Source organism: Paenibacillus sp. Soil724D2 (assembly GCF_001427935.1).
In the GTDB taxonomy this organism is placed as follows: domain Bacteria; phylum Bacillota; class Bacilli; order Paenibacillales; family NBRC-103111; genus Paenibacillus_E.
Window position 1 is genome coordinate 57672 of sequence record NZ_LMRY01000006.1, and the last position, 383456, is coordinate 441127.

The 383456-nt window shown below is 45.1% G+C and carries 316 protein-coding genes, 3 pseudogenes and 4 riboswitches (1 of these 323 only partly in view); of the genes and pseudogenes, 89 read left to right on the forward strand and 230 right to left on the reverse strand.

The genetic code is table 11. From position 1 onward, the window contains the following. From ASG85_RS07645 to ASG85_RS07655, 3 genes are all read right to left on the reverse strand, one after another. On the reverse strand, positions 1 to 181 hold the start of the coding sequence (locus tag ASG85_RS07645) for an SRPBCC family protein (RefSeq protein ID WP_060645859.1). The gene continues 275 nt to the left of window position 1, outside the view; only the first 181 of its 456 coding nucleotides appear in the window; it begins with the start codon at positions 179 to 181; the stop codon falls past the left edge of the window. A 187-nt stretch (positions 182 to 368) separates the two neighbouring features. Beyond that, complete coding sequence (locus tag ASG85_RS07650) at positions 369 to 677, reverse strand: ArsR/SmtB family transcription factor (protein WP_060646019.1); 309 nt, start codon at positions 675 to 677, stop codon at positions 369 to 371. A 142-nt stretch (positions 678 to 819) separates the two neighbouring features. After that, entirely contained in the window at positions 820 to 2214 is a 1395-nt protein-coding gene (locus ASG85_RS07655) for an MATE family efflux transporter (protein ID WP_060646020.1), read from the reverse strand. Positions 2215 to 2369: 155 nt separating this feature from the next. On the opposite strand from ASG85_RS07655, the gene ASG85_RS07660 reads away from it, so the two are divergent. The 7 genes from ASG85_RS07660 to ASG85_RS07690 all read left to right on the forward strand — a co-directional run bounded on the left by ASG85_RS07660 (position 2370) and on the right by ASG85_RS07690 (position 8784). Then, entirely contained in the window at positions 2370 to 3248 is an 879-nt protein-coding gene (locus tag ASG85_RS07660; RefSeq protein ID WP_057302488.1) for a helix-turn-helix transcriptional regulator, read from the forward strand. 80 nt (positions 3249 to 3328) lie between these two features. Beyond that, positions 3329 to 3571 (forward strand): hypothetical protein, encoded by a 243-nt coding sequence (locus tag ASG85_RS07665; protein ID WP_057302487.1) that lies wholly within the window; start codon positions 3329 to 3331, stop codon positions 3569 to 3571. Between the two features lie 97 nt (positions 3572 to 3668). Next, positions 3669 to 4868 carry an MFS transporter gene (locus ASG85_RS07670; RefSeq protein ID WP_060645860.1) on the forward strand — a complete coding sequence of 400 codons (1200 nt, stop codon included), beginning with the start codon at positions 3669 to 3671 and terminating at the stop codon, positions 4866 to 4868. Positions 4869 to 4902: 34 nt separating this feature from the next. Beyond that, positions 4903 to 5583 (forward strand): TIGR00266 family protein, encoded by a 681-nt coding sequence (locus ASG85_RS07675; protein WP_057302485.1) that lies wholly within the window; start codon positions 4903 to 4905, stop codon positions 5581 to 5583. Positions 5584 to 6252: 669 nt separating this feature from the next. After that, positions 6253 to 7002 (forward strand): IclR family transcriptional regulator, encoded by a 750-nt coding sequence (locus ASG85_RS07680; RefSeq protein ID WP_060645861.1) that lies wholly within the window; start codon positions 6253 to 6255, stop codon positions 7000 to 7002. A gap of 14 nt (positions 7003 to 7016) precedes the next feature. Then, positions 7017 to 7790: an SDR family NAD(P)-dependent oxidoreductase gene (locus tag ASG85_RS07685; protein WP_057302483.1), complete on the forward strand. Its 774-nt coding sequence runs from the start codon at positions 7017 to 7019 to the stop codon at positions 7788 to 7790. Positions 7791 to 7884: 94 nt separating this feature from the next. Beyond that, positions 7885 to 8784, forward strand: coding sequence for a fumarylacetoacetate hydrolase family protein (locus ASG85_RS07690; RefSeq protein ID WP_057302482.1), 900 nt, complete (start codon positions 7885 to 7887; stop codon positions 8782 to 8784). Between the two features lie 91 nt (positions 8785 to 8875). Here the strand turns inward: ASG85_RS07690 and ASG85_RS07695 are convergent, their stop codons facing one another. Genes ASG85_RS07695 through ASG85_RS07715 form a run of 5 tightly spaced genes read right to left on the reverse strand, consistent with a single transcriptional unit; the run spans position 8876 to position 13666 of the window. Next, a complete protein-coding gene (locus tag ASG85_RS07695) occupies positions 8876 to 10060 on the reverse strand; it encodes an acetyl-CoA C-acetyltransferase (protein ID WP_057302481.1) in 1185 nt (394 codons plus the stop codon). Beyond that, complete coding sequence (locus ASG85_RS07700; RefSeq protein ID WP_060645862.1) at positions 10053 to 10733, reverse strand: 3-oxoacid CoA-transferase subunit B; 681 nt, start codon at positions 10731 to 10733, stop codon at positions 10053 to 10055. Before ASG85_RS07700 ends, ASG85_RS07695 begins: the two co-directional genes overlap by 8 nt. Then, the gene (locus tag ASG85_RS07705) at positions 10730 to 11437 is read right to left on the reverse strand and encodes a CoA transferase subunit A (protein WP_060645863.1); all 708 of its coding nucleotides are present in this window, start codon (positions 11435 to 11437) and stop codon (positions 10730 to 10732) included. Before ASG85_RS07705 ends, ASG85_RS07700 begins: the two co-directional genes overlap by 4 nt. Positions 11438 to 11478: 41 nt before the next feature. Next, a complete protein-coding gene (locus tag ASG85_RS07710) occupies positions 11479 to 12264 on the reverse strand; it encodes a 3-hydroxybutyrate dehydrogenase (RefSeq protein ID WP_060645864.1) in 786 nt (261 codons plus the stop codon). Between the two features lie 22 nt (positions 12265 to 12286). Further along, complete coding sequence (locus tag ASG85_RS07715) at positions 12287 to 13666, reverse strand: GntP family permease (protein WP_060645865.1); 1380 nt, start codon at positions 13664 to 13666, stop codon at positions 12287 to 12289. Positions 13667 to 13840: 174 nt separating this feature from the next. Between ASG85_RS07715 and ASG85_RS07720 the strand changes: the two genes are divergently transcribed. Further along, positions 13841 to 14731 (forward strand): LysR family transcriptional regulator, encoded by an 891-nt coding sequence (locus tag ASG85_RS07720; protein ID WP_060645866.1) that lies wholly within the window; start codon positions 13841 to 13843, stop codon positions 14729 to 14731. A 52-nt stretch (positions 14732 to 14783) separates the two neighbouring features. On the opposite strand, the gene ASG85_RS07725 is transcribed toward ASG85_RS07720, so the two are convergent. From ASG85_RS07725 to ASG85_RS07775, 11 genes are all read right to left on the reverse strand, one after another. Next, the gene (locus tag ASG85_RS07725; RefSeq protein ID WP_082588004.1) at positions 14784 to 19271 is read right to left on the reverse strand and encodes an Ig-like domain-containing protein; all 4488 of its coding nucleotides are present in this window, start codon (positions 19269 to 19271) and stop codon (positions 14784 to 14786) included. Positions 19272 to 19402: 131 nt separating this feature from the next. After that, the gene (locus tag ASG85_RS07730) at positions 19403 to 21364 is read right to left on the reverse strand and encodes a DUF6259 domain-containing protein (protein WP_057302474.1); all 1962 of its coding nucleotides are present in this window, start codon (positions 21362 to 21364) and stop codon (positions 19403 to 19405) included. 20 nt (positions 21365 to 21384) lie between these two features. Continuing rightward, positions 21385 to 22137, reverse strand: a complete 753-nt coding sequence (locus ASG85_RS07735) for an SDR family NAD(P)-dependent oxidoreductase (RefSeq protein WP_057302473.1) — start codon at positions 22135 to 22137, stop codon at positions 21385 to 21387. Between the two features lie 31 nt (positions 22138 to 22168). After that, on the reverse strand, positions 22169 to 23329 hold the full coding sequence (gene dgoD / locus ASG85_RS07740) for a galactonate dehydratase (RefSeq protein ID WP_060645868.1): 1161 nt from the start codon (positions 23327 to 23329) through the stop codon (positions 22169 to 22171). Between the two features lie 294 nt (positions 23330 to 23623). After that, a complete protein-coding gene (locus ASG85_RS07745; RefSeq protein ID WP_060645869.1) occupies positions 23624 to 25066 on the reverse strand; it encodes an ABC transporter substrate-binding protein in 1443 nt (480 codons plus the stop codon). A gap of 105 nt (positions 25067 to 25171) precedes the next feature. After that, the gene (locus ASG85_RS07750) at positions 25172 to 26881 is read right to left on the reverse strand and encodes a sensor histidine kinase (RefSeq protein ID WP_060645870.1); all 1710 of its coding nucleotides are present in this window, start codon (positions 26879 to 26881) and stop codon (positions 25172 to 25174) included. Further along, positions 26878 to 28428 (reverse strand): response regulator transcription factor, encoded by a 1551-nt coding sequence (locus tag ASG85_RS07755; RefSeq protein WP_057302469.1) that lies wholly within the window; start codon positions 28426 to 28428, stop codon positions 26878 to 26880. Before ASG85_RS07755 ends, ASG85_RS07750 begins: the two co-directional genes overlap by 4 nt. A gap of 18 nt (positions 28429 to 28446) precedes the next feature. Further along, a complete protein-coding gene (locus ASG85_RS07760) occupies positions 28447 to 29277 on the reverse strand; it encodes a carbohydrate ABC transporter permease (protein WP_056608742.1) in 831 nt (276 codons plus the stop codon). Between the two features lie 13 nt (positions 29278 to 29290). After that, positions 29291 to 30241 carry a carbohydrate ABC transporter permease gene (locus ASG85_RS07765; protein WP_057302468.1) on the reverse strand — a complete coding sequence of 317 codons (951 nt, stop codon included), beginning with the start codon at positions 30239 to 30241 and terminating at the stop codon, positions 29291 to 29293. A gap of 616 nt (positions 30242 to 30857) precedes the next feature. Continuing rightward, positions 30858 to 31208 (reverse strand): Rieske (2Fe-2S) protein, encoded by a 351-nt coding sequence (locus tag ASG85_RS07770; protein ID WP_057302467.1) that lies wholly within the window; start codon positions 31206 to 31208, stop codon positions 30858 to 30860. A gap of 15 nt (positions 31209 to 31223) precedes the next feature. Further along, positions 31224 to 32270 carry an amidohydrolase family protein gene (locus tag ASG85_RS07775; protein WP_235549183.1) on the reverse strand — a complete coding sequence of 349 codons (1047 nt, stop codon included), beginning with the start codon at positions 32268 to 32270 and terminating at the stop codon, positions 31224 to 31226. A 136-nt stretch (positions 32271 to 32406) separates the two neighbouring features. Between ASG85_RS07775 and ASG85_RS07780 the strand changes: the two genes are divergently transcribed. Continuing rightward, positions 32407 to 33183, forward strand: a complete 777-nt coding sequence (locus tag ASG85_RS07780) for a helix-turn-helix domain-containing protein (RefSeq protein ID WP_057302465.1) — start codon at positions 32407 to 32409, stop codon at positions 33181 to 33183. A gap of 595 nt (positions 33184 to 33778) precedes the next feature. Here the strand turns inward: ASG85_RS07780 and ASG85_RS07785 are convergent. After that, the gene (locus ASG85_RS07785; RefSeq protein WP_060645871.1) at positions 33779 to 34096 is read right to left on the reverse strand and encodes a hypothetical protein; all 318 of its coding nucleotides are present in this window, start codon (positions 34094 to 34096) and stop codon (positions 33779 to 33781) included. A gap of 153 nt (positions 34097 to 34249) precedes the next feature. Between ASG85_RS07785 and ASG85_RS07790 the strand changes: the two genes are divergently transcribed. Beyond that, positions 34250 to 36853, forward strand: a complete 2604-nt coding sequence (locus tag ASG85_RS07790; RefSeq protein ID WP_060645872.1) for a PAS domain S-box protein — start codon at positions 34250 to 34252, stop codon at positions 36851 to 36853. A 136-nt stretch (positions 36854 to 36989) separates the two neighbouring features. Here ASG85_RS07790 and ASG85_RS36625 read toward each other — a convergent pair whose 3' ends face one another. The 9 genes from ASG85_RS36625 to ASG85_RS07835 all read right to left on the reverse strand — a co-directional run bounded on the left by ASG85_RS36625 (position 36990) and on the right by ASG85_RS07835 (position 56553). After that, positions 36990 to 43724: a glycoside hydrolase gene (locus ASG85_RS36625; RefSeq protein ID WP_063860207.1), complete on the reverse strand. Its 6735-nt coding sequence runs from the start codon at positions 43722 to 43724 to the stop codon at positions 36990 to 36992. Between the two features lie 538 nt (positions 43725 to 44262). Then, entirely contained in the window at positions 44263 to 45282 is a 1020-nt protein-coding gene (locus tag ASG85_RS36840) for a DUF3307 domain-containing protein (protein ID WP_057302462.1), read from the reverse strand. A 14-nt stretch (positions 45283 to 45296) separates the two neighbouring features. Then, entirely contained in the window at positions 45297 to 45746 is a 450-nt protein-coding gene (locus tag ASG85_RS07805; RefSeq protein ID WP_057302461.1) for a Mov34/MPN/PAD-1 family protein, read from the reverse strand. Continuing rightward, positions 45743 to 47428 (reverse strand): hypothetical protein, encoded by a 1686-nt coding sequence (locus ASG85_RS07810; protein ID WP_057302460.1) that lies wholly within the window; start codon positions 47426 to 47428, stop codon positions 45743 to 45745. Before ASG85_RS07810 ends, ASG85_RS07805 begins: the two co-directional genes overlap by 4 nt. After that, a complete protein-coding gene (locus ASG85_RS07815; RefSeq protein ID WP_057302459.1) occupies positions 47418 to 48506 on the reverse strand; it encodes a hypothetical protein in 1089 nt (362 codons plus the stop codon). The genes ASG85_RS07810 and ASG85_RS07815 overlap by 11 nt, the downstream gene beginning before the upstream one ends. A 538-nt stretch (positions 48507 to 49044) precedes the next feature. Next, entirely contained in the window at positions 49045 to 51090 is a 2046-nt protein-coding gene (locus ASG85_RS07820) for a TniQ family protein (RefSeq protein ID WP_057302458.1), read from the reverse strand. Positions 51091 to 51111: 21 nt separating this feature from the next. Continuing rightward, a complete protein-coding gene (locus tag ASG85_RS07825) occupies positions 51112 to 53142 on the reverse strand; it encodes a TniQ family protein (RefSeq protein WP_057302457.1) in 2031 nt (676 codons plus the stop codon). Between the two features lie 490 nt (positions 53143 to 53632). Beyond that, positions 53633 to 55420: a TniQ family protein gene (locus ASG85_RS07830; RefSeq protein ID WP_060645873.1), complete on the reverse strand. Its 1788-nt coding sequence runs from the start codon at positions 55418 to 55420 to the stop codon at positions 53633 to 53635. Between the two features lie 140 nt (positions 55421 to 55560). After that, positions 55561 to 56553, reverse strand: a complete 993-nt coding sequence (locus ASG85_RS07835; protein ID WP_057302455.1) for a DGQHR domain-containing protein — start codon at positions 56551 to 56553, stop codon at positions 55561 to 55563. Between the two features lie 138 nt (positions 56554 to 56691). Between ASG85_RS07835 and ASG85_RS07840 the strand changes: the two genes are divergently transcribed. Beyond that, complete coding sequence (locus ASG85_RS07840; protein WP_057302454.1) at positions 56692 to 57045, forward strand: helix-turn-helix domain-containing protein; 354 nt, start codon at positions 56692 to 56694, stop codon at positions 57043 to 57045. A gap of 88 nt (positions 57046 to 57133) precedes the next feature. Here the strand turns inward: ASG85_RS07840 and ASG85_RS07845 are convergent, their stop codons facing one another. The 11 genes from ASG85_RS07845 to ASG85_RS07905 all read right to left on the reverse strand — a co-directional run bounded on the left by ASG85_RS07845 (position 57134) and on the right by ASG85_RS07905 (position 66684). Beyond that, on the reverse strand, positions 57134 to 58174 hold the full coding sequence (locus ASG85_RS07845; protein ID WP_057302453.1) for an NAD(P)-binding domain-containing protein: 1041 nt from the start codon (positions 58172 to 58174) through the stop codon (positions 57134 to 57136). Positions 58175 to 58218: 44 nt separating this feature from the next. Continuing rightward, positions 58219 to 58704, reverse strand: coding sequence for an arsinothricin resistance N-acetyltransferase ArsN1 family A (locus tag ASG85_RS07850; protein ID WP_057302452.1), 486 nt, complete (start codon positions 58702 to 58704; stop codon positions 58219 to 58221). Between the two features lie 167 nt (positions 58705 to 58871). Then, a complete protein-coding gene (locus tag ASG85_RS07855; protein ID WP_057302451.1) occupies positions 58872 to 59327 on the reverse strand; it encodes a MarR family winged helix-turn-helix transcriptional regulator in 456 nt (151 codons plus the stop codon). A gap of 48 nt (positions 59328 to 59375) precedes the next feature. Beyond that, positions 59376 to 60614, reverse strand: a complete 1239-nt coding sequence (locus ASG85_RS07860) for an MFS transporter (RefSeq protein ID WP_060645874.1) — start codon at positions 60612 to 60614, stop codon at positions 59376 to 59378. Positions 60615 to 60672: 58 nt separating this feature from the next. Then, positions 60673 to 62061 (reverse strand): NAD(P)-binding domain-containing protein, encoded by a 1389-nt coding sequence (locus ASG85_RS07865; RefSeq protein ID WP_063860209.1) that lies wholly within the window; start codon positions 62059 to 62061, stop codon positions 60673 to 60675. A gap of 336 nt (positions 62062 to 62397) precedes the next feature. Beyond that, positions 62398 to 62739 carry an ArsR/SmtB family transcription factor gene (locus tag ASG85_RS07875; protein WP_057302447.1) on the reverse strand — a complete coding sequence of 114 codons (342 nt, stop codon included), beginning with the start codon at positions 62737 to 62739 and terminating at the stop codon, positions 62398 to 62400. A gap of 404 nt (positions 62740 to 63143) precedes the next feature. Next, positions 63144 to 63683, reverse strand: coding sequence for an RDD family protein (locus tag ASG85_RS07880; RefSeq protein WP_235549278.1), 540 nt, complete (start codon positions 63681 to 63683; stop codon positions 63144 to 63146). 146 nt (positions 63684 to 63829) lie between these two features. Continuing rightward, on the reverse strand, positions 63830 to 64147 hold the full coding sequence (locus ASG85_RS07885; RefSeq protein ID WP_057304230.1) for a hypothetical protein: 318 nt from the start codon (positions 64145 to 64147) through the stop codon (positions 63830 to 63832). A gap of 162 nt (positions 64148 to 64309) precedes the next feature. After that, positions 64310 to 64702: a DUF2569 family protein gene (locus ASG85_RS07890; protein WP_057305186.1), complete on the reverse strand. Its 393-nt coding sequence runs from the start codon at positions 64700 to 64702 to the stop codon at positions 64310 to 64312. A 200-nt stretch (positions 64703 to 64902) separates the two neighbouring features. Further along, positions 64903 to 65187, reverse strand: coding sequence for a hypothetical protein (locus ASG85_RS07895; protein WP_057305185.1), 285 nt, complete (start codon positions 65185 to 65187; stop codon positions 64903 to 64905). Between the two features lie 768 nt (positions 65188 to 65955). Continuing rightward, positions 65956 to 66684, reverse strand: a complete 729-nt coding sequence (locus ASG85_RS07905) for a MerR family transcriptional regulator (RefSeq protein WP_057305183.1) — start codon at positions 66682 to 66684, stop codon at positions 65956 to 65958. 228 nt (positions 66685 to 66912) lie between these two features. Between ASG85_RS07905 and ASG85_RS07910 the strand changes: the two genes are divergently transcribed. Continuing rightward, a complete protein-coding gene (locus tag ASG85_RS07910; protein ID WP_235550096.1) occupies positions 66913 to 67773 on the forward strand; it encodes an Hsp33 family molecular chaperone HslO in 861 nt (286 codons plus the stop codon). Between the two features lie 169 nt (positions 67774 to 67942). Here ASG85_RS07910 and ASG85_RS07915 read toward each other — a convergent pair whose 3' ends face one another. The 3 genes from ASG85_RS07915 to ASG85_RS07925 form a co-directional block, all read right to left on the reverse strand. Then, positions 67943 to 68515 carry a VanZ family protein gene (locus tag ASG85_RS07915; RefSeq protein ID WP_057305181.1) on the reverse strand — a complete coding sequence of 191 codons (573 nt, stop codon included), beginning with the start codon at positions 68513 to 68515 and terminating at the stop codon, positions 67943 to 67945. 210 nt (positions 68516 to 68725) lie between these two features. Then, complete coding sequence (locus ASG85_RS07920) at positions 68726 to 69340, reverse strand: hypothetical protein (protein WP_057305180.1); 615 nt, start codon at positions 69338 to 69340, stop codon at positions 68726 to 68728. Positions 69341 to 69546: 206 nt separating this feature from the next. Further along, a complete protein-coding gene (locus tag ASG85_RS07925) occupies positions 69547 to 69792 on the reverse strand; it encodes a hypothetical protein (protein ID WP_057305179.1) in 246 nt (81 codons plus the stop codon). Between the two features lie 392 nt (positions 69793 to 70184). On the opposite strand from ASG85_RS07925, the gene ASG85_RS07930 reads away from it, so the two are divergent. Next, complete coding sequence (locus tag ASG85_RS07930) at positions 70185 to 71267, forward strand: phosphotransferase family protein (RefSeq protein WP_057305178.1); 1083 nt, start codon at positions 70185 to 70187, stop codon at positions 71265 to 71267. A gap of 154 nt (positions 71268 to 71421) precedes the next feature. Here ASG85_RS07930 and ASG85_RS07935 read toward each other — a convergent pair whose 3' ends face one another. The 3 genes from ASG85_RS07935 to ASG85_RS07945 form a co-directional block, all read right to left on the reverse strand. Beyond that, the gene (locus ASG85_RS07935; RefSeq protein ID WP_057305177.1) at positions 71422 to 71967 is read right to left on the reverse strand and encodes a GrpB family protein; all 546 of its coding nucleotides are present in this window, start codon (positions 71965 to 71967) and stop codon (positions 71422 to 71424) included. 323 nt (positions 71968 to 72290) lie between these two features. Continuing rightward, positions 72291 to 72602, reverse strand: coding sequence for a hypothetical protein (locus ASG85_RS07940; protein WP_057305176.1), 312 nt, complete (start codon positions 72600 to 72602; stop codon positions 72291 to 72293). A gap of 171 nt (positions 72603 to 72773) precedes the next feature. Then, positions 72774 to 73166 (reverse strand): VOC family protein, encoded by a 393-nt coding sequence (locus tag ASG85_RS07945; RefSeq protein ID WP_082562364.1) that lies wholly within the window; start codon positions 73164 to 73166, stop codon positions 72774 to 72776. A gap of 219 nt (positions 73167 to 73385) precedes the next feature. On the opposite strand from ASG85_RS07945, the gene ASG85_RS07950 reads away from it, so the two are divergent. Genes ASG85_RS07950 through ASG85_RS07960 form a run of 3 tightly spaced genes read left to right on the forward strand, consistent with a single transcriptional unit; the run spans position 73386 to position 74761 of the window. After that, the gene (locus ASG85_RS07950) at positions 73386 to 73622 is read left to right on the forward strand and encodes a CopG family transcriptional regulator (RefSeq protein WP_057305167.1); all 237 of its coding nucleotides are present in this window, start codon (positions 73386 to 73388) and stop codon (positions 73620 to 73622) included. 16 nt (positions 73623 to 73638) lie between these two features. Continuing rightward, positions 73639 to 74283 (forward strand): DNA polymerase III subunit beta, encoded by a 645-nt coding sequence (dnaN, locus tag ASG85_RS07955; protein ID WP_082588008.1) that lies wholly within the window; start codon positions 73639 to 73641, stop codon positions 74281 to 74283. After that, positions 74195 to 74761: a hypothetical protein gene (locus tag ASG85_RS07960; protein ID WP_235550087.1), complete on the forward strand. Its 567-nt coding sequence runs from the start codon at positions 74195 to 74197 to the stop codon at positions 74759 to 74761. Before dnaN ends, ASG85_RS07960 begins: the two co-directional genes overlap by 89 nt. 329 nt (positions 74762 to 75090) lie before the next feature. On the opposite strand, the gene ASG85_RS07965 is transcribed toward ASG85_RS07960, so the two are convergent. The 15 genes from ASG85_RS07965 to ASG85_RS08020 form a co-directional block, all read right to left on the reverse strand. Next, positions 75091 to 75930, reverse strand: a complete 840-nt coding sequence (locus ASG85_RS07965; protein ID WP_057305165.1) for a sugar phosphate isomerase/epimerase family protein — start codon at positions 75928 to 75930, stop codon at positions 75091 to 75093. Then, positions 75927 to 76160: a hypothetical protein gene (locus ASG85_RS39020; RefSeq protein ID WP_235550088.1), complete on the reverse strand. Its 234-nt coding sequence runs from the start codon at positions 76158 to 76160 to the stop codon at positions 75927 to 75929. The genes ASG85_RS07965 and ASG85_RS39020 overlap by 4 nt, the downstream gene beginning before the upstream one ends. A gap of 143 nt (positions 76161 to 76303) precedes the next feature. Continuing rightward, positions 76304 to 77083, reverse strand: coding sequence for an MFS transporter (locus ASG85_RS39025; protein WP_235550089.1), 780 nt, complete (start codon positions 77081 to 77083; stop codon positions 76304 to 76306). A gap of 47 nt (positions 77084 to 77130) precedes the next feature. Continuing rightward, entirely contained in the window at positions 77131 to 77289 is a 159-nt protein-coding gene (locus ASG85_RS37675; protein WP_156396480.1) for a hypothetical protein, read from the reverse strand. Between the two features lie 26 nt (positions 77290 to 77315). Next, entirely contained in the window at positions 77316 to 78173 is an 858-nt protein-coding gene (locus ASG85_RS07975) for a carbohydrate ABC transporter permease (protein ID WP_057305163.1), read from the reverse strand. Positions 78174 to 78184: 11 nt separating this feature from the next. Beyond that, complete coding sequence (locus ASG85_RS07980) at positions 78185 to 79141, reverse strand: carbohydrate ABC transporter permease (protein ID WP_235549331.1); 957 nt, start codon at positions 79139 to 79141, stop codon at positions 78185 to 78187. Between the two features lie 73 nt (positions 79142 to 79214). Beyond that, on the reverse strand, positions 79215 to 80552 hold the full coding sequence (locus tag ASG85_RS07985) for an ABC transporter substrate-binding protein (protein ID WP_057305162.1): 1338 nt from the start codon (positions 80550 to 80552) through the stop codon (positions 79215 to 79217). Between the two features lie 158 nt (positions 80553 to 80710). Next, positions 80711 to 81832, reverse strand: coding sequence for a response regulator (locus tag ASG85_RS07990; RefSeq protein ID WP_082562346.1), 1122 nt, complete (start codon positions 81830 to 81832; stop codon positions 80711 to 80713). A 5-nt stretch (positions 81833 to 81837) separates the two neighbouring features. Continuing rightward, a complete protein-coding gene (locus ASG85_RS07995) occupies positions 81838 to 83625 on the reverse strand; it encodes a sensor histidine kinase (RefSeq protein WP_057305160.1) in 1788 nt (595 codons plus the stop codon). Further along, positions 83622 to 85013 carry an extracellular solute-binding protein gene (locus tag ASG85_RS08000; protein ID WP_057305159.1) on the reverse strand — a complete coding sequence of 464 codons (1392 nt, stop codon included), beginning with the start codon at positions 85011 to 85013 and terminating at the stop codon, positions 83622 to 83624. The genes ASG85_RS07995 and ASG85_RS08000 overlap by 4 nt, the downstream gene beginning before the upstream one ends. A 573-nt stretch (positions 85014 to 85586) precedes the next feature. Next, a complete protein-coding gene (locus ASG85_RS08005) occupies positions 85587 to 85910 on the reverse strand; it encodes a winged helix-turn-helix transcriptional regulator (protein ID WP_057305158.1) in 324 nt (107 codons plus the stop codon). A gap of 240 nt (positions 85911 to 86150) precedes the next feature. Next, positions 86151 to 86372, reverse strand: coding sequence for a hypothetical protein (locus ASG85_RS08010; RefSeq protein WP_057305157.1), 222 nt, complete (start codon positions 86370 to 86372; stop codon positions 86151 to 86153). A 179-nt stretch (positions 86373 to 86551) separates the two neighbouring features. Next, on the reverse strand, positions 86552 to 87040 hold the full coding sequence (locus tag ASG85_RS08015) for a hypothetical protein (RefSeq protein ID WP_057305156.1): 489 nt from the start codon (positions 87038 to 87040) through the stop codon (positions 86552 to 86554). A 70-nt stretch (positions 87041 to 87110) separates the two neighbouring features. After that, the gene (locus ASG85_RS37680; protein WP_156390138.1) at positions 87111 to 87251 is read right to left on the reverse strand and encodes a hypothetical protein; all 141 of its coding nucleotides are present in this window, start codon (positions 87249 to 87251) and stop codon (positions 87111 to 87113) included. A 96-nt stretch (positions 87252 to 87347) separates the two neighbouring features. Beyond that, entirely contained in the window at positions 87348 to 87767 is a 420-nt protein-coding gene (locus tag ASG85_RS08020; RefSeq protein WP_057305155.1) for a hypothetical protein, read from the reverse strand. Between the two features lie 291 nt (positions 87768 to 88058). On the opposite strand from ASG85_RS08020, the gene ASG85_RS08025 reads away from it, so the two are divergent. From ASG85_RS08025 to ASG85_RS08035, 3 genes are all read left to right on the forward strand, one after another. Then, positions 88059 to 88802: an SDR family NAD(P)-dependent oxidoreductase gene (locus ASG85_RS08025; protein WP_057305154.1), complete on the forward strand. Its 744-nt coding sequence runs from the start codon at positions 88059 to 88061 to the stop codon at positions 88800 to 88802. Between the two features lie 603 nt (positions 88803 to 89405). Further along, positions 89406 to 89711: a DUF4309 domain-containing protein gene (locus ASG85_RS08030; protein WP_082562345.1), complete on the forward strand. Its 306-nt coding sequence runs from the start codon at positions 89406 to 89408 to the stop codon at positions 89709 to 89711. Between the two features lie 133 nt (positions 89712 to 89844). Next, positions 89845 to 90402 carry a cupin domain-containing protein gene (locus tag ASG85_RS08035; protein WP_057305152.1) on the forward strand — a complete coding sequence of 186 codons (558 nt, stop codon included), beginning with the start codon at positions 89845 to 89847 and terminating at the stop codon, positions 90400 to 90402. A 1307-nt stretch (positions 90403 to 91709) separates the two neighbouring features. Here the strand turns inward: ASG85_RS08035 and ASG85_RS08045 are convergent. The 9 genes and pseudogenes from ASG85_RS08045 to ASG85_RS08080 form a co-directional block, all read right to left on the reverse strand. After that, on the reverse strand, positions 91710 to 92000 hold the full coding sequence (locus tag ASG85_RS08045) for a hypothetical protein (protein WP_057305265.1): 291 nt from the start codon (positions 91998 to 92000) through the stop codon (positions 91710 to 91712). A gap of 15 nt (positions 92001 to 92015) precedes the next feature. Next, positions 92016 to 92195 carry a hypothetical protein gene (locus ASG85_RS08050; RefSeq protein WP_235550090.1) on the reverse strand — a complete coding sequence of 60 codons (180 nt, stop codon included), beginning with the start codon at positions 92193 to 92195 and terminating at the stop codon, positions 92016 to 92018. 535 nt (positions 92196 to 92730) lie between these two features. Beyond that, positions 92731 to 92901: a hypothetical protein gene (locus ASG85_RS37695; protein ID WP_156390025.1), complete on the reverse strand. Its 171-nt coding sequence runs from the start codon at positions 92899 to 92901 to the stop codon at positions 92731 to 92733. A gap of 539 nt (positions 92902 to 93440) precedes the next feature. Then, positions 93441 to 94728 (reverse strand): annotated as a pseudogene (locus ASG85_RS08055) (IS110 family transposase). Positions 94729 to 95036: 308 nt separating this feature from the next. Further along, positions 95037 to 95765, reverse strand: coding sequence for a GNAT family N-acetyltransferase (locus tag ASG85_RS08060; RefSeq protein ID WP_057304232.1), 729 nt, complete (start codon positions 95763 to 95765; stop codon positions 95037 to 95039). A gap of 965 nt (positions 95766 to 96730) precedes the next feature. After that, a complete protein-coding gene (locus ASG85_RS37700) occupies positions 96731 to 96829 on the reverse strand; it encodes a YjcZ family sporulation protein (protein ID WP_156390140.1) in 99 nt (32 codons plus the stop codon). A gap of 527 nt (positions 96830 to 97356) precedes the next feature. Next, a complete protein-coding gene (locus ASG85_RS08070; protein WP_060645880.1) occupies positions 97357 to 97737 on the reverse strand; it encodes a YolD-like family protein in 381 nt (126 codons plus the stop codon). Further along, positions 97734 to 99005: a DNA polymerase IV gene (locus ASG85_RS08075; RefSeq protein ID WP_060645881.1), complete on the reverse strand. Its 1272-nt coding sequence runs from the start codon at positions 99003 to 99005 to the stop codon at positions 97734 to 97736. The genes ASG85_RS08070 and ASG85_RS08075 overlap by 4 nt, the downstream gene beginning before the upstream one ends. After that, positions 99002 to 99370 (reverse strand): hypothetical protein, encoded by a 369-nt coding sequence (locus ASG85_RS08080; protein WP_060645882.1) that lies wholly within the window; start codon positions 99368 to 99370, stop codon positions 99002 to 99004. The genes ASG85_RS08075 and ASG85_RS08080 overlap by 4 nt, the downstream gene beginning before the upstream one ends. A gap of 215 nt (positions 99371 to 99585) precedes the next feature. Here ASG85_RS08080 and ASG85_RS08085 point away from each other — a divergent pair, with 215 nt between their 5' ends. From ASG85_RS08085 to ASG85_RS39030, 8 genes are all read left to right on the forward strand, one after another. Then, complete coding sequence (locus ASG85_RS08085) at positions 99586 to 100008, forward strand: arsenate reductase ArsC (RefSeq protein ID WP_051253960.1); 423 nt, start codon at positions 99586 to 99588, stop codon at positions 100006 to 100008. An 11-nt stretch (positions 100009 to 100019) separates the two neighbouring features. Further along, a complete protein-coding gene (locus tag ASG85_RS08090) occupies positions 100020 to 100343 on the forward strand; it encodes an ArsR/SmtB family transcription factor (RefSeq protein ID WP_029198553.1) in 324 nt (107 codons plus the stop codon). 12 nt (positions 100344 to 100355) lie between these two features. Beyond that, positions 100356 to 100997: an MIP/aquaporin family protein gene (locus tag ASG85_RS08095; RefSeq protein WP_060645883.1), complete on the forward strand. Its 642-nt coding sequence runs from the start codon at positions 100356 to 100358 to the stop codon at positions 100995 to 100997. A 14-nt stretch (positions 100998 to 101011) separates the two neighbouring features. Next, a complete protein-coding gene (arsC, locus tag ASG85_RS08100) occupies positions 101012 to 101434 on the forward strand; it encodes an arsenate reductase (thioredoxin) (RefSeq protein ID WP_060645884.1) in 423 nt (140 codons plus the stop codon). A gap of 1 nt (position 101435) precedes the next feature. After that, the gene (locus ASG85_RS08105) at positions 101436 to 101912 is read left to right on the forward strand and encodes an ArsI/CadI family heavy metal resistance metalloenzyme (protein WP_060645885.1); all 477 of its coding nucleotides are present in this window, start codon (positions 101436 to 101438) and stop codon (positions 101910 to 101912) included. A gap of 10 nt (positions 101913 to 101922) precedes the next feature. Next, positions 101923 to 102357, forward strand: a complete 435-nt coding sequence (locus tag ASG85_RS08110) for a dual specificity protein phosphatase family protein (protein ID WP_060645886.1) — start codon at positions 101923 to 101925, stop codon at positions 102355 to 102357. Between the two features lie 141 nt (positions 102358 to 102498). Beyond that, the gene (sigZ, locus tag ASG85_RS08115) at positions 102499 to 103068 is read left to right on the forward strand and encodes an RNA polymerase sigma factor SigZ (protein ID WP_057304219.1); all 570 of its coding nucleotides are present in this window, start codon (positions 102499 to 102501) and stop codon (positions 103066 to 103068) included. Between the two features lie 87 nt (positions 103069 to 103155). Further along, positions 103156 to 103347 (forward strand): hypothetical protein, encoded by a 192-nt coding sequence (locus ASG85_RS39030; protein WP_057304218.1) that lies wholly within the window; start codon positions 103156 to 103158, stop codon positions 103345 to 103347. Positions 103348 to 103604: 257 nt separating this feature from the next. On the opposite strand, the gene ASG85_RS08125 is transcribed toward ASG85_RS39030, so the two are convergent. The 11 genes from ASG85_RS08125 to coxB form a co-directional block, all read right to left on the reverse strand. Continuing rightward, on the reverse strand, positions 103605 to 104528 hold the full coding sequence (locus ASG85_RS08125; RefSeq protein ID WP_057304217.1) for a TniB family NTP-binding protein: 924 nt from the start codon (positions 104526 to 104528) through the stop codon (positions 103605 to 103607). Next, the gene (locus tag ASG85_RS08130; RefSeq protein WP_057304216.1) at positions 104521 to 106614 is read right to left on the reverse strand and encodes a Mu transposase C-terminal domain-containing protein; all 2094 of its coding nucleotides are present in this window, start codon (positions 106612 to 106614) and stop codon (positions 104521 to 104523) included. Before ASG85_RS08130 ends, ASG85_RS08125 begins: the two co-directional genes overlap by 8 nt. Next, positions 106604 to 107344, reverse strand: coding sequence for a hypothetical protein (locus ASG85_RS08135; protein ID WP_057304215.1), 741 nt, complete (start codon positions 107342 to 107344; stop codon positions 106604 to 106606). Before ASG85_RS08135 ends, ASG85_RS08130 begins: the two co-directional genes overlap by 11 nt. A gap of 253 nt (positions 107345 to 107597) precedes the next feature. Next, positions 107598 to 108884: an ABC transporter permease gene (locus tag ASG85_RS08140; RefSeq protein ID WP_060645887.1), complete on the reverse strand. Its 1287-nt coding sequence runs from the start codon at positions 108882 to 108884 to the stop codon at positions 107598 to 107600. Further along, positions 108877 to 109782, reverse strand: coding sequence for an ABC transporter ATP-binding protein (locus ASG85_RS08145; protein ID WP_060645888.1), 906 nt, complete (start codon positions 109780 to 109782; stop codon positions 108877 to 108879). Before ASG85_RS08145 ends, ASG85_RS08140 begins: the two co-directional genes overlap by 8 nt. 127 nt (positions 109783 to 109909) lie before the next feature. After that, complete coding sequence (locus ASG85_RS08150) at positions 109910 to 110365, reverse strand: DUF420 domain-containing protein (RefSeq protein WP_029198483.1); 456 nt, start codon at positions 110363 to 110365, stop codon at positions 109910 to 109912. A 14-nt stretch (positions 110366 to 110379) separates the two neighbouring features. Then, positions 110380 to 111237, reverse strand: a complete 858-nt coding sequence (locus ASG85_RS08155; protein ID WP_057304212.1) for a cytochrome c oxidase assembly protein — start codon at positions 111235 to 111237, stop codon at positions 110380 to 110382. A gap of 75 nt (positions 111238 to 111312) precedes the next feature. Then, the gene (locus tag ASG85_RS08160; protein ID WP_047687102.1) at positions 111313 to 111630 is read right to left on the reverse strand and encodes a cytochrome C oxidase subunit IV family protein; all 318 of its coding nucleotides are present in this window, start codon (positions 111628 to 111630) and stop codon (positions 111313 to 111315) included. A 1-nt stretch (position 111631) separates the two neighbouring features. Further along, a complete protein-coding gene (locus ASG85_RS08165) occupies positions 111632 to 112246 on the reverse strand; it encodes a cytochrome (ubi)quinol oxidase subunit III (RefSeq protein ID WP_057304211.1) in 615 nt (204 codons plus the stop codon). Further along, entirely contained in the window at positions 112243 to 114114 is a 1872-nt protein-coding gene (ctaD, locus tag ASG85_RS08170) for a cytochrome c oxidase subunit I (RefSeq protein ID WP_060645889.1), read from the reverse strand. The genes ASG85_RS08165 and ctaD overlap by 4 nt, the downstream gene beginning before the upstream one ends. A gap of 27 nt (positions 114115 to 114141) precedes the next feature. Then, on the reverse strand, positions 114142 to 115158 hold the full coding sequence (gene coxB, locus ASG85_RS08175) for a cytochrome c oxidase subunit II (protein WP_057304209.1): 1017 nt from the start codon (positions 115156 to 115158) through the stop codon (positions 114142 to 114144). A 278-nt stretch (positions 115159 to 115436) separates the two neighbouring features. Here coxB and ASG85_RS08180 point away from each other — a divergent pair, with 278 nt between their 5' ends. The 4 genes from ASG85_RS08180 to ASG85_RS08195 all read left to right on the forward strand — a co-directional run bounded on the left by ASG85_RS08180 (position 115437) and on the right by ASG85_RS08195 (position 120384). Beyond that, a complete protein-coding gene (locus ASG85_RS08180; RefSeq protein ID WP_060645890.1) occupies positions 115437 to 116123 on the forward strand; it encodes a YhcN/YlaJ family sporulation lipoprotein in 687 nt (228 codons plus the stop codon). A 236-nt stretch (positions 116124 to 116359) separates the two neighbouring features. Further along, on the forward strand, positions 116360 to 118399 hold the full coding sequence (locus tag ASG85_RS08185; protein ID WP_063860210.1) for a DEAD/DEAH box helicase: 2040 nt from the start codon (positions 116360 to 116362) through the stop codon (positions 118397 to 118399). A gap of 157 nt (positions 118400 to 118556) precedes the next feature. Continuing rightward, positions 118557 to 119144: a guanylate kinase gene (locus ASG85_RS08190; protein ID WP_057304207.1), complete on the forward strand. Its 588-nt coding sequence runs from the start codon at positions 118557 to 118559 to the stop codon at positions 119142 to 119144. Positions 119145 to 119235: 91 nt separating this feature from the next. Next, positions 119236 to 120384 carry a conserved virulence factor C family protein gene (locus ASG85_RS08195; RefSeq protein WP_060645891.1) on the forward strand — a complete coding sequence of 383 codons (1149 nt, stop codon included), beginning with the start codon at positions 119236 to 119238 and terminating at the stop codon, positions 120382 to 120384. An 827-nt stretch (positions 120385 to 121211) separates the two neighbouring features. Here the strand turns inward: ASG85_RS08195 and ASG85_RS08200 are convergent. From ASG85_RS08200 to ASG85_RS39035, 3 genes are all read right to left on the reverse strand, one after another. After that, positions 121212 to 122462, reverse strand: a complete 1251-nt coding sequence (locus ASG85_RS08200; RefSeq protein WP_060645892.1) for a M48 family metallopeptidase — start codon at positions 122460 to 122462, stop codon at positions 121212 to 121214. Continuing rightward, positions 122459 to 122965: a hypothetical protein gene (locus ASG85_RS08205; RefSeq protein WP_060645893.1), complete on the reverse strand. Its 507-nt coding sequence runs from the start codon at positions 122963 to 122965 to the stop codon at positions 122459 to 122461. The genes ASG85_RS08200 and ASG85_RS08205 overlap by 4 nt, the downstream gene beginning before the upstream one ends. Positions 122966 to 123181: 216 nt before the next feature. Continuing rightward, positions 123182 to 123412, reverse strand: coding sequence for a hypothetical protein (locus ASG85_RS39035; RefSeq protein WP_235550091.1), 231 nt, complete (start codon positions 123410 to 123412; stop codon positions 123182 to 123184). Between the two features lie 19 nt (positions 123413 to 123431). On the opposite strand from ASG85_RS39035, the gene ASG85_RS08210 reads away from it, so the two are divergent. Continuing rightward, complete coding sequence (locus ASG85_RS08210; protein ID WP_057304203.1) at positions 123432 to 124007, forward strand: C39 family peptidase; 576 nt, start codon at positions 123432 to 123434, stop codon at positions 124005 to 124007. 114 nt (positions 124008 to 124121) lie between these two features. Here ASG85_RS08210 and infC read toward each other — a convergent pair whose 3' ends face one another. Continuing rightward, positions 124122 to 124607, reverse strand: coding sequence for a translation initiation factor IF-3 (gene infC / locus ASG85_RS08215; RefSeq protein WP_060645894.1), 486 nt, complete (start codon positions 124605 to 124607; stop codon positions 124122 to 124124). A 76-nt stretch (positions 124608 to 124683) separates the two neighbouring features. Here infC and ASG85_RS08220 point away from each other — a divergent pair, with 76 nt between their 5' ends. Beyond that, entirely contained in the window at positions 124684 to 124992 is a 309-nt protein-coding gene (locus ASG85_RS08220; RefSeq protein ID WP_060645895.1) for a hypothetical protein, read from the forward strand. A gap of 8 nt (positions 124993 to 125000) precedes the next feature. Here ASG85_RS08220 and ASG85_RS08225 read toward each other — a convergent pair whose 3' ends face one another. From ASG85_RS08225 to ASG85_RS08280, 12 genes are all read right to left on the reverse strand, one after another. Next, positions 125001 to 126029, reverse strand: coding sequence for an LLM class flavin-dependent oxidoreductase (locus ASG85_RS08225; RefSeq protein WP_057304200.1), 1029 nt, complete (start codon positions 126027 to 126029; stop codon positions 125001 to 125003). Between the two features lie 676 nt (positions 126030 to 126705). Further along, positions 126706 to 129837 carry an alpha-mannosidase gene (locus tag ASG85_RS08230; protein ID WP_060645896.1) on the reverse strand — a complete coding sequence of 1044 codons (3132 nt, stop codon included), beginning with the start codon at positions 129835 to 129837 and terminating at the stop codon, positions 126706 to 126708. Positions 129838 to 129861: 24 nt separating this feature from the next. Beyond that, positions 129862 to 130617, reverse strand: a complete 756-nt coding sequence (locus tag ASG85_RS08235; protein WP_235550092.1) for a sugar phosphate isomerase/epimerase family protein — start codon at positions 130615 to 130617, stop codon at positions 129862 to 129864. Further along, entirely contained in the window at positions 130614 to 131555 is a 942-nt protein-coding gene (locus ASG85_RS08240; RefSeq protein WP_060645897.1) for an aldo/keto reductase, read from the reverse strand. The genes ASG85_RS08235 and ASG85_RS08240 overlap by 4 nt, the downstream gene beginning before the upstream one ends. A gap of 56 nt (positions 131556 to 131611) precedes the next feature. After that, positions 131612 to 134650, reverse strand: coding sequence for a glycoside hydrolase family 2 TIM barrel-domain containing protein (locus tag ASG85_RS08245; protein ID WP_321166572.1), 3039 nt, complete (start codon positions 134648 to 134650; stop codon positions 131612 to 131614). Between the two features lie 23 nt (positions 134651 to 134673). Beyond that, complete coding sequence (locus tag ASG85_RS08250) at positions 134674 to 135954, reverse strand: glycoside hydrolase family 125 protein (RefSeq protein WP_060645899.1); 1281 nt, start codon at positions 135952 to 135954, stop codon at positions 134674 to 134676. Next, a complete protein-coding gene (locus ASG85_RS08255) occupies positions 135954 to 137321 on the reverse strand; it encodes a glycoside hydrolase (RefSeq protein ID WP_057304195.1) in 1368 nt (455 codons plus the stop codon). The genes ASG85_RS08250 and ASG85_RS08255 overlap by 1 nt, the downstream gene beginning before the upstream one ends. A gap of 2 nt (positions 137322 to 137323) precedes the next feature. Beyond that, positions 137324 to 138277 carry a carbohydrate kinase family protein gene (locus ASG85_RS08260; RefSeq protein ID WP_060645900.1) on the reverse strand — a complete coding sequence of 318 codons (954 nt, stop codon included), beginning with the start codon at positions 138275 to 138277 and terminating at the stop codon, positions 137324 to 137326. Between the two features lie 72 nt (positions 138278 to 138349). Beyond that, positions 138350 to 139369, reverse strand: a complete 1020-nt coding sequence (locus ASG85_RS08265) for a LacI family DNA-binding transcriptional regulator (RefSeq protein ID WP_060645901.1) — start codon at positions 139367 to 139369, stop codon at positions 138350 to 138352. Positions 139370 to 139417: 48 nt separating this feature from the next. After that, a complete protein-coding gene (locus ASG85_RS08270) occupies positions 139418 to 140245 on the reverse strand; it encodes a carbohydrate ABC transporter permease (RefSeq protein WP_060645902.1) in 828 nt (275 codons plus the stop codon). An 18-nt stretch (positions 140246 to 140263) separates the two neighbouring features. After that, positions 140264 to 141148 (reverse strand): carbohydrate ABC transporter permease, encoded by an 885-nt coding sequence (locus tag ASG85_RS08275; protein ID WP_060645903.1) that lies wholly within the window; start codon positions 141146 to 141148, stop codon positions 140264 to 140266. Positions 141149 to 141235: 87 nt separating this feature from the next. Further along, positions 141236 to 142543, reverse strand: a complete 1308-nt coding sequence (locus ASG85_RS08280) for an ABC transporter substrate-binding protein (protein WP_060645904.1) — start codon at positions 142541 to 142543, stop codon at positions 141236 to 141238. Positions 142544 to 143034: 491 nt separating this feature from the next. Here ASG85_RS08280 and ASG85_RS08285 point away from each other — a divergent pair, with 491 nt between their 5' ends. After that, entirely contained in the window at positions 143035 to 143919 is an 885-nt protein-coding gene (locus ASG85_RS08285) for an AraC family transcriptional regulator (protein ID WP_060645905.1), read from the forward strand. A gap of 139 nt (positions 143920 to 144058) precedes the next feature. Beyond that, positions 144059 to 146059 carry a beta-galactosidase trimerization domain-containing protein gene (locus ASG85_RS08290; protein ID WP_060645906.1) on the forward strand — a complete coding sequence of 667 codons (2001 nt, stop codon included), beginning with the start codon at positions 144059 to 144061 and terminating at the stop codon, positions 146057 to 146059. Between the two features lie 766 nt (positions 146060 to 146825). Here the strand turns inward: ASG85_RS08290 and ASG85_RS08295 are convergent. The 3 genes from ASG85_RS08295 to ASG85_RS08305 all read right to left on the reverse strand — a co-directional run bounded on the left by ASG85_RS08295 (position 146826) and on the right by ASG85_RS08305 (position 149201). Beyond that, a complete protein-coding gene (locus ASG85_RS08295; protein WP_060645907.1) occupies positions 146826 to 147512 on the reverse strand; it encodes a phosphatase PAP2 family protein in 687 nt (228 codons plus the stop codon). A 27-nt stretch (positions 147513 to 147539) separates the two neighbouring features. Further along, entirely contained in the window at positions 147540 to 148214 is a 675-nt protein-coding gene (locus ASG85_RS08300) for a TVP38/TMEM64 family protein (protein WP_057304186.1), read from the reverse strand. Positions 148215 to 148349: 135 nt separating this feature from the next. Then, positions 148350 to 149201, reverse strand: coding sequence for a sugar phosphate isomerase/epimerase family protein (locus ASG85_RS08305; RefSeq protein ID WP_060645908.1), 852 nt, complete (start codon positions 149199 to 149201; stop codon positions 148350 to 148352). Positions 149202 to 149464: 263 nt separating this feature from the next. On the opposite strand from ASG85_RS08305, the gene ASG85_RS08310 reads away from it, so the two are divergent. Then, a complete protein-coding gene (locus ASG85_RS08310; protein WP_057304184.1) occupies positions 149465 to 150316 on the forward strand; it encodes an AraC family transcriptional regulator in 852 nt (283 codons plus the stop codon). A 239-nt stretch (positions 150317 to 150555) separates the two neighbouring features. On the opposite strand, the gene ASG85_RS08315 is transcribed toward ASG85_RS08310, so the two are convergent. From ASG85_RS08315 to ASG85_RS08400, 18 genes and pseudogenes are all read right to left on the reverse strand, one after another. Continuing rightward, positions 150556 to 151671 carry an aminopeptidase gene (locus ASG85_RS08315; RefSeq protein ID WP_060645909.1) on the reverse strand — a complete coding sequence of 372 codons (1116 nt, stop codon included), beginning with the start codon at positions 151669 to 151671 and terminating at the stop codon, positions 150556 to 150558. 3 nt (positions 151672 to 151674) lie between these two features. Beyond that, positions 151675 to 152280, reverse strand: coding sequence for an ArsR/SmtB family transcription factor (locus tag ASG85_RS08320; protein WP_057304182.1), 606 nt, complete (start codon positions 152278 to 152280; stop codon positions 151675 to 151677). 279 nt (positions 152281 to 152559) lie between these two features. Continuing rightward, positions 152560 to 154344 carry a phosphomethylpyrimidine synthase ThiC gene (thiC, locus tag ASG85_RS08325; protein ID WP_057304181.1) on the reverse strand — a complete coding sequence of 595 codons (1785 nt, stop codon included), beginning with the start codon at positions 154342 to 154344 and terminating at the stop codon, positions 152560 to 152562. 13 nt (positions 154345 to 154357) lie between these two features. Beyond that, on the reverse strand, positions 154358 to 155002 hold the full coding sequence (thiE, locus tag ASG85_RS08330; RefSeq protein ID WP_060645910.1) for a thiamine phosphate synthase: 645 nt from the start codon (positions 155000 to 155002) through the stop codon (positions 154358 to 154360). 161 nt (positions 155003 to 155163) lie between these two features. After that, positions 155164 to 155952: pseudogene (gene thiD / locus ASG85_RS08335) on the reverse strand (bifunctional hydroxymethylpyrimidine kinase/phosphomethylpyrimidine kinase); the annotation flags it as partial. A 190-nt stretch (positions 155953 to 156142) separates the two neighbouring features. Continuing rightward, entirely contained in the window at positions 156143 to 156910 is a 768-nt protein-coding gene (locus tag ASG85_RS08340) for a thiazole synthase (RefSeq protein ID WP_060645911.1), read from the reverse strand. Between the two features lie 5 nt (positions 156911 to 156915). Next, complete coding sequence (gene thiS, locus ASG85_RS08345) at positions 156916 to 157119, reverse strand: sulfur carrier protein ThiS (RefSeq protein ID WP_047687046.1); 204 nt, start codon at positions 157117 to 157119, stop codon at positions 156916 to 156918. Next, entirely contained in the window at positions 157103 to 158437 is a 1335-nt protein-coding gene (thiO, locus tag ASG85_RS08350) for a glycine oxidase ThiO (protein ID WP_063860214.1), read from the reverse strand. Before thiO ends, thiS begins: the two co-directional genes overlap by 17 nt. Further along, positions 158438 to 159058: a DUF561 domain-containing protein gene (locus ASG85_RS08355; RefSeq protein ID WP_060645912.1), complete on the reverse strand. Its 621-nt coding sequence runs from the start codon at positions 159056 to 159058 to the stop codon at positions 158438 to 158440. It abuts the gene before it with no gap. A gap of 1097 nt (positions 159059 to 160155) precedes the next feature. Continuing rightward, a riboswitch (TPP riboswitch) is annotated at positions 160156 to 160254 on the reverse strand. A gap of 108 nt (positions 160255 to 160362) precedes the next feature. Then, a complete protein-coding gene (locus tag ASG85_RS08360) occupies positions 160363 to 161463 on the reverse strand; it encodes a Gfo/Idh/MocA family protein (protein ID WP_060645913.1) in 1101 nt (366 codons plus the stop codon). A gap of 41 nt (positions 161464 to 161504) precedes the next feature. Next, positions 161505 to 162362, reverse strand: coding sequence for a sugar phosphate isomerase/epimerase family protein (locus ASG85_RS08365; RefSeq protein ID WP_060645914.1), 858 nt, complete (start codon positions 162360 to 162362; stop codon positions 161505 to 161507). Further along, on the reverse strand, positions 162359 to 163864 hold the full coding sequence (locus tag ASG85_RS08370; RefSeq protein WP_060645915.1) for an MDR family MFS transporter: 1506 nt from the start codon (positions 163862 to 163864) through the stop codon (positions 162359 to 162361). The genes ASG85_RS08365 and ASG85_RS08370 overlap by 4 nt, the downstream gene beginning before the upstream one ends. 22 nt (positions 163865 to 163886) lie before the next feature. Then, positions 163887 to 165425, reverse strand: coding sequence for an ABC transporter substrate-binding protein (locus ASG85_RS08375; protein WP_060645916.1), 1539 nt, complete (start codon positions 165423 to 165425; stop codon positions 163887 to 163889). Positions 165426 to 165483: 58 nt separating this feature from the next. Further along, the gene (locus ASG85_RS08380) at positions 165484 to 166374 is read right to left on the reverse strand and encodes a carbohydrate ABC transporter permease (protein WP_057304174.1); all 891 of its coding nucleotides are present in this window, start codon (positions 166372 to 166374) and stop codon (positions 165484 to 165486) included. A gap of 16 nt (positions 166375 to 166390) precedes the next feature. Next, a complete protein-coding gene (locus ASG85_RS08385; RefSeq protein WP_082562244.1) occupies positions 166391 to 167260 on the reverse strand; it encodes an ABC transporter permease in 870 nt (289 codons plus the stop codon). Positions 167261 to 167535: 275 nt separating this feature from the next. After that, positions 167536 to 169155, reverse strand: a complete 1620-nt coding sequence (locus ASG85_RS08390; RefSeq protein ID WP_060645917.1) for a helix-turn-helix domain-containing protein — start codon at positions 169153 to 169155, stop codon at positions 167536 to 167538. After that, on the reverse strand, positions 169127 to 170902 hold the full coding sequence (locus ASG85_RS08395) for a sensor histidine kinase (RefSeq protein ID WP_057304172.1): 1776 nt from the start codon (positions 170900 to 170902) through the stop codon (positions 169127 to 169129). Before ASG85_RS08395 ends, ASG85_RS08390 begins: the two co-directional genes overlap by 29 nt. A 36-nt stretch (positions 170903 to 170938) precedes the next feature. Next, positions 170939 to 171592 carry a TetR/AcrR family transcriptional regulator gene (locus ASG85_RS08400; protein WP_060645918.1) on the reverse strand — a complete coding sequence of 218 codons (654 nt, stop codon included), beginning with the start codon at positions 171590 to 171592 and terminating at the stop codon, positions 170939 to 170941. 273 nt (positions 171593 to 171865) lie between these two features. Here ASG85_RS08400 and ASG85_RS08405 point away from each other — a divergent pair, with 273 nt between their 5' ends. Both ASG85_RS08405 and ASG85_RS08410 read left to right on the forward strand, forming a co-directional pair. Continuing rightward, positions 171866 to 172849 (forward strand): bile acid:sodium symporter family protein, encoded by a 984-nt coding sequence (locus ASG85_RS08405; RefSeq protein WP_057304170.1) that lies wholly within the window; start codon positions 171866 to 171868, stop codon positions 172847 to 172849. Between the two features lie 692 nt (positions 172850 to 173541). After that, positions 173542 to 174183: a hypothetical protein gene (locus ASG85_RS08410; RefSeq protein WP_060645919.1), complete on the forward strand. Its 642-nt coding sequence runs from the start codon at positions 173542 to 173544 to the stop codon at positions 174181 to 174183. Between the two features lie 80 nt (positions 174184 to 174263). Here the strand turns inward: ASG85_RS08410 and ASG85_RS08415 are convergent, their stop codons facing one another. From ASG85_RS08415 to ASG85_RS08460, 10 genes are all read right to left on the reverse strand, one after another. Then, positions 174264 to 174785, reverse strand: a complete 522-nt coding sequence (locus ASG85_RS08415; RefSeq protein ID WP_060645920.1) for a YbjN domain-containing protein — start codon at positions 174783 to 174785, stop codon at positions 174264 to 174266. A gap of 14 nt (positions 174786 to 174799) precedes the next feature. Beyond that, entirely contained in the window at positions 174800 to 176719 is a 1920-nt protein-coding gene (locus tag ASG85_RS08420) for a hypothetical protein (protein ID WP_060645921.1), read from the reverse strand. Between the two features lie 47 nt (positions 176720 to 176766). Next, the gene (locus ASG85_RS39040) at positions 176767 to 177594 is read right to left on the reverse strand and encodes a DUF4157 domain-containing protein (RefSeq protein WP_060645922.1); all 828 of its coding nucleotides are present in this window, start codon (positions 177592 to 177594) and stop codon (positions 176767 to 176769) included. 125 nt (positions 177595 to 177719) lie between these two features. Further along, entirely contained in the window at positions 177720 to 179168 is a 1449-nt protein-coding gene (locus ASG85_RS08430) for a PP2C family protein-serine/threonine phosphatase (RefSeq protein WP_060645923.1), read from the reverse strand. Positions 179169 to 179216: 48 nt separating this feature from the next. Further along, positions 179217 to 179552: an STAS domain-containing protein gene (locus tag ASG85_RS08435; protein ID WP_060645924.1), complete on the reverse strand. Its 336-nt coding sequence runs from the start codon at positions 179550 to 179552 to the stop codon at positions 179217 to 179219. After that, positions 179549 to 179986, reverse strand: a complete 438-nt coding sequence (locus ASG85_RS08440) for an ATP-binding protein (RefSeq protein WP_060645925.1) — start codon at positions 179984 to 179986, stop codon at positions 179549 to 179551. Before ASG85_RS08440 ends, ASG85_RS08435 begins: the two co-directional genes overlap by 4 nt. 61 nt (positions 179987 to 180047) lie before the next feature. Further along, the gene (locus ASG85_RS08445) at positions 180048 to 183080 is read right to left on the reverse strand and encodes a HEAT repeat domain-containing protein (RefSeq protein ID WP_060645926.1); all 3033 of its coding nucleotides are present in this window, start codon (positions 183078 to 183080) and stop codon (positions 180048 to 180050) included. 47 nt (positions 183081 to 183127) lie between these two features. Further along, the gene (locus tag ASG85_RS08450; protein ID WP_060645927.1) at positions 183128 to 183622 is read right to left on the reverse strand and encodes a GNAT family N-acetyltransferase; all 495 of its coding nucleotides are present in this window, start codon (positions 183620 to 183622) and stop codon (positions 183128 to 183130) included. 21 nt (positions 183623 to 183643) lie between these two features. Beyond that, positions 183644 to 186409: an adenylate/guanylate cyclase domain-containing protein gene (locus ASG85_RS08455; protein WP_060645928.1), complete on the reverse strand. Its 2766-nt coding sequence runs from the start codon at positions 186407 to 186409 to the stop codon at positions 183644 to 183646. A gap of 17 nt (positions 186410 to 186426) precedes the next feature. Then, positions 186427 to 189720 carry a stalk domain-containing protein gene (locus ASG85_RS08460; protein ID WP_060645929.1) on the reverse strand — a complete coding sequence of 1098 codons (3294 nt, stop codon included), beginning with the start codon at positions 189718 to 189720 and terminating at the stop codon, positions 186427 to 186429. Between the two features lie 907 nt (positions 189721 to 190627). Here ASG85_RS08460 and ASG85_RS08465 point away from each other — a divergent pair. Both ASG85_RS08465 and ASG85_RS08470 read left to right on the forward strand, forming a co-directional pair. Then, positions 190628 to 191014, forward strand: coding sequence for a DUF4280 domain-containing protein (locus ASG85_RS08465; RefSeq protein WP_060645930.1), 387 nt, complete (start codon positions 190628 to 190630; stop codon positions 191012 to 191014). 50 nt (positions 191015 to 191064) lie between these two features. Further along, positions 191065 to 192729, forward strand: a complete 1665-nt coding sequence (locus ASG85_RS08470) for a hypothetical protein (protein ID WP_060645931.1) — start codon at positions 191065 to 191067, stop codon at positions 192727 to 192729. A 434-nt stretch (positions 192730 to 193163) separates the two neighbouring features. Here the strand turns inward: ASG85_RS08470 and ASG85_RS08475 are convergent, their stop codons facing one another. The 10 genes from ASG85_RS08475 to ASG85_RS08520 form a co-directional block, all read right to left on the reverse strand. After that, a complete protein-coding gene (locus ASG85_RS08475; RefSeq protein WP_060645932.1) occupies positions 193164 to 193409 on the reverse strand; it encodes a hypothetical protein in 246 nt (81 codons plus the stop codon). A 126-nt stretch (positions 193410 to 193535) separates the two neighbouring features. Next, positions 193536 to 194417, reverse strand: a complete 882-nt coding sequence (gene rarD, locus ASG85_RS08480) for an EamA family transporter RarD (RefSeq protein ID WP_060645933.1) — start codon at positions 194415 to 194417, stop codon at positions 193536 to 193538. Positions 194418 to 194669: 252 nt separating this feature from the next. Next, complete coding sequence (locus ASG85_RS08485; RefSeq protein ID WP_060645934.1) at positions 194670 to 195755, reverse strand: nitric oxide synthase oxygenase; 1086 nt, start codon at positions 195753 to 195755, stop codon at positions 194670 to 194672. Between the two features lie 72 nt (positions 195756 to 195827). Beyond that, positions 195828 to 196160 carry a hypothetical protein gene (locus ASG85_RS08490; RefSeq protein WP_060645935.1) on the reverse strand — a complete coding sequence of 111 codons (333 nt, stop codon included), beginning with the start codon at positions 196158 to 196160 and terminating at the stop codon, positions 195828 to 195830. A gap of 25 nt (positions 196161 to 196185) precedes the next feature. Continuing rightward, positions 196186 to 196884 (reverse strand): pirin family protein, encoded by a 699-nt coding sequence (locus ASG85_RS08495; RefSeq protein ID WP_057304151.1) that lies wholly within the window; start codon positions 196882 to 196884, stop codon positions 196186 to 196188. Between the two features lie 149 nt (positions 196885 to 197033). Beyond that, on the reverse strand, positions 197034 to 197996 hold the full coding sequence (locus ASG85_RS08500) for a family 43 glycosylhydrolase (protein WP_060645936.1): 963 nt from the start codon (positions 197994 to 197996) through the stop codon (positions 197034 to 197036). A 2-nt stretch (positions 197997 to 197998) separates the two neighbouring features. Further along, a complete protein-coding gene (locus ASG85_RS08505; RefSeq protein WP_060645937.1) occupies positions 197999 to 199474 on the reverse strand; it encodes an arabinan endo-1,5-alpha-L-arabinosidase in 1476 nt (491 codons plus the stop codon). Then, a complete protein-coding gene (locus tag ASG85_RS08510; RefSeq protein ID WP_060645938.1) occupies positions 199474 to 200319 on the reverse strand; it encodes a carbohydrate ABC transporter permease in 846 nt (281 codons plus the stop codon). The genes ASG85_RS08505 and ASG85_RS08510 overlap by 1 nt, the downstream gene beginning before the upstream one ends. A gap of 3 nt (positions 200320 to 200322) precedes the next feature. Continuing rightward, the gene (locus ASG85_RS08515) at positions 200323 to 201207 is read right to left on the reverse strand and encodes a carbohydrate ABC transporter permease (protein ID WP_060645939.1); all 885 of its coding nucleotides are present in this window, start codon (positions 201205 to 201207) and stop codon (positions 200323 to 200325) included. Positions 201208 to 201301: 94 nt separating this feature from the next. Then, positions 201302 to 202645 carry an ABC transporter substrate-binding protein gene (locus ASG85_RS08520; protein ID WP_060645940.1) on the reverse strand — a complete coding sequence of 448 codons (1344 nt, stop codon included), beginning with the start codon at positions 202643 to 202645 and terminating at the stop codon, positions 201302 to 201304. A 398-nt stretch (positions 202646 to 203043) separates the two neighbouring features. Here ASG85_RS08520 and ASG85_RS08525 point away from each other — a divergent pair, with 398 nt between their 5' ends. Continuing rightward, positions 203044 to 204114 carry a GntR family transcriptional regulator gene (locus ASG85_RS08525; RefSeq protein WP_057304147.1) on the forward strand — a complete coding sequence of 357 codons (1071 nt, stop codon included), beginning with the start codon at positions 203044 to 203046 and terminating at the stop codon, positions 204112 to 204114. 1073 nt (positions 204115 to 205187) lie between these two features. Here ASG85_RS08525 and abc-f read toward each other — a convergent pair. From abc-f to ASG85_RS08565, 9 genes are all read right to left on the reverse strand, one after another. Beyond that, a complete protein-coding gene (gene abc-f / locus ASG85_RS08530; RefSeq protein WP_060645941.1) occupies positions 205188 to 207230 on the reverse strand; it encodes a ribosomal protection-like ABC-F family protein in 2043 nt (680 codons plus the stop codon). A gap of 198 nt (positions 207231 to 207428) precedes the next feature. After that, the gene (locus ASG85_RS38725) at positions 207429 to 207572 is read right to left on the reverse strand and encodes a hypothetical protein (protein WP_164484158.1); all 144 of its coding nucleotides are present in this window, start codon (positions 207570 to 207572) and stop codon (positions 207429 to 207431) included. 97 nt (positions 207573 to 207669) lie between these two features. Continuing rightward, complete coding sequence (locus tag ASG85_RS08535; protein ID WP_082588016.1) at positions 207670 to 208572, reverse strand: response regulator; 903 nt, start codon at positions 208570 to 208572, stop codon at positions 207670 to 207672. Positions 208573 to 208577: 5 nt separating this feature from the next. After that, positions 208578 to 209888: a sensor histidine kinase gene (locus ASG85_RS08540; protein WP_060645943.1), complete on the reverse strand. Its 1311-nt coding sequence runs from the start codon at positions 209886 to 209888 to the stop codon at positions 208578 to 208580. Continuing rightward, entirely contained in the window at positions 209873 to 210634 is a 762-nt protein-coding gene (locus ASG85_RS08545) for a TSUP family transporter (RefSeq protein ID WP_060645944.1), read from the reverse strand. Before ASG85_RS08545 ends, ASG85_RS08540 begins: the two co-directional genes overlap by 16 nt. 34 nt (positions 210635 to 210668) lie before the next feature. Next, positions 210669 to 211319 (reverse strand): amino acid ABC transporter permease, encoded by a 651-nt coding sequence (locus ASG85_RS08550; RefSeq protein ID WP_060645945.1) that lies wholly within the window; start codon positions 211317 to 211319, stop codon positions 210669 to 210671. Between the two features lie 20 nt (positions 211320 to 211339). After that, positions 211340 to 211993 (reverse strand): amino acid ABC transporter permease, encoded by a 654-nt coding sequence (locus ASG85_RS08555; protein ID WP_060645946.1) that lies wholly within the window; start codon positions 211991 to 211993, stop codon positions 211340 to 211342. A 69-nt stretch (positions 211994 to 212062) separates the two neighbouring features. Then, positions 212063 to 212935, reverse strand: coding sequence for a glutamate ABC transporter substrate-binding protein (locus ASG85_RS08560; protein ID WP_060645947.1), 873 nt, complete (start codon positions 212933 to 212935; stop codon positions 212063 to 212065). A gap of 19 nt (positions 212936 to 212954) precedes the next feature. After that, positions 212955 to 213683 carry an amino acid ABC transporter ATP-binding protein gene (locus ASG85_RS08565; protein WP_060645948.1) on the reverse strand — a complete coding sequence of 243 codons (729 nt, stop codon included), beginning with the start codon at positions 213681 to 213683 and terminating at the stop codon, positions 212955 to 212957. Positions 213684 to 213914: 231 nt separating this feature from the next. Here ASG85_RS08565 and ASG85_RS08570 point away from each other — a divergent pair, with 231 nt between their 5' ends. Beyond that, positions 213915 to 215291, forward strand: a complete 1377-nt coding sequence (locus ASG85_RS08570; RefSeq protein WP_060645949.1) for an extracellular solute-binding protein — start codon at positions 213915 to 213917, stop codon at positions 215289 to 215291. Positions 215292 to 215874: 583 nt separating this feature from the next. Here the strand turns inward: ASG85_RS08570 and ASG85_RS08575 are convergent. Together ASG85_RS08575 and ASG85_RS08580 are read right to left on the reverse strand one after the other, a co-directional pair. Further along, on the reverse strand, positions 215875 to 220581 hold the full coding sequence (locus tag ASG85_RS08575) for an OmpL47-type beta-barrel domain-containing protein (protein WP_060645950.1): 4707 nt from the start codon (positions 220579 to 220581) through the stop codon (positions 215875 to 215877). Positions 220582 to 221135: 554 nt separating this feature from the next. Beyond that, positions 221136 to 222191: a zinc-dependent alcohol dehydrogenase gene (locus ASG85_RS08580; protein WP_060645951.1), complete on the reverse strand. Its 1056-nt coding sequence runs from the start codon at positions 222189 to 222191 to the stop codon at positions 221136 to 221138. A 185-nt stretch (positions 222192 to 222376) separates the two neighbouring features. Here ASG85_RS08580 and ASG85_RS08585 point away from each other — a divergent pair, with 185 nt between their 5' ends. The 3 genes from ASG85_RS08585 (at position 222377) to ASG85_RS08595 (ending at position 225408) form a co-directional block, all read left to right on the forward strand. Further along, positions 222377 to 223210 (forward strand): helix-turn-helix domain-containing protein, encoded by an 834-nt coding sequence (locus ASG85_RS08585; protein WP_060645952.1) that lies wholly within the window; start codon positions 222377 to 222379, stop codon positions 223208 to 223210. A gap of 123 nt (positions 223211 to 223333) precedes the next feature. Further along, entirely contained in the window at positions 223334 to 224332 is a 999-nt protein-coding gene (locus ASG85_RS08590) for a zinc-binding dehydrogenase (protein WP_060645953.1), read from the forward strand. Between the two features lie 26 nt (positions 224333 to 224358). Then, positions 224359 to 225408 (forward strand): Gfo/Idh/MocA family protein, encoded by a 1050-nt coding sequence (locus ASG85_RS08595; RefSeq protein WP_235550093.1) that lies wholly within the window; start codon positions 224359 to 224361, stop codon positions 225406 to 225408. Between the two features lie 57 nt (positions 225409 to 225465). On the opposite strand, the gene ASG85_RS08600 is transcribed toward ASG85_RS08595, so the two are convergent. The 4 genes from ASG85_RS08600 to ASG85_RS08615 form a co-directional block, all read right to left on the reverse strand. Then, positions 225466 to 226476, reverse strand: a complete 1011-nt coding sequence (locus ASG85_RS08600) for a CapA family protein (protein WP_235550099.1) — start codon at positions 226474 to 226476, stop codon at positions 225466 to 225468. Positions 226477 to 227490: 1014 nt separating this feature from the next. Further along, positions 227491 to 228027, reverse strand: a complete 537-nt coding sequence (locus ASG85_RS08605; protein ID WP_060645955.1) for an alkaline phosphatase family protein — start codon at positions 228025 to 228027, stop codon at positions 227491 to 227493. A gap of 18 nt (positions 228028 to 228045) precedes the next feature. After that, entirely contained in the window at positions 228046 to 228327 is a 282-nt protein-coding gene (locus tag ASG85_RS36845) for a hypothetical protein (RefSeq protein ID WP_060645956.1), read from the reverse strand. Between the two features lie 22 nt (positions 228328 to 228349). After that, positions 228350 to 230110 carry a glycoside hydrolase family 35 protein gene (locus tag ASG85_RS08615; RefSeq protein ID WP_060645957.1) on the reverse strand — a complete coding sequence of 587 codons (1761 nt, stop codon included), beginning with the start codon at positions 230108 to 230110 and terminating at the stop codon, positions 228350 to 228352. Positions 230111 to 230272: 162 nt separating this feature from the next. On the opposite strand from ASG85_RS08615, the gene ASG85_RS08620 reads away from it, so the two are divergent. Beyond that, positions 230273 to 231193: a response regulator transcription factor gene (locus ASG85_RS08620; protein ID WP_060645958.1), complete on the forward strand. Its 921-nt coding sequence runs from the start codon at positions 230273 to 230275 to the stop codon at positions 231191 to 231193. Positions 231194 to 231509: 316 nt separating this feature from the next. Here ASG85_RS08620 and ASG85_RS08625 read toward each other — a convergent pair whose 3' ends face one another. The 7 genes from ASG85_RS08625 to ASG85_RS08655 all read right to left on the reverse strand — a co-directional run bounded on the left by ASG85_RS08625 (position 231510) and on the right by ASG85_RS08655 (position 241407). Continuing rightward, positions 231510 to 232460, reverse strand: coding sequence for a copper amine oxidase N-terminal domain-containing protein (locus tag ASG85_RS08625; protein WP_060645959.1), 951 nt, complete (start codon positions 232458 to 232460; stop codon positions 231510 to 231512). Positions 232461 to 232594: 134 nt separating this feature from the next. Further along, positions 232595 to 234874: a helix-turn-helix domain-containing protein gene (locus ASG85_RS08630; RefSeq protein WP_060645960.1), complete on the reverse strand. Its 2280-nt coding sequence runs from the start codon at positions 234872 to 234874 to the stop codon at positions 232595 to 232597. Positions 234875 to 235048: 174 nt separating this feature from the next. After that, positions 235049 to 235927, reverse strand: coding sequence for a carbohydrate ABC transporter permease (locus ASG85_RS08635; RefSeq protein WP_060645961.1), 879 nt, complete (start codon positions 235925 to 235927; stop codon positions 235049 to 235051). 55 nt (positions 235928 to 235982) lie between these two features. After that, the gene (locus ASG85_RS08640) at positions 235983 to 236900 is read right to left on the reverse strand and encodes an ABC transporter permease (RefSeq protein WP_057304127.1); all 918 of its coding nucleotides are present in this window, start codon (positions 236898 to 236900) and stop codon (positions 235983 to 235985) included. A 57-nt stretch (positions 236901 to 236957) separates the two neighbouring features. Beyond that, entirely contained in the window at positions 236958 to 238601 is a 1644-nt protein-coding gene (locus ASG85_RS08645) for a hypothetical protein (RefSeq protein ID WP_060645962.1), read from the reverse strand. Positions 238602 to 238841: 240 nt separating this feature from the next. Continuing rightward, a complete protein-coding gene (locus ASG85_RS08650) occupies positions 238842 to 239612 on the reverse strand; it encodes a DeoR/GlpR family DNA-binding transcription regulator (protein WP_057304125.1) in 771 nt (256 codons plus the stop codon). Positions 239613 to 239757: 145 nt separating this feature from the next. Next, positions 239758 to 241407 (reverse strand): DUF4091 domain-containing protein, encoded by a 1650-nt coding sequence (locus tag ASG85_RS08655; protein ID WP_060645963.1) that lies wholly within the window; start codon positions 241405 to 241407, stop codon positions 239758 to 239760. 292 nt (positions 241408 to 241699) lie between these two features. Here ASG85_RS08655 and ASG85_RS08660 point away from each other — a divergent pair, with 292 nt between their 5' ends. The 5 genes from ASG85_RS08660 (at position 241700) to ASG85_RS08680 (ending at position 247147) form a co-directional block, all read left to right on the forward strand. Beyond that, positions 241700 to 242647 carry a metallophosphoesterase family protein gene (locus ASG85_RS08660; protein WP_060645964.1) on the forward strand — a complete coding sequence of 316 codons (948 nt, stop codon included), beginning with the start codon at positions 241700 to 241702 and terminating at the stop codon, positions 242645 to 242647. 27 nt (positions 242648 to 242674) lie between these two features. Further along, positions 242675 to 243526 (forward strand): DMT family transporter, encoded by an 852-nt coding sequence (locus tag ASG85_RS08665; RefSeq protein ID WP_060645965.1) that lies wholly within the window; start codon positions 242675 to 242677, stop codon positions 243524 to 243526. A gap of 89 nt (positions 243527 to 243615) precedes the next feature. After that, the gene (locus ASG85_RS08670) at positions 243616 to 244203 is read left to right on the forward strand and encodes a TetR/AcrR family transcriptional regulator (protein ID WP_060645966.1); all 588 of its coding nucleotides are present in this window, start codon (positions 243616 to 243618) and stop codon (positions 244201 to 244203) included. Between the two features lie 65 nt (positions 244204 to 244268). Next, a complete protein-coding gene (locus ASG85_RS08675) occupies positions 244269 to 245687 on the forward strand; it encodes an MFS transporter (protein ID WP_060645967.1) in 1419 nt (472 codons plus the stop codon). 245 nt (positions 245688 to 245932) lie between these two features. Continuing rightward, positions 245933 to 247147 (forward strand): response regulator, encoded by a 1215-nt coding sequence (locus tag ASG85_RS08680; protein ID WP_060645968.1) that lies wholly within the window; start codon positions 245933 to 245935, stop codon positions 247145 to 247147. Between the two features lie 144 nt (positions 247148 to 247291). Here the strand turns inward: ASG85_RS08680 and ASG85_RS08685 are convergent, their stop codons facing one another. The 6 genes from ASG85_RS08685 to ASG85_RS08715 form a co-directional block, all read right to left on the reverse strand. Next, positions 247292 to 250387 (reverse strand): ATP-binding protein, encoded by a 3096-nt coding sequence (locus tag ASG85_RS08685; RefSeq protein ID WP_060645969.1) that lies wholly within the window; start codon positions 250385 to 250387, stop codon positions 247292 to 247294. Between the two features lie 200 nt (positions 250388 to 250587). Next, positions 250588 to 254484, reverse strand: coding sequence for an S-layer homology domain-containing protein (locus ASG85_RS08690; RefSeq protein ID WP_060645970.1), 3897 nt, complete (start codon positions 254482 to 254484; stop codon positions 250588 to 250590). Positions 254485 to 254844: 360 nt separating this feature from the next. Further along, entirely contained in the window at positions 254845 to 255132 is a 288-nt protein-coding gene (locus ASG85_RS08700) for a YolD-like family protein (RefSeq protein ID WP_156396486.1), read from the reverse strand. Positions 255133 to 256042: 910 nt separating this feature from the next. Continuing rightward, positions 256043 to 257203 (reverse strand): SMP-30/gluconolactonase/LRE family protein, encoded by a 1161-nt coding sequence (locus ASG85_RS08705; protein WP_060645973.1) that lies wholly within the window; start codon positions 257201 to 257203, stop codon positions 256043 to 256045. A 31-nt stretch (positions 257204 to 257234) separates the two neighbouring features. Continuing rightward, positions 257235 to 258245, reverse strand: coding sequence for a zinc-dependent alcohol dehydrogenase family protein (locus ASG85_RS08710; RefSeq protein ID WP_060645974.1), 1011 nt, complete (start codon positions 258243 to 258245; stop codon positions 257235 to 257237). Continuing rightward, positions 258242 to 259093 (reverse strand): SDR family NAD(P)-dependent oxidoreductase, encoded by an 852-nt coding sequence (locus ASG85_RS08715; protein WP_057304109.1) that lies wholly within the window; start codon positions 259091 to 259093, stop codon positions 258242 to 258244. The genes ASG85_RS08710 and ASG85_RS08715 overlap by 4 nt, the downstream gene beginning before the upstream one ends. 272 nt (positions 259094 to 259365) lie before the next feature. Here ASG85_RS08715 and ASG85_RS08720 point away from each other — a divergent pair, with 272 nt between their 5' ends. Next, positions 259366 to 260031 (forward strand): TetR/AcrR family transcriptional regulator, encoded by a 666-nt coding sequence (locus ASG85_RS08720; protein WP_057304108.1) that lies wholly within the window; start codon positions 259366 to 259368, stop codon positions 260029 to 260031. A gap of 315 nt (positions 260032 to 260346) precedes the next feature. Here the strand turns inward: ASG85_RS08720 and ASG85_RS08725 are convergent, their stop codons facing one another. Both ASG85_RS08725 and ASG85_RS08730 read right to left on the reverse strand, forming a co-directional pair. Next, the gene (locus ASG85_RS08725; protein ID WP_057304107.1) at positions 260347 to 260676 is read right to left on the reverse strand and encodes a carboxymuconolactone decarboxylase family protein; all 330 of its coding nucleotides are present in this window, start codon (positions 260674 to 260676) and stop codon (positions 260347 to 260349) included. 2 nt (positions 260677 to 260678) lie between these two features. Further along, the gene (locus ASG85_RS08730; RefSeq protein WP_060645975.1) at positions 260679 to 261089 is read right to left on the reverse strand and encodes a tautomerase family protein; all 411 of its coding nucleotides are present in this window, start codon (positions 261087 to 261089) and stop codon (positions 260679 to 260681) included. A gap of 110 nt (positions 261090 to 261199) precedes the next feature. Here ASG85_RS08730 and ASG85_RS08735 point away from each other — a divergent pair, with 110 nt between their 5' ends. Next, positions 261200 to 262078: a LysR family transcriptional regulator gene (locus tag ASG85_RS08735; protein ID WP_057304105.1), complete on the forward strand. Its 879-nt coding sequence runs from the start codon at positions 261200 to 261202 to the stop codon at positions 262076 to 262078. 240 nt (positions 262079 to 262318) lie between these two features. On the opposite strand, the gene ASG85_RS08740 is transcribed toward ASG85_RS08735, so the two are convergent. The 17 genes from ASG85_RS08740 to ASG85_RS08815 form a co-directional block, all read right to left on the reverse strand. Continuing rightward, positions 262319 to 264010, reverse strand: coding sequence for a hypothetical protein (locus ASG85_RS08740; protein ID WP_060645976.1), 1692 nt, complete (start codon positions 264008 to 264010; stop codon positions 262319 to 262321). Between the two features lie 33 nt (positions 264011 to 264043). After that, complete coding sequence (locus ASG85_RS08745) at positions 264044 to 266161, reverse strand: phage tail protein (protein WP_057304103.1); 2118 nt, start codon at positions 266159 to 266161, stop codon at positions 264044 to 264046. A 30-nt stretch (positions 266162 to 266191) separates the two neighbouring features. Beyond that, positions 266192 to 268426: a putative baseplate assembly protein gene (locus tag ASG85_RS08750; RefSeq protein ID WP_060645977.1), complete on the reverse strand. Its 2235-nt coding sequence runs from the start codon at positions 268424 to 268426 to the stop codon at positions 266192 to 266194. Positions 268427 to 269732: 1306 nt separating this feature from the next. Continuing rightward, positions 269733 to 272807 (reverse strand): baseplate J/gp47 family protein, encoded by a 3075-nt coding sequence (locus tag ASG85_RS08755; protein ID WP_060645978.1) that lies wholly within the window; start codon positions 272805 to 272807, stop codon positions 269733 to 269735. Positions 272808 to 272858: 51 nt separating this feature from the next. Further along, on the reverse strand, positions 272859 to 273260 hold the full coding sequence (locus tag ASG85_RS08760) for a GPW/gp25 family protein (RefSeq protein ID WP_057304100.1): 402 nt from the start codon (positions 273258 to 273260) through the stop codon (positions 272859 to 272861). 18 nt (positions 273261 to 273278) lie between these two features. Further along, positions 273279 to 274004, reverse strand: a complete 726-nt coding sequence (locus tag ASG85_RS08765) for a phage baseplate assembly protein V (RefSeq protein ID WP_057304099.1) — start codon at positions 274002 to 274004, stop codon at positions 273279 to 273281. Then, complete coding sequence (locus ASG85_RS08770; protein WP_060645979.1) at positions 274004 to 275092, reverse strand: phage late control D family protein; 1089 nt, start codon at positions 275090 to 275092, stop codon at positions 274004 to 274006. Before ASG85_RS08770 ends, ASG85_RS08765 begins: the two co-directional genes overlap by 1 nt. A 4-nt stretch (positions 275093 to 275096) precedes the next feature. Further along, positions 275097 to 275723 (reverse strand): CIS tube protein, encoded by a 627-nt coding sequence (locus ASG85_RS08775; protein ID WP_060645980.1) that lies wholly within the window; start codon positions 275721 to 275723, stop codon positions 275097 to 275099. A 65-nt stretch (positions 275724 to 275788) separates the two neighbouring features. Continuing rightward, on the reverse strand, positions 275789 to 280477 hold the full coding sequence (locus ASG85_RS37710) for a hypothetical protein (RefSeq protein ID WP_060645981.1): 4689 nt from the start codon (positions 280475 to 280477) through the stop codon (positions 275789 to 275791). Positions 280478 to 280546: 69 nt separating this feature from the next. Further along, positions 280547 to 281002 (reverse strand): phage tail protein, encoded by a 456-nt coding sequence (locus ASG85_RS08785; RefSeq protein ID WP_171642337.1) that lies wholly within the window; start codon positions 281000 to 281002, stop codon positions 280547 to 280549. Positions 281003 to 281009: 7 nt separating this feature from the next. Then, positions 281010 to 281213: a DUF6760 family protein gene (locus ASG85_RS39730; RefSeq protein ID WP_079410461.1), complete on the reverse strand. Its 204-nt coding sequence runs from the start codon at positions 281211 to 281213 to the stop codon at positions 281010 to 281012. Further along, positions 281210 to 281587: a hypothetical protein gene (locus ASG85_RS08790; RefSeq protein ID WP_057304095.1), complete on the reverse strand. Its 378-nt coding sequence runs from the start codon at positions 281585 to 281587 to the stop codon at positions 281210 to 281212. Before ASG85_RS08790 ends, ASG85_RS39730 begins: the two co-directional genes overlap by 4 nt. Positions 281588 to 281669: 82 nt before the next feature. Continuing rightward, positions 281670 to 282104, reverse strand: a complete 435-nt coding sequence (locus tag ASG85_RS08795; RefSeq protein WP_057304094.1) for a phage tail protein — start codon at positions 282102 to 282104, stop codon at positions 281670 to 281672. Between the two features lie 46 nt (positions 282105 to 282150). Then, the gene (locus ASG85_RS08800; RefSeq protein ID WP_060645982.1) at positions 282151 to 283884 is read right to left on the reverse strand and encodes a phage tail sheath family protein; all 1734 of its coding nucleotides are present in this window, start codon (positions 283882 to 283884) and stop codon (positions 282151 to 282153) included. A 126-nt stretch (positions 283885 to 284010) separates the two neighbouring features. After that, positions 284011 to 284814 (reverse strand): hypothetical protein, encoded by an 804-nt coding sequence (locus tag ASG85_RS08805; RefSeq protein ID WP_060645983.1) that lies wholly within the window; start codon positions 284812 to 284814, stop codon positions 284011 to 284013. Between the two features lie 12 nt (positions 284815 to 284826). Next, on the reverse strand, positions 284827 to 285405 hold the full coding sequence (locus tag ASG85_RS08810) for a DUF4255 domain-containing protein (protein ID WP_235549273.1): 579 nt from the start codon (positions 285403 to 285405) through the stop codon (positions 284827 to 284829). A gap of 1227 nt (positions 285406 to 286632) precedes the next feature. Continuing rightward, positions 286633 to 288849: an ATP-binding protein gene (locus ASG85_RS08815; RefSeq protein ID WP_060645984.1), complete on the reverse strand. Its 2217-nt coding sequence runs from the start codon at positions 288847 to 288849 to the stop codon at positions 286633 to 286635. A 161-nt stretch (positions 288850 to 289010) separates the two neighbouring features. On the opposite strand from ASG85_RS08815, the gene ASG85_RS08820 reads away from it, so the two are divergent. The 3 genes from ASG85_RS08820 (at position 289011) to ASG85_RS08830 (ending at position 291349) form a co-directional block, all read left to right on the forward strand. Then, positions 289011 to 290102, forward strand: a complete 1092-nt coding sequence (locus ASG85_RS08820; protein WP_060645985.1) for a GGDEF domain-containing protein — start codon at positions 289011 to 289013, stop codon at positions 290100 to 290102. A 138-nt stretch (positions 290103 to 290240) separates the two neighbouring features. After that, positions 290241 to 290603, forward strand: a complete 363-nt coding sequence (locus ASG85_RS08825; RefSeq protein ID WP_060645986.1) for a response regulator — start codon at positions 290241 to 290243, stop codon at positions 290601 to 290603. A 98-nt stretch (positions 290604 to 290701) separates the two neighbouring features. Further along, entirely contained in the window at positions 290702 to 291349 is a 648-nt protein-coding gene (locus ASG85_RS08830) for an SOS response-associated peptidase (protein ID WP_057304088.1), read from the forward strand. Positions 291350 to 291382: 33 nt separating this feature from the next. On the opposite strand, the gene ASG85_RS08835 is transcribed toward ASG85_RS08830, so the two are convergent. The 3 genes from ASG85_RS08835 to ASG85_RS08845 all read right to left on the reverse strand — a co-directional run bounded on the left by ASG85_RS08835 (position 291383) and on the right by ASG85_RS08845 (position 294382). After that, on the reverse strand, positions 291383 to 291814 hold the full coding sequence (locus ASG85_RS08835) for a DUF1284 domain-containing protein (RefSeq protein ID WP_060645987.1): 432 nt from the start codon (positions 291812 to 291814) through the stop codon (positions 291383 to 291385). Further along, the gene (locus ASG85_RS08840; RefSeq protein ID WP_057304086.1) at positions 291811 to 292377 is read right to left on the reverse strand and encodes an NUDIX hydrolase; all 567 of its coding nucleotides are present in this window, start codon (positions 292375 to 292377) and stop codon (positions 291811 to 291813) included. The genes ASG85_RS08835 and ASG85_RS08840 overlap by 4 nt, the downstream gene beginning before the upstream one ends. 592 nt (positions 292378 to 292969) lie before the next feature. Beyond that, positions 292970 to 294382: a hypothetical protein gene (locus ASG85_RS08845; RefSeq protein WP_060645988.1), complete on the reverse strand. Its 1413-nt coding sequence runs from the start codon at positions 294380 to 294382 to the stop codon at positions 292970 to 292972. 148 nt (positions 294383 to 294530) lie between these two features. On the opposite strand from ASG85_RS08845, the gene ASG85_RS08850 reads away from it, so the two are divergent. Further along, positions 294531 to 294746: a hypothetical protein gene (locus tag ASG85_RS08850; RefSeq protein ID WP_057304084.1), complete on the forward strand. Its 216-nt coding sequence runs from the start codon at positions 294531 to 294533 to the stop codon at positions 294744 to 294746. 16 nt (positions 294747 to 294762) lie between these two features. Here ASG85_RS08850 and ASG85_RS08855 read toward each other — a convergent pair whose 3' ends face one another. Next, positions 294763 to 295455, reverse strand: coding sequence for a polysaccharide deacetylase family protein (locus ASG85_RS08855; protein ID WP_060645989.1), 693 nt, complete (start codon positions 295453 to 295455; stop codon positions 294763 to 294765). Between the two features lie 90 nt (positions 295456 to 295545). Between ASG85_RS08855 and ASG85_RS39555 the strand changes: the two genes are divergently transcribed. Beyond that, positions 295546 to 295680: a hypothetical protein gene (locus ASG85_RS39555; RefSeq protein WP_268796098.1), complete on the forward strand. Its 135-nt coding sequence runs from the start codon at positions 295546 to 295548 to the stop codon at positions 295678 to 295680. An 82-nt stretch (positions 295681 to 295762) separates the two neighbouring features. Here ASG85_RS39555 and ASG85_RS08860 read toward each other — a convergent pair whose 3' ends face one another. The 4 genes and pseudogenes from ASG85_RS08860 to ASG85_RS39830 all read right to left on the reverse strand — a co-directional run. Beyond that, positions 295763 to 296023 carry a YqkE family protein gene (locus ASG85_RS08860; protein WP_060645990.1) on the reverse strand — a complete coding sequence of 87 codons (261 nt, stop codon included), beginning with the start codon at positions 296021 to 296023 and terminating at the stop codon, positions 295763 to 295765. Positions 296024 to 296067: 44 nt separating this feature from the next. Continuing rightward, positions 296068 to 297903: an APC family permease gene (locus ASG85_RS08865; protein WP_057304081.1), complete on the reverse strand. Its 1836-nt coding sequence runs from the start codon at positions 297901 to 297903 to the stop codon at positions 296068 to 296070. Between the two features lie 97 nt (positions 297904 to 298000). After that, positions 298001 to 298151: riboswitch (cyclic di-AMP (ydaO/yuaA leader) on the reverse strand. A 499-nt stretch (positions 298152 to 298650) separates the two neighbouring features. Further along, entirely contained in the window at positions 298651 to 298983 is a 333-nt protein-coding gene (locus tag ASG85_RS08870) for a hypothetical protein (protein ID WP_060645991.1), read from the reverse strand. Between the two features lie 64 nt (positions 298984 to 299047). Beyond that, positions 299048 to 299302: pseudogene (locus ASG85_RS39830) on the reverse strand (SDR family NAD(P)-dependent oxidoreductase); the annotation flags it as partial. A gap of 325 nt (positions 299303 to 299627) precedes the next feature. Here ASG85_RS39830 and ASG85_RS08875 point away from each other — a divergent pair. The 3 genes from ASG85_RS08875 to ASG85_RS08885 are packed head-to-tail and all read left to right on the forward strand — an operon-like array spanning position 299628 to position 303110. Then, positions 299628 to 300965, forward strand: coding sequence for a spore germination protein (locus ASG85_RS08875; RefSeq protein WP_060645992.1), 1338 nt, complete (start codon positions 299628 to 299630; stop codon positions 300963 to 300965). After that, positions 300958 to 302037: a GerAB/ArcD/ProY family transporter gene (locus tag ASG85_RS08880; RefSeq protein ID WP_060645993.1), complete on the forward strand. Its 1080-nt coding sequence runs from the start codon at positions 300958 to 300960 to the stop codon at positions 302035 to 302037. The genes ASG85_RS08875 and ASG85_RS08880 overlap by 8 nt, the downstream gene beginning before the upstream one ends. Beyond that, positions 302034 to 303110, forward strand: a complete 1077-nt coding sequence (locus ASG85_RS08885; RefSeq protein WP_060645994.1) for a Ger(x)C family spore germination protein — start codon at positions 302034 to 302036, stop codon at positions 303108 to 303110. The genes ASG85_RS08880 and ASG85_RS08885 overlap by 4 nt, the downstream gene beginning before the upstream one ends. A gap of 66 nt (positions 303111 to 303176) precedes the next feature. Here the strand turns inward: ASG85_RS08885 and ASG85_RS08890 are convergent, their stop codons facing one another. After that, the gene (locus ASG85_RS08890; protein ID WP_057304076.1) at positions 303177 to 303758 is read right to left on the reverse strand and encodes an NAD(P)H-dependent oxidoreductase; all 582 of its coding nucleotides are present in this window, start codon (positions 303756 to 303758) and stop codon (positions 303177 to 303179) included. A gap of 145 nt (positions 303759 to 303903) precedes the next feature. On the opposite strand from ASG85_RS08890, the gene ASG85_RS08895 reads away from it, so the two are divergent. Together ASG85_RS08895 and ASG85_RS08900 are read left to right on the forward strand one after the other, a co-directional pair. After that, on the forward strand, positions 303904 to 304932 hold the full coding sequence (locus ASG85_RS08895) for an AraC family transcriptional regulator (protein WP_235550094.1): 1029 nt from the start codon (positions 303904 to 303906) through the stop codon (positions 304930 to 304932). 172 nt (positions 304933 to 305104) lie between these two features. Further along, positions 305105 to 306661 carry an MDR family MFS transporter gene (locus ASG85_RS08900; protein ID WP_057304074.1) on the forward strand — a complete coding sequence of 519 codons (1557 nt, stop codon included), beginning with the start codon at positions 305105 to 305107 and terminating at the stop codon, positions 306659 to 306661. 849 nt (positions 306662 to 307510) lie between these two features. On the opposite strand, the gene ASG85_RS08905 is transcribed toward ASG85_RS08900, so the two are convergent. From ASG85_RS08905 to ASG85_RS08920, 4 genes are all read right to left on the reverse strand, one after another. Beyond that, positions 307511 to 308740 (reverse strand): NAD(P)/FAD-dependent oxidoreductase, encoded by a 1230-nt coding sequence (locus ASG85_RS08905; protein WP_057304073.1) that lies wholly within the window; start codon positions 308738 to 308740, stop codon positions 307511 to 307513. A 160-nt stretch (positions 308741 to 308900) separates the two neighbouring features. After that, positions 308901 to 309674, reverse strand: a complete 774-nt coding sequence (locus ASG85_RS08910; protein ID WP_057304072.1) for an EcsC family protein — start codon at positions 309672 to 309674, stop codon at positions 308901 to 308903. A 746-nt stretch (positions 309675 to 310420) separates the two neighbouring features. Next, positions 310421 to 312094: an ATP-binding cassette domain-containing protein gene (locus tag ASG85_RS08915; protein ID WP_057304071.1), complete on the reverse strand. Its 1674-nt coding sequence runs from the start codon at positions 312092 to 312094 to the stop codon at positions 310421 to 310423. Next, positions 312085 to 312924, reverse strand: coding sequence for an ATP-binding cassette domain-containing protein (locus ASG85_RS08920; RefSeq protein WP_057304070.1), 840 nt, complete (start codon positions 312922 to 312924; stop codon positions 312085 to 312087). The genes ASG85_RS08915 and ASG85_RS08920 overlap by 10 nt, the downstream gene beginning before the upstream one ends. A 118-nt stretch (positions 312925 to 313042) precedes the next feature. Here ASG85_RS08920 and ASG85_RS08925 point away from each other — a divergent pair, with 118 nt between their 5' ends. The 3 genes from ASG85_RS08925 to ASG85_RS08935 all read left to right on the forward strand — a co-directional run bounded on the left by ASG85_RS08925 (position 313043) and on the right by ASG85_RS08935 (position 316648). After that, positions 313043 to 313654, forward strand: a complete 612-nt coding sequence (locus tag ASG85_RS08925) for a biotin transporter BioY (protein ID WP_057304069.1) — start codon at positions 313043 to 313045, stop codon at positions 313652 to 313654. 249 nt (positions 313655 to 313903) lie between these two features. Continuing rightward, a complete protein-coding gene (locus ASG85_RS08930; RefSeq protein WP_057304068.1) occupies positions 313904 to 315379 on the forward strand; it encodes an S-layer homology domain-containing protein in 1476 nt (491 codons plus the stop codon). Between the two features lie 96 nt (positions 315380 to 315475). Then, positions 315476 to 316648, forward strand: coding sequence for a YncE family protein (locus tag ASG85_RS08935; protein ID WP_057304067.1), 1173 nt, complete (start codon positions 315476 to 315478; stop codon positions 316646 to 316648). 931 nt (positions 316649 to 317579) lie between these two features. On the opposite strand, the gene ASG85_RS08940 is transcribed toward ASG85_RS08935, so the two are convergent. Continuing rightward, positions 317580 to 318284 (reverse strand): response regulator transcription factor, encoded by a 705-nt coding sequence (locus ASG85_RS08940; RefSeq protein WP_235549269.1) that lies wholly within the window; start codon positions 318282 to 318284, stop codon positions 317580 to 317582. A gap of 2 nt (positions 318285 to 318286) precedes the next feature. Beyond that, positions 318287 to 320503 (reverse strand): ATP-binding protein, encoded by a 2217-nt coding sequence (locus ASG85_RS08945; RefSeq protein ID WP_057304066.1) that lies wholly within the window; start codon positions 320501 to 320503, stop codon positions 318287 to 318289. Between the two features lie 234 nt (positions 320504 to 320737). Between ASG85_RS08945 and ASG85_RS08950 the strand changes: the two genes are divergently transcribed. The 3 genes from ASG85_RS08950 to ASG85_RS08960 all read left to right on the forward strand — a co-directional run bounded on the left by ASG85_RS08950 (position 320738) and on the right by ASG85_RS08960 (position 322589). Next, a complete protein-coding gene (locus tag ASG85_RS08950; protein ID WP_057304065.1) occupies positions 320738 to 321151 on the forward strand; it encodes a MarR family winged helix-turn-helix transcriptional regulator in 414 nt (137 codons plus the stop codon). A gap of 111 nt (positions 321152 to 321262) precedes the next feature. Then, positions 321263 to 322105, forward strand: a complete 843-nt coding sequence (locus ASG85_RS08955) for an SDR family oxidoreductase (protein WP_057304064.1) — start codon at positions 321263 to 321265, stop codon at positions 322103 to 322105. Between the two features lie 142 nt (positions 322106 to 322247). Next, positions 322248 to 322589 (forward strand): YrdB family protein, encoded by a 342-nt coding sequence (locus ASG85_RS08960; RefSeq protein WP_235549268.1) that lies wholly within the window; start codon positions 322248 to 322250, stop codon positions 322587 to 322589. Positions 322590 to 322596: 7 nt separating this feature from the next. On the opposite strand, the gene ASG85_RS08965 is transcribed toward ASG85_RS08960, so the two are convergent. Further along, entirely contained in the window at positions 322597 to 322896 is a 300-nt protein-coding gene (locus tag ASG85_RS08965) for a Rieske (2Fe-2S) protein (RefSeq protein ID WP_235549267.1), read from the reverse strand. Between the two features lie 181 nt (positions 322897 to 323077). On the opposite strand from ASG85_RS08965, the gene ASG85_RS08970 reads away from it, so the two are divergent. From ASG85_RS08970 to ASG85_RS38730, 5 genes are all read left to right on the forward strand, one after another. After that, positions 323078 to 323836, forward strand: coding sequence for a hypothetical protein (locus ASG85_RS08970; protein ID WP_057304062.1), 759 nt, complete (start codon positions 323078 to 323080; stop codon positions 323834 to 323836). A gap of 100 nt (positions 323837 to 323936) precedes the next feature. Beyond that, positions 323937 to 324632: a response regulator transcription factor gene (locus tag ASG85_RS08975; RefSeq protein WP_057304061.1), complete on the forward strand. Its 696-nt coding sequence runs from the start codon at positions 323937 to 323939 to the stop codon at positions 324630 to 324632. Beyond that, a complete protein-coding gene (locus ASG85_RS08980; RefSeq protein WP_235549266.1) occupies positions 324629 to 326194 on the forward strand; it encodes a sensor histidine kinase in 1566 nt (521 codons plus the stop codon). Before ASG85_RS08975 ends, ASG85_RS08980 begins: the two co-directional genes overlap by 4 nt. A 408-nt stretch (positions 326195 to 326602) precedes the next feature. After that, a complete protein-coding gene (locus ASG85_RS08985; protein WP_047678053.1) occupies positions 326603 to 326935 on the forward strand; it encodes a winged helix-turn-helix transcriptional regulator in 333 nt (110 codons plus the stop codon). A 53-nt stretch (positions 326936 to 326988) separates the two neighbouring features. Further along, positions 326989 to 327147, forward strand: a complete 159-nt coding sequence (locus ASG85_RS38730) for a hypothetical protein (RefSeq protein ID WP_164484161.1) — start codon at positions 326989 to 326991, stop codon at positions 327145 to 327147. Between the two features lie 733 nt (positions 327148 to 327880). On the opposite strand, the gene ASG85_RS08990 is transcribed toward ASG85_RS38730, so the two are convergent. Beyond that, a complete protein-coding gene (locus ASG85_RS08990) occupies positions 327881 to 328618 on the reverse strand; it encodes a ThuA domain-containing protein (protein WP_047678043.1) in 738 nt (245 codons plus the stop codon). Between the two features lie 206 nt (positions 328619 to 328824). On the opposite strand from ASG85_RS08990, the gene ASG85_RS08995 reads away from it, so the two are divergent. After that, positions 328825 to 329766, forward strand: a complete 942-nt coding sequence (locus ASG85_RS08995) for a helix-turn-helix domain-containing protein (RefSeq protein WP_057304060.1) — start codon at positions 328825 to 328827, stop codon at positions 329764 to 329766. Between the two features lie 50 nt (positions 329767 to 329816). Here the strand turns inward: ASG85_RS08995 and ASG85_RS09000 are convergent, their stop codons facing one another. The 3 genes from ASG85_RS09000 to ASG85_RS09010 form a co-directional block, all read right to left on the reverse strand. Then, a complete protein-coding gene (locus ASG85_RS09000) occupies positions 329817 to 330635 on the reverse strand; it encodes an SPL family radical SAM protein (RefSeq protein WP_057304059.1) in 819 nt (272 codons plus the stop codon). Between the two features lie 425 nt (positions 330636 to 331060). Beyond that, complete coding sequence (locus tag ASG85_RS09005; protein WP_321166573.1) at positions 331061 to 331825, reverse strand: methylated-DNA--[protein]-cysteine S-methyltransferase; 765 nt, start codon at positions 331823 to 331825, stop codon at positions 331061 to 331063. 23 nt (positions 331826 to 331848) lie between these two features. Further along, positions 331849 to 332391, reverse strand: a complete 543-nt coding sequence (locus tag ASG85_RS09010) for a bifunctional transcriptional activator/DNA repair enzyme AdaA (protein WP_321166574.1) — start codon at positions 332389 to 332391, stop codon at positions 331849 to 331851. Positions 332392 to 332546: 155 nt separating this feature from the next. Here ASG85_RS09010 and ASG85_RS09015 point away from each other — a divergent pair, with 155 nt between their 5' ends. Continuing rightward, entirely contained in the window at positions 332547 to 333497 is a 951-nt protein-coding gene (locus ASG85_RS09015; RefSeq protein ID WP_057304057.1) for a DNA-3-methyladenine glycosylase family protein, read from the forward strand. Positions 333498 to 333702: 205 nt separating this feature from the next. Further along, positions 333703 to 334326, forward strand: a complete 624-nt coding sequence (locus tag ASG85_RS09020; protein ID WP_057304056.1) for a DedA family protein — start codon at positions 333703 to 333705, stop codon at positions 334324 to 334326. Between the two features lie 87 nt (positions 334327 to 334413). Here ASG85_RS09020 and ASG85_RS09025 read toward each other — a convergent pair whose 3' ends face one another. The 14 genes from ASG85_RS09025 to ASG85_RS09090 form a co-directional block, all read right to left on the reverse strand. Next, the gene (locus ASG85_RS09025; RefSeq protein ID WP_057304055.1) at positions 334414 to 335631 is read right to left on the reverse strand and encodes a multidrug effflux MFS transporter; all 1218 of its coding nucleotides are present in this window, start codon (positions 335629 to 335631) and stop codon (positions 334414 to 334416) included. Positions 335632 to 335867: 236 nt separating this feature from the next. Then, the gene (locus ASG85_RS38735) at positions 335868 to 336032 is read right to left on the reverse strand and encodes a hypothetical protein (RefSeq protein WP_164484162.1); all 165 of its coding nucleotides are present in this window, start codon (positions 336030 to 336032) and stop codon (positions 335868 to 335870) included. A gap of 510 nt (positions 336033 to 336542) precedes the next feature. After that, complete coding sequence (locus ASG85_RS09030) at positions 336543 to 340115, reverse strand: OmpL47-type beta-barrel domain-containing protein (protein WP_057304054.1); 3573 nt, start codon at positions 340113 to 340115, stop codon at positions 336543 to 336545. A 921-nt stretch (positions 340116 to 341036) separates the two neighbouring features. Further along, a complete protein-coding gene (locus ASG85_RS09035) occupies positions 341037 to 342668 on the reverse strand; it encodes a helix-turn-helix domain-containing protein (protein WP_057304053.1) in 1632 nt (543 codons plus the stop codon). Positions 342669 to 342670: 2 nt separating this feature from the next. After that, the gene (locus ASG85_RS09040; protein WP_057304052.1) at positions 342671 to 344458 is read right to left on the reverse strand and encodes a sensor histidine kinase; all 1788 of its coding nucleotides are present in this window, start codon (positions 344456 to 344458) and stop codon (positions 342671 to 342673) included. 100 nt (positions 344459 to 344558) lie between these two features. Continuing rightward, complete coding sequence (locus ASG85_RS09045) at positions 344559 to 345902, reverse strand: ABC transporter substrate-binding protein (RefSeq protein ID WP_057304051.1); 1344 nt, start codon at positions 345900 to 345902, stop codon at positions 344559 to 344561. A gap of 124 nt (positions 345903 to 346026) precedes the next feature. Further along, positions 346027 to 346854, reverse strand: a complete 828-nt coding sequence (locus ASG85_RS09050) for a carbohydrate ABC transporter permease (RefSeq protein ID WP_057304050.1) — start codon at positions 346852 to 346854, stop codon at positions 346027 to 346029. A 20-nt stretch (positions 346855 to 346874) separates the two neighbouring features. Next, positions 346875 to 347819 carry a carbohydrate ABC transporter permease gene (locus ASG85_RS09055; RefSeq protein WP_057304049.1) on the reverse strand — a complete coding sequence of 315 codons (945 nt, stop codon included), beginning with the start codon at positions 347817 to 347819 and terminating at the stop codon, positions 346875 to 346877. Between the two features lie 622 nt (positions 347820 to 348441). Next, the gene (locus ASG85_RS09065; protein ID WP_057304047.1) at positions 348442 to 349887 is read right to left on the reverse strand and encodes a DEAD/DEAH box helicase; all 1446 of its coding nucleotides are present in this window, start codon (positions 349885 to 349887) and stop codon (positions 348442 to 348444) included. Between the two features lie 108 nt (positions 349888 to 349995). Next, the gene (locus ASG85_RS09070) at positions 349996 to 350448 is read right to left on the reverse strand and encodes a DUF4362 domain-containing protein (RefSeq protein ID WP_057304046.1); all 453 of its coding nucleotides are present in this window, start codon (positions 350446 to 350448) and stop codon (positions 349996 to 349998) included. Positions 350449 to 350503: 55 nt separating this feature from the next. Further along, a complete protein-coding gene (locus tag ASG85_RS36875; RefSeq protein WP_057304045.1) occupies positions 350504 to 350836 on the reverse strand; it encodes a DUF3024 domain-containing protein in 333 nt (110 codons plus the stop codon). 86 nt (positions 350837 to 350922) lie between these two features. Continuing rightward, the gene (locus ASG85_RS09080; protein ID WP_060645996.1) at positions 350923 to 351555 is read right to left on the reverse strand and encodes an MSMEG_1061 family FMN-dependent PPOX-type flavoprotein; all 633 of its coding nucleotides are present in this window, start codon (positions 351553 to 351555) and stop codon (positions 350923 to 350925) included. 27 nt (positions 351556 to 351582) lie between these two features. Continuing rightward, positions 351583 to 352059: an 8-oxo-dGTP diphosphatase gene (locus tag ASG85_RS09085; protein ID WP_082588026.1), complete on the reverse strand. Its 477-nt coding sequence runs from the start codon at positions 352057 to 352059 to the stop codon at positions 351583 to 351585. Between the two features lie 222 nt (positions 352060 to 352281). Further along, positions 352282 to 353508 carry a serine hydrolase domain-containing protein gene (locus tag ASG85_RS09090; protein ID WP_060645998.1) on the reverse strand — a complete coding sequence of 409 codons (1227 nt, stop codon included), beginning with the start codon at positions 353506 to 353508 and terminating at the stop codon, positions 352282 to 352284. 199 nt (positions 353509 to 353707) lie between these two features. On the opposite strand from ASG85_RS09090, the gene ASG85_RS09095 reads away from it, so the two are divergent. The 4 genes from ASG85_RS09095 (at position 353708) to ASG85_RS09110 (ending at position 358116) form a co-directional block, all read left to right on the forward strand. Continuing rightward, positions 353708 to 354295, forward strand: a complete 588-nt coding sequence (locus tag ASG85_RS09095; RefSeq protein ID WP_057304041.1) for an AAA family ATPase — start codon at positions 353708 to 353710, stop codon at positions 354293 to 354295. Positions 354296 to 354424: 129 nt separating this feature from the next. Continuing rightward, on the forward strand, positions 354425 to 355414 hold the full coding sequence (locus ASG85_RS09100; protein WP_060645999.1) for a LacI family DNA-binding transcriptional regulator: 990 nt from the start codon (positions 354425 to 354427) through the stop codon (positions 355412 to 355414). Between the two features lie 464 nt (positions 355415 to 355878). After that, complete coding sequence (locus ASG85_RS39735) at positions 355879 to 356202, forward strand: hypothetical protein (protein ID WP_321166575.1); 324 nt, start codon at positions 355879 to 355881, stop codon at positions 356200 to 356202. 1005 nt (positions 356203 to 357207) lie between these two features. Continuing rightward, entirely contained in the window at positions 357208 to 358116 is a 909-nt protein-coding gene (locus ASG85_RS09110) for an ArsR/SmtB family transcription factor (protein ID WP_060646000.1), read from the forward strand. A 655-nt stretch (positions 358117 to 358771) separates the two neighbouring features. On the opposite strand, the gene ASG85_RS09120 is transcribed toward ASG85_RS09110, so the two are convergent. The 5 genes from ASG85_RS09120 to ASG85_RS09140 form a co-directional block, all read right to left on the reverse strand. Then, a complete protein-coding gene (locus ASG85_RS09120; RefSeq protein WP_057304036.1) occupies positions 358772 to 359953 on the reverse strand; it encodes an MGDG synthase family glycosyltransferase in 1182 nt (393 codons plus the stop codon). Next, the gene (locus ASG85_RS09125) at positions 359950 to 360624 is read right to left on the reverse strand and encodes a phosphatase PAP2 family protein (RefSeq protein ID WP_156390020.1); all 675 of its coding nucleotides are present in this window, start codon (positions 360622 to 360624) and stop codon (positions 359950 to 359952) included. Before ASG85_RS09125 ends, ASG85_RS09120 begins: the two co-directional genes overlap by 4 nt. A 208-nt stretch (positions 360625 to 360832) precedes the next feature. Continuing rightward, complete coding sequence (locus tag ASG85_RS09130; RefSeq protein ID WP_060646002.1) at positions 360833 to 361381, reverse strand: hypothetical protein; 549 nt, start codon at positions 361379 to 361381, stop codon at positions 360833 to 360835. Positions 361382 to 361395: 14 nt separating this feature from the next. Beyond that, complete coding sequence (locus ASG85_RS09135; protein WP_060646003.1) at positions 361396 to 361623, reverse strand: hypothetical protein; 228 nt, start codon at positions 361621 to 361623, stop codon at positions 361396 to 361398. A gap of 44 nt (positions 361624 to 361667) precedes the next feature. After that, entirely contained in the window at positions 361668 to 364343 is a 2676-nt protein-coding gene (locus ASG85_RS09140; RefSeq protein ID WP_060646004.1) for a YhgE/Pip domain-containing protein, read from the reverse strand. 574 nt (positions 364344 to 364917) lie between these two features. Here ASG85_RS09140 and ASG85_RS09145 point away from each other — a divergent pair. The 6 genes from ASG85_RS09145 to ASG85_RS09170 all read left to right on the forward strand — a co-directional run bounded on the left by ASG85_RS09145 (position 364918) and on the right by ASG85_RS09170 (position 372026). Next, on the forward strand, positions 364918 to 366198 hold the full coding sequence (locus ASG85_RS09145) for an amidohydrolase family protein (protein WP_060646005.1): 1281 nt from the start codon (positions 364918 to 364920) through the stop codon (positions 366196 to 366198). Continuing rightward, complete coding sequence (locus ASG85_RS09150; protein WP_060646006.1) at positions 366189 to 367781, forward strand: PucR family transcriptional regulator; 1593 nt, start codon at positions 366189 to 366191, stop codon at positions 367779 to 367781. Before ASG85_RS09145 ends, ASG85_RS09150 begins: the two co-directional genes overlap by 10 nt. 34 nt (positions 367782 to 367815) lie before the next feature. Then, positions 367816 to 368997: an amidohydrolase family protein gene (locus ASG85_RS09155; protein ID WP_162257245.1), complete on the forward strand. Its 1182-nt coding sequence runs from the start codon at positions 367816 to 367818 to the stop codon at positions 368995 to 368997. A gap of 28 nt (positions 368998 to 369025) precedes the next feature. After that, complete coding sequence (locus ASG85_RS09160; RefSeq protein WP_060646008.1) at positions 369026 to 370135, forward strand: ABC transporter substrate-binding protein; 1110 nt, start codon at positions 369026 to 369028, stop codon at positions 370133 to 370135. 281 nt (positions 370136 to 370416) lie between these two features. Continuing rightward, positions 370417 to 370698, forward strand: coding sequence for an ArsR/SmtB family transcription factor (locus tag ASG85_RS09165; protein WP_060646009.1), 282 nt, complete (start codon positions 370417 to 370419; stop codon positions 370696 to 370698). Between the two features lie 131 nt (positions 370699 to 370829). After that, positions 370830 to 372026, forward strand: a complete 1197-nt coding sequence (locus tag ASG85_RS09170) for an MFS transporter (RefSeq protein WP_057304028.1) — start codon at positions 370830 to 370832, stop codon at positions 372024 to 372026. A gap of 63 nt (positions 372027 to 372089) precedes the next feature. On the opposite strand, the gene ASG85_RS09175 is transcribed toward ASG85_RS09170, so the two are convergent. Further along, positions 372090 to 373019: a nucleoside hydrolase gene (locus ASG85_RS09175; RefSeq protein ID WP_060646010.1), complete on the reverse strand. Its 930-nt coding sequence runs from the start codon at positions 373017 to 373019 to the stop codon at positions 372090 to 372092. 58 nt (positions 373020 to 373077) lie between these two features. On the opposite strand from ASG85_RS09175, the gene ASG85_RS09180 reads away from it, so the two are divergent. After that, positions 373078 to 373626 carry a hypothetical protein gene (locus ASG85_RS09180; RefSeq protein ID WP_060646011.1) on the forward strand — a complete coding sequence of 183 codons (549 nt, stop codon included), beginning with the start codon at positions 373078 to 373080 and terminating at the stop codon, positions 373624 to 373626. Positions 373627 to 373809: 183 nt separating this feature from the next. Here the strand turns inward: ASG85_RS09180 and atzF are convergent, their stop codons facing one another. The 4 genes from atzF to ASG85_RS09200 all read right to left on the reverse strand — a co-directional run bounded on the left by atzF (position 373810) and on the right by ASG85_RS09200 (position 380882). Further along, positions 373810 to 375633 carry an allophanate hydrolase gene (gene atzF / locus ASG85_RS09185; protein WP_060646024.1) on the reverse strand — a complete coding sequence of 608 codons (1824 nt, stop codon included), beginning with the start codon at positions 375631 to 375633 and terminating at the stop codon, positions 373810 to 373812. A 195-nt stretch (positions 375634 to 375828) separates the two neighbouring features. Next, the gene (uca, locus tag ASG85_RS09190) at positions 375829 to 379449 is read right to left on the reverse strand and encodes an urea carboxylase (RefSeq protein ID WP_060646012.1); all 3621 of its coding nucleotides are present in this window, start codon (positions 379447 to 379449) and stop codon (positions 375829 to 375831) included. Between the two features lie 56 nt (positions 379450 to 379505). Beyond that, positions 379506 to 380159: an urea amidolyase associated protein UAAP2 gene (locus tag ASG85_RS09195; protein ID WP_057304024.1), complete on the reverse strand. Its 654-nt coding sequence runs from the start codon at positions 380157 to 380159 to the stop codon at positions 379506 to 379508. Next, positions 380160 to 380882 (reverse strand): urea amidolyase associated protein UAAP1, encoded by a 723-nt coding sequence (locus ASG85_RS09200; RefSeq protein WP_060646013.1) that lies wholly within the window; start codon positions 380880 to 380882, stop codon positions 380160 to 380162. A 70-nt stretch (positions 380883 to 380952) separates the two neighbouring features. Beyond that, positions 380953 to 381051: riboswitch (guanidine-I (ykkC/yxkD leader) on the reverse strand. A 191-nt stretch (positions 381052 to 381242) separates the two neighbouring features. Further along, positions 381243 to 381345, forward strand: a riboswitch (guanidine-I (ykkC/yxkD leader). A gap of 92 nt (positions 381346 to 381437) precedes the next feature. Here ASG85_RS09200 and ASG85_RS09205 point away from each other — a divergent pair. After that, a complete protein-coding gene (locus ASG85_RS09205; protein WP_414858697.1) occupies positions 381438 to 382787 on the forward strand; it encodes an APC family permease in 1350 nt (449 codons plus the stop codon). A 97-nt stretch (positions 382788 to 382884) separates the two neighbouring features. On the opposite strand, the gene ASG85_RS39050 is transcribed toward ASG85_RS09205, so the two are convergent. Continuing rightward, complete coding sequence (locus ASG85_RS39050) at positions 382885 to 383040, reverse strand: hypothetical protein (protein ID WP_235550095.1); 156 nt, start codon at positions 383038 to 383040, stop codon at positions 382885 to 382887. Between the last annotated feature and the right edge of the window lie 416 nt (positions 383041 to 383456).

A 383456-nucleotide genomic window follows, 5' to 3' on the forward strand; every position in this document is an offset into this window, starting at 1 on the left:
TTCCATGATCGGTGACTTGTCCATTCCGCGAATAGGTGACGTTAGAGCCTTCTTGCCAGTCCGATTGAATCTTGCTTCCGAAGAAGTATTTTTCGGTAAAATCGCTGTTTGTCAAAGCTTCCCAAAGCTTTTCCGGCGTCGTCTTGATGTAAGTTACATAAACAAATGCTGCATCAGTCATTTTAATCCTCCATATAATATAGGGATTTTTGAGTTTGCTCAAAGTCTCTCCGCTATAGGGATCTTTGAGCTTGTTCAAAGCCTCTCCGCTTTAGGATCTTTGAGCTTGCTCAGAGTCACTCCGCTATAGGGACCTTTGAGCTTGCTCAAAGTCTCTCCGCTTTAGGGATCTTTGAGCTTGCTCAAAGTCATTCCTCTTCAAGCCGCTTTTTAAGCTCACGCAATGCTTCGATACGATCACGATCATATTTGCTGATCCAGCGGTCATAAATCTCTCCGATGGGTGCAACATTTAGATAATGAATTTTATTTCGGCCTTGCCAAACAATAAGAATAAGGTTCGCTTCCTCCAATATATTCAGGTGTTTAGTAACGGATTGGCGCGTCATCTCAAGATGTTCGCATAGTTCATTTAAGGTCTGACCATTTTTCTTGAAGAGCTCGTCAAGGAGTTGTCTTCGGCTTGAATCAGCAAGAGCTTTAAATACTTTATCCATGCCATCATTATATGCAACCTTTTGTCTGCATGTCAAGTTTGGTTGATTGATGAATGCTGCCTGAGCATTCCATTCTCGAAATACAAAAAGACACGGAAGAGCAATCCCGTGCCTTTCAAATTGTGTTGTTTGCCCAACTAACCTACGCATGCATGCCCATACCTGCAGCCTCACTGCTCCCTGAATCAGCAGCGCTCTTCTCCCGCTCCTCCGCCCGGCGCAAAAACTTCTGCTGGCGCCAACGGATGACGACGAGAATGCCGCGCAAATATTCGTCGCAAATCATGGCGACATAAATACCCGCCAATCCCCAGCCCATGTGCAAACCCAAGACATAAGAAAGGCCCGCGGCCACTCCCCACATCGAAAACAGGGAGATAATCATATTGTAACGGGTATCGCCTACAGCGCTCAGCGCATTACCGAAGCCCATATTAAGCATTCTCCCTGGCTGCAGGAAAAGTGTCAGCACCAGACATGAGAGTCCCAGCTTGATAATATCCGCGTCTGAGGTGAAGAAGCCGAGAAAGCTTTTGCCGATGAGAAAGAGAATGATACTGTTGAATCCAACCAAACCGAGTCCAATCCATGTTCCTCGATATCCGCTCTTATAAGCTTCCTTGATATTTCCGGCTCCATACAGATGAGCAATCTGAATTTGAACCGCTAAGGCAATGGAATAGCCTAACATAAAACAAATCGACTCGAGCGTGTTCATATACGTTCTTGCCGCCAATTCCTTAGCTCCCATCGTGGCTAGGAACGTGTAGATCGTCAACTGCGTCAATACCCAGGAAGACATGTTCACGCCGAGCGGCCAACCTATTTTCAAAATATCGCCAAACAGCTTTCGATTGAATACGATTAGATCCCTCCACTCCATCCTCCGCTCGAACGCAGAAACGAACATAAACAGCAGCAAACACGTCGCGAGCAGCCTGCTCACAAGTGTCGAAATGGCCACGCCTGTTAAACCCAGTTGAGGAAATCCGAGCTCTCCATATATAAATCCGTAGTTAAACACGATGTGTATAACATTCATACCAATCGCCGTTATCATCGGCCCCTTGGTGTTCCCTGTATTCCTAATCACGGTGCTGAGAGCAGCCGTCAAAGCCGTTAAAACCATACCACTCCCCACAATGGAGATATAGGTTTCAGCCAGAGGAAGCAGCCGCTCCCCCAAGTGGAAGAGATTAGCTAGAGGGCGAGCCTCCATATAAAGAATCACACTCAGTATACTGCCTATCACTGCGCTGACAGTTACTGCCATAATCGCAACGGTCCGTGCAGATTCATTCTGCTTGGCTCCTAATTTCTGAGCAATCAAAATCCCTGCGCCACTCGCAACCGTCATAAATAAGATCATCATCGCTTGGAACAGTTGGTTCGATAAACCTACCACCGCCACCGCATCATCCGATACACGGCTCACCATTAAGGTGTCGACGGCACCCAAAAGCAATTGCAGCAGCAATTCGACGAAAATAGGCCAAGCTAGAAGCCACAGTGTAAACTTATTTTTCTCTTTGACCATGTTTTTCACCATCCGATTATTATCTCTCTTTTTGTATAAATGAAACTTTGTTGTCTGCTCAAATTATAGATGCTATAGTTGACTCCAAGTATGAGTATTGCAACTTAAAGTTTCAAAATTCCAACCTCCATTCAAGAGATGAAAAGGTGACTCTGATGGCTTTTATCGAAATGACGGTCCCTCCGCTGCCGCACTACATTACAAGCGGTTTCAGCACAATATCCAAAGGCAGCAAACATCCGAGCAGACGCAATATCCAAGTATTTGATTTATTAATCACCACATCGGGCTGCTTCTATATAGGCGAGGGAGATGCTAGGTTCGAGGTAGCAGCTGGACAAGCCGTTATTCTAAGGCCAGACAGCTATCATTTCGCTACACAAGTCTGTTCCGAACTGACGGGTACTTATTGGATGCATTTCCACGCAGGAGGACCATGGGCTATGGTAGACCATACGGTCCAACCTATACCTCTGGAAGACCCAACACAAACCCCAATTGAGCCATTTGCTGTAGAGCCCTTTACGATTCGGATCCCCCAATATACAACACTTGTGCAGCCAGAAAAAACCTATGACCTGTTCGAACAGCTTCAGCAGCTGCAGCCAAGTGCTCATCAGAGCAGTGTCCGTTTTGCGCAGCAGCAGCTTTTTCATGAGCTATTGCGCCAGCTTTCTGCTTCCACGGACAGCGATCATCCATCACCTTCCAAGGCTTGTGCGGAAAAAGCGGCGGCCTATTTAAGGCAGCATTACAAAGCGTCTGTTTCAGCCAAAGAGCTCGGCGATCATGTCAATTTCCACCCTGTTTACATTGCACGCTGCATGCAAAAAGAGTATGGCTGCTCCCCTACGGAATACCTGCTTAGGTTAAGGATCCAGCAGGCTAAGCTGCTGCTGCTTCAAACCGATCTTCCCGTCGCGCACGTCGCGGAAGAGGTGGGTTTTGAACAGCCTGCCTATTTCGCCACCTGCTTCACCAGAATGGAAGGTATCTCTCCTCGCAAGTACAGGCAGCAGTTCTCACGGGGATAATGAACGAACAACTCGAAGGCATATATAGGCTAACTTCACAATACAGTTAACTTATATAACTCAGAGGGAGTTGACTTGATATGGAAGATCAGCAACATGCACCTGTCCTAAGTGTAAAAGATTGGATGATTACCATCCTGCTCCTTGCCATTCCACTTGTGAATATTGTGATGCTATTCGTGTGGGCATTCAGTAAGGGAGAAAACCCTACAAAATCTAATTATGCCAAAGCAAGCTTAATCTGGGCTCTCATCGGACTCGGTCTCTATTTTATTTTCTTTGTCCTCTTCTTCGGCGCAATGATTTCGAATATGAATCAATAAACCTTCTCCCCAGCAGCTATCCTCCTTGCGGCCGTAACCGCTTGGGGATAGCTCTTTTTATGTTATACTGGAAAAAAATGATAAGGAGTCTACGAACATGCCATCCCCCTTACATTGGAAAAAGTCACTATGGATTCTATGGGGTGCTAATTTCTCCGTTATGTGCGGCATGAATCTTGTTCTTCCTTTCCTACCACTATATATCGGAGAACTTGGGGTTCAAGATCTCGGCGAAATTGTACGTTGGACAGGCTGGATTGTCGCTGCACAGTTCATCACATCTTTTCTCACTCAGCCGCTTTGGGGCGCTATCGCGGATCGTCGCGGACGTAAAATCATGCTGCTTCGCGCCGGCTTTGGGATGGCGATTGTGACAGCACTTATGGGCATCGTCACGTCACCGTGGCAGCTGCTGTCTCTACGGCTGCTCAACGGTATCTTCTCCGGTTTCATCTCCATGGCGGTGTCTCTTCAAGCTTCCGTTACACCGTCGGAGCATTCGGGCAAGTCGCTCGGCACTTTACAAACGGGAGCTATCGCCGGGTCGCTCATCGGCCCTTTACTTGGAGGCTTGCTGGCAGGTTTCTTCGGTTACAGCCATGTGTTTTTCTTCACTGGAGGGCTCATGCTCTGCGCGAGCATCATCGTCATGATTTTCATTAAAGAGGAGCGTAAGCCTCCTTCTAAGAAAAAAGAACGACGGCGCACAGATTGGCGGCTATTTCGGCCTTTGCTCCCAGTCTTCGCTGCTTCCCTGATCACACAGATCGGCATGATGAGCATCGAGCCGATAGTGACGGTGTACGCGAAGACCTTATATTCGGGCAGCCACTTGGAGCTGTTCGCTGGTCTAATCGTTGCGATTACCGGCATCGCGAATTTGTTCGGCGCCCCATCCTTAGGGAGACTCGGCGACCGCATCGGTCAACGCAAAACACTTGTGATCGCCTTATCGATGGCGGCACTAGCCTTCATCCCGCAGGCTTTTGCCACTAGCATCACTATGCTCCTAGTCGGAAGGTTCCTGCTGGGGCTGTTCATCGGCGGCATGATTCCCTCTCTGAACGCGCTAGTCATGAAGCTAGCGCCTACTCAGATTCAGGGGACCGCTTACGGCTTTAATACCTCATCGCTGTTCCTGGGCAATCTTATTGGCCCCTTAATTGGCAGCCATCTTGCGGCAGCGTACGGTTTCACATCCGTCTTCTATGTCACGATGGGCATTTTACTGCTCTGTGCTGGATTCGTCTTTACGAATCGTAGTTTAGACCATCAACCCCATTCGAAACCAGCTTAACACTTATCACTACTTATAAAATTGGAGGATCACAATGAAACACGAAATTCTATACAAAGGCGCATTTCCTATGTTGAAGGTTGAGCTTGAAGCAGGCGAAAATATTAAGGCGGAAGCTGGAGCTATGGTCTCCATGTCCCCAAATATCGAACTCAAGGGAACTGTAGAGGGCGGTATCATGCGCGGTTTAGGCCGAATGCTGAGCGGCGAGAAATTCTTCTTCCAAGAATTAACTCCATCCAGAGGATCTGGCGAGGTTTTACTGGCACCTACTGTCATTGGCGATATTGAAGCCGTAGAGCTAGACGGATCCTACAAGCTGTATGTGCAAAAAGACGGCTTTCTTGCTGGAACATCCGGCATTCAGGTGAATACGAAAATGCAAAACCTGATGAGCGGCTTTATGTCAGGCGAGGGCTTTTTCATCGTTGAAATTAGCGGAAAAGGCACCGTCTTCCTTTCCTCCTACGGCGCTATTCATGCCATTAATCTAGCTCCAGGGCAAGAAGTGATCATCGATAACGGACATCTCGTCGCTTGGCCGGATTATACGCAGTATACGATTGAAAAAGCGGCCAAAGGCTGGTTATCCAGTTTGACGAGCGGCGAGGGCGTTGTCTGCCGATTCCGCGGCGAAGGTGTCGTGCTTATTCAAACGAGGAACCCGCAGGGTTTCGGCGGGTGGATTAAGCAGTTCATTCCGGGTGGCAGATAGGTGTAATGGAACCCAAGAAGTCATTCTAGGTGGCAGATAAGTGCCATGGCATCGGTTCTCGTACCTAGGGTGACTTGCTAGCTAAATCAGATAGAGTAACTTCGTCGATGACATGTTTGTTTAACAGATATTGGAGTCTTCTTTGGAGTCTGCATGGAGCCTACATTTAGGGCGTTCATTTGCAATGTTGTATTTTCTACAACTTTACACAAGCAAAACCATGCTATCTTGTCCAAATGTTGCAGAACCTACAACAATTCTGCCTATAAATAGCCGTTTAGCATAAAATCCTCCTAAATTGTTGTACAAGATACAACATCTCCAGCTTGGCGGGAAGAAATGAAGGAAATTGTTGTACGTTGTACAACATGCAAGTGCAGGTAACCTCATCTCCCCTTTCTACCAAGGATAAACGACTCCGTCGTCCTATATGGACAAGCGTGTTTGTCGAGGTTGATGCTAAGCAAAATTTGACCGCCGCCTTGCGGCTCTGCAGCGCATATCCAGGATCAACTGAAAAAAACGAGAATTCCTCACGGGGGGTTCTCGTTTTTTTGGCGATGATATGATAAAATGGTTCTATCACATAAACTTGGTTTTATATACAAAACCACAAAACGGAAATGCAATGTATTTGAACGATCGCTTTGCGAACAAGGAGGCCCTTACTTGGATGATAAATACCGCGTTCCGGCTATCGAACGTGCACACCTGATCCTTAAAGAAATCTCTCTGCATCCAGGTGAGTTGAAGCTCATCGACTTGTCTCGAACGCTCGCCATTAACAAAAGTTCGATGTACTCGTTGTTATTAACCATGGAGAACTTGGGATGGATCGAAAAGGAGACCGGAGAAACCTACCGGCTAGGAAGAGAGTTGTCTCGTTTCGGCCATGCCTCCATGCAGCAGCGAGACTTGAATGAGTCCTTCCATAAGGAAGCAGCCCTATCCAAGCTGAAGCTGGGCGAATCTTTCCAACTTGCCAAATTAGATGGCAAGGAAGTCCTCTATACCGCTAAAGAGGAAGCGCTTACGCCTGTTAGGCTCGCTTCTGAACCAGGCATGCGGTTGCCTGCACATGCCACCGCACTCGGTAAGGTCATACTGGCTGATCTGAGCGATGAGGAAATTGATTTGCTTTATCGTTCTGACCAAGAACCATTTCCACGTTTAACGGTTCATTCCATTACCTCTTTACAAGGATTAAAGCAAAGTTTAGAGCAAATCCGGCAACAAGGTTATGCACTAGACTTGGAGGAAGCCGTGCTTGGATTTAGCTGCGCGGCGGCTCCGATCCGTAATGCCCAAGGCCAGGTCATTGCTGCTGTCAGCTGCTCCATGATGCTGCCTCAATGGGAGCAGAAGAAGCAGTCATGTATAGAAGAAATTTGTAAGCTCGCTCATAAACTATCCGAATAAAAAGGAGATTTCACATGCGATTACAAGACAAAGTCATTCTCATCACAGGTGCAGGATCAGGAATCGGCAAAAGTACCGCTCTCTTATTTGGACAAGAGGGTGCGCAAGTCATCGTGAACGATCTCGATGTCGTCAAAGGGAAAGAGACTGCGGATGAAATTATCGGGGCTGGCGGAGCTGCTAAATACATACAAGCGGACGTTACTCAAGCAGACTCCGTCAGTCAGATGGTAGAGCAAATCATACAGGAACATGGCCGTATTGACGTGCTTTTCAACAATGCCGGAATTAGCGGCGTAGGCGCGCTTCATGAGCTAGAACCTGACGCCTGGGACCGCATCATGAGCGTTAATGTCAAAGGTGTATTCTTACCTTCAAAGTATGTCGTACCACATATGATGGAGCGCAAATCCGGTTCTATTATTAACATGTCTTCCTGTATTGCTGAAATAGGTCTGGCCCGCCGAGCATCTTACGCAGCAACCAAAGGCGCTGTCCTCGCATTGACCAAATCCATGCAGGTGGATTATGCCGCCTATGGCATCCGGGTGAATGCGCTGCTGCCGGGTACCATTTTAACACCATTCGTAGAAAACTATCTCCGCACTTCCTACGACGATCCTGAAGCAGCCATCGCCTCTTTGAAATCCAGGCAGTTAAGCAACGAAATGGGCCGTCCGGAGGACGTTGCGCTAGCAGCATTGTTCCTCGCTTCAGACGATTCCAAATTCATGATGGGTTCACCGTTATATATTGACGGAGGCGTGACTTTCGGCAAGAACGCTTAAGTAGACGGCCCGTATTCTGCATTTATTCATTTATTCATTTATTCATTTATTCATTTAATCATTCACTCATACATTCATTCAGGAGGTATTACTAATGAAACTGCTTACTTTCAGGAAAAATGATACGTTGACCCTGGGCGTCCAAACCGAATTTGGCGTGCTGGATGTCGTTCAAGCTGTCAAGCAGCTGACGCCAGCATTCACAGTCCCTGCCACTATTCACGAAGCCATTAATGGCGGGGTAGCCGCTACCGATGCATTACTTAACCTCGTTAATCTTGTTCTAGAGCACGAAGACCGTGCCTCCTTGCTGCACAGCGAAGAGACAATGATTTACGGCCCTTGCGTTACGCATCCTAACAAAATCATTTGCGTTGGTCTGAACTATCGCAAGCATGCCGAAGAAACGAATGCTGCTATCCCGCAATACCCGATTCTCTTCAACAAATTTAATAATACGCTTACCGGACACGGGCATGACATTGCACTACCTCGTGTAACCAAGGAAGTCGATTACGAAGCTGAGCTAGTCATCGTGATTGGTAAACAGGCCAAATATGTGCCCAAGGAAGAAGCCTTGGAGCACGTGTACGGGTACTGCTGCGTGAATGACCTTTCTGCGCGTGATTTGCAGATGCGAACTCCGCAGTGGCTACTGGGCAAATCGTGTGATGACTTCAGCCCGCTCGGCCCTTATCTGGTGACCGCCGATGAAGTCGGCAATCCGAATGACCTCAAGATCAGCACCACGGTCAACGGCAAAGTGCGTCAAAACTCGAACACGGCGGATATGATTTTCCACTGTGACGAAATTGTCAGCTATATTTCTCAGCATATGACGTTGTATCCGGGGGATATCATTCTAACGGGTACACCGGAAGGTGTAGTGCTCGGTGATCCAGTTGATAAGCGCGTATACTTAAAAGACGGCGATGTCGTGACGATTTCAATAGAAAAATTAGGTAGTCTGACTAATCGCATGGTTAGTGAGTAACTAGCTTTCGTTTTTAAACGGAATCCAAAAACTCATCTATACATCAAGAGCAAGCCGTAGGATCTGCGGCTTGCTCTTTTGCTTCTTCCATTTATACTCGCTCCACCAACATCGCTACGCCTTGTCCGCCGCCAATACATAAAGCAGCTACCCCCAGCTTGCCACCTCTCTTCTCCAGCTCATGCAGCAGCGTAACCAGAATGCGGGCTCCGCTTGCACCAATCGGGTGTCCAATGGCAATCGATCCTCCATTGACATTTAATTTCTCTGCTGAAACACCCAGCTCGCGTCCAACAGCTAAAGACTGCGAAGCAAAAGCCTCATTCAGCTCGAATAAATCAACGCTATCGAGTCGAACCTCCGTTTTACGGAGCAATTTACGAACAGCATCAACGGGCCCCATTCCCATCATAGATGGATCTAAGGCAGTGTTCGCATAGCCTTTGATGCGAGCTAAGGGCTTAAGCCCAAGCTCCTTAGCCTTATCCGCGGACATAACAACAAGCGCAGCGGCTCCGTCATTAATGCCAGAAGCGTTGCCAGCCGTAACCGTTCCCTCTTTTTTGAAAGCAGGACGGAGCTTGCCCAGCACTTCAGCTGTTGTACCCGCACGAGGAAACTCATCCTGCGCGAATAACACTGGATCGCCTTTTCTTTGCGGGATGGCAACAGGCACGATCTCATCCTTGAATCTGCCGGATGCAATCGCCTGCTCCGCCTTCAGCTGGCTCCACGCAGCAAACTCATCCTGTTCGGCACGTGTTACACGATGATGCTCCGCTATATTCTCGGCCGTGATGCCCATATGGATGTCGCACATCGCGCACCATAGTCCATCCCGAATCATCGAATCGACCATAGCGCTGTCACCAAGCCGCAGGCCCGAACGAGCCCCGGGCAGCAGATAAGGCGCCTGCGTCATATTTTCCATACCGCCTGCCACCACGATATCCGCATCTCCAAGGCTGACAGACTGTGCCGCCAGCATGACAGACTTCAGGCCCGAACCGCACACCTTGTTAATCGTCATCGCTGGAACAAATTGCGAATACCCCGCCTTGAGCCAAGCTTGACGGGCTGGGTTTTGTCCTAGTCCAGCCTGAAGCACATTACCCATGATGACTTCGTCTACTTGGCTGTCAGCCAGATTAGCTCTCTTCAGAGCCTCTTGGATAACCGTACTGCCTAGCTGCGGAGCGGATATGTCCGCCAATGCTCCTTGAAAGCTGCCAACGGCTGTACGAACTGCGCTAACGATGACGACTTCTCTACTCATAACGATCTCCTTTGCTCATTTGTGGTTCATTTTGAAGAAGAGGACTAATGGTAAAACGCGCCTCTGTGTTGGCGAGAACCTCTTCCATCGTTACACCTGGCTGTATGTCCGATAACACCATGCCCTCATCCGTAAAATCAAAGACGGCTAAATCCGTAACCAGACGATTCACTACGCCTTTGCCTGTCAATGGCAGGGTGCATGCCTTTTTAACCTTCGACTCACCTGCTTTATTCACATGTTCCATGATGACAATGATCCGTTTGGCGCCATTGACCAAATCCATCGCGCCGCCCATCCCTTTTACCATTTTTCCGGGAATCATCCAGTTGGCAAGGTCGCCATTCTCCGCTACCTCCATACCGCCCAGAATGGCCAAGTCAATATGACCTCCTCGGATCATAGCGAACGATTCTGCGCTGTCAAAAAAAGAAGCGCCCGCTACAGCCGTTACCGTTTCTTTGCCTGCATTAATTAAATCCGGATCTTCTTCTCCTACGTAGGGGTAGGCACCGATGCCCAGAAGCCCATTTTCCGATTGCAGCATAACCGTCATTTCTGGGGGAATATAATTGGCGACCAGCGTAGGCAGGCCAATGCCTAAATTGACGTACATGCCCTCTTTAATTTCCTCAACGGCACACTTAATAATCGTTAAACGGTCGTTTTTCATACCGATACCTCCTTACTTCGAACGGTGAGACGCTCAATCCGTTTTTCATAGGACGCACCCTTCACAATCCGCTGCACATAAATACCTGGCGTATGAATATCGTCCGGGTTCAGCTCACCTACCGGCACAATTTCTTCCACCTCAACGATCGTCACTTTCCCTGCTGCTGCTGCCAGCGGATTAAAGTTGCGCGAGGTTTTGCGGAACACTAGATTCCCCATCGGGTCTGCTTTCCAAGCTTTGACCAAGGCAAAATCACCAACAATCCCTTTTTCCAACAAATAAGTGCGTCCTTCAAATGTTTTGTGCTCTTTGCCTTCTGCAACTAAAGTGCCTACGCCCGAAGCTGTATAAAACCCTGGAATACCGGCTCCGCCAGCACGAATTCGTTCGGCAAGCGTTCCTTGAGGGACCAGCTCCACTTCGAGCTCCCCGCTTAAGAACTGCTGCTCAAACGTTTTGTTTTCTCCCACGTAGGAGGAAATCATTTTCTTGATTTGTTTGTTAGCCAGCAGCTGCCCAAGGCCGCAATCATCAACCCCGCAGTTATTGCTAACTACGCACAAATCTTTGGTCCCTTGTGCTTTAAGCGCTGCAATTAAATTCTCTGGAATCCCGCAAAGCCCGAAACCGCCAACAATCAACGTGGCTCCGTCACGAATATCCGCTATAGCTTCCTCTATGGAAGAACATATTTTATTCATGATGATCCATCTCCTATTCCTATCCCTAGGTTGATTTATCTCTACTGGGCCGTGTAACCACCGTCGATTAATAGTGAAGCTCCCGTAACCCCTCGTAATTTATCGCTTGCAATTAACATCGCATAGTCAGCAATTTCCTCAACCGCTAAGAGGCGTCTTTGTGGAACCAAAGGGTAAATAACTTCTTCAAGGACACTTTCCAAAGGAACATTGCGCGTTTTCGCCAAGTCCTGCAGCTGTCCTCTAACAAGAGGTGTATCTACATATCCCGGACACAGCGCGTTCACCGTAATGCCGTGAGCAGCACCTTCCAGTGCCGCTACCTTCGTTAAGCCAATCAACCCGTGCTTTGCGCTGTTATAGGCAGCTTTGCCTGCAAATCCAATCACTCCGTTGATCGAAGCCATATTAATGATCCGGCCAAAGCCTTGTTCCTTCATGATCGGGAAAGCATGTTTAATTCCGATAAAAGCGCCTGTCAGCATCACCTTTAGCATGAATTCAAACTTTTCTACAGGGAAATCCTCAATAGGTGCAACATGCTGCAGTCCTGCGTTATTGACGAGAATGTCCAGCCGTTTATAGGTTTGAACTGCGGTTTCAATAGCTTCGACAAATTGCTTCTCATGCGTTACATCACATTTGACCCCTATAGCTTCAAAGCCTTCTTCCTGCAACTGCTCCGCTGCCAGATTCGCTTGCTCACCATTGATGTCGGAAATGACCACCTTGGCTCCTTCTCGAGCATAAGTTCGAGCGATTTCAAGACCAATACCGCTTGCAGCCCCTGTTATCAAGGCAACTTTATTTTCCAAGAACCTAACCATTGCGCATACCTCCATCTTGAACTTAAAAAATCGATAAAATGATCGCGAGCACGAGAACTGTAACTGTTTTGATAACCGTAATTGCAAAAATGTCCTTGTACGATTGTCGATGTGTGAGTCCTGTAATGGCAAGGAGTGTGATGACTGCACCATTATGTGGGAGCGTATCCATACCGCCTGATGCCATCGAAGCAATTCGGTGTAGCAATTCCGGGCTAATCCCTGATGTAGTTGCTGCGGCCAAATATTGCTTACCCATGACTTCCAAGGCGATGGACAGCCCTCCTGATGCGGAGCCTGTAACACCGGCCAATATATTGACAGAAATGGCTTCCGAGATAAGCGGATGAGAACTTAAGCCTAGAATCCAACCTTGAATAGCTTTGAATCCTGGGAGGGTTTTGACAACATTACCGAAGCCTACCTCAGATGCTGTGTTAAAAATAGCAAGCAGCGCTCCCATAGCTGCAGCCGTCAAACCCGCTGCTAATTTACTTTGAACAACGCGTGCATTAATACAGATCGCAGACAGAATACCGATGAGCAAGGCCACGATCAAAGCCCATGAGGACGATACCGTTTTTACGTTGGCAATATTAAACGTTTTCAAAAGCTCAGCTGAATACCAGTTGTTTACCGTTAAGAAACCTCTGCTCAGCAAATAGTTAAATAGCAGGACCAGCACCAATGGGATGATTGACACCCAGAGATTTGGATATTTCTGATTGTCTAGCCCTTCAGGCTCGTTCTTATGTCCTAAACCATAGCCTTCACCAGCAGCTTCTGCTTGTTTGCGTCTACGTTCTAACCAGAACAGCCCCAAGCCAAATACGATAAGACCGCCGATAATACCAAGAATTGGAGCCGCATAAGAATCCGTTCCGAAATAAGTTGTAGGAATAATATTTTGAATTTGAGGTGTTCCTGGCAGCGCATCCATCGTAAACGTAAACGCTCCCAAAGCAATCGTACCGGGAATCAATCTCTTTGGAATATTCGCTTCACGGAAGATCGAAACAGCGAAAGGGTACACTGCAAACGCTACCACAAATAAAGAAACACCGCCGTACGTTAAGATACCGCAAGCAAGAACAACGGAAAGCATCGCCCTTTTGGAGCCCAATGCCTTCACTAGCGATTGCGCAATGGAGGATGCCGCACCGTTCAATTCCATCACTTTACCGAACACAGCTCCCAATAGGAAAATCGGGAAAAAGTTTTTCACATAATTTGCTGCGTTCACCATATACACTTCTGTATAGCTCGGCATTAAAGCAATTCCCGATATCAATACAGCCAGCAAGGTGAAAATAGGTGCAAACACGATGACAGGATAGCCTCTGTAAGCAAAAAACATCAGCAGGCCTAAGGATAACACAATCGCTACAATCTCAATAAACATGTTCTGCTCTCCTTTATCGTCATTTGTAAAGCGCTTCCAACTTGTTTGGTATGAATGAACTGTTTACATTACATTTGGATTAATTTCAGTTTACATGCAGATTCGCAAGAGGTAAAATTCATATTTGGAATGACAATCATGAAAAAATGTTATAGGTCGGGGAGGGATGATCCTTTGGATTTACGCCAGTTAACTTATCTGCTTGAAATTGCAAAACACATGAATTTTACCAAAGCGGCCGAAGCCCTTCACCTCACACAACCTACACTGAGTAAAATGGTGAAAAATATAGAAGAAGAACTAGGCGTTACTTTATTTGATCGTTCAGGTAAATATGTTCAATTGACGGACTCTGGAGATATCGCCATTCAACAGATTCAAGTCATCGTTCAGGCTGTCGAAGATCTTCAACACCTATTAGATGATGTCTCCAACCTAAAAAAAGGAACCATCACCATAGGGTTGCCCCCGGTAGTTGGTTCCGTTTTCTTTACAAGAGTAATCGCAAAGTTCCAAATTAAACATCCAAATATCCATTTCCAACTTGTCGAAGAAGGCGCTAAGAATGTAGAAAGCCTTGTGCAAAACCGCAAGCTTGATCTCGGTGTGGTGGTTGGGCCTGTAGACACGTCTAACTTTGAAACCTTGCCTTTTCTCTTTCAAAAATTAGCGCTCATCATCCATCGTTCCCATCCGCTAGCTGAGCAATCCAGCGTATCTCTTTTGCAGCTTAGAAATGAACCCTTTATCCTATTTCCTAGCGGCTATGCCGTTCGAAACCATGTCATTCATGCCTGTCGATCCATTGGATTTGATCCTTCCGTTGTCTACGAAAGCTCACAATGGGACCTATTGGCTGAAATGGTGGCTTCGAATGCAGGCATTTCTATCATACCCGAGACGATTTGCAGTAAAATCACTTCTCCCGAAGTACTTACGCTGCCTTTAACAGAGCCATCTATTCCCTGGAATTTAGTCATTATTTGGCCTAAGGATCATTACGTCTCTTACGCTATGCGTGAGTTTATTTCGTTTAGCCAAGGGCTGTCGGAGACAGAGAACTGACTCTGCTAACATTCACTTACTGTTGGGGTCTGAGGTCATTCGAAGATGAGTATTACTTAGTTACTTTTACAATCATCTTATCGCTGGATACGGCTCCTGCATGATTGACGAGCTCAGCGCGATACTCATAGGTGCCTATTGGTCTATTTGTTACGGTACCCATTGCAGATTGAGCAGTCGGTGTATTGCTTGTCATTGCTTGTGTATAGATGAGAATACCGTTTTCGTATAAATGATAGGTCGTTCCATTCGTTCCCCACCACATATTCATGTCAACTTTGAAATTCCCGTCGCCATCCCAGTTGTCATTGGAAAGAACCGGTTTAGCTGGTGTTGCCTGAGTAACGATAACGGTCATAATGTCACTTCTCGTTGTGCCAAAAGTATTGGTGAGTTCAGCGTAGTAGCGGTAGGTCCCATTCATCTTGTAGGTAACTGACGTTACGGTAGATTGGGCACTCGGTGAATTATCCGTAAGAATTTGGGTCTCGATGAGCACATCATTTTCATACAGCTTATAGATTCTACCGTTATCTCCCCACCACATATCCATTTTCACCCTGTAATTGCCGTCCTGAATGCCGGTATCATACCCATTGTCATTAGACAGATCAGGTTTTCCCGGCACTCCTTTGCTTTTCGTAATCATGTTGTTTACGGTTGCGGTCGCAGTGCCTTGATTGCCTGCATCATCAACAAATTCAAAAGTAAAACTGCCGTTCATGATGAACGAGTAGCTATTTGACCCTCCGTTGTTCGTGATCGTTATATGCTCGCTTGGCGTAATGGATGCTACTACAATATCATTGGTCGGTATTGTGCTGCTATATGCGACCGATGCAGCCGGCACTGTCATGTCAATATTAATTACACTTGTACGCTGCATCTCCACATTGCCGGCGATGTCTGTCGAACGGTAGCTCAACACATGTTGTCCATCCGCATTCACTGATAAGTGGTTTGTATAAATCTTCCATGTGATTCCTCCGTCCAGACTGTACTCTGTTTTCTCCACACCCGATCCATGATCGGTGGCGGTCAATGTTACCATTACCGGACTTACGTACCAACCATTTTGTCCATCCGGTTGCGCCGGAGACATTGAGGCTGTCGTAACTGGCGCAGCAACATCTGTAATGTCCACGATCGTCATCGAATAAGGCTGCAATTGGATCTGTCCGGCAAAACTTGAGACAGGTGCCTCTGGCAAAGGATTGACCTGAGGTGCGTCCAGCCAGCTCGCATTCGGATTGGTCAGGTAATCCGGCAAAGGATTTTCTCCCCCGTATATCCAATTCGTCTTGAGCGCCGCTCCTGGTACGGATACGTTAACCGGGTTCATCGTGCGGTTGGCAAATACGACCTTCTTAATGCCGCTTGCATCGCCGAATCCCCATGCGCCAACATCCGCGACATTATAATATACATTCGTTGCTATAAAGCGAAGTTTTTCATTTTGAACGTTGCCCTGTGCTAGATTGATCTTGTAGTAACTGCTGTTTGCGTCAAGCAAATCGCCTAATGCTTTAAATACATGAAAATTCGGTAATTTGACGAGATCGCCATTCGATGCCTGCTGCACGATTCCAAACCCCTGAGTATCCACCATCGCGTGAACGTCGGTAATCGTCACTGCGCCTGACTCGATCATTTGTAGTACCCGTTCCATACTGTGGATCGCAAATCCTGGTGTCTTCATGAACTGTTTGCGTGCCTTCTCGTTCAAGTCCGTCTCTCCGAAAATGACCGTCGGAAGCGAGGACCATTCCGTTACCCACATTTCCTTGCCCGGGAATTGATTTTTTTGAATGATGAGCCCTTCCAATGCGCTTTGGTTATACGTATACAAATAATCCATCATCTTGCTGTTCGTCAAATCATTCAGATACGGAATAGGGGAATACACATGGACGATGATCGCATCGTAGAAACTGGCGTCTTGCGCCAGGCTCTGGTTCCAAGCAGCAACCCGTCCCCCCTGCGTTGCTCCCCAGTCGACATTAGGATCTGGCTGATTATTGGGGTCAGCCGCGATCCTGTCTTCAAGGTCTTTCGCGACCGCGACAATACCAACTTTTATGGTTGGGTCGATGTTTTTGATGCCCTGATAAATCAATTTGCATTTTGCAATGTACTCGTTTACCGATAGAAACGCTTTATCAAAGAAAATTGAATATAGCTCATTGCCCATTTCCACATAAATAGGCTGGGTTGTCAGCTGCTTCATCTCCCGAATTTGAGTCAAAATTTCATCAACCGACTGTGAGATGACATTCAAGTCATATACGTACGGCACACCCAAAGTATTAGCCAGATGGTACGAATTCGCAAGGGATAGCCCAGGAAAGCCCGGCTTTAAGCTTACATTTTCAATAGCCCCGATCGTTTTATTTCCGTAAAATTGCTGATAACGCGGATCCTTCGAATTAATAAGGGTACCTTCGTTGTACATGTAGAAATCGGCGCCTGTTCCATCCGGACCACGCACGTTTTGCAGCTTGAGCTCCATGCCGAGATTATCATGGCTTGCAGGTTGAAAGTCGGTCACCCTGCCGATTTTTAAAACTTGTTCGTTATGCCCCCCTAATAGATAGGGCGGCAAGGCATGCTGAGTCGTATCGATCTGGAATTCCGCCGATGAAACGGTTTGACCCGGTATAGGATTCACCGTAACCTGGGTTGTGGCCGAAAATCCGCCGTCTACGGTAGTAACAGTAACCGTCGTCGTCCCAGCGGACAACGCTTTGATGGCTCTGGACTTGCTTGCTCCGCCGATCAAGCTTGCCACGGATGGGTCGCTGATTGACCATACGGCAAACGGGTTATCGGCATCAGTTGGAACGATCGTCGCCGTAAGCTCCTCGGATTCCCCAACATATAGCGAAGTACTGGCCTTATTTAGGGAAACGCCTGTTGGCCGTACATAGACGATAACGTCACTCTTATCTTGATAGGAACCATCATACGTTGCAGCGGTAATAGTAGCCTGCCCCTTTGCGACGGCTGTGACAACACCAGTTTGATCGACTGTTGCTACAGCATGGTTGCTTGAGCTCAATACGACACTTTTGCCAGTTTTATTGGTGATCGGAATAGGCGCGCTATTTCCTCTGGCGTAAGCGGCCAGCTTGGTGCCCATGACTAACTTCGAGCTTTCATGGTTCCAAATTTTAATATCATCAATAGTCGCCTTTAGATTGTAAGTAGTCAACTGCACCTTGCCAAATGAATACGCAACGTTGGAAATGGCTCCCGCAAACGTATAATCAGCATCCGCTGCGCTTTTTACATATACTTGAACCGAATCGTCCAAAGCAGCCAGTTTGATATCGTAATCTATCCCTTGATTAAATGCTGCGGAATAAAAAGACTGCTCCGTACCGCCTGCTTTAATATAGCTTAACCCGGTCCCCCTGATCAGCAGCCGTGTGTAATCGGATTCGCTCACATATCTAAGCTTAATGGAAATGAAGTTTCCGGCCAAATTGTCTCCACGATTAAACCGCATCGAAATCGTCTGATTTCTCCATAGTGCATTCGCCCCTTTGAGTTCAATCAGAGAGGAAGCGGTTGTTGTCGAAGATAAGCGGGAATTATCAACCATCCAAGTCCCCTGTACAGGATTCCATAGATTCATGCCATTGCTGAAATCGTCCTGGAACTGCAATACCCCTATGGAATCCACCGGATCTTTCACATAGATATCGAATTTCACTTGCGACAAATTGTCTGCCGTAGCGGCAGTAATAGTAACTAGTCCTCTGCTTAATCCGGTAACCACACCGTTTCCATCAACAGTTGCCTTCGCCGCATCGCCAGAAGTCCATATAACCGAATTTCCAGTCGCATTTATTAATTGCAAATTGGATTGACTTCCCACGTTCAAAGAAGACAATATGTTTCCGTTAGCCATAAAAGCCAAATCGCGCAAATTAACAACGCTTACATTATCGAGCTGCACTTTATCGTTGAAGGTTGAAAATCTGACCTTTCCGCTTTGAACGGGTATACCCGTAATCGTTCCTACACTCGTATAATTGGTTTCCGATTCAGTTTTTGCATATACGGTTACCGTGCTTCCCGATATATTCATCTTGATGTCGTAGTTACTGCCAACGGTAAATTTATAGCCGGAAAGGGACACCTCGCTAGACCCATTAATGGTATAACTTAACCCATTAGGCCGGATCATCAAGCTCAAATTGCTGGTATTGCTACTGTACCTCGTATATACTCTTGTAAATCCACCTCCTGGCGTTTCCAAGATTTTCAGCCTAAAATCAACGATTTGATCCTGCCAAACCGAATTCGTCCCTTTCATCTCAATATTGTTCGAGCTGGATGATGTAACGCGAAGTGCGCCGTTATCGACGACCCATGACCCGTTAATTCCATTCCACAGTGACATCCCTGCACTGAAATCATCCTGGAATTGAAGGACGCCTGTACTTCCGGCGGCAAATCCTTTAGGTAGCGGGAGTAACAACGAAATTAGAAGAGTACATAAAATGAGCCCCGACATTATCTTTTTATACATCATGCATCCACCCTTTCTTCATTATATAATTCAATAATGTAAGCGTTTCACTTTCAATCTAAAAAGAAAACAACAAGGTTGTTCCGTGCCGACTTGAACACAGAGCAGCCTTGCTGCCCCCTCCTACCAACTGCTTATTCCACAATCTCACATCGTAATTCATTGCCCCCCAAACGAATCGTTTGGTTTTGGAAAGAAATAAGCTTCTCCTCAGCGGAATCATTCCAGAATACGAAGAGTCTTCTCGCATGATGAACGTATTCCGTTTTGATGATTCCTTCAGGCAGCTCCATGTCGGTATCCAATGAAAAGGTGCCGTGATAGAAAAATTCAGAGTAGCGATCGCGTAAGGCGATCAGTTCCTTAACGTGGCTCGCATAGGCCGGAGCCGCAGTCACTGTTGCCCGAGAGCGGTAAATAGCAATGTCAAAGCGGTATCCATACACAAAAGCGAAGTGAAGCTGCTGTTTAAAATCGCTTCTCTCATCATGCATGTAGCGATTGGACATAATCGTCTCGGGGAACGTTTGCCGATAAAGCTCAGGGAACGACTCTTCGTCTTTAAAACTCGCGTATTGGCAACTATGATGGAAATCTAGGAGAGGCGCATAGCAGTCGACAACGAATTCAGAGCCGAAAGCTTTATCCCCTGTGCATAATTCACGCATTTGCTGCAAATTGCGCCGCCGATAAACCGTCTCGTTATCCCCCCGGTTTCCATGATCATGCGAAGCATCGAAACAGAGATGTGGAAAATGTCCAGCGATCTGATCGTAGAAAATGGAGTCCGGGTTGTAGCTTAGTTTTTGTTGACCGATCTGGGTAAGATGCTTATTCCATTCATCGGTCGCCTGACAGGCAGACACAAAGCTTTTGTAGCCAAAATTGCGCAGCAGCATGCCGTCATTGTTGAATTTATAATGCTCCCTGTACTCCATGCCATCAATATTTTTGCGGCAAATCCGATGTCCGGTTTCCTTGTAATAGTCTGATTTTACATCGATCAATACGCCATTTGTGTAAAGCGCAACACGTCCCCCCCGACGCTGCACTTCCGCAATCGCTGCTTTAAACCCTTCTTCTCCGCCAAGAGCAGGATCAGGTTCATAAACCGGATAACCGTTATCGAAGCCGCCTTTCCACCAACCGAAGAGCAGAATCATTTCCACCCCGACTGCCTTACCTTCCTCGTAGACTCGGGGTAAATCTTCATAACGGAAGTAAATTTTGCCGAACTGATGCTTCATAATGATTCGCTGCCAACCCGGGAGCTTCTGTACCCAATCGGGTTTCTGCGGTTCACTAAACCAACCGTCCGCCCATTGCCGGTAAATGGCCGAGCCTTGCCGCCAATCCCCGGGAACGAAGGCGACTACAGAGGTCGGGGAGGAAACTTCTTCTCCTCCTTGCACCAAAGGAAACTGAGAAACGGCTAGAACGAGTCGCGGATCGCTGTTGCGCGGGCCTATTCCTGCGGCCAACACACACGTAGTGAAGTTGTCATCATGCCTTCCTACATAAAGGAAATGCGAACCGCTCTGCACACCGAACCAAGCCATACTGCCGAAACTCGGATAGGTCATGTCGAGCCAAATCTCATGGTCATCACTGGACATGTATTCAGTATGAGCCTTGTCAATTGCCGTCCAAGGATCTGCAAGTCGGTGTCCATGCCCCTGACTGCGGTACAGGACATCGCGAGAACGCTGTTCATCTGCAACGACTGATACATCTACGAACGGAAGTTTGACCTCATTAACCCTTACTTCGCTCTGATTGGTTACCTTGTATGAGAAGTGAAATTGCTCTCCTTCTACGAGGACCTGCACCCGAAACAATACGGGATAGGTATTCCCGTCCTCTGCTTCGAGCTGATTGTATTGGACAGCCAATCCACCCTCAATTTCGGTTACCGTCCCGCTCTGAAGACTTGAACGAACGGACATGTCGCGAAACTCGCCGTCATCCAGTTGAATTCTCCAGAAATCCGCTCCTGCACTCTCTTGTAATAGAAGTCCCTCCGCCGACCATCGTACGGATCGTCCCTGCGGATCTACAGCAAACTGTAATTGTCCTGCCTTAAGTGAAAAAGTCATTTTCCCAATCTGTCCTTTCCTTATCGTAAATAAAGACCGCCGTTCACATCCAGAATAATTCCGGTAATGTACCTAGCCTCATCGCTGGCTAGGAATACCGCCGCAGCCGCAACGTCTTCAAGCTTCCCTAAGCCTAAGGGGACGGATTCCGTTAAACTCTTTACCTTCTCATCCCCATGCGTTTGAAGCAATAATTCGGTTTCGATGATGCCCGGAGCGATCGCGTTAACGGTAATGCCATAAGGAGCGGCCGTGCGAGCGAGCGTTTTTGTGAAGCCGATCTGTCCACTTTTACTAGCAGCGTAGTGAACATGGCCATACAAGGCACCCTGATGTCCAACGACCGAACTGATGGAAATAATCCTTCCGCTTTTTTGCGGCATCATGATGTCCATTGCATACTTCGAGCATAAAAAGGTGCTCGTCAAGTTGTTGTTGATGATTTCATTCCAACTTTGCAGCGACGTTTCGCCTATCGTTTCCGCCCTGGAAGTGCCGGCATTGTTGACCAATATATCGAGGCGTCCATACTTCTCTACCGCCACATGAAACAATCTCTGGACATCCTCTTCTTGGCTGACATTAGCTTGAATCGCAATGGCATCCCGCCCCATCGCCTTGACCTGCTCAACAAGTTGAAGTGCGCTTTCCGTGATCTCCAGAGCGTTAATAATCACATTAGCTCCCGCTTCAGCCATTCCTAAGATCATCCCGCGTCCGAGACCTTGCGATGACCCCGTTACCATGACCACTTTGCCAGATAAATCAAACATAACGATGCTTCACCTCGGTTTCTAAAATGATTTAAAAGTAATGCTCGGCAGCCGGTGGTCGAATTTGAATAAGTTGCCCGTTATAATGCCTTAAATCGCGCGGGACAAAAGGATATTTAATGGCTGAGTCTTCATACAGTTCAATGCCTAACCCCGGTTTATCCGGGATTGTCATGTAGCCATCCTCGAAATGCAGCTGTTCGTCCGTTATCTCTTTGCGCCAAGGCACATCACTTGCCATAATTTCCAGATAGAAAAAGTTAGGCGTGCAGGCAGCCAATTGAAGTGTAGCTGCGTTAGCTACGGGGCCGCTTGGATTGTGCGGGGCGAATGGAATATAGTTCGCTTCCGCCATTGCTGCAATTTTGCGGCATTCCATAATGCCGCCAGCATGGCTGATATCCGGTTGCACATAGTCCAGCGCTCTTCTTTTGAACACCTCGCTGAATCCTTGTCGCGTAAACAATCGTTCTCCGCCTGCGATAGCCACCGGAGATTTCCGTCTTACATCTACCATGGCATCCAAGTTATCTGGTGGAACTGGTTCTTCAAACCACACTGGCCTGAAAGCTTCAATCTCCTTAGCAATCTTGATCGCTGTAGGTACATTAAAACGGCCATGCCCTTCAATGAACAGATCCATATCATAACCGACAGCATCTCTCACAACGCCAATGCATGCGAGAGCCTTATCCATTTCCTCATTCGAGAGGGTCATGTACGCTTTGCCGAACGGATCCCACTTGAGCCCTTTGAATCCTCGCTCCATCGCTTCCTTGGCTTTTACACCAAAATCCTCTACGCAAGTGGCGCCGGCAAACCATCCATTGGCATACACCTTCACCTTATCGTGAACCTTGCCCCCAAGCAGCCTGTGAACCGGAACGCCCAGTGATTTACCGTTAATGTCCCACAATGCCATTTCCACTGCACTAAGCGCAGACATCAGAACGGCTCCGCCCCGCCAGTAGGCATCACGATATATATTGTGATAGTGCGCTTCGATATCAAGCGGGCTTTTACCGATTAGGTAACGTTTTATATCTTCTATTGCCCCAGTTACAGCATTCTCTTTATACTCCAGCGTTGCTTCGCCAACCCCTGAAATACCTTCATCTGTGTAAATTTTGACGAATACGAAGTTTGTCCGGTAACAATCGACGACAAACGTATTCACGCCAGTAATTTTCATCTCCACACCCCTAAGAAACATGTCATATTTATTTTTAGTTTAAAATCATCACGAGATTCTTTGGATCTCGTAATGATTTGCATTCACTCTATTTCTTGTTTGGATGGTCCTTTTTATAAATTTCTGTAGCTTGCTCTATCCACTTTTGACCGCTCACGGATTGAATCGCCGCCCCTTGCACTCGATAGATAACACCCCCCAGAGCTGTTTGCTATGCAAAGTGATCTGGGGGGTGCGAAAGATAAGCTTTTCACCGAAGTATAGTTCCGGTACGTTAATCGCTGCTATCAGCCGTTACTTCAGCGGCTTGAAGTCCGGCTGCAGATACTTGTTTAAATCCACCGTTTTCGCTTCCACATTGGCAGCCGTCAGTTTGTTGAACGCATCTCCCAGCTCTTGCAGTCCCTTCTCAATTTCCGGAAGCTCCTTGCCCCTGATAAACAGCTCCGACATGACGTCATTTACAACGGCCGCTTTTTTGACATCGATTGAGCCCACTTTAAGCGGAGGGTTTAAAACGGAATAATCCAGCAGTGGCGCCACCGGATAATTCGTTGACTTCCCGTTGATGACAAAACCTGCTGATCCCTTGCGATCCACTGGTTGAATCGATTTTTCCTGAGCGGCAAGGTTTGTAAAGGAACCGAGACCCTTTTTGGCCAGCGTCACAAACATTTCATCGGAGATCATGAATTCCCATACCTTCTTTGCTTCTTTAAGATGCTCCGTTTTTTTGTTGATGCTGAATCCGCCCGCTGTCTCGTAGCCAGGCCCCCCCAGAACTTTCCCTGCCCAAGTAGGGAAGTCTGCCACGGCCCAGTCGATTTTTGCTGGAAACTGATCGTTGAATACCCCGATATCCCAGGTTGCGGCGGACAGCATGCCGATATTGCCCTCGGAAAACTGGGCGCGGATCATATCGTTGTCATAATTGCCTACGCCAGGAAAGACGCTGCCTTCCTTATTCACATCAATCCACCACTTCACATATTTAGCAAAAGGCGAAAAGTCATATTTTCCAGTTACGGCATTCCAGCCATCCCTGCCATAAATGTCTCCCGAAACAACTGCCGGATAAGTCACATAATACCGCCAGAATGCCGACTGCTTGATCGGCAGACCGAGACCGAACTTCTTGCCGCCTCCACTGGCTGTTATCTGTTTCGCATATTGCTGCATTTCCTGCCAGGTCGTTGGAGGTTTCTCTGGATCAAGTCCGGATGCTTTGAACAAATCCTTATTGTAAACTAATTTAAAAGTGGTGACGTTTTCAAAGACACGGTCCAGTTCACCATTCTTGGAGGTTGGTGGAGCTGTAAGAGCGGATTTATCAAAGCGTTTGCGAATTTCCGGTGTGATCAAGGGATTCAAATCCAGTGGATAATCCGCAGTGGACAGATCGGGCGTATAATAAGCAATATCCGGAAGTTTACCCGCATTCAGCGCAAGCTTCAACTGCTCGTTATAGTTGTCCGAGTAAACCTTATAGTCAATCTGGATATTGTCAGGATTCGTTTCATTGAACTTTTTGATTAAGCCCTCACGAACCTCAAGATCATGCCGCGTGTTGGTCCAAACCTTGATCGTCACTTTTTCCTTAGGCTTTTCTTTCTCTACCCCCGCGGTGCTGCTGGCAACCTTGCCATTGTTTGTACCTGACGAGCACCCGGCAGACAAAGCCAGCGCTACGGCAGCTATCGTAATCAAACTGCGGCTTCCCCATTTACTTCTACTCAATTGCTTCAACCCCTCATCTTGATTTGAATTACACCCTCATTATAGAAAGGAATCCACCCGCAGTTAACCCCTCAAAACTCGTATTTACTGACAAACCAGCCACGATTATGGAAGCCTTTCCACAAAGGGAAGCAGCAGCTCAAAGCATTTTCCCTGCTCCAACTTCTTCATCCGCAGGCCACTATCTTCACCAAAATAGAGTCGGATCCGCTCATGAACATTACGGATGCCAAAGGAGTCCGGATCGGGAACCTGCTCGCTGAGGAGCCGCTGTACCCGCTCCTCGTCCAGAACTTGTCCATCATCAAAGACACTAATACAAAAAGCACCCTCTGCTACGCGCCAGCCTTCAACCTTGATAAGACTTCCACCCGCCTGGCGGCTCATTCCGTACATGATGGCGTTCTCCACCAGCGGCTGAAGCGAGATTTTCACAATCTCCTGCTGCATGAATTCCTCAGGGATCTGGATGGTAATCGTAAACTGCCCCTTGTAGCGGATTTGCTGCATGCCAATATAGTTATTCAGGTGCCTTAGCTCCTGCTCAACGGTCACGACATCGATCTGATCCAGGCCTCCTCGAAGAAAGCCGCTTAGATATTCAATCATATTAGTAAGCTCCCGATCCTTGTGCTCCAGCGCTTTCCACTGGATAGTATCCAGGCTGTTGTAGAGAAAATGCGGGTTAATCTGATACTGCAACAGCCTCAGTCGGTACTCCTTCTTCAGTACCTGCTCCTGACGGATTTCCATTAACAGTTCACGAATCCCGTCATAGAGGACGCCGATTTCATCCGCCCGCACCAAAGGCGGGATGTGCATGTTGGCCCCCTCGCTTTTCTTTCGGACAACCAGCGAGGCCAACCGTTCAATCGGCCGGGAGAAATTCCGTGCCAGCCTGATGGAGAGCAGCGTCATACCCAACAGCAATAGCCCCACCAGGCCGATGGTCCATTGATATACCTTATAGAGCGGCAGCAGCACTTGATGCCGTGGTACAATGCCGAGCAGCATCCATTCCGCCCCAATCGTTCGTATGGAAAAATAGTTATCCCCTTCTGTAAAGCTGTATTCCGACTTGTCCATACTCTTCTCTTCAGGAAGATGAAGGATTCTCGACTGGAGATCCGCATTCTCCACCGTTCCCGGAGAACGGATTAATCTTCCACTCCCGGCATCAACAATAAGATATTGGCTTTGGCCAAGATGCTGCGGCCCTTCCAGCATTGCACTCATGGAGCTGTACGGGATGGTAATCAGCAGACAACCGTGCAATTGCTGAGCGGCAACACTTCCTAAAGGAACGACCCAGGTGAATTCCCCCGCTGTTTTATCGTCAGACAGCCAGTAAACGTGTTCAAGTGTTCGTTTATCCAGGGAAAAACTCTCAATACGTGCGGGATCATTTTTTACAGGAAGGCCGTAGCTGGAAAGATAGTGATTTCGAGGCAAGAGAAAGGAAACGCGAAAGTCCGCGTTAATATACTTGATATTGGTCAGGTACTGTGATAGCCGGTTGGCCACCTCTACCTGCCTGAGAATAGGAGCTTGCGGATTTGCAAAAGCTTGCATCAGCTCTTCATCCTGAAGAAACAGCCCCTCTGCTGTTTGGAATTCCTGATATAGCTGCCCTAGAGGGGCAGCTGTGCGGGACAGGATCAAGTCCGCGCTTTCTTCCAATTGCCGGGTAAATAAATTGGAGGTCACAAGGATATTAACAAGGCCGACAACCAGAAGTGGGAGGAGCGCCAATGCGATCATAAGCAAGAACAGCTTTTGGTGAAACCGACGGAAAGGCGGGCGGCGTTTCTTCATACTAGAGCCCCCCGATACTCCGAGGGTGTCATGCCATATTCCCTTTTGAACAACTTCACAAAATGCTCTACCTTGTTGTACCCGACTTTATAGGACACCTCATAAACCTTAAGCGTGGGATCTTTCAGCAGCCTAATGGCTGCGCCCATGCGGGCCCGAAGCAGGTGTACACGGAAAGTGACTCCCGTTTGCTGCTTGAACAGCTCACTTAAGTAAACCGGGGAAAGGCCTAAATCCTCGGCAATGGTGGTCAATTGGAGATCCTGTTCGTATTCCCTGCCAATCCGCTCCAGGGCAAGACGAATCAACCGATGAAGGCCTTTGCCATGCCGCTGACGGAGCAAATGATGGATCTCATGGGTAAAGAAATACAGAAGTTCCTTGATTTTCGAATGACCGGAGATGCGCATCCTTAAGTCATCTGTACTCGGCAAAAGTCCTTCACCCTGGGCCCCAGCATGCTCCCGGATCGTGGACAGCCATTCAAAGCACCAACGCTGAGCCGCATTCAGATCCCATTCCACAAAGGCAGGAGCCAGTTGGTTGAGCCACTCTATCACTCGGTCTGTATCCCCCTGCAGCATCCACCCGATGAGCTCCGCCATAGGCTTCGTCCATTGCACATAGGCCATTTCGTCTCGAGACGGCAAAAGAAAGCGAACCGGCTCCTCCGGATTCGCTCCCATATATTCCATCATTTTCTCTGTTTCCCAAAATAATCTCGACAGTTGGAGCGGACTTTGTCCAGGCTCTGAAATCATAATGTGTACTTTCTTTTTGGTGAATCGGTCTATACAATCGTATAATCGCCAGGCAAAGACAAGGAGCTCCTCTTGGGAGCTGATGCCTCCCGTAACCAGCAGCCATTTACCGAAGGAAAGGCGAATCGGGCAAATAGCCTCGTATTCGGCTATAAGCTCGAACATGACATTCTGCACGGCAAACTGGTCAATCTTAGCAGTCTCTATATGACCGTGTTGGTCAGCCCCATCCAACGTAATCAGGTGCAGTCTCAACTCGCCATCTAGCAGCCATTTCAGCCCTACCTGAACACACTCCTCTTTCCACTCATAGCCAGGCTGATCTCCTAATATGAGCTCTTGAATATACTGGGAGCGGATGGATTCCTCGTAATAGCGATTGCGGCGGTCACGTTCTCTTAGCACCTTCAGTTGCTCCAGCCTATCCACCTGCTTAAGAAGAACCTGCAGTAATTCTTCAGGCTTCGTCGGCTTGAGAAGATAATCCGTTACACCCAACTGGAGTGCTCTGCGGGCATAATCGAATTCACTGTAAGCACTGAGAATGATAAACTGGGTATTCGGCCGATAGGCCTCAGCCCGGGCTATCATCTCTAGTCCTGTCATGTCCGGCATTCTGATGTCCGTAATGACAATATCCGGAGAAACGGCCCGGATTTTCTCCAGGGCACTCTCTCCATCCTCTGCTACACTGGCAACCACGAGATCGTATTCTTCCCAAGGAATAATTGTGACTAGTCTTTCCCGAATAAAATGCTCATCATCCACAATCAACACTTTATACATGCTGCATCCTCCGATCTGTCAACCTTTCACAGCACCTTGCGCAAGTCCACCTACAATTTGCCGGTTTAAAACAATAAATACGACAAGTACGGGAATAACCGAAATCATCGAGCCCGCCAGCAACAAGTTCCAGGCTGCTGCTCCAGAACCCATATTCCGCAGTTCAACCACACCTACAGTCAGTGTTTTGGTATCCGGATTACCGATACTCATGACTAATGGGAAAATATAAGTGTTCCATTCCGCAATAAATTCCAACAGGAAAAAAGTAGCGGTAATCGGAGCCATCAACGGCAGTGTCAGTCGATAAAAACGCTTGAAATAGGATGCCCCATCAACAATTGCCGCCTCATCCATCTCCTTGCCGAGCGATTTAACGAAGCCTTCGTACAGGAAAACACTAGCCCCCAAACCATACAAGGCAGCAAGTGGGATCGTAAAAATACTGTTCGTCAATCCCCAATCCACGGCGAGCTTGAACTTTGGAAACAAAGTCATTGGACCTAGGCTGACGAACATCACCCCGATAACCAACAGAGAGAGTAGTCGTTTTCCAGGGAATTGGGTTCTGGCAAAAACATACCCAGACATCGCCCCCATAAACACACTCAGCCCAGAGCTAACCGTAGCAAAAACCACCGAGTTATAGAAATACAGGGAGAAATTCAGCTCTTCCCATACCTCCGAATAGTTGGAGAATATCCACTTCCGAGGTAGCAAGCCGCCACCTGTAATCAGTTCCTGATTGGATTTGAAGGAATAAAACAAGACGTAAAGCACCGGAATCAATGTTAGGATGGCGACGACAGACAAAATTACATACTTTAACCACTTTAACAGATGTTTCACTTTGCTGTCCTCCTTAATTATGATAATCCATTTTCTTAGTCAACTTGAAGTAGCCTATCGATATCACGACCAGGATAAGTGCGGTAAACACCGCCACCGTTGCTCCGTAGCCATAATTGGTGCCTGCATCTCCTCCGAAAAACTGATGAAAAATATACAAGAAGGTCAGCTCGGTAGCATAGTTCGGTCCACCATCAGTAAGGACGAGAAAGGGGCCCATCGACTTGAGTGTCCCTAGAATAGACAGGAACAAAATCATCTGCAGAATCCGCCCCATCATTGGAAGGGAGATATAACGCACCCTGGTCCACCCCGTAGCTCCGTCGATATCAGCGCTTTCATAGACATCCTTCGGAATGCTGGTCAGACCTACAAGTAAAAGCAGCATATTGATCCCGAAATTCTGCCAGGCGTCTAAAAGCATCCCGCTAACAAAAGCTGTCCACCCGCCTGACAGGAAGGCAATGGGTTGATCGATCAGGTTTAAGGCGAGCAGCAGCTGATTAAGCCCCCCGTTGTAAGGGTTCAGCAGGATATAAACCACCAAGGCCATCGTTGAGGCCGGCAGAATGTAAGGCATAACAAACATGGCCCGAAACACATTTTTTCCTTTCATTTGCGAACTGAGGAACAGAGCCAGCATAAAGGCCAGAGGAAGCTCAAGGATGATTTTCAGGGAGAAAAGAGCCTGCTTCCAGAGGCTAGACCAGTAAATTTGATCATCCATCAGTCCTCGGAAATTTGCCAGCCCCGTAAACCGCTCCGGCCTAACTCCATCATAGTAATAAAAAACGTATTTAACCGCCCAAGCAATCGGGTATAAGGAAAAAATAACAAAGCAGCAAACAGGAATCAGCAGCATGAGGTACGCGGCGCCATACTTTCTCCAAAAGAGTCGAAAGGGGTTTAGGGCTCTCACACTTACAGCCGGAGTGATGTCAGACTTTACGGATAAATCAGTCATCCCTTCCGACCTCCTTTATTCCATCTGCTGGCAGAAGGCCTCGTAGCCCCAACGAGGAAATCCAATGCTTCACGCTAGTATTCATGGGTATTGCCCCCTTCTTTGTATTGGTAACGCCATTATAGCACCACCCTTTTCGACAATCCCCCCCTTAAACTTTATATATATTGCACATAACTGGAGAAATTCTGGACCCGGATTCATGCTCCTGCCAAATAACCCCACAAAGCGGAGTCTTTGCGTGGAAATGCGGGTAAGAGAAATCACCAGCAGTGTCTTGGTTGCCTGGTGATTGGTTAGGTTAACTGATATAGTCCTCTCCTCTCAAAATCACTGCTGTGAATTTCTGAGCGCCGGGTATTTCTATATGCTCTCAAGAAAGCGGTCGGCATCACGCCGACGCAATATCGACAAAAACAACCTCCCAAAGGCTAGACGGCCCGCGAGAGGTTGTTTTGTCAAGATTCTAATAAAGGTATCGATTTCGGATTGGCGTAATACGTCACACTTTGATACGGAAGCTACTTTGGAATAATACGCGATCGACAAGTCATCCCGATATTCCCCGAGCAATATTCGCGAGATAAAATCCTCTTGGACGACAGGAAGAATTCCTCTAAATGACGATCCCGATCTTGCCGTTATCGACCTGAACCTTATAGCTTCTCGTTCGAACTTTCTCGTCAAAGATCGATTTCCCAGTCTTGATCTCGAATTCCCAGCCATGCCAAGGACAACGCACCAGCTCGCCATTGCGGCCGAATTCGTATTCGTATACCTTGGACGGCAGCGTTGTTCCGCAAACCGGACCTTTGCACAACGGAGCGCCTTCATGCGGACACCTGTTATGCAGCGCGTAATATTCGCCTCCTACGCAGTAGATTCCGATAGACCGGCCCTCGACATCCACGATCTTGCTCTGGCCTTCCCGAATATCATCCGCTTCAGCTACATAATGGATTGCCATTGTTCATCCCCCCTCCTATATGCGATACAACGCTTTGGCATTCTCGTAAAATATTTTTTGCCGCGCTTCGGAGCTAAGCCGCTTCAAAATCTCCGTCGGCATATCGTTGTCCCAATGTGGATAGTCGCTGGAGAACATCAATATATTCTCGGCATCGATCATATCGAAGATCGAGATCAGCTGCTTAGGGTCATCTGGTTCCTCGATCGGCTGTGTGGAGAACATACAGTGTTCCCGGATATACTCGCTCGGCAGCCGCTTAAGCCATGGCACCGAGGAACGCAATGCCTTGTAGTTTTTATCCAACCGCCACATGAGATGTGGAAGCCAAGCAATGCCGCCCTCCAGCATCACGAACTTCAGCTTCGGAAATTTCTCGAATACGCCTTCGCAGACGAGACTGGTAAGATGTGCCATATAATTTTGCGAAAGGCAGGTATGCCACTCTAGATAACGGGTCGGATAACCGGCTGGCGTCGGGGCCGGCATCCCTGCTGCGCCTTCGCCCCCCGGATGAATGGCAATGGGCAGACCATGCCGCTCGGCTGCTTCGTAAATCGGATGGAACTGGCGCTGTCCGAGCCCTGCACGCTGCGCGCTGCCCATGAGAACTTGTACCATTGCCGGATGATCGGCCAGCCGTTCGATCTCCCTCACAGCGAGGGACGGATCCTGCGGAGCGATAGTGATCGAACCCCGGAATGATTCGTGCTTCGGCAGCCAGTCGGCGACAATATGATCGTTGTAGGCCGAGACTAGCGCTGCTGCGTAATCCGGATCATGGATCGTCGAGGAGTTCGTCAAGTTGCCCGTTAGGATCACTTTATCCATGTTGAACTGCTCGACAAGATCCTTAACGAGATAATCCGGATCGGAAGCAGAAGGTCCTCCGGAAGGCGGAATGCAATCCTTGCGGACGACGCCGACCGGAGACCAATATCCGTGCCCAGGAAAGCCAAGCCCCGAGCTCGCTACTCTAGATCTCCACGGCTCTGGCAAATACAGCAGCAATTCTTGCGGACTCTTCAGGTCGTTATGGACATCGACATCAATGCATTTCATTTCCTTGTTCATACATCAAACCCCTTTCCTTCGTCTGTCCTTATTGTAATTTTTTTTGATAGAGGTTACGATTGGTAATCATACAGTTTTTTTAAGGATTCTACGATTTTCGAAGGACCGAGGGGAGACGTTTCTGATGAAGATCGAACATATTATATTCGACCAACAACCGGCCGGATCGAATTGGCATGTGGACCTTGGCCCGACTCGGCATCATATTATACTGCTCGTCGTAAAAGGAAAAGTACGCTACGCAATTGGTGACCGGACATTATTCATTTCGAAGGGGGAAGGACTGTTCCTAACCCAAGGCACTTGGCGGGCCGCAGAAGCCGATGAGAGTGAGCCCCACCATATGTACTCTGCTCACTTTAGTGATTTACCTCTCGATAAGCTTACTGGATTCAGCAGCGAGCCCTACTTGCAATACCGTCCGATCGGTTTTGACTACATCAAGCAGCGCTTCTCCGTTCTCAACGAATCGTGGATCGGCAAGATGCCTTTTTATGAGATGATTTCCGAAGGCATATTGACGGAGATACTTGGACTTGTACAGCGTGAATTTACGAACGAGGCGTTCTCCTCCTCGCGTCGAAGTCTCGCGCTGCGGATTCAGCAATATATCGTTCAGCATTATCGGGAACCTCTACGGATACAAGATCTCGCCCAGCATGTCGACCGAAGTCCGAATTATGTTTCGAATGTGTTCAAGGAAGTAACCGGACGAACGCCGGTAGAATATATGCATGAGATACGCGTCACCTCCGCAAGGGAGCTGCTTCTGACGACGAATATGACGATCGGGGAAATATCGGATTCGCTCGGCTACTGCGACCAGACCTATTTCAACTACATGTACAAGAAAGTCGTCGGGCATCCACCTTCCCACTCTTTGAAGCTCGGGAAAATGTAATCATGATAGATCCGACATAAAAACAAAACAGGTCCTCCACCGTTCCCGGTGAAGGACTTGAACCTGTCCCTACGTGCCTATTCCAGCCCATTTACCTCGAATTCGTAAATACCGCCGTATCGCCGCCTTGCGTCGCCTTCACAATGATAAGCTTCACATGCTCCGGTTAAACTCCGCATCCTAATCGCTTTCCGGACTCCACTGGAACAATTGTTCCGGAAACCAATACGAGGATTGGGGTTGTTTAGCCGAAATCGATAAAGGCAAGACAAGACAAATCAAAAATAAGAACATTAGCCATGCTTTTTCATCAAATAACCTCCCATTCATTTAATCAAGACTATGTAAATTCTCACTTCTAGGCGATATGATTTCGTGCGTAAAAAATAAGGGAAACGGTATGATGCTGTACATCCGTTTCCCTCTGCATTTTGTTGCTTCTATCAAGCCTTATTTATTCGTTTTCTTCCATTCATCATACTGCTTCTGAGCCTATATAGAATGAGGTACTCGATTCCCGCCTCTTCATTTACGATCGATTTGAGATATGTGTCTATCCCTTTGCCTTGGTAATTTTCATTCATATAATAGCGATTTAATCGATGTTCCAAGTAGGCAAATAGTCAAGCATCAGAAAATAATTCAAATCTTCGCTGACGGCCGCATCTGTGTACAGCTCTTGAATATTGGACTGCATTCTCTCTACCTGCTGATTCATGTAAACGCTGACAATATCGATCATTTGCAAGTTTTCATCCATTTTCTCCGAAATAACGCGCTGTTCATAGTACCGATAGGCTAAGAAGGCCACGGTGACAAACAGGATAATCAGCGCAATGGAATAGAGAAACAATATTTTATTAAACATTTTCCGCTTCAAATGGTTCTGATAGAAGGTTCCTATTCTGGGCATGAGTCGCTCCCCCGTTTAATCTGATTTCGCGTCTAAATGTATTTTCGAATCCAAAAAAAGAGCAACTCGATATTTGTTTTGAAATGCGAGAAGGAGAAAAGATCTCTTCCATAGAACAATTCTTACATCGAGTTATCACGGGAGGGTTACGAAATGCTAATTGAGCACCAGCTAGAGAATCAAACCTTGTTTTTTCAAGCCTTTCAATATGCTCCGATTGGTATGGTTTTAGTGGCGATTAATGGAAACGTACTCAAAGCAAATTCAACTGTCTGCTCGATCTTAGGCTTGTCTGAGGAAGAATTGCTCCTTAAGACCGTACAAGAAATGACACATCCCCATGATTTAGACCTTGATCTTGCGCTTAGGGACCAATTAATAGCCGGTATGAGAGAATCATACCAAATGGAAAAACGTCTGATTAAGCATGAGTGCGAGATTGTATGGGTTCAAATAACGGTCTCTTTAGTAAAAAATAAAGCTGGAGAACCCCTATTTTTCATTTCTCAGGTTATCAATATCACCGATCAAAAGATCACTTATAACGAAATACAGGAGAAAAAGCGCCTTTTAATAGAAAGAGAGCAGCGCTATCGATCCGTTGTGGAACACGCTTTTGATTTCATTACCATGCACAACCCTGACGGAACCTATCTCTACGCCTCTCCTTCTTGTTATGAAGTTCTTGGGTATACGCCTGAAGAAATGATCGGGAAAGCAGGTTATGAATTTCTTCATCCTGAAGATATCCAAGTGGCCATTCAGGATCATATAGCTATCCTTCAAACAGACAAGAAATCCAACAGGATCATTCGGATACGAAAAAAGGATGGGAATTATATATGGACCGAGTCGACCAGCAGCTCCCTTATCGATTCTGAAACTGGTGAGACGAAAGAAATTATTGTTGTTTCCAGAGATATTACCGAACGAATCAAGAAAGAGCGCAACTTACAGGACAACGAACAGCGTTATAAATCCCTTTTCGATTATCATCCGGATTTAATTTATTCGATGGATTTGGAGGGTAACTACACGTCTATTAATCAATCTTTTGAAGAGCTGATGGGTTATACGAAACAGGAAATGATAGAGAATCCGATAAACTTTCGTTCGGTCGTAGATCCTACAGATTATGAACAGGTAGAGCATCATTTCATTCAAGCGACAAAAGGTTTTGCGCAACGATACGAGGCATCAGGTATAAATAAGACAGGGAGACACACGACCTTCGATGTGACTAATGTTCCGATCTTTGTCAATCGGCAAGTCATTGGTGTCTACGGACTTGCTAGTGATATCACATACCGAAAAGAATTGTGGAAAAGATTAGAAGAAAGTCAGAATTTATACCAACTCATTTCAGAGAATGCGCAGGATATTATAACGTTTGCAACGCCTGATGGCGTAGTTCGTTATGCTTCCCCTGCCATTAAGACTTTACTTGGATATGAGCCTGATGAATATGTGGGCAAAGTCGCAATCGACTTCTGGCACCCGGATGATATTGCTTCCTTTATCGATGAAAATATTCTGCAAAAGTCAGATGTAGATACTTTTACTAGCCGAGTTCGTCATAAACAAGGACACTATGTCTGGTTTGAAACAACGGCAAAAATCATACGTAATGAAGACAGGGAAATTGTTAAAGTATTAGCTGTGGGAAGAGATATTAGTGAAAGAAAACGTGCGGAGCAAGAACTGAATGCAGCGAAAGACCAGCTTGAATCCTTTATTGATCGAAATGTAGATCCAATTCTTATCCTTAATTTAGAAGAAAAAGTAGCAAGAATCAATCATGCCTTTGAAAAAACGTACGGATGGACAGAGTCAGAAATTGTTGGACTCCATCTACTTGATTTACCCAACATACCCATTGAACTCAAACCAGAGGCCATTCAAAATTTGAATAGAATTAAATCGATTGAAGCCTTCGAAGGACATGAAACCATTAGAAAAAGAAAAGATGGCGTTATTCTTACGGTTATGATTTCGAGCTTCGCTATGCGGGGTGAGAATGGACATATTATTGGTTGGGCTATGATCCTAAGGGATATCACTGACAAAAAGCAAGCGGAAGAGCTGTTGATTAGGTCAGAAAAATTATCCATTGCAGGTCAATTAGCGGCAGGAATTGCTCATGAAATTCGCAATCCGATCACTGCAATTAAAGGATTCGTTCAACTCATGAAATCTGGCATCGTCGAGAAAAAAATGTATCTGGACATCATGGTCTCCGAAATCGAACGAATTGAAATGATTCTAAGTGAACTATTGATTCTGGCAAAGCCTCAAATCTTTCAAACGGAACGTAAAGATATTCGGAAGCTCCTAGCACAAGTGACCACCCTATTAGATACCCAAGCCATTATCAACAATGTTCAAATCATCACGGAGTTTGATCCGGAGATTCCCCTTATTCTGTGTGATGAAAATCAACTGAAACAAGTGTGTATTAACTTTATTAAGAACGCTATCGAAGCTATGCCAAAAGGCGGAATTATCGTTATTCAATTAAAAAGTAAAAATGAAGATCCAAATCATATCTTGCTTCGCTTTATTGATCAAGGGTGTGGGATTCCTGCATACATTCTTTCTAAGTTAGGAGAGCCCTTCTACACAACAAAAGAAAAGGGAACCGGACTAGGCTTCATGGTCAGTAAAAGGATTATAGAAAATCACAATGGGGAAATCGCCGTGTTCAGTGAAGAAAATAAAGGGACAACGATAGAGATAAGTCTTCCTACTACGCATTAAAGCGTCGTATTAGCTTGACTCCGTCGTATGATGAGATCAACTAGATCATTCTGGTTGATCTCTTTTCATACTGGGGGACTTATGATACGCAAAAAAAAGACCATTAGCATAAAATGATGCTAATGGCCCAATATGCCTACTCGTTGTATATTCTATACATAAGCACTGCTGTTTCTGCCCTCGTTGCATTCCCAAGCGGATTGATTCCGCTGCCGTCCCCGTTGATAATTCCATTCCTGATTAGCGTAGATACGCTTTGCTTCGCATAGGATGCGACTTCCGATCTGTCCGCAAATCCTGAAAGATTGTCCTCCGATCCTGCTGCAATCTCTTTTTTCGCTTCCTTCAACGCGCGCTCAATCAGCACCATTATGTCTTGACGGGTGATCATGGAATCCGGACTGAATTGGTTCCCGCCAACCCCCGTGGCAATTCCCAGCTTAAGGGCAATGGCTATCGCTTCGGCGTAGTAGGCATCAGAGCTGACGTCTGCAAATTGGTCATCTGTTTTGGCAGTCAATCCAAGGGTACGAACCAAAAGCTGAACGAAATCAGCTCTCGTAATTTCTTCGCCAGGTTTAAAGATTTCGTTCGATGTGCCCTGAATAACCCCTTTAGACGCCATGACCTCGATTGCATTTTTTGCCCAGCTATAATCAGCTAGGTCACGGAAGGACTTATGGACGTAAACGACCGCATATTTACTGAAGTGCGTAGTCATGAAAGTTACTTTTCCGGCAGTGGAATCATATTTTCCTGTAGGGACTGCTGTTATCCGACCGTTTCCGTCCACGTACCAGACAGTAATATGCTCCGGATTTGCAAGCTCTTCGGCTGAAGGCGTATAAGGGATCGATACGAGTACCGGCGCTTCCGGGTTGCTCCAAGCAACGGTTGACCCATTCACCTTTAAGTTAAGCTCAATGACCGGCTTGCTGCCGATAGCTGCTTTGGTTTCCGCATCCAAGCTGCTTGTATCCGCCTTGCCGATCGACAAGGCAACGTCTACCACGCTCACTCCCGCAGAAGCCCCCAACATGTTGGAAGGTACTGCGACGGTGCCGATTTCTGTTGCCAATACGACTTTTTTATCGTCGCCTGCTGTCAAAGCCGAGGTTGGCAAATTGACCTCATAGACATTTACTCCCGCAGTTTTCGGTACTTCAATAAGGGCAACCGCCGACCCTTTGAAGGCCTTGTTCAAGGCTGCGGCATCCACTGTGACTTTGGCTGTTCCTGTCTCGACAACAGGGTTTCCTATTTTCACCTTGCCTGGAATGTCGCTGACAGGTGCTTCCGGTACTTTCGGCGTGTCAGGAGATTCAGTCGGGTTAGGAGTATTGCCGTTTCCGCTGCTTGTCACCGTTACAGTGAATGTAGCAGTTATACCCCCGTCAACTGCTGTTGCCGCGATGGTTGCGATTCCGCTCGAGCCTCCGGTGACAGTTACACTTGTTGTTCCGGTTTCCGTGTTATAGACCGCATTCGTCACAGTTGCCACACTAGGCGCTGAAGAGGTGAAGCGTACCGCCTTGTTGGTTGCGTTGCTTGGCGTAATGCTGGACTTGAGAAGCACTGTCCCGCCGACTTCCAGCGTTGCTGCGGTTTTATCAAGTGTTACTCCGGTCACGGATACAATTGGCTGTTCCACTGTGATCAGGCTAGTGGCCGTAAACTCGCCATCCGTCGTTTTGGCCGTGATGGTTGCAATCCCCCCCGAAATTCCGGTCACATTTACTCTTGTTATTCCAGTTGCCGCGTTATAGACCTCATTCGTCACAGTAGCCACGCTAGGTGCTGAAGAGGTAAAGTGTACCGTCTTGTCAGTTGCGTTGCCCGGTGTGACGGCCGCCTCGAGAGTCGTCGTTCCGCTGACTTGCAGCGAAGCTGACGTTTTATTGAGTGACACTCCGGTTATAGGTACTGAGCCCGAGAGCGGCTTCACGTAACGTACGGAAATCCAACCTACAGCAGGCTTGTCGGAGCCTGCCTTAACCAGTTTTACCTCAAGCTGGTCCGTGTCCACGTCCACAGTGAATTCCTTGATCTCCCGCTTGTCGCCAACGACATAATTTTGAAGCTTGCGGTCGTTTTGAATATAGATGTCCATCAATCGCGATGCCGAGTCCCAAGGGTCGTCAAAACCCATTTGTACGGTATAGGTTCCGTGGGGAACTTCAAATTTATAAGCGATTCCCTTCCCGTTATCAGTTCCATCGTATTGGCGAATCGACAGATACGGATCTGTTTCATCGCTCTTGGCCCACGTTTTCCCGTCATCCGCAACATATCCCCAGCTTTTTCCGGAGATAGGGTCAACTCCAAAAATCTGATCGGGAACCGATTGTTTCACGCCGAGTGTAACCCCGTTTTGAACGGCCGTCGCTCCCGCATCAACAAAATAATAAAGATTAGGGTCCGCAGGGCCCACAGGAGTCGATGTTTTCACATCGGATAGGGGGCTGGACAAGTCCCCTCTAACCGTAGCTAACGCGAAATAATACGGTGTGCCATTTGTCAGGTTCTGGGCGGTATAATGATTGACATTTCCCGACACAGAAACATGATGCGTAAGACTTCCTTGATCTGTGCCATAAGCAAGGTCATAAGTGGCATTAAGGGTCTCGTCAAAATACAGGGTAACCTTGGAATCCCCTTCAACTACGCGTTTGATAACCGGTTGAACGGGAATGCCGTTATCATGCTGAACCGTGAGCCAACTGATAAGCGGCTTACTGTTGCCTTGCTTCGTAATCTTTACGTCAAGCTCTCCATCTGTAACTGAAATACCCACTACCCGTTTCACGTCTTGACCTGATCCGGTCAAATAGTTGGTAAGAACTTTTTGTCCTTCTAGTTCAAGATCCATCACCCGGTCGGAACTATCCCAAGGATCATCGAAACCCAGATCCAGATTATACATACCATTAGGCACTTCAAACCGATAGCTAAGGCCTTTGCCGTTTGTACTGCCATCGTACTGGCGAATGCTATTCCAGCGATCTTCATTTTGATTTGCCCAAGTTTGAGAATCATCGGCGTCATAGCCCCACTTGTATCCTGTCACAGGATCTTCCTGATAGGCTTGATCTTCCACGCCGTTTCGGACCCCAAACTCCTCGCCTGCTTCCAATTTAACAGGGCTCGAATCTCCGGCATCTACATAATAAAGCAAATCCTTCTCTACCTTGATCCAACTTAGCATAGGCTTAGGGCCGGCCTTCTTGATAACCTTCACTTCAAGCTGACCATTCGACACAGGGATGGAGTCAAACTGCTTTGCTTCCTGGCTATTGCCAATCACATAATCCGTTAACTTCGTTGTCCCATTAATGGTCAAATCCATCTTGCGGTTACTATCATGCCAAGGATCGAAGAATCCGACCGTAACCCGATATGTCCCATTAGGAAGATTGAATTTATAGGCAAGACCTTTATTCAAGTCGTTCCCGTCATATTGCCGAATGGTCTCGAAATTGCCGCTCGCGTCTGTTCGGGCCCAAGTGGCATCACCATCAGCTGCATATCCCCACATATTCCCAGTAACCGGATCCACCCCGTAGGCTTGATCCTCCACTCCGTTCAGGGCCCCAAATGACTCTCCATCTTCTAAAGTCCCCGGACTTCCGTCACCAGCATCCACATAATAGAGCAGCTGCGGTTCCTGGATATCGCGGGGTACACCCGATTTTACACTTGATTCGGTCTGTATGCTGCCATTCGTGGCCACAACCTTAAAATAATAAACTTGATTATTGCTAAGTCCGGTTACTGCAGCATTTCCTCCACTTACGGCCAATGTATTCTGCAAGTTATCGGATGTTGTCCCGTATTGTACCGTATAGGCGGTTGCCCCATCGACTTCCGCGTACTTCAGATCAATCCGATGGTTGCCGTTATGAACGGTGTAGATCTCCGGAGCTTTCATCAAGCCATCCGCCCGGGTAACCTTTAAATAGCTAAACTGCGCATTACTCCAACTATGCAGACCCACCATACCGCTGCTGTAAGTAGAATCCAGCACATCGAAGATCAGTTCGCCATCCAAATATGCCTGAATATGCGGACCATCCAAAACGATTTTTAACTGGTACAGCTGGTTCAGCTTAGCCGAGAAGGCCTTCGGTTTGGTCAAATTCGTACCATTCTTCCGCAAGAACAGAGCATCGTTCTCAAATACGAAAGAATAAGCATGATTATAATCCGTGCCGCGGAATACAATTCCCCAATCGGCGCCTAACTCCGAATGTTTGGCCGTAGCAGAGATGGTACCGTCAATCATTTTGACATTTTTGATGGAAAGCTCGCCTTGGTTATCTCCTCCGGATTGATGCTTGAGCAAACCATTTTCCATATTCCATACACTGACGTCCGGATTGTAGGAATTCATAGTGGAATTCTGGAAATCATCTTCCCATGTAACGGTTTCGGCTTGAGGCGTTGCTTGAACGTTAGCTGTTGGTTGACCGATTCCACCCACACCAACAGATGATACTCGGAAGGAATAGCTTTGACCGTTGGTCAGATGATCAACAGTTGAAGAATTCGTAGGGAGCTCCAAGATGGTTGGCGCCCCATTCTCCGTCGTCATCTCCAAAGAATACTTGGTGACGCCTTGCACCTCGGGGAATTCAAGTTGAACTTTGCCGTCGCCTGGAATGGTGATCAGCTTGCTTGGCGGTTGTACAGTTGGAATAACCATCATTTCCGGAGACAAGGAGCTGGTATCCACTCCGTCCTGTGCCTGGATTGCCAGGTAATAGGGACTTCCGTTGGTAAGGCCTGTAATGGTGCCTTTATATAATCCAACTTGGCCTGCAATCTCAGCAGTACCGTTGTATGTGCCGCTGGCGGTCCCCCACTTTGCCAGATAATGCGGAACATTGGGGTCACCGGAGAATTGAATGTCCACCCCTCCATCCGTGGGATTAGCGGAAACCTGTTGTGGCGGACTCAGCTTCGGCGTCACAGATACCGTATCCGAAGGAGCACTGTCACCGTAATGGTTTACAGCTATTACCGCCATATAATAGATCGAATTATTCTCCAGGCCATGGAGCGTGTAGTTTGAACCCGTCACGGGACCTGCCGTCATATTCATATTGTCCGGGGATGTACCGTAGACGATCCTATAGCTTTCAGCATTTGATACTTCGTTTATCCTGATTTCTGCTGCTTTATTCAAGGACTTAATCGAATCAATACTCGGTTTTTCTGGTGCTTGATTTGCCACCGCATAGCTGCCGTCCAACGTAACTATAGACCTTGCAGGAATGGTATATTGGAAAGCACCGTCTGCATCGGCCGTTACCATGTCATGCTGAGCCAAACTCTCATTTGCGTTCGTCACATAGGGCGTAAGATGATAGACTATTTTCCCTTCCGGCAACTGATTCAGTTGAACGGTAACCGGCTTATCCTCATTAGTGTAGTTCACAAAAACGGAGGTCAACTTATTATTACCCTCATGCAAATAAGACGACCCCATCAGCCCCTTGGGATCATTCTCCGCCAATCCGGTCATGGCAACCCGCTTGGCGCCGGGACGAACAAATTTACTATAGTTACCGAGCGCCCATAACATTTTGGAAGTATAAATGGATTGTTCGTCTCCCGGCGTACCGTAATCCGTATAGATCAGACCATCTTTATAATCTCCTTTGGATACAGCCGTCCACCATTGCCAAGCAGATGCATTCGCAACAGACAGATCATAATGAATCGTACGCGCTATCAAAAGTGCAGGATCGATGCCCAAGTCCCTGCCGTTCCCCTGCATTTCCCCGACATCACCCAGGATGCAATATTCACTCATCCAATTGGAGGAACCCGGCAAGGTGCTTTGCAGATTCTCCCACAGCAGCTTCCGCAATTCCCCCAAGCGGTCCCCATTCTGATCTGAAACCGTATCCGACCAATAGGAATGGGAAGCAATCTTGTTACTAATTTTGGAAGCTATTTCAGGGTTACCCAGTAGGTCCTTTATATATTCCCGGTACTTCCCTACATTTAATTTATTGCTTCCTCCCTGATATTGCAGTTTATTATCGTTAGGATTTTGGGAGGTGGCCATAAATTGCGCATATTTGGCATCATCAAGCAGGGACAGAATTTCGACGCCATCCGGAGCACTGATTTTAGTCATTAAATTCCTATTTTGGAGCTCCGCATAGAGACTATTAATAACATTAATGATATCCGTGTTGTTATAGCGGTTCGCCTCTTGACCGGCTCCATTCCAATCCCAAGTAGGTTCGTTTATAGGGCTAACATAATTAAAATGAATGCCTGATTTATCAAAATGATCCATAACATCCGCCAAAAACCCGGCGAACTTGCCCTCATAACCTGATTTAAGATTGGTAGAGCCGACGGAAGCATCCGGCTGTGCATGTCCGTTCTTGGTCATCCATACTGGCGGGCTGTTCACAAATCCAATAAGATCTTTAACACCTCTATCATTTGCAGCTTTCAAAAACCATTGTTGGCCCGCTTGCTTCGACCAATCATAGGCACTATTCTCATCTTTCTTAAAACTTTCCGCCCTTCTCCAAGGGATCGTAATGATACTTTTATCCGTATCGCTGGAACCAGCTCCAATGTTAAACCGCCAACTTGATAAGCCGATCCCCTTATCCTGTGAAAATAATAAATCGGCAATCTTCTCTTTATTGCTTTCAGACCATTCCTTTCCAATCGGATCCATAGACCACGCGTCTGAGGCGCCAAAGTTATCAATAGTTTGAAAAGTTGAACTTGCATTGATATTCACTAAAGTCCTGTTAACATCTGCCGCATGTGTTACAGTCGATCCAATAGGACTGGCCGCTACCAGAACGGAAGTGATCATTGCCAGGGTGCGTTTTAACATCTTTATCCTCCTTCAAATCCCTTTATAGCTTCGTTATGAAACCCATTTCATTGGCTGTTGATTTCTGATCATTAGCCAATAAGGATAGTATAGAAATTAATGAAATCGCTTACATTAAAGGAATCATCAAAATTTATAACAAATCTTTGCTTTTTACGAACTATAGCCATATAAAAAAGCTGTGAATCTGAATTCACAGCTTTTTCCTTCAATAATTCACTGATTTCTTATACATTTCACAAATATTCGCATCATTTAAATGCAATTCTTTTTAGGTTTTTTTGAAATTACGTTGTAAAGCAGACCAACTGATCTTACTTAGTATTTCATATAAAATATATGAGTAACGGTTATAATTGAGACTAAAAAGCACCTATGTGGGTGCTTTTTTCAATGTCTACTTGAGATTTTTGATTATTATAAATGAGATAAATCGTTCATCATGCAGTTATAAATGAGACTGATCGAGAATGGTGCATTTTATTTATTGGAATTTATCGATAATGCATACTGCACAATGAATCGTTATATTCAGTTGTTAGAAAAGATAACTAATAAAAAAGATTACTATCAAATGAAATGTTTGATCAATCGCCATTAAAACAGGTCTGATTGTTTCTTTACTAACGTCTTCAATCCCTTTAACTTTTCTCGCCCACCAAGAAACAATTTCTCCTTTATCTATAATTACATGAGTAAAAAATATAATAAAGATCATCGTCCAATTAAAAATGCCTAATAATAAATACATTAATATTAACAATACAATGGTATATACAGCACAATGAACGATAAGTGGAATCCATTGTGTATTTTTTCTTATCGCTTGTTTGTCGGTCTGAAGCAAATAATCTCCTATAAGATGACCTATAAGAAGTACAGCCAATAGCTCAATATTAATGGTCCAATTGATCATACTGTTAAAACTCCCATTAACTAATGATCTTCCAAATAAATAAAATGATAAGATTAAAACTAAGATAAGAAAACTTATTACTGCATTAATGGCATTATTTACTCTTTCCATTTTAATAGTACGAATAAAAGAAACCTTTTGTAGTTCTATTATTAATTCTTGCATTAGGTCTTCATGGCTTAATTTACTCATCTTTTCATGATAGCTACTGGTTGAATGTTTAAGCTTAATTTCTTCTGTTAATCGATATAAGGACCGTCCTGCCAACGACTTACTTAGAGACGAAATAAAATATAATTCTTGAGAATTACTATTATCCATGTCGATATGTTTAGCCGGATTAGTTTTCGGTACAATTACTAAATATGCAAGCGCAACGCTTTTAATTAAGAAGAACAACATAAGAATAAATAGTGGAAGAATTATAAAGCTGTGGGTGGTTAATGTAAGAGGGGACGCAATATCTTTTAATGAATCTGACATTTTAATTATAATAGTTGCAATAATCCCCCAGAAACCAATAACTGCACCAGCCTTAGCATCAGTAAAGCGAATTGTATTTTGTGTATCGTCAATAGCTTTTTGGATAAAATCCATTTTATGCTTATAGATATCCTTGTATACTATTTCATTATCGCTCAATTTTGTACCACTTCCTAAAACAAAATATACTCTCTGGTAGCAATTCTTTGTTTTTCGTTTAACTCATAAAAATTTAAGCTAAATAATCCGTCTTCAAACTTAGTAATGCAGAAAACAGGGTAGTAACATATCTCAAAATTCTTACTTAATAAAACCATTGTTTCTTTATCAGTACTTGATGGGTATGTACTGCATCCAGATGGATGAGAATGCCAAGTACCAACAAAAAAATGATCCTCTGCTTCTTTTCTACTCGTGTATTCCAATAAATAAGTATTATCGAAAACAACTCCGTATCTACTTCTTCTAGCTCTGGGTCCCGCATCAGATACATCGTATATTTTTATCCATCGTGTATTCATTCTGCCGAAAATAATTCCACCATTCTCGACATCTGGGTAAGCCTTTGTCAATTCGTGCATCTTAGTCATTGTTCTTTCAGACAAATAAATTTTTCTATTCAAACCCTTTCTCCCTTACAGAAGCAATTATTATTTTGGTCCAGATATCCAAAAGAATGAATAGGCATTATTTCATCCATCCCCCAGTAATAGTTGTAATAATCATATTTAAATTTTTTATGTTTTGAAAAGTAGGATATTAATGTTACGATTTGTCCCGCAAGAAAGGACATTTTTTCCCACATTGAAATCGTATGAGGATTCCCACATAAGTCAATAGTTTCGGATGGATACTGTGCGATTTCATTCTCAGCTTGTTTATGAAATTGTATAAGTCCTAAGTCTTCTTCAATAAGTTTGTAATAGCAATTTAAACAACCAGTATTTGGCGTTGTAACTATAATCTCTTGTAAGATATTGTTTGGTGAGCTCCAAGCCCAGATAATTGGTTTTTTATAAACTAATAATTCCTTGAACGCTAGTAAATCAAATGACTGTTTCCTTCCGACTGTCACAACTAAAATATCACATAAATCAAGAATCTCATTATCAGTTAGGACCGGAATTACCCTTTGAGCAAATTTATAATTTAAATATTTTTTCATAGACAGAGCTTTATTAGTCCCCAGAAAAAAAGGTTCTAATTCATGATTTCCTATATTTGCAATCGATAGTATATCAAAATCGGATATGACTAAAGATTTTGTTTTCTTATGCGCAAGCATCTTGCTAACTTGACTTCCTAATGACCCAACACCCAATAAACCAATCCTACTGTCTATTCCTAATGGAGATTCAGGTATTATTTCGATATTTAACAAGCTTATCTTAGTTATCTCTGTATCAGCTATGAACTCTAAACATGTAATAAATGAAATGTATTCAGTTCTCCCTCTATCTCCTAAATACATAACGATGACTGGAACATTTCTATGCTTAGGAAGAATCTTTTTAATATCGGTATTCAACACCAAAGTTTGTAGTAATTGATATGTTGTCTTAAATTTAAAATGGCTTGGAAGCCTTATCACTGTAAAATTAGAGTCTAAACTTTTATCGTCGATAAAATTGTTTTTTATGTTCGTAGTTAGGAGATGCCTACTCTCTTTTTCAAAAAAATAATAGGGTTCCTCAAAATATGAAGGGAACCTAATTACTTTATAATCATAATCCGTACCCTTCTTTTTACTTGTTGCAGTGATACCGTTAGCTAATAAGTAAGTAGAATGTACAAAAGAAACTTCATATAATTTTGTCACTTCGATTTCTTTAAAGCCTTGAATAAATTCTTGACTTAGATACAAATAGGAATTACTGAACTGGGGTAAAATGCGCCAAGAAAGTAAGTCATCATCCTTGCTCCACTCATTATTTACATTACTAATAAACCAATCAAGAATTCGATCGTAAATGAACTGAACACCGAATTTTGTTTTTGCACTCCAATTGTGTAATGAACAGATATAGAACTCTGATTCTTTAGGATTAGTAGATAGAACTTTTTCATCAATATGTCTCCACGATCTCGGCATATCTTTATATAAATTACTTTTACCATTTATGCTTAGTACCTTTATAGGTGGCTGTTTGATTGGGAAATCTAACAAATGTATCTCAACTTGGATATAATTACCTTCAATGTCTCCTTCTTTCGGAATTCGACCTTTGACAATTTCATTACTAATAAAAGAAAAGCCGAGGGCTTGGAACTCGGCTTGGTAGAGACTTCTATTTTCAATTTCCATGTTGAATTTTTGTATCCTTCCTTGCTATATCAACAAAAACTGATTTAGCAGCCTCCGAACTATCATAGACATCACACAGCCCAACAACATCTTCAATTTTAATAATTTTATCTTTATAATCAGAACAATCTAAATAGTAAATAGAACTAGATAGCTCTTTGTTAAACATTTGTTTTGTATACTTATTTAGATAAATAATATCAGTTTCATCGTTAAAGTTCATTAACTCTTTGTACTTCTCTCCAAGCAAAAGAATTCTCCCATACATAGGAGAACCTTCTATTTTTCTCTTCGCCTCACCATAGTATCCTAATAATTTAGCTGAGAAATCAACTTCAAAAGAGGTTGCCTTTATTTCACCAACTGGAATATTCCCTTCAGGTTTTGTAACAATAACACCTTGTGGGTTCATTAATGTATTTGGCGAATATTCAATCCCAACTTTTATTTCTAGAAGGTTGTTGTCTTTTAAGTAATCCCCCAGGCCTTTTGCTTTCAGGATTTCTTTTAGCTCGTCATTTAGAATATTGGTAGACTCCAAAATCCTTAAAGCAAGAAGAAAAGCTCTTGCTCCAACAGTCCATTCATCCTGGTCCTCGACTTGAGTTCCCCCAAAAAGGATCATTAGCCCATCCCCTGTTATTGAATGAATATGTCCTTGATAAAATCTAGCTAGTTTAATCCATGTTGAGATTGCTTTTTGCTTAATTACTGCAATTTCGGATATATTCTCAAACCCTGGATCTTCAATAAACATTGCTCTTTTCGTAAAATTTCTTAAATCAATAAACAATGAAACTAACTTAACGTCGAATACTCTGTTAGCTGCATCTAAAAAACCTTCTTGCGTCTTGATTTTCTCAAGTAGATAGTTAAAATCAATATGACCACCGATAACAAAATCTTCATTCAGTTCCCTATCGATGATGTCATTTACTCTATCTTGAACTTGGCTAAATTCCGCACTTTTATATAGAAGCTGGCTACTCTCAAATAAAGCATTCAAAGGATTAATATCGATTCTATAACGATAATCCGATTTAATAATATCACGAAATTTTGAACTTCTTTGAGTCATAGTAGCCTCCAAAAATAAGATTTATCAACTTGCAATATTATCATTTCCTAAAAATATAGTTCACCAAGCCTATTCAATATATTTTATATTATACAAAATCTGGAACACAAAAACCATAAAATTCTCATATCTGTTGTAAATACAAGTCCTTTCAAATAACATTGCCTTTATTGAAAATTTACTTAAATACAATTTTCATGACGGTAATTAAATTTTGCAAGAAGAATTCGATTAATTAATTTATTTCAACTTTCCTCTGTTCTGGATAAAAGAAGTGGCACGAACGGATATGCGTGAACATGTGGAAACGATGTATCAAGTTTATTAATCCAAAGTAGGTATGCTGTTGGAAATAACTCCATACGCGATCGCCAAGTAAATTTTGAACCACCTATGCCCCACATTAAGAACATCTATTCTGAAAACACCTTATATCCATATTAATGACTATCTATCGTATGCAATTGCAAGATACCAGTTATCATACATTCTTACCGACAATCTCATTCCTAGCATAAAATTTAATAAGAACTAATACTCAACCATGAACTTTAAATGCTAAAAACCTTTCAATCTCATCTTTTATCATTTTTTTAACTTGATAATAAAAACCTTTCCGCGCATTAATATTAATTATCCCAAAATAATCCCCAACCAAATTCTGACTTAGCCGGCCATACTTCTCGTAAACGATTGGAATAGCCGTTTCTATATCTAAATGCCAATTTTCCAACCTCACTTTTCGAAACCGTTCCTTACTTTCTTTTACTTGTTCTGAGAACCAATCACTGATATCTGGATAATATTTTCGTAAATATGAACTGTTTCTTCCTATGTATTTATATATGTCATCACAAAAAAGTGATTTTCCTAAATGTTCTTGATTCCTTTTATAGTCCTCAAAAACGCTAAGGAAATATTGTCTGTTGTTCTCTCTTTTTGTTAAACTTTGAACTTGCTTCCCTTTGATGATGGCCTCTTTTATATCTCCATATTTTTGTGTTGAAATTGTTGTTCTACCAATACTTATTGATGCCGCGACTTGCTTTATAGATATTTCATTATCATTTTGAAAAAATCCCTCCAACTTTCTCTCAACTTCAAGAAATGCCAGTTCTCTTTTCATCGAAGAATTGGTTTTATACGTAGGGGGCTGGAATAAATAAATATTCTGAACTTCAGGATCAAAAAAATAATAATAGAAGTCAATAGGGGCCCATCCATATATTTTTTTTGCCTTATAATACATTTTTTCTGGTGATTCGAAATATTCCTCAAGAATTCGAACAAAGTTCTCTTTTAGATTCTTAGGAGCTTTTTTAGGTATGAATTGACTAAATTTATCACTATCAATAAGAGAAAATCGTAGTAAATAGGCCATTATTAAACAAGAGCGATGATAATCAATTTTCAGGGTAGATGTAAGGGTTCTCCTGGTTATTCCTTGTTCAATTAATTTTGCCACTTCTATAAAAAGATCTATGTCTCCTTTGATCTCTCTCCACTCTTTTTGATAAAACCCATATTGCATATAACATTCAATACACACATGTACTCTTGTAAAGTAAACTCCATTGTAACCCCTTCTACGGATATCAATTGGCCTCATGCCAGTAGCTACGCCAAAAGATGAACACCATGGAGTCACACAATATCCCGCAGATAATTCCTCAACATGTGGATTTAGAGAAACTATATAGCTTATAGGCACCTTGATCTTCGAGAATTCGGCAATACTTAGACCACAATAGCTTGTAACTTTAAATACGTCCGTCAGAAGGACTCTTTTCGTTGATTTACCAGTTCGAATTAATGCCGTTAAATTTTGAACTATTATCGGAGAAAACAGAGTTATCTCCCTCTTATTAAAAATAGCTGCCTGATTTTGAGAAATATAGAGTAGTTTAATCGCCAATGATTGCTCTAACGAATAATTTTCGAGTTTTGATGTAAGTGAAAAACTTGGATTTAAAAGATATTCCCAATCAGAGTAAATCCTTATTTGCTCATCTTTAAGAATTTCATCATTTATACCTTTTATTAAATCCTCTTTATCTGTCAGTGAATGGTTACAATTTTTACATATAAATTCATTCAATTTTTCATAAAAATATGGCTGGGATTGATTACATTCATGGCAATGTGATTTAAGAATACCTTGATGCTCTAAACAAATCTCAATTTCATTTATTTGCCAGATAAGCTTAAAACCTTTCTTTTCTTTAATACAATGTGGACAAAACCGTCTTACCTTAGTTATCATGTATGGCCTGATAAAAGACCTATACCGTCTTTCTTCTTGGTCCGGATCGTCAAAGAACTTATCAAGAATCGTCAAAAAAGTAAGAGTTCTTATTTTTTCAATCGATGCTCCTACAAACTGTGCAAGTAATCTTGTATCAATAAGATGGGGAAACCAATCAACCTTAAACATATTAGTTGAGTTTAGGTAAGATACAGAACCTATATTGACTTTTCTTCTTACATCCAGATATGGTATCCCATTCCCATCTGCAATTCTTAGAAAAAAAGAACTTAAAGTTTCCTTATCTCGTGGAATGGGCCTTACCGATAACAGCTTCATTGCTACTCCTCACATTGCCTTTTATCTCAATAAAAATTCTTCTATCTCTGATATGATCATAGTCTTAATATGAGCATAGCCTTTAACCCTAACATATTTAATACCCATTTGCCTTCCAACCAGCGAAGTATTTAAAATACCATTTCTAGAAAATGTTTCAGCAACAGCTTGCTTAACCTCGCTTCGTTTTTTTTGTAAAGCTATCTCCTTAAGCATTGAATTATGTGTGTGAACTACTCTGGCCATATAATTACTGAACCCAGGATAATGTTTGTTAATATAATCCCTATGCCTACCAAGATGGTGATATATACTTTTATACGTAATTTGCAAGTTCAAAAGCTTAGCTTGGCTAGTATATTTATCAAATTTATTTCTCAATTCCTTTTCTTCATTATTTAATCTAAAGGACTTTTGACTTTCCATACAGGATATAATTATTTCTTGCAATCCGTGTGTACGCAATGTTCCTTCACTACACTCAACTGCAGCGGCAACTTGCTGAAGGGAAATAGTTAGTTCACTTGTAACCATGTTATTTACTTTTTCACTTACTGTCTTCTCTAGGGAATCGTATTTCTTTAAAGGTTTTTTTAGACTAGACTGTTTTTGCATAAAATATTCTTGTACAAGATTATTCGCATAATAATAACTGTATTCAATTAAGGACCAACCAAACTTTTCTTGCATATCCTTATATTTAGTCTCTGAGTATGAGTCATATCTCATATTAGACAACTTAAAGTACTCGAGACTATTATCAATTACATCTTGAGGAATGTATTTCCTTTCAATCCCGGATGGCAAAAAACTATGATATGCTAAATATCCAAAAATCTCGCTTACTCTAAATATATTAACCTTCTGATACTTAGAGACTTGACTTCGTGTTAACCCTTTGGAAGCAAGTTCCCTAACCTTTTCAACCAACTGAATATTGCCATCAATTTCATCCCAGGTATCATTTACTGGATGGAAGCTATATCTCATTGAACAGCCGGCACAATAATAATAAAAAGGATATCTAACGCCCTTTTTTCTTGGTTCAACTCGGTTATTTATTTTAGTCATCTTTCCCTTCTTATTAAAGAATTTACACCAATGAGCATGGCAAACATCCGGTTCTACCTGCTCCGATTTTATAAATAGAGATTCAATATATGTATTAGGGACAATAATTTCCGAAAATTCTTCTAGCGTAATATTTAAACCTCTTGCAATAGAAATTACATCTCCAATTGAAACCTTTTTAGTTTCCCTATTACTTCTGATTAACGATACTAAGTTTTTCACTACATTCACGCTTAAAAGATTTACTCGGCTTCTAATGTAACGCTCTTCTTTTGACTGAGTAATGAAAAGCAGTTTTATTGCAAGCGATTGTTCCAATGAAAAATTATTAATAACTTTTGTTAATATCAAAGAAGGGTTGAGCAAATAATTCCAATCTTTATAAAATCTTTCTTGAGTTATTATGTATCCTAAACCCTGAATATCTTCAACCTTATTTGTTAAAGACAGTTTGCAATTTACACAAATAGCGTCATCCTTGTTCTTAAATACATTATCTGAATATTTCACTTGCTTCTGACAGTGGGGACATGCTGATTGAAGTTTAACTAGATGATTAAGGCATATTTCTATTTCTTTTACCTGACATATAAGGTAAAAACAACGATCTTGTCTTACACAAATTGGGCAATATTTTCGTTTTTGACTATCAATTGCAGCGTTAATCATTAAATATACTCGCTCAATTTCAATAGCCGGGTTATCAAAAAATTTATAGGATATACCGTAATAAGTCATTGAAATAATTGCATCTTGAGAAGTTTTTAATAGGCTTACAATTTTCTTATGATCGAAAACATTTACATCATAATCAAGTCGAAAGAACTGATCATTTCGCAGTGTATGAATTGATCCTCTATGAATATCTGCCCATATATCCAATGCTGAAACTTTGTTTGAATATTCTGCTCTAAATAAATAAGAAGTCAGGCATTCTCCAGACTTCTGAATTGGTCGTACTGTTAAACATCTAGTATTCATTATTCTTTCCTTATAATTATAGTTTTTTTATTGGGACCCTTGTCATAAAAATACCCATATGTAGGACTTTTGTTAAGTCCATCATCTGCTGTTATATGAGAAATTCACAACTTATGTATATATGCATTTAGTTCTGAAGCGACTTTCAGTAATTATGTTATGTTTGACTAACTCCAATATGACGATAAATCTCTTTTGATAATACAATATCGTCAGAATTAACCCTAAACTAGTCCAGTTTAATTTGACGGCCATGTTATAGGTCTCAACCCTTAGAATACCGAAGCTTTCGGAACATCTTGTTTAGCGGGGGGAAATATAGTCACCGACGCGTGTGAAAGGAACCGATTATTCTCCACCTTTAAACATTCAGGACAATATCTGCGACTTTTTTATCAAAACCCAACTTATACTAGTTTACAACAAAATGAGAGACGTGTCGGATTAGTTTCAAATCCGTCATGTCTCTCACTTTAATAATTTCAAAACATTATTTTTCAAGCTCCATATTATGATTAACTCGCAATTGGTTAATATAAGCAGTTAACTCCGGAGCCACTTTACGAATATATGGCGGACTAGCTTTAATGTAGTCATAAACATCCTCTGAGAGAACTCTTTGACCGACTCTAGAATTAAAAAAGTTATCAATTAAGCTGTGCCATAGAGACTTTAATTTGTTTATTTTAACTGTCTGTTGAATGTTCTTCATTTCATGAATGTACTTCTCAAGACCCCATTTCCGGAGAGTATTTGGTGTTACCCTAAGCTTCTCCGAGACAATACCGATCGTGATACTTTGCTCCGAATTAATTAATTCATTGCATATGCTCAACATTTCATCTTGGATTTTTCCCCTATCAATTCTTCGTTCCGGAACTGGCCATTTATGTAATATTAATTCCTTCATTACTGCCGGATGATACCTGTGAAGCAGATACTGCGTTGTAGATACCCAGCATTCCCATTTTTCAATAGTTTCAAGATCAACATCATTAGTAATTGAGTCTTTAAACTCATACAACAAAGTATTGTCCACAACCTCTTTATTATCACTGTTATTTTTAAATACTCCTCTAACCTGAAAATAAGCCACAATTCTCCGAGAAACACTTATGTGTAAACCAGTTCGCCTACTAAGTTCAGCTAAAGAAAATTCATCGGATTGAATCCCAGTTAATATATTATAACCTTGCACAAAGTAATCTTTTTCCTGAAGTTCTCCTGTCTCTTTGTAAGCAAACCTACAACCGCAATCTAAACAAGCTATGTGGTTAAGAAGTTTCTCACCAGATTTTCTCTTTTTTGATGAAGTCCCCGTCTTAACTATAGAATCATTTTTCATATAGCTCTTACACCAAGGAGATAAACAAATAGCATTTTCTAATTTATTTATCTTATTCGGAATAATTGAATTGCGAAAATCACTTGGGATTTCAATTTCAAAAAAAGTAGTTAGGTCAAGTTTGTTTATATATAGTATTTTTAATAATAAGTGAATATGTACGGATCTAGTTTGAGATAACGTTTTTCTTGCATATTGCATAAGACTTGATGCTTGAACCCCTAATTTATCAAATTTTTGCTCTATTACATCTATATTATAATTTGGTTGTTTTCCATTCATAATAAATAATAATTTGATTGCTACTTCTGAAGGACTTAAATGTTTATTATTATTTGTAAAAAGTTCCCTCCAAGTTTTTAAAAGCCATTCTTGCTTATCCAAATCTTCTTCTGTAACTTTATCATCGTACTTATCTGAGCCAAAAGAAGAATAACATATTGGACAAATACTTATTTCTTCAACTGCACTCAACTTAATCTGATTACCACAACTCTTACAGCTGTCAAGTAAACGTATGTGATGTCGTGTACAACAATTAATACCATCAACCTTCCATTCAATTCTTAAATAAGGTTTTTTCTCATTTAAGCACTGAGGACAGTAATGAAGGTACTCACGAATAACCCCCCTTAAAAAACGAGAGTGAACAAGTTCATTACTATGACTAAATTTTTTTAATACAAAATAAAAAGTCATTCCTAATAGCTTCTCACATGCCACGTTTGTTATTTGAGAGAGTGTTTGAATGTAAATAGAATTCAGTGGGGCAAAATCAATTAATGGGATGTCCGCTTTTTGAGGATTTACAAAATCATTATTCTTCACTTTTTTCCAAAGAGTTAATAAACTGGTTCCGTTTGCTTTTGCAAAACGAAGAAGGAAGCTGCTTAATGATTCACCTAGTTTCGGCTGTAATCTCACAGAAAACATATAACATCTCCCATGACATAAATAGTTGTTTTTATTTTAAGTAACCAACTGATTTTATAATTGCTTCTAGTCTAAAATGAAGAGGCTCTTAACGTTAGTAGATATATCCCATTCTGATTATTTAGTACAAATACTCCCCACTACACAGGGAGCATTTGTTCTTTCAAGTCTGTAGCAAGCGTTCTAGATCCGCTCATACCCTTTAAATATTTGAGTGGACCTTGTGCCGACCAGTCCAAAGACATGCGTTTCACGTGCCGTTGAATGGCTGCAAGATCGATATGTTTCTTACCCTCAGACATACATTTGAGTAGTACATGATTACCTGCCAAAGAAAGAGCGTCTAAGCAGACGATATGCGTTAACCGAAATTCTTTATAATCGGACCATTCAGAATCAAATGTTTGGCGAATAGCATCGTAATAAGTCATAGCCACAGCCAATTTTTCTTCTTTTGATAAACTAGATATTCGGTAATCAGCTGTTAAATGATGAAGTGTTCTATAGACATTCTGAAGTGTCACATGGCGTCCCTTGCTACGTTTGCCAATAATTGTACCAATATTATAAAAAGGACTGTCCTTACGAACCATGAGCTCAGTAGCGATCCAACTGATATCATCTGAATCTCGACGTAAAAACTTGCTAAGTGATGGTCCAATTCCCTTCGCTTTTGTATTTATGGTGTCAAATAGTTTAACCTCCTCATCTTCATCCAAAGAATGAAATGCAAGAAAAGGAACATTTAAATCGGAGTTTGTTTCCCGTGTGTATTTATCAATGCCCCCCATTCGATGCTGACCATCCATTAACGACGCCTTACCTTTACAAAATAGGCGACCATAAGATGGACGTTGTCGATCATAATAAACAAACTCCCAATTCGATGCTGCGTTTAATAAAATAGGAGTAAACAAAGCATCTTCACCTTTAGATAAATAGCTAGCAAAATCCTCACACCTTTTTGAGTCTACGGGGCGTTGATACCCTTTACCTGAGGGCAAGTCAAAAGGTTTTACATAAGTGAGTTGTAGTCCCACCGAGGAAGGAAAATGGCTTTGATAGGCCACTTTACCGCGCATTTTACATTGTAAAACATTTTCAATAACGATTTGATTAGGTAGTGTATTCATGCTGTTTGCCCCTTATTTTATGAATTATTAATATAAATATAGATGTTATAAGATCTAAAATCAATTGGTTATATATGTTATAGGTGTATTTAACTTGGGTGTCCACTTCCTTAAGCTGATATAGAAGGTGGTGGTCCCTTGCCTAAATTATCAGCTCATATTGGTGCAAGAATAAGGGTTTTTCGGAAGAATAGAGGGCTTACTCAAGAGCAGCTGGGTGAGAAAGTACAACAACCTCAATCATACGTAGGTGGAATCGAACGTGGAGAGAAAAATATATCCTTGGATACTCTTGAGAGAATAGTAGAAGCTTTAGAAATTCGCCCGGGTGATTTGTTTAATTCCTATAATGGATTACAGTCTAAAGACCAAGTAGAAAAGGATCGACTGATTGATTACTTAACTCATATTCTTAGAGATCGTAATCTTAGAGAAGTTTCAACAGTTACAAGATTGATTGAGGACGTCCTAAAGGCGTATGACACTAAATAACTTTCTTTTTTTAAATAAATTAACCCTAGTGCCATGTATACGGCTCTGGGGTTAGTTACTAAATATGCGGTTATCAAAAAAATGATGGTTATGCATTATTTATTTTTCTAACAACATATCGCGCATCATCCCCAACACCACGTAGTGTTGCAGAGGCAAATGATCTTTGCCCAGAAATGCCAACAAAATACAAACCATCCGTAGCATTACTCACCCCAACCCTATGTTTTGGAAATCCACGATCATCCAATGCATTTAATCCCGCCAAAAAAGATAAATTAGGCCGAAACCCAGTAGCAAAAATGATCGCATCAGCGCTCTCTTTCTCCCCATCCCCCCAAATAACTCCATCCTCATACATCGAAGTAAACATTGGTCTTTGATTTGGTTTTCCGCTCTCTAATAGTTGTTTAAACCCTGCCGAATCAATAACGGTTGTTGGCTCTGGTACTGGGCGGCCAAACAAAGGAAAAGGGAATTTATCTAACCCGGTAGCAATTAACCAAAAGTGCAGATCGCGTCCAAACTTAACCTGAGGTAGGAGTTTAACCGGTGTCCGAACCGCTAGGGTCGTAGTGGCTACCTCCGAGAGCTCAACACCTATTTGAACCGCTGAGTTCCCACTCCCGACAACAATCACACGTTGACCTTGATAGGGCTTGGTATTCCGATACGCAGAGGAATGAATAACTTCTCCTCGAAACGCTGCTAATCCAGGAATGTCAGGTATATAGGGTCTGTGAAATGAGCCTGTTGCACTTATAACAGATTCAGCTTCAAGAATCTCCCCACTTGTTGTGGTAACTTGAAACCTCCCATTAAATTTCTCTACTTTTTCAACACGAGTGTTTGTCTTCACCGGCATATTATACTTAGAAGCATATTCTCGAAGGTATGAAATCACTTCATCCCTCGAGGGATAACGATTGCCCCCACCTGAGAATGGGAATCCTGGCAAAGAAGAATACTTAGCGGGTGAGAACAGCTTTAGGCTATCGTAATAATGTGGCCATGATCCCACTGCTTCAGGACCGGCTTCTAAAATGAGAAATGACAGTCCATATTTTTTAAGGTAATATCCCGCAGCAAGTCCAGCTTGCCCTCCACCGATTACAATGGTTTTATACATAATTATCTCACAACCTTACTCTTCATTTTTTTAATACATGCTCCTTATAACAACTTTTCCATCGCCATAACATCAACATATTTCCCATCTAAAACGCCCTGATTCTGAAAAATGCCAACGTCACGATATCCCGATTTACGGTAAAGCCCTTGACCTAATTCGTTAAAGGGGAATGTAAAAAGTACAAATTTATAAAATTCATTTTCTTTACCTACACGTTCTAGCTCTTTCAAAAGTCTACTCCCTATCCCTTTACCGCGGTATTCTCGGTCAATGTAGATGGATATATCTCCAACACCGTTATAGGCGCAACGTGTACTGTATGGGTTTATCGAAGCCCAGCCGACAACTTGCTCATTTTCTTCTGCAATCAAAACAGCATATCTTCCTGCGTGAGTTTGAAACCAACTTTGCATATAACGCAAGTTCTTTGTTTCCTCTTCTAAGGTTGCGATTCTATCCTCAATTCCTTGGTTGTAGATATTAAGAATCGCGTTAATGTCACTTATTTTTGCATTTCGAATGATCATGCGAACACCTCATTAAATGAATTTTATAATAATTGAGATTTGCAACTAATAGCCCAAAAAGAACTCCTCACCAAAGAGGAGAATTGAAACTATCCAACCGTAAAACGCATTAAACTCATTATGAAATAATTGACCTTTGCAACTACCATCTAAAATAATCTCCTCTTTTAAGAGGAGGAGCAACAATTTTCATTTTGATTCATAGCCTGACTCAAAAGGCCTAAACTTTCGACAACTTGATCTCGCTTATTTTCCGGTATGAGTTGTAAAATTCCTTGAACATAATTCTCCATTGTTTTGGATATGGCTTGATGCTGCTCTTCCCCTTTTGAGGTTAAAGAGAGTACCACATAACGCCGATCTTTAGGATCAGGAGTTCTTCGCACCATCTCCAACTCGACCAATTGCTGAATTTGCCTGCTGATTGTACTAGTATCAGTGAAAAGGGTTTGGGCCAAATCGTTTAGAGCAATATTAGGGTGCTTCATTAGCTCGTAAATGATATGACTTTGTATGACCGAAATACCGCAACAATGTGCGCCATCTTTCTGAAGCAGCCCGAATCTCCGAACAAGTAACTGCAGCACTTCTCTCACATCTGGGAATTGTGGATTATTGTTCATATTAAATCACCTAACTATCTTATAACACATATTAATTGATAAATGCAACTATTGATTAACAGTGGTATTTCTCCTCATTCCTACATTACCTTTCATAAACCAAATGATACTTAGCAGCAAAAGGAGCGATGCAGAAAGCCAATAAGTCATGCTTAAACCAATGAAATGCTCAGATAAATAACCAAACAATGGTCCCATGGACGCCCCCACATCGGATACGACTACATACATGGTCATTATAAATGTTCGAGCCGATCCGAATGCAATATCCGAAACCATTGCATCCATAATTGTGGATAACAAAGTTGTAACTATGAGAAGTGCTAGTAGATCAAGTAACCAAAGGCCAAAAGGAATCTCAAAATTTGTCAATGTCATAAATATCGCAGCCAAAGCAAGTGAGCCGATAAGGAATGGTCTGCGTCCCCACTTGCGGTCAGATAGCCGACCAAACCAAGGAGACATAAATGAGCCCAACGCCCATCGTACGGCCTGGAGAGCGCCTGCTATGGTGGCAGCCCCAATAGCTATTTCATAGAACATAAACGACGTCTTGTGGTGAACATCAATCAGGTGACTTAACGTTGCAGTGAGCATGCCGTCAAGACACATGCCAACTAGAAACACTGAAATTAAAGTCCCTTGCAATGCTGGAAGTTTTATAATCACCCTCTTTTGGTGTGGAGTATCTTCAGATTTAATTTGTTTTTTCACCTTGGGAACAAACTTGTAAACAGCAGGAAGTACAAGGAATGCCAGAACACCAAAAGTTGTAGCAACAACCTGTAATCCAAACAACTCTACACAGATACTACCAGCAAGCATGCCCACTAAACTGCCTATTCGATAAAGCCCATTGTAAGTCCCCATGAAGTAACCTCTGTTTTGGTCACCCGATAGTTCGAGGATCATGAAGTAAGAGCCCAAACGAAATAACGACCAAGCTACACCCCAAACACACCGCAGAATAAGCCAACTATAAAAACCATCTACCCATCCGTAAAGTAATGTAGTCATTCCTGCTATGAATACGGCCAAAAATACACCATTTCTGATGCTGATTTTTTTGTACAACCATCCAATCAAGGGGCCGAGCGGTAATCTCACAAAACGATTTGCCGAGAGTAAAATTCCAACTTCAATGAGGGACGTTAGTCCCACATCGTTCCAATGAATCGGTAATACAACGTATAGCATCGAATCACCAAATAGTGAGACAGCTGTGATAAGTGCCAAAAAAATAATAGGTTTGAGATCTGCATTTTCTTTTGTCTGCTCTCTGATCAACGAACTTCTCCTTTCAAAATAAAAAGCGGCATTGCCCTTAAGACAACGCCGATCTAATCTAGCTGCAGCATGAAGATGTCGATGCCACCGGTTTGGTAATTGGTGAACAACAAGAACTTACTTCATCAGATTTTACTACCATTGTTTCACTTTTTTCAGGTTCACAGCACGAGCTACTTTTGATACTACATACCCCAGTTTCAGGCAGTTCAAGTTCAACCCTCTCAGCTGCTTCACGATCACCAACTAAAGCTGCAACAACGGATCTCACTTGTTCATACCCTGTCGCCATCAAGAAAGTCGGCGCTCTACCGTAGCTCTTCGATCCAACAATATAAAAGTCCTTCTCTGGTTGTCTTAGCTCATTTTCCCCATGTGGTCTAACCGTACCGCAGCTATGAACATTCGGATCGATTAGAGGCGCTAACTCCAAAACGCTTTCCAAGCCTGGATCTGCTATCACTCTAACTTCTCTTAAGAATGAAAAATCAGGACGGGAACCTGTATTCGAAACGATCTCATCAATCGCGTCAATATGGGCCAATTCGCTGTTTAAAGAACCAATAACCTGAATTTTTTCCCCATCCTTTTTTAATTCATGAATATGAAATGGTGTCATCACTTTAACTTTACCTGACTTGACTAGCTTCTGAATACGCGTTCCGAGTTCTCCTCTCGCAGCTAGCTGATCTTGATCCCGCCCCCCGTAAACATCCTCTAGTCTAGTTTTTCTTAGTACCCAGACAATTTCAGTCTCCTGTTTTTGCCCCTTAAGCTCTCCGAGTTCCAAAAGTGTATTGATCGCGGAATGACCGCTACCAACAACAAGAACTTTCTTTCCACTATAGCGATTTTTATGCTTACCTAGAACATCAGGTATACCATAAAATACTTGTTTGCTTAAAGACTGCTCCTCAGACGTCCAGACCCCTTCAGAAATGATTGGATTCGGACTGGTCCAGGTACCCGAAGCATCGATGACAGCTTTGGCCTCAACTAAGAAGCGCTCCCCATTTTTCTCAACATGCAAGACAAATGGAAGGTCATCGCGGCCATGTGTTTTTACCTTATTTAGGCCTTTTCGGCTCACAGCGGTCACTTTCGTATTCAAGTTTATGAACGGTTTGATTTCAGGTAACTCGGCGAAAGGCCTAAAATAGTTTTCAACCATCTCTAATCCAGTAGAGATTTCCGAATGATTCGGAGCGATCCAACCATGTGAGGTAAGTAGCTGCCGCGCTGCTTTATCTATATTGTATTCCCATTGAGAAAAGAGACGTACATGAGCCCATTTAAGGACACTGGCCCCCACCGAATTCCCAGTATCAAACAATACAAAAGATTCTCCTCGTGTAACTAAATGTGCCGCTGCGGCAAGGCCAACAGGACCAGCACCTATGATTGCTACAGGTAATTTCGCTTTAGATAGAACTGTATTTTTACTCATTGAAGATACCTCCATAAAATAGTTTTCTTTATCATCCATTTAAGACGTAAGCTATTATCGAAAGACGCAAACTTACTCACTCTTAAGAGCAAGCACATGCACAGCAAGCAGTTTGATTTTTGTTAATCCGGAATAACCTTACGAACTTTTTGAGACTAAAGCTAAATTGTTTTTTCACCTGAGTTTGAGCCACATTCGCTGTGTTTACTTGTTTACCTTCCTGTTCTACATACATCAGTTGTGGATTGATATCGTGAAATAACATGTAAAACCACTCCTTCATCAAAATATATTGATATATACATCAAAAAAAATTGATGTAAAGTCTAAAAAAAATTAAGAACCACTCGGTCTAAAAATGCAACAAAGCTCTTCTGAAAGCAATCCGTTCACCGCAGAATTATTGATCTCATAATAGCTCCAGGTGCCAATGATTTCTTTTGTAATTAGATTGGCGTCTAAAAGGATCTTCAAGTGATACGACAACTTGGATTGAGCCATTTCCACGACATCGCATAGGTCGCATACGCACGTTTTTCCCCGCTGTGTTAACTCATACATGATTTGAAGTCTCTTGCGATCCGCCAAGGCTTTAAACTTTGCCTCATACGTTTCAAAAAACGAATCGTTCGGTGCAGTATTTATCTTTACTTCATGTATTGGAATTATGGTTTTCATTATTTTCACCCGATTCATTAATCAATTTTTTTTGATTTAATCACAATATATACCAATACGAATCAGATTGCAATGGTTTAATCAATTTTTTTTGATTAAAAAATATTTATTAAAACCTTCTCGTAACGCCTGGATCACTTGTGCCAAGTAAACCATATTCTACAGTACGATGGCTGCTACCACCTGATTAAGGGCTGGAAGCACGATAGGGGTTCGTAAAATAAGTTTAAGACTGACCCCAATAAAAGAAAAAGCGGCATGGCTAGGATGCTAATATAAAATCCTAGACTGCCGCTGCACCTAGCTTTGTCTTACAGCTTGTCTTACGAATTGTAAGACAAGCTGTACTCAACTATAGTTACCCGTTAGTTCAACTCCCCTTGGAGAGTGGGTCCAATAAATCCTTAATCCCTATACCTTATAACAGTCCCCACGATAGAGTCGTAAACAGTTTGATTATTTTTGCTCCATAATGGACTTATCATGTAAATAAGTACCAAACCGTAGACCGTCCCCAATAAAGAATAAATTAAATAATTAGGGTACTCTGAAGGAATCACCATGTGCCAAATGGTGAAATGAGCTAGCTCCCAAGGGATGAATTTAAGGGCAGAACGAAAAAGCGAGGATCCGAATCCGATTGGTTGACCGTAAATGCCAGCCACCACAATCCCCATTTTTCGTTTACCCCATGTTGCATGAGATTTCGACCCCTCACATACGGCAAAATAAAGATATACTGGCAGTGTAATGAATAAAAACCCAGTAATCTCCGCCAACAAGGGATTTGTCGTAAACAATGGAATCAACTGCGGTCGTGCAAGAAAAGATACTCCGATCAACAGGATGATGTAGCCCAAAATGATAATATAATCCAAAAAAAAGGCCATTATGCGGGTTGCAAACGATACGCTCTTTAGATTTTCATTTATCCGGTCGTCCACTGATTCCAGCTCCCAACCTAACTCGTCGTTACATCTTCAATCACCAAAAAAAGAAGGAGCTACTACGATGCAGCTTCTACACTATTGTTCTGTTCTGCGTTAGTTTAGTTCCCCAGCTGTTCCTCAAAGTCGCTTCCCATGTGTATTTACTCTTTCAGATATGAATCAATCGGCCCAAAATCTCCGCAAGAAATTATTAACTCAGCACTGCTGGGCATTGAGTAAAAGCCCATAGTTTGGGAAACATATCCTTTCTCGCTGGGATCGAGGTGTATATGATAGCCGTTTGTAAAATCATTATGAGCCAGTCTTAGTAATTCCTGCGCAAAACCAATTAATCCATTTTTATTTAAAGTGATCATCACTCGGTTATTACTTAAAATTTCAACCTGTCCTACGTTATCTTTGTTTGTAAACTCGGGAGTGTCTTCATCAATATTTAAATTAACCACAACGGAATCCATGCTCTTCACCCCCTCTCATTTTACCACAAATGAGCGTTGAACTAAGCCGCCCGTTACATCAACAGGCTGCCCAGTAAGCTGGCAGCCTGTTGTTTTTGTGCTATCGTGTCCCGTTAGTTGAATTGACTGTGTACATGATGCCAATGCCTTCTTGAGATACAATCAAAAAGTTGTATTTACTCGTTTCGAATATTTAAAATATAAAATCCATATCATTCCTACAATAATTATAAGAGCTGAATCAAGAACATCATATAGTGTTCTATCTGAGAAAAAGAAATCAATTATCTTAAATAATATCGCTATAAATTCAGTTATGATTGTAATCAATGGTCCATTTTTGTTCTTCTTTAATAAATTAAAAAGAGAAATGATAAAAAGAACTTCTAGTAAAATATAAGAACCAACAGCATATACACTTTTAACATCCCATTCTAGTACATCTTCTATCATCTTGAATATGTAATATGGATTGATCGAAACTCCAACAATTGAATAACTCACATAGAATAGAAGCCAGCCTCTGATTCCCGCTATGTTTTTCTGTTTTTGCACGTATGTTGCCACCTTTTTCTTATGAAACCAAAATTAGATATTTTTAATTATGTGTTAAAATTCAAAAAAATGTAATGGCAGTTAATGGATCATGTTTTGTTGATTTTTAACCAAAATAAAAACCACTCATTGGTGGTGGTGAACCAGCTTTTTTTTAACTAACGTAACCGGTTAGTTCAACGAAATAAGAACACCCACCTTTACATGCCCAAAAAACTTCCCGTTAACCCCACCAATATTGCTCCTAAAATAAAAGCAGCAATATGTATTAAAATCTTATATCGTAACTTAGTTGTTTTTAAAGAAGGATATAGTTTAAATATAAAATATAGTAAGACACCATTTATTGATGTCTCAATTAGTGCTGGAATATATCTATTATTAAAAAAGGACGATTCATATATAAATTCTCTAAACAGAATATCAACTGCTATACCGAGAAATGAAAGTAAAACTTGATAAACGAAAAACTTAAGGTTGTTCATCTAAATCAAACTCTCCTTCAAAATTATTAAAACCTTTTTCTCTGATACACCTGATATTTGAAGTTTTTTACCATAAAGACTACCCAATAATTGATTAAACTATTCTGCTCGTTAGCGTAACAAAGGGCTGCAACATTGCAGCCCTTGTGATATTTAACTATGGTTCTTCCGTTAGTTAAACAACAATTGTCCTCAATCCTTTTCTCTCAAGGTCTTAAATGGAAAAATTATGTTTATCGCTGTGGCTACGATAAACATAATTAACATTGTCAACCATTCATTAACACTTGGCATTATAAAAATTATAATTGATATCGCAACTATAAACATAGTTAGCCAAACTATGAATGGATAATAACGCTTTATTGGGAACAATCGCCTCCCCAATATTTCACCACCCCTAACAAGCAAAAAGAATAATAATATTTTAACAATATTGTTATTTAAAAATTGCATAAAATGCTTCTCCAAGTATTCATTTTTTTCTTATTATTATCACCAACCGCTTGAAAATTAATCCAAACAAAAAGACTTCAAAACTTTGACATCGCCAAATGTGACTAATTCGCATAACTGCCCGTTTAGTTGAGCGAAGTCGAATTTTTTACTATACAGTACGTACTGGCGGCAAGGAAATGCTTCAAAGTACCCTCGGCAAAGTAATGCTTCCAAAATCACAATTAAAACGGGATCCGCAGCTGCAGATCCACGTTTCAATTCATTGAACTATCGTATCCATTAGCGTAATGCACTGCCCAAATCCCTAGTTCAAATAAATGATACAGCTTTCTTAATATACTCGTAGAGCTCGCCATCAATTCCATGTTGTATTGCGTCTTCTGGATTCTCACTGTAATACTGTTCTGCCGATTGTATAAACTCAGCATCTGCAGGAGCAAATGAGTCTACTTCCTGCTTCCAACGTTCCGCTAAAGAAGTGACTTCAGGATCATCCGGAAGCTTGCCCATTTTTTTATATTTACGGAATTCAGCAATGAGTCGCAGCCCTTCTGCATAACTTTTCTCCAGCTCATTCTCGCCTAATGATTTGAACAGATTTTTTATTTCTTCTGCTTGCCCCGGCTTAAAATGCGGGCTCTGAATGATCCTCATCATTTGCATTGCCATCATAAACCGTTCGCTTGATACCGATTGCCCTGAATCTAAAAGTTCAAAAATATCATGCAAACGAACACGTAACTCTACCAGTATACTTATTTGCTCGTTTAGTCGGGAAAGCTGCATTTTCAGCATATCTGTCGGATTATAATCAGGGTTATTAATCATTACTTTAACTTCCTCTAGAGCAAACCCCAGCTGCTTAAGCGATATAATTTGATGCAACCTAGTAACATCAGCATCTGTATATAGGCGGTGCCCGGATTCGGTAACCCGGGATGGCGAGAACAATCCGATCTGATCATAATGATGCAGGCTTCGTATGGTTAGACCTGTTCGTTTTGCGATTTCTCCTATCTTCCAACTCCGATTCTCCATACAGATCCCTCCAATAACTTTAACTGCGTTGTATCCATGTACGCATTATATTTAATAAAACTCATCAGGTTCAGAATACAAGAATAGCCATAAAGCCAGATCGTATAACGATCACTGGATAGCACGTAAAAATAAACCTTGAACCTGACGTAGCGTCAGGATCTATACTATGAAGTACCCCTAGGGAAAACGTCAACATAAGAAATCATGGAGAGGATTTTGATTCAAATGGATAATTACTTAATTAAAACATTAGCCTATAATAAACAAGCCCGCATTCTATTTGTGGAAAATACTGATCTGATCAGAGCTGTTTGCAATCATGATCATATGAATAAACTCCTTAAAACCGCACTTGGCAAAACCGTATCCGTTGCAAGTATGCTAACAGGAATTCTAAAGGGCACTCAACGGATTAGTCTAAAAGTAAAAGCTAGCAATCATAATTATAAAATATTTGCAGATGTCGATTCTATGGGAAATGTACGCGGTTATATTAGTGACGAATTATTAAACGCGCCTTCACACTATTTGAACAATTTATCGATCGAACAGTTGATAGGTGCTAGAGGATGTATTCAGGTCACAACCGATATAGGAATGAACAACTTATTTACAGGGATCACAGATATGCCATACAGGAATATTGTTGATGATATATCACATTATTTTAAACAAAGTGAACAGACTCCTTCATGGTTTTCAGTACACATAGTTTTTAATGAACAAAATGAAATTGTGTTAAGCAGGGGAGTCATGGCCCAACTGCTTCCGGGTGCTCAGGTTCATCTTATTCATAAAATAAGAGACGTATTATCAAATCATCAATCGTACTTGATTGATCTAGAGAACAGCAAGACTTTTAAAGAACTTCCATACTCAATATTTGAAGACATCGACATTGTAGGCATTGAGCCCGTACGTTTGTTTTGTGGATGCTCCAAGGAGATCCTTTACCCCATGTTATATGCCTTAGACAATGAAGAACTGGCGAATGCCTATGAAAACAACAGTGTGGTGGAGATTGTGTGCAATGTATGTGGAAAAAAATATACCTTTGATTCAAGTCAGATTGCGAACCTTATTTAATATCCTCCGTATAGCCTAAATCAGTGCAATTCCATCTACTCCGTCCGCGCGGACTGAACCCAACCGGGGATCGATCTCCTGACCTCATCGATGCGCTCTCCCAACAGAGTTATCTCCTCATAATGGCAGAAATTCCTATGGTAATCTGTAATTTGTCTCAACGGGTGCATTATCCACTTAACAGTACAATAATAAAACAGGTTGCCGAATATGCGAATATGTCAGCAGCCTGTTTTATCATTGTGCTATCGTTTCCGTTAGTTTCGATACTCTTTGTCAGTTTATTCTGAAGTGTTCTATAGATCATATAAACAGCATATCCCATTACACATCCAACTATATTTAGAAGCACATCATCAATATCCGCTGACCCCAAATAGGTTGCAAATTGAATTATTTCAATGCCAAGAATAAACGCGAACGAAATTATTATCGTTTTAATAAATGAAGGTCTTCGTACAACTAACGGAATTAAATACCCCATCGGAACAAATACGGCAATATTGGCGATTAGATTGATAGATGGGGGAGCCATTCCTATTCGGATGTAAGAATCAATAGATGAAGATATAGTCCTAAAGGGTATCAATTCTAAATTTAAATAACCCATATCTTTCTGTGTTTTATTACTAGCAACCCTATCGATTACCCTCTGTATATCACCGAAGAATTTCACAATCACAAAGTTAACTATGCCGATTAAATACGCAATGAAGATGTGCTTTGAATTTATTTTTCTCATGATAGTTGATTCTTCTTCTCCTTTCTAGTACCAGACTTCCATTCAATTTACTTATCCCATTCTACCATATATTGTAACTAAACTGCCCGTTACTTGAACAGGCTGCCCGATAATGATGGCAGCCTGTTTTTATTATTTCGTTATCGTTTCGCGTTAGCTTAAAGATCGGGCAGTGATTCAATATGTGCCTCGACATCAAAAATAAATCCCTTATTGGCAATTTGCTTCCTTTAAAAACCACTGCTTCATCTTTGTTACCATTTCGTTTGCGATAGATTTGTCACGATGATCTAGCCACCGATACAGCGGTTTTTCAATGAAGCCTAATAGTTCCTTTTTAGTATCTTCTAAAGCTTGGATTAACTCATCATACTTAAATTCAATAAAAAAAGCGTTCTCTTTTTTTGTCGTGCTCGGATCATCTGACCATACCTTAACAATACCGTTATTACTATACTCAATCCCTGGGTTAGGATCATGCCCCAACCAAGGACTAACTCTATTGATAATTGATTCATTAACGAGTACTAAGTCTTCTAAGCCGCAGCAGCAACTTGGATAAATGAATTTATCTTCATCTTCAAAAAAAGCAATTCCACCTAGAATTACAACCTCATCCTCATTAAATAGTTGCTTAAATGATTTCTCGAATGATTCCTTAACATCTATATTGTTATATCCAAATAAATGCACTAAGAACAATTCAACTTCTGTAGTTGAACTACTTTCAGTCAAAATAACGTGATCTTTACGAATAATATCACTGTCAATCCAAACTGGACAGTCATAATACGGTTCTCTTATCACAGCTTTGGTATAAGCCAAATCATCGACCCCCTAACTTGTTACAATATATCTAACAGCATTATTCATGCACTTTGCTAATACCAATGCGTGTCCTTCCATAACATTCACCATCATATGTACATTTCCTTTATTGGTAACTAATCTGCCCGTTAGTTCAGCAAACGAAAAAGGAGCATCCTCCAAGCATGCTCCTCAACTATAGTGTTAGGTTAATAAATCAACTATCATGTTCCGTTGTTTATTTGCTTTTCTAATATTTCTATGCGGTTATTAATTGATTTATCGTATTGAAACATGACTCTTAGGAGAACGAGTGTACTGGCTTGAATAGCACTTACAGCGATAGCCATGTCATGGTTTTTAACAGTTGAGTCTTGCTTTGCTTTTTCTATTACTTCTGGTAAAGAGGCAAATACATTTTCAAGTTGTCTTGAAATCTCCTTCTGTAATTCATCAAATTCCTTACTCACTGTTTCACCTACCCTTGAAAATTCTTACATTTAAGTACGTTTTTTCGAAAGTAAAAGTTTCAATCACTGTTCCGTTAATCTGCCCGTTACTTCAACAGGCTGCCGATTATACTAAGTATACTGGCAGCCTGTTTTTATTGTTTTTCGTTAATTTCAATATCAACAAGTGAAATCTATATCCGACTTAAGTTTTGCTACTCAGCGGTATAGTTAACTATATCTGGAGTTCATCAGGAATATATCATGTGAGGGAAAACATAAAATTAGCCATTCGAGAAATACAGAAAACCGTATCGTAAATGAACGATCAGGAGTAAATTACTGCTGCGCCTTTGCGCGTGCTCGCCATGTGACTTGAATGATTGAGGTTTTAATTTATGGGAGGTCTTCTTATGAATAGAAGTAAAATGATTAGGCATCCATACGAACTGTCGCGAGCATGGTTGACGGAGATTCTCCGAAGGACAGGCGCGCTGACTGCAGGGGAAGTGGCCGGTCTTGAAGTTTTTCCGGCGCGGAGCGACAACTCAAGGGTTTACCGGATACGGATCTCTTATTCAGAAGAGGCAGAAGGCGTGCTTCCGCAAAGCCTTTTCCTCAAATTGTGCGATTCAGCACAATTCGCCGCCGCTTCCGAACCGGCTTACTATTCCCGTGACTACATCACCCTGCAGAATGCGCCCCTGCTCAGATGCTTCGATGCAGGGCATGACACGGCAAAAAAAAGCTACCACCTGCTGCTGGAGGATGTCACAGATACCCACAAACCGAGCTGGGAAGCTCCGCCAACCCCGCAGTACGGTAGAGCCCTCGCGGAAGCAGTTGCCAAACTGCATGCCCATCACTGGGTAACGAACGAACAAGGGGCAGAAAGACCGGGAAGACGGCCTGTTCCGGAGATGGAGGAAATTGAGCGCTATCTTTCAGCGATCCGCCCTGGGCTTGCCCCTTTGCTTAAGGCATGCGGACAGGATATTCCCGACCTTTGGACTGAAGCGTTGCCGCTGATTATGGAGAAGCATCCGGAGCGGATGATAGAGAGAACCCGATCACACGAAGGTTTCACGCTCATTCACGGAGATTTGAATCCTGGCAATATCCTGATTTGTCAGAACGGCCTCGTACCCATGTTTTTGATTGACCGACAGCCGTTTGTCTGGTCGCTGACCTGCTGGCTGGGCGTAAGCGATCTGGCTTACGCTATGATTCATTGGTGGGACACTGAGAGCCGACGGGCGCTTGAGTTTCAGATTTTACAGCAGTATCTTGATGTGCTACGCAGCAATGGAGTGAACAACTATTCATGGGAGCAGCTTTGTCTAGATTACAGGCTGTGCGTAGTGCAGAGCCTCTATGTTGCTGTAGAATGGTGCGCCGACCCATTGCAGATAGAACCGATGAGATGGGTATGGTACCCTCAGCTTCAAAAAGCGATGACCGCCTTCTTCGATCTAAAGGTCAGTGAGCTGTTGTAAAGCGCATCACGAGTACAGTGGGGCACGGCGATGAATTCACGATCCAGGTAGCACGTTGAATCAGTTTATAAGGACAACGAATGGTTCCGTGTATGCTGGCAGTCTTTTATTGGATTCAACTATCGTTTCCGTTAGCTCAATGAACCAGGTTAACTTATTTATCAGATGTGCCTGGCTTCCAACCTACTTCTTGAGACCAGTTATGCGCTTTCTGTATGATATCCCAAACGATCGGACCTTTCCCTTCAACATATTTTGGGCGTTCATTTTTAAATTGTTCCATTAATCGATTTTTCTCCTCAGCATACCTTAAGCAATCTTGAGGGTGCTCACGCAAATAATCTCTAAAGAGCAAAGTCATTTGCTCAGAAAAACTACCGACTTGTCTAACATGAATATGAGTTCTTCGAGTGCCCGGTAATTCTCGAAAATATCTCTTAGTTTTGTCCGGATTTTCTTCGCGAAATACAAAACCAACGCTCTCAATTTTGGTCTTATAGGATGTTATGTCATCGTAATTTAGAACAGATATTTGGATATCAATGATTGGTTTTGCATCCAGACCTACGATCGATGTAGAACCAACATGATCAATACGAATGGCCAAATCTCCTAATGAATTTCTCAATTTTAAAGCAATATCATTGAACAGAACCTTCCAACCACTATCGTGTTTGGATATCCTCCATTGATCTTCCATTTAATCTAATCCCCTTCAATTTAGTTGTTTTTATTCATCCTAATTTTACCATAACTAGATTTCCAATCTGATATAAATAATTGCCTCCTTTAAACATAACTGCCATTACTTTAATTAAAAAGCAGCCGATCGTTCTGGTCGGCTGCAGTCGTATCTTGATTCAGCATTACGTTTCTCGTTTGTGGAATGCCATCACGCTTTACTGCCCGATACCTCAACAAACAAAGCAGGTCGCCGCGGCGCCTGCTTTGTTTGTCTGTCTTTATGCAGCTAACGTTTTCCGTTACTTCATTAAGTATAATTTCATTTTTTCAATGATTCTTTCACCTGAATGAACGATGGGGATTAAGTTCAATAATCTCATAGAACGTACGTTTGTTAATTTCGAATCCACAACATGTACAAACTTCATGCATAGATTCAATTTTCATCATTTTGCTTCCACAATTCACACAAAAGAATCTTCCTGCTTCACTATTTTCAACTTTTGGTATCCGTACTTCAACTTCTTTAGAATTATCTATTGCTACATTAAAAACTTTTTCCATGTGCTTTGAAAAATAACTCTCTCCAGCTTTGCAATATAACTCTTCATTATTAACTTTCAGTTCTTCTTTGCAATAAGGGCAATACATTTCTTAAACCTCCCTCACATTATTTTGTTAATAGTTTCTCTTTCAAATTTAATTTGAAATTCCTTCTTCAACTATCCTGCCCGTAAAGCGACAGAAACGAAAAACAAGCGATGGATCGGTTCCGGCGCCGCGTTAACGTTATCCGTTAGCGTAACGACAAACCCACTTTGATTAGCTATTTTTATTTCCCGAACCGAAACCTATAACGTATCCATCCAAGTCTCGAACAGAGAAATCCTTCCAAGAACCCCAGTCTTGTTCGATTACTTTTGGTTCCGAGACAATAATTGCTCCATTTGTTTTAAGTTCAAGATATAAAGCATCAAGTTCGTCATGGGTTTTTACATAAGCATAAGTATTCCAAGTTCCTTTATTCGGTCTAACATCTTCAATGTCTTTTGCTTGAATTAATTTAAAACCTAGACCGAAATTATCTCGAATTGCCCAGTGTTCGTTGACTTCACATCCCAAAGCACCTTCATAGTATTTCATTGATTTTTCTAAATCTGTAACTAACAACATAGTAAGGGAATTTTCAACTTTCGCTTTGACTATTTCCGCCACTACTTAACCACTCCCGACTTGGAAAATATACCCATACACATTATAGCGAATACACGTTCGGAGGTAAAGACTAATTTCACCAAAAATCACTGTAGAATTCTGCCCTTTAGCGTAATGACTGTTTTATTGGAAATATGTACAGTCCGCATATGGTGTGATAAAATGAAAGTAAGAATATTTGATTAAGGTTACTATATTCAATAATTGGAGGCTATTAGATTGAGTAATAAAAAAATTAAAGTCGGTGTAGCCAATAAAGAAGGACAGCTAGGTTTTTTGTTTTCGAGAGGTGGCCTTCGAGAGGGGGCTGGCAGAAAGAATATAGGGTTGACTAAGAAAGTATCACTAACCTTAACGGACGATATATGGGAAAGACTTGAAAAGGATTGTGCGGACAAGAAGCAATCCCGTTCAGAGGTTATCCGTAACATAATCGAATCCTTCTATTCAAAGTAATTTACTTCTGAGGTAGGTGAGGGCATTGCTGATAAACATATCAAAAGATTCTCTTATCAACGCTCTACAGCATGTGTTAAGAGCTGTATCTTCGAACAACCCAATACCCATTCTATCGGGTATATGTATTCAGGCATGTGTAAATGAAATAGTGTTTACTGCAAGTAATACAAGTATGAGGATACAGTTTAGGATCCCCCGGGATAATAATTCTTTGAATGTACATAGAACAGGTAGTATTGTTGTACCAGCACGTTACTTTAATGAGGTAATTCGTAAACTTACTGCTGATATAATTACATTTGAAATAAACAAGCCTTTAATACTCACCATCGTGTCAGGGAAATCACAGATTCGTTTATGCGGTATGGATCCTGAAGAATTCCCGTTAATTAATAATTACGAACACAATCCTGACAATAAGCTCCGAATTAACAATGCTTTATTAAAGGCCACAATTAAGCAAGTTGCAACTGCGGCTTCAACGTCCGAAATGAGACCCGTATTAACGGGAGTCTCATTTGATTACAATAATAATTCAGTGAACCTAATTGCTACCGATGGAATTCGCCTTGCTTCCAAAATTATACATACCGAAAACACTCTTAACAGCAGTACCAAATTTCTTATTCCAGCCAAAAATAAAAATGTTAAGAAATGATGATGATGCAACCGAAATTGATGTGATTGCCAATCAAGTTAGATTTACGGCAAATGAACTACAGGTTGAGTCCGCTCTAATCGAAGGTACTTTTCCATCAATAACAAATGTAATTCCACAATCATATTTATCTGAAGTGTTAGTTGATACAACCCGATTATTGCGTGCTGTTGAATGCGTCACGGTCCTAGCTGGTGAAAGTATAATAAGGCTATTAGCAACTACAAGAGCCCTAGAGCTATTATCTAGAACTGCGGAGATTGGGGATGTACAAGATGAGGTTCCTTTAATGGAAATGAGCGGTGATGATTTTAGTATATCCCTCAACGGAAGGTTTTTTATTGATATACTTCGTAGTATTGATAGTAAGCATGTCAGAATAAGGTTCACAGGGAAAGCAAGTCCCGTAGTCATAATACCAGAGATCAAACCCTCGTCTACATTATTTTTAATCACTCCTGTGAGGACACATAGTTGAATAGTCGTTAATTTATTTAACGATAGGTACTCTCTCTCCCAAATATAATAAGCAATACGTTCGAAAATCAAAGCAAGTGTTTCTCAGACAATCTCAACATTACCAGACAATTAATTGTGGAGAACCGTATCGCAAATTAATTCAACGTTACTCCACTATCCTGCCCGTTAGCACAGCGAACAAAAAACGGATGCATCGGCATACATTTTTCCGCTATCGTTTAACGTTAGCTTTGCCCCTTATTTTTTACTCCAAATATTTTTATAAAGACCTGTAATCGTTACTTCTACTATCCCAGCCCCGGATAAATAAGTTCTCATTCTCGAATATCAGGGTCCAGAAACGGAACGCTTGATAAGCTCGATGCTTTTTCTAGCGGCCTGTATCTCCCCATCTGTGCGAGGCACGCTTTCCACTCCCCATGCGCCTTGAAAGCCGCTCTTTTTCATCAGCCTGCAAAAAGCGGGGATATTCTGCGTCAGTTCTTCACCGTTCTCTGTAAAATTGAACGTTTTGACATGTGTAACTTTCGCATACTTCGCGCATTTCAGCCACCCTTCCGCTTGTTTGCCATGTGCCCAATTCCATGAATCAAGGAGCAAACCTAATTCCGGCAGCGCCTCTATTAGCCTTACGACCTGATCGGGCTGCACTGTTGGCCCCCAATGGTTTTCAACAACAACCTGAAGCCCCGCTTCCGCTGCGCGTCCAATAACGTCCCGATAACCATCTACCGTAATGGCAAACTGCTCCTCGGTCCACTGCTCCGGACCGCCCGCATCGATTCGGATGTGCGAGGCTCCAAGCTTCTCTGCGACGGCTATCCATCTGTATGCCCGGGCCCGATTGCGCCGGCGGCCTTCTTCCGTCTCCTCATAAATATGGGCTCCGTCGACGGCAATACAGCCGAAAGGCAGCCCCACTTCATCGGCAGCCCGCTTCACCGAAAGCAGGTAATCGTCGTCCACGGAAGTAAGATGCTGGGATTCCCCCGGATTCCTCCCTGCATGAATCACTTCCTCCCCCTTCTCGATCGTAGACAAGTGTGCGTTCCAAGAATCCAGCTGCGTGCAGCCCAATTCCTTGCAATCCTTTATGTATTGGAAAATATCTTGTTTGCCCGCAGCCAACAGCCGATGAAAACTATAGGAACAAATGCTGATCTTCATGATTTCCCCTCCGTGAGCTTCGCGTTATTAACCTTGCTATTTACAACCTTTTCGCCCGCTATAAGCCTTTTAATTATCAAAATGGCACATAATACCAGAATAATCGGGATGATAAAAATGGCAGTCGAAATCCCCTTCACAAGCACCGGCAATAAAAATCCGATTAAAGATGCACCCTGCGTCAGAAATACGTATAAGCTTGACCCGAATCCTGTACGATGGACAAACATTCGCTGTACAACTCCCATGGCCACCCCGTACAGAATTGACACGTAAATCGAATAGAAAGGCTGAACCGCAAAAAAGAGCGGCAACGGTGCGGCAGTCGCATAAAGAATATAGGCGAGAAGAGCAAATACACTTCCCAGTGCAATTATCTGCTTACTCCCGTACTTGGCCGCCCAATAATGGTTATCGTCATAAACAGCAGCTCAAATACAGCTTGGGCACTCCAGAGATACGACATTAGCTGCGGTTTCCCGAATAAACGGTCCACAACCAACGGTAAATACAAGCCTCGAATGGAATCGGCGCAAGAGAGCATTAGTAGAGCGAGCAGCATAACAAGAGAGAAAGGCTCCGCTTTCCCCCTGGCAACCTTGGTATGTGAAGGGCTGACTTCCTTGTATAACAGCAAAATAACAATCAGTCCGATGTACCCTGATAAATTCCCTATAAGCACACCCTGAAAACCGAAAAGCAGATAAAGATTGGCCCCGAGCAGCAGTCCTAAAAAAAATCCCGCGCTGAATCCACCCCGAAGCCACACTAGGGACATTTCCAGGATTGAAGTGGCCTTTAACGCAAAATGGTTTCTCGCCATCGCAAACAGTTGACCCATGATAAGCCCCGAGGGAGCCGTAGCAATAGACATGCCGATTAACGCGCCCACGAAACCATCCGCACGCATATAGAAGGACAGTCCGGCCAAACAAATCAAAGCCGCCAAGAGCGGCAGCTTCTTTTTGTGCCTTATGCGATCGCTGACGATGCCTACTGAAATTGTGGTGATCATATTTAGCAGGAGCGAAACGGAATATACTGTCACCACTTCCCCCTTGGTCAAGCCGAGGTGATCATGCAAATAAATGGCGTTCATGGGCGCTAGGATTCCTGTCCCTATACCGTACAGCAGCATGATGGATAGGAGCATTCCCGCGCCTCCGACAGTCAAAAAGAGTCTCACATCTGAAACAAGTCTCATTGTCTTTCGGGATTATCGTCCAATTGAAAGCCGTAAGGTACGATTTCCACATGCTCCCCCCCAACGCCATCGATCCACTCCACCACATCAGGAATAGTCATTTCCCCTGAGGTTAACGACCTATACGGGCTGTAGGAACTAATACCCCATTTCAAGTTTCCGTCACCGCGCTTTCATGAAGTTATCCTTTAGAACCGGCAATCACAATACCCTGTATAAAATATTTTTGCGCAAAAAAGAACAGCAGCAGCGGAGGCAAAACAGCTACTACGGAAGCAGCCATCAACAAATTCCAAGGGGTGGCGGAGTAAGCCGCCGTAAAGTTGGACAACCCCAGGGATAAAGGGTATTTGTCACCGTTACTTAAATAAATGAGTGGACCAATCAAATCATTCCACCTGTACATAAATTCCAAGATGGCCGCCGTAGCCAGAGAAGGAATCGAAAGAGGCAAAATGATCTTCAGGTATATCGTAAAATAGCCTCCGCCGTCGATTTTCACCGCCTCGTCCAAATCTTTGGAAAATCCCATATAAAATTGACGAAGCAGGAAAATGATGAACGCACTGCCGCCAAATGCCGGAACGACCAACGGTAAATACGTGTCGATCCAGTCGAATTTATTGAATAACAGATACTGCGGGATCAACGTCACCTGCGGTGGAATCATCATGGTGCTTAAGACAAGCAAAAATAAAAATTTACTGCCACGCGCACGCAATCGAGCAAATCCAAAGGCCACCAGCGAAGAAGCTAACGCAACAGCGAGCATCGTTATGGCCGTATAGCCCACCGTGTTGAGGATATACCGGGCCAAGGGGACATCCTGGAACACCTTCGCGTAATTGCTCCAGCGGAACGGCGATGGAATCCAGGTCATCGGCAGCTTATGAACGTCTCCAAGATCTTTCAGGGAAGTAGTCAGCATCCAAAATAAAGGAAAAGCAAACAACAACAATCCCAACAGCAAAAGTACGTAAACGACCGTTTTACTAATTCCGCTAAGCTCGCCGTGAGTGATTCTGCGATTTCTCAACATGCCATTCCCTCCTACTGTTTGCTGTCATATTCATAATATACAAGCCGTCTGGACACCCAAAGCGACAGCATTGTCATCATGAAGATGACAATAAACAAAATCCAGGCTTGCGCCGATGCATACCCCATCCGGAACTGGGCGAAAGCGGTGTTAAATAAATACAAAACGTAAAAATACGAGTTCCAGTCCGGACCGCCCTTTGTAATAACATAGGCTTGTGTGAAAACCTGAAACGAAGAGATGATGCCGATAATACCGTTAAATAAAATGACGGGTGAAATGAGCGGAATGGTTATTTTGAAAAACTTTTTAAGTCTGCCAGCTCCGTCGATTGATGCCGCTTCGTACAGGTCGGACGGCAAACTCTGCAGGCTGGCCAGAAAGATCACCATTGTTCCCCCTAGCGAGGTAAGCTGCATCAGCACCATAGAGGGAATGACGGTATTGGGTTTGGTAAACCAACCTGGTCCTTTGACATGAAACCACTGGCTTAGGAGCGAATTCACGACCCCGAAATCCGGGTTCAGCAGCCAAGACCACAGAAAGGAAACGGCAACGCCTGATACGATCGAAGGAGTATAATACAACGTCCGAAACACCGCTTGTCCTTTGATTTTGTTGTTTAAGAGCACTGCAAGCACAAGAGAACAAATGATGGTAAACGGGACCGACAATATGGCATAGTAAAAAGTCACGCTCATAGATTTGTAAAAAAGTTTGTCTTGAAACAAAGCGGTATAATTGCCTAGTCCGACGAATTTAGGGGAGTCCACAACATTATAATCTGCGAAGCTAAGGAAGAGAGACGCTAATATAGGGCCTCCGGTGAAGAGCAGAAACCCAATGGCCCAAGGAGAGATAAAGTACCAAAATGCTCGTTCCTCCCTGGCACGCTCCGGATTCCTCTTCTTCTTGATAGGTACAGCCATTCCCCCAAGTTGAGTTCTAGCCTGATTGGTTTGGTTCATCGTATCACCTCGATTTGACAAAGTTTCCCTTGGTCCATCCCAAGGGAAACTTTGCAAAATTATTAGGATATTGTTATTTCATGTTCAAGGAACGAAGGTTCTTGTCAATCTCCTGCAAGCCGTCGTCCACACTCTTCTGGCCGTTCCATACGCCACTGATCGTTTGGTTGATAGTGGTACTGATGACGGAGAACTTATCGATGAGATGGTTATCCGCTTCACGTCCGTTTTTAATGGCACCTTCATTTAACGACTTAACATCCTCTACCTTCAAGCCAACTTTATCTGCCATTTGTTTGTACCACTGATCGGCTAGCGAAGTATCAGCCGGGGTTGCAGACGTTTTCTCCATGAATGTCTTGCCTCCACCTTTTGGATCGACAAGATATTTAATAAATTCCCAAGATTCCTTAGGATGCTTGCTCTTCGCGCTGATATTCCACGGATCTACGAAAAGAGGGACTTTACGGCCGTCATGATACGGAATCGGCGCTACGCCCCATTTGAATTTAGCAGACTGGTAGCTCCAGAATCCCCAACCGCCGTTGACTACCATCGCCACTTTGCCTGTTAAGAACGGATCTCCAATCGCGGTAACCGCGTCCAGTGTCGTTTGGTTAGGAGCCACTTTATATTTCTGAATCAGATCCACGTTAAATTGGATGGCCTCTTTATTAGCCGAATTAGAAGATGCCGTTGGATCGCCCATTACAGCTGTCTTATAGGCGTCCGCCTTGAAGAAGTCCCCGCCAAATCCCCAAGACTGAAGATTAGGGCTCATGCTGTTCAGGATGCCGAACACTTGCTTATCCGCATTGCCCACATCATGAGTCAGTTTCTTAGCTGTATCCAGCATCTTGTCATAGGTCCAGGACTTATCGTCCCAGCTTGTAGGTGGATACGGTACCCCTGCCTTATCAAACAGATCCTTGTTGTAAAACATGAAGCTGCCGATGGCCAGCATAGGAATTCCAAGAATTTTTCCGTTAATATTGTAAATGTTCATGATATCTTTGTTAATTGTAGCCATTTTGTCGGCGTCTGTCTTCACGTAAGGAGTCAGATCGAGAAGAGCACCCATTTTGTTATAAGTTGCAAAGCCGGAATTTGCCCAGTTGGCGGACCATACGTCGGGCACTTTGCCGCTGGAGATCATCGTCGTCAACCGCTGGTCAATTTCAGCTTGCGGAATTTGCTCCAATTTAATCGTAATATTGGAGTTTGCATTTTGGAAACCCGAGATCACATCTTTTTCCCAATCGATCATGTTAGGGTCGGTTCTAACTAGCCAAGTGATTTCCACTTTTTCTTTACTGCTCGCGGGCTGCGAATTGGAGCAGCCGTATAACAGTGTGGATGCGGCCATTAGCGAAGCAAGTGTAATCAAAATCGGTTTTCCTCTTTTTTTCATTGGATGACCTCCTAATCTCCCCTAAGGATTTTCCTGAATGGAATGACTATCAATTCGGCACATCTGACATGTAACCGCTTTCTTAATTCTAGAACATTTTCCTTTACTTCCATATCCCACTAAATTACGATTTAGTCGAAAAAATTAAACTTTGTTTACTATACCTTGCTTAGTACCCGAAAATCCGAAGGAACAACTCCGCAATATTTCCTAAATACGTTGGAAAAGTATTTATAATCATTGTAGCCAACTGTTATGGCGATAGTCCCTACCTGCTCGGAGGTTGTTTTTAGCAATTCCTTTGCTTTCTCAATTCGAATCTCGTTCAAATATTCATTGAAGGATTTTCCGGTTTCCTGTTTAAAAATGGAACTGAAATAGTTGGGAGTAACATGAATCATTTCGGCGAGCTCCCGCGATTTAAGCTCTATGTGATAGTTCTCAAGCATATAATTCTTGACTCTTTGGATAATCCAGCGGTTTTTCCCGACGCTGCCCCGTTTCAATAGCTCGGAGGTTTTAGCAAGCGTACCCCAAAACATGTGCATAAGTGAAGTAAGGGATTTGCTCCCCAGCACATTTGACGGATTTGATAATTGAGGTACCAAATCCTTTAAGCAAGCCGTTTCCCGAAACCGACGGTGAACGAGCATATGTATTTCCAGGCACACCTGAAACGCATCTTCAAACGAATAATGATGTTGGTTAAAATAGGCAAATAAATGATCCACGGTCTGGCGGAGATCGTCATGGCGATGTTGAAACAGGTATTCAAGCAGTCGTTTTTCCAGCTCCCTCGGATAAAGCTTTCCCACTGTTCTCTCGGCGTGCTCCTGCGTTGGGGACACCTCCTTACGATCAAACCCATCGGTTGTCTCTAGCTCCGCCTGCCCGGCTGATTCCTTCTTGATTTCCAAAACTAATCTCCTAATGACTTCCATGAGCTCATCGACGTCGACCGGCTTAAGCAAATAATCTCTGACACCGAAGCGGATCGCTTTTTTTGCATAAGTAAATTCATCATATCCGCTTAATATTATCGTTTTGATTCGGTAGTCCTCACGGTACAAAATTTCCACGAGCTCAAGTCCATTCATGGATGGCATTCTGACATCCGTTAAAATAACGTCAACCGGCGTTTTTTGTACGATAGCCAGCGCCTGCTCCCCGTTATACGCCTCGCCGATTATTTCCACCCCGATCTCTTCCCAAGGAACCGTCAATCTGAGCCCCCTGCATATCACTGGTTCGTCATCTACGATTAATACCCTGGCTTTCATTCCATCTACCCCTTTCCCATCCTATAGTTCATCGCTTCTTCGTTGTGAATGATAGGCAGAGTGATTCGGACGTGAGCCCCATTTCCCTCACCAACAAAAAATTGCAGGCCGAAGGTTTCCCCGAACAGCAGAGTGAGTCGCTCTTGAATGTTTCTTAGGGCAAAGCCATGCTCCGAATCCCCCGAAATAACGCTAAGTGCCTGTTGTGGATTAAAACCTCGCCCATCATCCATTACATCTATACATAAGCTCCCGTCCTTGGAAGTACAACGGATTTCGATAGACCCTGATTCGCGATTTTCTTTGAAACCGTGAATAATACAATTTTCCACCAATGGTTGAATAATTTTTTTGGGTACAAGGACGCTTGCTAGGTGGTCTTCCCTATCAATTTCGTAATAAAGCGGAAAGCGTACCCTTTGTTTTTGCAGTATCAAATAGTTTCTTACGTATTCCAGTTCTTGTTCGATTGTAATCCACAGCTTTCCATTACTTAAACTAATGCGAAACAACTTGGAGAGCGCCACAATGAGCTTGCTGGTATCCTTGGCATTTTCTAAACGTGCGGTCCAATGAATCGTATCCAACGTGTTGTAGAGAAAGTGCGGGTCGATCTGATTTTGCAATGCTTTTAGTTCAGACTCCTTTTGCTGGATCTCAAGCTTGTACTTCGTTTCGATCAAACGTTGAATCGTCCGCAGCATTTTATTGAAGCGAAGACCTAGTCTTCCGATTTCATCATTACTTTTGACCTTGAACTTGGGTTCAAAATCGCCTTGTTCGACCTGAATGGTAATGCGGGTCAGTTCGGTAATCGGTCGAATAATCACCCAATAAAATCCTATTAAAGCCATGATTCCCAAAGTAATGGAAAACAGAGTCATCCCTTTAATCGAAGTTCGAATAGAATCTAAATTTTTGATAATTTCAAGCTGGTCGACCTTGGCGACAAGATACCAATTCGTATGGTCGATCTTTCGGGCAACGACGAGATAACCGCCCGATTTGTTCGAATAAGAGAACAGATTCTTTCCCTCATTCATTTGCTTGACCAGCACAGGATCCGGATACGTTTTGCCGATGTAGAATTCATTTTCATGGGACAAAATATCTCCGCCACTGTCAACAATAGAGACCGATCCTGTCAATGGCGAAAAGCCTTTGGTGCTAATCAGCGAATAAAAATAAGACTCACTCAATCGGATTCGCACCAAACCGATGGTTTTATTTAATTCGTTTATGTCATGGATCTGCCGGATCAAAGAGATGACGTATTTTTGTTTCCCTGTCCACGTGCTAATAACGGGATAAGCGCCGCTCCACACATAGCCGCCATGTGCCTCTTCCGCTTCACGGATCCACTTGCTTTCATCTACCGTCACCGGGTCGCCAATTGTAAGTAACACGCCATTTAGGCCCTGAAGTTCGATGGAATCCAAATATCTCTTATTTATAATTTGAAATGCGCTAAATGCATGAATACTGTCCTGCAGGTTGCTGAATTCCTTTTCTTCTTGATCCTTCCCTCCATACAAGTATTTTCGGAATTGATTGTCATAAATCATGTACGAAGAGATATCCTCTACGTTTTCCATGATGGAAGTTACATTCTGGGCGAGCGTATCTAAAACACGTAAGGTGGAATCCACGGCTTGCCGCCTTAACATTTGATCCGTTTGAAATAAAACGATAGCCCCCAGAGTAATACTGGGGATGGAGACAAGTATCATAAAGATGAGGAAGGATTTCCATTTAAGGCTTAAATTTTTGAATCGAATGATGTTCCATTTCATGGTGCCTCTTCCTTTTTTGCCACATTTAGATTATTGACGCTTTTTGTGCTGTCGAACTGCCCCCTTCGTATTTCATCCATCTTGGATTGTAACGCTTGGGCGACCTGTTCGGGTCCGAAGCCTTTTCGCGTCGTCATATCTTGAAGGAGATTATTCATAGTATCGATTAAGTCGGTAGGAAGCACTGCGTCATAAACGGGAGCAATTCCCCCGCTTGTGAGTTCGAACATTTCTTTAAACACCGGATCTACGTATCTGGGCAAGGTTATATTAGCGGGTACAAGCATCTGGGTCAGCAACAGCTTCTTATAGGTAATTTCGTTATTTATGTATTCAATGAATTGTAGAGCAGCAGCTTTCTTAGCAGGAGACAGATCGGCATTTATGGCAATTCCTTGGCCGGTCACCCCGGATACGCTCGTTGCGCTTCCGCTGCCGCCGCTAACGGCAGGAAACGCCGCCAAGCCTAATTGTCCTTGAAACTTTTGCGAGATTTTAGGCAGGGCCCATGATCCGTCAATTACCATGGCAGACTTCCCCTCGATGAATAGATCGTCCTGCTGGTTATTGTCCAAACTGTTCTTGTTATAATTAAAAGCTCCCATTTTATTCAATTCCTCGATTACCCTTAAAGCGCTTACAAATTCCGGATCGGTAAACCTTCTCTCCCCGCGGATTGCCTCCGCCAGGAACTCATCTCCGGTATAGCGGCTCCCGATCGTCGATAAATAACTGGATTGCAGCACCCATTTGGCTTTATTGCCCAAAGCGATCGGAATCTTCCCATCATTGCGGAGCCTGGTCAGAAGCTGCTTCATTTCTCCGTAAGTTTCAGGAAAATGCGGATATCCTTTGTCCATAAGCAAAGCCTTGTCATAATAAATAATGCTAGTAAAGCTAACAACCGTCGGGATCGCATATTGCTTCCCGCCAACCGCGTAATCCATCAGTTTGTTGGCCGGAATCAATTTGTCCTTGTAATTGTCTACAATCTCATCTATGGGCGAAAGCGCCCGTCCTGCCACAAGCGGACGCATTTCCGCTCCTGGCCATACCACCAGAAGATCGGGAAGTTCCCTCCCGGCCGCGGCGGCTTTTACTTTGATTTTATATTCATCATGAGGAATAGCAACCATATGGAGTTTGATTTCTGGATGCACTTTCTCGAAACTTTTCATTCTTTCATAGATAATCTCCTGCCAAGGTTCATTATGAACCCAAGTATTCCAAAAATCTAATTCGACTTGCGGCCCTCGCTCTTCTTGCAGTGTGCCGACGGAGGATGACCGTTCCTTTTCAACGGTCGTTTGGAACAGGGAGAACACACATAAGAGGGAAAGAGGAACGAAGATCAGAAAAACCCGTATAAAACATCTGCCAAGCAACATGTTCCCACCCAATCTCCGTGAATTGTTTACTTATACCAACCATCTGCCCGTTAACCTGAATTCCTCGCCGGTAGATAACTAAATCAAGCCCATAAGCCCACCCTCAGAAGATTTAGAGAACAGGATGCCAAACTCGGCCGCTCCCAATTCTCACTGATTCCCTACAAATAAGGGAAGCATTGTTGTTTAGGGAAATCCGAAAAGAATCGGAACGACAGTAAAATCAAGAGCGATTGTACATATGAATGTTCCTTGATATAGACAAGCACTTCCCCGTTTTGGTATAGGAAAGTAATTCTGCATTATTATCCAAATACCTTTCTTACGGATTTCTGCCCGTCCCTCGGTGAGAAAAGGCCTCACCAGTTGCATTGTTCTTGTTATTACGAATACGAATTTCTAATCCTTAGATTCCGTACAACTCATATCGATGTCGCCATTTCACTAAAGTATTAACGCGTATGACGTCTAATTTCTCTATAGCACTTAATTCATTCTTCTTCGACAAAGAAAGCTCCCTTTAAGTAGCGGTTATTTGTTAAAACTGTCTACTTTAAGGGGAGCATGCCACTTCTATACTTCGCTATAAAATGCCAACTTTTTCTCCATATGCTCCACATGAAAGAGTCCCCAATAGTGTAAGGCATCCACCAAAGGCTCAATGCTTTTACCATGGTCCGTGAGCGAATACTCTACCTTCGGCGGGATTTGAGGATAGATTATCCTTCGAATAATGTCTTGCTCCTCCAATTCGCGCAATTGTAAAGTAAGCATTCTTTGGGTGATATCCGGCATCAATTTTCTTAGTTCATTAAATCGCAATGTTTCCATATGAATGAGATGTTGAATGATAATAGGCTTCCATTTCCCTACGATCATGTCTAGTGCAACGGCCATTTTCCTTACAGGATATGCTCGTGGTAATGCCTTCCTTTGACTAAGGTTTACTCTGAGGCCTCTCGCGGCAAATACTTCTTACTGACGGCTGAGCCGGTTATCGCTTGAATCGTTTGATTATTGCAATAAACCTATTCTTAATTATGATGCTATATACTGCCCGTAACTTGAATAAACAAAGAAGGAGTCGCCGCGATGAAAGCTCCTCCACAATAGTTTCTCGTTAGCGCAATGACATTTTTACTCGTATGCCTTACCAGCCAATAAAGAGGTTGCAAGCAGACTCCAAGTAGGCGTTTTAGAATTCGCATCATCAGAATCATTTAACCATGCAGCCATAGCTTCCAAAAAGCTTTCCAATGTTTTGTTCTCCCAGCTCGTAGCATTATTAGATAGATCATGTCTCAATGTATGAAGAAATGCAACCAACTCATCTTTACTGGATACATCATTAGGGCTCAAGGTTTCAGATCCTCCTCGTATTATTCAACAAACGTTTCCGCTAGCTTAATGATGCGATGCGGTTAGGTGGTGCAGTGCAGAGTTGTCAGCCTGATTCCACTTCCTCGAAATCGCTTCAGGCAGACCAAGGGACGATATCCCCACAGCGTGAATACGGTGTTAGCTGAAGTTCCTTCACTTCATTGACTATGCTTCACAAGATCTATTAATATCCATTCATTGTTCTCATCTCTTGATATAAACCAAATGTGTTCAAATGTGTATTGTTCAATTATCTCATCTATAAATCTCAATATATCATTCATTCTGAATATTGGTGATGCATTCCTTATCAATAGTTCTATTGAATGATCTAACTCTAATTCCCTATATTTTCTTGCCTTTTTGACGATTAGATTATTTAGTTCATTAATTAATTCATTAATCGTTTCCACACCATGAGAGCTATTATTATCTCTTCCAAGTAACATCTTAGCTTCTTTCGAATCGTAATAGAGATGGGCTATTTCAAGACCTACTAGTTTCTCCTCGGTATCCTTTAATATAAAATCTGGTCTTAAATTTCTAACATATAGATGTAACTTGTTTTGATTCATTTCATTGAATTTTTTCATGAAAATCCCTAATGCTGCGTCCTCTAGAGCGCATTTCTCTGAGTCATGATTCATTGAGTTACTCCTGTATTTTCGATTGAAGGAATTTCAGCTAATGTTGTTGTATTCACGAACCCTCACTGGCTTAAGGCGCGATAGCGCCGTGTCCGACGGACTTAGCAAGTGCAGGGTTGTCTGCCTGATTCCACTCCTCGAAATGCCTCGGGCAGACCAAGGGCCGTAAGGCCCGCAGCGTGAATATGGTGTTATCGGAAGTTCTTGCCATCTTTGAACTGCTTAACAAAATTCTTTATATATCTTGATGAACAATTTTTGTAGTTCTCCTAACTTCCAATAATTCTTTATTATTACAAGTAAATAACTACTTAAAATCAAGTGCCTGATCTGCAATCTGATTACGCCAATCATTTAAAAAACACAAATACCTATTGCTAACATCTAGCATCCCGTGGTGTGTATGCCAAGTTCCACCTCTTTGAAATAATATTATTAATGGTTTAAAAAGATCTTTATATTCAATTGCAATGGGGTCACCTTCATCTGCAATTGACCTCCAAATCACATGGGTCACACACAATGCTTTGGTTACTCCATTCGGTGCTTTATTAACATTTGGGCAAATTTCTAGGACATCGTCATAGTTAATACTAGCTTCCCTATTTATTAGCTTGACTGGATCAATATATGGATAGTTTGAACCCACTGAAAGATAGTCTAAAAAAACTGCTAATCTTCTAAAATATTCGCGAACAAGCGATACGTCTACCTCGGATTGGTCCATTGACCTTACTTTGTCATAATTCCAATTGATTTGGGATACTTGTTCTATTGCAGTATTAAGTCCTTTATTAATGGCCTATCACCTCACTTCTGACTACATATCGGTTTTAGGTAGTTCACGATTTTATGTCAATTTCCGATCATGGCTCCCCCCTTCAGGAAGCTGCGCCGTGGTCGCTCCACCTTCAAAATATGATGGAGAACTGTAATCTACTTCACTGAACTCCGATTTAATTTGGATTTATAATCAAACTACACTTGATACGAATACTAGATCAAAGGAGACTGGGAGATGGAATTTCAAGGAAAAGTCGTAGTGATTACAGGCGGAAGCAGCGGTATAGGAAAAGCAGTGGCAATTGAACTGGTGAAACGAGGAGCAAATGTAATTATTAATGGCCGCCGCGAACAAATGCTGGTAGAGGCTGCAAGTGAAATTGATCCGACAGGTACACACGTCGCTTATGTTGCCGGCGACATTTCAGACACTCAAATCGCAGACCGCTTAATCGGCGAAGGGCTTTCTCGCTTTGGCCGGATCGACACACTGGTGAACAATGCTGGCATTTTTATTGCGAAACCATTCACGGACTACACTATAGAGGATTTTACATCGATGTTGTCAATCAATTTGGCAGGATTTTTCCATGTTACGCAGCGTGCGGTGACTGAGATGATAAAAGTGGGTTCCGGCCACATCGTGAACATCACAGGAAGTGGGGTTGTAGTACATCCACACAAGTCTTTGCCATCTGTACTTGCCGCACTGACCAAAGGAGGTTTGAACTCAGCAACAAAATCGCTAGCGATTGAGTATGCGGATAAGGGTATTCGTGTGAACGCCGTCGCGCCTGGGGTAACCAACACGCCTATGCATGCGGTTGAGACACATGGCTTTCTGTCTAAATTGCACCCTGTAGGCCGAATGGGCGAGGTTCAAGATATTGTTGACGCAATTGTGTATCTGGAGTCCGCACATTTCGTGACAGGAGAGATTCTTTATGTCGACGGCGGTCAAAACGCTGGCAACTGGTAAGCCACGTAAGCGTCACATAACCTCAAACTTGCCCATGCCTATCCTATAACACGACAAGTGCTGTAGGAAAAAGCACTCGCCAAGACGTGATCAAAGCCATCGGTCAGCCTGAAAAGCCCGCCAAAGGTTCGAATGCATTTGATGTATATTCCGCAGATATGGGCAACCCCGGGTATGACGTCTCGTACTGTCCAGTAAAAATAAAGTTTTAGACTGAGAAAATAAAGTACTAGACTGGAGTTGCCATTAACGGCCAGAATAGTTTGGTAATTTCGCGGGACTTAAGGAGAGTAAATATGTTAAGGGAAGAAGCGAAAAAAATAATCACAGAAAGATCGGCATTATCAGTTCTGGATTAGTGAAGTATTTGAAGATTTAGCATTACAATTAAAAAGTAAAGAGTATATAGAATGCCTGAAAAAAATTGATATAAAGTACCCAAATTTGAAACTAACAAGACACATTAAAATTGCAGAAGATTGGAGTTTGTTCGATTAGAGGCAACGGTAGTCTAGAACTTTATTTTCGTGTTCTGAGCCTACCGCTGTCTCTTTTATTTGGTCAGTCTAATACTTTTATTTCATAGGTTGCCAATTTTGTTAGATAGAAAACGCATCAGACCAGCAATGCCAGTCTAAAACTTTATTTTCCGTAAACACGTACAACCAGAACAAAATTCAGGAATTGCGCTACTTCGGAACGAATGTTGAGCGTGCAGCCAATATCGGTGGCATAACGGTGAAAATGCTCGAACAGCAATGGGGAGCGTCACACTCCTCAACCGTTATCAAGACCGGCAACATCGAGCAGAAAAAGATCGTTTATATCCGTGGAGCTTATCAGCTTGAGTTTATTTTCAACAGTAGCACGAACCTCGATCACATCAATTTGGTTGTAAAGGGTAAATAAGGATTGAATAGGAGGGGGGCCCGGCAACCTAATTAGAATGCACTGAAATTATCTAATACTTTGGAGAAAATAGGAAATGCCTATGTAAATAAGATGAAATAAAAAAAAGTAACTTGTACAAGGAGAAATAAATATGACTATTGTAAAAGATACACGTTCAATAACGCACAAATTTAGTGGAGAGAGAATCACGTTCTTGGAAACTGGAGAAGAAACGAATGGAGATTATGAGTATATTGAAGTACTTTTGCCTTCGAGTAGTGGAGGTCCCCCTTTACATTATCATATGAATTTTAAAGAAAGCTTTGAAGTTTTGGGAGGAGAGCTCAAGGTTGTTGAGGGAAAGAAAGAAATAATTTTGAGAAAAGGGGATACTCTCACTGTCCCAAAAGGAACACATCATACTTTTCTAAATGCATCAAATGAAAATGAAGTTACGTTTCGGGTTAAAATTGAACCCGCACACAATTTTGAGAAATCAATGCGAATTTTATATGGGTTAATAGGTGAGGGGAAGGCAAATGAAGTAGGCATGCCTCATGACAAGATACATGGCGCATTAATTTTAGATATGTCTGATTCACGATATGTTGCGATGCCATTTTTTGTAAAATATTTACTGAAACGTTTAGCCCAAAAAGGCTATAAAAAAGGGATTGCTCAAGAACTTATTAATAAATATTGTCCCTAAAGATTCACAGGGCTTGTAATTGATTTCTCACCTTTGTTTTTAACCATTAATACATTCTCACCTTGTTCATCGAAGAGAAGCACATAAGCAACATCTACTCTTTTCATTAAAAATACCCCTTTGCGTCGCGCATCAGGTCGTTATTTTCCGACACATATTGGGAAGTATACTGCCCGTTAGTTTAACGCTTCACTTTAGTACATCCTTATTAAACAAAATAATCCAAAATGATGCTGCAGAGCTTTTGATCAAGTCTCCGAACCAGTCCGTGGATCTTGCCAAGATCAGGAATTCTAACATAAAAAAAAACAGCCTGCCGTGTTTTACAACACAGCCAGGCTGTTTGGGAATTAGATTGTTGATGCTACTGTAAGTATCCTTTTCAAAATTATTTACCGCCTTCGACTTAAATTAAGCTCTTCATGCCTCGCAGCCACTCATAAAAACCATCATCGAAAAAAAGATCCGGGATGTATGTTTGAGTGTAATTGCAATTTGGGCAAAGAAGTACCAACCCTTGTTCAAGCACCTTAGGGTATAATTTCTCGTGTTTNAAAAAAAGATCCGGGATGTATGTTTGAGTGTAATTGCAATTTGGGCAAAGAAGTACCAACCCTTGTTCAAGCACCTTAGGGTATAATTTCTCGTGTTTACTGTTGTTTCCGCAAGTAAGAGGATGCACTCCTTCTGCCTGCTGGTAATCCTTAATACGTTGCTTAACATCTTCTTTGTTCATTTATATCCCCTTCATTTGTTGAGATCAGCATTATACCANATGCACTCCTTCTGCCTGCTGGTAATCCTTAATACGTTGCTTAACATCTTCTTTGTTCATTTATATCCCCTTCATTTGTTGAGATCAGCATTATACCACGATATATATTGTTAGACATTGATTTCTTGAGATTCAACTCTACCATCCTTGAAAACCTTCAAAAAAAATTTTTGCCAATCTTTACGATATAATTATACACGATGTACTCATCTACAACACAAAATAATCTAAGCGCCCATTAGATTTCAAGCCATCATCTGCGGGGTATCAATTTAACTTGTTTTCAGAATTCTCCCATTCTTTTTCCTTGTAAAAATCGTCATGGTAGAGTCACCTCACGAAACGGAAAAAAATCGTGCGCTAAGCAATACATTACATGAAAAAACCGGACCCTGTATTCTACAAAGGAATCCGGTTTTCGTAATTGGGTGGTAGCTAGAATTCGTTAAATTAACGTTCGCCGTTAGTTGAATGTTCGACTGCATATTCATCGACTTAGCTAATTCAAAAACCTAATATCTTGTTTCTAAGTCTACGATAATTTATTAACCCAATTTGATAATTGTTTCATAACTAAGTCAAATTTATTTATCTTATCATCTCTAAAATAAATTTCTAAAACTTCGTCAATCACTGTCAGTTCAATATCTTGCATATTCGTTAATAGATTCTCATCACCTGATCTCCATTGCGACCAATAACTCCAACACCAATTTGAAAATTGTTCAATTGTAAATTCATTCTCACCATCTTCTATCATCCTAAGTAAAATTAGAAAATTTGCTTTATTAAATACATACGTTTCAGTTAGTTCTTGTTTCATGTGCTCATTAGTTCCTTACATAATTAAAATTATTTTTCTGCAGTTCCACTGTAGGGTAACATCTGAAATATGGATATCGCCAAGTTCATTAACTAACATTTTTAGCTGCAGGGCGTAGGCTTTTAGAGTTTGTATACTAAATCCCTGGATGCGCTTATCGGCCTCATACAGTTTCCACAATTGACTTATATTCATAATAAAACCTCCCAATAGTCCTATTAAATCTAGGGTTTCTTCTAATGGGAGGTTTTAATCTGTTTATATTGAACTAGCGTTATCCGTTAGTTCATCCAATTCATGACGAGTATTAAGAACTTGTTAAAGTCAAAACTAGGGTTTTATGTTTTTCATCATTTCTTCTTTTTCTTTTTGTTTACTGAAACGCTCATATCCGAAAAATAATTGATATGCGAATAAGATTGAAAAAATAATGAATATAGAAATATATATAAGATAAAAACTTAGTTTACCTTTAAAAACAAGGTCATTTATCAAACCTATTAATGCTAATCCTAAATTCTCTTTGTTGTACTTTTGAAAACGATATTTGTAAATCCTATAGGCAAATATAATAAGTATAAAAATGGTACATGAATTTAGAAATACAGTTGCTATTATTCACTCCACCTCATTTAGCTCTTTAATAATAACATATTATTCCATAACCAACGTGTTCGTTTTTTTTAATTTTGTTCTCCGTTAACGTAGTAATAACAAAAAACTCGGTATTTTATGGTGCAGTATCTTTGAATTTTTCGACCAATTCCCTAAGTATTTTGTTACGTTCTTTCATACCTCTTACATAAGAAACGGCAAACCAAATGATGAAAATTGGACCACCAATACCAAGTAAAAAATAATAAATTATACTTAACCACGATAAGGTTTTGAACGCAATCATACAAGCACCTCTTCCTAAGTTACCTAAATTAAATACGCTTGTTATTGTGAAAAGTTACTAAATATAACTATATTAACGTTATTTCAGAGATATTTGTAGGAAAACTCACATTACATTAAACTCCCTCTATGAGGAATAGATTTTCTTTTAAATACTCTCTAAATCTTAGGATTTCAATGCTTTGCTAAAGGTTAGGGACAACGTGCCTATGGGATAATATTGAGTTAGATGAAAAAACTGGGTGTGGAAATATAAAAGAATGCCTCCACTTAGCCACTTGCCAAAAAAAGTGGTTATTTAGGAATAATATGGTTGCACCTATGGATCTCCACATGTCTCATGGAGGTCAACCCTCCCATGTCTCACAGAGTCTACGCTCCCACATTCCTTCATTCAACCTGTCCATGAGGTGGAGGTCGGATATGCTGCCCGACAGGATCTACGTCCGTATGTTAGTGTTATTCCGACTCATCCGTGCTTCGTTGTCTAATCTGTACTCTTTACTTTGCTTTGCTTTGCTTTCCTAATAGAGATATATTTTATGCTGCTAATTCTAAATTGGAAAATCGAGGGATATCCTGAAGCATCTTCAATTCACTGAATACATGCCCCTTTTTCATGATTCCAAATAAGATCCGAATCAATTTGCTACAGAGTGCAATCAAGGATTGCATTTTCTTCAAAGGATTGTCTGGTCGTTTTGTGTAGTACTCATGAAGTGCTTTAAAAGCTTGGTTTTTTGCAACTAGAGGCATAATGACTCGAAATAACAGGGCTCGAAGCTTCCTTCTTCCCCGTTTAGTTATCTTGGCTTGCCCTTTGTGCTTTCCGGATGTGTTCTCTTGTAAATTAAGTCCTGCCAGCTTTACGATTTGTTTAGGGTGATGGTAATTTGCAATGTCCCCAACCTCAGCAAGGAAGCCAGCAACTGTATCTCTACCAATGCCTTTGATGACTAAAAGGTGATCTACACCTGGAATTTGACTAAGTAATTCATCGACTTTTAGATTAAGTTCATCAAACTTATCTTGTATGAGCTGATGCTGTTTGAGAAGCAATTGCAGCTCCATCTTAGCTAAATCCACACCATGCTTAATGCCTACAGAACGGCTAGCAGCGGATTTTAGCGCCTGTATTCGTCCAATACCAGCTCCACGTTTTGCTACTTGTCTAAGATGCTCCAGCAAGAACTCATCTGATAACGAAACGAGCTCTTGCGGCAACATGCTCAGACTTAGCATTTGAATCGCTGATTTACATTCCCAATCCTTAAACACTGTGAGGAATTCCGGGAAGTAACGGTCTAACCAGTTATGGACACGTCCTTGTATGACACGCAGGTCAGTAGACAGGTGATCGCGAATTTTCATGGCCTCACGTAATTCTGCATAGATACCTTGAGGAATATTCGGTATAGCGTATCTGCCGTCTTTAATGAGCTGAGCGATGACCTTAGCATCCTTAACGTCATTTTTGGTTGGTGAGTTGTCATCCAACTCTTTACTTTTTTTTCACATGCAGCGGATTCACAACACCGCAAGAGATATGATGTTCCTTCAGATAATGAACAAGATTCAGCCAGTAATGACCGGTCGGTTCCATGCCTACTAGAACATCTTTAAATTCGTGTTCTAACATGATCTTCCTGAACCAATTTACAAAGTTCTCGAAGCCTTCTAAGCTGTTCTCAAACGCTATTGGCTTACCAAACTCGACTCCGCGAAAGTCTTGCGCTCTAGCCACATGTTTGAACTTGGCGATGTCTACACCAATAATTAATGTAGCTGAAGTGATTTGAGTTATTTTCTGATTTTGGGTAGAATTCATATTGTAGTCTCCTTGATATGATATTTGGATCTGTCGCTGGCCAGCAACTGGGATCCTTTTAACATCATACCAAGGAGTCTTTTTATTTTTCAAACCTCGTATTTCTACATAATAGGAATGCTGCCCGTTAACGTAATGGGAGGCTGCCGATCATGTCGGCAGCCTCCCATTGGTGTGTTTATTGAACAAACGTGTCCCGTTAGCTTAAAACACTAACTTATTTATTTGAGTGTTCTGCTGGTGAAAAAAAGACCAAAGTAGTTAGGTCCTCGGTTATATTTAGTTACCGACTAAAACCAATCCAAGAATTACTCAAGAATCCTTATAGCCAAAGTACAAGCTAATTTTTCAAATCCCAGCGATTTAGCAATAGCTACTGACGAACTATTGGACATTAAAGTTTGATAATGCATCGTGAAACCATCTTCTAACCCTTTCCTAGTTAAAGCACTTACAACTGCTTTGGCGTGTCCTTTACCTCGATAATCTGGGTGACTTAAAATACCTACGCTAAGAAAACCAGATTCCTCTACTCTCCAAGAACCTACTGCTACAATTCTTTCATCAGATATCCTTGCTAGTATTGGTTGTCTATTGATTTCTATGGAGCTATGCTCCCACTCTGTTTCAGAGCAAGATTTACGTAAATCATTAAGTAGAGATAGTTGATTTGAAGTTACAAGTTCTACAACTTCAAGGGAAGATGCTTCAAGAAATGAAGCCCTATCAATGTATCCCTGAAATGCAGGACCAATAACCTTGTATTTACCTATATCAATTGACTTTACAAGAAAATTCGCATCAAAAGTTTCCATTGGATGTCTACCACTGATGGCCCTTTTTATATATGAGGTATACTTAGTGGGAGACGATATAATGCTTGTCGTTCCATTAAAAAAGCAATAAATGCCATTATATCCTTTCAAAGTCCTGGAGTGTTCACGAACTATGACGTTCGGAATAGTCATTGATGAAATATCACAATCAAATCGCTCTGCCCAATCCTTATATACTTTAAATCTGGTTTCTTCATCCAACTAACACACCCCCATCTGAAGTTAACCAATCCAAAAGCAAATTTTTTATCACTTCTTGATTTCACAAGAACATCAACTCCACAAATTGTATTATTTATACATACGCAATGAAGTGTTCATGATTGCATAATTAAACAAATCTGCCCGTTACTTCAATGAACAACGGCAGCCGATCGTGTGCCAGCTGCCGTTGTGTCTTGTGAAGCTATCGTACTCCGTTAGATTGTAACCGTCCTTTGCATTAAATACCTTTTTTACACGCCCTGCTCCTAGGCATACATCCAACCCAATCTTTGACTCTGGGCATAAACTGGTTATAAATCTAATTTCAACAAGGAGTGAACCACGAATAATGGGATATATGCAACAATTGCCTCCCTATGCCCCGAGTCCATTCGGTCTTCAACATTGTTTATATCGTTTCACTTATATGTGGCTTAGAAACGGAGACAATTTCTGGTTTTTTTTGACGACTGTTGGGGAATCAAGAGCCTATGGCTTTAGGTTTTTCGGCGGAAGATGGAATCAATATTCGATTGCATTAAGAGATATTGTTTCCTTCAATTGTTCTCCGATTCCAACTCTATATTAAGACACTGTGCCTGACCTTTGAATTCGTATCGTTCAGTCTTAATTTAATTCAATGTAACAGGGAGCAGCACCCCGAAGGCCTGCTCCCTGTTCTGGTTGAACTATCGTTTCCGTTAGCATAACAAACTTGTGTTTCAGAAATCGCTTGCAGTTAATGTACACAGCTGCTTGTTGGAAGGAATAATTCAAATGGGTATCGGCCTAGTGGCGGAATCATCCACTTGACCATATATTGATATTGCCAACCCAGGCACCCAACTCACTCGTCACCCTCATTTAAACAACGAGAAAAAAACGGTCTGTATTCGCATCTATTTCGCGATAAGACCGTTTTTCTTTTTCTCGTTATTCTTTGTGGATGTTGGATTAAGGAATTACCATGCAAAAGTCATTAAGACAATAACCAAAAGAATATAAAGAACCAAAACAGTTGCTGCGCTTGAACCGTAACCTGCACAACTTGCACCACTCATATTTACTCATTCCCCTCAGGTGAATTTTCACTACGGTATAATCATACGCTCGGTACATAGTCATTGATTGGACATATGCCAGGGCTTCCTTGCTGAAAGATAAAAAACACATAATAATCCGTTCCTCTAAAGGACGGTTTTTTGTTTAGGAAAGCGGAAGTATTCGTGGAACAATTGAACAATCCTGCCCGTTAGCGGAATAGGCCACCGAATTTATCACCGGCAGCCTACTAGAATTTGTTATGAAGCTATCGTTCCTCGTTAGTTCAACGTTTGTGATGCGATAGCTTTAATCGCCTTATTCAACGACAATTGTCGTGTGAACTTCACCGTGATAATGGCTGTCCACAACCTTTTCAGTGAGAGAAAAATTGCAGTTGGCTGCAATTAAGTACGTTCCTGCAGGCAATAACAGGTCCTTTTCCGCGTAAAATTCTTTCCGAAATCCTGCATCGGGATCATTTACGGAGTAGCCACCACTCATTGTAAAATTACATTTAGATGGTGTTTATTCTCTCCCAACGCTTCTACCGATATATCATTTCATCATAATTAAACTCTTTACTCAGCTCTGCCTTCAACACATCTTTATAGCTGATCCAACTCCATTCCTCAACTCCATTAGACGGATCAACAGTGTCAACTCGGAATTCGCCGTGTTTGCTGCGTGTCACAATACCCGTTATGAAACGTGGCTGATACTCACCATATAATGTGAGTTCAACCGTCTTCTTGTACATCTGTGACTGACTCAGTGTGGCTGATATAATTTGCACTTCCTGCTCATCAAGTACTAGACGCTGGATGCGTTGCATTTCTTTCTGATTTCTTATTGCAGATTCTTTATGTTGTGGAAGCATCATCCGACTAGACTCCCATAAACCGTTCCGTTCTAGTTTCTTGCTCATCGATAATGCCCTCCAATTTTTCCGGCTCTATCTACTGCGAGACCGGCTTTCATCAGACTTGATGCGCGGATGAGTGCCGTACTACCAAAACGGTCTTTGATACCATCCACAACACGATCAAGCTCACGAACCTTTGTAACATCTTCGAATAAATCCAATTGCGTGACCTCTTCATCGGCAAGTGAGCCGAGTGTAACGCCGACCTTGCGTACCGGAAGACCATTCCAATTACGGTGAAATATTTCGCGTACAGATCGATACACTTTCAATGTATTATTCGTACACAGCGGCATTTTCCGTTGCTGACTAAAACCTGTTGGTGCATCGTATGGAGAGCACATGCAAAAAACGTGAACAGTTCCGCTTGTAAACCCTTTTGCTCGTGCATCCCGACATACCTCTTCGGTTAATTCCAAGAGTACAATATCAACTTCTTCCGCGGTCGCATAGTCTCGTGGCAAAGTCATTCCATGCCCGATTGATTTAGGCATTACATCAAACGTTCCTGGTGTGACTGGACTGTCATCTAATCCGTTGGCAGTACGCCACATCACCTCAGCTTGTATGTCTGACTGTTTACCAAAACGAGCTCGAAACTTCTGCTTGAGAGTCGCAAGAGGTGTCCTAGCAACATGACCTATTGTCGTCATACCGAGTGCAACGAAATGTCGAGTCATCCGTGATCCCACCCCGTACATCTTATCAACGGTTAACGGCCACAACTCACGCTCCACATCGTCTTTGCCAAGTGTAAAAATACCATTTGCGTTCTTCTTTGCGAAATTATCTGTCGCTTGCTTTGCAAGTATCTTGGTCGGTCCAATACCTACACGGATACGTATGTTCATGGAGGCTGCAACTTTTTTTTGAATCATGATTGCCAACTTTTCAGGTGAACAATTGAAATGTTTAAGTGAACCTGATACATCCAAAAACTGTTCATCTATTGAAAATACCTCTACCAAGTCCGTATATTCCTTGTAAATGTCAGTAATGGCAAGTGATACATCTATATAACGTTGCATGTGTGGACGCATTACGATAGCGTTTGGACACAATTGGAGCGCTTCACCAAGCCGCTGAGCTGTACTAACTCCAGAGCTTTTAGCGATTGGGCATGCCGCCAAAATAATACCTGATCTCCTAGCCGGGTCCCCAGCCACAACAACAGGAAGATTTTCGAGACCGGGATGAGTCGCCTTTTCAACACTTGCATAGAACGACTGGCAGTCCGAGAGGAATATTGTCCTCTCACGTTTCTCGCTCATAACTCCCTCCTCATATTCATGAGCGTGGTCATAAGTTCGGCCTTGACCAAGCTGCGAAGCATTGTGAAATGATGAATGTAGCCGCGGACCTTGTATTCAACGTTAATCCCGACTGAATTTGTGGTTGTGTTTAGTACTTTGATATCCCGCTTTTTCATACTGCTCTTAATACTTTGTAATTGGGGATAAATCGCTGTCTCAACCTCTCTCAAATAATAAAGAACATGATTATAAACAATTTTGTCCTTGTTAACTTTGAGTTCCTCCATATCTCTTGTTAGCATATCGAGTAAAATGGGTAACAACGTAAATTCTTTAATAATTTGAACATCCTCTTCATTCTCAACTCTTAGATCAACACTCATGTTTTCCACCACCATATGCGAACATCTATTCGTATTAAATATTATATACCGAACACGTATTCGTTATGCAAGTGAATTTCATGGAATGAAGAGAACATTTTTTGGGGCTTCCTGCGCTTCGATGCATTGATTTCTATATTCTTTACAAATTCTTAACTTTATTAATATAATCAAGTAATTATATAATAATAAACAAATGGAAGGGGTTGATTATCGTGAAGAAACCTGTACGTATTTACTTCTTGTGCATTCAAAACCGCTGTAGAAGTCAAATTGCTGAAGCATTCGCCAAACATTACGGTAAAGAGAATGTCATTGCTGAAAGTGCTGGACTAGAAGCGAGTGAAATACATCCCCTGACTATAGCGGTTATGAAAGAAGTCGGAATTGATATCTCAGATCATGCTTCCAAAAAGATTGATATGAAGACCTTTTTAGCCTCCAATGTCATTGTTAAATTGTGCGAGAATTTAATTGAACGTTGTCCTGTTGTTCCTTTTGGGATCACGAATGTACAATGGAATATCCTAGATCCTTTAGTACATAGTGATGGAGACATTGAGGAACTGCGCAAAACAAGGGATGAAATTGAGAAAAAAGTTATCGATCTGCTAAAAGGCATGAATGTAACATTGTAAGGGGGCTAATGATGATTGAAATTGAAAATATGGTCGATACTTTAAAATTAGTTGGCGATAAATGCAGACTATCTATCCTTCTATTGCTGCAAGAAAGAGACCTATGTGTATGCGAATTTGTAGAAATATTGCAGACCAGCCAGCCAAATATTAGCCAGCATATGCGTAAATTAAAAGATGGCGGTCTCGTTAAAGAAACAAAAAAAGGTCAGTGGGTGTACTATTCACTTGCTACCCAAGATAAGCCTTTCCTAACCGAATTATTTAAGTACCTCCCTTCTCAAAAAGATAAAGTGGAGAAGCTAACCTGTGAAGATTCAAATTGCTGTGATTAAGGGGATAATTGAATGTTAAAAAAGAAGTTGATTGCTGAGTTTATTGGTACTTATTTTTTAGTTTTTGCAGGTCCAGGAGCGATGGTTATTGACGATATCACGAAAAGCATCTCCCATGTTGGTGTCGCAATTACTTTTGGACTTGTCGTTATGGCTCTGATTTATACGTTTGGACATATTTCAGGCGCTCATTTTAATCCTGCTGTCACTATTGGTTTCTTGGTTAGAGGAGATATCTCTTTGCGAGACAGCATCTATTATATGGTCACACAATTTGCTGGGGCGCTTTTTGCGAGTTTTACAACGTTGCTTCTTTTTGGCAATGTCGCCAACTTGGGGGCAACTCTTCCCAGCTTTTCGGAAGGGCAGTCTTTCATTCTGGAATTCATTTTAACCTTTGTATTAATGATGGTTATTTTGGGTTCTGCTGTACATGGTAAAGCAATTAAAGAATTTGCCGGTGTTGCTATTGGAGGTACCGTTGGTCTAATGGCTATGTTTGCAGGTCCGATTTGCGGAGCTTCCATGAACCCAGCACGTTCCCTTGGACCCGCTATCGTATCAGGAGCAACACAACATTTATGGTTATACCTAGTTGCAACAGTTCTTGGAGCTGTCTTTGCTTCACTAGTTTATAAAACAATACAGGAATAAGGAGATGTTCGAATATGGACAAAAAATTAGTATATTTTCTTTGCACAGGTAACTCTTGCCGAAGCCAAATCGCAGACGGATTTTTAAAAGCACTAGGTAGTGACAAATATGAAGTTAAAAGTGCAGGACTAGAAGCACACGGTTTGAATCCACGTGCTGTTGCAACAATGAAAGAAGCAGGAATCGATATCTCGAACAATACATCTGACGTGATTGACACTGAGATTTTAAGCCGCGCAGATTACATTATTACGTTGTGTGGTCATGCTGACGAACACTGCCCAGTTGTACGTAACGATAAGGCTGAAAGATGGCATTGGGGCTTTGATGACCCTGCAAAAGCAACCGGAACAGAAGAAGAAATTACATCTAAATTCAGTGAAGTGCGTGATTCCATTAAGAACCGCATTGAGCAATTCTTGAAGGAAGGCAAGTAATATGATCAAAAGAATGCACGTTGCGGTTAACTGTACAGACCTTCAAAAGTCACTTGATTTTTACTGTGCTTTCTTTGGTGCGGAACCTTCTAAAGTAAAAGACAACTACGCTAAATTCGAGTTAGACGATCCATCCCTTCACTTCTCTTTAAATGTACGTCCTTTTGAGAAAAAGGGCGTCCTCAATCACCTGGGATTTCAAGTGGATAACACCGAAGAGGTTCTGGCTATGGGTGAGCGTTTAAGACAAAGCGGGCTTCTTCTCATCGATGAAATGAATACGACTTGCTGTTATGCAGTTCAAGATAAAGTATGGGTTTATGACCCAGATGGAAACGCATGGGAAATATTCTACACAAAAGAAGATTCTGAATTTGAATCTGCAGGGGATTTGCAGGATATGTCTTTATGTTGTGCTCCTCCATCCGCGCCATCCGCACCTGTAACGATTGAATTCACATCTTTCAAGAAAAAATAAGGAGTTCACTATGCAGAAAAACTATCAAGCATTAGTCGAAGATAAAATTTATTTTGGTGGAGCTTCTGACGTCGAGGATATGGTTAAAAATGAAGGCGTTGAAGTAGTTGTGGATTTGCGTGGAGAAGCTACGGAGTGCGCCTATCCTACAGGTAACGTAGAATGGCTCCAAGTCCCCCTTGGAGATAATGCAGAGGGACCACAGGACCAACTATTCCAACAAGCCATTAATCACGTTGTAGAGGCTTATAGAGGCGGTAAAAAGGTTGGGTTCCATTGCGGTGGTGGAAAAGGTCGTACAGGCGCTGTGGCCATTGGCACGCTGTTAGCCTTAGGTATGAGCAACACCATCGAAGAAGCTGAAAAATTGGCGCAAAGCATTCGCCCTGTTGTTAGTATTAAACAGCCTCAACGGGAAGCACTTGAGAAATTATTTAACAAGTAATCTACATTGATTCGGCCCCCTGGCAATAATTTTGCTAACGGGGCCTATATTATTTTTAAAGGATATAAAATTTTCTCGAAAAAGTGCATCCATTTGCAAATTCGTACGTCTCTGTAATAAAACAATTCTGGAGGGAAGAATATGAACACCGAGGAAGTATGGAGATCATTTTATAGTCCTTTGCGGAATTTCATTATTAAACGGGTGAAAAGTGAACATGATGCTGATGACATTCTACAGAATGTTTTTATGAAAATACACGCTAACTTAGATACATTAAAAGATGATCAGAAACTGCAATCTTGGATATATCAAATTACTAGAAATTGCATCATTGATTATTACAGAAAAGAGCAATTCCAACTGAAGGTTGAATTGCCAACCGAATTACTTTTAGAAGAAACTGAGGACCTAAATGAAGCTATTAAGGAAATAGCCTCTTGTATCCGACCCATGGTTGGGCAACTCTCAGATAATTATAAGCATGCTCTAGAACTCACCGAGTTAGGCGATTACACTCAAAAACAACTAAGTGAGCAACTAGGTATTTCTTTTTCTGGAGCAAAATCTAGAGTGCAGCGTGGCAGGGAGAAGCTAAAAGAGCTCTTGCTTAATTGTTGTAACTTTGAATTTGACCGGCTAGGTAATATCATTGATTACACTTCTCGAAGTAATAACAATACAAAATGCAACACATCGGATTGTTGTTAATTAGATTCTAAAACAAATTGCATCCTTATGTATTGTTGTGCGTCTACTGATACGTAACGCACTTTAATTATTAGGGAGGAAAAGAATATGAGCAAAGAAATTAACAAGGACGAACAAGGCAATTTTAGAAATGAAAGCTGTTGTGGAGGACCTGCTCCAGCCGAGACTAACGCGTGTTGTTCAGAAGATGCAAAGGCGAAGGCAGCTGGACAGGATGGTTGTGGTTGTGATTCGAATTCAGTTGCAACAAAGACTGCTTCAAGTTCCTGTTGCTACTAATTATATTTAGAAAACAAATGGCCGTTAATCATTCGCGGCCATTTGTTTTCTTTGATTAATTCAGTTGTAAATAACTAATGATACTAAACTGAAATTATTACCTTTATCTTCACCAAAAATGAAAATGATGGCTGTTTAAACAAAAGAGAAGTCAGGCATTCTCCTGATTTCTCTTTTAGACGTATAGTTAGTCTTTTAGAATCCATTTTGCAAATGATCCCTCGTCCAAGTATTGTCTTCATTACTTTAACTATTAATTAGTTAGCCGGTTTAATTAAATGATCACTTTCCCGAAACAAGTTAAATTTTGCTTGCATTAATGTATCAGCTGTTAAGATAGCTTCGCTTAAATCAGTGCAGTCTTTTTTGAAAACCCCAAGTATGTTATAAGCTTCTTTTATTATCAATGTTAAATAGCCAATTCTACCTTGAGAATATTGGTGTAAAAGCTGAGGATAGTGTGTATCCATATCATGTAATCCGATATAAGAAGGAGGTTGAATTGCTTCTTCTATCTTCTTGAGAAGTTCACAAAACTCAACATCACAAGTTTCGAACTTCTTTATATGATCTCTTCCAAATCTTCTAACATACTCGTCCTCCATTTTATGAAGAATTTCTATCTGCGGAGTTCCCATACAAACAATACAGACTTGGTGCTCATTCGTTAAATCTTTTAGCATTTCCATTGCTGTCTGATTATCGAAATTTTTTGTTCTCAAAATAAAGTTCATTTCATCGAATATAATCATTTCTGTTTTTTGTTTCTTTAAAAGATACAGCACTCTATCTTTAATAATATTAAGTCGTACATCATTTCTTAAATTATCCGTTCCTAATGCTTGAAGTATTTTTCTAAAAAAAGCATGCTGTGTAAATGGGTATGGAAGCTTTATATATAACACTGGCTTAATGTCAATTTCTTCTTCATCAATAATAACTGTACATCCTGGATTACGCTTTTTATATCTTTCTCCTATCTGAGATTTTCCTACACCTGATAATCCTGTGAGAAACAAATGTCTAGGATCTTTATCAATTTCATCGTCCTCTTCTAAATCATCATCCTCAATGTAGACTCTCATTGAATCCAAGCGATCCCAGATTCTAACAACCTCTCCGTGTTCAATAAATAATTTTTTTATTCTACGCGCAAAACTTTTTACCTCTTCACTACTCATTTCCCTTACTCCTTCTTATTTCTTCTGCTTTTTTAGCAGCCAAATATAATTCATCTTCTAAACTCATAGTACTTTTTGTTATTTTATTTTGTAATGTTTGATTTACTTGAAACGCTGAAGTTACACTTACTTCTATACCCGTCATTTTTGAAGCTATTTGCCTTACACTCTTCTTATTTTTAATACCTTCTCTGATAAATGCTTCAATTCTCTCCCATGCGCGATGCATTTGTGCTTTACCTGGCAGCAACTTTAACTTTTCTTCCCCGTCCTTTTTAAGTGCTTGTAAGAGTTTCTTATATGTATATTGATTTACTCCGGCTATGGTCTCATATGGTGGTGTTTCGCAGAACAATACGATAAATTCGTTTTTCTTTGGATGTAATAAATATATCTTAGAAATATCATCAAGATCATATTTCACCGTATATTTCTTTTCTTTTGATCCAATGATATCCTCACATTCTTTTGACTTGTATATTTTGTTATCCCAACGAACACCATCTCGTGTATAAGGCTTATGTTTGGTTAACATGAAATCAATTTTGTATTTCTCTTCATCTCCAGGAAAAATCCATTCAGGATACCCCACTTCATTAACACTTTCACGATATTTGGCAACCGGGGAAATGTTGTTGCCTAAACCTCTATGAGGGCGAATTTGATAAATATCAGTTAAGTAATGAATTAATATCTTCCTAAGTTGGTCTAGTGTAAGGACTGCATCTTTTTCTGGTTCGAGATCACCTTTTTTGAAAATATTACTTTTAGTCGTGCCTAAAATATTATGAATCAACTCTGTATTTATTGTACCAAACAAACGTTCAATAACCGATCCATAGTGTGGGGTTTTCACTGGACGATGCATAATCTCTGACTCTAATGTTTCATTTACAAGTCTTTTGATATCCGTACTTTTAAAATCCATGCCATTATCTACATAAATAATATTTGGTATACCGAAAGCTTCCCATTCCAAATCTGTCCCATAATCTCCAACGGTGTTTTTCACGAATACACCGTGTTGTATTGCTTTTCGTACTACATTTGAGGACGGGCCTTCATGAGAAAGATAGAAGCACCACGGCATTCGTGAATGAACACAAATCCCTAACGTGATCCACGGTCGATCTATAACTAAACCTGTTGCATCATCAATCACTTGCATATCTAGTTGTGTATGATCTATTTGAACAATATCTAATCTGAAGTCCGCATCCCGATCTGCATATCCACGGGCAACTTCATCATAAATGGCTTTTGCTTTCTTCATGTTTCGTAATCGTTCTTTTGCTTTTTCATCGATTCTATCAATAATGTCTGAGACAGTACTATACTTTATTTCTTGCTCATTTTTTTTTGCACACCTACGCTCTATAAGCCCATGAATATAAGCTTTAGAAACCCTATACTTTGTAAGATAATCATTTTCTATCGTTTCTTTCAAAATTTCAATCTGTTTCTCAGATTGCCTAACAGATATGGTATCAAGTATTATCTCTGGGTTATCGGGATGGCATATCATCACCAATTTATTGTCTTTCCTCCCTGTATAGCCCCTACCTTTATTTGAGATGAGTCCTTCCATTCCATCATGATTATGAGAATCTGCCGCTGCATCTCTAAAATTTTTCAAATACCTCATAATAGTTGCCCTTGAACCACCGTGCTTTTTTTTAATTCTTTCTAATAAGTCCTCTTGCTTTAAGTCGATAACATGTTCATTTTCAAATAATAGATCATTGAACTTATCGTTAAATTGAGAGATGGATTGCTTATTATTATTTTTGATTTTATCCAATAGTATAAGTGGTTGGATAATTTCAAACCTTTTGCTTACTTCATCTCGTTTCTTCTCATCTAATTTAGCGAGTGCATTTTCATATTCTCGACTTTCTTTCCGAAGTTGTTTCATTTTTATATCTGGAATAAATGTTGGGTGATTAATTAATGCACTGTAAGTTATCTTTAAATCTTCCCCATCGGGTCTTTTTAACCACACGTTCGGTGCATCTATAGTAATAACTTTGAACTTTTTTCCATATAAGGAGCATTCATCATATACTTTTAATTGGTTAAAGGACAAAGTTTACAGCCCCTTTTGAAAGAGTTGATGGTGAAACCATTTGGGAATTTACCGTTATTATGCTTTGTGAATTGATTATTTCATTTACATCTGTTAAAAAGGTTCCTTTTGCAAGCAAATGATAGATAAGTGGTTTTAGATAGAGAGGGTCAATGGTTTCTTTGAATGAATTAGCAAGATACTCAATAGAATCATTTTCTAGAAATGAGAGACGATCTACGACTTTATCATACCAATCTGGATAGTATTTTCTCATCTTTAAAAAACCTTTCAAAAACCGAATATTCCTCGTTAAAGTTTGAGGCATAGTTTTAGGATATATAACGCTGTACTCCCATCCTTTTTCTAAAGCCAACGCTCTACAATAACGATTGCATAACTCTTCTTTTGGGGTGAGTTCATTATCAGGATTATCTTTTATTTGATAAAGAAGTGGTTGGAACCCTTGTTTATATGCTAATACATCTGGTATATGGAACCATTCATCGTTTCGAGAAAAAATAGAAACTTCAATTGGTTGTACATAATATCGGAGTACAGAAGTATCTAACTCAAGATAATAATAGAATAATCGTTCTCCTAATGACTCATATTCAACGGGCCGCTTATTTTTTTGACTATAGAAGCTTCCAATGATATGTGGGTGATAACGACTCCCCTTATTATTTACCTTTCGCTTAGGACTATAGAGTTTGTCTTCTTCTTTCCAATCATTCTGTGACCAATTCATGTTGCTCCTCCGTAAAAAAGTATCAATTATAATCAAATATAAATTCATTTATTGATATTACCATGTAATCTCATTTTTTGGAAAGACAAATTTATACTTCTCGTTAGATATCATAAAAAAGCTAGATGAATCAACGAATTGATTCATCTAGCTCTTAATTTTAGTCTCAAACATATACCCAAATTTGTCTCATTTATCGACCAATTCTGTCTCAATTATAACCGTTACTCACAAAATAAACCAAGATATCTCCCTACACCTTATAAGCTCGCATCGCCTTCCGCAGCTCTCGCCACGAAGGACGTTTGCCGTACATCAACACCCCTGTGCGATAGATCTTAGCAGCAAGCCAAGCCATAGCACCGATAGATGCTAATTGAATGACGATGGAGAGCCATATTTGCCAAATAGGCGGACTACTCATCCCTATGCGCAGGAACATAATAAGTGGCGAGAAGAACGGTATGAATGACATCGTAACAACGAATCCGGCATTCGGGTTATTCAGTCCAGACATGGCAATCATGAAGGCTGCCACGATGAGCAGGGTTACCGGCATGATCGCTTGCCCCACCTCCTCTGTACGGCTCACAAGTGAACCTACAGCCGCAAAAACCGTTGCATAGATGAAGAACCCTAGCAGGTAGAAGATTAAGAAATATACGATAAGTGACATTTGTAAATTGGACCAGTTAAGGTGCAGCTCCGAAATTAGTTTGCTGCTGCCAGATAAGCTTAAATTGATTCCACCCACCACAATTATCAGCGCTATTTGCGATAAAGCGAGTAGACAAATCCCGATGATTTTGCCAAACATCTGCTTAAGCGGGGACACACTGGTGATAAGAAGCTCCATTACTCGGGAGCTCTTCTCTGCTGTGATTTCCATCGCGACCATGTTCCCAAAGCCGATAACACCCATGTAAAGCATGAACAGCATCACGTATACAAGCGCGTAGGACATCACCATTTGCGATTCCGTTTTGCCAGACGCAGCCTTGTCATTCGTTGAGATTTGCACAGTTTCTATGGAAACTGGCGCTTGAATATTAGCCTTTTGTTCAGCCGCGAGACCTGCTCCTTGTAAAGCCGTGTCAGTTTTAATAAGCTGAAGAGCGGTCTGAAGCTTGCCTTTTAAAGAAAATTCCATCGTGCCTTCGGATTTATACACCATTTTCGGAAAACCGGCTGCAACGGCATCTGTAAATTCCAAATATCCCTTGATCTTCTTATCAGCGATCTGCTGCTTACCTAAAGCTTCATTCGCTGCAGTACTGCCCGCATCCCGAAGTGGAATAATGACAATATCCGAATTGGGCTGATTCTTATAAAAGGTCGCTAGCTTAGCAGCAAGCTCCGTTTGTTTGCCTGCAAAGGCACCAATCTTCGTCGCTTCATGAGAGGAAAGTTTATCAATGAGTGCAGGCAAATGAATCATAATGGATAATAGCAAAATCAGAATCACACTCATCACACGAAACGATTTGGATCGGAAACGGGTCATGAAAGTGAATTGAATAACGGTCATGATCCTATTCATGGGCACTCCCCACCTTCTGAATAAAGATTTCATTTAACGTTGGCTCCATCAACTGAAACCGATATACGTTTGACTGCCCCATGGCATGTCTGAGAATATGCTGCGACGCCGCAGCATCATTAATACGGATCTCATAGCCAATCATATGCTTTTCAACCGCCATAACGCCTTGTAGCTTCTCTAGACCTTCAATCGGATTCTCGGTCTCGAGTATGATTCTCTCTTTAGGGAACGTTGCTTTAATATCCTTCAAGCTGCCTTGCACAAGCGTATTGGAACGATGCAGAATGCAAATATGCTCGCACAGCTCCTCCACATGATCCATGCGATGGCTGGAAAAGAGAATCGTTTTTCCCTCGTCGCGTAAGCTTTTCACGGTTGTTTTCAGCAGCTCCACATTCACCGGGTCGAGTCCACTAAAGGCTTCATCCAGAATTAGTATTTCCGGGTTATGTATGACCGCAGCGATGAATTGGATCTTCTGCTGGTTTCCCTTGGATAGCTCCTCCACCTTCTTGTTGTAATATTCGGGGACGCCAAATCGCTCCAACCACAGCTTCAAACTTGCATCAGCTTGTTTACGGGAAAGACCGCGCAGCTCCGCTAAATAGATGATCTGCTCGCTAACTTTGACCTTGGGATACAGACCTCGTTCTTCTGGCAAATAGCCCATCAGCTGCCTCAGCTCTTCCCGATAACCTTGACCCTTCCACTTTATGCTTCCATGATCCGGATAAATGAGACCTAATACCATCCGCATCGTCGTTGTCTTCCCAGCTCCATTAGCCCCAAGCAACCCGTATATCTCGCCCTGCTTGACACGAAGCTGGATGTCATTCACTGCAGTCTTCTCCCCGTATTGCTTCGTAACATGATCAACGATCAAAGGATATGTCACCTTTTAACCATCCTTCCTTAGATAACGTGTTTATTTGTTCATGAATTAGTTTACCACAATATATGGAAAAAAACGGGAACAAAAAAAGCCGAATGTTGTGAGCACAACTCACACATTCAGCTTCTCTTTACAAGCCAAAAATCGCATCAATCACTGGCTTTGTCGTCCCACCTGGATACATCAAATATAGCAGAACATATACCAAGACACCTGTAGGCGCCGTAAGCAGCCATACAATCGCGGCGACTCGTCCGATTTTTTTATGTTTTAGAAATTTGTTTTTGTATGCAAACCATAATGTGATTAGACCCAGCACTCCACCCACCGTTGCCAGCGTAATATGGAAGAACAAGAATAAGTGATACGGCAGCTTGAGACTCTCGGGCCCGCCAAATGCCGTGTTTCCTTCAAACAAGGTACGGGACATGTAGATGATGAAAAACGCCAGTGCGAAGATTGCTCCTAGAACCATCAGCTTTTGATGCGTTTCCCGATTCCCTCTTACAATATGATACCAGCCGAAACCAACAAATATGGCACTGATAACGATAAACATCGTAGAAATAGTTGGTAAAATGTGCATCTCATAAATCCTTTCTAAGCGCGATTCCAATTCCCGCCCTGGTTATTCATGCTCTCTTGTGTCTCAGCAAGCTCCATATCGTCATCTTCCTTACGCTCTCTACGGTACCATCTGAAGAAAATATAGGCAAGTGTAGCCCCATATACCATCTCTTGGATGATTTTCATAATAACGCCCCCGAGCTGTTGATCATCGAGCGGAGACAAATGAGCGAAAGGTACAGTCACGTTCGAATACATATCATAAATGATCGAATCTGCAAATATGATAAGCGCACAGGCAGGCGTCAACAACATACCATTGCCGAAAATATACGCCAATTTTTTCAGGTCATTCAGACGATTCAGCTCTGGAAGTGGACAAAATACAGGGAACCACATCATGAACGCAGTAATCAGAAGCACGGTATGATAACTTACAAGTAACACATCATTCTTCATCAAACCGTCCATAATAAAAGGCATGTGATAGATGGAGAATAGCATATTGAACAAAAACAATGCGATCAGCGGACGTGCGAAAAATGAAAATGTGCCGCGGAAGACTCGATTTTGCATAAAAAGACGGAGTACCCAAGCAGGCGTACCTAACCATATAAATATAGGGACAATTAAATAAAGAATCGTTTGCTGCAGCATATGCGCGCTAAACAAATAATGATGACCGATGTAATTAATCGGACTCCCTTGTCCTATGTAGAACAGGGCAAGCCCCGTATAGAAACATAGCTTCTGCTTATCCGAAACTGGCTCGGCATCCGCGAAATTCCCATTCCCCTTAGCGACAAATCGACTATAGACATATCCGACAACGACGACCACCAACAGTGTAACAGGATTCCACAAATCGAAAAATCCACCAATTTGGCTCATAGCTAATTTCTATCTCCTTTCAACTAAAAAAAGAGGAGGCACTTTGTCTAGACAAAGTTGCCTCTTCCTGCTTTCTTACCACCATACCCAATATACTGCTGTAATAACCCCAGTGAGAGCAACGAAAGCTCCTGCCCCGATAAAAATGAGCGGGAATAAGTGTCCTCTTTCTTTGGCATGCATCCAGAACAGTAGCTGGACGACAGCTTGCACAATACCCAAAGTTACGATGAAGATCAAAATAAAGGAACGATCCAAGTCTCCGTAAAGAACGACAGCGAATGCCAACATCGTGAGAAGAATCGAGATAATGTAAGACAAGTAGTGGTTCAAAGGTGATTCATGCTTAACTCGTTTGCTAGGTGCGTGTGTATCATGAGAATTGCTGCTCATCTTAGTGACCCACCTTCCCCATCAGATAAACGACTGTGAAGATAAATACCCAGACTAAGTCAATAAAGTGCCAATACAAAGCTGCCACATAAAACTTAGGTGCTGTAACAACCGTAAGACCTTTTTTGAGTCCTTGCAAAATCAACAATGTAATCCAGCAAACACCAAACGCTACGTGAGCTCCATGGAAACCGACTAAAGTATAGAACGAAGTTGAGAAAGCACTTGTTGTAAATTTATGTCCTTCATGCACATACTCAAAAAACTCGTAAATCTCCATCCCCAAGAACGAAAGACCAAACAATACAGTAACTGCTAGCCAAAATAACAATTGTCCCAGCTTTTGTTTGTGCATCGCAATGATCGCGAACACACTCGTTAAGCTACTTGTTAAGAGGATGAATGTAGACCAACCCACTGTTTTGAGTTTGAAAAGTTCATCCGCTGTAGGACCATCTGGAACGGAATTCCGAAGTGCGATGTAGGTTGCGAATAAACAACCGAACAACACAACTTCAGCACCGAGAAACAACCAAAATCCGAGAACTTTATTTTTCCCTTCGAGGGTAGCCGTTTCCGGATTAGCAGGCAGTGCGCCCGTATGATGAGTACTCATGCCTTTACCCCCTTGTCATCTTCAAGCTCTTCCGGTTCAATATGCCAACCATGATCGTCATATACGGAACGCAAGAACATTGCAATAAATGTAACAATGATACCCGCGGCAGCTACATAGTAGTTTCGGTACATAAAACCAAAACCTGCAATGAACAAACCAGCGGACATAACAAGCGGCAAAATCGATGCGGATGGCATATGAATCGAACCAACTGGTTCTGCCGGAGTCATCTCTTTATTACCTGCCATTTTTTCTTTCCAGAATGCATCTAATCCGCGAACAAGCGGTGTTTGTTTAAAGTTATACTCAGGTGCAGGTGATGGAATCGTCCACTCCAATGTACGGCCATCCCATGGATCTGCAGGAGCCGTGATCGGTTTTCTTGCTGTTGCGATGATGTTGATCAAGAATACTAATGTACCGATACCCATCAAGAAAGCACCTACGGTTGAAACCAAGTTACCTACTTCGAGATCATGACCAGGTTGGTACGTAAAGACACGACGCGGCATTCCCATGAGTCCCAAGAAATGCTGAGGAAAGAATGTTAAATGGAAGCCAATGAAGAACAACCAGAAATGCAGTTTACCCATTCCTTCGTTTAACATACGTCCAAACATTTTTGGCCACCAGTAGTAAAGACCCGCGAATAAACCAAGTACTAGACCACCAACGATAACGTAGTGAAAGTGAGCAACAACGAAATACGTGTCATGATACTGGAAGTCTGCTGCTGGAATCGCAAGCATAACCCCTGTTGTTCCACCCATTACGAATGTTGGGATAAAGGCTGTTGCGAAAATATTCGCTGTTGTAAAGCGAATTTGTCCGCCCCAAAGTGTGAATAACCAGTTAAAAATCTTAACACCAGTTGGAACGGCAATCGCCATAGTAGCAATCGCGAAGATGGAATTGGCAACTGGACCTAAACCTGCTGTAAACATATGGTGAACCCAAACCATGAAGCCTAGGAAACCGATCAAAACTGTTGCAAATACCATGGAGCTGTATCCGAAAAGACGTTTCTTCGAGAAAGTCGAAACGATCTCAGAAATGATACCGAAAGCAGGAAGAATCAAAATGTAAACTTCGGGATGCCCGAAAATCCAGAATAAATGCTCCCATAGTACGTTGTTACCGCCTCTGGCTGCATCGAAGAATGCACCGCCAAAGATACGGTCAAACATAAGTTCAACAAGGGCAACCGTAATCGCAGGGAAAGCAAGTACGATCAAACCAGATGTAATAAATGCAGACCATGTGAACATCGGCATACGCATATACGTAAGACCAGGTGCACGCATGTTGATAATCGTAACGAGGAAGTTAATCCCCCCGATTAGAGTACCGATACCAGCAATCTGTAGACCTAGTACATAAAAATCAGTACCTTGGAGGTTGTTTTCAAGTGTTTGTCCCCAACTGGTATCCGTTATCGAGGATAATGGAGCATACCCCGTCCAACCAGCATCAGGTGCGCCACCCAAGAACCAACTTGTGTTCATCAGTACGCCACCTGCGATGAACAACCATAGACCGAGTGCATTAACGAAAGGGAACGCAACATCCCTTGCACCAATTTGTAGAGGAACGATGGCATTCATGAATGCGAAGATAACCGGCATAGCTGCAAAGAAAATCATCGTTGTTCCGTGCATCGTCGTTAATTGGTTAAAGGAATCGCCGATAAAAATGTGCTGATCGGGAAAAGCAAGTTGAATCCGAATCAAGATGGCTTCAAGTCCTCCTACGAGGAAGAAGAAACCGCCCGCTATTAAGTACAGGATACCGATTTTCTTGTGATCGACTGTTGTAAGCCAATCCATTAAACCGGTATGTTTTTTTACTGGATGAGAGTGAGCCAACGTATTAACCTCCTTTACCTGAGAAGTTTATTTCAAAGTCTGTAAGTACTGAACAATATCTTTAATTTGAGCGTCATCAAGCTTACCGCCTGCTTCTTTACCAAAAGCCGGCATTTTGTTGCCCGGTTTTTGTTCTTGCGGATTATGTATCCACAATGCCATTTTCTCAGGAGTGTGTTCCAGAATACCAGCAAGCGTATCGCGATCTGCGAAACCTTTGAGGTTAGGAGCAACACCAGGACCGTTCGCATTAACAGCGTGACAAGACATACAATTTTCTTTGAAAAGCTCTTCGCCTTTTTGTGCAGTTGCCGGCACAGTAACAGGCGCTTTCATTTTTGCTACCCAAGCATTGAAATCGGCTTCTGACTTCGCTTGAACGGTAAAGTTCATCAAGGCATGAGAGGCTCCGCAAAGCTCTGTACATCTTCCTTGGAAGGTTGCGATTTCGTCAGCTTGAAGATAAAGCGTATTATGGATACCTGGATTTGTATCCACTTTACCACCAAGGGATGGTACCCAGAAGGCATGAGCGACGTCAGCTGAAACAAGATCGAATGCAATAATTTTATCCTTAGGAACGACAAGCTCTTGAGCTGTAGCGATGCCTAAATCGGGATATTCAAACTGCCACCAGAACTGATGCGCAGTTACTTTGACATGAACCGCAGCTTTGTCTTTATTGTAATTCGTTGAATGCTTAAATGTGTAGGACACTGTTGGTACCGCAAGTACTAACAGAAGGAGAATCGGAACGACTGTCCAGATAATCTCAAGCACGTGGCTACCTTCAACTTGCTTAGGTACGCTATTATCACCTTCACGCTTACGAAAGCGAATTAACACATACACATAAATTGCAAATACGACAATTACGACAAAAACCATGATAAAGAGACTTAATTTCATTAAATTAAGCTGCTCGGTTGCCACAGGACCTTTTGGCACTAAAGCAGACAAGGTTGGGTCTCCACACCCGGTTAGCAAGAACGTCATTGCCGCTAGAAGGGGCACCAGACGCCATAACTTTTTCAATCGACTCATTGTATCAACCCCACTTTTAAAACAATATTTTTACCACGAAGGCCATGCCCATGTCAATTCACTTTATTAACTATAAATTCGTGAAAAGTTTTTGTCAATCGCTGGAGGGAAGTTCACAAATTGTTCTTAAACCGCTCTGTAGCGATATATTTTCCCTCCATGGTTATTTCCATACACCCGCCTCTTTATGCATAAAAGCCTTTATTTGTGAACACGAATAAAAGCGCAGAAACATCCCATCCTATAAACATTACAACGTATATGGGAGGTCTCTTTTGATGCTCAGGAAGTTAGGTTTTCCGATTAGTGGAATGTTATTCCTCCTGCTGACATTATCCGGTTGTGCAGAGAATGGAAGAGAATATGGGAAAAGTCCCGACCACACGAATTTTGGCGCCCCTGTCGAAAAAACAGAGGAAACCGAAAGAGCTTATCAAACCCAACAGCTGTATGGTCCAGTTACGCACAACAATTCAAAGCTGGAATACAGCCAATTTCTATCCAATCAATTACATGCTATGAATGGGGTAAATACAGCAATCGTGATGACTACGGATCAGAATGCCTACGTCGCTCTTATGATTGACAGCAGTGCGATAGGTACCAAGGGTTCCACCAGAGAAACGAATAACCAGGGAACTGCCAAAGGCTTTTATAATGATCACGCGCCATTCAATGACACCATGCCTTCCAATGATTTAAACAATGGCTTCAATAGTTATGAAACTGCCGTGCACCACGATATGCTTTCTCATCGATTCAAACAAGCGATGGCCGAGAAAATTCGAACACTGCAGCCTAATATCATGGATGTCTATATTTCTGCAAACCGTGATTTCCTTAATAAAATGAACAACTACGCCCAAGAAAGTTGGAAGGGACATTCTCTGATGCCTTTATTAACGGATTTCAATCAAACGGTAACTCGCATTTTCGGTACAGCGCAAGTATTACCTGAACACTAAGGTAGAAGTAAAAGCAAACTACATGAATTCACGAAAATTCCTTCTATATAAAGAAGTAATTACTGCTTGTTGGTCGGCTCCTGTTTTCATTTGTCCGGCATTCCTGTACAATGAGGGAATCGTCTTTAACAAGGAGAGACTTTGGTTATAGACCAAAGTCCCTTAAATAGGAGAGACTTTGGTTATGACCAAAGATCCCTATATTAAGCAAGAAAAAGGGAGCTGGCCAATTTACCATGTCAAACGGATTTGCCTCATTAGGAATTAGAGAAAGTCTTGTTCACGTATTACAATCTGGAGGAGTCGTAGAACCGACACCCATTCAAAAAGAAGCGATTCCTGTTTTATTAAAAGGTACAGATGTTATCGCACAAGCACAAACTGGTACTGGTAAAACCCTTGCCTTTGTACTTCCTATATTAGAAACAATAGATGTAGAAAGCCCAGATGTCCAAGCACTTATATTGACACCGACACGTGAATTAGCTATTCAAATTAGCAATGAGCTGAAAAACCTTGTCCCTGTTACAGGAGCAAAGGTTCTGGCTGCATATGGCGGGCAAGATGTAGAAAAGCAGCTTAGAAAGCTACAAGGTAACATACATATAGTAGTAGGAACACCGGGAAGATTGCTCGACCACCTTCGCCGCGGTTCTATCAACTTCTATAAATTGAAAATACTTGTATTAGATGAAGCCGATCAAATGCTGCACATGGGCTTCCTTCATGAAGTGAAGGATATCATTGCCCAAACATCTCCATATCGTCAAACGCTTCTCTTCTCTGCAACTATGCCTGAGCAGGTCGTCAACCTATCCAAAGCTTATATGAAAGAAGCTAAGGAAATTAAAATTCAAAGTAAGCAAGTGACTTTAACTGAAATTAAACAAGTCCTGGTTCCAACGACAGATCGAGACAAACAAGATGCTTTGATAGCAGCCATTAAAGAATATAAGCCATATCTAGCTATGATTTTCTGTCGTACGAAAGCAAAGGCTATTGCGCTCAATGAGGTTTTGCAGGAAATCGGTTTAATGTCGGATGAGCTCCACGGTGATTTGTCACAAGCGAAGCGCGAACAAGTCATGAAGCGTTTTAGAGAAGGACGAATCGAACTTTTGGTTGCAACGGATATCGCAGCTCGCGGCTTAGATGTTGAAGGGGTCACCCATATTTTCAATTATGATGTCCCGCAAGATGCGGAAAGCTACATTCACCGTATTGGCCGAACGGGCCGTGCTGGGGAATCGGGTGTGGCTGTGACTTTTGCTACGCAGCGAGATATGCCTACCATTGAATTAATCGAAAAAGGGATTCGTATGTCTTTGAGAAGTCCGGAACAACAGCAAAGACGTGTCCGTTCCAACTCTGAGGAGTATGTTGATACGGATGGCAGAGGTTCCGCACGCAGAAGCAGCGGCGGTCAATCACGCGGGGGCCGTAATGAAAGAAACGGCGCAACGGAACAGCGCAGCGGACGCAGCGGAAGATCCGGTGCTCGCGAAGCTAGCCGTGGCGGTCGAGACAACATTCAGTACGGAACAAAAAGTTCATCCTCTAGAGGCGATAAATTCGGTTCGCGCTCGGCAGCACCTGGAAGTGCACGTACTGGCCCACGTCCTGCGAAGGTCAATTCGGAACGCAATCCGAATACATGGGGGCGCGCTGAGAATAAAGAACGCCCAGCAGCAACGAATGCAGGACCAGGTCGCGGTGATAACATGAATGCTGCTAAAGCACGCGTCACTAGATCATGGAGTGGCGGAGACGCAGCTGAACGAGCGCCTCGCGCTGAAGGTACGGAGCGCAGACGTTCTGCTCCTCATGGCGATAAGTCTTACTCGCCATATAACAAGTATGCCGGCACGGGGCGTGACGACGCTGCAAGCGCATCACGCACGATTCGCGGCGGCAAAGGCCGTGGTGACAGTGCGGAGCGCGGAGCTCGCGGTGCAGCGGCACCGCGCGGTGAGGGCTTTGGGGCTCGCGGCGGAGCACCGCGTGGCGAAGGCTTTGGAGCTCGTGGCGGAGCGCCGCGTGGCGACAGACCGAGTGCGCCTCGCGGCGGGCAAGCTGGCGGCGAACGCAACGGCCAGGCACGCGGACGCGGCGACAGTGCCGAGCGTGGAGCACGCGGCAGCGCACCTCGCGGTGATAGCTTCGGAGCACGCGGCGGAGCGCCGCGTGGCGACAGATCCAGCTCGCCTCGCGGCGGGCAATCAGGCGGATCCCGCGGCAGTGCACCACGTGGTGGCGGCCGCGGCGGAAAACGCTAGGAAAAAAAGCGCTTTCTACGCAAGGCTTTACCGAATAACGCGAACGTTGTAAAATATAAATACGGCTGCAAGTGATCCTACTCATCAAAAATCGTTTCATACCGTTGCACGCACGTAGGATTTACCCCCCACAATTCCCATTAAGGAGGTATGTTCCATGTACGCATTAAAGGACAAGGAAATGATTTTTGTATTCACCGGTCCTCACGGTGCTGGTCGTAAGACGGTCGCGGAAATGTCAGGCTCTACGCTCGGCATGAAGCAGGTCATCTCTTACACCACCAGACCTCCGAAAGCTACCGAAGAAGATGGTCAAGATTATCACTTTATCTCTCCCGCCGAGTTTGTCAAAGCGCAAGCTGCCGGTGAATTCATTGAGGTTAGTACAGTTAATGACCATTTGTATGGCATCAAAAGTGCAGATATTGAACACATGTTTGAGCTTAGCGGAAGCATATATTTAATTTTGAACCGCTTTGGCGCCGAAACCCTCAAAAAGATTTACGGAGATCACGTAGTCCTTATCTTCATTCATGCCGGACGGGATAAACTTGAACAACGGATGAAAGAAAGCGGAGACTCTGAAGAAGTCATTTCGAAGTATCTCTCTTATTACGAAGATGAATTAGCTTTCCGTGACCAATGTGATCATGTGTTTGAAAATGTTGATTTAGCGCATACCGTGTTTGATTTAACGAAAACGTTGGATCAATACTTAAATCGCAATTTAGTTGATTTAGATTAAACGGCAGTAACTGCCTATAACAGGCCTGGACGGAACTTCGTCCGGGTCTTTTCACATGCGGCTGCAATGCCTTTTAAAAGGAGTTGTCCACTTGAAAATTATATCTATTGAACCTACACCTAGCCCGAATTCGATGAAGCTCAATATGGATGAGTCGCTTCCTACTGGTGTGCGAAAAACCTATACAAAAGAAAACAGCAAGCAAGCACCTGATAACATTGGGCAATTGTTAGCTGTCCAAGGCGTGATTAGCGTATTCCACGCAGCGGACTTCATTGCCGTAGACCGTACCTCTAAGGGGGACTGGCAGTTTATTCTGGCCAGAGCTCGTGAGATTTTTGGCGAAGCGCAGCCATCTGCCGACGGAGGCCTGCCTCCGGAACAGCAGCCCACGGCTGAAGCCGCATTCGGTGAGGCACAAGTCCTCGTGCAGATGTTTCGTGGCATCCCGCTCCAGGTGAGGGTACGCGCTGGCGCAGAGGAAGTGCGCGTAGGAATGCCGCAGCGTTTCACTGAGGCGGCCGTTCGCGCAGGTACGGCATCGCCGAACCTGATTAAGGAGCGGAAGCTCGAGGAGCTCGGCGTACGCTACGGCGAGCTCGGGGACATCGCGGGCGAAGTCGTCCAGGAGCTGGACGCTTCTTACGACGACGCCCGCGTCGAAAGCTTGGTCTCCCTCGCGATGCGGGAGACTTCAGAAACAGCCCCCGCGGAGGAATCCGCGGAGGTTGAAGATGCTATCGCAGCAAGTGCGCAGCTGCGCCACAGCGACTGGAAGCTGCGCTACGCCGCGCTTCAGAAGATCCAGCCGTCGCTAACGACGCTGCCGCTTCTCGTCCATGCCCTGCAGGACGAGAACACGTCGATTCGGCGACTAGCGACCGTTTACCTCGGGGATATCAAGGAACCCGAGGTACTGCCCTTCCTGTATCGTGCCCTCGAGGACGATACGCCTTCCGTTCGGCGGACCGCAGGCGATACGCTGTCCGATATCGGAGACCCTGCCGCCATACCATCCATGGCGAAGGCGCTCAAAGACCGCAACAAGCTAGTCCGCTGGCGCGCGGCGCGCTTCTTGTACGAAGTTGGAGACAACACTGTGCTCGATGCCCTGCATCAGGCAGTAGATGACCCCGAATTCGAAGTGCGCATGCAGGTGAAAATCGCACTCGAGCGAATCGAAGGCGGGCACGCCGCCGAAGGCTCCGTATGGCAGCAAATGACACGTAGAAACGAATAGTATTCGGTGGTAATAGTTCCAACCCCCATTAATGCTGAAAATTCGCTTATCCGTGTAAAGTTGTACTTTGTTAAACTTCAGGCAAGCTAATGGGCTTTTCCAACCGAATGTTATAAAAAGTACAATAATTCCAGCCAAAGGCACCTAAATAGCCTATTAGACAGCTAAATGGTTGTAGTAAAGAGACCGTCGATTCATTCAACTAATCTTGCTCTGCATTGAGGTGTCTTAGATCGAGATCAATCGTAAACTATGATCAATTGAGGTTGATAAATGAATGAATCCATGTTCGCGGTTGAATGATGTTGTAAAAAGTGCAACAATTGCTACCTAAATCTCGCCTTTTCCATTAGTTGTTGCACCAAGTACAACAATTTGGTCCAATACAGGCCATTTCGCAACAAATGGGCTCAAAATGTTGTACAAACTGCAACTTCAACTTACAAAACAACCTTTTGTCGTGGGAATTGTTGTAGGAAATACAACATTGGTAACCACTGTAGCCCATTTGCCCTAACGAAAGCTGATTGACTCTAAAATCGAATTCTTATTTCTTCAATAATGTGCGTGAATCCTGGGCACGCATTATAGCGCCGCCGCATGGCGGTGGTCAACCCAGTACACTAAAAACTAGGAAAACATAGTTACTTATCGAATGTTTATGCATATCCACAAAATTACACATATCCAAGCAAGAGTAGGAAGATCAGTAGGAAAAGAGCAAATTTAAAGAATTCACGAAAAAGAGCACGGAAGCTGTATCCAGAAACTCTGGCTGCCTTCCGTGCTTTTTTCATATAAGAAAGGAGAAGAAGACAAAACTGAGCTTATTTAGCCTCAAACTGCTCAAAATACAAAATTCGCTCCAAAATCGTTGGATGCGAGCCGCGGAACCACTGAACCAGCTTCGGTTGTGTGACGGGGCTGAGATTTTCTTTGGCAATGTGTTGAAAGGCGCGGATCGCGGCGCTCCCGTCTCCAGTCATTTTCATAGCATAGGCATCGGCACGATGCTCGATGACTCTTGAAAACGCATTTTGCGCTGGCGCCGAGGCGAAACTCATGATGGTCACAATAAGCAGCAAGATCGGCAGAGCCGCTAAATCGTTTTCCCCTCGTATTCCCCAAATTGAACCCCAGCGCCGAATAAACAAACGATATGCATGAAAGGCAAGCCAGAAACCGATAAAACTCAGAACGATCCCATAGGCAATCCCTAAATAGATATGCCGCTCGGCGTAATGTCCCATTTCGTGAGCCATCACGGTCAAAATCTCATCAGGCTGCAGCTTCTTCAGTATCGTGTCCCAAAGAACGATGCGCGCGTTCCCTCCAATGCCATTCACATAGGCATTAATTGTATGAGTCCGCTCAGACATATTGACTTCATATACTTGATCCGCAGGGATCTGTGATTGCGCAGCAAGCTGGAGAATTTGTGCCTTTAGCTCTTGATTTTGAAGCGGTTGAAAATCGTGATACAGCGGATCAAGCACAACGGGCTGAATGAAAGTGACGAACAAAATAAGCGGAATCGATACCAGCCAGAACCAGAGCCACCAACGGTCAGGACGCCATTTTAGCACCCCTCTGAAAATCCATACGATTACGATCGTACCCAAGACGTCGACGAGGAAATCTTTCCCATGATCACTCCAGAACAGGACTAGTGTCTCCGTCGATAACCCATAAGCCTGATCGATTTTGAACAGAAAATAATCAATCGGCAGGAAGAGCACGTCCATAAGCAAGGTAAAGAAGAGCACGAAAGTAACCATCTGCAGAAAGGAAGCTCGGAATAACTTTTCGGCCAAACGGCGAAACCTTACCGCAGCACCGAGAAGCGCCAGCAAGACCCCCATTTGCAATGGAGAGCTCAGAAAATAAGCTAGCGACCGTATGCGTGACAAGGACTCAGCCTTCGTAATTTCTTGTGTCGTCATGAATGTATGCGGGTCTGCAATGGTTCCAATTAGTGCATAAGGGATGTGGAACAAGTCCCCTTTTAAGAAGTATACGATCAAGGTTAACGCATATACACCAAAAGCTACGACAAGTCCTATGTAGAAACGCTTCATTTCATACCTCCGCGACCAACTTCGTTCAAGTTAATTAATAACCAGTCTGGTGTAAAATCTCTAGACAGGAGCCAGACCTGGGTGAAATGGCCATGAGGTAGTACCAGATTACGCTTCCGACCAAGTATATCGGACATCCCAAACAAAAGGGATAGATTGCGAATAAGCAGCATGCAGGGATAATCCTGTGAGTAATCTTTTAATTTATGTTCCTTGCTTTGAATGCGATCATTAATGACCTGAATAAATGTATCTATTCCTTCGGCACTAGGCTTAGTCAGCTCGGAACGCGACAGCATAAGCCGTGCTTCCTCAGTATCGTAGAACAGATGGGTGACTTCTAACCCTACTCGATTATTTCTGGCATCCTCAAGCAGCGCGTCCGGCTTCTCTTGCTGCTGAACCATACGCAGGTGAACCTCATTATTCACATTGTATAAATCCAGAAAGATATCAATTGCGGTTTGTTCCATCGCCTTTTTCTGATCTTCGTGTTTATTCATATGTCTCCCCTATATCCATTGAACGAGTCGTTGCTCCCATTTTACCCTATTCTATGAGCTTATACCTCACGAGCCCGTACGCAAAGCATCTTTTGATTAATACCCTTGGCAATAATCCGCTCTCCTAGACTATGCGGCAGAGTTGTCATTGTATGTGCATTGGTTTGATCATTTCATTTTGAAGAAATAGATAGTCGGTCCTTTTATTTGATTTTTCTATTTTCCCATGTTGTAATGAGAAGATAACCCAGATAGGACGTGGGAAATGAAGAAAGTAACTTGTTGTTTTTTAGTGTTATTCGGCATCTTTTGTTTAGCAATCGCTATGCCTACATCTCCTGCCTTGGTGCAGGGTTTACCTATATCCGTCACTAAACCACATCTAGCTAGTACAGAACAACCAATATCAATTTCAATACCTACTCCTGCACCATCCATCAAACCCAATAAGAAGGATCATTTTCAATTGCAAAATATTCCTGCCCTATCGCAGCTGCCCGAGCTGCCGAACGGATGTGAAGCCGTCGTTGCCACGATGCTGCTAAACTGGGCCGGAGTCCCAGTATCCAAAGAGGAAGTCGCTGCTGCACTTCCCTTAGGCGAATTGCCCTATGTGAATGACGACGGAGCATTTATTGGCAGTAATCCCAAAGATGTATTTGTAGGTAACCCTTATGAGGTAGGTTATGGTATTTATCATAAGCCAATCGCGGACATGCTGGATCAATGGTTACCCGGTCGAGTTAAGGATTTGTCAGGCATAGCCTTTGAAGACTTGCTCACGACTATTGTCCAAGGAAAACCAGCCATGATCTGGGCAACCGAACATATGGATACACCTTATCTGGAGATGGAATGGCAGGATGAGGAGGGGCAGCTAGTCGAGTGGTATCAACCTGAGCATGCCTTACTCTTAACAGGCTGGGACGATGATTATGCCTATATGAACGATCCTATGACCGGAAAACAGGAATCCTATGCAATATCCGATTTCAAAACAGTCTGGGAGCAGATGGGGTCTCAAGCGATTACAGTTAACTAACAATAGGCCTTTCTTGCTTTGTGTGGCATTTATACATAGTCCGCCTTGAGAAACCTCCTTATATGGTAAAAAAGCATGAACTGCTCGGTCTATCCCGAGTAGTCCATGCTTTTTTTATAAGGGATCCAATTGCACAGCCGCTTGCTTACCGCTAAGCTGTATGCCTGTGTGCTTACGTCCATGCGAGCTCAAATCTTTGGTTAGCGTCTCAAGCAATTCTTTGGCTTTCGCGCCTTCTTTGCCTGAAATCTTCACGACCAGCAGCACAGCGTCACCGCCCTGAAGAATGCGCTCTGCTTGCAGCCTCTTCGTCTCTAGGTCATGATCTTCGATGTGTGGCGTTAAGCGGAGCTCCTTGACTTTTGGCGCTTGCTCCCGTTTGCGGGCTTGCTGCTTTTCCTGCAGTGCTTCCTGCTTCGCTTGCCCAGCGCCAATGAGCTTACAGGGAGGTGGACTGCTCATGAGCGAGGTGCAGATTAAATCCACTTTCAGCTGCTTCGCTAGCAGCAGTGCTTCCTTCGTGGACATAACGCCCAGATCTTCGCCAAGCAGTCCCGTAACATGGACCTCGGATACTTTAATTTTCTCATTCTTAATCATTGTGATTACACCTAATCTTTCGCTATAATGAACCCATCAACAGGAAGAGGTTGTTTAAGGAGATGTCTAACCAATTATGAATAATAAACAATTAGAAGAGCAAATGATCGAGAATTACAAACGTGAAGAGCATATGATGATCCTCGTTTTTGCACAATGGTGTATCAACCATGATTTGGATCCTGCTGCGCTTTATCATAACGCATACCCAGACCAACCTAATAACGAAGCTCTGCAGCAAGCCCTGGATTTAACGGTACCCAAAGAAGAAGCCGGTGAAGTCCCTGATGACACTGTGCTAGGCGTACTATCTCTATTCGGCAACGAGGAGCTAGCCTTCATCGTCACGCAAGAAATCGATAAGCGGCCGAGTCAAAACCGTTAATCGTTTCCTTAAAAAGCATGCTGCCTCATCTCAAGTTTAAAAGCTTCTGCCAACAATTCAATCGTCTGCAGTCTCGTCTCAAAGCTGTAGCCGCCGGTCACGACCAACACTTCATCGACTTGGTAGCTTTCGGCTAGGTTCAGCAGTTGCTCCCTTACTTGGTTCGGATCACCAATAATCATACGGGATCGATTGTCCCTTACCCTTGTAAGATCCCAGTCTGAGTACACATAGTCAGCCGCTTCTTCGGGCGATTTCACTCCTGTGAATTCGCCCTTTTCCGTTTGCAGAATGCGCAAATCAATCGAAGCCGCAAGCCCCTCGGCCTCCGCCTGCGTCTCAGCGCACAGCACATAGATGCACACCGTCGCCTGCGGTACGACATTCAGCGCGGACGGTCGGAACGAGCTGCGGTAGCTGCGCACCGCATGCTGTCCTCCCGCTCCGTTGATGAAGTGAGCGAAGCAGAACGCTGCGCCTGCTTGCGAGGCATACACCCCGCTCTGCCCGGTGGAGCCGAGCAGCCACACCTGGGGCATCGAGTCCACCAAAGGGGTGGCGCGGATGCCCTCGAACACATGCCCGGGCTCCACCGAGTCGGCGAGGAACCCGAGTAGATCCGTGACTTGCGCTGGGAAACGCTCAAGTCCTTCGAACATATCAGCGCTGATGCCTCGCAGCGCTTTGGCCGTATGCGGCGTGCCTCCGGGCGCACGCCCGATGCCAAGGTCGATGCGCCCCGGATAGAGCGCCTCGAGCATACGGAAATTCTCAGCGACCTTGTAGGGGCTGTAATGGGGCAGCAGCACGCCGCCGGAGCCTAGCCGAATACGGCTAGTGCGGGCAGCCAGCGTGGAGAGAAGCACCTCTGGCGAGGAGCCCGCAAGGCCTGCCGAGTTATGATGCTCCGACACCCAGAATCGGGTGTAGCCTAGTCGGTCGGCCACCTGGGCCAACCCAATTGTTTGCTGTAACGCCTCGCTATGTGTAAACCCGGATGAAACCGGTGACTGGTCAAGAATACTTAGCTTCAGCATTGTCATCCCTTCTTTCTGAGTCATCTGCCGATGATCTTGATTATACAACGTCCGACCAACAAAAGAAAAAGGACAAACCCCTAATGGCGTTGTCCCCGATTGTGAAATTTTAACTTACCATTTCCTCTTACTTACTAAAAGTGTATGGTTACGGGAAAATTTTATGCAGGTCCTTTTTTTCCAAACAGTAATTTTTCAACACTTATCGATGCATCTATTATCTTTAATTGCGTGTTATAAAATCTGAATCCATCTGTGATATAGGCTAATCTGAGGTTACCGGTGAATGAATCCCTATTCTCGGTTGAATGATGTTGCAGAAAGTGCAACAATTACTGCCTAAATCTCGCCTCTTTCCCGTCGTTGTTGTATAATCTACAACAATTCTACCCCATAAAAGCCATTTCGCAACAAATGTGGTGAAAATGTTGTACAAACTGCAACTTCAACATGCAAAATAGCCTTTATGCATGTGAATTGTTGCAGAAATTATAACATTGGTAACCTCCTTAGCTCATCTACCTTCACCAAGCTGTGAATGACTCTAAAATTGAAATTTTGGTGTCTACCAGGGAGTTGCGCCTACCAGCTATGAGGAAGCATACCCGAATAAACGAAGAACCTAGCGGAAAATCACCGCTAGGTTCATTAATACGTGTGAATTTAGACTTCACAATTAAACTTCAAGACTAACAAGAAATGTTTTAATTTCATAAGGCTTCAGCTCAATATTGGCTGTCTCCACGTCACCGATTGGGCGCTCCATCAAATCACATTCCTGCAGCGATCGAATTTTAAAATCACTCTTGATATCCACATGTGTTCGGACTCCTGCAAACTCATGGATCCGCAGCACCAGTCTCTCTCCGTCCTCTGCTTTTTTGATCGCATCCGCCATCACATTTGGAGCAGAGAATTCGAACATGGAAAGTGTACCTTGAGCTGGAACGCCAACGTAACTCGTCAGCGGATTATTAAGCGCCCATGCTTCCTGTACCGTGCCGTCTGCATACCAATCCCCCGCATGCGGGAGAAGAGCATACACAAAGGAATGTTCACCAAGATCAGCTGTCGGGTCCGGATGAATCGCAGATTTAATTAGTGATAAACGCATGACGTTATCCTTAATGTCGTAGCCATACTTACAATCATTAAGCAAGCTTACGCCGTATCCACGTTCAGACAAGTCCGCCCATTGGTGCCCGACAGATTCAAAACGCGCCCAATCCCAGCTTGTATTCCAATGCGTTGGACGTTTGACGTTCCCGAACTGGATATCGTAAGTAGCCTCCGTAGAACGCACGTCTACCGGGAATGCAACCTTCAACAGCTGCTGACGTTCCTGCCAGTCGATATGGGTACGGAAATCAATGCGTCGGCTGCCTGCATAAACAGTCATCGACTGTGAGATCGTAGACTTCGCAAAGTTCCATTTGAATGCAACGGTTGCTGCTAAGGGTCCCTCTTCAATGAGCTCAACTGATACCAGATCGGTGATTTCGCGCATTTTTTCTTGGTAGAAAATATCGATATCCCAAGCGTCGAAATCAATTGGCTTATCTTCAAACACCTGCAGAACGTTGCCTCGCGAGTTTGCCGTAAGCACATTCCGGTGATGATCTAGGTCGAATACGCGAACCAATTGACCGGATTCGTTCCATTCGATTTCATAATGAGGCGTTTTTAACGAGCGTCCTTCCAGTTGGAAAGGCATCTCCTCAGCCGCATCTGTTTGAGATTTATCATTAAAGTGAATCGTCGTCATACCTAAAGACGGAACCTGAGGCATGTCGACAAGCCAGCGTCCATCCGTGTATTGCGATTTCAATTGGCGGCCTTCCCGATCTGTCCAAACGCTGCCAATCGCAGCTTTTTCCCCAGGAATGACAACAAGATCACTGCGCTCCCATGAAGCACTGTTCAGAACCGTGACCGCACCTTTTTCCTGTTGGGTTCCAATTCGCGCTGCAGCTTCATTCCACGCGGATGTCCCTATAGACATAGCTTCCGCATATTCCTCACGACTGTCCTCGTAGACCTCTGTAATCGAAGAACCTGGAATAATATCATGGAATTGATTACGCAATATAATGGTCCAACCCTTGTTAAGCATCTCCTGTGGATAAACGCTCCAATCGGATTTCAACAAAGCAGCCAAAGCGCTGACATATTCTGTTTCACGATATAGAAGCTCCAGCTTACGATTCATCCGTTTGATGTAGGCTTGGCTTGTATAAGTCCCGCGATGGTATTCAAGATACAGCTCACCGTCCCATGTATGCACATAACGATCGGTTGCTTCAACTGTTTCATGTAACCGCTCGAAGTATTCGTCTGCACGCCCTGTTTTCACTTGTGGCAGGCCAGGCATGTCTTCCAAACGACGGCGCATCTCCAGCATCTCTCGATTGACACCGCCACCGCCATCCCCATAACCGTAAGAAAGCAGAAGCTCTTGATTCACTTCTTTATCTCGGTAGGCATCCCAAGTACCTTTGACCGTCATCGGCGTTACCTCGCCGTTGTACGTATAGAAGAACGAGTTAGCCTCTTCCCAATCGCCAGGTGTGGTAATGAAATGTGTCAACACTTCGGAGCCATCAATTCCCCGCCATTTGAAGGTATCGTGAGGCATACGATTGAACTGGTTCCAGCTGATTTTAGTCGTCATGAACGTATCGAAACCAGATTTCCGCAATATTTGCGGCAGCGCCCAGCTGTACCCGAATACGTCAGGAAGCCATAAATAGGTGCTTTCCACTCCGAATTCTTCACGTATGAATCGGGTTCCGTGTAAAAATTGTCTCACCAGTGATTCCCCGGAGGTTAAGTTGCAATCTGCTTCCAACCACATGCCTCCGCCAACTTCCCATCGCCCTTCACGTACACGCTCAAGGATTTGCTCATAAATATCAGGATAATCTTGCTTGATATAGGCGTATAGTTGAGGCTGCGTCTGCAAAAATACATAGTCCGGGAATCGTTCCATTAGGCGCAGCACGGTTGAGAACGAGCGTGCACATTTCTCCCGAGTATGCTTAAGTCTCCACAACCAAGCCACATCAATATGGGTATGCCCAATAGCAGTAACCGTAACTGGATGCTTCTTCTCCATCTGATTTAATTCCTTGTGCAGCAGTTCCCGGGAACTATAAACGGATTCATAGTAAGCGTCCGAAAGTGGATTCGACCAATCAACTAGCCTAAAGGAACGATCGAGTGCTTTAACTAACTGCGTGCGTTCAGGATGGTTAGCATCCAGACTGCGGATTGTTTCCAGCACAGCGCGTCCTGTGTAGTAGAAATCGTCAACTCGCTCATCCAGCCAGCAGATTTCAGCGCGATTCACCGTATGCTTCTTCTCGCGCGGTTTTCCGCCTCCTTCGAGTCCTGACCACAGGCGGATATCCATCCGCCCCTTCGTTCCTGCCGCTTCTTCTGGCAAAAATACTTCTTGATGGTTCGAATCAACGCCTTGAAAAGGGGATCCGTTCCAATATAATAAGGATTCGAATCCGTCATTGTTGCCTCCGCCCGTTTCACCGAAATCGAAGCGCCCCAATATGGTTTTGTCCGCCCATTCCTTTGGAATATCAATCGTGCGCGATAGCCACACGTAGCGGTCGCGCCCTTTCCAAGTCTCACCAGTCTTCAGTTCAAATGTAGGCTCTGTGGCTGGCGGCCTTGCTCCAATCGTTCCATCCTCGTCTTCCGTAGCTGAAAATCGCTCCAAAGGCACCGCATCGCGATACCGGGTTTCGCTTAATTCGCGCAGTCTCGCTCCCAGCTTCGATTCTGTAAAAAACATATCGAATCTCTCCTCCTATCGATTTCAATGAATCAATTTCTCTAGCTCTATCAAATTGGCATAACTTAACGCAAGACTATCCATCGGGTTTCCCGGGCAATAATCTTGCTCAACGGCGAACCATTCTACCCCATTTTGCAATCCCCACTTCAGGATAGGTGCGAAATCAATCAATCCAGTTCCGATTTCAGCGAAATATTTTCTTTCGTCTGCAGTAATATCCTTCAAATGGAGGATGGGCATACGAAAAGCATAATTTTGGATGAAGGATAGCGGATCTTGATCCGCTTTTTTTACCCAATAGGTGTCAATCTCTGCATAAATAGCCGGATCTTCAAGCAAATATTCCAATGCAAATTTACCGTCGATTGTCGTATGAAATTCAAAATCGTGATTATGATAACCTACGCGGTATCCCAAGCCACTGACTTTGGAAGCTGCCTGCTGCAAATCGCGACGCACACTAGCAAATCCTTCAGGATTCTGCAGCCCATCCGGTAGGGAGTGACAGATCAGATCCTTCGTATCGAAAAGGCGAGCCTCCTCCAACACGGCGTCCATATCGTTCTTCAATCGCTCCAAACCGACATGCATACCAGCCGTTTGCAAGCCGATTTCCTTCATTACCGCAGCAATATCTTTCGCCGGGTTTCCATGTAATCCATCGATTTGGACGGCCGCCCATCCCATCTTTTTCAGTTCTCTCAGCACGCTTGGGAAATCTTTTTTCAATTCGTTTCTCAAGGTATATAATTGCGCAGCCAATTTATGTTTGATCATTCCGCAATCTCCTCCCTTTTCAAATCTAACCATTCGACCTCTTGCTCAGTTAAAGGCAGATTCATAGCTTGTATAGAGGAATCTAGCTCCTCAGGGTTTCGAGGCCCAATGATTGCACAGGTCGGGAATGACTGATTAAGAACGTATGATAAGGCAATTTGAATCGGTGTAACTTGTTTCTCTTCCGCCAGCTTCGCGGCACGACGATAACGTTCCCAGTTGTTTTCGCTGTAGTACACGCGTACCATTTCCTCATCTGCACGATTGTCTGGTGTGAAATTGCCTGAGAAAAATCCGCCAGCCTGAGCGGACCATGCCAATAATGGCAGCTGATTGACCGAATGCCAACCGCAAGTTTCCTCATCAGCCGAAACGCAGCCCTCCCAGCGGGGTTCATTAGGCTTAGCAAGACTAAGATTCGGACTGCTGAATGAAAAACCTATGAGTTTATGAGCAACCGCGTACTCGTTCGCTTCCTGGATCCGCTTATGCGACCAGTTAGATGCTCCAATAGCTCGGATTCGCTTGGCCTCAAGGTGCACATTCAGCTCTTCGATGATCGGTCCAACAGACACGCTCGGATCGTCCCGGTGCAGCGCATATAGATCGACATACTCCGTTCCTAGCCGTTCCAGACTCTCCGTTAAATCCTTGCGGATCGCTTCCGGATTTACCCGTGGACCGGGACTGCCGTCATCATGATGAGCACCCTTTGTTAGAATGACCACCTTTTCCCGATTCTTCTGCTCCGCAAGCCATTGACCGAGAACCAGTTCTTTCCCGCGATATTGATGAGCAGTATCGAAGGCATTGCCGCCAGCGCGAATGTAAGCATCCAGCATCATCCGTTCGGGCTCTTCCAATTTCCTCAAATCTCCCGTTCCCATGAACAACCGGGAAATGGGTTTGTCTACGCCCTTGATATTCATATATCTCATCCTGAAGCCTCCTTCAAACATTTGACCGACTAAGTAAAGTGAGTACGGCTGCCGTTCTATTCATCCTCTTTAAACACCGGCATCAAACGGAGTTCAAACGTGAATTCTTTTTCGTCAAGACGATACGGCTCAAGAAGCTGCGGTCCACAAGAATTGGATCCAACCCCGCTCATCTTGTAATCCAGGTGGACGATCGTTTCCTTCCTCTTCGCAAGCTCGTAGTTATGAGCCGCTCTTGTCAAATCCTCTGGCGTAAAATGGGCCACATTTAAAGAGAAATCTTCTGGAGAGGAAAATTTGATCCCCATCCCTTGCTCATTGGAAACAATAGCCCACTCTGTTCCATACCTGGACCCATTCTCCTGAGGCATGATGTAATCTTCAAACATCTCATCGATCGTCATCAGGTATCTGCCTCTTTTCACGCTCTGACGCTTGTCGATATAGCTCTCATGCGGTCCGAAGCCTAAATATTCCACTTCCTCCATACCTTGAGGCATCGTAAGCTGAAGGCCAAAACGTGGAAGATAGACCTGCCTTTCTCCCACTTTTACTTGCAGCTTGACTGAAATCTCGCCAGTTCCATCTACTCTCCATATCGCTTCTCCATGAAGAACTGTAAACCGGCTATCTCCGCCGAGGGAGAAATCGCTCTTGATTTCAACAGACGTTCCGTCAATTTCCGTCCATTCACAGCGGTATGTTTTCATTGCTATCCGGTCATAACCTGCATTCATCCATCTTTCCTTCACGTGCATGTCATTATCCGTTGGAGCTCGCCAGATAGTGAATAGGGCCGGAGCTTGGAGCATATTCACTCCCTGCTTGGAAATCTTCTGTATCGTTCCGCTGTATAAGTCAAACGTATGACAGAAATCAAAGCCTTCGATCGTCAGAATGTTTCCCACTTGATAAGCTTGAAGAGGGGACAATTGCCTTAAGCTAACACCTGATTCTTTCACCTGCAACACAGGTAATTCAAACTGTTCAAATGTGATTTCGTAGCCGGCTTCCGCCCAACTCGTCTGTTCCTTCAACCAACAGGATAAGGTCAGCATATAGGTTCCCGTTGATACTTCTGGCAATTCATAAGGTATTGCCACAATTTGATGACCATGCGGTGCGGCTTCAATAGACCCCAGTTGTCCCTGCTGGACAATCTGTCCGTCCATTTCTACCTTCCAATGAAACCCCAAATGAGATAAATCGATGAAGTCGTAAAGGTTCGTCACTGTGATCGTACCTTTTCGCAAATCCACCGCTTCGATGCGAATGGGCGCGATCACCTTCTTGAGCTCCAGCAGCCCCGTATGCGGTTTCCTATCCGGCGTAATCAGGCCATCGATACAGAAATTCCCGTCGTTAGGCTTATCTCCAAAATCGCCCCCATAAGCGAAGAAAGGCGTACCGTCACTCGTCTCCGTCTTGATGCCGTGATCGCACCACTCCCACACACAGCCGCCCATGAGCTTCGGATATTTGTAAATGGCATCCCAGTAGTCCTTCAAATCGCCTGGACCGTTCCCCATTGCATGGCTATACTCGCATAGGAACAGCGGCTTCTTCTGTTTCTCGTCCTGGGCATAAGCTTCAATTTCTTGCACAGAAGCATACATCCGGCTTACCATATCGAGACTCTCTACGTCGGGATTAGCTTGACTAGAAACAGCACCTTCATAATGAACCGGTATGGAAGCATCACGCGATTTGGTCCATTCAGCCATCGCGATTTGGTTAACATCGTAACCAGACTCGTTGCCCATAGACCACATAACGATGGATGGATGATTCTTATCTCGTTCTACCATCCGAATAGCCCGATCTAGAAACGAAGCTTTCCATTCAGCTTTCTGAGAAAGCAGATGGATATTCGCATCATCCCATTCCTCGCTGGCCGTCCCCATTCCATGGCATTCCAAGTCAGCTTCATCAATAACATAGAAACCGTACTCGTCGCACAGATCCATAAATCGGGAATCGTTCGGATAATGTGAAGTACGGATCGTGTTGATATTATGCTTCTTCATTAGAACGAGGTCTTTGATCATATGATTCAGCGGAATCGTCTGTCCGAGCTCAGGATGGGAATCGTGGCGATTGACGCCTTTTAGCTTGACCGCCTGTCCATTGATCTGGAAAACGCCGTCCGCAATTGTAATTTGCCTGAATCCGACTGGAAATTGAAGCACCTCATTACCACTGTGAACATAGAGTTGGTACAGATTCGGTTTCTCGGCATTCCACAAGACCGGATCCGTCACCTCGAAGCGGAGCGTGCCTTTTCCGTCGACAGCGGCTTCGTCCGTACCAACGATGTTACCTTGTGCGTCTTTCAATTCAGCTCTGACTGTAAGAGCACCCGTCGTCTGAAGCTCTGTCAGAAGAGTTGCCTTCCGGAAACCGTCTTCGAACGTTTGTTTATTGAACACATCTCGAACATGGACAGAATCGCGCGCAAGCAAATACACATCCCGGAAGATTCCGGTATACCGCCATGCATCTTGGTCTTCCAGATAAGAACCGTCACACCATTTCAGCACCATGACAGCAATGCGGTTTTTACCTTCGCGGAGCAAGGAAGATACGTTGAATTCCGCAGGTACCCGGCTGCCTTGGCTGTAACCGGCAAACTTGCCGTTTACCCAGAGGTAAAAGCATGAATTAACCCCTTCAAAGACGATATATTTATCCTTCTTGTCCCAGTGACCCGAAACGTTGAATTCTCTCACATACAGCCCAGCCGGGTTGTTATCCGGTACATAAGGGGGATCGCAAGGAAAAGGATAATTGATATTGGTGTATTGAAGCTGATCATAGCCATTCACCTGCCAGCAAGAAGGAACGATTAATTCATCCCAGGCGCTGACATTGGCCGATTCCTCGTAGAAAACTTCTTCTACATCCCTAACACTGCGATGATATTGGAACTTCCAACTTCCGTTCAATGTCTGATAAAAAGGGGAACGCGCACGTTTTCCGGATTTCGCCGATCCCGCATCCACATAAGGGATATAATGGGCTCGGGGAGTCTCCCTGTTCACCTGCAAAACGCTTAAGTCTTCCCAATATCGATTGATGTGAATCAAAGTGACCACTCTCTCCTTCGTAAAGACATCTTTTAATTAAAGTAACCCTTTACCATCAAACGGTGGATCAACTCGCCGAATAAACTGTTGGCCCAAGCAAACCATGGGCGCGTATAATCGGTCGGGGAATTCGGATCGAACCCTTCATGCATGTACCCCGTATCCGCATCCGTCCGCATCAGTATCTCCAGAAGCTCACTTACTTCGGTTTCATCTTCTGAGGTAAGAGCCTGCATCGCCAGACTGATCGGCCAGATATACCCTTTTGGCGTATGCGGGCTTCCAATGCCTTTGGCATATTCCCCCTCAAAGTGGTATGGGTTATCACTACTTAGCACAAATCTACGCGTATTCTGATAGACTGGATCGTCAGAGGTCGTGTAACCCAAATAAGGAATCGACAGCAAACTGGGAACATTAGCGTCATCCATCAGGTTGTAATTGCCGAATCCGTCTGTTTCATAGGCATAGATCTTCCCGTACTTGGGATGAAGATAAGTGCCGTAGGTTTGAATGCCAAAGTCAATCTCTTCTCGAAGCTCCGCCGCAAGATGTACGCATTCTTGATCGTCCCATACAAGCTGGGCAATTTCCTCCATATAACGGAGCACCACGACCGCAAACATATTTGCGGGAATCAAATAACCGAACGTACAAGCATCATCGCTTGGCCGAAATCCGGACCAAGTCATCCCTGTATAATTTACGGGCATTCCCATCCGATTATTACGCAATGTATCACTTGGCGGACAATCTATGCGGGCGAATCGGTAAGGAGATTGTTCGGCATGTCTTTGTTCGGTTTTCCATAGCGAGATAATCGTGTGAACCGCTGACCGGAAGGAATCATCGAACATATCCGTCCGTCCGGTCGCCTTCCAAAACAAGTATGACAGTTGGATTGGGTAACAGAGCGAATCGATTTCGTATTTGCGTTCCCAAATCCACGGATTCAGCTCGGTCAGATCCTGATCGTACCTATTATCGTTCGCTTCCTCATTAAACGCATTCGCATAAGGATCGATATGAATATAAGCGACTTGCCTGCGAATCAAGCCCGCTACTATTTCCTGCAGTTCTTTGTCTCCGGCCGTAAGCGGTAGATAATGCCTCACCTGCGCACTGGAATCCCTTAACCACATCGCCGGGATATCCCCGGTGAATACAAATGCGGTATTGTCGTTCATTAGTTTGGTCGTCGTTTCAAGTGTATTCGGATAGCAGTTCTTGAACATGGCGAGCAGCTTCGGATGCCCAGCAAGCTTAATCTCCGCTTCTTCAAGCAAGGAAGTGACAGAATTAGGCAAAGTCATTATTTCCAATCCCCCAGAATATCCTTATAGGCTTCCAAATAATCATCGACAAGCAGTTTAGCAATGGAATAGGAATTAACAAGCGGATGAACAGTGAGTGCCTGAATGGCTAGATCACGCGATTTATGTTTGACAGCCTCAACGGTCAGACGCTCAAACAGCTTCACATTTTTCATTAGCAAGCTCATTTCCTCCGGCACGGAACCGATATGAACTGGCTTTGCCCCGTCTTTCGTGATTATGCAAGAAATTTCGACGACGTCATCATCCGCGAAACCTTCGATGCTGCCTTCATTCGGTACAGATAAAACGATGTTGTTGGTCTCTCCCGTTTGCAACGACTCCACAAAATCCAGCATGACACCTGCATAGCCAAGTGAGTTAGGCAGCTCCAGCTTATCTGTCGGTAGAACAGGCTTCGACTCCGAGTTGGTTTCAATCGCCATATAAGAAGCTTCCCTTTTTTGCGTATAGTACAAATAGGTTTGAATGGCTTCATCCGGGTTGCTCTCAATATCCATCTTACGTAAAATATCCAGCATTTCCTTATTATTCTCTGCGATCATCTGGCCGCGCGTCATACCTGATTTAACGATATTGGCGAAAGCCTTTTCACGGTGGTAATAATAGTACAAATATTCATTCGGCAGAAAAGGAAGTGATTTCAGCAAATCGGTGTCGAACATTTTGAATTCATCCACCCGACTTGTAAAATCAGGATCATTCTTAAGCTCCGCCATAATGTCTTTGCCTTGGTAAATCACTTTAGTCATCCATGACAAATGGTTAAGCCCAAAAAATTCAACTTCAAGCTCCTTCGGATCGATCTCTAACGCTTCCGCCATTCGCAGCTTCGTATGGCTTGGCGAATCACAGATCCCGATCACCTTATCGTAGCCCGCATTTCGCAAGGCTTGCGTAACGAGCCCAGACGGGTTCGAGAAGTTAAAGATCCAGGCCTGGGGTGCAAGCTCTTTAGCAATCTCGCAATATTCCATGAGAACTGGAATCGTCCGAATGGCCATCGAGAAGCCTGCTGGTCCAGTTGTTTCTTGACCTATCACGCCATGCTTTAGAGCGATCTGCTCATCAATATACCGTGACCATTCCTTACCTACACGTACCGTAGTTACAATGTAGTCCGCACCCTTAATCGCTTCGCGGCTATCTGTTGTCGTCTCCAGCTGAAGGTTAATTCCACTGCGGTCGATTACGATCTGGCATAATTTCGAAATAACAGTAAGCTGCTCCGCATCCGTATCATGAAGAACAAGCTTAGTAATCCCGGCATCTTCGGCTTTTAAAGTTAAGCTTTTTGTAAATAACACGGCACGAACCCCGCCGCCTCCAATTAAGGTCAATTTCATAATTACGCCTCCATACGTTCTTTGATGTGATCTCCGAATTGAAGGATAAAGGCCTCAAGCCTATCCTTGTCCGGTGTACCCGTGCTGCCGCCATGAGCTCCGACAGATAGTGCTCCGCAAACATTTCCGTACTGCAAGCAGGTTTCCACATTTTGACCCGTCAAATGTCCATAGATATAACCAGCGTTAAAGGAATCCCCTGCACCAGTTGTATCTACAGTCTCAGCTGGAAATGCCGAGTGATACGTGATCCGGCCTTCCTTCATGGCTACGGCCCCTTTTGGACCGAGCTTAACCACAATATGATTGGAATAGCTCGCCATAAAGCGTAAGCTTTCTTCTATATGATCGAAGCCTGTGTAATGAAAAGCTTCCGTTTCGTTCATTAGAAACACATCAAAATAAGCCATTAAATCGAAAACACCCTTAAACCACTCGCCGGAATCATCCCAGCCTACATCGCAAGAAAGGGTTAGCCCCATCTCCTTCAATCCTTTGGCCATCGCTATGAATTCTTCGTGGTTGCGTCTTCCTCTATATCCGGTCACGTGGACATGTTTCCCTTGAGCGAATTGCGACAAGTCCAAATCCCTTATTTGAAGCTCCATATTGGATCCCCCATATGTGATAAAAGACCGATCCGTCTCGGGATTAATCGCAATCGTGATACCGGTGTTACTCGTTTTACTCGTTGCAATCAAGCTGGTATCGATACCATATTGACCGAATTGCTCTCGAACATAATGGCCGTTTCCATCATCCCCCAGAACACCGTTAAAAGCTACATGAAGCCCGAGCTTAGCGAGTGAAATCGCGAACAAAGCCGCTCCCCCGCCAACATGCATCGTCATATTATCAACGAAAATCTCCTGACCAGGCTGAGGAATTTGATTAAGTCCTGCCACAACAAGATCTATATTGGCGTCACCGATGACCACCGCATCAAATTTTTTCAATATACTCTCCCTCTCTCAATCCAGATAAATATTTATGCTTTTACGCTTCTCTATATCTATGTTTTTCTATGCTTATTTGTCTTCCTGATAAGGACCACAGCTATTACGGACAACTAGCTTGTGTTTCAAAATGATATCTTCCTTCGGCGTTTCCGCATCCCCTGTAATCAAACCAAGCAGCGTTTCCACCGTAACTTTCCCCATATCCTGAATAGGCTGCTCCATCGAGGATAACTGTGGACGAACCAACTCCGTCAGTTGGCTTCCATCGAATCCAATGATCGAAATGTCGTCCGGAACTTTCAACTGATGGTCATGAACGCAATTCATAGCCCCTACAGCCATATCGTCACTCACCGCAAATATAGCGGTTGGATGGGTACCGCAAGCTAGAATCTCTTTCATGAGATTGTATCCGCTTTGTATTTTATAATCACCGAACCGAATGAATTCATCTACGATTGGGATGTTGCGCTCGGATAGAGCACCGCGGTAACCGATGTAGCGATTTTGGCCGGAGGTCACGTCTCTCATGTCGCCCCCAATAAACCCAATTCGTTGATGTCCAAGCTCTATCAAATAATTGGTTGCGTCGAAGGCTGCCGCGTAATCATCAATAATCACAGAAAGGAACGTTTGATCCGATGGCCTTACACTTGAGAAAATAATTGGAATATCCAGCTTATTCAAAAATGCCCGGATTTCATCATTCAATTTTTCGTGCATAATGATAATGCCGTCTACACGCATTTCATTAAATACGTTTAAATATTTGAACTCTTTATCGGTATCCTCAATAATGTTACACACCAGAAGATTGTACTCATTAAGACTCGCTGTTTCTTCAATACTGCTTAGAATGGTGGAGTAAAAGCTTGACGTAAGGTCTGGGACAATGACACCGATGAGGTTCGTCTTTTTCCGTACCAGACTCCTTGCGATATGACTAGGCGCGTAGCCGAGCTCGTCAATAGCTCTCTTCACTCTAGCTTTTAGATCGTCCTTTACATACTTCTCTCCATTAAGCACCCGCGAAACCGTAGTCACGGAAACGCCCGCTTGTTTGGCGACATCCTTAATCTTCGGAGCCAACCTTGTCACCCTACCTTCTCTAAAACTAGTTCTCTTCCAACGAATATCTTAGCTTTTAACTGCACCCTCTGTGATCCCAGCGATGAATTGTCTGCTCACAATGAGGAAGAAGACAATCAATGGAAGGGTAGCCATAAGAGCTCCAGTCATGACCATGGAATAGTCTGCTGTATGAGCCGATTTTAATTGCTGTAAGGCCAACATTAACGTGAATTTGGATGTGTCTGTCAATACGATCAAAGGCCACAAGTAATCTTCCCATACGCCCATAAACGTCGTGATAGCGAGAAAGGCAAGCGCAGGTCTAAGAATCGGCAAAGCAACATGCCAATAAAGTCCAAATTTATTACAGCCATCGATTCTCGCTGCCTCGAGCAAATCATCATGAATCGCTAGCGCATATTGCCTGATCCAGAAAATTCCGAATGCACTTGCCATGCCCGGGATAATCAAGGCTTTATAGCTTCCCAGCCACCCGAACTCCTTAATGATGATGAATTGCGGAACGAGCAGCATTTGCGCAGGAATCATCATCGTGGCCATCATGGCAAAAAACAGCAATTTAGAACCTGGGAACTTAAACTTGGCAAACGCAAATCCAGTCAATGAATTGAAAAACAATTGAAGCGTGCAGCTAATCAATGCAATGAAAACCGTGTTGAAGAAGGCACGAACAAAATTGCTTTTCTCCAATACATGATGAAAGTTATTCATAAAATTAGTTCCGAACGTTAACTTCGGAGGAAAAGCAAACATCGCACTGGTCTCATTCGTTGACATGACGATAAGCCAGTAAAATGGAAATATAGAAATCGCGACTCCGATCATCAATAAAGTATTTACGATTATCTTTTTGGTCAACACTTCAACAGTCATCTTGTATTCTCCTTTTTATCAATCATCCGATCTGTTGAAAAACTTCCAATTGAGGACGGATAATAAGCCGATGATGATGAATAACACCCATGATACCGCAGCTGCATAACCATAATTCTGATAATTAAAACCTTCCCGGAACATATAGAGAACGATCGTATCGGTACCCGGGTATGGCGGTTGATTTCCAGCTAATACTTGAGGCTCCGTGAAAATTTGAAACCCGCCGATTGTTGACATCATCACGGAGAACAAGATGATAGGTCTGAGCATGGGTATCGTAATTTTGGTGAAAGTTTGAAATAAGGTAGCGCCGTCCAGCTCAGCTGCTTCGTATAGATCTTTGGGAATCCTTTGCAAGCCCGATAAATAGATGACGGCGTTATACCCCATATATCTCCATGAAATCATGGCTGCAATAACGACTCTGGCTCCAAATTCAGAATTTAACCATGCGATCTTATGAAGGCCGATTTTTTCCATCAAATAGTTAATTAGCCCGTACTCGTTGCCGAACAAGGACTGAAAGATAATGACGACAGCCACCATAGCTGTTACATTCGGAAGAAAATAGGCAATTCTGTAAAAACCTTTGAATCTTACGATGGATAAATTGATGATATAGGCGACAACCAATGCGCACAGAAGCTGCGGGGCGTTCCCCAATATCCAAAGTGCGATATTGTTGACTAACACCTTCCAAAAAGTCGGATCATGGAACATATAATCAAAATTCTTGAATCCAACATATTTCATTTCCCCAATCCCATCCCATTTATGTACGGCTAAGTACATCGAGAACAAAATGGGAAAAACCGAAAAGATCAGGAACAAAAGATAAAATGGAGAAATAAATAGATACAGTGTTCTGCTCTTATAAATTTCTTTAAAAAGACCTCCCATGCTATTCCTCCGCTAATTGGATGCGGCGAGGAAGCCAGCTTCCTCACCTAAATCCATTATTTCATTCATTTTCTTACCAATTACGGCTTAGCGTGAAAGCTGCCTTTTAATTTTATCCTGCGCATCTTTCCAAGCCTTTTCTGGGTCTTTCTTCTGCGTGTCAATTAAACCGATTTCATCCGTCAAAGAAGTACCCACCATATCGTCTCTTGCATCGACAGGTGCGATTTTTACATCTTTTGCTGCATCAGCGAATATCGGACTCAGATCTTGGTTTGCGAAGAACTCATTTTTATTGACCATATCGGGTTTCGTGTAAACTTCCGGCGTAGACGGATAGTTACCAAATTCCTTATATCCAGCAACCAGATTGTCAGGGCTCGTAAGGAATTTAATCACTTCATAAGCTTCTTTCGGATTTTTCGTCGATTTCAACAATCCGAAGAATGATCCTCCTTGATTACCCACACCACCAGGCGGGTAGGCAATCTGCCATTTCCCCTTCGTGTCAGGAGCTGCGCCAATCAAATCACCAACTGCCCATGATGCCCCGATGAAGGAAGAAACTTTGCTGTTGTTCATTGCGGCATTTTTCTCTGCATCACTAACATTGGGATACGTTAAGCCTGATTGGTAGGCTTTCACAGCCATATCCCAAGCACCTTTGATATGTGCTTGATCTCCAATATATTTCCCATCTTCCGTAAAATAGCCTTGGCTATTTTGGCCGATGATGTTTCTGAAAACATCCACAATGGATAGTAATTGTGATCCTGTTGCGTCTTTCACTTTCTGCTGAAGATTGAAATAATCGCCCCACGTCTTCACTTCGCTCTTAATGGCTTCCGGCGTGCTCGGCACCCCCGCTTTCTCAAACAAATCTTTGCGGTAGTACATAACAAGAGGAGCAACATCGATCGGCAAGCCGATCAAATATTTATTGTCTGCAGACGCAGCCATTTTCCATTTCCAATCCAAATACTGGGGTTGAATGTCCTTAGCGCCTTGATCGTATAAATTCACGAATTTTTCTTTGTAAGGTAGCATGGAAGTAACCCAGCTATCCATCGCTACGATGTCCGGCCCGCTTCCTCCGCCTGAGATTGTTGTTTTTAATTTGGTTGCGTAATCCCCCCCGGACGGAAGTTTCTGTGCTTGCAAATCAATATTCGGGAATTTTTTCTTAGCGGCATCAATCGTTGAATCGGATATCGCACCGTTCCAATACCACATCGTTAACGAAACCTTCTGGTTAGAAGCGCTTTCATTTTGATTAGAACTAGTCGTAGTTGGTTTTTGCGTCGAAGTACTCGTATTATTTTGGTCACCACAGGCAGAAACGACAAGAATCAAACTAAGAGCTAGTGGCACACTGGACAATGCTTTAATTTTCATAGTCTTGTTCCTCCGATTAAATGAAATTTGGATAATCATATTAGACATTTGTAATTCCAAGGCTCATTTCAGCTTTCCCCAAACACATACGACGCCATCTTATTTCACGTTATTCATGGCGCTTGCACCACCCTATATGCATTCTTTAGCATAAACATTTCGTCTAAGAATTATTTCTGGTATCGATACCAGAATGATGGGCAAAACGTTCGCAGGGGCTAACCACCTTCCTGTGTAAGATTACAACAATCTGGTATCGATACCAGATTTAGCGCTAAATATCCAAACTAATTGTATCTGAATAAATAATGCGATTTCTGGTATCGATACCAGAAAGTTTACTGTGCTTCTGGTTCATAGTATAAATCGATTATCTTCTTTTGACAATGGCATAAATTTACAAAGGTTAAAATTTTCGCTCTATGAATCTCATTCATTCATAAAGTATTGTATTATACAAATATTAAGGTGATCGAGGTGACACTAAATATATGAAGCTAGAAGTGAAAACGGTACAACTAGCGGACATTGTTCCGCAAATATATCGAGCCGATTATTTTCCGTTTCGTCCGAATGAGCGAATTGGTCCGCGTAAATCGTTCGTGCATTCGTTTGTATACATCTATGAAGGCAAAGGTTTAATAACGATTGGAACAACCGTTTATTCCTGTGCCAGAGAAGAGCTATTTTACATTCCGCCAGGCATGCCTCACTCTTTTCATGCGGATCACCAGCATCCGATGGTTCATGCTTCGATTTACTTTGATTGGATCAACACGATACCTCGAGTGGGAGATATGTCTTTGTTTCATTTCGGAGACCAGATCTGTGATCCTTCCGAGTGCTCACCTAACGTCGTATTTCAGAATATGCCTGCGATTCCTACCAAAGTGCACGCCCCCAAGCAGATGAGATGGATGGAATTATATCTTCATATCATCGAAAATATCGAGCAGACACAACAAGATGCCAAACTTTTTAGAAGGGCTGCCTTTGAGCAATTTGTTTCAGAATTGGCGAACCTTTGGCGAAACCCTACCCTTAAAAGTGACAGAAGAATGCAATTGATCATGAAGCAAATGAAGGAATTTCCTCAACATAATATTTCTATTGAGAAATGGGCTTCGCAACTAGGGATTAGCACTTCCTATTTGCACAAGTTATTCATCCAGGAAATAGGCATGAGCCCTCATTCATATGCGATTAAATGCAAGCTGGAGAGAGCCAAGAAGATTCTGCGTGAGACCAATCTGTCTATCACCGACATCACGGAAGACCTAGGTTTTGGTTCCATCCACTACTTCTCGAGATTATTTACGCAAAATTATGGTGAGTCACCCTCTGCTTATCGCAAACGTTTAAGGGAGGGATATTAAAAGATTAGGATAGTTTTGTACAAATGTAATACATTCCTTCAAAGACAGCTCATAGTGCTTTTGTTATTCTAAATGTGAGTTTCCATCCAGATTGGTGGTTCACTCAGAATAACAATACACTTAGAAAGAATGTGAATCTATGAAATCGTTTAAATCTATTCGTTACCGCCAAGTCCATCTGGACTTTCATACGTCCGAGCACATTACTGGCGTTGGTAGCAATTTCGATGAAGAACAATTCATCTCTTGTTTGCAAAGTGCTCAAGTAGATACCATCAACGTCTTCGCTATGTGCCATCATGGTTGGAGTTATTTTGACACGAAAGTCGGGAAGCCCCACCCTCATTTGGAAACGAATTTATTGCCGCGCATGTTAGATGCTTGCAGCAAAAATGACATCGAGGCTCCGATCTATATTACCGTAGGATTTAACGAGCTTTCTGCCCGCGAGCATCCAGATTGGGTGGCAATCGCCCCCGAAGGTGATGACCCTTACGGTCCACCGAAATCAGCAGGTCCAGAAGCGCCTCGTTCGACCGGCTTTGACGGTTGGCATATGCTGTGTTTGAATACACCGTATTTACAGTATCTTCTGGACTACACGAAGGAAGTCATGGAGAGATTCCAGCCTGTTGGAATCTTTTACGATATCGTCGGAGAATATCCTTGCGTCTGTTCTTTCTGCCGCGACAGCCTCAAAGAAATGGGTCTTGATGAAAACAACCCGGATCACCGTAAGCAATTGGCCAAAAAAGTGTATTTGAATTACTTGCAGAAAACATCCGAACTAATCTGGTCCCTTAACCCGGAAACCAGACTGTATCATAACTGCTGTACGGAAAAAATGGGTGAAAAACAATACTACCCTTACTACTCGCATTACGACATCGAATCGCTGCCGACAGGCGGATGGGGTTATGATTACTTCACCAGCATGGTTCGGTACATTCGCAAACAAGACTTCCAGTATCTTGGAATGACAGGGAAATTCCACAAATCGTGGGGAGAATTTGGCGGATTCAAAAATCCAGCCGCATTGAAGTATGAATGCCAGCAGATGCTAGCCTTCGGAGCAAGAATTTGTATTGGGGATCAGCTTCACCCTGATGGACGAATGGACGAAGAAACCTACCGGATTATTGGGGAAGCTTTCGATGGGATTGCGGCCAAAGAACCATGGTGTAAGGATACGACTAGCGTAGCCGAAATTGCCATCCTTTCAGCCAATGCACTAATGGATGCGGAAGATAGCCGAACAAGCGATATGGGTGCTTATATGATGCTTGAAGAGGGCCACTATTTGTTCGATATCATTGATGACTCAGTGGACTTCTCCGTCTATCGAATTATCGTACTACCCGACTGTATACGAGTATCTGATGCCTTACAGCGCAAACTTGAAGATTATATAGCTGGCGGCGGAAATCTGATTATGAGCGCAGAAAGCGGGCTTCGGTCGGATCGCCCCGAATTTGCCTTGGATCTAGGCGTGGAGTTCGATGGGAAATCAGAGTGGGATGTGGATTACACCCTTGTTACTGATCAACTAACAGGTTCGCTTGTGAGATCCCCTTTTCTCAATTATGAATCGGGTTATAAAGTTCGGGTCGATAGAGCTGAGGTATTGGCCCAAAGCTACAGGCCTTATTTCAACCGGAGGTACGGGCATTTCTGTTCGCATCTTCACGCTCCGGCCAAAGAAGAAGCGGATTATCCGGCAGTTATTAAACACGGCAATATCATCTATCTCGCCCAACCGCTATTTAGGTTGTATCGGAAGCACGGCGTACAGTTGTATAGGGATTTATTCCTTGCATGTGTCAAACAGTTTATCTCGGCTCCAACGGTGAAAACCGATCTTCCTTCGGCTGGGAAAGTAAATTTGACCCGTCAATCCAATGGGACTGATTACGTGCTGCATTTACTCTATGCCGTCCCCATCTTGCGGGGAGATACCCAAGTCATCGAAGATGTGCTGACTTTAAAGGATATCTCCGTTCAGATCAAATTGGATGAGAAGGTTAAACAAGTCATGCTGCTGCCTGAGATGACGATGATACCTCATAGGACGGATGATGATGGTTATACTTCTGTTTCTGTTAATCTAACTGGTCACCAGATGGTTCTTTTTGAAACCTAAATAAAAGTAAACGGCTTCGCCTTCCTAGAGCGAGAGCGCATGTAAGGTTGATGCAAAGCAAGCTGTGGTTAAGGCTTACATTCGCTGCTCATCCTTGTAAAGTTGTATTTTGTGCAACTATAGGCAAGCTAATCCGCGTTTCCACGCGAATTGTTGCATAACATACACAAATTCCAGCCAATAGTAGCTCTATAGCCTTTAAAAAAGGATGAATTGTTGTACAGCATAGATCGTCGATTCATTCATTATGTCTTCCTCACCACTTGTAGGTATGACTTAAAATGGTAATATGGAATCGTTCATCCGTTTTGTGATTAGTTTTGGGTATTGTGGTTACCAATGTTGCATTTTCTACAACAATTCACAAGCCTAAGGGCTATTTCGCAACTTGAAGTTGCAGTTTGTACAACATTTTGAACCCATTTGTTACGAAATGGCCTATATAGGACCAAATTGTTGTACATTATGCAACAACGAAGGGGGAAAGGCGAGATTAAGGAGAAATTGTTGCACTTTTTACAACATCACTCAACCGCGAATATGGATGGCATCCTCAAGTGAGCACATAGGTAGAAGGACTCCGATTTAAGACATCTGAATATAGAAGAAAATTGAATGAATGAATCGACGATCTCCAACATACAACATTCATAGCATGCCGAGAAGAAATCAAGAAAATTGTTGTTTTCGCCATATCCCCTAATCCAAAAAAGCCGTCAGGATATTCCTGACGGCTTTTTTCTATTTTACCAATCTCGATCTAATACTAAAAGCCTCGCAGCTGTTCCGATCTATGTATGCTTCGTATCTTTCTCGTCCTTATACCATGAATCGCCATGATACATCCAATGAGTCCGGCGCCGCCAGCGGCAAACCCTGCCAGTACATCGCTTGGATAATGAACGCCAAGATAAATGCGGCTTAACCCGATACATACAACCACAACGATAGTAACAACCGGAATTAGCCAGGCAGCTTTCCAAATTTTACGCACATTGGTCCACAATAAGTAGCCGATCAATCCATAGAATAAGCTAGACACCATCGCATGTCCACTAGGAAAGCTGAAGCCATTTTCTTCTATTAACCACATTCCAACAGGGCGCTCACGCTGAAATAGAGCTTTAAGCAGTTGATTCAACCCCCACGCTGTCAATACACCAATGAGCAGTACAAGCGTCTCCCATTTGTGCTTAAATTTGATCAGTAGGATCAGGGCTACAACAACGAATACAATGAATTCTGTTATCGCTTTTCCCATTGTAGTAAAAAATAAAGCAATCGGTGTTACAGCGTCACTCCTCAGTGAACGTACAGTACTACCAATACTCTCATCAATTTCCTTTAACCAGCTAGATGACAAGCTTTGAGACAATAGAACAAAACCGATTAACAACACGCAGGCTGCTCCAAATCCCCAGAATAAATCTTTGTACAACGTTTTCCCCTGCATAACTTAAGTTCTCCCCCTACTAAACTTCTATGTACGATTTTCCCGGTCGCGAGTCCTTAGTGCCTGTGTCTTTTTCAGAAGCAGCGGTATTAACGCAAAAGCGATGTACATTCCCACTGCGGCATAAAACTTACCCGAACCAATATCTTGCAGTGATGCGCCAAAAACGTTATAAACAACGGCGCCTGGAATTATTCCAATCAGCGTTCCCCACGTATAGTCCCAGAAGCGAATTTTGGAAAGTCCTGCCCCATAACTGACGCCATCAAAAGGAAAGAAAGGCATTAGCCGCATATACAGGACGACCATAAAACCTTTTTCCTCGGCCTTCTGATCGAAAGACTGAAGCTTCTTATTTCGCAAAATCCGCTGAAAGCTCTTGCGGCCCCATTTTCGCGTAATATAGAAAGAGAGCATCGCCCCGGCACCAGCCCCAATCATATCATAGATAGTCCCCCAGAAAGCACCAAACACATAGCCTCCATACAGAGTCAACGGTGTTGCCGGAAATAACACCAATGGACGCAGCGTATAAACAACAATATATAGCAGCCCACCAAGTGGACCTAGGTTTCGCAGCCAATCGGTCAGCCAATCCAAATCCAAGCGCTCCCATACACCGGTCCATTTCAAAACGAGCAGACCAGCAACAGCGATTAAAAACCATAATAATAGTAACCAGAGCGATTTCGAGCGCGCCATGGCTCCCCTCCTTTACCCTGTATTCTTGAGTTCCATCTTACACAAAGCAAGGGCTACATATCAACCCATTGGCATGCAAATGAAAAAAGCCCCACCCGCTGAAGACGAGTGAGACTCCTAAGACCAAACAATTATTTAAGCCAACCATTGCTTCACTTTCGAAGCAAAATTGTTCAGCATCTCCTGCGAGCCATATTGACCGCTGAAATCTTCAATGCCGAGGTAACCGTCGTAGCCGACCGCTTTTAAGTCATTCAGCAGTTGCTTCCAATTGACGATCCCTTCGCTTAGTGGTGACCACTCGCTTTTCCAGAGTTTGATGCCATCTTGCTCTTCGCCAGTTGGGACCCATCTTGCATTTTTAACATGAACATGCGCTAGATAAGGTCCGAGCAGCTCAAGACCCATGCGGAAATTCTCGTATCCTTCATGCACCATGTTGCCTGCATCATGCAGAACCCCAATGTGATCTGAATTGAAGTTGGCAACCAAGCGATGTGCCAATCCAGCACTTGGTGTGATCGTATTATGGTGGATTTCAGTTAAGGCTTTAACGCCATACTGCTGAGCAAATTCCTGCACATGATGTAAATAGTCCACAGCCGTTGCATACAAGTCATTATAATTCTTGCTCTTGTCATAGCCAGGAACACCAACGCGAATGAAGGAAGCTCCTATTTTCTGAGCCGTTTTGAAAACATGCTCGGTTTCTGCAACATTACAAGCGTTTAAGTAAGGGGTGATACTCAAGTTCACTAAGTTATTGTTAACAGCAGCGAGTCGGAAACGTTCCAATTCTTCATCCGAACCATTCGGATCAATGGAACAAAGATTATTTCTCCAGAAAGATGGCTTCTCATTTACCGCGTCAGCAGGAATATCTTTAAAACGCCATTCAATGCCTTCAATCCCGGCAGCAACGGCCGCCTTTGCTAGTTCTTCTGGTGTCAGGTCAGGTGTCGCTACAGTAAACACGGATAATTTCATTTGAATATGCCTCCTAATTTCATTTGGGGCCCCCGCAAAGCATTGTCTAAACTCTTATCGAAGCAATTCGGTGATGTATAACCGCTTTAAATGGTAAGTTTAGACTCCGATCGAGCTAAAGCTCGATGCGGACGGAATATGCTTCAGAGCAGGTTGATTGTTTATCTATTCTTTATTTTGCAGTATAATAAAAACGTATTCATTGCATTAATTGGGCAAAAGTTTGCTAATATTGACTCCAGCTAAATAGAGGAGAGCTTCACATGCAGGAACTTTACCAGAATCTACATCGCATGATCAATTTCAGACATGCCGTGACCCATGATCCGATTCCATTGGATTTTCACCAGCACCAAGACCAATATGAAATTTATTTTTTCCTTACTGGAGATGTTCATTATTTCATCGAAAAACAGGTTTACCCTTTGCAGTATGGGGACCTGCTGATCATGCACAGTAATGAATTGCACAGACCTAATTTCCAATCCAAAAAGCAGCGATATGAGAACGTCGTGATCCATTTTAATCCTAGGCTGGTGGAGACGTTTAATTCTCCGCAGTTTAACTTGCTCGATTGCTTCAATAACCGGATATTTGGTGAGCAAAACCGGATGAGGCTGACTCCGCAGCAAATTGATGACATTATGAAGCTTTATGAGCGTATGGAAATGCATAAGCGACCTCAAGCGCTCCCAGGATCGGAAATCCTGTTTGTTTCAGCCTTTATCGAACTGCTCGTGTTTATCAATCGAATTTTCCAAAACCAGGGCAAACAAGAGGAACAGATCATGATTCCCGACAAGCTCTCCTCTCTATTCACCTATATTGACGAAAATTTAGATCAAGATCTATCGCTCGAGGTACTTGAACACGTCGTATTCATGAATCGTTCCTACCTATGCAGGCTGTTCAAAAAACACACAGGCAGCACCATTCATGAGCATATTTTGTTTAAGCGCATCGCCAAAGCGAAACAGCTGCTGCGCGAGGGCTCTACCGTCACAGATACGTGCCAGCTAGCAGGCTTCAACGACTACTCCAACTTTATCCGAACGTTTAAGAAGGCTGTCGGCCTTCCTCCTCGGCAGTACCAGGCCCAGCAGCGGCGGGTTTAATTGTGGACTGCGAGTTGGGCAGACGGCTAGATAACGAATGAAAAAGGTGCATTTGAAAAGGTTGCTAGACAGCAATAGAAGTGCCATTGAAAAGTCGCCAAACAGAAATTGAAAAAGGTCATAGAAAAAGGTCGCCCAAGTCTTTGTGACTTTGGACAACCTTTTTTTGTTGGGACTATGGAGAGGGTAATCAGAACAGGATGAAATCCTGAGAATAATTACCGAATATCTCGTCTACTCTATTTTAGCTTTTCCGGATTCAGCTGTAGAAGCTCAGGCAGTACGAAAATACCGTCCTTACGAATCAGCACATCGTCAAACCAAATTTCGCCGCCGCCGTATTCCGGACGTTGGATATTCACGATATCCCAGTGCAGGGAGGATTTGTTGCCGTTGTAAGCATCATCGTAGCAATTTCCAGGTGTGAAGTGGAAGCTGCCGTCGATTTTCTCATCGAAAAGCGTATCTTTCATCGGCTCTTGAATGTAAGGATTAACACCAATCGCGAACTCCCCTACATAACGCGCACCTTCATCCATATCGAAAATTTCATTAATTCGATCTGTATCGTTAGCTGTTGCTTTTATGATTTTACCATTTTCGAATTCAAGTACGATATTCTCAAAAATGAAGCCATCATGAGGCGTTGGTGTGTTGTAGGAAATGATACCATTCACCGACTCACGAACTGGAGCAGAGTAAACCTCGCCATCCGGGATGTTGAGCTCCCCATCACATTTAACGCCGCCGATTCCTTTAATCGAGAACGTCAAATCCGTGCCTGGTCCAACGAGGCGCACTTTATCCGTGCGATCCATTAGTTCTTTCAAAGCATCCATAGCTTTGGACATTTTGCCATAATCCATCGTACATACGTTGAAGTAGAACTCCTCGAACTCATCTGTACTCATGCTAGCAAGCTGCGCCATGGAGGATGTCGGGTAACGAAGAACGACCCATCTCGTATCCTTCACGCGGACATCAAAATGAACCTGTTGATAATAAATCGAATTGTACAGCTTCATCCGATCTGCCGGAATATCCGACAGTTCATAAATATTGGCTCCGCCGCGTACACCTATGTAGCCTTGCATTTGTTTCATTTGGAAAGCATCGGCATCTGCCCATGTTTGCATTTGAGCTTCTGTACCGTTCATGATGAGCTGACGCATAATCACATGATCCCTTACATTGACGAAAGGGTGCGCGCCAGCTGCGTGAACCTTTTTCACGATCTCTTTGACAAGAGCAGAATCAATGCCATACGCTTCTATCAAAATATTTTCGCCAGGCTGCGCCTTAACCGAATAATTCACAAGCACATCAGCGAGTTTCGTTAATCTTGGATCCAGCATACTTTATCTCTCCTTTTCTTCTACAACAGGGTCAAAAGACGGCTCATTCGTTTGAAAGCCGACCGTAGTCAAATAGAACCACTCCCCATTTTCTTCCTGCGACGCATCGAGCTCAAAAATAAGAGCGCGAAACTTTCTCAGCCATTCTGCATATTTCTCTTTGCTCATTTTGACTTCGACTTGGGTCATGATAATCGGCCATTGCGTACGATCAGAAGAAGGAATTTGAAACGCCTCTTCGGGGGCATTAATCGCTCTGCGTCTGGCACGTCCAAGTACGCTAAGCGTCCTCTCGCGATAGTAATTCTCTACCTCAGAGACGTAAGGCAGCAGTTTTTCACTAGGAACAAAGCCGCGGGCTACTGCACGATAAAATTTTTGCAAAATACCATTCTTCAGTTCCGTACGAACGACCGAAATCAAGCCATGCTTCTCAAGCTCATTCAAATGATAATGTACTTTCGCACGTGCCATTCCCAGCAGTTTGGCCAATTGCTGACCGGTGTAAGCTTTCTCTATTAGATAAAGTAACACCTTAGCGCGAAGTGGATCACTTATCGTTTTCAATTGCTCAAGTTCTTCAATAATATAAACCGGTTGCAGCTTCATATGGACTCGACCTCCCTCTATTGTACCAATCTTGCCCTTAAACATGCGCTCATGGTCAACTCTTAATCTCTTAATGAGATTAATTAAACGACGGTCAAATCTTTTTAACCGTATCATAATGCGAAAAGGATTTCATGTCAATTGCAGTCTCGGCAAGCATGAATGTCCTCATTTCTTACCATTTCAACGCTTTAACGGATTAACGAAGTTAAGCTTTTCTCTATGGTAGCAAAAAGGGACGTTTCTGTCACCCATAAATGGTGGAAACGTCCCTCAATTTTATCGATAAATTTGGCTTCCTGCTTCACGGAATTCTTTGGACTTCTCCTCCATGCCGCTGTTTCGCGCGGACTCTTCATCAAGCCCTTGTGCGTGTGCGTACTGCCTTATATCTTGCGTAATGCGCATACTGCAAAACTTCGGTCCACACATGGAGCAGAAGTGCGCTGTCTTCGCGCCTTCGGCCGGCAGCGTCTCATCGTGGTACTCGATGGCGCGTTCCGGATCAAGCGAGAGATTGAACTGGTCGCGCCAGCGGAACTCGAAGCGCGCCTTCGACAACGCGTTGTCGCGAATTTGCGCTCCCGGATGACCCTTAGCCAGATCTGCGGCGTGCGCAGCGATCTTGTACGTGATGACCCCAACGCGTACGTCCTCTTTATTCGGCAGGCCGAGATGCTCCTTCGGCGTCACATAGCACAGCATCGCCGTGCCGAACCAGCCGATCATCGCTGCCCCAATGGCAGAGGTAATATGGTCGTAGCCTGGCGCAATGTCGGTCGTCAGCGGTCCAAGCGTGTAGAATGGCGCTTCTTGGCAAACTTCCAGCTGACGGTCCATATTTTCTTTGACCAGGTGCATCGGCACGTGGCCTGGTCCTTCAACCATGACTTGGACGTCGTGCTTCCAAGCAATTTTCGTCAGCTCGCCAAGTGTTTCCAGTTCGGCGAATTGAGCTTCATCGTTCGCGTCCGCGATCGAGCCAGGGCGCAGTCCGTCACCAAGCGAGAAGGCGACGTCGTAAGCTTTCATAATTTCACAAATATCTTCGAAATGCGTATAGAGAAAGTTCTCTTGGTGGTGAGCTAGGCACCATGCAGCCATGATGGATCCACCACGGGAGACAATACCCGTTACGCGCTTAGCTGTCATAGGGATGTAACGAAGCAGTACGCCCGCATGGATCGTGAAATAGCTAACACCCTGTTCTGCTTGCTCAATCAGTGTGTCACGGTACACTTCCCAAGTGAGGTCCTCTGCTTTGCCGTTCACTTTTTCGAGTGCTTGATATAGCGGCACCGTTCCAACAGGAACCGGGGAGTTGCGGATGATCCATTCGCGTGTTGTATGTATGTTTTTCCCTGTCGATAAATCCATAATCGTGTCGGCGCCCCACCTGGTAGCCCACGTCATTTTTTCTACTTCTTCTTCAATGGAAGAAGCGACGGCGGAATTTCCGATATTGGCATTAATTTTCACAAGGAAGTTGCGTCCGATGATCATCGGCTCGCTTTCGGGATGATTAATATTGGAAGGAATGATAGCACGACCAATAGCAACCTCTTTGCGAACGAAATCAGCATCGAGATTCTCTCGAATCGCAATGTACTCCATTTCAGGTGTAATGATGCCTTGGCGCGCATAATGCATCTGAGTCACGTTGCATCCTTGCTTAGCTCGGAGCGGTCTACGGTGTAAACCTGGGAATATTTCAGCGGCCCCTTTTGCATCAGGAGTTGCGAGCCCATTATCTTCTGGCTTCACTTCACGTCCAACATAAGATTCAACATCACAACGCTCTTCGATCCATGTTAAGCGATTAGCAGGAAGACCCTGACGGATATCCGTTTTCAATTCTATGTCGGTATATACACCACTTGTGTCATAAACCTGCACAGGCTCATTAGCTACTTCTTCTCCGTGTAGATTTGTGGAGGTACCCAAAGAAATTTCCCTCATTGGCACTTGAATATCTGGTCTTGAGCCTTGTACATATACCTTTTTACTACCTGGAAATGTCGAAATTTGGACGTCTTTTACGGAACTACTATTCGTCGTTGTCATGCGAATTCCTCCTCTATTTGATGTTTCTAAGCAGCTCAGCTGTAGCTTCACGGGGGGAGTGCGCGCTTGCAATCGCGCTTACTACGGCTACGCCATCCGCCCCTGCGAGGATGACGCGGGATGCATTCGCAGCATCGATGCCTCCGATGCCAACGAGCGGCAGCCGGATACCGCCTGCGCGAATCCGCTGGATGACGGCAGGCCCCTGGACCTCACGCGCATCCAGCTTCGTGCGCGTGGCGTATTGGGGGCCTACGCCCAGATAGTCGGCGCCTTCGGCGAGCGCCGCCCGGGCTTCTGCGAGATCGTGGGCCGAGACGCCAACGATCATGTTTTTCAGCCGCTGCCGCACGGCGGCGGCTGGGGCGTCTTCTTGGCCGATGTGAATGCCATCGGCCGCAAGCTCTAGAGCGAGCCCTTCATCATCGTTGACGATGAAGGGGATCGCGTGCTGCGCGCACAGGCGGCGCAGCCGCGCGCCTAGCTCGAGCTTCGCCGCCCCCTGCAGGGCTCCGGCGCCCTTCTCGCGGAACTGAAACATCGTGATGCCGCCGGCAATCGCTGCCTCCAGCACAACATACGGGTCAGCCCCGCCACAGTTCGGACTGCCCATGACCAGATACAGACGCAGCGCTTTGCGCAGCTGCTCGCTATTCATCGTGCACCTTGAGTGAAAACATCCTCGTTGACGAAAATGTCATTTAAGTTAGCCGCATTAGCTTCAGCGTCCACAGCCCTATCACTCTTTAGCTGCCCGCTAGCTGACGCGCTATCAAGCTCATTCGCCACCGAGCGTGCATTGCTCGCTCTAACTCCACGTTGATATGCCCAATGGTTCGTAGGGCCATGACCGCTGCCTATGTGTAATGGCTCCGCAATTGCAGCTTGGATGAATCTTTTTGCCAGTTGGATGGCTTCTTTCGTCGTTAAGCCCTGCGCAAGTCCCGAAGTGACCGCAGCAGCAAACGTGCAACCTGTGCCGTGTGTATGCTTGGTAACCAAGCGTCTGGACGAAAACTCCGTGAATGCCTTCCCGTCAAACAACAAATCAGTGGCATGCTCCGTATTCACTTCATGACCGCCTTTAATCATCACGTTCTTGCAGCCGTAGAGATGAATCCGCTTCGCAGCCTGCTGACGCGACTCGCTGTCCATTATTTGCAAGCCGCTAAGCGCCTCAGCTTCAGGTATGTTCGGTGTAACCACATCGGCCAGCGGCAATAAAGAGTGAATCATCGCATCAATAGCCTCTTGCTGAAGTAAGGAGGCGCCGCCTTTAGCTATCATCACTGGGTCGATCACGACACGCTCCCACTTGTAGGTTTGTATCGCTGCAGCTACGATTCGTATAATCTCACCACTGAATAACATCCCTGTTTTGAGCGCATTGGGAGGTAAATCCTCCCCAATAGAGGCCAACTGCTGCTCGATCGCTTCAGCGCTCATTGGATAAACCCCTTGAACACCCAGCGTATTCTGCGCTGTCACGGCGGTAATGACCGACATCCCATAAACGCCCAGCTCTTGGAACGTCTTCAGATCTGCTTGAATCCCCGCACCTCCTCCGCTATCCGAACCCGCGATCGTCAATGCTTTGTAAACAGACATCTTACTCCCCCTTTCAGCTTCAACCTCTACATGTCCGTCCTCTCAGACACAATATCTCAGCTTCACAACAGTTGCGGCTTCTTTAGGCTCGGTTTCTGAGCCTATCTTAGTCAATGACGCACGTAAGCTCGTTTCCAAGCCTATATGCTTATTCTAATTTCTTTGCTAGCACCATAAACCCGAAATACGACTAAACGCGACTAAAGCCCTCCATCGGACTACTAGCCGATGCGTACCGCTTCTTCGGAATACGCCCCGCTTCGAAGCCGGCACGTCCGGCTTCAATCGCCAATTTCATGGCATAAGCCATTTTGACTGGATCCTTGGCACCCGACACAGCGGTGTTGAGCAGCACACCATCAGCTCCCATCTCCATAGCTAGCGCCGCGTCCGAAGGAGCGCCAATGCCCGCATCGACGATTACAGGTACGGTTGCTTGCTCAATAATGAAGCTCAGGTTCAGCGGATTAATGATGCCTTGACCTGTTCCGATTGGCGATGCGCCAGGCATAATGGCATGAACTCCGAGGGCTTGCAAGCGTTTGGCTAAAAGAACATCATCTGATGTGTACGGCAGCACAATGAAGCCCTCCTCCAGCAGCATTTCCGAGGCTTTCAACGTTTCAACCGGGTCAGGCAGCAGCGTCATCTCGTCTCCAATAACCTCGACTTTGATCATGTCGCATAATCCGGAAGCCTTCGCTAGTCTCGCGATACGTACAGCTTCTTCAGCTGTTTTGGCGCCTGCTGTATTCGGCAGTAAAGTGAACTTCGATACATCCAGCATCGACAAGAAATTAGGCTGACTCGCTTCAAAAATATTCATACGCCGCACCGCAAACGTCAAAATCTGAGATTCACTAACCTCAACCGACTGCTTCTGAATATTGAAATCGGGGAACTTTCCCGTGCCTAGCAATAGACGTGAACGAAACTCGTAAGGACCGATTTTTAACATAAGAATTATCCTCCTCCAACAAAATGAACGATTTCGATTTTGTGTCCTTCAGAAAGCTCAACTTTCGCGTGATCTTCTTTTTGTAAAATGTTTTCATTATGTTCCACGACGAGCATTTTCTCACTCAAATCAAAATGCGCGAGCAGCTCCTCAATAGTTCGGATCGAATCTGGAATATCTACGCTTTGCCCATTAATGTGCAGCTTCAATGCTGTACAGCTCCTTTCCTGCGGCTGACAATAGTTTCCCTTCACCCCGCCCGATCCGCTTCGATTGCCCAGAAAGATCAGGACTAAAAGCATCGAGCAATGATCGCAAAGCCGAAAAGGTCTGTGCTCCTGTCTCTGATTCTGCCTCGGATCCTGTCCCTGGTCCTATTTCCGAACCCGTCTCTGATCTCGTCTCTGATCCGGAAACAATCTCAAACCCTAGCTCAAGCTCCGGCTGAAAGTTCTCCTCTCCCCCGCCCAAAACGAAATCCGCAATCACCTTACCGGTGATCGGACTGAGCAAAATCCCATTGCGGTAATGCCCGCAAGCGGCATATAAACCATCGTACGCCGGCACTTTGCCGATGTACGGCAGCCCGTCTGCCGTCTGCGGTCGCAGACCCGACCAAGCTTTCTCCCACTCGGCTTCGCCTAGCACCGGCATGAGCATCCTCGCGCGATCCATCAGCTCAGCCAGCCCAGCCAGCGACACCTTGCGATCGTAGCTGTTTGGCACTACGGTCGCGCCGACCAGCAGTCTTCCTCCGGCTTTCGGGACGATATAGCACCCTGTCGTGAACAGGGTCTTTCTGGGCAACGGCTTCGTCGTAAGAACAGAGAAGCACTCGCCCTTTACGGGATACACCGGCAGGTCGACGCCGATACCTGCCATTAGCTGTCCGCTCCACGTGCCTGCCGCCACGACGACGTGGTCGCTATAGAGCGGACCTTCGCTCGTCATAACCCCGACGGCTCGGCCTCGCTCCGTCAGCAGCCCTTGGACCTGGGCGAATTCCTGCACCTTCGCCCCCAGCACCCGGGCTGCCTGCGCGAACGTCGCCGCTAGCAGCGGCGCCTCTACCTGCCCATCGCCCGGCAGGTATAAGGCTCCGCGCGTCGCCCCGCTCAAGGCGGGCTCGAGCTTGGCGGCTGCAGCTGCGCTCAGCCACTCCGCCTGCTCGCCCGCTGCGCGTTGGAGCTTCTCTCTCGCGCGCAGCTCTTGCTCTTGAACGTCGCTGAGCGCCACGTTCAGCAGACCTTCACGGACTAGACCGATGTCGATGCCCGTGAGAGCTTTCAGTTCCTCGCTCAGCTGGGGGAACATCGCTCGGCTTTGCCGGGCCCACTGGAAAAGCGGTCCTGTATCCTCCATCTCGGATTGTGCTCCGAGCATGCCCGCCGCCGCCGACGAGGCTTCCATACCAAGTCTTCCGCGCTCGAGGAGCAGGACGGACTGGCCTCGCTTTGCCAAGTTATAGGCAATCGAGGAGCCAATAACTCCGCCGCCTACGATGATTACATCGTTCATATGTTTCATTTATCCCACCTCCTTTCGCTCAAGCTCTCTGGTGTAAGCTTTCACTGCTGTTAGCGGGTCTTCCGCTTCCCATATCCCACTCATCACAGCTATACCGGAGGCTCCCGCTTCCAGAACTAGCCTCACCCGCTCATGTGTCATACCTCCGATCGCAATAATCGGAATTGTTACTTGGGCTGCTACATCACTGAGCGACCCCAACCCCCGAGGTGGGCTGCCCAACTTAGAATTCGTAGGAAAAATATGACCGAACATCACATAATCCGCCCCCTCCCGCTCTCGCTGCTTTGCTTCCTCCGCACTATGTATCGATACGCCGATCCTCTGCACTCCCTGACAGAATTCTCTTAGGGTTGAAAGCGGCGGGGTGCTGCCCTGGAGCTGTAATCCGCCTAAAGCTGCAGCCGTGACAATGGACGGGTAACCATTGATATATAGGCTTTTCGCCGGAATACCTGATTCGAGCAAAAACTGGACACCTAAGAAAATCTCGTCTAATGATTTCGTCTTTTCACGTATATGAATGGCCGTAACATAGGGGTGAATCTCAGCTGCAACCGCCGCCAGCTCTGTCCACGCTAGCCTGCCATTGGAAATGACATGCAGTTCATACCCAGTCATGATGAGTCTCAACTCCTTTCTTGCGCTACTTATTCAGCTTAACTTTCCGATTATAAGCATGTTTTTCATCGCTACGGAGACACATTCCCACTTCACACTAACTTTAGTGATGAAAAACATCACTACAGAGCGAAAATCTCCTTATTTCGACCTCATATTCGGGTTTTAAGCATGTTTTTCATCGCTACGTAGACACATTTCCCCTTCACATTAACTTTAGCGATGAAAAACATCACTACAGAGTGAAAATCTTCCTATTTCAACCGTATATTCAGGTTTTAAGCATGTTTTTCATCGCTACAGAGACACTTTTCCTCTTACACTAACTTTAGCGATGAAAAACATCACTATAGAGCGAAAATCTCCCTATTTCAACCTCATATTCGGGTTATAAGCTGTTTTTCATCGCTACGGAGACACATTCCCACTTCACACTAACTTTGTGATGAAAAACATCACTAAAGAGCGAAAATCTCCTTATTTCAACCTCATATTCGGGTTATAAGCATGTTTTTCATCGCTACGGAGACACATTCCCACTTCACACTAACTTTAGCGATGAAAAACATCACTACAGAGCGAAAATCTTCCTATTTCAACCTCATATTCGGGTTATAAGCATGTTTTTCATCGCTACGGAGACACATTTCCCCTTCACACTAACTTTAGCGATGAAAAACATCACTACAGAGCGAATATCTCCCTATTTCAACCTCATATTCGGGTTATAAGCATGTTTTTCATCGCTACGGAGACACATTCCCCCTTCACATTAACTGTAGTGATGAAAACCATCACTACAGTTCGAAAATCTCCCTATTTCAACCTCATATTCGGGTTTTAAGCATGTTTTACATCGCTACAGAGACACTTTTCCTCTTACACTAACTTTAGCGATGAAAAACATCACTACAGTGCAGAAATCCAGATAGAATCGCAATTTAAGGCCCAGCTACTTTCTGTGCCACACACGGTATGGAATGGGTTTAAATAAACAATTTCACCAAAGAACTTAATTTCAGGCACGAAAAAAACCACTTTTCCAAAGAAAAGTGGTTGTAGGTTGCGCCGCCTAATAAACATACAAAGATGGGGCTCCAATGATCGTTCCACTTTCCTCCGCTGGTATGACCCAGTTCAGGTTCAAAGGGTTCAGATTGCTCTGTCTCAGCCTTGCGGCGCCCCTAGGGATTCATTCGTATGCAATTGTTAAATATCATAGCACGTCATCCATCACTTGGAAATAAAAATTTTTATTGAAAATTTTTACTCCTTTTTCTATTCAACAGATCTATCAGCAACGATCAAAATTCAATCGTTTCCCCCGTTTTTGCCGATTCATAAATGGCCTCCAAAATCTGAGTAACAACAAAGGCCTGCTCAGGTTTAACAAGAGGCTCCGTGTCATTGAGAATACTTTCCAGCCATTGTCTGGCCTCTTTCACACCTGGCTCTTCGGCACCTGCGTCGAAATAAGCGATGCCTCCGCCTGTTGTTGCCTTGGTTTCGACTAGCTTTCCAAACTTAGCGCTGTTAAACACTAACTCACCTTTGCCCATTGCAGGGCTGCCTTTCATTTCCGCTCCGCCCTCTGTCCCGCACAGGGTAGTCATAGCTTCTCTGGTATCGGTTATATTCAGCGCCCAAGCGCATTCCAGGAATATCGTTGCCCCATTCTCCATCTTGATAAATCCGAAGGCTGAATCTTCTACTTCATAGGTTTCCGGATCCCATGGACCGAACAGATTGCCTTCGAACTTATCACCTAATTTATGGAAAACTGAACCTGTCACCGATTTTGGCTTGTAGTTGTCCATGAACCAGAGAGATAAATCCAGCGCATGTGTGCCAATATCGATCAACGGTCCGCCGCCTTGCTGTTCTTTGTCCGTAAAAACGCCCCAGGTCGGAACTCCGCGTCTGCGAAGGGCATGGGCTTTGGCCATATAAATATCGCCGAACTCACCATGGCGGCATGCTTTGTACAATACCTGTGAATCGTCTCGGAACCTATTTTGGTAACCGATCGTTAATTTTCTTCCTGTCTTCTTGCTTGCCTCTAACATCTTTTTAGCTTCAACAGAATTGATAGCCATCGGCTTTTCGCACATGACATGCTTGCCCGCCTCCAACGCAGCTACCGTTATGAAGGAATGTTGGAGATTGGGAGTCAACACATGAATAACGTCTATAGACTCATCTTGCAATAATTCCTTATAGTCCAAATAAACTTTGGCCTGTTCCGTCCCAAATTCCTTTGCAGCTTTCACGGCCCGCTCTTCAACGATATCGCAGAAAGCAACCATTTCGCCTAAATGGGTGAGTTTGGCTAAAGAAGGCATATGCTTTTGGTTGGCAATGCCGCCGCAGCCTATAATTGCGATTTTTAATTTAGCTGATGACATGATCGAACACTCCCTATGATCAAATTCGCCATTTTGCGGCTCTATACATACCTTTGCAAAAGCTTTAAATCATTCTCTATACTTGTAAATTTATCATCGCTTATACCCTCGTTTTCAATAAAGGCATATTGGATAGTGCCCATTTCTTTTATTTTGTCGTAGGTGGCTTTGAAGTCTATTACGCCGGTTCCAAGATCCACAAAGTCACCTGCTTGTATGTATCCCTTCCCGCGATATAGCTGCATCATATCCAAATCTTCATCACCTGGCTGGAGCGCGTCAAATACGTTTAGAATGACGATATCTTTATTTAAATCTTTCTGATGGACGATATCGCATCGGCTGCCTAATTTCTCAAGAATGGCCATGGGATCAAGTCCTGCGCGCATAACCCAGACCAAATCCAACTCAAATTTGACATAGGACGGGTCCGTATTTTCAACTAAAATATCGTATAAGGTCGTATCTCCCCATCTTTTGAATTCATGGAAGTGATTATGAAAGTAAAATTGCAACCCGTTTTCCTTGCATTTTTTTCCGATTGCATTCAATTGTTCTGCGGTTTTCAGTGTATCTTCACGATTTTTGATCCAGGCAGACGGCAATACAATTGCTTTGCAACCAATTTCAACATTTTCTTTAATTAACTGATCCCAATTCTGGGCATCTTGATCCAGTCGTTCATGGGCAGCTATGGGCTTAAGCCCTAATTCATCCAGTTTATTTTTGATGGTTTGCAAAGGGAATGAATCACTGTATCGGACGCCTGTCATAAAATTGGTAGTGATTAATTCCACATTGGTATAGCCTGCTGCAGCTACCTTTTCAAGGGTGCCAAAATAGTCGTTGTTTAAGGCCTGAAAGACTGAAAATAAATTAACGCCAATTGAAATGCTCATTTTAACTGCTCCTTTTGTGTTAAATTTTGGATGTTCCGAAGCTTATGGCTCGCTAGCCTTTCTTGCCGAGGCTTGCTTCTAAACAGCGTCCATACGAGAGGAAGGCCAACTAATACGATCAACGTCGCCACGATATATACGTCATTGGAGCTCATCGTGAAGGCTTCCGCCTTCAGCAACTTTCGCTGGGCTTCCGCAGCCCCATCTAGACCAAGCGCTTGGTTGTGTACGGACAACCGTGATGCCATAAGTGAAGTAAACAACGCGATGGAGAAGGAACCGAAGACTTGGCGGATCCAGTTATTCACCGATGAAGCGTGACCGGACAGTTCACGCGGGATGGCCTCCATACCGACATTGGTAAGCGGCATGATCGTTAACGAAAGCCCGATGTAGCGTATGGTTAGCCACAGAGTGATGTACCATTGCGATACGTTCACATCCAGATGGCCTATAGCTAACGTTCCAACTGCAATCAATAGAATTCCGGAAACGATCAGCCATTGCGGGGCTATTCTCATATACAACTTACCGACGAGCGGCATCACACCTGCCATCGCAAGTGTGGCCGGAAGTAAGATCAAACCGACCTCCAGCGCGGATGCCCCCTGAACGTTCTGCAGGAACACCGGTATCAAATAGGCGCCTGAATACAAGTTGAGTGTAATAATGGCCAGCACGGCAAGGCTAACGGTATATTTCACATTGACAAATACCTTCAAATTCAAGAGCGGCTCGGGGACCGTCAATTCTCTCCGAATGAAGCACCCGAGCATCAGGAAGCCGAAAGCGAGCAGCGATAACGTTCTCCACGAGCTCCACCCCCATGCATGCGCTTCACTGAAGGCGATCAGGAGGGAGCCGCTGCTCAGAATTACGGTACCCAAGCCGGGCAAATCGAACGTTTTCGGTGTATTCAGTTTGTAATAGGGAATAAGCCGCCAAGCGACTGCAACTGCCGCAATGCCGAACGGAATGTCCATGAAGAACAGCCATTTCCATTCGAACTTTCCGATCAGCCAGCCTGCCAATAAAGGTCCGAACGCAGGCGAAAGCATCGTTGACAAGGTCCACATGCTGAGCGCAAACGCCTGCTTGGCTCGGGGAATCACCTGATAAAGGATCATCATCGTAGCTGGCAAGATCATCCCGCCAAATATACCCTGTATAATTCGAAACGCAATTAACGATTCAATATTCCATGCGAAAGCGCAAAGCCCTGAAATCAGCGTATAGCCAATAAGCGCAGCGACATAAAGGTACTTGGTGCTGATCTTTTCCCCAAGATAGCCGGTGACGGGCGCTACCACTCCGGTTGCCAGTAAGTAGCCCGTCATCGTCCACTGCATAGTCGTCAAATCGGTATGAAATTGACCCATCAACACGGGGAACGCTACACTTATCGAACTCATTCCAAGTGTCGCCAGAACGGATCCGAAAAAAATCGCGGTCATTACCGGTACAAACGGTATGTTTCTCTCCTGTATCTCTGAAGGTGACATGCAAGCTGCTCCTCGCAAAATACTACTTATTGGTTTTCGCCCATTCATCAAGCTGCTTTTGCTTCTCAGCTATAATTTTGTCCATGCCTGAAGCCTTCATTTTGCTTATAAATTCAGGCAAGTTTTTATCCGGATCCAGCGTACCGGTTTCCAAGCCTAATTTAAACTGGTCCTTCACGCTTTGAACAGCGGCCACTTCCGTTTTAACTGGATCGACTGTGAAGCTGAAGCCGAGCGCTTTTGATTTTTTGGACGATTTGTTGAAATCAGCCTGATCTTTCCAAAGACTAACAGGATCCGTTTCCCAGATGTAGGAAAGGAATTGATTGCCCCACTCCCATCCATGATTCGGGCTATAGGTGGCATTCTGCGTATCAACGCCATTCGGAAAGCTGATCAAGTCACCCTTTTTGACGTAGTGCTTTCCTTCAATGCCATAGTCTATCAAGTTGATCAACTCTTTGTCGGAGTAAAGCAAGTTAAGGAACATCATGGCTCTCTCCGGATCCTTCGAGTTTTTGGCGATACTGAACATGACGTTTGCAATCGACGACGTAGAAGTGACAGGTGGGATAATGCGAGCTGCAACCATCGGTGTGCCCGTCAAGATGGCTTCCTTCGTTTCGTAGCCAGGCTTCATATGCACTGTAAAGGAAAAAGCTTTGCCGGCCTTCACAAGGTCCTCAGGGCGGATTTTGTTTGTAGCGATATCTTTCGGGATATAGCCGTCCAGATACCATCTTCTGACCATTTTCAATAGATCGGAATATGACTTCGATTCAAACCAATTGACTACCTTCAGGTTATTATCATGGTCCGGCAGCACGCCATTATCATCATTCAATGGGTCCATAAAGCCAGGTGCAATGGACGCGATATAGGACGTACCCCCGCCTTCCGGAACAATAGCCGCCATATTCGGCTCATTATCTTTGACGACCTTGAATACCGCATCCAAATCATCAAAGGTTTTGATCTTGCTTAGATCAATCTTGTATTTATCAACAATATCTTTGCGCATCAGGATGCCGTAGTCGGCTGCCCAGTCTCGTACACTAGGTATGCCATATAGTTTACCGCTGGCCATCGTCGCTTTTTGAATCTCCGGTGTGACGACCTTGGCAATATCCTGTCCATATTTCTTAAGCAGATCCTCTAAAGGAACAAGCTGTCCTTTTGCCGCTTGTGTACCGTAGCCAAGTGCTGTCAAAGTGACTAGCAAGTCCAAATTTTCATTGCTCGCAAGCATCAGATTGATTTGTTGCTGATACGCAGCAGGGTCAATAGGTACAAATTTAACCGTTGCATTAATTTTCTCTTTGGTTAGTTTGTTAACGGCATCCTGGACCTCCTGCAGATCCTTGTTGTTACCAATTTTATAGTAGGCCACTGTTAGTTCATAAGGTTTTAAGTCTGACTTCGCCTTTCCTGTTTCTCCTGCCGCACTGGGTGCGGTTGTAGCCGCAGAGCCACCGCTACCGTTGCTGCATGCCGTCAATAGAAGAGAAACGGCTATCATTCCCGCTAGCGCTGTTTGGACGTTTTTTCTATTCCCTCTCATTTCGTAGCCTCCCTGTTTTATATTCTATTTATGCTAACCGGCTGATGCCGAGTATAGCCTAGCCTTTGACTGCTCCAATGACGAGACCTTTGACGAAATATTTTTGGAAAAAAGGGTATGCGATCAGCAATGGAATAGTCCCAATAACCGCCATAGCCATGCGGACCGATTCCATCGGAATGTTACTGCTTGCAGCAAGTTCCGTCGTGCTGCTGCTCGCGTTGCTTGACAAAAATTGCGCGTTTAACAAAATCCGGTTTAACAAGTTCTGCAAACTGAACAGCTTACTGTCGGTGACATAGATTAATCCGTTGAACCAATCGTTCCAATAGCCGATCGTTTGCATCAAGCCAACTGTAGCCAGGATTGGAAGAGAGAGCGGAAGCACGATCTGGAAAAAGATTTTAAATTCCCCAGCCCCGTCAATCGATGCTGATTCAATAACCGGGGTTGGGATTGAAGTCATAAAAAAGGTTCGCATAATCAGCACATAAAATCCGTTGGATAGCAAACCGGGAATGATTAAGGCCAGCAGTGTGTTTTTCATATCGAACACTTGTGTATACACCAGATAGGTGGGGACCAGGCCTCCGTTAAACAGCAGTGTGAAGAACACAATAAACGAGAGCGGCTTGCGAATCAGCATATCCTTTCTAGATAATGGATAGGCGCACAGGGCAGTAATTGACAGCCCTACAAACGTACCAACTACCGTAACTAGGATGGTTATGCCGTAAGCCCGAAATATGTTGGAGGAATCGTTCCACAAAAATTCGTATGCTGCCAAGCTGAATTTACTCGGTAGGAAGGAATACCCTTCTGATACAATGGTCATTTCATCGGTAAAAGAAGTAATCACGAGAAGAAAAAACGGAAGAAGACAGAGACAAACAATGCCAATAAAGAAAACATGAATGATCGCTTGGTACAGTTGGCTTTTTACTTTCAATTGAATTCCCTCCTTATTAAAACAAAGCGTTATCGCTGTTTCGCTTGCTCACCACGTAATTCGAGATGAGTACGAGAATGAATCCCACAACGGATTGATATAGGCCCGCTGCCGAAGACATGCCAATGTCGCCTAATCTTAGTAAAGCCCTATAGACATACGTATCGATAACGTTGGTTGTAGGAAAGAGCGCGCCCGTATCAAGCGGCACTTGATAGAACAATCCGAACTCCGAGTAAAATATACGACCAATTTGCAGCAGCGTCATAATCACGATTACCGGAGCGATTAAAGGGATTGTAATGTTCGTGATCTGCTGCCATTTACTCGCTCCGTCAATCCTGGCCGCTTCGTAATATTCAGGATCGATTCCGATAATCGCCGCTAAATAGATGACACATAAGTATCCAACATGCTTCCAAATGTTCACAAAGGTCAATATATACGGCCAATATTTGGCTTCGCTATACCATGAGATTGGTTCCATTCCAAGCATAGGCAGGACTTGTTTATTAATGTAACCGGTTTCTCCACTTAGCATGGCAAGCACCAAATAACCAACAATAACCATAGAAATCAAATAGGGGATGAGAATGACGCTTTGGTAAAACCGGGCAAATAATTTCTTCTTCACTTCATTCAGCAAAATAGCTACGCCGACGGCGATGATCAGATTAATGATAATAAAAGCCGAATTATATAGAATCGTATTTCGGGTAATCAGCATCGCGTCGGAGGTTTTGAACAGGTACTCGAAATTTTTTAATCCTACCCAATCACTGGCCCAAATTCCTTTCGTAAAGTTAACGTCTTTGAATGCGATAACCAAGCCAAACATCGGCAAATAGTTGTTGATGATTAGATAAATGATTTCGGGTATGACCATCACAAACAGTGGGGCATACCTCCATAGCTTTCTCAGTTTTTTTCTGGTTATTGATGTCGTTGCCGTTATCCCAGCAGCTGTCGCGGTCGCTGTATTTGTCCTAGTTGTTGTCGTTGTCCCCACATCGTTCCCCCCTCATCCGTTATACTTTCATCATATATAAATGCCACTATGCACTCTACCTGTTTCCCGACTTCCTGTTATCGCATTTCCGACTTCTTTTTGAACAAAAAAGACCGAACCCGAGAAGGGAACGATCTCATGTTTAAGGAACCTTATGTCTGGTAAGTTTCATACAATTTGCGGTAATCCTGCGGATTAATGGCCGTCGCTTTCTTGAACATTTTTGAGAAATGGGAAAAATTATTATAGCCCACCGAGGCAGCGATGTTTCCAATCGGAAGATCCGTCTTCACCAGCATCTCTTTGGCCAATTCTACCCGTTCCTGAAGAACATAATCAGAAATCGTTAAGCCGGTTTCTTTCTTAAAGATTCTTGTCAGGTAGTCTGGATTCATATTCACATGGCTGGCGATATCCTCCCGCGAAACATCTTCGTTGACGCGCTGAGCGATATATTGTTTCGCTTTTTCAATAACGGTTTGGCTTTCAGCCACAGAATGAATGCGACCCGCAGCTTCTTCAATCATCGTGTTTATCCATTGTCTAAGATCAGCTATGGAACGGGAAACGGACGATGCTTGCATTGACAGGAGCTCTTCCGAAAAAACCTGATGCGCCCTCAAGCCTTTATAATGCAATACGTGATGAATCATTTGGAGAAAGTCCTCATAAAATCCGCGCAGCAATTTGGCATCGAGTCTTTCCATCTGCTTCATTGCGTCCAAACTTTGATCGATTTCTTTCAGCAGTTTCCCTTTGCATCCACATTTGAGCAATTCCGCCCATCCGTTCATTTTAGGGACTTGATATGTATCGTAGCAGCTGCATCGTTGTTCACCCAAGAAGAAAATTTTATTCGTTTGTGTGACATTGTTGGACTCCAACGTGACTAAGGATTCGAACATCTCCAGCATTCCCTCCGTATATACGGGAGTACCGATATAACAACAAAGATCACAGAAAAAGTAATGGTTACAAGCATCGATATAACCCTGTAATTCGCTCCTTAGCTTCTCTTTATCGATCTTGCTGCCCGGGCCGACCGAGAGGATGGCCAGTAACCCTCCGCTTTTGACCTGAACGATTTGGCCGTTTGACTCTTTCCGTACAGCCAATTCTTCCAACGAGTTGCGCAAGGCGTATTCCATTATTTTTTCTTCACGAAGAGTCAGTTTTTTATGCCAACGCTGTACACTGACCCATATCGGCACAAATAAGGCTGTATCACTATAAGGTATATTTTGCTTCGCCATAATCTCTTTGATTTGAACCTTATTCGAAGGGATTGACCTATGGATTAAATCCTGCCAGAAGCGCTCAACAACCATCGGTTGGTACGATTCCCATAACTGATAGTATTGCTTATAGGTTTCATTAAATTGAACCAATCCTCTTTTCTTTTCCAATTGTTCGATCGCTTTTCGAACGGCTTTTTCCAATTCCGGAAAGCGAACAGGCTTGAGCATATAATCCAGACTTCCCAATTGAATCGCTTTTTGCGCGAATTCGAAATCAGCATGACAGGTTAAGAAGAGGGACTCGGTATCCGGAGAATGTTCTTTGACCCAAGATAACAGTTGAAATCCATCACCTTCCGGCATTTCAATGTCGCAAAGCAGAATATCAATTTTTTGGGTTAAAAAGATTTCCTTCGCCTGCCGTATGTTAAAAGCTTCATGAACCCTTGAAAATCCAAGTTGGTCCCACTCTACCCCCGCTTTTATCCCTCGTACGGCATGAATTTCATCGTCCACGACCAGCAATTGAAGCATAGACTTCTCCTCTTTCCTTCTCATGAAATGGGATGAGAATTTCAATTACTGCGCCATGACCAGCACCATTTGAAAACGTGATCTGGGCTTGATCCTGATACAGCAGGCGCAATCGGCGCTGCACATTCCATATCCCGATATGATGACCTTCTCCGTTACCGATATCCATTTCCATCTGCAGCCGAGCCAAAACATCTTCAGGAAATCCTTTTCCAGTATCCTGCACCCGTATACGAATTCTATTAACCTCTATGGCTTCGATGATTATACCAATATGAACCTGTTTATCCATGCTAACTGCGTGTTTGATTGTATTTTCCACAAAGGTCTGAATAACAAGCGGAGGAACCACTACGTCCATCAGGCTGTCCGGTACAGAAAGATCATAAGTCAAATTTTTGGGAAACCGCATCTCCTGGATACGAAAGTAATTAAGAGTATGCTGGACTTCATCCCTTAAAGCGACGAATGCCATGTTGCTCCGAAACATAAAGCGGAAATATTCTACGAGACATAGAACCATTTCCTGAATCAGTGCAAAGTCTTTCACCTGCGCCAAATTATAAATAATGTTTAACGAATTCAAAAAAAAGTGCGGATTAATTTGAAGCTGCAAATGTTTGAGTTCGGCCTTCTGATGATTTAATTGTTCTTCCAAAACGTTGATTTTCAATTCCTGTATTTGCGATATCATGCGATTGAAGGATTGGTTCATCTTGTCGAATTCAATGACAGAAGGGCTGTAGGTTATACGGACGTCCAAATTCCCGTCTTCGATTCTCCTCATAGCCATCATGATACGGTTTATCGGAACTAAGATAATTTTCCTTAAAAGAAATAAAATGAAAGGGAACAGAATAAGCGATCCCAACAAAATGAACGATACTATTCGGCGAAGAAAAGGAAGATTCTCCAGAATGATGCTGTCTGGTATGGCAGCGATTAATCTAAAACGGCCTTTCGCGGATTTTTCGCCAACGACTAGGAATTTTTCATTTTTTCCAGTGAGTTTATAATCCGTTCCAACATCGTTCAAATTAATTTGATTTTCTTGTACAAAAGTTTGGTTAGACATGGTCTCGAACTGGTCCGTAACCAGCAGCGCCCTGCCGTTGTTGCCCAAATCAACCAGGTTCAGCGGCACCATTAATTTACTCGCATCCGTCCATGCCCCGATATAGACATTCCCATATTTGATCACACGGGTCAAAAAGTATTGATCTCCGAGCTTTAGCATGAACCATTCTCTCAGACTTGTCTGATTTGAACCATCGCGTTGGTCTTGAAAAATGGTCTTAATGCTATTTTCAACGGCTTCCTGTCTGGTGTAAGTGACTTGATCACTCATAACTGTCAATAAATCTTGATTCGGCTCCGAGTAAACAAAGAACATATCCATTGCTTTATAACTAGGGAGGTCTTTTAATAACTTATTATTTATTTGAATTTTCGTAAAAGAGTACCGATCCGCATTTTGATCTCGCTGCACATCAAGTACCAGCAGTCCCGTGTCTTGCGCAGCGAAGTTGAATAAATACTTATCTACCTCATCCAAATTACGGTCGATCTGTCCCATATATAAGCTGATTAAATTTTTGTTCGATTGGGCCACTTGATTCCGAACAACTTTGATTGCGTACAAGTTGTTATAGATCATGAAAGCCACGATGGGGATGACAATAATAAGCAAACCAAATATCAGCTTAAAACGCAGTGACTTGAACAGAGGCAACGTACGAAATTGCACGACTAATAGCCCCCCCTCTCATGAATGCTTACTTGATCAGATTGAAGTCGCTTCGGGTTTCAGATAGGCCATGATCATGTCAATTAACTGCCGCATCATCTCGCCTGGATCGATCTCTTGTTCTTCACGAAGGATATTCCCCCTTGATGCCATTCGCTGCGTCATGCTCATCATCGTGTTTGCAATCATAGCTGAAGATTTGGCTGGATCCAGATCAGGACGGATCGAACCATCTTGAATGCCTTCCTGAATAAGCTGAACAGGCGATGGAAAGACATTTTTGATGAATATTCTGTACTTCTCTTCTAATTCGCGGGTTGGATACTTTTCCCGGTAATAGTGATCAAACAGTCCAATAAAACGCAAATAACTAGGTCTAGTCTGGGTAAAATCCTGCCAAGCTAATAACAAATTCCGCATTTTCTCTTCGGCTCGTTCACCGTTTTTGTGAGAATCAACATATCTAAATAATTCGTCTAAAACCTTCATCTGAACCTCAAACGCCAGCTCATCCATCGAGTTATAATATTTGTAAAGTGTCACACGGCTGATCCCCAATTGATGCCCGATGTCTTTCATCGTTACACCTGACAAATCTTTTTCCAAAAAAAGCTCCTGAGCAGCTAAAATAATTTCCTGCCGCCGTTTATTTCTTTGTTCCTCTAATTCCTGTTCCCATCTGCTTTTCATAAAAACACTCCTCGATGCAGAAGCTATCCGTAAAAACAACCTATTTACACAGTGTAAACACCTTTCTTGTACGCCAATTATATCCAATAGCCAAATTCATTGCAAACGTTTTCATTTATTTCTAAGCACCCTTTTAACCAATTTCTCCAGAGGTCTAAAAAGGCTCGCCCAATTTCCATTCATAACAATGGGGGTCTAGTCACTACCCTTTCCAACTCTTATAATAGGGAGACTAAGCTGCCTATGATGGTTAATGGAAGGATGTACACCTCAATGCTGTCTCAATTGAATCGTCAATTAGAAAAAATCTTGCCGCTGATCACACCTGTCAGCGTTCTTATCGGTGTTTTACTAGGCAGTCATTTATCCGGATTCACCTATTTATCTCCTTGGTTGTTTGCCTTTATGACCTTTGCAGGCAGCATAAGCTCCAGCTTCAAAGAATTCGTCAAAGTGGTCGTTCAGCCTCTTCCACTCCTAACTACATTGTTGATTCTACATGTCGCGATGCCGCTGATTGCGATGGGTCTCGGGCATGTCGTATATAGCCATGAGCCCATGACCATAACTGGCCTCATCTTAGCAGCAGCCATACCTACCGGCATTTCAAGCTTCGTTTGGGTAGCCATTTATCGCGGAAATATCGTGCTCACGTTATCGATTATACTCATGGACACCATTCTTTCACCCTTTGTCGTTCCCTACACTTTATCTGCGTTAATTGGCACCAAAATACATTTGGATACCCTCGGTATGATGAAAGGTCTATTCCTGATGATCGTTCTACCTTCTATCCTTGGCATGCTGTTGAATCAATGGACACGCGGCAAAATTAAAGAACAATGGAGTGGGCGTCTCGGTCCTTTTTCGAAAATAACCATGGGCATCGTTGTCGCTATCAACAGCTCCGTAATCGCCCCTTATTTGCGTGATTTTAATGCTAAATTACTAGGTTTAGCCGGATTTGTTCTATTCATAGCCTCACTTGGTTACATTCTAGGGTGGCTGGCCGCCAAGCTCATGCGATGGGAACAAGACGTCGTCGTAGCACTTACGTTTAACAGCGGGATGCGTAATATTAGTGCTGGCGCGGTAATCGCAGTTGCCTACTTCCCGCCTCCTGTGGCTGTCCCCGTTGTACTAGGAATGCTGTTCCAGCAATCTCTGGCCTCCCTTTTCGGCTATCTGCTGAACAGGCGGTACGCTTTGAAGAGTGATATTCCCAACTTAACCATCAAAAGTGTGAAACAAGTTTAGTTGAGGAGCTGCCTGAGCAGCTTCTTTTTTTTCTACGACTGACCGACCAACATACAGCTGTTGAGTAAGGAAATGGGTGTGAAATCAACTTCAGATTCATCTTTCCAGGCTAAAGGACTGGAGCGACGTTAATCCCCGAAAAAGATTGAATTTGAAAATTTTATTGACTCGACAGCCCTTAATCTACTTCAAATTATGAAAATAAGAGAGATTGAAACCGAATAACGGCGCTGAAGTCCGTAAGCATGGAATCATCGCTCCAAATAGGCAGTTAACGGCATCCTGGTCCGTTAAACGTCTATTTCCGGTTGGTTTCATTAGCAGTGTGCGTTAATTGGCCCGTCGTAGCTTTTTTGTTCTGCTAGCTGTTGATTTCGCTCTCTCTATCAAAACATTCGAAACATATTAAGGTGTTATCGTCTAACACTACGCCGTCAATAAATCCATCCTTGCAGAAAATTGGCTGTTTACATGCCTTGCACTCCCCAACAAGCTCCTGCATAAATAACCTCCCCATAACTACATATTTCCTTTATTATAAAAAGACTATTGCTTGAGCAGGCACTAACTTTCTCTTTCACCTAAGCACATTTTAAGCTAACTTTTATGTATTATTCAGCTTCTCTTCTCAGATTTTTCATAATTGTCGTGTACGATTGTGAAGAAGATGATTGATAGGAGTGATACATAGCATGATGAAAATGACAAAAATAGCGGGCTTATGCATCCTTATGCCCGTATTACTTAGCGGTTGTGGGAATGCGTCATCCTCACAACCAGCTGCAGCAAGCTCCGCACAACCGCAGCAGCAACAACAAAATGGACAATCCCAGGCAGACGGCAAGCAAAATGCTCAAGACCGACCTGTCATGAATGCTGCGCAAAGACAAATGTTCAGTACGTTTCAGACCCTGCTCATGCTAGACAAAACAGATGGACTTACCATTACGAAGGAACAGGCTCAAGCCATGCTGCCCGTTGCTCAAGAAATCATCACAAAAGCTGAACTTAGCGATGAAAACAAGACCAAACTGTTTGAAAAGCTAACGGACGCACAGAAGAAATTTATAGAAGATTCAGCTGCTCGTATGAACAATCGAGGAAACGGAGGTGCAAATGGACCTCGGAATAACGGAAACAGCGCCGATGGCAAAGGCAATCGAAATGGTCAATCTGGAAGTATAGAAAATAAACCAGATGCTTCTGCACAACCCAACGCTACTGCACCCGATCGAACCGGCGGCAAGAATGGCAATGGAAATCGTCCTGCTGGCGGCGAAATGAGAGATCCCGGTAAGCAGATCATTGAGCTGCTGCAAAACAAGGTGAAATAAGTCGAATATTTCCGAGGAAATGACAATCCGAGAAAGACCTCCAACCGCAATGTGGGTTTGGAGGTCTTCCTGGTTCATTCTTATGATCTTAAGGATTGAATGACCTGCTCTGCTTTTGCTTCACCGCTGGCAACCAGCTCGATGTGCTCTCCGAACATGTCACACATATACGCGAATAGGGTAAGAATTTCTAACACTTCATCACTCTCGAACGTACGCGAAGCCGATAGGCTGTATACATAGCGATAATGGATCTCGCCCTCTTCATTCACACCAAAGTGGCCTATTGGTAAGCGAGTATTAACTTCCAGTAAAAGCGCAGCTACCCCTTCGCGAGCACCCGCTTGAAGATGAAACGGTAGCGTACTGTAGATTTGCAGCAGTTGAATAGCGACTATTTCATCATCATTCAACGGTAAAAAACTAAAATGAAGGAATCGATCTCGTCCCTTACTATCCTCTTGAAACCCTGCCATTAGCACATGCAGCGGAATAGCTTCGGATTTCTCCAATAAATTCGTGGCAAGCTCTGCTTCATCCAAAATCTCTTTCAGTTGTCCTAATTGCGCCAAATGACGCGCATGTGCAAGCTCTGTCAACATATCTCTTCAATCTCCTATTCTCTCTTACCCATCGCTTCAATAATGGCTTTTTTCAGATTCTTTCCATCGCCATCGAACTTATACAAGGCTTGAAGACTTACACCAGCTGCTTCTACGAAGCTCTCAACTTGTTTGTAGCGTGCGACGCACGCTGCATCCTGTTCATCGTAAAGCGGAAGCTTCTCGAACATATCAAAAATAAGTTCTGTGTCATGAGCTCGCTTTTCTTTCTTTTTCTCTGTTGATTTATCAGCGTTAAATATCGCTTTAGTAATACCCCAAGCGCCAGCTTTCGATGCGCGGTCACGTCCAGCTTGCTTCAAGGATCTGGCAATTGGCATCGCTGCGCCAATACCTGTGGCAACGATTTTCAGCGGCGTTCCTACCTGAGCTCCTACCCCTGTAAGCGTAGCAATGTCGGCAGCAATCTTCGTGAGCTCAAGTCCGATTTGAATAGCTCCACGGTCTGTTCGCTTCACGTTAATTTTTTTCATTTCTTTCGCTAATTCGTATTTTGCAATTTCGTCCAATTGTTCAGCAGCTGATGTATCTCCACCCGCTTTAAGCACTTCGAGGTCCTGCTTTTTCTTCGCTAGCTTCGCTTTATCTACACCATCATTTCTCGTATACCAGCGTTTTTCTTTGAGAACGTCGGCATTGCCTGCTTTGCCTTTGAAGTCACGTTTCAAGGTCGTCATTGCCCTACGGTTGAGACCAGCCTTGATGACATCAACGGTTTTAATTGCAATTTTCACACCGCTTACAGCGATACTTACGCCAGGAATAACGGCCGTCAAGCTAGCTGTGCTTGACTCCATGATATCCATGATGCCTTTAGCCACTTTGATGCCTGATTGCGCAGCCTGAATCGCATTGCTAATGACGTCGATAACACCTTTTGCTTTTTCTCCTTTATCGAGACCGCCATTGTCCACACTCTTTTTATACATATCATAAATCGATTTAACGGCCATTATTGTATTCTTAACTGCGGAGATCGCTTCTGCTACCGTCCCTGTGTAGTCACTGACGGATGAGGAACCTCCGACACCATCCTTATAGCCGGTTGATTTAGCTGCCTTATCAACAAGGCCAGCTGAGCCGCTGACCATTTTACCGCTTGCCTCGATCATAGTCGAACCTGTACCTGCATACTGAAAACGTTTATCATGACCCTCTCGCTCGCGAGAAGCAGTAATTGTTTCTCTGATCGCACTCATGATTTGGAACGGCCCGCCCATGAGATCTGCCGTGGAGGCGACAGCCCCCATAGTAGCTGACTGCTGCGCTGTGCCAGCATCCTTCGTTTTATCATAGGACTCTTTCAAATCATCCGAACGTTTGCCGAAACTATCACTAAAAGATGAGGTGACACCTGATGTCATATCCGCATTGTCTTTGGTATCGTCACCAGTAGGATGCAATGTAGAGGCAGAAGGTACCACTGGTGTTACCACAGTGGGGGCTGGCGTTTGTACTGTACCAGGTTGTGGCGTTGTCACAGCTGTTGGCGCCAGCGTTTGTGCCGTAGTCGTTGACTGTGATGTTGTTGCTGTAGTCGGCGCTGGGGTCTGTGCCACGGTGGACGTCTGGGTTGGCGCTACGGTAGATGCCATAGGCTGTGGCGGTGCTGCTGTCCCTGACCTGCGGCGGTGGAAAGCCACCGTCGGCGCCACGGTAGGAGCTGGCGCTGACGTCTGCGTAGGCGCTGGCACAGTCAGCACAGGCTGCGTTCCCGGGACTGTACGCTGGATGAGCTGATTCGCGTAAGCTTGCGTAGCACGATTACCCACCGTACGCTGCATCTGCATGAAGATATTGGTCCCAGATGACATTTGTGAAGCAGAAGTACTTGGCTGTGAAATTGACGACTGCTGTGCATGCTGATGCGAAGTGCTCGGCTTTTGGGTAAGGGACTGTCTTCCTTGTGGCATCCGTACATATCTCCTTTATAGGATAAAATTTCGCTTGTATAGCTACTCTACTTGCCGCCTCGTTGTTGAACAACATGCGTTAATTCATGACCCAGCAGTTCTTGCCCCTCGCGTGTATCTGGGTTGTATCGGCCTTCGCGGAAAAACACATCATTCCCTGTTGCGAATGCTTCCGCTCCTAAGGACGCGTTAAGCTTGGAAGACTCTGCATTATTATGTATATTTACGTTGCTAAAATCAGTTTTGAACGCCGATTCCATCTTCGCTTGAATGCTGGCATCCATTCTGCTCCCGCTTCCTTGCTTCGCTTTAATCTGCGACTCAATCCCTGCACCTGCTTCAAAACCACCTTCCGACGATGGCTTCATCTGCAGCTCTTCTTCTTCAGACTCTCCACCTTCTGAGCGCTGAATCGACTCTGATGACGGTTTCATCTGCAGCTCTTCTTCCTCAGATTCTCCGCCTTCTGAGCGCTGAATCGACTCTGATGATGGCTTCATCTGCAGCTCTTCTTCCTCAGACTCTCCGCCTTCTGAGCGCTGAATCGACTCTGATGATGGTTTCATCTGCAGCTCTTCTTCCTCAGATTCTCCGCCTTCTGAGCGCTGAACATCTGGCTTAGATGCCCCACTACTTTCAGATGCAGTAATATGCTCAGCCGCTTGTTTACCCATTTGATCGGCTTCTTGCTCATAAGCATCACCAACTGGTCCAACGGTCATTTTCGTCTGGATGGTCAACATATTGCCCACGGCGCGATTGCCAATAGCCCGTTGAATATTCATCAAATCGGATGTAACAGAAGGATTCGGTTTATTGATTTTATTCGTATGCAAAGAAGAATCTGGTTGCCGGTTAATATGGGATTTTTGCATGGCATAACCCTCCTAGCGAGCTTTTGATGGTAGCATTCATTGAATCATGGTTGCACTTCAACAATTCTGTCCCTGAGTGCAAGAAGTCTGTCTACTTACTATATCACAACGCTATACAGCGGAGTTTACAATTTGATAGAACTGCGGCCCACAACGAGCACGGCAATATCATCGGATTGCACAGCACCATCTGCGAATAGATCCACATCCATCACCATCTGACCAAGCAATTGCTCAGGCGCACTCGATTGTTCCTTCACTAATACATCCTTGAGGCGGGAAAAGCCATATTGTTCTTGAAGTCGGTCCTCAGCCTCTGTAATACCATCCGTATACACGATTATGCGATCTCCTAGACCTAGCACGACCTCATTATTCATATACACCATGTCGTCCATGACGCCAAGTGGAAGGCCTTTTTCCCCTTTCAATAACTCAACCTCACCGCCATCTCTTACGATGTAAGGGGGACAATGACCACCATCGCTATAAATTAACTGTCCTGTTCGTACATCTAGTAAACCACAGAAAATCGTCGCAAACATCGTCGAGTCATCCTTATAAAGCTCTTGATTGACTGCCGTCAACAGCTCTCCGGGTGTCATCTCTGAGGTCATCTTCCCTTTCAACAGCGTCATGGTTACCGCCATGAATAATGCCGCAGGTATTCCCTTGTCTGATACATCGCCAAGCACGAAGAACAAGCGATCTGCTCCGATACAGAAGTAGTCGTAGAAGTCCCCGCCCACTTCACGAGCAGGACGAATAATGGCCTGTGTCTCCACAGCGACTGCAGCATCACTTTCACGACCGCCCGCTTCACCAGAGCTGCTCGTATCACCTTCAGCGCCGCCACTCCTTAAACACAGACTCCCGCGAGGCAGGAATCCCATCTGGATGTCGGTGGCAATGCGCAGCTCGCTCTCCATCCGTTCCTTTGCGGCCGTTGTCGTTTTCAATGCATGAATCGACTTCTCCAGCGCGTCATACAGCATGGCATTTTCCAAAGAAACCGCTGTTGGAGAAGCGATGGACTCGAGAAGCTGCAAATCGCGGTCAGAGAAATGAGCGCCATCCCGCTTGTTCAACACCTGCAGCACACCGATGATTTTCCCCTTGCTGACCAGCGGTACGCAGAGAAGACTGCGCGTCGGATAATCGACTCGTTTCGCTACCTTCGACGACCAGCGTTCGTCCTGCGCAGCATCGTCGATTTTGACCGATTTGCCGGTTTGGGCGACCCAGCCTGCGATGCCTTCACCTATTTTGAGGCGAATTTCACGAACCTCATCGCCTTTTTCACCGAGCGCGAGGTCAAAGAACAGCTCCCCTTTTTCCTCATCTACCAAAATAACCGACGAAGCCTCCGCATTCATAATGCGGGAAGAGGTTTCCATGATTTTCAGAAGCAAATCCTGCTTGCGGATCGTCGAATTCACTTCCAGGCTCACATCGAATAGCTGCATTGTCCGCCGAAGCTCCAACTCTGCGGCTCTACGCTTTCGTTCGCTGAATAGCCAAGCAATAACGACCACAAGACAAACAATGAGGAGATCACCTACAACTATATTCATCTAGCGTGCCCCCTATTATTTGCCTTGCATTGATTCCTGACCATCGTACTAAGAAATCGCATGGACAGCATCCGCTTCCGTCTCATAAATTGAGAAAATCCGGCTAAATCCCGACATGTCGAAAACATCCTTCACATACTCATTCATTCGTGCCAGCGCCAGCTTGCCTTGAATGACTTTAATCATTTTGGCTGCAGCAAGTAAGCTTCTGAGCCCTGCGCTGCTGACATAGTCAAGTCCTTGAAGATCAAACACGAACTTGCCCTTCCCCTGCTCAACTAGTTTTGCAAAAGCCGATTCCAAGCTCGCGGATGTATTCGCATCCAGTCGGCCGTTTAAGCTCAGCAGCACGATATCGCCTTGCATTTGCTCGGTTATCATCATGATATTCCCTCCTCCTTGATACGCCATTTTTTCATCATTAGAACATTTTCCTCATTCAAGCGTTCATATACAATGTCATCCATTACCTGCTTCACAAAGTAGATGCCGAGACCGCCAATCCCTCGATCTTCCAAGCTCTGATCCACAGTCGGACTAGACTTCAACAGAGGATTAAAAGGCACTCCGCGATCTGTCATTCGAAGCTCCCAACCATCAGGAACAAGCCCCAAATCAATGCGGATCGTATGCATACGGGTTTCACCAGGCGGATATCCATAGAGAATGATGTTCGTCACAAGCTCGTCGCAGACTAAATTCACTTGGTACAACGTATGGTCATCCATGCCCATCATCCCCGACAAGCCTCGCAAGAATACACCTAGCCGTTCCAGTTCCTTCAGATCATTGCTCAAAACGATGGACTCTGCTGACACGACATTCACCCTCCCAGACGCTGATTACTGAAGCCACTAGCCGAATAACCGAATAAGCTATTTAAGCCATTTTCAAAAGCATATTTTCGAGCAACCGCACTCTGGCACTAGAAGCATGAAGCAGCCCAATCCCGATCTCTGGGTATAATCTCACTAACCGAGACAAGCTTTCCCCTTGCAAAGTGAGCACACGCACCTCATCGAAAATCACTTGAGCTGTAATCGAGGAAGGCGATCCGTCTAATGCCGTTGTTTCGCCGAACGCTTGCTTCGGTCCTAGTACACCAATCGTTACCGTCTCCCCAATACCTGTCTCATTGCTCAGTTCAACATTGCCTTCAATGATGAGATACATGGCTGCATTCCTCTCACCACGGCGCAATAAATAAGTTAGATCCTCATGTACTTCTTCCGTTGCAATCCCTGCAATTAAACCTAGTTCGTCCACGGACAGGTCCGCGAATAGGGAAACCTGCTTCAAGAAAATAACTTTATCCAGCATCGTTAAAAACTTGCGATCTTCCTTCATATCGGCACGCTCCAGTGAACTTAGTGCATAAACAGCAATATCTCGAAGCCAATCATCTGACCAATTCTTAGCTTCTTGTAAAATGAGAAGCGGCTCCGTCATTGCTCCACTGCTTCTCACAGTCTCTTTCTTTAATAATTCCAACAGAGCCAAGGCTAATCTGCGATCGCCGAGCCCCTCAGCAAGTACTTCCAAGGCATTATCACGAACCTCGTCACTCTCGTCTTGAGTCGCTTCGCGGAGTGTCGTAACCACACGCTCATCTACGAACTTGGCCATTACCGCCCACGCGCCGCCAACCAGCGCATTATGCAGCTCTTCACAGCGCTGGTTGGCAAGCTCCGCAAGCCCCTGCATCCCCAGCTCTTGCAGAGCAGCCGGCAGAGCGCGTTCCTGCGTGGAAGCAAGCATGCGACTAACGCAGCGATCAACTAACTCTGAACGTAATTTACTTTCATCCAGCAGCTCAGCAAGCGCTGTAACCGCCGAATTCCATATAAACGGATTCACATGATTCACACCGTTCAGCAAGGCTGGCAGGGCCTTTGCCCCCATATCTACGAAAGCCTCGAGAATAGCCTTGCGCAGCTCTTGATCTGCTAGCGGCACCATTGACAAGAGGTGGGGAATTGCATCCTCCTGCTGAAGCTTGCCAATACAGTGCGCAGCGGCAACTTTGACAGCAGGACGATGATCATCGAGCAGCGATAACACCCATGCTGAATAGGAATCCAGCTTCAAATCAGCGACAGTGTGACAGCCATAAACCGCCCATTCACCACCGTTATCGAGCATTTTAATAATCGCCTCGTCACAGGCTTGATAGCTTTCTTCACTTTCCAGCGCATAAAGCGCCTTAACGCCCTCGTGCACAACCTTCGGATGGTTGTCTAGCAGCTTAACACGAATGAAGAAATGCGATTGGCTTTTGAGATGTGTTGCTTTTGAAATCAACTTCACACTCTCCGCACGCACCTCAGGGTCCTCATCTTCCAGGAACGAGGCGACTTGCACGAGATCCTGAATCGTTGCCCCTTGCAAATTCATCGCCCGCAGCACAGCAATGCGGATTCTTGAGCTTTCCTCACCGATCATTCCGATCAACTGCGGCAGGAACGCGGAATCTTTCGCTTTACCAATCACTTCGAGAGCCAGCTCTCGCACATAATCATTCGGATGCTTCAGATAGCCGAGCATGGAGGATAAAGCTTTGGAGCTGCGAATGCCCCCAATAAAGGAGTCCGCAATATCTGAAAGATCCGCATGCAAAGATTGCACACTTTTGACCAGTTCACGAATGTACAGATTCCTTCCGAACCAAGCCACCACGACGAGAATAGCCGCTACAACTACACCTACCCAGGCAAGAGGGGACAGCTGAATTAGGCCAAACGAATGCAGCAAGGATAGCAGCGAACCGATTAAGATCCCGCCCGAAGCAGCCACACCCTGAGCAAAATAACGATATCCGTCGCGCTTTCCGATAGGCATCATTTTGAAAAAGAGCTGATAGCATGGCTCCGCAATGTAATACAGCAGAATATAAAAAACGGCATAAGAGCCGGATACCATCACGAGCCCCAGCGATTGATTCAGAAATAAAGCGGTAAGCCCAAAGCCGCCAAGGAAGATAACCGTAATCGCCAGCAGCATATTGCTCGCGCCCAGCCAGTTCATTAAGCGGGTAGACACCGTTTGTAGAAGCAAGCAGATCGTGAATTGAATAGCGGTAATTAATCCATAAAATGAGGTTAGATCGCCTTCCTTGGGGAACTTGCTCTCAGCAACCGTGAAGTACTGATACTCGATCATAAAATAAACCGCAGGCATAAGCGTCATCAAAGCAATGGCGCAAAGCAGGAACGGGCTGCTCAGCATCTGTTTCGCATAATAGCCAGCAGGCTGCTGTTTCTCTTCGCTTGGACTTAATTCGCCCTGTGCCTTCAGCCGTTTGTCCTCTTTCAGCGTCAAAGGCACCAAATACCGCGCCAACGCTTTGCGGAAAAAGATGAAGCCGAACACCATCAATACTGGAGCAAGCGCATACACAGCTTCGGTACCAAGCAGTTTACCAATTTGGTGGGCGATCAAGCCTGCCGTAATACCGCCGGTCGTCGTCGAAGCGATGAACACCGGCATTAACCTTTTGGCCTGCTGGGTGGGACACAGATCAAAGGCTGTACTCCAAAGCAGCAGCGTCAGCTGTCTCACGACAAAGTTGGAAGACAAGAATAGAATCGGGTAGTAATACCGGAAATCAATACCGCCAAGCTTAAATCCAAGCAGCACCGCACCATTGAGGAGCAGCAATCCTATCATGATGAGGTAGAGCGTAGTCATCATTTTGGCCTTAGGCAGCCGATTCGCCAGCTTCGCTAAGAGCCAACCCTCTAGGGGCATGATTGCCGCTTCTACGATATAGATATAAGGTAAATACTGCACACCGAATCGTTGGTTAAAAAGCGCCATGAACGCGGTATAGTTCAAGGATTCAGCAATCCCGCTAAAATAAAAGATCGGCAGCATCATCCATAGCTTCCGAATATCTTCTGTGCGCAGTCCCATCCATCTGATTAAGCTTCCTTGCATATCATCAGGTCCAATCTATTATTTCATTTGTTGTTTAACAGTGGTTTGTAAAAAGCCAACCTGGCTTCACCTTCATAATAGTAATTCGGATAAGTGCCGATTAATTCAAAACCATTCGCTCTAAACATTTTTTGGATGGGCTGGTACTCTGGCAAATCACAGGTGTATGTAAGAATATATCGTCCTTCCGCTAACCTGGCGAACGTCTCCAACGCTTGAAATAATATCTTCGCAAAGCCGTGCCTGCGGTACTCGCGGTGTACAGCTAAGTAATCCCACAGAAATCCTCCGGATTGATGCTCATTTTCTTTGCAGCTGGTAACCGCAATAATCTCGCCTGATTCGTTCTCAATAAACCAATGACGATGATTGCGCTGCGTTAAGCTTAGGAGGGGAGCATTGCGGAAATGATCAAGCTCTCCCGGAGTATGCCGCTGGTCATCAAAAGAATCCGAAGACAAATAGAACTCTGTAATTCGAAATGCATCCTTTTCCGTTGCTAATTCGTGTACATGCATGCTAAGATCGCCTCTTTCACATTAAGAAACAGATAATGTCCCATTCCACTCTGCTGTTGTACCGTTCTGGAAGTATTCATCACAAATATAGAAATACAGCTGTGCTGCTTTATCTTGACGATTTTGCTTAATGACCATTAAGAATGCTTCCCGCGCATCATAGAAACGCCCTACTTGGTAGTAGGTTACAGCTTGCTCGAACAAAGCTTTGGTTTTATCCTTCAGAGTTCGGATCGTATCCGGATCACCCTGGTACACATCGAACAGATGAAGCGGCTCTTTGACCCCTTCTACCTGAATTAATCCCAAATTGCGATAGTGGAAGCTGTCTGGCTGCTCTAACGATTGAACCACATAATCGGTAATGAGAATCGAAGCCCCTAGCGGTTCCGTCATTTTCTCCAGCATCGTTGCCAAATTAACACCATCGGAAATCACATTGCCTTCCAGACGCTGTTCTTCACCAATGATCCCTAGTCGGAGCGGTCCTTTATGCAAACCAATGCCGAAATCAACTGGCTTATAACCCACTTTAGCTCGATGAGAATTATAGATGTCCAGCTCCCTACGCATCTCAATACAAGCTCGCAGCGCTTCATCAGCTTGATTCGGGAATAACGCCATGAAGCCCGCGCCCAGGTACTTATTCATGAGACCTTGATGATTGCGCACATAAGGTCCGAATCTTTTCAGAAATGAATTGACGAAGTTGAAGTTCTCTTCCGGCGAAAGCCTTTTGGACAGCTGGTAAAAGCCTCGGATATTGAAAATTAAGATGGACATATTTTGCTCCACCTGATCGCCAAGCTCGACATCCAGAATGCTTTCTTTATTCAGAAAACGCAGAAATTGCTGCGGCACGAAGCGATAGTAGGATTGGCTAAAATTTTCTACCTTGGTGATATAATCTCGAATGCGAGCAGCCATCGTATTGACACTGTCACCTAGGTCAGACACTTCATCCCTTGTGTTGATCGTAACAACCGCATCCCAGTTCCCCTTGGCAATCTCGCCAACGCTATTGCGGAGCTTACGAATCGAAGAAAGCAGCACATAGGTCATCAGAAAGAGAACGAGCAGTAAGCCTATCGAAATAAAAGCAATGTTGCGAATGATCGACTGGAGTACCAATTGGCGGTGCTTGAGGATGCCGTCCAAGTTTTTACTTGTTTCGAATACACCGACAATTTTACCCGCTGAATTAAAAATAGGAGCAATCGCATATCTCCACTCCCCGGAGAAATCCTGCCATTGGCCTGTCGCCGGCTTGCCTTGCAGCACGACCTGCTGATTCTCGGGTGTTTGTAGAAATGGATTGAACATATGCATCCCGTCATCATCTTCCAAAATCCGATAAATGACGCCATTTTCGTATTTATAAACCGCTTTGTAAAAGCCTTGATTATCATCTTGTTCATTATTATCGAAGACAGATTGAATCTTTTTACGGAACGATTGATAAATTGACCCATTGTAATCTAGAGGTGAAGTAAGACTCTCCAACTTATCGCCGTCAATCAAGTTTTGACCGTTTTTGGCCAGTAAGAGAAGCTCACTGAACGTTTCTTCTTCCATTTTCGTCGAGAAGCTAGTGTAAATGACGGTAGATAGAAGAATCATCGAAACCGCAATGACCGGCACTAAAATGAAAATTTGCTTCATCATAAGTGGCAGACGCCGCTGCAGTAAGTTGAAGAAAACTAATTTGATTGCATACAATACAAGCAAAATTCCTGCAATAACGATGGACCAAAGCAGAATGGCCTTTGTCTTCACAGCTTCGCTATACTGTGCCTCTACCATGGAAGTGGTAATCGTTCCATCCGGAAGAAGGCGATTAATTTGAGCTGTTTCTACAATAATGAGGCTGCCATCTTGGCCGATACTGCTAGTCGTTGCATCGAAGGCAAGCTCCACGCCGTTAGCTTTGGCTTTAGTTTCATTCACAAGACCTTCGATGATGTAGGGCTGCTTGGGATCAAGCCTAGAGATCGATTTGCTGTTGAAATCGATGAAAATAAGCCGTCCCTGATTATCCACATGCAAGCTCTCCGGAAAATTACGTCTTGTACGGTCAAGACCCGGAAGCGGATAAACTAGCTCCGAGCGTCCATCGCTAAAAGCGCGATAAATTTCCCCGCTGCGTGTTGAATAATAAATCTCACCTGGCTTATATCCGTCTGCCTCGGAAACATATTTATTCTCCGGAAGCTTAATCGTGTAAACGGACTTCGGCTCAGAGGAAGAAATTTCTCCAACTGGGGCCTGATATAGGGTTAATTGATTTACCTCATCGTTGAAAAAGTACACCTTACCTTCACGAACCTGAACATTTCGCAAGGAACCCAGTCTGTATCGTTTTGTTTGTGAATCATATTCTTCTGTAAACAAACTCCGATCAAACTGCCCATCAGGCTTATAACGAACAATTTGCTCGGATTTGACTGCAATGCCGTACGGATCTAGCAGTGTACGGATGGTATAGAGGTAGCCTTGGTCATCGACAGCCATATCATTAAAGCGATACACTTCCCCGTTCTTCCCGATCTCACTTGTGATGGAGAATTGTAGAACACCCTGACTGTTCAGCTTGTGAATGGTTTTTTTGGCATTATCGATAACGAACAAATTGTTTTGATGATCAGAGACAGCCTTCGACAAACCATCGAATGGCATGCTTTGGTTAAAGGGCCATAGCGTAAAGCTATCCCGGTTTAGACTAAGATAAGTACCGGCAGCACCCAGAAGCAGCAGTACTAGCAGCAATGCCGCAATCGATTTCTTCATCGCTCTTTAATCTCCTCTTAATTAGAAATCTGAATGATTTGAGTAGGTGCATGCCAGTCGACCTGAAGTCCTAAGGACTCGGATATGAACCTTAGCGGCACATAGGTCTTTCCTGCGAGCAGCAAAGAGGGTCCATCGATCTGGGTGGGCTCGCCGTCTATATATGCCGTAGTATTATTAATACGGCTAGTGATGGTCGCATATTCCGTACTTACCGTAACGGTAAGGCTTTCTTGATCCCAATCAACGGCCGCACCGAAAGATTCGGACACGGATCTTATAGGTAAATAGGCCTGCCCGTTTATTATAACAGGCGGAACGTCGAATTTGATGAAAATATTGGGAGAAAGTACGTTTTCTGCCGAAATGGGTTGAATCGTGACGGGAACAAGGCTGGATTCTGGGTCAGAACCAGACGAAGAGCTTGTGTCTACTGTTGTGATGTTAGCCAAAGTGGTTGAGATTTCTGCCAGAGCTTGCAGCTCCTCAGGCGTGTATTTGGCCTTCTCTTGCTGCTGGAGCTGCTCCAGCAGCTTGGTTATTTGCTGTTCCAGCTGCTGCTGCACGGCTGAAGCTGGCGGCAGCGCAGCCGCCAGCTCCTGCACAGCGTCAAGCTGCGCGAACAGCGCATCCTTCTGCAGCGAATGCATCGCTTCGTCGACGGCTTCTATTGCGCGGGTCAGCGTCGCGACCCGCTCAGGATCCTGCTGCGCTGCGCTAAGCGCAGCTTGGAGCTTCAGCTTCGCCTCTTTGAGCGAAGCCAGACCAACGGAAGCGCCAGTCTGCGCATCCGCGAGCTGCGCTTGCGCCGCCAGAAGCGGCTGCAGCTGAGCTGCTGCCGCTTCTGGCTCGCCGGCGGCGATGGCCTGCTCCAGCTTCTGCTGCTGGAGCTCGGCCTGTTCGGCCAGCTGATCCTCGCTGGCCTCGCTATTCCCAGGCGCGGTGCTGCCTGGGGTTTCTTCACCGCCCGGTTCGACCGGCGGTGCGGCCTCCTCGGACAGCGCTGCAATCAGCGCGTCCGGGTTGTTCACCAGCTCCATCTGCTTGAGAGCTGCCCCGTTGTCGCCTTTCAGCAGCGCCTCCAGCATCCCGAGCTGAGCCTGCGCATCCTTCAGCTGCACAGCCAGATCAGCGATCTCGTTCAGCTTCAAATCCGCTACGGCTGCTTCTTTGGCCGCTTCCAGCTTCACGATATCTTTCTTCAGCGTATCGATCTGCTGCTGCAGCTGTGCGGGTGTTTCCAAAGAAGCAATAGCTCCCGGCTTCGCGATCTCGACGGTGACCTTCAAAGCAGCTGCTGCTTCCTTCGTCAGGGCAGCTGAACTGCTTGGATCGGTTAGCGCGCTAGGGTCTACGGCATTATCCATGCCGATCCAAACCGCCCCAGGCTCATCCGATTTATAAAAAATCCCTTGCCCCGACTTCGTCATCGTGGCTGCTGCAGCGTTATAGGCCGCTGGGGTCAGCGCGTCCAGCTGCACCTTGTAGGAACCGATGATGACGGTTCCTAGCCCCTTCTCTTCTTCGGCTGAACCTGAGCCGTTCTCGCCTGTGCCGCTGCTTCCGTCCCCTTTGTCACCGCCTGAATCGCTGCCTGAATTTCCGCCAGACGCTCCATCTTCGGCAGTTACAACTACTAATTGCCCTGAATTGCCTTTTCCCTCCAGAGGCAGTTCGTCGATCTTTTTCCCTTTTTTGTACAACACAACCTTGAGCTGATCGATTGAACTAAACTTGAGCGATAAATTACGCACAGGCTTGTTGATTTTCGTCCGCTTCCCAATCGCACGGCCTTCTTTCGTAAAAACCGCGTACTCCGTAGCGCCCAGCTTTTTATTTACTTTCACACTGAAATCACTAAGCAGCGTGCCCACCGAAGGCTTCAGTTTCCAAGTACCTAAAGGCGCTTTCGGCTTTTGCGGCTTTACAGCTGCAAGCCCATCATCGAGGTCACGATAAGGCAGAATACCTTTCTTTATCGTTCTTTCAACCGCACCGCCGGTATCCAAGTCCAGCTTGCCGAGCGCCATTTTATAACCCATTTGGGCAGATAGGATTTGTTGATCAGCTTGAATGACAGCGTCCTTATAAGCCTGCAGCTCATCTGTTTTCATAAGACTTAGCTTCAGCTTCTGGTTCGCTTTATCCAGATTGACTACCGCATTGTCTTTATCACGCAAGGCCTGCGCATAGCCTTCTTCGGCCCCTTTTGCTTCCAAAAATGACTGCCGCACCGCAGCAATGACCGCATTCCGGCTTTCCTTCTCCTGAAGCAGCGCTTTATTCTGCTCCATGGTCGCGATCGGAAGCGCATCCCTGAGATCGTCCAAATAACGCAGCCCGTCAAACTCCCCTTGAAGCAGCGATTTGGGAATAGGAATGAATCCAAGCAGCATGAAAAAGCCTTCCCAATCCTTCTTCACTTGTGAAAGTGTCGTTTCATAACTAGCTAGGAACAGCTCCATATCCACATCTTTAGCCTTATACATGCCGTCCATGACCTTCATTCGCGCCGATCCAAACTTAGAGCTGTACAAATCACGCGTCGTATTCAGCTTCTCATCCGCTAACCGCCGGTCCTCCGTGTCCTTCAGCAAACTAAGCGTCGACTTTTGAGCCGTTGCGATGTAGGCAGGCAGCTGTTTCTGATTCAAATCCGCGTAATCCGGCTCAAACGAGAGCTGGACTTTATTTTCCATGTCCAAACTCAGCAGCTTGCCCAGCGCTAAACGACTAGATTTGGCCGTTAACTGCGCTTGTTTATATTCAGATAACGCCTTCTCCAGCGCCTTATCTGCCTTCTCTTGTTCAGTACTATCTGCAAGACCGAATTTCCGCTTCTTTTTCACCGTTTCCAAGGCAGATTTATTTTCCTCCATTTTCTTCCTAGTATTTTCTTCTGCCACTGCATCTTGATAAGCTGCTAAATAAGCTTTTTGCACATCAAATCGGGCCGTATTCATCGATTGCCGCAGCGTTTCCTGCGCGATATAAAGCTGCTTGCGTGCTTCAGGCACCTTCAAACGAGTCGATAATTCCTGACCTAAATTACGAGGTTTGGCAAATAGTCCGGAAGCCTTAGCTTCCTCATTTTTAACCGCATGCTGCGCTTGCTCCAGCTCTATCTTTTTCTTCAAAATATCGGTCTTAGCATCCCGCAATTGGGGACTTATTTTCAAACCCTGATCGACGGCTTCCCTCATGGTTAAAGACTTCACCGTTGCAGCTTCGACTCCCGAACCTGCTGCCACAATCGACGACACGCCTAGCAGCAGCACAAGCCCCAACTTCACAAATTTTACCCCTATCATTATGAATCCCTCCGCTCAACCATCTCCTCTTATAGTACAATATCTCCCCCACTCCCGCACCCATCTTTTGGAGAAAAATAGTGAAAACTATCGAATATAGTAATAGACTGCTCATATACTTATCTAGTAGTATAAAAGTAATGGAAGTCTGCGAATTTTGACTGGAATACTTATCCTAGCTAACTACATCTCATTTCCGCTAATTCCCGCTTCGTTAACGATATAAAACAACCTTAAATGCTGGGCGATTGCTTATTCGGCCACTTTAAAGATGAAAAACATTCTTAACACCTATTAGATCTACAACCAATCACCCATTTAACAACTTAACGATATAAAACATCCTTAAACGCGGCACGATTGCTAATTATGCTACTTTAACACTGAAAAACATGCTTAACATCTGCCAGATCTGCAACCAATCACCCATACAGCTACTTTAACGATATAAAACAACCTTAAATGCTGGGCGATTGCTTATTCGGCTGCTTTAACGCTGAAAAACATGCTTAATACCTACCAGACCTACAACTACCCACCCATACAGCAACTTTAACGATATTAAACATCCTTAAACGCGGCACGATTGCTAATTATGCTACTTTAACACTGAAAAACATGCTTAACATCTGCTAGATCTGCAACCAATCACCCATACAGCTACTTTAACGATATAAAACAATCTTAAACGCTGCACGATTGCTAATTAAGCTACTTTAACGCTAAAAATCATGCTTAACACCTACCAGATCTGCAACTAATTACCCATTCAACTACTTTAACGATATAAAACAATCTTAAACGCGGCGCGATTGCTAATTATGCTACTTTAACGATTGAAAAACATGCTTAATACCCTACTTTGGAAGCTCGGTGGCGCGTTTTGTTTAAGGAAGGAGAGATTCGCATGGGAAACCTCGTTTGCGGTGGAGCGATGCTGCAATGCTCGTTCGGTGCGGCGCCTGGTACATTAATGGTGCTTCCGGCGAACATGGTGATGACCGCTATGCCCATTGCCAACATTATGGATAATAAGCCGATGGTGAACATTATGCCGTTTGGGATGTGCAATTCAATGGCAAATCCGATGGTTGCTGCGGCAACGGCGGCTGCACTTGGAGTACTAACTCCCATGCCCTGCGTGCCAGTAACAGCTGCGCCTTGGGCTCCTGGGTCACCGACTGTGCTCGTCGCGAACATGCCCGCTCTGAACAATACGTCCAAATGCATGTGCAACTGGGGCGGCGTCATTCAAATTCAACAACCAGGGCAAATGACCATTCAGGTGCCTTAACCCATTTTAAATACACCTCATTTAATAATTCCATCTAGGAGTGAGAAGATTTGGAGATCCAGCCGGTCAAAACCCTTGAAAAAGTGCTAAAGCCTGTCGTTGCACCATTCATTGGCCATATCATGAAAGCCATCGCAACAGTCGGAAGGCTGCCCAAACTAGCGATCATTAAGTTTCAACAGATTCTTAGGGTCATGCTGCAGACGCGCGAAACGTCACTGAAAAACTACGTTTTGATCGGCTCCTATTATGTCTCCAAAAGGTTGCTTCTTTTCCTCACTTTGTTCCTGCTCGTTTTGATCTTTTTTATCTTCATCCGCCCACCTGCGATCGTGAATAAGTGGTTGAATCGTGTTCCTGTTCTTCAGAAAGACACCCCTAAACTTACGAGCTTTTCAGGCAATGGCAAAGTTGTGGGTACCCAAAAGGATTCTCTCTATGTGGGGGATCTGGTTGACGGCAAATATGCCGGCAAAGGTAAACTTTTCCACAGCAACGGCAAACCCGCTTATGAAGGTGATTTTGAAAAGGGGCAAAAATCAGGCAGCGGCTCCTTGTATGACGAAAACGGCACCCTGCAATATAAAGGGGCATTTGCCGGTGATGTCTTTAACGGGGCTGGAACCCAATACGATCCCCAGCAGAAAGTGCAGTATATCGGCGAATTTCAAAATGGAAAATACGGCGGGGCCGGGAAATTGTTCGCGCCTAGCGGAGATCTTTTGTATGAAGGCTTGTTTAACGGCGGCCTATATAATGGCGCTGGCAAGCTCTTCTCATCGGGCGGCATCGCCCAATATGAGGGTGAATTTGCAGCCGGTCAATATAACGGGGCTGGTAAGCTTTTTGATGCGAAGGGACTTCTTATCTATGATGGCGGCTTTAAGAATGGCAGTTATTCCGGAGATGGCACCGAGTTTTATACGAATGGCCTGATCAAATATAAAGGCCAATTCCTCGCTGGCGCGTATGGCGGTGAAGGCACCGCCTTCGATGAGAAGGGCGTGCCGCTCTTCAAAGGCACGTTCCAGAGCGGCGTCCTTAGTGGCGCCGGGGAAGCGTATGACGAGTTAGGCAAACTCGTCTATAAGGGCGATTTCAAGGCCGGCGTCTATGACGGCCTTGGCACGCTGTTTGACGCAGACGGCGCGCCGCTGCTGCGGAGCTTTTTTGCAGGCGGCCAGGCCAGCCTGCAGAGCTTCATCGGTTTGTCCAGCAAAAAAGTCGAAGACTTGCTGGGCAAACCGGCCGAGGTGACGCTGCAGGATGCCAGCGTCATGCTCGCGGGCCAGGAGGCGCCGCAGGTTGCCTCCGCGGAGACGGCGGCTGCGGGCGACGCCGCCGTGGAACCGTCGGCCGCGGGCGCGGGCGCGGCCGATCCGGCAGCAGCAGCAGGCGTTAAGCTGCTGCTGAACTATCCGGCCTATCAGCTGTCGCTGCTGGTAGAGCCGTCTAAGGGCAACCCGAAGGAGGCCGTTGTCACCTCCCTCAGTATTTGGGGCTCGAAGCCTTTGGCGCTGCTGCAGCCAGCCATCGAGACCGTCAAAAAGCGCGGTGAGCCCAACGATGCAGGCTACATCGTCATGGAACTCGCGGTAGGTGCCGGGGCTGGCACCTACACGAACAGCTATTACAAAGGTGATTTCATCTTCACCCTCACGCATTTCAACAAAACAAAAGAAGCTCACCTGCTTCAGGTCAGCTCTACCAAATAAGAGGCGCTGCCTCAAGTCCTTCAATTGCTAACGGGTTTCTTTTACACGCGTCGCTGACTCAAGCCCCTTAATGTGTTTACGGGTTCCTTTTACACTCAGCGCTGACTCAAGCCCCTTAATGTGTTTACGGGTTCCTTTTGCACACAGCGCCTCCTCAAGCCCTTGTGTTTACAGGTTACCTTTGCACGCGAAAGATATAGGCTTAAAGCAAGCTCAGACCTGACTATCGCGTTTTCCACCCTTTTACGGAACGTCGTTCCGCTATTTGGGTGAAAAAGCTCGAATTCCGAGACAAACGGAACGACAAGACGTTATTTCGTTGTTTTACCTCCAAATCTGCTTATTTTTAGCAAATAAGGCCCTCACGTTCCGCCATTTTCACTTTTAACACTTATTCCCTAAAATAGAGGATTGACGTTCCTCCTAAATATGTTTTAGGTAGCTAGTTCTTCTCCTTTCTCACTCATCACCTCAAGTTCATGCATAAACAAAGGGGCTGTCTCAAAAGTAGATAATTCTACTTGCGGACAGCCCCTTTGGGGCCTGCTGACCTTCAGAACGAAATTCATACTTCCATTGGATTTTTCCAATGGAATCGATTTTCTGGCTTCGAAATTCGTTATTCTAATGGAATAAATCCAATGGAATTGACTTTTAAGCTGCCAAATCCCTACTTTCATTGGATTTAATCCAATGAAAGTAGTAGACAGACTGCGAAATACATTAAGTTGGATTTCATTTTTCCGAATATGACTTTTGAGGAAGCCCCTTTTCTGTATCTCCTAAAACAATCCACTTTTGAAAGCCTACTTCGCTACAGAAGTCCTCGCCACTCGCATCGATGCGAGTGCATAAACGATCAGCGCCGTCCAAATCAAGGAGAAACTAATGAGAAGCACCGGTGAAAATTTCTCTTTAAATAAGAACACACTTAACAACAGCGTAATGGAAGGGCCAATGTATTGAATGAATCCCAACATGGAAAGAGGCAGCCGAGCAGCCGCTTTTGCAAACCATAGAAGAGGCAAAGCGGTTGCTACACCTGACAATAATAGCATCGCTAAAGAGATAGGCGGTAATGCCCATGCGGAATCATGATGCGTGAAATGTAAGTAGGCAATATACGCGACTGCTATAGGGAAGACGATGACGGTTTCCCCTGCCAACCCGATAGAAGCATCGTAGGAAACTCTCTTTTTCACAAGACTATAAAGGCCGAATGAAAACGCTAGTGAGAGAGAAACCCATGGGAATCTGCCATAATCGATGGTTGCCAGCAAAACGCCGGCACCCGCTAAAACAACGGCCAACCACTGACTACGGCTTGGTTTTTCACGTAGAAACAAGACCGCTAGCATGATGTTTATCAACGGCGTAATATAATACCCCAAGCTCGTCTCGATAACATGACCGTTATTGACGGCCCAAATGAATATCAGCCAATTGGAGCTGATTAAGATGCTGCTGATTCCGATCATGAGCAGAGCTTTCCGGTTCGTAAGCATCTCACGAAATTCATTCCATCGGCTTTTCCCTATCAGTAAGAGAATTGCCATGAATACGAATGACCAGATGACGCGGTGAGATAATATTTCACCTGCAAGCAGAGACTCAAAAGACCTCCAATAAACAGGCAGCACCCCCCATGCGGTATAGGCAAGAATGGCGTACCAAAGCCCTTTTTTCATTATAAAATCCTCTTTTCAATGTCTTGTAACATAATTCTAGTAACACATAATTCTATGAATCTCGCAATTTTGTCCGATGGTCAATTCGAAAATAATAAATCCCCGATTACGGGGATCCGACTACACGATTTTTTGGTGCTATCCTTTAACGGAAACGATCAGTGTCAATGACGCAGCGAAATCCATCTTCTAATTCTTGCCGGATTTTCTCTAACGCCATGTGAGCGGTTCTCCCTCCCACAATCCGACTGCTCAGCCCTCATGCCGGTAAAAAAAGTTAGGCAGCTTCACTTCATTTGAATAATGCTGATGAAAAATATGCGTCGTCGCTGGGGATAGCGGCGGGATTAGCCACGACCAATCACCCGTGACATCACGACCGACCTTCTGCTCTTTCTCTTCAAAACTCTTAAATTGCCTTGCCGCCGTATGATGGTCCACAATAGCTACTCCCTGCTGTTGATAAGAATGCAGCACAGCCACATTTAACTCAACAAGCGCCTTATCTTTCCAAAGAGAAGCATCACGCCGAGTATCCAAATCCATGATAGACGCTACACGCGGCAGCATGTCATATCTCGCTTGATCTGCAAAGTTACGCGCCCCGATTTCGGTGCCCATGTACCATCCATTGAATGGCGCAGAGGGGAAGTGAATCCCTCCGATTTCAAGGTACATATTCGATACGATCGGTACCGCATACCATTTGAGATGCAAATCATTGAACGCTGCTATATCCGGATGTATAATATCCACTTCCAGGACGAGTTCAGCAGGAATCTCAAACAGCTTCGGTTTCCGATCTCCCAATTGAACAACAAGCGGCAGCACGTCGTAAGGCGTCCCAGCCCCCTGCCATCCAAGCGATTGGCATAACGCAGTTATTTGAATAGAAGCTGGGTCACCGAGAATCCCATTGTCAGTTTCATAGCCTGCGTAACGGATCAATTGGTCATTATGAATAAAGGCTCCCTGAGCCGAATCATGCGTAGGTGGGAAAATCGTAATCACTGGGCGGATTTTGCCGCCATTGGTTGCCGTTTCAATATGACGGAATAGGGCCTCAGCCATCTGTTCTTCTGTTTCTATATAACGAGCATCGTGTACCGTCAGTGTTTCCCAGAACAATCGCCCGATGCAACGGTTGCTGTTGCGCCATGCCATTTTAGCCCCATGCTCGAGCTCTTGAAGGGTATGTTCGTAGTAACCTTTATACCTAATGGCTTCGGTAATTTCAGCAAGACGAGCCTCGATTTTGCCCGAGCTTTGACCTAATTCACTATAACATTCCTTGATAAAAGGCACAGCTTTCTCCAGTAATTGATCCTGCACTTTCATAGGTGCTGCTCCAATCCGATAAAGGGGAGCCCCGCAAGCCTCTGACACCTGCGCAGCTCTCCCTATGTTGAGTTACAATTGCGCACTAAACTGATCAGGAATGTATACGATTTGAGACTTTGATACTATGGTTAACTCGCCTTTTTCCTCTGAATAGTGCACGGAATCATCGCCTACATAAAACCATAATTTCTTCGTTGGCTCATTCTCAAACTCCTGAAATAGGAAAACGTTGAGTTCCTCTTTCCATTTCAAAAGTTCAGCAATATCTTCCTTCTTCTCTATCTGCACGGTAAATTTCCATTGGTCTCCAACATGCTCGCATGTGTAGGGGATCGGATGTTTTCCCGTATCTACGAACGCTCGACCGCCCACTGCATGTTTAATTAAAAAGACTTCCTTCATCCGCATAGCCCTCCTTCATCATTCATTATGGCAGATCGATTAGCATGAAATGTGTATCTTCTATCGCACGAATAGCAACCGTCTGTTCAGCTTCCATACGAGCGCTATCCTTCGTTTCTAAAACAGCATCATTAGCAGATAACTTCCCGCTTATAAGCATTAGATAAATGCGTCGATTCTCTCCTTGTTTAAACACAAGCTCTTTGCCCGCGTCCAGCTTACTGAGGTAAATGCTCATATCCTGGTGTATCTTAGCTGCATGCTCGCCCCCCTCGGGCGTAACTACTGGAAGCAATGCGTTGACCAACGCTTCAGGCTCGTAGGTAACATTCTCAAAGGATGGCTCCAAGCCACGCTTAGACGGCATGAACCAAAGCTGGAATAGACTCATCGGTTCCGTATCCGACGCATTGTACTCGGCATGAATTACGCCGCTTCCAGCTGACATCCGCTGCACGCCATTGACTCCCGTTACCGCAACATGCCCCAAACTATCTTCGTGTTTAATTGCACCGCTGAGAACGATGCTAACGATCTCCATGTCGCTATGTGGATGTGGACCGAAGCCCCGACCGGCAGCAATATCATCGTCATTACAAACACGCATAACCCCGAAACCTACATTATCCTCATCAAAATAATCGCCGAACGAGAAATTCTTATGGCTCTGAAGCCAGCCCAGATCGGTTGTATTACGCGTATGTGCAGGGAAAACCTGAATCACAGCAATCGCCTCCTTCTTTAATATGTATAGCTTATCATATATGGACTACCGACTTCCATGTCGGAACGGTGGCGGAAGGATCTCCCTGACGTCAAAAAACCCTCTACTCTCACTAAGTGAGGTAGAGGGTATAGATTGGCTTAACCGTTCTAGGCGCCTGATACGGAGCCAAGAAAATCCGGCGTTCCATCCGCGTGCCACTTTAGTACACGTACAAAAGTGTGCCGATTCGGATCGTAGAGCGGATCGCCCACTATTTCTTTATAATTTCTCGCATGGAAGACGAAGATATCCTGTGTGCCGTCCTCCGATACAGTGAAACTATTGTGTCCGGGGCCAAAAAGTCGGATGCTTTCATCCGTGGTCAGAACAGGCGACTTGGACTTCGCCCATGATTGTGGATCCAGCAGATCGGCGTCTTCCGAAGCCGTCAGCAAACCCATGCAATAATTGAAATCTGTTGCGCTTGCGGAGAAGCTGATGAAGATGCGTCCGTTCCGCTTCAGCACCGCGGCGCCTTCATTGACTTTAAAGCCGATGATTTCCCAATCATATTCCGGCGTCGTAATCATGACCTGTTTGCCGCGAAGCGTCCATGGGCTGCTCATTTCGGAAATGTATAAATTGGAGTTCCCTGGTATATTTAAATCTTTTTGCGCCCAGACGAGATATCGCTGGCCGCGATGCTCGAAGGAAGTTGCATCCAGTGCAAAGCTCTCCCACTCGGTGCGCAGCTGCCCCTTCTCTTCCCACTCCCCTTCAAGAGGGTTGGCCGAACTATTTTCCAACACAAACATGCGATGATCGAATAGGCCTTCCTTCGTTTCTGTCGTTCTGGCCGCAGCAAAATAGATATACCACTTGCCTGCAACGAAATGCAGCTCCGGCGCCCAAATATTAGCACTTAACGGCCCATCGGCATACTTGCGCCAAGCTACGACAGGCTGCGCCTCATTCAAACCGGCAATCGAAGCGGAGCGCCGTAGTTCAATGCGATCGTATTCTGGAACTGATGCGGTAAAATAATAATATCCATCTGTATGTTTATAGATCCATGGATCAGCACGCTGCTCCAATAGTGGTCTAATATAGCTGGTTTCTAAGTTCTCCATCGTTATTCTCCTTTAATGCGATCTGTGTATTTGCCCCATATGTTGATGCCCTTCTCGTTCATCCCTGTAAACACAAGCGTAAGCTTGTCATTCTCCCAATCCCAGGCAGGCGAGACAAGCACCTTCTCTGTCGTCTGGACACCCTCATTTGTATCTAAAACCGTCCATTGCAGCGTTAGCTCATTCGGTTCTTGAAATGTCCACTTGCCGGTACCATGTGCCGATTCAATCTTTCCATTCGGCTGCAATGTCATTGGTTCAGAACGTTCTGTTCCCGTCCATGCCATCGGTATTGGTAATCGATCCCAATGCCCTGCCAGCAGCTTCGATGATAGAGACTGCAGCTTCTCTCCCGCATAGCGTTCAGGCGATGCAACTGGCCATCCGTCACGTGTCCAGAGAAGCTCACGAATATGGAGGTAAGACCAATTTTTATCTTTTTCGCCACGGGCATGGTGCACGAGAAATGTGCGATCGCAGTCCTTCAGAATCGAGTTATGGCCCGGCGCGATCCAGCCTTCCTTCCCACTGAACGCGTAGCTGCCAATCAGCTTGTTTCCTACATTCGTCTGCGGCGAAAACCCCGTATCCGAAAGCTGATGACCATTGAAATCCTCATAAGGCCCCGTAATCGAGGAAGATCTGCCCACTCTTACACTGTAATCGGAAGATAACGAGTCATAGGATACGAATAAGTAATACTTTTTCTGATCCGGTTGATAGATGATATACGGCGCCTCCACGGCACCTGCGACGGTTCGACTGTCTCTGCGGGCAAGCAGCGTAGGCTGCTCTCCTTGCATCACTTTACCGGTGTGTTCATCAAGCTTTACGAGATAAATGCCGCCAAAGAAGGATCCATACGCTAACCAGGGTTTGCCCTCTGCATCAAACACAGGATTAGGATCAATCGCGTTCGCTTCATCTCCCTTGGCCGTCTTCACAACGGTGCCTTGATCTGTCCATGGACCAGTAATCGAAGTGGAGGTTGCAAGTCCAATCATGGACTGATTGCTTCCGAAGGTAGATGCTGCATAGTACAAATAGTAGGTATCTCCCATTTTGAACACGTCGGGTGCCCACAGATTCGTTGCCCGTGTCCACGAGGCGGCTTCCTTCGGTATTCCATCCAGCGCGTAGCCTACCCAATCCCATGTGATCAAATCTTTGGATCGTCTCACCATGATCCCCGGCCGCAGCGAATCCTTATTGGCGCCAACCTTTATGTCAGTTGAAAACACATAATACGTATCCCCGTCTTTATAAATGGAGGGATCGTGCGTATTCATCGTGTGCCAGCCTGATTCCGTATTCGTGCTTCCTGTGTCATACATCGGGTACTGAACAGGTCTCTTCGGAAACTCTAAGGGAGCGGTATTTGAACTCCCGAATTGGAGAAAGGAAGCCCCTACAGCCACAGCTGCAAGCGCAAAACCAAGCGTAAGCAGCACCCTTTTTTTCACCCGCGAGACTGTCATTAGCCTTTCACACCGCCAACCGCAAGACCCGATACAAAGAATCGTTGGAAGAAAATGAAGACGATCAGGATAGGCACGATCGCAAGTACAGAACCAGCAATGAGAATATCGTAGTTATTGCCATAAGGCGTTACAAGACTGGACAGACCAATCGGCAGAGTCAGCTTGTTGCCAGTTTTGAGTACAATTAGCGGCCAAACAAAGCTGTTCCAGCTCGCAAGGGCCTGCAATATCGCCATCGCCCCGAAAGCCGGAGCCATCAATGGCATCATGATTTTGAAAAAGATACCATACTCTGAACAGCCGTCAATTCTTCCTGCATCAAGAAAATCCTTGGGCAGCCCGGCAGCATACTGCCGGAAGAAAAAGATCGGCAGCGGTGCGACGACGAAAGGTAAAATGACACCGCTGTAAGTATCGATCAAGTGGAAAGCAATCATTTGTTTATAAAGCGGCAGCATAATAATTTCCACAGGTACCATCATGACTAATAGGACTAAGAGGAAAATAAGGTTTCTTCCTCTAAATCGGTACATGGCGAGTCCATAGCCCACCATCGAAGATAAAAGCAGACAACAAGCGGTATACACAATGGAAATAATGATACTGTTCTTATACCAGATCAAATATTTCTTCGCGGATGCAGAAAATAGGAAGGCATAGTTATGAAAGGACAATAACTCCGGCTGCAGCTTCACATTGAGTCCGTAGCGCAGCATCTCCTTGGAAGGCTTAAATGAAGCCAACGTAAGACTGTAGAACGGGAATAGTGCCAATGCGGCAAGTACTACAAACAAGAAGAGCAGTAAGGAGGTTTGAAGGAACTTATGTCGTTGTATCTGCATGTCCTAGTCCTCCTTTCTGAACAAACCGAAAAATTTCAATTGAATGACATTTAAGATCATGGTTATACCCAGCAAGGTGATCCCAATTGCAGATCCGAAACCCAAATTATTACGTTCGATACCTTCTCGATAAAGTAGACCGATCATCGTCAGACCAATGTCATTCGGGGAGCGATTACCATTCCAGAGAATGAAGCTTTCCGTAAACATCGAATAGCCGCCATAGATGGAAATCGTAATGACGTAGATCGCTACCGGCTTCAATAACGGCAGAGTAATTCGCCAGAATTGGTCCCACTTGTTGGCACCGTCTATTTCTGCTGACTCATATAATTCATGCGGAATGCTCTGCAGCGCGGATAGGAAATAAATAATATTAACGCCTGTGAACCGCCAAGTCGCCAAAATGACCATTACGAGCATTCCCGTCGTGGAGTTGGCCAGCCAGTTAATCGTAGGCATGCCCAGCATATGACGGAAAGCATTCATCACCGAATCATCCAAGCTTCCAAAAACAAGCCGGAATATAGTTCCCGCCACAACAACCGAAGTGAGGGAGGGGATAAACAAAGCGGAACGGAAGAATGCACTCGCCTTGGTCAGCTTCGCATTTAGGAATACAGCAAGTACAAGCGGCAATGGAATAAGCACCAGCAGGGTCCAGAACGTATACCGACTGCTATTTTTCAACGCGGTAAAAAACGAATCGCTCCATAAATTCCGGTAATTCGCTAACCCAATGAAATGGGTTTGGCCGGGCAGAACTTCTTGAAAGCTCATGACAATCGTGGTCATAACCGGATAAGCAAAGAAAATAAGAAACGATAACACAAATGGCAGAACAAAGACATAAGGAGCTACCCGGGAGGAATACAGAAACTTATTCATAACGTTAATCACCACTCCTCTCTAGAAGCGCTGCAAGCTTTGCCGAAGGGATGTCCCTAGGGCAAAGCCAGCAACGGAACGCGGGGCGTTCAATTTACTTAATATTTTTCACAGCATCGTCTAGAACTTGCTTCGGATCTTTCAAATCATTAAGCGCTTGGAAAATCGTTTTCGTCTTGATATAGTCGGAGACAGCCGGCGTTTTCTCCTTGATATTCGTAGGCGCGATCTCGCTTTTCACAGAAATCAAAACATCCCATAGATTTTTGCCAAAATAACCCGTGAATTTATTGTCCGCTTTCAACGCCGGATCGTTCCAGACATCAGAGCGAATCGGGTCAAAGCCTAGTTGTGACCAAATCTGAATGTTGCCCTCTTTGGACAACTTCGCATAGGAAAGGAATTTCTTAGCTACGTCTTGATTCTTCGATTGCTTCGTAATAACCGTACCCGTACCCCCCATACCGGAAGAGCGCATCTCGCCTTGTTTAAATACCGGCATCGGTTTAATGATGACTTTGCCTTTCAAATCAGGCATGTAATCCGTAAAGCGACCCATGTACCACATCGGCATCCAGACGGAAGCTGCGCCGCCTTTATTCATGAAGCCGTAATATTCCTCCGCATGATGAAAGCCACCCGGAGCTGTGACTGCCACTTTTTCCTTCACAAGCTTCTGCAGGTAAGTTAACACTTCTGTATTCGCTTGATCTCCAATCGTTACGTTACCGTTCTTATCAAGGAAGTCCGATCCATGTTGGACAACGAGCGGCCATACGCTCCATTGGTCCGTCGTTTCGACCGTCGTCATCGGCTTGCCGGTTTTCTCAAGAACCTGCTTACCTGCTTTTTCATAATCGTCCCAAGTCTTAATATCGTCCGCGTTCACGCCTGCTTTATCGAGAATTTCTTTGTTGTAATAAATGACTTCTGCCCCAACGTGGTAATCGATCCCGTAATATTTGCCATCCTTCGCATAATTATCGAGTCGTGACATGACGAGGTTGGCCTTCTCCGGCTCAACAATATCATTCAAAGCGGTTAGTTGGACATCGCCTTTTAGGAAATTCCCGATTTTACTGATTTCAATGTCAGCCATATCGGGAGCACCCGTTCCTGATTGCAGCGCCACTAACAGTTTATTGTGGTTATCGTCATAGGGGAAAGTTGTTGCTTCTACTTGGATCGGCTGTTCAGGATGTGTTTTATTCCATGATTCAGCCATGCTTTCAAAAAACTTCTGATGCAGTTCATTGAACGTCCAGAAGCTCAGCTTAACAGGTGTACCTGATTTGGTTGCGCTATCACTATTGGTTGCAGTCGCCGGACTTGCCGTAGCTGATCCCCCATTATTCGTACCCGAATTAGATGTGCAAGCTGACAATAAAAGCATGGATGCCAAGACGGCAGCAGAAGTTACTTGAAGCTTTCTCTTCATACGATAAATCCCCCTAGAAAGAAATTTTGATTGTCATGTAAACTATCGTGCAAATGGTCGATTAACGTGTAAGCGCTTTACAAATCGAATTATAGTACATAAAAACCTATAATTATATAATCAATTGAGTATAAAATTATGTTTATTATATTTAACCACATAAAATCTTACGCGAAATGGTTGTTTAGAATCCGTATTACATTTTTCGTTTTGTGAAATATAATTGGGACCTGTTGAATTGGATTCCACTGGTGGGAATTCCCAAATTTATATATACAATTGGTTATAAAATTTAATTAAAACTATATGAATATATTTTTTAGACTTTTATGTATTCCCTTTTACACATTTACTGAGTACAATAAACCTAAGACTATGAAGAATCAGGTGATGCACGAGTGAGTAAAATTCCTCTCTATAAACAAATCTACCAATCTATTAAAGATAAGATTATATCCGGAGAGCTTCGTCCCAAAGATCGCGTGCCTTCTGAGCAAGAATTTATGGATGAATTTATGGTCAGTAAAATAACCGTAAAGAATGCCCTGGCCGTATTGGTTGATGAGGGACTTGTCACTCGTATTCAAGGTAAGGGAACTTTCGTATCCGTTAACCCTCACTCAATTACAGTGGATTCTAAGCGTCGTTCTTCAGCGTCTTCTTCCCAAAATTACATTGGTCTGATTATCCCTACCATGAAAACGAAAGTCATTCAGAGACTTGTCGACTATATCGAATATTACGTCAAGGAAGCTGGGTATCAGCTTGTCCTGCATATCACACGTGAATCTTCCATCGAAGAGTCCCGTTCAGTTCAGGAATTGACCAACACGCCAGGCATCCGCGGCATCATTGTTTTCCCTACGGAGGATGAGAGATATAATGAATCGCTGCTCCGTTTATCCCTGGATAAATATCCATTTGTGTTTATTGACCGCTATTTGCGAAATATAGAAACTTACCGGATTACCTCCGATAATTGGGGCGGCGCTTATGAGACGGTTACCAACCTGTTAAACAAAGGCCATCAGCAAATCGCGCTCGTCTCCCCCGATAATACGAATACAACCGTTGAAGACCGGACTCACGGCTTTGAGAAGGCTTATATTGATGGCAACATTTTGATTGATAAAAGCTTGTGGTGTCATGTCCCCATCGACATCCTCAGAAATGGCGATACATCAGCTTATATCGTTAATTTCCTGCATCAGCATCCTAACATTACGGCTGTTTTTGCATTAACCGCTGAGATGGCAAGGCTCACGCATCATGCTCTGCATCAGGAAGAAGGCTTGAACCCGAAGATCGAGTTGGTTTCCTTCGATGATCCTGAGATTCCGGGAATCTCGCACATTTTGCAGGATGAAGAGCGAATGGCCTTATCGGCTGTTAAATTGCTGCTTGAGCAGTTCAACGGGCACTATGTTCCGCAGCGCATCGAGGTCCCTGTGCAGTGGGTTCAGGTTTGAGTCCCTGTGGCGGCTTGCACCTCTCACGAGACAAGTTTTTCGAGAGAACGCAGGAGGGGGATATCGAGAGGAGCTTGATCGTTTTCATGTTTTCAGGGAGCATCGATCGTTATTCGTGAGGAATTCATTCAGCCTGTACTGGGGTTAAACTTTTAGCAGACACACACTAGGGAACGACCTTTATAATAGATATATAAATTCAAGTTCGAGGTGTGGCATGGGAAACCAACGCGAAAGTTATATGATGAGGAATTTAAACGAAAAACAGTTGAACACATGGAAACAGCGAATAAGAGGCCAAATTGAACTGCTTCATAATGAAAACTTAGGTTCTTAATGCAACTGTTGTTCCTTGATTTTGTGTCTACGCTATTGACAGAAGTACATCTCCATACTTTGGGTGGAACGTCGATGCGCTATTCGCGAGGAATTTGGCTGTTTCCACGCATTCGCGGAACGTCGTTCTGCTATTTCCTTGTTTTGCCCTCTAATCACGCGATTTTTGGGCAAATAGAGCACTCACGTTCCGGGCATGCCCATTCTAGCGCTATTTTCTTCAAATAGCGGATCGTCGTTCCGCGAAATGATGCAGCAGTAATCGAAATCGCCGCCTCTAATCGAAATCCACGGAAACAAGAAAACCGGCTTAAGCCGTCCGTGGTTGAAAGTGTTTATAAAGTTGATGCAAAGCAATTACGCCAAGTGACATAATACTGAACCATTCGCATACTCATCGGTGTAAAGTTGTACGTTGTACAACTTTACGCAAGCTAATCCGCGTTTCCCAACCGATTGTTGCAAAAAATACAACATTTTTAGCCTAAAGTAGCTCTATACGCTATAAAAAGACTAAATTGTTGTAAAATCTACAACATTCTGAGCTTGCTAAGCAGAAAACAAGGGAATTGTTGTACGCAGTACAACTTGCCTAGGAGCTAATTCAACAATTTTTCAAAAAAAGCAGAAATAAAACTCTAGAAAAACATAGTTACTAATATAAAATTCTGGTGTATAAATAAAAGGGGGCGATTCGCTCTCCACAAACAAAAAAAGGGAGCCTCAGCCCCCTCTTTCTATTCCTGCTCCTCTATCTGCATCCACTGCTCATAGAGCCTATCCAACATCTCCTGCGCCGCTTCTCTTTCCGTCCACAGTTGGCTTAGTTCATCTGCCGTCAGATTCCCTAGCCGTTGGTCCAGATTGTTCAACTGCGCTTCGCCATCCGCAATCTGCTTCTCTAGCCTCTCCCGAGTAAACACGGACGAGCTTCTAGACTTCCCTCTTGGCGCCGCAGCGGCGCTATTTTTAGCCGTTGCTCCCCCAGAATCTCTTGGCGAAACACTCTCAGCATCATTTGCTTTAGCACTTGCACTTGCATTTGTACTTGCTTTAGCACCAGCACCCGCACCATCCCTATCCCCAGCACCCGCACCAGCCGACTTTCTCACACCAACAGCTGCCGATTCACTCATGCGATTCCCCTTCAATTGAGCACTCTTCACTTTATAGTCATCAAAGTTGCCCAAGTAAACGGTAATTTGCCCTTGATCCAGCTCCCAAATTTTCCGAGATAGCCGATTCATAAAATAACGGTCATGCGTCACAGCCAGCACGGTTCCCGGAAACTCTTCAAGCGCCTCTTCCAACGCTTCCCTTGAAGCAATATCCATATGATTCGTGGGCTCATCGAGTATAAGTAAATTAGGCTTGCGCAGCACAAGCAGTGCTAGCCGCAATCTAGTCCACTCGCCTCCCGAGAGAGAACTAACCGACTTGAATACATCTGCTCCATAAAATAAATAAGCAGCAAGTCGGCCCCTAGCCTCCCCTTCCTCCAGCTTCGCTTCCTCACAGAAGTAAGTAAGCACCGATTTCCTATAGTCCTCCGGATACTCTTGTTGAGCCAGATAACCAATATCGACCCGCGCTCCTAGCTCGAGCTCCCCTTGGTCAGGCTGTTCTTCACCCAGAATCATCCTCAGCAGCGTTGTTTTGCCCGAACCATTAGACCCGACGAGCATTACTTTCTCACCATACTCCAGCAAACCGCTTGCCCGCTTCAGCAGCACTTTATCTCCGTATTGCTTATTAACGTCTTCGAAACGAATCACTCTCCGGCCTGAGCGGTCGTCCAGCTTCAACCCGAACTCCGCTGCCTTCGGATCCAGAACAGGCCGTTTGAGCTTCTCCATCCGATCCAGCGCTTTCTGCATAGAAGCTGCCCGGCGGAAAAATTTCTCGTTCCCTCCTACTCGCCCCCACTCCGTCAGCTGTTTGATCGTCTCTTTCATCTTCTTGATGACCTTCTGCTGCTCCTGATAATCAGCAAACTGCTGCAGCAATCGAACTTCCTTCTCCTTCACATATCCCGAATATGAAGTCAGATAGGTCGTTGATTCACCATCTTCCAACTCAACAATCTTCGTAACTACCCGATCCAGAAAGTAACGGTCATGAGATATAATGAAGCATGCGCCATCATAATGGGTGAGATATTCCTCCAACCATTCCACGCCGAACAAATCCAGATGATTCGTTGGCTCATCCAACAGCAGCAAGTCAGGTTTGCCGATCAGCTGGGATGCGAGCGCAATCTTCGTCTTTTCCCCTCCGGACAACGAGGCAAAGCTCCGCTCGTAAAACTCCCGTGCAATGCGAAGTCCGTTCGCAACCTGGTCGATTCTTGCATCCAGCTCGTAGCCGCCTTCCAGCTCAAAACGTTCTTGCAGCTGAGCGTACCTCTTAAGCAGCTGATCCAGCTTCTTCTCATCACTCATAACGTCCGGGCTCGACATTCGTTGCTCCAGCTCCGTCATGTTACCGCGGCATTCAAGTACTTCTTGAAAGCTCGTGGCCAGCACATCATACACCGTACCGCTCTCCCACTCCGTTGGGATTTGTGCTAAATAGCCGATCCGCGTATCTTTTCGTACCGTTAATTGTCCTTCGTCGGGCTTCTCCATCTTGGATATAAGGCGCAGTAGAGTCGATTTACCACTGCCGTTGCGCCCCACAAGTCCTACTCGTTCTCCCTGATGAATTTCAAAAGTAACATCCTCGAGAACCAACTGCGCACCATGGTATTTCTTTATATTTTGACCGTTAATCATTAACATAATGAAGGATCCTCCTAGTTTACGAAAGACCCTATCCATTGCAACCAACCAAGGATAAACCTCCGTCGTCCTTTAGGGACGAGCGCGTTTGCCAAGGTAGATGCGAAGCAAAAGTATAAAACTTATACTTTCTTATCTACGCACAAAAAAAGGCCGCAGGAAAATTCCTACGACCTTTCGGATTGATCCGTTTGAGGGTTAAGGTAGGTGTCTTTTCGTGAGTTGTAATTCCGTATGAGCATAAATGGATAGACTTCTCGCGTCTTTGACTGCTGCATGAACGATGCCAGCCATCGCGATGGGTAACTGGCTCACACGGTTGTTCACGACCTCTCGATTCATCCTACCTTCACCTCCTTCTTCTATCACTAATTCAAAATAATACCATAACCACCGGTCAATTCGCAACCAGTCACTGCCTAATTTTTCCGCGCTATTCTTAATATTCACTGCGCATCTTATCCGCAACCTCAAGATAGAGAACTTGGAGAAATTTCTTAATATTGACCTTGCCCTTCTCCGGCTTCGAGTTCTCATCGATTTCTTTCATCTTCATACGCACATCCTGGAATTCAAAATAAAGAGGCGCATAATGCTCAAATTTGGGATTGCTGTAATCCGTCAATCCGATACTGGCGATATGGGTTAATGCCGCCATGACGGTACGGCGAATCCGTTGTTCGACGGCTTTACCTTCTTTTTCAACATCCGCTTCCTTCAACTTGTGACATCTAGACACAATTTCATAAAGCTCCTTGAGCGGCGGAATTCCTTCCGATTTATGATGACGTGTAAGATGTTCCATAATGTCCATCAAGTCGCGGCTGCCGGTGTCCCCCACGATCCCCATATCCATGAGAATGGGCTGCATAATTTCGCGGACGCCGCGCTTTTTACGAATACTCTCTGTACCTGTGTGCAATAAACTTAGCTTGGTTAAAGATTCTTTAATCTCCTGCAAGGATCGGCTAATGTTCCACTGCTCGTTGACCTTGGACAGCACCGCTTCCACTTCAATTTTATTAATTGGCTTCTGAATATAGAATTCAACACCAGCTTGATAGGCCTTGCCAATCATTTCTTTATTTTCAATTTGCGAAATCATCACGTATTTCCCTTGATAACCTTGCTCCTTCAATCGAATAATCGTTTCAATTCCATCCTGGTCCGGCATTAATAAATCAATGACCACGACATCCGGCGTGGTTTCCAGAAGGACTCTTTCCCCTTCGCTCCCGCTGCCAGCCGTGCCTACGACTTCGCCTAAACCACCTTTTTCAATGATCTTTTGCAGCATCCGTCTACTTACCGCATCATCGTCAACAATTCCGAATGACAGCATGATCTCTACGCTCCTTTTTTCAACGTATCGGTCAATATAGTAATCACAAAAGTGGTTTGAAAACCCGGCTCGTCAGAGCGTAAATGAATGTCTCCACCTAAAGAATGAACAATATCTCGAACATGAGAGAGTCCAATCCCTGTCGCGGCAAAGCCCTCCAGATTGAATTTGGTCGTAAAACCAGGTGCAAAAATCATATCTTTATCCTGCTCAGAAATGCCAACACCGGTGTCGGCAACGATTATGACGGTCTCAGCACCCTGTTCAGAAGCACTTACGAGAATGGATCCTTGATCTTCAATTGCTTCAACAGCATTTGATACGAGATTATTGATTACGGTTAAAAGGGGTAGATATTGATCCGAACAGTAGTCCGTTTGAATGTCGCTTTTGAATTGAATCTTTTTTCCAAGCATCGCACTGTAACCCAAGTTGGATTTGATAGCGAACTCCACAACTTCGGCCAACCTCATATCGGAAGCGAAATCGCGATCGAACAGCTTCAACAACCCGGCTAGGATGCGTTGCGAATCTTTTTTGACTTCATGAATTTGCTGGGTAATTTCCAAAATGGTGCGCGAGTAGCTCTTTAACCCCGCGCCATTGATTTTTTCATATAAATTGTGGCTCTTGGCTGTTATTTGCTCAATCGTATCCATCGACTTCCGCAAGTAAAATACTTCGCCATATAAACCGCTATTCGTATTTAACATCTGCTCCATGCGCTTCTGCTGCTCATTATGCACGACTCGCATTTGATTAATGGTTACACTATTGTAGATACCAACCACGAAGTAGCTCCGCACGACAGCGGTAACTGTGATATACAGTAATTGCTCCGTAAACATGTTCACTGAATGAAAAATCAAGCTGCGCGCCAGCAATTCAATCTCATTGGACATAAGATCAATTACCGATAAGAACAACCCAAGAACAAAAGGGTGGAATTGATCCCAATTCCGTTTAATGAAGCTCATGGCAATCGCAAAGGCCATATAATAAAATGCGGCTGATAAATGCGTTTGCGCGCTCGCGCTGAAAGACATGGCCCCATGTAATAGGATACCATCTTCCAACGTCCGAAATAGCAAAACAGTGATTCCGGTAATGATACCAGTATAGACATAAGGCAGGTGCTTCATCAAAAGCAAACTGAGTAGAAAGGCGCTGCTGCCAAGACCAATCCGAAACATTTCGCCACTGAAAGGTGTGATCTTAAACTCTCCGGCTATGGCCGTCACAATAGCGACGAGAATCATTTGCAGCCCTTCATTCTTTAAGCGTCCCAGCCTTTCACCCCCTACAAGATATCCCATATCTGTTTACCAATGAGGAGTATACAAACGGTAAGAAATAACGGTCGAACATACGCTGAGCCTTTGCGGATCGCCATGCGTGAGCCCAGCAAAGATCCACAAACCATGGCTATTCCCATCGGAATGCCTATCCCATAATTAATGGATCCTAGAACCATGAAAGTTGCCAAGCTAGCCACGTTGCTCCCGAAATTTAGGACCTTGGCATTACCAGCTGCTTTGACGAAATCGAATCCTAACATCAGAAAAACAAAAATAAGAAAGGAACCAGTCCCCGGTCCGAAGAAACCATCATAAAAACCCAAACCGAATGCTGCGAAGCCCATTAACATCGCTGTTTTCGTTGAGAATTGGCGGAAAGTAGAAAGATCTCCCCAGTTTTTGCGAAAAATCGTGTAGATGGTGATCAATATAAGCATAACGACAACCAGCGGCCTCAAGAAATCAGAAGGTATTTGCCGCAGCACCATCGTTCCGCATACAGCTCCTAAGAGAGATAAAAAGAACAAACCTCGTACGGCTTTTAGATCAACATTCCCAGACCGCATGAATGAAATCGTACTCGTCAGAGATGACATGGTGCCCGCCAATTTGTTCGTTCCCAGCGCGACAGCCGGGGGTAATCCCGTTGCCAGCAGAACCGGAAGAGCAATCAGCCCTCCTCCACCAACGACAGAATCTACATAAGCCGCTACAAAACCTCCGATGATGATGAATATCATCATTTCCCAACTTACATGTAACATGATGCCAAGACTCCTTCTGGATGTTAAATTCCTCTTATACCAACCTTGATTCCATCCTGCGGGCTGCTAATGATAGGGCATAATTCACAGCGAAATACAGAATAGCCACTAAAAATAAAATAGGAATGGTATAACTGTAGTTTTGTCCAATTACTATTTTCGCATGGTGCATCAGTTCAGGCAAGGAAATAACAATCGCAAGAGAAGTATCTTTTAACAGGGATATAAATTGACTCACGAGTGGCGGCATCATTCGACGCAACCCCTGAGGTAAAACAATATGCCAAAGTGTTTGCACATAGCCTAGTCCTGAAGATCTAGCGGCTTCAATCTGCCCTTTATCGATGGAAGTCAGGCCGCTTCGCACAATCTCTGCAATCATCGCGCCTTCAAATAGCGTTAAGGCCAAGATCGTTGCATTCATGGGTCCGAGTTTAATCCCGATATCCGGTAAGGCAAATCTTGAGAAGAATATAATTAACAGCAGCGGTAAATTGCGAATGAGCTCGACTGCTATGGCCAGAATCTGTGAAACAACCGGCAGCTTCGTATACCGGATTGTCCCGACGACACATCCCACAATAAAGCTCAATACAATAGAGATCGCAGCGACTTTAAGCGTCATATAGAAACCTTCAAATACAAACCTTACATTATCAGCTGAGAAAGCATGCATGATATCCATTCGTTCACCTCCCCCTAAAGTCAGTCCGTACGAGCTAATTTACGTTCTAGGCGTAAGGCCATGTAACTTAGCGGCAGCGTGAGTATCAAATAAAGCACAGCAACGAAGATATAGGTATCGAAAGTAGCATAAGTCTCACTTGCGACCTGATCCCCGAAATACATGAGGTCAAAACCTGCGAATACGCCAAGTACGGATGAGTTCTTAACGAGGTTAATAAATTGGTTGCTGAGCGGCGGTATGACAATTTTGATTGCTTGCGGAAGGACGATATGCCACATCGTCTGGAAATAGGTCAGTCCCGAGGATTGCGCCGCTTCAGACTGACCCTTGGGCACCGACATAATACCGGCTCGGATCGCTTCTGCGATAAAAGATGCCGTGTACACCGTAAGGCCTAAGGTCCCGCAAACGAATCCGCTAAGGGTAATGCCCATGGACGGCAGCCCATAGAAGAACACGAAGACAACAAGCAAGAGCGGTATGTTTCGAATGAACTCTACATAGGCAGTTCCTATCCATTGCAGAGGTTTCACCGATCCTATACGAAAAATAGCAATGATTGTACCCAGCACAAAGCTGCCAATTAACGCAATAACACTGGCAATGATCGTGTTGAAGAAGCCCTTCATGTAGATATCAAAATAATCGGTAAAAATCGAGAAATCCGGCATGCGCTCCCCCCTCATAGACAGAAGATGGGCAGCAGCTGCCACCCATCTCTTCTTTTATTCTTGTTACTCTTATTTGGTTGGCGCTTTGCCAATCCATTTCTCGTAGATTTTCGCATATTCACCGCTGGATTCCAACTTCTTCAGTCCATCATTCACAGCAGTTGTAAGAGCAGTCTCGCCTTTCTTAATTGCGATACCATAAGGCTCATCCGTGAACGGTTCGCCAACTACTTCGAAATTCTTATCTTGTACCATCATGCCATAGAGGATGGCATTATCTGTGGTCAACGTGTCCCCTTGACCCGCTTTCAGGGCGCTGAAAGCATCTTGATAATTATCAAACTCAAGTATAGTGGCATCCGGGGATTTCGCTTTAATATTCGCAACGGAAGTAGCGCCTTTCACAGCCAATACTTTTGTTCCTTTTTTAACATCCGCTACGCTCTTAATAGGGCTGCCTTTCTTGACGAGCAAAGACTGTCCTGCTTTAAAATAAACATTGGAAAACTCAACTTGTTTCTTCCGCTCTTCGGTAATCGTCATCGTCGCGACAATCATGTCAATTTCCTTGTTGTCGAGCATCGGAATGCGCGTCTTGGACGTTACTTCTTTTAACTCAATTTTCTTTTCATCGCCCAGGATTTCTTTTGCTAATGCTTTCGCAATGTCGATGTCGAAGCCTTCAACTTCGCCGCCAGTCGGGTTCTTCAAACCAAATAGCTTAGTATCAAATTTCACACCAACGACAACTTTGCCTCTGCTTTTGATCTCATCCAGAACGGTCGCTCCACCTGCCGGCTTTGCAGTGCTTGGAGCGCTGCTTGCTGCCGGAGAGTTAGCCGGAGTGCTTGATGCGCCTCCTTTTGTGCCGTTAGAGGCACACCCCGCCAATGCGAATATCGTAATTAACATAAACATGAAATTCCACTTTTTTGACATCATCGTTTTGTTCATCTCCTTATTAATGGTTAAGTACGCGATTCAAAAATAATTTGGCTCTTTCTTCTCGTGGGTTGACGAAGAATTCCTCTGGAGGCGACTCTTCTACAATCTGACCTTTGTCCATAAAAACAACACGGTTGGCTACCTCGCGGGCAAAGCCCATCTCATGTGTAACCACAACCATCGTCATCCCTTCATTTGCAAGCGCCTTCATGACATCAAGAACCTCTCCAACCATCTCCGGATCCAAGGCTGATGTGGGCTCATCAAACAACATAATTTTCGGCTTCATCGCCAGTCCCCTCGCAATGGCCACACGTTGCTGCTGCCCGCCGGATAACTGTGAAGGAAAGCTGTACGCCTTATCCTGAATACCAACCTTATCCAGAAAATACATTGCGATCTCTTCGGCTTCTTTCTTAGCCATACCATGCACCTTCATCGGAGCAAGTGTAATGTTATCGATCACTTTCTTATGCGGATACAGATTGAAATGTTGGAATACCATGCCGATATCTCGACGCAGCTTGTTCATATCCATTTTCTTATCACTGACCTTGTACTCATTCACGACAAGCTCACCGCTAGTGATGGTTTCCAGTCGGTTGATACATCTTAGCAGTGTACTCTTGCCAGAACCTGACGGACCTACAACGACAACGACTTCCCCCTGCTTGATCTGAAGATTAATTCCTTTGAGCACATGGAAATCGCCGTAATGCTTCTCTACTTGACGAAATGAGATCAATGGAACCCCCCCTTCGATGAATCATCATTGATGTAAACTGTTTGTTATGTAAATTAACACTTGATGTATTTAAATGATAAAGAAAAAACTATGAAATCTTATGCAATCCGACATTTAGTTAGAAAAAAATGATGACAGCAAGATTACGAACCTTGTGTCTGATCAGCTTGGCATACTATAATATAACCCAGATAGATACCAACATTGAATGGCCCGGAGGTTCTAAAATAAATGGCGGGTAAACCCAAACGATCAACCTTCCGAACCCGACTGGAAGATATGGTCACGACATTACAGAGCGACATCGTAACCGGAAAACTTCAGCCCGGTGACTTTTTACCTTCCGAATTAACACTTGCTGAACAATTTCAACTTAGTAAAAACTCGGTTCGCAAAGGACTGGAGCTGCTACTCGATCAAGAGATGATCGAAAAAGCGCCGCGAATCGGGACGCGCGTTGTTGGGACGGGTCGAAACGAAAAGCTTACCCTGAAATTCGGTTATTACCCTACCCTCACTCTTGAAGCTAATTTATTAGAGCTAGTCGAAAAGTTTCAACAACAGCATCCGCATATTGTCGTCCAGATGATTCCTCTTTCGAATTCGTATTTTTCTCAGAACGTGAAGGAAGCCATGGAGAGAGACGGGCTCGACCTTATCACGTTAAATACCCAAAACTACGAAACGGTTACTGAAACTGGAGCAGTCTCGGATATCCTAGAGCCGCTTGAACGAAAGAATAGCACGTATCCCTTTCTGTCTGGACCGTTCACCAAAGACAATCATTTGTACGTGCAGCCGTTTATTTTTTCACCGATCGTATTATGTTATAACCGAGATCATTTCAAAGAAGCAGCATTGCCAGAGCCGGATAGCAGTTGGAGTTGGAACGATGTCCAGAAAGCAGCGCTAGCCTTAACCCAAAAGCATGACCGAATCGGCATCTTGTTTCACCTGCAATCCATCAATCGGTGGCCGCTCTTTTTGCTGCAAAACAAGGTCGTTTTTGAACGAGACCAGCATGGTAAGCTGATTTTCAACAACGATAATTTTCGAAAAGCGATGCAAACAAGCCTTGGACTGTTTGAAGGAATGAACCCAGACACCGTCTATATGTCGGAGAATGACTCTGATGCCGAACGATTTTTCTTGCAGCAAAAAACGTCCATGATCGTGACCAGCTATTACAGCTTGAACCATTTGCGTAATGCTGAATTTAATTATGACATCGCACCGCTTCCCTATTCGCTGGAAGCGAAGACTCAGCTTTTAATCATTGGTCTTGCGGTCATTAAGTCAAGCAAACAAAAGGAAGCAGCCCAAGCTATGCTCGATTTTCTCGTTTCGAACGAAGCGCAGCTGCATATTCGCAAAACAACCCTTACCATTCCTAGTGTCAAAACGGCAGCGGAGTGGATCGGGGAAGAAACGTTAGCGCGTCCTTCCCGGTTCTTCATGTACCGGGACATCATCCCGACATTTAGTTTCTATACCGACATGAATGTTACTTTCCACGAACTTGAAACCATGAGGCACATTCTCAAGCTTTACTGGGCACGGCTCGATGACTTCGAGACGGTTTGCCGAAGGCTGAGAGACGCCTATTAGGATAGACAAGTTGCTCTATAGCATGAGAAAAGGACTAAATTGTTTCAGAACAAACACTGTCGATTTATTCACAACTGGTATTCACAACTCCAAAATGTGATTTTAGGGTCATTCAGCTTTCGTGAGGGCAGATGGGCAATAGTGATTACCAATGTTGTATGTTCTACAACAATTCACACGCCAAAAGGCTATTTTGCAACTTGAAGTTGCATTTCGTACAACATTCCGATTCTGAGCACATTTGTTGTGAAATGGTCTATATTGGGCCAAATTGTTGTACAATATGCAACATCGAGGGGCGAAAGGCTGGATCTAGGCAGCAATTGTTGCACTTTTTACAACATTATTCTACCGCGAATGAATGAATCGACAGTCTCGAACATACAGTATTATGCATGTATCACAATCTCACTCAGCACAGTAAAACACATATCATACTAAAAGGGGATAAGCCTCGGCTTGCCTCATAGCCTAAATATCAACAAAAAAATGGGTAGAGGAGCGAACGCTCCCCTACCCATTTTTTTTGCACGGCCTACGAAGTGGCAAGAACCCACCTTCGGCAGCTATCGTAAGACTATATTCACAGCTGAAATAGTATCGTTGGATTTGTTGCGATGTTATTTACACTTTCCTTGCGAGTTGCTCCATATGTCACGCTAAAGGTATAAGAACCAGATAGTAGTTCCTTGTTAATCTCTCCGCTGGTTGTATTTCCGAAGGGCCTCCAGCTTCCTGCATAATAGCTTACCATGCCGCCATTAATTGGATTCCCTTGGCTATCCTTCAGCTGCACCTTAACGTTGATCGTCTGGTAGACAACCACAGGATCAGTTCCAATATTTTGTACCTTTTCGTTGTGCGTTCCTTCATAAATCATGTCAAACGTATAGGAACCAGGCAATAATTCCTTGCTAATCTCACCACCGCTTGTAGTGCCAATAGCCCGCCAGCTTCCTGCATAGTAGCTTGCACTGCCGACATCCAGCGGATTCTCTTGGCTATCCTTCAATTGCAGCTTGACTTTAACCGTCTGGAACACAACCACGGCGTCAGTCTCGGTATTCTGTACCTTTTCCTTGTGCGTTCCTTCATAAGTCATGTCAAACGTATAGGAACCAGGCAATAATTCCTTGCTAATCTCACCGCCGCTTGTAGTTCCGATAGCACGCCAGCTTCCTGCATAGTAGCTCGCACTGCCGACATCCAGCGGATTCCCTTGGCTGTCCTTCAATTGCAGCTTGACTTTAACCGTCTGGAACGCAACCACGGTATCGGTTCCCGTGTTTTGCACCTTTTCCTTGATCGTACCTTCATATTTCATCGAGAAGGTGTAGCTTTTATTCGGCAATGTTTTACTTACAGATCCAGTGGCATCCGTTGTGCCAAAATCCTTCCATCCTCCGTCGTAGTAACTGACTACCCCTCCACTGAGTGGATTTCCGCTGCTGTCTTTGAGTTGAACCTTAACAGCTGTAGACGACAGCGTAAAGCTAACCATTTGAGGAGACTCAACATTCCCTGCTTGATCCGTTGACTTATAACTCACGCTGACCTGACCTTGCTTATCAAACGTAACCGGCGTCGAATAAAGCTGCCATGTAGTCCCGTTATCCAGACTGTACTCGGTTTTGGCTGCACCCGATGAGCTATCGCTGCTAATCAATGTAACTGTGACCGGACTTGCGTACGTCCCATTCGGTCCATCCGGTTGCAGAGGCGATACGCTCGCTGTAGTAACTGGAGCTATTCTATCGATATTGCTTACCACATAACTGGTTTCATTCGAAACGTTGCCTGCGGCATCCGCTGCTCTTGCATATAAGGTGTTATTTTCCGAAAACGCGATAGGGCTTGTGTATGCATCCCATGTACCGCTTGCACCCAGTTTATATTCTTTTACTGCAGCGTTAGTTGGATAGCCGATCGTTACGGTGACGTCCGTGTTGGTTGGCGTTGTCTTATCTGCAGTAAAGGTCGGATCAATAACCAGTGGGCGAGTCACTGTAACTCCGATCGTGTTCGTTCTGATCGTCTTTCCACCTAAAGTAATATCAGCATAAACGTTCGCCGTTCCCGCTTTGAGCGCTTTAACCTCCCCATACACAACGGACAGAACAGTCGGGTCGCTGCTTGTGAAGGAAGTGGTGCCCCCTGCCAAGATGGCAGGCAGTCCGTTCTCCAGAACGCCGGAACTGATAATCGGCTCACTTTGCCCCTGATCCAGCGTAACCTTAGCCATTGATATAGAAGCTTGAGCCAAAGGAGCTTGTAGTTTAAACAGCGTCGGTCCCGAAGTATAGTAAATGCTTCCGTCGACTCCCAGGTCCAACAGATTCGATTGCGTTTCCGTAAGTTTACGGTATTTCAGAGTGACAGGATCGAATACGGTTACGTTGCGCGCTATGGTCGTATACAGCAAGCCATCTTGCCCCCAGCGTAAATAAAAGCCTCTCCATGGACTACCGCCTTTTGCCCCCGGGTAAACCAACTTGTTCTTAACAACCGCGTTAGTGTCGGGATTCAGCGCATAGACTGCGAATATGTCCACACCCTCAGTATCAATTCCCCATGCTCCGCCCCAAAGTAGTCCATCAGGTCCAAAAGACAGACCGCCGAGCAATTTGAACGATGAGATGCCCGGGATAGCGGGTACAAACTCATCCAACTTGGTGTTTGTGGCCGCATTCCATTTGAACAGCTTGGCTGTTGCAGCCGTCCTGGTGGAACCGAGACCTCCTTCTACCGACGTGCCTCCGTAAACAATGCCATTCTTATAAGCGAGAGCAATGATGCTTTGATCCTGCACAACATTTCGGGTTGAGCTCCACAATTTAGTTGTGTCATCGTAGGTCGTTAAACTGCCCCCCAGTCCCCCGTAACCTGGTATCGTTCCAATAAAGAGCTTGTTATCACCGGAAGCGAACGCATAGGGTCGGTCTTGAAAATTCGGGATTGTATAAACGAGGCCAGGATTATGTGCAACCGTTTCCCCGTATTCATAGGGCAGACTTGCATCGAAGCGGTTAATGCGCGCCCCGCCGTAATTGCCGAAATAGGTCTTGCCGTTCAAAAAGCCGATTTCCTCAATTTGGTGCGGAGAATACGGGTTAGACATTTGTCTCTCCAAGCTCTGCGTTGACTGATTGAATATGGTCATTCCATCAATGAAACCGCCGAGATATAGCTTGCCGTCAGGCCCTGCCGCCAGACTTTGAACATCGACGCCATCCTTTGCTATAGCTATTAAGGAGGTCTGTAAAGAATTATCTTGCGGGTTGTAAAGCGTATAGTATCCATTCTCATATAAAGTAGCCAACACTTTGTCGCCGCTATCCGGCAATGTAATCCAATTGATCGCTTTCGTCCCATATTCCAGCAGCTTCACTTGCGGCGTTACGGGCTGCACCGTATTCGTCGAGACATTATAAGTCCACAGATCTCTTGAATTTTTATTTCGATAATAGATCAGATCAGAATTATAAGGTGACGGAGGAGATAGGTAACCGTCAAATGCCTCTGGGGCATCATTACGTATCAGCAATTTCTCTTCCCTTGTCTGTTCATCCATGATGGAGAGCGAGGTTCCGTGCACAATATATACGAGTCCATTGTAGGGCCATATGTTGTGCACGAAGTCGGTTTTCCCAGTAAATGAAAGCGTGATCTCGGTGCGTTCCCCCGTAATCCGATCCATGCGCATCAAATGCTTTAACGAACCTATTCCAGTATACAGGTATCGATCGGAAACCCCGACTCCCCGGGCATATTGCTCGGTTGCTTGCATTCTGCCAAGATCGGCAAACTCATTTGTTCTTGTATTGTAACTGAATACTTTGGCATTCGGGGATGTGGCACCATAGATGAGGCCATCGGAGCTCGCATCCAGATCCCATACAAAGTTATCGGATGGATTTCCATTCCCCACCGAAGTAATAACTTTTCCTTTCGGGTCGTACTTCCAGAAACCACGATTTTGCGAAGCGGCAAAATAGACGTTCTTATCCGATCCGACCGTAACTGCCCAAGTTTGTGTTGTGCCGGGAACAGCCTGTGAGAAGTTGATTTCCCCTGTAGCGGCATCGACGGCATAAAAAGTCCCTGGATTGCCGTTAGCTACAAAATAAAACTCATTGTTGCCTATCGTTCCCCCCTGAGTCAACGCTGTGATCGTCGGCTTACCCAAATTAATAGGGCTGCCATACTTAAACGGTAATTTAAGCGCGTCACCTTTATATATAAATGAAACATCATCAAAATACGCTTTGCTAAGTGTCCCTACACCGGAGTACAATAAAACCTTCGCTGTAGCCGCTTCATCTGGAGCTATACCCTCTATTTTGAGTTGGCTCCATGTATTCAGCGGTGTACCATATGAAACGGAGGATGTTCCAAGTTCGATACCTGTGTTACTATAAAATTTTACATAAAGGTTTACAGCACCTCCTGATACTAAGTAAACACTGGCTTTCGCTTCATATATGCCGTTCTCATTCACACTGATCGCTTGGGTGGCGAGCCCAACAGCTTTGTCCGTATAAGTGTCTTCAATCAGCAAACTGGACAACCCGCTTTTCTGCTCCGTCTTGCTTATAGACGCAGAGCCTGCAGGCGTGCCTGAGAACAACCCCCAACCAGGAATAGTTGCTCCGGAAACAGGATCTTCAAATCCGGGATTGATCACGGCAATTGTATCGGCCACGCGGATAAACTGGGCCTCGTCTACATATGCCGTCATGGTAGTACCCGATGAAGCATACACGAAGACCGTCGCAAAGGCAGCATCTGCCGGAGCAATGCCTTGGGCTCGAATGTCCAGCCATTTGTTTAACGGAGGTGCGGAGATGTTATAAGTCGCCTGTTTGTTCAAAGGCTTCCCCGCTGCGTCATGCCAGCGAATCCAAAGAGCAGGAGTTCCTGTAAAGTTTTCGATATACAACTTGATTGCTGCCTCATAAGATTTTCCGGGCGTTACGGCCAGTTTTACGCTTTCCGCTCCAAGCGCACCTGCTATTGCCCCTGTTCTCTCCATCTTCAAACTTCTATTCCCTGCGAATTTGGTCGTTTCTGATATTGAGAGTCCTGAAGGTATTCCGGCGGAAAAATAACCCCAGCTCGGAATCTTTCCTGATACCAAATCTTGCTCGAATCCGGAGTTGGGCACCGGAATGATCTCCGCCGCCTCAGCGGCTCGTACGTTGGAGGGCAAGTAAAAAGCTAAGCATAGCAAAGCTAACAATCCCAACAACCATTTGGAAAACGGACTTCTTTCACCCATAGATATAGCCATTCTCATCATCCTTTTTCTAAATTCTACCCGATCGGCAGTGTGTGTGGTGATAGGGGATATTGATCGATTGTCACCATGAAATCGCTTACATTTTTAACCTGATTAGTAAGAAAAGTTAGTAACCTGACCCGTCATGGAGCATGACAACCCTATTATTAAATGAAAAATGGTTGGATGTATCTATCATACTCTCATGGACTGGTAGGATTTGATGAAGGAAAACGAGGCTATGCACACTTGAGGTTGCCGGATGAATGAATCCATTTTCTCTTGTTGAATGATGTTGTAAAAAGTGCAACAATTGCTGCCTAGAACCCACCTCTCGCCCTTCATTGTTGTATAATGTACAACAATTGAGCCCGAAACAGGCGATTTTGCAGCAAATGGGTTCAAAATGTTGTACGAACTGCAACTTCAAGTTGCATAATAGCCTTTATGCGTGCGAATTGTTGTAGGAAATACAACATTGGTATCCACAATACCCCTATCCATTCAAAAGCTGTTGAACGACTCAAAGCCACCTTCTGGAGTGGGGATTCAGCCATTACAACATTTTATAAAGATACAGGTACAGTACTTAGCGAACTCTCAACTCCCCCTCCTTGCTCCTTCCCGTAATCAATGAGAACGCCTAATACGTCTCGCGGAGATTCGCGAAGCAATTCGTAAGCCACTGTCATCGATGGTAAAGACATCTCATGGGTGATAAGTGTTTGGATGGAAATCCGTCGTTCCGCAAGTAAACGAATAAATTCCGTCATGTTGCGACCTTCTGTCCAACGTACGTAGCCGATCGGATAGTCGACACCCTTGCTTTCGTAGCTGTCATGATATCGCCCAGGACCACCAGCGCGTGATATGAGCACCTGCGCCTCTTTGGCAAACATCAACTCCCGATCGAAGTCCATCTTCACATCGCCGACAATGACGATTTTCCCTCTGTCGCGAATCCAGCGAAGGGCTTGATCAATAATGCCGGAATTGGCACCATTGGCGCAGATGATGACCGCATCAACACCTTCATGCGGTTGAAACGAATCGATAGAGCGATTAACATCCTGTACATTATCACACACTTGTACGGCACATGCTTCCGAAAGCTTGGCGCAGCGTTCTGCCAACAAATCAAGCCCGATTACCCTGCTGCCGGAAACGTCTGCAATCCGACATACGATTTGTCCCAATATACCTAGTCCAACCACGACAACCGATTCTCCAAAACGCAGATCCGCTTGCCGCAGCGCATGAATTGCGATCGCACCAAGTCCAACGAAGGATGCTTCTTTGGAGCCGCACTCATCTGGAAGCGGAACAACTAAATGCTTAGGCACCACTAAGAATTCCGCATGCTTCACATAAGGGGAGCCGTAACAAGCGACCCTCTGCCCTACCTTCACATGGGAGACGCCTTCCCCGATTTCCCGTACAATTCCCATCGCGCTGTAACCAAGTTGAATGGGAGAATCGGTCATCAGGTTTTTCAGCAGAAGCTCTGTGCCCGAACTAATTGCGGAATACCAGGTTTCAACACGTACATGGTTCGTTTCAACAGAAGGTTCTTCAATATCTAAGACTTCAACCTTGCCTTTCAAGGAAATCACTGCTTTCATCTCTTCCCTCCTTTCTTTTTGGTATTTATCTGGTTCATATAATTCATGTTAAGCGATTGTAAAACGACTGTCAAACCTTTTTTCGTAAGTATTCCGTCCTATTTTTCTGCAAATAGTTTTAGATAAGAATCAAATAAGAACCAGTAATTATGATATAATCAACTTTAAGATAGGGGTTGACTAGCATGAAGAATGATATGCTCTCATCTCTGCTGGAAACAGCCGAGTTAAAAGTGTTAAAGTTTGATATCCATCGCCGTCGCGAGATGAACTACCGGAACCGTGTATTTCAAGAGTATTACATGATGACCTATGTGCGAAAAGGCTCGGCCAAACTCAGAGTTCAGGACAACATCTATGTAATTGAACCGGGATCCGTCATTTTTATTCCTACTTTTCTGGAACACGACCAATATAAAGATAGCGATGAGGAAACCGAGTTTCTCTGGTGGCATTTTACTTACAAGATTCAGAATGTGATCGATGTGCTGCCATTTTTACAGATCCCTTACATCTATCCGCTAAAAAATCATAAAAAATTCGAGGCTGTATTCGACGAATTCATTCTCTCCACCACAAGGGAAGGTCATATCCCTACCATCATTTTGCAAAAAGCAAAATCTCTAGAATTGCTTTATTTGTTATTGGACAATGCTTTGGGCAGTATGAATACCACGGATTTGCGACAGCCGTCTCACAGCTTTTTGTCCATATTATTGAAGATTGTAACTCAGCCCGAGGCTTCGCTTTCATTATCGGATTTAGCCAACGATTTACATATGAACCCAACCTACGTAAGCAACCACTTCAAAGAGATGTTCGGTAAATCACCTATCCTTCTGCATCGGGAAATGAAAATCGCAAAAGCGAAATCTCTTTTGGAAATGCAGGAAATGAACATTACCGAAATCAGCAGCACCCTCGGATTTAACGACCTCCAAACCTTTACCCGCCTTTTCAAGAAATACACAGGCATTTCCCCCGTTCAATACAAGCATTTGTTTGATAAAAATAGTTGAAAATATCTCCATCACACCACCTGTATAAGTGTTAAACTTCAGCAAAGTTGTGCTCTATTTTTGTAAGTCTGAACCCTATACACTAATCTCGAGGGGAAATGACCCGTTCGAGGAGGTAAGGAAATGGAAACACTGTGTATCGTTTTCACAGAAAAACAAAAGGTTGAGGTCCGAAATGAATCGTTCGATTCAACACTCGGCCAGACCGAAATTTTATGTGCCGCTCTATGCTCGCTGATTAGTACAGGGACGGAACTTCAATGCCTTAGAGGTGTATTTGACCCCGAAACCAACTGGTCGGACTGGGTGAAGTATCCGTTCTATCCCGGTTATTGCATGGTGGCTGAAGTGCTTGAAGTTGGCCCTGAAGTTAAGGGGATACAAAAAGGAGATCACGTGTTTGTCGAGCATTCGCATACGCAATATTTTAAAACAGATGCTAAGCATGCCTACCTTCTTCCGCAGAATATCAGCGCCGAGCAGGGCGTATGGATCAATCTTTCCAAAACAACACAGCTTGGTGTAAGAAGAGCAGAGCTGCAGTTAGGAGAAACGGTAGGTGTCATTGGTCTAGGAATTCTCGGACAGCTGGTTACTCAATATTTATATCTGTCTGGGGTCAAAGAAATTTTCGCCATTGATCCTGCAGAGAGCCGTTTGCAGCTGGTTGGGCAACGACCCGGCATACATCTGCTGCCCATGGATGCGGGAAAAGCGCATGAAGAAATCAAGCATAAAACAGATGGCAGGATGCTGGATGTTATCTTCGATATTACCGGACATCCGGCAGTTTTAGCCCAAGCCACTCGGCTGGTCAAGCCATTGGGACGAGTTATTTTGCTGGGAGATACAGCTACACCCTCTGAGCAAGGAATGGGCCGCAATGTTGTGTCCAACTCCGTTTCCATTCTGGGCATCCACGCCTCTATGAATTACCAAGGTTGGAATCACCCCGAAATGGCCACCTTATTTTTAAGTTATATCGCACAGGGACGAATGGACGTGTTGCCTTTGATTACCCATCATCCTTCCCCATTGGAGGCCCCGCAGGTGTACGATTCATTGGTGCAAAACCGCAGTTCGGCCATGGGTGTCCTGTTTGATTGGACGAAATTAAAATGATGAAATCGGAAGAGAGGAGCCGAATTGTGAAATCACAATTGAGGGTAGGACTGATTGGATGCGGGGCCATTTTACAGCGGCGCCACTTGCCTGAGTACCTTGCACATAAGGATGTAATCATTGTAGCTGTATGTGACCCTAATTTGGAACGCGCACAAGAAGTCGCTAGGCAGTTTGGAATACCGAATGCCTACCAGACACATCAACAACTGCTGCAGAGTGGCGGGATTGACGCCGTTTCCGTCTGTACGCCGAATCATCTTCACAGCTCCGTGTCCATTGAAGCCATGGAATTAGGCCTGCACGTACTGGTTGAAAAGCCGATGGCCACCTCTCTGAAAGAAGCGGAAGCTATGATTCGCACGGCCAAAGAACAGAATGTATTTTTAATGGTCGGCCACAATCAAAGGTTTATGCCGGCACATCGCAAAGCGAAAGATATTTTACAATCCGGAAAACTAGGCAAGGTGTTAAGCTTTAGCACGGTATTTGGTCATTCTGGACCCGAACATTGGAGCATAGATGGCAAAAACAGCTGGTTTTTCAACCAGGAGCACGCCTTTTCCGGAGCATTAGGGGATTTAGGCATCCATAAAGCGGATTTGATCCACTGGCTGTTGGAAGATAGTATCATGGAGGTCACGGCATTTTGCTCGACGCTGCATAAGCCTACGAACGTGGACGATCACTCGATGATCTTATTGAAAACAGCGAGTGGAACCGTCGGCTCGTTAACAGCCAGCTGGACTAACTATGCGAATGAAATTAACTCCACTACTTTATACTGCGAAAAAGGTACACTTAAAATCGGAACCGATGACCGTTTCGGAGTGATCGTTGAATACTCAGATGGTATGAGAGATTTCCATGAAGTCGGAGCATTGCAAAGCAATAAGGCAGGGGAGCAGCATAATTCGGGCATTATCCATCATTTTGTCGATGGTATTCTGTCTGGCAACGGCCATGACATTACCGGAGTGGATGGTTATAGAGCGCTTCAAACCATCCTTGCGGGTATGGAATCCCAGCGTTTGAAGAAAGTCGTCGTTATTCCGGAGCTGGCGGAAATTAATTAATTCTTTTCTACAATGTAAAAAAGTGCCCCTCCCATGTGTTGACGGAGAGGCACTTTGTTATGTCCGAAGTATGGAGTTTAAAAAATCTCCCTTTTGATGTTTATCTAATGGAACAACTGTAAACGTAGTCTTATCCGCTTTCCTTTTCTCCACTTTCGTTGGTATTTGGTCGATTTTAAGAACATCTATGACACCACTTTCACTTTTAGTTAGAGTCAAAGACAAAATCATACCTCGAGTCGTATTCTCACTTTTTGTCAGCTTCGACGATACGAAGTTACCTAAGGAGGAAGCCGCGACTCGATTACGCACCTTACCATCATTGTCTTTCACTACAGTCTGAGTTATCGGGTGCAGCACATGCGGATGTGAGCCTAAGACTACGTTAACGCCTTGTTTAAAAAGGAACTGCATCAATTGCTTCTGATCTCTGCTCGGATACGTCTGATACTCTTTCCCAAAATGTAAGCATACTATGATGAAATCGGTTTTGTTTTTCAATTGACGGATATCTGCCATCATTTTTTTTCGATCGAATGGGCTTACCATCCAACGATGAGGAACAGGTATGGCATTCGTCCCTTTGGTATAGGCCAAAATGCCAATATTCACCCCTTTTACATGCATTATCAGATGCTGTTTAGCTTCATCAAGGGAACGAGAGGTACCCGTATGCTTGAGCCCGTGTTGATCGAGGACCTTTAACGTTCGCTTTAAGCCAACTACACCACCATCCATACAATGATTATTGGAAGTTGTTAATACATGAAACCCTGCGTTTTTCAGCGTTGCTGCCAATGCATCCGGGCAATTGAATACAGGATACCCGGTTCTCGGATTCCTCCGTTCCATTGGACAATTACATTTGGGGCGGATTCCCATCCTGCCCAATTGCCTGTTCCCAGAGAAGGTCGTCTCCAGATTACCAATCGTTAGATCGTGGTTCATTAGATAAGGTTTAATGGGTTCAAAAATAGAATCAAACGAATATCCGTCTCCTTGTTTCGCAGAGTCAATGATTTCACTTTTCATTAACAAATCTCCGACAGCGGCGATCGTTATTTGCACCAACGCATTCCCTCCTCTCATGAGCACATTATTCGATGAAAGGGGTTGTTGATTGCAAAATAGGCTGGGCTTTGGAGCCCACGCAGGTTGGGAGAAGCGCTACTAGGAGTTGGAGTTGGGTGCTGGTGCTGGTGCCGAGTGCTGAGTGCTGGTGTTGGTGTTGCCCCACCGTTGCATTAGATATAGTGATGTTAATCATCGTTAAATATGGCGATTCCTCTTTCACACACACTTTAACAATGAAAAACATCACTATGGAGCGGAAATCGGACTAATTAGCTTGATTCCGCATCATCTAACGATGTTTTATATCGTTAACGGAACACATTCCCGCCTCGTTCAAACTATAGTNGGAGCGGAAATCGGACTAATTAGCTTGATTCCGCATCATCTAACGATGTTTTATATCGTTAACGGAACACATTCCCGCCTCGTTCAAACTATAGTGATGAAAAACATCACTATGGAACGGAAATCGGACTAATTAGCTTGATTCCACATCATCTAACGATGTTTTATATCGTTAACGGAACACATTCCCRCCTCGTTCAAACTATAGTGATGAAAAACATCCTTACGGAGCGGAAATCGGACTAATTAGCTTGATTCCGCATCATCTAACGATGTTTTATATCGTTAACGGAACACATTCCCGCCTCGTTCAAACTATAGTGATGAAAAACATCNGGAGCGGAAATCGGACTAATTAGCTTGATTCCGCATCATCTAACGATGTTTTATATCGTTAACGGAACACATTCCCGCCTCGTTCAAACTATAGTGATGAAAAACATCCTTACGGAGCGGAAATCCTACAACCCGGCCAGCGTAGCCAGTTCCGACGTCACACACATCACCAAAAGCCAGTTTGCGATTTCCGTTCTCCATGATAAAAAGAAGAACCTCCATTCCACTTGAAGTGGATTTGGAGGTTCCTCACGAAAAATTTGAGACTGACTCATTCGCGCTGAATCCATACGGCGTCTTGCTAGCTCCAGTCGTTGTGCCTTATCTTTAGCGCTGCCCCGATTTCACCAGCAATCCGCTCGGAAGCTTGGCATCCCAATTACCGGGGAGTGGCAGGCCCAGCGCAGACAGCGCAACGGCAGCCGTGTCCATAATAGTCAGGCCAGCCAAGTCAGCCTCTGAGTGAACGCCAGGACCACGGCAGCCCCAGAAAATCGTCATGTCTTTCGGATGATCGCTGCCATGATTGAAAGCATCCAAGCCCCCGCCGCCATGATCCGTCGTTACGATAATCAGACTGTTTTCCAGCATTCCTGCATCTAAAATGGCTTTACTGATCTCACCGATTTGATTATCTGCATGTATGATCGCCTTTAGGTACTCCTCGGAGCCATACCCATGCCGATGGCCGGCAGCATCCACATCATCCAACTGAACGAACAGCAGCTCAAAATCCGGATTGTTACGGATATACGCGGCAATGGCAGGAACCAATTCATCATCCGGTGCAGCGTATTTATAAACCGCATCGTTCTCTTCAATGATCCCTGTCTGAATTGGTTTCCATGAGACGAAGGAAGCCATCCTACTGTTATGTTTGGCTTAACTTATGATTTGAAATATGGAAGGCGCTGCCGAGGCTACTGGGTAGTTCCGTTCCATTTTAATATTCAAATGGGACTCATGCCTCTCCGGCGTTACGCCATGCAGCAGTGAACCCCAACATTCCCCGCTATTGGAGGGAAATACGGTTTGCGCATGATCCGTTTTAGCTCCTCCCAGGAGGAGTACATCGATATACGGCGTATCCGCTTCGCTGACGAATGCCCCCGCTCCATCTATACCAAGAATGATGACTCTTTTGATCGCCATTGTAGATGCCATTGTCAATCCCTCCGATTACGAGTTATCCCAAATCCGGCTTATCCGTCAGTTCAATGACCGGGTTCTCCGTATGATGTAATTCAAATACGATAATTTCATTGCGTCCAATTCGCAGTAATGGCGCCGGCAGATACAACGTTTGCTGCGGCCCTTTCTCCCAATAACGACCCAAGTTAAACCCGTTAATCCAGACTACGCCTTTCGACCAGCTGTCTAAACGAACGAATGTGTCCCCCGATTCTTCCACGGTGAATTCCCCTCGATAAAAGGCAGGACGATCATTCCTTTCACTCACCTCAGCGGTGCGTCCAAACGGAATCGCCGTCAGGTCGTCCAGTGGGAGTGGATATATTGTCCAATCAAACAAGAACTGATTGTTCATCCTTACACCCTCTGTAATGCCTTTATAGTCCTTTAATTTAGGACCATAATTAACGCGTCCCATGTTCTCGACCACAATGTCCAGCTTCGCGCCTTGAGCGGGAATGTCCATCGGGAGTGGACGCGAGTCCCATCTTTCCACCGTGCCTTGGTAGACACCGTCTAAGAAGACTTGCGCACGGTCATGTACCTCCTGCAGGTGCAGCTTTTCACCGGTACGTGGCCCAGATACATGCGTGGAATAAACTATGAATCCATAGCTTTGGCCCAGCTTTTCCATCGGCACTGGATAAGTGCTCTTAACGGGCTCAGTGAGATGCGACAAATGGTCAAGCATATCTGCTTTTTCAGTCAACGTGATACGACCGTAGCCTTTCTTCTTAATTGGTGCTGGCCATTCCGGAAAATCCTTAACATCTTTGCCTAGAAAACCTGCAATCACGCTGCGGACAGCTCTATATTTCTCCGTCTCATCTCCGCATTCGGACAAAGGCGAATCATAGTCGTAGCTGGTGATTGTCGCTTCATATTTATCATGATAATTCGCTCCATTGTAGAAGCCGAAGTTCGTCCCGCCGTGGAACATGTAGAAATTCACTGAGGCGCCAGCGCGAAGCATTCGGTCGAATACGTCTGCAACATCGCCCGCTTCACGTGTGTGGTGAGGCTTCAACCAGTGATCAAACCAACCGTTCCAGTACTCCATGCAAAAGAGCGGCTCATCAACACGGTATTCGCGAAACTTATCGAAAGCTTCCTCCGGTTTAGAACCGAAGTTCACCGTGGCAAGCGTGCCTGGAACCGTCCCGCCTTGCAGCATGCCGTCCTCCGGACCGTCAGACGTAAACAGCATAACATCTACACCGCGCTTGATGAGTCCATCCCGCAAATACGTTAAATACGCTGTGTCATTGCCGTAGCTGCCATATTCATTTTCAATCTGCATCGCAATGATGGGTCCACCATTCGTGCTAAGCAGTGGGACCAATAGAGGGATCAGCGTGTCATAGTAACGGTCAACTTTCTCCAAATAAGACCGATCCATGCAGCGAAGCCGCATTTCTGGATATTTCAACAGCCATGCTGGTAATCCGCCAAACTCCCACTCCGCACAGATATAAGGGCTCGGTCGCAAAATCACATGCAGCCCCAGCTCGCCAGCCTTCCGGATGAATCGCTCCACGTCTGCAACGCCAGCGAAATTAAAAACATTTTCCTCGGGTTCATGCAAATTCCAAGGCATATACGTCTCCACGGTATTAAACCCGCAGGCTTTAAGCTTGATTAAACGATCTTCCCAATAGTCAGGTACGACACGAAAATAATGGATAGCTCCAGATATGAGTTGAATAGGCTTCCCATCTAATAGAAACTGCTTATTTTGGGCTTGTAAATTGGCCACGGTTATCCCTCCGACGAATGATTGCGATAGTGTATGAATGATCTAATCATCGCTGAAAAGGCGGTCAATCCTCAATCTCCAAATGGAGCATTTTCTATACCAAATGTGCCAATTGAGTGATATGATTGAATGTACAGAGATGATGTACGGAGGGAGCTCTTCATGGAAGATTTGTACCGTTTTCCGAATATGATCAATACCTTACAAGTCGTAGGATGTCATTTTGGCTTAAAGCCCCCGGGATGGCACTACCCTCGGCATCATCATCATTTGTTTGAGCTGCTTTACTGCTCGGAGGGTGAAGTTGTGCAAGAAATGAACCGCGAATCGATTACGATGCGGCAAGGAGACTGGCTGCTGATCAAATCCGGCGTCAGGCATCAATCTTCGAATTTGGCTTCTGTAGATTATGGCTACTTTAATGTGCATTTCGATCTCGATGATCCCGAAATACGCAGCCTGCTCTCGACTACTCCTTATCGGCACATCCATCATCAGGATGCGGAGCAAAGCAAGCTTCAGTTCTACTTGAGCGAATTAGAGGCCGTCATGCATCGCAATCGGTCGAAGGATACTGATGAGCAAGAGCAGCAACCCTATTTGCGCTTCGAGGATAAGCTGCTGCTGCATTCCTACACCCTGCTTATCATCCATGATGTACTTCGTTTACTGCGCGAACACGATTCATCGCACAAACAAAAACATGCACAAACGGTGAACAAAAACGCCTCCTTGTTCACCGCGGATGTTGCCCATGCCATTGAAGAGAAGCTGTCGCTCGGTCTCTGCGAGGAGGCGTCCGTCGCGGGGGTTGCGAAAGAGCTGAATCTGAGCCGCAGTCAGTGCAGCAAACTCTTCTCCAAGGTGTACGGACTATCACCGCGTCAGTATATCAGCCGGCAAAAGCTTAACCTAGCCAAAGAGCTGCTCGTCACAACCAATTTGCCGATGACAGACATTGCGGAGAAGCTCGGCTTCCATTCGGCCAGCCACTTCTCGCGGCAATTCCGGCGCTGGACCGGCCTGTCGCCAAGTGAATTCAAACCGAAGCATCATGCCACGCAGCAGCCGCTTGGACTTTAGCGGAACTAGGAGTCGCTATTTTGGCGAAAACCACTCAAATACTACGTTACGCGGAACCACAGGACGTTATTTTGTTATTTTTGCCTCCGGATCTCACCTTTTTCAGCAAATAACGTATCCACGTTCCGCTAATCCTATTTTCAACGTGTTTATCACGAAATAACGCATCGTGGTTCCCCTTCATCTGTATAAAGGGGATTTTACAACCTGCTTGTCCATCCGGTTCTTCATAATAAAAACGCCCGCAAACCTCGAAGGTTGCGGGCGTCTCGCGTACCGTACTCCTGTGTTCCGGTTTGCAGGCGCTCTCTTGTACTTACTCCTGTGCCGCGCCTTGGTCCGGCGTTTGTTCTTCAACCTCGTTAATCACGACGCTTTGTGATTCTGGTTCCCACTGCACATCGGCTTTCAGCGCTTCACTAATGAAGCGACCCGGCACCATCGTGGACCCATTGTAGACTTCTCCGGCCACTTCTAGATCGACGGCTTGTCCATTCACAAAGGCTTTACGAACACCTATCACAAGCTTCACTGTGACACCATCTTTCACTACGGTAACCGAGTTATCTTCTGGATTCCAAGTAACGGTAGCCTGTAAGGCTTCAGCAATCGCTCGGAAAGGAACTAATGTGTTCCCCTCTTTAATAAATGGCGGGACTTCAAAGTTAGGTTCAATGCCATTGACAAACGCTTTAACACCTAATTTGCCTCTCTTACCATTCAGTGCTCCAAGCTTTTTATATACAGTCAGGTTCGTAGAGTCTGATTTAATCACTTCTGTTTGAATCTCTGCAGCTATATCCAAATCCCCGTTATTCTCAGCTTCAATGGCTGAGTCCGCGAGAATTGAACCAATATCTGCCGTATCACTTAGCTGTAAATTGTACTTTTCCAATAGTTTGGAAATGATGGCACCTGCAGGGCGATCTTTGACATTTTCGTACGCGTTTTGTAAACCTTTATACCCCATATGACCATGAGAACCGTAGGTAGATGAAGTCACCGTTTCATGTTCCCCAAAATCCTTCTTTCTTTTTTCCTTTTCTTCTTTTTCCTTTTTCTCCTTCAACTTCACATCCACTTGATCATTAGAACTTGTACTTGGTTTAGAACTTGATTTAGAACTTGAACTTGAATCTGTACTTGAACTTGTACTCGAACTAGATTGATCCGAACCTTTATCATGCTTAGGCTCTGCATATGCCGCAGAACTTAACAAACTACCCAGAACTGCTATCGAAACCACAATGTTAAGTTTCCATTTCATGCTTTACACGCTCCCAGAATAATTTGTCGTTTTTTGTTAGTTTACTCATTATAGCCAATAAACGGACAACATTCTGTATCACAGCACACAAAATGGCACTTTAATTTTTGCCTTATTCTTGCCTCTTTCCAGCATTATTCACCTTTCCTGAACTGCCCCGGTGTAATCCCCTCATAGCGTTTAAACACTCTGATGAAGGTATTACTGTTCGAAAAGCCGACCTTTTGTGTAATATCCGTAATCGTATCATCGGTCTCCGTCATCAACTGCTTAGCCAGCTGGACACGCTGTTTATTAACGTAATCAATAAACGTTTCCCCAGACTGCTCCTTGATGAACCGCGATAAATACGGCGCATTCACTTCAAACTTCAGAGACAGCGAGGTCAGGCTCAAATCCATATCCGCCAAATGCTCATCAATATAACTCAGCACTTGATCCTTCAGATTCGTATTATGACTTTTCTTCTTGGAATCGACGTAGTCACAGACGGTTTTCAAAAACTTATAAATTTCATCTTCAATTTCCACAAAGGACTCGCACTGGGTCAATTGTTTAATGAGCGCATGCTTCTCTACCGCAAGTTCATTAGGACCCTGATCAAGATGCTCGATAGCCTTCAAGATCGTGCCGATCAGTTCAAACATGAGAAGCTTGCCGAGCTGCAGTGACAACGTGCCGTCCGACACATTCGTTACGATCAGTTCACTGACGGCCTCCATGGCCTCCTCGTACTGCCCGGTTCGAATATGATTAATCAGCTGCCGCTCCATATCCAGCGGGTAATACAACTCATTCTTCGGTCGTTTGATCCGATCAAACGGTATAATTTGGCTTGGACCAATGACGAATTTATATTCCAGCGCCTCCAGCGCCTCATCGAACCCATGGGGTATTCCGGTTAAAAGAGGATGAATATCACTGATTCCTATCGTCAGCTGAATATAAAATTTCCCCTGAATAATCGTCTGCGCCTCTTGCGCAATCTCAATCAATTCCTGCTTCGTCCGAACTTCATCGTCATTCTGAATATTAACTAGAAAAGCGATCATACCGTCCACCTCGGTCGTGAACACGGTATGTTTTCGGCCAATCAGCTCTTCCGTAATGTTCGTCACAATATAATAGACATACTGTAATTTGGACTCCGCATCACGTGACCCGCTATCAGCAAACAAAGCCTCATAATCGCCAATATGAAACAGCAATACGGCAAAACGGTTCGTCTCGAACCGCAGGTCAAACGATTCCATCGATTGCGCGAGTGCAGAACCGCTCTCGACTCTGCCTTTGAGCAGCCGTGCCAGAAAATGGCTGCGCAGCACGTCTTGCTGCTTCTGAATAGTTCGGTTTGCCGTAACCTGCAAAGCTTCATTTTCCGACATGAAGGACTGGAGCAATGAGAATTCATTCCCAATCCCTTCGAGATTGGACTTCACCTTCGGAGAAACCAAATCCACCATGCGGCGGATCGGCATATAATGTCTTCGCGTCAGCCAAATGGACATCGGACCTCCGACAAAAATACACAGAAATAAGCCCGCATAAATCCAACTGCGCAATTGACTTACTTTGGCTGAATAAATTTTCGTAGGAACGATGGAAACATACTTCCACTCATTTTCAACCGAGGAAACGTAAGAAACCGTCACCTCTTCCTTACCCCATTTTTGACTAAATGAGCCTTCCGCTGAGCGAATCTGCTTAAAATCAATATCGGATACATGATCCGATTCTCCTGCCGTCATCAGCAGCTTATTGGTGGAATCGAGTATCAACACGCTGCCTGCTTGGGCAATCTGGATATTCGAGATGGCCGCTTTCAAGCGTTCTGCATTCAGCATGACAACAAGTGTTGCCGGCGCTTCGCTGGCATTCTGAATCGGCAGTGATTGCATGTACACCATGTCATCGTCAGCGAATTGAAGGAAATTTCCATAGTAGATTTTCTCCATACTGTCGCTCCACTGCTTCATGGTGATGCCTTTATTTCCTGCGTGGAGCAATTGGAAAAGGAGCTCATCTTGATTCATTGTCGATGTCGTAACCCCGAAATGCCCTTTTTTCATATATACATATAAATCGTTAATATCCCCATTCGAGGCGGCATAAGAACGAAGCGAAGTGATCAAATCCAGTGTATCGATCTTGACTTGTGAATTGTTGAAATCAGCTTGATTAACATACTTAATGACTTTAGGATCCAGGGAAAGCTGGAGACCCATCCGCTTAATATCTTTGAACTGATTGTCTAGTGATTGCTTCACCTGGTTAAGCAGCGCTTTGTTGGATCGAATGACCTCCGAGCTCAATAAATGCTGCGACTGAAAAAGAACCAACATCGTGATGACGATGGGAATACATAGAATGGTTAAGTTCGAGTAAAGCCAAAATAAAAATACGCTCCGCTTCACAAAGATGTCCTCCCTTACTCATGCTGTATGCAGTATTATCCCATCTTCATCCGCTCAAGTACAATCTACGATTTTTGTATCATCATCATTTTTATTGATTCCCTCACAGAATGTGGAAAAAACCAAATATCCCGCCCTCTTTTTGAAGATCCAAAAAGAGAACAGGCCTGGTCGTTATTCTTTGAGCGCGCCAACCATGACGCCTTTCACAAAATATTTCTGTAAAAAAGGATAGGCAATCAGAATCGGCAATGTAGCCACCATGATCGTTGCGTATTTAATACTTTCCCCAATCGCTTGCGTGTCGTTCGCATTCCCCGTTCCAGTAGTCATCGAATCCGTGCTGTTTTGCACCAGAATTTCTCGAAGAATCAGCTGCAGCGGGAACATCTCCCGATCGTGAAGGAACAGCATCGCATTAAACCAGGAATTCCAGTGAGCTACACCATAATAGAGCACCATAACGGCAATTACAGGCATGGACAGCGGCACTACAATCTGGAACAAAATGCGCCATTCACCTGCACCATCAATCTTAGCGGATTCCATCAAGCCCTCAGGGATCGCTTCGAACGAAGTTCGCATAATAATCAAGTTCCAAGTGCTGATCGCCACGGGTAAGATGAGGGCAAGGTAGCTATTTCCCATATGCAGATAGTTGTTGATTAACAAATACGTCGGAATCAATCCGCCGCTGAAATACATCGTGAACACGATGCAGATCATCAAGAATTTCCGCATCACGAACTTTCTGGACAGCGCGTAGGCCCCAAGCGTAGTAAAAAACAGATTAACCGCCGTACCCACAATCAAGATGAGCAAAGTATTCCCATACCCCGTCAAAATGTTGGGATTCGCAATCACTTTCTGAAAAGCACTGAGGTTAAACCCCATAGGTTTCAATAACAAGCCGGAGTGCTGGATTAGCAAATTGGAATCGCTGATAGAAGCCATCAAGACATAGTAGAACGGGTACAACGTACAGACGATAAGCAATATCATCAGAATCGCATTACCGATATCGAATAGTCGCTCAGTTGCGCTTAATTTCATTGTTGGTTCCTCCTGAGAGCTTTTCGTAAGAAAAAGCTGACGTCGTAAGCATAGGCTACCACAACCGGCTGCCGGAGAATCGGCGGGATAAGCTGTTAGCGCTAATTAATAAAACGAAGTTGATCATGGATTGAAATAGCCCCACGGCCGTTGTATAGCTGTAATCATTCCCTTGTGCCAGCCCTTCACGATAAACAAAGGACGAAATCACATCCGCCGTTTCATACGTATTTGGGTTATATAGCAGAACGACCTTCTCGAAGCCGACCTCCATCAATCCGCCAATTCGAAGAATGAGTAAAATCATAATCGTTGGAATGAGACCGGGAAGCGTTACACTCCAGATTTGGCGGAACCTTCCTGCCCCATCAACGCGAACAGCTTCGTACAACTCCGGGTTGATCCCGCTAAGCGCGGCCAAATAAATGATGGATGACCAACCGAGTTCTTGCCAAACGGACGTACTGACGAAAATGGTACGGAAATTCTCTGCATTATTCATAAGGGCTGAATCTTGCCCGCCAAAGAACATAATGATGGAGTTCACAATACCTCCACGGTTCGTGAAGTCGATGATTAACCCTGAAATGACCACAATCGAGATGAAATGCGGCAAGTAGGAAACCGTCTGCACTATCGATTTAAAAAACTTCTGGCGAAGTTCATTCAAAAGGATTGCAAGAATAATCGGTGCTGGAAAGCCGAATATCAAGTTATAAAAGCTGATCAGAAACGTATTGCGCAGCACGCGGATAAAATAATAGCTTTGAAAGAAATCTTTGAAATGTTGAAAGCCTACCCAATCGCTGCCCCAAATGCCTTTCGCAGGACTAAAATCCTTGAAGGCGATCACTGCGCCATACATCGGGAAATATTTAAAAATGAAGAAGTACAGCACAACCGGCAGCACCATCAGGTAGATCGCGCGATTTTTTCTTATGTCATCTAGTAAAACCCGAATGGAATTAGCCATGTTCTCACTTCCTTATACGTGTGATGAAAAAGGGGAGGCTGGCTCCCCTCGAGCTTTTTAGCGTTTGTTGTAACGATCTGTTGCCGCTTGGTAGATCTCCACAGCACGGTCCATATTCATCTTTTTCACTTGCTCTACCGTTTTATCGTAATCTTCAACTTTTGCGGCACCCATTACAATTTTGGTAATTTGCTCCGTCAATAGCGTGCTCACATCGTTCAAAATTTTCGCTGACTCCTTCGCTTCATCCGTAGACAAAACCACTGGCGGCAGAATCACTTTATAGGCATTATTCGCATACTTAGCGTATAGTTTTACAGCATCTTTTTGTGCAGGTAATTGATAATACTGATCATTGTAACGGTCATCATCCAAACCGGAGAAGCCGTAGTTGGCAATAAAATATTTAGCCATCGCTTGACTGATTGGCAGGTTGTCCGGATTTTTCAAAATAAGGTCCGTGTACTTCGGTTGACCGTCTACTTTCGTGTATGTTTGACCATCGATACCGAAGTTTTTGAGCATTGCGCCTTCCTCGCTATACAGATAGTCCAAAGCTTTTATAGTTTCTGCCGCGTGCTTGTTCGCACTCGTAATAACCGTCCCAATGTTGTCGTATTCCCATGACGCTTGCACAAATTTAGGCTCGTCGCCCTTTTTCAAAACCGGATATTGGACAGCAGAAAGCTTCGCTTTCGGGTCTGTTTTCTGCAGCGCCGGTGTATACGTACCGATACTTCCGCCGATGAAACCGTAGAACGCTCCCGCTTTGCCTGATGTTACTTTTGCATCCATCGTTTTGGTGTCATTGGAAGCGAAGTCTGGATCGATCAGACCTTCCTTGTACCATCTTTGCATTGTCGTCAAATATTGTTTGAACTCTGGCTGTGTAGGTCCGAATTTCACTTTGCCATTATCGATATAGAAGCTGTTCGCATTGGCAATCGTCGACATACCCGCAACACCGTATGCGCCTGCGAAGTCAGCAAATGACATCGGATAGGATTTGTTCAATGTGAATGGGATAGCGCCTTTCTTCTCTTTGAACGCTTTGAGCACCGTTTCCCACTCATCAATCGTTTCAGGCGATTTCAGTCCGAGCTCATCCAGCCAATCCTGCCGAATGACCATGCCGCTGAATGTTTTGTATTGACCGTATTGTCCTACCTTCAAGTGAGGCATCGCGTAAATATCACCGTTATCTGCCTTGATTTGTTTGGCGATCTGAGGGTTAGCGTCCATAATTTTCTTCAAATTCGGAGCATTCTTTTCTATTAAATCATTCAGTTTAATAATCGTGCCGTCTTTGAACATTTTGGAGGTTCCGCCCTGCACGCTGTTCCAATTCCACAGCATCGAATCCGGCAAATTATTAGAAGCAACCATGACACCGTATTGCTGAACATCATCTTGCGGTGTGTTTCCAGAAGAATGTTGGAAGTCAAACGTTACGTTTGTTTTCTTGGCCCACTCTTTCACCATAGGCAGCTCGTTCAAGCTTTTGACGACTGCTTTCGCGTTCGGATTCATCGGTGTCCATAATGTCACCTTCACAGGATCTTTAGAAACTGATGACGCTGGCGCTGTGCTGTCCTTAGCAGCATCCTTTGTAGATCCAGCGTTTCCGCAAGCGGTTGCAAGCGTTAATGCAAGAATGGTTGCCGCGATCGGCAGTACTTTTAATTGAGGTCTTCTTTTCATGGTAACACTCCCCTTAAATCGTAGTCCGGCGCTAACGCCGTAAAGCGGATTAGCCCTGTGAAAGAAGCATATCTCACACAAGCTGATGTCGTATATCGTCGATTATTCAATCGTATTGTTTTCTTAGGAATAGACGTCGCTTCTTTTTGTACCATCCTCATTTTTTGAGAATGCCCCTATTTGCAAAGAAAAAATCGCCCTTACACCGCTATGAGAGCCGGTTCGGTGGCGATTTTCCTATTAGTCGCTGATCAGCACTTCAATGCCGAGCGCCTCAAACGTATCGATCCATTCCTTCGAGCAGCCCGGATCGGTAATGAGCATCGAGATTTCCTCGAGCTTTGACACTCTGGCGAATGTAGACATACCGAATTTGGAATGATCCGCAACCAGAATGGCTTCCTCAGCTCGCTGCATCATTTTTCGCGAAATGATGGCTTCAGCCAAATGAAAGTCGGTAATGCCGTCTGCGAGTGAGATGCCTCCAACGGAGATAAACGCTTTGTTCACTTTAAATTGATCCAGCATCTGATCCGTCAGGGAGCCTGTTGCGGCTTGATACTCGACGTTCATTTCCCCGCCAGCGAAGATAATTCTTCCCCGGAACGTTTCCATGGCCAGATTGAGAATCGGAACAGAATGGGTGATCAAGGTTACACTCGTACGATCCTTCAGGTAAGGCAAAATCTCAATCGTCGTCGTGCCGTTATCCAGCATGATCGTTTCGCCGTCTTGGACTAAAGAGGCAGCCAGCTTGCCGATCGCTGTTTTCTCTGACTTCATCATTTGGGTCCGCTTGAGAAAAGGAGGCTCAACAAGCTCCATGCGCATTTTGACAGCGCCTCCGTACACTTTGCGAAGCTTGCCTTCCTTCTCTAGGCGATCTAAGTCCCGCCGCACCGTTTCTGTCGAGACATTAAGCATCTCAGACAGGTGATGCACCTGCACTTTCCCTTCCATCTCCAAATGGTTCAGGATGGTCATCCTGCGGTCTTCGTATGTTAATGACATAATGGCCTCCTAAGGGTTTTCCGTAAGGAAAACTGGCATCGTAAGCATCAGCTATTGACCGATGATATCCACATGGTGATGTTTCATGTTGTTTTCATCCAGTTTATAAGGTGGCGCTTACGATGTCAACGGATCAGCTTCATCCTTAAGCCAGCGATGCTATAAGTTGATTGATCTGCTCACGTTTCTTGATAATCCAGTCGGGTTCATGCGGATAATCGCTGAATGTTAATGGCACAGCAAGATCTTCTTCCATCATAGCAATCGTTTTCTCGCGGCCAATCAAACCTTCTAACCTTTCAAGCGCCCTTACATCTTGCAAAGCTTCATAAAATACAACCATTCGAATAGATTCGATAGGTCCCGTTTCTCCTGGATATACAAGAAAGGCATCCCCAGATGGAAAAGCTCGATCTGCATCCGTTTGGACGAATGGATTCACCATTTTACGTGCATATTGCGAATACCAGAAGTTATACCCCCAGTGTAAAAATCCTCGTATATTAAATTTATATAACTGGAATCCAATGATCCGATTTCTCTCCGAAGGAAAGGCAAAGAATCGATTTGATACTTTCTTGTACTGCGCACAGCAATAATAAGTCCAAAGGTTTTCCACGCCATGGCTAATAAATGAATCGATATGATTGTTGGCAACCACTGGTGTGTTTACAAGTCCATGCGCATAAAATTCATAGTCTGAAAGCGCATCGAACGTAGGATAGCCTTGAAGGAACTGGCTCAACCGTCTACTGGCTGCTCTATACGATTCCAAATTGTCCAAGGTCGGTTCGTCCGAAACGTGGAAAAATACGCGATCCTGAATGCCCTGCTTTTTGATAAACCGATCCAATTCAGGTAAAAATGCCTCTAGGAACTGGCCATATTCTTCTCCAGTTGCGTCAGTTTCCCAACCAAATATTCGATCAAGCTGCCCCTTTAACGTGGCCATGATTTTAGGTGCAAACTGTGCCCCCCATTGCGTAAATAAATGAGAAAACTCAAAATACTCAACCCCGCAGCGTTCTCCAAGCGCTATCCATCTCTCCAGTAAGCGAAAATCAAATCGGTAGCCATTCTCATCACGCTGGACTTCCACTAACTGCACAGTCGTGCGCTCACCGCCAACTTCTGTATCCAATGGGGGTGTGAATAATGGCGTTAAAATCATATTGATCCCTTGTTTGACCGCAGTTTGAACATATTGCTCAATAAGTGTCCAATGTTCTTCGCTGAAGACATTCACGTTGTAATGATTGGCCAAACAATCCGTATGAAACCATTCGGTTCGAATCAACCTTTGCTTGGGCAAAGAACCGCTTAGTATTTGTAAATCGATACGTTCTGTACCCATCCGATTGCCATCAGCAGATAGCAAAATCACATCAATTGGATACACACCCTCTGAATGTTGATCTTTGAGCTCCACCGTTATCCATAGAGAGCTCCAGCTCCCAGGTAAAGCGACCTCACCATTGATATCCAGTGGCATCAACGGATCGGGATATAGACCAGGTTGATCACTGATCACATACCCATCATGATCGCCATAACATGCTAATTCACTTGGCACCAACCCAACTTTTCGTACCGTCATACACTCGGTTAGAGGTGATTCGATTTCGATGCGTATGCCTTTAATAAGCTGCTCCGATCGATAGGCTACCTGAAACGAGTAAATTTCGTTGCTGAACATTGTTGCTCGTTCAAGGAAATAACGGGAATCGAGTTCATGATGAGCGATTACTTTAGCCAAAGAATTCAAGCACCGTAATTCAACCTTTTTATCAGTCATTATGTAGTCTCCTCTTACTTACAATTAATATGTTGATTGATTATAAAGATACGGTTGTTGCTCTGTACCGTATATCGGCATTTCTTGCTTAATCGCTCTTTTTTGTGAAAAAAACTGTCCCTACGAGAACTACAGTCGAAAACGGTTTCATGCTTGCTTTTAATCATTTTATCAAAAAATTTCTTCATTGACAGCAGTGCAAACCAGCGATACAATAGCCAACAAACAACATTATATCACAATGAAACAACATGAATACTACAAAAATACAACTTATAGGGGGACATTTATCGTGCAGCACCAGCTTGCCTTTCGCGAAGATCGAACTTTTACCATCGTCCAGTTCACCGATTTACATTGGGAAAATGGTGGGGATGAGGATCAGCAAACACGTCGTCTAATGGAAGAAGTGCTAGATGCCGAGCATCCTGACCTTGTCGTATTTACAGGCGACGTCATTTATACAGGAAACGGGGCTTCCGGTGAACCTGTTTGCGAGCAACCGCATCAAGCGTTTCGCGATGCCGTTCACACGGCCGAATCTCGCGGTATTCCATGGGCAGTTGTGTTCGGCAACCACGATACAGAAACTACCATCACTAGAGATGAGCTCATGCATACAGTGCTGGAGCATCCCCATACCGTTACCAAGCGAGGACCAGAAGAAATTAACGGTGTCGGCAACTATACGTTGTCCATTTCGGGCTCCGATGGTCAGACTGCTGCCGCTTTGTACTTCTTTGATTCCGGGGATCGTTCTCCGCTGCCGATCCAAGGTTATGATTGGATTCGCAGCAATCAGATCGACTGGTACAGAGAGGAATCCCGTAAGATCCAATCGAGCATAGGGGCGCAGGCATACCCATCCTTGGCTTTCTTTCACATTCCGCTTCCGGAATATAAACAAGTTTGGGAGAATGGGACGTGCTATGGCAACAAATTTGAGAATGTCTGCTGCTCCCCCGTTAACTCAGGACTATTTACAGCCATGGTAGAAATGGGCGATGTCATCGGAACCTTCTGCGGCCACGACCACGTCAACGATTATTGGGGCGAGCTTCACGGAGTACGTCTCTGCTACGGAAGAGCAACAGGCTACAATACCTATGGCAAAGAAGGCTTCCCTCGCGGTGCCAGGATGATTCGACTTCGCGAAGGCCAGCGTTCTTTCGAATCCTGGCTGCGACTGGCTGACGGAACGGTAATCAAGGATCAACCCGAACACAACCCCAACGTTTAACTTCTCTCAAGGTTTGGAGATGATCGCTTGTTTATCGTTTCAATTTTACTAGTCGTAGCTTCAGGTCTTACCCACGCGGTCTGGAGCTTATTCACCAAAAGAAGCCAGAATAAAAGCGTCTTCCTATGGTCCATCATGATGGTAACCACAATCGGACTTCTTCCTTACTTAATCAGAGAGCTGTGGCTTACCCCTTTATCTCTAAAAGCCTACGGATTCTTACTTTTATCTGCGTGTTTGCAAAGCGTTTACTCCCTGTTGTTGGCACGTACCTACAATATGGGCGACCTGTCCCAGGTGTATCCGATTATGCGAGGCACCAGCACGCTCTTCATTCCCATTGGCAGCGTCTTGTTCCTTCGTGAATCCTTATCAATTTATGGTTGGATAGGCCTGCTCTGCATGGTCTTTGGTTTCATCTGGCTTAGCGGTATTTTCACCCGTAATAAGGCATCCGCCGGATCTGTTAAACCGTTCCTTATGGCCCTTAGTGTCGGCCTATGTACGACATGCTACGTTTTTGTTGATCGCATCAACCTTCAGCATGTCTCAGCTATCTCTTTATTGGAGGTTACGAATATCGGGTTCATGGCTGCGCTGACGCCGATTGTACTCGCTTCTAAACAACTTCGCGTCGAATGGAAGCTGAATGCCAAGATCATTTTACTGGGTGCGATCCTCAATCCCGGATCCTATTTGTTATTTTTGTTCGCCATGAAATATGCTCCTGTCGCCCATATCTCACCAATTCGTGAGATTGGCACTGTCTTTGCTACGATTCTGGGCATTGTTGTGCTCAAAGAAAAGCAAGGCACACTACGAATTATTTGCTCGATTCTTATCTTGATCGGCATTCTGATCATTAGCTTTTTTGGCTAAGCAGGATATACACACATTGACTTTATTCCATATCCAGTCTATTATAATGTCAGTGAGTACTGACATTATTGTGGAAGAGGGATAATAACATGGACAGCAACAAGCTGGGAAGCAGCGATAGACTTCTCTTGGCGGCACTCAATTTGATCGCGGCTAAAGGCTACAATGGGGTAACCACCCTTGAAATTGCAACGGAAGCAGGTCTTAGTGAGAAGACCTTGTTTCGTCAATTCGGCAGTAAACAGAAGCTTCTCGAAGCCGCATTTGACCGCTATCATTATGCCGAAGAGATGAAGAAGCTGTTTAGTGAAAAGCTCGTGTGGGATCTGGAAGAGGATCTGCTCCTGGTTAGTAAAACCTACCATGAGATTATGAACCGTAATCGCAAATTGATCCAGATCAGTCTCAAAGAAGAAGGCCAACTGCCCGGATTCCGCGAGCGTACGCATAAGCATCCTCTGCAATTGCTGGACATCTTAACGAATTATTTCATCACAATGTCCGAGAAAGGCAAAATGATTCCAACGAATCCGGAGATGCACGCCTTCTCCTTTATGATGATGAATTTCGGGGCGTTCATGAACGATCTCGATAACCATAAGAATTACGCCACCATTTCATTGGAGCCATTTATTCAAGAGAGCGTAAAGATTTTTGCTAGGGCCTTACAACCCTAGTTTTTTTACAAACCAGATGACAGTCAGTACTGACAGTCAAATTTTAAAAAAAGGATGTGCAACTTATGAGTCTCCAAAGCCAAGAACCTCAGCAAGCCGGCGACAAATTAATGCGTGTTTTGATGTTCACCCTGATTATATCCATGATGAGCGGCATCATGTTCAACATCGTCTTGCCCAAGATTAGTGAAGACTTTTCCCTTACGATTTCCCAGGTCAGCTGGCTCTCTTCTGCCTACATTCTAATCTATGCAATTGGTGCAGTCACCTATGGAAAGCTGGCAGACCGCTATAAGCTGAAAAGTTTGGTTACCTTCGGACTCCTATTATTTACGGCCGGGTCTCTCATCGGGCTGACCTCACAAACATTCGCAATGGCTCTAGTCGGCAGATGTCTGCAAGCATCCGGTGCTGCGGTTATTCCGGCGATTGCGATGATCATCCCCTTGCGTTATTTCGCTCCGGAGCGCAGAGGTGCAGCTCTGGGTATGACTGCGGTAGGCTTGGCTTTTGGTAATGCACTCGGGCCTGTAGTTGCTGCTTTAATCGTTAGCACGGTACACTGGCGCTGGTTATTTGCTGTACCTTTACTTATATTGGCTACCCTCCCTTTTTACCGCAAGTATCTTGGAAATGAACAGCTTGGGACAACAGGGAAATTTGACTGGATTGGCGGGAGTCTGTTAGCCATCACAATAGCCTTATTCCTGCTGAGTGTTACGAAGGGAATTTGGCTTTTGTTAGGCGGCTTACTCACTTTAGGGTTATTCATTGCTCGAATTTGCACGGCTGGGGAGCCCTTTATTGCACCAAAACTCTTTCGAAATCAAAAGTACACACTCGGACTGACCATTTCATTTCTCATCAACGGCACTTGCTGCTCGCTCTATGTACTCAGCCCTCTGCTATTAGCAAATATTCAGAAGTTGCCATCCGTCTGGATCGGCTTCGCAATGGTCCCTGCAGCCGTTGCTTCCGCCGTATTTGGACGTAGAGGCGGTAGACTCGCGGATCTAAAAGGCAACTCGTTCGTCGTTTACGTAGCATCAAGTTTACTGCTGGCTTGCTTTATTTTACTCTCCACTTTTACTGGAGGTTCTCCCTTGTTTATTGCTGTTTTTCTGATTCTTGGCAACGTCGGGCAATCTTTCATTGTCATTGCGATTTCCAATTCGGTTTCAAGAACCTTGCCTATGGAACAAGTTGGCGTCGGGATGGGCATGCTGGCGATGGTCAACTTCATTTCGCAAGGGATCGCTATCGGCGTATACAGTAGAATCGTTGATCTTGGGTCACAAGGCATTCCAAACTGGAATCCCTTATACAACTATTCATCCGGCTTTATTTTCAGCAATATCTGCTTCGTTCTAGCCGCATTGCAACTGGTTATTCTTGCGATTTACTATGTCTCGTTTGGCAGACAGACGCTTAAGAAGACTATGGTCTTGAAGGAGTCCGAAGCAGCTGCTTTATCGAATATTTAGAAGGAATCGACGGAATTAAGAAGGCCCATGCGTAATTGCATGGGCCTTCTTAATTCCATTCTTAGCTTGATGGGCATGGGCCGTTCCCTTTTTAACTAGCCAATGACAGAGTTTTTTTCCGCAGCAGCACCTGGCTTGTTCGGACAAGCTCTAATCATCCATTGCCAAAATCCCGATAGTATTGGTATAACGGGTCAAATGGCACTGAAAAATAATGTAATACATTTTTATGGAGCGTGAAATACATGAAGATTATATTGGTGGATGACGAAGTACTGGTGCTAAATCAGATTCGGCGAATGCTATCTGGGTATTCCTTAATTTCGGTAGTCGGCTCGTTTCAGAATGCGCGAGAGGCTATTGCGCGAATGCCGGAACTTCAGCCGGACGTCATATTTTTCGATATTCATTTACCGGAGCTGTCGGGCATTGATGCAGTGGAATTGGCACAGGCGGGTTGCCCGGGAATCGATATTGTGTTTGTAACGGCATATAACGAATATGCTATCCAAGCGTTCGAACTGGATGCGGTCGATTATTTGCTTAAGCCGCTGCATCAAGCTCGTTTGGATCATACGATAAAGCGACTAATGCAAAGAAGATTGCATAAACAAGAAGACATCCAATCAACGGCGCCTTCCCGTGTTCTCTGTTTTCGATCTCTCCGTTTTCAGAACAGCAGCGGGTCTCCGGAAATTCCGAAATGGCGGACGACAAAAACGCAAGAGCTGTTTGCTTATCTGCTGCACCATCGCGGCAATATCGTCCTCAAGGAAACGCTTCTGGAGCTGCTGTGGCCGGAGCTTGACGTGAAACAGGCGACGAGTCAACTGTACACATCGATTTATCACATCAGACAATGCTTGAAGCAAATGGTCATCGATATCCCCATCCGCAATCTGACTATTCAGGAAGGCTACGTGCTGGACACAAGCCGCATTCGGATTGACGTGGATGAATGGGAGAACGGTTTGCGGCAGGCGAGCGGAGGAAATTTGGCCGACAGTCATTCCGAGCTGCTGCGGCTGCTTGAGCTTTATGAAGGGGACTATTTTCAGGAGTACGGGTTTGGATGGGCGGAGACCGAGCGCGAAAGACTACGGAAGCTATGGTATAAGAACGCCAGTTCGATAGCCCGATTCTATGAGAAAGCCGGATTGCTGGAGGAAGCGCTCGCGATGTACGAACGGATTCAGGATGCGGATCCGTATAACGAAGACAACGGACTTGCGCTGATGAAGCTTTATACGGCAAGCGGACGGCGCAAAGAAGCGGAGAAGCACTTCCGTAAGCTGAATCATCTGTTTTCCAAAGAGCTGCAGATCGGCTTGACCGACAAGCTTGTAGACTGGTTCGAATTAATCGAGAATGAAATTTCCCATGACACAATGAGAGTGACGAAGGAGGACATCGAAACAGAAACTTTGGTAACTATCCATGCCGCTGCGCGGCGCCCCTAACAATGCTTCGCTACAGCTCGTTCGAGCCATTTTCAAAGTAGATCTTGAGGTGCACACTTGGCTTTGAGGAGGAAGGCAATCACATCGTTCGCCTCTCTCCAAGCCAACAGCCTGCAAACGCTAAAGCTTGATACTCCTCACACTTCACTTCGGCATGACAAAGGAAACGGTCGTACCTTGCTCCGGATAACTCTGAATTTGCAATCCATTCCCATACATTTGTTTCAGCCGCCGATCAATATTGCGCAGACCAACTCCTTGCCTGCTGCCCGAATGTGTGCGCAATAATCCTTTCACCGTTTCTTCATCCATTCCAACACCGTTATCGGTAATGGTTGCTTCTGAACGGTTTTCATATTCGGTGATTTGAATAAGGATCTTTCCTCCCGACGAACGCCTCGTTATACCGTGCCGTACTGCGTTTTCCACGAGAGGCTGGATGGAAAGCGGAGGAATCTTCAGCCTCATTCCCACATCAATTTCCCATACAATATCCAAATTACCGTTGAAACGTTCATTCTCGATATACAAATAGGAACGGACGAGAGCAAGCTCCTGTTCAAGCGAAACAAGCTGCTCGGAATTTTGAAAGTTGAAGCTGGATCGCAAATAATTTCCGAACTCGTCCAGCAGAAGGCGCATTCTGTTCAGATTGATGTCGCTGAGCGCCGCTATCGCATTGAGTGCATTGAATAAAAAATGCGGCTGTATTTGCGCTTGCAGCCATGCCGCTTCCATACGCAGCCGTTCACGCATCGAACGGTGCACATCGGTTAATGCCCTTACCCGGGCTATTAACTCCATCGTATCCGCAGGTTTTACAACGTAATCGTTGGCGCCTGCCAAAAATCCCGCGGCAATATCTTCAGAATTGTTGCGTGCGGTCAGAAGCAGAATGGGCAGTTCCGAACTCGAAAAGCGCTCGCGGATCGCGTGCGTTAACTCATATCCCGACATGTGAGGCATCATGACGTCGGTAATAACCAAATCCCACACTCTTGAATTCAGTTGGGACAACGCTTCTTTGCCGCTCGTAACTGCAACGATATCGAAGCCTTTCGCAGTTAAAATGTCCCCCAATACTTTCAGGTTAAACGAATCGTCGTCCACAGCCAATACGATCGGTCTATCCGTAGATCTGGAATTTGGCGTCTTCGTATCTTCGCCGTATTGAATGTTCGAGCCGGCAGCGCCTGTTTCCATATAAGTGGACAATAGAATCGGCGCAGCCTCCATTTCCGATTGAACGAACGGCGAATCGGACTGCGCCAAAGAAAACGTGAATACTGTGCCTTCACCGGGCGTGGAGATGACCTCTAACGCTTCGCCGTGCAGCTCTACTAGCTGCTTGCAAATGCCCAGCCCGAGTCCGATGCCGCCGCCTGGAGCCGCCGTCATGCCAGTGTCGCCTTGCTCGTAGGGCTTAAAGATTCTTTGCAGCGTTTCCGCGTCCATGCCTACGCCTGTATCCGCAACGCTAATGTACGCTTTCCCGCCCTTAACGGCCGCCCGGATGGTGATTGTCCCTTCGTTAGTAAATTTGACCGCATTGTGAACCAGATTGAATACAATTTGAACGAACCGGTTTTCGTCGGCCATCACAGAAGGAAACTCGTTCGGAATCTCGCTGACGAGCCGGATCGGTTTACCTTCGGTCATGAAACGAACCATGTCGAATACGCCGGAAGCGACCGCTTGCAACTGAACACTTTGCAGATGCAGGCGGACGATCCCCTCCTTGAGACGCGTCAAATCGAGCAGGTCATTTAACATAAACGACATGCGCCGGCCGACGATGATCATCAATTCCAAATTTTTGGCGCTCTTATCGCTCAGCGCATGTTTTTCGCTGTCAAGTACCGTTTGCGCCATATTCAGTATCCCGTGCAGCGGATTGCGCAATTCATGTGATGTGTTGGCCAGGAAATCGTCCTTCAATTTGTCTGCCATCCTTAACTGCTCGTTCAGCTTAGCGTTTTCTTCAGAGTTGCGGAAGTACTGTTTAAACCAGTAAGCGGAAAAACTGACGATAGCCGCCAGCACGTCAAACGGGTAGTAGACGTTCGTTATTACCGAGCGAGGATTAAGCAATCCCCATGCGGAGCTGGATAATATACTCGTAGCGGCAAGCAGCAGAAAGGCGGCACCAGGCTGTTTTCTGGCTATCATTTTGCAGATCAGATAGATGACCCAAGCCAATGGGAACCAATAAAGCAGCCTGAATATTTTAATTTCGATCGAATAGTAAATGAGCGGCGGCGGCATGACCACCACAAACACCGAATAAAGCACGAAAACGACGGCGTACGCACGAAACAAAACCGTGTTAGTTCGGAGCTTGGCAAATATTGCAACCATCAGCAGGAAAAAAAAGGGGACCGACGTGTACGAGAGCAACTTGATTTTCAGCGCCCATGCATAGCTGATGAATGGCATGGATACAAACAGCAGGCTGTCGTTATCGGACATAATCGAAAGACCGGAGACCAGAAGCAGCATGAAGAAGATAAGAAACGATTTTTGCCGATTGAACACGTATAGCATTAAGGCGTACAAGCCATGCAACATCAGTATCATGAATGTCACAACCTGAAAGCCAATGGAGCTCCAGCGTTCGGTATCAACGGCTGCATCCGACCCGAAGCGGATGTCCCTGACAATGCCGCCATTTAACGGATTTTCGAAATTGGCAACGCGTACAAGAAGCTCGATCTCACTCACTCCGTTCGCCTTATAGAGCGGGGTATAAGAAATCCGGCGGGGCGTATACGTTTTCGCTTGCTCAGTCGGTTGGCCGACTCCTGCTAACTGACCGTTGAATTCAACAGTTGAAGAGGCTTGAATTTCCTGAATCCAGAATTCGAAAGACTGCTGCAGAAAAGGACTGACAAGAATGCGCAGTCGGTACGTCCCGTATCCGAAAGATGACTTTGACCCGGGCGGCAAAGCGCTTCGCCAATCTCCCGGAACCTGTATGTAACGCTTGCCAGGATATTCCCGGCCCTTGTCTTCATGCGTGATGAACGCTTCCGGATAAAACTCCCACTCGCCTTTCAGCGTAATGGAATGGGATTTCGCGAAGTCCCAGCCACGCAGATCGAGCACACCTTGAACCGCTCGAGGATGTTCAGGCGTAAGAAAAAAACCGGACCAAAACCACCGGATGCCGAGAAGTATGAAAAGAAACAGGATGAACGTGGCCGCATATTTCAGGGCGTTTTTGTTTTTTATCCATATCATAAAGAAGCTCACTCCCAACGTTTCGCCGAGCAACTCCACCATCTGCTTGCAAATGCTGGAGTTCATATTTTCGACAAGAACTGCGTCAATTCCTTGTGCCGTAATCAGATAATAAAGTCTGGAATGTAAAGAAAGCCCGCCAATATACGAAACATTGGCGGGCTTTCTCGTTTTGAACTTATTTAATCAATGGCGTTTTGTTACGGTACCCAAATTTCCATACCGTTTGATTTCTCGTATTGATGGGCATTGGTTGCTTCCATAATGTCATAGTATGCCCAGTAGCCATTTGAAAGGTCTTTGAAAACTTTGATACTGGTGGACGCATCGATGGCTTTCTTGTCAGGCTGACGATTAAGCATTCTGTTTGCAATCGTAGCTGTCTCTGCACGAGTGATGGTCTTATCCGGTTCAAAAGCACCGTCCGGATAACCGTTTACCCAGCCGTATTCCGCTGAAGTTGCTATGCTGGCATATGCCCAATGGGTATTAGATACATCTGTAAAGTTCTTCTTGCCTGCAGCTTTATTCGAAAAGTTTACTGCAATGATTGTAAACTCTGCGCGAGTGATAGCCTTATTAGGTGCGAAAGAGCCATCTTTATAGCCGTTAATAATACCGAGGCTAGCTAAGGTGTTCACAGCTTTTGCATACCAAGCTTTCTCAGGTACATCAGCAAAGTGCATTCCAGTAGTATTTACATCCTGATTTTTTAGAAGATTATAGAACATCTGAGCGACTTCAGCACGGGTTACTGAGGCGTTAGACCTAAAGGTTCCATCTTCATAACCGTTTAAGTATACAAAATGATCCTTCGTATTGAGCAATTTGAATACTCCCGTATCGGCAGCCGACGTTGGCGCCTTGTCTAAAGCTTTAAACGTTGCGTTAATCTTAACTGTGCCGCTCGGTTGGACATACGTGTAAGTACCGTCACCATTGTCTGTATAGTTGATTGCATTGCCTTTATCATCTGTAATCGTTAGCTTGTCCAATGAATATCCAGTATCAGGAGTGACAGTAATGGTCACTTTGGTACCGGATGTAACTTTATTATTGTCTACGGTTACTTTTCCACCTGTCACACTATCAATCGTGATGGTGGGGCTGACGAAGCCTCCGCCTCCGCTTCCTCCATCCGTTGATGGCTGTGAAGGTCCTGTACCCGGCAAGTTATCCGCAAATATCATTTGGTTGGAGTAAACCAAAGCATAAGTCGAAAACTTGGTTGAGGAGAACGTTACGGTTGTTCCATTGACAGAGGCTGGTATGAATTCCGCAACGCCATTATGAACTCTCACAATAGCGAAATACTTATATCCCAACAAGTTTGTCGGAATAGGTAGTGTAATACTAATCGGCAACGGTACTACAGGTACAAGCTGTGGTGTGCCTGGAGTAATCACTGTGCCACTGCTGTTTAGTTCATCCACTTTTTTGGTAATGTTAATATCATACATAAAGCCAATGATAGCCGCACTTGAGGCAACGCGGGCTTCAATTAAGCTCTTGTCAGCTGATACTCCTGGAGTTGTGCTAGTAGACACATCCGTCGCATTCAGATTAAGAGTGACATTCAAAGATTGACCGTTCAGTACTTGAGCAATTTCTGCAGGCGTAAGCAGCATACCCTTTTGATTATCCAATTGATTTCTTGTGGCAGCAGGGTTTGCAACACCGCTTACGGCACTGCTAATCTTTAATGAAGCCTGCAGCAAATTTAATATCGCATTGGATACATTCTCTACCGTTGTTCTGCTTATTTGCAATTGTTCTTCCGGAGTGAGAGCCGTAAATTCATCATGTGCTGCTTGTAAAGCCTCTAAAGTATTCGTATGGATAGCAGCTGTCATATCACTGGCTACCTTTGAAACAGCAGTAGAAGGATGCACAATAATGTTTCCCTTTTCATCGCTTGTAACGCTCATTCCCGCAGGTGTTCCAACAATTGACGTAAATGGTCCAAAGGTGACATTGCCTTTGTCATCTACGGTAGCCGTAGCCGTAAATGTTGCGTTAAGTGATGCGTTGTCAGGGTTCGTAATCGTAATACTTGCTGGATAAACTCCTACCGGTACATCGTTTACAGCGTATTTGCCAGTATTTTTATTTATGCTGCCCGTAACGCCAGCCACAGTGATTGTAGCTTGTGTAGGATAGGTTGAATCTTCATACATCATTCCGCCGGAAATGTTTGCTTTTTGATATGGAGGTACATCCGTTCCGCTTGTTGGCATCGGCGAAATCTCACCTACTGCCGGTATCGGCCGGGCTAAGACTTGATAAGTTTTCGCAGCATCAACAGGTTGGAAGGTTAATGTACTTCCGTTTCCGCTTATCCAAACAGGTTCAGAAGACAGATTGCCATTTACATCAACATATTTGCCTGTACTCTTATCTATAAGCGCATACTGGATTGCAGGTACAGTATTGTTAATTTGAATCAGGTCGCTGCCGGCGGTGCTTGTTGGCATTCTCAAGATATTTTTTACATCCACTGGCGCGACTGGCGTCAAGACTCGTGTACCGCTTACGTTTGCTGTAGGAAGCGGATCGGTCGTATCGGCAGGAACCGTCACAATTTGATATCTGGTACCTGGGTTAAGGTTATCAAAAGTTAAATCTGAACCTGTGCCTGTTTTCCAACCACTTACCACATTACCATTCTCATCGGCTACAGCATATTTAGCCAAAGTTGAGGATGGATCTACAGTAATGGTTGTTTTACCGGGATGTCCCGAATCTTTTCCTGCTGCAACGTTATTACTTACTGTTGGCAATGTAATATCTCGTGTCACAGTAGCCGTACTTGGAGTTACTGCACCTGCACCGAATGTCGATGTAGCAACTACTTTGTAAGTTCCACCCGGCAATACAGGCAGAAATACAATCGGGTTTCCGTTGCTTGGATACCAACCGTTTACACCGGCAGTAATTTCATTGCCACTTTGGTCAAATGCTCTGAGTCCTGTAACTGGGTCCCCGTTTGCATATGTAACTGCCATAACCGTATTTGCATTCAGAGGGGTTGCCGTTATTGTGCTGGAGCCGTTATAAACGGAAGCAGTTACACTCTTATAAACGGCTGCTGTTACACTATCGATCCCAACACTTGGAACATCTTTGGTGGCAGTGATGATGTTAATGACACCGAGATTATACTCGACAATAACTCCCGGATCTTTAAATGTACCGCTACCGTGTACATCAGTTACGCCTAAGTAACCTACTTTAGTATTATTGGTGTCTAGCAGAAGTGTAATATGGGTGATGGGTCCATTAGGCACATTATAATTCGAGGTCTCAAGATTTGTATGCTGACCGATGTTCGATACATAATGTGTCAGACTATCATTATTAGAAGTGCTCCAACTAGGTGATGCAGTTTTAGTAGCGCCAATAAAGCTTATAAAGTTCCACTGGGTTCCTGAAATTGTCATAAAGGAACTCTTAAATTCTTTAAACATACTGGCAATCGCCAACATTTCTCCAGCACCTGCATCGCCTGCTGCTGGCTCTACGAGATGTCCATTATTGTTCGTTGCAGTAGTCACAGCATCATAAAAAGTCATGGTAGTCTGTCTTGCCACATATACAAAATGGCGACTATTGTAGGTACGCACAGATGTTTTTCCATTGGACAATGGCGCTCCTGGCGTTACATTGACTGTGACACTTTGGGTTTGACCTGCAGCTTGTGTAAATGTCATATTTCGAATCGCAGCTCGAATGTCTTCATAAGTAGCGGCGCCTGAAAAATTGAACACTCTATTTGTCGATGTAGATTGGTCAGTAACACGACCACTAATTGTTATGCCACTAGTCAACTCGGTAATACTGCTTGGAACAGTCCCAACAGCAGTTGAGCCATTACTTACCGCCACAGTAAAGTATCCGCCCCCAGCATCAACGACATCTGATCTTCCAAACGCAGCATTTGACAGCTGATAGTTTATTGCGGATGATCTAACCGGAGTACCGAGATCAAGTGTTGGTGTTACCGCTGCTCCTACTTCTAACGGATGAAAAGGCATCATCGTTAATACCATAACGATTGCCATTAGAACAGATAACATTCTTCGATTTTTTATTTTCATCTTTTGTTCACTCCTACCCTGCTCTCGCTTGAGTTATTTTGCTTCTTACGTAGGTAATCCTGTACGGATGTTGTACCCTGCATCAGTAAAACGATTGTTCTTATTCTATTCCTCTCTTTATACGTCACTCCTGTCCCATAGGGAATCAAAACCACCTCAACCCCCCATATATCGATAAAATCCATGTCCATTCGACATCTGTGATCATAACAAAAGGAACTCTACAAAATCTCTACAATTGCTTTTGCATGCTGTTTTCACACAAGTAGAGCAGGACACTATATAAATTAGAAGTAAAAATATAAATATTAATAATCTCTAAATAAAGTTCAACGTAAATAGCTCTCGTACAGAAATTATTCAAGATCGTGTTCCGTCAGACTGAAAGCGGATGTGAAGGATATCGTCCAACGAAATCCATTCCATTCCTTCTGTATGGCTTATTTTGACACTTCGGAGTTGCTGATCAATCATAGTCGCCAGCCCCGTCAGTTCATGATTGTTCATCCCGTCAAAATACCAAATATGAATAAAACACTGATTCAATAGCGATTCTTTAATGATGTTTGCAAATTCATGGTCGTTTGTCATGATCAAATACACACACTCTCTCCAACGAAGATAAGTAAATAGGATTCGAAGAAACATAAGAAAAGGACTGCCCCTCAGCGCTGTCCCATTATGGAAATATGGAACCAAAGCTCCATATCTCCCATATCTCAACAAAATCCATTTCTCTTTCAAATGGTATGATCATAACAAAAGGAACTATACAAAATCTCCACAAGTTTTGGTTGCTTTTCACACGCCTATCAAAAAGATTTTGGGTCATGCGACATTGGATATGGCAAGGCATCAGTAGCATTGAGCAGTAGCTTTCTCATGGTCATATTCTTTTACAACCCTTGTCCAAAATCACTTTATGCAAATGAGACATGAGAATGAGTGCGATAAAACCGATGAACACCTTATTCTTCATACTGTCATCCCATGTACGTGGTGCCGTCCCAAGCTGGGGAGTCCTTTATTGCGCCAAAACTCTTTCGAAATAAAAAGTACACACTCGGACTAACCATTTCATTCCTCATCAATTTTGCTTTATCGAATAGTTATAACTAAATGACAGAATCAAATAGGTCCATGCGCAGTTGCATGGGCCTACTTGATTGCGTCGACAAATTCTGGGTATGACAATGAATTGATGTTGTAAAAAGTGCAATAATTTCTGCCTAAATCCCGCCAATCTCATTCGATGTTGCATAATGTACAACAATGTAACCCCATTTAGGCCATTTCGCGACAAATGGGTTAGAAATGTTGTACAAACTGCAACTTCAGCTTGCCAAATAGCCTTTTGGCGTGTGAATTGTTGTAGATTTTACAACATTGGTGACCACTTTAGCCTATCTACCTCACGAAGGGTGGCCTTAAGAAACATGAGGAAATCCTATTAACCATTTTCTTTATATTCACATTTTTTCTGTTGCTCACCTGTTTCAAGTGGATGTACAATTCCTTTTTCGATGGAGGGATATCGCCCTTTAGCCGGATTCCAATATTATTTTGTTAAAAGCACACGATGAACGCCTTTACTGCCTCCAGGTGCCGTTCCTATATATAAAAATCCATTATGGCTTGCAGCCGTCGTTACGCCATTCAGCGAACCTTCCGGATCATGCCAGCTACCAATAAGTACTCCCTGGGGGCTGAATTCCGCTGCAAGCCCATGTTTCGCTGGTGCGCTTGCACCGCTAAGAAGTGACTCTGGTACTTTGGCCATGAAACCGGCCAACCACGGGCTGCGATGCATCTGATCTGCAAAAGAAAGGCGAGTCGTGAAGATCCCGACCCAGAAATGACCTTGTTCATCACGCGTAATGTTATCTGGAAAGCCTGCGAGATTGTCCGCAAAAATATCAGATGTCCCCTTTTTGGGACCCTTGAGCCAGTATCTGGTCAACTGATAATGATACGATTCCGCCACAAGCACGAAATCTTCATCCGCAGACAAGGCAACCCCGTTCGCAAAATAGAGACCTTCTAACAGAACGGTCGTCTGTTTGGTCATTGGATCGTACTTCAGCAAGCGTCCATGCGGCTTGTTCTCGGCAATTTCTCTGAATGTCACACGTCCATAGTTCGAGGTATCCGAAAAATAAATCGAGCCGTCCCGGGCAATATCAAGCTCGTTAGCTAAATAGATCGGCTTGCCGTCCACTTGATCCGCCAATACCTCTATGCTCCCGGATGGGTTTATAGACAGCAATCCCCTCTTGATATCCGTAACGATCAAATCGCCTTTGGCGTCGAATTTAAGCCCATTTGGCGTTCCTTTGGTGTCTGCAAACACTTGGGCCTTTTGCGGATTGCCCTCTGCATCGAAAGGAACCTTGTAAATTTTCCCGTCTGAATCTCCTGTATATAGCTGGCCGTCTTTATCGAATGTAATGAATTCCGGGAATTGCGGGGCATCTGTAACAAGCTGAGCAGAGCTGAGTTTGTTGTTCTGTTTCCAAGGGCCCGCTTCCTGAAAAGAGGGAGCCGTCGGCGCCAACCATTTTACCGGTTCTATGGGTGAAGGAACAAGTAAGAAAACGATGACTCCAAGAATGAGCACAGCAAGCAGCGATAGCCCCAATCTGCGCATTTTACTTGGTGAGCGTTTTGGACGATTCACGCCTTCTGGAGATTTAACGGAACGAACTTGTGGATTTGGCATTAGAGTGCCTCCTATGTCTTTTAAGTGAGATTTAAATTTGGACTACGATTTTTCCGAAATATTGCTTTCCTTCGGCCAAGAGCGCGAATGCTTCGCCAACTCGATCTAGAGGGAATACACGGTCGACGACGGGATGTAAACGATGATGGGCAATCGCTCGATTCATCTTTTCAAAGTGATCCCGGTTGCCTACTTGACTGCCGCGAACCGTTGCGGCTTTCTGCAAGATGCCCGTGACATCATATTCCGGAATGGTCAAGCCCGATAAGAACCCGACCATACTCAAGGTTCCTCCAATGCGAAGCGCATTTATGGATTTGGTCATCGTTGCCGCCCCTCCAACATCTAGAACATGATCGACGCCGCCAGTCAGTTCTAACACTGCTATATCCCAATCGGGAACTTCCGAATAGTTGATCGTTTGCCATGCACCGAGAGCTTTTGCTCGTTCCAGCTTGTCGTTGCTGCTCGATGTGATGATCGCTCGTGCTCCGGCCATAAGAGCGAATTGAAGCCCGAAGATGGAAACACCGCCTGTTCCTTGCAGAAGCACGGTATCACCCGCTTGCAAACCACCGTATTCGATTAGCATGCTCCATGCTGTTAATGCCGCGATCGGCAAGGTGGCAGCCTCCTCCCAAGTGAGGTGATCGGGAATATGGACAATTCCGTCTTCATGTAGAACGACATATTCAGCCGCTACTCCGTTCAACGGACCCCCTAGACTGTCTCTTAATACTTCTGCTCTTGGACTACCGGCCATGAATCGCTGTTGCAAATTACCCGCTACTCGATTTCCGACCTGAAACCTCGTTACTCCTTGGCCAACGGCTACAATTTCTCCCGCTCCGTCTGATAATGGAATGAAGGGAAATTTGATTTCAATCGGCATTAATCCGCTGAGGATCACTAGATCCCGGTAATTGAGAGAAGCTGCTTTCATGCGGATCAGCACCTCATGGGGGCCTGGCGTTGGTATGTCTAGTTCCGTTATGTTTAATTCCTCAAAGCCGAAGCCGTTTGTTAGTTGTATAGCTTTCATCGAATTGTCCTCCCTGCAAGATCAGATTGATTACTTGTATTCTTATAATTATTAGTATTGCCGGATCCTCCGCGTGGACGAAGCATGCCTCCAACAAGTCGAAGACCTTGCTTGCGTGTTATGAATCGCGATAACTGCGCCCCGATATAATTCTGCACACCCGGAACGACGTATATCTTCCCTTCCTTCAACGCACGAAGGGCAACCTCTACGACTCTTTCCGGCGTATCTTTCTTTCCGACAGAGGCATCATCCGTTCCTACAACATTAAAGAAGCTGGTGTCCGTCGAACCGGGACAAAGTGCGAAGAATTTGATACCTCGGTCGCGGTTTTCCCACCATAACGCTTGAGTAAACGATAAGACGAAAGCTTTCGTCGCCCCATATACGGCCATAAAGGGAAGCGGCTGAAATCCAGCAGTTGATGCCACATTAATAACTGCTCCTGAGTTTTTTCGCAACATGTTTGGCAAGAACAAGTGCGTCATATCTACAACAGCAGCGACATTGAGCATAACTTCTTCATGTTGACGCTCACCTGACACTTGCTCGAACAAACCATGTGTAGCAAATCCTGCATTATTGATTAGTAGTTCGATATCCACTTTCAAAAGTTCACATTGCCGATATAACTCGCTGGGTGCACCCTCTTTCGCAAGATCCATTGAGATAACCTCAGCTTTGATGCCATACTTCTTTCTAAGCTCTTCTGCCAAGCTCTCAAGCTTATTCGTTGATCGAGCCACGAGTACCAAGTGGCTGCCTTGTTTGGCTAGTTGTCTCGCGAATTGTTCTCCAATACCGGAAGAAGCTCCAGTGACAAGCGTCCATTTTCCTTGAATCTTCATAGTGTTAGCCTCCTTTTAGATACAATGTTTTAGTTAAGTAACAATGTTGCCAAATACTTAGAAGTAATCACCGATTCCGAAGAAAGCTAAGAATCTTCAATTTCGGTAACAGTGTTTCTGAATGAATTCATTGTAACCACTCGTTTTTAAAAAGTCAATATGATCTTTGAATATCCAACGTCACATTGACAACTACCCAACAACTATATAAAATTTCTGGTATGAGTCAGAAACTTTGTTTCCTGACGAAAACACGATAACCGAAGGTGAAGATGATGAGCGATGACCAAGATACTTCTTCCACTGCGAACACACGATTGTTGAAAACCTACCAAGAAGCTCGTTTGCAAAATACTGAAAATCTGCGTAAGCTCGTTGTTGATGCTGCGGCAACACTCTTGCAAGAAGAGGGACCAGAAGCCGTTACTGTGCGAAAAGTAGCGCAGAAAATGGACTGCTCAACAAAAATCATTTATAGCTTGTTTGTTAATAAAGAGGGCTTAGCTCAGCAGTTGTATCTGGAAGGGTGTAAGCTTCTCGCTTATGAATTCGAGGCGACGCCGCAAACTGCTAATCCAGTACAGTATTTTCTAAATTTATGCGAAACCTATTGGCAATTCGGGCAGCGTTACTCTGGCTATTATAAGCTGATGTTCGGAGGAGCCTTTGGAAATTTCAAACCTGACGAGGAAAGCATGCATGGCACCGTAACTGCCATGCGGCAATTATTAACCGTGATTAACCATGCGCAAGAGCATGGACTGATTCCCGGCCAGTATGATACGGAATCGGTTGTACGTATAGTCTGGGCCTCGCTCCATGGCGTTATTCATCTTTACATGGGTGGACACTTGGGAGATGTACAATCGGCTCATGCCGTATACAAGCAAACATTGTCAATGATAGTCAGCTCGTTGTTGCCAAATCACAGCACCTAATACGGGATCCTGATCCGGTTGACAAGTCTCACACACTACAAAAATATGGCATGATTGTGTGTCGTTATGGTAGATATAAATGCCATGCTTCTCTACAAACGTCAAAAAGCCCCTCCAACTTGTTGAAAAGATGGGGGGGCTTTTTGACGTTTACAGAGTTCTATTATGTATTAGAAGTTAGTTTATAAACGAGATGATAGCTCACTTGTTATTTTTTCTATGTCCACCGTAAGCGGCAGTCCGCGAGGGCTGATCTCCTGACGCATCGCTACCAGTGATGCGCGCTCCCGCAGTTACACACCCCTTATCCCGTCTTTATGAGTTTTCCTCGAATACATCCTTCGCAACTTGAATCGCGGATGCGGCACGCGGCCATCCAGCGTAAAACGCGAGATGAGTCAACGCTTCGATCAGTTCTTCTTCGGTCAGACCGTTCTCTTTTGCTAGGCGGAGATGATAAGGAAGCTGTCCTGTAAGTCCTCCGGCGACTAGCACTGAAATCGTAAGGAGACTACGTTCCCGAAGCGATAATTGTTCTCTTCTCCAAACGTCCTCGAAGAGCACTTCTTCCGAATAGCGCACGAAAGTAGGAGCAATATCCCCAAACGATTCACGTGCGTTTGATACAATTTTTTGATGCTTCATTCTTATGCCTCCCCCTTGTTGTCTGGACGTTCAATCATTTGCGCAACGCCGTTACCGAATGTCCAGTCCTCGAATTCCGTATCGACCAGCACGACGAATACGTCTTCTTTCCTCATGTTAAGCGTATTTGATAATAGGTCAGCTAACTTACCGTAAAAGCTTATTTTCTGCTCGGTACTTCTTCCGGATTTGAGCGTGATTTGAATATAGAGCAGCCCGTCACTTCGCTCTATGTTTAAGTAATTCCGACTATAATAAAACTTGCTTGCTTTGTGCGAATGGAACACTTGAAAGTAATCGTCTTCCGGCACATTGAAATGCTGGATTAGAGCGCTCATAATCGCACGGCTTATCAAGGGCAGTTGCTGTGTCCCATATTGATTTTCCAAGTAGCTTACTCTGATTAATGGCATTCAAATATCACTCCTTCAGCAAGATACCCTAATTGTACTTCTCTCTTCTTTATTTGTATAATTGAATAAAATGATTTATTAATTCAATTTATTCGATGGAGAGATATGCCATGGACTTAAAGGAACTAACTACGTTTCAAGCCATTATTCAAGAAGGAAACTTCACCAAAGCGGCAGTGAAATTGAATTACGCTCAGTCTACGATTACAAATCAAGTCCAGCGATTGGAGAAGGAATTGGGCATCCAGCTATTCAAGCGAGGATGGGATGCGGAGTTAACGGCTTCTGGACAAATTTTTGCCACGGAAATTGACAAGCTCATTGGGCACTGGAACCATGTAACTGAGCAAGCGAAAGCTTTGCAAAGAGAGGAGATCGGCTCCCTGCGCGTCGGAGGGCTTGAATCGTTGATAGAGCATGTGCTACCCAATTCACTGCGACGATTCCGGGAACATAAACCAAAAGTATCGTGTCACTTTGTCAATGGGAACACCGACTCCCTGTCACGCGCGGTACTCCAGAATCAATTGGACTTTGCCATATGCGGAGAGCCTACCGATCTTTCTTCTTTTCACTTCGAACCGCTATATAACGAGAATATCTCCTTTATTGTAGCGAACAGCCATCCCTTGGCCGGAAGAAACGATATAATACCCTTTGAAGAACTGCTTAACTACCCGATGATCGTTGGGGGAAATACCTGCTTGTATTACCTGCGGTTATCTAAGCAATATTCCCATTACACCGAAACTCCATTTCTATATACGGTGAGTCAAATCTCGGCTATTCCCGGGTTCGTTCAGCAAATTCCTACCGTAGGAGCCGTTCTCGATTCCACAGCATTACCCCCGAATGTCGTGAAAATACACGTCGAACTGAAGGACTCATCCATCCCGGTCGGCCTGCTGCAATTACGCAACACTGAATATACCTCATCATCCAAAAATCTTTTAATGCAATATGTTAAAGAGGAACTGCGGCGAATCTAAGCGTACCGCCTCCTACATGGACTCCACCAAACACAAAAAAACACGCCTCACTTGGCGTGTTTTTTTATGGAGCCTTAGGGGGATCGAACCCCTAAGGCTTCATACTTGCAATAACTGGAAATTCCTCCATATATACATGATGTAAATGGAATCTATTAGAAAAGGCAGCTATAACAGAGGAGACTCTGCAACAACTGCTTTCTTAGTTTGTATGAATATGCGGAATTCATTAAGGACTACCTACTCAGCCCCGCTGCCCGCAGATGCCGCTTCCCTCATAGCCGACAGTGCTTCATCTAGTGAATCAACGCCACCACTTGCGCCGCTTTGAGCAGTACTGGCCATTTCCGCGCTATACGCCCACCAACGCACACGTACATTCCCCGGCTCAGAAGTCTGTTGTACCTTCACACCAATACGGAATGTGCCTTTTTGCGGATAGGCAATTGTGCCAATCTTAACTTCTGGCGCATCAGGTTCAAACTCGCTGCCCTTGAACACATCCGAGGCTCCGCCGTATACGCGGTCCCCGCTGGATAGCATTTCGGAGAAAGCTTCACCGCTGCTCTCTTCCAAGCTAGTGATGATCAGCACGTTGCCCTCGCCGAGTCCGTGTGCGATTTCACCGGAGAAGAAGCTTTTGGTCGCTCTTCCAAATGGGGACACAGCAATCTTTGTGAAAGGCTCGATCGGAATGTCCACAACGCCGCTCAGCATGCCTGCAATGCCGCTTCCGCCGCCGGCTGGAATGCTTAAATCGAATGAAAGCTCGCTAATCGCTTTATTGAAGTTAACCTTGAATTCCGGAGGCTGTCCTGGCGCCAAGGTTTTCACTTTGGACTTCGTTACGAACTGACCGGATGTTTCTTCGCGGTACTCGTTCGCTTTGCCAAGCCTATACATGACCGAGGAATTGTACACGTATTCGCCAAATGGTACTTGCTCGACACTTTCAATGACATAGGTTGGTCCCACTTGGACAAGGCATATTTTAGCCAAATAAATACAGGGCTCGGACGGAGCTTCTAAAGAAGTCTCCAAAGATTGTTTCACGAAGTCCGACATCAACCGCTCCCGCACGGATTCGCCAATAATCTGAACTTCGCCAACAGCTTGAGTCTGCAGCTCCAACTGCCTGTCATCCAACTTCAGAACGGCTGTACTCACCTGTACGCCAATCGTACCCTTCACGGACGCTGTACTATCCGCTCGCAAAAGCACCTTCATTTCATACTCGCTCTCTTGCCCATCCTGCGGCTCTTGGAACACAATGGTTGTTCCTTCAATCGCCTCTACGCGTTCAGCAGCCAGCTCATATTGAAAGGACAGTCTGCCTGCTTTAAGAGTCTTCTCGAAGCGCAGCTTCATTTCGAAGAGCTGACCTGGATTCACATAACGAGGTGTTGTTTGAAGCACGCGCACCCCAGAATCTTGATAAAGTACGACCGTCTGATCGGATAGATTTGCCAAAGGCAGAGAGGCTGGATCAGGCGCATCCTCCCGGATAAACAAGCGGTAGCTTTCCAACACACGATTATAGTCATTAATTTCATCAGAACGAATAGAAGAATTAGCGACCGCGTGAACGGGTTCTTTTTCCTTTTCGTCATAGGCAATACATAGGTATACGTTCTTGGCATACTGATTATTGCTGAAACCATCCATCATCGCTAGCTTCAATGTCATCGGAGAAGGCACGACAATTTCCCGGCCAAGCGCGTCGATCGCAGCTCCCATCTCTACAGAAACTGACTTTTCATCGACCGCGACAACCTGCAGACCCGTAAGTACACCCGAACCATGCAGCAAACGGTTCATCATTCTGCGCTTATCGTTGAAATACTTTTGCTCAGACTCGAAATCCCTTACCGTCAGCAGCTTTCCATAGAAATACCGATTGCGCTCAAACGGGTAATAGCGTGTTTTTTTCATAAGTATCCCCTCACCTTCCAAGGCTCATTTCGTTTATTCGATTTCGGAATCCAATTCCAAGCGAGTATGTATATCCATTCGTTTATCGCGATCTACATCAATCAGAACCGTATTGTAAGGCATCGACGAACGCTGATCTAGCGTTAACAAGGTTGGCTCTGATAAGTAAGTATTAATGCCCAGATAGGTATGCATGTCCGCGTACATCCACGGTTGTAGAACGATTAATTTGCCTTCCGTATAAGCTGGTTTTTGGTCTTCGATGATTTGCTCGATCGTTAGCCGCTGTGCGTCAGTCTGAACGAATTCAGGCTTTAGCATAATACAGAAGCAATAAGGATTATCCCCATATAACTGGGCAAAAAGCTGCCGCAGCTCCGACGTCTCCTGCATTTGTTTAAATTGAAAATATTCCAACAAAAACGGTTCAGACCCTGTGTAAATCTTAAGCATGTTCATCATGCCCTCGCGAGTTCCCCGCAATTTATAAAGCTCAGGGGCCTGTTTGATCAGCAATCTTAGCTTCGTTTCACCCCATGCCTCATGATCCGTGATAGCCAGCCAGCGGCCCAACCATTCCAGATAAGTGCCGGATACCGCATCCGGATCGAAATGAGAGGAAATACGGTCTATTTTATCCTCCATATCGTCAAAGAACGTGCTGAACATCGCCAGAAACCGCTCCAGAAAAGGGCTATGCTCCTCATCCTGCTGATAAATCGGCGGCAAATAGGCAATCAGTGACGTTCTTGGGAAGTAGACCCGAAGCTTTCGGATGTAAGGTGATTTTTGCTCGCTGCCAATCAGCTCGATTTTGAACCATAGATATCGGCCTCTTGCATTCATCAGAAGAGCGTCCTTCGGATTCAAGATGGGCTCAGACCATAAGTCTCGCGTCGCAGCTAGCTTATCTCGAATTGGAATGCCTGGATCCGTCAAATAGCCCGTATAATTTACGTATTCGCCATCAATGAATCCTTCACTTTCATCCGATGTAAAATAGGAAAAACGAACCTGCGTTTCCTCCGGAATATCGGCATCTAGACGAATCTTATGCCACTGTGTCTCCGTCTCCGTCGTATCCAGCTCAGCTGAGAAATAGACGGCCTCCGGAAGCTGAGTCCCCTCAAGCAGCATCGTTCGGGCACGAAGATCAAGCAGGCTAATCTGACCGCTTATCCGATCAAAAACATACAACCGATTGCGCCCATCATGCAGCAATTTATCCGTTCGCCCTCGAAAGCTCGTTACTTTATCAAACTGCTCGCCATTCTCGCGAAACTTTAGTATAAACCGCTCCGTTACTCCTTCTTGCTGTGCGTATCCGCTGTCCCCTATATAGATATTATGATTCGTATCAATGGAAATACCGGCAAAGCGCCCTTCCTGCTCCAGCTTAAAATGAAACGGCTCCCGACCGTCCTCATGGAACACCGTTACCGTTCTGAGCTGTGCATCCAATAGAACTAATTTACCACCCGCAGCAGCGGTGTAATAACGTCCTCGAAGTGCAGTAATTTCAGCCGCTTCTTCCAGACGGAGCGTTTCATGTTCATACACATGTACCACTTCACCTGCCGCGTTCCACTGTATAATGCCGATCCGGCCGCCCTTAGGAACTTCGGGACTTCCATTCATACCAACCGCAATGTCCAAAGGGACCGCCACGTAAAGCGAATTTGACGTTGTTAATCTCGTATTAGCCGAGAGGGGAAATAATTCAAGTCCTTCCCAATCATGGATGGCCCACATGGTCTGTCCATTGGAAATCGAATAAACCGCAAGTCTTCTTTCGCTTTCAACGTGAGCATCTGCTATCACCAGAAGATCTGACATAGAAGCCAGCATCGCTTGATGACTAAACAACTGATGACCCTGACGAAATAACGACTCGAGGTGGCGACTTTCATCATCATAAATCCACACATTCGAAGCCTCGTCTAGCAAAAATAGCTTCCGACCTGGCCCAACCGTCATCTCTTGAATAGGATGAATGCCTTCCAGCTCGTCTGTGCGAACGATGCGGTGAATGCTGTATTTTTCTGTCTGCTGAATCGAAAATCCTTCGCTCTGCATATGAATATTGGCTTCATATCCTTGTTCCCAGTCAAGCGGCTTGTTAAGTGAAAAAAACGTTTGTCCATCCTGCATCGTTCGACACCTCTTTTCCTAAATAAGGACTTATAAATCCGTCTGACTAATGGTTTCCACTTCGTGATCACCGGAATAGACCAAAGCATAAGGCGGGATATGAATGTCGCCAGCACCATCCTTGTGGAAGCCTGTACCTTCAGCGTCGATCCAAATGTCCTGCACATAGACAACCCCTTTAATCCGGGAAATAACGCCATAAATATCGCCCTTATAGACAGTCCGCCCAAAACGCCAGCCTTCTGAACCTTGCCCATGATCCATCGGCTGTAGTAATAGTCTGAGCTCTTGCATGATTCGGCGCTGTTCATCTTTGTGCTTGGGTTCCATCACCACGACAGCGTGAACCGTTATTTTAATATATTCGGCGGGAATCACATGTAGTTCTGTGGTCAAAAGACGATGCCGATCTAGATGCTGCTTGATCGTTTGCAAGAAGCCCTTGCCAGCTTTCGGCTTATCGCTTTCGCTGTATGGGACGACCACGACGGTCATCTGTGCAGGCGCTTTGACCTTTGGATAATCCCGCATACCTAGCTTGTACAGCGGGATTGCCTTCACACGCGCGACACGCAGACCCGGCGTCGCCTTCGCGATCGCCTCGTAGTCCTCGCCAGTCACGGCCCGCGTCGGCGTATCAAGCTCGCGCCGCACGCGAAGCTTCGCCTGTGTGAGCGTCTCCGCTTCGAGGCCGCCTCTCGCCGGGAACGGATTCGTCACACGCACGCCTTTGGTATTCGTGAAGCCGGTCACGAGGCCATCCTTCACGTTGCCTCGAACGCCCCCGCCCGCTTGCAGCGCCAGGAACCGAATGTTCGGTTCCACGGACTTGGGCGGAGTGAGACCCGCTTCATTATTGCCGAAGCGGATCGTCCCTGCTGCAGCGTCGTAGACGTAATGCCTGTCCGTGGACTTCGAATTGTCGAAGTCATCCACGGACTGCCAGTCGTCCCAAACGACGTCTCGCTCTCCGCGTGGCCGGTAGCCAACCTGCAGCAGCATGCTGCTGGGCTTGTACATCCGGCCGCGGCTGATTTCAAAGGTCTGCCCGGGCAGACCTTTGCTGCCCCCGACAAAACGGCCATAGTCGAACTCGGCCGTGTAGGCAATGAGCCGTATCCGCTGCGGGCCCTGCGGCGGGATACGCCCGTTCACCCCGTCGCCGAAGCGCAGACGGGTAGTGCGCAGAGCCGAGTCCTGCTGCAGCTGGCAGCAGAGATCATCCGGCTCGCAGTCCTCGAGCTCCGCGACGATGTGCCAGTCGCGCCAATGCCCTTGCTCGTCCTGCACCTGCACAGTGTGCAGGCCGTTGTAAGCGAGATACGAGCTTACCTCGAAGCTCTGGTCAGGCTCACCTGAGCTGTCAAAAGCAGTGACTTCGCTGAAGGTTTCCTGCTCAGCCGCCTTCACCGCATTGAGACTAACCTTCTCAATCTTCGGAGACAGCTCATATCCGTCCTCCTCGAGTGTACAGCAAATCCAAAACCGGCTGCGATCATCCGCAGGGTAAAGAGCCATTGGCTTCATCTCCGACGTGATCCGAAACCGGAGCTCGCCACTTTGCGACAGATGAACCGTAGAGTCGCTTATCTGTTCGATCGGCAGCCAGCTTTCGCTTTGCCCCTGCTGCCCGGCCCCAGCGAACGTCCATGCCACCTTAGCCGACGAAATCATTGGCGTTTTCCCATCTTCACCATGACCCACCGTTACCGGATAGCGGTCAAATAACTTAAAGAAGATTGAGATCTCCATTTGCTCAGGCAGCGCTCTATCGAAACCGAGATACAAATGCGCGCCCTTACGCGCTTCAGGTCCGAAAGCATAATAAGCAATCTTAGCGTGATTATTGGATGTAAAATCACCTGCCGCCGTCTCCGTACGGACTAGCACTTTCTCAAGCTCGGATGGAACAAGATGCACCGTGTCTAGTGTCTCAAACCGCTGGTCCATCGCTTGCAGCGGTGTCCCCTTCGGGAGCACAAGCTGCTGCTGTAAACCAGCAAACGCTACATCACAAACCGCAGAAACGGCTTCACGAGGGCTAATCCCAAGCAGCTTCAGAAACTTCCGTTCACTGCGCTCCGTCACCCGGTTTAAGTAATACTGCTGCATCTCCGTCATCCATGACATCAATTCCAGCAGCGTAATCCCCGGGTCATGTTCATTCTCATCCGTCCACTCCGGAAAAAGCTTCGGTATCGACTTCCGAGCCTCCTGCACCATCTGTTCAAACATACGATCATCCAAATTAGGTATAGGCAGCACTTGTGCTCACCTCCTTCGATTATTACTAATCCCAACCAACTAGCCCATTTATCCGTACTTTAGCGATGTAAAACATCGCTAACCCATCAACCAGCTCATTTATTCCTACTTTAGCGATGCAAAACATCGTTAAGGTTACTCGACTCTCTCTCAACCATAATCAGCTACTTTAACGATATAAAACATCGCTAWCCCACCAACTAGCCTATTATCCCTACTTTAGCGATGTAAAACATCGTTAAAGTTGCTCGATACTCTCTCACAACCACTAATCAGCTACTTTAACGATATAAAACATCGCTAACCCRCCAACTAGCTCATTWATYCCTACTTTAGCGATGTAAAACATCGTTAAGGTTGCTCGACTCTCTCTCACAACCACTAATCAGCTACTTTAACGATATAAAACATCGCTAACCCACCAACTAGCTCATTTATTCCGACTTTAACGATGTAAATCATCCCTAAAATTGCTCGACTCTCTCTCACAACCACCAATCAGCTACTTTAACGATATACAACATCGCTACCCCACCAACTAGCTTATTCCTACTTTAGCGATGTAAAATATCGTTAAGTTTACTCGACTCTTTCTCTCAGCTACTCATCAGCTACTTTAGCGATGTAAAACATCGTTAAGGTTGCTCGACTCTCTCTCTCAACTATTAATCAGCTACTTTAACGATATAAAACATCGCTAACCCACCAACCAGCTCATTTATTCCTAATTTAGCGATGTAAAACATCGTTAAGGTTGCTCGACTCTCTCTCTCAACTACTAATCAGCTACTTTAACGATATAAAACATCGCTAACCCACCAACTAGCTCATTTATTCCAACTTTAGCGATGTAAATCATCCCTAAAATTGCTCGACTCTCTCTCACAACCACCAATCAGCTACTTTAACGATATACAACATCGCTAACCCACCAACTAGCTCATTTATTCCTACTTTAGCGATGTAGAATATCACTAACCAACCAAATAGAAGTCTCTAAAGGCTCCTATTATAGCTATTTTCCGTTGGAGCTACTAATTAGCAGTCCCTAAAGGCTCTTATTTCTGATAAATCCCCTCTTGTTATTTGATATCGCTGAAATAAGAGTCTCTAAAGGCTTCTATTACAACAAATCTAGGCAAAAAGCAGTAAATAGCAGTCCTTAAAGACTCTTATTTGCCAGAACCCTTCGTCAGCAAGACTGACTTCCCTTGTTGCTGGGGAGTAGGGGGTCCGGGGGTCTAGGGGTCCGATGTTCCCCAACCCCACTCTACGAAACTCCATTTCCCCATCCCCGACTCCCTCACTACAACGCGTTCACAACAACCTTATGCTTGCCGCTCACAATGATCCCGTGCGGGAGCGCCGGAAGGCGGTTCACGTCGAGTTCCGTACGCTCGGCGTCTTCAATCTTGTATACGGTCATATAAAGCTTCTCTACATGACTGATTACTCGAATTGATTTCAACAACGCGTAGAAAACGGAAGGGTGGATTTGTTGACCAATTTGCCAGCCTTTGCCGTCGAAATTGCCGGTTAGCGGATCGAGGAATCTGTTCAACTTCTCCAAAGCCTGAATTTCGGTAGCTACTACAGCGTCCATTCCCTCAACTGCAACGATCGCCGAAACGGAAATTTCCATATAGACCGGCTCAATCACTTGAAGCCGTTCCGGAAATGCAACAAGGCTGGAAGCCCGCTGTAGAATATACCTCTCTACCTGCTTCTTCAGTTCTGGAAACGAGGAGCTTCCCTTCTGCCCTTCTTTTGGCAGTACCACTAAAGTCATAGCCCCAATTTCTTTGTGCATATAGGCGTTACGATTAGGAATACATGTGACTTTTGCAATGTTCGGATAAGCCTCACGTGCCAGCCATTCGTAATCTTTGGACGATACAGCCCGATCACGATGCTTTAGCATTTCTGGTCCGCGCTGCAAGGCCGACTCCAGCTTTTCAGCTTGGCAGCCGCCTGACGATGGTTCTGGGTTATAAACCTCACCGACAAACGCAATAGAGTCCTGCATCTGGTTAATTTGCCGAGCCCCTACGTTTCCGATTTGTCCTGACGTAACTTGATAAGTTACCTTCAGCTGCTCCAGACCACCTTTTGGCGGACGCATTCCATGGATACCGTCACCTACACGAATACGTCCAAACGTACGATCGATCATATAATGGCGATCTCGATTGCCCGAATCCGCCATCTGGCGAACAGCTGTCCAACGAACCCAAAGTTGAAGTAAATTCCCTTCGGAATCTCGACTTATCTCCATAAGAGGCACTCCTGCACGTTCGTACTCAGCGATTTCCTCTTCTGTCACAAACTCCGTCTCATCCACCCAGACCTCTTCGGAGACAATACCGCTTCTGGCTAGCTGGTATTCCGTTTCTTCCAGCCCTTTGGAATCGGGAATTTCCCCGATGATCGTCTCCTGCTGAAGCACTTGAACCGTATTCATGTAGAGACCCTGAATGGTAGGAATTTGTATCCGACCGGAACTATCATCATATTTATCATCACGATTAACAGCACGAATCCAGTAACCTTCTTTTCCAAACAACGACGCTCCTGCAAAATCAGATGGACCAACGAATTGCACGGTACCACTCTGGGTCAAACCGTTCGTATCATCGATAACCTTGAGTGCTGCCCATTCGGCATGGCTTCCCAGCATTAAACCAGTTCGCAAATACTCCCATTCAAGTAATGGCATGTCCTGCTCCGAGAAACGCTGCTGTTTCACCGAAACGAACATCGATATTGGGCCTTTAACTGGCGGTGTATCAAAAGAAAGATGCAAGGCAGGATGACGGCCCTCCAACGGTTGAAAGGGCTCAAACCCGCCTTCCAACTGACGGCTATGCCGAGTCCGATCCTCAAACACCGTATTATTCAGCGCTAAACAACGTTCGGCTGGGTACAAACGATCATCATACTGATAGGTTAAGGATACATCATCCACCCAAGGTGAAAGGTAGATCGCTTGCGCCACATACGCATTCTCAATATGTAAAATCCTCGCTCGGATCCAGCAGTTTTCATTGCCGTTCACATAAGTCGCTTCTAGATCAGCCGGACAGCGGAAGTTAATTTCTTTACGCACCCTCTGCTCCTGCGGATAATAAAACAGCTTTTCTGCTTCCTTCCCCACATCCAGACGCAACCAAGTTGCCCCATTCCAATACTCCCAAGCAACCTCCATAACGGTGACGTGCGTAACTGGCGGCTTATCGAACTTGGATTTTTTCATTACCATTTTCCAATCGACTTGTTCCGTCAGCTCCGGCTGAAAACGATTCTGAATCGCTTGCAGCCCAAAGCTCAGCTTAATATCGCCGTCTTTTTTCGTAAATACTTCCTGACTCCCGATGTAAAAAGAACCATAAAGCGCAAACTGATCACCAAATGGATAAAACCCCGATGGGTCCGCACCAATATCATTGTAAAACATCTGATCAGGCCGAACGCCGCCTGTTTCCAGTGTATCGACATAATCCGTTTTAAATGAAATATGGTCCATGGACAGTTTGCTGTCAGCCAGCGTTTTACCTCCGCTTATGAGCGGCTTTAAACGGCATTGTATCCAGCGTCCGGATGTCCCGTTCACTTCTCGCAGAGCAATCTCACCTGCCACTGCTTTCATTAAAATAACCCGATTCCCCTTAGCCTCTACGTGGTCAAAAGCCTTCCAGCCTTCCGCTGTGGCATACAGCCACTCGGTTAGCTCGGGATCCGCCAATTGGTTGGACATCGAAAGTTCATCAAAACGTCGCTTCGAGTTACGGAATTCGATTTCAATACGAGCCGTATTATACACGGTGAAAAGAGAGCTGTGCTCCAAATAAATGGCATGCTCCTGCAAATTGTCGCCATCCTGCAAACGGAAAAGCGCCGTCGGCGCTGCATATCCTTGCCGAGATGCCGTGACGAACTCATCAGATATGCGAATGATCATATCCTGTTTGCGGCTCGTCATGTATACATCTGTTAGTAACGCGGGTGTCAACAAGCTACTACGTGCTGTCTCATACAGGATACTGCCTTCTTCTGCTGCAGCGGCGACTTGCGTGCCTGCCGAGATGAACACGGACTCCTTCGTACCCTCGTTAAGGGCAAACGTTAAGTAACTTCGAGCAGGACGTGCCGGAAGCAGCGTCACATCAAACATGTTGAGGAACGATATCAAATTTTTCGTAGGCACTCGGTTCAACCGTTTGATATTGTCTTGAAACATATCAGCAAACATCAAGAACAATGCGGAACCCGGGTCCGGATTTTCAGGCGTGAACCGCCACTCCGGCGTATAGTACGGCGCCATTTCCTTCATTTGCGCGATCAAATCGGGTAAATCTCTGGAATCAATTTTGGGAGGTTGCACAGCTCCACCTCCTCTCTGTACGTATCGTCATAGCTTCCGCAGCCAGCCTCTCTATTTCGATCCTTCAAATAAATAAAACGGATAGACCTGGTTAAATAAGTTATTGGTCGTACGTACCAAATAAGAAATATGAATCATCACCTTAGCAGGGTCATCTGCTTCCGGTATGGCTTGTACATCAACTTCATGAACCCTAGGTTCCCAGTTCCGAATGGCTTCCTCGATATTACTTTGGAGCAAGTGAAGCGTTGTATCGTCCGTTAATCCAAAGATAAATTCCTGAACACCACATCCAAAGCTCGGGCGCATAACCCGCTCCCCTTGTGTGGTCCCCAGAATAACACGGATCGCTTCGGCGATGTCTTCCTCATACTCAGACATTCGGATTCGCCCTGTTGCAGGATCGACCTGAATGGGGAATTTCCAGCCTCGTCCCAAAAATGCTTCCGACACCTCGTCACGCTCCACTCGTTAATTGATTTTGACCATACTGCCTTTAATATTAATGATACCGTCGGACTTCAGATCCAGTGTTGCCCCAGCCTTCAGGGCCATCGTGGCAGAAGCTTCTATGCTGATTTGAGTGGATTTGATTTTGATTTCCTTCGTGCTCTCAATGCTGACCTCGCCTTTGGCGTTCAAGGTGATCTTCGAGGTTTGGCTCACAACCGAAATTTCATTGGCCGAGCCGCCCTTGATCAATATCTTGTTATTCCCGCTTGAATCCGCGATCGAAATACTCTCATCCTTATCCTTCAACTCAATAATTTGGCCTTTTTTCGTCTTAATCTTCATGCTCTCATCACCGCTTTTATCGTTAAAAGAGAGCTCATGTCCGGAGCGTGATTTAATCATGCGCAAATCATTTTTATCCGCGGGCGCAGGCGGCTTATTCTTCGGATTCCACAGCGTGCCGATGACGAAAGGCATTCGCAGCTCTCCCAGATGGAAAGCGACTAAGACTTCATCCCCTACCTCAGGTATAAAGAGACTGCCCATTTCCTTACCGCCCATTAACGTCGCGATGCGGACCCAATCCGTTTCGGTCTCCGTTTCCTGCATGGAAAGCTTGAGCTTCACTCGACCCATTTTATCAGGATCGGTGTTATTCGTTACAATGGCGACCATGACGCCACCAAATTTCTGACTGGCAAAATCAGACACACCACCTAAGGTAATATCGGGAGTTTTAAACATTAGACCGCATTTCCTCCCAACTGAAACCGTGTTGTATAGCCTTCATCGTCAAAAATGTGTGTAGCCCCGGTAATATAGTAAGGCTGGTCGAATGATTTCCCAACACCACTGAGTTTGATGTATCGGCCGGCGCGAATCTCTGGGATCCCAATACATTCCCCGTTACCGCTAATCAGCTTCATTGCCCGGCGATTCAGGATCGCATTCGCATAGCTTTTCGCTTCTTCCACCGAGGACACATTCGTGTACATATGCTCGACGAAATCACCTTTAGATGCCAAGATATCCTTGCCCGTCTTGCTATTTGAACCCAGCTTCGTTATGCTGGCTGATTTACCTTCGATCACTTTCAGCTCTTTATTATCCCATGCCCGAACGGTTACACCCGTGATTTGCTCAGCTAAATTCATATCAATCATTAAGCTACGGAGGGTTTTCCCCATTTCTAGCGTCATCAATGCTGTCATCGCTGTGAGCGGCTTACGGAAATATAAGTTCTTCCCCACAACAAAGAAATCATAGTTAACCAAATTAGCTAAATTTTGAATAAAGTGATAGTCATTAATCTGACTCTGCGAAAGAGCAGGAAATTCCGTCGTCGTTGCATCAATATGTGTTTTGAAGCCATACGTTTTGGCGATTTCCTCAACAACATCACTGTATTTCTTCTTATTCCACGAGCGAGATTTAGTCCCTTTCATCATGAGATAAGAAATGTCCATTCCCCGCACGACGAGGCCAGGAGCACCCTCTTCCGGGAAATCAACAACAACCGATGTAATATGTCCCGAAAATACAGCGGTCATTTTGTCTACATAACCTAAACTGATCTCAATGGCTTTGCCTAAAGAGAACGTAGACAGCCACTGGAACTCGTTATTTGTAATATCGTACGCATTCGCAATACGAAATGAAAAGGAGTCTGCGGTTCCATCGATGGATGTCTCAACGCGAAGAATATCAATGGCAATCGTGTCCGATATTTTCGTTCCATCTACGCTAATTAGATAGGACGGCGCATAAAAATCTTTGTACTTTTTGGCCAAGTCGTCATAGGGAAAAGAGCTCGTTTCTAATTCTAAGGGCATCGGCTTAATCCAGCCTCGGGACTGAAATGCGGCGCCCCGTTGCGACTTTCATTGGATTATCAATCTGATTGGCTTTGGCGATTTCTCGCCATAAGGTTGGATCCTCATATTCCGTTGCAGCAATCATCCAAAGCTGTTCCCCTTGATTCAGCATCTTCAGCTTCGTCCGGTCGGACGAATGGCGGGGAATCTGCTTAAGCTGGTCTTTCTTGCTCAACGTGGATTTAAAGGTCACGCTAAGCTTGGCTCGAACCGGAACTCCGGTTTCCAGAAACATCGTGAAGTGCTGATTAACACCCACAACAACTCCCTTGAAATCCAGTGAACCCCAAACAAACCTGCAAAGCGGCGGTGCATGGATCTCCTTTTCGACATCTAGAAGACCTGAGATTTTCTTCGTAAGCAGACGAACGTCCGTCCCTTTTTCGTAGGTGTCAAAATAAAAATCCATGATCAGTGTCGTTGTCCCTCCGCTCACAAATTGAGCGATGGGCATGGACAGACCCGGCACTGTTTTCCAAGAATAGCTGTTATTCGTGTCTAATTTATATTCACCCGGATTGAACATCACTTGTACATTTTCTGTTTTGCTTCCCTTGTGAACGATAATCATTGCTTTCTTGAGCGCCATAGGTGTCTGTCCTTTCTGCTTTTATCTATATACTTAACGTTATTAACGATTCACGATGGAAATAATTAGATGCCTCGGCGCTGCCGCTCGAACTTCATCTTTTTCTCAATCTCGCGGTACACTTTGTCCGCAATTTTGGCTATGTCCAGCTGCGGGAGCTGTTTTATCAGCTCCTGCAGTTGTTCCGCACTTAACTCCGGCGCCGCCTGAGGAACCGGCGCTGCTGGGGTAGGTGCTTCGTCTGCGCTTGCTTTGGTGCGCAGCCAGTCCATCTCCAGCGGCGCTTCGGCAAACGCGCTGCTGATCTCTGCGGTTGGAGTTTGCTTGTACTCCAGCGTGGTTTGCTGCTGTTGCGAGGCTAAGGAGATTTGCCTCGCCACTTGCGTGCTGATGGTCATCGGCACGCTTTGGTTTGGATCGCCGACGTTCGGCACGCCGCCGGTTGGTGCTTGCCGCTGCACCTGCTTGGGCAGCGACTTTGTTGCAGCAGCCATGCTTCCGCTGCTGCTGTGGGTCATGCTGGCGCTGCGCTGAGCGCCAGCTGTAGCTGTTGCGGCTGCGCTGCCGATGGCAGCCGCCTGGATGAAGCTGACCGTCCCGTGGGCGGGCAGGTGGTGCATCGCTGCGGCAGGCGAAGCCGCAGCTCTACCCGCAGGAGCAGCGCGAAGCGCTCCTGCGCTGCTCGCCAGCATCGGCATGACACGCGGTGTCATGCTCAAGGGCTGGCGAGCTATCAGCGCATGCGCGGCACGCGCGCCGCCGACACTACCTGCTGCCAGCGAAGCAGCAGCCTCAACCCCTTGAGCGCGCTCCTCTTCCAGCGCGCTCACTCTAGCCCGGATGGTTCGTTCCGCTGAATCTGACTGCAAGCCTCCAGCTTCCACTTGATTCTCCGAACCATTCCCTCCCTGCAGCTCGCGCTCGCTCTCATCGACAGTGACTTGTCTCTGAACATGCTCGACTTGCGCCCTGCGCCAAACGGCTCGGCCGGTCTGACTCGTCGTCTGCCCAGCAACCTCTTCGCCTGCTGCTCGATAATCCAACGTTTTACTGGTTTTTCTTGCACCTGTGCGAACATCCGCTGTTTGCCCGGCTTCTCCTGATCTTGCCCGACTCGTCATCTGTCGGGTCATTGCTTCCCCCGTCCCCGTTTGAGTCATCGATTGTCTGGCTTCGCCTATCCCTGTTCGAATCGTCGTAATTACCTCGGAATCGATCTTTCTTTGTATCGCTGCTTGCTGTTCTCTTACTCGATCGATTCCCGTCGGACCGCCTGTTCTTCTTACCATGTCCACGGGTGACCGACTTATGGTTCCTCTAACAAGTTCCAGCGAGGTATGGTTCGTTATTTCATCACTTGTATTGTCATTACTAATTTTGTTACTAACTTCATTACTAACTTTGCTGCTAGGCGTGTTACCAACCTTTTTATTGGCTCTTTCTCGGATGGTTCCCCTAACTGCCTCTATATTCGTTCCGGTTTCATCTATCGGCCCTTTTTCAGCTTGCCTCCAAATGGCACGAATGGAAGCTGGCTCTGATAACTCAGTATCACGGGAGAAGCTGCGATGTACACCTATTTGACCTGCATTCACAGTAAGACTAGGACCAATCTTCTTCAAACTGCTTTCAATTACCTTTGTAGCTATCTCAGAAGCTAAACTTTGGGAGGGTATGCCCTCCTGCGACTTAGTCCCGAATCTATCTTCGTTCAACTTTGCCTGTTGTCTGCCCTCTTCTAACTGTCCCGAACCTGCTGACTCAACAGGAGTCCGAAAAATCCGCCGAGCCTCCTGCTTAAGAGCACCAGCACTAGTTGGCAGGCTAGCACGAATACCATCAAATTCAAGTTGATTCTCAGAATAAGCTTTCCTTTTAAGTTCTGATATAAAGTTCAGATTTGTTCCTATTTTTTTGACACTGGTTTCGGCCATTTTTGCAGCTAGTTCAGAAGCTAAAGTTGGAGTAGAGCGTATGCTTCGTACGGGAGTTTGTTTTTCTCCCTCTTGTGTCGCAGATTGTTGCTTCCTTAGCTCACTATTTACTTCGGTCCCTGCCGGCTTGCGAAATACACGCCCAACTTCTTGCAGCTGCATACGCGAGCTGGCTTGCAAGCTAGCTCGGTATCCCTCAAGCGGCTTCATAGCACCCAGCGAATCTAAGGTCCGGTCCCTAAGTATCGCTGACCTCGTAGCTACTGGGAAATTCATCCCCGTTTTCATGCTTGTTTCATCTTGCTCTTCAGGTTTCGAAGCAGCTCGGAGGACACGCTGTGAATCTTGTAAAAAAGAACTGGCTTGCAAGCTAGCTCGGTATCCCTCACGGGGACTCGGATTTGCAGCCGATCTCGCGATAGAAAGGGGCTTATCAGCACTACTTTGCACGATATTCTCCCTCCGCATAATCCGCGGAATGTGAGTTGTCATTGTTTGATGATCGAAGATCACCTTTAATTTATTTTGTGGAACTGTATGTATACTCCCAACAAATGAATCATTAGAAGAGTTTTGTCTATGTTTTTGTCGTTGGACCAACTGCTTCAGCAATTTCTCATTGCTTTGAATTTTCACAACTGAGTCTAGTCCATTTTCCATCACACTAGGTTTTCTATGTATCTGGGAAGGAAAAGCAGCTGCTGCACGTGGAGTTGCACCAATACCCTGCTCAGCAACTTGTTTAGTAACTAGCTTGATGAGGCGTTCCATCATAGACGAGCCTCGATTTCTCTTGCTACCCTCACGCGTGCTTGAACGAGTTTCCCAATTTTCAAATGAGATAGCTTCCGAAAATCGCTGCTGCCCAGCCCCCATCTCAAGCTTTTGACCCGCAGAAGTGTTTGTCTCTAGCTGCACTGATTGGTGTTTATTTTCTTCTAGCTGCACTTGATTCTGTACTTGATCATGGTTTGGTTTTTGAATCGCTTGATCCTGTACCTGATCCAGTTGATCCTGTTTTTGATCCAGAGCTTGATTTTGCACCTGATTATGCACTTGAATCTGCTCATTCTCTTGGGCTCGATCCCATTCCTGCGATATTCCCTGTTCTTGCCCTCGCAGCCGTTCTTGCAACTGTTCTTGTTCTTGCTTTTGTACAAGTTCCTCTACTTGTTTCTGTACTCGCACTCGCACTCGATCTTCTACTTGTTCTTGCATCTGACCTTGCACTCGATCTTCTACCTGATCTTGCACCTGATCTTGCACTCGTTCTCGCCCTTGCTCGCTACCCTGATCCCGCTCCTGCAATCGTTCCTGCGTTTGCACTTGCACTCTTTCCTGCTCTAGCTCGCGAATTCGCTCTACTAGATCCACTTGCTCTTGCCTTATCACCAAAGCCAAAGAGTCATCTTGATGCACTTGATCTGTTAGTCGCTCTTGTCCAAAACCTTCTACTTGCTCATTCGTCTTACGCCATACATGCGGCACACTCTGCCGGGCTCCCCTTGATGTGGAAGCATGCATAGCAAAAGGTAAAGTTGAAGTCAACCGCGCTGCATTAATAGCTAATGGTTGCTGACTAGCAGCAAGATAACCTTTAGCAGTTGAAGCTTCTTCTTTACGATTTAGTTTCCCATTACTCTTCGGCTCGCCTATTGGCGTCAATAGAGCAGTTGGCGAAACATACTCCTCGTCACTGGCATTAGCCGTATTTCTGACAAGTAAGCTCCTAATAAAATGCACAGAAGCAGATGCTTCTGATTTCGAAAAAGGCCCCTCACCAAGCTTAGGCAATGAGTGATTATACTGCGGAAGTCTTTGCTCATGCAGCGTTTGTGTTTGGCCAACACCATTTAAATAGAGCTTGGCAGCATGCTGATAAGAGGGCTGCATCCCAATTGTAGATACCACAGAAGGAGCAATTGCAGAATGACCAGCCTTGGCATCAGGTAAAGCATCGCTCGCTTTCCCCTCTTGGAACTGCTCTATCCATTGCGATGTATGCCGAATAGCATCCACATGTTTGACTACTTGCACATGATTATCCATAGGTGCAGCTCTATGCACGTTTGAGCGCTGCGTATGTAAATTTGTATGTTGAGGTCTATTCACCGAGTGCGATTGTTGATTCGGGTTACTGCTTTGGGCATGAGAAAGCATCCCAATGGAAGCGGTAATCTGCCGAATAGACCGCTGGATTAACGGTGAATTCCCTTTATTAACGTAGTTAAATGAATTTGATTTCTTTGGCGACATCGCCTGCTTCTCACCCAAAAGCTCATGAGTTGCAGCAGCTTGAAGATTTATTTGATTTACAGATTGTTCCGCGTTCTTTTTACTTTTTCGTCCTTTTTTCTTACTCTGCTTGTCAGCAAGCATTGGCATATGTTGGTGAGACGATTGTGAATCTGATTGGCTGCTTGAAAAATGATCAACAGTCGTCCGTGAAGGAAGCCTGTAACCACTATTCGCAATCAACTGTTGTAACTGACGAATCGTTTGCTTTTTCGTAATAAGCGGTGCTGATTCGGGATGCTGCAAGCTTTGCAGCTGCAGTTGTAACTGGATAACCCAAGATTGATCATTCGAATCCGTTAAGGCCGATAATTCTTTATCCGTAAGAATTCCTTTTTGTTTAAAAATAAGAGCTAACAACCCTAGATAGTTGTTACGCCAAAATCCGTATTTGCCCATAATGCCGGATGCAAACTGTTTAGACTCCCTGGCTGCACGTCCTGCAGAACTATTGCTAGCAGCAGAAACCTGCAATATGCCCTTGGTCCTCTTCACTCGGGGTTTATGCGATTGTCGAGATTTCATAAACAATCCCCCTAAAAGTTTTTCTCCAGAAAAACTAGCATCGTAAGCATTTACTGAGTTTGAGCACAATTATTTTTTGAAAATAGTTTTCAAACCGGCATGCACCAGCTCGATCGACTCGATAGCTACGTTACCGCTGCTGGCATTCAAATCAGGTCCGTTCCATTTCACAGGAAAAGCACTAAAAAAATTCCATCGACACATCTCCGTACCTGCCTGGTTGTGAAGAATAATGGAGCCATTTTTACGCTTTATTTTGCCTTGGGCGACACCATTGTACCATTCCCAGAGCTCGCTGGAAGTGGTGATGCCTCTTTTTAGCACAATATTAGGATACTTCGTATGTTCGATCATATAGTGGGGGTGCGTGTTCACGCCGCCTTCCCATAAGGGCTTTACTTCCGTTTCAGACTTCATGCCTGTTACTTCAGAAAAACCGCCGACGATGAGTCCGTCAAGCTCTACCTCGAACCGGAATGCGCCGCCTACGTTATGCAATTTGGACTCGTTTTTGGACTGTTTCACTTGTTACTCACCTCTTACCGAACACATCAAACGGATTGTCAGGCTGCTTTTTACCATCGTCGTTCAGGTTGCGGTTGATGCGGGAAATTTCCTCACACCACGTTCGGCGCTCCCGGTGCTCCATTGACATGATTTCATCATGCGTCCAATGAAAGTAGTAAGCTATAAAGCCCGCTTCCTCATAGATCTTGTCAATGGGATAACCCGTTATGCCCCCGCCATCTCGTCCAAAAAAGACACGTCCACATCAAACTCATGCTCACATTTCGGGCAGCTTGTGTGTACTCTCGGCACTTCCATTTCATTAATTTGACGATAAAAGTTTTGCAAGAAGGCTAGATCGGCCGTGAAGAACTTCTCAACCACACGTGTATCAATCGCACGCAGATCACCTAGGTTGGTAATCACACGAGTAAGTAAGATGATCGTTAAATAGCCCGGATTTTGCTGGACGCGTTGGTCACGCATGGGTAGGATTTCATCCGCAGCTGTTGCTAACCGCATTACGCCTCTCTTGTGCAGCGTACCGTTGTCATCCACATATCCTCTAGGCAGCTCGAATTCATATTCCGTTTTGAAAGCCATGATGTTACCCCCTTAGCATTATGAAAAAAAGAAGAGTTAGGAACCGGAGACTTCATGCTCCGGCGCCTACTCTAGTGCTGCCTTACTTCGTGCGTGTCATGCCTTCGTGGGCAAGCTCTAGGCTCTCAATGGCAATTTCATTGCCAGTACCTTTGAAGCTTGGAGCAGAGTACTTGGACGGCCATGCTTCAATAACCTGCCAAGTTGCTACGTCTGCACCCTCTTCGTTGATTGCGATGATCGTGACCGTTTTGCGGGAAACTTTCCCCTGAATCGATTCCGACATCCAGTTATACATGTCCATGGAGTCAGTAACACCCCACTTAAGTGAGATGTTGCCATATTTCGCAAGTCCCGGAAGCTTCCGAGGCGTAATAGTTTCGTTTCCTTCGCGGTATTCAATTACCGACAAGGATGCGTCAAATCCAGAGATTTCGCTGAAACCAGCTTGCTGAATACCTTCTACTTCAATTCTAAATCTAAAATTGCGGTATGGATCCCTACGTTCGCCAGCCATATAATACCCCTTTCCTAATATGAGAAATATCTAACACTTTGACAGACTATTCTTCTCTTGTTTTCTGAGTAATGCGGAAGATGACGAACTCTGCAGGTTTGACCGGAGCTACCCCGATCACACAGATAAGTCGACCGTTGTCGATATCATCCTGCGTCATTGTGCTGCGTCCGATGTTGATATAGAACGCCTCGGAAGGACTTCCGCCCATTAAGGCACCGTCTCTCCAGACACGAGTTAAGAACGCATCAATGGTCCGTTGTACACGAGCCCAAAGCTGTTCATCATTCGGTTCGAATACGACCCAGTTCGTGCCGTTCTTGATGGACTCTTCAATGAAGATGAACAAACGTCTCACGTTCACATATTTCCACAAGCCGTTCGACGATGTTGTACGAGCACCCCAAACACGAATACCTTGTCCGGCAAAAGCGCGAATCAAGTTTACACCTTGTGGGTTCAGGATATCTTGCTCGCCTTTGTTATATTGGCAATCAAGACCAACTGCACCGCGAACGACTTCATTAGCAGGCGCTTTTTGAACGCCACGCGTTTGGTCGGAACGGGAGTAGATACCAATAACAGAGCCAGATGGCGGTATGTATATATTTCTTTTGTCTAATGGATCGAACACTTGAAGCCACGGATTGTACATCGCTGCGTAGCTGCTGTCAAAAATATTACGGTGCGTCATGACATCGGCAACTTTTGTTTTCTCACGTGGAATATCAAGAACGGCAAAACGGCTGCCCAGGTTTTCGCAATGCGCTACGAGAGATAATTGAACCGTAGGCTCAGTTACACCTGGAATCGCGATGATACTAACAACATCGTTGTCGATGAAAGACTGGATACCTGTACGTTTACCAGGTCCGCGGTCTACACCCATAAAGATATCAGGAGTCACTTGCGCGATTGAACCGTTGCTTCCGCCAGACAATGCGATCTGGAATTTGCCAACCGTTTCACTCTCACCAGAGAGTACTTCAAAAGGAGCAACAGCACCAAGATCCTTACCATCTGTCAAATCTTTCACCGTAATGATGTTCGAACGGGAAACAATTTTCTCAATGTGATTCGCTGCAGAGATGTTTAGGGACACTTTCTCATAAGTCTCTGCTTCATCGCCGTAAAATACATGCAACGTGAATTCGCTTGTTGTTAACACTTTGGATGGAAGCAGACCGCTATCCACAACATCTCCATCAAGCGCTTCAGCAAGCTCAATAATGTTATCTTGGGAAGAAACAACTTTGTTGTATTGCTTTTGGCCAGCGGCCTCGAAGGCAACAACATCACCGACATTGAAGCCAGCATTATTTTTCACGCGATATTGGGTCTCGCTCAGCACTTCATAGATTTGCGTCTTAGCTTTACTGGACGGAACAACCACAACACGAACTTGGTTACCCCATGTTCCCGGGTTCTTGGAAGCAATCTCCAGAATCGCGGATTCTTTGTTTGTTGCCGCCTTGTTCGTTGCTACCTTAGCGTCAGTTGGCGCTACGCGCATGACATAACAGCGAGAACCTCCATTTAAATAGAAATGCTCAACCGCATAAGAAAGGAAACGATACTCACCGAATTCATTCTCGGACAAGTAGCTGCCGAATAAACGATGGAAATCAGCTACGCTCGTAACCAATTGAGGGACACCTTCAATTTCCCCTCTTTGCGCAAGCCCTATAAACCCGGCCGTACTTGTGCTTGCACCTTCAAGCGGTTGCGCCCCGCTGTCAAACTCTTCCACATAGACTCCAGGTGATAAATAGTCAGCCATTGTTCCCCAGTTCAGTCAGATGGCACTTCTTGCTTATCAATACGGCCACAGACATGAAACCAGTTCTCTCCTTTCTGCTTGTCATTTTTGTATAGAAGATGGACGTGTCCATTCTACTAATTAGGGTTAAGTGAGTCGAATGATGCCAAGGTTCGTCGTTGTTCCTTCTGCTACTATTACTTCCTTCATAAGATGCCGCCGATCTTCACCGTATGTAATAGCCAACTCTGTCTGAAAGGACGGAACCCGATTACCGCGAAAAGCAATAACGGCCTCTCCTTTTTCTGTAACTCGGCTTTCTTGGATGGGCAGCAGCAGTGCTCCTCGAGTAAAAGCTTTAGTCAGCATTTTCTCTAGACGAAAACGCTTTTGATGCTCCAGTACCTGGGCGATTCGAATTTGCTCTTCGGCAGCTTTAGGGCCTCGTCCTCGAAGCAAGTAAGAATCTCCAACTGCAATAACACCTGTAAACGAACCCAGTATTACTTCAAGTGCTCCCTTGTCAACTTGGTCTACCATTATTCGAGCGCGGGCACACTCCTCCGATAGAATCATCGCCTGCAGCTGGGCATCCCTCAAAGGAGTTCCGGCTGCATCCTGCAGCATGACTCGGATAAGTCCTGTTCCTTGCGAAAAAGGATAAGACGGCAGCGGCTTTAACTGAACAACCTCTATAAAATTGTCTGTTCCTACTGTGATGAGCGTTTGTTCTTGAAAATAGTGCTCGTTGCTTACCATAAGACGGTAATCACCGGGCGGTAAATCGTTGAATATATAGGAACCATTCGATTTACGAATTGCTTTCGAACGGGTACCTTCTAAATAAACGATGGTAGTGTTGCCAAGAGGAGTTTGTGAGGTAATTGCATCGATGACGCATACAACCAAAGATACGCGGGTTTTCAATTGCGATACGCGAATGTGATCCACAACCTAAGCCCCCTAACCCTGTATACGAAAATCGGTTTCCGAAACTCTTTTGGTTGTCTTGATGCGGGTTGAATCGATATTTACAGGCCCAACTGTATAGCTAACAGAGAGTCTGTAAGGAGTATCAGCGAAGTTCCACATATTCAGGATGCTTTCTCCTTTAAGAGGCTCCATGACAATGCGAACTTCTTCATCTTGCTCAGCTAGGGTTCCGAGGGTCATAGAACCTCGAAGTATGGAATGATCGTAGAGCACTTGCATCGCTCTTCCTAGTATCCGATGCTCATCCAGCGCTCTGGACTGCAGCTCTGCTGGAGATTGTACCGTCAGCAAGTAGCTAAGATCTACAACCATAGGCGGATACTGAATTTCATTCGTCCCTCTGGCAATCATGTGAGTACGACGATTATCGCCGCTTTCGCGGACGTTGTACAAATAGAGAGATAAGTAGAAATCCCCTTTATCGACAGGCGAAGCAAGCCCAATCATCTCTGGTTGAGGAATGGGATCAGGGGTCATATTTTCTCTGAGAAGCTTGATTAAAGATGCGCTTACATCTGCAATTACAGAATAATCGCCAATAGGAATCACTTCCTGCCTCAAAATACCTATGTAATGTTATGAAGATGGTAAGGATTATGTCATAATGTGTACCTTTTTATATTATAATTGCAATTTACTAGGATGACTATAGGGATTATATTATTTATTTTTAATTCTGCTGATCAAAAATTCGGGCGTATTCCTGTTTTTGGAGAGCATTAACGATGTTTATCATCCTTAAGTTCGAGAATAGCGAGAAACTAATCGAAATAACGATGTTTTTCATCATTTCAGACGAAGAATTCGCGCCAAAACTCAAAAACTTTCACTTTAAGGATGTTTTTCATCATTAGCGACGGCTTCATTGGTAAATAGGGATGCATAACGATGTTTATCAACGTTACGCGGCTCATCCAGAAAGGATGCACAGGATGATCGAGCTAACCAACGCGGAAGAGTGAGTTGAGGCTGCCATCAGATAAACCTCTATCGAGGTTTTTCGAAGATGAGCGACCGCGCTTAACGAGGAGAGACTTTGGTCTACGACCAAAGATCCCTATATTAGGTTTTATTCGCAAAGAAGAATTTCGTTCTCCGATTAAGTCGGGAACTTATAAATTCTTATGTGGTCAAAAAACCGGCTTCGCCTTCCTTGATCGAGAGTCTTTGTATCGGTTGATGCTGCAACAAATTACGACTAGAACGTATATGTTTAAAAACATTCACTTGCTAATCCGAGTAATGTTGTACATGCTGCGTCTTTAGGCAGACTAATTCATTGTTCCCACGCGAATATTGCATAAAAGAGACCGTCGATTCATTCATCCATCCAATTTTCTTCTATATTCAGATGTCTTAAATCGGAGTCCTTCTACCTATGTGCTCACTTGAGGATGCCAGATGAATGGATCCATATTCGCTGTTGAGTGATGTTGTAAAAAGTACAACAATTTCTCCTTAAATCTCGCCTTTCCCCCTTCGTTGTTGCATATTGTACAACAATTTGGTCCTATAAAGGCAATTTCGTAACAAATGGGTTCAGAAATGTTGTACAAACTGCAACTTCAAGCTGCGAAATAGCCCTTTGGCTTGTGAATTGTTGTAGAAAATGCAACATTGGTAACCACAATACCCAAAACCAATCACAAAAGGGATGAACGATTCCATATTACCATTTTAAGTCGTACCTACCAGTGGCGAGGAGACATAATGAATGAATCGACGATCTCTAAAAAAGGCAGGCTCTACGCAGCAGCGCGAACCCGCCTTCTATGATTAGTACTCTTCCCACTCCTGGCGGGCAAGAATTTTGCCCGATTTCTGAAGCTCATGCCGAATTGACTTGATAATATGCTGCATCCGAATGGGTTCGCCAGCCTCAGCGGCTAGGAATGCCGATGAAAGGACGACGTTCTTGATATTCCCACCGGCGATCTCATAGCGCTGAGCTAAATATTTGAAGTCGACATCCTCGCTAAGCGGGGCGGCAGGCGGAAACATGGAATACCAAATCTTTTCACGATATTCACTATCCGGAAAAGGAAATTTAATGACGTAATTGATCCGCCTCAGGAAGGCTTCATCAATATTATTTAATAGATTCGTTGCCAGCACCGTGATTCCTTGATACTCCTCCATCTTCTGAAGCAGGTAGGCGGTTTCGATGTTCGCATATTTATCATGCGAATCTTTGACTTCCGAACGCTTTCCGAATAGCGCATCGGTTTCGTCGAAAAACAACACCGCATTGCTGAGCTGCGCTTCCTCGAAGATCTCATGCAAGTTCTTCTCAGTCTCACCAATATATTTGCTGATTACCTGTGAGAGGTCGACCTTGTAGAGCTCCAACTGAAGCTCACCGGCGACAACTTGTGCAGACATCGTCTTCCCCGTACCCGGTGGACCGGCGAACAACATACTCAGTCCCTTGCCGTAGGCCAGCTTCTTCTCAAAGCCCCAGTCGCCGTAGACAACGCCACGGTATTTCACTTGATTGCACGCATTGCGGAGCTGATCCTTCTGCTCAGGCGGGAGGATCACATCCCCCCACCCATAGCGAGGCTCAATGCGCGTTGCCTTGCGCTCGAGCTTGTGCTGCACCTGCTGGTAGCACGCCTTGTAGAGCGCATCTGCCCTCAGCGCGTACGGCGCAGCCACGTCGCCGGAGCCCTCCCGCGCCGGCTCGCGCTGCCAGGCGGAGTACCCGCGCGCCAGCGTCAGCGCGCGGCGAATCTGCCCCGGGGTGAAGCGGAATTTCCCGCTCATCACCCGCCAGTCCACGTCCGCGCTCACGCTGAGCTCGCGCGCAAATGCCGTCCAAAGGCGCTCACGCCCGCCTTCATCCGGCACTTGCAGTTCGTGCTCAAGGAGCAGCCGCTCCTTGGGCTTCCACGTTAGCCGGTTGAACCGCCCGGCCAGCAGAAACACCATGCCGCCGTAGCCGTCCAGCAGCTCGTGAAACCACCCGAGTCGCCGCTGCGCCGCAAGATCCGGCTCCTCCGGATAGAGCGCCTCCAGCCGTGTGAAGCACAACACGGCTTGGTGCAGGATCGCTTCGCGAACAATCGCGCTCAGCTGATCTTCAAAACTCGCTGCGTGCAGAAGCACATCAGCGAGATCAACAAGCAGCAGCGGCTTATTGAAGTGGCTGCTGAGATGCTCCACCTGCAGCTTCTTGCCTGCGCCCGCATTCCCCCACAGGTGGAAGGCGAGCCGTTTGCGCTCAGCCGCCGGAGCCTGGAACGCGGCTTGGATGAAGCCCTGCAGCCGCTGCTGGAAATCCTCATGGACGAGCAGAGGCGCCAACTCTTCATCGGGATAAACCATCCGAACCGCCGGCTTCAGCTTCGGGTCCATTTCACCGGAATCCAGCATGAATGAGATGATTCTCTTATCCAAAAGCAGCGGCCTCGACAATAACGTCTGGCCGCTAATTTCCTGCGCTTCACGGTGAAGCACATAGCGTGCCAGTCTACCCTCAGGCGCCATGAAGGTCGTTCTCGCTGCCCGCATGTCCTCAGGGCTGCTGCAAGCAATTTGCAGCGCCAGACTAATATTAGGCGTTTTGCTGGTTAGGTCATCTTGCAGAAAGCCGAAGATGCGTTCATATTTGCGATCCAGTTCTACCGCGAGTCCTAGCATAACGAACCGCTCTTCTACTGGAGAAAGCCCAAACACAGCAGATACATACGACAGAGGCAAGAACACGCCTGCCTTACGGCTTTCTTCACGTCGCAGGGCAATGAACGCCTCCGAATTCTGAATACTAGCCAACAGCTCGAGTTCTTCCCCATCAAGCTCCTCATCTCCACTTGGCCCGCCGATAAGGCGAATGAACTCATCTTCGGACACGAACATCCCGCGAAACGAATCCGTTTGCGGGTCGGGCGTTAGCTTTTGACGACGCTTATATAAAAGCTCAAGCTTTTTATCCAACAAGGTAAGCTCATCCTTATAATGTTCCCATGCATGTACGTAACCTTGAGCTGCCATAGCCCCTCCTGATAACTCTGATCTATATTTACAAAAAAATACAATCCCTCCCCTTCGTAAACAGCTTGCCTAAACGGGGTGTTATTCTTTACAATGATCTGATAAGGCTCAAAATGTTTTTCCAATAATTGCTAACCCGAAAGGAAAGTGGCCTCCTCTACATGGAACAACTTCCGGCTAATGATCATATATGGAATCGAAAACTTATACATATTTTATGGTGGATCCTATTCATCTATGAAATAGTCGCTATCCTTGGATTCTTCTTTAATATGCATGATCAGCCTCCGCAATGGTTTAACAGGTTCATGGAGGTTCAAATCATTACGGCCTGCCTACAGCTCATCTTAATGGGAGCCGGTTATTTGGCTATTCACTTTCTGAAACGATACAGCGATTTTATCATGATTACATGGACCATGACCATGGTTTGTATCTTTATTATCTGTATTCCCGAGCTGATGAGCAGCTACGAATTAATTAGTATCCCTATTATTTTAGCCTCTATCTATTTCCAAAAGAAATATATTTTTTTCGCTTATAGTTTAGGCATTGTATATTTAATTTCATTACTAGTTTGTCAGGTATATCAAGGGCATGCCCTAACACCCTCTGATGTGATCGTGTCTATGACAGTCCTCAGCTCAACGGCACTTATCTGCTTTGCAATCATGAACAAAGGGCTAATTCTCATTACAGAGTTAAAAGATTCGGTCGTTCGCGAACAGGACCTCCTTATTCGAAATGTGATGATTGATCGGCTTTCCAAAGTGGATGCGCTCACCGAGCTGTTTAATCATCGTTCTTTTCAAGAACATACCGATCATCTGATTTCGCATATGCCCCATGATACGCCGCTTGAGCTTGCTCTTATCGATATCGATAATTTCAAAAGGATTAATGATACCTACGGGCATTGGGTCGGTGACATGGTTCTCAAAACGATCGGTTCCATTCTGAAGGAAGAGCTCGGCCCTGACGATATGTCTTTTCGATATGGTGGCGAGGAATTCGCCGTTCTGTTTGTAGGCAAATCACACGAGGAAGTTTTACATATTTGCGAAAAATTAATGGAAACCATCCGGAGTACCGAAATTCCTGAGATGCCAGATCAACCGTTAACGATGAGTATCGGACTCGCTAGCTATAATCGCAACACGATGAAAAAAGCCTGGTTCCAGCTTGTAGATGAATGTTTGTATACCGCCAAAAGAAATGGGAAAAACCGCATTCATTCACATATTTCCGAATAGATGTTTTCAGCTAGGAGCCCAAAAGCTTCTAGCTTTTTTTTGGCCTCCAATTTCCATGTCATTACTTACCAACCGAAAACCCTCATAAAAGGAGTCGCCTCTTCCGAAATCATATTTATACACTGGGAGGTAGACACCATGAAGCCTAAGATTCTCGTTGTTGATCCGGTCCAAAGCCTTAGAGGTATTTTACGTCAAATTATTATTACGATGGGTTACGATGTACTAGAAGCAGCTAATGGTGCCGAGGCCATTCATGCGTATCAAGTCAACTTTCCGATTCTGACCACAATGGACCTGAATATGCCAGACATGACCGGTATAGATGTAATCCGAAAAATTAGAGAATTCGACCCTGCCGCCAACATTATGATGTGCTCTGCTTTGGAGCAAAAGACGATGATTATCGAGGCTATCCATGCGGGTGCCAAAGAGTTCGTTTCTAAGCCTTTCCGGGAACATAATATAAAGGAAACGATGTTGAAGCTGCTGATTGTGTAAGCGAGGAAGCAGGGTTAATTTAATAAAAAGATAAGCCTCGTACATGTATTTGGTTGATTAGGTAAATAATAGCCAAAACCAAATGAGGTGGTAAATAAATGTGTCATTCCATATCTATTCTTGCTGATGTCAACGAGCTTGTTAAACAATTCCGCATTGATCGGCTGCTATCGTATAGCTCCAATCGTTATGAGGTGCGGCCGACAGAGTCTGTATCCGCTGTAATGATGAATAAAAAGGGAGAACGCATCCTTGATGAATTCCGTTGGGGTCTAATGCCGTTCTGGGCAAAAGATGCCGTATGCGGGGACCGCGATTCGATCTTCACCAATGTCGTCTTCGAGCGTATCGTCAGAAAACAGCGCTGTATCATTCCTTGCAGTGGATTTTATATTAGCGTAACGGAGGGAAAAGAGACAGAGTGGATTAAATTCAAAATGCGCAGCGGCACCTTTGGCATCGCGGGGCTGTATGATGTCTGGCGGGCTCCATCTGGTGAAGAGGAGCTTCGTACGTGCATGATGCTCATGACAGAAGCAAACTCACTCGTTTCTCCTTATCAACGCAGAATGCCTGCGATACTCGACCAGGATCAGGCCGAGATGTGGCTGCAGCCAGAGATGAAAGACAGCAGACTCCTCAGATCCATCCTTCGACCTGTAGATGATCTGCTTATGGTTGCAAATGTATTGTCGTCCCCTGAAGAGAAGCTGGAAAGCGGTTCGGATGTCAGTGTTTTTGTATGAAAAAGAGAGGGCTGCGTCTACACGCAAGCCCTCTTATTTGGTAATGATGGGCGGCAAATCGCCACCCTCCCCGATCAATCGTACACCTTCCGCACAAACACCATAAGGCTCCCAACGGCATGTGGCACATAGATGACCAATGTCGCTCGGCTTCACACGGTCGGCCACTTGCCCGCAAATCTCCGACCAGCTCAGCTCCATTTCCACTTGCAAGCCAAGTTTGGTGATGATTTCTGCATCGTGCTGATAGACGGTCCTATTTTCACAATGCGCTTCTTGATCCTTCGGGAAAGCTGCGCAAAGATCATCAGGTCCAAGAACAATGCGGATCATCGTTTCGGGCTTTTGACGTAATTCTTCGTAGACGGTCGTCATATTTTCGCAAAATTCTTTCGAGTAACCTATCCCTCTGTATCCTAACAGACAAAGTAAGTGATGTCCGCGAAGCTGGATCGCTTTGGTCATATTCTAGGGACACGGTACAATCCGTACCCTTCCATTTTGATGATTGGATCTTTATCTTCGACTAGTCCAGTCGTTTTGGAATGTAGGGCAACATCAATGAGCCAGCGTGTAAAATCCGCCACATTCATCGATTCCATCTCGGCCAAGCTGTAAAACCCTGCTGCGTCAACCTCCACGCCGTCTGGCTGAGGCTCACCGCTGATGTAATCCATTTCAAAAGCAATGTATACATTATGTATGCTTCTTGGCAAATCGCGCACGGCTACTAGGCGAGTGACAACCGCTTTGACTCCGCTTTCCTCCAACACTTCGCGCTCAATCGTATCTTGGATCAGCTCATGCTGCTCAATATAGCCACCCGGGTTGGTCCATCGGCCTTTCCCTGGCTCCTGAGCCCTGCGTACAAGCAGCATCTTCTCATCCTTCATCACGAGTGCGCCTACACCGATGCTATAGTTACCCCAATGAACAAAGCTGCACTCCGTACAAGCTCTTCTAATCGTGCCATCCACATCGCGCGACTCCAAAGCGGCTCCGCAGGTCATACAAAACTTCGCTTCCATCTATCTCATCTCCAACTTCCTATAGTCTCATTTCCAACTTCCATTCGAGTTTACTGTATGTAAGCTTACTGCTTAAAGTGGACTATAGGCAAATCCGATTCCGTACGTTTTCCGTTCATTGTATGGGAAATTAGAGATACTTCCTGCACTTGTCTTGCGATATCGCTGAATTAGGAAACGAGGTGGCTCTGAGTAAATAAGAGCTTCTAGGGGCTGCTATTTGGGCATTTGGAGGACTTCAAGTGGAAATAAGAGGTTCTAGAGACTCTTATTAGGCAGAATTTGTTGGGATTCGAGAGAATCTGAGCAAATAAGAGGTCCTAGGGACTGCTATTTTTACTTTTTGGTAAGTTTATACGGAAATAAGAGTCTTTGGAGACTCTTATTTCGCGGATTCGGCTGGAGAAAGAAAAACCCGCCGCCCTATGGAGGAGCCCAGAGGGTGGCGGGGTGAAGTTGCAGAACGGGGTGATTGGTTTGTTGGTTTGTTGGTTTGGTTTGGTTTGGTTTGTTGGTCAGTTGGTCAGTTGGTCGGTGCGGGTGGCAGATTTTACTGTTACAACTAGTTTGACGGGCAAGATGCCGCATCTTACTACACCAAAAACATCGCCACGACCGTCGTCACCGCGAGGCCGATAAGCACAGGCAGCAGATTCCGTCGCGCCAGCTCGAACGGACTCACGCCGCAGATGGCCGCTGCCGGAATCAGCGCCCACGGAATCAACGTGCCGCCGCCGACCCAGATGGCGGCCACTTGCCCGAGCGCTGTAAGCACAGCCGCGCCGGAGCCAATGGCGGTTGCGAATAGCTGCGCAATCGAGCCCGCAAGAGAGATGCCGGAGAAGCCGGAGCCATCTAGGCCCGTAATGGCGCCTACGACGGTGAGCGTCACGGCGCCGACCGCGCCGTTCAGCGGCACCTGCCCCGCGAGTGCTACACCCAGATCGTTCACGATCCCGTGCGAGCCTTGCGGAAGTATTTTGCCGAACAGCTCCGTGAAGGCGGAGTCGCCTAGATAGAAGAAAGCGGCAATCGGGATCACGGGGCCGAATACTTTGAAACCGAATACAAAACCTTCGATGAGGTAAGAAGTCGTTTGTTCTAGTCCTTGATTCCGATGTGCGAGCAGTGTCACCGCAATGAGAATGAATACGGCGGTGCCTCCAACGAGAGCCGTCGCATCTCCACCTTGCAGATTAAGCACGAACATCGCAATGACATCTAAAGCGAAGAGCAAAGGAATCATAACCGCCAGAGTTTTCTTCAGATTCGGCGCTAGATTAACTTTAGCCTGCCCGACAGCTGAAATAAGTGAGCCACTATCTCCTGGACCACTCGCTACTAGGCCATTCCGCCACGTTCCGTTCTTCATATCCCGTCGCATCATCCAAAAAGCGGTGATCGTCGTGACAAGCCCCATCACGATAACCAGCGGAATGCTTGCCTCCATGACGGCAGTCACTGGTAATCCAGCTGCATCTGCTGTTAATTTAGGAGCTCCCTGTATAATGTAATCCCCCGAAAGCGCAATCCCATGTCCGAATAAGTTCATCGCCATAGCAGCACCTAGTGCTGGCAGACCAACACGGACGGCCACAGGCAGCAGAACAGCACCAATGAGCGCGACACCGGGAGACGGCCAGAAAAACCATGACGTCACCATCATAATGATACCGATACCCCAGAAAGCTAAAGCAGGCGTTCGCATAAAGCGGGTTAGCGGAGCGACCATGGTTTCATTTATCCCTGTTCGAATGAGCACACGGCTCATCGCTACAATAATGGAGATAATCATAATGGTCCCCATCAGCTCTTTGGTCGCATAAATGAAGCTGTTGAAAATACCAGAAACGGAGCCGCTGAGCGTTTCCGTTGCCAGCAAGCCAAGCGCGAAAATACCAACTACACAAATCATTGTTGTGTCTCTACGCTTGATTAAAAGGGTAAGAATAAAACCGATAAATACTAAATAGACCCAGTGAATCGGCAATAATTGAATGTCCACCCTAGATCACGCACCCTCTCTGCCCATACAGCATTTGGTGCTACATTGTATGCTAGGCTGGGCGGAGGAGTTCGTGTGAATTCGGGTTGAGCGGCACCTTGTGGTACAATAGAAGAACTATTTTAACCAAGTTAGGGGAATGCCGAGGATGGCTAGAAATCAACGCTTAGTAACGGATACCGATTTTCAAGATGCTGTTGAAAGACAGGCTGTCGTCCGTGTTTTCAAAGATGATCACATTGTGGATTCGAATGCGGTTGTATTGCGTTTTAGTGAAAAAACAGTGGTCGTACAAACTCGTGTTAGTGATTTGACGTATTATGATCGAGAGGCTTGTGAATTTTTTGAAATGAAAAAACGATAGCTGCTGCAGCTATCGCTTAGTTTAATGTATAAGAAGCTAGTAGTACGAAGCGGTAGCCCGCTTTTTGAAGCTCAGGAATAGCTTTCATAATGCCTTCTGCCGTATCTTTCTCCGGATGGTTCATATGAGCTAGTACGATAGAACCGCTTCGGGCTTTTAACAGCGCTTTGTATACCTGATCCGTGTTATAAGTCGCTCCAGCGTCGCCGAGTACATTGTATCCAGCCAACTGAAAGCCTAAATCATGAACAACTTCTGCAGCAATATCATCATAATAGGCTGTGCCGGAACGAAAAAATAAAGGGCGCCGCCCAGTCAGCTTCTCGATCTGGTCAGCATTGTCTTTCACTTCATGAATAATATCGTTCACATTTTTGGTTCCCGCGATGCCATAGGCCAACCTGCCGTTTACGGACAAGGGCCGATGCTCGGTCCCATGATTTTCAATCTCAAACAGCGGGTTTGCGGCCAATTTGGCAAATATGTCCTTATTGGCCGTTATCCATCTCGCATTGATAAATAAGGTTGCCGGGATGTTCTCCTTGATCAAATAGTCGATCAGCTTCTCATCGTACCCACTGCCCTCCTTCCCACCGCATGCGTCAAAAGTCAGCGCAATCACTTGTTCCTTGGTAGTAAGATGTGTCCGAACACCAGGGACATTTTCGCCCCATTTCTTAGGTTTTGCATTTCCGTAACGCTCGATCAAGGTCTTTTCCAAAGTCGTAAAAGCCGGACTAGGCGATGAACTTTGGTCGCTTGAAGCCGCCGATGGTATCGTCGGAGTACTGGGGCTGCCGTGGTCTCTTTTGGTGTTTCAATCGGTATCTCTTTTGATATTCCTGTTGTTATTGGTGTTTCTATTGGTGTTGGTATTGAAGTTGTTGGTGGTGTTGTCACTGTCGGTGCACCATTTACTTCTGCAGTCCCTTGAGCTGCCTCCCTATTGCCCATCTCACAGGATGACAACGCTATCATTACGAAAAGAAAGAAAAGGAGGCACACTGTGCGCTCCCTCATTTGTGTTTACGCCAATCCAGACTGCTCTTACTCAGCAGATGTCCAAAATCATTCTCAAGCCGTTTTTCTTCTGCTTTGTGAGCAGCTTCCGCCTTCGCTCTCTCAGCATCTTTCTTCGCTTGTTCCTCTGCTTTCATGGCATCAGCCTGCGCTTTGAGTCCCTCAAGTATTTCAGGGCGCAGTAAATCCTTAAGTGTTGCAGGTTTATCTTGCACGCTGGTAACAGCAGGAGTAGACGACCATTTTTTCTTAGCCATAACGGGTTCACCTCAGTTCAGTTTCTCCCTATTATTGTACACTTCTACTCGTGCAAATGATACGGTACCGTCGCCACGACGATATCTTTATCAGCTTGCAGCTTCGAACGAATGCGTGCAGCAGACTGGTTATGGAGCAGTCGGTGCCACCATTTTTTCGGCATAAATTGCGGTAAAATAACCATAATGTTTTGTTTTTCCGAAACATGCGTGTCAATTCTCTCAATAAATTCAGCCAGCGGCTTCAGTATCGTCCGATAACGAGATTTAAAAACAACCAATCGAACGCCCGGATCCCACTTATCCCACTTCTCCTGCATCAATTCTTCATCTTCATCGGAGAACGAAACATAGAAGGCAATCACGTTTGGAGACAACGATTTCGCATAGTTCAAGGACTGTGCCACAACCCGATGAATGCCCGCCACAGGCACAATAATCAAAGGCTCCTTCGTGCAAACCCGCTCAATCGTTATATCAATACGCAATTGCTTCGCTACATCATCGTAGTGATGACTAATTTTCGTAATTAACCAAAGCAGCAGCGGGGTTATAATAATAACAATCCACGCACCTTCGGTAAATTTAGTGATGGAAAATATGAGTAAAACAGCAAGAGAAACGATCCCGCCTAAACCATTGATGAGCAGCTTTCCGATCCAACCTTTCACTCGCTCTCTCAGCCATTTACGAACCAAGCCGCCTTGCGCAAGTGTAAATGATAAAAACACGCCAATCGCATATAGAGGAATGAGTGCATCGGTCTTACCTTTGAAACCAATCAGAAGAATACTGGCAAGCACACCAAGTGTGATAATACCATAGTGAAACGAAAGTCGGTCTCCCCGGAAGGAGAACATGCGCGGGAAGTTTTTATCCTGTGCCATGATGGATGCTAAGATTGGAAAGCCGTTGAAGCTAGTATTAGCAGCCAAAACCAGAATGAGCATGGTACCAATTTGAGTTGCGTAGTACATCGCTCCACGACCAAAAGCCTGCTCTGTCACCATCGATAATACAGATGTATGGCCATTAGGATCAGGTACAATACCATAACCCAGAGCTAACACCGTTACGCCGCCAAACACGATAGCCAAAAGTGTCCCTAAGGATACTAACGTGCGCTTCGCGTTTTTCACGGATGGTGAGCGGAAATGCGGCACGGCATCGGAGATGGCCTCGATTCCCGTCACGGCTGAACACCCGGAGGAAAATGCTTTTAAAAGAACGAATAACGTTAATGAGCTCGTCATTGAGCTCGGAGCAAACGCTATGGGATGCGTATTCATGGATCCCGTCAGCATATCGTATATGCCTTTGCCCACTAGCACTAAAATACATAGAATAAAAAAGTACGTTGGAATAGCGAAAATCGTACCTGATTCCGAAGTTCCTCGCAAATTAAGCCAAACCATGATCCACACGAGAACTAAAGTAATCGGAACAATGTACGGCACCGCCGATGGAAAAGCTGACGTAATCGCCTGCACACCGGCTGAGATCGAAACGGCAACGGTAAGTGTATAGTCAATAAGCAGCGAAACTCCAGTCAGCCTCCCCCAAACCATACCTAGGTTTTCTTTGGAAACCATATACGCTCCGCCACCTTGCGGGTAGGCCTCTATCACTTGTCTATAGCTAAAAACTAGCAGCATAATCAGAGCAATAATGGATATCGCAATGGGCAATGAGAACGCAAAAGCGGCAATACCAACAGTCGCGAGTTCTAAAAGAATCTGCTCAGTCCCGTAGGCAACTGACGATAAGGCATCCGAGGATAGGATCGGTAATGCTTTCCAAACCTGCATTTTTTCGGATTCCATTTCGCTGGATTTAAGCGGTTTGCCAAACATAATTTTTTTCAATGAATCGCTTGTCATTCGTGCTAGTTCCCCCAATTAAACCTAATATCTGACATCAAACTGCGTTTTAGGACGCAAAAAAACACAAGGATAGACCTTGTGTTTATACACATGTTCTCCTTCCCACGGTCGCTTACGAGGTTAGCTGTCGGGTTCGGGCCGCGAGAATCTGCCCTAAATGGTGCCATACTTAAGCACCTTTACTCACCCCATGAAACTTGTGGTTCCCCCGCTTTTCTAAACAGAAAATTAAGCGAAATATTCAACTGTAACGTACGAGTTGAATACTACTCTCTTCTTGCAGCATAGTAAAGGATTGAAAAAACTTAAAAAGATAACTCCAACCACTTCATTCACTCAATAATACGCTTACAATCATACGATTCATTGATTTACTTCCATTCTCTTATTACATCGTGGTTTTTTAAGCATTTCTTAATGAGTTGAGTAATTAATGAAGCAAAATAAAAGAAAATATTGGATTTTAATGATAACTCCTATGCAAACGAGGATCTGTGTTGAACCCACAAGCTGAGAAAAAGCTAGCCATTCTCAAATGGACAACAAAATAGACGGCTTACGCCGTCCTTGGTTGAGAGTGTTTATAATGTTGATAAAATGCAATCTACGCGCAAGAGATGTAATGTTGAAACATTTGCTTACATATCTGTGTAAAGTTGTACTTTGTGCAACAATAAGCAAACTAATCCGCGTTATCCACGCGATTGTTGCAAAAAATACAACACTTTTAGGCAACTTGCCTCTCTAATTCTCCATTTTATTTGAATCATCCTTTTTGTCTGAACCAAGAATCACATAAGCAACGCTAAATAAAACGGTTATGCCAAAGATCTGAAGCCACGCCTTTACCGCATTTATTTTCACATTATAACTTATACTCGAATACACACCCTTTGTTGGTTGAAAGGAAACATCCAACCTGGATACCCAGATCGATTGATAACCTTGTTTTTCTGGAAAAGGAAACGGACTATTCGATAATAGGTAATAATCATCTGGGACGGCAAGAAAGCAAATAATGATGATAACGACAGCATAAACAGCCAAAAGCTTCTTACGGTGTGAGGTAACTTCCAAATTCACATCTTCTTTCGTTTTTGATTTTCAAAGCTCTTCAACGACAATGCCTTGGGCAAATTGGTCACTTAGCAAAGGTACCCTCTCCTTGCTCATTCCCAACACATTTTGAGAATACATCTAGGCCAGCTTTGGCTGCTGAATAAACACTCATACCAGAAAGATGATTTTTCGAGGACATAGAGGAAACATTTAATACACGTTTTGGAATCTGAAGGTGTTGGGAAAACCGAATGAACATGGAAGTTAAAAGGATTGGAGCCAGCAAATTTACGTGGACACTCGTAGTCAACTCTTCGGTACTTCCATGCTCAATACTGGATAATGGGGTTACAACTGCAGCTCACTCTCAACAACTAAGCCCTCGTTCCTATTCCTGGAAATACAAAGCAGATGATGTTCAGAGGATATAAGCCTACGAGCAAGTGCTTCACCTAAACCTCTTGATGTCCCTGTTATTATAAAGTATTTCAATCAAATACCTCCCCCCAAAATTAGTACCTGGTACTAACTCATCCGAGTATAATCCATAATTTGGAAAAATTCAATGTAAATCAGAGCTACCACGGCAGCTCTTTTCCCCAGTCTTGGTACAAGGAATAAATTTCCGTTTTCCAAGGAAACCTACTCTCAGGTGATATAACATGAATCTGACAGAAACAACGGATATGGCCAGACTTAAACTTCAATTTGAATCAAATAGTGATTTTGTGATGGAACGAAAACAACTTTTGGGTCATGAAGTTGTATTTTGTTATTTTCACCCCTTTGTTAACCTTGCACAAACGAATCAATTATTATCTTGGATGGAGTCCAGTCCAATCAGTGATTGGCTTCAGCAAATAAGCCTATTGAATGGCCAATTAAACGCTTCTTACGACCTGCAGTTGAGCAGCTTATTGGATGGTAATTTAGTTATTTATTTACTCGATAACCCTATAAGAAATTTTGTTATTGAGCCCGTTCCGTCAACGATTAGGAGAACGCTAAATGTTCCACAAAATGAAAATGTGATTGAGTCTTCCTTCGGAGCATTTAATGAGGATTTGGACACGAATATAGCGCTGATCCGCGATGAGCTAAGATCCCCTAAACTAACCATGAATACCATGATGATGGGGACAAAACAACCAAAAAGAACCACCTTAACTTATTTATCCGACTCTGTTAATCGTAAGCTACTTTCATCCTTAATGAAGAAGCTAGAGGCAAATAAAGCAAAGGAATTTAAACATTTGCAAGAAATCATCAAGGTTTTGGGAGAAGGGAATTTCAGCCTTATTTCCCCTTGTCTAACTTCTGAGCGGCCGGCAGAAGCAGCGGACCATTTGAAAAATGGCCGTGTTATCCTGTTTATCGAAGGACTTCCGTACGCTTTTGTTATGCCAGTTATTATTACAGATCTCTGGTGCTTGAACTCCGATCGTAACTTCCCTAAGATTACAATGGTTACCATTCGGATGCTTCGGTTTATCGGTATGTTTATCGCTTTAGTCTTACCTGCTCTATATGTATCCTTGGTCTCTGTGAATCCAGAAGTATTGAGAATCCAGCTAGCCTTGTCAGTTGCCCAGAGCCGTGAAGGGGTACCCTATCCGGCCTTTTTGGAAGTCATTTTTATGTTAATTGTTCTAGAGATGCTCATTGAAGCGAGTATTCGCCTTCCCAAAAGTATAGGTCCCTCGATAACAACAGTAGGTGGAATTATTCTCGGGCAAGCCGTTGTCAGCGCAAAATTGGTAAGTAATCTATTCATTATTGTTTTGGCAGCTTCCGCTTTAGCGAATTTTACATTGAACGGGGTACAAAATGCCTTGTTTATTCGAATATCAAAATATGTTTTGATCGTATTTAGCGCCATTTTTGGTGTTCTCGGTACGATTGGCGGAATCATTTGGCTATCCATCTATATGGCCTCTATCACGACATTTGAAGTCGCCTATATCAATGTAAATGTAAAGGAAGGTCCCCATGATGGTTAATAAAATATCCGTCTATCTGACATTCATCACTGTACACTTCGGGCTGATATTTTTCGTATATCCTGAGAAAATATTTGAATCGACAAGCAAAGGTCATTGGGAAGCTATACTGTTAGGCTGCCTATTTGAAGTAGCTATGGTGTGGATCTATCTAAGGGGCCTTTCAACTTTCCCTAACATGACGATCGTTCAGATTTGTAAACAAGTATTGGGCCCCTGGCTGTCAAGAATCCTCCTAATCCCAATCATGTTATATTTTCTTGCAACTCTAGTATTAATTTCTAGGGTATATTCGGAAATGATGGCCATCGTCTTTTTACCAAAAACGCCGATCTGGGCTTTACTCTGTTTTATCTTCTTGGGCTTGTTTGCAGCCTGGTGTGGTATCAAAACTGTACTAAGAACGAGTGTCATTATCTCGGTTTTGTTCATACCATGGATTTTTGCAGCACTCAGCAGCTCTGTGACAAATTTCGATATCCGTAATGCATCCCCAATTTGGAACACTAACTTTGATTTTTTGAAGCATCCTGCTTATTATTCGAGTTTTTTCGCTTTTTCAGGGTTTTTATTTTTGGGTATGATTCACCCTTTTTTTCGAAATGTCGTGGGCAGCCGCAATGTATTCATTCTTTTGATTGCAGGCTTGTTTCCTTTATATTTGGCAGCCGTTTATATCCCCCTTCTCATTTTCGGACAAGAGACTGTCATTCAACTCCAATTCCCTCTTCACACGGGGATGGATACGATCGATATGAGCTGGTCCATATTCGAGAGAATGACGCTGTTTTACACAACTTCTATGATTGCTTTTTTAGTTCTCTATAGTGCGGTTTTAATTTGGCTTATAGCTGAGATGTTTCGGGGCATTGTAGTTCCCTTATCCAATAAGTGGTTAAGTGTAATTATTTCAATCATTGCCTACTTTCTTAGTTCACTGGTTCCAGGTTGGTCTGAAACAGAACACCTAATTGGGCTGGATACTGGGCTCCGAGCTTATAGTATCTTTGTCTTTCCAATCGTAATTGGGATTATTGGCGCACTGCAAAGGAGGCGAATTAACCAAGGATGACATACATATTTCGTTCAGTCTTAGTACTCCTAACTATATTCCTGTTATCGGGCTGTTGGGACAATAAGGATATCAATAAAAGGATACTGCCTGTAGCGATGGCTATAAGTCAAACAGATGCAAAAACGTATAGAGTTGGGCTTCGAGTGCCTCAACTTGATTCAACTAATATGACGCCACGAATCATAACTGGGGAAGCCTCAACGATCAGTGAAGCCTTGGATCGGATGCGTGGTAATCTAGAAAGCAGTATTGATTTACTGCATCTCAAACTTCTGATGATTGATGAAAGAACCGCTAAGCTTGGTATAAAAGAAGTGCTTGAATATGCCATTAGGTCTCATGACATTGCACCTAAAGCGCTGGTTTCTGTGTTTAGAGGTGATTTAATCGAAATGTTAAACAAAAAAGAGCAAGGCGGAGCGGATGGTGGCACTGCGAGCTATGATTTTTTCAACAAGCTGGCTGGCTGGACCCCCAACACTTCTATTGTGTATTTATGGGAAGCATATCGAGGGGTTTTTTCGCATACGGAAGATTTTGCTCTTCCAATAATTAAACCTGGCGTGCGTACGATGTTTAAATTAGATGGTTCAGCCATCATGAGTCGGGGAGTTATGGTTGGAACGATTTCTTCAGATGATACGCTCATATACAACATTATGAAAGGTGATTTTCAGGGGGCTAATGTAGAAGTAATGGAGCATGCCAGCGTTCTCCTAGTCGACGTGGATTATAAGCACCGTCATCATTGGGATGGCCATACACCGCAAGTGGAAACGGATATGAAGGTCGTTGGCATGCTTCTGGAGACGAAGGGCAACCCCAGTAAAGAACAGATTAAGGATGAGCTCCAAAACTTGTTGAGTAAGCGGGCTAAAGCTATGATTTCAAAACTGCAAGAAAATCAATCGGATTTGTTTGGTTACGGACAATATTTCCGTAATGATCTTTCTCATGATCAATTAAAGGAATGGAGAAAAACCTGGTATCCACAGCTGAAAGTGACATTAAATGTGAAAGTGAATATTAGAAATAGTGGGAATTTGAAATTTAATACGATTGATTCGTGAACATAAGGGCAGAAAAGACAGAAAAACACAGCTTCCAAGCTGCATTTTTTCAGTCTTCTTCTATTTCTATGAACGCTTCAAACCTAACTTTTCAACATCTGCCAGCCACTTTTCACGCTGTTTATCCGTTGAAGACTTAACGGGAGTTATTTCTGTAATCTTGACGGGATTGACTCCACTGAATTGCAAGGTCCCACGTTTCATGACATGATGCCCTGCTTGTTTGTACACCCATCGATAGTACCAGGAAGGTGTGTCCATGGTTACTATGAGACGAGCAGACTTCCTACTCAATAATTTGTCCCAGAACATGGAATTGGGGCGATTCCGATAGGCGAAGCCTGGTAGAAATACACGATCGATGAACCCCTTTAGGATCGCCGGGACCGTCCCCCACCATATCGGATATACGAACACCAGATGATCCGCCCAACGGATCGTCTCTTGAGCCGCAAGCAAATCCTCTTCTAGCTCCAGCCGTTGATGGTAACCGTATTTCAAATTCGGTTCAAAAGACAAAGAGCCTATATGAATGCTGCGTACCTCCGAGCCGCTAGCGATTGCACCTTTCTTGTAGGCCTCCGATAACGCTGTGCAATAGCTCTTGGCAAAGGGATGTCCGTTAATAATGGCTATGTTTGGTTGCATATTCCTGCCTCCTCGTGACTCTTTTTATTCATCTTTCATCACTGTGCGTGTTAAGATAAAGTAAGAATAAGCCATTTGGATCTAGAAAAGTATGATCAAACATGCCAAAATCTTATTCTTATGTGCAAAAAGGAGGCCTCGGGCGTTGTTATCAAGCTACACTGGATTATCTGTATCCCTTGTTTATCCGATTATCAAAGCGATTGTGTTCAAGGGACATAACAAAGACGATTTTTTCAAAAGAGCAAATATAGATGAGTCCATTCTTCATGACCCTGAGGCTCGGTTGTCGGAGGAGGATTTCGAACGTTTGACGGAATTAGCCGCTGCGATCACATCGGATGACATGTTCGGATTACATCAGGGACAGAACATAGAGGTTTCTGATTTGGGGATTCTAGGATATGTGATGCTTCACTCAAAAACCATCGGTCAAGGCCTAGCAGCTTTTCAGAAATATAATATGATCGTATGTGATGGATACAACATCAATTGGCAAATAGCAGAGAATGACGTTATCATCGGGTTGTCCTACAATCGTCCTCACAAGCAACCGGCCCGACACTGCATAGAAGATATGGCTAGTTCTTTGTACCATTTGATGATAAGCCTAAGCTGCAGAAATATTTCTTTAAAAGAGGTGCATTTCACTCATGCTCTCTCCACAGAGATTGACGCGTATACATCCGTACTGGGAATAAAGCCGCAGTTTGGTAAGGATTCGAATGCAATTCGTATAAGCAAGGATATTCTGGAATACCCTATTTTATTAGCGGACGCAAAGCTATTGGGGACCTTCGAGGCCATCGCGGAGGACACCAGACACAGACTCATGCAAGGTCGAACATTTTCCGACCAATTATACAATTGGATCATGAAGGACATGCCGATGCCTTTTCCAAGCTTAAAAGAGACGTCGATGGCTTTCAAAATGAGTGTTAGAAGTATTCAGGCAAGGTTAAAGCTGGAAAACACTACCTATCAAGACATCATGAATCGAGCTCGGAGAGAGCTTGCTGTTGGTTATTTGGCTAAACCGGAATATAAAATAGGAGAGGTCGCTTACCTTCTTCACTTCTCAGAGCCAAGTGCCTTTCAAAGTGCTTTTAAAAAGTGGACAGGGGTAACACCAAGGCAGTATAGGATGGATTTATTGAAACATCTTCAACTATGATTACATCCAAAACCATGAAAGCCCGAAGGGGCTTTTTTTACGTTACTCCAATGTTTAAAAACTACATCGCCAGACCGAGAGCTTTTTAAAGCTTGCGTCCGATGAGTGAAACTTCTTGAAGATCTATACTTAGAGAAGCGTTGAGGAGTTTAATTAAAGATGAGGTGTAATCATGAAAAAGCAAGGAAACAACAAGACATTAGTTCTAATCGGCCTGCTGTTAGGCCTGGTATTCTCTGAGTTGGATCAAACCGTCGTATCGACGGCTTTGCCGACCATTATTCGTGATCTGCACGGCATGACACTTTACGGCTGGGTAGCCGGGATTTACATGCTCTCGATTACGATGTTCATGCCGATCTTCGGCAAGCTTGCCGATATTTATGGCCGCAAGAAGATTTATTTAAGCTGTGTCGCCCTATTTATGGTCGGATCCATCATCAGCGGACTCGCTGATTCGATGACCACACTGCTAATCGGAAGAGGGGTTCAAGGAATCGGAGCCGGTGGACTCATGCCATTAGCCATGATCATCATCGGTGATACATTTCCGTTGGAGCAGCGAGCCAAGGTCCAGAGCCTTGTCGGTCCGTTATTGATTCTGCCTCAACTGATCGGACCTACGATTGGCGGATATTTTGTGAGCTATGTGAGCTGGCATTGGATCTTTTTGATCAACATTCCTATTGGGCTTATCGCTGCCTTTATCGTTTCCAAAGGCTTGCGTGAAACGGCCAGCACCGAGAAAAAATCCATTGACTGGGCAGGAGCCTTTACACTCGTTCTAGCCATGCTCTCACTTCTTCTAGCTCCGGTCTTGATCGATATCAAGGGCTATACGTGGTGGTCCCCCGTTATTATCGGCTTATTGGCGTTATTCGCAGCTCTTACCATACTTTTTATCCGAATCGAATCGAAGGCTAAGGAGCCGATCATTCCGCTTGTTCTCTTCAGAAATCGGTCCGTCGTCGTATTGTCCTGTATCGTATTCCTAACCATGCTTGGTGTCATGGGAGGCATGTCGGGATTCCCATTTTTCGCGCAGAATGTCATGGGTATGTCACCAACCGCATCCGGTTACTTGTCGCTAGCCTTCATGGCAGGCGCCATTCCGGCGAGTATCCTTTGCGGTAATCTCATAACGAAGATCGCCTACAAGAATCTCTTCATCGTATCGTTTATCTTCCCGATCGTAAGCTATGTACTGCTATCACGCATACATGTTGATACAACAGTTATCTACATTATCGCAGCGTTCTTCATTTTGGGACTTGGGATCGGCGTTCTATTCGGTTCAGACAATCTGATCGTACAGGAGTCCGTAGCGAAGGAGCACAGCGGAGTCGGAGTAGCAACGGTTCAGTTGTTCCAGGCCATTGGTACCACGCTAGGATTTAGTATCTTCGGAAGTTTGCTTTCCAGAAATATCGCCAGAGGTTTATCGGGATTATCGGACCAATTCCCAGAAGGAACTGCAGAGACAATCCTGAACGGAGGCATCCCACAAGGGCTTTCAGCGGACATACTGCTGCGGATCAAAATGGTATTTACCGAAGCGTTCCAACACATTTTTGCAATAGGCATCATATTCGCCATTGTAGCTTTCATAGCTTGCTGGTTCATGAGAAAAGAAGTGCTGACGAATGCGGAAGAAGCTTTGACTGCAAAAGAAGCTCTGAGGAAAACAGAAGAAGCTTTGATTTCAAAAGAAACTCTGACGAACACATAAGATGCTTTGACTGCAAAAGAAGCTCTGAGGAAAACAGAAGAAGCTTTGATTGCAAAAGAAACTCTGATGAACACATAAGAAGCTTTGATTGCAAAACAAACTCTGAGGAACACATAAGAAGCTTTGATTGCAAAAGAAAACTACAAATACATGACAAAAATAGACGGCTATAATTATGACTTAAATATATGACTAAAATCAGGGCTTGCGCCGTCCTTACACGAGTTTGTTGCATCAACCCTTCACGAGTGCGTGTAAGGTTGATGTAACGCAGGTTACGTCCAAAAGATGTAATGAGATAGAGACATTTCCTTGCTTACTCCGTGGAAGTTGTATATTGTACAACATTTGGCAATCTTTTCCGCCTCATTCATGCAATTGTTGCAAAAAATACAACAATTTCACCCAAAAGTAGCTATATACCCTATAAAATAGCTAAATTGTTGTACAGCATACAACATCCTGAGATTAACCAGAAGAAATCGAGGAAATTGTTGTACGCTGTACAACTTTCCTTTCTATTTCTCCATTTCCCCAGAAACGAACAAGCAAGTAAACCAACAAGCAAACAAACGATTGAATAAACCAACCATCAAACAACCAAACTAACGATCGAACGAACGAACCCATAATCAAACCATTAAACCAATATCGCATAGTCACTTACCGAATGATTATGCATGTCTCCACAATCTCACTCAGCTCAGCAAAATCAATAGCTAACTAAATACGGGGGAAGTTTGGACTCCCCCTAACCCGCCAAAAAAGTTCTGGGGTCAAGAAAAAAACTGGAAAGATAATCAGATTAATTTCTGATCTTCTCAATCCAGTTTTTGCTTTTCGTCTTAATTAATTCGGCACGTGATAATTGCGGGCTGTTGTTTTTTGTTTGAAAATCATTTTTTTCCATATGAGCGGGATGCCGCCAATGAGATATAAATAGCGAGCATCGATGACTTTCTTCAGGAGAGCGGCGAATTTGCCTCTGACTTTCTTCACTTTGAGTAAGCCCACTGCCTCTCCTCTGCCCAAGGATGCCACAGTCCCTTTGAAATCGTATGCGAAGGGCTTAAGGTCTCGGCCGCGAACGGCAGATAGAAGATTTCTCGCTACGTTGTAGCCTTGCTGAACGGCAATCTGGGCATTCGCAGGATAAGGCGTCCCCTCAGGGCTCATCACAATGGAGCAATCACCTGTAATAAATACATCCGGATACTGGTAAGAGCGCAAGCATTCGTCAACTTTGACCCTTCCCCGCTGTACATCGAATCCTGCTTGCTGTATCAAGGAATTCCCGCGAATGCCTCCCGACCAAACAATAGTGCCTGCACGAATGAACTCGCCATTGCCTAGAATAACACCATGCGGCGTACACTCCTTAATGGGTGTGGATAGTTTATACTGAACACCTTTGCGGCGCATGACTTCCATGCCGTATTCAACAAGATCTTCAGGTAGACCAGGAGGCAGCGCCGATGGGGAGGCTTCGATATTGATGATTTTCACAGTTGACGGGTCGACGTCATAGGTCCTACATAGCACAGGGATCCGATCCGCCAGTTCCCCCACAAACTCTGTTCCAGTAAAGCCTGCACCTCCAACCACAAAAGTGAGGTACTCAATCCTCTTCGGCTCCATTTTTGACTTGGCAAACATATATTCAATGTGCTGGCGAATAAAGCGCACGCTGTTAATGCTCTTAATTGACATCGCATATTCATTCATCCCAGGAATGCCGAATGTTTCGGTCTCACTCCCCAGCCCAATAACCAGATAATCGTAGGAGAGGTCCCTATCGCCGAGCACAACCTTCTTTTCCTCGGGTAAAATTTGACTTACCGTTGATTTCACAAAATGAATCTTACGCTCATCAATCAAATCCGCAATCGCCACACGGGCATTATCGTGATGATCGGTACCGGCAGCCGGCATATGCAGATGTGTGGTGATGTAGTGATAGTCATGTTTGTTCACCAAGGTAACATCCATCTCACTTGCTTTCATCCGCTTCTGAAGCCTAATGGCTGTGACCAGACCACCGTAACCTGCGCCAAGAATAACCACTTTCGGTTTGCTCATTGAAATCCTCTCCTCCGATTTGTGAAATAAATCACATATTATTGTGAAAAATATCACATACTTTTATAAGATGAGCCGATGAACGACTCTTTCTTTTATAATATGCTATTTCTCACAGGAAATCACTATAAATTTGACCAGTCTATGAACAAAAAAAGTATTATTTACACTCGAAGCCGTCGCCCTCCGCTTTATCATGTAATCTGCGCAAGCGAAAACAGTTCATTCCTGCCACGCCGAGCTCCTCCAGCAAACCAAAGTTGGCCCAAGCGCCCACCACCGCCCCGATGCCGGGAACGAGCTGAAGCATTTTACGAAAATCAATCGTATCCCGGTATTCCTGCTGCAGCTGCTGCCAATCCACTTGATTCATATAGTCCTCAGCCGGTGGAAAGGAATGCGAAATGGTATGCCAATTCTTAATGGTATGAAGAAGACCCGGCTTCTTATTCGGACTGGAGAAGGCCAGCTGAAACACATAGAGAATGAACAACCGCTCCCGGTAATCTTTCGTCGAGTAGCCGTACGCATGCGCCAGCTCAAATAGGAATTTCAATTTAATGCCGATCAGAATCGGGAAATCCGCCAGTCCTAGCAGAATTCCGCCCGCTCCCGTACCAGCTCCTTCTGCTGCGGCAATCTTTTTATATAGGGATAATAATTCCTCAGCTTTGGCATCGCTATCTGCTAAGGAAACGCCGTATAGCGGGTCGTTTTGGGGGATGTAATTCATCCCGAATAGGGTCGTTTGCACGATTCCTTTGACGGTCGCGGTTATTGTCTTATGAACCTTATCAGGAATCAAATTATTGATGCTGGTTTGAACAGATTTGGAGGCTCTTTCCATCAGGTTGGGAACCCTTTGCTGCCGGATTTCCCAGCGTTTCAGCTTTTTTAACATTTGCTGCTCATAGATTGTGTACGCTGTTTCCATTCTCGTCACCGCCAACTCTGATCTTCATTTAAGTATAGTATACGGGGCGATTGGTCTCAAGATGACGGGGTGAGTGGCGGAGAGTGTGAATCGGCAAGGGGAGCGAGAAGTGCAGCAAATAAAACCTGGCTGATGGCCAGGTTCTTGTCTAAAGCCGACGCTTGAGCATGAGGAACGAACTTCTCTTTGATATCACTCGCACGTTTAAATCCCAATCCACCATCTTCTCGTCTGTAAAGATGAAATACATCGTTACAGACACGTTTTCACTTCCCCTTGCGACTGTAACGATGAAAAATATCTTTACAGCTTCGCTCAGCGCATAAAACTGCTTTTTCCTCGTTTGTAAGAATACAAAACATCGTTACAGACACGTTTTTCATTTTCCCTCGCGACTGTAACGATGAAAAATATCTTTACAGCTTGTCACAACGCATAAACCTGCTTTTTTCTCGTTTGTAAGAATACAAAACATCGTTACAGACACGTTTTCACTTCCCCTCGCGACTGAAACGATGAAAAATATCTTTCCAGCTTGTGCTATGGTTGTAGGTTATTGCGCGCTTTGCAAAAACCGGGCAACTATAGTCAATCACCAAAAGATTATGCATGTATCCACAATCTTACTCAGTCTAGTAAAATCCATAGCAAACCATGCTAAATAGGGGAAAGCTCTCGTCTTACCCCCTACCCTAAAATCTGACAAGAAGAACAAAAGCAGCTCCTTAAAAGTAGCTGCTCTGCCTTTATGATTGCATATACAGAAGTAATGCAAAACAAAGAATCCCCATGGCGACGAGAATGGTGTCCATACCTCGCCACTGTAACGTGTTTTTCCTCAGCAGCAGCTGTTTGCCGTCGATTTTTTTCAGTTCCATCGCAATGGTCATTTGCTCAGCTTTATGAAACATAGCGAGCAGCAAAGGGACGACTAGCGCCGGGATATCTCGTGAACGAACAGTACCCGGTCGGATTGATGCTTTGCCTCTGGCTCTTACGATGGCTGAGAACTGCTGCCACTCCCGCAAGATGAGCGGAATGAAGCGGAAAATCAAGGAGACGGCCAATGAAAAAGATTCAACCGGCAGCTTAAATTTGCGAAAATATTTCAAGGCCCAATTAAGCCCTTGCACGAGCTGACCATAAGGCGTCGTGATGGCTAGCCAATAGCCTGCCATGAGGACGAGAAGCAAACGTGTCAACGTGAGTGCCGTGCTCCAGCCACGCTCCGCCGAGAAACCGAGCGGAAACTGCCCTTCAGCGGTTGACCAGTCCAGCCCTGCCAGAAGGATCGAAATGAACATGAAGATCAGGAATGGCAGGGCGATCTTCATGCTGCCGCGAAGGGCGGATCGCGGGAGGCCGAGAAACGCGAGGCCGAGGAGCAGCATGGATGCCGCGAGGCCGCTCCACTCCTGCTGCTGCATCGTCCCGATGACGAGCAGCAGGTAGAGCAGCCACTTCGCGCGCGGGTCGAGCCGCAGCATCACGGCCTGCGGCGGCTTCGGGGCCACGCCAGCTTCGCACGTGGCCTGCGGGCTCGGCGCAGCCGCTTGCGGCGCCGGCCTAGAGCTGGCGCTGCCGCATTCGCGCAGCGCCTTTGCGATCGCCGGAGCGGCAAGCTCCGGCGTGAGCCGGTCCGGCGCGATGGCGATGCCATAGCGCGCCAGCTCTATCGCGGCCTCCACGCAGCTCGGGAGGCCGACGCCCGCGCGCGTCAGCACCTCCGGCGCGCGGCAAAGCTCTTCCGGCGTGCCGTCGAAGACGAGCGCGCCGCGGTCTAGAACGAGGACACGGTCCGCTAGCGGAAAGAACGTGTCCAGGTCATGCGTGGCGATGACGCAGCCGCCACGCTCGCGCGCGCGAATGATGCGCAGCAATTCGCGGACGGCTGCCGCCTCTAAGCCGGCAGTTGGCTCATCCATGAGGAGCCAATCCGGCGCAGTGGCGAACGTAGTCGCCAGCGCGAGCCGGCGCTGCTCGCCGCCGCTCAGCGAGAAAGGCGACCGATCCATGGCGATGACGCCGCGTGGATCGAGATCAGCGCAAGCGGCGCGAATGCGGCGCTCGCGTTCGTCCGCCCCGAGGCGGTAAGGACGCAAGGAGTACGCGAATTCCTGGCGTACACTGCGTGCGAACAACTGCTGCTCGGGGAATTGAAATATTAGACCTAGACGAAGGAGATGGGCTTGGTTTACTTTCCGTTTGTGCCATAATGGCTGCTCATCAAGGGTTATCGTTCCTAAGGTTGGTTCCAGAATTCCTGCCATGACCTGCAGCAGTGTTGATTTCCCAGAACCCGTATGACCAATCAATAGGGTCAGCGATCCATCCGACAAGTTGAAGCTGATATCTTTCAGCAGTTGATTGTTAGAGTCATCCGGAGCATCTACCCGGATGTCCTGCAGAGCTATCGGCATAAGGACGACACCGCCTTAGCCAACTCTTCCATATCTATCGGGAGGAGATCAAGCTGACAGCCTTGCTGCATCAGACCAATGGCAGTCTTAACCACAAAAGGCGGATCAAACCCTAACTCCTTACAAGGTGTCATACCCGGCAATTCTCCCCCCTCCCCATACAAAAACGCTCTCGGCTCCCCATCAAAGGTTATCCGTCCCTCTCCAAAACCAACGACGCGCGTAGCATCCGCCAACTCTTCCAAACGATGGGTAATCCACACAATCGTCGTCCCCCGCTTATGCGCTTCCCTTACAGCTTGGCGCACTTCCTTCCTTGCAGCAGGGTCTAACATTGCGGTCGGCTCATCTAAAACAAGGATCGATGGATGAGCGGCAAGCGCTGCTGCGAGATTCACCAACTGCTTTTGCCCACCGGATAATGTGTTTAACGACCGCTCGATCGGGATCGTCAATCCAACGGCAGACAAGGCTTCCATGTACCACTCTTTACGCGATTCTGTGCTTAAATTTTGCCCATTCGGCAGGTAGTCCAGCTCTTCCTGAACCGTGTCTCCAACAAACTGGGCATCCGGTATTTGCAGAACACCCCGGGTTAGCCAATTCTGGTCTTGTTTATGCACGAACTGTCCACCAGAGAGCGGACTTAAGCCCAGTAATACGCTGGCTAGTGTGCTTTTGCCGCTGCCATTGGGTCCTATGACTACAATCCACTCACCCTGATGAATATCCATGGAGACATCGGACCACACTTGCCTTCCTTCTCCAGATTCTGTTCGATAGATAACGGAGGCCTTCTCCATGGAGGCTAAAATCTCTCTGTTTGCCATATGTAAAATGTTCCTTTCACTTTCACAAAAGATGTGCTATCATCTGAATTGTTAACCAACGTTGATCGAATTGGTTGACAATACATTTACAATAACAGAAACAGGAGCGATGAACAATATGAAACTCACTCTTCGCGGCGTTGTTTTTAGTGCACTATTTGCCGCTATTCTCGTTTTATTCAGCTTTGCCAAAATTTCTCTTCCTTTGACACCCGTGCCTATTACCTTGCAAACACTGGCGGTTATGCTAGCCGGCGGACTTCTGGGAGCACGCTATGGATTCCTTAGTATGGCACTCGTTGTCATCCTCACAGCCATCGGCTTTCCCCTGCTTCACGGAAATGGCGGTTTAGGCGTCGTCCTCGGACCTACTGGCGGCTTCATTATGATTTGGCCTTTTTCAGCTATGCTTATCGGTCTTATTTTACCTCGTATTCGGATGAATGGCATCATGGGTTACATCGCCGCCTTCTTAGTCCTTGAAGTATTCGGCTCTCTCATTCTGTATCTGGCCGGAGTTCCTTGGTTAATGTACAAAGTGCCTACCTATACATTTGCCAAAGCCATGACAGCGGCGTGCTATCCATTCTTACCAGGAGATGCCATCAAAGCTATAGTTGCAGCGCTTATCATTGCTCCTGTTCGCCAAGTATTCCCTCCGCAAAGACTTACGGGCTCCTCTTCACACAGCGTTGTTAAAAGTAATAGTCCTACAGATCTTAGCGTTTAAGACTCTGAAGACAAACAACGGCCTTACAGCCGCAGAAGATCTGAGTACATACTCAAATCTTTTACGGCTGTAAGGCCGTTTTTTTGTATAGCTTTTCGAGCGGGGATATCAAAATTTTTACGATTTTGTAATGTGCAGCACGTAATTTTTATTCGATTGTAATGCCCTGACGTGTAAGCTAGTTCTTGTAGACAGCAGCACGATGCAAACAACAGCGCAATCAAACATTATCGAATAGGAGTGTTATATATGAAAAACAGTAAAAAGACATTAGCCGCATTAACGATCACAGCAACCGTAGGTTTATCAGCAATTCTTCCTTTCAATGCACTAGCAGCAAGTCCTTTCACGGATTCCGCCAACACAACTCAAGTTCAAACAGCGATTGAACAATTAGCACAGCAGCAAGTTGTATCCGGATATGAGAACAACACCTTCAAGCCGAATCAGACTATAACTCGCGCAGAGGTTGCCAAAATAGTCGCATTAGCGCTTCATGTGAGCATGGACCCCGCCGCAGCCAACCATTTTAACGATGTAACGAAAGGTGATTGGTTCTATTCTTATGCAGTTGCTCTTGAGACTCTTGGTGCAATGAAAGATACTGCCGGACAATTCCGTGGAGGTCAATCCATCTCTTCGGATCAACTTGCAGACGTGATTGCTAACGTGTTAAAAGTTGATAAAACGGCGGTTGAAAAGCTGCCAAGCTTTGCATCTATTACAGGCAGTCAAGTGACTAGGGGGCAAGCCGCTCTTCTTATCTTTGAAGCACAGCAATTAGTGCCTATTCAAGTGACTAAACTTCAAGCCTTGAATGCCATAACACTGCAAGTTACTTTCTCGGCACCGATTCCCACGGCAGAATTGGAACTGGATCAAGCGTCCAAAAACTTTGTTTTTGACAACGGCCTGGCGATCAATAATGTTCCGCGGTTAAAAACAGGTTCCAAATCCACCTACATCGTTCCAGTTCCTACCCAAAAAGCCGGGACAACTTACACGCTGACTTATAAAGGTAAGCCTGCTGGAACTTTCACAGCGAGCACAGAGAAAATTGCTCTGAAATCCACGGCGCAGGTAGCAAGTGATTTATTTGAAGTGGAATCCCAATTGGCTGATGGTGTTGCTGATTACGGTTATGTGATTGCAGCTTACAGCAAAAGCCGCCCAGGCTCATTCATCGTTGACGAGAACAATAGCTATAACGGCAAAACGTATCAAATTCTTTCGTCCATGCGTAACCGTCAGGTGCAAATTACCCCTGAGGGTGGCGCTACAATGACAGCGAACTACTTGCCATTCACACAAGCAACCGATGGCCGACAAGCACCTAAGTTTATTCTACCTAACGGCGAAACGTTCAAAGCCGGTGTCAAATATACTGTTTCAGCAGACTGGGCTACTCTCGTGAATCCAACGTTTACAGCCGAAGAAATCGCACCGCTTACTATCCAATCCGCTGCTGCGGTGGATACGAAGACGATCGCCGTCACACTTTCGCAAGATCCTAAGGATGAAATTTTCGTCTCTCGCCGTGTTACACTTACCGCAACTGACGGTACGGTGTTAACTGCAGAATACACGCTGACTTCACGTAAAGGCGCTGTAGGTACTTTCGCTCTTCTTAATAACGCTCAACTCGTTCCAGGCACTTCTTATACCGTTGCTCCAGTGGGTAAATGGTCAACTGCAACAGGTGTCACTTTGACATTAACCAAATAATCTTCACATTAATAAGATAAAGAGATCCGAGGGTACCTTAAATGAGGTGCTCTCGTTCTATATTTATCCCTACCCACATATCCGAGGTGAATTCCCATGTTACGTAAAAAACTTTCATTCATGACAATATGGACTCCGCTCACACTGCTTCTTCTATTAATGGGCTGCGGGTCGCGTCCCGACGCGGCAGTTGGCTCCAACATCGGAGCAACGGCAGCACCAGTCCCTACACCTTCAGTACCTTCAACAACACCTGCCGTTAGTCCAAAACCAACAAATATCACTCCGCCCGATGCTTCTGAAACCACTTTGATGGTTACACATTCCAAGAGTGACTATGTATCTTTCTTAAATCCAGCTTCCGGCAGCTTCGAGAAACTCATCGTCGGTCAATCTCCTTTTGCTATTGCGGAAGGACCTAATCATCGCGTCTATGTATCAACAGCGGAAGGTATCGCAGTGGTGGATACCCAATTGCGTAGACGCGTTGCCCTAGTTCCCTACCAAGCAGCTGTAGGTAAGCCGCAATATGGCGAATATCGCCCCGGTGGCATGGGCATCGCTGTTTCACCTGACGGTCGATTTGTCTACGTAGGTGTTTACTTACCCAGCAGAAGCAAAAGCCAATTAGAAATCATGGATACAGAAAATTTCTCCATGACAGGCAGTGTCTCCGTCGGAATCCGACCGTTCGATGTCGTTACCAGCCTCGATGGCCGTGAGGTTTACAGCATCGACCATGATTCTTACTCCGTGACGGCTATCGATCTTGCCAGTAACAAAGCTCGCACCCTTGAGGTTGCTCCTTATGGTCACGGAGGCTTCGAGAAGCCCCATTATGCGGCGGTTCGATCCGACGGCCGTCTACTCTTGCCTTACCAAGGCCGCGGCCTCGTCGTTCTTGATCCTGTCAGCGGCAAGTATGAGACGAAGCCGCTAACCGGCAACACGCATCAGGAGGGCGTTGCCCTCACACCTGACGGCAAGCAGCTGCTCATCGTCGGCATCGGCTCTGCCGGCAGCGCAACAGGCAAACCTAACTTAACAGTGCTCGACATAGCTGCGCATGCCGAGAAAATCATCCCTCTGGCCCGTATGCACCAAATGGTCGCCACCAGCGCAGACGGTCGTTACTCCTACCTCACAGGCGGCGTTACTTATGCCGATACCGGTTGGAACGGCATGACCGTAGTTGACTTGGAGTCTGGCGCAGTCCGCGACTTCGAGATCCCTGATTACCCTCTAGATGTGCAGCTGTTGAGTCGGTAAGTTGGTTTTTCATCGTTAAATAGTCTCATACCAGCTTGAAAGAATCTGGATTATTGCGCGGAAATAAGAGTCCCTAGGAGCTTCTATTTCGAGAAAAAGTGACTATTGGTGGGAAATAAGAGTCTCCATAGACTCTTATTTGATGCCGAACACAGTGAATTTGGATCATTTCGCGGAAATAAGAGCCTCTAGAAGCTTCTATTTCGAGAAAAAGTGACTATTGGTGGGAAATAAGAGTCTCCATAGACTCTTATTTGATGTCGATCACAGCACAAATAAACTTTAATGATGAAAGTTATCGTCTCAGCGGCTTTATCATCAAAATGATGGCCTTCAGACACTATTTTAAGATGTTTTACATCACTAAAGTGTCCTCTTAACGCGGAACACCTACTTTAGCGATGAAAGTCATCGTCTCAGCCGCTGACAATGTAACTTTTCCGACAGTGAGAACTCTCAGCATACATTTGTGGTAACAAGCATCCTTCTGGCTCCGAGAAGTCTTTTTCGGACTTCTCAGCAACACTTTGCTACTTTTCCGACAGTGAGAAGTCCATTTCGGCACTCTCAGCATACATTTGTCGGTTAACAAGCTTCATTCACACACCGAGTGGTCCATTTCGGACTTCCCAGCCAACACTTTGCTACTTTTTCGACAGTGAGAAGTCCATTTTCGGCTCTCTTAGCATACATTTGTCGGTTAACAAGCTTCCTTCACGCACCGAGAAGTCTGTTTCGGACTTCTCAGCAACACTTTGCTACTTTTCCGACAGTGAGAAGTCCATTTCGGCACTCTCAGCTTGTTTTGCATGTAATGCGAAACCAAAAGCCCCTTACCCGATAACGGGCAAGGGGCTTTTGCTATGTGATCTTGCTTAATGGGAAAATGCTTATCCCACTCCTACACGCACGCATGCATACTCTCATTCCATCATCCGTGCTTCGCCATGTAACCCACCCCAGGATAGGTTACAATAATCTCCATAATTTCTTGCCCCTCTGCAAGACTCTTAATCTTCTGGCGAATTCTCGCGATCGTGACCCGTAAATATTCAACTTCATCGCGGTATTCACTCCCCCAGATTTCACTCAGCAGCTGTTCATGGGTCATAACTTTGCCCGCATGCTGCAAGAGCAGAGCGAACAAGTTATACTCGGTCTCCGTAAACTTAACCTCAGTATCTCCCAGCCATATTCTACGCTGAGCAAGATTAGCCGTCACGGGTCCGAGTGTGATCTCACTCGTTGTGACTGGTGTTGCCATTCGGCCATCCATCCGGCGAAGCACGGCGTTCACGCGAGCGAATAGCTCATCTAACGAGAACGGCTTCGTCAAATAATCGTCCGCCCCTAGGTTGAGTCCTTGCACTTTATCCGCCCCATTGCTCCGCGCGGTCAGCATGATGACTGGCACACTGGAGTAGGAGCGCAGCCTTTTGAGAACGTCGAATCCGTCCATGCCCGGCATCATCAGATCAAGTAAAATCAAATCCGGATCAAATCCCTCAACTTTCTCAAGCGCCTCAGCGCCACTCTGGCAGGCCAATGTTTCATAATCTAACGATTTGAGGTTCGCTGCAACGAATCGTACGATTTTAGGCTCATCATCGACGATCATAATCTTCTTCTTGTTCACTTTCAGCCCTCCTTCCCTTGGAACCTCGGTATGGAGAGGATAAATGTACTTCCCTCACCAGGTTTGCTCACTACGCGGATCTCTCCGCCGTGCGCTTGCATGATCCCTTTGCAGATCGCGAGTCCGAGTCCGGTTCCGCCCGTTTGACGGCTGGATGACACATCAACTCGGTAGAAGCGGTCAAATATTTTATCCACATGCTCTGCAGATATCCCGATGCCATTATCTTGAACTTCCAGATGAACATAACGCTCATCCGCTTTAGCGGTAATTCGAATAATCGGATGCTGCTCATTATAGCGAACTGCGTTCGTGAACAAGTTCACGAGGACTTGCTCCATGCGCAGCTTGTCCGCATAGACCAAAGGAATATCATCGGCCAGATGTACCTCGAATTGGGTATGCTCATAGTTCGCTTGCTGCGGGAGCCTTCTCCTGGCGCTTTCTACAACTGCTTCCAGCCGGAGTGGCTGCGGATTGATCCGCATGGCACCCGATTCAATCTTCGAGATATCCAACCACTCATCGATCAGATCCTGAATGCGCCCAATGTCTTCATGAATTCCCTCCAGCAGCTCCTGCTTAAAGCTTTCTTCCCACTGAGCATCGACGCGAAGAAGCGTCTCAACACCACCGCGAATACTCGTGATTGGTGTTTTAAATTCATGGGATGCCAAAGAGATTAAATCATTCTTTAGCGCATCGATTTCGTGCTCCTTGGTCATATCACGCCACACATAGCCTCGGCCAAAAACTCGCCCTTCTCTAGCCACTTGAAACGCCGAAACCATCATAAAGCGCTCTTTGCCATGCTCGGATTTCACCGTAAAAGCCCCCTGCACTCTTGGCTCAGCAGTAAGCATCTGCAGCTCGTCTTGACGTTCGGGCAGCAGAAGAGCAATCCTTTCGAACAACGCGGCCTCATTCATTGCTCCCAACTCCGCACTCGGAATCGCGAAGATTTCGGCCATTCGATGATTGGCATATACAACATTATGCGTGACGTCAATCAGGACAACCGCATCGGACATGCTTTCAAGAACGGCGTTCAAGGTTGCATGCTCGTCCTGCAGCCGCTGGGTTCGTTCCTCAACACGATTCTCAAGCTCGCTATTGAGCTGCAGAAGCGCTCCTTGATTTTCCTTAATCTGCTCAGCCATCCGGAAGAAATGATCAGCCAGTAATTGCAGTTCCAGAGGTGAGCCTTGAGGAACAACCTTGCTATCCGGTTTGGCGAAGGTGCCTCCTGCAAGACGCTGCGTGTAACCAACCAAGGCATGAATGGTTCCATTCAGTCGTTTCGCCAGAAAACTGCCCAGCAATACGGTCAAAATGAGTGTGAACACCAGCAGCAATATCGTGATACGGAGAGATTCGATGAAAGCAGCATTGACTGCGGCTTTGGACTTGCTTACCCACACGATCCAATCGATTTCAGGAATGGCTTTGTAAGTAATCTGTTCTTTATGCGCAGAGATGCTTAATTGATAAGTTCCTTCCCCCTGCCGCTGGACTCGGGCATCTTCGGCAACAGGTTCCTTCGATAAATCCGCCATGGATTCAGTCAGCGCTGCGTTCGGATGATAGATGGGTTTCCCTGCGTGATCCAGAACAACTGGATACGCTTCTTTGCCGTAATCATATTTGGTAACAAGCTCCTTAATAGGAGCCAGTTCGAGCACGGCGAGCACAAAGCCATCAGCTTGCTTATTTCCTTTATATACCGGTACAGCAATCGCGACCGCCGGTTGATTCAAACTTTCTGGTCCCCGGAATAAGGAGGATATGATGGTCTTTTGTGCGGTTTGCACACGTTTGGTGTAATCTCGATCCTTGACGTCGGCGCCAATGAGTGAAGCATTCGCTGCCGTATGAGTCGCTTTGATGATTCCGTTTTGATCTATAACATAGATACCCGTGAAGCCAGCCAAATTTTCTTGCAGCGATTGCAGCTTCAGCGTTAAACTCTCGCGCGTACGGAAGGTGGCGTCCGATGCCGTAATTGTGGCAGCTAACGTTTCAACCGCATTTCGATGATAGTACATGTAATCTTGGACAGCATCCCCCAGCCGATAGGTTGTCTGCCGCTGATTCTGATTGGACTCCTGCGTAATATGGGTAATTTGAGAAACTTGAAAACTGCCTAGAATTAGAATCGGAATCATTGCCATAATAGCGAAAGTTATGGTCAAATGTGATCGCATAGAATAATGTTTCAAAACATGGTTCCTCCGCTCCAGCAACACTATTCTTAGATGTGTTTCATTAGCTCTATTTTACCATTTGCAAAAATGTAATGAAAATGAAATCTGAAATTCATCTAGTTTTAATGAACTAAGCTTATAATAAAGTTCGACCCCCCTTTAAAATATATACTTAGACCCGCGGCCCGTTGCTGTGGGTCACTTTTTTGTTATAATGTATAGAAACTAAACAAAAAAGGGCGGCTCCCTATGGAAAATGACCAAGAATTGATTACGACCAAATTTCGTGAAATAAAAAATGTCATCTCCTCCTATTTGATGCAGGTGCTGCCTCACTTTCAGATTTCACCGATTATGATGTATGTCATGGAGTTTCTACGCAAACACCCTGAATGCATCGCGGTGGATATCTCCAATGAATTCGGGCTAACTAGAGGAGCTATCACACAGCTGTTAGATAAATTGGAAATGCAGGGATTGGTCATCCGCAAACCGCATCCTACTAGTCGCAGAAGTCAGCTCGTTCAAATGACGGATAAAGGAAATGAACTGATAATTAGCATTTTAGATGCGTATAATAACAAAATCGAACAGCTATTCACCCCCTACTCCAAGGATGAATTGGCTTCACTCAAACAGCTTTTAGAAAAATTGCCGCTATAATCCCAAAGTTCCTGTTGGGATTTTTCATTTTCATCTTGACTAATTTGTTTAATCGTCATATTGTTTAGTTAATAAACAGTTTAAGACATAAACACAAAAGGAGTGTTTTGAATGAATAGAATTATGGCGATTACCGGAGCCTCATCCGGCATAGGATTAGCGACAGCACTGCAATTTTCTGAGATTGGTTGGACGGTTTACGCAGGAACACGCAACGTAGAACGTGATCGAGAGAAGTACGGCAATCAGGCTAATCTTCATTTTATCGAAATGGAAATCACCAGTCCTGAATCGATGGAACAAGCATTTTCAGTTATCGAAAAGAACCACGGTCACCTTGACGTCCTGTTCTGCAACGCGGGCTTTGGTTTTTTGAGAGCCTTGGGGCAAGCGACTATGGAGGAGATTCATAATGTTTTTGATACGAATGTGTACGGAGTTATGCATACGATTCGTGCAGGGCTTCCGCTACTTCGCAAGTCAGATGCTGGACATCTGATTGCAACAACAAGTGTTGGCGGCTTGGTCGGGCAACCCTTTAATGAGATTTATTGCGCGGCTAAATTTGCCGTTGAGGGCTTGTTAGAAAGTTTAGCTACCTACTACAAGCCCACATTCAATATCGATGTTACGCTGCTTGAGCCCGGAGCGATTGCCACCAATTTTAACAGCACCGTCCTCGGTCACGTTCAAAAAACCGGCGGCATTTTAGAGGATGAATATAAGCCGATGATTACACAGTATTTGGACACCTTCGCCAAGCGAAATTCGGTGCCTCAAACGTCAGAATCAGTTGCAGAGGTGATGGTAAAATTAGTCACGGAGCTGGATCCGAAGCCATTGCGTATTCGAACATCGGAGGCTGCGGAAGCTTTCGTCCAATATAAAGTGAGTCAAGATCCCACGGGTCTGGACGGTATGCTCAACACACGTAAACTGCATTTGAATAGGTAAAAAATCAAATCAAATACCACTTCGGAACGTAAAAACGTTCTGCAGTGGTATTTTTCAAATCCAAAAAAAAATTGCATAAACTAATCTAATTAGTTAATATATTATTATAATTAGTTTGCCCATGAAGGGGAGTGTTGTTATCATGATGATCATGATGAAAGCCGCCAATTTAGGCTTACGTTTTTTGTTAGAACTTTGTATCCTTGCTTCCCTTAGTTATTGGGGATTTCACGTTGGCGAAGGATCGCTGCTCAAAGGCATTCTGGGCATTGGCACTCCGCTGATTGCAGCCATCCTATGGGGCATGTTCGTTTCACCGAAAGCTTCAATAACCGTCTCTCAACCACTTCAATTTATCATCGAACTCGTTATTTTCGCAGTTGCCATTATAGCCCTTTATGTAACCGGCAAACATTCTCTCGCAATTTGTTTTGCTCTTTTTTACATTCTTCATCGCATTCTGAAGTTCCTCTGGGATCAATAAATCGCGGTCACATTTGGGCGACGAGCAGCCCATCTTTTACAATAACGGTAAACGCAGTTAGACTTTTCGAAGGCACGTTCAGACACACGCCTGTATGAGAATCGAATTCCCAACCATGTAAGGGACATACCAGCTCTCCACTTTCCTCTTCTACCAATCCCCCAGCATGCGGACATTTGCGCGATACTAAGCGATAGCTGTCAGGTTCTTCGTTTTTCAAAATCCAGTACTTTTGGTTTTCAATCTCAACTTCTGCGGGTAGATCTGTGAATCTCTCTTCCTGACCCAGTTCAATTTCCTTCATCATAATCCTCCTGGCAAAATGTTTTATTTCTCCGTCTTAACAGTTTGTCGCAATCCACAAGCTTCTACACATAATTTCCCACAATGTTGCGATAGGATGTCCATAATCTTTCGGTACAGTAAGGGTGTAAGGGAAATGAATAACAACCCCTACAAGCTACATATATCGAGAGGAGTTTTCTAAAATGAAAACACAATGGAAAAAACGCGCAGCTCAAACTAGCTTGCTAGCCGTAATCGCAACTATCGCATTCGGAGCCGTTACTGCATCCGCAGCAGACACGAACAAAGATACGAAATTGATCCAAGGCATTCAAATCTCACAACCTGAAGGCAGCAAACCAGTCATGATGTTCCGTGCGACTAATGCTAGCTCAGGTCTACTGATGCAGCCATCGCATGAGCGAAACTACTGGAAGCTGCTTGCCAGTACCTATGCACCAGAAACTTTATCCGACTGGAAGAAAGCTTTGGAAGATCGCAAAGAGGTAGAAAGTGAGTTTCCAAAGCCTACTTTTGCTAAAAAAGTGATCATTCAGAAAGATGCTGAGACCGGTAAAACAGATGAGAAAGTCCTTACTGAAAACGGTGCCCTTCAATTAGAAGAGCTCCCAGCTTCCGTTACTGCCGTCCCTGCCCTTCCTTCTGTTACCATCAATTCAGATGGTAAAATAACGCCGCCTACCAAAGATATCATGATCAAACAACTGGTTACCCAAGCACTTCCACTTGAGGGTGCTGTGGCTGGTGATATAATGAAAGCGGAGCTACCCGAATCTTTCAAACGCCAGCAGAAATTAACAGAAGCGGTGGAAGCTGATGATGCCGCGGCGATTAAAAGCTTATTGCCTGAATTGTTAAAGGATTATGTGAAGCAAACGGAAGAGCTCCGCGAGTTGACGAAGAAATTGAAAACAGAAATTCCAGCACCAGCTGAGAAATAAAGATTGTTTAGCTATTTGAATCTAGTGGAACCGAGCGCATTTTTAAGCGGATCGGCTCCACTTTTTCCCTATGTAGTCAGGAAAGTAGGAGATTATGCACATGTATCACATCTATCTAGTAGAAGATGAAGAGGATTTAAGAGGCGTCCTGGCAGCATATTTAGAGAAAGAGGGGTGGCAAGTGCGCTCGTTCCCCGATGGAACCTCAGCCCGAGAAGCAATCTCGGAGCGGCCGGACTTGTGGGTCCTCGATATTATGCTGCCCGGCGTTGATGGTTATCAACTTATGCGCGAAATCAAAGCGGATCAACCGATGCAGCCTGTCATCTTTATTTCCGCGCGGGATGCAGATATCGATCGGATTATTGGACTGGAGCTAGGCAGTGATGACTATCTGGCCAAGCCCTTTTTACCACGGGAACTCGTGATACGCACACGTAAATTGCTTGAACGCGTCTATGGGGAACGACTTGGCGGATCCATGACAGCCTCCCAAGAACGCCGCGTGAAACTGACAGTTGGCCCCTATCTGATCGATGAGCAAGGCCGCATCGTGACCGACGCTGATGGAACGAACCCGGAGCTTACGTCGAAGGAATTCGAGCTGCTGCTCTACCTGGTGAATCACCATGGACAGGTGCTTGAACGTCAGCAGGTGCTTACCGCTATCTGGGGTATTGATTACTTCGGAACGGATCGTGTCGTTGACGATTTGGTGCGAAGATTACGCCGTAAGCTGCCGGAATTAAGACTTGAAACCGTGTATGGTTACGGATATAGGATGGTGAAAGCATGAGAATGCGTCTGGGAAATTGGCCTCTTGCGGTCAAGCTATGGGGAGCGTTCGCCTCCTTAACACTATTGATTTTCACATTGCTCGCCATCCTGCTTCCTTGGACACTGAAGGGGTTTTTCACTGAGCAGCTGTATGATATTTTACTCGATACACAGAGCGGTCTTCGTGTGGAAAGCAGCAAAGCGGCGACATTTGCAATCCCCGCGGAGCCAATCATTCAACTTCCGGTTCCCAGTTTTGTACAGGGCGTACCTATGGACAAGCGCATTTTGGTCGTATCGAAAACCGACCTCAGTGAAGCAAACAACATCCTCCCTAATTCAATTATGGGGACACGGGCAACCGCGTCTCTTCAAGCTACATTGAGCGGACCAGAGATTCAGCATTTCATGATAAGCGGTACAGCCAGCAATCAAACATGGGCTACGAGTGCTGCCATTAGCGAGCCATTCATGCAGGCTATGGAGCATGATGCCTTCGCACAACAACTGCCCGTAGAGAAATACACGCGAAATATTGAGAACAAAAGTATCTTCTATGTGATTCGCAAAGAAGGTGATCTAGCTAAGCCCAACTTTATCGTCTCGTATGCTTGGGGAAACTATCGCAACGATCTCGTGATGACGATGTTTGGCCGGCTCATGCTGCTGATGGTAGGTCTGATTGTCATTAGCTGGCTTCCCTGTCTGGGAATAGCTCGCTACTTCACACGTCCACTCGTTCAGATGGAGCGTCATGTCGGGCGGATGGCTGAACGTGACTGGCATGAGCCTATCACAACAAGCCGAAAGGATGAGATTGGCCGGCTAGCCAAAGCGATTGAATCCATGCGGCAGCGGTTAGTGCGCCAGGATCGGGCGCAGCAGTTCTTCCTGCAGCATACGTCTCACGAGCTGAAGACGCCTGTTATGGTGATTCGCAGCTATGCGCAATCCATACAAGACGGTGTTTATCCGAAGGGAACCCTCAATGAAAGCGTTGGCGTTATTATGAAAGAGGGCGAGCGGCTGGAGAAGCGGATTCGCGACTTGCTGCTGCTGAATAAGCTGAACTATTTGACCGCCCGAGAGAAGCCCTTTCAGCCTTTTGAGATCAATGCTGTCATAGAGGATGTGGTTGAGCGGCTGCGGTATCGTCGTCCTGAAATCAAATGGGAGATGGATCTCGCTCCTCACACCACAATAATTGGTGATCAGGAACAGTGGAAAATCGCCTTGGAAAACATGCTCGACAACCAGCTCCGCTATGCCAAAAGCTGCATTCGCATCCTGGTCAAATCACTGTCACTCGAGAATGCGAATGCGACAAAAGGGCAACCCTCTTTATCTGAGTTTTGTATAAGTAATGATGGCCCGCTTCTAGATCAAGCCATCGCGGATAGCCTTTTTGAGCCCTTCCGCTCCGGTGGCGATGGCCAATTCGGACTTGGCCTCGCCATCGTGAAACAAATTATGGACCATCACGGCATGACGGTTCGCGCGGCGAACCAGAGAGATGGCGTGTCCTTTTATATCGAGCCAGGAAAACATTCGGACAAAACTAGCGTCCCAAAAGTCTCATAAAGACAAAAGAAGCACAAGCAACAGGAAACCGATTCCTGATCGCTTGTGCTTTCTTCTATTGTTCCACGGAAGCTCAATGAAATAGCACGATTATGATTTTTTTTCAAGCTTGGCGGAAATACCAGTGAGTAGGACGGCAACTAAAACCATCAGTCCCCCGATCCATGGCGTATGCACACGTCCCAAAGAGTCGACAACCACACCGCCGATTATGGAATGATTAGCTCATGATATCCTCCTAGTTTATAATTGAAGTGTACGGCTTTACACTTTAACATTTCGGCTCTGAGTGCTATTATACTTGTATACGAACTTTTTGATAAGTACGCACTTTGAAGTAGCATAGATACATTTAAGGTATATAGGTACTATATAGTACCCATATTATTCAAAAGGAGGTTTACGACTATGGCCTATAATGTTCCAGTTGAAGCCACGCTTGATGTGATCGGTGGTAAATGGAAGGTCGTCATTTTGTGTCATTTGGACAAAGGGGACAAACGAACAAGCGAGCTAAAAAGGTTAATGCCCGACATTACCCAGAAGATGCTTACTCAACAGTTACGCGAGTTGGAGCAGGACGGAATGGTGAAAAGAACAAGCTATGATCAAGTTCCGCCGAAAGTGGTCTACTCCTTAACCGATTATGGTTGGTCATTCAAACCCATTCTCGATGCTATGTGTGCCTGGGGGGAGCATCATATGAAAGAAAAAGATATGGCTCCAATACTAACGTATTAGTTTGATCACTGAGCAAACGTGATACAAGTAACTAATCCCAGGAGGTGTTTGCTTTGAAGATCATTATTTCAGCTTCGGAAGCTATGGAAAAAGGGGTCTGGGCAGAGATACTTCGTCTCTTCGGGAGAGATAAAGATGAGGAGATATGGCCTCAGGAAGAATTTATTTTAACAGAGGCGCAGGCTCTTAAGTTGAATCTTATAAAGAAATAAACGATGCAGAATAAGACCACCCAGAGGGTGGTCTTATTTCATGTGGTTTTCTGGCTAAGTAGTTGGCTCTTAAGCTAGGACACGATCTATCCATTGAATCCTCGGTGGGCAAGGACGACTGTGATTGTATGGCAGATGAGCTATAGCGGCTACCAATGTTGCATTTTATACAACAATTTACATCCCCAAAGGTTATTTTGCAACTTAAAGTTGCATATTGTACAAGATTTTAAGCCCATTTGTTACGAAATGACCTGTATAGGACCAAATTGTTGTACATGATGCAACAACGAAGGGAGAAAGGCGAGATTTAGGCAGTAATTGTTGCACTTTATACAACATCATTCAACCGCGAATAAGGATTCATTCATCCAGCAATCTCAATTGAACATGTATAACGATTGATCCCAATTTAAGACACCTCCATGATGAGCAAGATTGGATGAATGTATCAGATGTCTCGAATATACAATATTCTTAGCAAACTAAGAAGAAATCAAAGAAATTGTTGTATGTAGTACAACTTCCCCCTTCTATTTCTCCATTTGTTCAAAAAACCAGTAAACAAAAAAGCTAGGGAAACATAGCTACATACCGAATGATTATGCATATCCCAATCTTAACCTAGCAAAAAGGACCTCCACCTTGATGGCGGAAGTCCTCATGGATACGTGCAACCATCGCAAAGCAAAAAATGCCCCCGATAACCGGGAGCATTCCTATCACATTACTATTAAGCTTTGACTTTTGCTTTGATCTCTTCAAGCGGCTTGTGGTTACCGTATTTCGGATACTCACGTGTAGATGGAGCCGCCCAGTGAACCGCATTGCTGATAACGCGGCGGATTTGCTCATTGTAGTAAGTACGGTACGTCTCGTGTCCAGGACGGAAGTAGAAAATCTTCCCGTTGCCGCGGTTGAATGTACAACCGCTGCGGAAAACTTCGCCGCCTTCGAACCAAGAAACCATGATCAGCTCGTCCGGCTGAGGGATATCGAAGTGCTCACCGTACATTTCCTCTGCTTCAAGATCGATGTACTCGCCGATGCCTTCAACGATTGGATGACCCGGAGCAACAACCCAAAGACGTTCCTTCTCATCAGCTTCACGCCATTTGAGGTCACAAGATGTGCCCATCAGCTTTTTGAACACTTTGGAGAAGTGTCCGGAATGAAGCACGATAAGCCCCATACCTTGCCATACACGCTTTTGAACGCGGTCTACGATCTCGTCCTGCACTTCGTTATGCGCTTTATGTCCCCACCAGATGAGGACATCTGTGTTATTCAAGACTTCTTCGGACAAGCCGTGTTCAGCATCATCTAATGTCGCATACGTGACATCGACTGCTCCGCTTAAACCTTCACCAATCGCCGTATGAATACCATCTGGATACGCTGCGCGTACGACTTCATTTTCTTTTTCATGACGGAACTCGTTCCAAACCGTTACTCTAAGCTTCTGACTCATTCTTATTCCCTCCAAGGTAGCGTATTCATTCATACTTTTGAGTATAGTCACTCCCTCGCCGAAAATAAAGGCAAGATCCTGCCTAATTCTTATTCAATAGTGTCCTTCCACTTCAAACAATGATATACTCATTACTGATAAACCTTACGTCCGGCCACTTTTTACGTATTCAAAAATGTCTTCCCAGTAGTGAGGTATACAAATCCATGGACCCTATTCAAAGCACTAGCACCTTTACCGAGATCGTTAATGAAGAAGTCATTTACCAGAACCCTTTGCTCTTTTTGAAAATTTGGGAAATGAGTTCTGACACCCCGCAGTTCGGGCCTCCTACTCCTTGGCGTTGGCATTCACATATGCAAGTTGAATTTCTTGTGGTCATAGAAGGTCATCTCGGCATCCAAACGAAGCACGATTTTACGGTGATGGCGCCTGGGGATGTCATGGTCTTGGGCTCTTCCCAGCCTCATCGTACGTATAAGCATTCGGCGGATGCCTTGAGACAGATCGTTTTTCAGATTGATCTAAAACAGCATTTCGACCTTAGCACCATGCCCTACCTGCACTGCTTCTCGGAGCTGACTCATCCACTTGAGCAGTTTAATGAGCTTTTTCAAGGCAATGCAGCCGTCAAGCAGGCTGCTTACAATCTCATTATGCAGATTTACGAAGAGTCGCAATCCCGTAAGATTGGGTACGAGTTGGCGATCAGTGCAGCGATCAAAAATCTCTTACTTTTAATGCTGCGCAATGACAACCGAGATTTCTCGGCTCTCGCCGAGGACTCCGGCATTTCTCGCGTGCGTCCGGCATTAGACTTTATCGACGAGCATCTGAGCGAACGGATTTCGGTCGAAGACATGTGCAGTGTGCTCAATTTGAGCTATCATTACTTTATTAAGTATTTCAAAAAGGTGATGGGGATATCCTTCGTCGACTACGTTAATTACAAGCGGATCAAAAAAGCCGAGCGTCTCCTTTTAACGGGCGACCTCAGCATTATGGAAGTAAGCTTTGAAGTAGGCATACTGAATATGGCGCAATTCTACAAGCTGTTTAAGCGTCATAACCAATGCTCGCCCAAAGAATTTAAACAACGCATGCGCAGTCAATCAGGGCTGACGCCTCTGCTTGCGCAAGCGGACTAGCTCGCTTATAGCCTCCATGGGAAATCCCGTAGGAGGCTATGTTATATCAATCAAGGCAGGAAGCCTTGTTGGCTGACAAACACATGCTCCTGCGGGAAATGCCGCAGGAGCTGTTCGCGTACGCGCTCGAACGCATCCCGACTGTACCAGTCTGGCAGCTCCAGCGCGTCATAGATAGCGCGCACGCCGATGCGTTCCGTGCGCTTGCCCCCACTGCCATCGCCCATGAAGTAATCGTCGATGCACACCCGATCCACGATGCCCGCAAGCAGCTCGGCGAAATGCTCCGAGCTCGGCAGCGCTGGCGCTATCGTGGCCTGCACCGGAATGCCGCGAGCTGCCAGCTCGCGTAGGGCATTTAGCCGCGCCGGAATCGGCGGCGCGGACGGTGTGAACGCTCGGCGAATATCCTCGCGGTCGGTCTCGACCGTCATGCTGACTCTTACGCGTTCGCCGAGCAGCTTTAACAGGTCCGCATCCCGTGTCACGAGCGGACTGCGGGTTTGTACGAACAAGAAGTCCGGCGGATTCGCGGACATCACCTCAAGGAGCGATCGGGTGATTCGCTCCTTATGTTCGATCGGCTGGTAGGGATCCGTGGCCGATGACATGAAGATCGTTACCGGCCCTTTGCTCTTCGCTTTGGCCAGCTCCTTCGCCAGAAGCGCGGCCGCATTTTCTTTTACATCGACCCAATCACCCCATGCATCGCTGCGGAATAATGCGACCGGCATCTGCCTCACGTAGCAGTAGGAACAGGCGAAGGAGCAGCCGGTATAGGGGTTTAGCGTGTGTGTGTACCCCTTAAGAAAGCCGCTTGCTTTCGTGAGCAGCTGCTTTGCTGTCTTCCGGTTTACGTTACTCTTCATAGACTCACCTCCACTTTCCCTTTCGAGATCATCTCTTCGATAACGTAGACAATCTAATTTCCTCTATTACATTGGAGATAAGAGACCATCGATTCTTTTCATCCAATCTATTACTACATTAGTTTTTTTACCCTTCACAAAGCTGCTGAAAGACTCTAAATTCAAGTTTTCGATTGATGTCCACCCGTGGTGAAGGGGCATTATGAATGTATTGGCATTGGATAAAATACAATGTAAACTCACTCTAGACCTTAGCTTGTGTACTTTCATTGGAATAACTCCAATGGATTTTTTATTTTCCATGAAATTGGCCGTTTCTATGAGTTTTAATTGGATATACTCCAATAGAATCGGTTATCTGCATGCCTAATTTAAAAACTACTGTAAAAACTCCAATGGATTAGTATATCTGCAGCCACATCCAATCACAATCCTGCTCGCTCCAACAACAGCAGCTTCTCCTTATTCCGAAGTCCGCCGCGATAGCCAGTTAGCGACCCATCCTTCCCCACAACCCGATGACACGGCACCACGATGAGCACGGGGTTAGCCCCAATGGCAGTACCTACGGCTCTAACTGCACTCATTTTATCTAACGCCTGGGCTACCTGTGAATAACTAAACGTTCCCCCATGTGGAATCTCATGAAGCACACGCCACACCGACTGCTGAAAAGCAGTACCACGCAGATCCAACGGCAATGTAAATGCCGTGCGTAGTCCTTTCAAGTACTCCTCTAGTTGAAGGATATAGGGCTGCAGCTTCTCAGCATCCTCTACCCAGCTAGACTCAGATAGCTGCGCACGAGCCCATTTCGCTAATTCCAACCACGCACCCTCATCTACACCGCCTGCAGGATCTGCCTCATGAAATTGTAAATAGCAAAGCCCCTCATCCGTTGCCGCCATCAAAAAGTTATTCTCTAACAAACGAACGACCCCCCAGTAGATCGACTTGGTCGGTTCGGTTTGCATCTCTGAGCTCGCTCGCTTGGCTTGCATCACTGACTTCTCCCGTTCGGTTTCCATCTCTGACTTCGCCCGCTTGGTTTGCATCTCTGACTCCGCTCGCACGGTTTGCATCTCTGGCTCCGCTCGCATGGTTTCCATCTCAGATTTCCCCCTCATGCCCTGTAACTCTGCCATTCCCTGCTCAGTTTGCTCCTCAGACTTCGCCCGCATAGTTTGCATCTTCAATCCCTCCTCGGTTATGTTTAAATTGATTTTATTTGACGGAATTCCGTAGGCGAAAAACCGGTCTTTTTTTGAAATATCGTGGCAAAATGTGCCGCATTCGGAATCCCCACTTGAACACCAATCGCATTTACAGGAGCATTCGTTTCTAAAAGCAGCCGCTTGGCCGCTTCAATGCGAACCTGTTGAAGATAGGTTAGAGGTGTGATTCCCTGCAGGCGTTTGAAAGTCCTTTGCAGATGATAGACACTCGCATAAAAGTGATCTGCCAGGATCGTCAGCGTCAGCGGCTCGGCATAATGTTCATCGATGTGAGCTGTCATGAGCGACACCCATTCTTCATCAGGCAGCCTGACGCCGTCTGGCCTGCACCTTTTGCAGGGACGATAATTTTCAGAGAAAGCCGCTTGTCGGTTCCCAAAAATCCGGACATTCTCCCTTTTAGGCACCCTTGATTTGCAAGATGGCCTGCAGAAGATCCCAGTTGTCGTCACCGCATAATAAAACGTACCATCATAAGCCGCATCATTCGCAACAATCGCTTTCCAAAACCGTTCTTGCATGACTACCGCTCCTCTCAGCTCCATTTCCCTACTAGCTCAGTATACCCAAACTATGCTGCTCTTGTAAGGGAAGGAAGATGAGAAAGCAAGATTACGAAAGCCGCTTTCAGTGATAATAGAGGAAGAGACTTTATCAGATAAGAGGAGAACTTAACATGCCACATCTTCAATCCTTTGACCCTTCTATCCTAAAATGGTACGAGCAGACGAGTTCCCTTACACTGCCGCTTCCTGATCCTTTTCGATATGAGCAAAATCTTGGTTACTTATCCCGATCAACCAATGAATGCTTATTCCATGTGGATAACTTGGCTATTTACAAGCTGCTTCCGGTTGGGGATAACCATGTCCTAATCGCTGTCAACAGTGAGGATAATTCTCGGCTGCGTATTCAACTACTCCATAGTACCGACGGTACCCTCTCCTCCTCCACTCGTGAAGACGTGGCTCGCTATGTGTGGGAGTGGTTTGACCTTGGCACCGACCTTACGCCCTTCTACGAGTTGGCCAAGGGTGATCATCTGCTGAAGCAAGCCACTCAGGACTTTTATGGGCTGCGCCTGATGGGGATTCCAGATCTATTCGAGGCAATGAGCTGGGGCATTATCGGACAGCAAATCAACCTGACTTTTGCCTATACGCTCAAAAGACGTTTAGTTGAAACCTTCGGTACACAGCTAGACTGGAAAGGACGGACGTACTGGGCATTTCCTACACCAGAGCGAATCGCCGAGCTCACGCCTGATGCCCTGACTGCCTTACAGTTCACGGGTAAAAAGGCTGAATACTTAATTGGCGTCGCCAAGTTGATGGCTGAGGGGCTACTTGTTAAAGAGGAGCTGCTGAGGCGGAACGATTTTGCAGAAATGGAGAAAGAGCTGTTAAGTATTCGCGGCATCGGTCCGTGGACGGCCAATTATGTGCTGATGCGCTGCTTGCGGAACCCCGCTGCTTTCCCTCTTGCCGACGTTGGCTTGCACAACGCTCTGAAGCATGTCCTTGGCTTAGATCAGAAGCCGACAATCCCCCATATCCAACAGCTTGCAGAAGGATGGAATGGATGGGAAGCTTATGCGACTTTTTATTTATGGCGTGTATTATACTAACCGAAATGATGCGATGACGTGAGACTACCCTACGGATAACTAGACTAAGGTCCTGACCAAAACTTGACTTTCTGACGGTTCATAGCTTTACTTGAAACAAGTATACTTTTGGTAAGATGGTTCATTTCTGCTGCGCAAATTTGAGATTTTCATGCAAATTTCCACAAAAAATATACGGTTTTTTGTTACAAGGAGAACATAAGTCATGAAGTTTATGGGACTAATTGAACAATTATTTGCACAATATGGCTATTGGGTATTGTTGATCGGTCTGCCATTGGATGCTATTGCGCTTCCGATTCCTCCGGGAAATACGACGATGACGTATACGGGTTTTTTAGCTTATAAAGGGGTGCTTCATTGGTTCTTAGCCATGGTTGCGGCCTGGGTCGGAACTATAATCGGCATGACGATTACCTATTGGATCGGATATAGACTAGGCACGCCTCTGATCGAACGTTATGGGAAATTCCTGTTTTTGAAACCCGCACACCTGGATAAGTCTAGAGAATATTACGCGAAGTACGGAAACAAATTGCTGCTTTTCAGTTATTTCATACCGGGAATCAGACAGTTTATCTTTTATTTTGTAGGCATCATCCGCGTTCCTTACCGAATTTTTGCTTTATTCGCCTTCACAGGCTCAGCTTTATGGGTGGTAGTATTTTTCGGAATTGGTTACCTTTTCGGTGATCAGTGGCTTCTCATTTTTATGTGGGTTGAAAAGTTTTTGATTTACACCTTGATCGGATTGTGTATTGCAGTAGCTATTTTATTACTTGTAAAATGGCGTATTCGTTTGAAAACGGGGCTGCAAAAGCCTCAATAAAGCAGTTACCTAAATCCCTTTATATACGAAAAAGGTTGCCCATCGGTCTTAGTAAGATCGAAGAGGCAACCTTTATTTGATTTTTTATTATGCCTTTTTACGGGTGAGTAAAATAAAACTTAGGATCGCTCCTATTTCCATCACGGCTATGATGATGCCTAACGGAACCGCGGTTTGGCTGCCGCCAATACCGACCAACGGAGCAACTAGGCCTCCTATGATAAAAGAAAGCAAACCTAACAATGCTGCCGCGCTGCCTGCTGTTTTCCCTTGATTTTGAAGAGCAAGGGAGGAGGTTGCTACAGAGACAGGTCCTACGCTTGAAACGATAAAGAAAAAAGCCGCCAAAATCGCATATAACCCTGCCCCAATAAGGGTAGAAATGAAAAGTAACAAACCGCCGAAAGCGGCAATGGCAAGCCCACCAGCTAGCAATCGATGGTTGCTAACTTTTCCTGCTAGCTTTCCCGTGATTTGACCGGCTATGATAACACCCATACCGTTAATCGCGAAGCAAAGACTGAATATTTGCGGGGAAACGCCGAAAATATCCTGCAGCACGAACGGGGAACCCGAAATATAAGCGAACATGCCGGCAAAAACGAGTCCTTGCGTTAACGCATAGCCCATGAACATACGGTCTGTAAGCAGACCGCCAAACGTTCGAAGCGTGTTGGTGAGACCGCCTTTGGAACGACGCTCTGGCGGGTGTGTTTCCTTCAAGCCGAGCACAGTAGCAAAGAGCATAACCACACCGATCAGGCTCAAAACAAGGAATACGCCACGCCATGAGGTGAATTGCAAAATTTGTCCACCTACAATGGGAGCAAGTATAGGCGCGGCCCCATTGACCAACATTAGAAGGGCAAAAAACTTCGTCAGCTCCACACCTTCATACATATCACGAACAATCGCACGGGAGATGACGATACCAGCTGCGCCAGCCATGCCTTGAACGAAACGCAGACCCAGAAAAACCCATATCGTTGGCGAGAACATGCATAGGACCGAGGAAATCGCATAAACAACGAGCCCAATCAGCAGTGGCATTCGTCTTCCGCGCACATCACTCACCGAACCAGCGATGAGCTGACCGATCGATAGGCCGAGCATGCAGGCAGTTAAACTCATTTGTGCCAGTGAGGTGGTGGTATGAAGATCATTCGCGAGCACAGGCAGTGCGGGTAAGTACATATCTAGTGAGAGCGGGCCGAAAGACGCCAGTGAACCGAGTACGAGCACAATCCATAAACGGTTTGAACGACTTACAGATAGTCTTGTTTGGGAAGCAATAGGATTGGACATCACGTATCACAAACTTTCATTCGTAGTAAATTTACGCTACCATCGAGATCTGATTTTGTCTAGTAGGTAACTTTTACAATGCTGCGTGTAGCGGAAATAACAAATGATGCGTCGGCAACTCGTATTTCGGGGATTTTGCCAATTTACCTGGTGAGGTGCAAGCCCAATCACTAGAAGCCCCCGCTAGTGGTATTTCTTTTAATAAAAAAACTCCCCATTTTCACGGGGAGTTCGATTTATGTAGTTTGTTGTGTATCAAAGTTTGATGCTGGGTTACCGTATCCATCGAGCTTTTCGTCACCAATTATATCGACAAACTCTTTCGCTCCTTCTGGTACAGAGAGAATATCCGATGCCTCAACAATCGTTTCTCGATTTTCTTCAAACATTTCTATATCCATTTTATGCCTCCTTCGAAAAATAATATTGATATTATGTACCAACATTTCACAGAACATACAATGAATAATTTCTAGGCTCAGGAAAGCCATGTGAGGCCAATGAAATCATCCTCCACGAATCTTCACCAGTCACTCTATCAAACTTGCTATGAGCGGCTTCCTCATGTTTGTCACAAGCATTCAGTTCATAGTCAACATTTCCGATTCGAAATGTGGCTGGTTGATCGCAGTAAGAGCATATTGCCGTATTCACTATTCCTATTCCCATGCCTATTAACACCCACCATTCAATACATCATATAATGACCATGATGCCATCTTCTTTACATTTTTATACATATAACACTCATCCCAAGCCGACTGTTAAATTGCACACTAGTGGTACTGCCTACATGAGAAGCCACTCCGAATCAACTAATCTCTCCCGTCCCCTCCCCAACTCAGACAAAAAAGAGCCTCCAACAACTCCAACCGGAGTCGTTAAAGGCCCTTTTTCCATAACGTCAGCTCTTACTTCGTTACTTTCACCGTAATCTTGTCACTCGAAGTAACACCACCCGCATTGACCAATTCGCTGCGGTACTCATACAGGCCAATGGCTCTGCCAGCAATCGTCGACACCGCGCTTTGTGCACTTGGAGAAGCTGCATTCAAGCTCTTGGTTTCGATCAAAATGCCATTTTCGTATAGGCGATACTCGGTAGCGTTGGTGCCCCACCACATGTTCATCGTCACCTTGTAGCTGCCGTCTCCATCCCAATTATCTTGAGATAGTACCGGTTTACCTGGCAATGCGTCTGTAATCTTGACCACAAGTGGGCTGCTAGCTGTTGTTCCGAAAGAATTAATAAGTTCACTCGTATAGGTATAAGTGCCGTTCGCTTTGCCTCTCACATCTACTTTAGCCACTTGCGCTGCTGGAGACGCGTCAGTTAATGTTTGCGTACTGATGAGTACGCCATTTTCGTATAGCTTAAACACGGAGCCGTTATTCCCCCACCACATGTTCATTGTGACTGTGTAGTTACCATCTTTTAATCCAGTTGCATGACCACTGTTATCTGACAAAACAGGTTTACCTGGCACCCCAACCGATAACGGCTTTACTACCGTAATAGACACAGCGTTGGTTGGTACTGTTTTTCCATTCAGTGTGACGGTAGCTGTAATTTGCGCAGTCCCTTCAGCCAAAGCGCTAACTTTACCTGCTGCATCCACAGTAACTACCGCTGCATTACTTGTGTTGTAGGCAACTACAGCACCGCTAAGATCAGCAGGCGCTCCGTTGCTTAATATGCCTGTAAGGTGAGTAGCCGTCGTTTCACCCGGTTTCAGTGACAGCGCGTCAGCAGCAAGGGTAGCTTGACTGAATGTAACGCTCGCACTTACGTTGAATGTTTGTGTCGATTGCACTAAATTGCCTGCTGCATCCACTACACTGTATTGCACCGTATGTGCTCCTAGTGCTAGACTGCCTGCGGCAAACGTTTGACCGCTGTTAATCACAGCGCCATCCAAAGTCAACGTCTGCGTCGCCACACCGGAATGTGCATCTGTACTGTTCAAATCGAATCTCAGCGTATCCGCATCTGTCACATCCGTCAGAGCATGACCGGACTCCGTCAAAACAGCAACGGGTACTGTTTTATCTAATTTCACTTCCATAGATTTCGCCGCTTCCACATTCCCTGCAGCATCTGTAGAGAAATATCCGATCGTACTCGTTCCTTCGTTTTGAATGACAATGGGTGCAGCGTAAGCAGCTGCATTTCCGCCATTGATACTGTATTCGGTCCCCACCGTACCTGCTGATTCATCCACAGCCGTCAAGGTAACCGTCACATCTTCTTTAAACCAGCCCTCGCTATTTGGAGCACTCGACAATACCGCCGTCGTCACAGGTGCCACTGTGTCAGCCACTGCGGTGAAGTCGCTCAATCCTCTTGGTTTCAATTGAAATACACCTTTGAAAATGGCAGCGACACCTTGGATATTCACGGTTTTACCTGCCTGATAAGGGAACGTGCTTTGTGTTAATCCAGTCCGTGCATCAACCCGAACATGATTGCTCACCGCTCCGTTAACCGCATCAAATTCAAAAGAGCCCGTCGGTGCAGCACTAATGATATTATTGATCGTTACATTGCTGAGCTCGACCAGCTGCCCTTGATTATCGCTAGTTACAGCCGATACAACAGCTGGTGTAGGCACAGCAGTGACTCCTGTTTTGGTAATTTCCACTGGATCGGTCAACTCGAACTCTGTGTTAAATACTGCGGTCGAAGCCGTCACCTTCACGGTATCTCCAAGATGAAATCCACTCAAGCTCTGGAACACATACATACCGCCGGTAGCATCCTGCAAGTAGAAAGATTGCCCGCCAAAAGATCCAGGTTCCGTAGTTACAACGCCCTCAACTGTCACCAATGTTCCATCAGCTTTACCTCGTGCTTCAGCGACGGTGATCTTAGCCGGAATTGGATTCTGCTCTTCCGGTAACGGTTCAGCCGGAACGTTGCCAAGTGTAACGGCTTCGGTCTTCAGGTTCGTTCCGTTTTGACGCAGCCTCAAGTTGGCCGCAGCCGTCGTTCCCGGCTTAATTCGAACTTTCAAATCTTTTGTAGCATGTCCATTAATATCTGAGGTCACGCTGAACGTAGAGCTGTACCCGTATGCAGCGGGCCATGTGCCATCTGCATTTTGAATCATAGCTATTTGAGCGCCCCCGCTGACCAAATAAATACCAACACTGAACCCCGCTACAGTCGTAGACGCAGGCAGGTTATCCACAACTACCCGCACGGGGAAGTCCTCTGCATTGGGTAGTGTTGCTTGATGCACAAAGCTGTAAGCAGCACTAGCTGTTGCCGTAGGTCCGCCGTATGAGCCCGCTTTAAACGTGCTGCGGTCATACCATTTGTAGCCTGCGTTTGGCGCAGCCCAAGGCTCTGGCTGTGGTTCCGTTGACGCAGCCGGATCTTCAAAAGGCAGCAGCGCCGTAGGTTGATCCAACTGCAAGCCGCTAACCTGAGATAAGCTTGTATAGCTTTCTTTCTTCGAGAGCCAGTTCACCATATTTACAAGCAGCACACCATCGTTCTGCTCTTTAAAACCGTCATAGGTCGTCTTCTTCGCACCCGTATCCTCGCGGACATATTTCGGTGTCGCATCTTCAACCGGTGAGGAATCGCCGATAAATCCAGCCTTACCTGCACCTGCTTTGGCAACAGCCACATAAGGGCCTTCGGCAATACCGCCTCCGTTATATACACCTTGATCAACTGCATTCGCCCAAGCATCGCTCGTTTGCGGCAGGTACACAATCCCCTTCGCTTTTGTAGGATCAAGAATAGCTAGCGTTGAACCTGCATGCATAGCCACTGTTGAGACACCGCTGGTAATCCCGAAAGCTTGCTCTGGCGCTACTATTTGATTCGCCGTAATATCTCCCAAAGCGTTATAGCGGAAACGCAAACCGAACTGTGTAGCCAACCAATCCGAACTAGCTACGTCCTGCATGGCTGATGAAGCGGTCTCCTCTGCGTTCATACCGCTAGCCGGGTTCGTCCATGCACCTCTGCGGTAGCCATTGAATACTTCCGAACCGTCCCAACGGTTCTTGTTGCGGTCTGCATTGTAGTGATCTCCGATGAAGAAGATACTGCCGCCTCCCTGCACATATTGCTCCAGAGCAGCTTGCTCAGTCGTCTTATAGGGAACATTCGATTCTGCAACGACGAATACATCGTAACCACTCAAATCACTCAACGTAATGGGTGTCGTTTTGCGCAGCTCTTTCACGTAATAACCATTATTCGCTAAAGCATTGGCAAAATCTGAGAAGGCCCCATCAATTACCCAATCGGCTGCTCCAGCGGTTTGTTCATGCGTATTGTCGAAAAGAACCTTCTTGCCTGCATTTTCGTTAACTACTTTGGCTTCAATAAATGGAGCCGGATCACTCGGTCCTTCCGCCATAACAGCTTGCCAACTGCTTGTGGCCAATACTTGAAACGGTAACGCGATTGTTACGGCAAGTGTTGTTTTCAAAAGTTTTGCTTTCCATCCTGCTAGCCTACTCATTACAATTCCTCCTTAGCATTTGCTGAGTCAAAAAATTTCTTCATAAGCTGAGGCTTTATGGACAGACAAGCCCAATAATACCCCTAAATTTTACCACGGTTTAAAAGGAAAAAGTGATATTTTTTTGTAAAGATAAGGAAGTTTGTGCAGGGGTACAACCGCCATAGATGATTATCTAAAATCAATGAAATTGAGATCTGGAATAGTAATGGATCCATACACAAATAGAACCTGGCTGAGGGCCAGGTTCTTGTCGAAAGCTTACGTTTGAGGATGGGGAACGAGCTTCTCTTTGCTATCACTCGCTCGTCTAGATACCAATCCGCCTTCTATTCGTCTGTAATGATGAAATATATGGTTCAGAAACGATTCCACACCTCTTCGCGACTATAACGATGAAAAACATCTTTACAGCCTCGCTCAACGCACAAAATTGCTTTTTTCTCGTTTGTAAGAATGCAAAACATCGTTACAGACACCACTTCACTTCCCCCTCGCATCTGTAACGATGAAAAACATCGTTACAGCCTCGCTCAACGCACAAAATTGCTTTTTTCTCGTTTGTAAGAATGCAAAACATCGTTACAGACACGATTTCACTTCCCCCTCGCATCTGTAACGATGAAAAACATCTTTACAGCCTCGCTCAGCGCTCAAAATTGCTTTTTTTCTCGTTTGTAAGAATGCAAAACATCGTTACAGACACGATTTCATTTCCCCCTCGCATCTGTAACGATGAAAAACATCATTGCAGCCTCGCTCAGCGCACAAAATCGCACTTCTTCACTAAAGACCGGGACTGATGTATCCGTTTGTTTACAAACACCGCTCAAAGTACCGGACCGAGCATCGTTATGGGGGTATCTTATTTTTCCAAAAAAACAGACTTGTTCGCATATGAACAAGTCTGTTTCTTCTCCGTTAAGTCGGCTGATTCGCTTTCGTTTGTCCACGATAAGCATTTGGCACAAAACCCGTATGCGCTTTGAACAGCTTTCCGAAATAATTCTTATTCTCGTAGCCCAGCATATCGGAAATTTGTTCAATGCTCTTATCCGTGATTTCTAAAAGCTCCTTCGCTTTTTCCATCTTCAGCCGTGTGACGTATTCAATGAAATTCTCTCCGGTTTCCCGCTTGAACAATCGGCTTAAATAGCTTGGATGCAGATGAAGATGGGTTGCTGCATCTTCGAGGGATATTTTCATATGCAGATGATTATATACAAATCGTTGACACTCTAAAATCTCTCGGTTGTGAGACTCGCGATATACCTGACCTGCCCATTGAATAGCCTGCTGAAGGTAGTCTTTGAGCCATAGCTCAAGCTCACGGAGGGACGACAATTCATGAACATCATGATGCAAGAGCTCTGAAGAGAAGGTTGACTGGTAATGCTGCAGCGACTTGAGCCGCATCCGTACGTCGAGAATCATCTTCAGCAGCCACTCCTTTACTTCCATCGGGCGAAATCGGTTGTATTGGATAAAATCTATCCACTTCGAGACAAACCCATCGATCATATCCAATCGCTCATCGAAAACAACACTCCGAAACTCATCCAATGCTTCGGAGTACTGTGCTAGTAGCAACCCTCCGTCCTCGAATCCATCTCTGACATGACCCAATTTAATGATAGATGACTCCGGCAAATAAAATCGCAGATTCTTCCCTTCGACCATTCGAATCAACTGGTCTTTCATGGATCGTGCATCTTTGACTGGACTTCCCGTTAGAAAGGTAAATGAAAGCTTCGTGTATTGCTGCAAGCTGCTTTGCAGCTGTCTTAGTGTCTGCTCCACTTTCAGGCTGTTGTTGACGTGAAGCTCTGAATAATGTGGAAACAACAAAACAAATTCTCCTGTATCGTAAGTGAAAAGTGCTGTCTCCTTCTGATCGACTAGCAGCTCTTCCACAATATTCTGGATGGTGTATTCAAACAGATCCTTGGATTGAAAGCGATTGTCTGCCTCCTTCACACGATTCGCGTAACCAAAGACTGGTAGTACGCCTTGTTTTCCAAGTCGAATACCGAATCCTTCCGCTTTCAGCGTCCACTCTTTCGCATCTAACAAAGGCTCATTCACCGTACTGCGGATAAATTGACGCTTGGATGCACCGCGATGTTGATACACCTCCTTCTCGAGCTTGCGGCTCTTCGACAATACTTGGATTTCCGCGTCCAGTTGTTCCTTCAGCCTTCCCAGCAACTCGGAAATATTGCCAACATTCATCGTTTCCTTCAAGATATATTCGCTTACCGACAGCTTCATCGCGGTTTGCGCAAAGTGAAAATCATCGTGACAGGATAGAATAACTGCCTTCATATGAGGATGGACCTCGCGCAGACGCCCAATGAGCTCCAGCCCATTCATGCCAGGCATGCCAATATCGCTGATAAGCACATCCGTCTTTTCCTGGCGTCCTGCTTCTAGCGCATCCAGTGGATTCTCGTAAGCTCCCGTCAACGTATACCCTAATTCTGCCCACTTAATTGAAGTCTTCAGAAATTCAAGCACAGGTAAATCATCATCCACAATAATAACGGAGTACATGGTTAACCCTCCTTTCCTGCCTGTTGAGGAAATCGCAGCACAATCTGCGTTCCCTGATCTGGTCCGCTTTCGATTTCATAATCGAAACGATGACCATATATTAATCGAAGTCTTTCAAATACATTGTGTATACCAATGCCTGACAAGGATGGGCTGCTAGTTTCTTGAATTTGGTGGGTAGGAGCGTCATCCAAATGATTGCGCAGCGCAGCTAGTCGTTCAGGGGGCATTCCGACACCCGAATCTCGAACCTCCACTTGCAGCCTCCCATCCTCACAAATCCTCGAGGCTATGGTAATTTCCCCTGACTTACTTTTAAGCCCATGTATATAAGCGTTCTCAATTAGCGGTTGTAATAAAAACCGAGGTATTTCAAAAAGAAGGGTGTCTGAAGCCGCAGAAATGTGCAGTTGTACCCGATCACCGTGCCGAGAATTTAAAAGTCGAATGTAATGTTCGTTGATCTCAATCTCTTCATGCAGCGAAATGTATTCGTTGTTGCGGTTGATCGTCATACGCAACAGTGATGACAATGAACTGATTAGTTCCGCATTCTCAGAATCACCCTTCATCATGATTTTCAAACGGATGGAATTAAGCACGTTAAATAAAAAATGCGGGTTAATTTGCGCCTGCAGCATCGCTAACTCTGCTTTACGCTTTAATTCTTGTTCGCGGCGGTTCTCCTCTAACATCCGTTCAATGCGGTCGATCATTCGGTCGAATACATAGCCAAGCCGCCCTACTTCATCTCCCCCGCTGATGTTGGATCGCTCACTCAGTTGACCGGATTCAATGCGGACTACGGTTTGGACGAGCCGCGCAATTGGTTTCGTAAGCGCCCGCACCATATAAAGGAGCACTACAGCGAATAGGATTAAAAAGAATAACTGAATCAGAAAATCAGTCTTTCGGAACGACTCAATTTTGTGGGCAGCGCTTTTATAAGGACTCATATTAACAAGCTTCCATTCGGGTGTTAAATGATTGCTATGCAATATGTAATCTTCTCCATCTACCTTTAGAAACGATGATCCATCCTGCACCGGAAGTTGATCATAGTATGGAAATGGTTTACCAATTGTGCTGGAGTCTTTATCAACCAGAATACGCCCCTGACCGTCCAAAATGACCATCGATTCATTGTTTTTATATTGATCAAATAACTGTTGGATTGTGCTTAATTCCAGTCCAACAACCACATAACCGTACGTTAGTCCATTTGTACGCAGCGGTTTTGCTGCTGCCAATAAATAAGGTTGATTGGTTGCTTGACTATAATTGGGTTCAGCGCCTATCCATTTGACATTATAACCGGACGCCTTCTCCACATCGCTAAACCAACTTTTTTGCAAGAATTCATTCGGGTTAAAAGCAAAGGTTGAATACGAAGCAACATACTCGCCATTGGGCAAAAGCAGTGTGACGTACAAATTACCAAATGAGTTGATGACCGTTGAGATTCTCTTGATTATCGTTTGTTTATAAGCCACGACATCGCCTTTATCTGTCTGATCATTTGCCCGGCCTAACTCCCGAATAGAAGGCTGCAGATCCTCATCAAATTGAATGAAATTCATCACATAAAGCATATTTTTCATTTGTCCGTTTACGATTTGATTGACGATCCGCATCGATTCCTGCGAGTTATCAGCCACTTGCGACCTCACGGCATCCCGTGTTAACAGACTGGAGACGTTCATGGAAACGATGGAAGGGAGAACGAGACAAATCAGAATCGTCAGCACCAATTTATTACGTAGTGATAAGGTACGAAGCCAGCTCGGCACTGCACTCTCCTGCCTTTCGGTTGAATCAAGAAATGGGAAAAAGAGGAGCCCTAGGCCTCCTCTTTCATTATATCAGGATTGGTGCGCTGTTCGTTAATAACTACTTGGCATTGCTCTTACGGATATCTTCAATTTTTGTTTTTGCGGTTTGAATCGTTTTCTCCAGATCCTGTTTGCCTGTCAAGAACAGCTCAACTTGCGTTAAGAATTCCTTCTCTTGCTGCAGGGCATATGTCGGAGGAATAACAAGCTTCGTTGCTTTATTTACTTTCAACGTAGCGAGCAATGAGTCCTTATCGATCATAGCAGCTTGTTCAGGTTTACCATTTTTCAGAATCGAATCTACATTCTTAGCCAAATCAGCTTTCTTCCAACCAGAGAAGAACAGACCCTGTGTTTGAATTCCTTCCGTCGTATACCATTTCACAAAGTCATATGCCGCTTGCTTATTCTTGGAATTTGCTGCAACACCCACGAAGTCCGCGCCTCCAATTGTTAGACCGTTCGCATCTTTCGCGTCGTACTTCGGATATGGAGCAAACACTGTCTTAAATTTCGCATTCAGCGCCAGTTCTCCTACCATCCAGTTACCTGTTGCTAACATCGCTGTTTTACCAGCATAGAAAACGTCACGGTAAGCCATTTTCTGCGATACAACTTCAAAGTAAGGAACGGATGTTTTGTCCACATTTTCCATCTTGTTACGTAAATCGAGGGAGTAACGAACCTTTGGATTATCGATATTCTGTGTACCGTCAGGTTTCACAAGGTAAGCGTTATCCATGTCGCTGTTCAGCGCCAATTCCGCGTATTCTTTCCAATTATGGAAGTAGGATCCGTACTGCTTGGCTGCGCCTTCACCCTTGGTCAATTTCTTAGCATACTCCGCATATTCATCCCAGGTCCACTCTGTTGGCACGGGCAGTTTCGCTTCATCCAACTTATCTTTGTTCAATAGAACGAACCATTCAGCCATTTTACCGGGCAGAGCATAATATTTGCCGTTTACGACTGGATCAAGTTTATATTCATCTTTAACAACAATATTATCTTTCTTCAAATAATCATCAAGGGGCTCCAAGATACCTGCTCCTATGCGTTGAGCGAATTCGGGTGCGCTTGAGTACATAACAACGTCCATTTGCTCACCGGAAGCAGCTAATAGATCAAGCTTTTTCATCCCTTCTTGGGAATCGCCCTTCTCGGACATGCTTTCATAAACAACTTTTACGTTCGGGTGCGTTTTATTGTAAGCTTCAACAGTCGCGTTCCAGTTCCCTTGAGCCTCGGTGTACCATCCTTGTACTTTAATTGTAACCGGAGCTTTAGCCGTTGCTGCTGCATCCTTACCATTATCCGCTGCTGGTGTCTCTCCTTTGCCACAGCCTGCAAGTACAGTACTGATCACTAGGATACCGCTTAGTACTAATAAACTCTTTTTCATAGGAACCCCTCCAAGTTGTATTCGTTATTTTGAAAACCTTTACATGATCGATCGTAACAAACTTGTTTGGAGCACACGAGGCACTATTTTAACCTCATGCACTCATTTTTTGACCTTTTAACCCTTAACCTTTAACCCCACCCGTCGAGATTCCCTCGATAACTTGCTTTTGCCCAATGATGAAAATAATGAGTAAAGGGACGATTGCCGATACAGAAGCAGCCATGATGAGTGAATAGAACTCTCCATTTAAATCAGCAAAGGATCTGATGCCGAGAGGCAGTGTGAATAAATCTTTCGTTCTCAAGAAAATAAGCGGGTTCTGGTAGTCGTTCCATGTCCAGATAAAACGCAGAATCGCATAAGTAGCGATCGCCGGACGTACAAGCGGTGTACAGATAGAGAAGAAGATTCGGACATGACCCGCTCCATCCATTCGCGCTGACTCGATAAACTCCTCATGAATGCCCATGTAGAACTGGCGAAGCATGAAAGTCCCGAGAACACTGAAGGAGCCAAGCAAAATTAGACCAAAGTGACTATCGAACAAGCCCATCCAGCGAAACAATAGAAACTGCGGAACGAGAATCGCTTGACTGGGGATCATATAGATCGCCAACACGAGAACGAAGAGCATATGACGGCCGCGAAACTTGATCTTCGAGAAGGCATAGGCTGCCATGGAGGAAAGCAGGACAGAAAGCGCCGTAGTCAAAACGGAAACCTTGATAGAATTCCAGTAATAAAGGGAGAACTTCGTCGACCACACCGTTTTATAATTTTCAATCAAATTCCAATGCTTAGGGATCCACTGAATGGGATATAGAAACACATCTGCTTCCGGCTTCATAGATGCGGATATCATCCATAAGAAGGGAGACATGAACAATATACCTATAATAAACATGAGTATAGTTAGCAGCGTTTTTTTAACATTTTTAAACTTGTCCATCGGTTACTCCTCCTTCTTCTCTAGTAATTGACCCATCTACGTTGTCCAAACCACTGAACGAGTGTAATCAGGAGGACAAAGACCAGCAGCACAATAGCCATCGCGGAGGCATAGCCGGATTGTAGATTTACGAAAGCTGTTTCATACAAACGATATACGACCACACTGGTTGAATTCGCAGGACCGCCGCCTGTTAGAACGGAAATAACGTCGAACGCTTTAAATGTCCCTATAATTCCTGTTACGAGTAAGAAGAATGTGGTTGGTGATAAGAGCGGCACAGTTATGCTGAAAAATTGTCTCAACTTCGATGCGCCGTCAATGTCTGCTGCCTCATAAAGATCGTTCGGAATCGACTGCAAACCGGCCATAAATATAATCATGTTATATCCGATACTCACCCAGATCATAAGTCCCATTACACAATATAAAGCAAAATCCGGATCAGCTAGCCATTTTGGCGGGTTCGCTATCCCCCAGTCGATTAATATTTGATTAATCGGCCCATAGGTTGGGTGGAACAATACCTGAAACACAATCGCTACAGCAACAACACTTGAGATGTAAGGAATGAAATAAACAACTTTAAAGAAGTCTTTAAAATGAATTTTCTTATCAATGATAACCGCCAGAACGAGCGAAAAAATCAAAGTTAACGGCACTACAATCATAAGAATCAGGTTATTTTTGAGTGATAGAAGAAATACGCTGTCGTGCACAAGCTTAACAAAGTTATCTAAGCCGAGAAATTTCACTTTAGAAAATCCGGCAACAAAGTTCCAATTCGTAAAACTGAGGAAAAAGGAAGCTACGATTGGAAATAGTGTAAAAATAAATAAGCCAAGTATCATGGGACTGACGAATGCGTATCCGACCAGATCCTCGCGCACCTGCTGCATGGACCGCTTCCGCTTCACTTGTACGGAGGGAATAGTGCCTGCTTGTGAATGTATTTTGGTAGCCATGTAATTCACCCCATGTCGTGTTTTCTCTAGTCTACCTTGGTAGAGAAGGATCGGTAAGTCAAATAATTGACCCCTTTGGGTAAAATTTTAACCTGTGGGTAGGATCTATGTCTTACGATGCCCTTTTGGTTGAGTCCCCTTTTTGACCAGTTCTGGACCTTCTAACCGGTTTAGGGTCCTTTCGCAGGGTCCGTAGGACCCCCACCTACTGCCGAATGAATCCTCCAAAGCCCAAACCGCGCTTGTAGGGGGTCCAGCAATGTTTCCTCCAAGCAATATTGTATTTTGTACAACATTAGGCTGGCTAATCCACGTTATCCCTACGATTATTGCAAATAATACAACATATTTTCCCAAAAGCAGCTCTTTTGAAAGAAACGCGGCTAAATTGTTGTACAGCATACAACATCTTGAGCTTGTATGGGAAGAAACCACCGAAATTGTTGTACGCTGTACAACTTTCGCTCCTGTTAGCAGAGAAAAGGCAGACTAAAATCCTCTTTGCCCCTTTCTCCTTGCGCGCGAGAATTCTGAGATTGCGTTGTAGCAATAACGCATGGCGGTGGTCAACTCTAACGGCAAAAAATCCGATAAGCCTAAGAGGCTAACCGGATCGTCGATCTTACTTATTCGCTTCATGCACCTTGAGCAGCTTGCCTTTAATCGTCGTATTCCTCATGATTTTGAGCACCAGCGGGCCCTTACCATTCAAAATATCCACATACGAAACATTATCCTGAATCGTAATGATACCAATATCGTCAGCCGTCACACCTTCAATTTTGGCCAGGGTTCCCACAAAGTCTACAGCCCGAATCTTTTTCTTTTTGCCACCGTTAAAATAGAGCTTCATGATTCCCTTATTCAATTGGTCACTTTTATCTCTCTTAATGACCGGTGTAGCCTGCATTTTCTGATCAAAAGCCGGTTGTCCAAGAGCAACCTCTTCCACCGTTGGAGCGTCATTTCTCGGTATTTCGAATCCAAGATAGCCTTCAATATCAGCTAAAAACTTGTCCTCATTTGGCGTAACAAACGTAATCGCCTTGCCCGTCTTCCCCGCACGTCCAGTTCTTCCGATTCGGTGGACATAGCTTTCTTTTTCAAGCGGAAGATCGTAGTTAATGACGTGCGTGATATCCTCCACATCAATCCCTCGTGCCGCGACATCCGTGGCAATTAAGAAACGGAATTCCCCTCTTTTAAAAGCATTCATGACTAGGAATCGATCGTCCTGCATCATGCCTCCATGGATTTTGTCGCACGGATAGTCTAGCTGCTCCAACTGTCTATATAAGTAGTCGACATGCTCTTGCGTCCGGCAGAAAATGATGCAATTATCAGGATTCTCCACCACGAAAACATCCTTAAGCACATTAAATTTATCGTTTTCTCGAACCGTTATGATAGAATGCTCAATCTGAACCTTGGACGCCTCCGGCGTTTGAATCTCAATATCAATAGGGTTATGCATGTATCGATGGCATAATTGTTCCACATCATTCGGGAGTGTCGCTGAAAATAACATCGTCATGCGATCCGTTGGCAGCTCATCAATAATTGCTCCCACCTGCTCAATGAAGCCCATCCGCAGCATCTCATCCGCTTCATCGATGACTAGATACTTCAGCCGCTCCAGGTCCAGCGTCCCTTTCTGGATATGATCCAGCACCCGGCCCGGTGTCCCAACAACAACATGGCACTTCTGGTGCAGCTCAATCTTCTGCTTGGCAAAAGGCTGCTTCCCATACAGAGCCACCGCTTTAATCCGCTTGAATCTCCCGATATTCGTGATATCCTGCTTCACTTGGTCGGCCAGCTCTCTCGTCGGTGTCAAAATCAGCGCCTGCGGCCTGTTCTCTTCCCACTCCACCAACTCACAAATCGGTATGCCGAACGCCGCCGTCTTCCCACTCCCAGTACGTGACTTAACCGTGAGATCCTTCTCCTGCAGCGCGATAGGAATCACTTCATTCTGCACATCTGTCGGCTGCTCGTATCCTAAGCTTTGAAGCGCCCGTACGATATCTTCACTCAAATTATAATCCGTAAAACTTTTTATACCCACGAATAAACTCCCCTTCTTCTTGCTGTTCTTCCTATATTACTACATCTTGCCTCGGGAACAAAAAAAAGCCCCTTTGAGGGAGCTTGAGGGATACAGACCACGAAACAATTATTGCGCTTTAAACATTAAGAAAATTTCATTTTTATCGCCCGAGTGGAAACCAATAATCTCCTTACAACCCGTTAAGATATATTCAAATCCTTTAATACTGCCCTCTCTCGTTACACTTCTCTTCTCAATTTTATTGCACGAGGTTTTATCTTTCCCTTTTTGAATTCCACCATGTTTATCTCTTGAATCATCAAATATATAGTTAATTTGCTTCCCATCATAAATGAGATCACTTAATATTGGATCCCCTTCCTCTGAGTAACTAGTAATTCTTAGTTTTGATGCTTTCTGATTTTCAAAATCTGTAATAAAAGAATCAATCTTTTCAAAGTTCGTTGGCCCCAGATGACCTACAATAATATCTCCATTCTTCTTTGCGTCTTGAAGAGTGTATGTATGACAACCTGATAGTACGAATACAGAAAGAATAAGACAAATTATTCTCCTCATGGGTTACCTCAGTTCTATAAATGCCTTGTCGCGGGTCATCAAACTTTCGCAATCTTTATCCCCAAAACACGCCTGTATTGTCCTGATCAACTAATTGTAATTGTTTTTCAAAATTACTATCGGGATCGATATAATCAACCCAGTGCCACTTGTCCCTACTGTCTCTCCAATAAACCTTCCATACATTTGATTCTAATCTGAACTGCGCAATATCATATTGCGTCCATTCCGTGCCCATATAGGGTTCTCTTTCCTCGATGAGTGTCACATTATTCCCTCTAAATTTATACACCATCCGAATCTGGTTGTTTAAATGTTTGGGAATTTTCTTCTCAATATATGCCTGCAAAATATTTTCCAATCGTTTCTTTGTGAATTCATCCAGCATAATTCCACCTCATATTATTTTAAATTATCTTCATCCAATATTGGTTAATAAAGAAGGCTAATCCGAAGCCAGCAGGTACCCTATGTTTAATACAGTCTCTTCTCATAGCTCTCTTGTAATCCCTTAGTGATTACTTCAATGGTATATGGAGTTGAATTCACATGTTCTGATAATATTCTTGGAATTGATGGTAAAGAGTCCTCTACTGCCCAAGACTTACTATCCCAAATACCAGAACGTTTGAATGCTTTAGCACAATGAATGAAGCATTCTTCGACTTCTACTCCAATTCCTAATACAGGGTATTTTTCCTTGGCTTTCATCTGCTTCAGAATTCCTTCATCTTTAATCACAAATGCTCGCCCATTAATTCTTAATGTTTCTTCCAGCCCAGGAATGATAAATATGATTCCAACATGAGGATTAGATAATATATTTCTTAGTGAATCAATCCTGCGGTTCCCAGGTCTTTCTGGAATAACAAAATATTTTTCATTAAGAACAAGTACCGAACCGGGAGCATCTCCTCTTGGTGAAACATCACAATAACCACGCTCATCTGAAGTCGATAAAAATAATAAAGGTGATAAACCTATTAAATCCTGACAATGTTTATCTAGACTGTTAATTACTTTTCGCTTTACAAGGTCACTTGGAAAGCCTATTAATTCTCTGATTTCATCTTCCGATTTCAAAATTTCCTTAAAAGGAGCTTTCATATATTTTCCTCAGTTCTTTTGTGATTATTATTGCTCATTAATATGATTGAATTGGCCCACACCATAGTTTTTAATCGTCTGTTCTAATGTTTCATTGCTTTTCTCATTCCAAACGAAACTCATCTCGAAAGTTCCCTGTTTAAAAAACAAAGGAAATCTTCGCTTAAACCAATCCTGCATAGGTAACTTTAATGCTTCTTCGATTTCTACCCACAATAGTTCTCCTTCAGGTGGATTTTCGAGTATATCTCCCTCAAATGATGTGGCCAAATAGTTAAATACCATATATCTTAGTCCTTTTTCAGGTTCGCAAAATTCATCCAGACCTTTATAAATAATGTCTTTAACAATCAATCCAGTCTCTTCTCGTACTTCCCGAATGGCCCCATTAACTATACTCTCAGGAAAATCAACCTTCCCTCCCGGTGCTATGTATCCTGGGAAGCCAAGTTTATCCGGTCTATTCATTAATAGTACTTTAGTTCCGTCCTGTACCATACACATTGTATATATTTTGTGTGTTACATTTACAGACAAAATGATCAACTCCAGTTATTCTCTAGGTTAGGGTTGTCCCCTTATCAAAATATCATTTACTCCCCTAATCATTAATTCAATTAATCCCAATAAATCCCTGCACTTTTACGAACTACTACTCACTTAATTCACAAAAAGAAAAGGAGCTGCCGCGGCAGCTCCTTCATTATTTCTATAAACTCTATAAGCCTACTCTAATCCGATCTTAAAAGCCTCAACAGCCTGACCCAACCCAGTAAAAGCATCCGAATTCTCCTGAATCGGCTTATCCGATCTAATGGCCTGCACCACATGGTTCAGCAGATTTTCCGGCATGTCCACATCCGCAGAGTGTGCTGTAGCAGCAACGACTAATTGCAGATCAGGAACGACAAATATGCGTCTTCCGCCTGAACCAGATGCATAGAACACTTCATGCTGCTTTTTGCTTCCTCTGACTAGCCCCTGAGCCAAGGGCTTGGACCACCAATAATAGCCGTAACCGCCTTGTGTACCATTACTGTAATTGAGGAATATGCGCTTAGTCACTGACTCCCGGACCCATGACTTCGGAAAAATAGTCTTGTCTTCCCATTGGCCTTCCTTCAGATATAGATAGCCAATTTTGGCCATGTCTCTTAACGTTAAAGCCAGAGCCCAAGCCCCAATCGTGCAGCCCCCAGGATCATGATTCCAGTTTACATCTGTTATACCGAGCGGCTCGAACAGGCGGGATTTGGCATAGTCAAACATGGACTCACCCGTTACCTTTTGCAGTACAGCGGACAGAAGATGTGCATCACCATTGCTGTAATTAAACATTGCACCAGGCTGGTTCTTAGCCGGACGTTCCAGCACATTTTGCACCCAGTCCGATGAGTACATCATTTCGGTAGAGGATTGTTCATTTTCATTGTTCCACGCTAGCCCCGAGGTCATATTAAGTAAATGCTTTAACATAATCTTTGACTTCAGTGGATCACTTTCTAGTTCAGGAAAAAAAGCAGCAAGCCTTTGATCCAGACTTATCAGCTTACGCTCAGACAAGGCAATACCGATCAAGGCGGACGTCACGCTTTTGGTCACGGACTTCACATCTTGCGGCAAGTCAGCTTGGGTACTCTCATTATAAGCTTCAGCAACCAAATGTCCGTTACGAATAACCGCCACACTATGTACCTGCTGGTCGCGAAAAACTTCGAGCATTTTGGCTAGCCCAGCCGAGTTCATCCCTTGCGCCTCTGGTGTAGATGTTTTCCAACCTTGGGTAGGCCAATCATTAGCCTTTTTTTCAGAAATACTATCAGAATTGATGGTCATTTGTGGAATCGATTTGTTCAAAATATGAACTTGTTTATGTTGGGTTCCAGTTGCTGACAAAGAAAGGGCTGCTGTTTTATTTCCACTTCCGACAAGTGGTTTATTTTTATTTTTCATCTCTATCTTTCCTTCCAGTATGGTTTTTAGCCCCCTGTGCTATGTATTTTACTTTATAAGTGTGAAGTAAATATGGCTTAAACCTTAATAGAACCTTAATATTAGCTGAACGTTTGCTGAATTTCATGTGATTTGAGCCCCATATGTTACAATATTCGTACAAATCCCCTTAAAAGGAATCATTATTCGGAGGTTAGGCATGCGAAAACTCATATTTTTCATAGGTCCTGCCGGTGCAGGGAAAACGACACTCGCCAAAGCATGGGCACGCAAGCACGGCGGAGCTTTCCTTGACATGGATACGCTGCTCCGGCCAGCGGCAGAAGCGATCATGACCCTTGCTGGACAAGACCCGAACGACCGGGATTCCCCCACATACAAGACATACTGTCGCGATTTGGGATACCGCATAACGATGGATGCTGCACTTGAGAATCTCGAGCTAGGATTGGATGCCATTGTGGTCGGACCTTTCACCAAAGAACTGGCAGATCCACTATGGCTGGAAAAGGAACTTTCGAATATTGGTGCTACGATTAACGATGTGTGCGTTAGGGCTGTTTTTGTCTATTTACCAAGCGAGAATGCCTACCAAGAACGTATACAGTCTAGAGGCTCCGCTTTGGATGTTTGGAAACTGGACAACTGGAAGCAATTTAGCCAGTCGCTCGTTCGCAGAGAAATCAAATGGGTAATTGATCCCTCTTCGATTCTCTATTTCGATAATTCAGGACCGCTTTCATCTGTAAAGTTAGATGTACTTGAGGAATTCATTAATAGAAGCTAATGCTCTAGACAACAACATTGACAATATCTATTTTGTAAATTGATTATCGAATTGACTTCACTTTACAAAAACATATATAATTATAGAATATAAACAGGATCTACATACTTCTCAAGGGGCCATACATAAATGAACTCGAAAACCTCCATGCAAGACATCGCCGATAAGTTGGGCATTTCCAAGAATGCCGTCTCCTTGGCCCTTAATAATAAAGCTGGCGTCAGCGAAGAATTGCGCTATCGTATTTTCGAAGCAGCTAATCAGTTGAACTACCGAACAGATACAAAAACGAAAAAGAAACGCGGCAACCTGCTCGTCTTAATCCCTGAAAACATTCGTAATGATAAAATTTTCTACTACGAAGTGTTCTGGTCCATAGAAAAAAGAGCCAAAGAAAGTGGCTACAACGCCATTATCTGCGGTGTCACACAAGAGATGGAGGATCAACTCATCCTGCCGGAGCTTTATCATGAAATTGATATTCATGGCCTATTACTCGTTGGTGTCCTTCATCTTAACTATGTTCGAATGCTTTTTGACTTGGGAATTCCCCTCGTTACGGTGGATCATTATTACGACAGCTTACAGCTTGACGCCGTTGTGACAGCGAATGCCGAAGATGCTTACAAAATCGTCACCCATCTTATCGACAAAGGTCACAAGCAGATAGGTTTTATAGGTGAGATTAATAAATCGAAGAGCTTCAAAGAACGCTGGTCTGGATACCAAAATGCCCTGTCTGATGCAGGGCTGGCAATCGATACGAAACTGGAGGCGCTAAATTCCACCCCCGCCCAGTTAGCAGATCATCTCGATGCGATGACTTCCATGCCAACAGCTTGGTTTTGTGCAGATGATCGCATTGCGATTTCCTTCATCCAAACCCTTATTTCCAAAGGCTACAAGGTACCGGAGGATATCTCTGTTGTTGGGTTTGGCGACATTGAAGCAGCTCAAATGATCGCCCCTCGCTTAACGACGATTCAGGCGCAAAGGGAACAGCTCGGCCATGAAGCCGTGGATTTTCTCATTCGCAAAATTGACTTCGGCGGAAGCCCTGCGAAGATTTCCATCTATGGAAAACTCATTGAGCGCGATTCTTGTAAAGCGCTGGGATAGCGATAATCATTTCAATTCCTCTTTCTACAACAAAATGTTATAATGTTTATTAGACGAAGAACGTCCTTGAGCCATGTGGCGCAAGGGCGTTTTTTTATTCTTTTATAAGGAGGCGTTTGCCAAATGCCATTTGAACAAGCACATCAATCGTTCATAGAAAGCCATCACTCTCGCAGAAGCGGTGATAGAAAGGGGCGTTTAATTAGGGGGCACAACTATGCAGAAAAGCTGCTGCTACAGTAAGTATGGTGGCCGATATTCGGAAACTTCAACAACCTGCATCCGGAATATGAGATCTACGACTGGAATCGCAAATCGCAATTCCTCGACTTTGCTTTCCTCACCCCATTCGGTCGTTTGGAATTGAGTGCGACGGCTATCAAAGCCATATTAAAGATATGGACCGCGAGAAATTCAGTTACGCTCTGAACCGAGATACATTCCTCACAGGAATGGGATGGACAATGATTCATTTCTCCTTCGACGATATCCAGAACCGGCCCGAGGTATGTCGGATGCTGCTCCAGCTGGTAATCGGACCTCATCTCCTCCGCAATTTAGCAGCCACTTCTATCTCTCCAGAAGAAAAGGAAGTCCTTAGGTTAGCAGTAAACCTTGGAAAGCCGATTCGTCCCAAAGACATCATCCTGAATAGTGACGTAAATTTTCGTACAGCCCGTAAATGGCTGTATCGTTTAGTCGAAAAGGGCATCCTTCGCTCAATAACGAGCGGCAAATATACCTGTTACTATGAGCTGAAGGAAGGTGCATGGCAGTATTTGATTTAGCCGGTTGAGTCTGGTGCATTAGTACTAACGCGGTACAAAAAAAAGCCAATTTGACCAAGGAAACCGCCATATTGTTGCACAAAATACACCATTCTGGCGAGTTAGGGATACTTATTAGTCGGACACGCACCAATTCGGGCAGCCACAACCGCGACTTAGACATGCATCAAGTCGGGCAACTTTAATTGGTATCTAGCAGTTGGGCATCCAACACCAGTTTGGGACCCGATAATTGAAATCCCCCGAGTTCACGATAGTTCAAGTTGTATTTTGTGCAACAATACACCTTCCTCACGCCATTGTAGGCTGCTACTGTTGTATTTCGTACAACAATTTGAGCTTAAATCGCCTATTTCTGAGCGATTCCCTCCAAATTATTGTACGCGGTACAACAAAAAGTCAATTTGTCCAAGGAAACCGCCATATTGTTGCACAAAATACATCATTCCGGCGAGTTAGGGATAATTATTAATCGGACACGCACCAATCAGAGTACTCGCTCCAATCTGGCCACCACAACCACTACTTAGACACGCATCGATTCATGCAACTTTAATTGGCTTCTAGCAGTTGGGCATCCAACACCAGTTTGGGACCCGATAATTGAAATTCCCCGAGTTCACGATAGTCCAAGTTGTATTTTGTGCAACAATACACCTTCCTCACGCCATTGTAGGCTGCTACTGTTGTATTTCGTACAACAATTTGAGCTTAAGTCGCCTATTTCTGAGCTATTCCCTCCAAATTGTTGTACGCGGTACAACAAAAAGCCAATTCGTCCAAGGAAACCGCCATTTTGTTGCACAAAATACAACATTCTGGCGTGTGGGAGATCTTAGTTAGGCATTGGAGTTGAGCAAAACGTCGCTGTACTCTGCTAAGATGCACAAAATGCAACAATGTAGTGCAAGTTGAGTAGAACACGCTGTTTAAATACTGTTTTAACGTTGTTTAATTAACCTTCGAGTTATACAATGAATAAAAACATTAGAATGAGGTTCCACTATGCAAATTGAGGTTTCGACCAAAAATATGTACTTCCTAGAATGTTTCTCCTCGGAGACCCGAGTGAAAATCATTGAGCTGCTGAGTGAAGAACCTTTGAATATCAAGCAATTATCACAGCGCCTGGAGATTTCATCCGCTATTGTAACTAAGCATATACAGAAGCTAGAACAAGCCGGAATTGTTACGTCCGAAAGTATGACCGGTGTTCGCGGGACACAGAAAGTATGTTATCTGCAGCTAGAGCTTGCGACACTTCAGTTCAAAGCAAAGAAACCGTATGAACATCCGACGAATACGATTTCAATTCCGGTTGGCCAATACTCATCTTTCGAAGTGAGGCCTACGTGCGGTCTTGCTTCGCCTACGCAAATCATTGGCGTCATTGATGACCCCAGATATTTCGCGGATCCCCAGCATGTGCATGCCGGCATCCTCTGGTTCGGGAGCGGCTATGTCGAATATAGAATCCCTAACTTTTTTCACAGCAATCAGAAGCTTCGCTCGATGGAAATTTCTTTTGAAATCTGTTCCGAAGCCCCGGGGTTTAACGAGAATTGGCCATCTGATATTTCTTTTTTTATCAACGAAACTCCCCTGGGTCAGTGGACGAGCCCCGGTGATTTTGGAAAGCAAAGAGGCGTGCTATCCCCGGATTGGTGGGGAAATGGTTTCACTCAGCACGGTCTTTTGAAAATCATAACCGTCAATCCGCAAGGCTCTTTCTTGGACGGAACGAAGATTTCCGACATTACCATCCAAGACTTAAATATTTCTTTTGCAAAAGACATCCAATTTCGAATTGCATCCTTAGAAGACTCCACAAACTGCGGCGGCATCACTTTGTTCGGCAAGCAATTTGGAAATTACGAGCAAGACATCGTGGTCACGATGCATGAGGATAAATAAGATCGTATAGTATATGAGCATCAAGGGTGCGGAGTTGCTCGGCGTTGGGCCGTGGCGCTGGCCATGCTACTGGCCACGGTACTAGCCTTAGCACCAGTCATGGTTCCGGCCATGGTCCCGGTCGTGGGGCTGGCCTTTCGCCGGCCGTGGTGCCGGCCACGGTACTGGCCTTGGCGCCAGTCATGGTTCCGGCCATGGTCCCGGCCACGGTGCTGGCCACGGCATTAGCCTTAGCGCCGGTCATGGTTCCGGCCATGGTCCCGGCCATGGTTCCGGCCATGGTTCCGGCCATGGTTCCGGCCATGGTCCCGGCCGTGGTGCTGGCCTTTCGCCGGACGTGGTACTGGCAATGGCGCCGACCTCAGGGCTGGCCACGGTCTGGCGCGAAGCGCAAGTAGCGGCAGCAGTCAGAGGCCGTCCATTTTCGCTGATTTCCCCACTTACATTGACAATAACAGCTTGTCAAGTAAATCCCCCATCTACAGATTTAAACCAGAAAAATCTCCACACTCCCCACATTGACACCAAACTTGACAACAAAAAAGCACCTGTACATTTTGAGCCAAAGTACGGTGCTTTTCGAAGGGGAAAAAGAGGGACAAAGGGACTCCCAAAACAATACTAACTTTACATTCGTTGTTGATGGCCCAATGGATCACACATTTGCATAGGCTAGCTGCAGGCCATCTAGCGCAGGGATGAAATGATGGTGAGTATCCAATATTGCATTCAGCGTGTGAAGAGCATCTGGGTTCTGCTGACTAAGCTTTGCATTTTTCTTAAGTCTCACGAGCAAAGACTGGTTGGCGATAACCTCAAGCAATTGTCTTTTCAGCTCCACGGCATTCTTTACTTCAATCGCGGCTCCAAGGCCAACAAGAAATGCCGCATTATCCTGCTCTTGACCAGGTATCGGCTTGTACAGCATCATCGGTAGCTCGAGTGCGAGCGCCTCGGATACGGTAAGTCCTCCCGGCTTCGTCACGATCAGATCGGATAAAGCCATCAGCTCGTGGACATGATCCACGAATCCTGTGACCATCACGCGATGACGTGTTTTCTCGCCGCCCAGCTCCTCCTCTAGCTGCTGCTTCAGCTTCTCGTTGCGTCCGCATACGAATACAAACTGCACCGGCACCGCCAAATCATCTGATTGCAGCACAGACTTGAACTGCTTGCCAATCAAACCATGCCCGCCGCCCATTACCAGTACAGTAGGCATGTCACGATGCAATCCATGCTTATCACGGAGCTCATTACGATCATACGTTTGCGTGAAAGGCCTTCGAATCGGAATACCCGTCACCATAATACGCTGCTCCGGAATCCGGTAACGCAGAAGCGATTGCTTCACATGCTCGGCACCAACCAGATAACGATCCGTACCGGGATGAACCCAGTAACTGTGATCTGTATAATCGGTCATCACTGTCACAGTAGGCACCGTAGTCAGTCCATTACATTTTAAGTACGACATCGCCGCGGCCGCTCCTGGAAAGGTGCACACCACTTCCGTCGGCTCCTCTTCGTCCAGCAGTTCCAGCATCCTATCGGTGCTGAACGATTTCATCTTTTTGAACATATGGGACAATGTATTATCCTCTCGCGTCTTGCGGTACAAATACCCGTAAACTGAAGGCAGACTTTTCACCCACTGCATATAGCAGTATTTGCCCACAGAATGCAGGTAAGGATGCGTCCACTCTAGGAAATCAACCACTTTCACGTCCACATCCGGTTTATAAAACCGTGCAGCTTCCAGAATCGCTTGCGCTGCTTTATTATGCCCGTCCCCTAGGCTGCCTGTTAGGATTAATAGTTTGTCCCTACGTTTCATCTTCTAAGTCCCCCTTCTAACTTTCGCTGCTGCGTATTCACAGCCACCGAATCTTTCAGCAAACTAATTCTAAAACGTTCCACAACGTACACGACACCCTCTGAAATCAGTACAGCACCTACGATATCCAGAAGAACATGCTGCTTTACGAGCAGCGTCGATACAATAATGAGCAGTGACATGCTCGTAACAGCTATTTTGTAGGACCAAGATATAGTTGTTGATCTTAAATAGGCTTTCATCATTAAATACGAAGTTAACACATGCGTACTTGGAAAACAGTTAAACGGTTGATCTGAGCGATACACCCACTGTACCATCCGCAGCAGCCAATCGCTTCCGGTTAGCTCCGGCCGAGGAACAGTCGTCTGATATATAGCATATACCCCATAGCACAGGAGAAGACCCATTATGAACTGAAAAAGTGTTTTATAGTACATGCTGCGATCCTTATAAGCCAAATATAGGAACCCAACCAACAGAAACCCATACCAAGACAGGTAAGGTATAACGAAGCTCTTCATAAACGGAATTTGCCGATCCAAATCAGTAACTAAGCTGTAAGCCACCCCGTCCGCCTGATTCAGATGAATGTAGATGAGACCCACTAGGGGGATCAATAGCAAGCCGCTGCAAGCCATTATATACGACCACCACGAAGTTTTTTTCACATCAATTCCTCGCTCTCCTTTACGTTATCTTCATTATAAAAGAGATCCACTAACTTCTTAACGCACTAAGGTACTGTCTTTCGTTAGCCAAAGGTCGCGAAAAAACCTAGACCAAAGTCTAAGTTCTATTTTTGCAAAAAGGAAACATGCACAGAAAAGACCTGTGACTATGCACAAGTCTGAAAAGGCTAGTGAAGCAAGTAAATGCTTATTTATTTCTCTTAAATCGCTTCCTATAACGTAGAATTCTATATAAGATAGCCCCGATCAAACCAACAAAGATGGCGATGATAATCCAGCGATTGGACGTAGGGTCTCCTATGGAAGTAACAGATTCTGCTGTACCTTTAGCCTCTTTCAAGGAGACCTCTTTATCTTTCAAATAGTCGAGCTCTTTGGATGCGTCGACTAGCTTCTTGGATGGGGCGCAAAGCGGGTTTACCCATTCGTCCCCTTTCTTTTTTAGAAAAAAGAGATAGTTCACGCCCTTCTCACTTGGCCCATTAAGTGATCCCCATGTGATGTCTTCGACCACTTTTATTGTATGTTCCTCAATACCTTTATAGCTTTTTACGACGGTTAATTGAATTTGATTACTCTCCTTTTTGCGAACTACACCCTCAACATGCCCAATAATTACACCGTCATATTGGTCATAAGCCTGATCCATCGATGGCATTTGCGCACAGGATAGCGCATAGGTATTTGCGGGAAATAGAAACACAAGAAGAAAAATCCATATGATTAATTTATTCATACTAACACCGCCTTTTAACTAAAGACGAGTTCAATTGGTAATCGTTTCAAAATGATGTAAAAATCCGTTTTACGAACGCCGTCTATGCCATTGATCGATTTTAACCAGCCCAGAACTTCCTCTTGTATTTGTTTGGATGAGGGAGCGGTCTTCGTAACCTTGCCTAAATCAATGTCAAACAACTCTATATTTGGAGGGATGGCATGCAAAATTGCACCCGCCAGTAATAATGTTTTCAGCAAAAGCCCCCCCCTCCCTTAGCCTAATGCAAGCCGTCTAACTATCTTCAAGAAATCAGCTTCGTCTGCTTCGCTTTTTCCGCAACTTTCTGAGTATAGCCACTGAGCGGCTTTTTCAGCGCTAGAGCAATGACGTAGCAAATCGCAATGAACACGCAGAGGTAGAACACATCCCTAAGCACCACGGAGAGCAGCATGCCTCCAACCGCCTCGCGCATGATACCTACCGCATAAGTGAACGGTACGAGCGGGTTAAGTTTTTGGAAAAAAGGCGATGCTGTGCTAACCGGAAAAGTTCCTCCAGAGCTGGAAAACTGAAGCACAAGGAAGATGATCGCAATTCCTTTGCCAATGTTCCCGAATACGGAGACCAATGTATACGTGATGGTTATGAAAACTTTACTGATGAGAATGGCAAAGATAATAAACCAAAACTTATCCACAACATATGTTCCCAGGAGGTATATATCGCCGAGCGTGACGATGATAGCTTGGAGACATCCAACCGTCAGGAAGATGAGCATACGTCCAAAGTAGATATGGTGCGGCTTCAGCAGGCCGTCCGGGTTATCCACATCTACTCGCATCATCGAAACAAGCAGCATAGCGCCTACCCACAGGGATAGCGTTGTATAAAAGGGCGACATCGCCGACCCATAGTTCGGAATAGGGAAGCGCCTATCTTCTTTAATCAGCACAGGATTCGCGAGGAAATCACTTTGCTTCTGAATATCATTTTGCAGCAGTCGCAGAATTTCTTCGATGCTGCCCCCGCCTTCTACCTTACGGATTTGATCCGCAGCCTTGCGGACTGCCACCTCAAATGCTGGCAGATCGTTGCGCACAAGGTTGGCCGCTAAATGAACGGCACTCTCGACCTCCGGAAATTTCGTCTGGTACAGATCAGACAATTTACGGATTTCATCCTCAGCTGCCGGTAAATCATTGCGTACAAAGTCTGCTGCCTCATGCAGCTTTTGCTCGACTTTGGGAAGATCATTGCGAACGAACGGCGCGGCTTCATTGATCGCGTTGGTGAACTCGTTCATTTTGGTCTGAAGGGTCGTTGACGCTTCATGTACCTTCGCGCGGATATTCGGCAGATCCTTTTGCAGCATATCGAGCTGAGCTTGCGTAAAATGAATGCCGCTCTGGGCGTCCACTAAGATCTCTTTGATGTTCGGCAATTGAGACTGCAGTGTTTGCAGCACAGCAGCTGAATTTTGGGCAATAGATTTCATCTGATCCAGTGCTTTGGTAATGTTAGGAACAATTTCCGAGTCATAGCGCGACAAGATATTGCCTAATGCGCTGCTCGCCTCTTTGGACAATGTGTTCAAATTATCCACAAGGTCTTTCGCAGGCTTCTCCCCGCGTTGAATGGCCGATTGGATCTTACTTAACGTTTGAAGTTGGTTATTGAACTTGGTTTTAACACTGTTCAAACGGTCTATGGAATCTGTAAGCGGGCCACTCGGTAAGTAAGTATTCAAACGCGTAAGCAGGTCAACTGTTCGGTCGATGACCGCCGCGCCCGCAGTAAGGCGATCCGTGAGCAGCCCTATAGCAGCCAAAGCTTTCTGCGGGTCAAGATTAGCATCCTGGAGCAAGCCAGTAAGCTGAGTTACCGCATCGGCAGTCTGCTGAAGCAAGATCAAATTCTGCTTCACGACAGGGATAAGCGCTTGGAACGCCGCATCATTATTTTGTAAAAAATTGGCCAATTGGGTTGCAAACGCGCCACCTTGCGCAGCAATGGCCTCTATTTTAGGCAGAGTGTTTAGCGCCGCGGTAACAATTTCGTCCGCCTTGCGTGATTTATCAATCGCTGTGTTTAGAGCCTCTTCGACTTTGCCGAAGTTTTGATCCAGTTCTGCGATACGGTCAGCGGCCCGCTGAATCTCCGGCAGTTTCTGCTGAATGACCAGTACTTCTTGCGCAGCAGATTCAATCTTTGGCCATCGCTCTTCAATTTTTAGAATCGTATCTCCGGCCCGATCTATTTCGGGAATCCGTTTCTCGAGCTCAACGATTTTCTGCCCCTTCTCTTTGATTTCGGGCAGCTTCTGCTCAATCTCAAGCGCCTTATCTCCCATAGCCGTAATCTCCGGCAAGCGCTTTTCCAACTCAAAGATCCTTGACTCCATATTCCGAATTGTCGGCAGCTCTTTCTCCAAATCGATACCGAGCTCTTTCATTCGCGTCAAAACAGACGTGCTCACCGTTTCAATAAAATTTTCGCTGATTTGCGCAGTCACACTGGAAGCGCCTTTGCTCGTAATTTTGGGCGCAACCGCATTGATTTTCTCATTTACTGTATATAAAATCTCCGGCTTTTCCATCGATCCATCCACAATACTCGTTATTTTTCGCGAAAAATCGTCCGGAATGATCAAACTCGCGTAATAATCCCCTCGCTCAACACCGTTCAGAGCCTCCTGCTCGTTCACAAACGTCCAACCCAAGGAATGATTATTTTTCAAATTATCCACAACTTCATTACCGATATTAATGGATTTATCCTCGACAACAGCCCCTTGGTCTTTGCTTGTTACAGCAATTTTGATACCAGACGTATTGGCATAGGGATCCCACATCGCCTCTAGATTAATCCAGGCATACACAGACGGTAAAATGGATAGTGCAATCATAAGAAAAAGACCTGTGGGCACTTTCCACAAGTTCCTAAGATCCGTTAAATAAATGCTCAAAATTTTCTTCATAATACCTCCACAACTTTTTAACCATATGGTAGTTAATGTAACCTTGCACCTAAGTTACCATACACCTACTTACCATACAAGGGAAAACCATCCAAGAAAATACCCTGAATCCGCTTAATAGCGTCAATCTGCAGGAGTTCTTCTCCGTGTTAGAAGCCGTCTTAGCTGTGGGTAACTTGCCCTGTGGATATGTGCATAGAATGTCTGATTTATTATACACAGCCTGCTCTGTGGACATGTTGATATTGTGGGTAACTTTGTGGATAAGTTTGAAACGATCAGCATGGAGTCGTAAAAAGAGGGACAAAGAAATGAGGTCAGATTGCAGGTTGGAAAGATGACGGTTTGAAGAACAGAATTCCCGTAAGATCTATTTTAAAAACGAGAAAAGAGGAAGGTTATGTGAGTTATTCCTACATTTAAATTTACATAATCACAATTTTAGGACTTAATTTATTAAAATACACAATTATACTGACATTAAATTGACTCATTTTATATAACAGACCTATAATCCACTTAACAAATCAATTTAAACGTTAGATTAATTAACACAGTCACGAGGTGAAGCGGCATGGAGCCAGATTTGATCATCCAAGGTTTCTCTAATCCTCATTTCAGCACATTCATGGATGTCGGTATTCAAGCGGGAAGGATTGTTTTCCTGAGTGAGCATCAGCCTGACTCCTACAGCGGAGGAAACATCATAGAAGTCCACGGACGCGTACTACTCCCTGGATTCATAGAACCGCACATCCATCTGGATAAAGCTTTTTTGTTAAATCAAATGAAAGATGAAGCCCTCACGATACAGCAAGCCATGGCATCGACCTTGGAGCTAAAACGCACGTTCACGAAAGAAGGTATCAAGACACGTTCTGTACAAGTTATTCAACAAGCGATAGCTCACGGCGTAACACACATGCGTTGTCATGTAGAGATTGACCCTATCGTTAACCTCATCGGCCTCGAAGTCATGTTGGAGCTGAAAGAGCGTTATCAAGACGCCCTAACCTTACAGATCGTCGCTTTTCCTCAAGAAGGTATCATTAAACAGCCAGGTACAGAAGAACTGTTGAGAACAGCCTTACAGCATGGAGCCGATGTGGTCGGCGGCATTACGTACCAAGATCCGGATCTCGAAAAGCATCTGAGTATTGTTTTCAACTTAGCCCATACCTTCAATAAGCCCCTGGATTTGCACGTGGATTTCTCCGATGACCCGCAGATGCTGGCGATTCTCACGATCATTCGAATGACGCACGAGTACGGTATGCAGGGGCGCGTCAGCGTTGGACATCTCACATCTCTAGGATCCCTCCCTTACGAGCAAGCCAAAGAAATTTGCAAGTCAATTGCAGATGCCGGCATTCACGTCATGTGTTTGCCAGCAACGGATCTCTATTTAAACGGCCGAGGTGACGACCATCGCCCCCGCCGCGGATTAACTCCCGTCTCCTTACTATTAGAGCAAGGCGTTAATGTAATCTTTGGAAGCAATAATATTCAAAATCCTTTCACCCCCTTCGGCACCGCGGACCCCCTGGATACAGGACTACTTCTCGCCCAAACCGCCTACATGGGTTCCAAACAGGACGTGATCACGATCGCCCAGATGGCAACAACTTGCGCCGCACAAGCCCTTTTGATCGATGATTATGGCTTAAAAGTTGGCGCATACGCAGATCTTGTCTTATGTGATGCATTTGACCTACGAAGTGTTGTCTACGAACGCGCCCCGAGGCGGTACGTTTGGAAGAAAGGCAAGCTGGTCGCTTCCACTGTGAAGCAAACAACCTTCTACCATGAGAATGCGGCTCTTGATGAAAGAAAGGCGGGGTCCCGATGCATCTGACCGTCGAAGAAGCGCTAACGATTTACCCGTTATCTCACGCGAAGCTGGTCGCTGGACAGAAGGGCGTGTCCCGGATTTTAAGATCCGTCAACGTTATGGATGCTCCCGATGCCGGCGATTGGGTCAAGTCTGGTGAGATGCTGTTTACCACCGCCTTCGTCATGAAAGACCATCTGGAAGTTGCTTTAACGCTATTACGCATGTTAGACGAGCGTGGCGGTGCTGGCCTCGGCATCAAGGTAGGCCGCTACTGGTCTCAGATTCCACAGGAATTATTCGATGAAGCGAATCGATTAGATATCCCCATTCTTGAGCTGCCGTACGAATTCACCTTTTCCGACCAGATGGATGCCCTCTTCAACGCGGAACACACCAAAACGACCAAAAAACTGCAAAACGTCCTAGAAAAACAAAAGCAGCTCATGCAGTTTGCACTGCGACATAAAGAATCATCGGATATTTTTCATATGATCTCGGGTATTTTGGGGCAGCCCATTGCTGTGTTCGGGCACAGCGGAAATATCCTATTTCACAACACCTCATGGGCGGAAGAAATCCTGCTGCATCAGTGGCCATGGCACAAAAGCGCGCAATGGGAAGGCTTCGGAGATACGCGGTGCTTTCGCATTCCTTTGATGGACCCTCAAGGCTGCACCGGTTTTTTCAAGGTGTATCTGAATTCTCCGCTCACACTCAAAGAAGAGGAAGCCTTATTTCACCAAGCGGCCGAAATATTAACGTTTCATCTTGGTTTGGATATCCAAAAAGGCAAAGATCCCTCACGGCAGCATGCGCTTAGTCAGGTGTTTACGGACTTTTTCGGGAGAGAGCTTTCCTTTCATGATTTTATGAAAAGCTGCAAGAGCTATCACCTCAGTGTGCTTTCCAGCACTTATCAATGTGTGTTCACAACGGTTTCACCCGAGCATCCAACTGCCAAAAGGCTGTTGAATGAAGTACGTCAGGAGCTCATTTATCACCCCATGTTGCAGCATTATGAGTCTGAGCACCTCTATATCGCCGATGGGCTGCTTTCGATTTTCGCCTTACCAGAGGAGCAGTTGTTCCATAAGAAAGAATTTATTGCCGCCCTTACAACCTGCCTATCTAGTTTGACAACAAGAACTTCCGCTTCAGGCTTGAATTGCTGGGTTAGTCGAGCTAAAGTTCATCCGGAGCTGGTGTACGACGCCTATAAGGAATGTCTGGAAACTAGCCGCGTGGCCCACAGGCTGCGTATGAACCAAACCGTTTTGCATCATGAATCTATCGAGCTCTTCTCTTTGTTCCAGCACCTTTCTGAGGAAGCGATGCGCAGCTACTACAATTACGTACTAGAGCCCATCTACGGTAATAACAAGCATATTGATCAGGAGCTGGCATTAACCCTCGAGGTGTATCTCGAATATGACGGTTCCATCAATGAAACAAGCCGACTTTTATTCATTCATCGCAATACAGTCTCTTATCGACTTGAGAAAATCGCTGACATCCTGCAGATGGACTTCAAAAAAATGAGTGACGTACTGCGCTTAAAGTTGGCCTTTCTTTTCCGAAACTATTTGCAAACTAGTAAGCACTAGCAGAGTTGGAGCTAGGATGAAAGGAGCAGCATACATGGGGCAGTGGTTAAGTAACGTTCATGTTAACGGAGGCCTGCACGATATCTATTTGGACCAAGGCATAATTACCCAAATCGTTCCCGGGGCGAGTGATTGGGAGAAGATTACCTGGGACGCGCAAGGGATGCTGATGCTGCCTACTTTTAAAGATTATCATGTGCATTTGGACAAAGCTTTTCCGGATCAAGAGTGGGTATCACGACGCAAGGTCGATTCATTATTCAAGCAGTTTCAAATGGAAAAGGATCTGCTAGCCCCTATGAAAAGCGGGCAGAAGGAGCGTGCGCGAACGATTTTACAGCAAATGCTGGCCTTCGGAACTACACGGCTTCGCGTCCACGTCGACATCGATCCCGAGATTGGCCTAACGCATTTAGAGATGGTTCGGGGGCTGCAGGAGGAGTTCAAAAGCAGGATGGATATAGAAATCGTTGCTTTCCCTCAGCAAGGATTAATCCGTTCACAGTCGGTTAGCCTCATCAAGCAAGCTCTCGAAGAAGGGGCATCTATCGTCGGGGGCGTTGACCCCGCAGGCGTTGACCGGGATATCGAAGCCTGCTTGAACGCCATATTCGAGCTATGTGTTGCTTATGACGCGGAAGCCGATATTCACTTGCACGACCCCGGGCATCTGGGTCTGTTCACCTTAGAGCGCATTATGGACTACACCGAGCAAAGCAGTAAAAGCGGCAAAGTCGCGGTCAGTCACGCATATTGCCTAGGCCAAGTATCAGAAGCTGAATCCTTGGCGATTGCTGAGCGGCTAGGCGCGTTGGACATTGCTATTATCACCAGCGTCCCTATCGATTCAGCCATGCCCCGCGTAGCGCAATTAACCTCGCAAGGGGTGAGAGTCTACGTTGGCTCCGACCATACCGGTTTGGATGCTTGGACACCCTTCGGCTTTACCGACCAGCTTGCGAGAGGCCGGAGAATGGCGGACATGAACCGCTGGAATGACGATGAGCGGCTGCGTTCCGTTTATCCTTACTTAGGTTCCACGGCAGCAGCTTTCCAGATAGGAGACCCTGCAGATTTCATATTGCTTGATGCGATAAATGCTGAGCATGCGATAGCTGCCGCCCCTCCACGCGAGATCGTCAGCGTTCGAGGCGTGCCAGTTGCTGGGAGACAGCTGGAGAGGGCTTGGAAGATACGAAGTGATTCTCAAGAGTAAATAAATGAGAGAGAATGGGGAGATTTCAATGAAATTACTAAGGACAACAAAGGTTAGTACAGCCGCCATCGCCATGGTCATCCTTCTCACAGCTTGCGGAACGAGCAATAAAGCTTCAACAGCTGGTTCAACTTCAACGGCAACAACAAGTACAACAGCCAGCACAAGTTCAACGACCACAACTACAGCAACATCAACCGGCGGAACTGTGCCAGCAGAGGGCTCCAAGGCCACAACAGCTTCTAAGCAACCAGATAAAGTCACCCAAGCGATGAGCTGGTTCGCACAGCCAGAAATGGGCGGACACTATGCCGCGCAAGTCGCACATTTCTATGAGAAAGCAGGCCTAGATGTCACCCTGCAGCAAGGCGGGCCACAAGTATCAAACATTCAGCTAGTCGCTTCGGGTAAGGTGCAATTCGCCATGGCTAATGCCGACGAAGTCGTACTGGCACGCAAAGAAGGCATACCAGTTAAAGTGATTTATGCCAACTTGCAGACCAATCCACAGAACCTCATCTACCACAAAGACTCCGGTATTAAGAAAATCGAAGACTTGAACGGGCGCAAAGTGTACACAGCTGTAGGTTTCCCATTCTGGCAATACATCAGCTACAAATATAAACTCGATAAAGTCCAAGTTCAAAATTACACTGGCTCCCTCGCCGGCTTTAGCGCAGATAAAGACTCCATCACGCAAGGCTTTGCTACCAATGAACCTTACGTCCTGAAAAAGCAAGGTGTCGACGTCGCTTGGTTCCTCAATGCCGACCTTGGCTACAACCCCTACGGCAACGTCGTCATAGCAACCGATGACTTCATCAAAAAGAATCCAGATTTGATCAAAAGATACTTAAAAGCAACAACCGAGGGCTGGGACTACTATTATATTCATGCTGATGAAGTGAACAATGCACTCAACGGAGTAAACAAAGATTACGACGTGGAACACTTGAAAGATGCGCAAGCTGTTGCGAAAGATTTTATCTTCGGCGGTGATGCCAAAACTCACAGCGTTGGCTATATGTCCGAAGATCGTTGGAAAACACTCGTAAGCCAGATGAAAGAAGCCGGCATGATTAAGGATGACATCCCGGTCAAGGATTTATATACGAATGAGTTTTTGTTGGCTAAGTAGTATTGGAAAATGGCTTCTCAGCCTACCTTTCCCGCGTGCAGGCCCGTTCCATTACTTTAGGCTCGGTTTCCGAGCCTATTTCTGTTCACACAAATTGAAAGCTCGGCTTCAAGCACTTTCACGCATAAGCTGTTTCTCAGCCTATTTTTCTCGTCGCAGTGCATAACGGCACAAGCCCACGCGCTGGTCGCAAGGCAAAACGCGCAGGTATTTACTTTTACAGAGAGGCATGATATTCTTATTTCGATAAATATAGAAACAACAGAAAGGAGCAATCTACGATGGTTGATGTCAGTTTGGAAGCCAAGCAAGCGGTGAAAGTTCATAAAGCGTTAGGCGAACCTACTCGCTACAAAATTTTCGAGATCCTGATCAAAGAAAGTAATTTATGCCCCGCAGAACTTGAAAACCGCTTGGAATCAGTGGCCTTATCCACACTGTCTCATCATTTGAAGCAATTAACAGACTGCGGGCTGCTTGACTCCCAAAAAAAAGGAACTTTCGTATACTTCACCGTGAATTGGGAAAACGCTAAAAAATTCGTACCTTATTTGCTTGATTAATTTTTTCGCTTTATATTTCTACATATTTAGAAATATAAAAATATCTACTCACAACTGCTGCAAATATATTTTTTTGATTCATATTTCAATGAATCTAGAAATATAAAAATATAAACGAAAGAGGTTTCAAAATGTCAAAAACATGGAAAATTTACATCTTAGCACTCCTTAGTTTTTTAGTCGGAACATCAGAGTTCATTATAGCGGGAATTCTGGATAAAATATCGAGCTCGATGGATATTTCATTAGTGGCTGCAGGTCAACTGATTACCGTTTTCTCACTCGTTTATGCGGTCGGCACTCCGATCATCATGGCCTTAACCTCAGGCTGGGACCGGCGTAAGCTGCTCCTCTATGCGCTTGGTTTGTTCGTCATTGCTAATGGATTAGCCTTTGTCATGCCGGGATTCGGACTGTTCGTCAGTGCTCGAGTCTTGATGGCTCTTGGAGCCGGGGTCGTCGTTGTTACCTCATTGAGTATCGCGGCCATGATTGCTCCTCAAGGAAGACAGGCCAGTGCGATCGCAACTGTCATTATGGGCTTCACTGCCTCTTTGATCGTCGGGGTCCCGCTGGGCAGAATGGTTGCCGCTTCATATGATTGGAAAATGGTGTTTGGCGGAATCGGCGCCCTGGGCCTAGTAGCAATAATCGTTATCGCCCTAACTATTCCTTCCTTACAGGGAGAGGCGGCTATACCGCTGCGCAAACAATTGGCTCTGTTGAAAAATCCAAAAATAGCTATGGCCTTGTCAGTTAGTTTCTTTTGGCTGGGCGGTTATTCAATTGCTTATACGTACATTTCACCCTATCTTTTAACGATTACCGGTATGGGTGAGAAAACGCTAAGTACCGCCTTGTTTGCATTCGGTATAGCGAGCCTTATCGGCTCCAAGCTCGGGGGCTACAGCACGGATCGATGGGGAGTTAAGCGAACATTAACATCGGGTATGCTGTTGCATGTCATCACCCTTATTTTGTTAACTTTGGCCGCACACTCATCAAGCGTCGTATTTCCTTTGCTCATCTTGTGGTCCTTCGCCGCTTGGTCGTCCGGGCCTACGCAGCAATATAATTTAGTTACATTAGCCCCTGAATCCTCAGGCATTATGCTCAGTCTTAACAGCTCAGTTATGCAGCTTGCCATGGCAGCCGGCGCCGGCGTTGGCGGCGTCGTAGTTGGACAGATATCTTTGGCGTCCGTCACTTGGATCGGAGCGATCGGTGTCGGGATTGCTATGGTCCTTACAATCCTATCTTTTAGAAGATCAAGCGTAGGAAGCAAGGCTACTGCTGAATCTTCAGTTGAGCCGTTGCAAAGAGCATAAGAAATATCTAAAGGCAGCTTTAGAAAAGGAAAAAGGATAATCAAGCCCTTATGGAGCTATTGATTATCCTTTTTCCTCTGTCATGTTAGTCATAAAATCCCAATAAAACTGTCTATAGTCCAAATCTAGCGCTATCGTAATTGTATTCGGCTGGGCGGTGGCATTGGGTCGAAAATCGGCAACGCTTTGCCCCCTCGTGATCCCTTCTTGGGTAACAACATGAACCGGTCGACTCGTCCACTGGAATATAAGTCGATTAACAAGAGCCATCATGGGAAGTAAGTCATGCGTCGGGGCACCTTGAAGTTGAGGCATAGATGTCTTATAAAAATCGTAATAAACATCAAAAATTGGTTTGAAGAGGGGCACTTTTCCTACCCTGTTGATTGAATCACTCATATTTTGCGTCACAATAGCCTTATGTGTCACATTTAACGGAAACAAGGCAATAGGTCCGCCGCGCCTCATGACAAGATCAGCTGCGACTGGGTCCCCGGCAAAATTTGCTTCAGCCACTGGCGTAACGTTGCCCGGAACAAGAAAGGCACCACCCATGATATAATATCCTTTCACTTTCTTCATCAAGTCCCCATACAGCATAATTGCCATTGCAAGAGAAGTCAGTCGCCCGGTATCGACAATGATGAGCTCGCCACCATATCGTTCGAGGATGGATTTCAAGATTCCAAAATTTTGCCCCTCCGATGCAAATGGAGGAACTATCGAACCGAGCCCATGCGTCCCGTGAACTTTGGTAATATAAGTCGGAGATTCACCTGTCATTGGCCGTTCCGCCCCTTTGATAACCGGCACATCATTCAGTCCCAATAAATGGAGAAGAAAATGTGCATTCTGGACGGCATCCTCGACTGGAACATTCCCGTAGCTGCAAACAATTCCGACAATGTTTATTGTTTTCGTAAAGCTAGCATACATAAGAGCGACAGCGTCATCGACCCCCATATCGGAGAAAAACAATACGTTTTTTATCATTGCATCCCCCTTCGAACTCATAACATCCTTTCTATTTTATGAACGCGGTTTATACAACATGCGATATGTTCCAATTCAAGCACACAAGGAACGTAGAGACGCTATTTACCTGAATTATGTTCTAATTCAAGCACATGAGGAACGTAGTGACGCTATTTACCTGAATTATGTTCTAATTCAAGCACATGAGGAACGTAGTGACGCTATTTACCTGAATTATGCTCTAATTCAATCACATGAGGAACGTAGAGACGTTATTTACTCGAATTATGTTCTAATTCAAGCACATGAGGAACGTAGAGACGCTATTTACCTGAATTATGTTCTAATTCAAGCACATGAGGAACGTAGAGACGCTATTTACCTGAATTATGTTCTAATTCAAGTACACGAGGAACGTAGTGACGCTATTTACCTGAATTATGCTCTAATTCAAGCACATGAGGAACGTAGAGACGCTATTTACCTGAATTATGCTCTAATTCAAGCACATGAGGAACGTAGAGACGCTATTTACCTGAATTATGTTCTAATTCAAGCACATGAGGAACGTAGTGACGCTATTCCGTTGTTTTTAGCTTCAAATAGCTCAAATTCCATCGAATAACGCCCCCACGTTCCGCTAATTCAATTTTTAGCTCATTTCATCCACTTTAACGGATTGTCGTTCCGTTAAGAACAACTCTGCCCCTAAAGGACCTCCCCTAATGGGGAAGTCCTCATGGATACGTGTTGGCATTCACTTCAGAGTCGTGCCAAAACTCAGCAGCAGGCAGGCGCAACCCGCCTGTTACAAAGGCACCACTTTGCGCCATGTGCGCAAAGCCGTTACATCTTCCGCGCCTTCGGCCGCGTAAGCTTCGCAAACGAAGCCCGGGACTTCCGTGCCGTCCCGGAGCTCAACCTTCCCGATCCCCAGCGGAGCTGGGATCGCAGCCGCAAAGCCGCCGAATGCCTCCAGCGGCATCTCCCAAACCTCCAGCAGGATGGCTGCGCCGCCCTGCTGCTGTTTCACCAGCCCCGGCTTCGCCGGCGTGGTTGGCAGCTTTACCAGGCTATACTTCGCTGCGGTCTCATCCTCACGGATGAACCGCGCTCCACAGCCTAGCATTTGCTTCTCCAGCGGATAGCCGCGCATGTGTAAGCCACAGACCGCGACCAGCGTCGTCGGCGCCGCTGCCACGTCAACCTCTTCCGCCGCCGAGCCCGCAACACGCTGCGTACTCGCTTCAGCAGCCGATTCCAGTTCGGCGTCAACAGCACCCGCCACGAACAGCGCGGCTGCGCCGCAGATCAAGCTCTCTTCTTCGGCAAGCGCGAAGAACGTGATGCCAAAAGGCGTCTGCAGTGCCGCATCACCCGCCGGCACAGCAACCCCGCACAAATCAAGCAGATTGCAATGATTTGTGTAGCGTCCCATATCCCGATTCGTGCTAATCGGGTCAGCTAGCACTTGCTCGCGCGTCCATGTCCCCCCGCAGGTAGGCATGACAAGCACGGTATCCTTCAGCAGTTTGCGAGCTTCCAGCTTGAACTGCTGCAGCTTATGCATCGCATGGAACACAGATGCAGCATCGTACTCGGCAGCGGAGCCCGAGCGGAGGATCTTTTCCGTGACGGGGTACGCGATGCCCGGATTCGCTTCGATGAAGCTGCCCAAGGCCGCCCATCGCTCGGCCACCCATGGGCCTTCATACAGAATTGCCGCCGCTTCGGCGAACAACGTAACATCAATATATTCAACCGGGATGTTCAATTCGACACTTAATCCCTTTAATTTTTCAACAGCAGCATCCCATGCATCTCGGTATTCCGAAGCATACGGACCATAAAAGCCTAACTCTCCTTCCGGAAGAAATACTTTGGCCGGAAGCTTAGCCCCTTCCCTTGTTACACTGCGTGACCAAGGGTCATCCGCGTGAAGCCCGCGCACTACGCCGTCTACGGCGAGCGCGTCATCCAAGCTGTGCGCGAAGACGGTTACACAATCTAAACTCGCACAGGCAGGCACTACCCCTTTGGTTGGCCAAGCGCCGAGACTCGGCTTATAGCCAACCAATCGATTGAGAGCAGCAGGCACGCGTCCCGAGCCTGCCGTGTCTGTGCCAAGCGAGAACGCGGCTTGGCCGCGAGCGACCGAGACGGCTGAGCCGGAGCTCGAGCCGCCGCTGATCAGTTCCGGGCGAAGCGCGTTATGCGCGTCACCGTAAGGACTTCTCGCGCCGACAAGCCCCGTCGCGAATTGGTCCAAGTTCGTCTTGCCGACCGGGATCGCTCCTGCGGCAATCAATCTTTCCACGACGCCCGAGTGCTCCGCCGGCGTATATGCATACTCCGCGCAGCCAGCTGTCGTCGGCACCCCAGCCAGATCAATGTTATCCTTGATCGCAAAAGGAATTCCCCACAGCGGCGCATCAGCCATAGAAACCGATTTTAATCTTTCCAAATAAGGCTGAATGACATCCATCGTCGGCGGTGTAATCCAGATATTCATACCCGCATCATCCGAAGAGCGCTGCACTATGGCCGCTATCACTTCTTGCGGAGTCAATTCTTGATTCTCATACTTTTCTCGAAGCCAAGAGATACTTAACCCCTCTGGCACTTCAACCATCTTTATCTTTCCATTACTCTCATTCTTTCTGTTTTTTCCATTCTTTTCATTCATCTCGTTCTTTTCATTCTTCTCATTCTTTTCATTCTTTCCATTCTTTCCATTCTTCCCATTATTTCCATTCTTTCCGTTCATCTCATTCAGATCGATCTTTTCCACCTTGTTCGTCTCAGCCATCTACAGACACCTCTCTCCTTAAGCAGATTGTGCAATACCGAGAATCAACTGTCCTGCATGAACTTGATCTCCAGGCTTCACTTGAATCATAGAAACAAATCCATCACAAGGCGCATGCTGCGGGAACTCCATTTTCATACTTTCCAGAATTGCCAGTTGATCGCCCTTCTTCACTTGTTCACCCTGAGATACAAGAAGTTTCCACACGCTTCCCGGCATAATGCCGCGTACAGCGACAGTCCCTGCCGGCAGCTCATCCTCTGGTCCTTCATTGACAGTCTCCTGTTCGGATACGTACTCAGCCAATCCCTTCGTCCTCCAACTCTCCCGCTCTTCTTTAAAAGCAATTTGTTGCTGCTCACGGAACGTTTCCGTACTCTCTTCGATGGAGCGCAGGAATTGCAAATATTCACCTAAGTCAAATGTCGTTTCCTGAATATCCGCTTCATATCGGCCCCGAGGGAAGTCTTCACGTAATTGCAGCAACTCCTCTGCGCTGACCTCGTAGAATTGAATTTGATCAAAGAATCTCAGCAACCAAGGCTTACCCGCCTGAAAGCTCTCCGTTGATCGCAGACGATTCCACATTTGAATGGTACGTCCTACGAACTGATAGCCGCCTGGACCTTCCATCCCATACACACACATGTAAGCACCGCCGATACCAACGGCATTTTCCGGTGTCCATGTTCGTGCCGGGTTATATTTCGTTGTGACTAGGCGATGACGAGGGTCGACAGGCGTAGCTACAGGAGCCCCCAAATACACGTCACCTAATCCAAGCACCAAATAATTAGCGTCATAAACAATCTTTTTAACCTCATCAATTGTATCTAATCCATTAATGCGCTGAATGAATTCCAGATTGCTCGGACACCAAGGCGCATCTGGACGCACCCCTTGTTGATAACGCTGAATCGCCAGCTGTGTCGCCGGGTCATCCCATGAAAGGGGTAAACGAACAATACGTGATGGTACACGGAACTCTTCCAATGGAGGCAATGCTGCGTCAATCTCAACAACTTTCTTACACGCTTCACTTACCGTTATTTGTGAAGGGTCGATGTGAATTTGCAAGGAACGAATCCCTGGCGTTAAATCAAGCACCGGAATCGAACCGCTCTCCACAATCGCTTGCATCAAAGCCTGTACTTGGAAACGCAGCAACAAATCCAGCTCAAGCTCGCCATACTCAACGAGTAAATTCTGATCGCCGCAGCAGCGGATCGTAATTGGAAATCTGCGATTTGCTGCTTCATGGAAAAGACGCGGATATTCCGGCGTAATCTCTTCATTAGTACCAGGAAGCTGTACAAATACCAGCCGCCCGAAATCTCCCTCACCAATCGCACGCAAATTGCTTTCCTGCAGATCGCGCAAGGCTTCTGCTTCTGGAAGTGTCAGCAAGTGGAATCGAATTGTATCACCCGGATGAAGCTGGCCCAGCTTCCAAAATTCAGCCGAAGCCGTCGTCACCGGACACACAAAACCGCCAAGACTAGGGCCATCAGGTCCAAGAAGAATAGGCATATCCCCAGTCAAATCCAGAGTACCGACAGCATACGCATTATCGTGAATATTGGATGGATGAAGCCCCGCTTCCCCGCCATCTTCACGCGTCCACAGCGGAGCAGGCCCTTTCAAACGAACCCCTGTCCTTGAGGAGTTAAAATGAACTTCCCAGCTCGTTTCCGTCAATTGATCCAAGTACTCCGCATGTAAAAACTCACCTGTACAATGAGGTCCAGGGATCACACCGATCATCCACTCTCGCGTCATCACAGGACGATGCTCCGGAGCAAGCTCTGCCGCCTCTTGAACTGGACTTCCGCCTTCATTCACACCCAGCACATCTCCCGTACGCAGCGCTCGACCGCCATGACCACCGAAGCCGCCCAATGTAAACGTGGAGGAGCTGCCGAGAATTTTCGGCATATCCAAGCCGCCGCCGATAAGAAGATAAGTACGCATACCTTCTTTCGCCTCGCCAAAGCTCAGCACTTGACCGCGAGCCGCAAACACCGGCTTATACGTTACAATAGCCGTTCCATCCAGCTCCGCTTGCATATCTGCGCCAGTAACGCAGAACCACATGTCGCTGCGGAACTTATAAGAACCTCCGCGCAGCGTCATTTCCAATCCGCAGGCATCATCAACGTTGCCAAGCAGCTTATTACCAATACGGAACGATAGCGGATCCATCGGTCCGCAAGGGGGTACACCCACGTCCCAGTGGCGGATGCGGCCCGGGAAGTCCTGAACGGTCGTTTGGATCCCGCCGTCTACAACTTCCAGAGCCCGTTCCACGGGCTCGAACGTATTCAACAATTGCGTGAAGACGTTCCCGTCTATGCAATCTTTCTCTTGAAGAAGAGCCTGCAAATACTGCAGATTCGTTGTAATTCCATACATGCGAGTTCCCGCCAGCGCTTCGATCAATTTACGAATGGCGTCCAAACGGTCTACACCGTGGACAATAATTTTAGCCAGCATCGGATCGTATAGCGTCGTTACTGTCAACCCGTCCCGAACCCATGTCTCATTCCTTGCTTTATCAGAGAATACAGCCCGATCCAACTGCCCTGCACTCGGACGAAACTGCTGGAGGCAGTCCTCCGCGTAAATCCGCGCTTGAATGCTGTGTCCTACCGGCTTACGGATAAGCGATTGAATATCCTTCAGCTCATTCGCTGCTTCAAGCACCATCCACTCGACAAGATCAATACCCAGCACTTCTTCCGTCACACCGTGCTCAACCTGTAATCTGGTGTTGACCTCAAGGAAGTAAAACTCACACGTCTCCGGATCATAAAGATATTCCACGGTACCCGCACTTCGATAGCCTACTTCAGCAGCAAGACGCTTCGCCGAGGCGAACATCGCCTCGCGAACTTCATCCGACAGATTCGGAGCCGGGCTTTCTTCAATAACCTTCTGGTTACGACGCTGAATGGAACAATCCCGCTCACCGAGCGTAACGACTTCACCGAAGTCATTTCCGAAAATTTGCACCTCAACGTGACGTGCTCTTGCGATATATTTTTCAAGAAACATGCCGCCGTTTTTGAAATTCGTCTCTGCCAAATGGCGGACGCCATCATAAGCGGCTCTTAAAGTAGCCTCATCTGCGCAGACACGCATCCCAATGCCGCCGCCACCTGCTGTGCTTTTGAGAATAACAGGGTAACCAATACGCGCAGCTTCAACTAATGCCTCATCCAGCTCTGTAATCAACGGTGTTCCGGGCAGCATCGGTACGCCGGCTCTTTCAGCGATTTCCCGCGCAGAATGCTTGAGTCCGAACATTTCCATTTGCTCAGGCGTAGGGCCGATAAACACAATGCCATTCTCTCGGCAAGCACGAGCGAAGTCGGCATTTTCACTCAGAAAGCCGTAACCGGGATGAATCGCTTGCGCACCGGTTTCCAGCGCTGTTTTCAAGATCAACTCTGTATTCAAATAGCTTTCCTTCGCCGGTCCTTCACCGATTAGAACAGCTTCATCCGCACCATCCACATGTAAACTATCTTGATCTGCCCCCGTATATACAGCAACGGATGCAACCCCGAGCTTGCGTAAAGTACGCTCAATGCGCACAGCGATAGCGCCACGATTAGCAATCAGCACTTTAGTAAACATCGTATCCACACCCTTCGAATTTCGTAGACCATCTATCTCCTCTTAAGCAAAGGAACTTACTTCTCCCAAATAAGAACCTGAATCGGTGTCGGATTATAGGCGTTACAAGGATTATTAAGCTGCGGACAATTGCTGATAAGCACCATAGAGCTGCCTAGCGACTGGACCTCTACATAGCAGCCCGGAGCGGAAACACCATCATCGAACTTCAATCCACCATCCGGCGTGACGGGTACATTCATAAAGAAGTTAATATTGGGCGCCAAATCCCGCTTCGTATACGCTCCACTTTCATGCTGAGCAAGCTGAAGCATAAACGTATCCCGACAATTATGCATCGAAAGCTTGTCGTGCGAGTAGCGCACCGTGTTGCTTTGAGCCGAGCACGAACCCCCGACCGTATCATGACGCCCGCAGGTGTCGGCTACGATTTTGAGCAATGCCTTACCGGATTCTGCTCGGAGGACAGAGCCTGTGCTGAGATAAATATTGCTTTGACCTGCAATCGTCGCGACCGCACTATAATGATCTTCCGGATTCCCCGCATCATAAAACAGCGTGTCTGCCGCCTGATTCCCTTCCAGATCGACAATGCGCAGCACTTGCCCAGGCTTCAAAACACGCATCCAGCCGTCTCCCGCTTGAATAATTTCGCTATAGATGGCATCCTCGGCGAGGCGAGGGCTTTCCACTCGATTAAAAACAGCCATTTAAATTCCTCCTAACAGCGTGTGATATTCCCATGTATTTTCAAAAGCTCGGCGATTTTCCGGGCGATAATTCAAGCAATAATCATCTTCACCCACAGGCGATGCGGAAAGTACCTCCATTTTGACAGGTACAGATGGATAAGTTGTTCTTGGATCAAGCGGGTTAGGCGTGTTCGATAAAACAAGCAAGGAATCTAATTCTGTACGCAGCGTAACCGTCGCTCCTGCAGGGCAATGAGCAGCACTAAAATGCATATCCCCATTGTCATCACAAAACACTTTGGAAAATAAATTCACAACCGGCATCATATCGCGCATGCTAAGGCCATTACGTACCAGCTCTACCGCGAAGTTCTCTTGCCCGCTGCGCAGCCACTCATTCCGCTGTTCTTGGAAATTCGTCGTTCCGTATTTGGCATCCGTAGCTGCACGGCTTGTGTATCCAGTTAGCGGATCATGCCAACCGATACTGTCCTCTACGATGCTCACTAACGCTCGGCCATTGTCACTCATCAGCACGTTTCCACGCGTCAAATGGGCTGTATGCTGGGCTTTCAGCGTATCTGGCATATTGTAGCGCTCCGTAAGATCCTTCGCGTGGAACACTTGTATAGACACATTCGCGCCCGCCTCCAGCGCCGTAAACCGAATCAACTTCCCTCTACCAATCGCTCCTGACCACTTGCCGCCCGGCCCTATTGTCTTACTCCAAATGTTGTCCATGCTACCCATCTCCTTTGCCATGTCGTTAAACAAAAAGGGAGACATCACAAGACTCAAATGTCTTGGTGATATCTCCCAGGTTTTTATCCTTCCGTGGCGCCCTTATACAAGAGCGGTTTACTCTCGGACCAGCCCGGTTATAACCGGCGGAACCCTAGTAAACAATCGTATTCGTTTGTGTTACTAAACATAACATCGTTGATGATATGTGTCAATAACTTCTAGATTAATTCGTTGTTTTATCAAAAATACTTCTCACGAGATTAACTATGTGTTATATTAACTTACACACAAGGCTAATATCTAACACGATCAAGTAAAACGCCAATTTCACTAATAGGTAAGTAATGATTTATCACATACATGGTTTTCTAGGGTTCCGCGAGCGCAAGCAGCTCGGTCTGGACCAAGAGAAAACGCACAGCTAACCCTGTGTTCACGGAGGGATAAAAGCCCGGGAGGATATCTGTTTCATAGATATCTCCTTGGCTTTTTTGCATATACGCCCCGCCCGGGACGATCACCAGAAAACAAGGATAAGGGAGTGTCAACATCATTAAATCAGAAGTCACACTGCGCAAATCTTTAAACCTGTCTCAAGTCGTTTACATGGGGCTGGCATGGATGACGCCTATGATTTATTTCTCTATCTATGGCATTGCTTATGAGAATGCACACGGCATGCTGACGCAAGCTTACCTGCTTGCTTTCATTGCCATCTTCTTCACCGCGTATAGCTATGGTGTCATGTCCAAGTCTTTTCCCACATCAGGCTCCGCTTACACCTATACGAAGAAAAGCATCCATCCCTACTTAGGTTTCCTAGTCGGCTGGGCACTTCTTCTTGACTACTTCTTCTCCCCCATCATTGCCTGCCTTACCTTCGGCATCTATCTTCACGCACAATTCCCGTCCATTCCGGCGTATGTCTGGATCATTGGGCTCAATATCGTCCTCGGCGTCGTAAATATTATTGGCATTAAGTTTTCTGCAAATATCAGCAAGCTGTTCGTCTGGATTCAGATCCTTTTTATCGCGGTTTTCTGTTTTTTCCTTTTCCGAAATATCACCGGAGATGTCCACCCGCTGCAGCCATTCCTGCAGACGGAAGTCCCCTTCTCCACCATTCTTGCCGGAGCTTCGATGATCTGCTTCTCATTTCTGGGCTTTGACACGGTCACGACCATGTCGGAAGAAACCAAAAACTCCGAGAAAACGATCCCTCGGGCCATTATGATCATCATCATTGCAGCCAGTATTCTATACTTGGTGCCGTCTTTCCTGACACAGCTGGTTTATCCACATTTAACCTTCGTCGACATCGATTCGGCTGGTTTCGAGATCGTGAAGCTCGTCGGCGGAGCCGCGCTTAGCTCTGTGTTCATCACCGTGCTTATACTCGCTATTTTCACCCAAGGCTTATCATCGGTAACTAGCGTTTCTCGTCTTCTCTTTGTGATGGGACGCGATTCCATTCTCCCTAAACGGGTGTTCGGTTCCCTTCATCCTAAGTTCAACACACCTGTTACCAACATCGTGATCGTCAGCGTCGTCTCTCTGCTCGCTCTTGTTATATCGCTAGACAATGCTGTGAAATTTGTGAATTTCGGGGCATTGACGGCCTTCTTCTTTGTAAACATCTCCGTTATTGCTCAAAAATACATCAAAGACAAGCAGCGCTCACCAAAGCAAACCTTCTTTTTTCTCATTATGCCGTTGATTGGAGCCGGTTTCATTGGCTATCTACTGTCTCTGCTCGACAAAGATGCCCTATGGATGGGAGGCGTATGGCTCCTCGCGGGCATTGTGTATCATTTGATTCGGAAGCGTTCGGAACGCATGTTATCGGCGTCAAACAGGCCTATCATCACGGGAAGCAGCCGTCCTTCCGGGTCTTTGGAATAAAATAAAAAATGACTGTCAGAAAAGATCATCCTGACGGTCATTTTTAGTTTAACGCGCGTTTGCAATTTTGTATTCATACCCTTGTTTCGATACAATTTTATCCAAACAAATTGCCTTGCTTATTGTAAGGTCCATCGCTATTATCCGCATCACTCGATAAGCCTGCCCCACCAGCACCAATCGCATCAGTTGGTGCGGCAGTATCCGCACATGGCTCAGCAGCTCGCTCAATAACTAGCGAGCCGCCGATCACGAAGGCCAGCTGCTAGCCCTACTTCACACGCACCTCAGCACGGCTCATGCTCTGAGATGCCTTATCGTCTGGAACCTCTATCATTTGCACCTTAGCATATGGCCCAAGGCGCTTCACTTACTCCGCGTTCCCGTCCACCAGATAGCGCTCCTTCAATTTCCTTACAGTTAATACCTGTATATGCATAACCAACAATCCCCCTTCATTTACTCCATTGGATAAAATACAATCAAATCGAGCTCATTCACCTTATTTGCCCGATTTCATAGGAGTCAATCCAACAGAATGCTCTAAAAATCAGCTCTTCTGAGCTATTTGGAATTAAACTAATTAGTAGACACACTGTAATGGAAGACCTGTATACTAAAAATATAAATAAGGTCGAGGTGTGGCATGGGAGAAACGAGAGAAAAACG

What these genes read in the sequence shown, in the direction of transcription:
- ASG85_RS37680 (WP_156390138.1), bottom strand. Translation starts at nt 87,251, where the DNA reads ATGGCAAGAACTTCCGATAACACCATATTCACGCTGCGGGCCTTACGG.
- ASG85_RS08220 (WP_060645895.1), top strand. Translation starts at nt 124,684, where the DNA reads ATGAATAATAAACAATTAGAAGAGCAAATGATCGAGAATTACAAACGT.
- ASG85_RS08910 (WP_057304072.1), bottom strand. Translation starts at nt 309,674, where the DNA reads ATGGAAACAGCGTACACAATCTATGAGCAGCAAATGTTAAAAAAGCTG.
- ASG85_RS08730 (WP_060645975.1), bottom strand. Translation starts at nt 261,089, where the DNA reads ATGCCATTAATCAGAGTAAGCTACTTGGAAAATCAATATGGGACACAG.
- ASG85_RS08300 (WP_057304186.1), bottom strand. Translation starts at nt 148,214, where the DNA reads ATGGCGCGCTCGAAATCGCTCTGGTTACTATTATTATGGTTTTTAATC.
- ASG85_RS09085 (WP_082588026.1), bottom strand. Translation starts at nt 352,059, where the DNA reads ATGTGTATGGTACAGGACGGAACTAAAGTACTATTAATGAATAGACCG.
- ASG85_RS08355 (WP_060645912.1), bottom strand. Translation starts at nt 159,058, where the DNA reads ATGACTGGGTATGAACTGCATGTCATTTCCAATGGCAGGCTAGCGTGG.
- ASG85_RS08165 (WP_057304211.1), bottom strand. Translation starts at nt 112,246, where the DNA reads ATGAGTACTCATCATACGGGCGCACTGCCTGCTAATCCGGAAACGGCT.
- ASG85_RS08985 (WP_047678053.1), top strand. Translation starts at nt 326,603, where the DNA reads ATGGCCTATAATGTTCCAGTTGAAGCCACGCTTGATGTGATCGGTGGT.
- ASG85_RS08255 (WP_057304195.1), bottom strand. Translation starts at nt 137,321, where the DNA reads ATGAAATTGACCTTAATTGGAGGCGGCGGGGTTCGTGCCGTGTTATTT.
- ASG85_RS37710 (WP_060645981.1), bottom strand. Translation starts at nt 280,477, where the DNA reads ATGAAATCTCGACAATCGCATAAACCCCGAGTGAAGAGGACCAAGGGC.
- ASG85_RS07910 (WP_235550096.1), top strand. Translation starts at nt 66,913, where the DNA reads ATGGATAATTACTTAATTAAAACATTAGCCTATAATAAACAAGCCCGC.
- ASG85_RS08835 (WP_060645987.1), bottom strand. Translation starts at nt 291,814, where the DNA reads ATGACCAAAGCGATCCAGCTTCGCGGACATCACTTACTTTGTCTGTTA.
- ASG85_RS08950 (WP_057304065.1), top strand. Translation starts at nt 320,738, where the DNA reads ATGGAAAATGACCAAGAATTGATTACGACCAAATTTCGTGAAATAAAA.
- ASG85_RS09050 (WP_057304050.1), bottom strand. Translation starts at nt 346,854, where the DNA reads ATGGACAAGTTTAAAAATGTTAAAAAAACGCTGCTAACTATACTCATG.
- ASG85_RS07755 (WP_057302469.1), bottom strand. Translation starts at nt 28,428, where the DNA reads ATGTATAAAGTGTTGATTGTGGATGATGAGCATTTTATTCGGGAAAGA.
- ASG85_RS08240 (WP_060645897.1), bottom strand. Translation starts at nt 131,555, where the DNA reads ATGAGATATATGAATATCAAGGGCGTAGACAAACCCATTTCCCGGTTG.
- ASG85_RS08140 (WP_060645887.1), bottom strand. Translation starts at nt 108,884, where the DNA reads ATGAATAGGATCATGACCGTTATTCAATTCACTTTCATGACCCGTTTC.
- ASG85_RS07975 (WP_057305163.1), bottom strand. Translation starts at nt 78,173, where the DNA reads ATGTTGAGAAATCGCAGAATCACTCACGGCGAGCTTAGCGGAATTAGT.
- ASG85_RS09170 (WP_057304028.1), top strand. Translation starts at nt 370,830, where the DNA reads ATGTCAAAAACATGGAAAATTTACATCTTAGCACTCCTTAGTTTTTTA.
- ASG85_RS07935 (WP_057305177.1), bottom strand. Translation starts at nt 71,967, where the DNA reads ATGGAAGATCAATGGAGGATATCCAAACACGATAGTGGTTGGAAGGTT.
- ASG85_RS08995 (WP_057304060.1), top strand. Translation starts at nt 328,825, where the DNA reads ATGGACCCTATTCAAAGCACTAGCACCTTTACCGAGATCGTTAATGAA.
- arsC (WP_060645884.1), top strand. Translation starts at nt 101,012, where the DNA reads ATGGACAAAAAATTAGTATATTTTCTTTGCACAGGTAACTCTTGCCGA.
- ASG85_RS36875 (WP_057304045.1), bottom strand. Translation starts at nt 350,836, where the DNA reads ATGCTGGATGAATTCACAAAGAAACGATTGGAAAATATTTTGCAGGCA.
- ASG85_RS08860 (WP_060645990.1), bottom strand. Translation starts at nt 296,023, where the DNA reads ATGGCTAAGAAAAAATGGTCGTCTACTCCTGCTGTTACCAGCGTGCAA.
- ASG85_RS08225 (WP_057304200.1), bottom strand. Translation starts at nt 126,029, where the DNA reads ATGCTGAAGCTAAGTATTCTTGACCAGTCACCGGTTTCATCCGGGTTT.
- coxB (WP_057304209.1), bottom strand. Translation starts at nt 115,158, where the DNA reads ATGAGTCGATTGAAAAAGTTATGGCGTCTGGTGCCCCTTCTAGCGGCA.
- ASG85_RS08190 (WP_057304207.1), top strand. Translation starts at nt 118,557, where the DNA reads ATGTACGCATTAAAGGACAAGGAAATGATTTTTGTATTCACCGGTCCT.
- ASG85_RS08320 (WP_057304182.1), bottom strand. Translation starts at nt 152,280, where the DNA reads ATGAAGCTGCAACCGGTTTATATTATTGAAGAACTTGAGCAATTGAAA.
- ASG85_RS08790 (WP_057304095.1), bottom strand. Translation starts at nt 281,587, where the DNA reads ATGGCTTTCAAAACGGAATATGAATTCGAGCTGCCTAGAGGATATGTG.
- ASG85_RS08505 (WP_060645937.1), bottom strand. Translation starts at nt 199,474, where the DNA reads ATGACAGTCTCGCGGGTGAAAAAAAGGGTGCTGCTTACGCTTGGTTTT.
- ASG85_RS08075 (WP_060645881.1), bottom strand. Translation starts at nt 99,005, where the DNA reads ATGAGCGAGAAACGTGAGAGGACAATATTCCTCTCGGACTGCCAGTCG.
- ASG85_RS07845 (WP_057302453.1), bottom strand. Translation starts at nt 58,174, where the DNA reads ATGTATAAAACCATTGTAATCGGTGGAGGGCAAGCTGGACTTGCTGCG.
- abc-f (WP_060645941.1), bottom strand. Translation starts at nt 207,230, where the DNA reads ATGTTAATGATTAACGGTCAAAATATAAAGAAATACCATGGTGCGCAG.
- ASG85_RS08690 (WP_060645970.1), bottom strand. Translation starts at nt 254,484, where the DNA reads ATGAAAATAAAAAATCGAAGAATGTTATCTGTTCTAATGGCAATCGTT.
- ASG85_RS08105 (WP_060645885.1), top strand. Translation starts at nt 101,436, where the DNA reads ATGATCAAAAGAATGCACGTTGCGGTTAACTGTACAGACCTTCAAAAG.
- ASG85_RS08110 (WP_060645886.1), top strand. Translation starts at nt 101,923, where the DNA reads ATGCAGAAAAACTATCAAGCATTAGTCGAAGATAAAATTTATTTTGGT.
- ASG85_RS08705 (WP_060645973.1), bottom strand. Translation starts at nt 257,203, where the DNA reads ATGCCAAATCCACAAGTTCGTTCCGTTAAATCTCCAGAAGGCGTGAAT.
- ASG85_RS07665 (WP_057302487.1), top strand. Translation starts at nt 3,329, where the DNA reads ATGGAAGATCAGCAACATGCACCTGTCCTAAGTGTAAAAGATTGGATG.
- ASG85_RS08420 (WP_060645921.1), bottom strand. Translation starts at nt 176,719, where the DNA reads ATGCCACAAGGAAGACAGTCCCTTACCCAAAAGCCGAGCACTTCGCAT.
- ASG85_RS07675 (WP_057302485.1), top strand. Translation starts at nt 4,903, where the DNA reads ATGAAACACGAAATTCTATACAAAGGCGCATTTCCTATGTTGAAGGTT.
- ASG85_RS08025 (WP_057305154.1), top strand. Translation starts at nt 88,059, where the DNA reads ATGGAATTTCAAGGAAAAGTCGTAGTGATTACAGGCGGAAGCAGCGGT.
- ASG85_RS08815 (WP_060645984.1), bottom strand. Translation starts at nt 288,849, where the DNA reads ATGGCAGCTCAAGGTTACGTACATGCATGGGAACATTATAAGGATGAG.
- thiE (WP_060645910.1), bottom strand. Translation starts at nt 155,002, where the DNA reads ATGAATAGCGAGCAGCTGCGCAAAGCGCTGCGTCTGTATCTGGTCATG.
- sigZ (WP_057304219.1), top strand. Translation starts at nt 102,499, where the DNA reads ATGAACACCGAGGAAGTATGGAGATCATTTTATAGTCCTTTGCGGAAT.
- ASG85_RS08070 (WP_060645880.1), bottom strand. Translation starts at nt 97,737, where the DNA reads ATGAGCAAGAAACTAGAACGGAACGGTTTATGGGAGTCTAGTCGGATG.
- ASG85_RS08310 (WP_057304184.1), top strand. Translation starts at nt 149,465, where the DNA reads ATGCAGGAACTTTACCAGAATCTACATCGCATGATCAATTTCAGACAT.
- ASG85_RS08670 (WP_060645966.1), top strand. Translation starts at nt 243,616, where the DNA reads ATGGACAGCAACAAGCTGGGAAGCAGCGATAGACTTCTCTTGGCGGCA.
- ASG85_RS08830 (WP_057304088.1), top strand. Translation starts at nt 290,702, where the DNA reads ATGTGTCATTCCATATCTATTCTTGCTGATGTCAACGAGCTTGTTAAA.
- ASG85_RS08635 (WP_060645961.1), bottom strand. Translation starts at nt 235,927, where the DNA reads ATGAAATTAAGCGCAACTGAGCGACTATTCGATATCGGTAATGCGATT.
- ASG85_RS08135 (WP_057304215.1), bottom strand. Translation starts at nt 107,344, where the DNA reads ATGAATTGGTCACAGAATGATTGGAAAGAAGAAGACAAACTCTATAGT.
- ASG85_RS08820 (WP_060645985.1), top strand. Translation starts at nt 289,011, where the DNA reads ATGGAACAACTTCCGGCTAATGATCATATATGGAATCGAAAACTTATA.
- ASG85_RS07895 (WP_057305185.1), bottom strand. Translation starts at nt 65,187, where the DNA reads ATGAACAACCTTAAGTTTTTCGTTTATCAAGTTTTACTTTCATTTCTC.
- ASG85_RS08625 (WP_060645959.1), bottom strand. Translation starts at nt 232,460, where the DNA reads ATGAAATGGAAACTTAACATTGTGGTTTCGATAGCAGTTCTGGGTAGT.
- ASG85_RS08645 (WP_060645962.1), bottom strand. Translation starts at nt 238,601, where the DNA reads ATGAAAAGAAGACCTCAATTAAAAGTACTGCCGATCGCGGCAACCATT.
- ASG85_RS08875 (WP_060645992.1), top strand. Translation starts at nt 299,628, where the DNA reads ATGAATCTGACAGAAACAACGGATATGGCCAGACTTAAACTTCAATTT.
- ASG85_RS08570 (WP_060645949.1), top strand. Translation starts at nt 213,915, where the DNA reads ATGGCGGGTAAACCCAAACGATCAACCTTCCGAACCCGACTGGAAGAT.
- ASG85_RS07705 (WP_060645863.1), bottom strand. Translation starts at nt 11,437, where the DNA reads ATGAATAAAATATGTTCTTCCATAGAGGAAGCTATAGCGGATATTCGT.
- ASG85_RS09180 (WP_060646011.1), top strand. Translation starts at nt 373,078, where the DNA reads ATGCGATATGTTCCAATTCAAGCACACAAGGAACGTAGAGACGCTATT.
- ASG85_RS39030 (WP_057304218.1), top strand. Translation starts at nt 103,156, where the DNA reads ATGAGCAAAGAAATTAACAAGGACGAACAAGGCAATTTTAGAAATGAA.
- ASG85_RS08375 (WP_060645916.1), bottom strand. Translation starts at nt 165,425, where the DNA reads ATGAGAGGGAATAGAAAAAACGTCCAAACAGCGCTAGCGGGAATGATA.
- ASG85_RS08385 (WP_082562244.1), bottom strand. Translation starts at nt 167,260, where the DNA reads ATGGTCATACCCGAAATCATTTATCTAATCATCAACAACTATTTGCCG.
- ASG85_RS08770 (WP_060645979.1), bottom strand. Translation starts at nt 275,092, where the DNA reads ATGCCCTTAGAATTAGAAACGAGCTCTTTTCCCTATGACGACTTGGCC.
- ASG85_RS08000 (WP_057305159.1), bottom strand. Translation starts at nt 85,013, where the DNA reads ATGTTGCTTGGCAGATGTTTTATACGGGTTTTTCTGATCTTCGTTCCT.
- ASG85_RS07855 (WP_057302451.1), bottom strand. Translation starts at nt 59,327, where the DNA reads ATGAACAATAATCCACAATTCCCAGATGTGAGAGAAGTGCTGCAGTTA.
- ASG85_RS08315 (WP_060645909.1), bottom strand. Translation starts at nt 151,671, where the DNA reads ATGCTGGATCCAAGATTAACGAAACTCGCTGATGTGCTTGTGAATTAT.
- ASG85_RS08650 (WP_057304125.1), bottom strand. Translation starts at nt 239,612, where the DNA reads ATGTCATTAACATACGAAGACCGCAGGATGACCATCCTGAACCATTTG.
- ASG85_RS08250 (WP_060645899.1), bottom strand. Translation starts at nt 135,954, where the DNA reads ATGACTTTGCCTAATTCTGTCACTTCCTTGCTTGAAGAAGCGGAGATT.
- ASG85_RS08455 (WP_060645928.1), bottom strand. Translation starts at nt 186,409, where the DNA reads ATGAAGAAATCGATTGCGGCATTGCTGCTAGTACTGCTGCTTCTGGGT.
- ASG85_RS08915 (WP_057304071.1), bottom strand. Translation starts at nt 312,094, where the DNA reads ATGCCGATAGCTCTGCAGGACATCCGGGTAGATGCTCCGGATGACTCT.
- ASG85_RS07980 (WP_235549331.1), bottom strand. Translation starts at nt 79,141, where the DNA reads ATGAACCAAACCAATCAGGCTAGAACTCAACTTGGGGGAATGGCTGTA.
- ASG85_RS08865 (WP_057304081.1), bottom strand. Translation starts at nt 297,903, where the DNA reads ATGACAAGCGATTCATTGAAAAAAATTATGTTTGGCAAACCGCTTAAA.
- ASG85_RS09025 (WP_057304055.1), bottom strand. Translation starts at nt 335,631, where the DNA reads ATGTCCAATCCTATTGCTTCCCAAACAAGACTATCTGTAAGTCGTTCA.
- ASG85_RS09150 (WP_060646006.1), top strand. Translation starts at nt 366,189, where the DNA reads ATGCATCTGACCGTCGAAGAAGCGCTAACGATTTACCCGTTATCTCAC.
- ASG85_RS08460 (WP_060645929.1), bottom strand. Translation starts at nt 189,720, where the DNA reads ATGATAGGGGTAAAATTTGTGAAGTTGGGGCTTGTGCTGCTGCTAGGC.
- ASG85_RS36625 (WP_063860207.1), bottom strand. Translation starts at nt 43,724, where the DNA reads ATGTTAAAACGCACCCTGGCAATGATCACTTCCGTTCTGGTAGCGGCC.
- ASG85_RS07790 (WP_060645872.1), top strand. Translation starts at nt 34,250, where the DNA reads ATGCTAATTGAGCACCAGCTAGAGAATCAAACCTTGTTTTTTCAAGCC.
- ASG85_RS08445 (WP_060645926.1), bottom strand. Translation starts at nt 183,080, where the DNA reads ATGGGACTGCGCACAGAAGATATTCGGAAGCTATGGATGATGCTGCCG.
- ASG85_RS07730 (WP_057302474.1), bottom strand. Translation starts at nt 21,364, where the DNA reads ATGACTTTTTCACTTAAGGCAGGACAATTACAGTTTGCTGTAGATCCG.
- ASG85_RS08920 (WP_057304070.1), bottom strand. Translation starts at nt 312,924, where the DNA reads ATGGCAAACAGAGAGATTTTAGCCTCCATGGAGAAGGCCTCCGTTATC.
- ASG85_RS38725 (WP_164484158.1), bottom strand. Translation starts at nt 207,572, where the DNA reads ATGAATCGAGAGGTCGTGAACAACCGTGTGAGCCAGTTACCCATCGCG.
- ASG85_RS08640 (WP_057304127.1), bottom strand. Translation starts at nt 236,900, where the DNA reads ATGGCTAATTCCATTCGGGTTTTACTAGATGACATAAGAAAAAATCGC.
- ASG85_RS07655 (WP_060646020.1), bottom strand. Translation starts at nt 2,214, where the DNA reads ATGGTCAAAGAGAAAAATAAGTTTACACTGTGGCTTCTAGCTTGGCCT.
- ASG85_RS08280 (WP_060645904.1), bottom strand. Translation starts at nt 142,543, where the DNA reads ATGAAAATTAAAGCATTGTCCAGTGTGCCACTAGCTCTTAGTTTGATT.
- ASG85_RS08485 (WP_060645934.1), bottom strand. Translation starts at nt 195,755, where the DNA reads ATGAAAGTGCAGGATCAATTACTGGAGAAAGCTGTGCCTTTTATCAAG.
- ASG85_RS08515 (WP_060645939.1), bottom strand. Translation starts at nt 201,207, where the DNA reads ATGAATAAGTTTCTGTATTCCTCCCGGGTAGCTCCTTATGTCTTTGTT.
- rarD (WP_060645933.1), bottom strand. Translation starts at nt 194,417, where the DNA reads ATGAAAAAAGGGCTTTGGTACGCCATTCTTGCCTATACCGCATGGGGG.
- ASG85_RS07750 (WP_060645870.1), bottom strand. Translation starts at nt 26,881, where the DNA reads ATGAAGAAACGCCGCCCGCCTTTCCGTCGGTTTCACCAAAAGCTGTTC.
- ASG85_RS08735 (WP_057304105.1), top strand. Translation starts at nt 261,200, where the DNA reads ATGGACTTAAAGGAACTAACTACGTTTCAAGCCATTATTCAAGAAGGA.
- ASG85_RS08340 (WP_060645911.1), bottom strand. Translation starts at nt 156,910, where the DNA reads ATGTTAAAAATCGGTCCTTACGAGTTTCGTTCACGTCTATTGCTAGGC.
- ASG85_RS07875 (WP_057302447.1), bottom strand. Translation starts at nt 62,739, where the DNA reads ATGAAAACCATAATTCCAATACATGAAGTAAAGATAAATACTGCACCG.
- ASG85_RS09090 (WP_060645998.1), bottom strand. Translation starts at nt 353,508, where the DNA reads ATGAAAAATAAAAATAAACCACTTGTCGGAAGTGGAAATAAAACAGCA.
- ASG85_RS09070 (WP_057304046.1), bottom strand. Translation starts at nt 350,448, where the DNA reads ATGAGGAGAATAATTTGTCTTATTCTTTCTGTATTCGTACTATCAGGT.
- ASG85_RS08740 (WP_060645976.1), bottom strand. Translation starts at nt 264,010, where the DNA reads ATGAAAAAAACACGCTATTACCCGTTTGAGCGCAATCGGTATTTCTAT.
- ASG85_RS08020 (WP_057305155.1), bottom strand. Translation starts at nt 87,767, where the DNA reads ATGGACCAATCCGAGGTAGACGTATCGCTTGTTCGCGAATATTTTAGA.
- ASG85_RS08885 (WP_060645994.1), top strand. Translation starts at nt 302,034, where the DNA reads ATGACATACATATTTCGTTCAGTCTTAGTACTCCTAACTATATTCCTG.
- ASG85_RS07690 (WP_057302482.1), top strand. Translation starts at nt 7,885, where the DNA reads ATGAAACTGCTTACTTTCAGGAAAAATGATACGTTGACCCTGGGCGTC.
- ASG85_RS07905 (WP_057305183.1), bottom strand. Translation starts at nt 66,684, where the DNA reads ATGGAGAATCGGAGTTGGAAGATAGGAGAAATCGCAAAACGAACAGGT.
- ASG85_RS08185 (WP_063860210.1), top strand. Translation starts at nt 116,360, where the DNA reads ATGTCAAACGGATTTGCCTCATTAGGAATTAGAGAAAGTCTTGTTCAC.
- ASG85_RS08955 (WP_057304064.1), top strand. Translation starts at nt 321,263, where the DNA reads ATGAATAGAATTATGGCGATTACCGGAGCCTCATCCGGCATAGGATTA.
- ASG85_RS07685 (WP_057302483.1), top strand. Translation starts at nt 7,017, where the DNA reads ATGCGATTACAAGACAAAGTCATTCTCATCACAGGTGCAGGATCAGGA.
- ASG85_RS08580 (WP_060645951.1), bottom strand. Translation starts at nt 222,191, where the DNA reads ATGAAAGCAGTGATTTCCTTGAAAGGCAAGGTTGAAGTCTTAGATATT.
- ASG85_RS07775 (WP_235549183.1), bottom strand. Translation starts at nt 32,270, where the DNA reads ATGAAATGCATTGATGTCGATGTCCATAACGACCTGAAGAGTCCGCAA.
- ASG85_RS39020 (WP_235550088.1), bottom strand. Translation starts at nt 76,160, where the DNA reads ATGTTTGTCCATCGTACAGGATTCGGGTCAAGCTTATACGTATTTCTG.
- ASG85_RS09195 (WP_057304024.1), bottom strand. Translation starts at nt 380,159, where the DNA reads ATGGCTGTTTTTAATCGAGTGGAAAGCCCTCGCCTCGCCGAGGATGCC.
- ASG85_RS08045 (WP_057305265.1), bottom strand. Translation starts at nt 92,000, where the DNA reads ATGAAACAAGAACTAACTGAAACGTATGTATTTAATAAAGCAAATTTT.
- ASG85_RS09080 (WP_060645996.1), bottom strand. Translation starts at nt 351,555, where the DNA reads ATGAAAGCTCCTTTTAAGGAAATTTTGAAATCGGAAGATGAAATCAGA.
- ASG85_RS08550 (WP_060645945.1), bottom strand. Translation starts at nt 211,319, where the DNA reads ATGGATATCATGCATGCTTTCTCAGCTGATAATGTAAGGTTTGTATTT.
- ASG85_RS08555 (WP_060645946.1), bottom strand. Translation starts at nt 211,993, where the DNA reads ATGCCGGATTTCTCGATTTTTACCGATTATTTTGATATCTACATGAAG.
- ASG85_RS08230 (WP_060645896.1), bottom strand. Translation starts at nt 129,837, where the DNA reads ATGTTTTTTACAGAATCGAAGCTGGGAGCGAGACTGCGCGAATTAAGC.
- infC (WP_060645894.1), bottom strand. Translation starts at nt 124,607, where the DNA reads ATGATTAAGAATGAGAAAATTAAAGTATCCGAGGTCCATGTTACGGGA.
- ASG85_RS08370 (WP_060645915.1), bottom strand. Translation starts at nt 163,864, where the DNA reads ATGTCACCTTCAGAGATACAGGAGAGAAACATACCGTTTGTACCGGTA.
- ASG85_RS07850 (WP_057302452.1), bottom strand. Translation starts at nt 58,704, where the DNA reads ATGATCATTCGAAATGCAAAAATAAGTGACATTAACGCGATTCTTAAT.
- ASG85_RS08725 (WP_057304107.1), bottom strand. Translation starts at nt 260,676, where the DNA reads ATGAAGCATCAAAAAATTGTATCAAACGCACGTGAATCGTTTGGGGAT.
- ASG85_RS08620 (WP_060645958.1), top strand. Translation starts at nt 230,273, where the DNA reads ATGGAAGATTTGTACCGTTTTCCGAATATGATCAATACCTTACAAGTC.
- ASG85_RS08585 (WP_060645952.1), top strand. Translation starts at nt 222,377, where the DNA reads ATGAAGAATGATATGCTCTCATCTCTGCTGGAAACAGCCGAGTTAAAA.
- ASG85_RS08520 (WP_060645940.1), bottom strand. Translation starts at nt 202,645, where the DNA reads ATGAAGAGAAAGCTTCAAGTAACTTCTGCTGCCGTCTTGGCATCCATG.
- ASG85_RS08390 (WP_060645917.1), bottom strand. Translation starts at nt 169,155, where the DNA reads ATGCTTCAATTGCTGGTCGTGGACGATGAAATTCATGCCGTACGAGGG.
- ASG85_RS07830 (WP_060645873.1), bottom strand. Translation starts at nt 55,420, where the DNA reads ATGTTTTCTGTGAGATTACAGCCGAAACTAGGTGAATCATTAAGCAGC.
- ASG85_RS09045 (WP_057304051.1), bottom strand. Translation starts at nt 345,902, where the DNA reads ATGAAAAAGAGTTTATTAGTACTAAGCGGTATCCTAGTGATCAGTACT.
- ASG85_RS07785 (WP_060645871.1), bottom strand. Translation starts at nt 34,096, where the DNA reads ATGCCCAGAATAGGAACCTTCTATCAGAACCATTTGAAGCGGAAAATG.
- ASG85_RS08965 (WP_235549267.1), bottom strand. Translation starts at nt 322,896, where the DNA reads ATGATGAAGGAAATTGAACTGGGTCAGGAAGAGAGATTCACAGATCTA.
- ASG85_RS08510 (WP_060645938.1), bottom strand. Translation starts at nt 200,319, where the DNA reads ATGCAGATACAACGACATAAGTTCCTTCAAACCTCCTTACTGCTCTTC.
- ASG85_RS08545 (WP_060645944.1), bottom strand. Translation starts at nt 210,634, where the DNA reads ATGTTACATGTAAGTTGGGAAATGATGATATTCATCATCATCGGAGGT.
- ASG85_RS07865 (WP_063860209.1), bottom strand. Translation starts at nt 62,061, where the DNA reads ATGAGTAAAAATACAGTTCTATCTAAAGCGAAATTACCTGTAGCAATC.
- ASG85_RS08605 (WP_060645955.1), bottom strand. Translation starts at nt 228,027, where the DNA reads ATGGCTTCCTTCGTCTCATGGAAACCAATTCAGACAGGGATCATTGAA.
- ASG85_RS08715 (WP_057304109.1), bottom strand. Translation starts at nt 259,093, where the DNA reads ATGAAGATTCAAGGAAAATGGACGCTTGTCACTGGAGCTTCTTCCGGT.
- ASG85_RS09030 (WP_057304054.1), bottom strand. Translation starts at nt 340,115, where the DNA reads ATGAGTAGGCTAGCAGGATGGAAAGCAAAACTTTTGAAAACAACACTT.
- ASG85_RS39040 (WP_060645922.1), bottom strand. Translation starts at nt 177,594, where the DNA reads ATGCAAAAATCCCATATTAACCGGCAACCAGATTCTTCTTTGCATACG.
- ASG85_RS08160 (WP_047687102.1), bottom strand. Translation starts at nt 111,630, where the DNA reads ATGAGCAGCAATTCTCATGATACACACGCACCTAGCAAACGAGTTAAG.
- ASG85_RS39025 (WP_235550089.1), bottom strand. Translation starts at nt 77,083, where the DNA reads ATGCTCCTATCCATCATGCTGCTGTACGGTATAGGGACAGGAATCCTA.
- ASG85_RS08005 (WP_057305158.1), bottom strand. Translation starts at nt 85,910, where the DNA reads ATGGCCGTTGCACTAGACATGATCGTAGGGAAATGGAAGCCTATTATC.
- ASG85_RS08925 (WP_057304069.1), top strand. Translation starts at nt 313,043, where the DNA reads ATGAAACTCACTCTTCGCGGCGTTGTTTTTAGTGCACTATTTGCCGCT.
- ASG85_RS07930 (WP_057305178.1), top strand. Translation starts at nt 70,185, where the DNA reads ATGAATAGAAGTAAAATGATTAGGCATCCATACGAACTGTCGCGAGCA.
- ASG85_RS08540 (WP_060645943.1), bottom strand. Translation starts at nt 209,888, where the DNA reads ATGGGATATCTTGTAGGGGGTGAAAGGCTGGGACGCTTAAAGAATGAA.
- ASG85_RS08990 (WP_047678043.1), bottom strand. Translation starts at nt 328,618, where the DNA reads ATGAGTCAGAAGCTTAGAGTAACGGTTTGGAACGAGTTCCGTCATGAA.
- ASG85_RS09110 (WP_060646000.1), top strand. Translation starts at nt 357,208, where the DNA reads ATGCAAATTGAGGTTTCGACCAAAAATATGTACTTCCTAGAATGTTTC.
- ASG85_RS08465 (WP_060645930.1), top strand. Translation starts at nt 190,628, where the DNA reads ATGGGAAACCTCGTTTGCGGTGGAGCGATGCTGCAATGCTCGTTCGGT.
- ASG85_RS08430 (WP_060645923.1), bottom strand. Translation starts at nt 179,168, where the DNA reads ATGAATATAGTTGTAGGTGATCTCCTCATTGTTTGTCTTGTGGTCGTT.
- ASG85_RS38735 (WP_164484162.1), bottom strand. Translation starts at nt 336,032, where the DNA reads ATGGATATAGAAATGTTTGAAGAAAATCGAGAAACGATTGTTGAGGCA.
- ASG85_RS07815 (WP_057302459.1), bottom strand. Translation starts at nt 48,506, where the DNA reads ATGACTCAAAGAAGTTCAAAATTTCGTGATATTATTAAATCGGATTAT.
- ASG85_RS07780 (WP_057302465.1), top strand. Translation starts at nt 32,407, where the DNA reads ATGAAGATCGAACATATTATATTCGACCAACAACCGGCCGGATCGAAT.
- ASG85_RS07990 (WP_082562346.1), bottom strand. Translation starts at nt 81,832, where the DNA reads ATGAAAGCCAGGGTATTAATCGTAGATGACGAACCAGTGATATGCAGG.
- ASG85_RS09020 (WP_057304056.1), top strand. Translation starts at nt 333,703, where the DNA reads ATGAAGTTTATGGGACTAATTGAACAATTATTTGCACAATATGGCTAT.
- ASG85_RS08290 (WP_060645906.1), top strand. Translation starts at nt 144,059, where the DNA reads ATGAAATCGTTTAAATCTATTCGTTACCGCCAAGTCCATCTGGACTTT.
- ASG85_RS08270 (WP_060645902.1), bottom strand. Translation starts at nt 140,245, where the DNA reads ATGACTGTTGAAGTGTTGACCAAAAAGATAATCGTAAATACTTTATTG.
- uca (WP_060646012.1), bottom strand. Translation starts at nt 379,449, where the DNA reads ATGTTTACTAAAGTGCTGATTGCTAATCGTGGCGCTATCGCTGTGCGC.
- ASG85_RS07700 (WP_060645862.1), bottom strand. Translation starts at nt 10,733, where the DNA reads ATGAAAAACGACCGTTTAACGATTATTAAGTGTGCCGTTGAGGAAATT.
- ASG85_RS07735 (WP_057302473.1), bottom strand. Translation starts at nt 22,137, where the DNA reads ATGTTTGATTTATCTGGCAAAGTGGTCATGGTAACGGGGTCATCGCAA.
- ASG85_RS08900 (WP_057304074.1), top strand. Translation starts at nt 305,105, where the DNA reads ATGAAAAAGCAAGGAAACAACAAGACATTAGTTCTAATCGGCCTGCTG.
- ASG85_RS07810 (WP_057302460.1), bottom strand. Translation starts at nt 47,428, where the DNA reads ATGGAAATTGAAAATAGAAGTCTCTACCAAGCCGAGTTCCAAGCCCTC.
- ASG85_RS08745 (WP_057304103.1), bottom strand. Translation starts at nt 266,161, where the DNA reads ATGCAGGATGGACAAACGTTTTTTTCACTTAACAAGCCGCTTGACTGG.
- ASG85_RS08590 (WP_060645953.1), top strand. Translation starts at nt 223,334, where the DNA reads ATGGAAACACTGTGTATCGTTTTCACAGAAAAACAAAAGGTTGAGGTC.
- ASG85_RS08840 (WP_057304086.1), bottom strand. Translation starts at nt 292,377, where the DNA reads ATGGAAGCGAAGTTTTGTATGACCTGCGGAGCCGCTTTGGAGTCGCGC.
- ASG85_RS08150 (WP_029198483.1), bottom strand. Translation starts at nt 110,365, where the DNA reads ATGCACATTTTACCAACTATTTCTACGATGTTTATCGTTATCAGTGCC.
- ASG85_RS09000 (WP_057304059.1), bottom strand. Translation starts at nt 330,635, where the DNA reads ATGAAGAGTAACGTAAACCGGAAGACAGCAAAGCAGCTGCTCACGAAA.
- ASG85_RS08125 (WP_057304217.1), bottom strand. Translation starts at nt 104,528, where the DNA reads ATGAGTAGTGAAGAGGTAAAAAGTTTTGCGCGTAGAATAAAAAAATTA.
- ASG85_RS07985 (WP_057305162.1), bottom strand. Translation starts at nt 80,552, where the DNA reads ATGAAAAAAAGAGGAAAACCGATTTTGATTACACTTGCTTCGCTAATG.
- ASG85_RS08180 (WP_060645890.1), top strand. Translation starts at nt 115,437, where the DNA reads ATGCTCAGGAAGTTAGGTTTTCCGATTAGTGGAATGTTATTCCTCCTG.
- ASG85_RS07710 (WP_060645864.1), bottom strand. Translation starts at nt 12,264, where the DNA reads ATGGTTAGGTTCTTGGAAAATAAAGTTGCCTTGATAACAGGGGCTGCA.
- ASG85_RS07725 (WP_082588004.1), bottom strand. Translation starts at nt 19,271, where the DNA reads ATGATGTATAAAAAGATAATGTCGGGGCTCATTTTATGTACTCTTCTA.
- ASG85_RS09200 (WP_060646013.1), bottom strand. Translation starts at nt 380,882, where the DNA reads ATGGACAACATTTGGAGTAAGACAATAGGGCCGGGCGGCAAGTGGTCA.
- ASG85_RS08450 (WP_060645927.1), bottom strand. Translation starts at nt 183,622, where the DNA reads ATGCATGTACACGAATTAGCAACGGAAAAGGATGCATTTCGAATTACA.
- ASG85_RS07715 (WP_060645865.1), bottom strand. Translation starts at nt 13,666, where the DNA reads ATGTTTATTGAGATTGTAGCGATTGTGTTATCCTTAGGCCTGCTGATG.
- ASG85_RS09120 (WP_057304036.1), bottom strand. Translation starts at nt 359,953, where the DNA reads ATGAAACGTAGGGACAAACTATTAATCCTAACAGGCAGCCTAGGGGAC.
- ASG85_RS08275 (WP_060645903.1), bottom strand. Translation starts at nt 141,148, where the DNA reads ATGGGAGGTCTTTTTAAAGAAATTTATAAGAGCAGAACACTGTATCTA.
- ASG85_RS08850 (WP_057304084.1), top strand. Translation starts at nt 294,531, where the DNA reads ATGGCTAGAAATCAACGCTTAGTAACGGATACCGATTTTCAAGATGCT.
- ASG85_RS08970 (WP_057304062.1), top strand. Translation starts at nt 323,078, where the DNA reads ATGAAAACACAATGGAAAAAACGCGCAGCTCAAACTAGCTTGCTAGCC.
- ASG85_RS08095 (WP_060645883.1), top strand. Translation starts at nt 100,356, where the DNA reads ATGTTAAAAAAGAAGTTGATTGCTGAGTTTATTGGTACTTATTTTTTA.
- ASG85_RS09165 (WP_060646009.1), top strand. Translation starts at nt 370,417, where the DNA reads ATGGTTGATGTCAGTTTGGAAGCCAAGCAAGCGGTGAAAGTTCATAAA.
- ASG85_RS08560 (WP_060645947.1), bottom strand. Translation starts at nt 212,935, where the DNA reads ATGATGTCAAAAAAGTGGAATTTCATGTTTATGTTAATTACGATATTC.
- ASG85_RS08960 (WP_235549268.1), top strand. Translation starts at nt 322,248, where the DNA reads ATGATGATCATGATGAAAGCCGCCAATTTAGGCTTACGTTTTTTGTTA.
- ASG85_RS08700 (WP_156396486.1), bottom strand. Translation starts at nt 255,132, where the DNA reads ATGTTTCTTCGAATCCTATTTACTTATCTTCGTTGGAGAGAGTGTGTG.
- ASG85_RS08400 (WP_060645918.1), bottom strand. Translation starts at nt 171,592, where the DNA reads ATGAAAAGCAGATGGGAACAGGAATTAGAGGAACAAAGAAATAAACGG.
- ASG85_RS08720 (WP_057304108.1), top strand. Translation starts at nt 259,366, where the DNA reads ATGATGAGCGATGACCAAGATACTTCTTCCACTGCGAACACACGATTG.
- ASG85_RS09100 (WP_060645999.1), top strand. Translation starts at nt 354,425, where the DNA reads ATGAACTCGAAAACCTCCATGCAAGACATCGCCGATAAGTTGGGCATT.
- ASG85_RS39735 (WP_321166575.1), top strand. Translation starts at nt 355,879, where the DNA reads ATGATTCATTTCTCCTTCGACGATATCCAGAACCGGCCCGAGGTATGT.
- ASG85_RS08975 (WP_057304061.1), top strand. Translation starts at nt 323,937, where the DNA reads ATGTATCACATCTATCTAGTAGAAGATGAAGAGGATTTAAGAGGCGTC.
- ASG85_RS08080 (WP_060645882.1), bottom strand. Translation starts at nt 99,370, where the DNA reads ATGAGTGTTGATCTAAGAGTTGAGAATGAAGAGGATGTTCAAATTATT.
- ASG85_RS08205 (WP_060645893.1), bottom strand. Translation starts at nt 122,965, where the DNA reads ATGAATAAACACGAAGATCAGAAAAAGGCGATGGAACAAACCGCAATT.
- ASG85_RS07885 (WP_057304230.1), bottom strand. Translation starts at nt 64,147, where the DNA reads ATGGATTCCGTTGTGGTTAATTTAAATATTGATGAAGACACTCCCGAG.
- ASG85_RS07650 (WP_060646019.1), bottom strand. Translation starts at nt 677, where the DNA reads ATGGATAAAGTATTTAAAGCTCTTGCTGATTCAAGCCGAAGACAACTC.
- ASG85_RS07825 (WP_057302457.1), bottom strand. Translation starts at nt 53,142, where the DNA reads ATGAATACTAGATGTTTAACAGTACGACCAATTCAGAAGTCTGGAGAA.
- thiC (WP_057304181.1), bottom strand. Translation starts at nt 154,344, where the DNA reads ATGACAACGACGAATAGTAGTTCCGTAAAAGACGTCCAAATTTCGACA.
- ASG85_RS08415 (WP_060645920.1), bottom strand. Translation starts at nt 174,785, where the DNA reads ATGTTGACAGAGCTTGCACATGCGCGTCATTTGGCGCAATTAGGACAA.
- ASG85_RS08675 (WP_060645967.1), top strand. Translation starts at nt 244,269, where the DNA reads ATGAGTCTCCAAAGCCAAGAACCTCAGCAAGCCGGCGACAAATTAATG.
- ASG85_RS09145 (WP_060646005.1), top strand. Translation starts at nt 364,918, where the DNA reads ATGGAGCCAGATTTGATCATCCAAGGTTTCTCTAATCCTCATTTCAGC.
- ASG85_RS08980 (WP_235549266.1), top strand. Translation starts at nt 324,629, where the DNA reads ATGAGAATGCGTCTGGGAAATTGGCCTCTTGCGGTCAAGCTATGGGGA.
- ASG85_RS08500 (WP_060645936.1), bottom strand. Translation starts at nt 197,996, where the DNA reads ATGGAGAACTTAGAAACCAGCTATATTAGACCACTATTGGAGCAGCGT.
- ASG85_RS08295 (WP_060645907.1), bottom strand. Translation starts at nt 147,512, where the DNA reads ATGCAGGGGAAAACGTTGTACAAAGATTTATTCTGGGGATTTGGAGCA.
- ASG85_RS37700 (WP_156390140.1), bottom strand. Translation starts at nt 96,829, where the DNA reads ATGAGTGGTGCAAGTTGTGCAGGTTACGGTTCAAGCGCAGCAACTGTT.
- ASG85_RS08410 (WP_060645919.1), top strand. Translation starts at nt 173,542, where the DNA reads ATGATGAAAATGACAAAAATAGCGGGCTTATGCATCCTTATGCCCGTA.
- ASG85_RS08235 (WP_235550092.1), bottom strand. Translation starts at nt 130,617, where the DNA reads ATGATCAAACATAAATTGGCTGCGCAATTATATACCTTGAGAAACGAA.
- dgoD (WP_060645868.1), bottom strand. Translation starts at nt 23,329, where the DNA reads ATGAAAATTACTGGCGTGAATACGTTTGTCGTCGATTGTTACCGGACA.
- ASG85_RS37695 (WP_156390025.1), bottom strand. Translation starts at nt 92,901, where the DNA reads ATGATTGCGTTCAAAACCTTATCGTGGTTAAGTATAATTTATTATTTT.
- ASG85_RS08285 (WP_060645905.1), top strand. Translation starts at nt 143,035, where the DNA reads ATGAAGCTAGAAGTGAAAACGGTACAACTAGCGGACATTGTTCCGCAA.
- ASG85_RS36845 (WP_060645956.1), bottom strand. Translation starts at nt 228,327, where the DNA reads ATGGCATCTACAATGGCGATCAAAAGAGTCATCATTCTTGGTATAGAT.
- ASG85_RS08680 (WP_060645968.1), top strand. Translation starts at nt 245,933, where the DNA reads ATGAAGATTATATTGGTGGATGACGAAGTACTGGTGCTAAATCAGATT.
- ASG85_RS07915 (WP_057305181.1), bottom strand. Translation starts at nt 68,515, where the DNA reads ATGAGAAAAATAAATTCAAAGCACATCTTCATTGCGTATTTAATCGGC.
- ASG85_RS09160 (WP_060646008.1), top strand. Translation starts at nt 369,026, where the DNA reads ATGAAATTACTAAGGACAACAAAGGTTAGTACAGCCGCCATCGCCATG.
- ASG85_RS09035 (WP_057304053.1), bottom strand. Translation starts at nt 342,668, where the DNA reads ATGTACTCCGTTATTATTGTGGATGATGATTTACCTGTGCTTGAATTT.
- ASG85_RS08575 (WP_060645950.1), bottom strand. Translation starts at nt 220,581, where the DNA reads ATGGCTATATCTATGGGTGAAAGAAGTCCGTTTTCCAAATGGTTGTTG.
- ASG85_RS08155 (WP_057304212.1), bottom strand. Translation starts at nt 111,237, where the DNA reads ATGAGCCAAATTGGTGGATTTTTCGATTTGTGGAATCCTGTTACACTG.
- ASG85_RS07670 (WP_060645860.1), top strand. Translation starts at nt 3,669, where the DNA reads ATGCCATCCCCCTTACATTGGAAAAAGTCACTATGGATTCTATGGGGT.
- ASG85_RS07995 (WP_057305160.1), bottom strand. Translation starts at nt 83,625, where the DNA reads ATGAAATGGAACATCATTCGATTCAAAAATTTAAGCCTTAAATGGAAA.
- ASG85_RS08090 (WP_029198553.1), top strand. Translation starts at nt 100,020, where the DNA reads ATGATTGAAATTGAAAATATGGTCGATACTTTAAAATTAGTTGGCGAT.
- ASG85_RS08435 (WP_060645924.1), bottom strand. Translation starts at nt 179,552, where the DNA reads ATGATGATAACCGAGCAAATGCAAGGCGATATCGTGCTGCTGAGCTTA.
- ASG85_RS08765 (WP_057304099.1), bottom strand. Translation starts at nt 274,004, where the DNA reads ATGTTTAAAACTCCCGATATTACCTTAGGTGGTGTGTCTGATTTTGCC.
- ASG85_RS09005 (WP_321166573.1), bottom strand. Translation starts at nt 331,825, where the DNA reads ATGCAAACTATGCGGGCGAAGTCTGAGGAGCAAACTGAGCAGGGAATG.
- ASG85_RS08475 (WP_060645932.1), bottom strand. Translation starts at nt 193,409, where the DNA reads ATGAAAGTAGGGATTTGGCAGCTTAAAAGTCAATTCCATTGGATTTAT.
- ASG85_RS08935 (WP_057304067.1), top strand. Translation starts at nt 315,476, where the DNA reads ATGTTACGTAAAAAACTTTCATTCATGACAATATGGACTCCGCTCACA.
- ASG85_RS09095 (WP_057304041.1), top strand. Translation starts at nt 353,708, where the DNA reads ATGCGAAAACTCATATTTTTCATAGGTCCTGCCGGTGCAGGGAAAACG.
- ASG85_RS09175 (WP_060646010.1), bottom strand. Translation starts at nt 373,019, where the DNA reads ATGATAAAAAACGTATTGTTTTTCTCCGATATGGGGGTCGATGACGCT.
- ASG85_RS09140 (WP_060646004.1), bottom strand. Translation starts at nt 364,343, where the DNA reads ATGAAGAAAATTTTGAGCATTTATTTAACGGATCTTAGGAACTTGTGG.
- ASG85_RS08685 (WP_060645969.1), bottom strand. Translation starts at nt 250,387, where the DNA reads ATGATATGGATAAAAAACAAAAACGCCCTGAAATATGCGGCCACGTTC.
- ASG85_RS09015 (WP_057304057.1), top strand. Translation starts at nt 332,547, where the DNA reads ATGCCACATCTTCAATCCTTTGACCCTTCTATCCTAAAATGGTACGAG.
- ASG85_RS08050 (WP_235550090.1), bottom strand. Translation starts at nt 92,195, where the DNA reads ATGAATATAAGTCAATTGTGGAAACTGTATGAGGCCGATAAGCGCATC.
- ASG85_RS08775 (WP_060645980.1), bottom strand. Translation starts at nt 275,723, where the DNA reads ATGGCGCTCAAGAAAGCAATGATTATCGTTCACAAGGGAAGCAAAACA.
- ASG85_RS08800 (WP_060645982.1), bottom strand. Translation starts at nt 283,884, where the DNA reads ATGGCTGACTATTTATCACCTGGAGTCTATGTGGAAGAGTTTGACAGC.
- ASG85_RS08360 (WP_060645913.1), bottom strand. Translation starts at nt 161,463, where the DNA reads ATGTCATCAGCTAAATTAAAAATCGCAATTATAGGCTGCGGCGGCATT.
- ASG85_RS08305 (WP_060645908.1), bottom strand. Translation starts at nt 149,201, where the DNA reads ATGAAATTATCCGTGTTTACTGTAGCGACACCTGACCTGACACCAGAA.
- ASG85_RS08405 (WP_057304170.1), top strand. Translation starts at nt 171,866, where the DNA reads ATGCTGTCTCAATTGAATCGTCAATTAGAAAAAATCTTGCCGCTGATC.
- ASG85_RS09155 (WP_162257245.1), top strand. Translation starts at nt 367,816, where the DNA reads ATGGGGCAGTGGTTAAGTAACGTTCATGTTAACGGAGGCCTGCACGAT.
- atzF (WP_060646024.1), bottom strand. Translation starts at nt 375,633, where the DNA reads ATGGTTGAAGTGCCAGAGGGGTTAAGTATCTCTTGGCTTCGAGAAAAG.
- ASG85_RS08710 (WP_060645974.1), bottom strand. Translation starts at nt 258,245, where the DNA reads ATGAAAGCTATACAACTAACAAACGGCTTCGGCTTTGAGGAATTAAAC.
- ASG85_RS08905 (WP_057304073.1), bottom strand. Translation starts at nt 308,740, where the DNA reads ATGAGCAAACCGAAAGTGGTTATTCTTGGCGCAGGTTACGGTGGTCTG.
- thiO (WP_063860214.1), bottom strand. Translation starts at nt 158,437, where the DNA reads ATGAAACATATGAACGATGTAATCATCGTAGGCGGCGGAGTTATTGGC.
- ASG85_RS08015 (WP_057305156.1), bottom strand. Translation starts at nt 87,040, where the DNA reads ATGAATCATGACTCAGAGAAATGCGCTCTAGAGGACGCAGCATTAGGG.
- ASG85_RS07965 (WP_057305165.1), bottom strand. Translation starts at nt 75,930, where the DNA reads ATGAAGATCAGCATTTGTTCCTATAGTTTTCATCGGCTGTTGGCTGCG.
- ASG85_RS08655 (WP_060645963.1), bottom strand. Translation starts at nt 241,407, where the DNA reads ATGACTGATAAAAAGGTTGAATTACGGTGCTTGAATTCTTTGGCTAAA.
- ASG85_RS08890 (WP_057304076.1), bottom strand. Translation starts at nt 303,758, where the DNA reads ATGCAACCAAACATAGCCATTATTAACGGACATCCCTTTGCCAAGAGC.
- ASG85_RS08035 (WP_057305152.1), top strand. Translation starts at nt 89,845, where the DNA reads ATGACTATTGTAAAAGATACACGTTCAATAACGCACAAATTTAGTGGA.
- ASG85_RS09055 (WP_057304049.1), bottom strand. Translation starts at nt 347,819, where the DNA reads ATGGCTACCAAAATACATTCACAAGCAGGCACTATTCCCTCCGTACAA.
- ASG85_RS07695 (WP_057302481.1), bottom strand. Translation starts at nt 10,060, where the DNA reads ATGAGTAGAGAAGTCGTCATCGTTAGCGCAGTTCGTACAGCCGTTGGC.
- ASG85_RS07660 (WP_057302488.1), top strand. Translation starts at nt 2,370, where the DNA reads ATGGCTTTTATCGAAATGACGGTCCCTCCGCTGCCGCACTACATTACA.
- ASG85_RS08930 (WP_057304068.1), top strand. Translation starts at nt 313,904, where the DNA reads ATGAAAAACAGTAAAAAGACATTAGCCGCATTAACGATCACAGCAACC.
- ASG85_RS07940 (WP_057305176.1), bottom strand. Translation starts at nt 72,602, where the DNA reads ATGTATTGCCCTTATTGCAAAGAAGAACTGAAAGTTAATAATGAAGAG.
- ASG85_RS08365 (WP_060645914.1), bottom strand. Translation starts at nt 162,362, where the DNA reads ATGAGCATTTCAATTGGCGTTAATTTATTTTCAGTCTTTCAGGCCTTA.
- ASG85_RS08535 (WP_082588016.1), bottom strand. Translation starts at nt 208,572, where the DNA reads ATGCTGTCATTCGGAATTGTTGACGATGATGCGGTAAGTAGACGGATG.
- ASG85_RS08825 (WP_060645986.1), top strand. Translation starts at nt 290,241, where the DNA reads ATGAAGCCTAAGATTCTCGTTGTTGATCCGGTCCAAAGCCTTAGAGGT.
- ASG85_RS07770 (WP_057302467.1), bottom strand. Translation starts at nt 31,208, where the DNA reads ATGGCAATCCATTATGTAGCTGAAGCGGATGATATTCGGGAAGGCCAG.
- ASG85_RS08795 (WP_057304094.1), bottom strand. Translation starts at nt 282,104, where the DNA reads ATGGCTGGCGAACGTAGGGATCCATACCGCAATTTTAGATTTAGAATT.
- ASG85_RS08880 (WP_060645993.1), top strand. Translation starts at nt 300,958, where the DNA reads ATGGTTAATAAAATATCCGTCTATCTGACATTCATCACTGTACACTTC.
- ASG85_RS08200 (WP_060645892.1), bottom strand. Translation starts at nt 122,462, where the DNA reads ATGAAGCGTTTCTACATAGGACTTGTCGTAGCTTTTGGTGTATATGCG.
- ASG85_RS07820 (WP_057302458.1), bottom strand. Translation starts at nt 51,090, where the DNA reads ATGAAGCTGTTATCGGTAAGGCCCATTCCACGAGATAAGGAAACTTTA.
- ASG85_RS09010 (WP_321166574.1), bottom strand. Translation starts at nt 332,391, where the DNA reads ATGCAAGAACGGTTTTGGAAAGCGATTGTTGCGAATGATGCGGCTTAT.
- ASG85_RS09130 (WP_060646002.1), bottom strand. Translation starts at nt 361,381, where the DNA reads ATGAATAAATTAATCATATGGATTTTTCTTCTTGTGTTTCTATTTCCC.
- ASG85_RS07835 (WP_057302455.1), bottom strand. Translation starts at nt 56,553, where the DNA reads ATGAATACACTACCTAATCAAATCGTTATTGAAAATGTTTTACAATGT.
- ASG85_RS08490 (WP_060645935.1), bottom strand. Translation starts at nt 196,160, where the DNA reads ATGAAGGAAGTCTTTTTAATTAAACATGCAGTGGGCGGTCGAGCGTTC.
- ASG85_RS07765 (WP_057302468.1), bottom strand. Translation starts at nt 30,241, where the DNA reads ATGACTGATTTATCCGTAAAGTCTGACATCACTCCGGCTGTAAGTGTG.